We start from the raw sequence: 450,507 nt of genomic DNA on the forward strand, positions 1-450,507 counted from the left end.
ACGCCGCCACCGCCGAAGGGCATGCGATCGGCGTTGGTGCTGCCGATGTTGATGATCCGCGAGCCTTCGCCCATGTGTTTCGCCGCTTCCTGCGAAGCAATGAACACGCTACGCACGTTGATGGCCAAAGTCTGATCGAAGTCTTCCAGTTTGAAATCTTCCAGCGGCGCGATGGCCAATACGCCGGCGTTATTCACCAGAATGTCCAGCCGGCCAAACGCTTCGACGGTGGCGCTGACGGCGTGGCGAATCGCGCTGGCATCGGCGCTGTCAGCCTTGATCGCCAAGGCTTTGCCGCCGTTGCCGGTAATGCTGTTCTGCAATTCTTCGGCTTTCGCGGTGGAGCTGACGTAGGTGAAAGCGACGGCGGCGCCTTCAGCGGCCAGACGTTTGACGATGGCTGCGCCGATGCCGCGCGAACCGCCTTGAATCAGAGCGACTTTGCCGCTGAGGTGTTGAGTGGTCATGTTCGATCTCCAAGTGTTCAAGGCGGAATGCCTTGGTGTTGGTGCCGAGTATCGGCGTGGCATCGACAACCGGGTAGACCATGATTGCTATAGTCTGTGTAAACCAGAAGTTTATAGTGGCGATCATGGAAACGTTCAGCAGTATCGAATGCTTTGTGCGCAGCGCCGAGGTCGGCAGCTTTGCCGAGGCCGCACGACGCTTGAGCCTGACCCCGGCGGCAGTGGGTAAAAGCGTGGCGAAACTGGAGGCGCGGCTCGGCGTGCGGCTGTTCCAGCGTAGTACACGCAGCCTGACCCTGACCGAAGCGGGGCAGCTGTTTTTAAGTGAAGTCAGCGCCAGCCTGACCACCATCCAGAATGCCGTGGCCAATCTGGCCAGCGCCGGAGGGCAACCGGCCGGTACGCTGAAAGTCAGCATGGGCACGGTATTCGGCCGTCTGTATATCGTGCCGCTGCTCGGTGAGTTCCTGCGGCGCTATCCGGCGATCAACCCGGACTGGCATTTCGATAACCGCCAGGTCGATCTGATCGGGCAGGGCTTTGATGCGGCAATTGGCGGCGGCTTTGAACTGCCCCAAGGCGTGGTTGCGCGCAGGCTCACGCCGGCGCATCGGGTACTTGTGGCATCGGAGGATTATCTGCACAACCATGCGCCGATCAGTCATCCCGATGACCTCAAGCAACATGATGGCATCCTGATCCGCTCACCGCAGACCGGGCGTGTGCGTTCGTGGCAACTTACCCATCGGGATCATCAACACAGTCCGCTGACGTTGCGGGCGCGGATGACCATGAGTGATTCCGAGGCTGCCTGTGCAACGGCGATGCAAGGTCTGGGGATCGCGCTGGTGAGCATGCCGTTTGCGGTTGCGTATCTTCAGGCCGGGACGTTACAGCGGGTGCTGCCGGACTGGTTTGTCGATGACGGCAACATCTCGATCTATTACGCCGAGCACAAATTGTTGCCGGGCAAGACCCGGGCGTTTGTGGATTTTGTAATTGAGCAGTTTGCTGAGCAGGGGTTGGTGCGGCGGTTCAGTGCTATTTGAATAGGGCTTGGGAGCGAGCCGTTTTCATTCGCGAGCAGGCTCGCTCCCACAGGAGAACGCATTCCAAATGTAGGAGTGAGCCTGCTCGCGATAAACGGTAACGCGGTCTATCGAGCAAAGCGCTGCGGCCAGCCAACAATATTCTTCGGCCGTGGCGTGGCATACGTGCGCACCTTGGAGGTCGACAACTTCAAGCGCACCAGCGATTCGGCAATCGTCACCGCCGCTGTCACGCCATCCACCACCGGCACGCCGGTGCGGCGGCGAATCTGTTCATCCAGCCCGGCCATGCCGCCGCAGCCCAGGCAAATCACCTCGGCCTTGTCCTGAGTCACCGCCAGTTCGGCCTGTTGCACGATCGCTTCCAGCGCACGCTGCGGTTCATGTTCCAGCTCCAGAACCGCCAGCCCGCTGGCGCGCACCGAGGCACAGCGATCCCACAGGCCGGACAATTTCAGCCGATCCTCGATCAGCGGCACGGTGCGATCCAGCGTGGTCACCACCGAGTAGGCATGGCCGAGGAACATCGCGGTGCTGGCCGCCGCGTCAGTGATATCCACTACCGGCACGTTGAGCAATTCCTGCAAGCCTTCGCGGCCATGTTCGCCGTAGCCGGCCTGGATCACCGCATCGAACGGTTGATCGTAGGCCATCACCCGGTCCATCACGGCGATGGCGGCGAGGTAGCTTTCGAAATTGCCTTCAATCGATTCGGCGCCGAAGTACGGGGTCAGGCCGACGATTTCGGTACCGGGTGAAGCGACGGCCTGCGCCGAGCGGGCGATGGCGTCGGTGATGGATTCGGTGGTGTTGACGTTGACCACGAGAATACGCATGGAAAATCCTTATTGCGGGCAGTGGTGCGGCCCGAAAACCGGGCCGCGAAGGGATCAGTGGCTGACGTTATCCACAGCGATGCACTCGCCGCTGACGTCGGCGTAATGCGTCTGGCGTTTGGCGACGATCAGGTAAAGCATGCCGGCGATACCGGCACCGATCAGCCAGGAGAACGGCGAAACGCTGTGGAAACCGGGCACCAGCGCCAGGACGATGGCGATCAGCGCTGCAGGAATAAACGCCGCCACCGCGCGGAAATTGATGCCTCCGCTGTAGTAATAAGCGCCGTTGGGGTCTTCGCTGTAGAGTTGCGGCACATTGATCCGGCCTTTGCGGATCAGCCAGTAGTCGACCATGATCACCCCGTACAGCGGGCCGAGCAGGGCGCCGAGGCCCGACAGGAAATACACGATCACCAGCGGGCTGTTGTAGAGGTTCCACGGCAGGATCAGCACGGCGATGGTCGCGCTGATCAGCCCGGCGCGGCGGAAGGTCAGGTACTTCGGCGCCAGGTTGCTGAGGACGAACGCCGGGGCGACGAAGTTGGCCATGATGTTCACTGCGACGGTGACGATCAGAAAAGCCAGGCAGCCGAGCACCAGAAAGAATGTGTTGGGGATCGAGGCGATGATCTCGGTCGGGCTTTCGATGATCCGCCCGTTGATCTGGAACTGCGCGCCGCACAGCAGCACAGTAATCGCTGCGAACACCAGAATGTTCACCGGCAAGCCCCAGAAATTTCCTACCTTGATGGTTTTGCGGCACGGCGAAGAACGGGCGAAGTCGCAGAAGTTGAGGATCAGCGTGCCGTAGATCGCCAGCCACAACGCGCCGCCGGCGAAGATGTTGCGCCACATTTCGCCACCGGTCAGCGGCTCGCGGATCGACCAGGCAATGGTCGCGTTGGCCTGGAAGTACATCCACCCGGCGAGCGCGGCTACGGTGAGCAGAATCACCGGCCCGGCAAACGCCTCGTAGCGGCGTACCATTTCCATGCCGTAGGCAAGAATCGCCAGTTGCACCAGCCAGATCGCCACGAAGCACCCCCAGCCCAGGCTCGACAAGCCGAGTATAGAGTTGTGATCGTATTCGGCGAAGCCCGGATGCACAGCAGTCAGCAAGACGCGGAATACCACCGAGGCGAGGTACGTCTGAATACCGAACCAGGCGATGGCGATAACCGCCCTGATCAGTGCAGGAATTTGCGCACCGTGGATGCCGAAGCTGATCCGGCTGATCACAGGAAACGGTACACCGGTTTTCTGCCCCATGTACCCGGACAGGTTCATGAAGAAATACACCAGCGCCGCGCCGATCCCCAGCGACAACAGAATCTGCCAGCCGCCCAGACCCAGCGCATACAGGCCGATAGCGAACGAGTAGTTGGCGATGTTGTGCACATCGTTCGTCCACAGGGCGAAGATGCTGTACTGGCCCCAGCGCCGGCCTTCGGCTTTGGTCGGCGCCAGATCGCTGTTGTGCAGACGCGGGCTCAGTTGCAGCGGCTCGCTCAGCCCGTCATCGGGCAACGGTTGATCGAGCGTGGAGGAGGGCAGATTCAGCGCGATGTTATTCGAAAGACTTGTACGCATTCCGGCAGGCTCCTGATGTTCCCCCCGCGATGACTGTGCATGAGCGCTCAGGCTCGACAAATCTTCGGCGCGGCGGAAAGACATCACTGGTTACGGGGCATCTGCAGCCTGTACGGGATAGGGCGCTTCAGGCTTGCGGATCGAAAGTGTGTATGTTTCGCAGTTTTGTATACAAAACATGTATGCGATAAAGCCAGATTTGTGCCAGTTGCCAATCTATAAGCGGCAGGGCTCATTTCGAATAGTTATCAATGCGGCATAAGTGGCTGAAAAACAGGCGATATAAATTGATCGATTGGACAGGAATTTTTTTCAGGGGAGGGAATTTGCAGAGGGGCAAGCGGATGGGGATTCTGCTGGGGAGTGTAACTTTTCAGGGCGTCAGAACTGAAAGTGCACACATAAATGGCACCGATGGTGACAACCTTGTGTACACCTTTTATGTGCCTGGCACATATCAATGTGGGAGCGAGCCTGCTCGCGAATGCGGTGGATCAGGCAACTGAAACGTTGACTGGAACCGCGCTTTCGAGAGCAGGCTCGCTCTCACAGATCTTTCTATAAATGGGGGATCAAACCTTGCTCTTGCTGATGATATTCCCCGCATGCAGCCCGCATTCTTTCTGCGTGGCTTCTTCCCACCACCAGCGGCCTTCGCGTTCGTGCTGGTTCGGCAGTACCGGGCGAGTGCAGGGTTCGCAGCCGATGCTGATGAAACCGCGCTCGTGCAGGCTGTTGTAGGGCAGTTCGAGCATGCGGATGTAACCCCAGATCTCCTCGCTGGTCATCTGCGCCAGTGGGTTGAACTTGTACAGGGTGCGTTCCGGCGTCGAGAAGGCCGTGTCGATTTCCAGCACTGCCACAGCGCTGCGGGTGCCCGGGCTCTGGTCGCGGCGCTGGCCGGTGGCCCAGGCTTTGACCTCGGACAACTTGCGCCGCAGCGGTTCGATCTTGCGGATGCCGCAGCATTCGCCGTGGCCATCTCTATAGAAACTGAACAGGCCTTTTTCCTTCACGAACGGTTCGAGTTTCGTGTAGTCCGGCGAGACGATTTCAATATCGATCTTGTAGTGATCGCGCACTTGCTCGATGAAGCGATAGGTCTCCGGATGCAGGCGGCCGGTGTCGAGGCTGAACACTTTGACGTTCTTGTTCAGCTTCCACGCCGTGTCCACCAGCACCACGTCCTCGGCGCCGCTGAAAGATATCCACAAGTCATCGCCGAACTCGGCGAACGCGAGTTTGAGGATGTCCTGGGCGGATTTGTTGGCATAGGTCGTGGCGAGTTCCACGACGTCGAACGTTGGGCTCATCAGGGCGGCTTCCTACAGGTCAATGGCGCTCGGGCGCTCTATAGGGGGCCGATGGTAACAAAAAGCTGCCGGGGCCGGGGCGTCCTCTGCGTTGCGCGCGTCTGGTGCAGACGCTAGAGTTCGGCCTCGCTCGACTCAATAATCACTACAAACGGGAGTGTCTTGTGGAAATTGCTTGCCTGGATCTTGAAGGGGTACTGGTACCGGAAATCTGGATCGCCTTCGCCGAAAAAACCGGAATCGACGCCCTCAAGGCTACCACCCGGGACATTCCCGACTACGACGTATTGATGAAGCAGCGTCTGCGCATCCTCGATGAGCACGGTCTCAAGCTCTCGGACATTCAGGAAGTCATCGCCACGCTGAAACCGCTGGACGGCGCGGCGGAGTTCGTCGACTGGCTGCGCGAGCGTTTCCAGGTGGTGATTCTCTCGGACACTTTTTATGAATTCTCGCAGCCGCTGATGCGCCAACTGGGTTTCCCGACCTTGCTCTGCCATCGCTTGATCACTGACGAAAGCGGTCGGGTGACGGGCTATCAACTGCGTCAGAAAGATCCCAAGCGCCAGTCGGTGCTGGCGTTCAAGAGCCTGTACTACCGGGTGATCGCGGCGGGTGATTCGTACAACGACACGACCATGCTCGGCGAGGCGGATGCGGGGATTCTGTTTCATGCGCCGGACAACGTGATTCGCGAGTTTCCGCAGTTCCCGGCGGTGCATTCGTTTGAAGAGCTGAAGCAGGAGTTCCTCAAAGCCTCTAATAGAGAGTTGAGTTTGTAGTCGTCTGGAAGGACGTCTTCGCGAGCAGGCTCGCTCCCACATTGGAATGCATTTCCCTGTGGGAGCGAGCCTGCTCGCGAAGCTTCTAAGCTTTCAGAGGTTCTGCAGGGTATCGAGCAGGATCCGCACTTTGGTCATCGACTCCTGATACTCCGCCTGCCAGTCCGAATCGGCGACAATCCCGCCGCCGCCCCAGCAGCACACCTGGCCATCCTTGACCAACAGACTGCGAATGGCGATGGAGCTGTCCATCTCGCCGCGCACGTCCAGGTACAGCAACGATCCGCAATACAAACCGCGCCGGGTCGGCTCCAGTTCGTCGATGATCTGCATCGCCCGAATCTTCGGTGCGCCGGTGATCGAGCCGCCGGGGAAGCTGCCGGCGATCAGGTCCAGCGCATCACGATCCGCCGCCAGTTCACCGGTCACGCTGCTGACCAGGTGATGCACATTCGGATAACTCTCCAGACTGAACAACTCCGGCACCCGCACCGAGCCGATGCGGCAGGTGCGCCCGAGGTCGTTGCGCAGCAGGTCGACGATCATCAGGTTTTCCGCGCGGTCCTTGGGGCTGGCCAAGAGTTCGGCGGCGTTGGCCGCGTCTTCGACTGGGGTGACGCCACGGGGGCGGGTGCCTTTGATCGGGCGGGTTTCGACCTGACGCTGGCTGACTCTGACGAAGCGTTCCGGTGACAGGCTCAGCACTGCGCCGCCATCGGGCAGGCTCTGGAAGCCGGAAAACGGCGTCGGGCAGGCTTGGCGCAATGCGCAATAAGCCAGCCACGGATCGCCCTGGCATTCAGCACGAAAGCGTTGCGCGAAGTTGACCTGATAGCAGTCGCCGGCCTGGATGTAATCCTGAATACGCTCGAACGCCTGACGGTAATCCTCGGCCGAGAGATCAGCGGCCATCGGGGCGTTCAGTTTGAAGGGGGCCAGCGCGTCAACTTGAGGCTGAGTGAACAGCGCGACCAATCGCTGCCGTTCACTGTCAGCCAGCGATGGATGAAAGACCAGTTGGCTGGTTTGCCCGTGGTGATCACTGATCAGCGCCCAGTTGTACAGGCCGAAACGCGCATCGGGCAGTTGCAGGTCATCCAGCGCCTGACTCGGCAGGTTTTCCAGATGCCGGCCGAAGTCGTAGCTCAAATAACCGATCAATCCGCCGGCGAACGGCAATTCGTACCCGGCAGGCACCTGCGCGTCGCCCAGGCGGCGAAGGTTGTCACGCAGGCGCTGCAGAAAGTGCGCACCGCTTTCGTCCGGCAACACCGCCAGTTGTTCCAGCGGCCAGGCGCTGAGCACGTCATAACGGCCGCGCTCGGCGCTCGGCCGGCCGCTGTCGAGCAGCACGGCGCCGGGGGCATTGCGGATGGCCGCGAAATAGTCGGCGGGATTGGCACGGTAGGGCAGTGGGTGTACGGAACAGGTCAGCATGGGCGGGGCAGATCGGCCGTAGAGGCGGGGTGGGGATTGTAGTCCTCTGCGGGAATTGCTCCTAGAGGGGATGTCGGCGATTGGCAGATGGGCGGCACGCTTGCGGCTCGTGGTGGCAGGAAGTCCGCCTTCGCGAGCAGGCTCGCTCCCACAGGGGATTGCATTCCAATGTGGGAGCGAGCCTGCTCGCGAAAGCCGCGACTCGATTCTGGATCAGCCCTCGACCGCAGGAATATGCCCAAACATCTCCTGGGTAAACGCCACCCGCTCTTCTACCGATTCCTTAACGCCCCGCGCTTTCAGCTCTTCCAGTCGCGCTTCAACCGCGTGGGTACGCAACGTCAGCCCGCAATCGTTGGCGATCTGGATGTTCAGCCCCGGCCGCGCATTCAGCTCAAGAATCAGCGGGCCTTTCTCCTGATCGAGCACCATGTCCACACCGATGTAACCCAGCCCGCACAGCTCATAGCAGCCGGCGGCGAGTTTCATGAAACCGTCCCAGTAGGGCAGTTGCACGCCATCCACCGCGTTGGTGGTGTCGGGGTGTTTGGTGATGATGTTGTTCAGCCAAGTCCCGCGCAGAGTCAAACCGGTGGCCAGATCGACGCCAACGCCAATGGCGCCCTGGTGCAGGTTGGCCTTGCCACCGGACTGGCGCGTCGGCAAGCGCAACATCGCCATTACCGGGTAACCCATCAGCACGATGATGCGGATGTCCGGCACGCCTTCGTAGCTGATGCTCTTGAAGATCTGGTCCGGGGTCACGCGGTATTCGATCAGCGCGCGGTCGCGGTGGCCACCCAGCGAGTACAGGCCGGTGAGGATGCTCGAGATGTGATGCTCGAGCTCTTCATGGGCGAGAATCTTGCCCGACACCGTGCGATAGCGGCCTTCGAAGCGGTCGGCGATGACGATGATGCCGTCGCCGCCCGCGCCCTGCGCCGGTTTGATCACGAAGTCGTTGCGCCCGCCGATGATCTCGTCGAGCTTGTCGATTTCCTTCTCGGTGGAGATCACCCCGTACAGCTCCGGCACGTGGATGCCGGCGGCGATGGCGCGTTCCTTGGTGAGGATCTTGTCATCGACAATGGGGTACAGGCTGCGCTTGTTGTACTTGAGCACGTAGTCCGCGTTTCGGCGGTTGATGCCCATGATGCCGCGCGCCTCGAGGGCCTTCCAGGTCTTCCAGAAACCGAACATCAGGCGTCAGCCTTCTTCAGGAAGGCCTTGAAACGTACCAGCTCGGTCAGGCGGTAGCCGCGATAGCGACCCATCGCCAGCATGAAGCCGACCAGAATCAGCAGGATCGCCGGGAAGGTGAAGACAAAGTACACCAGCTCCGGCACGGTCATGATCAGGTGCGCCAGGGAGGCGGCGAACAGCGTACCGATGGCGACTTTCAGCGCATGGTTGGCGCCGCGTTCTTCCCAGGTGATCGACAGGCGTTCGATGGTCATGGTCAGAATCACCATCGGGAACAGCGCCACCGACAAGCCACGCTCAAGGCCAAGCTTGTGGCTGAACAGGCTGATCGCCGCGATCAACACCACGACAAAGGTCAGTACCACCGACAGGCGTGGCAGCATCTGCAGTTTCAGATGTTCGAGGTACGAGCGCAGTGACAGGCCCAGCGCGGTGATCACCGTGAACAGCAGAATGCCGAAGCCCAGCTGCGTTTCGCGGAAGGCGAGGGCGATCAGCACCGGGGTGAACGTGCCAAGCGTCTGCAGGCCGATCAGGTTGCGCAGGATCAGGATTACCAGCACGCCGATCGGGATCATCACCATGATCATGAAGGTCTGCTGGGTCTGCAGCGGCAGGCCGTACAGCGAGTAATCGAGGAAGTTGGCGTCGGTGTTTTCGTCGGTCAGCTTGGCCAGACGAATCGCGTTCATCTCGCTGTTGTTCAGGCTGAAAGTCACGTTGGCTTTCTTGCCGCCGTCGACGGTGATCAGGTTTTCGTCACCGGTCCACCACAGCAGGCGGTCGGTTGGCAGGCCTTGTTCACCGGTTTCCGGGTTGAAGTACAGCCAGTCGTTGCCGTTGAAGCTGCGCAGCCACAGTTCGGGAGTCTGGGGCTGATCGGCGACGAGGCGGATGGTGTGGACTTTTTCTACCGGAACGTGGGCAATCGACAGCAGCAGTTCGACGATCTTGGCTTTGTGCGAAGTCGACGGATCGCCGGCCAGCAGCAGCTTGACGTTGTCGTCGTTGACATTGTTGACGCGCTTGATCGCCTCGCCAATAAAGGTTTCGACGTCGGCCGAATGTTGGCGGATCGGTGCGAGCAGGGCTTCGGCGGCGATCTTTTCAGGGCCTTCGATGACCATGCTGTCACGGAAGGTCGGGCCTTTGACCTTGGATTTTTCCGCGGTATAGCGCTTGGTCAGCACCAGGCGGTAATACAACGTCTGGTTGCCCTTGGCGCGGCGGGCCGACCAGGTCACCTTGCGGTTGCCGTCGACGCGGTTGACCGCGACGCCGTAATTATTGGAGATGAAGCTTTCGTTGAGGCTGACGTAATCGCGGCTCAATGGCGGCACGAACATCTGGATCTTCACCGGATCCTTGGTGCTGGCGACGAACTCGACCTTGGCGTCGATGTTCCACAGGTCGTCGGTGGCGTCTTCGGTCACCGGGATGCCGAGCACGAAAATCTGATAGGCCGTAACCGAAACGCCCAGCAGCACCAGCACGGCGATCAGGATTTTCAGGTGAAAGGTAAGAGAACGCATGGAAATTACTCGGCGGTATGAGCGGCGATGGTGCAGGCAGGTTTGCCGGCAGCGTATTTAAGACTGGGGTCGACCAGCGCGTCGAAGCGTTTCAGCGCCTCGGAGCCGATCAAGAGCGGGTATTGGAACGCACTTCGGTCGGTGAGGTTCACTTCGATGCTGCGCAATGCCGAACCCATGCAGATATCCAGCTCGATCACCGGGCGTGCGGTGTACTGCTTGCCTTCTTCCGGATCGTAGTCGCCGGCGCGGCGCTTGATCTTGCTGACCCGCGCCAGCGGCCGTTCGATGGGGTGCGAATGCGCGGCGTCGATCGCCAGGTAGAAACGTACCCAGGATTCACCGTTGCGTTTGAAGCGTTTGATGTCGCGAGCGCTCAGCGAGGCGGTTTTCGCGCCGGTGTCGAGCTTGGCCGCGACTTCGAGATTGATACCGTCAAGCGAAGCGTATTCGTTGAGGCCGTACACGGTTTTTTCCCCCGCGGCGGCGAGGCCGGGCAGGCAAAACAGAGCAAAAAAGGTGGGGAAAGGCTTGAGTCTCATAAATCCTGGTGCGCAGCGTTCCGTTATCGGTTCAGGTGCCCCGCACAACCGTGCGCAAACCCCCGCGTGTGCCTATCAGCTTTTTATGGCAAGCCGTACAAAGACCCGCAAATGCGGGCGGCATTCTAGCACGGTGGTTTTATGGCGCCAGCGCTTGCGCCGCTCCATGGGCGTTGAGCAATTATCCCTGTGGGAGCCCCTGTGGGAGCGAGCTTGCTCGCGAAGGCGGCGTGCCATTCGAAGCAACGTTGACTGACATTCCGCTTTCGCGAGCAAGCTCGCTCCCACACTGGCTGAGTGCTCAGTTGATTGCGGTTATTAGACGATTGTCGACAATACCTATTTATCCTTTGACTGGTGCGGCCTTATTAGCTAGTTTTTGCCGCATTGGATTTGAAGGTGTCGACAATCATGCTGGATCAGCTCGATCCCCCGGTCATCAGTGGCGACGATTCCGAGACGCTGTCGGAAAACGTCTTCCGGCGCATCCAGGCCGCTATCGTCAAAGGCGAGATCGCCCCGGGCAGCAAGATCTCCGAGCCGGAACTGGCGCGCACCTATGGCATCAGTCGCGGGCCGTTGCGCGAGGCGATCCATCGTCTGGAAGGCCAGCGCCTGCTGGTGCGCGTGCCGCATGTTGGGGCGCGGGTGGTTTCGCTTAGCCATGCCGAATTGATCGAGCTCTATGAAATCCGCGAATCCCTCGAAGGCATGGCCTGCCGCCTCGCCGCCGAGCGCATGAGCGTCGAGGAGATCGACGAACTGCGCCGGGTCCTGGAAACCCACGAGCGCGATGCTGCGTTTCAGGCCGGTGTCGGTTATTACCAGCAGGAAGGCGATTTCGACTTTCATTACCGGATCATCCAGGGCAGCGGCAATCGCACGCTGACGCAGATGCTCTGCGGCGAGCTGTATCAACTGGTGCGCATGTACCGCATCCAGTTTTCCACCACGCCGAACCGCCCGCACCAGGCCTTCGCCGAACACCACCGCATTCTCGATGCGATCGCCGACCGCGACGGCGAGCTCGCGGAATTGTTGATGCGCCGCCACATCGGCGCCTCGAAACGCAACATCGCCCGTCACTACGAGGACGGCGCCCACAACCAGACAGCCACTGAACGAGGTGATGCATGACTTCCAACCTGAACACGCCGGGCCAGCGCTTCCGCGATGCGGTCGCCAGCGAGCATCCTTTGCAAGTGGTCGGCGCGATCAACGCCAACCACGCGCTGCTGGCCAAGCGCGCCGGTTTCAAGGCGATCTACCTGTCCGGCGGCGGCGTAGCCGCAGGCTCGCTCGGCGTGCCGGACCTGGGCATCACCGGGCTGGATGACGTGCTCACCGACGTGCGGCGGATTACCGATGTCTGCGACCTGCCGCTGCTGGTGGATGTCGACACCGGTTTCGGCTCGTCGGCCTTCAACGTCGCGCGCACGGTCAAGTCGATGATCAAGTTCGGCGCGGCGGCGATTCACATCGAGGATCAGGTCGGCGCCAAGCGCTGCGGCCATCGCCCCAATAAAGAAATCGTCAGCCAGCAGGAAATGGTCGATCGCATCAAAGCCGCCGTCGATGCGCGCACTGACGACAGCTTTGTGATCATGGCGCGTACCGATGCGCTGGCAGTGGAAGGGCTGGAATCGGCACTCGATCGCGCAGCGGCGTGCATCGAAGCCGGCGCTGACATGATCTTCCCGGAAGCGATTACCGAACTGGACATGTACAAGCTGTTCGCCAATCGTGTGAAAGCACCGATCCTGGCCAACATCACCGAATTCGGCGCAACGCCGCTGTACACCACCGAACAATTGGCCGGCGCCGACGTCTCGCTGGTCCTGTACCCGCTGTCGGCGTTCCGCGCGATGAACAAGGCGGCGGAAAACGTCTACACCGCGATCCGCCGCGATGGCACGCAACAGAATGTCATCGACACCATGCAGACTCGCATGGAGCTCTACGATCGTATCGATTACCACACGTTCGAGCAGAAGCTCGATGCGTTGTTTGCACAGAAAAAAGGCTGAACAAAACCCTGTGGGAGCGAGCCGGCTCGCGAAGACGGACTGACATCCAAGATTGATGTCGACTGATCCAGCGCTTTCGCGAGCAGGCTCGCTCCCACAAGTTTCCCCATACAAATTCAAGAAGATTGGAGAACACAATGGCCGAAGCAAAAGTACTCAGTGGCGCCGGGCTCCGGGGTCAGGTAGCCGGGCAAACCGCATTGTCCACCGTTGGCCAGGCCGGTGCCGGGCTGACCTATCGCGGCTACGACGTGCGTGAACTGGCCGCCGACGCGCAATTTGAAGAAGTCGCCTATCTGCTGCTGTACGGCGAACTGCCGACCAAAGCGCAATTGGCCGACTATCAGACCAAACTGAGCAAGCTGCGCGACCTGCCGCAAGCTTTGAAGGAAGTACTCGAACGCATTCCCGCCGACGCACATCCGATGGACGTCATGCGCACCGGTTGCTCGTTCCTCGGCAACATCGAACCGGAGAACGATTTCTCCGAACAGCGCGACAAGACCGACCGTCTGCTCGCCGCGTTCCCGGCGATCATGTGCTACTGGTATCGCTTCAGCCATGACGGCAAACGCATCGATTGCGTCAGCGACGAGCCGACCATCGGTGGCCACTTCCTGCACTTGCTGCACGGCAAGAAACCGAGCGAATTGCACGTCAAAGTCATGAACGTGTCGCTGATCCTCTACGCCGAACATGAATTCAACGCCTCGACCTTTACCGCGCGTGTTTGCGCTTCGACCTTGTCGGATCTGTATTCGTGCGTGACCGCGGCCATCGGTTCGCTGCGCGGTCCGTTGCATGGCGGCGCCAACGAAGCGGCGATGGAAATGATCGAGCGCTTCGCCTCGCCCCAAGAGGCGATCAAAGGCACCCTCGGCATGCTCGAGCGCAAGGACAAGATCATGGGCTTCGGCCACGCGATCTATAAGGACAGCGACCCGCGCAACGAGGTGATCAAGGGCTGGTCGAAAAAACTTGCGGACGAGGTTGGTGACAAGGTGTTGTTCCCGGTTTCCGAGGCCATCGACAAGACCATGTGGGAGCAGAAGAAACTGTTCCCGAATGCCGACTTCTACCATGCCTCGGCGTACCACTTCATGGGCATCCCGACCAAGCTGTTCACGCCGATCTTCGTCTGCTCGCGCCTGACCGGCTGGGCCGCGCACGTGTTCGAACAACGCGCCAACAACCGCATCATCCGTCCAAGCGCCGAATACACCGGCGTCGAACAGCGCAAGTTCGTGCCAATCGAACGTCGCTAGTGGGTGAGTGTGAAACACGGGTAGCTGGATAAACCGGTAACCAATGTGGGAGCGGGCTTGCTCGCGAATGCGGTGTATCAGTCGACAAATCGGTTGAATGACACCCCGCATTCGCGAGCAAGCCCCCTCCCACAGTTGACCGAGTCCACTTCAGTGCCGGTGTAACGCCCATCACTTGTAATCACCGTGACCCGAGTCCTGACCCGATGAACACAGAATTCCGCAAGAACCTGCCCGGCACGCCGCTGGATTACTTCGACACCCGCGCGGCGGTCGAGGCGATTGCGCCTGGCAGCTACGACACCCTGCCGTACACCTCCCGCGTGCTGGCGGAAAACCTCGTGCGTCGCTGTGACCCGGCCACGCTCACCGATTCGCTCAAGCAACTGATCGAGCGCAAGCGCGATCTTGATTTCCCGTGGTTCCCGGCGCGGGTGGTCTGCCATGACATCCTCGGCCAGACCGCGCTGGTCGACCTCGCTGGCCTGCGCGATGCCATCGCTTTGCAGGGCGGCGACCCGGCGCAGGTCAACCCGGTGGTGCCGACGCAATTGATCGTCGACCACTCGCTGGCCGTCGAGGCGGGCGGTTTCGATGCCCAGGCCTTCGAGAAGAACCGCGCCATCGAAGACCGCCGCAACGAAGACCGTTTCCACTTCATCAACTGGACCAAAAAGGCCTTCAAGAACGTCGACGTGATCCCGCCGGGCAACGGCATCATGCACCAGATCAACCTGGAGAAAATGTCGCCGGTGATTCAGGTGCGCGAAGGCGTGGCGTTCCCGGACACTTGCGTCGGCACCGACAGCCACACGCCGCACGTTGATGCGCTGGGCGTGATCGCCATCGGCGTTGGCGGCCTCGAAGCCGAGAGCGTGATGCTCGGCCGTGCGTCGTGGATGCGTTTGCCGGAAAGCGTTGGCGTCGAACTGACCGGCAAGCTGCAACCGGGCATCACCGCCACCGACATGGTCCTGGCCCTGACCGAATACCTGCGCAAACAGAAAGTCGTCGGTGCCTGGTTGGAGTTCTTCGGCGAAGGTGCAGCAGCGCTGACCCTCGGCGACCGCGCGACCATCTCCAACATGGCCCCGGAATACGGCGCCACGGCGGCGATGTTCTACATCGACCAGCAGACCATCGATTACCTGAAACTGACCGGTCGTGAAGACCAGCAGGTTCAACTGGTCGAGCAGTACGCCAAGCTCACCGGCCTGTGGGCTGACAGCCTGATAGGCGCGCAATACGAGCGCGGGCTGACCTTCGATTTGTCTTCGGTGGTGCGCAACATGGCCGGGCCGAGCAACCCGCACGCCCGCGTCGCGGTGTCCGATCTGGCGGCCAAAGGCATCTCCGGCCAATGGGATGACGTGCCGGGGCAAATGCCCGATGGCGCAGTGATCATCGCCGCTATCACCAGTTGCACCAACACCAGCAACCCACGCAACGTCATCGCCGCTGGCCTGTTGGCGCGCAATGCCAACCAGCTCGGCCTGACGCGCAAGCCGTGGGTCAAATCCTCGCTGGCGCCGGGTTCGAAAACCGTGGCGCTGTACCTCGACGAAGCGGGGCTGACCACTGAGCTGGAACAGCTCGGTTTCGGCGTTGTGGCATTTGCCTGCACCACTTGCAACGGCATGTCCGGCGCCCTCGATCCGGTGATCCAGCAAGAGATCATCGACCGCGATCTGTACGCGACCGCTGTGCTTTCCGGCAACCGCAACTTTGACGGCCGCATTCACCCGTACGCCAAACAGGCATTCCTCGCCTCGCCGCCGCTGGTGGTTGCCTACGCGATCGCCGGGACCATCCGTTTCGACATCGAAAAGGATGTGCTGGGCGTGGTCGATGGTCGGGAAATCCGCCTGAAAGACATCTGGCCGAGCGACGAAGAAATCGATGCGGTGGTGAAGTCGTCGGTCAAGCCTGAGCAGTTCCGTCAGGTCTACATTCCGATGTTCGCCGTGCATGAAGACACCGGGCCGAAAGTCGCGCCGCTGTACGACTGGCGCGAGATGAGCACCTACATCCGCCGTCCGCCGTACTGGGAAGGTGCTCTCGCCGGCGCCCGTCCATTGAAGGGTATGCGCCCGTTGGCGGTGCTGCCGGACAACATCACTACCGATCACCTGTCGCCATCGAACGCGATCATGCTCGACAGCGCCGCCGGCGAATACCTGGCGAAAATGGGCCTGCCGGAAGAGGACTTCAACTCCTACGCCACCCACCGTGGCGATCACCTGACCGCCCAGCGCGCAACGTTCGCCAATCCGAAGCTGTTCAACGAAATGGTCGTGGAAAACGGCAAGGTCAAGCAGGGTTCGCTGGCGCGCGTCGAGCCGGAAGGCCAGGTCATGCGCATGTGGGAAGCGATCGAAACCTACATGCAGCGCAAGCAGCCGCTGATCATCATTGCCGGCGCCGATTACGGTCAGGGTTCCTCCCGTGACTGGGCGGCGAAAGGCGTACGCCTGGCCGGTGTCGAGGCGATTGCCGCTGAAGGGTTCGAGCGTATTCACCGCACCAACCTGGTGGGCATGGGCGTGTTGCCGCTGGAATTCAAACCCGGCACCAATCGCCACACCCTGGCCATCGATGGTAGCGAAACCTACGACGTGATCGGCGAGCGCAAGCCGCGCGCGGATCTGACGCTGGTGATCAACCGCAAGAATGGCGAGCGCGTCGAAGTGCCGGTGACCTGCCGCCTCGATACCGCTGAAGAAGTGTCGATCTACGAGGCCGGCGGCGTGTTGCAGCGCTTCGCACAGGACTTCCTCGAAGAGTCGGCGGTTGCCGTTTAAATCAACTGATGTGGGCATGGGATTTCAAGTCCCATGCTTTCGGTAAGGAGCAATATGGCTCACGCACCACAAATCAAGATCCCCGCCACCTACATGCGCGGCGGCACCAGCAAAGGCGTGTTCTTCAGCCTCACGGATCTGCCCGAAGCCGCGCAGGTTCCAGGCCCGGCCCGCGATGCTTTATTGCTGCGGGTGATCGGCAGCCCCGACCCGTACGACAAGCAGATCGACGGCATGGGCGGCGCGACGTCGAGCACCAGCAAAACCGTGATCCTGTCGAAAAGCACCCGTGCCGATCACGACGTCGACTACCTGTTCGGGCAGGTCTCGATCGACAAGCCGTTCGTGGACTGGAGCGGCAATTGCGGCAACCTCTCGGCCGCGGTCGGTTCGTTCGCCATCAGCAACGGTCTGGTCGACGCCAGCCGCATCCCGGACAACGGTGTTGCGGTGGTGCGCGTGTGGCAGGCCAACATCGGCAAAACGATTATTGCCCACGTGCCGATCACCGATGGCGAAGTGCAGGAAACCGGTGATTTCGAGCTCGACGGCGTGACCTTTCCGGCGGCCGAAGTGCAGGTCGAATTCATGGATCCGGCGGCGGAAGAAGAGGGCGGTGGTGGCTCGATGTTCCCCACCGGCAATCTGGTCGATGAACTCGAGGTTCCGGGTGTCGGCACGTTCAAGGCGACCATGATCAACGCCGGGATCCCGACGATCTTCGTCAACGCCGAAGACATCGGCTACACCGGCACCGAACTCCAGGGCGCGATCAACGGCGATCCAAAAGCGCTGCTGATGTTCGAGACCATTCGCGCCTACGGTGCGTTGCGCATGGGCCTGATCGCCAATCTGGTAGAAGCCGCCAAGCGGCAGCACACGCCGAAAGTCGCATTCGTCGCCAAGCCTGCGGATTACGTGGCGTCGAGTGGTAAAGCGATCGCTGCTGGTGATGTGGACCTGCTGGTGCGCGCGTTGTCGATGGGCAAGCTGCACCACGCAATGATGGGCACGGCCGCAGTGGCGATCGGCACGGCGGCAGCTATTTCCGGGACGTTGGTCAATCTTGCGGCGGGGGGCGTTGAACGCAATGCGGTGCGTTTCGGGCATCCGTCCGGGACGTTGCGCGTGGGCGCTGAGGCGACGCTGGAGAATGGCGAGTGGATGGTGAAAAAAGCCATCATGAGCCGCAGTGCGCGGGTGCTCATGGAAGGTTACGTCCGCGTGCCCGGTGATTGCTTTTAAGCAACAGCAGTATCCTTGTGGGAGCGAGCCTGCTCGCGAAAGCGATGCATCAGACATGCAAATGTTGACTGACACTCAGCCTTCGCGAGCAGGCTCGCTCCCACTGTGGATTGCATTTCAATCATAAGAAATCGTTAGCCCTGAACCGAGGTCCCATCAACGAACCACTTCACGAGTGAATCGAACATGAGCGCCAACGTCGACCTGAACAATCGCCCCGATTACGACGCAGTCCTGCAGGACATCGCCGACTACGTCCTCACCTTCAAGCCCGACTCCGCCGAGGCGCTGGACACCGCGCGCAATTGCCTGATCGACACGCTGGGCTGCGGCTTGCTAGCCCTGCGTTTCCCCGAATGCACGAAACACCTTGGCCCGCTCGTCGAGGGCACGGTTGTACCGTTCGGTGCACGAGTGCCGGGCACCAGTTATCGTCTCGACCCGGTCAAAGCCGCCTGGGACATCGGCTGCATCGTCCGCTGGCTCGACTACAACGACACCTGGCTCGCCGCCGAATGGGGCCATCCGTCGGACAACCTCGGCGCCATCCTCGCCGTTGCCGATCACCTGTCACAGAAACGCGTCGCCAACGGTGAGGCGCCGCTGACGGTCCGCGATGTGCTGGAAGCAATGATCATGGCCCATGAGATCCAAGGCGTGATCGCCCTGGAAAACTCTTTCAACCGGGTAGGACTCGATCACGTCATTTTGGTGAAAGTCGCCTCGACTGCCGTCAGCGCCCGACTGATGGGCGCCAATCGCGAGCAGCTGCTGTCGGCGCTGTCCCATGCCTTCGCCGACGGTCAGGCGCTGCGCACTTATCGCCATGCGCCGAATGCCGGCTCGCGCAAATCGTGGGCGGCGGGGGATGCGGCGAGTCGTGGTGTAAGGCTGACCGACATCGCCATGCGCGGCGAGATGGGCATTCCCGGTGTGTTGAGCGCGAAGCAGTGGGGCTTCTATGAGGTATCGTTCAGCCACACCAACAATGATCTGGCGGTGAAACCCGAGGGCAAGCGTGCCTTCAGCTTTTCCCGGCCGTTCGGCAGTTATGTGATGGAAAACGTGCTGTTCAAGATCAGCTTCCCCGCCGAATTCCATGCGCAGACCGCCTGCGAGGCGGCGGTGACCTTGCACCCGCTGGTGCGCAATCGCCTGCATGAGATCGACCGCATCGTCATTACCACCCATGAATCGGCGATCCGCATCATTTCCAAGGTCGGCCCGCTGGCGAACGCCGCCGACCGCGATCATTGCCTGCAATACATGACCGCCGTGCCGCTGGCTTTCGGCAATCTGATAGCCGAGCACTACGAAGACGACTTCCACAACGCGCACCCGATCATCGATGTGCTGCGCGAAAAAATGGTCATCGTCGAAGAACCGCGCTTCACCCGCGAATACCTTGAGCCCGACAAACGCTCGATTGCCAACGCCGTGCAGGTGTTTTTCAAGGACGGCAGCAGCACCGATAACGTGGTGGTGGAATACCCGATCGGCCATCGCCGCCGCCGCGCCGAGGGCATTCCGTTGCTGGAGGACAAGTTCAAGGCCAACCTGGCCACACGGTTTGCCGGCCAGCGTTGCGCGGAGATTTTTGCGCTGTGCGGGGATCAGGCGCGGCTGGAAGCCATAGCGGTGAATCGATTCATTGATCTATTTGTGATCTGACAGAGCGCGTTATCGTTCTTCGCCAGCAGGCTGGCTCCCACAGGGTTTCGTGATGAACACAGGAATTGTGAACGCCTTCAGCACCTGTAGGAGTGAGCCTGCTCGCGATAGCGGTGGGTCAGACACCATTGATGCTGAATGTGCCACCGCCTTCGCGGGCAAGCCCGCTCCCACAGGTTTTTCAGGCTGGTTGCAATGTTGTATCCACCACGAAACCCTGTGGGAGCGGGCTTGCCCGCGAAGGCGTCAGATCTGGCACCGCAAACCTACTTGAAACGCCGCTCAACGCCTTTTTCCACCAGAATCTTCGCCGAAATCTCTTCCACCGAGAAATGCGTGGAATTGATATGGGGAATGTTCTCGCGGCGGAACAGGTTTTCCACTTCGCGCACTTCGAACTCGCACTGGGCGTAGCTCGAATAACGGCTGTTGGGCTTGCGCTCATTGCGGATCGCGGTGAGGCGGTCGGGGTCGATGGTCAAGCCGAACAGCTTGTGCTGGTGGGCGCGCAGGGCGGTGGGCAGGGTCAGGCGTTCCATGTCGTCTTCGGTCAGCGGATAGTTGGCCGCGCGGATGCCGAACTGCATGGCCATGTACAGACACGTCGGCGTTTTGCCGCATCGCGACACGCCCACTAGTATCAGATCGGCTTTGTCGTAATAGTGGGTGCGCGCGCCGTCATCGTTGTCGAGGGCGAAGTTGACCGCCTCGATGCGCTCCATGTAATTGGAGTTGTGCCCGATGGAATGGGACTTGCCCACGGTATAGGAAGAATGCTCGGTGAGCTCCTGTTCGAGCGGCGCGAGGAAGGTCGAGAAAATGTCGATCATGAAACCATTGGACGTTGCGAGAATCTCACGAATGTCCTGATTGACGATGGTGTCGAAGATGATCGGCCGAAAGCCGTCGGTTTCAGCGGCTTTGTTGATTTGTTGTACCATGGCCCGCGCTTTTTCCACGCTGTCGATGTAAGGCCGCGTGAATTTGCTGAAGGTAATGTTTTCGAACTGCGCCAACAGGCTTTGACCCAGGGTTTCGGCGGTAATGCCGGTGCCATCGGAGATGAAGAAAGCAGATCGTTTCATTTGCACCTTGGGCCTTAAGCTAGTAACGAATCTTGGATATGATAGGCGCGATTTGCCGGCCGCCATTGGCCCGCATTCTCACTTATTTTCCAGGTCCAGGCCATACAACCGGCCAAGGCTCCCCCGGGCCGCCGGTTTCTGAGCTTTTCCAACACAGTTAGTGGAGAGATCACCTTGGTAGAGTACGTAGTTTCCCTCGATAAGCTCGGCAAACACGATGTTGAGCATGTGGGGGGCAAGAACGCATCCCTGGGCGAGATGATCAGTAACCTGGCAGGCGCCGGTGTTTCGGTCCCCGGCGGCTTCGCCACGACGGCTCAGGCCTATCGTGACTTCCTCGAACTGAGCGGCCTGAACGAGCAGATCCACAAGGCCCTCGACGCGCTCGACGTCGACGACGTCAATGCCCTGGCCAAGACCGGCGCGCAGATCCGTCAATGGATCATGGACGCCGAATTCCCTGAAAAGCTCAATACCGAGATCCGCACCGCGTTCGCTGCGCTGTCGGCCGGTAATCCTGATGTGGCCGTGGCCGTGCGGTCTTCCGCCACCGCCGAAGACTTGCCGGACGCGTCCTTCGCCGGTCAGCAGGAAACCTTCCTGAACATCCGTGGCGTGGAAAACGTTATCCGCGCCGCCAAAGAGGTGTTCGCTTCGCTGTTCAACGACCGTGCGATTTCCTACCGCGTGCACCAGGGCTTTGACCACAAACTGGTCGCCCTGTCGGCTGGTGTGCAGCGCATGGTGCGTTCGGAAACCGGCACTGCCGGCGTGATGTTCACCCTCGATACCGAATCGGGTTTCCGTGACGTGGTGTTCATCACCGGCGCTTACGGCCTGGGCGAAACCGTCGTACAAGGCGCGGTCAACCCGGATGAGTTTTACGTACACAAAGGCACGCTGGAAGCCGGTCGTCCGGCCATCCTGCGTCGCAATCTGGGCAGCAAAGCCATCAAGATGATCTACGGCGACGAGGCCAAGGCCGGTCGTTCGGTCAAGACTGTCGATGTCGACAAGGCCGAACGCGCGCGTTTCTGCCTGACCGACGCCGAAGTCAGCGAGCTGGCCAAGCAGGCGATGATCATCGAAAAACACTACGGCTGCCCGATGGACATCGAGTGGGCCAAGGACGGTGACGACGGCAAGCTGTACATCGTGCAAGCGCGTCCGGAAACCGTGAAAAGCCGCACCCAGGCCAACGTCATGGAGCGTTACCTGCTCAAGGAAACCGGCACCGTGCTGGTGGAAGGTCGGGCGATCGGCCAGCGCATCGGCGCCGGTAAAGTACGGATCATCAAAGACGTCTCGGAAATGGACAAAGTCCAGCCGGGCGATGTGCTGGTTTCCGACATGACCGACCCGGACTGGGAACCGGTCATGAAGCGCGCCAGCGCCATTGTCACCAACCGTGGCGGGCGTACCTGCCACGCGGCGATCATCGCCCGCGAGCTGGGCATTCCGGCCGTGGTTGGTTGCGGCAATGCCACCCAGCTGCTGAAGGATGGCCAGGGCGTGACCGTGTCCTGCGCCGAAGGCGACACCGGTTACATCTTCGAAGGCGAACTGGGCTTCGACATCAAGAAGAACTCCGTCGACGCCATGCCGGAGCTGCCGTTCAAGATCATGATGAACGTCGGCAACCCGGATCGCGCCTTCGACTTCGCCCAATTGCCGAACGCCGGCGTCGGTCTGGCGCGTCTGGAATTCATCATCAACCGCATGATCGGCGTGCACCCGAAAGCGCTGTTGAACTACGACGGCCTGCCGCAGGAAATCAAAGACAGCGTCGACAAGCGTATTGCCGGTTACAGCGACCCGGTCGACTTCTATGTCGACAAACTGGTCGAAGGCATCAGCACCCTGGCTGCCGCGTTCACGCCGAAAAAAGTCATCGTGCGTCTGTCGGACTTCAAGTCCAACGAATACGCCAACCTGATCGGCGGCAAGCTCTACGAGCCGGAAGAAGAAAACCCGATGCTGGGCTTCCGTGGCGCTTCGCGTTACATCAGCGAATCGTTCCGCGACTGCTTCGAACTCGAATGCCGCGCGCTGAAACGCGTGCGCAACGAGATGGGCCTGACCAACGTGGAAATCATGGTGCCGTTCGTCCGTACCCTCGGCGAAGCCAGCCAAGTGGTCGATCTGCTCGCCGAAAACGGCTTGAAGCGCGGCGAGAACGGTCTGCGCGTGATCATGATGTGCGAGCTGCCATCCAACGCGATTCTGGCTGAGGAATTCCTCGAATTCTTCGACGGTTTCTCGATTGGCTCCAACGACCTGACCCAACTGACTTTGGGTCTGGACCGTGACTCGGGGATCATCGCGCACCTGTTCGACGAGCGGAATCCGGCGGTGAAGAAGCTGTTGGCCAATGCCATTCAGGCCTGCAACAAGGCCGGCAAGTACATTGGCATCTGCGGTCAGGGTCCTTCCGACCACCCGGATCTGGCCAAGTGGCTGATGGAACAGGGCATCGAAAGCGTGTCGCTGAACCCGGATACCGTGCTGGAAACCTGGTTCTTCCTCGCCGAAGGTCAGGCTTGATCAGTATGTAATTGGCCCGCGCCCCATGTGGGAGCGAGCCTGCTCGCGAAGACGCAGCAACATTCACCCATGGATGTTGGCTGATACACCGCTTTCGCGAGCAGGCTCGCTCCCACATGGGCCGGGCCTTTAGATTGAAGTAGGGCGGGCTCCATCGGATGCCGCCCTTTTTTGTGCAAGAGCATTATGCAAAGCAGCAGCAACCTGTTTCCTGTCGCGCTGATCAGCGCCGAGCGGCGCGGCGATCTGAGCGAAGACGTCTATCGATTGAAACCCGGCAACAGCCCGGACTGGTCCGTGGAGATCGCCGTCACTCGCCTGGGCATGGCCGATGACAAGGCGCCACGCGGCGTGCCGGTGATTCTGTTGCACGGCAGCTTTTCCAATCGGCGCTTCTGGTTTTCCCCCAAAGGCCTCGGGCTCGGCGCGTATCTGACGCGGCTGGGCTTCGACGTGTGGATTCCGGAAATGCGCGGTCACGGCCTGTCCCAGCGCAACGAAGATTATCGGCGCAACCGTGTCGCCGACTACGCCCGTTACGACCTGCCGGCGATTGCCGCGTTCGTGCGTGAGCAGAGCGGGCAGATCCCGCATTGGATCGGCCATTCGCTGGGCGGCATCACCTTGGCAGCAGCGCTCGGTGGCGAATACCTTGGCGAACCGGCCGTGGCCTCGGCGGCGTTTTTCGGCACTCAGGTCAGTCGCACCTATTGGCCGTTGAAAATCCCACCGGTGGAGTGGGGCGGGCGCTTTATTCTCAAGCGTTTCGCGCAGTTGTCCGGCTCACGCCTCAAACGCGGTCCGGAAGACGAGCCGATCGGCCTGGCCATCGAAAGCATGCGCTGGTACGGCTTGTTTGGCCGCTTCGGCGACAAGGACAAGGACTGGTGGGCGGGGCTCGCCGAGGTTCAGGTGCCGGTGCTGGCCGTGACGGCAGCGGGCGATCATCAGGATCCGGCGTGGGCCTGCCGCAAGCTGTTCGAGCAGATCGGCTCCGAGCACAAGCAGTTCATCAATCTCGGCCGCGAGCAGGGCTTCTCGGATAATTTCGGTCATGTCGAAATGCTGGTGAGCAAAGCGGCGCAGGCTGAGGTATGGCCGCTGGTGGCGCGCTGGTTGAACGATCAGCAGGCGCCATTGCTGGCGCAGACGGCGGATCTGGCCGCTGCAGGGTGAGGGGCGTTCCGTTCAGCCTGGCTTGCGGCTAAGATATGACGCATTGTGCGGTTCCGGTCATATTTCGTGACTGTTTAGCGATAACGTTTCAGCCGCGGTTCAGGTTCGCTCAGCGACCATGGCATGGACTAAGGTAAACAGCGACCGCCGGAACTCGTCTCATCAGAATGCGGCATCCCTTGATCGTCTTCCTTGTTACAGGAGTTTTTCGATGGAACATTACCTTACGCCTGATCTGTGCGACGCCTATCCGGAGCTGGTACAGGTGCTGGAACCGATGTTCAGCAATTTCGGCGGCCGGGATTCCTTCGGCGGCGAAATCGTGACCATCAAGTGCTTCGAAGACAATTCGCTGGTCAAGGAACAAGCCGAGCTCAACGGCAAGGGCAAAGTGCTGGTGGTCGACGGTGGCGGCTCGCTGCGCCGCGCACTGCTGGGCGACATGATTGCCGCCAAGGCCGCGCAGAACGGTTGGGAAGGGCTGGTGATCTACGGTTGCATCCGTGACGTCGACGTCATTGCGCAGACCGATCTCGGCGTGCAGGCGCTGGCCAGTCACCCGATGAAAACCGACAAGCGCGGCATCGGCGACCTCAATGTTCCGGTGACCTTCGCCGGCGTGACGTTTCACCCCGGTCAGTACATTTATGCGGACAACAACGGCGTGATTGTTTCGCCGACTCCGCTGAAAATGCCTGAATAAGCTTTTCGACAAGGGATGCGGATGTTCGAGGAAGAAAACGCGCAATGGGGGCTGGTGCATGCCCTGGTGCTGGATGGCAAGGGCGGTGCGCGTTCGATAGCCCGGACTGAGCTCGACGATTTGCAGTTGCAGGCCCATGAAAGCCTGTGGCTGCACTGGGACCGCAGCCATCCGCAGACCCAGACCTGGCTGCGCAAGTCCAGCGGGCTCAATGAATTCACCTGCGATCTGCTGCTGGAAGAAAATACCCGGCCGCGTCTGTTGCCGTTGCCCGACTCCGAGCTGCTGTTGTTTTTGCGCGGGGTCAATCTCAACCCCGGCGCCGAGCCGGAAGACATGGTCTCGGTGCGGATCTTCGCTTCCGCTCAGCGGGTGATTTCCCTGCGTTTGCGTCCGTTGCGCGCCACGGATGAGCTGATGACGCTGCTTGGCGAGGGCAAAGGCCCGAAAACCTCCTCTGAATTGATGCTGTATCTGGCGCAGTTCCTCACCAATAAAGTGCAGGATCTGGTCACGTGTCTCTCGGAAGTGGTCGATGAAGAGGAAGAAAAACTCGATGCCGACGAACGGTATACACCCGAGCATGGCGCCATTTTGCACATCCGCCGTCGGGCAGCCGGGCTGAAGCGTTTTCTTGCGCCGCAGCGGGACATTTTCGGACAACTGACGCGGATAAAACTGCCTTGGTTCGTTGAAGACGACGCCGACTACTGGAACGAATTGAACAACAGCCTGACCCGTTATCTGGAAGAGCTCGAATTGACCCGAGAGCGCGTGGGGCTTGTGCTGGAGGCCGAAGACCGGCGTTTGAGCGTGCACATGAATCGCACCATGTACCGCTTCGGCATCATTACCTGCATCTTTTTGCCGATGAGTTTCATCACCGGTCTGCTGGGTATCAATGTCGGCGGGATTCCGTTCGCCGAGAGCCCGTATGGTTTCCTGATTGCCTGCATGACGGTACTCGCCCTGGCATTCGGCCAGTGGTGGTTGTTCCGTCGATTGCGCTGGGTGTGAACATGGCGCATGTGACCCGAGCAAATCTGCCCGCGTCTTTCACAGACATCACGAGAGGTGCGTATGCACGATCCGTTTGAACAGTCTTTGCGCGACATGCTCAACGCTTCGCCGTCCAGCCGCGACGACGATGCGTGCCTGGGCCGCGTACTCAAAACCGCCAACCGCCAGGTCGGCGCCGGCGATCTGTTCAGCCTGCTGGGCCGCTGGCTGCCCGCGCTGATGATCGCCCTGAACAATGGCTCGGCGCATGTCTCGCCGGTTTCCCGTCTCCGTAAAACCACTGCTCGCACTGCTGATAAGGCTGATTGAATATGGAACTTGATCTCTGGACTCAGAGCCTCGTCACTGCAATGACTGCGTTGTGGACCAAAGTCGCTAATTTCATTCCGAACCTGTTCGGCGCACTGGTTGTGCTGCTGTTGGGTTTCGTCGTGGCCAAACTGCTCGACACCTTGCTTTCCAAATTGCTCGCCAAACTGGGCCTCGATCGCCTGATGGGCGGCACCGGGTTGACCAAGTTGATGTCGCGCGCCGGGCTGCAGGTGCCGATCTCGACACTGATCGGTAAAATCGTTTATTGGTTCGTTCTGCTGATCTTTCTGGTTTCTGCGGCAGAATCCCTTGGCCTTGAGCGAGTTTCAGCTACGCTGGATATGCTGGCGTTGTATCTGCCGAAAGTATTCGGCGCCGCGCTGGTGTTGCTGGTCGGAGTCCTGCTGGCGCAACTGGCCAACGGGCTGGTGCGCGGCGCAGCAGAAGGCGTAGGCCTGGACTACGCTTCCGGGTTGGGGCGGATCGCGCAAGGGCTGGTGATCATCATCAGCATCTCGGTTGCGATCAGCCAGCTCGAGGTCAAGACTGACCTGCTGAACCATGTGATTGTCATCGTATTGATTACCGTTGGTCTGGCAGTTGCGCTGGCCATGGGTTTGGGAAGCCGGGAAATTGCCGGTCAGATTCTTGCGGGAATCTATGTGCGTGAGCTGTATGAGGTTGGGCAACAAGTGCGTGTTGGCGAGGTCGAAGGCCAGATCGAAGAGATCGGCACGGTTAAAACCACATTGCTGACCGATGAGGGTGAGCTAGTCTCTCTTTCCAATCGGATCCTGCTGGAACAGCATGTGAGTAGCCGCTAAACCGGCAAACCCTGCTAATGTATGCCGCCGCAAAATGCCAGCCGAGGCTGGTTGTGGCGGACATTGACCTGACTGTCGGCACGACTTGTTTTGAATAAAGCCCAACCGCTATCCACGCGCTACGACCCCCGCGAGCTCTCTGATGAGGAGTTGGTCGCGCGCTCGCATACCGAGCTGTTTCACGTAACGCGCGCCTACGAAGAGTTGATGCGGCGTTACCAGCGAACATTATTTAACGTCTGCGCGAGATATCTTGGGAACGATCGCGACGCAGACGATGTCTGTCAGGAAGTGATGCTGAAGGTGCTGTACGGCCTGAAGAACTTCGAGGGGAAATCGAAGTTCAAAACCTGGCTTTACAGCATCACTTACAACGAATGCATCACGCAGTATCGGAAGGAACGGCGTAAGCGTCGCTTGATGGACGCTCTCAGTCTGGACCCTCTTGAAGAAGCGTCTGAAGAAAAGGCGCCGAAGCCGGAGGAGAAGGGTGGGCTTGATCGCTGGCTGGTGTATGTGAATCCGATTGACCGCGAAATTCTGGTGCTACGATTTGTCGCAGAGCTGGAGTTTCAGGAGATCGCAGACATCATGCACATGGGTTTGAGTGCGACAAAAATGCGTTACAAACGCGCTCTAGATAAATTGCGTGAGAAATTTGCAGGCATTGCTGAAACTTAGTTCAGCGCAAATATCTCTTACGTGTAGGCAAGTTCTGATAGACTTGCCGCCGAGTTGTCCCCCGGTTTGCGGGACTGCTTCACAATCACCAGATGGGGATTTAACGGATGAAACTGAAAAACACCTTGGGCTTGGCCATTGGTTCTCTGATTGCCGCCACTTCGTTCGGCGCTCTGGCACAAGGCCAAGGCGCAGTTGAAATCGAAGGCTTCGCTAAGAAAGAACAATTCGACAGCGCTCGTAACTTCAAGAACAACGGCAACCTGTTCGGCGGTTCGATCGGTTACTTCCTGACCGACGACGTTGAACTGCGTCTGGGCTACGACGAAGTGCACAACGTACGTGCCGACGATGGCAAGAACGTCAAAGGCGCTAACACCGCTCTGGACGCTCTGTACCACTTCAACAACCCAGGCGACATGATTCGTCCATACGTTTCGGCCGGTTTCTCTGACCAGAGCATCGACCAGAACGGTTCGAACGGTCGTAACCGTTCCACCTTCGCCAACGTTGGCGGCGGTGCCAAGCTGTACTTCACCGAGAACTTCTACGCCCGTGCCGGCGTTGAAGCTCAGTACAACATCGACCAGGGCGACACCGAGTGGGCTCCTAGCGTCGGTATCGGTGTGAACTTCGGTGGCGGCTCCAAGCCAGCTGCTGCTCCAGTTCCAGCACCTGCTGAAGTCTGCTCCGACAGCGACAACGATGGCGTTTGCGACAACGTTGACAAGTGCCCGGACACCCCAGCCAACGTAACCGTTGACGCTGATGGCTGCCCAGCAGTTGCTGAAGTTGTTCGTGTTGAGCTGGACGTGAAATTCGACTTCGACAAGTCGGTAGTCAAGCCAAACAGCTACGGCGACATCAAAAACCTGGCTGACTTCATGAAGCAGTACCCATCCACCACCACTACTGTTGAAGGTCACACTGACTCCGTCGGTCCTGACGCTTACAACCAGAAACTGTCCGAGCGTCGTGCAAACGCCGTTAAGCAAGTTCTGACCAACCAGTACGGTGTTGAATCGTCCCGCGTTCAGTCTGTTGGCTACGGCGAATCCCGCCCAGTTGCTGACAACAAAACTGACGCTGGCCGCGCTGTAAACCGTCGCGTAGAAGCGCAGGTTGAAGCTCAAGCTAAGTAATTAGCTGCCGCTGATGGAAAAGCCCGGCTCAGGCCGGGCTTTTCTTTGTCTGCGATTTGGCTTTGACGCTTAAAGCGCCTGCACGTTGTACGCCGTCCCGGAGCTGCCGAAGGCTGCGATCTTTTGCTCTTGAGTAACAGCCGCCACCGCACCGATCACCAGAATCGCCGGGCTCTTCAATTCAAACGCCAATGCGTCCTCAGCCATCGCAGTCAAATCACTGCGACATTCACGCTGATGCGCCAACGAGGCGTTTTCGATCATCGCCACCGGCGTATCCGCCGCCATCCCTCCGGCCAGCAGCTGATCACGAATCTCGCCCAGCTTGGCCACGCCCATATAGATCACCAGCGTCGTCCCGCCTTGCGCCAGCGCCTGCCAGTTCAACTGGCTGTCATCCTGCGTGTGCGCAGTGACCAGCGTCACCCCGCGCGCCACGCCCCGCAACGTCAGCGGAATATCGCACTGGGTCGCCCCGGCCAGCCCGGCGGTAATGCCATTGACCAGTTCCACTTCAACACCGCGCTCGCGCAACCACTGCGCTTCTTCGCCACCGCGCCCGAAAATGCACGGATCGCCGCCCTTGAGCCGCACCACGCATTTGCCCTGGCGTGCGTAACGCAGCATCAGCCGATGAATGAATGCCTGCGGCGTCGAACGGCAGCCGCCGCGCTTGCCCACCGGGATCACCCGAGCAGCCGGGCAGTGCTCCAGCACCGCGTCGTTGACCAGATCATCGATCATCACCACATCGGCCTCGTGCAATGCGCGCACCGCTTTGAGCGTCAGCAGCTCCGGATCGCCGGGGCCTGCGCCCACCAGCCAGACTTTCGCATTCATGGTGTTGTCCTCGTTAAATGACCGCGACCGGCCGCGCTTCGGCAGCCAGCAGACGCTTGATTTCCGGCACGCAGGAACCGCATTGCGTGCCGCATCGGAGAGTGTTTTTCAGACCTGGCAGATCCAGGCCCTGGCGAATGCCGGCGCAGACTGCGTTGAGGCTGACGTTTTCGCAATTGCACAAGGTCTTGTCGCTCGCAATGGCGCCGACAGCGCCCGGCGGCGCGCTCATCGGCGCGAGCAGCCAGCGCCGCAGTTGTTGGTCGGCGCGGCCCTCCAGCCACAGGCTCTGCAACCAGTGTTGCGCAAGGGTTTCGCCGGCCAGGCGAATCGCGGTGATACGGCCGTTTTCGATGCGCACTCGCTTGCCAATGGCGCGACGCGGATCGTCATAGGCCAGAACCGGGCCATCCAGCAGGGACAGGCACTGGTCGATCTCACCCAGCAGCTGTGGATCCGGCGCCTCGGCGTGTGCAGCGCGTATCAGCAACGCTGGCCGCTCACGACCGACAAGGCTGAGGCTGACGTAGGAAAATGCCTCGCACAGCGGTCGTAGCGTCTCCAAATGCCGTTGAACATCACCCTCGATCAAGGCGAACAGCTGCCACGGCAGGTTGACTGCCTCCAGACGCACGCCGCTGTGTTTGAGTTCTGGTTGTTTCGATAGCGGATCAAACGCCGGCAGGGTCAGGCTGTTAACGCCGCCCTTGAGATAGCGATCGCCCCAGTGCATCGGCAGGAACGCCTGGCCCGGACGCACGCTGTCGTCGCTACCGACCGCAACAATCACCGCGCCACGGCGGCTTTTCAGATTGACCAGATCGCCGGGCTGCAAGCGGTGCCGGCGCATTTCGTCAGGGTGCAGGCTCAGCACGGCTTCGCTGACGTGGCCGAACAATTGCGCGGCGGTGCCGGTGCGGCTCATGCCGTGCCACTGATCACGCAGGCGACCGGTGATCAAGGTCAGCGGGAAGCGCGCGTCGCGTTGTTCCTTGGCGGCGCGATACGGATCGGCAATGAACTGCCCGCGGCCATTGGCTGTAGGAAAAATGCCGTCGCCGTACAAGCGTGGCGTGCCTTGGCGGGTGCCGGTAGGGAAGGGCCATTGCTGCGGACCGATCTCGTCGATCAAGGCATGACTGATCCCGGACAGATCCAGGTCTCGCCCACGGGTCAGCGCTTTGAATTCATCAAACAACTGCGAAGGTTGATCGAAAGCGAACAGGCTCGGCTGTTTGGGGCGCAGGCGTTGCTCCAGACGCTGTGCGAAATCCACCGTGATGGCCCAGTCCGGCCGCGCTTCGCCCGGTGCGACAACCGCTTTGCGCACGTGGGAAATGCGCCGCTCGGAGTTGGTCACCGAGCCTTCCTTCTCGCCCCAACTGGCGGCCGGCAACAGCAGGTCGGCAAACGCAGCGGTTTCGGTGGTTCGAAAGGCTTCCTGCAACACCACAAACGGACAGGCCTCAAGCGCTGCGCGGACTGCGCTTTGATCGGGCATCGACTGTGCCGGATTGGTACAGGCAATCCACAACGCCTTGATCTTGCCGCTTCTCACGCTTTCGAACAGTTCGATGGCGCTCAGGCCCGGCGCCTCGGGCAAGCTCTCCACACCCCAGTACGCCGCCACCTCGGCGCGATGCTCCGGGTTGGCGGCATCGCGGTGACCGGGCAGCAGATTGGACAGACTGCCGGTTTCCCGCCCGCCCATGGCGTTCGGCTGACCGGTAAGTGAGAAAGGTCCTGCACCGGGACGGCCGATTTGCCCGGTGGCCAGGTGCAGATTGATCAGCGCGCTGTTCTTTGCGCTGCCGGCGGTGGACTGATTCAGCCCCATGCACCACAGCGACAGGAAGCTCGGCGCAGTGCCGACCCATTCTGCGCATTGCTGCAGTTGCTCGATGCTGATGCCGCACAGTTGCGCAACCATCTGCGGGGTGTAATCGCGGACCAGGGTTTTGAGTTCGGCGAGGCCTTCGGTGTGCGCCTTGATGAAATCGCGATCGATCCAGTCTTCCCACAGCAGCAGATGCAAAATCCCATGGAACAACGCGACATCTGTGCCCGGAAGAATCGCCAGGTGCAGGTCAGCCAGATCGCAGGTGTCGGTGCGACGCGGGTCAATGACGATGACTTTCATCTGCGGGCGGCGGGATTTGGCTTCTTCCAAACGACGGAAAAGTACCGGATGGGCATAGGCCATGTTACTGCCGACGATCATCACGCAGTCGCTGAGCTCCAGATCTTCGTAACTGCACGGCGGCGCGTCGGCGCCGAGGCTGCGTTTGTAGCCGACCACCGCCGAGGACATGCACAGCCGCGAATTGCTGTCGATGTTGTTGGTGCCGACCAGCGCCCGCGCCAGTTTGTTGAAAGCGTAGTAGTCCTCGGTGAGCAACTGCCCGGAGATGTAGAACGCCACGCTGTCCGGGCCGTGCTCGGCGATGGTTTCGGCAAACATGTTGGCGGCGTGTTCCAGTGCCGTATTCCAGTCGGTGCGGCCGCGCGCCAGGCCTTTGCCCAGGCGCAGTTCCGGGTACAAGGCGCGGGCGGCGAGGTCGCCGGTCAGGTGCAGCGTCGAGCCTTTGCTGCACAGTTTGCCGAAGTTGGCCGGGTGCGCCGGATCGCCGCTGACGCCGAGAATGCGCTCGCCGTCATGCTCGATCAGTACGCCGCAGCCGACCCCGCAGTAACAGCAGGTCGAGGCGGTCGTCTGGCGGTTCATCAGATGGCGTCCCGCAGGGCCAGTTGCACACGACCATTCTCGACCCGCGCCGGATGGTGATGGGCGCAGCCGATGTCCGGCGCCTGGGCTTCGCCGGTTTCGAGGTCGATCTGCCAGTTGTGCAGCGGGCAGGCCACGCGCTTGCCGTAGATCAAGCCTTGCGACAGAGGCCCGCCCTTGTGCGGGCAGCGGTCATCGAGGGCGAAAACCTCGTCGTCGCTTGTACGAAAAATCGCGATGTCACCTTTCGGCCCGGCAATGATCCGCGAACCGAGGGCGTTGATCTCTTCCAGTGCACAGATATCGAGCCAGTTCATGCCGGCACCTCCAGGTTTTTCACGGGGATCACATCGAATTCTTTCTTCAATTGCGGCTGCGCCAGGCGCTCCTTCCACGGGTCCTGTTCGAACGACAAGGAGAATTGCAGGCGCTCGTTCAAGGCCTTGCGCCGCTCGGCGTCTTCAAGCACGTTCTTCTTGATGTGTTCCATGCCGACCCGTTGCAGGTAGTGCACGGTGCGCTCGAGGTAGAAGGCTTCTTCGCGATAGAGCTGCAGGAACGCGCCGTTGTATTCACGGACTTCTTCGGCAGTCTTGAGCTTGACGAAGAACTCGGCGACTTCGGTCTTGATCCCGCCGTTGCCACCGATGTACATCTCCCAGCCGGAGTCGACGCCGATAATTCCTACGTCCTTGATGCCCGCTTCCGAGCAGTTGCGTGGGCAACCGGACACGGCCAGCTTCACTTTGTGCGGCGACCACATGTTGAACAGGTCGTGCTCGAGTTCGATGCCCAGTTGCGTCGAGTTCTGTGTGCCGAAGCGGCAGAACTCGCTGCCGACACAGGTTTTCACCGTGCGGATGGATTTGCCGTAGGCGTGGCCGGACGGCATGTCGAGGTCTTTCCACACGCCGGGCAGATCCTGCTTCTTGATCCCCAGCAAGTCGATGCGCTGACCGCCGGTGACCTTGACCATCGGCACGTTGTACTTGTCGGCCACATCGGCGATCCGCCGCAGTTCCGATGGGTTGGTCACGCCGCCCCACATGCGCGGTACCACCGAATAGGTGCCGTCCTTCTGGATGTTGGCGTGGGCGCGTTCGTTGATCAGACGCGATTGCGGGTCGTCCTTGGCCTCGCCCGGCCAGGTGGAAATCAGGTAGTAGTTGAGCGCCGGGCGACAGGTCGCGCAGCCATTGGGCGTGCGCCAGTTCAGGTAACTCATGGTCTCGGCGATGGTCAGGAGGTGTTCCTGACGGATCGCCTGACGAATCTGCCCGTGGTTGAGGTCGCTGCAACCACAGATGGCTTTTTCGCTTTTCGGTTTGACGTCGGCCGCGCCACCCACGGTATTGATCAGGATCTGCTCGACCAGACCGGCGCAGGAACCGCAGGAACTGGCAGCCTTGGTGTGTTTCTTCACTTCATCGACGCTGAACAGGCCGTGTTCCTGAATAGCCTTGACGATGGTGCCCTTGCACACGCCATTGCAGCCGCAGACTTCGGCGCTGTCGGCCATGATCATGGCTTTGTCCTGGCCCTGATGTCCTACGTCGCCTAAAGCGTTTTCGCCGAACATAAGGTGATCGCGGATCTCGCCTATGGCGTGATTCTCACGAATCTGCCGGAAATACCAACCGCCATCTGCCGTATCGCCGTACAGACAGGCGCCGACCAGCACGTCATCCTTGATCACCAGTTTTTTGTACACGCCGCCGATCGGGTCGGAGAGGGTGATGGTTTCGGTGCCTTCGCCGCCCATGAAATCGCCGGCGGAGAACAGGTCAATGCCGGTGACTTTCAATTTGGTCGAAGTCACGGAGCCTTGATAGCGAGCGAAACCCAGTTGCGCGAGGTGATTCGCGCAGACCTTGGCTTGTTCGAACAGCGGCGCCACCAGACCGTAGGCGATGCCGCGATGGCTGGCGCATTCGCCGATCGCGTAGATGCGCGGGTCGTAGGTTTGCAGGGTGTCGTTGACCAGAATCCCGCGATTGCACGGGATGCCGGCCTTTTCCGCCAGTTCGGTGTTGGGACGGATGCCGGCGGCCATCACCACCAGGTCGGCAGGGATGATGTCGCCGTTCTTGAACTGCACCGAGCCGACCCGGCCATTGCCGGCGTCGTGCAGGGCTTGGGTCTGTTCGCACAGGCGAAAATGCAGGCCACGGGACTCCAGCGCCGATTGCAGAAGCTGGCCGCTGGTCTTGTCCAGTTGCCGCTCCAGCAACCATTCGCCGAGGTGCACCACGGTGACGTGCATGCCGCGCAGCATCAGGCCATTGGCCGCTTCGAGGCCGAGCAGGCCGCCGCCGATGACCACGGCGTGCTTGTGGGTCCTGGCGGTGTCGATCATGGCCTGGGTGTCGGCGATGTCGCGGTAACCGATCACACCCTGCAAGGTGTTGCCGGGAATCGGCAGGATGAACGGGGTCGAGCCGGTGGCGATCAGCAGGCGGTCGTACTCGGCTTCGGTGCCGTCCTCGGCAATCACTCGGCGTTTGACCCGGTCGATCTCCACCACTTTGCGGTTGAGCAGCAGCTTGATGTTGTTTTCCAGGTACCAGTCGAGGTCGTTGAGGACGATCTCTTCAAAAGTCTGCTCACCGGCCAGCACCGGCGACAGCAGGATGCGGTTGTAGTTGGTGTGCGGTTCGGCGCCGAAGACGGTGATGTCGTAGAGCTCGTCGCTCAGCTTGAGCAGTTCTTCCAGGGTACGCACCCCGGCCATGCCATTGCCGATCATCACCAGTTTGAGTTTTTTCATCAGGTTCTCCGGGAGCTGCGGCTGGCCTCTGGTGGGCCGTCGGGCCTTGCTCGACAAATTTTGCGCAAACAAAAAAAGGCGTCCCGCTAGTTGCCTAGCGAGGACGCCTTTGTCCTGGTCCCGTTCTCTCGGGAAGCGCAGCCTTCGTCGTTGAAGGTTGGGCTTTATGTATGGTGAAAAGGGTAATGCAGTGGTTGTGCCAACTTGGGTGGACGCGGATTTATTGGGAATTCGGGTTGTGAGAAAAGGTTTTTTTGCACCGAATCGAGGCGTGTTGCTCGTTCGTGGCGCGTTAATTCTGGGGGTTATGCGGTGTGACGCCGAATGCCTTCGCGAGCAGGCTCGCTCCCACAAGGTATCTGCGAACGAAAAAAATCCCCTGTGGGAGCGAGCCTGCTCGCGAATGGCGCAACTCGGTCTCAGCCATGAAACAACAAAACCAGCAGCACAACATTCCCCAGCAACGCCACCAAAGCCATCGTCCGCCAGACCTTCAACGGCTCCCGCTCCAGTAAAGGCCGGGGCCGCACACTCAAACTTTGCCGCTCACCCTGTTCCAGCACCAGCAGCCACTCTTCAGCGGTTTCAAAGCGTTGCTGCGGATCGGCGGCGACGCCGCGTTCCAGACTTTGCGCCAGCCATTCCGGCAAGTCCGGGCGATAGCGACTGGCACTCACCGGCACGCCGAATCGGGGCCGCTGAAACGCTTCGATCTCGCCATAGGGGAAATGCCCGGTGAGCAGGTAATAGAGAGTGACACCGACAGAATACAAATCCTGTTGTGCACTCGGTGGTTCGCCGCGAAACGCTTCCGGGGCGATGAAACTAGGCGTTCCCGGCAGGGTCGACGGCGCGTCCTCTGACAGTCCCGGGCAGTAAGCCAGACCGAAATCCAGCAGGCGCAGCTCGCCGTCATCACCCAGCAGCAGGTTTTCCGGTTTGATGTCGCGATGCAGAATCTGCCGCCGATGCAACAGCCCGACCGCGCGCAACAGGCGCTCGGCGATGTCCTGCCACTGCGCCAATGGCAACGGGCCGCTGTGTTGAAACACGTCGGCCAGTGTCGTCCCGACGTATTCGCGCATGACGTAGTACAAATGCTGACGCTGAGTGCAGGCATGGATTTGCGGAAAATGCCGGCCGGCCACGCGCTTGAGGAACCATTCTTCCGACAGCAGCGCCTGCCCGGCTTGCGGATCGTCGGCCAGCCGCGCTGGCAAGGTCTTCAACAACCAAAGCTGACCCTGACTATCGAGCACGCGATATAGCAATGATTGCTGGCTCTGGCCGATGATGCCTTGCACCTGCCAGCCTTCAAACGCTTGCCCGGGTTTCAGCGTTGGCGGCAGTGGCCATTGCTGCAATTGCACCAGCGCATCGCCAATGCTCGCTTCGCCCAGCGCATCGACGCGCACCAGCAGGGCACTGGCGTTGTCCCGACTGCCGGCCAGATGCGCGGCGTTGACCAAGGTTTGCGCGGCGCTGTGCAGGTCCGCTTGATCGCGCAGAATCGCCGCGATTGCGGTATCGCCCAAGGTCGACCAGACGCCGTCGCTGAGCAAAACGAAGCTTTCACCCTCACGCAGTTCGCCGTCGAGGAAATCCAGGACCAGATGCTGATCGAGCCCGAGCGCACGTTTGAGCACGTGCTGCATGCCCGGTTGCTCCCAGACGTGATCCTCGCTGATGCGCTGCAAGCGCTCGGCGTGCCAGCGATAAACCCGGCAATCGCCGACGTGGGCGAGGGTGAAGCGCCGACCGCGCATCACTAGCGCGCTGACCGTGGTCAGCAGCGGTTGCCCGCCGCCGTTGGCCTGCAGCCAGCGATTTTGCGCGAGCAGCAGGCGATCCAGCGCCTGGGCCACGCTCCAGGTTTCCGACGTCGCGTAGTAGTCCAGCGCCAGCGCCTGCAAGGTCGAACGCGCGGCGAGGCCGCCATCGGCGCACTGGCTGACGCCGTCGGCGATGGCGAACAGATAACCCTTGCTCACCGCCAGTGCCGGCGCCGGTGTCACCGAACGCAGGGCGTCCTGATTCTCCGCACGCGGGCCGGTGGCGCTGGCTTCGGCGAAGCTCAGTTGCAGAGCCATTGAGGCCTCAGACCCGCGCCGCTGTCACTGCCGCCGAACCCCAGGTGGTTCTCCAGCGACGCTTGACGCCGTGCAGGCCAAACCATGCCAGCACGCCGAGGCTGGCGAACAACCACAGTGCCAGTTGATAGCTGCCGGTGCTTTGCTTGATCGCGCCCATGCCGGCCGCGAGGGCGAAGCCGCCGATACCGCCGGCCATGCCGATCAGCCCGGTCATCACGCCGATCTCCAGACGAAAACGCTGCGGCACCAGTTGGAAAACCGCACCGTTGCCGGCGCCCAAGCCGAGCATGGTGCAGACGAAAAGCGCCAGCGCCGCGTAGGAACTTGGCAGATTGAAGCCCACCGCTGCGATGCAGATGGCAGCGACGGTGTACATCGCCAGCAAAGTGCGGATGCCGCCGAAGCGATCGGCCAGCGCGCCACCCAATGGCCGCATCAGGCTACCGCCGAACACGCAGGCCGCGGTGTAGTAGCCAGCGGTCACCGGGCTCAGACCGTATTGATCGTTGAAGTAACCGGGCAGGGCGCTGGCCAGGCCGATGAAGCCGCCGAAGGTGACGCTGTAGAAAAACATGAACCACCAGCTGTCGCGATCACCGAGGGCCTTGAAGTAGTCGGCCATGGCTTTCGGTTTCGGCCGCTGCGGGGCGTTTTTTGCCAACAGGGCGAACAGCAGCAAAGTCAGCACCAGCGGGATCAGGGCGAAACCGAAAACATTGCTCCAGCCGAACGCAGCGGCAATCACTGGCGCCAGCAGCGCGGCGAATACGGTGCCGGAGTTGCCCGCACCGGCGATGCCCATGGCTTTGCCCTGATGCTCTGGCGGGTACCACTGCGAGGCCAGCGGCAGCGCCACGGCGAACGAGGCGCCGGCCATGCCGAGGAACAGGCCGAGGATCAGCGCCTGTTCATAACTGTGGATACCCAGTTTCCACGCACCGAACAGCGCGCAGATGACGATGACCTGGCCGATCAGCCCGGCGGTCTTTGGCGACAAGCGATCAGCGAGCATGCCCATGGCGAAGCGCAACACCGCGCCGGCGAGAATTGGCGTGGCGACGACCAGGCCGCGTTGCTGGGTGGTCAGGTGCAGGTCGGCGGCAATCTGCACCGCCAGCGGGCCGAGCAGGTACCAGACCATGAAGCTCAGGTCGAAATACAGGAAGGCCGCGAACAGGGTCGGGGTATGGCCGGATTTCCAGAAGCTTGAATTCATCGCGCACCTCGGCTGAAAAGAGTCTCGAAAGGAGTCATGCACAGCAGGTGGAGCGCCTCACGGCCGCACCACCGGCCCCGCTCTGTGGGGCCAAAACGCAAAAACGCCGCTACCTGATTCGCCGAGGGGCGAACGGGGTGAGCGACGTCTTTGTCGTAGGTGGGGCAACCGCCGTTGGTTACCTGTGCGGTTTGCTTAGCGAGATTTGTGCCAACAGTTCGTGACCGAGGTGTCGCCATTCGCGAGCAGGCTCGCTCCCACATTGGAATGTATGCCACCTGTGGGAGCGAGCCTGCTCGCGAAGAGGCCCGCTCTGACAACACAAAGTCTCAGCCCAGCAACTCACTCATGGCAATGATCTGCTCCGCCACCTGAATCAGCTTCTGCTGGCGGCTCATGGCCTGGCGGCGCATCAGGGTGTAGGCCTCTTCTTCGTTGCAGTCCTTCATCTTCATCAGCAAACCCTTGGCCAGTTCGATGCGCTTGCGCTCGGCCAGTTGCTGGTCACGGGCCTGCAATTGCGCGCGCAAAGCCTGGTCACTCTCGAAGCGCGCCATCGCCACGTCGAGAATCGGCTGCAGCCGCTGTGCGTGAATGCCTTCGACGATGTAGGCACTGACCCCGGACTTGATCGCCTGACGCATCACCCCCGGATCATGTTCGTCGGTGAACATCACGATCGGCCGGGGCTGGTCGCGGCTGACCAGTACCACTTGCTCCATGACATCGCGGCTCGGTGACTCGGTATCGATCAGGATCACGTCCGGGCGCACCGTTTCGACGCGCGCCGGCAGGTCGATGGTCAGGCCGGACTCGTCGATTACCTCGAAGCCGGCCTCGGTCAGCGCCGCTTTCAGGCGTCCGACTTTTTTCGCGGTGTCGTTGATCAGCAGAATGCGCAACATGTTCGCGGTCTCCTGTCAGCGCTGGGCGAGAAGCGGGGCGGCGTCGCTCAGGGCATGCAGCTTGAAACTGCGCGCATAGCCCGCCGGATCGCTGCCGTCCCAGACCTTGCCGTCGAGCAATTGGCTGCTGCGCAGGTCTGCGCAGGAAGACGCTACGCCAACAGCGCTCGCTGCCTCGCGATACAAATCCAGGCGCTGAACCTGGCGGGCGACGGCCAGATAATCCGGATCCTCGCGCAACAGACCCCAGCGACGAAACTGGGTCATGAACCACATGCCGTCGGAAAGGTAGGGCAGATTGACCTCGCCATCGCCATGAAAACGCAACGCATGCGGATCCTGCCAGCGATTGCCGAGGCCGTCGGCGTAGTCGCCCATAAAGCGCGGTTCGATGCACGCGGCGGGGGTGTCGAGGTATTCGGTGGCGCTGAGTAATTGCGCGGTACTGCGGCGGTTTTCCGGGCTTTCTTCGATGAAGCGACTGGCCTCAAGAATGGCCATGACCAGCGCCCGCGCGGTGTTGGGATATTGCTCGACGAATTCGCGGGTGCAGCCGAGGACTTTTTCCGGGTGGTCGGGCCAGATGCTCTGGCTGGTCGCCAGGGTGAAGCCGAGGTCCTGCTGCACGGCGCTGGCCGCCCACGGTTCGCCGACGCAAAAGCCGTCGATGCGCCCGGCTTGCAGGTGCGCGACCATTTGCGGCGGCGGCACCACCACGCTGTCGACGTCCTGCAACGGATGAATGCCCTGGCTCGCCAGCCAGTAATACAGCCACATCGCGTGTGTGCCGGTGGGGAAGGTCTGGGCGAAGGTCAGTTTTGCGCGGCTTTGGTGCACATGCCGATCGAGCGCTTCAGGACTGTTCACGCCAGCCTGTTGCAAACCATGGGACAGGTTCAGGCTCTGGCCATTCTGGTTCAGGCCCATCAGCACCGCCATGTCGGTGGGGGCGACGCCGCCGATGCCCAGGTGCACCGCATAAATCAGCCCGTACAGGCTGTGCGCGGCATCCAGTTCGCCGCTGACCAGCTTGTCGCGCAGGTTGGCCCAAGATGCCTGACGCTTGAGGTTCAGAGTCAGGCCGTAGGGCTGGGCGAAGCCCTGAGTGGCGGCGACCACCACCGAGGCGCAGTCGCTCAGCGCCATGAAGCCGAGATTGATCGCGCTTTTTTCCGGCGCATCGCTGCCGTTGACCCAGGCCAGAGGCCCCAAGGACGTTTCGTTCATACGCTACCTCAAAAAAAACGCCGTCCCGGATTCTGCGCAGGCAAAACCGGGGACGACGCCATTGTCCTGGCCTGCGCGCCGTCATTGGTCGGCAGACTGATGAGCAGGGCGGTGCAAGGCATATGCCAGTCGCCTGATTCGCGCAGGCGCCTCGCGCCGGGCGACGATGCCCGGCTATAATCGCCGCCTCTTTTCGCCGCCCGAGTCATTGCCGCCCATGTACACCCTGGCCCGTCAGCTGTTGTTCAAACTTTCCCCGGAAACCTCCCACGATCTGTCGCTGGATCTGATCGGCGCGGGTGGACGTTTGGGCCTCAACGGCTTGTTGTGCAAGGCACCGGCAAAGATGCCGGTGACCGTCATGGGGCTGGAGTTCCCGAACCCGGTGGGGCTTGCGGCAGGCCTGGACAAGAACGGCGCGGCCATCGATGGTTTTGCGCAACTGGGCTTTGGCTTCGTTGAAATCGGCACCGTGACCCCGCGTCCGCAGCCGGGTAACCCGAAACCACGGATCTTCCGCCTGCCGGAAGCCGACGCGATCATCAACCGCATGGGTTTCAACAACCTTGGCGTGGATAATTTGCTGGCGCGGGTCGCTGCGGCAAAATACAAGGGCGTGCTGGGCATCAACATCGGCAAGAATTTCGACACCCCGGTCGAGCGTGCGGTCGACGATTACCTGATCTGCCTGGACAAGGTTTACGCCCACGCCAGCTACGTCACCGTCAACGTCAGCTCGCCAAACACCCCGGGCCTGCGCAGCCTGCAGTTCGGTGATTCGCTCAAGCAATTGCTCGCGGATCTGGCCACGCGCCGCGCTGAACTGGCGCTGCGCCACGGCAAGCATGTGCCGCTGGCAATCAAGATCGCCCCGGACATGACTGACGAAGAAACCGCGCAGGTTGCCCAGGCGTTGATCGAAACAGGCATGGACGCGGTCATTGCGACCAACACCACCCTCAGCCGTGTCGGCGTCGAAGGCATGGAGCATGGTGACGAGGCGGGCGGTCTGTCGGGTGCGCCGGTGCGTGAAAAGAGCACCCATACCGTGAAGGTGCTGGCGGGCGAATTGGCCGGGCGTTTGCCGATCATTGCTGCGGGCGGGATTACCGAGGGCAAGCACGCGGCGGAGAAGATCACGGCCGGTGCAAGCCTGGTGCAGATCTATTCGGGCTTCATCTACAAAGGCCCGGCGCTGATTCGCGAAGCGGTAGACGCCATCGCCGCGCTGCGCTGAGGATTGCGGAGGCCTTGTGGGAGCCTTTGTGGCGAGGGGATTTATCCCCGCTGGGCTGCCCAGCAGCCCCAAACCTTGCACACTGATATGCCAGTTAAATTGAAATTCCGACTTCGCGACTGCTGCGCAGCCGAGCGGGGATAAATCCCCTCGCCACGTGGATCCCGATTAACCTTTTTTGCAGGCAATAAAAAGGGCTCCTCGAAGGAGCCCCTGGGCCGTAGCCCGCCGTCCGGGAAGGACGTGCGTGGTTAATTCAATGCAGATTCAGATTGTCGTGTCGGAATAAATGCCCTGTGTCAGCCGACGGCGTGAAGTTCGTTGAGTCTGTGGATTCCCGCAGTGCCGGTCATACCGTCCCAGTTGTCGCCGCGTCCTTCTCGCCAGCCGTTGATCCAGGCTTGGCGTACCGACGGTAGAGTAAATGGGCAAAGCTCACGGGATTTGCCACCAACGCCATATTGATATCCGCGCAAAAATGCTCTTTCCAACGGATCACGCTTAAGTCTTCTCATAGGGTGTTTCCCTCACTTGTTGACTGTAGTGTCGCGTTGACCTCAATTGAGGTCTGGCAGAAAAAACCTGCCATCGTGCGGCTCGCTGCCGGCGTGGCGAGCCAAGGTGTTGACGCCGTTGCGACGTCAACCTGTGCTCAGTTCTAACCAATGAGTCACACCGAGGGAATGATCGTTTTGTCATAAGCACGTAACGTAAAGGATGCTATGGCGATAAGTAACTGCGTATTTATTCAACGTGCATTGCGCAAACCCCGGTATGATCGGCGCCCCGCTGATCCAGCGGGTCAATCCTTAGTGAGAATGACCCACGTTTGCGCTTGGGTACTATTCGACGAAGGGTCGCTTTCAGTCTTTTTGTTGCACCAACTTTTTTATCTGTCCCGGCATCTAAGCTCTTTTAACCCGAGCAGCGGGGATGGAACGGCACACCTTCGTGCCACGCGGGCGCTCTTTCAGAAAAGCGCCTGATTGAAAACCGGGTCGGCAATGCGTTGCCGGCCCACTAGCCAAAGGCTCTGGAATTACCATGTCCGATCGTTTCGAACTCTTCCTCACTTGCCCCAAAGGCCTTGAAGGCCTGCTCATCGAGGAAGCCGTCGGGCTTGGCCTTGAAGAAGCGCGCGAGCACACCTCTGCCGTGCGTGGCATGGCAACCATGGAAACCGCCTATCGCCTGTGCCTCTGGTCGCGTCTGGCCAACCGTGTGTTGCTGGTGCTCAAGCGTTTCCCGATGAAAGACGCCGAAGACCTCTACCACGGCGTGCTCGACATCGACTGGCAGGATCACATGCTCAGCGACGGCACCCTGGCCGTCGAATTCAGCGGCCACGGCTCGGGCATCGACAACACCCACTTCGGCGCGCTGAAAGTCAAAGACGCCATCGTCGACAAACTGCGCACGCCACAGGGCGATCGTCCATCCATCGACAAACTCAACCCGGACCTGCGCATTCACCTGCGACTGGATCGCGGCGAAGCGATTCTGTCCCTCGACCTGTCCGGCCACAGCCTGCACCAGCGCGGCTACCGCTTGCAGCAGGGCGCGGCGCCGCTGAAGGAAAACCTCGCCGCCGCCATCCTGATCCGTTCCGGCTGGCCGCGCATTGCTGCCGAAGGCGGCGCGCTGGCTGACCCGATGTGCGGTGTCGGTACGTTCTTGGTTGAGGCGGCAATGATCGCCGCCGACATGGCGCCGAACCTGCGTCGCGAGCAGTGGGGCTTTACCGCGTGGCTCGGTCACGTACCGGCGCTGTGGAAAAAACTTCATGAAGAAGCCGTCGAGCGCGCCGCCGCTGGCCTGGCCAAGCCACCGCTGTGGATTCGCGGTTATGAAGCTGACCCTCGTCTTATTCAGCCGGGCCGCAACAACGTCGAACGCGCCGGCCTCAGCGAGTGGATCAAGATCTACCAGGGCGAAGTGGCGACCTTCGAGCCGCGCCCGGATCAAAACCAGAAAGGCCTGGTCATCTGCAATCCGCCGTACGGCGAGCGTCTCGGTGACGAAGCGAGCCTGCTGTATCTCTACCAGAATCTGGGCGAGCGTCTGCGTCAGGCCTGCCTGAACTGGGAAGCGGCGGTGTTCACCGGCGCCCCGGATCTGGGCAAGCGCATGGGCATTCGCAGCCATAAGCAATATTCGTTCTGGAACGGCGCGCTGCCGTGCAAACTGCTGCTGATCAAGGTTCTGCCGGATCAGTTCGTCACTGGCGAACGTCGCACCCCGGAACAGCGCCAGGCCGAGCGCGAGCAAGCGGCTTACGACCAGACCCCGGACGAGCCGCAAGAGCGCAAGTTCAACAAGAACGGCAATCCGATCAAGCCGACGCCAGCCCCGGCGCCAGTGATCGAGCAGCCGCGCTTGAGTGAAGGAGGGCAGATGTTTGCCAATCGCTTGCAGAAAAATCTCAAGGCAATGGGCAAGTGGGTCAAGCGCGAAGGCATCGATTGCTACCGCGTTTACGATGCCGACATGCCGGAATACGCGATGGCCATCGACCTGTACCACGACTGGGTGCACGTTCAGGAATACGCCGCGCCGAAATCCATCGACCCGGAAAAAGCCTCGGCGCGCATGTTCGATGCGCTGGCGGCCATTCCGCAGGCGTTGAACGTCGACAAGAACCGCGTGGTGGTCAAGCGCCGCGAGCGGCAGAGCGGCACCAAGCAGTACGAGCGTCAGGCTGCGCAGGGCAAGTTCGTCGAGGTCAATGAAGGTGGCGTGAAGCTGCTGGTCAACCTCACCGATTACCTCGACACCGGCCTGTTCCTCGATCACCGGCCGATGCGCATGCGCATTCAGAAAGAGGCGGCCGGCAAGCGCTTCCTCAATCTGTTTTGCTACACCGCGACCGCCAGCGTGCACGCGGCCAAGGGCGGCGCGCGCAGCACCACCAGCGTCGACCTGTCGAAAACCTATCTGGACTGGGCGCGACGCAACCTGTCGCTGAACGGCTTCTCGGACAAGAATCGTCTGGAGCAGGGTGATGTGATGGCGTGGCTGGAAAGCAGCCGTGACGAATACGACCTGATCTTCATCGACCCGCCGACGTTCTCCAACTCCAAGCGCATGGAAGGCATCTTCGACGTACAGCGCGATCAGGTGCAGTTGATCGACTTGGCGATGGCGCGGCTGGCACCGGGTGGCGTGCTGTATTTCTCCAACAACTTCCGCAAGTTCCAGTTGGAGGAAAACCTCGCCGAGCGTTATGCGGTCGAGGAAATCAGTGCGCAGACCATTGATCCGGATTTCGCCCGCAATACCAAGATCCACCGCGCCTGGAAAATCACGGCTCGTTGACGCTTTCACTGGTTGGATCCACAGAGCCTTGATTTTTAACGGCTCGGTGGATCCAGCGGTGCTGGCTAAATTAGTGGCTAATAGCTATAACTCACACACCGCCAATGGGGTTTTCCCGTGAATCTGGCGGAGTGAGTCGTGCTTATGCCGTTGCACCCCGTGCGCCCGAAAATCCTCGGTTTCATCAGTGAAGACGTCTCAGCCTGGCTGGTCGCTTTGCTGGTGTTGCTTGCCGGCGGGATTCTCACCGGGCTGCTCGCGTGGGGCACCTTCAACCAGTTTCAGCAACAATCGCGTCAGCGCTTTCAACTGCTGGCCAACGAACGCTACAGCCGTATCGCCGAACGTTTTCAGGACCAGGAGCAACGTCTCGATAGTCTGCGCCGGTTCTTCGCCAACTCCGAATCGGTGTCCCGCGCCGAATTCGACGGCTACTCCCGCCCTTTATTGCTGCGCACCCAAGCCTATACCTATGCCCCGAGAGTCAGTGGTGCCGAACGCGCCGCGTTCGAACAGCAGGTGCGTGACGAAGGCCTGAGCAACTTCACCATTCGCGAGCTCGACGCCAAAGGCGAGCTGCAACTGGCGGCAGCGCGCGACGCATATGTGCCGGTGCTGTACACCCAGACCCAAAGCCGATTGGCGCCACCACTGGGTTATGACTTGCTCGCCCAACCCTTGCGCCGCGAAACCCTGCAACGCGCCGACCAGCTCGGCAGCATGGCGGTGTCGCAACCGATGCATCTTGTCGGGATTGAGCCGTCCTACGCGCGTGGGGTGTTGCTACTGGCGCCGGTCAGTCGCGCCGGAGAATCGCAGCCGTTCGGCTATGTGATGGCGGTGATCAGCATGCGCCAGTTGCTCGCCGACGGTTTGCCCGATGCCCTGCACGATTACCTGTCGGTGCGCATTCTCGACCTGTCGACCCAGGATCAGCACGAGGCGCTGTTCGAATCGAGCAACGAGGCGGTGCCCGGCGATCTGGCGGCGACGCGCTTGCTGCGCATGGCCGACCACGACTATCAGGTCGATATCCTTCCGAGCGAGGCGTTCATGCAGGCCAACCATTCGTCGGTGGGCAGCGTGATCATTCTTGGCGGCTTGCTCAGCGCATTGCTCAGCGCCTTGCTTTACGTGCTGGTCAGCCAGCGCCAGCGCGCGGTGCGCCTGGTCGAGGTGCGCACCCAGGAACTGCACGAGCGTGAGCAGGAACTGCGCGGCACCCACGGCCAGTTGCGCGGTGTATTGAATGCCGCCACCCAGGTCGCGATCATCGCCACCGACCTGCGCGGAGTGATCAACACTTTCAACCCCGGGGCTGAGCAAATGCTCGGCTACAGCAGCGCCGAAGTGGTCGGGCGCATGACCCTGGAAAACCTGCATTTACCTCGCGAGCTGGCGGCGCGTTCCGCCGAGTTGAGCGCACGCTATGGCAAAAGTATTCCGACCTGCCACGCAATGCTGGTCGAGGGCGGCGAAGTCGGCGGCCATGAAGCACGCGAGTGGACGCTGGTGCGCAGCGACGGCAGTCATCTGCCGGTGAACATGCTCGCTACGCCGGTGCTCGACGAACAAGGCCTGTGGGTCGGGCATCTGGCGATCTGCATCGACATCACCGAACGCAAGCGCGTTCACGAAGTACTGGCGGCGCGGGACATTCTGCTAAAGAAGCTCAGCGCCCATGTTCCGGGCGGCATCTATCAGTTCAAGATGGAATTCGACGGGCGTTTCAGCGTGATCTATGCCAGCGACGGCATCCGCGAGATCTACGAGCTGGAGCCGGACGCGCTGCTGTTCGACGCCGAGGCGATCTTCAGCCGCATCCACCCACAGGACGCCATTCGCGTGCGCTCATCGATCCGTGAATCGGCGGAAAATCTCAGCCCGTGGCGCGAGGAGTACCGCGTGCAACTGCCCGAGCGCGGCTTGCGCTGGGTGCGCGGAGAAGCGACGCCGGAGGAACTGCCCGGTGGCGGGGTGCTGTGGCACGGCTACATCTCGGACATTTCCGACCTCAAGCGCGTGGAAGAAGAATTGCGCGCGTTGTCGATCACTGATTCGCTGACCGGCATTCACAACCGTCGCTATTTCCAGGAACGCCTGACCACGGAAATGGCCCGGGTCGAGCGGGGCGGCGGCGAGTTGTCGGTCATCATGCTCGACATCGACCACTTCAAACGCATCAACGACCATTACGGCCACGCCGTCGGCGACCGTGTGCTGCAAGCAGTCTGCGAGCGAATTGGCCATCGTCTGCGTCGCACCGATGTGTTCTGCCGTTTGGGCGGCGAAGAGTTCATGGTGCTGTGCCCGGACATTGACGGCGAGCACGCGTACATGCTGGCGATGGAGTTGTGGGAAGGCCTGCGCAGCGCGCCGGTGGATGTGGTTGGCGTGGTCACCGCCAGTTTCGGCATCGCCAGCTGGCGGCCGGGGGAGGGCGCGGATGCGTTGTTGCTGCGCGCTGACTCAGGGGTTTACGCAGCGAAGCAGAATGGCCGGGATCGGGTTGAGCGGGAGATGAGCTGATTCGAACCTGACACCTGACCCTGTGGGGCAGAGGGGATCTGGCGGTGATTTTCTGTGGGAGCGAGCCTGCTCGCGAAAGCGGTGTGACAGTCACTGAACATGCTGACTGAACTGACGCCTTCGCGAGCAGGCTCGCTCCCACAATTGCATCTGCTGCGCCTACAGCACCGAAGCGGTCTGCGGCAGTTTTGGCTGTTTGTACAGATCCAGCAGCACCTGGTCGAGCACCGACGAGGCGCCGAACGGGGCCTTATCGTTGAGGATCGCCACCACCGCCCAGGTATTGCCGTTCACGTCACGGCTGAAACCGGCGATCGCGCGCACGGTGTTCAGCGTGCCGGTCTTGACGTGGGCTTCGCCGCGCATCGCCGTGGTTTTCAGGCGTTTGCGCATGGTGCCGTCGGTACCGGCAATCGGCAGCGAGCTGATGTACTCGGCGGCGTACGGGCTGTGCCAGGCGGCCTGCAACATGTTGGCCATCTCACGCGCGCTGACCCGCTCGGCCCGCGACAGACCGGAGCCGTTTTCCATCACCAGATGCGGCGCGGTGATGCCTTTCTTCGCCAGCCACTGACGCACCACGCGTTGCGCGGCCCGGGCGTCGTCACCGTCGGCATCGTTGCGGAAACGCTGGCCAAGGCTGAGGAACAGCTGCTGGGCCATGGTGTTGTTACTGTATTTGTTGATGTCGCGGATGATCTCGGCCAGATCCGGCGAGTACGCGCGGGCGAGCAGTTTGGCGCTGCTCGGCGTTGGCGCCAGGCGATCCTTGCCCTGAATGCTGCCACCCAGTTCCTTCCAGATCGCCCGCACGGCGCCGGCGGTGTAGGTCGCGTGGTCGAGCAGCGACAGGTAAGTCTGCGAGCTGCAGCCTTCGCCCAACTGGCCGCCAACGGTCACGGTCACGCTGCCATCGGCCTGCGGCACCGGGTTGTAGCGCACGCCGCCGGTGCATTGCTTGGACGGCAGGGCCTTGACGGTGTTTTCGATACGAATGCTGGCAATCGGCGGCTCCACCGAAATCAACACGCGGCCACCGTCATTGCGCGCGACGAAGCGCAGGGCCTTGAGGTTGACCAGCAGCGAATCGGGCTTGACCAGGAACGGCTTGTTGTCGTCGTTGCCGTCATCGTTGAATTCCGGCAATTGCGGCTGCACGAAGAAGTTGCGGTCGAGGATCAGGTCGCCGGTGATCTGCGTCACGCCGTTGGCGCGCAGGTCGCGCATCAACAGCCAGAGTTTCTCCATGTTCAGCTTCGGGTCACCGCCACCCTTGAGGTAGAGGTTGCCGTTGAGAATGCCGCCGCTCAGGTCGCCGTCGGTGTAGAACTCGGTTTTCCACTGATGGTTGGGGCCGAGCATTTCCAGCGCCGCGTAAGTGGTGACCAGTTTCATCGTCGAGGCCGGGTTGACCGAGACGTCGGCGTTGAACACGGTCGGCGTGCCCGGACCGTCGAGCGGCACCATCACCAGCGACAGCGCAGTGGGCTGCAACTTGCTGGCCTTAAGGGCTTTTTCGACGTTCGGGGTGAGGGAAGTGTTGATGGTGGCAGCGGAGACAGGCAGGGCCAGAGGCAGAAGAAGGCCGGCGAGAAACAGTGGACGCAACGATTTGATCATATGCAATAAAACCCTGCAAAAGAGGGGGAAAAAGACGAGGACATGGATGAAAAGGCCCTCAGTGGTCATGAAAGTGTCGGCATTATGCCCCAAGCTGTAACAGCTTGTGCCGTGTCAGGCCCGGCCAATCGCTTATTTTTTTACAGGCGGTCGGCCGCAGCGGCCAGAGAGTCGGGCAATCGCTGGCTTAAACTGGTAAAGTGCCGGCCGTTATTACTTAAGAGGATTGTTCCAATGGCGACTAACCGTTCCCAGCGTCTGCGCAAAAAACTGTGCGTTGATGAATTTCAAGAGCTGGGTTTCGAACTGAACCTGGACTTCAAAGAAGACTTGTCCGAAGAAGCCATTGACGCTTTCCTCGAAGCATTCATCAAAGAAGCCATGGAAGCCAACGGTCTGGGTTATGTTGGCGGCGACGACTTCGGTCTGGTGTGCCTGCAGAAGCGTGGCTCGGTCAACGAAGAGCAGCGCGCTGCCGTTGAAGCCTGGCTGAAAAACCGCTCCGAGCTGACCAAGTACGAAGTCAGCCCGCTGCTGGACGTGTGGTATCCGGAAAAGCCGATCAACGCGGCCAAGTGATACTGAAAAAACGGCGACCTTAGGGTCGCCGTTTTTTTTCGTGGATCAAAAGATCGCAGCCTCGTTTTATTCGTCAGCTCCTACAGGGGAACGCGATCTCCTGTGGGAGCTGCCGAAGGCTGCGATCTTTGCTTTTAGTCTTTACGCCAATTCAGAATCACCAGCGTCACCACCCCCGCCACAATCCCCCAGAACGCCGAACCAATGGAAAACAGCGTCAACCCCGACGCCGTGACCATAAAGGTGATCAACGCCGCTTCCCGTTCCTTCACCTCGCTCATGGCAATGCTCAAGCCATTGATGATCGAGCCGAACAACGCCAGCGCAGCAATCGACAGCACCAGTTCTTTCGGCAACGCCGCAAACAATGCCGCCAACGTCGCGCCGAACACCCCGGCAATCCCGTAGAACACCCCGCACCACACCGCGGCGGTGTAGCGCTTGTTGCGATCTTCGTGGGCATGCGGGCCGGTGCAGATCGCTGCGCTGATGGCCGCGAGGTTGATGCCGTGGGAGCCGAACGGCGCCAGCAACAGCGAGGCGATGCCGGTGGTAGTGATCAGCGGCGAGGCCGGGACGTTATAGCCATCGGCACGCAGCACGGCGATGCCGGGCATGTTCTGCGAGGTCATCGCCACCACGAACAGCGGAATGCCAATGCTGATGGTCGCCGCCAGGGAAAAATGTGGCGTAGTCCAGACCGGCGTGGCCACTTCCAGATGAAAGGCGCTGAAATCCAGCAGCCCCATCAAGCCCGACAGCGCAGTGCCAATCAGCAGCGCCGCGAGCACGGCATAGCGTGGCGACAGGCGCTTGACCACCAGATAGGTGAAAAACATCCCCAGCACCAGTCCGGTACGGTGTTGCGCGGCGACGAAGATTTCGCTGCCGATCTTGAACAGAATCCCTGCCAGCAGAGCGGCCGCCAAAGAGGCCGGGATTTTTTTCACCAGACGTTCGAAGCTGCCGGTCAGGCCGCAGATCGTCACCAGTACCGCGCAAGTGACATAGGCGCCGATCGCCTCGCCGTAACTGACACCGCCCAGGCTGGTGATCAGCAACGCCGCGCCGGGTGTCGACCAGGCGATGGTGATTGGTGTGCGATAGCGTAGCGACAAGCCGATCGAACACACCGCCATGCCGATTGAAATCGCCCAGATCCACGAGGAAATCTGCCCGCTGCTCAGGCCAGCCGCTTGCCCGGCCTGGAACATCAGCACCAGCGAACTGGTGTAGCCGGTCATCATCGCGATGAAACCGGCGACGATGGCGGAAGGCGAGGTGTCGGCAAGAGGGCGCAGGCGGGCGTGGGTAGCGTCGGTCATGACGGCGGTGTTCCTTATAGCAATGGAGATGTCCGCCACAACACAGAACCTCTGTGGGAGCGAGCCTGCTCGCGAAAGCGGTAGGTCAGTCAACATTCATAGTGAATGTGGAATGGCTTTCGCGAGCAGGCTCGCTCCCACGGGAGGATTGCGGTCATGCAGCGGATTCTGCGATCAAGCCTAAACTCAAACCTGACAAACCGCTGCAATACAGCCGCAGGCGCAAACAGCCGTACAGTCGTGTTGCCACCATTCATTGTGTACAATCGCGCTGTTTTTTACGCGATACTTGCCAGCGACCTACTGTGCCGTATTACAGTCACGGTCTATTCGCCGCAGCTTTCCCGACTCGAGTGCCCATGAACGAACAGTTGCAACCCCTCAAGAAACAACCGCGAGCAGGCAAAGCCGGCCGCAGCGGAACCCAGGACGATATTGTCTACGCGCATATCTTCGAGGCCATCCTCGAACAGCGTCTGGCGCCCGGCACCAAATTGAGCGAAGAAGCGCTGGGGGAAATCTTCGGGGTCAGCCGCACCATCATTCGCCGCGCGCTGTCGCGTCTGGCCCATGAAGGCGTGGTGCTGTTGCGGCCGAACCGTGGCGCCGTCGTCGCCAGCCCGAGTGTTGAGGAAGCGCGTCAGGTGTTTCTCGCCCGGCGTCTGGTCGAGCGGGCGATCACTGAATTGGCGGTGCAACATGCCACTGCCGAGCAGATAGCCGAGCTGCGGCAGATGGTCAACGATGAGCGCGACAGTTTCTCGCGCGGCGATCGCGGCGCCGGTATTCGGCTGTCAGGCGAATTCCACCTGAAGCTGGCGGAGGCGGCGATGAACGCGCCGTTGATCAGCTTCCAGCGCAGCCTGGTGTCGCAGACTTCATTGATCATCGCCCAGTACGAAAGCGGCAACCGCTCGCATTGCTCGTACGATGAACACACGCAGTTGATCGACGCGATCGAGAAACGCGACGGTGAGCTGGCGGTGAACCTGATGATGCATCACATGGATCACATCGACAGCAAGCTCAACCTCGACGAGGAAGGCGCGTCGGATGATCTGCATGCGGTGTTCTCGCATTTGTTGCAGACCAAGAAGCCGGGGCGTCCAGCGGCCAAGCTCTAAGCTGAGACCGAGTCGCGGCTTTCGCGAGCAGGCTCGCTCCCACAGGGCAATGCATTTCAAAGGTGGGAGCGAGCCTGCTCGCGAAGACAACCTGACCGGCAACAAAAATCCCCCGGGGTAAACACCACCGGGGGATTTTTTATGCTCTGGAAAAACTCAGCGCTGATGCACCAGCGCCCCCGCCGCATACGTCTGCGCCACCGTTCGGTCATCCCCCAGCGTCATCAGTACAAACAACGTCTCGGCAATGTTATTGGACTGCTTCAAGCGATAGCTCAGCAGCGGCGTGGCGTTGTAATCCAGCACCAGGAAGTCGGCATCGGAGCCCGGTTGCAGGTTACCGATCTTGTCTTCCAGGCGCAGCGCCCGCGCGCCACCCAGCGTCGCCAGGTACAGCGATTTGAACGGACTCAGGCGCGCGCCTTGCAGTTGCATCACTTTGTACGCTTCGTTCAGCGTCTGCAGCAGCGAGAAACTGGTGCCGCCGCCAACGTCGGTGCCGAGGCCGACGTTGAGCTTGTGTTTTTCCGCCATCGGCAGGTTGAACAGGCCGCTGCCGAGGAACAGGTTCGAGGTCGGGCAGAACGAGATCGCCGAGCCGGTTTCTGCCAGTCGCGCGCATTCTTCGTCACACAAGTGCACGCCGTGGGCAAACACCGAGCGCTCGCCGAGCAATTGGTAGTGATCGTAGACGTCGAGGTAGCCCTTGCGCTCCGGAAACAGCTCTTTGACCCACTCGATTTCCTTGAGGTTTTCGCTGATGTGGGTCTGCATGTACAGATCCGGATATTCCGTGAGCAGTTGCCCGGCGAGGGTCAGTTGTTCCGGGGTGCTGGTGGGGGCGAAGCGCGGCGTCACCGCATAGTGCAAGCGACCCTTGCCGTGCCAGCGCTCGATCAGCGCCTTGCTGTCGACGTAGCTGGATTCGGCGGTATCGACCAGATAATCCGGGGCATTGCGGTCCATCATCACCTTGCCGGCGATCATGCGCAGGTCGAGCTTCTCGGCCGCCTCGAAAAACGAATTCACCGATTGCGGATGCACGCTGCCGAACACCAGCGCCGTGGTGGTGCCGTTGCGCAGCAATTCCTTGATGAAAATATCGGCCACTTCGTCGGCGTGGGCCTTGTCGCCAAACTGGCTTTCGCAGGGGAAGGTGTAGGTGTTCAGCCAGTCGAGCAATTGCTCGCCATAGGAGCCGACCATCCCGGTTTGCGGCAGGTGAATGTGCGTGTCGATGAAGCCCGGAGTGATCAGCGCATCCTGATAATGGTTGATCTCGATATCCGCCGGCAGGGTCGGCAGCAGTTCGCTGGCGTGGCCAAGGGCGCTGATCTTGCCATCGTCGATCACCAGCAGGCCATCCTCGAAATATTCATAGGAGGCTTCGATACCGACTTCGGCAGGGTCGGCAATGCTGTGCAGAATGGCGGCGCGGTAGGCTTTGCGAGTCAAAGGCATGAGGGTTCTCTAATCAGTTTGAGGCTTTGAGTTTGGCGGCCTGACTGCGGCGCGAAGCGGGCAGCAGTCGGGCAATCGGTTCGGCGCGGGCGCTGTGCTGGCCGAAATTGGCGTTGTAGGTGGCGATGATTTCTCCGGCGATGGAGATGGCGATTTCCACAGGCAGTTTGCCTTTGACTTCGCCGATGCCCATCGGGCAGCGCATGCGCTGCACCACGCTCGGGTCGAAACCACGATCGCGCAGGCGATGTTCGAACTTGGCGCGTTTGGTTTTCGAACCGATCAGGCCGAACCAGGTGAAATCGTTGCGCTTGAGAATCGCCGCGGTCAGCTCCAGATCGAGCTGATGATTGTGGGTCATGACGATGCAGTAGCTGCCGGCAGGCAGGTCATCGACTTCATCCACCGGCTCTTCGCTGACGATTTTACGCACGCCGGGGGGGATGTGTTCAGGGAACTCGGCCTCGCGCGAATCGATCCAGCGCACCCGGCAGGGCAGGCTGGCCAGCAGCGGCACGAGGGCGCGACCGACGTGGCCTGCACCGAACACGGCAATCTGCGCCTGGACCTGGCCCATCGGTTCGAACAGCAACACCGTGGCGCCGCCGCAACACTGGCCGAGGCTGGCACCGAGGCTGAAGCGCTCCAGATGGGTGTCCTGCTTACCGCTGGCGAGCATCTCGCGGGCGATCTGCATGGCTTTGAATTCCAGATGCCCGCCACCGATGGTGTCGAACAGGCGGTCGGCGCTGACGACCATTTTCGAGCCGGCGTTGCGTGGCGTCGAACCGAGTTCTTCGATGATCGTCACCAGCACACAGGGCTCGCCCTGATTCTGCAGGTCGGCGAGGGCGTCGATCCAGTTGTACATATGTCACCCCTACAACATCGTTGTCTGTTCGGGCCTATTCGCTGGCTTGCCAGCGAATGGCCGCGCCTCGGTCCTAGAGCGGAGCCAGCTCGGTTTCAGCTTCGACGGCTTTCACCGCTTTGAGCTGGCGCATCTGCTCGCAGCCCCACAACACCCGCTCCGGCGTGGCCGGCGCATCGATTTTCGGCTGATGCTGATAATCACCGAGACTCGCCACCGCGTCCTTGATTGCGCACCAAGCGGCGATGCCGAGCATGAACGGCGGTTCACCGACGGCTTTGGAATGGAACACTGTGTCTTCCGGGTTCTTGCGGTTTTCCACCAGTTTCACCCGCAGATCCAGCGGCATGTCCGCCACCGCCGGGATCTTGTAGCTGGCCGGGCCGTTGGTCATCAGCTTGCCCTTGTTGTTCCAGACCAGCTCTTCCATGGTCAGCCAGCCCATGCCCTGGACGAAACCGCCCTCGACCTGACCGATGTCGATCGACGGGTTCAGCGAGGCGCCGACGTCGTGCAGGATGTCGGTGCGCAGCATCTTGTACTCGCCGGTCAGGGTGTCGACGATCACTTCGCAGCAGGCTGCGCCGAAAGCGAAGTAATAGAACGGACGGCCCCGCGCCTGACTGCGGTCGTAGTAGATTTTCGGGGTCTTGTAGAAGCCAGTGCTCGACAGCGAGACCTGATTGAAATACGCCTGCTGGATCAGCGCTTCGAAGGTCAGGATCTGCTCGCGCACCCGCACGTGGCCGTTGCGGAATTCGACGTCTTCTTCGCTGACCTTGTAGTGCCGCGCGGCAAATTCGACCAGGCGTTGCTTGATCGTCTGAGCTGCGTTCTGCGCGGCCTTGCCGTTCAGGTCGGCGCCGCTGGAGGCTGCGGTCGGCGAGGTGTTCGGCACTTTGTCGGTGTTGGTCGCAGTGATCTGCACACGGTCGATTTCGACCTGAAACACTTCCGCCACGACCTGCGCGACTTTGGTGTTCAGGCCCTGACCCATTTCCGTGCCGCCGTGGTTCAAGTGAATGCTGCCGTCGGTGTAAATATGGATCAGCGCACCAGCCTGATTGAGGAAACTGGCGGTGAAGGAAATACCGAACTTCACCGGAGTCAGCGCCAAGCCTTTTTTCAGGATCGGGCTGTTGGCGTTGTAGCGACGGATCGCTTCGCGGCGCTCGGCATACTGGCTGCTTTCTTCCAGTTCGGCGGTCATCTCTTCGAGCATGTTGTGCTCGACGGTCTGGTAGTAATGGGTGACGTTGCGCTCGGTCTTGCCGTAGTAGTTGGCCTTGCGCACCGCCAGCGGGTCGAGCTTCAAGTGCCGGGCAATCGCATCCATCACTTCTTCGATGGCGACCATGCCTTGCGGGCCACCGAAGCCACGGTAAGCGGTGTTCGACGCGGTGTTGGTCTTGCAGCGGTGGCCGTTGATGGTCGCATCGCCGAGGTAGTAGGAGTTGTCCGAGTGGAACATCGCCCGATCAACGATCGAGGCGGACAAGTCCGGCGAGCAGCCGCAGTTGCCGGCCAGCTCCATGTTGATTCCGTGCAGACGCCCACTGCTGTCGAAGCCGACGTCGTACTCGACGTAGAACGGGTGACGCTTGCCGGTCATCAGCATGTCTTCGACGCGCGGCAGGCGCATCTTGGTCGGCTGGCCGGTGAGGTGCGCGACCACCGCGCACAGGCACGCCGGGCTCGCGGCCTGGGTTTCCTTGCCACCGAAACCACCGCCCATGCGGCGCATGTCGACGACGATCTTGTTCATCGACACGTCGAGCACTTCGGCGACCAGTTTCTGCACTTCGGTCGGGTTCTGCGTCGAGCAGTAGACGATCATGCCGCCGTCTTCGGTGGGCATTACCGAGGAGATTTGTGTCTCCAGATAAAAGTGCTCCTGGCCGCCAATGTGCAGCGTGCCCTGAATGCGGTGTTCGGCCGTGGCCAGTGCAGAGACAGAATCGCCGCGCTGATGGGTGTGGCTGTCGAGCACGAAATGGCGTTTGCGCAGGGCTTCGACGACGTCGAGCACCGGTTCCAGATCTTCGTATTCAATGATCGCCGCCATCGCCGCTTTGCGCGCGGTTTCCAGATCTTTCGCCGCGACCGCCAGCACCGGTTGGCCGACAAACTGCACGTCATCGATGGCCAGCAGCGGATCGCCCGGCATCAGCGGGCCGATGTCTTTCAGGCCCGGCACGTCTTCGTGGGTGATGACAATGCGCACGCCTTCGAAGGCGTAGCACGGCTGCGTGTCGATGCTGATGATTTTCGCGTGGGCGCGGTCTGACAGGCGTGCATAGAGGTGCAACTGATTGGGAAATTCCAGGCGATCATCGATGTACTGCGCTTCACCGGACACATGCTTGGCGGCGCTGTCGTGCTTGACGCTGCGGCCGACACCGGTGGTCAGATCCTGGGCGAACAGTTCGGCCAATTCAGCCTGGGTCTTCTCTACGGCGTGATGGTTAGACATAAGCGGTCACCCGAGTCTCGATGTGCGGTGTTTGCAGTTCGATGAAGTATTTGCGCAGCAGATTCTGCGCGCTGAGCAGGCGATATTCCTTGCTGGCACGGAAGTCCGAGAGCGGCGTGAAATCTTCGGCCAGCGCGGCGCAGGCGCGTTCGATCACGGCGTTGTTGAACGGCGCGCCTCGCAACACGGCTTCGCAGTGCGCAGCGCGTTTCGGAATCGCCGCCATGCCGCCGAAGGCCACGCGCGCGTCGCTGATCACGCCATGTTCCACGCGCAGATTGAAGGCAGCGCAGACGGCGGAGATGTCGTCGTCCAGGCGCTTCGACACTTTATAGGCGCGGAACAACTGCTCGGCGCTGGCGCGCGGGACGATGATTTTTTCGATGAATTCGCTTTCCTGCCGCGCGGTGACGCGGTAGTCGATGAAGTAATCTTCCAGGTTCAAGGTGCGGCGGGTTTCGCCTTTGCACAGCACGATCTGCGCGCCGAGGGCGATCAGCAGCGGTGGCGAGTCACCGATCGGCGAGGCGTTGCCGATGTTGCCGCCGAGGGTGCCCTGGTTGCGGATTTGCAGCGAGGCGAAGCGATGCAGCAATTCGCCGAAGTCCGGATATTCGGCATTCAACGCCTCGTAGCAGTCGGAGAGGGCGGTGGCGGCGCCGATTTCGATGCGGTCTGCGAAGGTTTCGATGCGCTTCATTTCGGCGACGTTGCCGACGTAGATCATCACCGGCAGGGTGCGGTGGAACTGGGTGACTTCCAGCGCCAGATCGGTGCCGCCGGCGAGCAGGCGCGCTTGTGGATAAGCGTCGTAGAGGTCGGCCAGGTCAGCGACGGTCAGCGGCACCAGGCAGCGCTTGTCACCGCTGTTGAGTTCACCAATATCGGTCGGCGCGATAGCCTTGAGGCGGGCGATGGTTTCGGCTTCGCGGGCGTCGAACTGATCCGCAGGCCTGGCGCAGCAGGATTGTTCGGCAGCGGCCAGAATAGGGCGGTAGCCAGTGCAGCGGCAGAGGTTGCCGGCGAGGGCTTCGTGGGCCTTGGCCTGATCCGGCGCATCGCTGTTCTTTTGCAGGGCGAACAGCGACATGACGAAACCGGGGGTGCAGAAGCCGCACTGCGAACCGTGACACTCGACCATGGCTTTCTGCACGCTGTGCAGTTCGCCCTTGTGCTTGAGGTCTTCGACGCTGATCAGTTGCTTGCCGTGCAATGACGAGACGAAAGTCAGGCACGAATTGAGGCTGCGATAACGAATGTGTTCACGTCCCGTGTCATCGGTCTGCAACTCGCCTACTACCACAGTGCAGGCGCCGCAGTCGCCGCTGGCGCAACCTTCTTTGGTGCCGGGCTTGCCCACGTGTTCGCGCAGGTAATTGAGCACAGTCAGATTCGGGTCCAGGGCGTGCTCGCTACGGAGTTCCTGGTTAAGTAAAAACTGGATCACGGAAGGCCTCGCAGACTCATTATTGTTGTTAACCGACGTGAACCGAATTTAGCAGGTCTGACTTTTCGGTCAATGGTTTTCTGACTTAAAGGTCAGGAAAATCCGTTTCGTCGATCAACAGCGTGTCTATTCAGTATTGACCTTCATCGGTCACTGCGCTTTTTTGCGGGATTCGTGCCAAAAACCGCTGAGTGGGCACTCCGCCATGACCGTGCTTATGCGCTACACTGCGCCGCTTGTGCAGATCGATAGAGTTTGAAGGACAACCATGACGTTCAAGGCGCCGGACAGCCTCGCCGAGCAAATCGCTCACCACCTCGCCGAACGCATCATTCGTGGCGAAATGAAGCCGGGAGAGCGCATCCAGGAACAGAAGGTCACGCTGGCGCTCAACGTCAGCCGCGGTTCGGTCCGCGAAGCCTTGCTGATCCTCGAGCGCCGTCACCTGATCGCGATCCTGCCGCGTCGTGGCGCCCACGTCACCGAGCTGACGCCGCACAAGGTGCAGAGCCTGTGCACGCTGATGAGCGAGCTGTACATCCTGCTTGGCAATTCGGTGGCGAATGGCTGGCAAGTGCAGTCGGACATGGCGCCGTTCGTGCAGATCCAGCAGCGCCTGACCGCCAATTACGAACGCGGCGATATCCGCAGCTTCGTCGATGACAGCTTTGCGGTGATGCGCGCCGCCTATCCGTTTGCCAACAATCCGTACCTGCAAGAAACCGTCGAGAACCTCCAGCCGGCGATGAGCCGCGCGTATTTCCTCGCTCTTGAACAGCGCAAGGCGGAAATGAGCGAATTCCTCGAACTGTTCGAACGCTTGCTGGCCGCCGTCCTCGCCCGTGATTTGCCGCAGATCCGCATCGTGCTCACGGCGTATGCCCAGCGCAGCTGCGATCTGGTGGTGTCTGCGCTGACGGTTGCCTGAGCGTGCGGCTAAAGTGCATCAAACTGGCGGGGTTCAAATCCTTCGTCGACCCGACCACGGTGAACTTCCCCAGTAACATGGCGGCGGTCGTCGGGCCGAACGGTTGCGGCAAGTCGAACATCATCGACGCCGTGCGCTGGGTGATGGGTGAAAGTTCGGCGAAGAACCTCCGTGGCGAATCGATGACCGACGTCATCTTCAACGGTTCGACCAGCCGCAAACCGGTGAGCCAGGCGAGCATCGAACTGGTGTTCGACAACTCCGATGGCACGCTGCTCGGCGAATACGCGGCCTATGCGGAAATTTCCATCCGCCGCAAAGTCACCCGCGACAGCCAGACCACTTATTACCTCAACGGCACCAAATGCCGTCGGCGCGACATCACCGATATCTTCCTCGGCACCGGCCTCGGCCCGCGCAGCTACTCGATCATCGAACAGGGGATGATCTCCAAGCTGATCGAATCCAAGCCCGAAGACCTGCGTAACTTCATCGAGGAAGCCGCCGGCATCTCGAAATATAAAGAGCGCCGCCGCGAGACCGAGAACCGCATCCGCCGCACTCACGAGAACCTCGCCCGCCTCACCGACCTGCGCGAGGAGCTGGAGCGCCAGCTCGAACGTCTGCACCGTCAGGCCGAGGCGGCGAAAAAGTATCAGGAACTCAAGGCCGAAGAGCGTCAGCTCAAGGCGCAACTGTCGGCCCTGCGCTGGCAGGATCTTAACGAGCAGGTCGGTCAGCGCGAGTCGATCATCGGCAACCAGGAAGTCAGCTTCGAAGCGCTGGTCGCTGAACAGCGTAACGCTGATGCGGCCATCGAACGCCTGCGCGACGGTCACCACGACCTGTCCGAGCGCTTCAATCTGGTGCAGGGCCGCTTCTATTCGGTCGGCGGCGACATCGCCCGGGTCGAGCAAAGTATCCAGCACGGTCAGCAGCGTCTGCGCCAGTTGCAGGACGATCTGAAAGAAGCCGAGCGCGCGCGTCTGGAAACCGAGTCGCACCTGGGCCACGACCGCACGTTGCTGCTGACCCTTGGCGAAGAGCTCGACATGCTCACGCCAGAACAGGAAGTCACCAGCGCCGCCGCCGAGGAAGCCGCCGCGGCCCTCGAAGAAGCCGAAACCACCATGCACGGTTGGCAGGAGCAGTGGGACGCTTTCAACCTGACCGCTGCCGAACCGCGCCGTCAGGCCGAAGTGCAACAGTCGCGGATCCAGCAGCTGGAAAGCAGCATGGAGCGCCTGGCCGACCGGCAGAAACGTCTCGCCGAAGAGCGCGCGTTGCTTTCCGCCGACCCGGAAGACGCGGCAATCATGGCGCTCAACGAGCAGCTCGCCGAGTCCGAAGCGACTCTGGAAGATTTGCAGACCAGCGAAGAAGCGCAGGTCGAAAAGCTCGAACAACTGCGTCAGGAATTGCAGCAAGCGTTGACCGCGCAGCAGCAGGCGCAGGGCGATCTGCAGCGGCTCAACGGGCGTCTGGCTTCATTGGAAGCTTTGCAGCAGGCCGCGCTCGATCCGGGCACCGGCACCGCCGAATGGTTGAAAGAACACAATCTCGCCGAGCGTCCGCGTCTGGCCGAAGGCCTGAAGGTCGAGGCCGGTTGGGAGCTGGCAGTGGAAACCGTGCTCGGCGCCGATCTGCAAGCGGTGCTGGTCGACGATTTCAGCGGTTTTGATCTGTCCGGTTTCACTCAGGGCGATCTGCGCCTGCTCAGCCCGGCCAGCGATGGCGTGCGGGTGGCGGGCAGTCTGCTGGATAAAGTCGAGGCGCAGATCGATCTGTCGCCGTGGCTTGGCCAGGTCAAACCGGTCGACAGCCTTGAGCAGGCACTGGCCTTGCGCGGTCAGTTGAGTGCAGGCCAGAGCCTGATCAGCCGCGACGGTTACTGGGTCGGTCGGCATTTCCTGCGCGTGCGCCGGGCCAGCGAAGCGGAAAGCGGCATGCTCGCCCGTGGCCAGGAAATCGAAGACCTGCAACTGGAGCGCGAAGAGCGCGAAGCCACGGTCGAGGCCATGGAAACCCGCCTGCAAACCTTGCGCGCGCAACAGCGCCAGCAGGAAAACGGCCGCGAACATCTGCGCCGCTTGCTGCAGGACGAAGCGCGCCAGCAAGGCGAACTGAAAGCACAATTGTCCGCTGGCAAAGCCAAGGCCGAACAGCTGACATTGCGCCGCACCCGTCTCGATGAAGAGCTGGTCGAACTCGGCGAGCAGCGCGAGCTTGAGCACGAGCAGGTCGGCGAAGCGCGCATGCAATTGCAGGAAGCGCTGGATGCCATGGCGCTCGACACCGAGCAGCGCGAGTTGCTGCTGGCCCAGCGCGACAGCCTGCGCGAACGTCTTGATCGCGTGCGTCAGGAAGCGCGGCAGCACAAGGATCACGCCCATCAACTGGCGGTGCGTCTCGGCTCGTTGCGCGCCCAGCATGACTCCACGCGTCAGGCGCTGGAGCGTCTGGAAATGCAGGCCGAACGCCTGACTGAAAAGCGCGAGCAGTTAAGTCTGAATCTGGAGGAGGGCGAGGCGCCGCTGGAAGAGCTGCGTCTGAAACTCGAAGAGTTGCTCGACAAGCGCATGACCGTCGATGAAGAGCTCAAGACCGCGCAGATCGCCTTGGAAGACGCCGATCGTGAATTGCGCGACGCGGAAAAACGCCGCACTCAGGCCGAACAGCAGTCGCAGTTGATTCGCGGCCAGCTCGAACAGCAACGCATGGAATGGCAAGCCCTGACCGTGCGCCGCAAGGCTTTGCAGGATCAATTGCTCGAAGATGGCTACGATCTCAACGGCGTGCTCGCGACATTGACTGCGCAAGCCAGTGAACGCGAAGCCGAAGAAGAACTCGAACGCATTAACGCGCGGATTCAGCGCCTGGGTGCGATCAACCTCGCGGCCATCGACGAATACACGCAACAATCGGAGCGTAAACGTTATCTGGATGCGCAGGACGCCGATCTGGTCGAAGCGCTGGAGACCCTGGAAAACGTCATCCGCAAGATCGACAAGGAGACCCGCAACCGTTTCAAAGATACCTTTGATCAGATCAACGGCGGATTACAGGCACTTTTCCCGAAAGTTTTCGGTGGCGGGCGCGCGTATTTGGAACTGACGGGCGAAGATCTACTCGATACAGGGGTGACGATCATGGCGCAGCCGCCCGGGAAGAAGAACAGCACCATCCATTTGCTCTCCGGCGGCGAAAAAGCCCTGACTGCTCTGGCCCTGGTTTTTGCCATTTTCAAGTTGAACCCGGCGCCGTTCTGCATGCTCGATGAGGTTGACGCGCCACTGGATGACGCTAACGTTGGACGCTACGCACGCCTGGTCAAAGAGATGTCGCAGACCGTGCAGTTCATCTACATCACCCACAACAAGATCGCCATGGAAATGGCCGAGCAGTTGATGGGCGTGACCATGCATGAACCGGGTTGTTCGCGATTGGTGGCGGTGGATGTCGAGGAGGCGATGGCGATGGTGGATGCCTAGCGGCGCAGCTGCAAGTGACAAGCTCCAAGCTGCAAGTGGACGGCTTGTGGCTTGGAGCTTAAAGCTTGTAGCTGCGAAGCCTTTGATCGTGCTAGTTTAATGTCAATTTTTCGTATACGTGGGCAAAACGCCTGTCAGAACATAGAGTTGGCGCCACGTTTTAAAGCGGTTTACGCAGTGTAAACCCCTTATTTTTCAGCATTTTTTATAGAGGCACGGGATTACATGGAAATCGGTCTGCGCGAGTGGCTGATCGTCATCGGCATCATTGTGATAGCCGGTATTCTTTTCGATGGCTGGCGCCGTATGCGCGGCGGCAAGGGAAAGCTGAAATTCCGTCTCGACCGGAGCCTGTCCAATCTGCCGGACGAGGACACCAGCGCCGAGCTGTTGGGCCCGGCCCGCGTCCTGGACACGCACAAAGAGCCGCAACTGGACGAGCACGATCTGCCGTCGGTGAGCATGCCCAACCGCGAAGCCCGCGAGCCGCGTGAATCCGGTTCGAAACGTGGCAAGCGTGGCAGCAACGGCCCGGCGCAGGGCGACCTGAACCTCGACCTTGATCTGGACGGCGGCCCGAGCTTCAGCAGTCGCGATGACGATTTCGCCGAAGACAGCAAGCCTGCAGCGGCCGTGGCGGAAAAAGATCAGCCGCAAGCCGAAGAAGTTCTGGTGATCAGCGTGATCTGCCGCGACCCGGCCGGCTTCAAGGGCCCGGCGCTGCTGCAGAACATTCTCGAAAGCGGCCTGCGTTTCGGCGAGATGGACATTTTCCACCGTCACGAAAGCATGGCTGGCAACGGCGAAGTGCTGTTCTCCATGGCGAATGCGGTCAAGCCGGGTATTTTTGATCTGGACGACATCGACCATTTCAGCACCCCGGCGGTGAGCTTCTTCCTCGGCTTGCCAGGCCCGCGTCATCCGAAGCAGGCCTTCGACGTGATGGTCGCGGCAGCCCGCAAGCTGTCCCAGGAACTGAACGGCGAATTGAAAGACGACCAGCGCAGCGTACTGACCGCGCAGACGATCGAGCACTACCGTCAGCGCATCGTTGAATTCGAGCGCCGCGCTCTGACCCAGAAGCGCTAAGGGCAAGTTCAAAAGATCGCAGCCTTGGGCCTGTAGGAGCTGTCGAGTGCAACGAGGCTGCGATCTTTTGGCCCATCGCCGATAATGGAATAACACTGGAGCAGCCTCGGCTGCTCTTTTGCTTTATGAGAGAACACCCATGACCGCCGCCAAAAACCGCATTCTAGAGCTGCGCGCTGAGCTGGATCAGCACAACTATCGCTATCACGTTCTCGACGAGCCGAGCATTCCCGATGCCGAATACGACCGCTTGTTCCACGAGCTCAAGGCGCTGGAAGCGGCCAACCCGGACCTGATCACCAGCGACTCGCCGACCCAGCGCGTCGGCAGCATGGCGCTGACCGCGTTCACTCAGGTGCGCCACGAAATCCCGATGCTCAGCCTCGGCAACGCCTTCGAAGAATCCGACATGCGCGAGTTCGATCGCCGCGTCAACGAAGGCCTCGACGTGCCAGCTGGCGATCTGTTTGGTGGCGGCGCAGCGGTGGAATACAGCTGCGAGCCGAAGCTCGATGGCCTGGCGGTCAGCCTGCTGTATCAGGACGGTCTGCTGGTGCGCGGCGCCACGCGAGGCGATGGCACCACCGGCGAGGACATCAGCGTCAACGTGCGCACCGTGCGCAACATTCCGCTGAAGCTGCACGGCGAAGGCTGGCCGGCGACGCTGGAAGTGCGCGGTGAAGTGTTCATGTCCAAGGCCGGTTTCGAGCGCCTCAATGCTTCGCAACTGGAAATCGGCGGCAAGACCTTCGCCAACCCGCGCAACGCGGCAGCAGGCAGCCTGCGCCAGCTCGACTCGAAAATCACCGCCAACCGGCCGCTGGAATTCTGTTGCTACGGCATTGGCCAGGTGTCCCACGATATTGCCGACACCCACATCGGCAACCTCAAGCAGTTGCAGAAGTGGGGCATGCCAATCAGTCATGAACTGAAGCTGGCCAAGGGCATCGACGAGTGCCTGGAGTATTACCGCGACATCGGCGCGCGCCGTGACTCGTTGGCCTATGAAATCGACGGTGTGGTGTTCAAGGTCAACAGCATCGCCGACCAGCGTGAACTGGGCTTCCGCGCCCGCGAGCCGCGTTGGGCGATCGCGCACAAATTCCCGGCGATGGAAGAACTCACCGAACTGCTCGACGTGGAATTCCAGGTCGGCCGCACCGGTGCCGTCACTCCGGTGGCGCGTCTGAAACCGGTGAAAGTCGCCGGCGTCACCGTGGCCAACGCCACGTTGCACAACATGGACGAAGTCGCACGTCTGGGCTTGATGATCGGCGACACGGTGATCATTCGCCGCGCCGGCGATGTGATTCCGCAAGTGGTGCAGGTAGTCACCGAGCGTCGTCCTGACAACGCTCGGCCCGTCGCCATTCCTGAAAGCTGCCCGGTGTGCGGCTCCCACGTTGAACGCACGCAACTGGTCAAGCGCAGCAAGGGCAGGGAAACCTTCAGCGAAGGCGCGGTGTATCGCTGCGTCGGCCGACTGGCCTGTGGCGCGCAATTGAAGCAGGCGATCATCCACTTTGTTTCGCGTCGGGCCATGGATATCGAAGGCTTGGGCGACAAGAGCGTCGAGCAACTGGTCGACGAGGGTCTGGTCAGTTCGCCGGCCGATCTCTATGCACTGAAATTCGATGACATTGTCGATCTGGAGGGCTTTGCCGAGGTTTCCAGTAACAAGCTGCTGAAAGCCATTGAGGACAGCAAGCAACCAAGCTTGGCACGTTTCATCTACGCCCTCGGCATTCCCGATGTCGGCGAAGAGACGGCCAAGGTGCTGGCGCGTTCGCTGGGTTCGCTGGAGCGCGTGCAACAGGCCTTGCCGCATGTGCTGACCTACTTGCCGGATGTCGGCCTGGAAGTGGCGCACGAGATACACAGTTTCTTTGAGGATGCGCACAACCAGCAGGTCATCAGCGAATTGCTCGGCCATGGTTTGCAGATTCAGGATCAGGGCGAACTGGGCGCGGAGTTCGCCGCCAGCACCACGCTGGGCGGCTTGCTCGACAAACTGCACATTCCTTTCGTCGGCCCCGGTGGTGCGCAGAAACTCGCCGACCGCTTTGGTTCGCTGCAAGCGGTGATGAACGCTGACTGGCTGGACATGCGCCAGGCATTGCCGGAGAAGCAGGCCAACTCGGTGCGCGAGTTCTTCGCCTTGCCCGAGCATCGGCAACTGGCCGAGCAGGCCGAGCAGCAACTACGCGATTTCGGCATGCATTGGCAGAGCGAGAAGAAAGTTGTCGAAGGTCTGCCACTGTCCGGCGAAACCTGGGTGCTGACCGGCAAGGTCGAACTGATGAGCCGGGATGTGGCCAAGGAGCATCTGGAAAGCCTCGGTGCGAAAGTCGCAGGCTCGGTATCGGCGAAAACCCACTGTGTGGTCGCAGGCCCGGGTGCTGGCTCGAAACTGACCAAGGCCAATGAGCTGGGTGTGAAGGTCATGGACGAAGAAGCGTTTATCGCCTTCCTCAAAACCCACGGCGTCGCTGTCTGAGCGGATGAACTCCTGTGGTGAGGGGTTTATCCCTCTCCGGATGGACACCTGTGGCGAGGGGATTTATCCCTCTCCGGATGGACACCTGTGGCGAGGGGATTTATCCCCGCTGGGTTGCGCAGCGACCCCAAAACCCTGCGACCGATCATTTCATCTGTATCGCGTGTACGGTTTTTTGCGACTGCTGCGCAGTCGAGCGGGGATAAATCCCCTCACCACAATGCTGCTATCACCCGGCTGCGCGGTTATGGGTGGGAACGATGTTGTCTTCAGGATGATCTAGTCTTGGCCAGTCCCAGGGAGAGATCGCCATGCACCGCTTTTTCGAGCAGCTCAGTTCCCGCATCATCGCGCCGTTCGTGGCCGGATCCTCGCGCAACAGCAAAGTCTGGCCGTGCCGTTGCGGCCAGTCGCTGTTCTTTCGCAACAGTCAGTGTCTGGCCTGTAGCGCCTTGCTTGGCTATCAACCCGAACAAAGTCGCCTGACCTCGCTGCAACCGGGGCCGGAAGAGGGCACCTGGACACTCGACGTCGATCCCGACGCCGGTCTGTTCCGTCGCTGCGCCAACCTCGACATGCCCGCCGCGTGCAACTGGCTGCTGAAGGCCGACGATCACGACACCTTGTGCATCGCTTGCAGCCTCAACCGCACCATTCCCGACCTGTCCGTCGCGGAAAACCCCGAACGCTGGCGCAAGGTCGAAATCGCCAAGCGTCGACTGGTCGCGCAACTGATCACCCTCGGCTTGCCGGTCATCGCGAAAACCACGGATGAAGAAACCGGGTTGGCCTTCGACTTCATCGGCGTCGATCTCGAAGGCAACGCGCCGATGACCGGCCACGCCAACGGCCTGATCACCCTCGACATCAAAGAAGCCGACGACGCTCACCGTGAGCAGGTCAGGGCGGCGATGCACGAGCCATATCGCACGCTGCTCGGGCATTTTCGCCATGAGGTCGGCCATTATTACTGGGATCGCCTCATCGCCAACGGCCCCTGGCTTGGCGCATTCCGCACCCTGTTCGGCGACGAGCGCGCCAGTTACGCCGAGGCGCTGGACCGGCATTATCAGCAAGGCGCGCCATTGGACTGGCCGCAGCACTTCGTCAGCGCCTACGCGACCATGCATCCGTGGGAAGACTGGGCAGAAACCTGGGCGCATTACCTGCACATGATGGACGCGGTGGACACGGCGCTCGGCTTTGGCATGAGCGCGCGGGAAATGGACTTCGACTATCAGCCCTTTCCGACCAGCACCCTTTACGACCCGGAGCACCCGGGCGGTACGGCATTCCTGTCGTTCGTCAATGCGTGGATCGAACTGGCCGGCATGCTCAACGAACTGTCGCGCAGCATGGGCCAGCCGGATTTCTACCCGTTCGTACTGCCGGCAGCGGCAATTGCCAAGCTGCACTTCATTCATCTGGTGATCCAGCAGGCTGGCGGTCGTGCAGACGAAGTCCTGGCCCTCTAGGAGCTGCCGCAGGCTGCGATCTTTCGCCGTCTTCGCATGTCCTTGAACCTGTTGGTATTTTTTATCTGCAACCAACGGTTGTAACTTCATCTCAGACAGGTACAATGGCGCGGCTCGCCGACAGGCAAGCGTCGTTATGGTGACCCCATCGGTCCCCCCGCAACGATTACCCGTGAACCTGGTCAGATCCGGAAGGAAGCAGCCACAGCGGGAACATTGTGTGCCGGGGTGTGGCTGGTGGGGGCACCACCTTAACGAACCAAAGGCTGCAAAGAGAACTGCATGGGTTTCGCCCACTGCGGTTTTTTTATGCCTGCGATTTGGCCTTTGGCGGTGATCCGCCATCAGAAACGCGCGGATCAGCAGCGCAGCGTCCCGGTGCCCGTGCGGCTGTCGAAGCCGAACAGTGGCATACTCCCTCGCCTGGCAACGAGAGGTAAGGCAAGTGGCTGAAATTGACGATCTGACCCGAGAGAAACTGCGCGAATGGCAGTTACGTCGTCTGGAAGTCAAAGCGCAGATGCAGGATCAGCCCGAGCGCACCCTGGAGCTGTCGCGAGTGCTCGACCTGATGGACGAAGAGCACGCCGCGATTCTGGCGGCATCTGCCGCTTTCAACGCGGCCCAAGAGAGCGAACAGCCGGATCCGGTGGAGGTACAGTCGACCATCGTTGAGCATGAATCAGCCTTGGCAACCGGCAAATACGATCTGCATCTCCAGGCCACCGCTCAAAGCCCTGAACACCTGCGCAAACTGTTGGAAATGGCGCTCTACGAAGTGCAGGCGCAGATTGACGCAGGCCCGCTGACGACCGGCGCAAATCGACGCGGCATGTCCGGAACCCTGGGCGATTACTCCTTCGAACTGCGGCTCGCCCCCGAGGCTGGCAGTGAGGGATGTTTGCCGCCCGTTCATGAACTGCACGACAAGAATGACCAGGACTGATCTGGTGTTGTATTAAAGCCCAGGCGGCGAGGTTGTATGCACCCGGAACATTTTGACTTGGCCACACCGCTCCTTCTGCCGATCACACATGATGCGTGTACGGCGTTGTTGCAGCCCGACGGCGACGCGACACTGGCCAACCTGAGCGATCCGGAGCTGGCGGCGGTGCTGGTCATCCAGAACCTCGCCCAGGCCACGGAACAGGACTTGAGCGCCAGCGCGGCGGAGAAGATCCTCGCAAGACTCATTGACTGGTCTGTCACCGCTCGGCGCTCCGGCTCGGCGGGACTGCTTGCAGAGGCGCGGCGTCTGTTCGATTCGCGCAAATTGTACTTCGGCCTCAATGCGCTCAAAGGCCTGAACCTGCGGTTTCTCATGACCGATGAAGTCGCTGCGCAGCACTACCTGTTGCCCGATGGGCAATGGGATGTCGACTTCAAGATTCGCCATCAGCAACAGAACAACCCGTTCCGCCAGCAGATGGTCACGCCTCGCGAGCGCGAACACTGGTTGAGCGCGGCGCAGGACAAGCTGCTGCGGACTTTTCGCGCCAACCTCGACGAAGACCTGCATGTGCAGGGTTATGCGGGGATCGGCAAGAGCTACATGCTCAGCGCGCTGATCGAGTGCCTGCGCTCGAAACGCACGCTGGTACTGGCGCGCACCCCGGCGAAACTGGCGACGTTGCGCAAGCACATCGTGCAGGTGCATGACACGGAAATCGGCCAGACCTTTTTCGAATTTGCCCAGGCGCAATTGCTTGGTCCGCGCCTGCATGTGGCCAAGGCCCCGAATCGGCTTCCGAGCAAGCAGGCGCTGGCGCAGGAGCTGAATATGTTCGGCTTTCGCCACCACGACGGACCGGGCACCCTCGAGGTCTGTCTGCGCGTGCTAGAGCTGTACTGCTCCTCAAGAGACCACACGCTGTCCGCCAGGCACTTGCCGCACTTCCAGCAGCCCTTGACCGGCGCAGACTCGCAAGCGCTGCTGGAGTACTCCAGCCGTCTTTGGATGTATCTGCAGGCCAATCCGGCCTGGGCCAGCCAGAGCGGGTTTCAGACATTGTTGATGATCAAACGCGCCAGTCTCGCCGGTTGCCGCGTCCCGCCGCGCTACACCCATGTGATCATCGATGAAAGCCAGGATGTGCCGGCGTCGCTGCTGCAAATCATCGAGCGCGGGCAGCAGGTGCTGATCACCCTCGGCGATGAATATCAGCAGGCCAAGGGCGAGCCGCTCAAGCGCAAGCGTGAAGTTCGCCAGAGCGATATCTGCTATTCGGTGCGCTCGGGGCGCAATGTCGAGCGCCTGGTCAATCCACTGATCTCGCGCCATACGCAGAAGAGCAAAGTGCCGTTCGAAGGTGCCCGTCACGCCGACGTCGATATCGAGTACTACCCGCAAGCCTTCGTGCCACCCGAAGGTTGCGTGGTGCTGACCGCGTCACCGTGGGACACAATGATGTGGGCCATCCACCTGCACGATTCCAGTTGCGCCTTCAGTTTCCCCGACAGGGAAGCGCGGGATGACATCAAGCATTTCATGGCCACCGCCATCGAGCTGTTCCGCCGCGATTTCTATAACGCCGGGTCCAGCGAGAAAGGACCGCATCCGTATTTCAGCGACATGGCTGACTGGCAGCAGGTCCGCGCCGCCAACCAGTTCGATGAAGCCTTTTTGTGGATCGAAGCACAGTTGCAAAACGGCTTCATGATTGCCGACCTGACGCGACTGAGCCAGAAGATCATCGAACCGGGCAAGGCCTGTCTGTTGATGATGGCGGAGCAGGCCGGCGGCATGGAGTTCAGGCGCGTGCTGTTGACGCGGGCGTTGCTCAGTAACGAAAAATTCAAGGACGCCTACGAGTTCGATCAGCGCATCTGTGCCGTGTACATCGCCATTTCCCGCGCCCGAGAGCAGCTTTATCTGCCTTACGACGTGGTCGAGTGGATCGACTTTCACGATTATCAGAAATTCCGCGAATCGCACGGTTATTGACCCGGCCAACCCTGTGGGAGCGAGCCTGTTCGCGACGGCGTCGGCGTGTTCAACAAATGTGTCGCGTGATATACCGCTTTCGCGAGCAGGCTCGCTCCCACATGGGGTTAGGGTGTGGTTGATGAGGTGCCGGTGTAGAGCCGGATTATGTCGTCGATCTCGCCCGACATCTTCATTCGCAGCAACGTGCGCAAAATTCGCTGCACCGGCACCTTCGGGTCGTTCCTCACATAGCAACCGATGTTCTGCTCCTGCAGTACCGCGACCCCTCGCAACTGCTGCTCCGGCAACAGGCGCTGGTTGATCCAGTCCAGCGTCCACTGATTGCTTACCGCGTAGCGGTAGCGTCCGGCGAGGAGCTTTTCCAGCACCTGTTCCTGATTGCGCGCGTCTTCGCGTTGCAATTGGTCGGCGTCGAACAGTGGTTGCAGGGTAGGGTAGCTGTAACCGAGAACGGTGCCGATGGCCTGGCGCGGCAGCTGGGCGGGATTGATCTGCGCCGACTTATCCTTGCGGCTGATCAGCAGGTCGCGCTGGAACCACAGCGGTACGCTCCAGATGTAATCGCCGGACTGATTCGGCAGCCACGACTGTGCGGCATAGCAGCGCACGTCGATGTCGCCGTGCTCCATGGCGCTCTGGACCCGCGCGCGCGGCAGGACGATGAATTGCGCCGGCGCGCCGACCTGGGTCGCCAGGCTGAGCAGGATGTCGTGCAGGATGCCCTGGGTCGGTCTGCCGCCTTGCAGTTGCACCATCGGCATCGCCCAGCTATCCGGCACGGCGAAGCGCAACGGCGCTTGCGCGGCCATCGCGTTGAGGCTGATACCCAGCAATGCCGCCACGGCCCACCGCATAGACGCTCCGGTAATTCCCCATCCCGAGCTGATAAAAGCCTCTGCTGATGCAGCTTAGCCATATTAGACGAGGACACCGGATGCAATTTTGCCCTTGCTCCGCTAGCATTAGCCGCTTCTGCTTCCTTCGCTGCGACGGTTTTCGATGAGTTATCAGGTTCTTGCACGTAAATGGCGTCCGCGCTCGTTCCGCGAAATGGTCGGCCAGACCCATGTGCTCAAGGCTCTGATCAATGCCTTGGACAGCCAACGGCTGCACCACGCCTACCTGTTCACCGGGACGCGCGGGGTCGGCAAGACCACCATCGCGCGGATCATTGCCAAGTGCCTGAACTGCGAGACCGGTATTACCTCCAGCCCCTGCGGCGAATGTTCGGTGTGCCGCGAGATCGATGAAGGCCGGTTTGTCGACCTGATCGAGATCGACGCCGCCAGCCGCACCAAAGTCGAGGACACCCGCGAACTGCTCGATAACGTGCAGTACGCGCCAAGCCGTGGGCGCTTCAAGGTCTACCTGATCGACGAAGTGCACATGCTGTCCAGCCATTCCTTCAATGCGCTGCTGAAAACCCTCGAAGAGCCGCCGCCCTACGTCAAGTTCATCCTGGCGACCACCGATCCGCAGAAACTTCCGGCAACGATTCTTTCGCGTTGCTTGCAGTTCTCCCTGAAGAACATGACGCCCGAGCGTGTGGTCGAGCATTTGACTCACGTGCTGACCGCAGAAAACGTACCGTTCGAAGACGATGCACTGTGGCTGCTCGGCCGCGCGGCTGACGGCTCGATGCGTGACGCCATGAGCCTGACCGATCAGGCCATCGCGTTCGGTGAAGGCAAGGTGCTCGCTACCGACGTGCGCGCGATGCTCGGCACGCTGGATCACGGTCAGGTCTATGACGTGCTGCATGCACTGATCGAAGGCGATGCCAAGGCGCTGCTCGAAGCCGTGCGGCATCTGGCCGAGCAAGGCCCGGACTGGAACGGCGTGCTCTCGGAAATTCTCAACGTGCTGCACCGCGTGGCCATCGCTCAGGCGCTGCCGGAAGGCGTCGACAATGGCCACGGCGACCGTGATCGCGTATTGGCCTTGGCCCAGGCACTGCCGGCCGAAGACGTGCAGTTCTATTACCAGATGGGCCTGATCGGTCGCCGCGATTTGCCGCTGGCGCCGGACCCGCGCGGCGGTTTCGAAATGGTCTTGCTGCGGATGCTCGCGTTCCGCCCGGCGGATACGGCGGACGCGCCGAGGCAAGCGCTAAAGCCAGTGGGGATCAGCCAGGCCACAGTTGATTCCGCAAACTCAGTGGCTGCCGCGCCGAAGCCTGCGCCGGTGGTCGCTGCGGCTGTTGCCCCGGCACCTGCGCCCGCACCGGTAGCGGCGCCGGCTGCCGAGCCAGAACCTGTTGCGCCAGTTGTCGAAGCGCAACCGGAGCCTGAGCCTGAGCCAGTCGCTATCGAAGCCGTGGTCGATCTGCCTTGGAACGACCCGGTTGAGGCCGAGCCCGAGCCGGCGCCGGTACAGCAACCCGCCGTCGAGCCGGTGCTGGAAACCGCCGGCGAGCAGCCTGAACTGCCGCCGATGCCGCTGCCGACTCCCGACAGCGTGGTGCCGGATGCGCCGGAGTGGGCCGCTGCGCCAATTCCCGAGCCGTCCGTCGCTGACGTCGATGCCGCTACGCCAGGCATGGACATGGACGACGAACCGCCGCTGGACGAGGATTACATCGAGCCGGACATGGATTCGGCCTACAGCTACCTCGACGAATTGGCCAGCGAACACGCCGCCGATCCCGAACCTGAACCCGAGCCGGAACCTGCTGCTGCGCCGGCAACCGGTCTGGCCCTGCAATGGCTGGAGCTGTTCCCGAAACTGCCGATTTCCGGCATGACCGGCAGCATCGCCGCCAACTGCACGTTGATTGCGGTCGATGGCGATCATTGGCTGATGCACCTGGATCCGGCCCACAGCGCCCTGTTCAACGCCACGCAACAGCGTCGTCTCAATGAGGCGTTGAACCAGTTCCACGGGCGCACGCTGACGCTGACCATCGAGCTGATCAAGCCCGAGCAGGAAACCCCGGCCCAGGCCGCCTCGCGCCGCCGCGCCAACCGCCAGCGCGAGGCGGAGGAGTCGATCCACGGTGATCCGTTCATCCAGCAGATGGTTCAGCAGTTCGGCGCGGTGGTGCGAAGCGATACTATTGAACCTGTCGACGCCTTGGTCACCCAAGGCTAATAACTGAAGGTGCTCGGCCTCGATGGCCGGGCGCTGTTTTATCCAAGTACGTTTGAGGTGATTCCCATGATGAAAGGTGGCATGGCCGGCCTGATGAAGCAGGCGCAGCAGATGCAGGAAAAAATGGCCAAGATGCAGGAAGAACTGGCCAACGCCGAAGTCACCGGCAAGGCCGGCGGCGACATGGTCACCGTGGTGATGACCGGTCGTCACGACGTGAAAAGCGTGAGCATCGACCCAAGCCTGGTCGAAGGCCTGAGCGAAGACGACAAAGAGATGCTGGAAGCCGTGGTCGCCGCCGCCGTCAACGACGCCGTGCGCAAGATCGAAGCCAACAGCCAGGAAAAAATGGGCAGCATGACCGCCGGCATGAACCTGCCAGCGGGTATGAAACTGCCATTCTGATTCGCCATTTGGCGGCAGATGGGCTACACAAAATGCCAGGCATCGCGCCTGGCATTTTTGTTTCTGCCTGATGGGCATGTGCCTCCAGACTGACGCTTTCGCGAGCAGGCTCGCTCCCACATTTGGAATGCATTCCCCTGTGGGAGCGAGCCTGCTCGCGAATGAACTCACCTCGGCACAACTGAAGAAACATCGAACACACCACCGCTACCAAGGTCTGCTCCCTATACACCGAATTCCCCATTCACAGGAGACGCTGACATGTCCGACCCTCTCACCCTCAACCAACGTTTCGTCCTCGCCTCGCGCCCGACCGGCGCACCGACCCCGGAGAACTTTCGTCTGGAGCGCGAGGCGCTGCCGGATCTGCAGGACGGTCAGGTGTTGCTGAAAACCCTGTACCTGTCGCTCGACCCGTACATGCGCGGACGTATGAGCGACGCACCGTCCTACGCTGCGCCAGTGCAGATCGGCGAAGTCATGACCGGCGGCGCCGTCAGCCGGGTCGAGCAATCCAATCATCCGAAATTTCATGTTGGTGATCTGGTGGTCGGCGCGACTGGCTGGCAGAGCCACAGTATCAGCGACGGTCGCAACATCATGCCGATCCCGGCCGGCCTGCCGAGCCCGTCGATGGCCCTCGGGGTGCTGGGCATGCCAGGCATGACCGCGTACATGGGGCTGATGGACATCGGTCAGCCGAAAGAAGGCGAAACCCTGGTGGTGGCTGCGGCGTCTGGCGCCGTCGGCTCGGTGGTCGGGCAAGTGGCGAAGATCAAAGGCCTGCGCGCGGTCGGCGTAGCCGGTGGGGCCGAGAAGTGCAAATACGTGGTTGAGGAGCTGGGTTTTGATGCCTGCATCGACCACAAGGCCGACGACTTCGCCGAGCAACTGGCCAAGGCCTGCCCCAACGGCATCGACATTTATTATGAGAACGTCGGTGGGCACGTGTTCGACGCGGTCGTGCCGTTGCTCAATCCCAAGGCGCGCATCCCGCTGTGCGGCCTGATCGCCGGCTACAACGCCGCCGAGGCGCCGACTGGCCCGGATCGCCTGCCGATGCTGCAACGCACTCTACTCACCAAGCGTGTGCGTATTCAGGGCTTCATCGTTTTCGACGATTACGGTGATCGTCAGCCGGAATTCATCAGCCACATGGTGCCGTGGGTACGCGACGGCAAGGTCAAGTTCCGCGAGGACGTGGTCGAAGGTCTGGAGCAGGCGCCCGAGGCGTTCATCGGTCTGCTGGAAGGGCGCAACTTCGGCAAACTGGTGGTTCGGGTTGCCCAGGACTGAGGATTTGACGCTGGCCAGAGGCGCGGGTATAAACCGCGTCTCGTTGTTTAGTCGGACTGTGTACCCATGAGCTTCAGCCCTTTGATTCGCCAACTGATCGACGCCTTGCGCACCTTGCCGGGCGTGGGTCAGAAAACCGCTCAGCGCATGGCGTTGCAGTTGCTCGAACGTGATCGCAGCGGCGGCACCCGTCTGGCTCAGGCCTTGAGCCAGGCCATGGAAGGCGTCGGCCATTGCCGCCAGTGCCGCACGCTCACCGAAGATGATCTGTGCCCGCAATGCGCCGACCCGCGCCGCGATGACACGCTGCTCTGCGTGGTCGAAGGGCCGATGGATGTCTATGCGGTGGAGCAGACCGGTTTCCGTGGCCGCTATTTCGTGCTCAAGGGGCATCTGTCGCCGCTGGATGGCCTGGGGCCGGAAGCGATCGGCATTCCGCAATTGATGGCGCGCATTGAAGAGGCGGGAACCTTTACTGAAGTCATCCTCGCCACCAACCCGACGGTCGAAGGCGAGGCGACGGCGCATTACATTGCGCAGTTGTTGCAGAACAAAGGTCTGATCGCTTCGCGGATTGCCCATGGCGTGCCGCTGGGCGGTGAGCTGGAGCTGGTCGATGGCGGCACGCTGGCGCATTCGTTTGCCGGGCGTAAACCGATTTCCCTCTGAATTTGCGGCGTCTGAACTAACGCCTTCGCGAGCAGGCTCGCTCCCACATTGGTTTGTGTCGTTCACAAATCCCCTGTGGGAGCGAGCCTGCTCGCGAATGGCGCGCCGCGCTCCATCTGATTCGCACAATTTCATTGATAACCAAGCAAGCGCTCGGTTAACGTCGGCGAACCCTTCCGTGGAGCTCGCCCATGCCTGCCTTTCAGGAATACTTCGACCCCAGCCACCAATTGGTCCGCGACAGCGTCAGACGTTTCGTCGAACGCGAGATCCTGCCGGACATTGATCAGTGGGAAGAAGCCGAAAGCTTTCCCCGTGAGCTGTACCTCAAGGCCGGTGCCGCAGGCATTCTCGGTATCGGCTATCCCGAAGCGCTTGGCGGCAGCCATGAAGGTGATCTGTTCGCCAAGGTCGCCGCCAGTGAAGAGCTGATGCGCTGCGGCTCTGGCGGCCTGGTGGCGGGGCTGGGCTCGCTGGATATCGGCCTGCCGCCGATCGTCAAGTGGGCGCGGCCAGAAGTTCGCGAGCGGGTCGTTCCCCAAGTGCTCAGCGGCGAGAAGATCAGCGCCCTGGCGGTCACCGAGCCCGGCGGCGGTTCCGACGTCGCCAACCTGCAAACCCGCGCCGTGCGAGACGGCGATTTCTACCGGGTCAGCGGCAGCAAAACCTTTATCACCAGCGGCGTGCGCGCCGATTTCTACACCGTCGCGGTGCGCACCGGTGCGCCGGGGTTCGGCGGTATCAGCCTGTTGCTGATCGAGAAGGGCACGCCGGGTTTCAGCGTCGGTCGGCAATTGAAGAAAATGGGCTGGTGGGCGTCGGATACCGCTGAATTGTTCTTCGACGATTGCCGCGTGCCTGTAGGAAACCTCATTGGCGCAGAGAATATGGGCTTCGCCTGCATCATGGGCAATTTTCAGAGCGAACGGCTGGCGCTGGCATTGATGGCCAACATGACGGCGCAATTGGCGCTGGAGGAGAGCCTGAAGTGGGCGCGCGAGCGTGAGGCATTTGGCAAACCCATCGGCAAGTTTCAGGTGATCAAACATCGCCTCGCCGAAATGGCCACGGCGCTGGAAGTGTCGCGCGAGTTCACGTATCGGCAAGCGGCAAAAATGGCGGCGGGGCAGAGTGTGATCAAGGAAATTTCCATGGCGAAGAACTTCGCCACCGACACGTCTGACCGGATCACCACCGAGGCGGTGCAGATTCTCGGCGGGCTCGGTTATATGCGCGAAAGCCTGGTGGAGCGGCTGTATCGGGATAACCGCATTCTGTCGATTGGCGGCGGGACGCGGGAAGTGATGAACGAAATCATCAGTAAGCAGATGGGGCTCTAAAAGCAAAAGATCGTCCGATGCATGATCGTTCCCACGCTCTGCGTGGGAATGCAGCCCGGGACGCTCCGCGTCCCTATCGCAAGCTGGAACGCAGAGCGTCCCTTGAGGCATTCCCACGCGGAGCGTGGGAACGATCAATCTTTAGATCTTGATTATTTATCAGTCAAAGCAAACTGCGTCAGGCAGAACGTCGGGATGCCCATGTCCTGCAAGCGCTGCGAACCTTGCAGCTCGGGCAGATCAATGATCGCCGCCGCTTCATGCACCCGCGCGCCCATGCGGCGAATCAGGTTGGCCGCTGCAATCAACGTCCCGCCGGTAGCGATCAGGTCATCGAACATCACCACCGAATCGCCTTCACACAGGCTGTCGGCGTGCACTTCCAGAAACGCTTCGCCGTATTCGGTGGCATATCCTTCGGCGAGCACGTCCGCCGGCAGTTTGCCTTGCTTGCGGAACAGCACCAGCGGTTTGTTCAACTGATAGGCCAGTACCGAACCGATCAGAAAACCACGGGCGTCCATGGCGCCGATGTGGGTGAAGTCGGCTTCGACGTAGCGGTGGGCGAAGCTGTCCATCACCAGGCGCAGCGCCGTCGGCGACTGGAACAGCGGGGTGATGTCGCGAAAGATCACACCCGGTTTCGGGAAGTCGATCACGGGGCGGATCAGGGATTTGATGTCGAAGGAGTCGAAGACCATCGGGGGCGTCCTGGCAGGGCTGCAAACGGCGCAGTATACCCGCGGCTGAAACGATTCGCTCAACCGCGGGTCGTGATCAGCCTTCGATCGAACCGCCGGCCAGTGCGCACAGCTGGATCGGGTCGAGAATATGGATCTCCTTGCCCTCGGCGGCAATCAGCTCGTTCTGCTGGAAACGGGTGAACACCCGCGACACGGTTTCCACCGCCAGGCCCAGATAATTGCCGATTTCATTGCGCGACATGCTCAGGCGGAACTGGTTGGCCGAGAAGCCGCGAGCGCGGAAGCGGGCCGACAGGTTGACCAGGAAAGTAGCGATGCGCTCGTCAGCGGTCTTCTTCGACAGCAGCAACATCATTTGCTGATCGTCGCGAATCTCGCGGCTCATCACCCGCATCAACTGGCGGCGCAATTGTGGCAATTGCAGGGCCAGTTCGTCGAGGCGCTCGAAAGGGATTTCGCAGACAGAAGTGGTTTCCAGCGCCTGGGCCGACACCGGGTGTTTCTCGGTGTCCATGCCCGACAGTCCGACCAGTTCACTCGGCAGGTGGAAGCCAGTCAGTTGCTCTTCACCGGCATCGCTCAGGCTGAAAGTCTTCAGGGCGCCGGAGCGAACCGCATAAACGGAATCGAAGATGTCGCCCTGGCGGAACAGGAACTCGCCCTTCTTCAGCGGGCGGCCGCGTTTAACGATTTCGTCCAGCGCGTCCATGTCTTCCAGATTCAGCGAAAGTGGCAGGCAGAGCGGGGCCAGGCTGCAATCCTTGCAATGGGCCTGGTTGTGAGCGCGCAGTTTGACTGGCTCGGACATTTCTTCAATCCTTGTGGGAAAACACACATAAGCCGTAAGGGTAACTCACGCGAGGACATTCAGGCCAGCACGCGGCGGCGTTGTCCCACAGACATAAAGCCGCAGCACCTGCGGCCGATAAACAGCTATCAGCATCCATTCAGGGAAGGCCCCGATGACCGCCATTGGCACGCTAGGCCCCGGTAGCAGCGGCGTTGCTGCCGCGCCGGAGATCAACAATACCGACGCTGCGATCAACCGCGATGACGACTTGTCGAACACGGCAACCCCGACCTTGGTCGAGGGCGTCAAAGTGTCGCTGTCTGGCGCGGCCATCGCCAAATCCGCTGCTGTCGGCGGCGAGAACAGCGACGTCGATAACAGCGGCTTGCCGGAGAACATTCAGCAATTGCTGAAGATGATCCGAAAAATCCAGAAGGAGATCATCGAGAAGAAAGCGCGCATGGCGGCGGTCATGTCCGACAGAACGCTTTCCGCTGAAGAAAAGATCAACAAGCTCGCCGCATTGCGTGGTGCCATCGCCGCGCTCAACAGTGGCCTGATCACCGCCAACCTCGCCTTGTCGAAAGTGATGAACCAGTCGGCGCTGACTCCTGAGCAGAATTTCAAGGTCGGCTCGTTGCTGAACAAACCTTAAATCACTCGGGAAAAACGCTGGCGGTTCTGCTGCTCAAGGTACGCATCGAAGACCATGCATACCGAGCGCACCAGCAATCGGCCCGCCGGCAACACCTCGATGCGCTCGTGCTCGAGTTTGATCAGGCCATCCGCGGCCATGCCTTGCAGTTGCGGCCACAGCGCGCCGAAATAGCCCTGAAAATCGATGTTGAACTGCTGCTCGATTTCAGCGAAATCGAGTTTGAAATTACAGATCAGCTGCTGAATCACCGCGCGGCGCAAGCGATCGTCGGCGTTGCACACCAGGCCGCGACTGGTCGCCAGTTGCGCGCTGGCGAGGCTGTTCTGATAAGCCGTGAGGTCGCTGCTGTTCTGGCAGTACAAATCGCCGATCTGGCTGATCGCCGACACGCCCAGACCAATCAGGTCGCAGTGACCGTGGGTGGTGTAGCCCTGAAAGTTGCGTTGCAGGGTGTGTTCTTCCTGAGCGATCGCCAACTCGTCATCGGGCAGGGCGAAGTGGTCCATGCCGATGTAACGGTAACCGGCAGCGGTCAGTTGCTCGATGGTGCGCTGGAGCATTTCCAGCTTGTGCACCGGGTTCGGCAGTTCGCTGCTGTTGATCCGCCGTTGCGGCATGAAGCGTTCCGGCAGGTGCGCGTAGTTGAATACCGACAGACGATCCGGTTGCAGGCTGATCACTTCCTCGACGGTGCGAGCGAAATTGTCCGGTGTCTGCTTTGGCAGGCCGTAGATCAGATCAATGTTGATCGAGCGAAATTGCAGGGTTCGCGCCGCATCGATCACCGCGCGGGTTTCTTCCAGGCTTTGCAGGCGATTGACCGCGCGCTGCACCGCCGGGTCAAGGTCTTGCAGGCCAATGCTGACCCGGTTGAAACCCAATTCGCGCAACAGGCCCATGGTCGACCAGTCGGCTTCGCGCGGGTCGATTTCGATGCCGTAGTCACCAGAATCGTCATCGAGCAGATTGAAATGCTTGCGCAGGTGCGCCATCAGCTGACGCAATTCATCGTGGCTGAGAAAGGTCGGTGTGCCGCCACCGAAATGCAGCTGCTCGACTTTCTGCGCCGGGTCGAGGTGGCAGGCGATCAACTGGATTTCCTGCTCGAGCCGTTGCAGATACGGCTGCGCACGCCCGCGATCCTTGGTAATGACCTTGTTACAGGCGCAGTAGTAGCAAATGTTCGCGCAGAACGGCACATGCACGTATAGCGACAACGGCCGCTGCGCCTTGCGGCTGTCGCGCAGGGCATGGAACAGGTCGAAAGTGCCGACCTGACCGTGAAATTGCACGGCGGTCGGATATGAGGTGTAGCGTGGCCCCGCCAGATCGTAGCGGCGGATCAGATCAGAGTCCCAACGAATGGCGTCGAGCATGCGGGCATTCCCCCGGATAGGCTGGCAGTGTGGCGAGTCTATCGGGGGGCGGCGATGGGGCTGTTGATTTGCATCAACAGGGGGAGGTGTGTTGATCCTGCGGGCCTCTTCGCGAGCAAGCTCGCTCCCACAGATTTTGTGTACGCCTCAAATCCCCTGTGGGAGCGAGCTTGCTCGCGAAGGCCACGCCGCTGGTTTAATGGCCCATAAGCCAATGCTGATGCGGCCCGGGCAAGGTCCACAAGCCAAACAGAATCACCAGCAAGCCACCCGCCATGCGCACGCTGCGTTTGCGCAAAATGGCCGTGACCCGTTCAGCCGCCAGCCCGGTGGCGAGCAGTACCGGCCAGGTGCCGAGGCCAAAAGCGAGCATGAGCAATGCACTGTCCAGCGCATTGCCCTGGCTCGCGCTCCACAACAGCGTGCTGTAAACCAGTCCGCACGGCAGCCAGCCCCACAGCGCACCGAGCAGCAAGGCGCGCGGCAGGCTGGAAACCGGCAGCAAGCGATTCGCCACCGGTTGAATAAAACGCCACAAGCCACGCCCGAGCGCTTCGATACGGGTCAGCCCGCTCCACCAGCCGGCCAGATACAAACCCATGGCGATCAGCAGTAACCCGGCCAATACGCGCATGAACAGCGCCGCCGGACTGTTGGCGACGGCCCATCCGGCGAGGCCGATGAGCAATCCCGCCGTGGCATAACTGAGAATCCGCCCGAGGTTGTAAGCCAGTAACAGGCGAAAGCGCCGGCTGCGCTGCTCTTTGGGGATCGCCAGGGTCAGCGCGCCCATCAGGCCGCCGCACATGCCCAGACAATGGCCGCCACCGAGCAGACCGAGGATCAGCGCCGAGACCAGCAGAGGCGCCAGTTCAAGCATGGGGTGGCGCCTTGTCGTCCGGTTTGCCGGCGTTGGCTTCGTCCACTGCAGCGGTGTGGTTGGGATCCTGATCGTCAAACAGGATGCTGTGCGCCGGGCCGTCGAGGTCATCGTACTGACCGCTGTCCACCGCCCAGAAGAAGATGTACACGGCGATGGCGACGATGAGCAAGGCAGCGGGAATCATCACGTAGAGAGCTGGCATGGGTAACTCCAGGCTCGCGCGGCTCAGGCCGGCAGCGGGCGGGTTTGGGTCGGGCTGCTGGCGGCCGGCGCGCTCGGCAGGCGAGTCAGGCGCAGGGCGTTGAGCACCACGGTCAGCGAACTGATCGACATGCCGACCGCCGCCCACACCGGAGTGATCCAGCCGAGGGCGGCGAACGGCAACATGAGGCCATTGTACAGCGCCGCCCACAGCAGGTTCTCGATGATTACCCGGCGCGTGCGTCGCGCCAGGGTGAAGGCTTGCACCAAGGCGTCGAGGCGGTTGGACAGCAGCACCGCATCGGCGCTGGTTTTCGCCAGATCGGTAGCCGAGCCCATCGCCACGCTGATGTCGGCCGCCGCCAATACCGGCACATCGTTGACGCCATCACCGAGCATCAGCACCTTGCGCCCTTCCTTGTGCAGTTGTTGCAGCACGTGCAGTTTGTCATCGGGGCGCAAACCGCCACGGGCCTCGTCGATGCCCAGTTCGGCGGCGACACTGGCGACCATCGGCGAACTGTCGCCGGACAACAGCAAGGTGCGCCAGCCCCGCGCTTTGCAGGCCGCGATCAGGGCAGGGGCGTCATCACGCAGGCGATCATCGAGCACCAGCCACGCCAGCGGCCCGTGGCTGTCGGCGAGCAGCAGCCATTGCCCGGCTTCATCGGGCAGCGACGGCAGCGCCGCGCCGCTCAGGGCACAGGCAAATTCGGCCTGACCGATGCGCAAGCGTTGCTCACCGACCACGCCTTCCAGGCCCAGCCCCGGTGTACTGTGCACGTCCTCGGCGGCCAGTGGCGCACGGCCGAACGCCCGGGCGATCGGGTGCTCCGAACGGTTTTCCAGCGCAGCAGCGAGGCTCAGGCATTGCTCACTGTCGAGCGCGCCGAGCGGGCGAATCGAGCGCAGCACCAAGCGGCCTTCAGTGAGCGTGCCGGTCTTGTCGAAGATCACTGTGTCGATCTGGTTCAAGCCTTCCAGCACATGGCCACGGGTCAGCAGCAGCCCGAGTTTGTGCAGGGTGCCGGTGGCGGCGGTGAGGGCGGTCGGCGTCGCCAATGACAGCGCGCACGGGCAGGTCGCCACCAGCATGGCGAGGACGATCCAGAACGCCCGAGAGGAATCCAGTTGCCACCACAGCAGGCCGATCACTGCTGCCGCAATCAGCGACAGCAGGAGGAACCATTGCGCGGCGCGGTCGGCGATTTCCGCCAGACGCGGTTTCTCCGCCTGAGCGCGATCGAGCAGGCGCACGATCGCGGAAAGACGCGTGTCCTGCCCCAGCGCCTGCACTTGCACAGTCAATGCGCCTTCGACGTTGAGTGTCCCCGCAGTAACCGCATCGCCGAGCGTGCGTGGCTGCGGCAGGTATTCGCCGGTCAGCAGCGATTCGTCGATGCTCGACTGGCCGTCGATGATCTTGCCATCGGCCGGCAGAATCGAGCCCGGCTGCACCAGAATCCGCTCGCCTACGCGCAATTCGCTGAGCAGGATGCGTTCGCTCTGACCGTCGCTATCCAGGCGCAGGCACGAGGCCGGCAACAGGTTGACCAGTTGCGCAGTGGCGGCAGCGGTGCGTTCGCGGGCGCGGCGTTCCAGATAACGCCCGGCGAGCAGAAACAGCGCGAACATGCCGACCGCATCGAAGTACAGCTCGCCGACGCCGGTGATCGACGTCCAGATTCCGGCGATATAAGCGCTGCCGATCGCCAGCGATACCGACACGTCCATGGTCAGGTGGCGGGTGCGCAAATCGCGCATCGCGCCTTTGAAGAACGGCGCGCAGCTGTAGAACACGATCGGTGTGGTCAGAAACAGCGCGACCCAGCGCAGGATCGTGTGCAGCTCGGGACTGAGGTCGATGTTGAATTCCGGCCAGGTGGCCATGGTCGCCATCATTGCCTGAAACCACAGCAGACCGGCGACGCCGAGCTGGCGCAGGGCCAGGCGATTCTCGCTGGCCAATTGTTCGCTGGCGCGATCGGCCTGGTACGGGTGGGCGGCGTAACCGATGTGGCGCAGCTCGGCGAGGATCTGGCTCAGCGGCAATTGTGAGTCGGCCCAACGTACGTGCAAGCGGTGGTTGGACAGGTTCAACCGCGCTTCGGCGACGGCGGGCAGGGTGCGCAGGTGTTTCTCGATCAGCCAGCCGCACGCGGCGCAACTGATGCCTTCCATCAACAAGGTGGTTTCAGCGAGGTCGCCTTCGTGGCGGACGAAGGGTTGCTGCACGTCGGCGCGGTCGTACAGCGCCAGTTCATCGCTCAGTTGCACCGGCAGCGCTTCGGGATTGGCCGAGGCTTCGCTGCGATGCTGGTAATAGCTTTCCAGACCACCGGCTACGATGGCTTCGGCCACGGCCTGACAGCCCGGGCAGCAGAACTCGCGGGCCTGCCCGAGGACGACGGCGGTGAAGCGACTGCCGGACGGGACGGGCAGGGCGCAGTGGTAGCAGGGGGGTGGGCTGGTCATGGTGCGCGTTCCGATGATCGTTCCCACGCTCCGCGTGGGAATGCCTCCCCGGACGCTCCGCGTCCGCTTCGGCTGGGACGCGGAGCGTCCCTGGCTGCGTTCCCACGCAGAGCGTGGGAACGATCAGAGTAAAGGCTTATTTTTTCAGGTCTTCCGCACCCTGCAATGGCTCATCGCCCAGCAGCAGCTCCTTGTCATGGCTGACCAGCTCTTCTTCGAACATGCGCCACACGTGCTCATCCTGGCTGCCGAGCAACTCGACAAACCGCCGACCTTCAACCTTGTCACCCAACTGGCCGATGTAGCGCCCGCTCTCGCTTGCGCTGCGGGTCAGCACGATCTTGCGATCCTTCTCCGGCTGGGTCGGCGAGATCAGGTTCAGTTCCAGGGTTTGCGGCTGGCTGTCACCGTTCAAGCGCAGATCGACTTCACCGGTCACGTCATCCAGATGCACCGCCGCACGCAGTTTCAGGGTCTGCGCCAGCAACTCGCGATCCAGTGAACGGTTGATGCCTTTACCCGCTTCGTAATAGTTGTCGTTGACCAAATTGTCCGGGTTGTTCACCGCGATGGTCACCATGGACAGGGTCAAGGCCACCGAGCAGGCGAGGATGGCGATGATGATCCACGGCCAGAGGTGCTTGTACCAGGGACTTGCGGCGTTTGCAGCGGGCATGTTCAAAATTCTCTCAACGGATTTGTGGGCCGATGAATCGGCTCTTGGCTTCAACGTGGACGCTGTCGTCATCGGCGTCCTTGAGGATGAATTTCACCTCGTTGGTGCTCGATGGCAGTTGTTCCGGCGCGCTCGACAACTCGACCGGCATGCTGACGATATCGCCGGCGGCCACCTTGATCTCGCGCTTGCCTTGCAGGCGCAGGTCCGGCAGCCCCTCGGCTTGCAGCAGGTAAGTGTGGTCGCGCTGATCCTTGTTCATGATTTTCAGGCTGTAGACGTTTTCGATCCGGCCTTCAGCGTTTTCGCGGTACAGCACGCGGTCCTTGCTGACATCGAATCCCACCAGCGAGCGCATGAAGAAAGCGGCGACCAACAGGCTGATCATTGCCAGCAGCACCACGGCGTAACCGATCAGGCGCGGACGCAGTTTATGGGTTTTCTGCCCCGAGAGGTTGTGTTCGGTGGTGTAGCTGATCAGCCCGCGCGGGTAATCCATCTTGTCCATGATGCTGTCGCAGGCGTCGATGCACGCAGCGCAGCCGATGCACTCGATCTGCAGGCCATCGCGGATGTCGATGCCGGTCGGGCAGACCTGCACGCACATCGTGCAGTCGATGCAATCGCCCAGCCCCAGCGCCTTGTAGTCGATGCCTTTCTTGCGCGGCCCACGGCTTTCACCACGGCGCGGGTCGTAGGAAACGATCAGTGTGTCCTTGTCGAACATCACGCTCTGGAAGCGCGCATACGGGCACATGTAGATGCACACCTGCTCACGCAACCAACCGGCATTGCCGTACGTGGCGAGGGTGAAAAAACCGACCCAGAAATACGACCAGCCATCGGCCTCGCCGGTGAAGAACTCGATGACCAGGTCGCGGATCGGCGAGAAGTAGCCGACAAAGGTCATGCCGGTGACGAAACCGATCAGCAGCCACAGCGAGTGCTTGGCCAGTTTGCGCAGGAATTTGTTGGCGCTCATCGGCGCCTTGTCGAGCTTGATGCGCTGATTGCGGTCGCCTTCGGTGACCTTTTCACACCACATGAAAATCCACGTCCATACGCTCTGCGGGCAGGTGTAACCGCACCAGACGCGCCCGGCATAGACAGTGATGAAGAACAGGCCGAATGCAGCAATGATCAACAGACCGGAGAGCAGGATGAAATCCTGTGGCCAGAAAGTCGCGCCAAAGATGAAGAACTTGCGCTCCGGCAGGTTCCACCACACCGCCTGATGGCCGCCCCAGTTCAGCCACACCGTGCCGAAATACAGCAGAAACAACGCCGCACCGCCGAGCATCCGCAGATTGCGGAACAGGCCCGTGAAGGCACGGGTGTAGATTTTTTCTCGTGAGGCATAAAGATCGACGCTGTTGTTCGCGTTCTTGCTCGGCGGCGTGACGTCGTGTACCGGAATCTGATTGCTCATCATTGCATCCCACGGCAGTGGAAAAATGCCTCGGTCGATACGTGCCAACCGAAGTCAAAAAGGGCTGTTGCAGTAGCGCGATGATACGCCTGCCGCTCTGGCTCAAGGGTGCGACCTTTGGTCGCGTTGGGTAAAAAATGCAGATGGTGTAGCGATTGCGCGTAAGCCTGACGCAGATCAATTGACTTGTTGAGTATGGACGGTTTTGCCGAAGCGGCTAGTTCATCTTTTCAATCGCATGTTCAAGTCGCAGGCGTTGATTTCGCAAAGTTGAATGATAATCCGACGCTCGTTATCACTGCCATTACAAGTTCTAACAGGTTCCAATGGCGCCGCATGTTGTAAGTCGTCGGGTCTGAAATATATAAACTTGATTGTTGTTGGTGAATGCTTTGAAGTTTTCACTGTATTCGCATAAGTTTTGTTCTCGCGAAAATTCTTTTGCGTATCGACGGTTAACTTAAATGGAATTTAAAGCATGACTTTGAATAATCTAATGAGCCTCTTTATCAGTGCTTGCCTGGTCGCTTCGGCTATTTCCGCTCAGGCTGCTACTGACATGCCGAAACACATGGTATTTGCTTCGGATACTCAGTATCCGTGGACCGACAAGACCGATAGTCGCGAGCCCGAATCGGATTCAGACTTCAAGGAGCGCTCGAAATGGCTGGTTGAAACCCAACTCGCGAGCATTGCCGAATTCAGAAATCAACACGGCTCTCAAGCGCAGGTTCCTTTGATGATCAATGGCGATATAACCGCTTTTGGGCATGGTTGGCAGCGGTCTTATATGAAGGCCACTTTGAACAAGTATTTCGCTGGTGATTATTTGTATGGGCTGGGCAATCACGATTATGAAAATAACGTCGACGATTGCTTTACCAATAGCTGTGCTGCCGGGAGTATCGTCGAGTTCAAGGAGCATCATGAGCGTAAAGTCGATAACTTCGATCTGAAGATAGCCAGCGGCTTTCTGGGCAAGACGTATTCCGGAAGCCTCGCCTATTCGAAAAATATCGGCGATGTGCATATGGTTCAGCTCAACAACGAGCCGACCTACACCGCCCGGATTGCTCATCCATTGAATCCGACGACATTTGAAATCAATGATGCCCTTGACTGGCTCGAGACCGATCTGAGACTGGCCCGAGCGTCGGGTTACGCCATCATCATCAATATGCATAAACCGTTGGACCACAAGGGGAGCTATACGCAACAAAAACGCTTCCGCGATATGGTCAACAAATATCAAGTGACGGCGATCTTTGCTGGCCATTTGCATAAGGATGGCGGTGATGCGTATCAGGAGGGGAACGTGCCTGTTTACCTGAGCGGCAGTACCTCTCAGCAGACCTATCTGACCGCCAGCTTCACCGAGGACCGCAAGCATCTGCAGGTTTATCTGGTGGAAAACAACCAGTGGCGCAATCGGACGTTGATCGACACCACGGCGGTGCATTCAATCTTTGCCCAACGCCCATGAAAAAGGCCCCGCCGATGATCGGGCGGGGTGTCTATCTACCAGTTATTCGCAGCGATCCATGGGTTGATCAGAGGGACGCCGCTGAGCTGGAAGTCGGCAATTTTTCGCCGCTCGGAAACTACATGGGTATCCAGTAGAAACATCAGCAAAGATCCACGCTGCGAGGCGTGATGACGGTGCGCTCGGGTTCGCCCTTGTCAGATCAGTCGACCGCCGCCGAGGCCGTCAAGTCCGCCACCGTTACCGGGGCTGTTCATGGTCTGCTGCGAAACCTCCGGTAACGGCTTGGCAGAGGTTCGTTCGAATCTTGCCCTGTGGGCAGAGCTGGTGTGAGGCTGATTCTGCTGCGTGCGTTGATCATTTTTCGACATTGGTGCTTCATCCTTGAAGTGGACCCGATATGGCTTATCGGGGCCGAAAAAACCTACCGGGCATCGCAGCTCAGGTCCATTGAACAAACGTTTCGAATCATGAATGCCGGCATGAAAAAGGCCCCGCCAATCTCATTGGCGGGGCCTTTTACGCTTCAAGCGCTGGCGTTATTCGGCCTGCGCTTCCGCTGCTTTTTCACCATGTGACAAGCTGTAAACATACGCCGCCAGCAGGTGCACCTTGTCGTTGCCCTGCAGTTGTTCCTGCGCCGGCATCTGGCCCTGACGGCCGTAGCGGATGGTCTGCTGCAGTTGCGCGAAGCTCGAGCCGTAGATGAACGCGCCCGGATGGGTCAGGTCAGGCGCGCCCATGGCCGGCGTTCCTTTGCCGGCAGGGCCGTGGCAAGCCACGCAGTTGGCGGCGAAGAGTTTCTGGCCATTGGCCGGGTCGGCCTTGGCGCCTTCCGGCAGCTTGCGCCCGTCGAGATTGGTCACCACGAAGGCGGCTACGTCAGCCACGCCTTGCTCACCGATCACATCAGCCCACGCCGGCATCACCGCGTGGCGGCCGCCCATGATGGTGGTCTTGATGGTTTCCGGCTCGCCGCCCCAGCGCCAGTCGGCGTCGGTCAGGTTGGGGAAGCCATAGGCGCCCTTGGCGTCGGAACCGTGGCACACCGAGCAGTTGGACGCAAACAGACGGCCACCCATCTTCAGTGCTTGCGGATCCTTGGCGACTTCTTCGATCGGCATCGCCGCGAACTTGGCGAAAATCGGACCGAAGCGAGCGTCGGAACGGGCCATTTCCTTTTCCCACTCGTGGACGCCGGTCCAGCCGGTCTGGCCGTTGGCGAACGCGGTCTGCTTCTCGGTATCCAGATAGTTGTAGCCCGGCAGCAGACCTTTCCAGTTGCCCAGACCGGGGTACAGCACCAGGTAACCCAGAGCGAACACGATGGTGCCGACGAACAGCATGAACCACCATTTCGGCAGTGGGTTGTCGTACTCCTCGATCCCGTCGAAGGAGTGGCCGACCGTCTCGTCCGTCTGTTCGCTGCGCTGGCCCTTGCGGGTCGACAGCAGCAGCCAGGTCAGGGCGAAGATCGTACCGAGACTGAGGACTGTGACGTACAGACTCCAGAATGTAGTCATTCTTTGTTACTCCTAGAAGCTTGCTCGACGTGCTTGATGGCTTCGGGATCATCGGCAAAAGGCAGCATGGTCGCGTCGTCGAATTCCGACTTGCGATTGGGGCTGAACACCCACAAGGCCAGACCAATGAAGGCCACCATCACGACCACGGTGCCCAGGCCTCGAATCATCCCGATATCCATCAGATTCACCGTTTGCTTTTGATGATGGTGCCCAGGCCTTGCAGATAGGCCACCAGCGCGTCCATTTCGGTTTTGCCCTTCACGGCATCCTGTGCACCGGCGATGTCTTCGTCGGTGTACGGCACGCCGAGGGTGCGCAAGACTTCCATTTTTTTCGCGGTTTCCTTGCCGTCGAGCTTGTTTTCCACGAGGAACGGGTAAGCCGGCATTTTCGACTCGGGGACCACGTTGCGCGGGTTGTACAAGTGCGCACGTTGCCAGTCATCGGAGTAACGACCGCCCACGCGGGCCAGGTCCGGCCCGGTACGTTTGGATCCCCACAGGAACGGGTGGTCCCAGACGCTTTCACCGGCAACCGAATAGTGGCCATAGCGTTCGGTTTCAGCGCGGAACGGGCGGATCATCTGCGAGTGGCAGCCGACACAACCGTTGGCGATGTACACGTCGCGGCCTTCCAGTTCCAGCGCCGAGCGGGGCTTCATGCCCTCGACCGGCTTGTTGGTGACGTCCTGGAAGAACAGCGGAACGATTTGGGTCAGGCCACCGACGCTGACGGCGATGACCATGAAGAAGGCCAGCAGGCCAATATTCTTCTCGACAGCTTCATGCTTCATCAGTGAGCTCCAACGACGGCAATCTTGGCGGCGGCTTCGGCTTCAACCGGATCCGACGCGCGAACGGTGCGGTACACGTTGTAAGCCATCAGCAGCATGCCGCTGGCAAAGAAAGCACCGCCCAGCGCACGGACGATGAAGCCCGGGTGGCTGGCCTGCAGCGCTTCGACGAACGAGTAGGTGAGGGTGCCGTCATCGTTGATTGCGCGCCACATCAGACCCTGGGTGATGCCGTTGACCCACATCGAGGCGATGTAGAGCACGGTGCCGATGGTCGCGAGCCAGAAGTGCGCGTTGATCAGCCCGGTGCTGTGCATCTGCGCCCGGCCGAACAGTTTCGGGATCATGTGGTAGATCGCGCCGATCGAGATCATGGCTACCCAACCGAGGGCGCCGGCGTGAACGTGGCCGATGGTCCAGTCGGTGTAGTGCGAGAGCGAGTTGACGGTCTTGATCGCCATCATCGGCCCTTCGAAGGTCGACATGCCGTAGAACGCCAGCGACACCACGAGGAACCGCAGGATCGGGTCGGTGCGCAGCTTATGCCAGGCACCCGACAGGGTCATCATGCCGTTGATCATGCCGCCCCAGCTTGGCGCCAGCAGAATGATCGACATCGCCATGCCCAGCGACTGGGCCCAGTCCGGCAGGGCGGTGTAGTGCAGGTGGTGCGGGCCGGCCCAGATGTACAGGGTGATCAGCGCCCAGAAGTGCACGATCGACAGACGATAGGAATAGATCGGGCGTTCGGCCTGTTTCGGCACGAAGTAGTACATCATCCCGAGGAAACCGGTGGTGAGGAAGAAGCCCACCGCGTTGTGGCCGTACCACCACTGGATCATCGCGTCGGTGGCACCGGAGTAGGCAGAGTACGACTTGAACAGGCTGACCGGCAGCGACATGTGGTTGACGATATGCAGCATCGCGGTGACGACGATGAACGCGCCGTAGAACCAGTTGCCGACGTAGATGTGCTTGGTTTTGCGCTTGGTGATGGTGCCGAAGAACACCAAACCGTAAGTGACCCAGACAATCGCCAGCAGAATCGCGATCGGCCATTCCAGCTCGGCGTATTCCTTGGTGGTGGTGTAACCCAGCGGCAAGGTGATGATGGCGCCGACGATGACCGCTTGCCAGCCCCAGAAGGTGAAGGCAGCGAGGCTGTCGGAAATCAGTCGCGTCTGGCAGGTTCGCTGCACGACATAGTAGGAAGTGGCAAACAGTGCACAACCGCCGAAGGCGAAAATCACCAGGTTTGTGTGCAACGGGCGCAAGCGTCCAAAGCTCGTCCACGGCAGACCGAAGTTCAGTTCCGGCCAGACCAGTTGCGAGGCGATGAAGACACCGAGCCCCATGCCAAGGATCCCCCAGACCACCGTCATGATGGCGAACTGGCGGACTACCTTATAGTTATAAGCAGTCGGACTGATTGCTGTGCTCATTCTAAGGTTCCACGGTTTGGGTATTTTTATAGGGATAAAATCGGCCGCAAGTATGTATAAAGCAGGGGGTCATTGCAACGCGCCATGACCTGGGTCAATGCTTTCCAACGCTGATTCTGCGGCCTTTCCATGCGCCGCGTAGGGTCAAAAATGGCCTCTGACAAAATGTCGCCGTGAGTGAAAAAAACTCCGGTTCCGGATCGCCGTCAACGATGCCCGCTGACAGGTCTTGATCGGGTTTCACAAGGCAATCGGCGTAACAGCCGTTAACTGCCTGCCTTTGCGGCAAATCCATCGGCCGGTTTATCGGACGCATCGCTTGAGAGTCATCGGAAACCGTCACGCACCGGTCCGCTTTCGAACAAGCGTAGACCCGAATCAGGCGAACCGAAAGGTGAGGTGGCAAGGGGTGCGACAATGCGTCGCAAGGGGGCGGGAAACTGCCGCGACGAGAAAGTCGCGGCAGTTATGTGCGCAAGATTTATTTGGCTGTGTCTTCAGTTGCAAGTTTTTCTGTATCCAAACTCCTGCTCAAGCTGTACACATAAGCTGCAAGCAATTGCACTTTATCGTTGCCCAACATCTCGTTCTGCGCTGGCATGTGCCCTTGGCGACCATGGCGAATGGTCTGCTCAAGCTGGGTAAGGCTGGTGCCATAAATGAAGCCGGCCGGATGAGTCAGGTTTGGCGCGCCCATCGCTGCAGTGCCTTGGCCGCTGGCGCCATGACAGGCAACGCAAGTAGTGCTGAACGCCTGCTGCCCGGCTTGCAGATCTGCCTTGCTGTCGGCGGGTAGCGGCAGGCCGGCGAGTTCGTGGCGCACATACGCGGCAACGTTTTTCACCCCGGCCTCACCGAGCACTTCGCCCCAGGCCGGCATCGCCGCCATGCGGCCGCCCATGATGGTGGCCTTGATCGTCTCGGCATCGCCACCCCAGCGCCAGTCGCTGTCGGCGAGATTAGGGAAGCCGAACGCGCCCTTGGCATCCGAGCCATGGCACACCGAGCAATTGGAGGCGAACAGACGACCACCCATTTTCAGCGCCTGTGGATCCTTGGCCACTTCTTCCAGCGGCATCGCCGCGAATTTGGCGAAGATCGGACCGAACCGGGCGTCAGCCTTGTTCATTTCCTTTTCCCATTCGTGCACGCCGGTCCAGCCATCCTCGTAACCGGGCAAGATGCCTTTCCAGTTGCCCAGGCCCGGATACAGAATCAGATAACCCACCGAGAACACCAGCGTGCCGGCGAACAGCATGAACCACCACTGCGGCAGCGGGTTGTCGTATTCCTCGATGCCGTCGAAGCTGTGGCCCATGGTCTGGTCGACGCTGCCCTTGGTCTCGCCCCGGCGGGTGCCGATCAGCAGCCAGGTCAGGCCGATCAGGCTGCCAATGGTCAGTACGCATATCCACGTACTCCAGAAGGTGGTCATGGCCGGGTACTCCTTGTTTCAGGGGCTGAAATTGTTTCGGGTAGTGGTTCGTCGGCGAAGGGCAGCAGCCGTGCTTCGGCGAATTCCGGGGTGCGCTTGCGGTTGAACACCCACAAGGTCAGGCCGACGAAGGCGACGAACACCACGACCGTGCCGAGGCCGCGAATCAGGCCTGCACTCATTTCAATGACCATGACTTACCTCTTGCTCTTGATTGCAGTGCCGAGCACTTGCAGGTAGGAAACGAGGGCGTCCATTTCGGTCTTGCCCTTGAGGCTGGCGACCGCGCCGCTGATGTCGTCATCGGTGTACGGCACGCCGAGGGTGCGCATGGTTTTCAGCTTGGTTTCGGTGTGGCTGCTGTCGACCGCTTGGGTGACCAGCCACGGATAGGCCGGCATCTTCGATTCCGGCACGACGTTGCGCGGGTTGTACAAATGCGCGCGGTGCCAGTCATCCGAGTAGCGCGCACCAACCCGGGCGAGGTCCGGCCCGGTGCGTTTCGAACCCCACAGGAACGGGTGATCCCAGACGCTTTCACCGGCCACCGAGTAGTGCCCGTAGCGTTCGGTTTCGGCGCGGAACGGGCGGATCATCTGCGAATGGCAACCGACGCAGCCTTCGCGGATATAGATGTCGCGGCCTTCCAGTTGCAGCGCGGTGTAGGGCTTCATGCCTTCCACCGGTTTGTTGGTGACGTCCTGGAAGAACAGCGGGACGATCTGGGTCAGGCCGCCGATGCTCACGGCGAACACCATCAGCAGCATCAGCAGGCCGACGTTCTTTTCAATCGTTTCGTGTTTCATGGCGGACTCCTCAGGCCATCTGCGCGGCAGCAACGACATCAGCAGGCTGCGAGGCCCGCACGGTGCGCCAGGTGTTGTAAGCCATCAGCAACATGCCGCTTAAGAAAATCGCCCCGCCGATCAGCCGCACGACAAATCCCGGATGGCTGGCCACCAGGGTTTCGACGAAGGAGTAGGTCAGCGTGCCGTCCTCGTTCACCGCGCGCCACATCAGGCCCTGGGCAATGCCGTTGACCCACATCGAGGCGATGTAGAGCACGGTGCCGATGGTCGCCAACCAGAAATGCGCGTTGATCAGGCCGACGCTGTGCATCTGTGCCTTGCCGAAGATTTTCGGGATCATGTGGTACAGCGCGCCGATCGAAATCATCGCCACCCAGCCGAGGGCGCCGGCGTGAACGTGGCCGATGGTCCAGTCGGTGTAGTGGGAGAGGGCGTTCACAGTCTTGATCGCCATCATCGGCCCTTCGAAGGTCGACATGCCGTAGAACGCCAGCGACACCACGAGGAAGCGCAGGATCGGATCGCTGCGCAACTTATGCCAAGCGCCCGAGAGGGTCATCATGCCGTTGATCATGCCGCCCCAGCTCGGTGCCAGCAGGATCAGCGACATCACCATGCCCAGCGACTGCGCCCAGTCCGGCAGCGCCGTGTAGTGCAAGTGGTGCGGGCCGGCCCAGATGTACAGGGTGATCAAGGCCCAGAAGTGCACGATCGACAGGCGATACGAGTACACCGGACGCTCGGCCTGTTTCGGCACGAAGTAATACATCATGCCGAGGAAGCCGGCGGTGAGGAAAAAGCCCACGGCGTTGTGGCCGTACCACCATTGCACCATTGCGTCGGTGGCACCGGCGTACAGCGAGTAGGACTTGGTGAAACTCACCGGCAACTCAAGGTTGTTGACGATGTGCAGGATCGCCACGGTGATGATGAACCCGCCGAAGAACCAGTTGCCGACATAAATGTGTTTGGTTTTGCGCTGCATGATCGTGCCGAAGAACACGATGGCGTAGGCAACCCAGACGATGGTGATCAGGATGTCGATCGGCCATTCCAGCTCGGCGTATTCCTTGGAGCTGGTGTAACCCAGTGGCAGGCTGATTGCCGCCAGCAGGATCACCAGTTGCCAGCCCCAGAAGCAGAATGCGGCGATTTGCGGCGCGAACAATTGTGTCTGGCAGGTGCGTTGCACCGAATAGAAAGAGCTGGCGAACAGCGCGCAGCCACCGAAGGCGAAGATCACCGCGTTGGTGTGCAGCGGGCGCAGGCGGCCGAAACTGGTCCAGGGCAGATTGAAGTTGAGTTCCGGCCAGACCAATTGCGCCGCGAGAAAAACCCCGAGGCCCATGCCGACGATGCCCCACACCACCGTCATAATGGCGAATTGGCGGACCACCTTGTAGTTGTAGGCGGTACTGATAGAAGTGTTCATGGTTCCCCATCCACGGTTCAGCCGAAGTGAGCGCGCAAACGGCGCGAATCCTTCGCCTGGAGTTATAGGCAGACTAAAAGCGAGGCAAGCATGGACAAACAGCACAAGGCCAGTATTGACGGGGATCAATGGGCGCAGTGTGTGCGCGATCATGGGTGGCTTTGGGATGCCGCTGTTGGTGAGGCTTCGGCGACTTTGATCCTGGCCCACGGGGCGGGGGCGCCGATGGATAGCGACTGGATGAACGACATGGCTGGGCGTCTTGCCGGGCTTGGGGTCAACGTGTTGCGGTTTGAGTTTCCGTATATGGCGCAGCGGCGGGTGGATGGTGTGAAGCGGCCGCCCAATCCTGCGGCGAAACTGTTGGAGTGCTGGCGGGAGGTGTTTGCGCTTGTGCGGCGTCATGTCGCTGGGGTTTTGGCGGTTGGCGGGAAATCGATGGGCGGGCGGATGGCCAGTTTGCTCGCGGATGAGTTGGGGGTGGATGCGCTGGTGTGTCTGGGGTATCCGTTTTATGCGGTGGGGAAGCCGGAGAAGCCGCGGGTTGAGCATTTGGCTTCGTTGCGTACGCGGGCGGTGATTGTGCAGGGGGAGCGGGATGCGCTGGGCAATCGTGAGGCTGTTGCGGCTTACAGCTTGTCTCCGAGTATTGAGGTGTTTTGGTTGGCCTCCGGGGACCATGATTTGAAGCCGCTCAAGGCTTCTGGCTTTACGCATGAACAGCATTTGGCCAGCGCCGCGCAGAAAGTGTCCGAGTTTCTCAAGGGTTGACCGAGATTCTGTTCTCCATGGAGATCGGCTCCCTTTCCCCCTCGCCCCCTTGGGGGAGAGGGTTGGGGTAGCTGTTGATCTTGCTCTTGGGGGCATATCCGTTGCTTCGGGCGCTGCGGCTGGCGGTTTCGCCTGACGGCGACTTACTTTTTTACAAGCGCCTAAAAAAGTAAGCAAAAAACGCTAGCTCCTGCGTTCGGCCCTCGCAGGCTCGGGTCCCTTCGCTGCGGGATCGATCCGGGCGCAGCGGCTACGGTTTGCTTCGCTGCACCTCCTTCCGCTGTGTCTGGCTGCGCCAGACGGTCGCTGCGCTCCCACCCCCGGATCAATCCCTCCACTCAGCCTTCCGACGTCGCCGGTGGATCAAGATCAAGGGCACGCGAGCTTGCGCTCATTGTTGAGTGGGGCGGCTTTGCCGCGGGCAGCTGCGCTGCTTTGCTTTTCTGTGGGAGCTGGCTTGCCAGCGATGGCGGTCTCCCAGTCGACCAATCTCTACCGTTTGGACCAAATCCCTGTGGGAGCTGGCTTGCCAGCGATGGTGGCCTCACAGTCGACCAATCCCTCACTGACGTACTCGGTCCAAATGTGGGAGCGAGCCTGCTCGCGAAAGCGCTCTTCCAGACGACCTCAAACCACCTGACTGTCAGAGGCAATCCCCGCCCTTAAACATCATCAAATACCAACGTTTAAACTACACGATCCGTTACGCCATCCCGGCTACAACTCCTTGCGCCGTTGCCTACGCGTACGCCAGAATCCGCCGGCTTACGCGCCGTGAGGTTGGCTATATCGTTTCTCGGTCACTGACACAAAGCAGTGATCGGGTTTGGTAGCCCGTCTGTGATGGCCGTATGTCTACGCCTTGATGCCGTCCTTTTTTGAGGGCTCGGTTTATATGGTGGTCATGCGTGGGGCTCGTTCGCGGGCGCCGGGTTCCTATTGCAGCCGGTCTACCAACCCGCGTATGGCCGCCACCCTCGTTTGGTAGCGAAGGTGATGGCTCCTTGAATCTGCAATAGGAGTTTCATCATGTTCAAAGTAACCCCCAACCCGCCACCCTCCCACGACCGCGCACTAGACCCGCAAAAAATCCAGGAAGCCACCGACCGCGCCCTCGATTACTACCTCAAACCCGAAGACCTGACAGCCCCGCCAAGTTCGCCGAAATATCGCCCCATCTATGTTGTCGACCCCACGCTGGATGACGAAACCCTGTTGGTCGAGGCCTGCGAGTCGCTTTCATACGCGCATGCCATGGCCGGTAATATCGCCAACTCGATAGGCGGCCCGGAACGCAAACCACTGCTGGCGCTGCAACAGGTGATCATGCTCAACGAACTGTTGGTCAATCGGCTGCTGGACAAGCTGAAGTTGCCTCAATAATTTCATTGGCTGTTATGGCCTCTTCGCGAGCAGGCTCGCTCCCACAGAGGATTGGTGTCTGGCATCTAATCTGTGGTCACCGCAGATCCAGTGTAGGAGTGAGCCTGCTCGCGATGGCGGCTTGCCAAACACCAAAATTTCAGATCAAGAACAAAAAGCCCGGACAGCTTTCGCGGTCCGGGCTTCCAGGATCAAAAGATCGCAGCCTTCGGCGGCTCCTACAGTGACCGAGCAGGAGCTGCCGAAGGCGGCGATCTTTTTGATTTACCGGTAATGGGAAGCCAGCCAGTGATCACAAATGTATCGAACACTTTCTGCCCATCACGTGCGGCTTGCCGAACATCAAGGAATGTCAGCTCATCTCGAACTTTCGGTTTAGCGGGTTTTCGGGCGGGGGTTGTATTCATGCTGGCCGGTATGCGTGACTGAGTAGCGACCGGCAAACGATAGAACCTAGCCTCAGCGAGCACCAGTCGGCTCGTTCTGGCGCAGTTGTAGGCAGTATCTGTTTTGCTTGAGTGAGATCGACGTCGGCATAGAAGGCCTCTTCGCGAGCAGGCTCGCTCCCACAGGGGATTGTCGTCGGACACAAACTGTGGTCCCAAGCAGTTCCAATATGCGAGCGAGCTTGCTCGAGAAAGCGGTCTGCCAAGTACCATCACTTTCAGGCAAGCAACAAAAAACCGGAGGCTCTCGCTTTCCGGGTTTTTTTTGTCGACAGTTCAATCAGCGGTTAAACCGCGCCACCAACGAATACTGCGTGTTGGCCGTCTTCGTCAGTTCTTCACTGAGCAACGCCGAGTTGTGCGCTTGCTCGGACGTCTGATCCGCCAGTTCCGAAATATTGCTGATGTTGCGGCTAATTTCCTCAGCCACGGCACTTTGCTCTTCGGTCGCGGCGGCGATCTGGGTGGTCATGTCGGTAATGTTGGCCACTGCTTCGCTGATGCCGACCAGTGCCTGATCCGCTTCCAGTACCCGCGCCACGCCTTCTTCGGCCTGGCGATGCCCGGCTTCCATGGTTTGCACGGCGCTGGAGGCGGTCTGTTGCAACTTGGCGATCAGGGCATGAATCTGCCCGGTCGATTCGCTGGTGCGTTGTGCCAGTTGGCGGACTTCGTCAGCCACGACCGCAAAACCTCGGCCCATTTCGCCGGCACGTGCAGCCTCGATGGCGGCGTTGAGGGCGAGCAGGTTGGTCTGGTCGGCGATGCCTTTGATCACGTCGACCACGCCGCCGATTTCGTCGCTGTCCTTGGCCAGTTGCGTCACGGTCAGGCCGGTTTCGCCGACGACCACCGACAGGCGCTGAATCGCTTCGCGGGTTTCCCCGGCGATGTCGCGGCCGCGGCCGGTCAGGCGGTTGGCTTCCTGGGTGGCGTCAGCGGTGCGTTGCACGTGGCTGGCGACTTCCTGGGTGGTGGCGGCCATCTGGTTGACGGCGGTGGCGACCTGTTCGGTTTCCACGCGCTGGCGTTCCAGGCCGGTCGAGCTGTTGTGCGCCAGGGCGTCGGACTGCTTGGCCTGATCGGTCAGGTGTTCGGCGGTGTCCTGCAGGCGAGTCAGGCAGGTTTTCAGGCGCGCTTCCTGGCTGAGGATCGACATCTCCAGACGCGCCTGCGCGCCACGGCTGTCGGTGTACATCTGCGCGATCAGCGGGTCGGACGTGGTCTGTTCGGCCAGACGCAGCAGGCGCTTGAGCCCGCGTTGCTGCCATTGCAGGCCCATCAGGCCCAGCGGCACCGACAGCGCGGCGGCGAGGGCAAAGCCCCATTGCGAGTTCAGCGTCGCGCCGATCATGAAGCTCAGCTGGCTGACCAGAATGAACGGCAGCCAATCCTGCAGGATCGGTAGCCATTTGTCCGTCGAAGGAATCGCCGACTTGCCCTGGTTGATGCGTTGGTAAAGCGCTTCGGCGCGGCGGATCTGTTCGGCGGTGGGCTTGACGCGCACCGACTCGTAACCGACCACCTGGCTGCCATCAAACACCGGCGTGACGTAGGCGTTAACCCAATAGTGGTCACCGGATTTGCAGCGATTCTTGACGATGCCCATCCATGGCAAGCCTTGTTTCAATGTGCCCCACATGTGCGAGAACACCGCCGACGGCACGTCAGGGTGACGGACCAGATTGTGCGGCGCCCGGATCAGTTCCTCCCGCGAAAACCCGCTGATTTCAACGAACGCGTCGTTGCAGTAGGTGATCACGCCCTTGGCATCGGTGGTGGAAATCAACCGTTGCTGAGCTGGAAAGGTCCGCTCGCGTTGTGTAATGGGCTGGTTGTTACGCATGGTTTTTCAATCCGCAAGGCTTTGAAAGGTTGTCGGCGCTGACAGGTTTTTATTGAGATTTTTTTTCAGATTCATGTACGCCGTCGCAAAACCGCGCTTGCGTCAACTGGCCAGCATCGGATAGGTGAACAGGCCGAAGTGCAACAGATTCAGGCCGAAATGGGTGGCGATCGCCGCGCCCAGTCCGCCGAAACGATAGGCCAGACCATAGCCGACCCCGGCCAGTCCCGCCAGCAACACCCAGGTCCAGCCGGCGCCGGCATGCACCAGACCAAACAGCAGTGAGGCCGACAGCAGTGCGAGGTTATCGCCGTAGGGCAGGTGTTTAAGGCGACGGCTGAGTCCGCCCTGTATATAACCGCGAAACAGCGCTTCCTCGACCAGCGTCACCAGCAGCAGATTGTTCAGCACCCACAGCCAGGCCTGATCCGGCCACTTCGGCGCCCAGGCGATCACGCCAAGCAACAGCGCGCCGCCGAGGGCGAGAATCGCGCACAACGTAAGGGCGAGGGCGGTGGCATAGACCGTCAGGCGCAACGAACGCCGGGCGACGATCCACGGACAGACCAACAGCAGCCAGAAGCCCACCAACGGTTTGTCGAGGTTGAGGTACATCGCAAACGGCACGGCGTTGTCAGTGAAGCGTTGCGGGTTGATCGCGCGTCCGTTGGCGAAGCCCGGTAACCAGTGCAGCGCAAGTGCCACGGCCAAAACAATGAACAGGCCATGGCCAAGCCAGCGCGCAAACGGTACTTGTTGCTGGCGCACGGCGAACGCGGCGAACAGCAAAAGCCCCACGGAGATCAATGCCAGCCAACCGAGTTGGCCATAGCTCAGGGCCAATCCGTAACCGAGGCCGAGCAGCGCGAGATAAAGCCAGGGCAGCGCCTTCATCGAAAGTCCTTGTGCGAGATTTCTGGGAAGGGGCTTTCTACACGGGCGAGGGAGGTGGGACAAGTGAAGGTGTGGCGACAAACCGGGACAACGTAACGCTGGATAGTCATATACAGAACCCAATGTGGGAGCGGGCTTGCTCGCGAATGGGGTGTCACCGATACAGAACAGGTGACTGACACAGCGCATTCGCGAGCAAGCCCGCTCCCACATTGGATCATTTCAGTCAGAAATCGGTGGGCGTTCGGTATCAGCGCAGGCCCAGTTTCGCCGCCGCGCGCTCGGTAATTTCGGTGCGCAGTTTCAACGAAGGCGCCGCGCGCAACCGTGCTTCATCGACCACCGCAGTCGGCGCCACGTCCGGGCTGCCGGCATTGAACGGCGGGGCCGGGGCATATTCCAGTTGCAACTGCACCAGTTGCGCCGTGTCGGCATCGACCAGTTCCGCCGCCAGCACCAAGGCGAAATCGATGCCAGCGGTGATTCCGCCACCGGTAAACAGATTGCCGTCGCGCACCACCCGATCCTTCACCGCAATCGCCCCCAGCGTCGGCAGCAACTGGTGATACGCCCAATGCGTGGTCGCGCGCTTGCCCTGCAGCAGCCCCGCCGCGCCGAGCACCAGCGAGCCGGTGCACACCGAGGTCACATAACGTGCCTGGGCGGCCTGGCGTTTGATGAAATCCAGCGTCTGCTGATCTTCCATCAGCGGCCCGACGCCACTGCCGCCAGGCACGCAGATCACATCCAGATTCGGGCAATCCTCAAAAGTCGTAGTCGGTTTCAGCAGCAGGCCGGTGCTGGACGTCACTGGCATCAGGTCCTTCCAGATCAGGTGCACCTGCACGCCGGGCAAGGAGGCGAGCACGTCGTAAGGGCCGGTCAGGTCGAGTTGCTGAACCTGCGGGAATAACAGAAAGCCGATCTGCAGCGTCATCGTTCTTGCTCCGTTGAAAGAAGTGGACGACTGCACTGTAGGCGGGTAGGTTCTGGCGCATACGCCAATCACCCCACGAATTACGCCAAATGCCTAAAGCCATTCACGTCCTCGCGTTCGCCAACATGCAGATTCTTGATGTCACCGGACCGCTGCAGGTGTTCGCCTCGGCCAACGATCTGGCCCGCCAGCGCGGTTTGCCGATGCCCTATGCGCCGAGCGTGATCGCCAGTGGCGGCGGGGCGGTGATGTCATCGGCGGGGTTGGCGGTGCTCGCCGAACCCTTGCCACAAACGCCCAGCGACACCTTGATCATCGCCGGCGGCTGGGGCATTTATCCTGCCGCCGAAGACCCGCAATTGGTCGACTGGGTGCGCGAGCACGGCACTCATTGCCGGCGCGTGGCTTCGGTGTGCACCGGGGCCTTTCTGCTCGCGGCCAGCGGCTGGCTCGATGGCCGCCGCGTGGTGACGCACTGGACGCGTTGCGAGCAACTGGCCGCGCAACATCCCAATCTGCACGTGGAAGCCAATCCGATTTTCATCAACGACGGCCCGGTGTGGACGTCCGCCGGGGTCACGGCCGGCATCGATCTGGCGTTGGCCATGGTTGAAGAAGACCTCGGCCGCGATATCGCCCTCGACGTCGCCCGGCACTTGGTCGTTTTCCTGAAACGCCCGGGCGGACAGTCGCAGTTCAGCGTGACGCTGTCGCTGCAGCAACAGGGCAACCGCTTCGATGAACTGCACGCCTGGATCGCCGAAAACCTGACCTGCGACCTCGGCATCCCGACCCTCGCCGAACAGGCCGGCATGAGCGAACGCAGTTTTATCCGCCACTACCGCGCCGACACCGGCCAGACCCCGGCGCGGGCGATCGAATTGATCCGCGTCGAAACCGCCCGGCGATTGCTCAGCGATACCGGTTTGCCGGTGAAACGGATTGCGGCCAACTGCGGATTTGGTAGTGAAGAGACACTGCGGCGCAGTTTTCTGCGAGCGATTGGCGTGACGCCGCAGGCTTATCGGGAGCGGTTTTCGGTCAGCGTTGCAACAGATCCAGTATCGCCTTGAGGGTTTCCTGCGGCGCTTCTTCGGGAATGTTGTGGCCGACACCCGCCAGCACGCGCCGCTCATAAAAGCCGCTGAAATGCTCGGCATCTTCATCAATCAGCGATGGCGGGCCGACGCCATCATCGCCACCGCACAGCGAAATGCTCGGCACGCTGATCACCGGCAGTCTGGCGAGCGCTTCCTCCATCCACTCCAGGGCTGGATCGCCCGGGGCGTATCCGAAGCGATGCCGATAGGAATGAATCACCACGTCGACAAAATCAGGATTATCAAAAGCGCCAGCGGTCAGCGGGAAGCGTTCGTCCTTGCGCGCCCACGTCGGCGACCACAGCCGCCAAAGCAACTGACACAACGCCCGGCGATTCTGCCTAAGGCCCTCGATGCCTCGCGACGTGTGGAAGTAGTACTGATACCAGAGCCGATGCTCGTCTTCCGGCTCCAACGGCTGGTTCGCATGGGCGATGTCCTGCACGAGGTAGCCGTCGCCGCTGACCAGCCCGCGCACCCGCGCCGGAAACAACGCCGCGACAATACACGCCGCCCGACCGCCCCAGTCATACCCGCAAAGCATGGCCTGCTCGATGCCCAGCGCATCCATCAGATCGAGCAAGTCCTGCGCCATCGCAGCTTGCTGACCGGAGCGCAGGGTTTGCGCACTGTTGAACCGGGTCGGCCCGTAACCGCGCAAGTACGGCACGATGACGCGGTAGCCTTGCGCGGCCAGCGCCGGCGCGACTTCGTCGAAGGCGCGCGGGGAATAGGGGAAGCCGTGGAGCAGAATCACTGCGGGGCCGCTGGCAGGGCCATGCTGTTCGTAGGCGATGGTCAGAAAAGGGGTAAGGACTGACTGAATCATGACTGACAACTCCGTGCAAACGTCTTCCAAACCGTAGACCATCGGATAGACTGCGCAGCTCATTCTGTCGACTGGCTTCAAGGACGATACATGTCATTCAAAACGCTGCTTGTTGTGTTGGGACTCGTCGTGATGCTGACCGGTTGCGCATCGCCACCGGCACTGCCGGACACCCCGCAGCGCCGTGAACTGATGGAACGCATGTTTGCCAAGTCGACGATCATGCTGTCCTTCAAGGAGTTGGACGCGCGATCCGCCGCCGTGCCGGGCGAACCGCAACGCCAGCTCAGCGCCGATGAGGCATTGGCCCGACACAAGAAACAAATGAATGTCGACCTGCCGGCGGCGTACTGGGAGCAGCGCCGGGCAAACCTCGCGCAACTTATCGATGCCAGAGCAAAAGGTGAAGCCATCGGTCTGGCGGCATACAAGCAAAAGTACTTCGAGCAACTGTCCCAGGCGCCGACGCCAATGCTCGCGGCGCTGGCCAATGCGCCGAGGATGGACGCGCTGGCAGAGTTTCCATTGGTGCTGCCCAATGATCATCAGCTCAGTTACTTCTACCTGATGACCGTTGCGGATGAAACGTTTTGGGAAATCGAGCAGTTCTACCAGCACATGGCCGATCTGGACGCCCAGTACGGCGTCTGTGCCCTGTACCCGGATTGCTACCGCCCGGACTTCCGCACGGCTAAGCCTTAAGCTCCGCGATCTGATTGAAATATTTCGCCCGATCCGGCGTAAACGTCACCTTCATCTTCGTCCGCGAGCACGTCAGCGCGCGCTCCTGCGCCAGATCAATATCCAGATCCTCGCCGCGCAGACCCTGCCACTGCGCCAGATATTTCAGCGAGCCGTGCTTCTCGTTTTTCTTCAGGCTGCGACTGACGCCGCCCTTCCAGCCGAGCACCGGCAGTTCTCCGGAGAGGCATTTCAATGCGAGGTCGGGAAAGCGTTCGGCGCGCTGGCGGCCGATTTCCCAGCATTTGATCAGGCCTTGGTCGGCGGCTTCCCAGAGCTGGGTGCAGGTCAGCCCGGTGCGAAGGGGAGAGTCGATGCTGCGCTGGATGTGGTGAGGCATTCCGCTTCCTTGAATTCGGGGGTGGCTGGACAGCTCCGCTGTGCCCGTTGCGTTGGATGGTAGGTGCGGATGTAACGGCTGGCAACAAGGTATTTCGGCGTGTAAGCGCACGTTGCGGGAGGCGTTTCAACGTGACGTGAGTGGTTTTTGCAGGTGCGGTTTTTACACAGACTGTCGCCAGACGTAACCGGCGTAAGGGTTTGACAGCGGATACGGGCCTGAACCAGTTATCTGGCATGCAGGCCCGTTGTGGAAAAATACCTGTCGATCAGGGATTGGTCTGACAGGCGCTGGCGAAAAAACGGTCAGCGCTATGGCTGCCAGGAACTCTTCTCGCCACTCAACTTGCGATCAAGGAAACTCGCCGCACTGATCAACGCCAGATGCGTCAGCGCTTGCGGCGTGTTGCCCAGATGCCGGCCATGGCTGTCGAACTCTTCGGCGTACAGCCCAAGCGGGTTGGCGTATCGCAGCAATTGCTCGAACTCCAGATGAGCCTTTTCTACTTGCCCGGCCCGAGCCAGGCATTCGACGTACCAGAACGAACACGCAGCGAACGCGCCTTCGGTGCCGCTGAGGCCATCGATGTTGGCGTCTTCGTTGCGATAGCGATAGACCATGCCGTCGCGCACCAGGGTTTTTTCGATCGCTTCGAGGGTCGACAGCCAGCGCGGATCCTTGGCGCTGACGAAGCGCACCAAAGGCATCAGCAGCATCGAGCCGTCCAGCGCGGTGCCGCCCTTGTACTGGACGAAATGCCCGCGTTCTTCATCCCAGAAGTTGTCCCAGATGTCGGTGTAGATCGCTTGCCGGGTCTGATCCCAACGGGCGAACGGTGCCGGCAGCGAACGCTTGGAGGCCAGACGGATCGCGCGGTCCAGCGCCACCCAGCACATCAGCCGCGAGTGCAGGAAGTGATGGGTCTCACCGCGCATTTCCCAGATGCCGACATCTTCGCTCTGCCAGGTCTCGCAAACCTGATCGACCACCTCGCCGACGTGCCGCCAGCCTTCGTGGGAAATCGCGTCGCCGTACTTGTTGACCAAATACACGGCGTCCATCAGCTCGCCGAAGATGTCGAGCTGGATTTGGTCATAAGCGCCGTTGCCGATGCGCACCGGTTGCGCGCCGCCGTGGCCTGACAGGTGCGCGAGTTCGGTTTCCGGCAATTCCTGCTGACCGTCGATGGCATAGAGGATGTTGAGTTTCATCGGTTTGCCGCAGCAATCGCTGACCCGCCCGCGTAGCCATTGCATGTAATGGTTGGCCTCATCGACGAAGCCCAGGCGCATGAACGCGTAAACGGTGAACGAGGCATCGCGGATCCACGTGTAGCGATAATCCCAATTGCGCTCGCCGCCGGGAGTTTCCGGCAGGCCGAAGGTGGCAGCGGCGAGGATTGCACCGTGCCGGCGTGAGGTCAGCAGTTTCAGGGCGAGGGCGGAGCGGTTGACCATTTCCCGCCAGCGCCCGCGATAGTTGGATTGGCCGATCCAGCCCCGCCAGAATTTCAGGGTGCGCTGCATGCACAGCTCGGCGGCGCCTTCCGTAAAACGCGGGTCGTCGCTGCCGCCGAGCATGAATGCGGCGGTTTCGTTGTGCTCGAGGGTGAACTGCGCGACGGCCGCTTGCGCGTCGATTTGCAGCGCCTGATCCGAGGCAAGGCGTATCGACGGCTGGCCAGCGGCGTGGAACGTCACGTCCTTGGCGCCCATCTCTGCCCGGGTGTCGGCGCGACCGTAGTCGTGGCGCACCGCGCAACGCAGGTTGAACGTCGCCGAGCCGCTGACCACGCGCACCCGGCGCATCAGCAGGGGCAGGGCGTCGACATCATCACCGATGGGCAGCAGATCGGTGATTTCCACCACCGCGTGTTCGCTCAGCCAGCGGGTCTGCAAGACGTTGGTGTCGGGCAGGTAAATCTGTTCGCGGCGCGCATCCGGCAAGTCCGGCGCGAGCTGGAAAATCCCCGCTTCAGGGGTGTCGAGCAGCGAGCAGAAGATCGTCGGGCTGTCGAACTCCGGCCAGCAGAAAAAATCCACGCTGCCCTTGTCGTTGACCAGTGCGGCGCTGCGCATGTCGCCGATGATGCCGTGGGCACCGATGGGACTTTGTTGTTCCACTTCAGGCTCAGCCATTGCCGCGAAACTCCGGATAGAGGCTCATCCCGCCATCGATGAACAGGGTGGTGCCGACGACGTAGTCAGACAGATCGGAAGCGAGGAAAACCACTGCGTTGGCAACGTCCTCGACATCGCCAATACGTCCGTAGGGAATCAGTTCGAGGAGTTTTTCGCCGGCCGCGCCTTCAGTGGCTTCTGTGTTGATGGCCGTGCTGATCGCACCGGGCGCAATGCTGTTGATGCGGATGCGCTGGTGGCTGACTTCCTGGGCGAGGCTCTGCATCAACTGATCGACGCCGCCCTTCGATGCCGCGTAATTGACATGCCCGGCCCACGGAATGCGCTGGTGCACCGAACTCATGTGAATGATCTTGCCCGCCGCGCGCGACACGCCTTCGCGCACACCCTGACGCTGGAAAATCCGCAACGCCGCCCGCGCGCAGAGGAACTGCCCGGTGAGGTTGACGCCGATTACCGTGTTCCAATCGTCGAGCGTCATGTCCACGGCAGCGGCGTCTTTTTGCAGGCCGGAGTTGGCCACCAGAATGTCCAGCGAGCCGAAGGCTTCGACGGTCTTGGCGAACAGTCTTTCGACGTCTTCTTCCTTCGAGACGTCGGCGCCGATGGCGAGGGCCTTGCCGCCTTCGGCGTTGATCTGTGCAGCCAGTTCTTCGGCGGGTTCGGCGCTGCTGTTGTAATTGATCACGACCGCAGCGCCGGCGGCGGCCAGTGCTTTCGCGGCAGCATGGCCGATGCCGGAGCTGGCGCCGGTGACCAGCGCCACCTGATGAGCGAGGGAAATCCGCATGACGATTCGCGCCTTGGTTCAAGAGACTTAAGTAGCTGACTGATGGCAGACGCTGAGAGTTCATTTGCTGGAAGCGGTGATTGCGCTGGCCCCTTCGCGAGCAGGCTCGCTCCCAGCGGGGACTGCATTTCGAATGCGCGAGCGAAGGGGGCTTCACAGACCGCTAACAATTGCGCGCTTCCACGGCATTCAAGGCTATGGCAACTTGGCCGCCCCTGATGAGGCTGCAATCGATGGCAAACCCCTACCGCGAATTGTTCACCGCCCCCGGCGCCCGTGCCTTTGTGCTGGCCGGGATGCTGGCGCGCATGCCGATTTCGATGACCGGCATCGGCCTGATCACCATGCTCGCGCAGTTGAACGGCGGTTATGCGTTGGCGGGTGCGGTGGCGGCGACGTTTGCCTTGGCCACAGCTTTTTGCGCGCCACAGGTATCGCGTCTGGTGGACCGTTACGGGCAGGGGCGGGTGCTGCCGATCGCAGCGCTGACCGGTGGCGGCGGGTTATTGATGTTGCTGCTGTGCACGCGTGTGCAGGCGCCGGACTGGACGTTGTTCGTCTTCGCCGCGCTGGCCGGGTGCATGCCGAGCATGTCGGCGATGGTGCGGGCGCGCTGGACCGAGATCTACCGTGGCCAGCCGCAATTGCAGACGGCGTATGCGTTGGAGTCGGTGCTCGACGAGGTGTGTTTTATCGTCGGGCCACCGCTGTCGGTGGGCTTGTCGGTCGCGGTGTTTCCCGAGGCCGGGCCGCTGGCGGCATTGTTGGCCTTGGCCATTGGCGTGACAGCGTTTGTCGCCCAGCGCAGCACCGAGCCGCCCGTGCACGCGCAGGAGTCGCAGCACCAAGGCTCGATCATTCGCTCGACTGACGTGCAATGGCTGCTGGCGTTGATGCTGGCGATGGGCGTGATTGTCGGGGTCATCGATGTGGTCAGCGTCGCCTTCGCTCAACATCAGGGCCAGCCGGCAGCGGCGAGTATTGTTTTGTCGGTGTATGCCATCGGCTCGTGCCTGGCCGGCATCGCCTTCGGTGCGATGCGCTCGAAACTGCCGTTGCCGCGCCTGTTTCTCTACGGCGGCGTGGCGACGGCAGTGACCACGCTGCCGCTGCTTTTGGCGAGCAACATTCTCGGCTTGTCGATCGCGGTTTTCATCGCCGGGCTGTTCTTTTCGCCGACGCTGATTGTCGCGATGGCGTTGATCGAACGGATCGTGCCGCCGGCCAAACTCACCGAAGGCCTGACCTGGCTGGTGACCGGGCTGAGCATCGGCGTGGCAATCGGCGCTGCGGGTTCCGGCGCGCTGGTGGATACGTTCGGCGCGCGTAGCGGCTTCTGGCTGGCGATTGCGGCGGGGGCGGTGGTGCTGGTTTCAGCGTTTCAAAGTTTCCGTCACTTGAAATGAAATTCCACTGTGGGAGCGAGCCTGCTCGCGAAGGCGGTGTGTCAGTAAATATCTTCATACCTGATACAACGCATTCGCGAGCAGGCTCGCTCCCACAGTTATTTTGCGGTGTTACCAGCCGCGTCCTGAGTCGACCCAGAAGTTGACGGATAGTGAGGTCGACACCGACTCCACCTGATGGAACCAGCCCTCGGGCAGGAACAGCAGATCCCCAGCCTCCAGCGTCACCCGCAAAAACGTCACCTCCCGCGCTGCCGGGAACCGTTCATAGTCCGGCGCGTCCGGGTTGAAATCGCAGCCATCCAGGCCTCCCTTGGGCGCTGTCGACCAGGTGCCCAGCGCTTCGCGGTGATGCGGCGCGGCGAGGGTGAATTTCTTCTGGCCCCAGACCTGGGCGAAGAGATTGTCGGTGTCATCGCGGTGTAACGGCGTCAGCGTGCCCTTGGGGCCGATCCAGATACGTGGCGGGATGAACAGCGACGTGTCGAAGTAGGGCGGGTACTGGATCTGCTCCAGCAACTGCGCCGGCAGGATGTTGTTGCCCATGTACGCCGGCGGCTCGCCGTCCGCGCCTTTGACTTCCGGGCCGTCCAGCGAGGCGATGAACTCGGCCATCGAGGTCGAGCGGAAATCACGCTCGGTGGAAAAGGTCTTCTTCACGTAATCGCCATGGCGGGTGATGCCCTGCAGTTCGGCGAAATGCACCAGCGATTGTTCGCGGCTCAGGCTGAGCAGCGGCCAGTCGTGCAGCGCATTGCTGATCACCAGCGGAATGCCGTTGGGCAGATACCGGGTTTCGAATTCGTGCCGACTCAACCCTTCGCGCGCCCGGCGTTCGACGCTGGTCTGCCGAGGCAGCGCGGCAGTGAGCTTTTCGCTGAAGCGTGGCGGTGTCGGGTAGCGCTTGTTCATGTCGACCTTTTCCACCGTGCCGCCTCCCTGGCGGGCGTGGTCGATGATCTGCGGCAACATCGTCGCCAGGCCCATGTTGCCGCCGATCTTCAGGCGCCCGCTGGCGAACAGTTCCTCGACGTTGACCACGCCGGCCATGATCCCGAGAAAGTCTTTTTGCGCGACTTCGATGGTCACGTTCGGACGCGGGTGACGCCCGACTTCCGTGCGCTGGCTGGTCTTGATGTCATACCAGTACGCCTGCTGCGCGCTGAAAATGAACTGGAAAACCCCCTCGATGCCGACCGCGCCGGCGTTGGCGAACAACTTGCCCAGAATGCTCTGCAGGTCCACGGTGATGCCCTCGCGATTGTTGTTTTTTTCCTGAACAGGCAACGAGCGGCTGGCGGCGGAATTTAGCGGCCGGGCGACTAATTTGTCCGGCGAGTGATCCGTCTTTCTTGCAGACACATTTTTCAAGGAAAGCGCGGTGACCAAGCTGACATTGCTGTGCCTGCCCTATTCGGGCGCCAGCGCCATGGTTTACAGCCGCTGGCGGCGTCAACTGCCGACGTGGCTGCAATTGCAACCGGTGGAACTGCCGGGGCGTGGCGCGCGGTTCGATGAGCCCCTGCAAACCGACATGCGCGCACTGGCGCGGCAACTGGCGCGCGAGCACAAAGCGGGGCTGCAAGGCCCGTATGCGTTGTTCGGGCATAGCCTGGGTGCGTTGCTCGCCTGCGAAATGGCCCATGCCTTTCGCGAGTTGGGTGTGCCGGAGCCGCTGGCGCTATTTGCCTCCGGCACCGCCGCACCGACGATGCGCAGTGATTACGACCGCGGCTTTGCCGAACCGCGCAGTGATGAAGAACTCATCGAACAGCTGCGCACCTTTCAGGGCACCAGCGAAGAAGTCCTCGCCAATAAAGAGCTGATGAGCCTGACCCTACCGGTGCTACGCGCCGATTTCATGATGTGCGGGCGCTTCACGCCTGCCGAGCGGCCCTTGCTCAATTGCCCGGTGCACGTGCTCGGTGGCAAGGAAGACCGCGCCACCACCGAACAGCTGATCGGCTGGAGCAAAGAGACCCTGGGCAGTTTCTCGGTGGACATGATGACCGGCGGGCATTTCTTCATTCATGAGCAAGAAGCGCGGGTCATTCGCACGATCAAGATGCATCTGGAAGTGCATCACCGACGCCTTGCGCAGGCCGTGCAACCGGCGTTCTGAGACGCGACTCATCTATCATTTTCAGGAGGCCAGTCATGGCTGTTGCTCTGGGGTTTTCCGTGCGGCCGTTGCTGCCGCAGCGCGGACGTTTGCCGCTGTTGGTCGAGGCGGGCGATGCCGACACCGATCTGTTGGCGGTATTCGATGAATTGAAGGCCTTGGTCGACGAGCACCTGCTGCGCGACGGTGGTGTGCTATTTCGCGGTTTTCGCCTCGATGGCGCCGAGCAGTTCCGCCAGTTCGCCGCGAGTTTCGGCCATCCGCTGCTGAACTACGAGTTCGGCTCGACGCCGCGCACCAACGTCACTCAAGGCGTGTACACCTCCACCGAATACCCGGCGCACCAGAGCATTCCGCTGCACAACGAGCAGGCCTATTCCCGCGACTGGCCGATGAAGATCTGGTTCTACAGCATGATCGCTGCCAGGTCCGGAGGCGAGACGCCGATTGCCGACAGCCGCGAAGTCTACCGGCGCATCCCCGTGGCGATCCGCGAGCGGTTCGTCAGCAAGGGCCTGATGTACGTGCGCAACTTTGGCAATGGCCTCGATGTCGCTTGGGAAGACGTGTTCAACACCGAAGACCGCGAAGTCGTCGAGGCCTACTGCAAGGCCCACGGCATTGTCTGCGAGTGGAAGGACGACGGTGAGCTGCGCACGCGGCAGACATGTCAGGCGGTGGCGGTGCACCCGGTGACCGGCGACCACGTCTGGTTCAATCAGGCGCACCTGTTTCACATCTCCAACCTGCCAGCGGACGTGCGCGAAAGCCTGCTCGACATCGTTGACGAAGAAGATCTGCCGCGTAATGTCTACTACGGCGACGGCTCGCCGATCGAAGACGAAGTGCTGGCGCAGATTCGTGCGGTGCTCGACGACTGTGCGATCAGTTTCCCCTGGCAGGAGGGCGATGTGCTGATGCTCGACAACATGCTCTCGGCTCACGCGCGCTCACCGTTCGAAGGGCCGCGCAAAGTCATCGTGGCGATGGCCGAGGGGCATTCGCAGGACGCACGCTAAGCACTTCGCAACTGTTCAACTCAATGCCGAAGCCGGTCATGCACCGGCTTCGGCATTTGTCTGTGTGGCCTTTGTACCGTCGGGCCGTGATTGCCCCTGGCGCGCTAAATCGTCGCGCGGGCCATTCGTTCTTGTTGATACGACCGGGTCTCCAGGTCACGCCGCCGATCAGCAAGGACTCCACGCATGAATGCCGCAGACGCACAGAAACTAGCCCGCCGCTTTATCGAATTGCCCCAGGACAAACGCCGTCTGTTCCTCGCCGGCATGGCCCGCGAGGGCATCGATTTTGCGCAGCTTCCAATGACCGCCTGCGACGGCATCGCCGAGCGTGACGGCCTGTCTTACGCGCAGCAGCGCATGTGGTTTCTCTGGCAACTGGAGCCGACCAGCGCAGCCTATAACTTGCCGATGGCGGTGCGTCTGGATGGCGATCTGCAAGTCGAAGCATTGGAGCAAGCCTTCAGCCGTTTGGCGGCGCGCCACGAATGTTTGCGCACCACCTTCGGCCAGGATGGCGAGCGGGCCTTCCAGCGCGTGGCCGAACCAAAGCCACTGAAGTTACCCGTGACTGACCTGAGCGAATTGCCCCAAGCCCAGCGCTGGCCGCTGGCGCAGCAGCACATGATGGCCGAGGCGACCCAGGCCTTCGACCTGCAGAACGGCCCGCTGCTGAGTCTGCGGCTGTTGCGCCTGGCCGCGCAGGAACACGTGCTGCTGCTGACTCTGCACCACATCATCGCCGACGGCTGGTCGATGAACATTCTGATCGACGAATTCATGCGCACTTACGACGCGCTGGTCGCCGGGCGTGAACCGACGCTGGCGCCGTTGACCGTGCATTACCGCGACTACGCACTGTGGCAACGCAGCTGGCTGGAGGCCGGTGAGCGCGAGCGGCAACTGGACTACTGGCGCACGCAACTGGGCGACGAACATCCAGTGCTGGAGTTGCCCACCGATCGGGCCTATCCGGCGCAGTCCAGCCATCAGGGCGCACGCCTAGAAACAGTGATCGACGCTGCCCTGCGCGAAGAGCTGAAAAACCTTGCCCAGCGTCAGGGCGTGACCTTGTTCGTGGTGTTGCTTGCAGCGTTCAAGACCCTGTTGCATCGCTACAGCGGCCAGACCGATATTCGTGTCGGCGGGCTGATCGCCAACCGCACCCGCAGTGAAACCGAGGGCCTGATCGGCTTCTTCGTCAACACGCAGATCCTGCGCAGCGCGGTCACTGCACAAACGCCATTCGCCGAGTTGCTGCAGAGCCTGCGCCAGGCTGCACTGGGTGCTCAGGCCCATCAGGATCTGCCGTTCGACGCCCTGATCGAAGCCCTGCAACCGGCGCGCAGCCAAAGCCACAATCCGCTGTTTCAAGTGATGTTCAACCACCAGCCGCTGGTTACCGATTTGCATCAGGCGCAACTCGCTTCAGGCTTGCGCGTGGGTTATCTGAGCGAAGAGCAACTGGCCGGCAGCGCTCGGCAACACGCGGCCACCAGTGACCTGATGCTCGACACCCGCGAGGAGGGCGAGCAACTGTTTGCAGCCTTCACTTACGCTACGGATATTTTTGATGCCGCAACCATTGCCGCGCTGGCCGGACATTGGCGCAACATTCTCCAGTCGGTGTGCCGTGATCCGCAGCAGTTGATCGGCGAAGTGACGATGCTCGCCAACAGCGAACGGCAAGCGCTGATACAAGCGACTGCACCCGTGCCTCGGTTTACCAGCGTGCAAAGCCTGTTCGAAGCGCAAGTCGCGCGCACTGCGCAAGCCCCGGCGGTGCTGTTGGCCACAGCGCCTGCGCCGACATTCAGCTACGACGAGCTCAACAGCCGCAGCAATCGTCTGGCCCATCAGTTGCGCGCACAGGGTGTCGGCCCGGACGTGCTGGTCGGCGTCGCGCTGGAGCGTTCGCTGGAACTGGCGGTGGCGCTGCTGGCCGTGCTCAAGGCCGGCGGTGCCTATGTGCCGCTGGATCCGCAGACCCCGGTCGAACGCTTGCGCCATGTGCTCGCTGACAGTGGTTTGCAACTGTTGCTCAGTGATCAGCAAAGCCTCGCCAAGCTGCCGCCACTGGATGGCATCGAGTGCCTGTGTCTGGAGCAATTGCCCGACAGCGAGCAGAGCGACAACCTGCCGGTAACGGTCGAGGCTGACAACCTCGCTTACGTGATCTACACCTCTGGCTCCACCGGGCGGCCGAAAGGCGTGGCGGTCAGTCATGGCGCGCTGAGCGAGTTCGTCGCCCGCGCCATCGACTACAGCGATCTGCGCGAAGGCGACCGGGTTCTGCAATTCGCCACCAGCAGCTTCGACGGTTTCGTCGAGCAGTTTTTCCCGCCGCTGTGCCATGGCGCCAGCGTGGTCATGCGCGATGCGCCGTTGTGGGACAGCGCGACGCTGCATCAGGTGATCATCGATCAGGGCATCACTCTGGCCGACCTGCCGGCGGCTTATTGGTATTGGCTGGTGCAGGAATACGCGGCGAAACCGCCGGCCAGTTTCGGCGCGCTGCGGCAGATTCACGTCGGCGGTGAAGCCATGGCGGTGGACGGCTTGCGTCTTTGGAAGCAGGCCGGGCTCGGCCATGTGCGCCTGCTCAATACCTACGGCCCGACCGAGGCCACGGTGGTCTCGACGATTCATGACTGCACCGCGCTGACCGCGCAGGACGTGTCGTGGCGTGGGATGCCGATCGGCAAAGGACTGGCAGCACGGCGTCTGTACGTGCTCGACGATGATCTGAACCTGCTGCCGCAAGGCGCGGTGGGCGAGTTGTACATCGGTGGGCCGGGGCTGGCGCGCGGTTATCACCGTCAGCCGAGCCTCAGCGCTGAGCGGTTCATCGCCGACCCTTTCGCCGATGGCCAGCGCCTGTACCGCACCGGCGATCGTGCGCGGCTGCGCGGCGATGGCGCGCTGGAATATGTCGGCCGGGTCGATCATCAGGTGAAGATTCGTGGCTTTCGCATCGAACTGGGCGAGATCGAATCGCGCCTGCAGCAATGTCCCGGCGTTCGCGAAGCGGTGGTGCTGGCGGTGCCGTTCGCCGGCGGTGCGCAACTGGTCGCCTACGTGGTGACGGAGCCTGCGATGCTTGCCAGTGCGGCGACGCAAACGGCGTTCCGTCAGCAGACCCGCGCGGCGCTGCAAGCCAGCCTGCCGGATTACATGGTGCCGGGGCATCTGCTGTTGCTGGCGAACCTGCCGCTGACACCGAGTGGCAAGCTCGACCGCAAGGCCTTGCCAGCGCCGGATCCGGCGCAGTTGCAGGGCGATTATCGCGCCCCGCAATCGCCGGCCGAACAATGTCTGGCGCAGGTCTGGGCCGAGGTGCTGCACGTGCCGCGTGTGGGCGTGGACGATCACTTTTTTGAACTGGGCGGCCATTCGTTGCTGGCCGCGCAGGTGATCGCCCGGGTCAAGGAGCAGATGGGTGTGGTGCTGCCGCTGCGCAGCCTGTTCGAAAAACCGCGGCTGGCGGATCTCGCTGAAATGCTCGGGCAACTGGCCGAGGCGAGCGGCGACGACGACTGGTCCGACCTGAATCAGTTCATGAATGCTTTGCAAGGAGAAGAAGTATGAGCGGCACGATGGCGGAACGTATTGCGCGAAGATTCGTCGGCCTGCCGCTGGAGCAGCGTCGGCTGTTTCTCGCCAAGCTGCGCGAGGAGGGCAAGGATTTCAGCCTGTTGCCGCTGCCGGTCAGCCGCCACGACTGCGCGCAGATTCCCCTTTCATTCGCCCAGCAGCGCCTGCTGTTTCTCTGGCAACTGGAACCGCACAGCGCCGCGTACAACATGGCCGCTGGCTTGCGTCTGAAAGGCCGGCTGGATGAGTCGGCCCTGAGCCGCTCGTTCGATCATCTGCTGGCGCGCCATGAAGTGTTGCGCACGGTGTTTCACACTGACGGCGATCAAGCGCATCAGCTGATTCTCGAGCAGCAAAGTATTGCGCTGGAACGCTTCGATCTGACTGGCACCGCCGCGCAAGAGCGCGAAGAACTGCTCGCGCAACGCGTGCAAGACGTCACCGCGCAACCGTTCGATCTGCGCCACGGCCCGTTGTTGCGCGCCAGTCTGTTTGCTCTGGCCGACGATGAGTTCGTGCTGGTGGTGAGCATGCATCACATCGTCTCCGATGGCTGGTCGATGGACGTCATGGTCAAGGAATTCGTGCAGTGCTACCAAGCCTTCAGTCTGCAGCGCGAACCGCAATTGCCGGCGCTGCCGTTGCAATACGCCGACTATGCGATCTGGCAGCGGCGCTGGCTGGAGGCCGGCGAGGGCGAGCGCCAGCTCGACTACTGGCGTCAGCAGTTAGGCGACGAACATCCGCTGCTGGAAGTGGCGCCGGACTTTGCCCGACCGCTGACGCAAAGCTTTGAAGGGCAGACCCTGAGTTTCGATTTCGGTGCTGACCTTTCGCAGCAGCTCAACGTCTTCGCGCGCAGCCAGGGCACCAGCCTGTTCATGCTGGTGCTGGCCGGGTTCTCGCTGTTCCTTTCGCGTCTGGCCGGCGAGCGCGACATTCGTGTCGGCGTGCCTAATGCCAACCGTGGCCGCGCCGAAGTCGAGGGGCTGATTGGTTTCTTCGTCAACACTCAAGTGCTGCGTTGCAAGGTCGATGAGCGCGGCAGTTTCGCCGATTTGCTCGCGCAGGTGCGTGAAGCGGCGTTCGGCGCGCAGGCGCATCAGGAATTGCCGTTCGAGCAACTGGTCGACGAATTGGTCGCCGAACGCACCCTGGGCCATAACCCGTTGTTTCAGGCCAAGTTCAACCAGAACGTCGGCATGCAGAAACAGCGCTCGATGGCCTTGCCCGGCCTGACCGTCAGCGAATACCCGCTGGCCAAGGACGGCACGCATTTCGATCTGGCCTTGGACATCACCGACGACGGCGCGCTGATCCACGGCCAGATGACCTACGCCAGCGATCTCTATCGGGCGGAAACGGTCGCCGGTTTTGTGCCGATGTTGCTGGATCTGTTTACCCAGTTGCTCGACTCGCCGCAGGCGCCATTGCACACGGTTGCCACACCACGGCCTGCTGCGCTTGCCAGCCAACGCGAACCGGCGTTGACGGTGTTGCAACATTGGGCGCGTGAAGTGGCGCGGCAGCCGCAGGCGCTGGCCGCTCGGGATCTCAAGCAAACGGTGACTTTCAAGGCGCTGGATCAGGAGGCCAATCGTCTCGCCCATTATTTGCGTGCGCAGGGCGTCAGTGTCGGCGCACCGGTGGCGGTGCTGCTGGAACGTTCGCTGGACTGGCTGACTTGCCTGTTGGCGATTCTCAAGGCTGGCGCGGTGTACATGCCGCTCGACGTCAAGGCGCCAAGCGCGCGCCTGCAACAGATGCTCGGCGCTGCGCAGGCGCGGGCGATGATCGGTGCTGAAGGCGACGCACGGCTCAGCGAAGTGGCGGGTGAGGGCTGTCAGGGTCTGGAGTTTGCACCGGGGCAATGGCAGTCACTGCCGACGTCCGCGCCTGAACTGACGCTGTATGCGCAGTCGCCGGCCTACGTGATTCACACCTCCGGTTCCACCGGGCAACCGAAGGGCGTGCTGGTCAGCCACGGCGCACTGGGCAGTTATGTGCGCGGCGTACTCGAACGTCTGGCGCCGGCGCCGGAGGCGAGCATGGCGCTGGTCTCGACCATCGCCGCCGACCTTGGCTTCACCGTGCTGTTCGGTGCGTTGTGCTCGGGCCGACTGCTGCATGTGCTGCCGGAAGAACTCGGCTTCGACCCGGATCGCTTTGCCGAATACATGGCCCGCCATCGCGTCGGCGTGCTGAAAATCGTCCCCGGACATCTCGCCGCGCTGTTGCAGGCGGCCAAGCCTGCCGACGTGCTGCCGGAACACGCGCTGATCGTCGGCGGCGAAGCCTGTTCGCCGGCGCTGGTCGAGCGCGTGCAGCAACTGAAACCGGGCTGTCGTCTGATCAACCACTATGGCCCGAGCGAAACCACCGTGGGCGTGCTGACCCACGAGGTCGAAGAACTCGCCGCCCAGGCGCGCAGTGTTCCGATCGGCACAGCGCTGGTCGGAGCCCATGTCTATGTGCTCGACGATGTGCTCAACCCGGTAGCTGATCAGGTTGCCGGTGAGTTGTACATCGGCGGCGACAGCGTTGCCCTGGGCTACCTGAATCAGCCGGGGCTCACCGCTGAGCGTTTCCTGCCTGATCCGTTTGGGAACCCCGGCGCGCGGGTGTACCGCAGTGGCGACCGGGTCCGGCGCAATCGCGAGCAGGCGCTGGAATTCATCGGTCGTGCCGACGATCAGGTCAAAGTGCGCGGCTACCGTGTGGAGCCTGCGGAAGTCGCGCGGCTGTTGCTCAGCCTTGATGGCGTCAGCGAAGCCGCCGTGCTCGCGCTGCCAGTGGATGACGATCCGGCGCGCCTGCAACTGCTGGCGTGGTGCGTGCCGGTAGCGGGCGCGAAGGTGCAGGCGCAGAGTCTGCGCGAGCAATTGCAGGCGCGGCTGCCGGATTACCTGGTGCCGGCGCAGTTGCTGTTGCTCGAGCACTTGCCGCTGACCGCCAACGGCAAACTCGACAAGCGTGCCTTGCCAGTGCCCGGCGTGGTCAGCCAGCAGTTCGTCGCGCCGGTCGGTGAGATCGAGGAGAAACTGGCGGCGATCTGGGCCGAAGTGCTCAAGCTCGAACGGGTCGGCAGCAGCGATAACTTCTTTGAACTGGGTGGCGACTCGATCCTCAGCTTGCAGATCATCGCCCGGGCCAAGCGCCAGGGCATCAAGCTCAGCCCCAAGCAGTTGTTCGAAAAACAGACCATCGGCCAACTGGCTGCTGTGGCCAAACTGATCGAAGCCAAACCGGCTGCCGTCGCGGCACCAGTGGCACGAAGTCCGCTGCCGTTGCTGCCGATTCAGGTGCGTTTCTTCGACACGCCGATTGCCGAGCGCCAGCACTGGAACCAGGCGGTGATGTTGCAACCGACCCTGGCGCTGGACGCCGTGCATTTGCGTGAGGCGCTGGCGGCGCTGGTCGAACAGCACGAGACCTTGGCCTTGAGCTTTGTGCAGTCGGGCGATAGCTGGCAGGCGTTGCCGCAGATTCAGCGCGATCCCGAACTGCTCTGGGCACGCGAGCTGGACAGCCTCGACGCTTTGCCGGCACTGGCCGACGCGGCGCAGCGCAGCCTGGACCTGCAACGCGGGCATTTGCTGCGCGCGGTGCTGGTCACTCTGCCGAACGCCGAGCAGCGCTTGTTGCTGGTGATTCATCACCTGGTGGTCGACGGCGTGTCGTGGCGCATTCTGCTCGAAGACTTGCAGCTGGCTTACCAGGCATTGGCGGCGGGGACGGCGCCCATTTTGCCAAGCCAGAGCAGTTCGCTGCACGACTGGGCCGGGCAATTGCACCGTTATGCTCAGAGCGAAACGCTGGCGACCGAAAGCGCTTACTGGCAGCAGACTCTGGCGGCGGATAACTCGGCATTGCCACGGGATTTCGCCGTGGACAGCCAGACCCGCGCCCAGGCCGCTCGCGCCAGTACGCGCCTGAGCCAGACATTGACCGACAAGCTGCTGAAAGTCGCCCCGGCGGCGTACCGCACGCAGATCAACGACCTGTTGCTGACGGCTTTGGCGCGGGTGCTGTGTGACTGGAGCGAGCAGCCGTCGGTGTTGATCCAGCTCGAAGGCCATGGTCGTGAAGACCTGTTCGACGACATCGACCTGAGCCGCACGGTCGGCTGGTTCAGCAGCCTGTTCCCGGTGCGCCTGACCCCGCAGGCGAGTCCCGCTGCGTCGCTGTGTGCGATCAAGGAGCAACTGCGCGCCGTGCCGGGCAAAGGCACCGGTTATGGCGTGCTGCGTTACCTCACGCGTGCTGCCGAGTTGCAGGCGCTGGCGCAACCTCGGGTAACCTTCAATTACCTCGGTCAGTTCGACGGCGCGTTCAGCGCTGAGCAGGGCGCGTTGTTCCTGCCAAGCGCTGACAGCACCGGCGCCAATCAGGATGGGCAAGCGCCGCTGGGCAATTGGCTGAGTGTTGACGGTCAGGTTCTCGGCGGTGAGCTGGAACTGACCTGGACCTTCGGCACCGGCATGTACCGCGCTGAGACCATCGAGGCACTGGCCGAGGCTTATCGCCGCGAGCTGGAACGCCTGATCGAACATTGCTGCGAGAGCGGCGCCGGTGGCGTGACACCCTCGGATTTCAACCTCGCCAACCTGACCCAGGCGCAGCTGTCGGCATTGCCGATGGCGCCGCGTGACATCGTCGATTTGTACCCGCTGTCGCCGATGCAGCAAGGCATTCTGTTCCACAGCCGCAACGAGCCAAACAGCCCGGCCTACATCAATCAGCTGCGCGTCGATGTCGAACAGCTCGACGCCGAGCGCTTCCGCCAGGCCTGGCAGCAGACCCTCGATGCTCACGATATTCTGCGCACGGCGTTCGTCTGGCCGCAGGATGCCGCCGCGCCGGTGCAAGTGGTGCGCAGCCGCGTGCAGATGCCGTGGCAAGTGCAGGACTGGCGCGGTCGCGCTGACCTGGATGCCGCGCTTGATCATCTCGCCGCTGAAGATTTGCAACGTGGCTTCGATCTGCTCGACGCGCCGCTGTTGCGCGTGACGCTGGTGCGCAGCGCTGAACACACCCATCACCTGATTTACACCTGCCATCACATCCTGATGGACGGCTGGAGCACTTCGCAGTTGTTCGGCGAAGTGCTGCAGCGTTACGCCGGCATCGTGCCGAGCGCAGGGCAGGGGCGTTATCGCGATTACATCGAATGGCTCGGCCAGCGTGATCAGCAAGCCAGTCGGCAGTTCTGGTGCGCGGCGCTGGCGGACCTCGAACAGCCGACGCGACTGGCCAGCGCCATGCCGGTCCGGCACGCGGCCAGCGGCTATGCCGATCACGAGCATGTGTTCAGCGAGCCGCTGACCGCCGATCTCAACCGCTTCGCCCGCGAGCAGAAAGTCACGCTCAACACGCTGGTGCAAGCGGCGTGGCTGCTGCTGTTGCAGCGTTATACGGGCCAGGATCACGTGGCGTTCGGCGCGACTGTCGCCGGGCGGCCGACGGATTTGCCGGGTGTCGAGCAGCAGATCGGCCTGTTCATCAACACCTTGCCGGTGGTGGCGGCGCCATCGCCGGAGATCGGCGTCAGCCAATGGCTGCAACAGGTGCAAGACCTCAACCTGGCCTTGCGCGAGCACGAACACACGCCGCTGTATGACATTCAGCGCTGGGCCGGTACGGGCGCCGGGGCGTTGTTCGACAGCATTCTGGTGTTCGAAAACTACCCGATGGCCGAGGCGTTGGCGCAGGGCCCTGAGACGGGCCTGAAGTTCTCGGCAATCCGCCGGCAGGAGCAGACCAACTATCCGCTGACGCTGGTGGCGATCACCGGCCGCGGGCTGAGTCTGGGCATAAGTTACGATCAGGCCAGCTTCGACGCTCAAGCGATCAGTGCATTGAGTGAGCAGTTGCAAGGCCTGCTCGAGCAATTCCTCGCCGACGCCACGCAGCCGCTGGGTGCGCTGCAACTGCTCGCCGAGCCACAACGGCAACAAGTAATTGAGTGGGGCAAGGCGCCGGTTGCCACGCCGGATCAACGCACGGTGCTGGCGCACATCGCTGCGCAGGTGCAACGTCAGCCGCAAGCGAACGCGGTGCTGTTCGTTGAGCAGTCCATCGATTACCAAAGCCTCGATACCCGGGCCAATCGTCTGGCGCACAAGCTGCAAGGCATGGGCGTCGGGCCGGAAGTGCGCGTCGGCGTGTGCATGCGCCGCACGCCGGACATGCTGGTCGGCTTGCTGGCGATCCTCAAGGCCGGTGGCGCCTACGTGCCGCTTGACCCGGATTATCCGCAGGAGCGCTTGCTGCACATGCTCGACGACAGCCGCGCGGCGGTGCTGCTCACCGAGCCGGCGGCGTTGGCGATGCTGCCCGAAACCTTGAGTGCGCAGGTGCTGCTGGTGGACGAGAACGTCGCCAGCGCATGCCCGGCCACTGCGCCTGTGGTGAATATCGCGGCAGACAACCTGGCGTACGTGATCTACACCTCCGGCTCCACGGGAAAGCCGAAAGGCGTAGCCATCAGCCACGGCAATCTGTCGGCGCTGATTCAATGGTCGGCTGGGGTCTATCGCGAAGAACAATTGCGCGGCGTGCTCGCTTCGACGTCGATCTGCTTCGATCTGTCGGTGTGGGAAATCTTCGTCACGCTGGCCTGCGGTGGCTGTCTGGTATTGGCCGACAACGCCCTGGCGCTGGCCGATTTGCCAGCGCGCGATCAGGTTACGCTGATCAATACCGTGCCGTCGGCGATTGCCGCGTTGCAACGGGCGGGACAGATTCCGGCTTCGGTCGGCACGATCAATCTGGCCGGCGAACCGCTCAAGCAGAGTCTGGTCGACAGCCTCTACGCCAGCACTCAGGTGCAGCAGGTCTACGATCTTTACGGGCCGTCGGAGGACACCACTTATTCGACCTTCACCCTGCGCACGCCGCAGGGCCGGGCGAACATTGGCCGGCCACTGGATAACACCGTGGCGTACCTGCTCGACAGTCAGTTGCAGGCGCTGCCCGAGGGCGTGGCGGCCGAGCTGTATCTGGCGGGTGCCGGGGTGACGCGCGGCTATCTGCGTCGTGCCGCGCTGACCGCCGAACGCTTTGTGCCGAATCCTTACGCGAGCAACGGCGAGCGCCTGTACCGCACCGGCGATCTGGTGCGCCAGGGCGACGATGGCAACATCGAGTACATCGGTCGCGCCGACCATCAGGTGAAGATTCGAGGCTTCCGCATCGAACTCAGCGAGATCGAAGCGCGCCTGCTGGAACTCGACGATATTCGCGAGGCGGTGGTATTGGCGCAGGACGGCGCCGCCGGCAAACACCTGCATGCCTACCTCGTCGCGGCGCCGGACAGCGAGCGGTCGACACTGACCGAGCGGGTACGCAATGCGCTGGCCAGTCGCTTGCCGGCGCATATGCTGCCGGGGCATCTGCACCTGATCGCCGCGATCCCGCTGACGCCCAACGGCAAGCTCGATCGCAAGGCGCTGATGGCGTTGGGCGAGAGCCCGACGCAGGAGCAATACCAGGCGCCGCAAAGCGATCTGCAATGGGAGGTGGCGACGATCTGGCAGGAGGTTCTGGAAGTCGAGCGGGTAGGGCTGGCGGACAACTTCTTCCAGCTCGGCGGCCATTCGTTATTGGCGACGCTGGTGGTGACCCGGGTGCAGGAGCGCCTCGGCGACAAGGTGCCGCTCAAGGCGTTGTTCGAAACCGACACGCTCAAGGATTTCTGCGCGCGGATCGAAGCGCTGCGCGTCGAAATGTCGCCCGTTCAGGATGAATTGGCTAAATCACTGGAGGCCCTCAAACGTCTATCCCTCGATGATCTGGAAAAACTGATTTCTTGAGAGGGAAAAACGCGTGCAAGAGTTAATCGAGTCGGTAGGACAACTTTCGGCTAAGCAAAGAAAGGCTCTGGCGGTTCTGCTCAAGCAGAAAGGCGTCAACCTCTTTGACATTGCCCCGGTTTTCAAGCGCACGGCTGAAGAGCCGTTGCTGCTGTCCTACGCTCAGCAGCGCCAGTGGTTCCTCTGGCAGTGGGCACCGCACAGCGCGGCCTACAACATTCCGACGGCCCTGCGCTTGCAGGGGCCGCTGGATGTGCCGGCACTGGAACGCAGCGTCGAGGCGCTGATCGAGCGCCACGAAACCTTGCGCACGGTGTTCTCTCAAGACAGCGCGCAACCCTTGCAAGTGGTCCTGCCCGCAGGACCTTTTACTCTCGATATTCATCACCTGAGCGCTGATCTGGCGAATGACCCGGAGCACTTGATCGAGGCTTTCGTTCAGACCCAGAGCCAGAAGACTTTCGATCTGCAGCACGGCCCGTTGCTGCGTGCCGCGCTGCTGCAGGTCAACCCCGCTGAGCATGTGCTGGTGCTGACCCTGCACCACATCGTTTCCGATGGCTGGTCGCTGCAAGTGATGATCGAGGAACTGGTGCAGCTCTATGCCGGTTTCAACCTCGGTCACGACGCCGGTCTGCCGGCCCTGCCGATTCAATACGCCGATTACGCCTTGTGGCAGCGCCAGTGGATGGAGGCCGGTGAGCAGGAGCGCCAACTGGCCTACTGGCAGGAAAAGCTCGGCGGCGAACAACCGGTGCTGGAACTGCCGCTGGATCGCCCGCGCGCGGTCGATCAAAGCTTTGCCGGCGCCAGCCATAACCTGATTCTCGACACGGCGCTAAGCAATGCCCTCAAGGCCTTTGCCCGGCAGGAAAACGTCACCCTGTTCGTGTTGCTGCTGGCTTCGTTTCAGGCCTTGCTGCATCGCTACAGCGGACAAAGCGATATCCGTGTCGGCGTGCCGGTGGCCAACCGTGGCCGAGTGGAAATCGAGCGGTTGATCGGCTTCTTCGTCAACACCCAGGTGCTCAAGGCGGACATCGACGCAGAGCTGCCGTTTATCGAACTGCTGCGTCAGGTCAAACAGACGGCGCAGGAGGCGCAGGCGCATCAGGATTTGCCCTTCGAGCAACTGGTCGAAGCGCTGGAACCGGGCCGCAGCCTCAGCCACAGTCCGCTGTTCCAGGTGATGTTCAACCACCAGGCCGAGCGCCGTGCGAGCGTCGCCACGCGCCTGAACGGCCTGAACATCGAACCGCTGGAATGGCAGAGCCAGACCGCGCAATTCGACCTGACACTCAACACCACCGAACAGGCCCACGGCATCGAAGCGGTGCTCAAGTACGCCACTGACCTGTTCGACGCCGCGACCATCGAGCGCCTGGCGCAGCACTGGACTGCGCTGCTGCAGGCGATCGTCGCCGAGCCGGCCCAGCGCATCGGCCAATTGTCGATGATCGACGCCGGCCAGCAGCAACAGCTGTTGGCGCAATGGAATCCGGCGCTGGTTGAACAACCGCTGACGCCGTGCATCCAGCAAGCCATCGAGGCTCAGGCCGAGCAGCATGCCGATGCGGTGGCCGTGACCTTCGCAGGACAACACCTGACCTACGCCGAACTCAATCACCGCGCCAACCAGTGGGCGCATACGCTGCTCGAGCACGGCGTCGGCCCGGACGTGCGCGTCGGCGTTGCGGTCGAGCGTTCGCTGGACATGATCGTCGCCATTCTCGCGGTGCTGAAGGCCGGCGGCGCCTATGTGCCGCTGGACCCGAGCTACCCGGATGAGCGCTTGAGCTACATGATCGACGACAGCGGAATTTACTTGCTGTTGACCCAGGGGCATTTGCTCGGGCAATTGCCGCTGCCGCCGGGGCTGATCTGCCTCGATCTGGATCAAACGCCGGAACACGGCATCGCAAGCAACCCGCCATGCCTGACCACGCCGGACAATCTGGCCTACGTCATCTACACCTCCGGTTCCACCGGCAAACCTAAGGGCGCGCTGCTGCCGCACGGCAACGTGATGCGCCTGTTCAGCGCCACCGAGCACTGGTTCGATTTTGGCCCGCAGGACAGCTGGACGCTGTTCCATTCCTACGCGTTCGACTTTTCCGTGTGGGAGATTTTCGGCGCGCTGTTGTACGGCGGCAAACTGGTGGTGGTGCCGCACGATGTCAGCCGTTCGCCGGAAGATTTCTACACGCTGCTGTGCGATGAAAACGTCACGGTGTTGAACCAGACACCTTCGGCATTCAAACCACTGATGCAGGTCGCCTGCGAGTCGAGCCGCAGTAATGCCCTGCGTTACGTGGTGTTCGGCGGCGAGGCTTTGGAAGTACAGAATCTGCGTCCGTGGTTCGAGCGTTTTGGCGACCGCGCGCCGACGCTGATCAACATGTACGGCATCACCGAAACCACCGTGCACGTGACCTACCGGCCATTGTCGCTGGCCGATCTGCAGAGCAATCACAGCAGCCCGATCGGCGCGCCGATTGTCGACCTGTCGTGGTACTTGCTCGACAGTTCGCTCAACCTGGTGTCGCAAGGCTGCATTGGCGAGTTGTACATCGCTGGCGCCGGTCTGGCCCGTGGTTATCTGAATCAGGCTGGCATGAGCGCTACCCGCTTCGTGCCCGACCCGTTCAACCGCAAGGCCGGCCAGCGTCTGTACCGTACCGGCGACCTCGCGCGCCTGCGCGGCGACGGGGTGATCGAGTACATCGGCCGTATCGACCACCAAGTGAAGATCCGTGGTTTCCGTATCGAGCTCGGCGAAATCGAAGCGCAACTGCTCAAGCATCCACAGGTGCGCGAAGCGGTGGTGCTGGCGGTGGACGGCCTCAGCGGCCAGCAACTGGCGACTTGGGTCGTGCCCGTCGAGACTTTGAATGCGGACGAGCAGGGCGCGCTGCGTGATTCGATCAAGCTGCACCTGCGCGAAACCCTGCCGGATTATATGGTCCCGGTCAGTTGGGCGTTCCTCGACCGACTGCCGCTGACCGCCAACGGCAAGCTCGATCGCAAGCAACTGCCGCAGCCGGACGTTGCGCAAGTGCAAGAGGCCTACGCGGCGCCGCGCAGTGAACTGGAGCAGCGTCTGGCGGAGATCTGGCAGGACGTGCTCAAAGTCGAACGGGTCGGGCTTCACGACAACTTTTTCGAGCTGGGCGGCGATTCGATCATTTCGATTCAAGTGGTCAGCCGCGCGCGGCAGGTCGGTATCCGCTTTACGCCCAAGGACATTTTCCAGCACCAGACCGTGCAGCGTCTGGCCACCGTCGCGCAACAAAGCGACGCCGTGCAAACGGAGCAGGGCGAGGTGCTCGGCGATGCGCCGCTGACGCCGATCCAGCAGTATTTCTTCCACAGCGACATCCCGGCGCGGCATCACTGGAACCAGTCGATCCTGCTGACCCCGGCGAAAACCCTGCAAGCCGCGGCGCTGCAACAGGCCCTGGCGCAGGTGCAAAAACAGCATGACGCCTTGCGTCTGCGTTATCGCCAAACCGAGCAGGGCTGGCAGCAAAGCCACGGCGCAGCGGATCAATCACAAGCGTTGTTGCGCACTTTCACGCTGGACGACAGCGTGGCATTACCAGCGCTGTGCCTGGACCTGCAGCGCAGCCTTGATCTGCACAACGGCCCGCTGATCCGCGCGGCGCTGATCGATTTGCCGGACGCCAGTCAGCGACTGTTGCTGGTGATTCATCACCTGGTGGTCGATGGCGTGTCGTGGCGGATCCTGCTCGAAGACCTGCAGAACGCCTATCAGCAGATCAGTGCCGGGCAGAGCGTGAACCTGCCGGCCAAGACCAGCGCATTCAAGGACTGGGGCTTGCGCCTGGAAGAGCATGCGCGCAGTGCGGCACTGAACGGTGAGCTGAGTTACTGGCGCGAGCAGTTGCGAGACGCGCCGCTCGGTTTGCCGCTGGACAATCCACAGGGCCAGTTGAACAACCGCTTCGAACGCAGCGTCGACACGCGGCTGGACGCCGAGCGTACCCGCCAGCTGCTGCAACAGGCCCCGGCGGTCTACCGCACCCAGGTCAACGACCTGCTGCTGACCGCGCTGGCGCGAGTGTTGTGTGAGTGGACTGCAAGCGACAGTGCGTTGGTGCAACTCGAAGGCCATGGCCGCGAAGACCTCTTCGACGACATCGACTTGAGCCGCACCGTGGGCTGGTTCACCAGCATGTTCCCCGTTCGCCTGACGCCACATGCAAGTCTGGAAAGCTCGATCAAAGGCATCAAGGAGCAACTGCGCGCGATCCCCAACAAGGGCATCGGCTATGGCTTGCTGCGTTATCTCGGCACCGCCGACGCACAAGCGGCGCTGCGTGAACTGGCGCAACCGCAGGTGACGTTCAACTACCTCGGCCAGTTCGATAACAACTTCGACGAAGACGCCTTGTGGCGGCCGGCCACCGAGGACAAGGGCGCCGGTCAGGACGCCAACGCGCCGATGGCCAACTGGCTGACCATCGATGGCCGGGTTTATCAGGGCCAGTTGAGCCTGACCTGGACCTACAGCTGCGACGTTTTCGAAGAGGCGACCATTGCCGCTCTGGCCCGCGCCTACGAAGTGGCGCTGAGCGAATTGATCGACCACTGCCTCAGCCATGCGGGCGGCCTCACGCCGTCCGATGTGCCGCTGGCCGGTTTGTCCCAGGCGCATCTGGACAGCCTGCCGATTGCCGCCCAGCGCATCGAGGAGATCTATCCGCTGGCGCCGATGCAGCAGGGCATTCTGTTCCACAGCCTGTACGACGCGGACGCCAGCGCCTACGTCTATCAGATGCTGCTGGACATCGACGGCCTCGACGTTGCGCGGTTTCAGCAAGCCTGGCAGCGCGTGGTCGATCGCCATGAAGTGCTGCGCGCCGGTTTCATCTGGGGCCGCGACGGCCTCGATGCGCCGTTGCAGGTGATCAATCGCCAACTGACCCTGGAAATGCCGGAAATCGATGTGCGCGATGCCGCTGATCTGCCGGCCGTGCTTGAGGCGCGGGCGCAAGCCGACCGTGAACGCGGCTTCGATCTGCAGAATCCACCGCTGCTGCGCCTGTGCCTGCTGCGCACTGCCGACGATCGCCATAGGCTGATTTTCACTTGTCACCACATCCTCATGGATGGCTGGAGCAACTCGCGCATGTTCGGCGAAGTGCTGCAGGATTACGCCGGCCAGCCGGTGCCGAGCGCGCAGGGCCGCTATCGCGATTTTCTGGTCTGGCTGCAGGGCCAGGACAAGGCCGCCGCGCAGGACTTCTGGCGCGGGCAACTGGCCGAACTCGACGAACCGACCCGACTGGCCTCGGCGTGTCATGGACGCACCGTACCGGGGCCGGGCAAACAGATGCATCGTCTGCATTTCGACGAAGCGGTTACCCAGCGTCTGAACAGCTTCTCCCGTCAGCAACAGGTGACCCTCAACAGTCTGGTGCAGGCGGCGTGGCTGCTGGTGTTGCAGCGCTACACCGGGCAGGCCACCGTTGCGTTTGGCGCCACGGTATCCGGGCGTCCGGTGGATTTGCCGGGCATCGAGGAGCAACTGGGTCTGTTCATCAACACCTTGCCGGTGATTGCCAGCCCGCAGGCCAGCCTCAGCGTCGGTGACTGGGTGCGCAGTGTGCAGGACAAGAACCTGTTGCTGCGCGACTACGAGCAGACGCCGTTGCAGGACATTCAACGTCTGGCGGCGTTGAGTGGCGAAGCGTTGTTCGACACCTTGCTGGTGTTCGAGAACTATCCGGTGTCCGATGCGTTGGAGGCCAATCCGGGCGGGCTGGGTTTTTCCGGTCTGGAGCATCGCGAGCAGACCAACTACGGCCTGACCCTGATCGCTGGCGCCAGCGAAGTGCTCAACCTCGATTTCAACTACCTCACCGAGCACTTTGCCGAGCGCAGCGTGCTTGCTCTGGCGGCGCATTTGCGTGAAGTGCTGGAGCAATTTATCGCAGCGCCGCAACGGGCACTTGGCGAGATCGGTCTGCTGCCGCTGGCCGAACGGCAGACGCTGGCGCAGTGGAACGACAATCACGCGGCTTATCCGGCCGAGCGGTTGATCTCGCAGAGCTTTGAAGCACGGGTGGCGGCGCATCCGCAGGCACTGGCGTTGAGTCATGCCGGCGTGGCCCTGAGCTACGGCGAACTGAACCGCCGCGCAAACCAATTGGCCCGGCATCTGGTGACGCTGGGTGTCACCGCCGAAGTGCGCGTCGGCGTGGCGCTGCCGCGTTCGGCGGAACTGGTGATCGCCCTGATGGCGGTGCTCAAGGCCGGCGGCACCTACGTGCCGCTGGACCCGGACTACCCGGCCGACCGCGTGGCCTACATGCTCGATGACAGCCAGGCGAAAGTCCTGCTGACCCAGCAGGCATTGCTGGCGCAACTGCCGTCCAGCGAAGCGCAAGTGGTACTGGTCGAGGCCGGCGGCGAGGCGTTTGCATCGCAGGCGCCGGACAACCTGCCGGCGCGCGCCAACTCGGCCAATCTGGCCTACGTGATCTACACCTCCGGTTCCACCGGCAAACCGAAAGGCTTGGCCATCGCCCATCGCAACGTACAGGCACTGATTCACTGGTCCGCCGAGGTCTACAGCGAGGACGATCTGCAAGGCGTGCTGGCCTCGACGTCGGTGTGCTTCGACCTGTCGGTGTGGGAGATTTTCGTCACCCTGGCGCGCGGCGGGTCCATGGTCATGGCGCGCAATGCCCTCGAGCTGCCGGACTTGCCCGAGCGTGATCAGGTGCGCCTGATCAACACCGTGCCGTCGGCGATTGCCGCGTTGCAACGCATCGGCCAGATCCCGCCGGGCGTGCGCATCATCAATCTGGCCGGCGAGCCGCTCAAGCAGGCGCTGGTCAACACCTTGTACCGCGAAACTTCGGTCGCCCACGTTTACGATCTGTACGGGCCTTCCGAAGACACCACGTATTCGACCTGGACCCGTCGCGAACTCGGTGGCCAGGCCAATATCGGCCGGCCATTGCGCAACACCACTGCGTACCTGCTGGACGAGCAATTGCAGCAAGCGCCGGTCGGCATCGCAGCGGAGCTGTATCTGGCCGGTGAGGGCATCACCCGTGGCTATCTGTTGCGCCCGGGCCTGACCGCCGAGCGTTTCGTGCCGAATCCGTTGGCGAGCAACGGCGAGCGTATGTACCGCACCGGCGACCTGACGCGCTTCATCGATGACGGCCGTATCGAATACGTCGGCCGCATCGACCATCAGGTCAAAGTGCGCGGCTTCCGTATTGAACTGGGCGAAATCGAAGCGCGTCTGCTGGCCCAGGCCAGCGTGCGCGAAGGCGTGGTGCTGGCGGTGAACAGCGTTGGCGGCCAGCAACTGCTGGCTTATGTGGTGCCGACCGAGGCCGATCAAAGCCCCGCGCAACTGGATGAGCTGAGCACTGCGCTGCAAGCCGCGCTCAAGGCGCATCTGCCGGACTACATGGTGCCGGCGCAGTGGCTGTTCCTTGAGCAATTGCCGTTGACACCCAACGGCAAACTCGATCGCAAGGCTTTGCCGGCGCCGGATGCCAGCCAGGCACAACGCGATTACGTGGCGCCGTCGACGCCGCTGGAGCAGCAACTCGCCGAGGTCTGGCAGGACATTCTGAAGATCGAGCAGGTCGGCGTGACCGACAATTTCTTCGCCCTCGGCGGTGATTCGATAATCTCGATCCAGCTGGTCAGCCGCGCGCGGCAGCAGGGCATTTGCTTCACGCCCAAAGACCTGTTCCAGCAGCAGACGGTGCAGAAACTGGCCGCAGTGGTTTCGCTTGAAGACACACAATCCGCCAGCGCCGGCGACTACCCGTTGGCGCAACTGGATCAGGCGCAGCTCGATGCGTTGCCGGTGCCGGCGGAGCTGATCGAAGACGTCTATCCGCTGTCGCCGATGCAGGAGGGCATGCTCTTCCACACCCTGTCGGATAACGGCAGCAGCCTTTACGTGCAACAGGTCAGCCTGCCGATCAAGGGCCTCGACGTTGGGCGTTTCCGCCGGGCCTGGGAATTCATCATTGTGCGTCAGGCGATCCTGCGCACCAGTTTCCATTGGCAGGATGGGCTGGCCAAACCGCTGCAGGTGGTGCATCGCCATGCGCCGCTGCAGATGGAGGTGCTCGATTGGCGTGGGCAGGACTGCAGCGAGGCGGCGATTGCCGAGTTCGCCAGCGCCGATCGCGCGCTGGGCTTCGACTTGTCCGAAGCGCGATTGCAGCGGGTAACCCTGCTGCAGCTGGGCGACGAGCAGTACCAGATGATCTGGACCAGTCACCACATTCTGATGGACGGCTGGAGCAGTTCGCGGTTGTTTGGCGAGGTCTTGCAGTACTACTCCACCGGCGAGGTGACTGGCGAAAACGGCCGCTACCGCGACTTCATCGCCTGGTTGCAGGCGCAGGATCAGGATGCCCAGGAGCTGTTCTGGAAGGCGCGTCTGGCGGTGGTCAACGAACCGACCGCGCTGAGTCAGGCGATGCACCCGCGTCACAGTGCCGACGTTACCGGTCACGATGCGCTCTATTCGAATTGGGACAAGGCGCAGACCGCGCGTCTGCTGGAGTTCTGCCGCGACTTGCGCATCACCCCGAATACGTTGATTCAGGGCGCGTGGCTGCTGCTGTTGCAACGCTACACCGGCCAACAGACGGTGACCTTCGGCGCCACCGTATCGGGGCGTCCGGAAAGCCTGCCGAACGTCGGCAACATGCTCGGCCTGTTCATCAATACCTTACCGATCATTCAGACCCCGCAGGCCGATCAGCGTCTGGCCGACTGGCTGGGGGAAGTGCAGGCCTACAACCTCGACATTCGCGATTACTCCCAGGCACCGCTGGCCGATGTGCAGCGCTGGTCGAACCTCGGTGGTCAGGCGCTGTTCGACAGCATCGTGGTGTTCGAAAACTTCCCGATCGACGAGCGCTTGCAGGAAGAAACCGACACCGAGCTGACCTTCGGCAAATCCATCGGCCACGGCGTGACCAACGTGCCGATGGACCTTGCGGTGATGCTCGGCGACGAGTTGTCGATCGAGTACCTGTACCTGCGCAGCCACTTCAGCGCCGCGGCGGTAGAAGGCATTCGCCTGACCCTGGAAAACACCCTCGCGGCGATGATGGCCGCGCCGTATGAGCGGCTGGGCAACTTGCAGCGTCTGTCCGCCGAGCAATGGCAAGCGGCGCAGGCCTGGAGCGCCGAGCCTTCCCACCGCCACGCGCCGCAGTTGCTGCCGGAGCTGATCAGCCGTCATGCGCAACAGCAACCCGATGCGATCGCGGTGCAATGCGCCGGCGAGAGCCTGAGCTACGCCGAACTTGAGCGGCAGGCCAATCGACTCGCGCAGTGCCTGATCGCCCACGGCGCCGGGCCGGAAGTGGTGATCGGCGTGGCGTTGCCGCGTTCGCTGGAAATGCTGGTGAGCTTCCTCGCCGTGCTCAAGAGCGGTGCGGCGTACGTGCCGCTGGACATCGATTATCCGCCGGAGCGTCTGGCCTACATGATCGAAGATTCACGCATGGCCCTGCTGCTGACGCAAACCAGCCTGCGTGCGACGTTGCCAGCGCCGCGAGGCGTGCTTCGTCTGGAAATCGATCAGCTCGATCGCAGTCTCTACAGTGATGCCGCCCCAGTCTGTGATGTTCACGAGCAGAGCCTGGCCTATCTGGTTTACACCTCCGGGTCCACCGGACGGCCGAAAGGCGTGGCCGTCACCCAGGGCCCCTTAAGCATGCACTGCCAGGCCATCGCCGAACTGTACGAAATGGACGCCAGCAGTTGCGAGTTGCACTTCATGTCGTTCGCTTTCGACGGCGCTCACGAACGCTGGCTGAGTACCTTGTACAGCGGCGGTCGTCTGGTGATTCGCGACGGATGCCTGTGGACCCCGGAGCAGACCTATCAGGCCTTGCACGATTACGGCGTGACCATCGCTTGCTTCCCGCCGGCCTATCTCAAACAACTGGCCGAGTACGCCGCCGCCAGTGGCATCGCACCACCGCCAGTGCGCATCTACTGCTTCGGTGGCGATGCGGTGCCGGAGCAGACCTTCGAACAGGTCAAAGCCGCGTTGCGTCCGCAGTACTTCACCAACGGTTATGGCCCGACCGAAACGGTGGTCACGCCGATGCTCTGGAAAGTCGCCATCAGCGAGCACTGCGAAGCGGCGTATGCGCCGATCGGCCGCGCGGTCGGTGCGCGCTCGCTGTACGTGCTCGACGACGATCTGAATCCGCTGCCGCCGGGTTTTGCCGGGGAGTTGTACATCGGCGGTTACGGCGTCGCTCGCGGTTATTACGGGCGCCCCGACCTGACCGGCGAACGCTTCGTGCCCAACCCGTTTGCGCCCGGCGAGCGCCTGTACCGCAGCGGCGATCTGGTGCGCCGTCGCGCGGACGGCGTGGTCGATTACGTCGGGCGCATCGACCATCAGGTCAAGGTGCGTGGCTTCCGCATCGAGCTGGGCGAAGTCGAGGCCAGCCTGCGTCAGTTGCCGGCGGTCAGCGATGCGCTGGTGATAGCTCGCGACAATGCCTCCGGCAAGCAACTGATCGGCTACGTGGTCACCGCCAGCGGCGAAGACATCGGCGATGAACTCAAGGCCGGGCTGCGTGCTTCGCTGCCGGAATACATGGTGCCGGCGCAGATCGTCTGCCTCAGCGCGTTCCCGGTTACGCCCAACGGCAAACTCGATCGCAAGGCACTGCCGGAGCCGGAGTTCAAAAGCGACGAATATGTTGCCCCGCGCACCGAGCAGGAACGCCTGCTGGCGGAAATCTGGGCGCAGGTGTTGCAGGTGGAGCAGGTCGGTATCAGCGATAACTTCTTTGAACTGGGCGGCGATTCGATCCTCAGCCTGCAAGTGATCTCGCGGGTGCGAAACCATCCGACCCTGCAGATGGAACTGAAGCTGCGCGATCTGATGCGCTATCAAACCATCGCCGGCATCGTCGAGCAGCAAGTGGCGAAGGAGGGCGCCGGGCAAGCGTTGCCGGACCTGACTCAGGTTGCCGCAGAAGGCGCGTTCAATCTGCTGCCGATCCAGGAGTGGTTCTTCGCCGAAGGCATGGCCGAGGCGCATCACTACAACCAGTCGTTGCTGCTCAGTGCACGTCAGCCGCTGGATCTCGATGCCCTGGAACAGGCGCTGGGCTTGATCGAACAACATCACGATTCGCTGCGCCTGCGTTTTTCCAACGACGGCGGGCGCTGGTTGCAGCGCTACAGCACCAGCGCATCCGACGAGGCTGTGCTGTGGCGCCGCGAAGCGCAAAGCAGCGAAGAGGTCGAAGCCTTGGCCAACCTCGCGCAGCGCAGCCTCAAACTCGATGACGGGCCGGTCTGGCGGGTCATGCATGTGGCCTTGCCGGATGGTCAGGCGCGGTTGCTGGTGGTGATTCATCACCTGGTGGTCGACACCGTGTCGTGGCGGATTCTGCTCGACGATCTGAAAGTCGCTTATGAGGCGTGCGTGCAGGGGCTGACGCCGCAGCTGCCGATTCGTACCAGCAGTTACCGTTCGTTTGCCGAAGCGTTGCAGGCGCAGGCGCCGGTGATTGCCGAGCAGGAATTGAACTATTGGCTGGAGCAACTGGATCAACCGGGCGTTGATCTGCCGTGCGACAACCCGCGCGGCAAGAACCTTGTGCGGCAACAGGCGCAGGCACGGCTCAAACTGTCCCGCGAGCACACCGAACAACTGCTCAAACAGGCCCCGGCGGTGTACGGCACGCAGATCAACGACCTGCTGTTGTCAGCGCTCAGCCGCGCGCTGTGCTGCTGGAGCCAGCAACCGTCGGCGCTGATTCTGCTCGAAGGGCACGGGCGCGAAGACCTCTTCGAATCGATCGACCTGAGCCGCAGCCTCGGCTGGTTCACCAGCATGTTCCCGGTGCGTTTGCGCCCGGACGGCGACGACATCGGCCAGTCGATCATCGATGTGCAGGCGCAACTGGCGGGCGTACCGCAGAAGGGCATCGGCTACGGCGTGTTGCGTCATCTGGCCGGGCCGGAAATCTCCGCGCAACTGGCTGCATTGCCGAAGGCACGGGTGACGTTCAATTACCTCGGGCAGTTCGACCAGAGCTTCGATGAACAGGCGTTGCTGGTGCCGGCACTGGAAGAGACCGGCGACAACTACAGCCTCAAGGCGAACCTGGGCAACTGGCTGGAAATCGTCGGCCAGGTCTATGACGGGCAACTGGCGTTGCGCTGCATCTACAGCAGCCAGCGTTACCGCGCCGGCACCATGGATGCGCTGATGAGCGATTACCAGCGCGAGCTTGAAGCGTTGATCGAACATTGCATGGCGCGCGTGGGTTGATCACCCGGTCTTTTGCGCGGGCGCTGCCCAGGCGCGCCCGTCTTATTGCGGATACAAGGATTTTTAACGATGTCGTTACACCCTGATCTGGAAGCTTTCCTCGACCTCGCTCAAGACAGCCAGGACGCCGGCCTGCCGGCCATGCACCAACTGACCCCGAGCGAGGCCCGCGCCATATTCGAACAGACCACCGCGCAACTGCGCTGGCCGGCGCCGCAGGATCTTGAAGTCAGCGAGATTGAGACACTGGCCCGGGATGGCGCGGCGCTGGCGTTACGTTTGTATCGGCCCAACGGCGTTGAATCGCCGCTGCCGGTGCTGGTGTATTTCCACGGTGGCGGATTTGTCGTTGGCAGTCTGGATTCCCACGACGGCGTCTGCCGCGAGTTTTGCCAGCGCACGCCGTGTGCGGTGCTCTCGGTCGGTTATCGGCTGGCGCCAGAGCATCGCTTTCCGACGGCGCTGGAGGATGGCGAGGACGCTTTGGCCTGGCTGGCGGAACAGGCTGCGAGTCTCGGCCTGGATGGTTCGCGCGTTGCGTTTGGCGGCGACAGCGCAGGCGCGACGTTGGCGACGGTGTTGGCCATTCAGGCGGTGCGGCAACCGCACACGGTGGCGATCGCGCCGAAGGCGCAGTTGTTGTGTTATCCGGTGACGGATGCTTCGCGGGTGCATGATTCTCGGCTGTTGTTTGGCGAGGGGTATTTGCTCGAGAACGACACGCTGGAGTGGTTTTATCAGCACTATGCGCGTGGGCCGGAGGATTATCTCGATTGGCGTTTTTCGCCGTTGCTGGCGGAGGATTTGCGTGGGGTGGCGCCGGCCATTGTGCTGCTTGCCGGGTTTGATCCGTTGCTGGATGAGGGGCAGGTTTATGTCGACAGGCTGCGTGGGCAGGGGGTTGAGGTCGAGGTCGAGGTTTGTGCCGGGTTGACTCATGATTTGTTGCGGTTGGGGGCAGTGGTGCCTGGGGTTCTGGAGGTTTATTTGCGGATGGGTGGGGCGCTTGCGCGGGCTTTTGAGGTTGGGTGAATATCCGTTGCTTTGGTAGCGGCTGCTGGCGGTTTCGCCTGACGGCGACTTACTTTTTTACAAGCGCCAAAAAAAGTAAGCAAAAAACGCTAGCTCCTACGTTCGGCCCTCGCAGGCTCGGGTTCCTTCGCTGCGGGATCGATCCGGGCGCAGCGGCTACGGTTTGCTTCGCTGCACCTCCTTCCGCTGTGTTCGACTTCGTCGAACGGTCGCTGCGCTCCCACGCCCGGATCAATCCCTCCACTCAGCCTTCCGATGTCGCCGGTGGATCAAGATCAAGAGCACTCGAGCTTGCGCTCATTGTTGAGTGGTGCGGCTTCGCCGCGGGCAGCTGCGCTGCCTTGCTTTTGCTTTTGTGGGAGCGAGCCTGCTCGCGAAGGCGTCCTGACAGCCGACCGATTTCTCTATGCCCGCACCTGATCCAACTGTAGGAGCCGCCGAAGGCTGCGATCTTTTGATCTGGCTTTTGCTTTGGCTTTTGATCCGGCTCTTGATCTTTTGCCCCTTCGGCAGGCTTCGTTACGGGATCGATCCGGGTGTGGGAGCGCAGCGACCGTACGACGCAGTCGTACACAGCGGAAGGAGGTGCAGCGAAGCAAACCGTAGCCGCTGCGCCTGGATCGGTCCCGTAACGAAGGTACCCCGAGCTTTAGCGAGCGGGCCGTACGCCGGGGCAAAGCCTTTTGGGTTACCTTTTTGGCGTTTGAAAAAGGTGACTCGCTGTAAGAGCGAAACCGCCAGCGGCAACACCCGCAGCAACGGATAAGCTCCCAATCCCCAAAAAACAAAAAAACCCCACATCTCACAATGCGGGGCTCTCTCACAGCTCAAATCAAAAAATCAGAAATCAGCCTTCACCGACATCACAAAATTCCGCGGTTCACCATAGAAGTTACCGAACCCCTCGGTCCCAATGGTCGCGTAATAACGCTTGTCGAACAGGTTGTTGCCGTTCAACGCCACCGACCAGGTGTCATCGATCCGATATCCAATGCGACCGTTCCAGACCGCATAACCCGCGCCATCGACATTGTCCCCGCCCAGTGGCGAAACGCGGTAGGTACCTGTCTGTGCATTGACACCCGCACCAATGGTCACACGGTCCAGCGGTCCGCTCAGGGCGTAATCACCCCAGACGCGCAACAGGTGACGCGGCACGTAGGAGTTGTAGACCGCGCCATCCTGAGTGGCGTCGGCATCCTCCAGCACTTTGGTCTGGGTGTAGGTATAACCGGCCAGCAATTGCAGGCGGTCGATCACTTCACCGCTGACTTCAGCTTCAAAGCCCTGGGCGCGAACCTTGCCCGAGTTGATTTGGCACGAACTGTCTTCGCACCGCAGGTCATCCTGGGCCGCGTCTTTCTGGATGGTGCGGAACAGGTTGAACGTGGTGTTCAGACGACCGTCGTACCACTCACCCTTGATCCCCAGCTCGTAGCTCTGGCCAATCAGCGGCTTGAGCGTGCTGCCGTCGATGGTTTTGTACGAGCCTTGCGGGGTGAAGATGTCGGTGTAGCTGGCGTAGGCGGTCAGGTTGTCGTTGAGGTCGTAGAGCAGGCCGGCAAACGGCGTGACCTGGCCGGATTCGGTGGACTGGGTGTTGACCTCGGTGCCTTCGCCGCGGAAGTACTGCACCGAGTCGGTGTCGGATTTGTACCAGCTGACCCGGCTGCCGAGTACCAGGGTCATCGGGTCGGCGAGTTTCAGGCGGGCGATCGAGTAAGCACCGTATTGCTTGATGTGCATGTCCACCGGGCCGCCACGGGAAGCGTTGGCCAGGTAATAGCTTTCATCCGGCTGCGGGATGTTGTGGTTCGGGTTGAACACGTTCTGGCGCTGTGGCAACGCGGCCACCGCATAGAAGTCGTCCTTGTGTGAACGGCTGGCGTTGGCGCCGACGATCAGTTCGTGCTGCTGGCCGAAGGCGTCGAATTTGCCGTCGACGTAAGCATCGAAACCGTAGTCGCGCTGGTCGTAGTCATAGGTACTGCCGAGCATCAGCGTATTGGTGGCGGTGGCGCCCAATGGCACTGTGCCGCTCGGGAAGGAATATTCCATGTCCTGGGTGTTGCGCGAGTACACACCGGCAACTTTCAGCGACCAGTCATCGTTGAACTGGTGTTTGACGTCGGCGAAGTAGGTGGCGCGTTTGCTGCGCTGGTTGTTCCACGAGGTGTTCAGGCAGGTGGAGCGTTTCAGGTGCAGGTCGGAGCCGTCGGCGTAGCGCGGCAGGCCGCCCCAGCACGGGGTGGCGTCGACGTCTTCATAGGCCATGCCCAGGCCGAGGGTGGTGTCGGGACTGAGGTCGAAGTCCAGGGCGCCGTAGTAGATCTGGTCGCGGCGTTCAGCCACGTCGTAGAAATACTGCCGGGTCTGCTGGGTCACCACGGCGCGGCCACGGACAGTGCCAGCGTCGTTCAGCGGGCCGCCGGTGTCGACCTGGCCGCGGTAGTTGTCCCAGGTCCCGGCCGACAGCGACAGCTGCGTGTGCGGGGTGTCCTGGCCGCGCTTGCGCACGAAGTTGACGCCGCCGGCGGTGCCGCCCGCGCCCTTCATCATGCCGGCCGCGCCGCGGAGGATTTCCACGCGGTCGTAAATGGCCATGTCACTGTTGAAACTGTCCGCCTGCACGTAGCTGCTGCCGATGTCCAGCGGCACGCCGTCGTACTGGTACTGGCCGCTCATGCGGAAACCGCGCGAGTAGAAATACTTGCCGCCCATGGGCGAGTCGTAGACGGTGATGCCCGGGGTCTTCTCCATCACCTGTTCGATGGTGTTGAGGTTCTGGTCATCGAGCATCTTGCGGGTCATCACCGTGACCGACTGCGGCGTTTCCTTCAGCGAATGCACGCCCTTGCCGATGGTCACGCCGCCGGTGGTGTAGGAGTTGCTGCCTTCGGTGGTGGCGCCGAGGCGGTTGGCGTTGACGTTGGTCGGCGCCAGTTCCATTGCGCTGCCGCCAGTGGCCGGGCCGAGCACGGTGACGGTGTTGCCGTCACGCTGATAGCGAATGCCGGTGCCGCTGAGCATGGCCTTGAGCGACTCGTCGTCCTGATAGCGGCCGTTGAGGGCGCTGGAGCGCAGGCCTTGCAGGCTTTCCGGGCTGTAGACGATTTGCAGGCTGGTCTGCTGACCGAGGGTCTGCAGGGCCTGGGCCAGCGGTTGGGCCGGAATGTTCAGGGTCCATTCCTGGGCCTGGACATACGGCGCTGCCGCGAGGGTCAGTGCCAGACCCAGGCCGCTACCGGCCAGGCGTGTGCGGGTCGCGCCGTGCATCAGCAGGGCTCGAGTCAGAGGGCGAAGCATGAAACGGGATGCGGACATGAGGTTAAGACCTTGGCAGGTATAGTTGTTAATGGTTCTTATTCATCTCATTAAGACGAGGAAGCCGCGGCAAACCGGAAAAGTTTTTTCTCCGGCCCGGTCGCGGCTGCCTCGATCAAGCGGTTTGCAGTTCGCTTCTGACCTTGCCGGCCTCCATGCGCACCAGTTGATCGGCGACGTCGAAGTAACGGTCGTCGTGGGAAATCACGATGATGGTTTTGCCCAGACGCTTGAGGTCGGGCAGCAGCTCGGTATAGAAGATCCGCCGGAAGGTCGGGTCCTGATCCGCCGCCCATTCATCGAACACCAGCACCGGCCGCTCTTCGAGCCAGGCGTTGACCAGTGCCAGGCGTTTGCGCTGGCCGGTGGACAGGTCGGTGGTGCTGAAGGCGCCGTCGCGCACGCTGACCTTGTGCGCGATCTCCAGACGTTCGAGGTAGCGGGTGGCATCCTGCGGCACTTCGCGATCACCCTGGATCAAGTCATCGAACAGGTAGTAGTCGGCGAAGATCGTAGTGAAGTTCTGGCGGTAATCGTCGCGGCTGACCGCAGTGATCGGCTTGTCGTTAACGCGAATTTCGCCCTCGGTCGGCGCATACAAACCCAGCAGCAATTTGATCAGCGTGGTTTTGCCGCAGCCGTTCTCACCGACGATGAACACGATGTCGCCCTGTTCGATGCGCAGGTTCACCGGGCCGAGGCGGAACGGTTCGCTGCCTTCCACGGGCGGGAAGGCGTAGCGCACGTTGCGCAGTTCCAGGCTGTTGACGGCGGCCGGCTTGCTGCCCTTATCCTGCAGCAACAGGTGCGGTTCCGGCGAGGAGAACTGTTCACTCAGCTCGGCGATGCGGCGAAAGGCAATCTGCGCGCGGCTGATGATCGGTAGGGTACTGATCAAGTGCTCCAGCGGCCCCTTCATGTACAGCAGCACCAGAACGAAACCGCTCATCACCGCTTTGTCGGCACTCGGCCACAGCGATTGCAGGGCCAGCGCCATGCCGATGACCACGAAGAACAGCATCGAGCCAAACGACTTGGCGATGACGAACGTGTTGATCGATCTGATCTGGGTGTCGCAGATTTTCTCGGCGGTTTTCTGAATGCCGGCGACGAACATGCGCTGGCGACGCGGGCGGTGAATGCGCAGTTCCTTGGCGCCTTCGGCGATCGCGTTGTAATGCTTTTGCAGTTCGTCTTCGGAGTCGCGGGCAGCGCAGAAACCGCGCATGCCCTTGGCCCGCGCAATTGCTTGGATGGTGGTGCCGATGGCGATGGCCACCAGCATCATCAGGAACATCGGCCACGACAGCATGGCCAGATAGCCGAGACAGCCAAGGGTCACGGTCATGGAAATCGCCAACGGTGCAAAGGCGAAGGCGAAGTCGCTGATGGTGTCGACGTCGTGGGTCAGCACCGGAATCAGGCGGTGGCTGCGATAGCGTTCGATCTGGTCGATCGGCGCCGACAGGACTTTCTCCCCCAGCTCTTTGCGCAGTTTGGCGATGATGTGCTGGCCGACATAGTTGGTGCCGATGTCCGACAGGATCGTAGTCAGCAGGGCCAGGGCACAGAGGCCGGCGAAGATCATCACCACGGTACGGGTAAGGCCGTCATCGGAGTGCAGGGCGTTGTTGATGGTCGCCAGCAGCACGGTGACGCTCAGGCCGCCGAGCATGCCGAGCACGATGGACGCCGAGACGATCAGGCGGAAGGGCTTGAGCAGGGCGAACAATTCGTTGATCGCCCCACGCGTAGGCTTGGTCATGGAGGATTCCTGCTTCGATGCGGAGGGAGTGCCGGTACTTAAGGAAAACGAATGGTCGCGGAGTTTCTTTAACCGAGCGCAGGCGTGGCTGCGCTCGTCGAGGGCAGTGTCAGAGGTCGCGCACTACGCGAAAGCCCAGCCAGTCGCCCTTGCTGGTTGGCCAGCTGCTGTTGCGGTTGCCCGAGCGCGAGAAGATCGGCGCCTCGCCCCAATCGTTGCCGCGCATGACTTGGCGTTCGCAGTTTTCCTGGGTCCATGGGCGACCGTCGGCGGGCACGCCGGAGTAGTCCGGGTGATAGCAATCGGCAGTCCATTCGTATACGTTGCCGTGGGCGTCGAACACGCCAAACGCGTTGGCCGGGAAGGTGCCGGCGGGCGAGGTGAAGTTGTAGCCGTCGGCCGCGCCGTAGGTGTTGGCGTGCCTGGAGATCTGGTAATCCTTGCCCTCATCGAACGGAAAGGGGAAAGGCCCGGCGCTGCCACCACGGGCGGCGTATTCGCGGATCGATTCGCTTTGCAGGCGATAGGCGTGGCCGGTCTTTTTCGACAGCCAGTCGATGTAGCCCTGGGCTTCGGCGACGTTCATGCACACCGCTGGATCGCGGGGCGTCTGTTTGAATTCCGGCTTGCCGGCGGTGCAACGACGGCCCGGGCGATCATCGAAGTCATAGGGCTTGTTGCCGGTCTCGCGCACGTAGGCGTCCCATTCGCCCACCAGCACCTGCGAGCGGCTGATAGCGAATGGTTTGCTGAACGTCACCGTGTGCAGCGGGCCTTCGTCGGGTTGGCGGCCGACTTCATCGTCCGGTGTGCCCATGGTGTAGCTGCCGGTCGGCAGCACGACCATTTCCGGGCAGTCCTTGCAGTCCTTGAACACTTTGCCAGCAGCGGGCGCGGTCGCTGCCAGCGCGTTGCCGGGAGTCAGTGCGGCGCAGAGGGCGCTCAGCGCCAGTGCGGGCAGGGCTTTGGAGAGGTGTGACGCGTGAGGCTTTTTCATGGGTCGTCTCTTTGAAAGGAAAACGGCAGTCGAGGGTCAGGCGCGCAGCTTTTTGCCGAGGATGTCCATGAAGCGATCCACTTCGGCTTCGCTGTTGAGCAAGCCCGGCGCGGTGCGAATCACCGGCCCGACGTCGCGGCTGACCGCGTCGCAGATCACCCGGTTTTGCATCAGATAAGCGGCAACTTCGTCACTGTCCTGGCCCTTGATCCGGAAGAAGGTGAAACCGGCGGAGAACTGCGAGTCGAGCGGGGTCACCAATTCGATGTTGCGGTGCTCCTGCAAGCGCTCCTTTAGGTAGCTGTTGAGCTGATGAATGCGTGTCTGCACCTCGGCCTTGCCCAGTTGCAGGTGCAACTTAAAGGCTTCGTCCAGCGCCCAGCGATGCTCGAAGGCGTGGTAGCCGCCCGGGGTCATGATGGTCGAGAAAGCCGTGGCCTCGGAGAAGGTCGGAACGCTGGGGCTGACGTATTTCAGTTCTTCCGTGCGGCTGCAGACGATGCCGGTGCCACGCGGGCCGAACATCCACTTGTGGGTGCCGGCGATGAAAAAGTCGCAGTTCATCTGCGGGAAACTCAGGTCGTCGACGCCGAAACCGTGCACGCCATCGACCACGTAAATCAGCCGATCCTGGTCGTCGCGCTGGCGGTTGTGCTCATCGACCAGCCGCGAAATCTCGCTGATCGGCAGTTTCACGCCGCTCCCGGAATGCACCCAGGTCATGCCCAGCACGCGGGTCTCGGGGCGGATATTACGGTTGATCGTGTCGAGCACCTGATCCAGAGAAATGCTTTGCGGGGTTTCGAACAGGGTGAGTTTGCGCACGCGCGTGCCGTCACGCCGGCTGCGGAAATCGAGAATGTTGCGCGTCGAGTAATGCTCGTGAACCGTGGTGAGGATCTCCTGATCCGCGCGCACCTGCACACTGCCGTAGATCATCGCCAGGCCTTCGGTGGTGCTGCCGGTCAGGGCGATCTGCGCCGGTTTGGCTTGCAGGTACTGGCCGGCCCACTGGCGCGCGTTTTCTTCACGCTTCTCGGTGACGCCAAGATCCCAATCCATCGCCAGCCCCGGATTCAAATCCAGCGCCGCGCGATGGCGTTCGATGGCTTCGCGCACCGGTTTGGGGTGTGAGGTGACGAGGAAATTGGCGAAGTGAATCGCTAGGGGATCCTGATCGAACAACTGACGCAACTGCGCCCATTTATCCCGCGATGCAGCGGCCGGCGCAGCGATTGCCGCCGGCGCAGTCAGGCTGGCGCCCAGGGGCAGGGCGGCGGCGAGCAGGCCGGCGTGTTTCAGAAAAGTGCGACGATCAGTCATGGCCGGGCCACCTCCTGGCGCGACGCCAGTGCCGGTTTCGCGGCTTTTTGTACCTGATCCCAGACGCGCATGAAGTTGCCGCCCCAGAGCTTGGCGATGTCCGCCTCGGAGTAGCCGCGCTGCAGCAGTTCGGCGGTGACGTTGCGGATCTCGCCGACGTTTTCCCAGCCCTTGATGCCGCCGCCATCGTTGAAATCCGAGGCGATGCCGACGTGGTCGATACCGATCTTGCGCACCGTGTAATCGATGGCATCGCCAAAGTCCTTGAGGGTGGCTTTCGGTTCTTCTTCAAGGATTGCGTAGAGGCCGCTGGCGTACTGGCCGAGCTTCTGTTCCGACCAGGCGGTGATGATCGGATCGCCCGGCATCAGCGCCATGGCCAGATTGGGCAGTGGCGGCAGATCGAAGCGCGCACGCAGCGCATTGAGTTTGTCCTGCGTGCCCTGGGTCAGCGGTTTCAGGTATTGCGAGAAAGCGACGACTTGCACCACGCCGCCACTGTTCTTGATCAGTTGCAGCTCTTTGTCGCTGAGGTTGCGCGGGATATCCACCGCCGCCCGGGGCGCCGAGTGCGAGGCCACCAGCGGTGTGCGGCTCAGTTCGGCGACTTGCTCGAGGGCCTTGGTCGACATCTGCGAAACATCGATGATCACGCCCAGATCGTTCAAGCGCTGCACCGCTTGTTTGCCGATGTCCGACAGACCATTGAGGGCATCGGGCGAATCATTGAAAAACGGTAGCGGCCGCGACGAGTCGGCCCAGCTGTTGTTGCCGATGTAACTGAAGCCGAACATGCGCATGCCGCGCCCGGCCCACAGGTCGAGCTTGCTCAGGTCATTGCCCAGCGGGTAGGCGTTGAGCATGCTGATGAAAATCGCAAACTTGCCTTCGCCGTGCAGGCGGCGGAAATCATCCGGCGTGTAGGCGATGCCGGCCTGATTGGGGAAGTCGCGGACGATCCCGGAAATGATCTTGTAGCGCACCTCCTGCTGATTGCGCGCTTCTTCGACAAAACCCTCGGTGGGACGGTGCGGGGCGTTCGGGCCGTTCCACATTTCCGGCCAGCCGAATACCGTCAGCGCCGCGCCGGACAGGCGCCCGCGATTGGCCTTGACCAGGTCGAACTGGCCCGAGCCATCCTTGTCGGCTTCGTGGTCGTGGCTGCCGAAACTCAGCGGCACGGTGATGTGGCTGTCGAACGACAGCAGGCGATCCTGCAACTCGCTCGCCTGTTTCATCACCTTCACCGGGTAGCCGGGGTTGTTCAGGTAATCCCAGGCCAGAAACCCTGCGCCGGCACTGATCGCCAGGGCCAGTGGCAGGCCGATGAATAGAGCCTTTTTCCAACGCGGTTTTGTCATTGCCATCTCATTCAGTTCGCCGTCGAGGTACAGGCGCAGGGGCCTTTGCTATCTGGGAAGAACGAGTGGCTGCAGGGCTAATTTAGGCGCGCGTTACAAATGCCCGGCAGCGGCGCATGGATGTTTTGCCGGCGGCGTAAATTTCCCCGCCGAGCAAACGTTCTAGCTTGGATAAAGCCTGCTTCATGGCTGACACAGGTAGGGCAATGACGATCTCTCGACGCTGGTTCATGGCGGGCATGGCACTTACGGGCGCCGCGCTGCCTGCCGCTTTTTATGCACATCGTGAACTGACCCGCGAGGAGTTTCCGATCACCCCGGGCGAAGCCACGGTCGATCTGGCGGACACCGCCGGGCAGCAGCTGGCGGACAATTTGCGTGGGGTCTGGGACATTCGCTTTACCGGTGCGGCAGCGGGGCTTGATGGTTTGCCAGCGCAAGGCCTGGAGCTGTTTCTCGACATTGCCCATCGTGGGCGCGGCCTGCGTGGTTATCTCGACACCGGGACGAATCTGCGTGCCGAGGGGCCTGCGCGTTATCAAGTGATCGGCGATCTGGCACCGGGCAACGGCGCCGAGATGTATTGGCGCCTGCTGCGCACCGATGCGCCGCTGGCGCCGCCGGTGTATGAATTCAAAGTCAAACTGGATGAGGTCTGGGCGGCGTTCGGCAATGCCGGCAGCGCCACGTTCACCGGGCAAGTGCTGCGTCTGGATCGGCCGTTGGCGTGGCCCGAGCTGGACAATCAGTTCATCGCTATCAAGCGGCGTTTTCCCGAGGCCCGTGAACGCACCGGGCTTAATCCGCAACTGTTGGCCTGGCTGGTGGCGCCCGAACATCGTTTGTTCCATCAGCTCTGGCACGCCACCCGCGACAAGTGGCACAAGCTCTCGGAGAAAAAACGCGAAGCGCTGCGCGGCATCGGCTGGCAGCCCGGGCCGCGTGACAAGGAGCGCGATGCCCGTGGGCCGAGCAAGGATCGCAATGGCTCGGGCGTTGACTTTTTCTTTATGCACCGGCACATGCTCGGCATCGCCCGCTCGATGCAGGATTTGCCTTCCTGGCCGGCGTTCCCGCCGCCGCAGCCTGAGCTGGAACGTGACCGCCAAGGCTTCGCGCGTTATTTCGACAATCACGACGGTAATTCACTGCCGCCAACCTGGCTGGCCGAGGGCGATGACGAGTACACCAAGTGGGTCAGCGACATCAAGGCGGCGGAGACTTTCCAGAGCAATTTCCTGGTCTGGGAATCGCAGTACCGCGACCCGCGTTATTTGTCGAAATTGACCCTTGGCCAGTTCGGTTCCGAAGTGGAACTGGGCCTGCACGACTGGCTGCACATGCGCTGGGCTTCGGTGGCGCGCGATCCGTCCAACGACATTCCGGTGCCGATGGCGCGCGATCAGGCGGATTTCGCTGCGCGCTGGTATGCGCCGGAAAACGACTTTCTCGGTGATCCGTTTTCCTCCCACGTGAACCCGGTGTTCTGGCGCTTTCACGGCTGGATCGATGATCGCCTGGAAGACTGGTTCCGCGCCCATGAACGTTTTCATCCGGGCGAAGTGAGCCGTTTGCAAGTCAACGGCGTGCCGTGGTTTGCGCCGGGACGCTGGGTGGAAGTCGCCGACCCCTGGCTCGGCCCCGACACCCACGGCTGCAGCACCGTGCCCGGCCTGCAGGTCGGGCGCTCGGTGGAGATGGACCCGGAAACCATGAAACTGGCGCTGCGCATCACCTTCGGCGACGAAGACAACATGACCGAGCTGTTCCGCAAAGTCCCACAGCGCCCGTGGTATGCGCGGTATCTGAAGGTCAAGGGCCGACAGCTTTAGATCGGTTCAACGCATACTCAGAATTGATCGCAATCCCTTGTAGGAGCGAGCCTGCTCGCGAAAGCGGTGTGTCATCCAGTGCATCATTGCCTGACACGGCCTCTTCGCGAGCAAGCCCGCTCCCACAGGTGGGCATGGTCGGGCGAAGTTTTTGGCCTGACCCGAATTTCATTGTGGGAGCGGGCTTGCTCGCGAAAGCGGTATGTCATCCAGTGCATCATTGCCTGACACGACCTCTTCGCGAGCAGGCTCGCTCCCGCAGAGTGGGCATGGTCGGGGCGAAGTATTTGGCCTGGCCCGAATTTCATTGTGGGAGCGGGCTTGCTCGCGAATGCGGTGGGTCATCCGTTACATCTTTGCCTGACACGGCCTCTTCGCGACCATGCCCGCTCCCACAGAGTGGGCATGGTCGGAGCGAAGTTTTTGGCCTGACCCGAATTTCATTGTGGGAGCGGGCTTGCTCGCGAAGGCGGTGGGTCATCCGTTACATCTTTGACTGACACGGCCTCTTCGCGAGCAGGCTCGCTCCCACAGGGGGGCATGGTCGGGGCAAAGGTTTTGGCCTGACCCGAATTTCATTGTGGGAGCGGGCTTGCTCGCGAAAGCGGTGGGTCATCCAGTGCATCATTGCCTGACACGGCCTCTTCGCGAGCAAGCCCGCTCCCACAGGGGGGCATGATCGGGGCGAAGGTTTTGGCCTGGCCCGAATTTCATTGCGGGAGCGGGCTTGCTCGCGAAAGCGGTGAGTCATCCAGTGCATCATTGCCTGACACGGCCTCTTCGCGAGCAAGCCCGCTCCCACAGAGGGGCATGGTCGGGGCGAAGGTTTTGGCCTGACACGGATTTCATTGTGGGAGCGGGCTTGCTCGCGAAAGCGGTGGGTCATCCATTACATCTTTGACTGACACGGCCTCTTCGCGAGCAAGCCCTCTCCCACAGGGGGGCATGGTCGGGGCAAAGGTTTTGGCCTGGCCCGAATTTCATTGCGGGAGCGGGCTTGCTCGCGAATGCGCTGGGTCATCCGTTACATCTTTGACTGACACGGCCTCTTCGCGAGCAAGCCCGCTCCCACAGGGGGGCATGGTCGGGGCAAAGGTTTTGGCCTGGCCCGAATTTCATTGTGGGAGCGGGCTTGCTCGCGAATGCGGTGGGTCATCCGTTACATCTTTGACTGACACGGCCTCTTCGCGAGCAAGCCCGCTCCCACAGGGGGGCATGATCGGGGCGAAGGTTTTGGCCTGGCCCGAATTTCATTGTGGGAGCGGGCTTGCTCGCGAATGCGGTGGGTCATCCGTTACATCTTTGACTGACACGGCCTCTTCGCGAGCAGGCTCGCTCCCACAGAGTGGGCATGGTCGGAGCGAAGTATTTGGCCTGGCCCGAATTTCATTGTGGGAGCGAGCTTGCTCATGAAAGCGGTGGGTCATCCGTTACATCTTTGACTGACACGGCCTCTTCGCGAGCAGGCTCGCTCCCACAGAGTGGGCATGGTCGGAGCGAAGTATTTGGCCTGGCCCGAATTTCATTGTGGGAGCGGGCTTGCTCGCGAAGGCGGTGTGTCATCCAGATGCATCAGTGCCTGACACGGCCTCTTCGCGAGCAAGCCCGCTCCCACAGGGGGGCATGGTCGGGCGAAGTTTTTGGCCTGACCCGAATTTCATTGTGGGAGCGGGCTTGCTCGCGAAAGCGGTGAGTCATCCAGTGCATCATTGCCTGACACGGCCTCTTCGCGAGCAAGCCCGCTCCCACAGAGTGGGCATGGTCGGGCGAAGTTTTTGGCCTGACCCGAATTTCATTGTGGGAGCGGGCTTGCTCATGAAAGCGGTGGGTCATCCGTTACATCTTTGACTGATACGGCCTCTTCGCGAGCAAGCCCGCTCCCACAGGGGGGGCATGGTCGGGGCGAAGTATTTGGCCTGGCCCGAATTTCATTGTGGGAGCGGGCTTGCTCGCGAAGGCGTCAGTCCGGTCGACGCATCTCCGTCAGATCTCCTCCCAGCCCCCACCCAACGCTTTGTACAAGGCAATGCTCGCCTGCAATCGCGACAGGCGCAGTTGCACGTTGAGGTCTTGCGCCGCATACAGCGTGCGCTGGGTTTGCAGGACGGTGAGCAGGTCTTCGGCGCCGGCCTGGTAGCGGCTCTGGGCGATGTCGAAGGCGGTTTGTGCCTGGTTCAGTTCTTCGCTTTGCCATTGCCGCTGTTCGTCGAGGCCGCGAATGCTGCTGAGGGCTTTTTCGACGTCGGCGAAGCCGTTGATGATCGCCCCGCGATAGGTCACCAGCAGTTCGTCCTGGCGGGCCTTGGCCTTGTCGCGTTCGGCGCTGAGGCGGCCGTTGTTGAAGATCGGCGCGGTCAGCCCCGAGGACAGGTTGTAGAACGTCGTGCGCAGCAAATCGGCGGCGAGATCAGCGCCGCTGCCGAGGCTTGCCGTCAGGGTGATTTTCGGCAGCATGGCGGCGCGGGCGACGGTGACATCAGCCTGGGCTGCGGCGAGCCTGGCCTCGGCGCTGGCAATGTCCGGACGCCGACTGAGCAAGTCGCTCGGTACGCCGCTAGCGATGTCTGGCCAGTGCAATTGGGCGAAGGATTGCGTGGGCAACGGCAAGGTTTGCACCGGTTGGCCGAGCAGGGCGGCGAGGCTGATCAGTGCTTCGCGCGCCTGTTGATGCACCAGCGGCAGGCGGCGCTGTTGTTCGGCCACCAGGCTTTTCTGCTGGGCCAGTTCCAGCGCGGTGGCGCTGCCGGCGTCGAAACGGGTCTGCACCAGATGCAGGACATTTTGCGCATTGGCCAGATTGAGTCCGGCAATGCGCGCCTGCTCACGCAAGGCCAGGGCCTGGGTGTAACTGTTGGCGACGCCGCTGAGCAAGGTCAGCTCGACGGTGGCGCGGTCGAACTCGCTGGCCTGCACACCGAACACCGCACTGTCGCGGGCGGCACGCTTGCCGCCCCAAAAGTCGATTTCGTAACTGGCGCTGAGCTCGGCATCGTAATAATCCAGCGAGCGATTCTCGGGACTGACATCCAGCTGGCTGTAGCCCTTGCCGTGAATCAGTTTCTGCCGGTTGGCGTTGAGCCCGGCCTTGAGTTCGGGCAGCAGCGGGGCGCCGGCGATGGTTGCGCTGGCCTCGGCCTGTCTGACCCGCGCCACGGCGGCGGCGAGGTCGTAGCTGCCCAGCCGCGCCTGTTCCACCAGCCGCTCCAGCTCGGGGCTGCCGAATTGCGTCCACCATTGCCGATTGCTCTGCAGCGCGCCATGGTTGGCGGCGGACTGCCACGCGCTCGGTGGCTGCACGCCGCTGTCCAGGCGCGGCGCCGGGCTGCTGCAGGCCGCCAGCAACAGGCTGGCGGCGAGAAACGTCAGTCGCACTTTCATAGGTCGATCATTCACTGGTGAGGGCCGTGACCGGGTCGAGCCGGGCAGCTTTGCGGGCCGGCATAAAGCCGAAAATGACGCCGGTGACCAGCGCACAGGCAAACGCACCGACCACCGCCAGCGCCTGAAAGGCAATCGCCACGCCGCTGACCAACAACACGCCGCCGACCACTAGCGCCAGGCCGATGCCGGCAATTCCGCCGATCACCGAGAGCATCAGCGCTTCGGTGAGAAACTGTCGGAGGATGTCGCGCTGACGTGCGCCGGTGGCCATGCGAATACCGATCTCGCGGGTGCGTTCGCGCACGGTCATGAGCATGATGTTCATCACGCCGATACCGCCGACCAGCAGGGAAATCGCCGCAATCGCCCCCAGCATCAGCGACAGCGTGCCCTGCGTGCGCGCTTCGGCCTGGATCATCGCGGCATTGTTGGTCAGCTCGAAATCCTTCTTGCCGTGGTGCCGACGCAACATCGCCTGCTCGATGGCCTGTTCGGCGTCCTTGACCTTGCGCGCGTCCTTGGCGGCAATCACCACGTATTGCGGATTGCGGCTGCCGAACAGGCGCGTGCTCGCCGCCGAATAGGGCACGGCGATGCGGTTGTCGCTGTCGGAATCGCCGGAGCTGGCGCCTTTTTCCGCGAGCACGCCGAGGATCTGGAACGGCACGTTTTCGATGAGGATGTATTGGCCGATCGGGTCGGCGACATCCTTGAGCAATTTGTCGCGGACCTTGGTGCCGATCACCGCGACGGCGGCGGCGCTGTCCTCGTCGGCCTGGGTGAAGTAGCTGCCCTGAATCACCGGCCAGTTGAAAATCTGCGGAAAGTTGGTGTCATTGCCGCCGACGTAACTGCTGTGATCGGCGTTGCCAAAGCGCACCCCGGCGGTCGAGCCGTTGACCGGCATGATCCGTTCCACCTGGGGCAGGGCGGACAGCTCGGCGACGTCGTCGAGAGTGATGATGCCCTCGGGCGTGCGCGGGTTCGGTGCCGAGCCGCTGAGGTAAATGATGTTGGAGCCGAACGCACCCATTTGCGCCATGACCTGGCGCTTGCTGCCTTCGCCAACGGCCAGCATCACCACCACCGAGGCCACGCCAATGACGATGCCCAGCAGCGTCAGCGCCGTGCGAAAGCGGTTGATCCACATCACTCGCCACGCAGCTTGCACGGCGTCGACCACTTCACCTTGCCAGGCGCCGGTCTGGCTGCTGCCGCTGCTCAGGCGCTGGCGCAGATCGACCGCTTGCAGCGCGCCGGGATTGGCCGAAGAGGGCATGGACGCATGCTCGGCGCTGTCACTGATGATCAGACCGTCGCGGATTTCGATGATGCGCTTGGCCCGTTGCGCCACTTCGCGGTCGTGGGTGATGAGGATCACCACATGACCCTGATCGGCCAGTTCGTCGAGCAGGGTCATGACCTCGGCGCCGCTGTGGCTGTCGAGGGCGCCGGTCGGCTCGTCGGCGAGAATGATGTGCCCGCCGTTCATCAGCGCACGGGCAATCGACACCCGCTGTTGCTGGCCGCCGGAAAGCTGATGCGGACGGTTGCCGGTGCGCGTACCGAGGCCGAGCCGCTCCAGTAGCGCAAAAGCGCGGACATGCCGCTCGGCGGCCGGGGTGCCGGCATAGATCGCTGGCATCTCGACGTTTTCCTGGGCCGAGCCGGACGGGATCAGGTGGTAGCCCTGAAAGACAAAACCGAACGCTTCGCGGCGCAGCCAGGCCAGTTCATCGCTGTCCAGCTGCGCGACATTTTCCCCGGCGAACAGATACTCGCCGCTGGTAGGGCGGTCGAGGCAGCCGAGAATGTTCATCAGCGTCGACTTGCCCGAACCGGAGGCGCCGACGATGGCGACGAACTCGCCGGCGTGGATCGACAGATCGATCCCGCGCAGCACTTCCACCAGCGGGCTGTCATCGCCGCCGTAGGCTTTGCGGATCTGCCGCAGGTCGATCAGAGGCGTGTGCATTCAGCCCCCATGACCGCTGGCCGGTGCGCTGAGAATATGTTCGCCCTCGGCCAGACCTTCCAGCACTTGGGTGCGCAGACGATCGTTGATGCCAATGCGCACTTCCCGCGTTTGAATATCGCCGTTGGCGGCGACGATCTGCGCCCGTTGCCACTGCGGACGCGAACCCGGTTGCAGGGCGGCAGTCGGCACGGTCAGGGTGTCCTGCGCCTGTTCGGCAACGAAGAACACCTGGGCGGTCATGTCGGTCATCAGGCTGTGATCGGTATTGTCGACGTCGAGCAGCACGGTATAAAGCACCACCCGTTCGCTGCCACTGCGGCCGCTGGTGGGACTGCCGCCCTGATTCTGTTCGAGCGGACGCGGCGGCACCGGCAGGATCTGCCGCACGGTGCTGCTCCAGCGCCGAGTGCCACCGCTGAGGGTGGTGAAGTAGGCGCTCATGCCGGGTTTGACGTGGCCGATGTCGGCCTCTGAAACCTCGGCCCACACCGTCATCGGCGACAGCCGGGCGATGCGCAGGATCAGCGGGGTCTGTTGTTGCGCGTTGAGGGTCTGGCCTTCCCGCGCACCGACGGCAACCACGGTGCCGCTCATCGGCGCGTAGATGCGCGTGTAACCGAGTTCCGCCTCGTCACTGCGCAGGCTGGCCTGGGCTTGGCGGATCTGCGCCTGGAACATGTCGATGCGCGCCTGGGTTGCGCGGACCTCGGCGCGCGCGGTCTGCACGTCTTCTTCGCGGGTGGCGCCACCGGCGGCGAGTTTCTGCTGGCGCTGGTATTTCTGCTGCGCCAGATCGTGCTGGGCGCGTTGCTCCTGCAGCTGCGCCTTGAGGTTTTCGATGGAAAAGCGCCCGGCATCGAGCTTGGCTTTCTGTGTCGACGGGTCGATTTCCACCAGCAACTGGCCTTCCTTGACCGTATCGCCGGCCTCGACGTGAATCTTCTGAATCTGCCCCGAAGCCTGTGCGCCGACATCTACATAGCGGCGCGGCTGCAAGGTGCCGAGCGCTGTCACGCTGTTTTCGATATCGCCGCGGCTGACCTGCACAGTGGCAACGGCGTCGCGACCGGGTGGCAAGACTTGCCAGGCAGCAACGGCGATCACGGGAATCAGACAGAGGGCGGCGAACAGCGCGCGACGGGCGGGGCGGGGACGATTCATGCAGGGTTCCGGCCAGTGGTTGCGGCCCGTCGCAAGGCACGACAGACACAGGGGCTGTCCTGTAAACGAGGCATGGGCGACCGAATTTAGCCGCAGACACATCGAGTTACCGCGGACCGGCCAGCACTATTTGTCCGGGATATGGAATCAACTCTTTAAATCTATATGAGAATTACTATAAATTACGCACCTCAAGTTGCCACTATCTTGCTACTGCGTGATCCGCAGGTCTGATCAGTGCGCTCAAGGACAGAAACGGCATTGATGCGGTCGGGAGTCATGTTGGAAAACTACTATCGTGAGCTGGTGTGTTTCCTCAACGCCAGACTGGGCAACCGTCAGGTCGCCGAGGATGTGGTGCATGACGCCTATGTACGCGTGCTGGAGCGCTCCAGCGAGGTGCCGATCGAACAACCCCGGGCCTTCCTTTATCGCACCGCGTTGAACCTGGTTATCGACGATCACCGCCGCAATGCCTTGCGCCAGGTCGAATCGCTGGACGTGCTCGACAACGAAGAGCGCTATTTCACCCCGTCCCCCCACGGCAACCTTGATCACGGCCAGCGCCTGGAAATGCTCCAGCGCGCACTGGCCGAGTTGCCGCCGCTGTGCCGCGACAGTTTTCTGCTGCGCAAGATCGAAGGAATGTCCCATCCGGAAATCGCCCAGACCCTCGGCATCTCCCGGGCGCTGGTGGAAAAACACATCGTCAACGCCATGAAACATTGCCGCTTGCGCATCCAGCAATGGGATGGCCAGTGATCCGCGCCGGTTAAATTTCCTTTCATCGTCCTCGTTCCTACTCAACAGACGACCTGCTGACCTGTTTCAGGCCGGTCAGGCCACCCAGGCTTTATTTCCCCGCGTTGAGGGGTTCATCCAGAGGACACTGGAAATGACACAGGCAATTGCATCGCCCATCGTTCACGACCTGATCGGCGTCGGTTTCGGCCCTTCGAACCTGGCACTGGCCATCGCGCTACAGGAACGCGGCCGGATTCAGGGCGAACTGGATGTGCTGTTCCTCGACAAGCAAGCCAATTACAGCTGGCACGGCAACACCTTGTCGACGCAGAGCGAGTTGCAGATTTCCTTCCTCAAGGACCTGGTGACCCTGCGCAATCCGACCAGCCCGTATTCGTTCGTCAATTACCTCAAACATCACGGGCGTCTGGTCGACTTCATCAACCTCGGCACCTTTTATCCATGCCGCATGGAGTACAACGACTACCTGCGCTGGGTGGCCGGGCAGTTCACCGCGCAGAGCCGTTATGGCGAAGAAGTGCAGTTCATCGAGCCGGTTCTGCACAACCAGCAGGTCGAAGCCTTGCGGGTGATTTCCCGTGATGGTGAAGGCCAACAGTTCGTGCGCACCACGCGTTCGGTGGTGGTCAGCGCTGGCGGCACGCCGCGTATTCCGCAGGCGTTCAAAGCGCTGAAGGGCGACCGTCGGGTGTTCCACCATTCGCAGTATCTGTCGCAAATGGCCAGGCAGCCGTGCGTGAACAATCAACCGATGAGCATCGCCATCATCGGAGGCGGGCAGAGCGCGGCGGAAGCCTTTATCGACCTGAATGATTCGTTCCCGTCGGTGCAGGTCGACATGATCCTGCGCGGTTCAGCGTTGAAGCCTGCGGACGACAGCCCGTTCGTCAACGAAGTGTTCTCGCCGGAGTTCACTGATCTGGTGTTCCAGCAGAACAGCGTCGAGCGCGAGCGTCTGGTCAACGAGTACCACAACACCAACTATTCGGTGGTCGACATCGACCTGATCGAACGCATCTACGGCATCTTCTACCGGCAGAAAGTTTCCGGGATTGCCCGCCATGCGTTCCGCACTCTGACCACCGTCGAGAGCGCCACTGCCACGGCAAACGGCATCGAACTGGCCGTGCGCAACAACGCCACCGGTGAAGTCACGGTGCGAATCTATGACGCCGTGGTACTGGCGACCGGTTACGAGCGGCAGATGCACCGCAAGTTGCTCGCGCCGCTGGAGGAATACCTCGGAGAGTTCGAGGTCGATCGCAACTACAAACTGATCACTGACGAGCGCTGCAAGGCCGGCATATATATGCAGGGCTTCTGCCAGGCCAGCCATGGCCTGAGCGATACGCTGCTGTCGGTGCTGCCGATTCGCGCCGATGAAATCGCTGGCTCGCTGTATGAGCATGGCAAACAGCGCGGGCACAGCCGCTCGGTGGCGGAGTTGCTGTTGGCGACTGCCAGCTGAATCTGCATTGCCTGACATACCGCTTTCGCGAGCAGGCTCGCTCCCACAATGGTTCTGTGAACGCAGGCCAAATGTAGGAGTGAGCCTGCTCGCGAAGGGGCCTTTGCCAGCACCGCAAAGCTGAATCCTGAACCCTTCCTGAACACCCCCCACATTCCCCTTGAGCACCACTTCCAGCCGTTTCGCTGCGGGCGTAAGCTGCGCGCGTTTTCATCAATTGCGGAGACCCACAGTGGGTACTTGTTCGAGTGACAGTTGTCGGCCGGTCTCGATCACCGGCAGATTCTCGGCAAGATAACGCGCAGCCTTTCCCTGCCGTTGTCTCGCCGTAACAGCGAGCGGCGGCATCCCGTGCACGGCCAGTCCTGGGTCGTGTCTCGACGTCCTTCTCATCGACGCTGAACCAAGCGTGGTGGCGACCTCAGTCGTCATCGCTGCCTATCGACACGCCTGTTTCTGACCGGCGTGCCACGCCTTGCCGTGCCGGTTTTCCCGGTGCCAGGGCGCGGCGGTACCTGCTCGACGGTTTCCCGGCTGACCACAGGGGACACAGCCATGAAACTCACGCTCAAGGAATTGTTCGCAGGCTTTCTGCGCAGCCGCCACATCGCCCGGCACTTCCGTCGACTCGCGTTGCTGGATTCGATCAATGACACATCGGTCAGCCGTGAAGTGCCGCCGACGCTGGCCAGTACGCTGGTCGCTGCCGCCCATGAAGACAGCGCTGCGATGCTGTCATCGTTGGGCACGCACGGCGAAGGGCTTACCGAGGTCGAGGCCGATGCACTGCGCGCGCAACATGGCCTCAACGAGGTCGAACACGAGCAGCCGCTGTCGTGGTGGACGCATCTGTGGCACTGCTACAAAAATCCGTTCAACCTGCTGCTGACCTTGCTCGCGGTGATCTCCTGGCTGACCGAAGACCTCAAGGCTGCCGTGGTGATTTTCTCCATGGTGGTGCTGTCGACGCTGCTGCGCTTCTGGCAGGAGAGCAAGTCCAATCAGGCGGCCGATGCGCTCAAAGCAATGGTCAGCAACACCGCCACGGTGCTGCGCCGGGATGCGCCACGGCGGGAATTGCCGATCAGGCAACTGGTGCCCGGCGATCTCATCGTGCTCTCGGCCGGCGACATGATTCCCGCCGATTGCCGCGTGCTCAGCGCCAAGGATCTGTTCGTCAGCCAGGCAGCGATGACCGGTGAATCGATGCCGGTGGAAAAATTCACCCGGCAGATCGATCGCGACACGCGTAACCCGCTGGAGCTGGACAACATTCTGTTCATGGGCACCAACGTCGTCTCCGGCAGCGCGATTGCGCTGATTCTCACCACCGGCAACAGCACCTATTTCGGCGCGCTGGCGCAACGCGTAGGCGCGACGGACCGGGCGGTGACCGCGTTCCAGCAGGGCGTCAACAAGGTCAGCTGGCTGCTGATCCGCTTCATGTTCGTCATGGCGCCGCTGGTGCTGTTCATCAACGGTTTCACCAAGGGTGACTGGACCGAAGCGCTGCTGTTCGCGCTGTCGATTGCCGTCGGCCTGACCCCGGAAATGCTGCCAATGATCGTCACCTCGACGCTGGCCAAAGGCGCCGTGTTCCTGTCGCGCAAAAAAGTCATCGTCAAACGCCTCGACGCGATCCAGAACTTCGGCGCCATGGACGTGCTGTGCACCGACAAGACTGGCACCCTGACTCAGGACAAGATCTTTCTGGCGCGTAATGTCGACGTCTGGGGCGAAGACAGCGACGAAGTGCTGGAACTGGCCTACCTCAACAGCTACTACCAGACCGGCCTGAAAAACCTGCTGGATGTTGCGGTGCTTGAACACGTGGAAGTCCATCGCGACCTTAAGGTCGGCAGCGCGTTTCGCAAGGTCGATGAGATCCCGTTCGACTTCAATCGCCGGCGCATGTCGGTGGTTGTGGAGGGCCGCGGTCAGCCCCATCAACTGATCTGCAAAGGCGCGGTGGAAGAAGTGCTGGCGGTGTGCAGCGGCGTGCGTCACGGCGATGTCAATGAAGCGCTGAGCGATGAACTGCTGGCGCGGATTCGCGAGGTCACCGGCGCTTTCAACGCCGAAGGTCTGCGCGTGGTGGCGGTCGCGGCTCGCTCAATGCCAGCAGGTCGCGAAATTTACAGCCTGGCCGATGAACAGGAGCTGACGCTGATCGGTTACGTGGCGTTCCTCGATCCGCCGAAGGAAAGCACCGCGCCAGCGCTCAAGGCCTTGGCCGAGCATGGCGTGGCGGTGAAGGTGCTGACCGGTGACAACGAACTGGTGACGGCGAAAATCTGCCGCGAGGTCGGCCTCGCCCAACAGGGTTTGCTGCTGGGCAATGACATTGAGCGCATGAGCGATGCTGAGCTGGCCATGGCGGTCGAGACGACCAACGTCTTCGCCAGACTCACGCCATCGCACAAAGAGCGCATCGTCGGCATTCTCAAGGGCAACGGCCATGTGGTCGGGTTCATGGGCGATGGCATCAACGACGCGCCCGCACTGCGCACCGCCGACATCGGCATTTCCGTCGACAGCGCGGTGGACATCGCCAAGGAAGCGGCGGACATCATTCTCTTGGAAAAGAGCCTGATGGTGTTGGAGGAGGGCGTGCTCGAAGGGCGGCGCACCTTCGCCAACATGCTCAAGTACATCAAGATGACCGCCAGTTCCAACTTCGGCAACGTGTTCTCGGTGCTGGTTGCCAGCGCGTTCATCCCGTTTCTGCCGATGCTGCCGATGCACCTGCTGGTGCAGAACCTGCTCTACGACATTTCGCAAATCGCCATTCCGTTCGATAACGTCGATGACGAGATGCTCAAACAGCCGCAGCGCTGGCAGCCGGCTGACGTCGGGCGCTTCATGCTGTTCTTCGGCCCGATCAGTTCGATCTTTGACATCACCACGTTCGCCTTGATGTGGTACGTGTTCGACGCCAACACCCCGGATCACCAGACGCTGTTCCAGTCCGGCTGGTTCGTGGTCGGGTTGCTGACCCAGACGCTGATCGTGCACATGATCCGCACGCCGAAAATCCCGTTTCTGCAAAGCCGCGCCGCCATGCCGCTGCTGGTCATGACCGGGGTCATCATGGCGGTCGGGATTTTCCTGCCGATGGGCCCGCTGGCGCATTACTTCAAATTGCAGGCGCTGCCGTCGCTGTATTTCGTGTTTCTGCCGCTGATTCTGTTGGCGTACATGGCGCTCACCCAAGCTGTTAAAGGCTTCTACATCCGCCGGTTCGGCTGGCAATAACCGCCATGGAATGCTTTTCCCTGTGGGAGCGAGCAGGCTCGCTCCCACAGGGAATATTGTCGCGTCTGGGGCGCCGGATGAATGGCCTGCTTTTTAGGAAAAGTCCTACAGAGCTATCCTCGGCGCTTGCGTAGTCTTGCCCTCCCCAAACCTCACCGGGAGAATGACCATGAGCAATAAAGCGTTGCGCATCCTGATCGCCGACCCGCAGCACTTTCATCGCATGAAGATCGAGCGCCTGTTCAACGCGCTCGGCTACTACCGCGTAGCCCCGGTGCAGAATCTCGGCGAATTGTTGACCCTCGTCGACTACGGCTGCGAGCCGTTCGATGTGCTGGTGATCAATGCTGAACTGGCGGCAGGCGCCCTCGATTTGCAGGGCTTTGTGCTCGATAACCAGCAAGTTCGCCACGCTCTGATCTACAACGAACCGTCAGCACCCTTGCAGGACGATGCCGGGTTCGCTCAGGAAAATGTGCAGATCAGTCCGGCGCCACTGCCTAATTCACCACTCGTCGGGCAGGTAATGGCAAGGGTCGAAGCAGGGGAAGAACACCACGCAGCGCCTGACTCACACTGGTTGTTGCGCCATGCCAATGCATAAAAAACCAATCTGCACAACTGTCAGACCTGACAGGTGATTCTTTTGCCCATCCATGTAACAGTGCCGGCGCAGCCACCGACCCCGGAACAGAATGTTGCGATGTCTTCGATCTTGCAGGAGTGTCAATGAAGTCAGCGCTGATCGTCGATGATCATCCAGTTGTGCGCGCGGCCATTCGAATCGTCCTGCAGGCTCAAGGCTTTACCCGGATTCATGAAGCGTCCAGTGGCAATGAAGTCGTGCCGTTGATCTGCGCGCATGATCCGCACCTGGTCGTGCTCGATCTGGGGCTGGGGTCCATGGACGGGCTGGAAGTGCTGACGCGAATCCAGATCAAGGCGCCGACGGCGCGCTGCCGGGTGCTGGTATTCAGCATGCATGAGCCCACGCATTATCAGGAGCGCTGCCTGCGTGCCGGGGCGAGGGGCTACGTGACCAAGAGCAATCAGCTAACGCTGCTGCACGAAGCCATCAAGGCACTGATGTCCGGCCACACCTATTTCTGCGCATTGCCCAATACCAGCGGTCTATACAACGCTGTGCAACGCACTGAAAAGGAGCTGATCGCGCAGCTTTCCGATCGAGAGCTATGTATTTTCGTCAATCTGGCGCTGGGCAAGCCGAACAAGGCCATCGCCCAGGAGATGCACTTGAGTCACAAGACCGTCAGCACCTACAAAACCCGCATGATGGCGAAACTTGGCCTGGGTTCACTGGTGCTCCTGCGTGAGTTCGCCAAGCGCAATCACCTGATCTGAGTGAGCCGACATGAAGCAGGGACTGCGGATTTCATGGCTGTGGCTCGGATTCGTTGCCTCGGTCTGGGCGAATGACCAGCCACAGACGCTGGAGGTGCTGGCCCGTCTCGAACCGGGCAATGTCCAGGTTCGTCTGGATGATGGTGAGCGTCAGTGGCTGCGTGAGCATCCAGTGTTACGCATGGGCATCTCCGGCCCGGATTACCCGCCCTTCGAAATCACCCGCAATCAGCATGAGCTGGAAGGGCTGACAGCCGATTACGCCGATCTGCTGGCACAACTGCTCGGCATCAGGATTGAAGTGCGGCGATTCGCCGATCGGCCCGCACTGATGGCGGCGCTCAAGCGCACTGATGTTGATCTGCTGGGCACCTCGAACAGTTTCGAAGCGGCAGATCCGGACTTCATTCTGTCGCGGCCGTACGCTGAAGATCAGCCGATGCTGGTCACGCGTCACGACGAGAAACTGCCGGCTGATCGTTCAGCCAGGCGCATTGCCATGGTCGAAGATTACCTGCCGCTGGCGCATGTTCAGGCGTTTTACCCCGGCGCTCAGGTGCAGCTATATGCTTCAGCCATGGATGCACTCGGGGCGGTCGCCTTCGGTGCTGACGACGTTTATCTTGGCGATTTCATCAGCGCCAACTATCTGATCAACATCAATTACCGCAATGACCTGCAATTGGCCGGGCCGGCGGGGCTTGACGCCAATCCGTTCGCTTTTGCGTTGTTGCGCAGCGACGTGGTGCTCAAGCGCATCGTCGACAAGGCCCTGCTGGCTGTGCCCATGGAGCGTCGGCATCTGATCGAACAGCGCTGGAGCGCCGGCCTCGCCGAGATGGCCGAACAATCGCGGGTCCAGCTCAGTGCCGCCGAGCAGCAGTGGCTGGATCAGCACCCGGTGGTGCGCGTGGGCGCCGTCGAAGATTTCGCGCCGTTGGCGTTTTTCGATGGCGACGGGCGCTTCAATGGGCTGGCGGCGCAGTTGTTGAACCTGATTGCGCAGCGCAGTGGCCTGCATTTCGAGATCGTGCGTGGCAGCTCACTGAACGATCAGTTCGAGCAACTGCAGGCCGGTGCGCTTGATGTTTTGCCCGTGGTGACGCCGAGCACCGAGCGTGAAGCGCAGCTGCAATTCACCCGCGCCTACTTGAACAATCCGTTCGTGCTGGTCAGCGCGGCGAATGGGCCGCATCCACTGCCTCTCGACGCGTTGGCCGGCAAACGTCTGGCGATCTATCGCGGCCATCCTTTGCGCGATTACCTGTTGCAACGCGTGCCCGGCCTGCGCCTGGTCGAGGTCAGAAGCCCTGCCGAAGGCATGGCGCTGATTGCCAGGGGACAGGTCGACGTGACGGTTAGCTCGCTACTGGTGGCGCGTTTTCTGATCGCCCGGCAGTATCGCGACCGCCTGCGTATCACCGGCACTGTTGGCGACCAGCCGGCGCGCATTGCGCTCGCTACCGCCCCTCGGTCGGCGTTGCTGCACTCGATCCTGAACAAGGCGTTGCTGAGCATCGCGCCGCAGCAAATGGATGAACTGGTCGAGCGCTGGAGCCACGATGTGGTGGTCGAGGACAGCTACTGGCTGCGCCATCGTCAGGAAATTCTGCTGGGTTTCGCCGGCGCAGCGGCCTTGCTGCTCGTGGCGCTACTCTGGATCGGTTGGCAGCGTCGGCAGATTCAGCAGCGTCAGCAATGGTTGTTGCAACTGCAGCAGGCCAAGGACGCGGCCGACGAGGCCAATCGAGCCAAAAGCACCTTTCTGGCGACCATGAGCCACGAGATCCGCACGCCAATGAATGCCCTGATCGGCATGCTCGAACTGGCGCTCAAACGTGCAGAGGAGGGCGCGACCGACCGCTTGGCGATTCAAGTGGCATCCAATGCTGGCCAGCAATTACTGGCGTTGATTGGCGACATTCTCGATATCGCGCGCATCGAGTCGGGGCATTTGTCCCTCGCCCCCGAGCGGGCCAATCTACGCGAGGCGGTGTTTTCGGTATGCCGTGTGTTCGAAGGGCTGGCGCGGCAGAAGCGCTTGGTGTGGCGCATCGAACTTGATCCGTGCGCTGACATTGATGTATCGATCGATCCGACGCGATTCAAACAAGTGCTGTCGAACCTGCTGAGCAATGCGATCAAATTCACCGAGACAGGCGAGGTCAGCTTGCGGCTGCAGATTCTCGCGACATCGGACCAGCAAGTGGAGGTGCAGGTCCTGATCGAAGACAGCGGCATCGGCATCAGTGTCGAAGACCAGAAGCGGCTGTTCAGCCCGTTCGTTCAAGCCGGCAATAGCCCACAAACGGCGCGCAGCGGTTCCGGTCTGGGGCTGGTGATCAGCCGCAACCTCTGCGACATGATGGGCGGCACGTTGCGCCTCGACAGTGACCTGGGGCAAGGCACGCGCGTGGAAATCAACCTGCAATTGCCGCTGCTGCCCGCAACGACGACCACAGCGGCAATGCCCGACGCGGCGCCCGCTACCTGTGCATTGAACGTTTTGGTGGTGGACGACCACCCGGTCAACCGCTTGCTGATGTGCTGGCAACTGAGCGAACTGGGGCATCGCACGGTGGACCTCAGCGATGGCGAACAGGGGCTGGACCGCTGGCGAACCCAGGCCTTCGATGTGGTGATCACCGACTGCAACATGCCGCGACGCAATGGCTATGAACTGGCGCGCAGCATTCGCGCTGAAGAAGCCGTTACGGGACGCGGGCCGTGCCTGATTCTCGGCTTTACTGCCAATGCGCAGATTGAAGAACGCCTGCGCTGTCTGGATGCCGGCATGGACGGCTGCCTGTTCAAACCGATTCGCTTGCATGATCTGGCTGAAGCCTTGAAAGACGCTCGCCGTTGCGAGCCGCACGAAGATCAACAGCCAAGCACCGAGCCAGTCGAGATTGATCTGAGCGCGCTGGAACAGATGGCCGGGGCCGATCACTCGCTGATCGAACGCTTGCGCAAGCAGGTCGGCAAAAGCCTTCGCGACGACCTGCAAGCTCTGGAGCAGTTGCCGATTGCCGACCGCAACGGTTTGCGCGAATTGGCCCACCACATCAAGGGTGGCGCGCAGATGGTCGGGGCCGCGCGGGTTGTTGCGGCGTGTGCGGAACTGGAACGGGCTTGCCGAGACAGTAAACACGCGGGAGTCAAGCGTGCTATCGACAAGTTGCGCGAAGCCATGCGTGGCCTGGCGGACTGTCTCTGAACCAATGCAGTCTCCTGTGGGAGCGAGCCTGCTCGCGAAGAGCGTCCCGCTGAATGAATTGTTCTACTCATGGAACACTCCAGCCGGTTCTAGCCCTCTAGTCGAATATTCGATATGCCCTTAGGCTTAATCCAATGAATCCCCACATTGGAGACCCCATGAAAAACATCATCGGCATCTACACCAGCCCGCGCGGCCATTGGGTCGGCGATGGGTTCCCGGTACGCACGCTGTTTTCCTACGACAACCTGGGCAAGCACATCAGCCCGTTTCTGCTGCTCGATCACGCCGGTCCCGCCGAATTCACCCCGACCACCGAGCAGCGTGGCGTCGGCCAGCACCCGCATCGTGGTTTCGAAACCGTGACCATTGTTTACGACGGCGAAGTGCAGCACCGTGATTCCACTGGCAGTGGCGGCACCATCGGCCCGGGTGACGTGCAGTGGATGACCGCAGCGTCCGGGATCCTCCACGAGGAATTTCACTCGGAAAACTTCGCCAGAACGGGCGGCAAGCTGGAAATGGTCCAGTTATGGGTCAACCTGCCGGCCAAGGATAAAATGGCTGCGCCGGGTTACCAGACCATTCTCGACCGGGATATTCCGAACATCGCGCTCAAGAACGAAGCCGGCAGCCTGCGGCTGATCGCCGGTGAATTCGACGGGCACACCGGACCTTCGCGGACGTTCACGCCGATCGACGTCTGGGATCTGCGCCTCAATGCCGGCAAGCTGCTGACGCTCGATCTGCACGAAGGACGCAACACCGCACTGGTGGTATTGAAAGGCTCGGTGCAGGTCAACGGCGCGGAATCGGTTGGGGTAGGGCAGTTGGCGCTGTTCGAGCGCGACGGTGATCAACTCACTCTCAAGGCCAGCGAGGACGCGGTGGTGTTGCTGCTCAGCGGCGAGCCGATCGACGAGCCGATCGTCGGCCATGGCCCGTTCGTGATGAACACCGAGCAGGAAATCCACCAGGCCTTCGCCGACTTCCAGTCCGGACGCTTTGGCCGGATGCACGCCTAGCGCACAATTGTCCTGTAGGAGCTGCCGAAGGCTGCGATCTTTTGATCTGATCGTTACCACGCTCTGCGTGGGAATGCAGCCGGGGACGCTCCGCGTCCCATAGCCTCAAGATCGCAGCCTTCGGCAGCTCCTACAGAATTTTTCAGGGTTTTCGCGGCGCTGTTCATCCGCTCAAATCAATTGCTCCTACACTGTGCCAATCTGTGCGATCTTCTCGCGATTGGCCTTTGTCGGAGTTGTTTAATGCTGTCTCTGCTGACCGAACATCCGTTGTTTTGCGCGTTGATCCTGATTCTGCTCGATCTTGGCCTGTGGCGGCTGATCAGCTCTCACGGCAGCGAATGGAAACTGCTGGTGCGGGTGCTGATTTTTGCCCTGTTCAGCATCGTTCTGTTCAACGAAGGCCTCAACCCGATGGAACCGGCACCGTGGGCCGACAACGTCCCGCTGCATCTGGCGGCGACCGGGTTGCAGATCGGTTGGTGGCTGTTCGGCGCGCGCACCCTGACGGTGTTGATCGGCGCGGTGATGATGCAGCGCGTCGGCCACACCGGCCGACTGTTGCAGGACTTGCTGGGGGCAGTGATCTTCCTCATCGCCATCATTGCAGCGCTGGCGTACGTGCTCGATCTGCCGGTCAAAGGCGTACTGGCAACCTCCGGCGCGTTGGCGATCATTGTCGGTCTGGCCTTGCAGAGCACCTTGAGCGATGTGTTCTCCGGCATCGTCCTCAACACCACCAAACCCTATCAACTCGATGACTGGATCTCCATCGACGGCACCGAGGGCCGCGTCACCGACATCGACTGGCGCGCCACGCGTCTGCAAACCAGCCAGGGCAGCATGGCCGTGATTCCGAACTCGCTGGCGGCGAAAGCCAAAATCATCAATTTCAGTCGCCCGAGCAATATGTTCGGGGTTTCGGTCAGCGTTCCCGTCAGCCCCCATGCCCGGCCAAGCTCGGTGATCGAGGCACTGGAGCGGGCAATGCAAGGCTGTCGGCAGTTGCTCGACACACCGGCGCCGAGCGTGTCGTTGAAAAGTTCTGCCAGCGGCGGCGCGGAATATGAAATCAGCGGATTTGTTGCCTCGATGGGTGAAAAGCGCGTGGTGCGTAATCAGTTGTTCGACCTCGCTTACCGGCATTTGCAGGCCTCCGGGGTCAATCTACTGTCGAGCAACGAGACCAGCACCGCGCCGCAGTTGTCGCGGCCACGGGCGCTGCTGGAAAGCTCACCGATCTTCTCGACCCTGCGCGAGGAAGAGAAAGACACCTTCAGCCAGAACATGACCCTGCAAACCTTTCGCGCCGGCGAGACGATCCTGGCGGGCGGGGAGGTCAGCGATCATTTGTTCATCATTGAATCCGGCGTGGTTTCGGTGACGCTAAAGCGCCACGGTGCGCCGCTGGAATCGGGACGCATGGGGCCGGGCGAGGTGATCGGCGAGGCCGGCATTCTCTCGGACACCGCGTTGCCGGCGGATTTTTCCGCGAAGACTTTCTGCGCGCTGTATCGCATCGAGAAGTCCTACCTGAAACCGTGCCTGGACGCGCGCCATGACATTCATGATGCGATGCAGGCGTTGCTCGATTTCCGTCTGCACAAGGCGCAGTCGCTGACCGAGGACGCGCCCGTGGTCGCGCCGAAAAGAGGCTTTCTGCAATGGCTGCGTAATCGCGTCTGAGCTGTCGCTTTGTGATTCGATGCAACCTGCGCAGCGCTCTCAGGGTCACAATTTTCATTCCCACCGGGCAGGAGTTGCGGACAATGAAAAACCTGCGGATCGCCACCTTCAACGTCAATGGCATGCGTGCACGGCTGCCAAATCTGCTGGAATGGCTCAAGCGCGAGCAACCGGACATCGTCTGCCTGCAAGAGCTCAAGTCAGTCGACAGCGCATTTCCCGCCGCCGAACTGGAGGCAGCCGGTTACGGCGCGATCTGGCAGGGCCAGGCGTCATGGAATGGTGTGGCGATTCTGGCGCGCGATACGCAGCCGCTGGAGAGTCGACGCGGTTTGCCCGGCGATGCCGATGACACGCACAGCCGCTATATCGAAGCGGCGGTGCACGGCGTGCTGGTCGGTTGCCTGTATCTGCCCAACGGCAACCCGCAGCCGGGGCCGAAATTCGATTACAAACTGGCCTGGTTCGAACGCCTGATCAATTACGCCAAAGACTTGCAGAGCAGCGATCACCCGGTGGTACTCGCCGGTGATTTCAATGTCGTGCCCACCGACATGGATATCTACAACACGCGCTCATGGCTCAAGGACGCCTTGCTGCAACCCGAAAGCCGCGAGTGCTACCAGCGACTGCTGGATCAGGGCTGGACCGACTCCCTGCGCCACGTGTATCCCGAAGAACGCCTTTACACCTTCTGGGATTACTTCCGCAATCATTGGCAAACCAACTCCGGCCTGCGCATCGACCATTTGCTGCTCAACCCGGCATTGAGCCCGTATCTGCACGACGCCGGCGTCGACGCTTGGGTGCGCAACGAACCGCATGCCAGTGACCATGCGCCGACATGGATTCGCATCGGCTCGCGGAAGAAGCGCTGACCGGGTGATTGGCGAAATCAATTGTCGAAAGCTGTGCCTGATCCCGTATACAGGGCAACATCCACGCAGTGTTCTGCGGCCCTATGCATAAGGATCGAGCAATGAGTGTTGCACGGCTGACCAATACCAATCTGTACCTGCAACGTCTGGGTTTCGACACAGTGCCCTCGCCGACGCTGGCTACGTTGCGTCAATTGCAATTGCGCCACACCGGCGTCTTTCCTTTTGAGAATCTGGCGACCATCACCGGGGCACTGGTATTGATCGATCTGCCATCCATTGAAGAGAAAATCCTGCGTGGCGGTCGCGGCGGCTATTGCTACGAACTCAACCACCTGTTCTTCGCGCTGTTGCTGGAATTGGGCTTCGACGCACGGGCGATCAGCGGGCGCGTGGTGATGAATCAGCCGGAAGGCAGTTGGACGGCGCGAACCCATCGTTTGAGTCTGGTGACCATCGACGAAGTGCGTTACATCACCGATGTCGGCTTCGGTGGCATGGTGCCCACCGCGCCGCTGTTGCTCGACAGTGAAGATGAGCAACCCACCCCGCACGAACCCTATTGCATCGAAAAGCTGATCGACGGCTACCTGCTGCGCGCCAAAGTCGCGGGCGAGTGGCGGCCGATGTATCTGTTCGATTTGCAGCGCCAGGAACACATCGACTACACCGTTGGTAACTGGTACGTCTCGACGCATCCCGACTCACCCTTTGCCCAGCGCCTGATGGTCGCGCGCACTGGCGATGGCTGGCGGAAGACGCTGAACAACGGCAGCTTTGCGGTGCATCACATTGGATCGGACAGTGAACGGCGCGACGTGGTGGATGTCGGTGAGCTGATTGGCTTGATGCAGCGAGAGTTCGACCTTCAGGTGCCTGAGTCACCGCGAGTGCGGCAAGCGCTGACTCGGGTCATCGCGCCAGCCTCCATCTAAGGCTTTACATCAGGCTCCAATACGCGACGAATCTCGCCGATGGCCGCCGACAGCTTTCGCTCGAGACTCTTGAGATCGGTGGCGGTGATGCCTTTCTTGAATTGCCCCGACAGGCCCGAATCGTCAGAGCGGTCCAGCTGGCGTGCGCCATCAAGCAAAGCATGGCGAAGGGTGTTGTTGATCACAGTCTGGTAGCCAAAGCCCTCGGCTTCTGCGGCCGTACGCGCCGCTTCGATCACCGCGTCGTCAAGCATGATGGTGATGCGGGTCTTGCCCTTGTTCGGCGCTACTGCGCCGCGTTTACCTGCGGAAAAGTCATATTCGTCTTTCATCGGTCAAGCCTCCTGAAAATACGCGCGCCGTTCGCTGGGTGTGGCGAGACGTGCGGAAATGATTCGAACAACATTGGCTTCGCGGTAGCTGTAAGCAACGGCAAGCACACGACCTTTGGCATCGAGGCCGAGGGTAATCCAGCGTTGCTCGTCATGGTCGTTGTCCTCAAGTGTCAGTGCGCGTTCGTCATGGAAAACCGGTTCGGCTTCGGCGAGGCTGATGCCTTTGTGCTTGAGTTTGTTGGCTGCGTTTTTGCTTTTGTCGTACTGAATCTTGAATGACTTCATTATGCATACTTTATATGTATAAAAAAGAGCGCGACTGTACCGTCGGTCGCCGTGAACATTTCAGCCTAGTGGGCACTGGCGCGGACGCAGCGGGGATGTGTTGCCGGATTTGTTGGGGCAAGAAGCGCAGGCTAGAAGGTTGGATGGCTACCTAACCATTATGTGACTGACAAGTTGTATACAACTCTATGGACATTTGTCCTGAGTATTGAATACAGTGTGCGCATAACAAAAACCAGGGAACCCCCCACCATGAAAACGCCCCATGTTTCACACCAACGGCCCGAGGACGAAAACCTCGGGGTCGGCGCGAATATGGCTTACGGCCTGCAACATGTTCTGACCATGTACGGCGGTATTGTTGCGGTGCCACTGATCATTGGCCAGGCGGCCGGTCTGTCGCCGGCGGACATTGGTCTGTTGATTGCTGCTTCATTGTTTGCGGGGGGGCTGGCGACGTTGCTGCAAACCCTGGGTCTGCCGTTTTTTGGCTGTCAGCTGCCGCTGGTCCAGGGCGTATCGTTCTCCGGCGTGGCGACCATGGTTGCGATCGTCAGCAGCGGCGGGGAGGGCGGTTTCCAATCGGTGCTGGGTGCGGTGATTGCCGCCTCGTTGATCGGCTTGCTGATCACGCCGGTATTCTCACGCATCACCAAGTTCTTTCCGCCGCTGGTCACCGGCATTGTGATCACCACCATCGGCCTGACGCTGATGCCGGTGGCCGCACGCTGGGCGATGGGCGGCAACAGCCACGCGCCGGACTTCGGCAGCATGCAGAACATCGGTCTGGCGGCGGTCACGCTGGTGCTGGTGTTGCTGCTGAGCAAGGTTGGCAGCGCGACCATTTCTCGGCTGTCGATTCTGCTGGCCATGGTCATCGGCACGGTGCTGGCGGTGTTCCTTGGCATGGCGGATTTCTCCAGTGTGACCACCGGCCCCATGTTCGGCTTCCCGACACCGTTCCACTTCGGCATGCCGACCTTCCATTTCGCTGCGATCCTGTCGATGTGCATTGTGGTCATGGTGACGCTGGTGGAAACCTCGGCGGACATCCTCGCCGTGGGCGAGATCATTGACACCAAGGTCGATTCCAAACGCTTGGGCAACGGCCTGCGTGCCGACATGCTGTCGAGCATGTTTGCGCCGATCTTCGGTTCGTTTACGCAAAGTGCTTTCGCGCAAAACGTCGGTCTGGTGGCGGTGACCGGGATCAAGAGCCGTTTCGTGGTGGCCACCGGCGGTCTGTTTCTCGTCGTCCTCGGCCTGCTGCCGTTCATGGGCCGGGTGATTGCCGCCGTGCCGACTTCTGTCCTCGGCGGCGCCGGGATCGTGCTGTTCGGCACCGTGGCGGCGAGCGGCATTCGCACGTTGTCGAAGGTGGACTACCGCAACAACGTCAACCTGATCATCGTGGCCACTTCGATCGGTTTCGGCATGATCCCGATCGCCGCGCCGAACTTCTACGATCACTTCCCGAGCTGGTTCGCGACGATTTTCCATTCGGGCATCAGTTCGTCGGCAATCATGGCGATCCTGCTCAACCTGGCATTCAACCACTTCACGACCGGCAATTCGGATCAACAATCGGTGTTCGCCGCCGCCGAAGAGCGCACCCTGCGTTATCGCGATCTCGCCGCGCTGCGTGAAGGCGATTACTTCAGCGACGGCAAGCTGCATGACTGCGATGGCAAGGAAGTGCCGGTGATCGAGCCGGATGACCACGACCATGGCCATGGCGCGCCAAAGGTGCAGGTGAAAAGCAGCGAACATGTCTGACCGCTGCGTCTGAAACGGAAAAGGCCGATCTGCCCAAACAGATCGGCCTTTTGGTATTTTTCGTGCGCCCACAAAAAAGCCCCTGAACCTTGCGATTCAGGGGCTTTGCTATTTGGCTCCACAACCTGGACTCGAACCAGGGACCCAGTGATTAACAGTCACTTGCTCTACCAACTGAGCTATTGCGGAATTGGTGCGTATGTTACTGATTCAAAAAGAGAAGTCAAGCATCGCCTGGCAACTTTTGCGATTCAGCGGGACGGACGGCACTTTGTCAGCGATTGGCGGTTACCAGAAAGGCCTCAGAGGTCTACCATGGCAGCCCGGAAGTGGTCACACGCGCTGCCGGCCATTCGCCGCAAAGGTACGCGCCATGACTCAAATCACCCGTAACACCGAGGTGCTCGCATGAGCACTGCACAGATCAGCCTGCCCAAAGGTATCGGCCCGCACGCCGAAAAACTTTTCGATGCAATCACCGGGGCAAGCACCGCCGAAGAATTGAACCGCGCTGGCGGCAAGGCTGAAGGTTTCGTCCTTGGTCTTGAAAGCAGCAAGGCCATCAAGAGCCAGGTCGCCGAATCGCTGTATGTGATTTACGACGATGCTGCCACTCAACGCTCGGCCGAGCTGGCTTAACTGCCGAAGGTAATCGTGCCGAGCATCAGCTTGGCATAGACCGCCGTCGCCGCCAGTTGCACCAGCCACAGGGCCAGGCCACCGAGGAATACCCCGGTGGCGACTTGCAGCACCAGGCTCTTTTCACGCTTGGCCGGAGCGCGCGGGATGAAATCATCCAGGTCATCACGGTCGGCGCGCAGGTTGTCGTTTTTCATATGGGTTCTCTTCAAAAATCTCGGGTGTACACAAAACCGGTAGGAGCTGCGGAACGCTGCGATCTTTTGATCTTGATCTTAAAACAAGATCAAAAGATCGCAGCCTCGTTTCACTCGTCAGCTCCTACCGTTCAGAATTGTGTGCAGTCTAGAGTTGCAAGGCGTTTTCTGAGACAAATAAAAACGGGAAGCCGTTCAAGGCTTCCCGTTTTTCATCACGCGGCGAAATCAGATGACCTGAACGATCGCGTCCGTCACAGCCTTGATGTTGCTCTGGTTCAGCGCCGCCACGCAAATGCGACCCGTGTCCAGAGCGTAGATGCCGAACTCGTTACGCAGGCGATGCACTTGTTCAGTGGTCAGGCCGGAGTAGGAGAACATCCCGCGCTGACGACCGACGAAGCTGAAGTCGCGGCCTGGGGCTTTTTCCGCCAGCAGGGCCACCATCTGCTCGCGCATGCCGCGAATGCGCAGGCGCATTTCGGCCAGCTCGGCTTCCCACTGCGCGCGCAGTTCCGGGCTGTTCAGCACCGCAGCAACAATGCTGGCGCCGTGGGTCGGTGGGTTGGAGTAGTTGGTGCGGATCACGCGTTTGACCTGCGACAGCACGCGCGCGCTTTCTTCTTTCGATTCGCTGATGATCGACAGCGCGCCAACGCGTTCGCCGTACAGCGAGAACGACTTGGAGAACGAGCTCGAGACGAAAAAGGTCAGGCCGGATTCAGCGAACAGGCGCACAGCGGCGGCGTCTTCATCGATGCCGTCGCCGAAACCCTGATAAGCCATGTCGAGGAACGGCACGTGACCTTTGGCCTTGACCACTTCCAGCACCTTGTTCCAGTCCGCCGGGGTCAGGTCGACGCCGGTCGGGTTGTGGCAGCAAGCGTGCAGGACAACGATCGAGCCGTCCGGCAGGGCGTTGAGGTCGTCGAGCATGCCGGCACGGTTCACGTCGTGGGTGGCAGCGTCGTAGTAACGGTAGTTCTGCACCGGGAACCCGGCGGTTTCGAACAGTGCACGGTGGTTTTCCCAGCTCGGATCGCTGATCGCCACGACGGCGTTCGGCAGCAGTTGCTTGAGGAAGTCGGCACCGATTTTCAGTGCGCCAGTGCCGCCGACGGCCTGAGTGGTGATGACGCGACCGGCGCTGATCAGCGGCGAGTCGTTGCCGAACAGCAGCTTCTGCACAGCCTGGTCGTAGGCAGCGATGCCATCGATTGGCAGGTAACCGCGCGAAGCGTGTTGCGCGACGCGAATCGTCTCGGCTTCGATCACTGCGCGCAGCAGTGGAATTCGCCCCTCTTCGTTGCAGTAGACGCCCACACCCAGGTTGACCTTGGTGGTCCGGGTATCGGCGTTGAATGCTTCGTTGAGACCCAGGATTGGATCGCGGGGTGCCATTTCGACAGCGGAGAACAGGCTCATTATTACGGCGGCTCTGAATGGAGAGTGGAGGGACGTGTAGCGCTCCAGCCGAATGCACTAGAGCGGTGCACAAACGGGGAGCTAGTATAGAGGCCATCACCGCGCAATGGCGACAGGCGAATCGGCTTTTGCGGTAAGTTTTTCCGATTATTTCTTGACCGTTAGTCGATTGACTTTGTCAGAGTCTTTACCGGATGTAGGACGTTTGCCTTGAAAGCCCGGGCAATCGCCACCACATTAAGCACAATCCAGATTTTTCTTGCGCGACATCGGTCGTTTGCGGTCGTCCTCGCGGTGCTCCGTCTGACTCGGAAATGCCGCGATTCCAGAGGTGTGTATGTCGGAATTCCAGCTAGTCACCCGCTTCGAGCCCGCCGGCGATCAGCCGGAAGCCATTCGCCAGTTGGTAGAAGGCATTGAAGCCGGGCTGGCGCACCAGACACTGCTCGGTGTGACCGGCTCGGGCAAGACTTTCAGCATCGCCAACGTCATCTCCCAGGTACAGCGTCCGACGCTGGTGCTGGCGCCGAACAAGACCCTGGCCGCGCAGTTGTACGGGGAGTTCAAGGCGTTCTTCCCGAACAACGCCGTGGAATATTTCGTTTCCTACTACGACTACTACCAGCCCGAAGCGTATGTGCCGTCGTCCGACACCTTCATCGAGAAGGACGCGTCGATCAACGACCACATCGAGCAGATGCGCCTGTCCGCAACCAAAGCGTTGCTCGAGCGCAAGGACGCGATCATCGTCACCACGGTGTCGTGCATCTACGGTCTGGGCAGTCCTGAAACCTATCTGAAAATGGTCTTGCACGTGGATCGCGGCGACAAGCTCGATCAGCGCGCGCTGCTGCGGCGCTTGGCGGACTTGCAGTACACCCGCAACGACATGGATTTCGCCCGGGCAACGTTCCGCGTGCGCGGCGACGTGATCGACATCTTCCCGGCGGAATCGGATCTGGAAGCGATTCGTATCGAGCTGTTCGATGACGAGGTCGAGAGCATTTCCGCCTTCGATCCGCTGACCGGCGAAGTCATCCGCAAGATGCCGCGCTTCACCTTCTATCCGAAGAGCCACTACGTGACGCCTAGGGAAACCCTGCTCGACGCCATCGAAGGCATCAAGGTCGAATTGCAGGAGCGCCTCGAATACCTGCGCAGCAACAACAAACTGGTGGAAGCCCAGCGTCTGGAACAGCGCACCCGTTTCGATCTGGAGATGATCCTCGAACTGGGTTACTGTAACGGCATCGAAAACTACTCACGTTACCTGTCCGGGCGTCCATCCGGCGCGGCGCCACCCACGCTTTACGACTACTTGCCCGCCGACGCGCTGTTGGTCATCGACGAATCCCACGTCAGCGTGCCGCAGGTCGGTGCGATGTATAAGGGCGACCGTTCGCGCAAGGAAACCCTGGTCGAGTACGGCTTCCGCCTGCCTTCGGCGCTGGATAACCGGCCCATGCGTTTCGACGAGTGGGAAGGGGTCAGCCCGCAGACCATTTTCGTCTCGGCGACGCCCGGCAACTATGAAGCCGAGCACGCCGGGCGCGTGGTCGAACAAGTAGTGCGGCCGACCGGTCTGGTCGACCCACAGGTTGAAGTGCGGCCGGCGCTGACCCAGGTCGATGACTTGCTCTCGGAAATCACCAAACGCGTGGCGATAGAAGAGCGGGTGCTGGTCACCACGCTGACCAAGCGCATGGCCGAAGACCTGACCGATTACCTCGCCGACCACGGCGTGCGCGTGCGTTACCTGCACTCGGACATTGACACCGTCGAGCGCGTCGAGATCATCCGCGACTTGCGCCTCGGCGTGTTCGATGTGCTGGTCGGGATCAACCTGCTGCGTGAAGGCCTCGATATGCCGGAAGTGTCACTTGTGGCGATTCTCGACGCCGACAAGGAAGGCTTCCTGCGCTCCGAGCGCTCGCTGATCCAGACCATCGGTCGCGCTGCGCGTAACCTCAATGGCCGGGCGATTCTCTACGCCGATCGCATGACCGGTTCGATGGAGCGGGCGATTGGCGAGACCGAGCGCCGTCGCGAGAAACAGATCGCCTTCAACCTTGAGAACGGCATCACCCCGAAAGGTGTGATCAAGGACGTCGCCGACATCATGGAAGGCGCCACCGTGCCGGGTTCGCGCAGCAAGAAGCGCAAAGGCATGGCCAAGGCCGCCGAAGAGAACGCCAAGTACGAAGCCGAGTTGCGCTCGCCCAGCGAAATCACCAAACGCATCCGCGCGCTGGAAGAGAAGATGTACCAACTGGCGCGGGATCTGGAATTCGAAGCAGCGGCGCAGATGCGCGATGAGATTGCCAAACTGCGCGAGCGATTGCTTACGGTATAAGGGATCGTTCCTTGTGGGAGCGAGCCTGCTCGGGAATGGCCTTCACACAATCGGAAGGCCTTAGGGTATCTGGCTTAAATACCTGCCCGCTGGAGCGGGGCGGGTGTCGCCTGTTACCATTCGCCGCTTGATTGTTCTGCTCTTCATTTTTTCGAGACAAGCCATGACCACCGTCCGCACTCGCATCGCGCCATCGCCTACCGGGGACCCCCACGTAGGTACCGCTTACATCGCATTGTTCAACTACTGCTTTGCCAAGCAGTATGGCGGTGAGTTCATCCTGCGCATCGAAGACACCGATCAGTTGCGTTCGACCCGCGAGTCCGAACAGCAGATCTTCGACGCCCTGCGCTGGCTCGGCATTGACTGGAGCGAAGGCCCGGACGTCGGCGGCCCGCACGGCCCATATCGGCAGAGCGAGCGCGGCGATATCTATCAGAAGTACTGCCAGCAACTGGTCGACATGGGCCATGCGTTCCCGTGCTTCTGCACGGCTGAAGAACTCGATCAGATGCGCGCCGAGCAAATGGCTCGCGGCGAAACTCCGCGCTACGACGGCCGCGCACTGTTGCTGTCGAAGGAAGAAGTCGCGGCGCGCCTGGCCGCTGGCGAACCGCACGTGATTCGCATGAAGGTGCCGAGCGAAGGCGTCTGCGTGGTGCCGGACATGCTGCGTGGCGACGTCGAGATCCCGTGGGATCGCATGGACATGCAAGTGCTGATGAAGACCGACGGCCTGCCGACGTACTTCCTTGCCAACGTGGTCGACGATCACCTGATGGGCATTACTCATGTCTTGCGTGGCGAGGAATGGCTGCCATCGGCACCGAAACTGATCTTGCTCTACGAATACTTCGGCTGGGAACAACCAGAGCTGTGCTACATGCCGCTGCTGCGTAACCCGGACAAGAGCAAGCTGTCCAAGCGCAAGAACCCGACCTCGGTGACGTTCTACGAGCGCATGGGCTTCATGCCGGAAGCGATGCTCAACTACCTCGGGCGCATGGGCTGGTCGATGCCGGACGAGCGCGAGAAGTTCTCGCTGCAGGAAATGGTCGACAATTTCGACCTCAAGCGGGTGTCCCTCGGCGGGCCGATCTTCGACATCGAGAAGCTGTCGTGGCTCAACGGCCAGTGGCTGCGCGACCTGCCTGTGGAAGAATTCGCTGCGCGGGTGCAGAAGTGGGCGTTCAATCCCGAGTACATGATGAAGATCGCGCCGCACGTGCAGGGCCGGGTTGAAACCTTCAGCCAGGTCGCACCGCTGGCGGGGTTCTTCTTTGCCGGCGGCGTGAATCCGGATGCCAAGCTGTTCGAGTCGAAAAAACTCTCCGGCGATCAGGTTCGTCAGTTGATGCAGTTGATCCTGTGGAAGCTGGAAAGCCTGCGTCAGTGGGAGAAGGACAGCATCACCGCGACGATCCAGGCGGTAGTCGAATCGCTCGAATTGAAACTGCGCGATGCGATGCCGCTGATGTTTGCTGCGATCACCGGGCAGGCGAGTTCGGTGTCGGTGCTCGATGCGATGGAAATCCTCGGCCCGGACCTGACCCGTTTCCGCTTGCGACAGGCGATTGACCTGCTGGGTGGCGTGTCGAAGAAAGAAAACAAAGAGTGGGAAAAGCTCTTGGGCGCCATCGCCTGATTGCTTTTGCTTCTTTGCAGGACTGCCGAAGGCTGCGATCTTTTGATCCTGCCTTCGGCGTTTCTCCCGAATTTACGGGGGAGGGCGGTAAGTGATTGTTATCCCGGCAAAAAATTTTGAAATTTTTCAAAAATAAGTTTGACAGGCTTTCGATACGCCCTTAAGATTCGCCCCGTCCTCAGCGATGAGGGGCTATAGCTCAGCTGGGAGAGCGCTTGCATGGCATGCAAGAGGTCGACGGTTCGATCCCGTCTAGCTCCACCAATTTACACTTCGAGGTCTGGCCACACCGGCCTTGAAGCGATCAACACTCAGCGTTGATCAGTTGTATAGAAGGGTTTGCGTCCCCTTCGTCTAGTGGCCTAGGACACCGCCCTTTCACGGCGGTAACAGGGGTTCGAGTCCCCTAGGGGACGCCAGTTTTACAGAAGTGATGTTGCAAGAGATCACTCCGCCGCGAGGCGAAAAATCCGGGGCTATAGCTCAGCTGGGAGAGCGCCTGCATGGCATGCAGGAGGTCAGCGGTTCGATCCCGCTTAGCTCCACCAATTTTACAGTTCAAGGTCTGGCCACACCGGCCTTGAATCGATCAGCTCTCAGCACTGATCAGTTGTATAGAAGGGTTTGTGTCCCCTTCGTCTAGTGGCCTAGGACACCGCCCTTTCACGGCGGTAACAGGGGTTCGAGTCCCCTAGGGGACGCCACGATTACCCGCTCTGCGGGATTTTATAAGGGTCATTCAATTATTGAATGGCCCTTTTGTTTGTCTGGCGTTTGGCCAATTCTCCATTTTCCTTACACTGTGCTTCAGACCAGCGGTCATATTCATGACTTGCGGAATATTATTATGCGAATAATATTCTAGTCGTAATATTCGGAGGCAACGATGAACGATAAAAAAGCTCAAACCCGCGAACGCATCCTCAAGGCTGCCAGCGCTGCACTGATTCAGCGCGGCCCTGCAGATCCGAGCGTGGGCGAAGTGATGGGCGCAGCCGGCCTGACCGTCGGCGGCTTCTACGCACACTTCGAAAGCAAGGACGCGATGATGCTCGAAGCGTTCAAACAGCTGCTGGGCCGCCGTCGCGACTTGATTGCCGACATGGATGCCGATCTGACCGGCGAAGAGCGTCGCGCCTTGGTGGCTGCGTTTTACCTGTCGCGCAAACACCGTGATTCCAGCGACGCGGCGTGCCCGATTCCGGCTTCGATTGGTGAGCTGGGGCGTTTGCCGGAATCGTTCCGCATCGCGCTGAACGAGCATCTGGAGCTGATGGTCGCGCAACTGGCGGCCAGCCCGGAAGACACCGACAAGGCTCTGGCCGACGTCGCGCTGATGGTGGGCGGTCTGGCGCTGGCAAGAGCGCTGGGCCCGGGAGAGTTATCCGATCGACTGCTGCGCGCTGCCAAGTCGGCGGTGCGTTGACCTGAAGGCAGCAAGCCTGAGGAGAGAGCGATGAACGCGTTGAAGTGGGTTCGTGGCGTTAACGGTACCTTGGGCTGGTTTGCACCGAAACTGGTGGCGAGCAAAATGCGCCTGGCGTTCATGACGCCCCGCGCGCTACCGCTGCGGGATTGGGAGCTGCCGCTGTTGGCCAGCTCCGAACGCATCACGTTGCGCTTCGGCCTGTCGGCGCTGCGCTGGGGCCAAGGCCCTACGGTGCTGCTGATGCATGGTTGGGAAGGGCGGCCAACGCAATTCGCTTCGCTGATCAATGCGCTGGTCGATGCCGGTTATACAGTCGTCGCACTCGACGGCCCGGCCCATGGTCGCTCCCCTGGGCGCGAAGCCAATGTGGTGCTGTTCGCCCGCGCCATGCTTGAAGCCGCTGCCGAATTGCCGCCGCTGCAAGCGGTTATCGGACACTCCATGGGCGGCGCCAGCGCGATGCTCGCCGTGCAATTGGGGTTGCGCACCGAAACCCTGGTCAGCATCGCCGCCCCGTCGCGCATTCTCGGCGTACTGCGCGGATTCGCGCACATGGTCGGCATGCCGCCGCGCGCGCGCTCGGCGTTCATTCGTCAAGTCGAGCAGGACGTCGGCATGCGCGCCGCGACGCTTGACGTTGCCCACTATCAACTGGATATGCCCGGCCTGATCGTGCATGCCGAGGACGACAATTTCGTCTCGGTAAAGGAATCGCAATTGATTCACGAAGCCTGGTTCGACAGTCGCCTGCTGCGCCTGGAAAGCGGCGGCCATCAACGCGTGCTGGCCGACCCTCGAGTGATTGATGGTGTGTTATCACTGCTTGCCGGTCGCAGCCTTCAGGCGCGCCAATCGGCCTGAGCTCCGTTACACTGCCCCGGTTGAATACTTTGACCGGGAGTGGGGCATGGGCTGGGATCGGGCAACGCCGTTTACCATTGATCTGCAAGTAGGCGCCGAAGACATCGACGGGCTCGGGCACGCCAATAACGCGGTGTACGTGACCTGGCTCGAGCGCTGCGCCTGGCGCCATTCGCAGCGCCTCGGCCTGGACCTGGTCGAATACCGGCGGCTGGATCGGGCGATGGCCGTTGTCCGCCACGAAATCGATTACCTGGCCGCCGCCTATGAAGGTGATGAACTGCAACTGGCGACCTGGATCGTCGACTGGGACCAGCGCCTGAAAATGACTCGACATTTCCAACTCAAACGCCCCAGCGACAACGCCACCCTGTTGCGCGCGCAGACCACGTTTGTCTGCATCGAGCTGTCGACCGGCAAGCCCAAGCGCATGCCCGCTGAATTTATCGAAGGCTATGGCCCGGCGATCCATATTGCAGAGGCGATGTAAATCTCACCCGTGGGAGCGAGCCTGCTCGCGAAAGCGTCAGGTCAGTCACGCATGCATGAGCTGACAGACCGTCTTCGCGAGCAGGCTCGCTTCCACAGAGATATGTGTTGTCCTGCGGTTTTCTGCGATATCCAGTAAACTGCCGCACGTTTTTCTCCAAGTAGTGTTTCCCCATGCAAATTGCTCTGGCGCCCATGGAAGGGTTGGTCGACGACATCCTGCGCGACGTGCTGACCCGCGTTGGCGGCATTGATTGGTGCGTGACCGAATTCATTCGGGTCAACGACCAGTTGCTCACACCGGCTTACTTCCACAAATTCGGCCCCGAGCTGCTCAACGGTGCTCGCACCGCGTCCGGTGTGCCGCTGCGCGTGCAATTGCTCGGTTCCGATCCGGTGTGCCTGGCGGAAAACGCCGCGCTGGCCTGCGAGCTTGGCTCGGAAGTGATCGATCTGAACTTCGGCTGCCCGGCCAAGACCGTCAACAAATCCCGCGGCGGCGCCGTGCTGCTCAAGGAGCCGGAGCTGCTCAACCAGATTGTCGAGCACGTCCGTCGCGCCGTGCCGGCGCACATCCCTGTCACGGCAAAAATGCGTCTGGGTTTCGACAGCCCTGACGGCTCGCTGGTCTGCGCCACGGCGCTGGCCGAAGGCGGGGCAGAGCACATCGTCGTGCATGCGCGGACGAAAATGGACGGCTACAAACCGCCTGCTCATTGGGAGTGGATCCCGCGTGTGCAGGACGTGGTCAAGGTGCCGGTGTTTGCCAACGGGGACATCTGGAGCGTCGAAGACTGGCGTCGGTGCCGCGAAATCAGCGGTGTCGAAGACATTATGCTCGGTCGGGGTCTGGTCTCCCGCCCGGATCTCGCTCGGCAGATCGCTGCGGCGCGCGCTGGCGAAGAGGTCGTCGAGATGACCTGGGCCGAGCTGATGCCGCTGATTCAGGACTTTTGGCTGCAGGCCAAGGCGCAAATGACCGCGCGCCAATCGCCCGGTCGCCTCAAGCAATGGCTGGCCATGCTGACGCGCAACTACCCGCAAGCCGTCGAGCTTTTCACCGTTCTGCGCCGCGAAACCGAGCCGGATCAGGTCTCGCGTTTGCTCGGATTGCCGCTCGTCGAGGCCGCATAAAAAATCTCAAAATAATCTCTTGAAATCAAAACAGCGGTCCCTATCTAAGGGTTACGCGATGCCGAATTCGGGTCGCGGAGACACAAAACCTTGCTGATTGTTTTCAGGAGATTTGAATCATGAGTACTGCATTTTCTCTCGCGCCACTGTTCCGTTCCTCGGTAGGTTTCGACCGTTTCAACGACCTGTTCGAAACCGCCCTGCGCAACGAGCCAGGCAGCAGCTACCCACCTTACAACGTCGAAAAACACGGTGATGACCAATACCGTATCGTCGTTGCGGCCGCCGGTTTCCAGGAAGAAGACCTGGACCTGCAAGTCGAGAAGGGTGTGCTGACCATCAGTGGCGGCAAGCGTGACACTGACGAGAGCGTCACGTTCTTGCATCAAGGCATCGCCCAGCGAGCCTTCAAGCTGTCGTTCCGTCTGGCCGATCACATCGAGATCAAGGACGCTGCCCTGCGCAACGGCCTGCTGAGCATCGACCTGCTCCGTGTGATCCCGGAAGAAGCGAAAGCCAAGCGCATCCCGATCAATGGAGCGCAGCAGCCCGTTCTGCAATAACCCCAGGGCAACAAAAAAGGGCGCCAGCGATGGCGCCCTTTTTTGCGTCCGCTATTCGAGCAGTTTCTTCAGATCCTCCAGCGCCACCGGCCGGCTGTGCAAATAGCCCTGATACAAATGGCAGTCCAACCCCTGCAAAAACGCCAACTGCTCCGGCGTCTCCACGCCTTCGGCAATCACTTCCAGCTCGAGGCTGCGGGCCATCGCGACAATTGCGCGAATGATCTCAGCGACATTGGAGTCGGTGGTCGCATCGCGGATAAACGACTGGTCGATTTTCAGCGTGTCGACCGGCAGCCGTTTCAGGTACGTCAGTGATGAATAACCGGTGCCGAAATCGTCCATGGCGAAACTCACGCCGAGCTTTTTCAAGCGGCGCATTTTGCTGATGGTGTCGTCCAGATTCTGAATGACGATGCCTTCGGTAATCTCCAGTTTCAGCAGCGAGCAGGGCAGGCCGTGGCTGGTCATGCTGTGTTCGATGCGTTCGACGAAATCGTTCTGGCGGAACTGCCGCGGGCTGATGTTCACGCACAGGCTGAAGTTGAGCGGGTCGACGAGTTTCAGTGCGATCAATTGTTTGAAGGCGTTGCAGGCTTCATCGAGGATCCACGTGCCGACTTCGAGGATCAGACCGCTGTCTTCCAGCACTTTGATGAATTCAGTAGGCGATTGCGCGCCGAGTTCGGGATGGTTCCAGCGCACCAGGGCTTCGGCGCCAATGATGCGGTTGTCGCGGGCATCGACTTGCGGCTGAAAGTGCACGTTGAACTCGCCGCGTGATAGCGCCAGGCGCAGATCGGTCTCCATGCGCAAGCGTTCGCTGGCCGCTTTCTGCATGGTGTTGTGATACATCTGCGTGGTGTTGCGCCCGGAATCCTTGGCCCGGTACAGGGCGATGTCGGCGCGTTTGAGCAGGTCGGTCGGCGTCGAGCCATGATCGGGAATCAGCGCGACGCCAATGCTCGGCGTCACTTGCAGGCGCTGGCCATCGAGGAACATCGGCTCCGAAAGCAATTCGCGAATGGTGTCGGCCAAGGCACGTACTTGCTCGCTGACCTCACTGCGCGAACCTTCGAGGCCGCTGAGCAACACCACGAATTCATCGCCACCGAGGCGCGCCACCGTGTCTTCCATGCGCACGCTGGCTTCGAGCCGCGCGGTGATGATTTTCAGCACGGTGTCGCCGACCGGGTGGCCGAGGGAATCGTTGATGTGCTTGAAGTGATCGAGGTCGAGAAACAGCAAGGCGCCGCGCAGATTGTGGCGCTTGAGCAGGGCGATCTGCTGACTCAGGCGATCCATCAGCAGCGCGCGGTTGGGCAGGTTGGTCAGCGGGTCGTGGTAGGCCAAGTGACGAATCTGCGCTTCGGCGTTTTTCAACAGGCTGACGTCGCGCGCGGTCAGCAGCAGGCACGCGGTTTCATTGAGGGTGATTGGCTCGACCGAGACCTCGACAGTCAGCAATTCGCCGCGCTTGTTGCGCCCGAGCATCTCCTGATGATGCACGCGGCCCTTGATCTGCAGTTCGGCGAGAAGCGTCGAGCGCTGCTTTTCTTCGGCCCAGATGCCTACTTGGTAAACGGTTTTACCCACCACTTCGTCGGCGCGGTAGCCGGTGAGGCGACAAAAGCCGTCGTTGACCTCTAGATAACGCCCGGTGTCGCGCTCGGTGATGGTGATGGCGTCGGGGCTGGAGTGAAACGCCTTGGCGAATTTTTCTTCGCTGGCCTTAAGCGCCGCTTCCGAGCGCTGTTGCTGGGTGATGTCGCGCAGGGTGGTGACGATGCACGGCTGATCGCCGACGCTGATCTGCCGACTGGAAATCACGCAGGTCAGCGACTGGCCGTCCTTGTGCTGGACGAGAATGGCCACGTTACTCAGGCCTTGTTCGCGAATCACCCGCTCGATGCGTTGCAGGCTTTTCGCCGAGGCGTCCCACAGGCCGATTTCCTCGGCGGTGTGGCCGATCACATCGGCGGCGCTCCAGCCAAAGGTTTGGCTGAAGCTCGAATTGATCTCGATGAACTCCCCGGTTTCCTGGCGCGTCACGCAGATCGGATCGGGGCTGACCTGGAACAGCGTGGCGAATTTTTCTTCCGATGCCACCAGCCGCTGCTCCCGCTCGACCTGATCGGTGATGTCCAGCAGCGTGCCGGCCATGCGCAGCGGCGCGCCGTTGTCGTCGCGGTACAGGCGGGCGCGGCTTTCCAGATAGCGCGAGCTGCCGTCGGGCAATTGCACGCGATAGGTCAGTTGATAATTGCCGGCGGGGCCCTCGCGCAGGCTGCGGTAGGCGTCGCGCATAGTGTCGCGCTCCTCGCCCGGCACGCCTTCGAAAAACTCCTCGAATGATTCATGGAATGGAATCGGCTCCAGCCCGTGCAATTGCGCAGCGCGCGCCGAGCCGTAAAGCATGCCGCTGGGGATGTGCCAGTCCCAGGTGCCAAGTTGTGCTGAATCCAGCGCCAGGTCGAGGCGTTCCTGGCTGTCCTTCAAGGCCAGTTCGGCGGCTTTGCGTTCGGTGGTGTCGAGGAACGTGCTGAGCAGATAGGGCTGGCCCTCGAGCTCGACTTTCTGCGCGCTGAGGATGCCGTCGTGGACTTGGCCGTTGCTGGCGCGGAACTGCACTTCCATGCTGATCAGTTCGCCCTTGGCCTTGGTTTTTTTCACCAGTTCGGCACGTTGCTCGGGATGCACCCACAAGCCCAGTTCCAGGGTGGTGCGGCCGATCGCGCTTTGCACCGGCCAGCCGAACAGGCTTTCGAAATACTGATTGGCCTCGCTGATCAGGCCGTCCTCCTGACGGGTCAGCAGCACCATGTTCGGGCACAGGTGGAAAAGTGTAGCGAAACGTTTCTCCGAGCTGCTCAGGGCCTGCTCGCGCTGGCGTTGGTGGGTGATTTCGCGAATCACCCCGATCATTCGGGGCCGACCGTTCTTGTCCGGCAACAGGCTGCCGCTGATCTCCAGCCAGTGCAGGCTGCCGTCGGGCCAGCGAATGCGGTGATGCATCGCCTGCTCCAACGGGGCGCCGGCGATCACTGCGTGGAACGCGCGCACGGTTTTCGCGCGGTCTTCCGGCGGCAGCAGGTCGAGGTATTCCAGGTCGGCGGGCAACGGCTGCCGTGGATCGAAACCGAACAACGCCTGGGTGCCCCGCGACCAGCTGATCTGGCCGCGCTCGATGTCCCAATACCAGGCACCGAGACGCGCGCCGTTGAGTGCAGCGAGCAGTTGCGGCGCGCTTTCCCAGCTCTGCTCGGAATGGCGCGGATCGACGGCCTGGATTCGCGGCATCGGCGGAGTTCGGTCAACGGATTTCGGCATTGTCAGCGGGCCTTGAGCTGAGTGGCGTTAGGCACAGGAGCGGCTCTATAGAAGTAGCACAAGTCAGGCCGGGATCCCTGGCCGATCGATTTGTGCATCCAGCAGGGCCATGAAGGCTCTAGCTGCATTCGATAGCGTCCGTTCGGTGTGCAAGATATAGCCTAGCTGGCGAGTGAGCTGTATGCCCGGCAATGCGATGCTTGCCACTTGTTCGTCGAGCATGGTGCGCGGCAGCACGCTCCAGGCCAGGCCAATGGAGACCATCATCTTGATGGTTTCCAGATAGTTGGTGCTCATGGCGATGTTCGGCGTGAGGCCTTGGGCTTCGAACAAACGCTGGACGATATGATGAGTAAAGGTGTTGCCGCCGGGGAAAACCGCCGGATGACCGGCAATGTCCGCCAGACTGACGACGCCGTTATTGATCAGCGAGTGCTCCGGGGCGACGACGAAATCCAGCGGGTCGTCCCATACCGGCGTGGCTTTGACCAAGGTGTGTGGCTCTGGCGCGAGGGTGATGACCGCCAGTTCGGCGCGGCCGTGGAGAATTTCCTCGTAGGCCACTTCCGAATCGAGGAACTGAATATCCAGCGCAACCTGTGGGTAGCGGCGGGTGAACTCCCTCAATAGAGGCGGCAAGCGGTGCAGGCCGATGTGGTGACTGGTGGCCAGGGTCAGACGGCCGCTGACTTCACCGGTCAGGTTGGTCAGGGCGCGGCGGGTGTCGTCGAGCACATTGAGAATCTGATAAGCCCGTGGCAGCAGGGCACGACCGGCCTCGGTCAGGCCTACTTCGCGACCCAGTCGGTCGAACAGCCGCACCTTCAATTGCTGCTCAAGCCCGGCGATGCGCTTGCTGATCGCCGGTTGCGTCAGATGAAGGCGTTCGCCAGCGCCGGAAAAACTGCCGGTCTCGGCGATGGCAATAAAAGCGTTGAGGTTAGCCAAGTCCATGTCGCATTCCAGTTGGTTATCCAAAGCATAAAAAATATGAATTTGAGTTATTTAATCTAACCCCATAGGATCGGCCTCACAAGCCAAAGGGTTATTGATAAGCCCAGGGCATAGAAACAAGCTGATGAGGAACCGTCTGATGGCCGGCAAAACGCTCTACGACAAGCTCTGGGATTCGCATTTGGTCAAGCAGCGCGACGATGGCTCGGCGCTGATCTACATCGATCGTCACATCATCCACGAAGTGACTTCGCCGCAAGCCTTCGAAGGCCTGCGCCTGGCCGGGCGCAAGCCTTGGCGCATCGATGCCAACATTGCGACCCCGGACCACAACGTACCGACCACTCCGGAGCGCAAGGGCGGTATCGAAGCCATTGCCGACCAGGTCTCGCGTTTGCAGGTGCAGACCCTCGATGACAATTGCGATGAATACGGCATCGTCGAATTCAAGATGAACGACGTGCGTCAGGGTATCGTTCACGTGATCAGCCCGGAGCAGGGTGCGACCTTGCCGGGCATGACCGTGGTCTGCGGTGACTCGCACACTTCGACCCACGGCGCATTCGGTGCATTGGCCCACGGCATCGGCACCTCCGAGGTCGAGCACGTGCTCGCCACCCAGTGCCTCGTCGCCAAGAAAATGAAAAACATGCTGGTGCGCGTCGAAGGCCAGTTGCCGTTCGGCGTGACCGCCAAGGACATCGTCCTTGCGGTGATCGGCAAGATCGGCACCGCTGGCGGTAATGGCCATGCCATCGAGTTTGCCGGCAGCGCGATCCGCGATCTGTCCGTTGAAGGCCGCATGACCATCTGCAACATGTCCATCGAAGCCGGCGCCCGCGTCGGCCTGGTGGCGGCGGACCAGAAGACCATCGACTACGTCAAAGGTCGTCCATTCGCGCCGAAAGGCGAGCAGTGGGACATGGCCGTCGAAGCCTGGAAAGACCTGGTTTCCGACGCCGATGCCAAGTTCGACACGGTGGTCGAGCTCGACGCTGCGCAAATCAAGCCGCAAGTCAGCTGGGGCACTTCCCCTGAGATGGTTTTGGCTGTTGATCAGAAGGTGCCGGACCCGGCCAGGGAAATGGATCTGGTCAAGCGCGACTCGATCGTCCGTGCCCTGAAATACATGGGTTTGACCGCCAATCAGGCGATCACCGACATTCAGCTCGATCGCGTGTTCATCGGTTCTTGCACCAACTCGCGCATCGAAGACTTGCGCGCCGCTGCGGTGATCGCCAAGGGCCGCAAGGTCGCCTCGACCATCAAGCAGGCGATCGTCGTGCCGGGCTCAGGTCTGGTCAAGGCGCAGGCCGAAGCCGAAGGGCTCGACAAGATTTTCCTCGAGGCCGGTTTCGAATGGCGCGAGCCGGGCTGCTCGATGTGCCTGGCGATGAACCCGGACCGTTTGGAGTCCGGCGAGCATTGCGCCTCGACTTCCAACCGTAACTTCGAAGGCCGTCAGGGCGCCGGTGGCCGTACCCACCTGGTCAGCCCGGCCATGGCGGCGGCAGCAGCGGTGAACGGCCGTTTCATCGATGTTCGTGAATTGATCCAAGGAGCACAGTAAAGATGAAGGCATTTACTCAGCACACGGGTCTTGTCGCGCCTCTGGATCGTGCCAACGTCGATACCGATCAGATCATTCCCAAGCAGTTCTTGAAGTCGATCAAGCGCACCGGCTTCGGTCCGAACCTGTTCGATGAGTGGCGTTATCTGGATGTCGGCCAGCCGTACCAGGACAACTCCAAGCGCCCGTTGAACAAGGATTTCGTCCTCAACGCCGAGCGTTATCAGGGTGCCAGCGTATTGCTCGCCCGCGAGAACTTCGGCTGCGGCTCGAGCCGTGAACACGCGCCGTGGGCGCTGGAAGAGTACGGTTTCCGTAGCATCATCGCGCCGAGTTACGCCGACATCTTCTTCAACAACAGTTTCAAGAACGGCCTGCTGCCGATCATTCTCAGCGATGCAGAAGTTGATGAACTGTTTAAGCAGGTTGAAGCCGAGCCGGGTTATCAATTGCAGATCGACTTGCAAGCGCAGACCGTGACCCGCCCGGATGGCAAGGTCTACAGCTTCGAGATCGACGCGTTCCGCAAGCACTGCCTGCTCAACGGTCTGGACGATATCGGCCTGACCTTGCAGGACGGCGATGCGATTGCGACGTTCGAAGCAAAGCATCGGGTTAGCCAGCCGTGGTTGTTCCGCGACGCCTGATTCGAGATTGATGTAGTCAAGGCGGGCCCCTTCGCGAGCAGGCTCGCTCCCACCTTGGAATGCATTCCCCTGTGGGAGCGAGCCTGCTCGCGAAGACGGCAGCCCAAACAACGTAGATACCAGGATGTGACCATGACCAGCACCGCCCAACACACTCAGGTCGTCCAGAAGCAATTCGGCGATCAGGCCGCCGCTTACCTGAGCAGCGCCGTTCACGCCCAAGGCAGTGAATTCGCACTGCTGCAGGCTGAGCTGACCGGGCAGGGCGGTGCGCGGGTGCTGGATCTGGGTTGTGGCGCCGGTCACGTCAGCTTTCATGTGGCACCGCTGGTCAGGGAAGTGGTGGCTTACGACCTGTCGCAACAAATGCTCGACGTGGTTGCCGGCGCTGCCGTCGATCGCGGCTTGAGCAACATCACTACCGTCAACGGTGCTGCCGAGCGCTTGCCGTTCGCGGATGGCGAGTTCGATTTCGTGTTCAGCCGCTATTCGGCGCATCACTGGAGCGATCTCGGTCTGGCCTTGCGCGAAGTGCGTCGGGTGCTGAAGCCAGGTGGCGTGGCAGCGTTCGTTGATGTGTTGTCACCGGGCAGTCCATTGTTCGACACTTACCTGCAAAGCGTTGAAGTGCTGCGCGACACCAGCCACGTGCGCGACTACTCCGCCGCCGAGTGGCTGCGCCAGGTCAGCGAGGCCGGTCTGCATGTGCGCAGCACCACGCGTCAGCGCCTGCGTCTGGAGTACGGCAGCTGGGTCGAGCGCATGCGCACGCCAGAAGTGATGCGCGCGGCGATCCGCCAGTTGCAGCAGTCGATGGGCAACGAAGTGCGTGAGTATTTTGAGATAGATGCCGACGGCTCGTTCAGTACCGATGTGATCGTACTGATGGCCGAGCGATAAGAATTTTTCCCGGCGCGCCGTTCAGTGGCGTACCGCTTGAAGACACGAGGAAAGCATGAGCAAGCAGATTCTGATTCTCCCGGGTGACGGCATTGGTCCGGAAATCATGGCCGAAGCGGTCAAGGTGCTGGAATTGGCCAATGACAAGTACAGCCTGGGCTTCGAGCTGAGCCACGACGTGATCGGTGGCGCGGCCATCGACAAGCACGGCGTGCCGCTGGCCGACGAAACCCTCGATCGTGCACGGGCTGCCGACGCCGTACTGCTGGGCGCTGTCGGTGGGCCGAAATGGGACACTATCGAGCGTGATATCCGCCCTGAACGCGGTCTGCTGAAAATCCGTGCGCAACTGGGCCTGTTCGGCAACCTGCGCCCGGCGATCCTCTATCCGCAACTGGCCGACGCGTCGAGCCTGAAACCGGAAATCGTTGCCGGTCTGGACATCCTCATTGTCCGTGAGCTGACCGGCGGCATTTACTTCGGCGCGCCGCGTGGCACCCGTACGCTGGACAACGGCGAGCGTCAGTCCTACGACACCCTGCCGTACAGCGAAAGCGAAATCCGCCGCATCGCCCGTGTCGGTTTCGACATGGCCATGGTTCGTAGCAAGAAGCTCTGCTCGGTGGACAAAGCCAATGTGCTGGCATCCAGCCAGTTGTGGCGCGAAGTGGTCGAGCAGGTGGCCAAGGATTACCCGGAAGTCGAACTGAGCCACATGTACGTCGACAACGCCGCCATGCAACTGGTGCGTGCACCCAAGCAGTTCGACGTGATCGTCACCGACAACATGTTCGGCGACATCCTCTCCGACGAAGCGTCGATGCTCACCGGTTCGATCGGCATGCTGCCCTCGGCCTCGCTGGATTCCAACAACAAGGGCATGTACGAGCCGTGCCACGGTTCGGCGCCGGACATCGCTGGCAAAGGTATCGCCAACCCGCTGGCGACGATCCTGTCGGTATCGATGATGCTGCGTTACAGCTTCAATCTGCACGACGCTGCCGATGCCATCGAAAAAGCCGTCAGTGTGGTGCTCGATCAGGGCTTGCGCACCGGCGACATCTACTCGACCGGTTGTACCAAAGTCGGTACGCAGGAAATGGGCGACGCAGTAGTCGCCGCGCTGCGGAATCTGTAATCTCTCGGGCCCGCTGCGAAATTCAATACAAAGCAGCGGCCCACTTTTCAAGAAGGTGTAGTTGCGATGAAACGTGTAGGTCTGATCGGTTGGCGCGGGATGGTCGGTTCCGTGCTCATGCAGCGGATGCTGGAAGAGCAGGATTTCGATCTTATTGAGCCGGTGTTTTTCACCACGTCCAATGTTGGTGGCCAAGGCCCGTCCGTGGGCAAGGACATTGCTCCGCTCAAGGACGCTTACAGCATTGACGAGCTGAAGACCCTCGACGTGATCCTGACCTGCCAGGGCGGCGACTACACCAGCGAAGTATTTCCCAAGCTGCGCGAAGCGGGCTGGCAGGGTTACTGGATCGACGCGGCGTCGAGCCTGCGCATGAACGATGATGCGGTGATCATTCTCGACCCGGTCAACCGTAAGGTCATTGACCAGCAGCTGGACGCGGGCACCAAGAACTACATCGGCGGCAACTGTACCGTCAGCCTGATGCTGATGGGGCTGGGCGGTCTGTTCGAGGCCGGTCTGGTCGAGTGGATGAGCGCCATGACCTATCAGGCGGCCTCCGGTGCCGGCGCGCAGAACATGCGTGAACTGATCAAGCAGATGGGCGCGACCCACGCCGCTGTCGCCGATCAACTGGCTGACCCGGCCAGCGCGATCCTCGACATCGACCGTCGCGTGGCCGACGCCATGCGCAGTGAAGCGTATCCGACCGAAAACTTCGGCGTACCGTTGGCCGGCAGCCTGATCCCGTGGATCGACAAGGAACTGCCGAACGGCCAGAGCCGCGAAGAATGGAAGGCCCAGGCCGAGACCAACAAGATTCTCGGTCGCTTCAAGAGCCCGATTCCGGTCGACGGCATCTGCGTGCGCATCGGCGCCATGCGCTGCCACAGCCAGGCGCTGACCATCAAGCTGAACAAAGACGTACCGATCGCCGATATCGAAGGGCTGATCAGTCAGCACAACCCATGGGTCAAACTGGTGCCGAACAATCGCGAAATCAGCATGCAGGAGCTGAGCCCGACCAAGGTTACCGGCACCCTGAATGTCCCGGTCGGTCGTCTGCGCAAGCTGAACATGGGTTCGCAGTTCGTCGGTGCCTTCACCGTCGGCGACCAGCTGCTGTGGGGCGCGGCCGAACCGCTGCGGCGCATGCTGCGGATCCTGCTGGAGCGTTGATCGCTTGAAGCAATGAACGAGCCCGTGCCTTGGAAAGAGGTGCGGGTTTTTTTATGCGCATTGATCGTTCCCATGCTCCGCGTGGGAATGCATCCCGGGACGCTCTGCGTCCCTTCCAAAGCAGAACGCGGAGCGTCCGTTGAGACATTCCCACGCAGAGCGTGGGAACGATCGGTACGGGCAGAAATTGCCTGTGCGCCACCCACCCGGTAAAGTGCCGCTCCCCCCGTTTTGCCAGAGGTAGTTCCATGACCCAGACTTTCGATATCGCCGTTATCGGCGCCACCGGTACTGTCGGCGAAACCCTCGTACAGATTCTCGAAGAACGCGACTTCCCGGTCGGCAATTTGCACTTGCTGGCCAGTAGTGAATCAGCCGGTAGCTCGGTGCTGTTCCGCAACAAAAACGTCCGCGTGCGCGAGGTCGACGAGTTCGATTTCAGCAAGGTCAGATTGGTGTTCTTCGCCGCGGGCGCTGCGGTGTCGCTGAGCTACGCCGCTCGCGCGCACGCTGCCGGTTGCTCGTTGATCGATCTCTCCGGCGCCTTGCCGGCCGATCAGGCGCCACAGGTGGTGCCGGAGGCCAATGCCGAGATCCTCGCCAGTCTGAAAAGCCCATTCCAGGTCAGCAGCCCAAGCCCGTCGGCCACTACGCTTGCGGTGGTGCTGGCGCCGTTGCTTGATCTGCTCGATCTGCAATACCTCAACGTCACCGCCAATCTGGCCGTTTCCGCCCAAGGTCGCGAGGCGGTCACCGAGCTCGCGCGGCAGACCGCCGAGCTGCTGAACATGCGCCCGCTGGAGCCGACCTTCTTTGATCGGCAGGTGGCTTTCAACCTGCTAGCCCAGGTCGGCACGCCGGATGCACAAGGCCACACGCTGCTGGAAAAACGTCTGGTACGCGAGTTGCGCCAGGTCCTGGCGAAACCTTTATTGAAGATTTCCGCCACTTGCGTTCAAGCCCCGGTGTTTTTTGGCGATAGCTTTAGCGTGACCTTGCAGTCAGGCAGCGCTGTTGACCTGGAAAAGGTCAACGCCGCGCTTGAGGCAGCGCCGGGCATCGAGCTGGTTGATGCCGGCGATTATCCGACCGCGGTTGGCGATGCGGTGGGGCAGGACGTGGTCTACGTCGGCCGCGTGCGCAGTGGCGTCGACGACCCGGCGGAACTAAATCTTTGGCTGACGTCAGATAACGTACGCAAAGGCGCGGCACTCAACGCCGTGCAACTGGCTGAGTTGTTGATAAAAGACCTGCTGTAAAAGATACTTGGCAACAATTTGTCGACTGATTCTAGGTGAGCGCTATGCTTGCCCGAAGCGGGTCAATGACGAGTCACCCTCCGGGACTTTCCGGGGCAGCACAGAAATGATCGCGCGCGGCGACTCTCGTCGTCGCGTGCAATGCCTTACGGCAGCGGTATTCAAAAGCTTCTCGCTGGCCGAGGAACGTTCAAACAAAGGATGAGGCTATGGTTCAAGTTCGCAAACTGGTGTTAGCAATAGCGGCCGCCTCGGCGCTGTCCTCCGGTATGGCGCATGCCCTCGGGCTCGGGGAGCTGACCCTGAAGTCGACCCTGAACCAGCCGTTGGTGGCTGAAATCGAGCTGCTCGACGTCAAGGATCTCACTGCCGCCGAGGTGGTACCGAGCCTGGCTTCACCCGAAGACTTCGCCAAGGCTGGCGTCGACCGCCATGCGTTTCTCAATGATCTGACCTTCACCCCGGTGCTCAACGCCAACGGCAAAAGCGTGTTGCGCGTAACTTCGAGCCAACCGCTGTCGGAACCGATGGTGAAGTTCCTCGTGCAGGTGATGTGGCCCAATGGCCGCCTGTTGCGTGATTACAGCGTGCTGCTCGATCCGTCGAAGTTCTCGCCGCAGACCGCTGACGCTGCCGCGCAACCGGCACCGTCGCAGACCATCTCCGCGCCAACCACTGGCGCCACCCATCGCAATCAATACACCACCACGCCGCGCGACACCTTGTGGGAAATCGCCGCGAAAGCACGCAACGGCGGCTCGGTGCAGCAGACCATGCTGGCGATTCAGGCGCTCAATCCGAATGCCTTTATCGACGGCAACATCAACCGCCTGAAAACCGGCCAGGTGCTGCGTCTGCCGGATCCGGTACAAAGCACGGCGCTGCCGCAGTCGGCAGCCATCGCTGAAGTGGCGGCGCAGAACGAAGCCTGGCGTCAGGGCCGTCGTTACGTGGCCAAGCCTGGCACCGGTCAGCAGCAGTTGGATGCAACCAATCGCGGTCGTGGCAATACCGGTACAGCGGCCAACGCTCAGGACAATCTGAGCCTGGTCTCGGCGGAAAGCGCCAAGCCCGGTGCGAAAGGCCCGGCCGGCGACGCCAAGGCGCTGAGCAATAAACTCGCAATCACCCAGGAAAACCTCGACACGACCCGTCGTGACAACGAGGAACTGAAAAGCCGCATGGCTGATCTGCAGAGCCAGCTCGACAAGCTTCAGAAGCTCATTGAGCTGAAAAACAATCAACTTGCGAAGATGCAAGCCGACGGTGCCGGCGCTGCGCCTGGCGCCAACGGTGCTGTGCCGCCGGTGCCGGCGATCACTGCCGAACTGGCCGCGACACCGCCAGCCACTCCGGCCGACGCCGCAGCGGCTTCACCGACTCCCGAGTCGGCCATCGCGCCACCAGCGGAAACCCCGGTTGAGCCAGTCGTCGAACCGGTGGTTGAAACTACGCCGCCTGCTGCCGCCGATGACGACAAAGCCTTCAATGAACTGCTGACCAATCCGATTCTGCTCGGCCTGATCGGCGGCGGTGCGGTGGTTCTGCTGCTTCTGCTGTTGCTGCTGGCGCGTCGTCGCAAAGCCCAGCAGGAAGCCGAAAAGCACCTGCGCATGGCCCGCGCTCTGGCTGAAGAGCAAGAGTTCTCCGCTGAGCAGGATCTGCCGGAAAGCAGCTTCTCTGGCCTGGAAACCCCAGCGGCCAGCGTCAAACTCAATACGCCAGCTCCAGCACCTGCGCCAACCCCGGCACCCGTCGTTGCTCCGGTGGTGATGGCTGCGCCGATTGCCGCGCCGCTGGTGGCCCCGGCCGGCGAGCGATCGGATGACGTGCTAGACAAAGCGCAGTCGCACATCAACGCCGGTCGCCTGAATCAGGCCGCCGCGCTGCTGGAAGAGGGCGTCAGCCTCGAGCCGGAACGCAGCGATCTGCGCCTGAAACTGATGGAAGTCTACGGCCAGCAGGGCGACCGCGATGCGTTCGTTGCGCAAGAGCGTCAACTGGTGGCTAATGGCGATAACTTCGCCAAGGTCGAAGCACTGAAGAGCCGCTTCCCGGCCATGGCCGTGGTTGCTGCCGGTGGACTGGCGGCTGCCGCCGTCGCTGCCGAGCTGGACGCGCAGTACGTCAAGGAACTGCTGCAAGACGAGCCGCAAGCGCCCGAGACCGCTGCTGACGACCTCGACACCGCGTTCGATTTGAGCCTGGACGACCTCGACAACATCACCCCGGTCGATCCTGCGCCAGCGGTCGAGCCAGAAGCGCCTGTCGAGCTCGACGCGTTTCCGGCCGAAGACGATCTGAGCTTCGCTTCGGTGCTGCAAGAGCAGACCGAGATGAAAGACAATCTCGACGATCTGTCGGACTTCGATCTGGACATGGATCTCGGCGCCGAACCATCACCGGCCACGTTGGCTGAAGATGACTTTCTGCTGGATCTTGATGACGGTGTGAAAGATCTGCCGCCGGTCGAGACGCCGGTAGTTGCTGACGTGCCGCAGGACGATCTGGAGCTGCCAGCCGATTTCGACCTGTCGCTGGCGGATGAAATGGACAGCAACCCAGCTGCTGAGCCGGATGCCTTCGCGGCCGAACTGGACGACGTCAATGCCGAGCTGGATCGCCTGTCGCAAAGCATGGCCGAACCGAGCTTCACCGAAGCGGACGCGGCGATGGGTGACGATCTGGGCGAAGACGATTTCGACTTCCTCGCCGGCACCGACGAAGCTGCGACCAAACTCGATCTGGCCCAGGCCTACATCGACATGGGCGACGCCGACGGTGCCCGTGACATCCTCAACGAAGTGTTGACCGAGGGTGACGAGAAGCAGCGGGGCGAGGCCAAGGAAATGCTTTCCAACCTGGCGTAAGTTCAGCGGTAAACAACAAGCGGCAGCCCGGTGGGGCTGCCGTTTTTGTTTGCGCCGGATTCGGGGGTGTCTGATCGATTGCTTTCGCGAGCAGGCTCGCTCCCACAGGGGGATGCATTGCAAATGTGGGAGCGAGCCTGCTCGCGAAGGCGGCGGTACTGCCGATAGAGAACTCTGGCATCCCCGGCCCACCGCCTTATAATGCCCGCCTTTGCAAAATCAGCAGGCTGTACCACCTTGGCAAACATAGATAACCCGGTCGCCGAAATGGCGCCCGACGGCTTTTACCGCGTCGCGCTGGGCGTTGAGTACAAAGGCTCGCGCTACAGCGGCTGGCAGCGTCAGTTGACCGGTGTGGCGACGGTGCAGGAAGAGCTTGAAAAAGCTCTGTCGAAAGTCGCCAATTCACCGGTTTCCCTGCAATGCGCCGGGCGTACCGACGCCGGCGTGCATGCCTGCGGCCAAGTGGTGCACTTTGACACCCAGGTTGATCGCTCGCTGAAAGCCTGGGTCATGGGCGCCAACATCAATCTGCCTCACGACATCAGCGTCAGTTGGGCCAGGGTCATGCCGGCGCATTTTCATGCGCGCTTCAAGGCCATTGCCCGGCGTTATCGCTATGTGATCTACAACGATCAGATTCGCCCGGCGCACCTCAACGAAGAAATCACCTGGAATCACCGCCCGCTCGACGCCGAGCGCATGGCCGAGGCCGCGCAGTACCTGATCGGTACCCACGACTTCAGCGCGTTCCGGGCTGGTCAGTGCCAGGCCAAGTCGCCGATCAAAAAGATGCATCACCTGCGCGTGACCCGACACGGCAAGATGATCGTGCTCGACATTCGTGCCAATGCCTTCCTGCATCACATGGTGCGCAATATTGCCGGTGTGCTGATGACCATCGGTGCCGGTGAGCGCCCGGTGGAGTGGATGAAAGAAGTGCTGGAGAGTCGCGAGCGTCGCTCCGGCGGGGTGACGGCGCATCCATATGGGCTCTATCTGGTGCAGGTCGAGTACCACGACGAATTCCCGTTACCCGAGCGCTTTATCGGGCCACATTTCCTTACGGGTTTCTCCGAACTTGACGGCTGACGCCCTCGGACGCTTTTGTTACCATCCGGGACGTTTTCGGATTTTGCCTTGAGGTTTTCCTGACATGTCAGCTGTTCGCAGCAAGATCTGCGGCATTACCCGCATCGAAGATGCGCTGGCCGCCGTCGAAGCCGGCGCCGATGCGATTGGTCTGGTGTTTTACGCCAAGAGCCCGCGTGCAGTGAATGTGCAGCAGGCAAGGGCGATCATCAAGGCGTTGCCGCCGTTCGTCACCACCGTGGGGCTGTTCGTCAACGCCAGTCGTTGCGAGCTGGGAGAAATCCTCGATGCGGTGCCGCTTGATCTGCTGCAATTCCATGGGGACGAAAGCGCGGAGGAGTGCGAAGGCTGGCATCGTCCGTACATCAAAGCGCTGCGGGTCAAGGCCGGCGATGACATCGCCGCTGCCTGCGATGCCTTTCCCGGCGCCAGTGGCGTACTGCTCGACACGTATGTCGAAGGGGTGCCTGGCGGAACCGGCGAGGCGTTTGACTGGTCACTGATTCCGCAACACCTGAGCAAGCCGCTGATTCTGGCCGGTGGCCTGACGCCGGAGAACGTTGCTGATGCGGTAGCGCGGGTCAAGCCCTACGCGGTGGATGTCAGCGGCGGGGTAGAAGCGAGCAAAGGCGTCAAGGATCACCACAAGATTCGCGCATTCATCAACGCGGTGCGCGGCAATACATCGTCGATGTGACGGCTGGCAGTCTGCCGCCGTCCATCAATGCACTTGCACAAAGCAAGCGCGGCTGAGGGTTGCTGAATCGTACGCAGGTCATGTTCCGCGCTGACCGCGACTCTTCATCAATCATCGCCACACACATGAATTTAGCTCAAGGGCATACGCGGGGCTGCGAACCAAAGCGTTCGGGCCGCCGGTACTGGAGAAAGAAAGCATGAGCAACTGGTTAGTAGACAAACTGATCCCTTCGATCATGCGCTCGGAGGTCAAGAAGAGCTCGGTGCCTGAAGGTCTTTGGCACAAATGCCCATCCTGCGAGGCGGTGTTGTACCGTCCGGAACTGGAAAAGACCCTGGACGTTTGCCCCAAGTGCAACCATCACATGCGCATCGGCGCACGTGCGCGCATCGACATTTTCCTCGATCCGGAAGGCCGCAACGAACTGGGTGCTGACCTGGAGCCGGTTGACCGTCTGAAATTCCGCGACGGCAAGAAGTACAAGGATCGTCTGGTTGCCGCGCAGAAGCAGACCGGCGAAAAAGACGCGCTGATCTCGGTCAGCGGTACCCTGCTGGGCATGCCGGTGGTGGTTTCGGCGTTCGAATTCAACTTCATGGGCGGTTCCATGGGCGCCATCGTCGGCGAGCGCTTCGTTCGCGCTGCCAACTACGCACTGGAAAACCGCTGCCCGATGATCTGCTTTGCCGCCTCCGGTGGCGCGCGCATGCAGGAAGCGCTGATCTCGCTGATGCAGATGGCCAAGACCTCGGCCGTGCTGGCACGTCTGCGTGAAGAAGGCATTCCGTTCATTTCCGTACTGACCGACCCGGTCTACGGCGGTGTTTCCGCCAGTCTGGCGATGCTTGGCGACGTTATCGTTGGCGAACCGAAGGCTCTGATCGGCTTCGCCGGTCCGCGTGTGATCGAGCAGACCGTGCGCGAAAAACTCCCGGAAGGCTTCCAGCGCAGCGAATTCCTGCTGGAGCACGGCGCCATCGACATGATCATCCACCGTCAGGAACTGCGCCCGCGTCTGGGTAACCTGCTGGCGCAGATGACCGGCAAGCCGACGCCGAAATTCGTCGCCGCGCCGATCGAACCGATCGTGGTGCCGCCGGTGCCTGCCAACGTATGACCCAGCGCACCCTTGGTGAATGGCTCGCCTACCTCGAGCAGTTGCATCCGTCGGCCATCGACATGGGCCTGGAGCGTTCGCAACAGGTAGCGTCCCGCATGGGGCTGGGCCAGCCGGCGCCTCGGGTGATCACGGTCACCGGCACCAACGGCAAGGGTTCGACCTGCGCGTTCGTGGCTTCGTTGCTACGCGCGCAGGGCCTGAGCGTTGGTGTCTACAATTCTCCGCACCTGCTGCGTTACAACGAGCGGGTGCAGCTCAACGGCGTCGAAGCCACTGACGCCCAGCTGTGTGAGGCCTTCGCTGCGGTCGAGGCAGGCCGCGGCGACACTTCCCTGACTTACTTCGAAATGGGCACTCTGGCGGCGTTCTGGCTGTTCCAACAGTCCGCGCTTGACGCTGTGGTGCTTGAAGTCGGGCTGGGCGGGCGTCTGGACACGGTCAATGTGGTTGATGCCGATATCGCGCTGGTCACCAGCATTGGTGTCGATCACGCCGATTATCTGGGCGATACCCGCGAATCCGTAGCCTACGAGAAAGCTGGAATTTTCCGCCAGGGCAAGCCAGCCTTGTGTGGCGATCTGAATCCTCCACAACCACTGCTCGACAAGGCGCGCGAACTGGCTTGCCCGTTTTTCCTGCGTGGTCGCGATTTCGATCTCGGTATCACCGAGCAGCATTGGCAATGGCGCGGCACCGATGCGCAGGGCCAAGTGGTCGAGTTGCGTGACTTGCCGTTGCTCGATCTGCCAATGGAAAACGCCGCGCTGGCGCTGCAAGCCTTTCTGCTGACGGGTTTGCCGTGGAGCGCCGAACAGGTTGTCGCGGCGCTGCAGGCGACGCGCGTGGTCGGGCGCCTTGATCGTCGTTCATTTGAGTGGAATGGCAAGCGCCTGAATCTGTTGCTGGACGTTGGTCACAACCCGCACGCCGCTGAATATCTCGGCCGCCGTCTGGCGGCGCGGCCGCCGGTTGGCAAGCGTTTGGCGGTATTCGGCCTGCTGGCGGACAAGGATCTCGATGGTGTTGTTGGCGAATTGAATGCTAGTGTCGCGCATTGGGCTGTCGCGCCGCTGGATTCGCCGCGCGCGCGTCCCGTGGCTGAACTTGAGGCAGCGCTGCAGAACCTTGGCGCTTCGGTTACGTCTTACGCCAGCGTTGCGGCCGCTCTGGAAGGGCAGTGCGCGGTTGCGACCAGCGACGACGAGATTCTCTTGTTCGGATCATTTTATTGTGTCGCCGAGGCCCTTGAATGGCTGGTCCGGCGCTCCACGGAGGAAGCGGCAAATGGCTTTGCTGGATAAAGCGTACAAGCAGCGCATGGTTGGCGCGTTGGTGCTGGTGGCGCTGGCGGTGATCTTCCTGCCGATGCTGTTTTCCCGTCAGGACGAGCAGCGTCAGGTGATCGTCGAGGCCCCGGCTGCGCCTCAGCCTTCGGCCATGCCGCAAGTGCAAATGGATCCGGTCGCCGTGCCTGAGCCGCAGGCTTTGCCACAGGAGCCGGTGCCAACGGACGAGGAGGTCGCTGAAGAAGCGGTGCCTGCTGCTCCGGCTGCTGCTCCGGCCGCCCCGGCACCGACCATCCCGGCGCAGATTGCGCGCCCGGCAACGCCGCCACCGGTGGCCAAGCCGATTCCGGCGCCGGCCCAGCCGATCACCTCCGCAACCAGCAAACCTGATGCCACGCAGAGCCGCGTCGATGCCAACGGTCTGTCGGTGAGCTGGTCGGTGCAACTGGCCAGCCTGTCGAGCCGCGCCAGCGCCGAAAGCCTGCAGAAGAACCTGCGCAGTCAGGGTTATAACGCCTACATTCGTTCGGCGGATGGCAAGAATCGGGTTTTCGTCGGTCCGCTGATCGAGCGTGCCGAGGCCGATCGTTTGCGTGATCTGCTGAGCCGTCAACAGAACCTCAAGGGCTTCGTTGTCCGTTTTCAGCCTGAACGTGGCTGAAATCTATCACCTCGATTGAAAAGCACTGACAATCGCAGCTTACCGACAGCCATGCGCTCTGCTAAAATGCGCCGCCTTATCCGTCTGTAGGCTGCACTGTGCCATTTACCTGGGTTGACTGGGCGATCGTTGCAATCATCGCCATCTCCGCATTGATCAGTCTGAGCCGCGGCTTCGTAAAAGAAGCGTTATCGCTGCTGACCTGGATCATCGCAGGAGCGGTTGCCTGGATGTTTGGTGGCTCACTGTCCGAGTACCTCGCCGGATACATCGAAACCCCATCGGCTCGCGTGATCGCGGGCTGTGCCATCATGTTTGTCGCCACACTGATCGTGGGCGCAATGATCAATTATCTTATCGGCGAGTTGGTTCGCGTCACCGGGTTGTCCGGGACCGATCGATTCCTTGGCATGGCCTTCGGCGCAGCGCGTGGCGTGTTGCTGGTGGTCGTGGCGGTCGGGCTGTTGAGCCTGGGGCCGGTACAGCAGGACGGGTGGTGGAAAGAATCACAGCTCGTGCCCAAGTTTCTATTGGTCGCCGACTGGTCCAAAAACCTGATACTCGGGTGGAGCAGTCAGTGGCTTGCCAGCGGAATCAGCGTACCCGCTGAGATTCCGTTCAAGGAGCAGCTCTTGCCGACGGCGAAAACGCCTCAGTGAGTGTTGCTCAGTTCAGATCCATTAAGTAGGGGTTGCGTCGCATGTGTGGCATCGTCGGTATCGTCGGTAAGTCGAACGTCAATCAGGCGCTGTATGACGCGCTAACCGTGCTCCAGCACCGCGGCCAGGACGCTGCCGGTATCGTGACCAGCCATGATGGCCGGTTGTTCCTGCGCAAGGATAATGGCCTGGTGCGTGACGTGTTCCAGCAGCGTCACATGCAGCGTCTGGTCGGCCACATGGGTATCGGCCACGTCCGTTACCCGACTGCCGGCAGCTCGACGTCGGCCGAAGCCCAGCCGTTCTACGTCAACTCGCCTTACGGCATCACCTTGGCGCACAACGGTAACCTGACCAACGTTGAACAGTTGGCCAAAGAAATCTACGAATCCGATCTGCGTCACGTCAACACCAGTTCCGACTCGGAAGTGCTGCTCAACGTGTTCGCCCACGAGCTGGCCCAGCGCGGCAAGCTGCAGCCGACCGAAGAAGACGTGTTCGCCGCCGTGACCGACGTGCATAACCGTTGCGTCGGTGGTTACGCCGTTGTGGCGATGGTCACCGGTTACGGCATCGTCGGTTTCCGCGATCCGCACGGTATCCGCCCGATCGTGTTCGGCCAGCGTCACACTGACGAAGGCGTCGAGTACATGATCGCCTCAGAAAGCGTTTCCCTGGACGTGCTCGGTTTCACCCTGATCCGCGACCTCGCGCCGGGCGAAGCGGTGTACATCACCGAAGATGGCAAACTGCACACCCGTCAGTGCGCAACCAACCCGTCGCTGACCCCGTGCATTTTCGAACACGTCTACCTGGCGCGTCCGGACTCGATCATCGACGGCGTGTCGGTGTACAAAGCACGTCTGCGCATGGGCGAGAAGCTTGCCGAGAAGATCCTGCGCGAGCGCCCTGAGCACGACATCGACGTGGTCATCCCGATTCCGGACACCAGCCGTACCGCAGCGCTGGAACTGGCCAATCACCTTGGCGTGAAATTCCGCGAAGGCTTCGTCAAGAACCGTTACATCGGCCGCACCTTCATCATGCCGGGCCAGGCCGCACGCAAGAAGTCGGTACGCCAGAAGCTCAACGCCATCGAGCTGGAATTCCGTGGCAAGAACGTGATGCTGGTCGATGACTCGATCGTGCGCGGCACCACTTGCAAGCAGATCATCCAGATGGCCCGCGAAGCCGGCGCGAAAAACGTCTACTTCTGCTCGGCGGCACCTGCGGTGCGCTTCCCGAACGTCTACGGTATCGACATGCCGAGCGCTCACGAACTGATCGCGCACAACCGTTCGACTCAGGACGTGGCCGATCTGATCGGCGCTGACTGGCTGATCTATCAGGACTTGCCTGACTTGATCGAAGCGGTCGGTGGCGGCAAGATCAAGATCGAGCACTTCGATTGTGCGGTGTTCGACGGCAAGTACGTGACCGGTGACGTCGACGAGGCTTACCTGAACAAGATCGAACAGGCGCGCAACGATGCCTCGAAGGTCAAGACCCAGGCAGTCAGTGCGATCATCGATCTGTACAACAACTGAGTTTCCACCGGCCCTGAGGGGCCGGTTTTGTATCTGATATTTATTGTTCGTGAACAAAGGAGAGCAGCATGAGTCAGGAATGGGATGCCGGTCGGCTGGACAGCGACCTCGAAGGCGTAGCGTTCGATACCCTGGCCGTCCGTGCCGGTCAGCACCGCACGCCGGAAGGCGAACACGGTGACCCGATGTTCTTCACCTCCAGCTACGTGTTCCGCACCGCTGCCGATGCGGCGGCGCGGTTTGCCGGCGAAGTGCCGGGCAACGTTTATTCGCGTTACACCAACCCGACCGTGCGCGCGTTTGAAGAGCGCATCGCCGCGCTGGAAGGTGCGGAGCAGGCCGTCGCCACGGCAACCGGCATGGCTGCGATCATGGCGGTGGTGATGAGCCTGTGCAGTGCGGGCGATCACGTGCTGGTGTCGCGCAGCGTGTTCGGCTCGACCATCAGCCTGTTCGAGAAGTACTTCAAGCGCTTTGGCGTCGAAGTCGATTACGTACCGCTGGCCGATCTGTCGGGGTGGGATGCGGCAATCAAATCCAATACCAAACTGCTCTTTGTCGAATCGCCGTCCAATCCGTTGGCCGAACTGGTGGATATCGCCGCACTGGCAGAAATCGCGCATGCCAAGGGCGCGCAGCTGGTGGTCGACAACTGCTTCTGCACTCCAGCGTTGCAGCAGCCGCTGAAGCTCGGCGCGGACATTGTCGTGCACTCGGCGACCAAGTTCATCGACGGTCAGGGTCGCTGCATGGGCGGCGTTGTCGCCGGTCGCGGTGAACAGATGAAAGAAGTGGTGGGTTTCCTGCGGACCGCCGGGCCGACCCTCAGCCCGTTCAACGCGTGGATCTTCCTCAAAGGCCTTGAGACCCTTAACCTGCGCATGAAAGCTCACTGCGCCAACGCCCAGGCGCTGGCCGAATGGCTGGAGCAGCAGGACGGCATCGAGAAAGTCCATTACGCCGGCCTCAAGAGCCATCCGCAGCACGAGTTGGCCCAGCGCCAGCAGAAGGGCTTCGGTGCGGTGGTCAGCTTCGAGGTCAAGGGCGGCAAAGAAGGCGCCTGGCGCTTTATCGATGCCACACGGTTGATTTCGATCACTGCCAACCTCGGTGACAGCAAAACCACCATCACCCATCCGAGCACCACCTCCCACGGCCGTCTGGCGCCGCAGGAACGTGAAGCGGCAGGCATTCGTGACAGCCTGATCCGCGTCGCGGTCGGTCTGGAAGATGTGGCTGACCTGCAGGCCGACCTGGCGCGCGGTCTGGCGGCGTTGTGATCGAGTTGTCCACACCGGCGGCCAATACCAATGGCCGCGTGGCGCTGGTCACCGGCGCTGCACGCGGGATCGGCCTCGGAATTGCCGCTTGGCTGCTCAGCGAAGGCTGGCAGGTGGTGCTGACCGATCTCGATCGGGCGCGAGGTTCGAAAGTGGCGAAGGTGCTCGGCGAGAACGCCTGGTTCATCGCCATGGACGTCGCAGACGAAAATCAGGTCGCGCTGGGCGTGGCCGAGGTGCTGGGGCAGTTTGGTCGCCTTGATGCACTGGTCTGCAATGCAGCGGTGGCCGATCCGCACAACATCACCCTGGAAAGCCTCGATCTGGCTTATTGGAATCGGGTGCTGGCGGTAAACCTCAGCGGGCCGATGTTGCTGGCCAAGCACTGTGCGCCGTATCTGCGTGCGCACAACGGTTCGATCGTCAACCTGGCCTCGACCCGTGCGCGACAGTCGGAGGCGGACTCTGAGGCGTATGCGGCGAGCAAGGGCGGGCTGCTGGCGCTGACCCATGCGCTGGCAATCAGCCTTGGGCCGGAAATCCGCGTGAACGCAGTCAGTCCGGGCTGGATCGACGCGCGTGATCCCTCGGTGCGTCGCGCCGAACCTTTGGCCGATGCCGATCATGCCCAGCATCCGGCCGGCAGGGTAGGGACGGTCGAGGACGTGGCGGCGATGGTGGCGTGGTTGCTGTCGAGGAATGCCGGGTTTGTCACCGGCCAAGAGTTCGTCGTCGACGGCGGCATGACCAAGAAAATGATTTACGAGCAGTAGCAGCTTCAAGCTTCAAGCGGCAAGCGGCAAGCAGAAGCATGATGGTAGTGTGCCTGCTTTCGCTGATCTTGCTTTTTCTTGAAGCTTGCAGCTTGCAGCTAAAATCTGTTTTTGAAAAAAACTCTAATCCTGCTATTGACTTAGCTTCGCCACCTGCGTAAATTTCGCGGCCTCGGAGATGCAAACGGGTGATTAGCTCAGCTGGGAGAGCGTCTGCCTTACAAGCAGAATGTCGGCGGTTCGATCCCGTCATCACCCACCACTCCCGAGAAGCTTGCGCAAGCAAGAGAGTAGGCTGAAAGTGCCTGCACCGACGCGCAGCGGTAGTTCAGTCGGTTAGAATACCGGCCTGTCACGCCGGGGGTCGCGGGTTCGAGTCCCGTCCGCTGCGCCATATTTTACGAATCAGATTTATCTGATTCGCGATTGCCAGGCACCGAAGCCGGCAATCAAAACGAGTTACTTGAGCGCAAGCTCAAAGCGATACGCAGCGGTAGTTCAGTCGGTTAGAATACCGGCCTGTCACGCCGGGGGTCGCGGGTTCGAGTCCCGTCCGCTGCGCCATATCTGTTTCAAGGACCACTGAACGCCTTGAAGCGCCGAAACCAGTCATCGGCTGAATCGGATCGATAGCAAAGACCCTGGTCGAAAGACCGGGGTTTTTTGTGTCTGAAATTTGGTTATTCCTATTCCTCGCTCCTGAAGCCAATGCAAATTCCTGTGGGAGCGAGCCTGCTCGCGAAAGCGTCTGCACATTCAAAATCTGTATTGCCTGAAAATCGCTTTCGCGAGGAGGCTCAATCCACCATAGGCACGCTCTGTCGTCTCGGCGGATCGGATGCGGTGCCACGTCGCATTGATTTTTTTGATTATTTAGTCAGGTTTTTGTAACTGGTTGTTTGCTGCGGGCGCAGAAACCTTTAAAGTTAACCTTTCGGTCAGCTTTGCACTGTCAACACAGCTCTTTGCTTCGCCAGAAAGAGCTTCTGCACGACTCGAGATCCCCAGTAGATAACCACAAGGGCGGACCTATAACCGCCCAGAGGATGATCCATGTCCAATCGTGAAATATCCCGGCGCTCGTTCCTCCAGGGCGGGCTGGTGGCGGGTGTGAGCGTTACGCTTACGCCGCTCAGCAGTCAGGCGCTGGCTGCCTTGATGGAAAACAGCGTCACCGTGCCGTCCGAGAAATGGCTCGGCAATAACGGCAAGGCGCGTCAACGCAACGATGCGCTTTCCAAGGTCTGTGGCAGCAAGGTCTTCGCCCGCGACATCCGTGCCAAGGACATGCCCGGCTGGCCTGAGCAACAGGGCCACGCGATGCTGCTGAAAACCATCAAGGCTGACCGCATCTACGCCGGCTACGATCTGTCGTGGCTCGGCACTGATCTGCAGCCGGACCGCATCGTTACCGCTGCCGATCTGGACAAGGACGGTATCGTCTTCCCCGAAGAGCACGCGCCTGATCCGTTGCTGCCGGAAGGCAAAGTGCCGATGTTCATCGGTCACCCGGTAGCGATCCTGATCTGGAACGACTTCGAGCGTTTCCGTCAGGCCAAGAATCAACTCAAATTCAATGACAAAGCGATTCGTTACGGCGCCAAAGTGCCGTTCTACGAAGGCGATCCCTACGGCAGCTTCCGCTACGTGCGCGTCGGCGGCGCCACTTCGGCGGACGAAGACGAGTTCGCCAGCCTCAAGGATTCGATTCTGTTCCCGATGCTGAAGAACCGCCGGCCGGTGTGGAATGCATCGCCGAACCTGCATGGCAACCTCACCGAGCGCGGCCTGTTCTACGCCGATCGCATGAAGCAGGAAATCGACACGCCGCCGGATAACTGGCTGGTGTTCGATGAGCGCTACAAGACGCCGTCGATCGAACCGGCCGCCCTCGAGCCGGACAACGGTAACGGCTGGTACGACCCGAAAACCAAAACCCTGCATTTCGTCGTTGCGACGCAGTGCCCGCTGGAGGTTGCGACCGAGACCGCGAAGATGATCGGGCCGTCGCGTTTTGGCCTGGCCAATCTGAACATGCACCCGGGCTATACCGTCGGGTACGGCTCCAAAGACCACAACATTTTTGTCTACTACGCAGCCTTGGCCGCGCTGTACGGCGCCGGCGTGCCGGTGCGTCTGGCCAACGACCGCTACGAGCAATTCCAGAGCGGCATCAAGCGTCACCCGTTCGACATCCGCTACCAGTTGGCCGTGGACAAGACCGACTACACCTTCAAGATCTTCCGCGCGGAAATGAGCGTCGACGGTGGCGGCCGGGTCAACTACAGCCCATCGGTGGCGGCGGTTGGCGCCACGGCTGCGCAGTCGATCTACTACATGCCGCAGAACGACCTGCAGGTCACCGCCTATCATTCGCGCGCAGTCGAAGCGGGTTCGATGCGCGGTTACGGCACCCTGCAGAGCATGGCGGCGACCGAAATGATGGTCGACGAGATCGCCAATCGTCTGGGTGTCGACGCGATCGATTTGCGCCGTCGCAACGCCCTGCGTTCGGGGATGAAAAACACCCAGGGTGCAATCCCGGCCGGTGCACTGCGCCTGCACGAAATTCTCGACAAGGCCTCGGTGCACGAGGTCTGGAAAAACCGCGACGCGATCAAGCAACAGCGTGAAGCGGCAGATCCGGATAACTGGTACGGCATCGGTTTCGCCATCTGCCAGAAAGACTTCGGCACTGGCTCCGAAGCGCCGATGGCCAGCATCGCATTCACCGCAGACGGGCGCATCATTCTGCGCCACATCGGCATCGAAATCGGTACCGGCATGTCCACCTCGCAAGCCCTGGTCGTCGCGGATTTCCTCGGCAGCCCGGCGCACGAGGTGAAAACCGGCGAAACCGAATGGCAGGAAATGCAGCTGATCACCAGCGGCAACCCGTACATCATGAGTCAGGCCGAGCAGGACAATCTGCTGCGCAACCCGCGCTGGGTCGGCAAGCTGGCGTCGGCGTCTTCGGCGACCAACTCCGCCTATTACTTCAGCCATGCGACTCGTGAAGCGGCGCGCGTGCTGTTCAACCATGGTTTGTGGCCGGCGGCACTGGAGATCTGGCGCCAAGGTCCGTACGGCGGCCAGGCCAACCCTTACGTGGTGCGCCGCGAAGATGCGCATTGGGTCGATGGCAAGCTGACCGCCAACGGCATGCAGCCGCTGAGTTTCGAAGAACTGGCCAAGCGCGCCCACGAGCGCGGTCTGGTGACGGGCGCTACGGTGCATGGTTTCAACCGCTGGAGCTGGGCCGAGGCCGAGTACAGTATCGACGGCGTGCGCGAGCGCCTGCCGCTCGACGGTCTGGCGGTGAAATACGGCGATGGCGCGCCGCAAGCGAAGAAAGCGCAGATGAACAGCGCCGGCTTCCATCTGCTCGATCGGCAGAACGTCAACTACCCGGTAGTGCAGTTGAACAACGCTGCCGTGACCTATTACAGCCCGGTCGCGACGCTGGTCGAGTTGAAGGTCAACAAAGGCTCGGCGGAAGTTCAGGTGCTCAACCACCATTCGTGGATCGAGTGCGGTCGTGTGCTGGTTGAAGAGTTGGTCAAGGGCCAGCTCGAAGGCGGTATCGCCATGGGTATTGGCCATGCGCTGATGGAAGAGATGCCGTTGTACGAAGGCGGGCCGGGGGAGGGTGACTGGAACTTCAACCGTTACCGTCTGCCGATGGCGCGTCACGTTGCGGTGTGGAAGCAGACTGCGGAGATCCTGCCGCCGCTGTCGCCGAGCGATCCGTCCAAGGGCATCGCCGAAGTGGTGATGATCCCGATTGTCGGTGCCATCGGTAACGCCGTGGCGCACGCCATCGGTAAACGTGTTCGTGACTTGCCTATTACCGCTGCGCGCATCAAGGAGGCCCTCAATGGCTAACCGTCCGCTTCAACTGACCCTCAATGGTCAATCCGTCGGCCCGGTGGACATCCCTGATGACCTGCCGATGATCGACTATCTGCACGAATACAAAAATCTCACCGGCTCGCGTCTGGGCTGCGGTCAGGGGATCTGCCACGCCTGTGTGGTGATCGTCGACAACCCCGACGGCACCAGCGAAGAAGTGCGCACCTGTATTACCGGTGCGCATTACTTCGAGGGCAAGAAAGTGCGCACGATTGAAGGCCATGCCACTCGCGACGAGCAGGGCCAGGTCACCGAGCTCAATCCGATCCAGCAGCGCTTTGTCGACGAGTTCGCTTTCCAGTGCAGCTACTGCGCGCCAGGCTTCGTCAACGCCGCGACGGTGTTGGTCGAGAAGCTGCAGCGCCAGCCGATCGTCAAAAGTCAGCTGGAACAGGTGATCGAGGACAGCCTCGGCCATCACGTCTGCCGCTGCACTGGCTACGTGCGTTATTACAACGCCACGCGCAACGTGTTGACCGATCTCGGCCTGGTTAAGGAGGGTTGAGCATGAAGCGTTTACTGACCCGCCTGACTTTCGCGGTCGGACTGGCTGCGCCGCTTTTGGCGGCCCACGCCGACGATCAGATCAAGCGCGGCGAATACCTCGCTCGCGCCGCCGACTGCATGGCTTGCCACACCGCACCGGGTGGCGCGCCATATGCCGGCGGCCTGCCGATCGTCTCGCCATTCGGCACGATCTACGGCACCAACATCACCCCGAGCAAAGAGCACGGCATCGGTCTGTACAACGATGACGAGTTCTTCGCTGCGCTGACCGAAGGCAAGCGTCGCGACGGTGCGAATCTGTACCCAGCGATGCCGTACACCTCGTATCACCTGATGCCGCGCGCCGATTCCGATGCGATTCACGCGTATCTGAAAACCGTCGAGCCGATCGAACGCGCCGCACCGGTGACCAGCCTGAGCTTTCCGTTCAATGTGCGTCTGGGCCTGACCGGCTGGAACATGATCTATGGCAAAGACGTCAAGCTGGAACCGGCGGAAGGCAAGAGTGAGACGTGGAAGCGCGGCCAGTACATGGTCGACGTTCTCGGTCACTGCGGCGAATGCCATACGCCACGCGGCCTGCCCGGTGCGATGCAAATGGACAAGCGCATGACCGGCGGCATCCTCAATGGTTATCTGGCGCCGAGCCTGCTGGCTACCGACCTGGCCGAGCGTGGCTGGAATCAGCAGGATCTGAGCACGTTTCTCAAGCACGGCATGAGCGCGCAAGGGACGATGTTCAACGAGATGTTCCCGGTATTTCACAACAGCACTCAAGGTCTGAGCGATGCTGATCTGGCAGCAATGGCGACATTCCTTCTCGGCGAGCAACCGGCGCCGGCCAAAGAACTCGTCGAGGTGCCGCTGGACAAGCTCAGCCCAAGTGCGCAGCGCGGCCGTCAGGAATACCTGAACGTCTGCGCCGGTTGCCACGCGGCTGGCGGTGAAGGCAAGCCGCACATCGCCGTGGCCATGCGCGGCAACACCACGTTGCGTCTGGAAGATCCGCGCAATCTGTTGCGAGTGATCGAGGACGGTATCGGTGAACAGAAGTTCTCCGGGTTCGAGCACATGCAGCCGATGCCGGGGTTTGCTGAAAAGCTCAGTCCTGAGCGACTGACCGATCTGCTCAACTATCTGCGTCAGGGTTGGGGCGGGCAGGGCGCTGAGCTGGCGGTGAGTGAAGTGCAGAAGCTGCAAGCCGACGCGCCGAGCGTCGAGCACAAGGCCCACTGATATGCAGCATCTCGATCTGCAGGTGGTGCGTCGGGCGCTGGAATGGTCGGTGGCCGGGCAGCGCATCTGGCTGTGCACGGTGCTGGCCACCTACGGCTCGGCACCGCGTGCGCCGGGTTCGCTGCTCGCGGTGAATGAAGGCGGGCAGTGGATCGGCTCGCTGTCGGGCGGTTGCGTCGAGGAGGATTTTCTTCAGCGCGTCGCCGAAGGTGCGTTTCTCGAAGCGGTCAGCGTCGTGCGTTATGGCGAAGGCGATGATCCGCGTTCGCGGGTCAGCCTGCCTTGTGGCGGCATTCTCGATGTGTTGGTGGAGAAACTTGACGCCGACTGCGCGGTGCAGGCGCATCTGCGTGAACTGGAGTCGGCGCTGCTGGGGCAGCGTCGTCTGCTTCGCGAAGTCGATCTGGCCAGCGGTGCGCGCGCTCTGTTCGCTGATCGCGAGCAGGGCGCGCGGATCGAGCGTGAGATCGATCGGGTGCGCATCCGTATCGGCGCGGCGCAGCGCTTGTTGCTCGCTGGCTATTCCAGTGTGGCGCAGGCCTGTGCCGAGTTCGCGGTGGGGCTTGGCTTTGAAGTGATTCTCTGCGATCCGCGCGATGAAGTGCTTGAAGGTGTGGTGCTCAATGGCGTGGAGATCCGTCGGCAGTTGCCTTCGGTGTTCATTGCCGACGGTGGCTGCCATCGCGACACGGCAGTGGTGGCGCTGACCCACGATCCGCGTATCGACGATCTGGCGATGATGGAAGCGGTGCGCACCGAGGCGTTTTACATAGGTGTGATGGGATCGCAGCAGACGTCGCATAAGCGCTTCGAGCGCTTGCGCCGCATTGGCGGTCTGGGTGAGGCGGAGCTGGCGCGGATTCATGCCCCGATTGGTCTTAACCTTGGCAGCAAGACGCCGGCGGAAATTGCGCTGGCTGTACTGGCGGATATCCTGCGGATTCGTAGTGGGATCGCCCGGGATCAGCTCTGAGCTTTATGCAGAAATGAAGAGGGCCGCGATTTGCGGCCCTTTTTTACATCCCGAATTTATCGCGCAGTCCGTAATACCAGGCGCCCAGCGCGGCAAACGGTGTGCGCAGCAATTGCCCGCCGGGGAAGGGATAGTGCGGCAGGTCGGCAAAGGCATCGAAGCGCTCGGCCTGACCGCGCAACGCTTCGGCGAGGACCTTGCCCGCCAGGTGAGTGTAGGTGACGCCGTGACCGCTGCAGCCCTGCGAGTAATAGATGTTGTCGCCCAGGCGCCCGACCTGCGGCAAGCGCGACAGGGTCAGCAGGAAGTTGCCGGTCCAGGCGTAGTCGATCTTCACGTCCTTGAGTTGCGGGAACGCCTTGAGCATCTTCGGGCGGATGATCGCTTCGATGTTCGCCGGATCGCGAGCGCCATAAACCACGCCGCCGCCGAAGATCAAGCGCTTGTCGGCGGTGAGGCGGTAGTAGTCGAGGAGATAGTTGCAGTCCTCCACGCAGTAATCCTGCGGCAATAGCGCCTTCGCCAGCTCATCGCCCAGTGGCTCGGTAGTGATCACTTGAGTGCCGCACGGCATTGATTTGGCCGCCAGTTCCGGCACCAGATTACCGAGGTAGGCGTTGCCGGCGACGATGATGAACCTGGCCCTGACCTTGCCCTGCGGTGTATGCACAACCGGATTGGCACCGCGCTCGATGCGCACGGCAGGTGATTGCTCATAGATAGTGCCGCCGAGAGATTCGACTGCCGCCGCTTCGCCAAGCGCCAGGTTTAGCGGATGGATGTGTCCGCCGCTCATATCGAGCATGCCACCGACGTATTGATCGCAACCCACCACTTCACGGATGCGGCGTTGATCCATCAGTTCAAGTTGGGTGTGGCCGAAGCGCTCCCAAAGGCGCTTTTGCGATTCCAGATGCCCCATCTGTTTGGCGGAGAGGGCGGCGAATACACCGCCGTCTTTCAGGTCGCACTGGATGTTGTATCTGGCCACGCGCTCGCGAATGATCCGGCCACCTTCAAAGGCCATTTCACCGAGCAATTGCGCCTGCTTGGGGCCAACGGTGCGTTCGATGACATCGATGTCGCGGCTATAGCTGTTGACGATCTGTCCGCCGTTCCGCCCCGAAGCGCCAAAACCGACCTTGGCCGCTTCCAGCACCGTCACGCGAAAGCCGTTTTCCAGCAGGAACAAGGCAGAGGAAAGCCCGGTATACCCGGCGCCGATCACACAGACGTCCCTCTCCACATCATCCTGCAGCACGGGACGGGGCGGTACGGCATTGGCCGACGCAGCGTAATAAGACTCTGGGTATTGGGTGTTCGCCATCCTGCCGCCTCTGTTTAATATATTTTACGAGTGCGTCGATCCTACCCGAGTTGAAAAACCTCCGCCAGCCACCGGAAAATCTTCGTCGCTGAGGCGAAATTAAATATTTTGCATATTCATAGGGTTAGGTGAAAAAAAGGTGTTGACACCCCTCCGGAATTCCGTAGAATGCCGCCTCACAGCAGGCACGTAGCTCAGTTGGTTAGAGCACCACCTTGACATGGTGGGGGTCGTTGGTTCGAGTCCAATCGCGCCTACCAAACAAAATCCGCTCTGCTGGGCGGTCTGGAAGGGCTCACCGAAAGGTGGGCCCTTTTTTGTTGTCTGCGATTTGCAAAACTTTTGCAAAACCCATTTCAGAAAGCCAGTTGGGCGCCTGCTTCAACGCAGTCGCTCGTCCTGTCGCCCTGTCGTCCTGTCCCTGTGTCACCTTGGGCTGCAGTTAGAAGCAAAGTGGGTATTACGCCTATCGGTGATATCATTGCGCCTCATTTATGGAGGCAAGATGAAAGTTGAACACTGGCGAGGCTGGGAGCCTGAGTGGCTCAAGCTGACCGAACACTATGCAAGCGCTCCGCCGGGACCGGGTGCGTACATCATTTGCGCAGACAGGGAGATTCAGCGCGCAATCGGTGCGGACGAGCATGGCATTTTGACCATTGGCGAATCCGAAAATTTACGCCGCCGTTTGGCCGCATTCGTGCGGTGCGCGAAAAATCCGGGCGCTGCTGGTCATATGGCGGGATGGCGATTCAATTACGCATCCTTCGAGCAGGTTTTCCCTTTGGAGTCGTTGTGGGTGAGCTGGTATCCAACGCCGGACAAGGCGACGGCTTACGCTAAAGAAGGACAGATGCTGGCGCTTTACCTGGCGGAGCACTTCGAGCTTCCACCACTCAACTACAAGTTCAATTGGCCGAAGCTGGAAGCTTGATGATGCGGCGCTTTGGCTTCTGACGCCACAAGGTCAACAACCTTATAAACTGCTGTGTTTTCTGAAACCTGTCAAAGGAATGAATCAGTGACTAACAATCACACTGTTATTTGCCCTCACTGCCTGAATGAGGTGCCATGGGGGGCGCAAGTCTGCCGGGGTTGCCAAGCCGAGGTGAGCTATGGCACGCCACAAGGCGTCGCAATCTTCTTTCTGATCATTTGCGTTGTTGCTGGATGGTGGGGGGCCAAGTTGGTTCATACCTTCATCACCACGAACTCGGCAGTGCTGTGGTTCGTATTCGGGGCGATATTCCTGGCAGCCGGGCTTGCCTCACGAAAGCTTTGCAAGCGACTCTACAGCGGCAAAACGGTTTTCCGCCGCTTCTATCGAAAGTAGTTCGCTGCCGGTATCCAAGCCCAGCCTTGCGCTGGGCTTTGTTTTTTTTCCGCGCACTGAGAGGGAGCGATACAAAGCGCTTTTTTGGTGCGCTTTTTAGCCCTCGTTCATAAAAAATATCCGGATATCCAAAGAGTTACAGAGTTCAATCTCCAACCAGTTATCGAAAAAGCCTTGTTGCAAGTTGGGAATTTAAGTAACATTCGTCCCGCGTTCACCACCACGGTTTATGCATTTTTAAATCCCAAGCTTCCATCAGCTGCTTGGGATTTTTTTTGCCTGCGATTTGGCGTTTGGCATCGGTTCCCCTTCACCCGCGCGCGAAGCGCCGTTATTTCGTCTACTACTGTCAGCTGATTTTCATCTCTTTATAAGGGGGCACTTCGATGCTGAGCCAGTGGATCCTTGCGGCTGTTCATCTATTCGCGTTTGCCTTGGCTTTCTGGGCGGTGCTGACGCGCGGTACAGCGCTCAGCCAGCTCTCGGCGGGCACGGGAGAGGTCAAGCGCGATCTGCTCGCGGATAACCTGTGGGGGCTTTCAGCTTTAACACTGCTTATCACCGGAGCGATGCGTGCGTTTGGTGGTTACGAGAAAGGCTCTGACTATTACCTGCATCAGCCGCTGTTTCATCTGAAGATGACGTTGTTTGTGCTGATCCTGCTGATAGAGCTTGCGCCCATGATCACACTGATCAAATGGCGCATCGCATCATCGCGCGGGGTAGCGCTTGATAGCGGACGTGCGAAATTGTACGCGCGAATCAGTCATGTTGAAGCGCTGCTGCTGATCATGATAATGGTCGCGGCGACAGGCATGGCGCGTGGCGTGATATTCGCTTAGAAGGCGGAATTCTCCGCGCTCTATCGGAAACGTCCGACAGCCAGCTCCAGGAGTGAAAGGTAATATCGGCGCAAGAAAGGAGGAAGGGGCAAGTGAAGGGAGTCAGCATGCTTCAGGCGCCGTGCCCAGCGGGGTGAAATGCGGATGGCTAAACGGCGCGTGAATCTTTAGCCAGTCTTGCGCGACGGCAAAACGACTGGCTACGTGAGGCGGTGTGGCTCAGGGGGTTTGCGGCTTGTCCGGAGCGGTCAGGCCGGCCTGGATGCGTTGGTAAATTTCTTCACGATGCACTGCCACGTTTTTCGGAGCGTTGATGCCGATGCGAACCTGTTGGCCGCTGACTCCGAGGATGGTGATCGTGATGTCATCACCAATGTTTATGCTTTCACCGACTTTGCGGGTGAGTATCAGCATGGTCTTCTCCTTGATTGCTTTGTAGGGCACCTGATTCAGACAGTGCAGAGGTCGGTGGTATCTATAGATTAGTGCGAAGTCTCACGGTTTGGGTGCCTCTTTCTGACGCGCAGATGCGGCATTAATTCCCAGGGCGTAACTATACAGAGGCTGCAATCATCATTCTCGTTGTTTTGCGCCCATTTTGCGGGGCTCGCGAAGTATTTATGAATGATAAGATCGCCGCTTTACGAATTCCGAGGAAAGCGTTGTGCGCAAATTGGTTTGGCTGGTAGCGGCACTGGCATTGGCAGGCTGCGGTGAAGGCAAGAATGTAGATGCGCCGAAGCCTGAGACGAAGGTCGCGGCAACGCCGGCGGCCGCTGCGCCACAGTGGGATCTGGAAGTGCGTGGCGAAACGCCTCAGGCAGTCAGTGACCTGAGCGGCTGGTTGATCGAGCACGCTTTCGTTCCGACGGTCGTCAAGGACGGCAGTGGTAAAACACGAATTCTGATCGGTCCGTTCAATTCTCAGGCTGACGCCGAAGCGCGCAAGGTGCAGGTCGATGCGGCGTTGGTAAAAGCCAAGAAACAGAACATTGAGTCAGTGGTGATTGAGCATCCGCTTACGCCATAAACGAAGCGCCTTCAACGCAGGTTGAACGCCGGACATGAAAAAGGCCTCGAGCATAGCGCTCGAGGCCTTTCTATTTGTGCTGCAATCAACCGCAGGCTTTCAGATTTACCGAGCCGACAAACTCATTGCCTCGTCCCATCACGCACGCCACGCTTTGATTACGCTGACGCTCCCAGTCCTGCACCGGATATGTCTTGTCCCACGCCTCGTACAACTGCCGATCCTGCTTCGATAGGCGCAGTCCGTATTGTTTGCTCATATAAAAATACGTGCGGGCGATCATGCCGCGAATCGAAGGGCGGGGCATGACTTTCTTCGCTTTGAAATCGACCTGCGTCAGGCAGGAACCGTACTGGCCCGATTGTACCGGCAACCAGCCGTAGCTGAAGTTGCTGCGGTCACCGTTGACCTCGCCAATGCTCGGCACCAGGTTGTGCAAATCAGCTTCGGCCTTTTGATACACCGGATCGTAGCGGGTGCAATTCTTGCGTCCGCCTTGTTGCCAGCACTGTCGCTGGTGACCGATCTGCCAGGCCGGCACGATGTGCTCCCATTCGATTCTCGATGCGCGTTTGGCGTTCTTGCGCGGCACATAACCGCAAGCCTTCAGATCGACCTTGTTACCGGTGTACTTGCAGCCGCAATAAAACTCGGTGGACTGCGGTGCGTAAAGTTTCCACGCGGCTTTCTTGGCTTCCGAAAAGGTTCGTGGGGCGCCAGCCTGGGCGCCCATGGCGAAAAACAACAACAGCAAAGCAACACAGCGGACACTCATTGAATCAATCTTCCTTCGGCACAACCCAAAAAATCTGCACGCCACCGTCATCGCGATAAGCGAGGGTAACGTTGTCGTTCTCGTCGATTTCCTCGAGCAAGCGCTCCCAGTCGTCCATTGGCTCATCCGGCAAACGGAAAATCAGTGCGGCTTTGGCTTTTTGTGCGGTGGGGGAATTGATGATTTTCTGAACGCGCATACCCATGCGTTCGTAAGCGTCAGGAGCAGCAGGAGAGGTGGCCACGAGGTTATCCTTATTAAGCTGTACGTGCATACAGTATTTAACTGTAAGCGATTTCGCAACTGCTTAAAATTCAAGAAAATCCTCTGACAGCGTGTTTCCGATTTTGGTGTAGGACTCGGCAAGTTTTTTGTGGGAAAAATGCTTGAACGGTGTAAGCCGGGCACCACCTGCCAAGCTGACAGGTGGTGCGCAATGCCCGATCGAGAACTGATCAGGCGAAGGTCAATCAATACTCCCAGAACATCCGCTGCAGTTCTTTGCTGTCGTTGGTCTTGGTCAACGCGACCATCGCCAGGATGCGGGCTTTTTGCGGGTTCAGGTCGTGAGCGACAACCCAGTCGTATTTATCGTCAGGCTGTTCGGCGTTACGCAGGACAAAGCCGCCGGCGTTGACGTGGGACGAACGAATGATCTGCACGCCATCCTTGCGCAGGGCTTGCAGGGACGGGACCACACGCGAAGACACCGAGCCGTTGCCAGTGCCGGCGTGGATGATCGCCTTGGCACCGGATTGCGCCAACGCCTTGTAGGCGGTATCGCTGACGTTGCCGTAGGAGTAGGCGATTTCTACATCAGGCAGACTCTTGATGTTCTTGATGTCGAATTCCGAATCCATGGTGTGACGCTTGGCCGGCAGGCGGAACCAGTAGGATTTGCCTTCGACGACCATGCCCAGCGGACCCCAGGCGCTTTTGAACGCTTCGGTCTTGATGTTGATCATTTTGCTGACGTCGCGACCGGACTGGATCTCGTCGTTCATGGTCACCAGCACGCCTTTGCCGTGCGCTTCTTTGCTGCTCGCCACGGCGACGGCGTTGTACAGATTAAGCATGCCGTCTGCCGACATGGCAGTGCCCGGACGCATCGAGCCGACGACGATGATTGGCTTGTCGGTCTTTTCAACCAGGTTCAGGAAGTACGCGGTTTCTTCCAGTGTGTCTGTACCGTGGGTAATGACGATACCATCGACGTCCTTGCTGTCTGCCAGCTCGGAAACTCGACGACCCAATTGCAGCAGGTTGTCATTAGTGATGCTTTCCGAAGCGATCTGCATGACTTGCTCGCCACGCACGTTGGCCAGTTTGCTCAGCTCGGGAATGCCGGCGATCAGTTGTTCGATGCCGACCTTGGCCGCTTGATAGGTGGCACTGTTGGCAGCACTTGCCCCGGCGCCGGCGATGGTGCCGCCCGTTGCCAGTACAACGACGTTGGCCAGTTTGGTCTGGGTTTCGACTTCTTTTGCCTGAAGGGCGGTGGGCAGGAGCAGGAGGAGGGCCAATGCGCCCGGAACCAAGGTATTGAAAGCAGATTTCATTATTTTTCTCTCTAGTCGTAGACGGTGCTGATGCAGGTTCATCTAGATGCGCCCCAAGCCGATCTGAATGCTTGAGGTGCAACGAAGGGAGCAGGATTCATACCATGCGTAATGTGCCTGCGGAAAATGTTTAACTCGATGATTTAAATCAACATTTGTCTGGAGTCAGAACATTCTTGCAGACCGTTCCATCCGGTATTCCGAACAACGGACGGATTCGTGTTCGGCTCACCGATGGGCAACCGCTAAACGCCTGCTGAATAGCAAATACCCGCTAAAGAAATGCGCGCCCGGGCCGATGCGTCCTCAAGGAAACCAAATCTTAGGAGTTCACATGTCACTGACGGTCGGTTTTGCCAATCCCGCTGCAGTCACCATCGGCGGTAAAACTGCAGCGACAATCAACACCCTGAACGATGCGACCAATGAGGCATCGGCGCAGGCGCTGGGTACCGAGAAAACCGAAACAAATCAGGTCAGGACCGGCGGCGGGCCTGTGCAGGAAGACAGCAAGGCCGAGAGCGGCGGCAATCAGAGCGTCACGGTCAAGACGTTGCTCAAGCGCATGCAGGAGTTGCAGAAGCAGCTTCAGGAACAGCAACAGCAATTGGCAGCAGCGCAGGCTGCGAGCTATCCAACTCCAGAAGCCAAGTCCCAGGCGATCATGTCCATCCAGGGACAGATCGCGCAGACCAGCGCGGCAATGACCGAAGTCGCGGGCGCGCTGGTCAAGGAAATGTCCAAGGGCGCCAGTGGTGGGCTGGTCAACACCACTGCTTGATCTGTCGATTTGGGCGAGTCAGCGATTCGCCCTACAACAGATGACGATTTGTGATTGTTGACAAATGTCGGCGGGATTCTCATAGTTCGGTCTACGCAAACGTTTGCGCGGCTTGGAAGGGCATTTTCTCCCGGAGCTGTGACGTAGCTTACGTCAGCGCAAACGTTGCTCACAATAATCATAAGATCGGAGTGAACCCATGAAGCTGCCCTTCGCCGCACGTCTTCTTGCTGTCGCTATGCTGGCTGCCACAGCCGCCGCACTACCTGTCTCCTCGGCGTTCGCCGAATCCGCAGAAAAACCCAAAGTCGCGCTGGTCATGAAATCTTTGGCCAACGAATTCTTCCTGACCATGGAAGACGGCGCCAAGGCCTACCAGAAAGAACACTCCGCCGATTTCGATCTGATTTCCAACGGTATCAAAGACGAAACCGACACCGCCGGGCAGACCCGCATCGTCGAACAAATGATCCTGGCCAAGGTGAACGCGCTCGTGATCGCACCTTCAGACTCCAAAGCCATGGTGCCAGTGATCAAGAAGGCCGTAGACGCCGGTATCACGGTGATCAACATTGATAACCAGCTCGATCCTGCCGTGGTCAAAAGCAAAAACATCAACGTCCCGTTCGTAGGTCCGGACAACCGCAAGGGTGCTCGTCTGGTCGGCGAATACCTCGCCAAGCAACTCAAGGCGGGCGACCAGGTCGGCATCATCGAAGGCGTGTCCACCACCACCAACGCGCAGGCACGCACGGCCGGTTTCAAGGACGCGATGGACGCTGCACAGATCAAAGTAGTCTCGCTGCAATCCGGTGACTGGGAAATCGACAAGGGCAACAAGGTTGCCGCTTCGATCCTCAGTGAATACCCGGACGTCAAAGCGCTGCTGGCCGGTAACGACAGCATGGCGGTCGGCGCCGTTTCCGCAGTCCGTGCTGCCGGCAAGGCAGGGCAGGTAAAAGTCGTCGGTTACGACAACATCAATGCGATCAAGCCGATGCTCAAGGACGGCCGCGTGCTGGCGACAGCTGACCAGTTTGCTGCGAAACAAGCAGTGTTCGGCATCGAAACCGCATTGAAGATCATCAAGGGCGAGAAAGTCGACAGCGGTGCCAACGGCGTAATCGAAACACCGGTCGAGCTGGTCACCCAGTAAGTCATCTGGCGACACAACGGCGCTCGTCCGTCCGGGCGAGCGCATGGAGATTTCTATGTCAGTTTCCGCCCCGAACGCTGTCCTCTCGGTCAGCGGTATCGGCAAGACCTATGCGCAACCGGTGCTCACTGGCATCGATCTGACGCTGATGCGCGGTGAAGTACTGGCGCTGACCGGCGAAAATGGTGCCGGCAAAAGTACCCTGTCAAAGATCATTGGTGGTCTGGTCACGCCGACCACCGGCCAGATGCAATTCCACGGCAAGGACTATCGTCCGGGCAGCCGTACCCAGGCTGAAGAGCTTGGCGTGCGCATGGTCATGCAAGAACTCAATCTGTTGCCGACGCTGTCGGTGGCGGAAAACCTGTTTCTGGATAATCTGCCGAGCAGCGCTGGCTGGATCAGTCGCAAGCAGTTGCGCAAGGCGGCGATCGAAGCCATGGCGCAGGTCGGCCTCGATGCGATCGACCCGGACACACTGGTTGGCGAGTTGGGTATCGGTCATCAACAGATGGTCGAAATCGCGCGCAACCTGATTGGCGATTGCCACGTGCTGATCCTTGATGAGCCGACCGCGATGCTCACGGCGCGCGAAGTCGAAATGCTCTTCGAGCAGATCACCCGATTGCAGGCCCGTGGTGTTTCCATCATTTATATTTCCCATCGCCTCGAAGAACTGGCGCGGGTGGCCCAGCGTATTGCTGTGCTGCGTGACGGCAATCTGGTCTGCGTCGAGCCGATGGCCAACTACAACAGCGAGCAACTGGTCACCTTGATGGTCGGTCGCGAATTGGGCGAACACATCGATATGGGGCCGCGCAAGATCGGCGCTCCGGCGTTGACGGTCAAAGGCCTGACGCGTTCGGACAAAGTCCGCGACGTCTCCTTCGAAGTGCGTGCCGGGGAGATTTTCGGCATTTCCGGATTGATCGGGGCAGGGCGCACAGAGTTGCTGCGGCTGATCTTCGGTGCCGATGCCGCCGACAGCGGCACCATCGCGCTCGGCTCGCCGGCCAAAGTCGTGAGTGTTCGCTCGCCTGTCGATGCCGTACGCAATGGCATCGCGTTGATCACCGAGGATCGCAAGGGCGAAGGGCTGCTGCTCAGTCAGTCGATCAGCGCCAATATCGCCTTGGGCAACATGCCGGAAATCTCCAGTGGCGGCTTCGTCAACAACGGCGACGAAATTTCCTTGGCGCAGCGTCAGATCGAGGCCATGCGCATCCGCAGTTCGAGCCCGACGCAATTGGTCTCGGAACTGTCCGGCGGCAATCAGCAGAAGGTCGTGATCGGCCGCTGGCTGGAGCGCGACTGTTCGGTACTGCTGTTCGACGAGCCTACTCGCGGAATCGATGTCGGCGCCAAGTTTGACATCTATGGTCTGCTCGGCGAATTGACCCGGCAGGGCAAGGCGTTGGTGGTGGTGTCCAGTGACTTGCGCGAGTTGATGCTGATCTGTGACCGGATCGGCGTGCTTTCGGCAGGGCGCCTGATCGACACTTTCGAGCGCGACAGCTGGACCCAGGATGATTTGCTTGCCGCCGCATTCGCCGGCTACCAAAAACGTGATGCGTTGCTCAATGAAGCGGCGCCTAGGGATCTCTCATGAAAACTGCATCTCCTGCCAGTAAACGTAGTGGCAATTTCTTCGGCCTGGGTACTTATCTCGGTCTGGCCGGTGCCTTGCTGGCGATGATTGCGCTGTTCTCGGTTCTGAGCAGCCACTTCCTCTCGTACAACACTTTCAGCACCCTGGCCAACCAGATTCCCGACCTGATGGTGCTGGCGGTGGGCATGACCTTTGTGCTGATCATCGGCGGCATCGACCTGTCCGTCGGCTCGGTGCTGGCGCTGGCCGCATCGACCGTCAGCGTGGCGATTCTCGGCTGGGGCTGGAGCGTTCTGCCAGCAGCGCTGCTCGGCATGGCCGTAGCAGCGTTGGCCGGCACCATCACCGGTTCGATCACCGTGGCCTGGCGGATTCCATCGTTCATCGTCTCCCTCGGCGTGCTGGAAATGGCCCGTGGCTTGGCCTATCAGATGACCGGGTCGCGCACTGCTTACATTGGCGATGCGTTTGCCTGGCTGTCGAATCCGATCGCGTTCGGCATTTCCCCGTCGTTCATCATTGCTTTGCTGGTTATCTTTATCGCGCAGGCAGTTTTGACCCGCACTGTTTTCGGCCGCTACCTGATCGGCATCGGTACCAACGAAGAGGCGGTGCGTCTGGCCGGGATCAATCCCAAACCCTACAAGGTTCTGGTGTTCAGCCTGATGGGTTTGCTGGCGGGTATCGCTGCGCTGTTTCAGATTTCGCGTCTGGAAGCGGCTGACCCGAACGCAGGCTCTGGCCTGGAACTGCAAGTGATCGCAGCGGTGGTTATCGGCGGCACCAGCCTGATGGGCGGGCGCGGTTCGGTGATCAGTACGTTCTTCGGCGTGTTGATCATTTCCGTGCTCGCGGCCGGACTCGCGCAGATTGGTGCGACGGAGCCGACCAAGCGGATCATCACCGGTGCGGTAATCGTTATCGCTGTGGTGCTCGACACCTATCGCAGTCAACGCGCCAGTCGCCGGGGCTGAACCATGGCAACGATCAAGGATGTAGCGGCGCTCGCGGGCATTTCCTACACGACTGTGTCGCACGTGGTGAACAATACCCGTCCGGTCAGTCAGGAAGTGCGGCGCAAAGTCGAGGCGGCGATCAAGAGTCTCGACTACGTGCCCAGTGCCGTGGCGCGCTCGCTGAAAGCCAAGACCACCGCGACCATCGGTTTGCTGGTACCGAACAGTCTCAACCCGTACTTCGCCGAATTGGCGCGGGGAATCGAGGATTACTGCGAGCGTAACGGCTACTGCGTGATCCTTTGCAACTCCGACGACAATCCGGACAAGCAACGCAGTTATCTGCGCGTGTTGCTGGAAAAACGCATCGACGGTTTGATCGTAGCCTCCGCTGGTGGTGACAGTGGTCTGGCCGAAGGGCTGGCGGGTGTGAAAACGCCGATGGTCATTGTCGACCGCGGCCTGGAGGGTGTGAATGCCGATCTGGTGCGCATTGACCACGAATACGGCGCTTATCTGGCAACCCGTCACCTGCTCGAGTTGGGGCATCGCGACATCGCCACGATTGGAGGCCCGGCCAGTACCAGCGTGGCGCAAATGCGTCAGGCCGGTTATTGCCGAGCGCTGCAAGAGGCAGGAATAGAAGTGCGCGAAGAGCGCATGCTGGGAAGCGACTTCACCAGCACCGGAGGTTACAACGCCACTGCCCGCTTGCTTGAAAGCAATCCGCCGAGTGCGATTTTTGCTGGCAACGACATGATTGGTATCGGTGTGCTGCGTGCGGCGGCCGAACGTAACGTGCGAGTGCCGGCCGAATTGTCGGTGATCGGCTTCGATGACATTCAGATGAGCCGTTATGTCTATCCGGCGCTGACCACGGTCGGCCAGTCGATCCTGCAATTGGGCGAGATGGCCGCCGAGGTGCTGTTGCGCAGGATTGCTGTGCCGGATTCCGGCACCGATCAACGCATCGTGACCCCGAGCATTGTCCTGCGCGAATCGACCGCGCCGCTGTCCGGCGTGTTCACCGAATATCGCTGAAACCGAATTGATGAGTAGTGATGTATGCCAGCAAATGTAGTGGTAATAGGCAGCCTGAACATGGACCTGGTCACCCGGGCGCCAAGGCTGCCGCGCGGTGGTGAAACGCTGATCGGACATTCCTTTGCCACCGTGTCGGGAGGCAAGGGCGCCAATCAGGCGGTTGCCGCTGCTCGTCTGGGCGCGCAGGTGGCGATGCTCGGTTGCGTCGGAAATGACGACTACGGTGTGCGATTGCGCGATGCCTTGCTCGCCGAGCACATCGACTGCCAGGCTGTCAGTGTCGTCGAGGATTCCAGTGGCGTGGCGCTGATTGTGGTGGATGACCACAGCCAGAACGCCATCGTCATTGTCGCCGGTGCCAACGGCGCAATGACGGAAGCAGTTATTGACCGTTTTGATGCGGTTTTGCAAGCCGCCGATGTGGTGATCTGTCAGCTCGAGATTCCCGATGCGACAGTCGGTCATGCGCTCAAGCGTGCGCGTGAACTGGGTAAAACCGTCATCCTCAACCCGGCCCCGGCCAGCCGTCCTTTGCCGGCAGACTGGTTCGCGGCGATCGACTATCTGATTCCCAACGAGAGCGAAGCGGCCGCATTGAGCGGGATCGCGGTCGACTCGCTGCAGTCGGCAGAAACGGCTGCCACCCAATTGATTGCCATGGGCGCCAGCAAAGTCATCGTCACCTTGGGCGCGCAGGGCTCGTTGTTCGCCGATGGCAAAGGCTTCGAACATTTCCCCGCGCCGACCGTGAAGGCGGTCGATACCACGGCGGCAGGCGACACGTTTGTTGGTGGTTTCGCCGCAGCCCTGGCCGGCGGCAAGTCCGAGGCCGAGTCGATTCGCTGCGGTCAGGTCGCCGCTGCACTGTCGGTTACCCGCGCCGGTGCACAACCGTCGATTCCAACCATGTCCGAAGTACAGGCGTTCAGACCCGCATGAAAAAGACTCCTTTGCTCAACGTCGCGCTGTCGCGACTGATCGCCTCTCTTGGCCACGGTGACATGGTGGTGATTGGCGACGCCGGTTTGCCGGTGCCGCCGGGCGTCGAGTTGATCGATCTGGCGCTGACCCATGGTATCCCTGACTTCGTCAGCACCCTGAAAGTCGTGCTCAGCGAAATGCAGGTAGAAAGCCATGTGCTGGCCAGAGAGATCTTCGATAAGCGGCCCTCCGCGCTGGCCGATCTGGACGCGATGAACGAAGAGGGCGCGCTGGGCCGTAGGGATCTGCTCACCCACGAGCAGTTCAAGGTGCTTAGCCGACAGGCCAGGGCGATCATTCGTACAGGAGAATGTCAGCCGTACTGCAACATCGTTCTGGTCGCCGGGGTTACATTCTGATTTCTGATTTCCGATTTCACCTGCACAAGGAATGCGCCATGCAACGCTATGCTGAGAAACTTCACCAACTGATCCGGAGCCTGCTGCTTTTGTCCGTGATAACTGCGACCGGCGCCCAGGCGGCGGAAAAGATCGACTTGATCATCGATACCGATCCCGGCGCTGACGACGTGGTCGCCTTGCTCTTCGCTCTGGCGTCGCCGGATGAATTGAACATCCGTGCCCTGACCACCGTTGCCGGCAACGTGCGCCTGGACAAGACTTCGCGTAACGCACGGCTGGCTCGCGAATGGGCAGGGCGCGAAGATGTACCGGTTTACGCCGGTGCGCCGAAACCGCTGATGCGTACGCCGATCTACGCCGAGAATATTCATGGCAAGGAAGGCTTGTCGGGCGTGACGGTTCACGAGCCGAAGAAAGGCCTGGCGAAAGGAAATGCGGTCAATTATCTGATCGACACGCTTAAATCCGCCAAGCCGCACAGCATCACCATCGCCATGCTCGGCCCGCAGACCAACCTGGCGCTGGCGTTGATCCAAGAGCCGGAGATCGTTCAGGGCATCAAGGAAGTGGTGATCATGGGCGGGGCGCATTTCAACGGTGGCAACATCACCCCTGTGGCTGAATTCAACCTGTTCGCTGATCCGCAGGCTGCCGAGGTGGTGCTCAAGAGCGGGGTGAAACTCACCTATCTGCCGCTCGATGTGACCCACAAGATTTTGACCAGTGACGCGCGCCTGAAGCAGATTGCCGCGCTGAACAACAATGCCAGCAAGATCGTCGGCGACATTCTCAACGAATACATCAAGGGCGATATGGAGCATTACGGCATTCCCGGTGGCCCGGTGCATGACGCGACTGTTGTGGCGTATCTGCTCAAGCCTGAGCTGTTCACCGGTCGGGCAGTCAACGTCGTGGTGGACAGCCGGGAAGGGCCGACATTTGGTCAGACCATCGTTGACTGGTACGACGGTTTGAAAGCGCCGAAAAATGCATTCTGGGTTGAAAATGGCGACGCGCAGGGTTTCTTCGATTTGCTGACCGAGCGCCTGAAACGCCTTAAATAAGCCCTCTGATCCGCAGGTCACTGCCTGCGGGTTTTCACTGCGTGTGTTCGGCCGCTACGATGCGGTAGCGTTCGAATACCTGGTTGATGAATTGCTGCGCCGCCTCGATTCCCAGCTCCTTGACCAATAGATCAATGCCGATCAGCGCCAGCTCCTCCGTCGTGCCGGGGCTGTAAGAGCTGTGGCCGTCCGCCCATTTGGCTTTGATGTCGGCGTCGATGCTGAGGCTGGTCATGAGAAGGCTCGAAAGGTCAGGATGTCGGTTTTTCGAGTTAACCATTTTGCGCGGTGTTTGGCACTGCGACTTAGGCATGAGCGGGGCGCTATGCGACACTTGGTCTTTTCCGCCTTCCAAGGACCTTGTTGTGCAAATCGATCTGAATAGCCCTGACGGCCTCACGCTCGAAGCAGTGCGCCAATTGCTCGCCTCGGCCAGTGACGACGTACACAACCAGTTGCGCGTGAGCAAAGATGGCATCGCCTATCTGTCCACCGTGACCGGCGGGCAGGATATTGACGGTCTGCGGTTTCGCCTGGAAACCTGGGCAAAGGGCTCGGGCTATGTAGGTAACGTCGCAGCCAGCGATGAAGTCTGGGTGACGCAGATTTTCAACGCCCTCAGGGACAACTGGCCGAACCCGCCGTATGACTACATCGACGTTTATTGAGCGTCGTTAATATTCAGTCACGATTGTTTGCTGAGTCGCCGCGCGCAGCTCAGGCAAACTCGGCATTTTTCCGCGCGTGGGGCAGGCATCGCTTGGGGCGTGAAACCAAACGCCGAGCTGGCGGTCGCACGATCTCTGCTTAAACATTTGAAAACAAGGAGGCTTCATGCCTTTGAAGTTCGCGACACTGGGTGCACTGATGGCTGCGGCGCTATTGGCTGGTTGCAGCACAACCTCCAGCGAGTCGGCAAAGGAACCCGTGGCTGCTGAATCGGGAAACAGCCGCTGCGAAGCATCGGCAGCGCAATTCGCCATCGGCAAGAAGGCATCCCCTGAATTGCTGGATCAGGCACGTGCCAAGGCTGGGGCGCAAAATGCGCGCTTCCTCAAGCCGAACGACATGATCACCCTGGAATACCGCTCCGACCGCCTGAACCTGAACACCGACAACAACCTGGTGGTCACCCGCGTCAACTGCGGCTAAGTCTTTTTTTCAGGCATAAAAAACCCCGTCACCAGGACGGGGTTTTTTTAGTGCGCCGAGAAATTACTCTGGGCGAACTTGTGCAGCTTGCATACCCTTTTGGCCTTTCTCAGCCACGAAGGAAACAGTCTGGCCTTCTTTCAGGCTTTTGAAACCGTCGCTTTCGATAGCTTTGAAGTGTACGAACAGGTCGTCACCGCCACCTTGAGGAGTGATGAAGCCGAAGCCTTTTTCATCGTTGAACCATTTAACGGTGCCGGTTTGGCGATTAGACATGGTGTATCTCCAAGAAACATATATTTTCAGTAGTACTGTGCTGCTCAGGCCAACTGGGCACACCCGGATATCATAGTCGAAATGTTCGCTTTGGGAGCCCCCCGGACGTGCTGTTTGCCAATCAGTCGTGTTTTCTTTACCGCCTGTTTCTGCTGAAAGCCCCGGTTTGAAAGGCTTGCAGCGAAACGTAAAGACGATAAAAAAACCTGTAAAACCTGCATAAATCGTCTGAAAAGCTTCATTTCCAGCACTTTTTTCCGCCTTTCAGCCGACCAGAATGCGCGGTTTTATTATTTTTTCGCCGGAGGATTTGCCTTGCATTTGGCGATCTGGCCGAGGGCTTTCTGTTGCAGTTCAGGAGTCGCCTTGTTGTCCATCAGTGCCTGAATATCGCTGGCCGGATAGGACTTGATGGCGTCGGCACCGCAAGCGCAGTGGGATTTCGCTGCGGCAGCACCGATTTGCTGGGTGGCAGCCTGAGTGCACTGGGCCATGTACTTCTCGCGCTCGCCTTTTGGCCAGTCGGCATGGGCGCTCAGTGGCAACAGCAGAACGACGGGGGCGACGAGGGCGAATAAGCTTTTCAGACGCATGCGAGGATGCTCCTTGTGGGTCAATGTCTTGTTATCTGAGGGCGCGACGGCCGATCAAGTTCAGCACTCTGGCATAAAAACGGACATTTCGCCTTCTGCCAAATCAAGGCGTGGGCGACCGCTCATCTGTGCTAGCATGCCGGGCTCAAGCGTTCTCAGGCTTCGGATGACCTTCAGTCCCGAAGCGGTCGGCGTGCGAATTTTTCGATTTGAATCCCAGTCACTCTGGTTCGGTTTTCCGGTTGGCCGCAAGGCTCCTGCCGCTGTAAGGCAGGCGTTCGTCATTGAATGGCCTGGATCGGATCTTGTACTGGCTCATCCCAACCCACGTGACCTTTGGTAGGGGTCACCACTAGGAGAGGAGGCGCCATGCCAACTATTACTCTTCCCGACGGCAGTCAACGTTCATTCGATCACCCGGTTTCCGTAGCCGAGGTCGCCGCATCCATTGGTGCAGGTCTGGCCAAGGCCACACTCGCCGGCAAGGTCAATGGCCAACTGGTCGACGCCAGCGACATCATCAGCAGCGACGCGACCCTGCAAATCATTACGCCAAAGGATGAAGAGGGGCTGGAGATCATTCGCCACTCTTGCGCGCACCTGGTTGGCCACGCGGTCAAACAGCTGTACCCGACCGCGAAGATGGTCATCGGCCCGGTCATCGACGAAGGCTTTTATTACGACATCGCCTACGAGCGTCCTTTCACGCCGGAAGACATGGCGGCCATCGAACAGCGCATGCAGCAGCTGATCGAGAAAGATTACGATGTCATCAAGAAAGTCACTCCGCGCGCTGAAGTGATCGAAGTGTTCAAGGCTCGCGGTGAAGACTACAAGCTTCGCCTTGTCGAAGACATGCCGAACGAGCAGACCATGGGTCTGTACTATCACGAAGAATATGTCGACATGTGCCGCGGCCCGCACGTGCCGAACACACGCTTTCTGAAATCCTTCAAGCTGACCAAGCTGTCGGGCGCCTACTGGCGCGGCGACGCCAAGAACGAGCAATTGCAGCGCGTTTACGGCACCGCCTGGGCTGACAAGAAGCAGCTGGCGGCGTACATCCAGCGCATCGAAGAAGCCGAGAAGCGCGATCACCGCAAGATCGGCAAGCGCCTGGGCCTGTTCCACACCCAGGAGGAATCCCCGGGCATGGTGTTCTGGCACCCGAACGGCTGGACGCTTTACCAGGTGCTCGAGCAGTACATGCGCAAGATCCAGCGCGACAACGGCTATCTTGAGATCAAGACTCCTCAAGTTGTCGACCGCAGCCTGTGGGAAAAGTCCGGGCACTGGGCCAACTACGCCGACAACATGTTCACCACTCAATCGGAAAACCGCGACTACGCCATCAAGCCGATGAACTGCCCGTGTCACGTGCAGGTGTTCAATCAGGGCCTGAAGAGCTACCGCGAGCTGCCGATGCGTCTGGCCGAGTTCGGTGCGTGCCACCGTAACGAGCCGTCGGGTGCGCTGCACGGCATCATGCGCGTGCGAGCGTTCACTCAGGACGACGCGCACATCTTCTGCACCGAAGAGCAGATGCAGGCCGAGTCCGCTGCGTTCATCAAGCTGACCATGGATGTCTATCGCGATTTCGGCTTTACCGAAGTCGAGATGAAACTGTCCACTCGTCCGGAAAAACGCGTCGGCTCCGATGAACTCTGGGATCGCGCTGAAGCAGCATTGGCTGCAGCCCTTGATTCTGCTGGCCTGCCGTACGATCTGCAGCCGGGCGAGGGTGCCTTCTACGGGCCGAAGATCGAGTTCTCGCTGAAAGATTGTCTCGGTCGCGTCTGGCAGTGTGGTACCTTGCAGCTCGATTTTAACCTGCCTGTCCGTTTGGGCGCTGAATACGTCTCTGAAGACAACAGCCGCAAACACCCTGTGATGTTGCACCGTGCGATCCTCGGTTCGTTCGAGCGTTTCGTCGGGATTCTGATCGAGCACTACGAAGGTGCGTTCCCTGCGTGGCTAGCGCCGACCCAGGCGGTGATCATGAATATCACTGATAAACAGGCAGATTTTGTTGCAGAGGTTGAAAAAACTCTCAACGAAAGCGGATTTCGTGCCAAGTCCGACTTGAGAAATGAAAAGATCGGCTTTAAAATCCGCGAGCATACTTTGCTCAAGGTTCCCTATCTTTTGGTTATCGGAGATAAGGAAGTCGAGATGCAGACTGTCGCTGTGCGTACTCGTGAAGGTGCTGACCTGGGCTCGATGCCCGTCGCCCAGTTCGCTGAGTTTCTCGCGCAAGCGGTTTCCCGGCGTGGTCGCCCAGATTCGGAGTAATTATTATTAAGCGTGAAATGAGACAAGATAAACGAGCTGCACCGAAAGCCCCGATCAACGAGAATATCTCGGCACGCGAGGTTCGGTTAATTGGCGCTGATGGCGAGCAGATTGGCATCGTCTCGATTGATGAAGCGCTTCGTATCGCTGAAGAAGCAAAGCTTGATCTGGTGGAAATTTCCGCAGATGCAGTCCCACCTGTTTGCCGGGTGATGGACTACGGTAAGTCGATCTTCGAAAAGAAGAAGCAGATTGCCGCGGCGAAGAAAAACCAGAAGCAGATTCAGGTTAAAGAAATCAAGTTTCGTCCAGGGACGGAGGAAGGGGATTACCAGGTAAAACTGCGCAACCTGGTACGTTTCCTGAGTGACGGGGACAGGGCCAAGGTATCCTTGCGATTCCGCGGCCGTGAGATGGCCCACCAGGAGCTGGGGATGGAACTCCTCAAGCGGGTTGAACAAGACCTGCTTGAGTACGGTTCGGTCGAACAGCATCCTAAGATGGAAGGACGCCAGCTGATCATGGTCATCGCCCCGAAAAAGAAGAAGTAATCAACAGGGCACGGCAGGCCTTCTGATTATGTTTATCAACTGAATGCGGAGTATCCGAACATGCCAAAAATGAAAACCAAAAGTGGTGCTGCCAAGCGGTTTCTGAAAACTGCTAACGGCATCAAGCACAAGCACGCTTTCAAGAGCCACATCCTGACTAAAATGTCGACCAAGCGTAAGCGTCAACTGCGCGGTAGCAGCTTGCTGCATCCGTCTGACGTGGCAAAAGTCGAGCGCATGCTGCGCCTTCGTTAATTTAGTCAAGAATAGAGGAAGTAACTCATGGCTCGTGTAAAGCGTGGCGTCATTGCCCGTAAGCGTCACAAAAAAATTCTGAAACTTGCTAAAGGCTACTACGGCGCACGCTCCCGCGTATTCCGTGTTGCCAAGCAAGCGGTAATCAAGGCAGGCCAATACGCCTACCGTGACCGTCGTCAGAAAAAACGTCAGTTCCGCGCTCTGTGGATCGCTCGTATTAACGCTGGTGCTCGTGTTAACGGTCTGTCCTACAGCCGTTTCATCGCTGGCCTGAAAAAAGCGTCCATCGAGATCGACCGCAAGGTTCTGGCTGATCTGGCAGTGAACGAAAAAGCGGCGTTTGCTGCGATTGTCGAGAAAGCTAAAGCCACCTTGGCTTAAGTACCCCCGACAGTCACCCGGCCTCACCTCTGTGGGGCCAGGTGTTAAACGTCATAAATAGGGGAAGAGCCTTCAAGCTCTTCCCCTATTTTGTATCTGGAGTCTGTACATGGAAAACCTGGATGCGCTGGTCTCTCAAGCACTAGAGGCTGTGCAAAGCGCTGAAGATATCAATGCCCTGGAGCAAATCCGGGTTCAATACCTTGGCAAGAAGGGCGAATTGACTCAGGTGATGAAGACCCTGGGGAATCTGCCGGCAGAAGAGCGTCCGCAAGTCGGCGCGCTGATCAACGTTGCCAAGGAGCGTGTTACAGGCGTTCTCAATGCGCGCATGGCATTGTTTGAAGAAGCCGAGCTGGCTGCCAAGCTGTCTGCCGAATCCATCGACGTGACATTGCCGGGCCGCGGCCAGACTTCTGGCGGCCTGCATCCGGTCACCCGGACTCTGGAGCGCGTCGAGCAGTTCTTCACCCGCATTGGCTACGGCATCGCCGAAGGCCCTGAGGTCGAGGACGACTATCACAACTTTGAAGCGCTCAACATCCCAGGCCATCACCCGGCCCGGTCGATGCATGACACCTTCTATTTCAATGCCAACATGTTGCTGCGCACACATACCTCGCCGGTACAGGTCCGCACCATGGAATCAAAGCAGCCGCCGATCCGCATCGTCTGCCCAGGCCGCGTGTATCGCAGCGACTCCGATATCACCCACTCGCCGATGTTCCATCAGGTCGAAGGCTTGCTGGTCGATCGCGATATCAATTTTGCCGATCTCAAAGGCACCATCGAAGAATTCCTGCGGGTGTTCTTCGAGAAAGAACTGGCCGTGCGTTTCCGTCCTTCGTATTTCCCGTTCACCGAGCCATCCGCCGAAGTCGATATGGAATGCGTGATGTGCAGCGGCAAAGGCTGCCGCGTCTGCAAACAGACAGGCTGGCTGGAAGTGATGGGCTGCGGCATGGTTCACCCGAACGTGCTGCGCATGTCCGGCATCGACCCGGAGGAGTTCTCCGGCTTTGCCTTCGGCATGGGCGTCGAGCGTCTGGCCATGCTCCGTTACGGCGTGAACGACTTGCGTCTGTTCTTCGACAACGACTTGCGGTTCCTTGCGCAATTTCGCTAGTCGTAACGAATTCTTAGGAGAGCAGGATGAAATTCAGTGAACAATGGCTGCGCGGCTGGGTTAGCCCGCAGGTAGATCGCGATGAGCTGGTTGCTCGTCTGTCGATGGCCGGTCTTGAGGTCGATAGCGTTACGCCGGCCGCCGGTGTATTCAGCGGCGTGGTGGTGGGTGAGGTGCTGAGCACCGAGCAGCATCCTGACGCCGACAAATTGCGCGTGTGCCAGGTCAGCAATGGTACGGAAACTTTCCAGGTCGTGTGCGGAGCGCCAAACGTGCGCCCGGGCCTGAAGATTCCGTTCGCCATGATCGGCGCGGAACTGCCGGGCGACTTCAAGATCAAGAAGGCCAAGCTGCGCGGCGTCGAGTCGAACGGCATGCTGTGCTCGCAAGCCGAGTTGCAAGTCGGTGAAGGCAACGACGGTCTGATGGAGCTGCCGGCCGATGCGCCGGTGGGCGAAGATTTCCGCGTGTATCTGGATCTGGAAGACGCCAGCATCGAGGTTGACCTGACCCCGAACCGTGGCGACTGCCTGTCCCTGGCCGGTCTGGCCCGGGAAGTCGGTGCCCTGTACGCCGTGCCGGTGACTCGCCCTGTAGTGGCTGCGGTTGCAGCGGTACACGACGAAGTGCGTTCGGTCGAGGTGCTGGCGCCCGCAGCCTGCCCACGTTATCTGGGCCGGGTCATCCGTAACGTCGACCTGTCCAAGCCTACGCCGCTGTGGATGGTTGAACGTCTGCGCCGCGCCGACGTGCGCAGCATCGACGCTGCGGTCGACATCACCAACTACGTGATGCTCGAGCTGGGTCAGCCGCTGCACGCTTTCGATCTTGCCGAAATCAATGGCGGCATTCGTGTGCGGATGGCTGAAGAGGGCGAGAAGCTGGTTCTGCTCGATGGTCAGGAAGTCAGCCTGCGTAGCGATACGCTGGTCATCGCCGACCACACTCGTGCACTGGCGATCGCCGGCGTCATGGGTGGCGAGCACAGCGGCGTTTCCGCGACCACGCGCGATGTGTTCCTTGAATCTGCGTTCTTCGATCAGATCGCTGTTGCCGGTAAGGCGCGTTCTTACGGCTTGCACACCGACGCTTCGCATCGCTACGAGCGTGGCGTTGACTGGCAGCTGGCCCGTGAAGCCATGGAGCGCGCCACGGGCCTGCTGCTGGAAATCACTGGTGGCGAAGCTGGTCCGGTTATCGAAACCGTCAGCGAGCAACATCTGCCGTCGATTGCGCCGATCACCCTGCGTGGCCAGCGCATCACTCAGATGCTCGGCATGGAAATGGATTCGGCACAGGTCGAGCGTCTGCTCAGCGCCCTGGGCCTGAACATTGCCGCTGAAGGGGAAGGGCAGTGGCGCGTTGAAGTGCCAAGCCACCGCTTCGATATCAGTCTGGAAGTCGACCTGATCGAAGAGCTGGCTCGTCTGTACGGTTACAACCGTCTGCCGGTTCGCTACCCGCAAGCGCGTCTGGCGCCACAAGCCAAAGCCGAAGCGCGTAGTGATCTGCCTGAGCTGCGTCGTCTGCTGGTTGCTCGTGGTTATCAGGAAGCGATCACTTACAGCTTCATCGATCCTCGTCAGTTCGAGCTGTTCAATCCGGGCGTCGAGCCGCTGTTGCTGGCCAATCCGATCTCCAACGACATGGCGGCCATGCGTTCGTCGCTGTGGCCGGGTCTGGTCAAAGCGCTGCAGCACAACCTCAATCGTCAGCAGGATCGCGTGCGTCTGTTCGAGAGCGGACTGCGTTTCGTGGGTCAGCTTGACGGCTTGAAGCAAGAGCCAATGCTGTCCGGGGTTGTCTGCGGCAGCCGCTTGCCGGAAGGCTGGGCGCAGGGTCGCGATACCGTCGACTTCTTCGACGTCAAGGCTGACGTGGAAGCAGTACTGGGTTTCGCTGGCGCCCTGGATTCGTTCACCTTTGCTCCGGGTAAACACCCGGCGCTGCATCCAGGTCAGACCGCGCGGATAGAGCGTGAGGGTCGTGAAGTGGGCTTCATCGGTGCCATTCACCCTGAGCTCTCGAAAACGCTGGGTCTGGATCGTCCAGTGTTCGTCTTCGAGCTGGTGCTGGCGGAAGTGGCACTCGGTAAAATGCCGAAATTCCACGAGTTGTCGCGCTTTCCTGAAGTGCGTCGTGACCTTGCACTGATCGCACATAAAGACGTCGCGGCCTCGGCTGTGCTGGACGTAATCCGTGAAAATGCAGGCGAATGGCTCACAGAGCTCAGGCTGTTTGACGTATATCAGGGTAAAGGTATTGATCCTGATAGAAAAAGCCTTGCAGTCGGCTTGACCTGGCAGCATCCATCGCGCACTCTTAATGACGATGAGGTGAATTCGACGACGCAAAATATCCTCACCTCGCTCGAACAAAGGTTGAACGCCACGTTAAGGAAGTGACGTATGGGGGCTTTGACGAAAGCTGAGATGGCGGAACGTCTGTATGAAGAGCTGGGCCTGAACAAGCGGGAAGCCAAGGAATTGGTAGAACTGTTTTTCGAGGAAATCAGGCACGCTCTTGAAGACAACGAGCAGGTCAAATTGTCCGGTTTCGGCAATTTTGACCTTCGGGACAAACGCCAGCGGCCAGGCCGCAACCCGAAAACGGGGGAAGAAATCCCGATCACGGCTCGCCGTGTGGTCACCTTTCGTCCAGGGCAGAAGTTGAAGGCCCGAGTTGAGGCTTATGCTGGAACCAAGTCATAACGACGAACTACCCGTCATCCCGGGCAAACGCTACTTCACCATCGGTGAAGTCAGCGAGCTGTGTGCCGTAAAGCCACACGTGCTGCGCTACTGGGAGCAGGAGTTTCCTCAGCTCAACCCCGTCAAACGCCGCGGAAACCGCCGGTATTATCAGCGCCAGGACGTGCTGATGATCCGCCAGATCCGTGCGCTCCTTTACGATCAGGGTTTCACCATCGGGGGCGCACGTCTGCGCCTGTCCGGCGACGAAGCCAAAGACGACACCACCCAGTACAAGCAGATGATCCGGCAGATGATTGCGGAATTGGAAGACGTGCTGGTAGTGCTCAAGAAATAAAAAGCTGCGTTTGAATACTTCCAGTTTTCAAACGCTTGCGATATATTCTTGAGCGTTCTTCGAGGTGAAGAACGCAACGCAACATCAGTCGGGGCGTAGCGCAGTCCGGTAGCGCACTAGCATGGGGTGCTAGGGGTCGAGTGTTCGAATCACTCCGTCCCGACCATTATTCCTGATTATAATCAGACACTTAAGCCGATCAGATGGATCGGCTTTTTTGTGCCTGCGCAAAACCCGCGCAAAACTTGCGCAAAACTACCCGGTGATTTCGCTGATATTCAGATCAGGAATTGCCTCTGACCAGACGATCTCGGCATGGTCCTTCTGGTAGTTCTTCGTCATGGTCTCGCTGGCGTGGCCGGCGATCTTCTGACCGTCCTTCCCGGCTTTCTGATACAGGTGCAGCGACAGCGCTCGCACTTCATGGAAGCCCGGCATTTCCTCTTCCTTCCATCCCTTGTAACAACCTGCCGCCTCCCGGGCCTCTTTGAAGGCTCGCGTCAAATATCGCTCTTCGACCTGAGTCCAGTGGTCCTTCGTCTGCGCCTGCTTCTGCTTTTTGCGATCGGGCCTACGGTGGATCAGGTACGGTGAGACGATGTCATCCCGGCAACGGCTGATCACCGCCTGGAGTTCTTCGGTCACTTTGAACCGGATCCACGCCGCGTCGCTGGCCTTGGCCGTCTTCTGCTGAACCACATACAAAAACCCTTCCCGAACACCATCGAACCGCATATTCAAGATGTCCGTCCGGCGCTGCGCGGTGATCAGTGCCAGGTCGATTGCGTTCTGCAGCCAGAACGGTGACTTCTCCCGAATGGCCTTCAGGCCCTCGACGGTGTGTCGCTTGCGCTGCTTCTTCTCAATTCGATTGATGGTGCTGGCGGCCGGGTTATCCGGGCACAGCCCTTTTGCCGCTGCGTGGTTGAAGATGTCGATCAGCAGCGCGCGGCACTGGTTGGCAGTGCGCGGGGTGAGGGCGTCCAGCATCTCCGCGATCATGCGGATCGTGATCTGATCGATGGCTTTGCCGTCGAACTGTTTCCTGAAACGACGGAAATGCACGGCGTACAAGCCCAGCGTTCCTTTTGCGAGTTCCCTCGGCGGCAGAACGTCGCGTTCGTATGCGTCCAGGAAGCCGGCGAACGATTCCGATGTGCTGCCCATCACGGCGCCGACCAGGTCAGCGCCGCGCATGAACTCCAGATTCAACTGCTTCGCGGCATCGATCGCCTTGATCCGGTCAGACCCGAACTGGAACCACTTACCGTCGGTGGGCCGGCGGTAGCGATAGGTCGAGCGCCGCGAATCGAAATACAGGTTCTGCGGTAGGCTCTTGTTCGCCTTGTTGCGCGGCCGTGGGACCATCATGCAGCTCCTTTCAATACCATCGCGACCAGATCATTGCCGTCTGACCGGCTGAAGGCTGTCCAATCAACGTACCAGAGTTTGCCGATTTGCTCGCCGGGCAACTTGCCGTTTCGGATGTAGTTGCGGATCGCCTGGGGGCAGGGTGGTGTTCCGTTTTCACCCCAGCGCCGGCGCTGGAACTCACTGATCTTGATCAGCTCTTTTTTCATTGGTGATGCTCCATGCCGCGCGTGGCGGCAGAAGGTGGTGATGGGTTAATCCATTTGGTACCAGACGCCGCAATCGACGCCTTCGGATTGCAGCGACTTGTGCATGGCCTGCACGCCGGCATAGCGCCGGTTACCCTGGCCATCAAACGGCGCGCCGAGGTGAAAGGCTCGGGCGTGGTAGGTGCTGGCTGACTGCATCCAGCCATGAAGTCCGGCATCGTGGAGCGTCTTCTCGCGAAGAAGGCCGACGCGCAGATAAACGCGATCGAGGTTCGCGGTACCGCCATCGTCCGGTGCAGCTGCTGCCGCGGCTTTACCGGCTTCAATGGCACGCGCGACTGCTGCCACCACTTCTGGCAACTGTTCTTTTTTCATGGGTACACCTCGCCCGCCGTACACCGGCAGGCTGTTGAGTGGTAGGGGTTATTGCTAGATCAGTTCGGCGGGGACTTTCACCGCGGCGCCGCGCTTGGCGAAGATCACGGCGCGGAACACGGCGATGGTTCGGGTTTCGCCGGGCTGGCGGTTGAACGGGTCGTTTGTCGCGTCGGCCAGCCATTGGTGCCGGTGGCCAGCGTCGACCCAGACGCCGTACTTCGTGATAAGCCGCTCGGCGTCGGGCAGGGCGAAGAGTTGCAACTGACCGGTGCCCGGCTGCTGCTCACCCTCAATCGCGTTGATCGCCCAGTCCAGCGCCGGGCCGGTCAGTTCCTCGGTGCGGACGCTGACCATTCGGTTCATGGCTTCCAGCGCCTGCCAACGCGATAAACCGTCATCAGGTTGTGATGGAGCGGCACCTTGAGCACATGGTCGAAAAACTCACCCTTGCCGGAGATGAAACCAGTTGGCACCTTGGTTCCTCTGGTCCCGAATTCTCGCCAGCATTCTTCGCCGCCGTTCTTGTCCCAGTAGGCGCGCTCGCGTTTTGGAATCTCGTCGTAGGTTTTTTCGAACACGGAGATATCCGGGATATCACAGATCCGGCGCCATGCTGGATTTCGCTTGCACCAGTCGGCGGCATGCTGAGCAGCTTGATCGGCCGAGTAAAATTCTTTGGTGTTTTGTTCGGTCATCACCGCGGCCCCTTGTAGCAGTACACGTAGGAGAACCAGGCGAGGGCGATCATGGCGTCACCCGTTTGAACTCGACGACCCAGACCCACGGGTTGGCGTCCCAGTCGCCGCCGGTCGAGTTCCAGAGGTTGCCGAAAGCCCAGCGTGGCGCGCCCAGGCATTGTTCATGACTGGTTGTCTTGTCCCACATCCAGCCATCGCGCTGCGGGTGATGTTCCTTCGGCGCCGGGCAGTCGCCGACCTCGGTCCAGCCTTTCCCGGAGTGACCGCACTTGCGCCCGTAATCGGTGAAGAAGCAGCCTTCAGCTTGGGCCTGTTCATCACTGATGTCCTGCAACCGCTCGACGCGCAAGTCGGTGATCTCCAGCAGGATGCGGCAGGCCCAGCGCGGCATGTGGATGCTTGGCTTCCACGTCGGTTGCTCTTGCTCATAGGGAGCCAGTCCATCGGCGGCGTACACCAGTTCGCCGTCCTCTCGCGATTGATCAAGGTCATGCATGTCGGCGGGCTGTAGGTACGGGCCTTTCTGAACTTCGAAGTGATCGCAGTACCAGGTCTCGCGCACCCAAAGCCGTTCGCCGATCTGGCCGAACGGGCAAAGCTCATTGGCTGAAAGCGCGACGAACTCCGGCGCGAACTCTTCCAGCCATTTCAGGGCTGACCCTTTGACCGGTCGCCGCGTTACCGTCTTCCGGCCATCCTGAATGGCGCGCACCATCGGCGCCGAGAACAGGATCGGCCGTTCCTTTATTTGAGACATGGGTCGTCCTTGCCGCTATAGCGGCTGACTTTGAAGGGGAGGGGAGGTTTTTTCTTTCAGCCTTTCAATTCCGGAGTTACATTCGTAAATCCTAGGAAAAGGCTGGCCAAAAAAATGGATGCAGAGTCGACAAATCTCGCGATCAAGCGTGCCGAGCAAGTGCTCGATACCGCCTATTTTGGACTTAAGGTTCTCAAAAGTGGCGCTCCATCAGCGCGATCAGCGGGCTTGAGGAACGTCTTGGTATTCGGAAGATCCGTGACATTTGTTATACAAAATCTGCGATCCATTGTTGGTGAGTCCAGATTCAATAGCTGGTACGCACCGTTTCAAGATCAAATGCGTGCCGATCCTCTTATGCGTTATTTCGTCGAGGCCAGAAACAATCTGGAAAAGCAGGGGCGCTTAGATGTTTCTGTATCAGCAACGATCCATAGTCTCAACGGTAATGACTTAGCAAAGTTAGAAAAGCCGCCGTTCGAATCCACATCATTTTTCATGGGTGATCAGAACGGTGGATCTGGATGGGAGATGGACTTGGGTGGTGGTGAATCGATCAAATACTACGTCAGTATCCCCAAATCTGTTGGAGAGGTCCGCCAAGTTTTCCATAGCTTGCCAGAGAATATTCCGCAGGAACTCAGGGATATGAGTACGGATGAGCTTTGCTCCATCTACCTTCAAAAATTATCGAAACTTCTTGCAGCGACCAAGGAAGAATTTCTCATAGGGCCGAAAGAGCGGCCTTACCTCCGGTTGGTCAAATAGCTGTATTACGCTAGAGAGCGGCTGCTTCAGGCATCGCGGCGTAATTACGGCATCGATACCAGATCATGGGCATTCACAACCTTCATGCCGAGCTCGCGGGCAATGTGCACTTCGAGCCGGGCGCCTTTCGAGTTCTCCCAGCCGGGCAGCACCGCGACCTGACCGCAGAGGCCGAGGCGGGTCAGGTCGTAGGCCATGTAGTCGGCCCAGTCAGCACCGTCGACGACGCCGTGCTCTGCCGGGTTTTCGACGACATAGCCCCGGGCGCGCAGATCAGCGGCCATCTTGTTGAAGGCGGGGAAGTTGAAGTCTTCGAAGCCAGTCATCGGCCCGGCCAGGTACAGGCGGTTGGCGCGGTCGGCAGCGAGAGTCACGCCCGGCGACTTGGCCAGCTCGGCGCCACGGTCCAGACCCATTGCGTAGGCTGCATCCTGAAACACCATCAGCTCATCGGAGAAACGTTCGATTTTTCCGACGTACTGCTGGTGCAGACGCTCAATGGCTGCATGGTCGGCTGGGTGATTTCGGTTTTCTGTGGGCATTGGGCGTCCTATGCCGGGGCATGCCCGGGCGGTGGAGGGTGGATTCAGAGTTGTTTGAGAATGCGCCGGCCGATCCAACGGACGACGGTGACCGCCTTGCTGTTGCCGATCGCTTTGTAGCGCGGGCCGTCCGGACAATCCTCGGCGGGCTTTCCGCGCCAAGGGATCAGTGTGTAGTCATCTGGCATTCCCTGGAGCCGTTCACATTCGCGCGGGATCAAGCGCCGCACGGATGCACCGACCTGAGCTGCCGGCATTCCTTGTCCAGCTTTCCCGCCGCCACCACTGAGCGCCCCGGTGATGCTGCCGTCGCCGCTCTCGTACCGCAGCTCCGATCGAGAGTTCTCGGCGAAAGCTGCGACGATGTTCGACCCCAATGCTGAGTCGGTGTTGTCCAGCTGCTTCCCGTAATTGCTCGTTATAGTCTGCGCAACTTCTCGACAATACACAGCGTTCTCTTGCCCGCTGTTTCGACCGAGCGGGTGAGCCAAATCGATATTGACATCAGGGTCCTGAGTGCCGTGAACCACAAGATGGCCTGCTGCCGCTTCATCTGCTCCAATACGCCATCCGCCACCAGGTGATGTGCCGGCGAGAGTTCCAACAGTTTGATGTTCTTCGTGAACAAAGAACGTCTCACTCTCCATGTCGAGTCGGGTGTCCTTCGCTGTGAGCGTTGCAGAACGTTCGACAGATCCGCCTAAGCTGTGGCCACCGAACGCTGGAACGCCGCAGAACACACCAACCGCCGGCCCTTCGTCGCCCTCGCAGTTCGGACAGCCGTACTGCCCTAATGATTCTCCGAAGGTGTATCCGCATCCGCATTGGAGCGCAGGGCCGAAAGGAGCTGATCCGGTAACGTCCTGCCCCTCGCCTCGGCGCGGCGCAGTATCCCGGCGCAGGCCTTCTCGCTCAAGAAGTACCTCGGTGGGATCGAATCCGTCTCGAGCACTTGCGACAACGAACACACGGCGGCGTCGTTGGGCCAGGCCGAAATATTGGGCGTCCAGGATCCGCCACGCGATTGTTCTTTTGGGTCCATACACACAACCAGCGTCCGGCCATTTCTTCCCTGAAGGCTGCAATTCGCAGTCTTCCCCAGCAAGCGCGCCAAGAAAGCATCCGAAGGCGTTGCCTTTGTCGCTGAGGACACCGGGGACGTTTTCCCAGACGATGACGCAGGGCGGCTTTCGCTGACCTGCTCGAACATAGTCAACTGCATCTGCGAGCTCCACGTATTTGATGGTGAGTGCGCCGCGCGGGTCGGTGAGGCCTTCGCGCATCCCGGCGACCGAGAAGGCCTGGCACGGCGTGCCGCCGACGAGGACGTCCGGTGCTGCGATCTTGCCGGCCAGCACCTGGGCGCCGAGCTTGGTCATGTCGCCGAGGTTCGGCGTATTCGGGTAGTGGTGAGCCAGCACCGCGCTGGGGAACGCTTCGATCTCAGCGAACCAGGTCGCCCGCATGCCGAGCGGCTTCCATGCAAGCGTTGCCGCCTCGATGCCGCTGCAGACCGAGCCGTAAGTGATGGGCATAGTGGCGCCTCGCCGGTATATTTGCCGGAAACAAATTGGGGTTTGTGATGATTCTGGATATTCGAAGAAAAGGTCTGATCGGAACGCTGGTAGGGCATGCAACACTTTTAGCCTGCCTCGTCATTGTTTCGACTAGAGCAGATGTTCAAACCAATCAGGTTATTTCGGGATGGCTTCAGGCTGTCGGTTCGGTACTTGCTATTGTCTTCGCGGTAATTGTTGCAAACACGCAGTATTTGCGAGCCGCAGAGGCAAAAAAACTATCGGAGGTAGAGCACTGTACAAAGCTCGTGCTACAAGCTGCGCACCTTTGTGTTGGGATGGAAACCAGCCTTAAGCTTATGAAGGAAAATAACCTTTCGCAGCCAGATTTTGAAAGACACAAAAACCTATTAGAAAGCGCGATGCGCGTATATCACTCATTCAGCGTAGACTTGATTCATAGCGCTGAAATATTCAGCGCATGGTCAACAATTGGTCATTGCTGCGAGGACTTTTTAGCTGATTGTCACAGTAATGACGGCGATCTTCTTATGGTCATGAATCAGCGTCTGACGCATATGGATCGATGTTACGAGAGAGCTGCTGCTGCCGATAAAAAGCTTGAGGCGCTGTGGCGTATTTCGAAAAGTAAAATCCAGCATTAATCGAGAATGTGTTCAGTGCCGGTCGCGGCGAACGCTTCAAGCTCCCGCGACCACTTATCCTTAACGACGATTTTAGGTCGCGACATTTTTACGAAGCGTTCCGACTCTTCCGCAGGCGCTGCGGCGAGATTGATCATGAACGTCGACACCGTCTCCTGCCATTCCTCGAAGCCGTGGCGTTCGCCCAGCACCTGAAGCGCGTCATCCAACGCTTTCGAAACAATCAGCGATCGCTTCTCGGCGCCGATCCGATCGAGCAGCGCCTTTTCCTTGGCTCGCTTGTCCTTCTGCAATTGCGCATTGCTCTTGGCCATGGCCTACCTCTTCAATTCCGCTGGCCGGCAAGTCCAGCCAGGTCTGTCGTTTGCGTTGTTGGGTGCGAAAACGTCTCACGCTGCGACCTTCACCTGATGCCATGCGCCGGCGGCGTAGAACAGCTTCGCGGCTTCGGCTTCATCCATCGAAACTTCATCCGGAATGGCGATCCAGCCCGACGCAGCCAGATGGTTCGGGTTCGCGCTGTTGCGCAGCTCCAGGTAGTAATGCTCGATGGCATCGGTCAGGCGCTCGACCTTGTAGATGCCCTCTGGCGAGATCTCGACCGACTTGATGTACTCGGCGCCGCGCTCGTCTCGACACATGGCGGCGATGTAGATCGTCCAGCGGTAGGAGAAATCGAATATCGCGTTGGCAATCGCCAGACTGCGGATCTGCTTGCAGCTCTTCCAGTTCGCCATGATCTGGCTACCGCTGGGATCAATGTTCACCACCGCGACGTGGTTGGTGCGCAGCAGCGCCCGGCAACTGCGTTCAGCCCGGGCGAAACCGTTGTTGGGTTTGCGTTTCGACTTCATAGCGAGTCCGCCATTTTGCGCAGCGCCTTGCGTTCGGCCGCCGAGATCGGCTTCGGCCGTCGCTTGAGGACCGTTTCAGGGTCTACCCAGTCCCGTCGCGCTGGCCTGGGCTTCATGCGCACCGGCGGCAACTCTTTGAAGGTGCCGCCGGGCCGCGTCCAGAAGTCGGCCATCGCAGCGGAGATCCGTTCTGACTCAGTTTGCTTTTCACGAACTGCGTTGAGGTTGAGACTGATCATGCTGCGATCCCCAGTACCTGGTTCATGCGATCCTCAAGGATCTCGTAGAAGGTTTTCACCCGCTCCGAGAGCTTGCGGATCATTGCTTCGTCGCGGTAGGCGCGCTTGATGAAAAGCGGCATGCCCGGCCAGTAGCAGACGAAGTCGATCCACTCGCGTTCCGACACCCACAAGCCGCCTTGGCATTGGGCGATGTGCTCTTTCGGGATCTCACCGCCGAGGATCACCTCGACCTGTAGCTTAGGAAGCTTGGTTTTGATTTCTGTCAGTCCGTCCTCAAGCACCAGGGAGTCCGGCGAGTAACCGATGCCATGGTTGAGGATGATGCCGACCTGCGTGGTTTTCACTTCTTCGCGATCTTCGTACAGGGTGCGCGCGGCGCCTTCCAGTTCGTGGCCGCGTTCGGTATGGCGGTTGCCCGTGAATGGGTCGGCCAGCTCGCCAGTGATGCGCTCGCCGATCAGGGTGTTCATGTAGGTGAATGCCCCTGCGCCGAATCCAGCTTCACCCTTTCCGTTGACCAGCAGGCTGTCCAACTCCGAGCAGGTGACAATGCCAAGGCGCAAAGCAAGCCACTCAGGCGTACCTTGCTGAATATCCGTGATGATTTGCATGGTTTACTCCTGCGGCCGGCTGGCTGCTTTGGTGATCCGCGCTGAAACTGCATCGAACTCGGATTTGAAGACGTTGGCTGTACACCCGTATTTGGCCGCGAAGTTGTCCTGTAGCACCTGACTGCACCTCTTCAGCAACGCGTCCAGTTGAGCGGCCTGGCCAGCGGTGATGACCGGCTCTTTCGGCGGTTCGGGATTCTTATTGGCGCCTTGGCCGTCATCGTCTTCGCCCGTGGTGGTGAAGTTGAGCAATGCGCCGGCGGTGTAGCGTTTCCCGTAACTGACAGAGCTGGCCACCGCCTGAACGGCGTTTTTATTGCCGCTGACATCCGCAGGGAGAAAGATCGACGTCACCTCTCGATGGCCGGCGCGGTGGCTGAGTACGCCCTCGACCTCAACCCCGCCCTGAGTGCGTGGAATTCGGAACGACAAGCCAAACCCGTGCTTGGCGAGGACGGGTTTGATTTGTTCGTTGATGTCTTCCCACAGCGCGTAGGTGGATTGAACGTTCTTGAACTTGTCGCGGATCGCTCCGCGTTCGCCGATCACCGGCATTTCCTCCTGCATCTGAGCCAGCGCTTCGTCGTACTGCTGTTTCGCCTGCTGCGCCTGGTAGCGTTCGTGCATTGCCATCAAGCGTTCCATCTTGTCGATGTCAGCATCCGGAGACATCGCCACCTGTTGGATGATCGACATGATTGTTGCCGATTCGGTTTGCACGGCCGGGACGCGCTCGACCTTTTCTGTCACTGCCAGATTGCTCATAGCGACCTCAGTAGCTGATTGAAATGGCGGGGATCTTGCGCTGCGCAATCAGGGTGATTGCCTGCTTTGCGCATTCCTTGGTCATGCCGCCTTCAATGAAGGCTTCCAGGGCGGCGCGATTGATCTGCTTTTTGTGTTCCAGATCGGCCTCGCGCGCCTGCTGCTGGCGGAGGATTTCGGCAGCCGCTGCATCGGCGCGGCGGCGCTCGTCAGCACGAGCTTGCTCTGCGGCCTGCTCGGCACGTTGCTCGGCGGCGATGCGATTCGCTTCCGCCTTCTCTGCTGCTAGTCGAGCCTGCTCGGCCTGCTGCTCAAGCTGGAGGCGCTGACGTTCGGCCTGAGCTTCTGCGTCGCGGGCAGCTTGCTCGGCAGCACGCTGTGCGGCGGCAGCTTGATCAAGCAGCTCCTGCTCGCGGCGGGCGGCAGCTTCTCGTTCGGCCTGTGCACGCTGCTCAGCTTCGCGGCGGGTGCGCTCTTCAGCTTCCCGGGCGATCTGTGCGTCCCGATCGCGCTGAGCCTGTGCTTCGGCTTCGGCGCGCAACCGGATCAATTCGGCCTGCTCAGCTTCGTACCGCGCTCGCTCGGTGTGCAGGGTGCGCAGCTTGATCAGCGTCTGGTCTTTCACCTGGGCGGCTTCGGCCAAGAACTCTTCCCAGCTATCGCCGATTTCGAGCAGTTCGAGGTCGGCGATGATGTCAGCCAAGTGGGCGGACGTTGGCGCCGCTTCGAAGATGGCCAGGTCCTTGATCTGTTGGATGGCGTCGACGTGAGCGTCTGTCCGGGCAATCTCGGCCTGCTCCCAGTCCGTCAGCGGCTGGCGAGTGGCGTCCCGCAGCGCGTCCATCTTGTTGACGAAGTCGCGCAACTCGGCCTCGACGACCTTTGGCATTTCCTTCAGGCGTTTGAGGTAATCGCGGCCCGGCTTTTCCACGGCTGTCTTCGACTTGCTGACCTTTGCCGCCAGAGAGGCGATACGCTCGCGGCCCTTGCGAGTGGTCAGGTCTGGAACCTCGGCGGTGACCTCAGCGGCTACCGCGTCGAAGAACTGGCCAAGACCACCGGCGACGTAAATGGCCGGCGCGTTTTCTTCGCTGATGTCGTCGATCTTGATGACTTGCTGTTGTGCGGACACGGGGAATCCTTGCCGCGACGTGCGCAGCGCTTAAAGTTGAAAGTCAGGAGGTGATGCGATCGGCGAGGGCGCTGAGCAGCATCAAGAAGGTAAACGTGCCGATAGCGGAGAACGATCCGCGCCGAATGAGGATGCGGCGCGCCATCTGCCGGCCGGTCATTGGAGGAACCTCGGCTTTGCCTGAGGTGGATCGCAACGCACCAGGCTGTCTTTGGAGGTGCCATAAGCCATCAGGCCGACGAAGAGGGTGAATGCGAGAATCCAGTAGGCGATCTTCATGGCCGAGCCCTCACAGCGATGCGTCCGCCTTTCATGGTCACCGACAGGCGCTGCGGGAGGCTGTCGACCAGATCCTCGCGCTTGCGACCGATCACTTCGTTGAAGGGCAGGCCGAAGCCGAGGATCGCGATGCGGCGCTCGATATCGTCGAGCTGCTCATCGACCAGTGTTTTCACCGGAGGGGTTGTCATGCCGAAACTCCTTTCAGATGCGTGTTGCGCTCGACGAACTTGGCGTCCAGCGCATCCCGATAACGATTGGCGGTGCGGGTGTCGATGATCTCGGCGAACTCCGCCATTTCGATCATGCCCATGACGAAGGTGCGATCCGGCACCGGAGTGCAGGATTTGCGCATCTTCGCGATCTCAAGGCCCAGCCGGGCCAGTGCTACCTGATTGCTCATAGCTCGTTGTCCTCGGCCTGGGCGATCAGCGCGTCATCGACAAGGGGTCGAAGTAGGCCCTCTGCGATTTCGCCAAGCTTGCCCAGTGGGTGATCGCTGGGGCCGAGGAGTTCGGCGGCGGCGACCTTGTCAGCGTGACCTCGTTCGGCGGCGATCAGCAGGTAGCCCAGCGAAGCCGTGGTGACCTCGCAGTCTGCAAGCCGTCCGTTTGCATGCTCATCAACTGCCAGAGCGAACTGGGCCAGCGTAACGCCCTGAGCCGGCCGCATGCGGTGCTGGAACGAGACGTCGCAGCCGAACCGCACCAACTGCTCGACCGAGTTGTACAGCCACTCAGCCCGAGCCAGTTCCTGCGCGCTCTCGCTCACCATCGGAGGCAACTGCGCGTCGTGCATGGCCTGACAAATCTTCAGTGCTGCGTTCATGGTTGCCTCCAGGGTGGCGGGTTAAGGACAGCAGAATTGGCCGCCGCAGTAGAAGCGACCGTCGCCGTCGTGGTTGGGGAGGCCGTACTTATTGCCGCAACCGCAGCAAGCGAACTCGCGCAGCCCCTCGATAAGCTCGACATTGCAAGCAGGGCAGTCGCCTTCGTTCTCGGTAACTTCTTTCTTGCTGACCAACTCGCCGCAGGATGGGCACTTGATCTCGTCGCTCATGGCGACCTCCAGTTTTTTTGGGGTTAGGCGGAACGGGCGGCGAGCATTGCGTCGGCGAGCTCGTAGGACGCAGCTGCGATCTTCTCGTTGCTGATCAGGCCCCATGTGTCTGCGTGAGAGCAGATGCCTTGCATGGCCTCGGTCATCGTTGTTGCCCTCCGTTGATTTCCAATGCCGCCTCATCGAAGCGGCATCAGTAAATCTGTGGTTTTTCTCCGCACCCGCTTACCAGGTCATTCACTCAGTTCGGTCAACACCTCGTCCGCCGTCGCAGTGGGCTGCGCGTTGGCAGGCTTTCGGGCCTGTCGGATCGCCGGTCGCCGGTAGAGGCAAGTGCGGTTTTGTTCATCGGTTTACTGACCTCCCACCGATGGAGCCGGGAGTGACCTAACCGGACTGGCCGGGTAGTCGTTCATGGCGCTGGTTGTTAAAGAGCGGCGGGTCTGTTGAGGCCCTTCGCAGTGGCTGTGTGTCGCTGCGATGAGACAAATATCTCCCATGGAAATATTCATGTCAACTCCAATGGAGATAATAATTTCGCCGGGCGATAAAAAGCCCGCTCACTGGCGGGCTTGGAGGAGAGTTACTTGTTGGCTAAGCTGCTGACTTTTCGAGTCTTTGTATTTGCTTCGCACCTTCGAAGGCGCTGCGAACCATGACGAGATCAAAATCTTTTTTGTCTGCCATGTCTTCCAGCATCAGAATTCGGTCCTTGTAGGTTCTCATCGCTACCGGCTTCAGCTGCTCAATTACAGCGTCCTGAGGCACCACAAGCATCATTGCTGCTTTGTGATCGTGACGGATAAGGGCGTCATGGTCTTTGAGCTGCTCCAGCCTGAACACCTTGGAAGTGGCAGCGTCGAATAGTTGAGCCAATCGATAGTTGCCCGAAAAAGCACAGACGTTGACTGCGATTCGAGAAGAGAAGTAGTCGCACTGCAAGGCCAGTTTAGAGCCGCGAATTGTGACATCAACAGGTACATTGAAGTGCGGCACAAGAGTCTTATCTACGCGCTCCATAGCCTTCTGAACACGCTTCCAATAAGAGGACCTGTCATGGCTGGACTTGATGTCCTCGTTATGAATTAGGCTGAGGCTAGAGCAGAGATCTATCCCTTGGGAAATGATGTCCTCGAGATCGTAACCTATCCCTTCGCGGGCTTTCCCTAGTACGACGCCATGAATTCCAGATGAATAGCCTTGGACGAATCCTTTTTTGGCGTAAACCAACGCCTTCTTGAGAGCAATCTCCATCATTGCTTTCATTCCTGGCGCGGACTCGCCGTACAAGCATTGAAGAGCCTTATCGGTAATCGTAAGGCTGCCAGAAACCTGTCCTTCAACCCCTGCAACCACGCCAATGGTTAAGCGTTCTCCAGATTCAACTATAGGCTCGAGATAGATCGGCGCCCACTGTGCTTCGAAGGCGGGGAAATCTGGAATTCCTTCAATGTTAGGCGCGTGGACGGTCATAATTCAGATCTAAATGTGTTTGACTGAGGCCTAGGCCGCTCTCGAGAAGCTTCGGCATGTGCTGAATTCGGTCAGTGAGAAACTGTACCACGGCATCCATATGTGCGCCTGTAACCTGACACGCAGTTGGCATGCCGTTCAGCGCTTCAGCAGAGATATCGATATCCACAAAACCCAGCGACTCTTCCTTCAGTCTCTGCGCTGTACGTCGAAGCTCGAACTGGCTCAAGTCTTCAGATAGCCGCTTCAAAAGATAGTTCTGTATCTGCCTATGGGCCGTAGTGAGAGGGTCTCTAAGAGCCTCTTCATGATCGATAAGCCATATCTTGCCGTCAGCTCCTAGCAAGATGTTTTTAAGATTTCTATCGGCGTTGGCTATCAGCTCATCAAACACGATTGCAGTTCGTATATGCGTCCACTTTGTAAGCAGATCGTTGACGTCGTCGAGCCTCGCGATTCGTCCAATTGGAGCTGCGCCGCAGTCAAGGCTTGCTACGCAGAGGACATGAGCGGCCGTGATGCCGACAGTTTGACCTTTCGCATAAACCGGAATTGTGAGCGGCACTGGCAAGCCGAGCGCGCGACCAAGAAGAGAGGCCAGCACCTCGGCATATACCAGCCTGGCGGGGATCATTTTTACGTACGCGTTGTAACGCATCTGCCCCTTAAGCTGGACGATGCCGTAAAAAAGAGGATGCTGCCCACAAACGGCCGGATCCTCTACGCGTTTTCCCGTCAAAAACAGGCCGAGCTCAATTTCGCTCGGTACGAGACTTCTTTGGGCGGACATCTTCTTTTGCCTGTTCCTTGTGGCTGTGTTTGCTTAACCCGTGCTCAAGCATTGAGAAGAGATCATCGGAAAAACCGCCTTCCTCGGAAACTTTAAAGGCTGCTGCGGCAATTCCATCAAGACCTTTTGGCAGGGTGCTATATGGTTCGTTTCTTGGGTGGACCATTTCGTCCCTGATGCCAAGTATCTGTTTTGCGTGAGCCTCACTTAGGCCAGTGATTGATGCCTTCGTGGCGATTAGAAACAGCGCCATGATCACTTCACGCGGATCTTTGTGTCTGTCCTTAATCGTGACTTTGGTAAGGGCTTGGGAGCTCTCCTCGCCGATTTTTTCGCCGACATTCGTTGAGTCAGGATTAGAAGTATCGCCAACTGCAGCGGCCATGTCCGCGATCTGGCCAGCAAGCCTCGTGCTGAATTTCGAAATAGGAATATCAAGCAGCTTTGCCATTGCCACAGCCAGCTTCTGAGTCACCGGCCTGTGACCATTCAGGTGACTACCAAGCGTGCCTTGGCTCATCCCGACTTGGTGAGCAATTTCTTCCTGCGTCAGCTTTCTGCCCTTAGGCAGCTTCGCATTATGTTCGGCTAGGGCGGCCTTGAGCGCTGCGCACTCCTGCTTTTCCCAGCTCTCTAGATCGCGTCGTTCTGTGCTCATCTTTCAAGAATATTCCCAATGGCAATACCTCACCATCTCCAATGGAGTTGCATTGTATCTCCCGTGGAGATAACCTGCGCTCAAGTGAATCAATGGAGTTCTGGCTATGGGCCGAATCCCGCTATCTGAATTTGCAGAAACCAACGGACAGACCAAGGCAGCAGTGCTGCTTGGTATGACTCAGGGAGCCCTTAACAAGGCAATCCGTGTGGGTCGGGACGTGTACGTGATTGAACATGAGGACGGTAAGTACACCGCCGAAGAGTTGCGCCCGTTCCCGGTCCAGTCCGCTAAGCGTTCTGCCGCTTAAACATTTATCAGTAACCAAGGAGCCGCACATGCACTTTGATCCAAGCCACATGCACGACAGGCCAACAAAGGTTCGTCTCGACGAAGCTGCTGACGACCTACTCACCGCGATGGCTCGTTTCCAGCGCACCCAGAAAGCTGTCCTTGCTCGAGAAATTCTTGAGCGTGGCCTGAACCAGATGATGGAAGAGCTTAACGCAAAGACCGATGTGGCCTGAAGTCGCCGAGGAGGCCCCGTGCCTGAAACAAAAGAGCTGGAAATCCAGCTGGATGGGAAGGGTGTAAGCGACCTGGAGCTACTGGCCAAGTCCGAAGGAATCACACCTCAACAGCTGGCTGCGCGAATCATCAACACAGCTCTCGACCGAATGACCAGAACATCTCCGAGCCGGAGCAATGTCAGGTCGCTAGGGAGAAAGGGCTAATCAGTCCCCTAGGGACTATTGAGGATCTGCCAATGAGTACCACCAAATCGCGGGCACAAAAAAGCCGGGGCGCAATCCCGGCTCTTTTTACTGCATACAACAAAACGTTCTGGAGCTGATTATGCACAGTTCACACAATACCGGCAATACCCTCAGTGTCGCGACACGTTTTTCTAATTCTGAAAACGTGTCGCGATCCGTTTCTATGTCCAGCTTGGAGCTGGTTCAGTTCATCAATTCAAATCGCGAAGAGAGCGACCCTGTCCTCACTCATAAAAACCTTATGGCCAAAGTGCATCGCGTTTTGGGCGCAGATCAATCGGCTAAATTTTCAGCCGATTACATGGACAGCCGAAGCAGATCCCAAAAATGCTTTGTCTTCCCAAAGCGGGAAGCATGCCTCATCGCTATGTCCTATAGCTATGAGCTCCAGGCCCTCGTTTTCGACCGAATGACGGCACTCGAGGATCGAGAGCGAGCTCGTTCCAATCCATCCAATCCGAAGATCGTCGGCGAGCTGGCAATTCTCGAATGCTTCGATCGCCTGCTCAAGCCAGCGGCGTCGAGCAAGATGATGATGCTTGCCCAGATCGCTGCAAATAACGGGCTCGATGCGAAGTTCCTTCCGGGTTACGCCATAGATGCAGCGTCTGACGCCACTGGCGGCTCTTCGATGCCAACCAAGGCCGTTACCGCTCTGATCAAAGAGCACGCCATCAGCAGCACGGCGCCAGCCTTCAATCGCGCGCTCGCCGAGCATGGCTATCTAAAAACCCTGCAGCGCCGTAACTCCAAAGGCGAAACAGTCGACTTCTGGTCCGTGACTGAAAAGGGCCTCAAGTACGGCAAGAACCTCACCAGCCCTCAATGCCCGCGCGAGACGCAACCTCACTGGTACGTCGATCGCTTCCTTGAGCTTGCCGTGCTTATCGGCAAAGGACGCCCATGATGGCCAGATCCAGAAATATCAAACCGGGGTTCTTCTCGAACGAACACCTGGCTGAAGTAGATTTTGCAACGCGCCTCCTTTTCATTGGCATGTGGACCGAGGCTGATCGGGAAGGGCGCCTTGAAGATCGACCGCGCCGCCTGAAAATGGCTCTGTTCCCGGCTGACAACGTCGACATCGAAAAGATGCTCGCCGACCTGGATCATTTGGGGTTTATCACGCGGTACACAGTTGGATCATTCAAGGCCATCCAGATCGTGAACTGGTCGAAGCACCAGAACCCCCACGTCAAAGAGGCGAAGAGCGTCATCCCTGAAATGCCCAGTGTAGAGGCTTCGGAGGGGGAGCATGGTGCAAGCCCGGTGCAAGCACCAGACAAGAACAGTTCTTTCCCGGCTGATTCCCTCTCTCTTGATTCCGGATTCCTGATTCCTGATTCCCTCTCTCCGTCGCCTGCTCCGGTGGTGACCGAGGACCTGTTCCCGAAGTTCTGGAAGCTCTACCCGCGGAAGGTCGGAAAGGACAAAGCCGAGAAGGCGTGGGCGAAGCTCAAGGTCAATCAGGCGCTGTACGACCTGATGGTTGCAGCTCTGGCCAAGCAGGTGCTGACGCCTGACTGGATCAAGGAGCGGGGCCAGTTCATCCCGCACCCTGCGACGTGGCTCAACGGCAAGCGCTGGCAGGACGAGATCCCTGAGCTCGCCAGCAACGTGCACCCATTCCCGCAATCCCGCCATACCGGCTTCGCCGATCGCGATTACACCTCGGGCCTGAAGATGCGGGAGGACGGCAGCTATGCGCTCTGAGCCAGTCCAAGCCACTCCCGAACTGCCGCCGGGTACTCGCATCCAGCCAGCCGAATGCGAAACCCACGGCGCCTACGAGCAGAAGGTTTATGCCGTGCTGGGCCGCGAGCTCAGAAGCAATTGCCCTGAGTGCAGCCGTATTGCCCGCGAGAAAGCCGACGCGGCCGAGAAGGCCAACAAGGCCATGGAACTGCGCATGTCCCTCGCTCGCAAGCTGGGCGATGCGCTGATTCCAAAACGGTTCACCACTCGCACCTTGGGTAACTACCAGGCCGAGAACGACGGCCAGCGCAAAGCCCTCCGGTTCTGCCAGCACTACGTGCAGATATTCGACGAGATCCTGAAGACCAGTCGCTGCATGGTGATGATCGGCAAGCCCGGTACCGGGAAAACGCACCTCGGCGCCGGCATGGCCAACGAGCTGCTGCACAACACGTCACGCACGGCCGTGTACCGCACTGTCGGCGCAATCCTTCAGGCGATCCGCTCCACGTACGACAAGCACAGCGAACGCAGCGAGGCCGAGATTCTGTCGAGCCTCATCGACCCCGACCTACTGGTGCTGGACGAGGTTGGCGTGAGCAAGGAGCAGCCGAGCGACTTCGAGCTGACCACCCTGTTCGCAATCATCAACGGCCGGTACGAGCAAGAGCGCCCGACGGTGGTGATCTCCAACCTCGAAGCCAGCCAGTTGCCGGCCGCAATGGGTGACCGCTGCGTCGACCGTCTGCGTGAGGGCGGAATGATCGTGGTGCCGTTCGATTGGGAATCGCAACGCGGCAAGGAAGGGTTCTGACATGACCATCGACAAACAAAAACTCCAGAAGCTGCTGTGGGCCGAAGCTGCGTCCTACCGTGCCGACTGCGCAGACTGGAAGCGCAACACCGAGGCGCTGCAGGAATTCCTTGGGGAGAAGACCGTGGAGGAGGTGGCGCTGGATCTGCTGGCTGAGAATGAGCGCTTGCAGTCTGCTGCGAGAACTCTGGGCCACCTCCGCTACACGGACAACGGCGCCGAGCTCTGGAAGCCACCGCTTGGCGAGAAGCCCGACTTCAGCCTGGTGGACCAGCTCAAGGCCGAGAACGAGACGCTGCGTGACGACCTTGAGCAGAACCAATACGACGCCAATGCTTGGCGCAACGGTGAAGAGTCGGTCTGGGTAGAGGTATTTAACAGCGAAGGCGACGATCCATTCATCAGCGCGATCAGCGGCCAGATCACCGTCGAACAGCTGGCTTTGATCCAGGCGGAGATCCTTGAATATCGGGAGGACTACTTCGAAAAGGGATCAGGCCTGTACGTGTTCAGGTGTTCCCACTATCAGGCGCACTACGACAATGTGGGTATGACAGAGCCGGCTCACTGGGAGACTGACTTCGAGTCGTACAGCCCATTTGAATGGGCAGAAGAAGCAGCAGCGATGAGTCAGGCGGTGCAGCCATGAACGAGTTCGCAATCCGCAGCCAGCGCGATATCAGCCGCCTCATGGGCGTCCTGCACGCCACCGACTTCACCAAACCCAAGATCGTGGTCATCAAGGACGAGAAGCGCCCGGACGTCTGCAACCGCAAGATGTGGGCAATGCTCAAGGACGTATCCGAGCAGGTCATCTGGCACGGCAAGAAGCTGACCAGCGAGGACTGGAAGTGCCTTTTCAGTGCCTCGCTGGAGAAGCAGCGCGCAGAGCCAGGCCTCGACGGTGGCTTCGTGGTGATGGCCGTATCGACCCGCAAGCAATCGCAGAAGTGGTTCAGCGATCTGTTCGAGCTGATGCATGCCTTCGGCGCCGAGCATGACGTGCGCTGGACCGAGCAGGACAAGTGGGGAGGGCGGTATTGATGCGCACTGCCCTCAAGGATGTGAAGCAGAAAACCTGCAAGGCCTGCGGCGAGAAGTTCGCGCCGATGTTTAACACCACTCAGGTGGTGTGCAGTCCGAAATGCGCGCTGGCTCACGCGCCGGCGAACAGCGAGAAAGCCCGTAAAGCCATCGGTCAATGCGAGCGCCATGAGATCAAAGTCCGCAAGGAGAAGCTGAAGAGCAGGGCGGATCACTTGCGCGAAGCCCAGGCGGCGGTGAACGAATACGTTCGCACCCGGGATGCGCACCTGCCGTGCATCAGCTGCGACTCGATGCCGAACGACAATGACCTGATGACTGGTAGCCGCTGGGACGCCGGCCACTACCGATCCGTCGGCGCCTGCCCAGAACTGCGCTTCGAGCCGCTGAACATTCACCGCCAGTGCGTGAAGTGCAACCGCAACCTGTCCGGTAACGCGGTCGAGTACCGCATTCGGTTGGTGCAGCGCATCGGCGCCGAAAAAGTGATTTGGTTGGAAGGGCCTCATGAGCCCCGCAAGTACACCGTCGAAGAAATCAAAACCATCAAGGCCGAATACCGGGCCAAGACCCGAGAACTGAAGAGGGCTGCAGCATGATCTATCCAAGCGTTCTGAACGCAGTTGTTTCGGCCCTCGCGGCTGAGGCGATCGACAACACCAGCAAACAGGCATGGCAGAAGCTGTACAACTCTGCTGACGAAGAGGAGGGTGGCGATCTGGCGACACTGGTTCGTTCCCGTGGTGCTGACTCTATTGACCGCACGCAGGTGGACTGCTGGGTGTCCGCCCGGTTGCACAGCGCGCTCGAGCAAAAGCACTGGGACGCGCTGGTGGCGAAGTACAGCACCCACAAAGGGCGCAAGGTGCAGGCCATCTCAGCGTTGCAGACCCTCATCAACACACCGGCCCCGAAGCTGTTCCTGTTCAAGGCGACCACTGCCTGGGCTATCCCGCAGTTAAAGGGTGCGCGGCCGAAGGTGGCCACGTCCGTATCCGTCGAGATCCCGCTCGATGCGCCCGAGTGGCGCCGCGAAGCAGTGGTGAAGGCTGCGCTGGCGGCAGGCCAAGCCAAGGCGAAGAAAGACGAGTCTCGATCGGCCGATATGATCGTGCTGAAGGACAGCTTCTACGACATGAATACCTGGGATAACGACGGCACTCCGGAGTCGACTCGCCGCCGGTGGCGTCAGGATATCGGCAAGGCTGCTGATGACCTGGTAAACGAGGCACTGGCACACGCCGCCGACATTCTCGGAGGCGAAGGTTTGCTGATTGAACAAGCGGCGTGATTGCCTGTTGACATCAGTGAGCGAATGAGCGAAATTAATCCCATCCTGTCATTCCTGCGTGTGTAGGATTGAAGAAAAAGCCCGGCTTCCATGTCGGGCTTTTTGTTAATCAGCAACTCCAAAGGATTGCACAGTTGAACGGATACGAATTTACCGCGGCCCTAGTAAAAAATCTGTGTTGGCCAATAGTTGTAGCCGGAGTGTTTTATGGATTTCGGGTGCAACTGAAAAAGCTGATCGAAAACCTGAAGTCATTCAAAGCTTCGAAGGATGGTGTTGAATGGAGCATGGCTGAGGTCTCGAAAGCTATCCTTCAGGGCGATTCAGGATTTACAAAGGAAAGGTTCAGCGAAGAAAGGAAAAGGCAGCAGGTAGTCGCGAGTGGCGGCGGCGCTGGCGGTTCATTTACGCTGTACGCGAACGGGGTTTTGGTTTGCCGTTCGAAAATTGTATTGGCAGCGGGTTCGTCTACAAAAAGTTTTAGCCTTGCAGTCTCCATGGTGCATGAGATTACAAGTGTCCAATGTGTAGGTGAAGTCGAAGCTCGTGTCACGAGAATGGACCAGACCACAATAACCATCGAATATGCGAGAACTAGTTCTGATAAGACAATAGAGATTATCGCTACTGGTCTTTGATTTTCTCGATGTAGTTGCTCTTCACTTATGATCACAGCCCGGCCTCTGCGCCGGGTTTTTTTGTGCCTTGAATTTACCTGTAGCCAGGACAGCCTTCGGGAAGGCCTGGACGTCGATAGCCGGATAGTGCGACGCACGGACCAACGCCGGCAGCCCGTGCACTCTGACCTCACAATGCTTTCAGGGTGGCGCGAAACAGGAACAGCGAGATCGATGCAAAGGGGCGTCGACGCTGGGATGGTCTTTGGCCGACAGCTCGGAAAGACGAGCGCACCTATTCAGGGCCTCTGCATTCGCAGGGGCTTTTTTATGAGCATCTGAAAATCACGGAGGCATCCATGCCCACTATTCAAGTAGCGGGGCGGGATGTAATCGTCGATGAGCAGGATGCTCATTTGCTCGCCGAGTACGACTGGTCGATCCGACCTTCCGGGTCAACTGAATACGTTCAAAAAGCGCTATTCGAGAACGGTGTCTATGTCGGCTATCGGAGTTTGCATCGGCTTATAACGGGCTGCGAAGGCGGTCGGGTAGTCGATCACAAGAACGGCAACGGGCTGGACAATCGCCGCGAAAATCTGCGCATCTGTACTCAGGCGGAAAACCTGAGGAATCGGAAAATCAACGTTAACAACACGTCTGGATTCAAGGGCGTTTCCTTCGACCCTGGCACCAGAAACAGTAAGCCTTGGCGGTCTCGGATCGTCGCCGATGGTAAGCGGATTAATCTCGGCCGATTTAGCAGCCCAGAAGAGGCTCACGCGGCGTATTGCAAGGCATCCGTTGAGCGTCATGGCGAATTTTCCCGTACAGCGTAATCAACCATTCGGCCGCACTGCCGGCCTTTCGTTTTCGGCTCCCCACACCCATTGCCCCGAGCTGGGAGTGCGTCGGACGCCGGATTTATCAATCTCCCCAAGGGGGAGGCAACCCGGATGCCAAACATGCCTGACAAGCCAGACACATGGGCCAAGATCTGGCTGGCGTTGAGCAATCCGCTCTGGCAGGGCGTGATCATGTCCATCACCGTATCGTTGCTTCGAGTCATGTACGACGCGAAGGAAACCAGTAAGCGCCGCATCGTTTTCGAGGCGCTGATCTGCGGATCGCTGAGCTTGGTCGCGTCCAGCATTATCGAGTGGATGGCCTGGCCTTCCAGTTTGTCGGTCGCTGCCGGTGGCACGATCGGCTTCCTCGGCGTGACAGCCATTCGCGAGCTGGTGACCCGCTTCCTCGGTCGCAAGGCGGATGCCGCATGAAGGCCTTCGCTGCTGCGATCATCATCGCCCTCGTCGGCCTGCTCCTCATTGGGATTCAGCAGTCGCGAGTCGTCGCTCTTCGCGGGGAGGTGGCATTCGAAGCCAGCGAGAAGAAGAAGGCGGTCGACGCCAACCTCGAAAGCCAGGCCACGATCACTACCCTGCGCGCCGAAGCCCAGCGCAACGCCGATTACCAGAAAGACCTGAGCAAGCGGTTACAGGCCAGCCAGGCCAAAGCCAGAAAGGCGGAGAAGAACTTTGAAGAACTCAAACGCAACAGCAAGCCTGTTCGTGATTGGGCTGCTCAGCCTCTGCCTGACGGCCTGCGCGGGAAAGCCGCCAGTGGTAACAAAGACAGCGGCAGTAAGAGTCGAGCCCCCTGAGCTGGTGCCTTGTGAGCGAGTAGCTGATGAAGACCTCGCCGACAACGGCCAGCTGTGGGAGCTGAAGAACCAAGCCATCAACCTGCTCGACACTTGCGCAGATCAGGTAGACGCGCAGATCAAGCGCAGTCAGAGCAAGTAGGTCGCGACACGTTTCGCGAGAGTGCAAATTGTGTCGCGACACTAGTGCATAGGTCCTTTCAAGTTTCTCGCCTCGTTTTCCGCTGAGAGAATTTGCATGCGCACGCGCTCATGCTTTTCATGCAGCTTAAGGTAGTCGGCGCGAACGTCCTTGCTCCTGTCACGATCGTTGGCCAAGAATCGTCGATTGTGCTCGAGCACTCGCAACGTTTCCTCTCGGGTAAGTCCGACCATAACTTCGTTGCCATCCTGATCCTTGCCGAGCATTCGCATCTCATTCATGTAGTTGCGGTCTGAGTCGGTTATGTCGAGGTTGCTCATTAATGTCTCCGCCGTTCAGTGATTCCGATTGCTAGGAATAACCGACGAACCCTAAACATTTCAAGCACTGCCCAAGCGAGGCACCACAGTCTCAAGGAATCCCTATGGCGCTGACAGCAAAACAGCAGCGCTTCGTCGACGAGTACCTGATAGACCTGAATGCCACGCAAGCCGCTATTCGTGCGGGATACAGCGCAAGGACAGCCAGATCCATCAGCAACGAGAACCTGACAAAACCTGACATCCAGGCAGCAATTGAAAAGGGGATGAAAGCGCGGTCGAGCCGGGTAGAGATAACCCAGGACATGGTCCTGAAAGAATTGGCGAAGATCGGCTTCAGCGACATCCGCAAGGTCGTGCGCTGGGGTGAGACGCAGGTCCGCATGGTCGAGGACGAAGAAGGCAATGCGGAGGACATGGTTCCGTATCACGGCCTAGCGCTGATCGACTCGGCTGAGGTGGATGACTCTACGGCAGCAGCCATTGCCGAGGTGTCCCAGAGCCGGGACGGTTTGAAGGTCAAGCTGCACGACAAGAAGGGCGCGCTGGTCGATATCGGCCGCCACCTTGGAATGTTCTCACCGCCTGGCCATGCCGACCTCGACACCGAGCTCAAACGCATCGAGGTCGAGAACAAGCGCCTGCTCAACGAGAAGCTGCGCCGCGAATTGGAAGACCCGAATCAGGGCCTGCCCGAGCCCAAACAAGTAATCATCGGGGTAGAAGATGCAAGCGACCCTGAAGCTGAATAAGCCGCAGTTCGAGTTCATCAGTCACCCCAAGAAGTTTTCAGCGTTCGTCGGCGGCTACCGTAGTGGTAAGACGTTTGTGGGGTGCGTCCGGATGTGCATCAACGCACTGGAGCACCCAGGCATTCCGCAGGGCTACTTCGCGCCGACCTATCCGCAGATCGCGGACATCTTCTACGACACCATGCCGGTGGTGGCCGAGGCATTCGGCCTGTTCGCCGACATCGTACCGAGCAAGAAGCGCGTGTACCTGCGCGACAACCGGGGCCGCTGCCTGTCGACCATTGTCTGCAAGAGCATGGAACACCCGCACCGCATCGTCGGCTTCAACATTGCTCATGCACTGGTCGACGAGATCGACTGCATGGCGATCAAGAAGGCTGACAGCGCCTGGAAGAAGATCATCGCGCGGATGTCCACGGTGTGGCCGACCCGAGCCATGAACACTATCGACGTCACCACGACGCCAGAGGGCTTCAACTGGGTCTATCGCAAGTTCGTCAAGGAGTTGGCCGCTAACCCAAGTCAGCGTCCGCTGTACGGCATCGTGCACGCCTCGACACGGCAGAACGCGAAGAACTTGCCGAAGGACTACATCAAGTCGCTGCGGGAGTCGTACCCGGCCAACCTGGTGGACGCGTACATCGACGGCCTGTTCGTCAACCTGACGTCGGGCAGCGTGTACCCGAACTTCTGCCGCAAGCAGAACCACACCGACGCCACGATTCGCCCGGGCGAGCAGCTGCATATCGGTATGGACTTCAACATCAACCGGATGGCCGCGACGGTGCATGTCATCCGTGACGGCCTGCCGCTACTGCTGGAAGAGGCCACGCACCTGTTCGACACGCCCGCGATGATCGTCGAGCTCAAACGGCGGTATCCGGGCCACAGCATCACGGTTTACCCGGACGCCAGCGGCAAGAACCGCAAGAGCGTCAGCGGCAGCGAGTCAGACCACAGCCTACTCCGCGCCGCCGGCTTCATGGTCATGGTGAACCCATCGAACCCAGCGGTTCGCGATCGGGTACTGGCCGTGAACGCCATGATGCTCAACATCGATCAGAAACGCCGCTACCTGGTGAACACCGACAACTGTCCGGTGAGTACGCAGGTACTCGAGCAGCAGGCCTACGACGAAAAAGGCGAACCCAACAAGGACGGCACTGAAGACCCGGTCGACGCACTCGGCTACTTCATTGTCCAGCGCTTCCCGATTGCGGGCAGCTACACACTCGCGAACGTGAGCGACCAATGAGCGCATTCACTTATCTGAAAGACAGCCTGCAGAACCTGGTCGCAGGACTGGGCACTGCGCGCGACAAGGCATCGCACTCGCACTACGCGCTTCCGGTGATGGACGACCAGCAACTGCTGAACGCCTTCCGTGGATCGTGGACAGCGCAGAAGGGCGTGAGCATCCCGGCCGTTGATGCGTGCCGCAACTGGCGCAACTGGCAGGCCGACAAGGCTCAGATCGAACTGATCGAAGCCGAAGAGGATCGCTTGAACGTCAAGGGCAAGATTCTGGAGGCCCTATTGAAGGCCCGCCTGTTCGGTGGCGCTGCGGTATTCATCGGCACCGGTGAGCGTGACACTGCATCAGAGCTCAAGCCGGATCGAGTCGGGAAGGGCGGAATCAAGTACCTGACGGTGATGACTCGCCGCCAGCTCAGCGCCACAGAGATCGAGCAGGATCCGCAAAGCCCGCGCTTCGGCAAGCCAAAGGCGTACCGGCTGCCGGGTTCGACGGTGGAGATTCACCCGTCCCGGCTGGTGATCTTTGTCGGCGTGCCGCATCCAGACTCTGAGCTTGCCGTAGGCACTGGCTTCGGCTGGGGTGACTCGGTGCTGCTGTCGGCAATGCCGGCTGTGCGTCACTACGACGAGACGGTCGCCAACGTGGTCAGCTTGGTCTACGAGGCCAAGATCGACGTCATCAACATCCCGAACCTGATGTCGAGCATGCAGGACAAGAACTACGAGCGCCTGCTGCTGGAGCGCTTGCGGCTTGCCGCTACGGCCAAGGGCATCAACGGAACGCTGATCCTCGACGGGCAAGAGACGCACAGTTCCAAGTCGGCCAGCTTCGGCACGTTGCCTGATGTCATCGCCGAGACAAGGCTGGGCGTATCCGGTGCATTCGACGTTCCAGGTACCCGCATGTTCGGTCAGTCAACGACCGGTCTGGGTGCCAATGGCGAAGAGAACACCCGCAACTACTACGACAACATCGCTTCACGCCAGAAGCTGGAGATCAAGCCAGCCATGAACGTGCTGGACGAGGGCCTGATCCGCTCCGCGCTCGGCAGCCGCCCGAAAGAGATCCATTACACCTGGGCGCCACTCTGGCAGGCCACAGCGAAAGAGCGGGCCGATATCGGCAAGACCACGGCAGATACGATCAAGGCGCTGAAAGACTCCGGACTGTTCCCTGAGGATGCGCTCTCGACCGCTGCGGTCAACCTTCTGGTCGAGCTGAGCGTTATGCCGGGGCTGGAAGCGGCGATCGAGAAGTTCGGCCGGGAGCTGCCCGATGACGACGATGACGACGCCGATCTGCCGGACACCGCTGCGGATCAGGCGGTGGCGAAGAAAGCGATCACTGACGCCGCTCCTCGCTCGCTGTATGTGTCCCGCAAGGTCATCAACGGCGGCGAGATTATCGAGTGGGCCAAGTCGCAGGGCTTCGAATCAACTGTCCCTGCTGCTGACCTGCACGTCACCGTCGCCTACAGCCGCAACCCGGTGGATTGGATGAAGGTCGGCGAGTCGTGGTCGGGCGATGGCAAGGGTCAGCTCAAGATTGCACCAGGTGGTGCAAGGCTGATCGACAAGTTCGGCGAAGGCGCGGTGGTGCTGCTGTTCAACAGCTCCGAACTGGCTTGGCGGCACGTCTCCATCGTTGAGGCTGGCGCCTCTTGGGACTGGCCGGACTATCAGCCCCACATCACCTTCACCTACGAACCCGGCAGCGTCGATATCGACAAGGTCGAGCCATACCGTGGCGCGATTGAGCTGGGTCCAGAGATCTTCGAGGAGCTCGCCCCATGATCTTCACCGACTCCGTGCCAGTCACGGGAGTGCGGCGCACCGAGGACGGCTATCTGGTGGCCGAGGCCCGAGTCGCGCGCACCGGTATTCAGGATTATCTGGGTACCGAGATCGACCCGGACAACGAACACGGCCTGCGGGATAAGCCAATCGTTCGTGTGTACCGGCCAGAGAGCGCGGTCTTCCACGCTGACGCCATGCACTCGTATGCCTACCGGCCAATGACCAACGGCCACCCGGGCGGGGACGGCGTCAACTCCAAGAACTGGAAAGACGTCGCGATCGGCCAAACCGGTGGCGAGGTTGTCCGCGACGGGCAGTTCGTCAAGGTGCCGCTGGTGCTGATGGACGCCAAGGCGATCGAGGACTACGAGTCCGGCAAGCGCGAGCTGTCCATGGGCTACGGCGCCGAGGTCGTGTTTCAGGATGGCGTTTCCCCCGAGGGCGAGCAGTACGACTGCTTCCTCGGCCCCATGAAAATGAATCACCTCAGCCTTGAGCATCGAGCTCGGGGTGGCGAGCACCTTCGCATCGGTGACCAAAAACCACACACCCCCAAAGGAGGCCATGACATGGCTGATTCACTGCGGAAACTCCTTGTCGATGGCATCTCCATTGATGTCACCGAGCAAGGCGCCCAGGCCATCGAGAAGCTGAACACCAAGCTTGCCGATGCTGCCACCGCCACCAAGACGCTGACCGATGCGCACGCTACGGCGATCGCGCTGAAGGACGGCGAACTGGCCAAGAAAGACGCCGAGATCGACGACCTGAAAGCCAAGCTGCTCAGCGATGCCGATATCGATAAGCGCGTCACCGCCCGCGCTGACCTGATCAGCAAGGCCAAGTCGATCGCCGACGCGGACTACACCGGCAAGACCGACGCTGACATCCGCAAGGCTGTCGTGGTCGCCAAGCTGGGTGATGCGGCCGTGGCCGGCAAGGCTGATGCCTACATCGACGCGCGCTTCGAGATCCTGGTCGAGGACGCTGCCAAGAACCCGGCCAATGACCCGTTCCGGCAGCACATGATCCATCAGGACAGTAAGCCAGGCGAAAACCCGGCTGAAGCCGCCCGCGCGAAGATGCTGGCCGACTTCAACTCCACTCAGCCCGCCAAGTAAGGAGCCATCATGGCCGCTTATCAAACGACTTACCCTGATCGTCCAGCCAAGGGCCTTCATGGCGCCTCGGCGAACGAAGAGATCAAGAACGACATCAGCCGCACCATCGAAAACGCTGCCGGCGTCCGCTTCGGCGAGCCGGTCCAGCGCGGCGCCGGAGACCATGGGGTTGTTCCATTCGCAGCCGGCGGCAAGTTTGTCGGCATCGCAAAGCTGACCCCAGCTGTCCCGGCCGTGAAAGCAGGCTCGACCCTGGTCGACGGCTACCCGCAGTACTTCACCGCGTCCATTCGTGAGCGCGGCCAGATGTACGTGACGGTCAGCACGCCAGTGGTCGATGGCGATCCGGTGTACTACGTGACCGCCACCAACACCTACACCAACGCTGCCGGCACCGGCATTGTTGGCCCGATCCCGAGCGCGTTCTTCGACACCACTGGTGCCGCCGGCGACATCGTGGAAATCTCCCTCAAGAACCGGAGCGCATAACATGCGACAAGCATTCGCAGACGCTCAAGCAGCGTTGCCATTCGTTGTAGCCCAGGGCCGCAACATCGAAACCGCGATCTATGAAGCTCGCTACCCGGAATACAGCTACCGCGACCTGATGCCTGTCGTCACCGAAGGCAATCAATGGGCGATCGGGACCCAGTTCTACAGCATGCAGCTCGCGGGCGAAGCCAAGTTCCTGTCCGGCGCTGCCAATGACATGCCGTTCAACAACGTTTCGTGGGGCGAAGGCTCGCACGACTACGCCATGATCGGCTCCGGCTGGGAGTGGAATCTGGAAGAGGTCAATCAGGCCGCTCTGTATGGCCGCAACCTGAACGACCTGAAAGCCATGTCGGCAAGTCGCTCCACCGAGCGCCTGCTCTACGACATCGCCACCACCGGTAGCACCGAGAAAAACTGGCGTGGCTTTGTCAACCAGTCCAACGTGCAGACCATCACCGCTGCGGCCACCGGCACTGGCAGCTCCACGCTCTTCGTCGACAAGACACCGCAACAGGTTCTGAACGACCTCAACACCTTGCTCAAGGTGGTGCCGCAGGCGTCGAACAACGTAGAGCTGGCCGATACCCTGGCTTTGCCTCTCGAGGTGATGGACTACATATCGACGGTCTTCGTCGGTACCGAAGCGAACAGCCCGACCATCCTGGAGCGCTTCCGCACTTCCAACGTGTACACCGCGCGCACCGGTCGCCCGCTGACCATCCTGACGGCCGACTCGCTGTCGACCGCAGGTGCTGGTGGCGGTGGTCGTATCGCCGCGTACCGTCGCGCTCTGGACGTGATCCGCTTCCACCTGCCAATGCCTCGTATGGTGCTGCCGGTTCACCAGAAGACCATCATGGGCTTCGAGACCGGCATCATCGCGCGTACCGGCGGTGTTGAAGTTCGCCTGCCAGGCGCCATGGCGTACATGGACGGCGTGTCCGAGCCTGCATAAGGGGGTTGTCATGAAAGTGAAAGTCACTAACAGCGGCACCTGTCCGCGCGGCCTCTGGTCCATGGGCGCGATCAAGATGATCGGCATCGGTGCAAGCCGGGAGCTGACCCTGACCGAGGCAGAGCTCGAGCAGGCCAAGAAAATCGATGTCCTCAGTTTTGAGGCTGTCGAGGCTCCGTCCGGCGACGAAAAGGCCGAACTGCTTGCCAAGCTGAAGGCGCTGGGGATTGATGCTGCTGGTAACAGCAAAGTCGAAACCCTGCGCAAGAAGCTGGAAGAGGCCGAGGCCGCTGCCGCTGCCGAAAAGCAGAAGGTCATCGACGAGCTGAAGGCGCTGAACGTTGAGTTCGACGCCGAAGCTAATCTGGAAGCCCTGCAGGCCGCACTGGCCGCCGTCAAGGCGTAACACCCCGCAAAACCGGAGCGCATGACGCTCCACCTATTCGAGATATCCCGATGCCAGACTTTTACGGAACCGTCGCAGCTGCCGACGCCTATCACGCTGCGCGCGCGAATGCCGCGTGGACCGGCGATGACGTGGCGAAGCAGGCTGCGTTGCTCCGGGCATCGGTCTACATCGACGGCCGCTATCGGAAGCTGCTGGCTTCTGATGTGTGGCAGTCATTGTTCCCCGGCGTGAAGACCGAGGGCAGAGGGCAAGCCATGGAGTGGCCGCGCACCGGTGCTGAGGATTACGAGGGGCATGCAATCCCACCCGATCAAGTTCCGGTTGAGGTTGAACAGGCAACCTACGAAGCCGCCCTGCGTGAACTGGTCGAACCGGGCAGCCTGAGCCCTGACTTCGTGGCCGCATCCACAGTGAAGCGCCAGAAGGTAGGTCCGATCGAGGAAGAGTTTTCTGTCGCGGCAGGCGCAGATGGCGCGGCGTCGGTCAGGCCGGTGATCAGCATCATCGACGAGATGATCGCTCCTGTGCTGGTGGCCCGCTACACGCTGCCTGCGGTGTTCGTGGTATGACCCCGGCGCAGATCATCCAGGCCATCGAGGGAATGGAGCCTGCGATGCAGAAGGCCTACCTGGACCAGATCAAGCTGGTGGTAGGCGCGGCAAAGGTGGCTGAAGTTGAGCGGCTGATAGCCGAAGAGGACGAAAACGGGCTGGCAGCGCTGCTGAGCCTGGGCGCGCTGGCGGCTTTCCTCGAGCTGGCTCGAAATGTGTACCTCGCAGGCGCCAAGTTTGAGATCAAGGCGATCGCGGTCCCGAAAGATCTGGGGCGATTTGAATTCGACGTCCGCAAGCCTGAGCCAGAGCAGTGGCTGGTGGAAAAATCCGCCGAGATTCGACGCGACGCTGACGTGAATGTGCGCGAGGCCATTCGGGCCGTTATCGGCTCGCGCAGCCGCGCTGTAGCTACGCCGTCGCTGCAGGTCGAAGTAGGCGCCACGCCGATGACCCGCAGCCCACGGCAGGCTGCGCTCGATTTACTTGGACGAGTAAGCGCGCAAACAGGATCCCGCTCAGGCGGTGTGATTGGCCTACCCGGGAACTACGCGCAATACGTCATCAATGCCCGCCGGCAGTTGCTGAGCGGAAACCCCGACGAGATGCGCAGTTATTTGCAGCGCAAGCGCCGGGATCGCCGCTTCGATGGCATCGTGAATCGCGCCATCAGTGCGGGCAAGCCCGTTGCCCAGGCTGACGTCGACAAGATCGCCGGTCTGTATGCTGATCGGCTGATGAAGACCTACGCCGAGATGCTTTCCAAGGCTGAGGCACTGGAATCCTTCGGTGCCGGCCGTGATCAGGTCTACGAGCAGTTGATTGCTCAGGGTCTTGATCGCGACTCAGTGACAAAGACATGGCGCGATCGGGCCGACAAGAAGGTCCGGCGCACGCATTCGGTGATGGGCGGGCAGGAAGTGCAGAAGGATCAGCCGTTTCAAAGCCCGAACGGCGCCCTGCTTCGTTACCCGGGCGATTCTGCGCTGGGTGCTGGCTGGAGTGAACGCGCGAACTGTCGCTGCTCGGCGATCTACAAGATAAGGCGGAAGTGATGCCAGACATTTATGACCGCGCCAAGGCTACGGCAACCCGCATGCTCGCGCCGCGCAGCAAGGGCGGAAAAGGACTCGAACTGGTCTTGCGCCGCGAGATCATCGGCGAATACGACCCAGACTTGCCGCCTGCACCCATCGAGCTGATCGTGAACGGCTCCGGCTTCCGCGAGGAGTACGACAACCAGTACATCGATGGGACGCTGATTGTTCGCGGCGACGTGAAGCTGCTGGTGTCGCCGGTTCAATTGACTGGTGAAGACATGCCTGCACCGCAGAGCAACGACAAGATCACATTCGACGGCACGGTGTACACGGTGATAGCCGTTGCTCCGTGGAACTTCGCCGGTCTGGCGGTCGGCTTCGAGCTGCAGGTGCGCAAGTAATGGCGAATCACATGACCAGCCGCTACGGCGGCCAGCAGGGAAGTTTTGCTGAAAGCCTGGCGCAATTCGCCGAGCAGGCGAAAGACGCAATCGATGAAGTGTTTCGCGAGGTCGTTGTCGAGCTGGGCACCTCGGTTATACGCCTCTCACCAGTCGACACAGGCCGATTCAAAGGCAACTGGCATCTCTCGATCGACAACATCGAAAGCGTTACCTTCGACGAGGTTGATCCGACTGGTCAGGACGCGATCGCCTCACTGATTGCTTCTGCCAGCGACCTTACGGCGGGGCAGGCGGCGTACATCCTGAATAACCTGCCGTATGCGATTCCACTGGAATATGGGCACTCTGCCAAGGCCCCGGCCGGTATGGTGCAGATAACGCTGGCGCGCTTCCAGCAGATCGTCGAAGAAGCCATCAGGAACAACCAGGTATGAGCCACAACATCATTGCGGCGGCCTTCGAGTCGCGTCTGCTGGCTTGGGCGAAGGCTCGCGCCAAGCCGATCAAGGTTGTAGTCGAGAATGAAACCTACACGCCAGCGACGGGCGAGACGTACCTGCGAGCCTTCACTCTGCCGGCGGTCACGGCCAGCAATACGCTGAGCGGCGATCACCGGGTCTACGCTGGTGTGTTCCAGGTCAACATCGTGACGGCATCCGGCAAGTACCGCACCGAGGCGAGCGGTATTGTTGATGAACTGGCGGCGCTGTTCCCGCTCAATCTGCGTATTCCCCGCGCTGGGCTTGTGGCGCTGGTCATGACGCCGGTTGCGCCCGGGCCGGGAATTCCAGACGGCAACACCTTCACGGTACCGGCTTCGTTCCAATACCGATCCGACACAAACTAATCCGCCCGTTGGGCAAACCCAGAACCCGCCATTCAGCGGGTTTTGTCATTTCTGCACAGAGGAACATTCTCAATGAGCGCCATTCTCCCCAACGGCTCCATTCTCGAAATCGCAGCGACTTTCAGCGCACTGAAGCCTGTAACTGCCATCAGCAACGCGAATCCGGCGGTTGCTACGGCCGCCGCGCACGGCCTTACCGACGGCGACGTTATCGTCGTGAACTCCGGTTGGACCCGCCTGAACGATAAGGTTGCCCGGGTGGCTGATTCCGACACCGGCACTTTCGAGCTGGAAGGCATCAACACCACCAACACTGTCGTGTACACGGCTGGCGCAGGAGTGGGCTCGGTTCGTGCCGCGAGTGGCTGGGCTCAAATCAGCCAGATCACCGACAGTACGAGCTCCGGTGGCGAACAGCAGTTCACGACTTTCGGCTTTCTGGAAGAGTCTGACGATCGCCAATTGCCGACCACCAAGTCTCCGATCAGCATGTCCATTACTGTGGCCGATGATCCGTCGCTGCCATATGTGGCAGTGGTTGAAACCGCAGACGAAGACCGCGCACCTCGCGTGTTGCGCCTGACTCTGCCTAACGCCTCGGTCATCTACTACAACGCGTACGTGTCGATCACGTCGACCCCAACACTGTCCCGCAACAACATCATGACCCGCACCATCACCCTGTCTCTGGCCTCCCGCCCAACTCGTTACGCAGCGGCGGTGTAACCCATGGCCAAGATCAAAATCTCTCAGAGCCCGACCTTCAAGGCGAAGGTCGCTATCCCGCGCGTCGGCGCTGACCCGATCAGTGTTGAGTTCGAGTTCAAGTACATGGATCGGCTGGCCCTGGCCGCGCACTTCGATAAGTGGAACGCGGCGCGCGACGAGCATGCGAAGAAGGTGCAGGAAGACGACATGAGCTGGCAAGAAGCGACCGGCGCCGAAATCGCGCTGCAAGTTGGTCAGCTCAAGGACATCGTCGCGAGCTGGGCTTTCGACGAGAAGCTGTCGGATGAATCTCTGACTGCGCTGGTTACCACCTGCATTGGTGCGCCTCAGGCCGTGCTGGAAGCGTACCAAACTGCCTATCAGCCGGCCCGCTTGGGAAACTGACCGGCGCCGCCCGCGCAATCTATGAGCCGGGGCCATCAGAAGCTGCGCTGGCGGCGTTCGGTTTGACCTTGGCGGACATTCCCGCCGTCGAGTACGAGGTCTGGCCAGACAACTGGCCGGCCTTTCTGCTGTTCGAGGCGATGTCCACGCAGTGGCGCGTAGGCATGGGCGGGGCTACCGGGCTGGACTACAACGCCTTGCCGCCGGTGGCCTCGATGCTGGGCATGAAGCGGCGCGAAATCCCTGAAGTCTTCCACGACATCCGTGTCATGGAAGCAGAAGCCATGCTCGTGATGAGCGAATCGAAATAACGGAGCCCGCATGACTTCTATTGCTGAACTCGGCATCAAGGTCGATTCGACCGATGCTGCGCAGGCGAGCTCCGACCTCGACAAGCTCACGGCTGCTGGCGACCGCGCCGAAAAGGCGGCTGAGCGAGTCGCTAAGGGCACGAAAAAGGCTTCCGCTGCGATAAAAGAGCAGAAAGACGAGCTTGCTGAATTGCTCGGCGAGATTGACCCCACTGTCAAAGCGCTGGGTCGTCTGGATGATCTTGAAACAAAGCTGGCGAAGCAGAAAAAACTGGGCGCGCTCGATGCATCGACGTTCAGCGATTACCAGGCGAAGATTGATCAGTCCCGGGCAAATCTGACCCGTTTTGACGACAGCCTTACCCGCACTGGCAACACCGCCAAGCAGACAGCCGCTGCACTTCGTGGTGTTCCTGCGCAGTTCACTGATATCGCAGTGTCGCTGCAAGGCGGCCAGGCTCCGCTGACCGTGCTGCTCCAACAGGGCGGACAGCTCAAAGATATGTTCGGCGGCATCGGCCCGGCTGCGAAAGCACTGGGCGGTTACGTGCTCGGCCTGATCAACCCGTTTACTGTCGCTGCTGCGGCTGTCGGCGCGCTGACGCTTGCTTATTACAAGGGCAGCCAGGAGGCCGACGAGTACAACAAGGCGATCATCTTCACCGGCAACTCCGCCGGAACAAGCGCTACTCAGTTGGCATCGATGGCGCAGCAGGTGAGCGCAACTGTCGGCACCACTGGCGCGGCTGCTGAGGTGCTGGCCAAGCTCGCGGGCAACGGCAAGATCGCAAGCGGCAGTTTCGAAGAGATCACCGAAGCTGCTCTGCAGATGGAAAAGGCCACCGGCAAGTCTATCGACGAGACGATTGCCGAGTTCGCGAAGATTGCCAAGGACCCCGTCTCTGCTGCCAAGGAGTTGAACGACCAGTACAACTTCCTCACTGCCTCGGTCTACTCGCAGATCGTGGCGCTGAAAGAGCAGGGCGACACAATTGGGGCGGCGAAGCTGCTCACCGACACATACGCCAATACCATCGAAGAGCGCACCGGGCAGGTCACTCAGAACCTCGGCCTGATCGAGAGCGCCTGGAACAAAATCAAGCAAGCAGCCTCTGGCGCGCTGGATGCCGCGAAAGAAATTGGCCGGATTCAAACCTTGGAGCAGCAGGCTGAGGTCATCCGCCAAAGACTCCAGACGAATCAGGGGCGAGGCGGGCGCGCTGCTGCTCTGGGGCTGGAAACGCGGGATGTCGCAAAGGATCGCGGAGAGCTGGCGTTCCTCGAATTACAGATCGACGCGGAAAAGTCCCGTACGAAGTTCATTGGCGACCGGGTAGCCATCGAGCGAGGCGGGATTGACGCTGCGATCAGGCTGAAATCCATCAGTGACTCGAACCTCACCAACGAGGAAAAGCGCAACAAGCTGATTAAGGAGTACAAGCGCGACGTCGAAGCGCTGCGCAAGGCGAACCCGAACGATCCGCTGGTGCAGGAAGCGGTTGTCTCGAAGACGATCCAGAACATCCGCGACAAGAACAAGGATCCGAAAGCCGCGACCTCAGCGGTAAACCTGACCGAGTTCAACGACTCGAAAAACCAGCTCTCGCTGATCCTCGGTGAATATAAAAACGCCCAGAAGGAGCTGGAAGCCGCGCAGAAAGCTGGACTGGTCACGCAGGAAGATTACCTGCTCAAGCGCCAAGCGCTGATCGGCAACGAGCGCGACGAGGTAACCGCCGCTTATCAGGCTGAAATCAGTTCGCTGGAGGCGGCGAAAGCCAAGGCCAGCACCACAGCCGCGCAACGCATTCAGCTCGACCAAAAGATCGCTGATGCCAGGGCCAACATGGTCAAGGCTCAGAAGGAAGCCGACAGTGAGCTCGAAGTCATCGCGACGAACGAGCAGGGCAGGCTCGCCAAGCAGGCTCAGGCGATCAAGGTCTACACCGATGCCCTCGACCAGCAGAACGTCGCCCTGCGGCGCGCTGGCGGCCGTGCAGCGGATGGCGTCGGCCGTGGCGACCGTGAGAACGCCATCAATGGCGAACTGAACGGCATTGCCGATCGAGCCAACCAGCAGCGTCTGGATCTGGCGCGCGACCGGGCCGACAAGGCGCGCAACATGAGCGCCGAGGAGTACCAGTCCAAGCTCGACGCGATCAACAGAAGCGAAACGGACCTGAGCGAAACAGTGCTCAGCAACTACGAGCAGATGTCGGCCGCGCAGAGCGACTGGCGCAACGGGGCAACCTCGGCGTTCAGCAACTATCTGGAGAGCGCGCGCAACATCGCCGGCCAGACCCGCGACCTCTTCACCAATGCCTTTAGTGGCATGGAAGACGCGGTCGTAAACTTCGCAATCACCGGCAAGGGATCGTTTTCGGATTTCACCAAGTCGATCTTGGCGGACATGGCGCGCATCGAGACCCGTCAGGCGAGTTCGGCATTGCTGAGCAGCCTCGTCGGTGCTGCCACCAGTTACTTCACCGGCGGTAGTGGCGGCAATGGGCTGGCGGCTGGGTCTGCGGGCGCGACGTCCTCCAATCTCGGCGCCTCCTCGGCGGGCTATTCCAGCAGCTACTTTCCTCAGGCGCTCGGCGGTGCCTGGTCGTCGGGTGTGCAGATGTTCGCCAATGGCGCTGCGTTCACCAACTCCGTGGTGAGCAAGCCGACAGCGTTCGGGATGGCAGGCGGGCAGACTGGCGTCATGGGCGAGGCGGGGCCTGAGGCAATCATGCCGCTGACCCGCACCGCCGGCGGCCAACTGGGCGTGCGGGCAATCAGCGGCGGCGGAAGTGGTGGCGGCAACGTCTACAACTTCCCCGTCGCAGTGTCGGTACAAACCGCAGGCGCTGGCGGCGCGGCCAGCGCAGAAGACACGACGCAGCTTGGCAAAGGCATTCAGCAAGCAGCGAAAGCCGAAGCTGAAACCGCGATCGCCCGAGCGCTGCAACCCGGCGGATCAATCTGGAAACTCACGAACGGGAGGGGCTGATGGCCATCGAAACATTCACCTGGCCAACCCAGCACGGTGACTCGCCCGAGATTTCCTATCGGGTGCGCACCTCGCAGTTTGGCGGCGGCTACAAACAGGAAGTTGGCGACGGGCCGAACAACAAGGAAGACGCGTACCCGATCACCTACAGCGGCCCTCAAGCCAAGGTGCTGGAGATCATGGCGTTCCTTGATCGGCACGCCGGCGCGAAAGCCTTCCTGTGGACAACTCCCTTGGGCCAGCTTGGCCTGTTCACCTGCAAGAATCCCGTGCCCACTCCGGTGGGTGGCGGCGTTTTCAAACTCACTGCCACGTTCGAGCGTGCATTCCATCCATAAGGGGCAACCATGCCGCTGATCAGTGACATCCAGGTGCTTGAACCTGGCAGCGAAGTGCTGCTCTTTGAATTGGACGGCACGGAGTATGGTGCGGACGTGCTGCGCTTCCACGGGCACTCGATACCGCACACGCCGGCCGAGTTGATTGCCGCCGGCGACGATGGCGACCAGCTGCCGGCGAAGGCGATCTACTGGCAGGGCAACGAGTACAGCGCCTGGCCCATGCAGATCGACGGCATTGAGGCGAACGGCGACGGCACAGCGGTCCGTCCAACTCTGTCCGTGGGCAACGTGAATGGGCGTATCACCGCGCTCTGTCTGGCGTTCGAGGACTTGCTCGAGTTCAAGTTGACGATGCGGCACACGCTCGGCAGCTACCTCGACGCGGCGAACTTCCCAGCCGGCAACCCAACGGCAGACCCAACCCAAGAGACGATCGAGGTCTGGTATATCGACCAGAAAACGAACGAGGACGGCGAAACGGTCAGTTGGGAGTTGGCGAGTCCGGGCGACGTCGGCAATGAGTCGATCGGCCGCCAAGCCACAACCCTTTGCCACTGGTGTCTCACCGGCGGATATCGCGGGCCGAACTGTGGCTACACCGGGCCGTACGTCACGAAGGACGGCGTCATTACCGACAATCCTGAACTCGACCAGTGCGACGCCACGTTGGGCAAGGGCTGCATCCCGCGCTTCGGAGAAGGAAACCCGCTGCCGTTTGGTGGCTTTCCCGCCGTTTCCCTGATCGCAAGGAGCTGACATGCGAAAGCACATCTTGAATGCGATCCAGGCGCACGCGGCCGCCGAGTACCCGAAAGAGTGCTGCGGGCTCCTGCTGGCGATTGGGCGCAAGCAGCAATACTTCCCCTGCATCAACGTCTCGATCGAGCCGAACGAAGAGTTCCGGATCGATCCCGAGCAGTACGCGGCGGCCGAAGACGTGGGCGAAGTGATCGGCGTGGTGCATTCACATCCGGACGCAACCAGCAGGCCTTCACCTCGCGACCTTGCCATGTGCGAAGCGACCGCGATGCCTTGGCATATCCTGAGCTGGCCGGAAGGCGACCTGCGCACCATCGTTCCCACCGGTGAAGTGCCGCTGCTGAAACGCCCGTTCGTACACGGAGCCTGGGACTGCTGGCAGGTCTGCGCCGATTGGTACAAGCGCGAGTGGGGGCTGGAGTTCGAAACCTTCAAGCGCGCCGATGGCTGGTGGGAAAGCAAGGACAGCACCAGTCTGTACGAAGCGAACTACGAAGCCGCCGGATTCTACCGCGTCGACCAGCCGCAGCGCGGTGACATGATCGTGATGGAAGTGGGGCGCACCGTTTACCCGAACCACGCGGGGATCTTCCTCGGCAGTGATCCGGAGTTGCCGGGCGAAGATGCCGAGACGTTCGGCCCCGGCCCTTTCTTGCTGCACCACCTGTACGGCAGACCATCTGAGGTCATTGTCTTTGGTGGGCCGTGGCTCGACCGAACACGCCTGATTCTCAGGCACAAAGATGCACCATCACTGACGCGGAAATCCGCAGGAGAGCGTTATGAGTCAGCCAGATCAATTTTCCCCAGCCATCGCTTGGCGTCGAGGCTTTACCAATCCTAACCGAGAGCCGGTTGTGGTCGATGTTCAGGATGGCCGCGCTGAGTATGTGCTCAGCGGGCCTTATCGCCTAACCGAGGGATCCAAGATCGAGGTCGTCGATGGCAAGGTTCTCTGGACTGGTGGCCGGTCACGACTTAACTGATGTGCTGTAGAACACCCGCGAGCTGGCCATCAGCATGGGCAAAGCCAAACTGTTCAGCAAGGATAAGTGCGTACTGTTTTCCGGCTTGCTTGAACTCTTCATTTAGCTCATCGAAACTCTTCGTGGTCCAAAACGAATAGAGACCATCATCGTTTTTTACGTAGACGCCACCTTCGGCGACCACGCCGGCAAGCATTGCTACGTCCTGATGCTTAGTCATCAATATATAAGGGAACAAAGTACGACTATTACTCACATTGACCTCCAGGTCATAAGCGCGCCGAAATTGGCGCAATCCCAGTCTTTGGGCTTGCAGGCAAAGGACTGGGGAATCCGTTGCGTCAGGACAGCGCTCCATAACTCACAAACAAAATACGCCTTGGTTTTTTCAGGCAATAAACCAGTATCGTGATATAAAGGCCATTACTGATTGATAAGGTTTGAATTCTCAGAGGTGTTTTAATTCTCTGGTGAAGAAACTTTGTAACTCTCTTTAATGTTATCTTCAAGCTTTGGCTTCGGAGGTTGTACGTTTTCAAATTTGATGGTTAAATTTTGCACCCCAAGCTTTTTGTACTGATCGGTTGTTTGGTTTAAAAATAATAATGAAGAGACCAAAAATGCTGCAGTGACCGCCACAGTCCCGTATATCAATGTATATGCTGCTATCGTCCGAACCCTCTGATAGCCTTGCTCGCCATTCTTTACCAAGTCCCATGTCGACTTCAGCAATGGTGCGGCCGCATTTCTGATTTCATCACAGCAAACATATCCTTTGTCATATTCCCCATTGTTGAAATGCATTCTTGACTTGGTGAGACATTGCATCAATATGGCTTCATGACTCGACGGCTCGTTTTCAATGTGTTTTTTATTTAGTCTTAACTGTATGCGCGTAAGATTTTCAATAACTTTTGCATATGTTTCACGCGAGTCTTTGTACCACTCCCTCTTTAATGTGGTTGATTCTTCTTCAGTAAGGTCATCATGTTGAGAATATATATTGTTGTCTTCAATTCTCAGTAATTCTTGCACTGCGGCGGTGTGGATGGATATTTCATCTCTTAATCCATCGACCCAAGCGAGCCTAAATTCTGAAACTTTATTTTCTTTTGCACTTACCAGATTTAAAAATGAGAAAAAGCCTGCTAGTAGTGCTGCGGTAATTACGCCGAATGCCACAAATATGGTTGGCGGTATTGAGAAACCTTCCATGTATAAACTCTCCGTTATTGAGGATCTTTATTGTGGCGCAATGCTACTATTGACGCGCGTAAACGTTCTACTGAGGTTTCATCCACGCTGGATATCCAGACAGCTCGAAATTACAGTGTTGCTTTCCACAGGAGTAGTTTGCATGAAATTGATCGTAGGAGCGCTGGCGGTAGCGCTGTTGGCGGGGTGTGCGACTTCGCCAACGCCTTCCAGTGAAGCTAAGCAGGCGCCGGCCAGTCAGTTGTCGGCCTACCAGTCGAAGCCTTCAGGGGCATACGGGACACTGCAAGTGATCCGCGACTCTGGACAGACCGGAAGCCTTTGTTCAATGGCCGTTTTTATCGATGGCAAGCAAGCCGCCAAGCTCGACCCGGGTCAGAAGGCATCTTTCTATCTGCCGCCTGATTCGGTTTCAGTTGGCGCCGCGTACACCGGCTCTGGCATCTGCTCCCTGGGTGCAGCCCGAGTGGAGCGGGAAGCGATCGTGAAAGACGGCGCTGTCAAGAAATACCGAGTTTTCACCGGGGGCGATGGGCAGATCGACATACTGCCCACGACTCTTTGAACAGACCGCCTCCGGGCGGTTTTTTATTGCCTGGAGAATGGCATGTGCTCAGCAATCACCTACACGCCAATGACGAAAGTCATGTTGTCCGGCTCGCTTGCGAAGAAGTTTTTTCGAAGCAAGCCATTCCTTCTCGACGGCGGATCGACCGTGGAGGTGTTCCGTGCGCTCAATGCGACCATTGATGGGTTCGCCGAGGAAATTAAACGACTGGAGCGCCTTGGACTGAAGTTTGCGATCTTCCGCAATCGCGCAAACATCGGAATGGACGGATTCGATCTCGGCGGTACACGGGAAATCCGCATTGTTCCAGTGATTGGTGGCAGCAAGCGTGCTGGCGGGTTACAGACCATTATCGGCACAGTGATGATCGCCGCAGCCTATGTGCTGTCATTCACTCCGTTTGCAGCCGCGTCGCCGTTTTTATATGCGGCCGGCGCGTCGATGGCGATCGGCGGTGTGATCCAAATGCTCAGCCCCCAAGCGTCTGGCTTGAAGCAGAGCGCCTCCCCCGAAAACTCTCCGTCCTACGCCTTCGGCAGCGCCAAGAACACCACGGCCAGCGGCAACCCGGTACCGATCTGCATCGGCGAACGCCGGTGGGGCGGGATGATCATCTCGGCCTCGATCCTGGCCGAAGACAAAGTGTAATCAGCACAGCAGCACACCGACCGCCCGCGAGGCGGTTTTTTTATGCCTGGAGGAAAGCATGGGCGCAGCAGCACAGATCGATATCCACGGCGAGAAGGGCGGCAGCAGCAAGCCGAAGTCGCCGACCGAGGCCAGCGACAGCCTGCGCTCGACCAACCTGGCAAAGCTGCTTATCGCCGTGGGCGAGGGTGAATTCGACAGCGTCCCGACCGATTACGACATCTACTTGGACAACACACCGATCCGCGATGCCAGCGGCAACTACAACTTCCCGAACGTGAAGTGGGACTGGCGCCCGGGGTCGGTGGATCAGACGTACATTCCCGGCATTCCGTCCGTGGAGAACGAGACGTCGCTGAACATTGAGCTGCGCAGCGATTCGCCGTGGGTTCGATCGATCACCAATACCCAGCTTTCCGCCGTGCGCATGCGCTTGGCCTGGCCGGCGCTGCAACGCTCTGATGACCAGGGCAACGTCGGCGGCTACCGGATCGAGTACGCAATCGATGTGGCCACCGATGGCGGCGCCTATCAGCAGGTGCTGGTGGACGCCGTCGACGGTAAGACCACCACGCGCTACGAGCGCTCCCGCCGCATCGATCTGCCCGACGCCACCAGTGGCTGGCAGATCCGCGTGCGCCGCCTGACGCCGAACCAGAACACCAACAAGATCGCCGACACAATGCTGGTGGCCGGTTACACCGAAGTGATCGACGCCAAGCTGCGCTACCCGAATACCGCGCTGCTCTACATCGAATTCGACGCCGAGCAGTTCACGAACATCCCGGCCGTGACCGTGAAGTGCAAGGCTCGGCGCTGGATGGTGCCGAGCAACTACGATCCGATCCTGCGCACCTACACCGGGACATGGGACGGCTCGATGAAATCGGCCTGGACCAATAACCCGGCGTGGATCACCTACGGCATCTGCACCGAAGACCGCTTCGGTCTGGGCAAGCGCATCAAGCCGTTCATGGTCGATAAGTGGGAACTGTACCGCATCGCTCAATATTGCGATCAACTGGTGCCGAACGGCCTGGGCGGTCAGGAACCGCGCTTTCTCTGCGACATGAACTTGCAAGGCAAGGCTGATGCCTGGTCGCTGCTGCGCGATATCTCGGCGATCTACCGGGGCATGACGTACTGGGCGCAGGGGCAGCTGGTGATGCAGGCGGACATGCCGCGCGCGCAGGACTTCGACTATGTGTTCACCCGCGCCAACGTCATCGACGGCAAGTTCTCCTATGGCAGTGCCTCGGCGAAGACCCGTTACACCCGGGCGCTGGTCAGCTACGACAACCCGGCGAACAATTACGACACCGATGTCATCCCGTTCGCTGACCTGGATCTTCAACGCCGTTACGGCGACCGGCCGACCGAGCTGAGCGCCATTGGCTGCACCCGTGCTTCCGAGGCCCAGCGCCGTGGCAAGTGGGCGATCCTCAGCAACAACCAAGACCGCACCGTTTCATTCAAGACTGGTATGGAGGGCGTGATCCCGCTGCCCGGGCACATCATCCCAGTGGCGGATTCGCTGCTGGCTGGTCGCGAAGTCGGCGGCCGGATCTCGGCGGTGGCGGGGCGGGTGATTACCCTCGATCGCGACACCCAGGCCAAGGCCGGTGATCGACTGATCATCAACCTGCCGGGCGGCCGCGCCGAAGGTCGCACAGTGCAGAGCGTCAACGGCCGCGCCGTGACCGTGACGGTTGCCTACAGCGAACCGCCGGTGGCGCAGTTGCAATGGGCGCTCGACGCCGATGATCTGGCAATCCCGCTGTATCGCGTGCTGCGCACCAAGCGCACCACCGAGGGCGATTACGAAATCAGCGCGCTCCAGTTCGAGCCGAGCAAGTTCGCTTTCATCGACACCGGCGCACGCCTGGAAGAACGCCCGATCAGTGTGATCCCGATCACCGTAGTTCCGGCGCCGGCGAGCGTATCGCTGTCGTCGACTTCATCGGTTGTGCAGGGGATGGCCGTGGCCACCATGACCATCACCTGGCCTGCCGTGGATCGAGCGGTTGGCTATGACGTGGAATGGCGCAAGGACAGTGGCAACTGGATCAAGCTGCAGCGCACCGGGATGACCAACGTGGACGTGGTCGGCATCTACGCCGGTGCCTACGTGGCGCGGGTGCGTGCGGTGAGCGCGTTCGATATCACGTCGCCGTGGCGCAACTCGATCCTGACCAACCTCAGCGGGAAGCAGGGTCTTCCGCCGGCGCTGGCGTTCCTGACCGCAACACCTTTGCTGTTCGGTATCTATCTCAAGTGGGGTTTCCCTGCTGGCGCCGAGGACAGCCAGCGCACGGAGATCTGGTACGGGCCGACGACCGATCTTGAGTCCGCGACCAAGCTGACAGACTTGGCTTATCCGCAGAGTGATTTCTCTATGCTCGGCCTGCGCGCCGGTGTGACCTTCTATTTCTGGGGGCGCATCGTCGACAAGATCGGCAACATCGGTCCGTGGCATCCGATCGGCCTTGGCGTGCAGGGGCAGTCGAGCTCAGAGGCCAGTCCAATTCTCGAGCTGATTAAAGGGCAGATCACTGAAACAGAACTTGGCCAAGACATAGTCGACAAAATCAATCTGATCCCCGGGCTACAGGATCAGATCGACGCGCTCGACGGCCTGAAAGGCTACAACCCTGATGCCCCCTACGAAGAGTACGACCTGGTGGTGCAGGGCAAGCGGATCTATCAAGCCACCGGCCCGGTGCCGCTCAACACGCCGCCGCCGAACCCGCTCTACTGGCTCGACGTTGGGCAGACGGTGGAAACTGCCAATGGCCTCGCCCAGCAGGTCGCGACCAACACCACCGAGATCACCGAACTCGACGGAGTTGTCACGGCGACGGCGACAGCGTTCGAGGCTTTGCGCGCTTCGTCCCGAGACGACGACGGGGAGGGCGAGCTCAATGGCGCGATAGGCGCATGGAAGAGCGCTTCCAGCATTGCTCAGGAACAGAAAGTCCGAGCATCTGAAACCGAAGCATTGGCTCAGAGAACCACAACTCTCGACGCCAAGGTTGGAGATAACGCGGCCAACCTGACAACGCTGGAGCAGGTTGTCGTGACCAATCAGCAGGCGACGGCTCAGCAGATCATTCAGCTGAGCACCACCGTCGGAACGCAGCAAACAGCGATTGAGCAAAACACGTCCATCGTCAATGACGTGAACGGCAAGGTCTCTGCGAGTTGGTCGGTGAAGATGCAGTACAACTCAGGGACGGGTCAGTACATCGCGGCCGGTGTGGGACTGGGTATCGAGAACGGACCAGCCGGATTGCAGAGTCAGTTCCTTGTCAGCGCTGATCGGTTCGCCATCGTCAACACCATTGCCGGCGGCGCCATCGCGGTGCCGTTCGCCGTGCAGGGCGGGCAGGTGTTCATGAACTCGGCGTTCATTCAGGACGGAACGATAACCAACGCCAAGATCGGCAGCTACATCAGTTCCACCAACTACATCGCGGGCCAGCAAGGCTGGATCCTGAACAAAGACGGCACTCTGGAAATAAACGGCATTGTCCCGGGACAGGGCCGCTTGGTGATCAACTCACTGAACGTTTCTGTCTATGACGCCAATAACGTGTTGCGTGTTCGTCTCGGCTATTTGGGGTAATCCATGGCTCTATTCGGCCTTCGTGTGTTCAACGAGAGCGGTCAGCTCGCTATGGACACAAACAGCTCCACCTATCAGGTGATCTGGCAGGGCGTGATCGATTTCAGCGGTAATACGCCCAGCTACACCCTGAACATTCCCGGCTTCAACCCGGCCAATTGCGTGTTCATGATCATCCCGACGAGAGCACAGGATGTGCAGCCTTCGGAGAATGACTCGTCGGGAAACCTTCGATCCTATCCATACGTCACGACGGCGGTCGGTCAGGTTGTGGTGCAGCCGAAAAACCCCTCGTCTACAACCGGCCTGCAATCGAAAGTTGTCTCGAAGGCCTATGCAATAAGGTTTGCCACATGAGCTACGGTTTTCAGAGCATCAACGATAACTCGTTTGTCCAGATCGACTCCGAAGCGCCACGGCTCTGCATGCTCACCAAAGGTTCCTATTCGGGGGTGGCGACCGCGACGGCCACATTTTCACGCGCAGTGACCAGCCAAGACCCGCCGCTAGTGTTCATTCGTCCGGACCAGACCGGCGTAATTCAGGTTCCGTATTCGGTATGGTTCACCGGTGGTCCAGGCAACTGGACTGGCTTTTCGATGAATGCGTCGAAGGTCAACGAGTCGTTGAGCGGTCAGTATTTCGTGGCGGCGTGGGCTTCTATGGGGACAGCCACTTACGGTCTGCGCCTGTGGGATCCAAATGGTGTGCTGTGCTACGACAGCGGCGCGCCGGCAGTGGTCGTGACATTCGCGGCGGGAAACTGGACGTACATCGGCACAGAGCAGCTTAGCGTCGGGCAGCGCTATATATGGGGGATCAACAAGGCGCTGGGTGCAGGCGAATACGTTTCCATCAATCCTTTCACGATGACCTGTCACAACAACTCATCAGGCGGAAGTTGCGCGCTGGGCGTTGATTACGCCAACGGCCGAATCCTGATGTACAGCCTTGCCTCGAACGCCTGGACAGATCAGGGGCATCGGCCCTTCCTCTGCGCAAAATTGCTCGCCTGAGCTCTTCTATTTCTGGAGTTAGTCAATGACCTGGTACAAAACCGGGACGGTTTCTGTCGTCCAAAATTCCAACGCAGTGACCGGCACCGGGACTTCGTTCCTGTCCAACGGGCGCGTAGGTGATGCGTTTCGCGGGCCAGATGGCGGCTGGTACGAGATCACCAACATCGCCAGCGATACCACCATGTCGATCTCGCCAAACTACCAAGGCGCGACCAACGCGGCCGGTGTCTACGCGATCGCTCCGATGCAGGGCTATGTGAAGGAATCGGCGGACGCGCTGCGGGCGCTCGTCAATCAGTTCGGCGGAGTACTGGCAGTGTTGGGCGAGGATCCGACGCTGCCCGGTGTGCGTGAATCCTTGAATCTGACAACTGCGGATGGTCTTGCAGAAGGGGTGACGAACAAGTATTTCACCGAAGCGAGGGTTCGTGCGTCTCTGCTGACAGGGTTTACGCTTCCAGGCGCTGTGTCGGCGGTAGTTTCAACTGACACAATCCTTGCCGCGTTGGCCAAGCTGCAGTTCAGCAAGGCGGGCAAGGGCGCAAACTCTGACATCACCGAATTCACCGGCTTGACAGTGCCGCTCTCTCGGGAACAGGGCGGTATCGGCGGCGCTCAAGGCTTTATCGAAGGTTTGACGATGACATGGTCGTCTGCAACCTCGATCGCAATCGGGGCAGGTAGCGCTTACGTTCCGTCCGTCGGAAAGGTGGTGGCTTATGCCGGCGGAAGCATTACGCCGGCTGGGGCGGCCGGCAGCTTCATCCATCTTTACCTGACTTCTGCCGGCGCCATCGAGCAAAGTTCGACAGCCCCGACTCGCTATTACAACCAAGCCCACCAGAAGACGAGCGATAGTACCCGTCGTTACATCGGCTCACTATTGGTCCGGTCGACCACCGCAAACCAGGTATACAAGTTCGACCACCACCCGGAGCAGGGATACGTTTCCTACAAGCATGCCGATCCACAGACTGTTCCGTTCTTGCTGCTGAGCGCGGCGTCAGGTGTTGCCTCGTTCTCCACCAGATCTTGTACGCCGGTGACAGCGCACACGCTTGAAGGCGCCTGGCAGAACCCCGGCAGCGGTTACGCGCAATTCACTCCCTCAGATGCGGCCACATCGATCACGGCAGGTTGGACAGTCTTTGTTCAGGCGGGGCCCGTCCTGAATGCGCGTTGTGCTATCTCGGCTAGTGACGGTTCAATCACGTATCAGGCCGCCGGCGCAGCAAGAGCGTCTGCGTACTGCATCGGCTACTACTTCGACAGGTGAAATATGCCCTACGCAATTACTGCAACAGGTTGGCGCGCCATCAATCCCGACATGGAGTTGCTAGCAGGCGAAACGTACGTCGATGAGATCCCGCAGGAATTGATTGATGCGATAGCCGCGCAAGAGTTGTTGCGCGTCACGACGGCGGACCTCAATTTCCGGACCCGGCTCGCAACCGCGCAAATTACCGCACTGCAAAGCCGGATCGATGCGATCAACGATGCCATTGACGGCGACTACGCGCTGCCTGAGGAGGTTGATGAAAAGCCGTCGCGAGTTGCGGCGCTTGCCGAATGGAAAAAGTACCGCGTTCTCCTTGGGCGCGTGACCGGTCAGCCGATCTGGCCAACTGAGCCCGCATGGCCCGAGCAACCAGAGCCGTACAACGAAGAGACAACCGTGGCCCGTGCCGCCCCTTCAATCTGATATCGACAAGAAACCGAACCCGCCTTGAGCGGGTATTTTTTTGCCTGGAGAAAAATATGAGTGTCACTGAAAAAGACCGCGACATCCTCGCGCGTACATTGTGGGGAGAGGCTCGCGGGGAGGGGGTCGCCGGGCAGGTTGCCGTGGCATGGACGATCCGTAACCGCGTGTTCGACGGCAAGGAGAAGTCGTGGTGGGGTGAAGGCTATGCCGGCGTCTGCCAGAAACCGTACCAGTTCAGCTGCTGGAACAAGACCGACCCGAACTATCAGTTCCTGATCGGCGTGAAGGAGATCCCGTTCCGCGAGCTGGCCCAGTGCCGGGTCGCCGCTGACCAGGTGATCGACGGCAAGGTGCCGGATCCTACCGGCGGCGCCACCCATTATTACGCCACCAGCATCAAGGCGCCGGCATGGGCGGCGAAGGCCAAGCAGACACTGAAGCTCGGTCACCACATCTTCTTCAAAGATGTGCCCTGAGGCGGATGCCGCTATCCTGTTGCTGATCCCAAAAAAGCAGGAGGCGACATGGAAGGTGTAGAACTGAGCCCGAACATTGAACGCGCTGCAGACAAGCTTCTCGCTGAGATTGCGCGTGCAGATTCGATGATCATCGCAGCCAAGGCAGGCGCCAGGGCTGAGGGATTCGTATATGGCCTGGAGTCGGCGCGCGCCTTAACCGAATCCACCATCGACAAGCTCTACGTGATCTTCGACAACGCGACAGAGAACCGCCTGCGCGCGCTGAGTTCGGCTTAGAACAGGTTGTTTTCTTTAATCGGCTTGATAAGTTCGGGGCCCTGATTGCGGACATTGCCCACGGCTCGGTCAACCTTGAACCATTCGAAAGCCTCGGATGGTTCACCCTCATGCAGCACCATTTGTTCGGCGCGTTCTTTTGGCGTGGCCGGGTCGAGCCATTCGCGGGCAAGCTCTGGCGGCAGAACAACCGGGCGCCGGTCGTGGACATCGACCATGCCGCCGGCGCTATCGGCTGTGATGATCACAAAGCCGTCGTGCTCGCCGGGGCCGTGCTCCTCGTTCGGGTATTGGCCGATCGCTGCGCACAGGATTGGGGATTGGTCCCGGTGCCTGATCAGGTAGGGCTGCTTCTTCGGTTCCCCTTCATCGACCCACTCGAACCAGTTGTTGATCGCGATGATTGCCCGGTGCGGCCAGATCGCGCGGAAGAACGGGCCATGGGCGACTTTCTCCACGCGGGCGTTGATTGGCGCTGCTCGGTCTTTCGCCCAATGCGGGCGCCACCCCCAGCGAACCATGTCGGCGTGCAGGAACTGGCCTTCTTGGTGGAAGAGAGCCAGTTGAGTGGTTGGCGCGGCGTTGTACCGCTCGAAGGGCTGCTCGCCGGTCGAGTTGATGAGCGCGTTCGGCATGCTCAGCGCCGCCACAAAGTCGTGAATTCCGCTGTACTGTGAAAGTCGTCCGCACATTGCCATGCCCTCGGCTGGATCTGATTCAGCGTAGACCCGTCAGGGCTGGCTTCGTCACAAACCTTTTTCGGCGCAGCATTCGCAATGACCTGCGAATTCCTCACGATCTCGAGCTTCTCTGAACAGGCGCTGGTTTTCATTGAACAGATGGTTTCTGTTGTGCTCGACGTCGGCGAATCTTCGCTTTTCGCTCAACAAAGCCCCTTCGGCGTACTGAAGCTTGGCTTTGAGAGCATCTCTCTCCTGCCTGAGTGCATCATTGTCTCTGACCAAGCCTTCGATATTCGCCAAAGCTCGCTCCAGCTTGAGGGTGAGCGCTTCGAATTCGTTCTCGTACATCCTGAGCTGGTGTCGGCAGGTTTCGAGGGGGGTCGGGTTGCCGAGCCAATCGTCGGTGTCTTCTATATAGAGGGGGTCCACGGGCACGCCTTACTGAATACTGTTTGCATATACAGTAATCGAGGCTGTGCCGGCGGGCGAGGGTGGGGCGACGAGCTGTCAGTCGGGCGTCATCAAAACAGCCAAGGTCATTTTGATGAATTCTTCATTCCGATCGAGCGCGGCCAGAGAGCTTCGGACATTTTCGGCGACATCGGCTGATCCGCGCTGCTCTACCCAAAGGGTGAGCTCCATGATGGCGGCTTCAAGGGCAAGTTGGTTTTCGTTGATCTTGGCGAGCAGGGAAGGGAGTAGATCTGAGTTCGGCATTGGGTGTCCTCCATGGAAGAACCCAGAATAGCAGAGGGAGATTTGATCGGCAGAACGCCGTGGAAGGGCAGAGCACTGTAGGAAAATACAGCGCTAAGTTGTTGATTCTTATAGCGGGTAAGGTCAGTTTTTCACCCTGCCAATTCTGGTGGGTTTCCTTTATGCATCAATAGGTTGGGTGGATTTCGGGGTCACCTTGACATGGTGGGGGTCTATTAGACCCGCCACTGGAACGGGCGGGTCAGGTACTGCTAGCGCTTGATGTCGAACAGGTAGCTGGCGATATCTTCAGCGCGCTGTGCAAATCCTTCAATGTCTTCTGCAAAAGCTTTGACGTCGCCAGGACGATAGTCGGTCAACCCCTGAATAATGGCTTGGCGGAAATCGTCAGAGCTGATCTGAATGCCTTGATCGTCGAATGTTGCTTTCAGAGCCCTGTGAAATCGCTGGTCGTCCAACGGGTGGCCGGTGTGCCACGTCTCTGGAGCGAGCCAAGGTTTGAGTGAGTCGGTGAGCTTTTGGATATCCATTGTTTCTCCTTGAGTCAGGCCGAAAATGCCTGTACCCACAATGTGGCTTTTCCAAAAATTAAGGGCAAGCACGGCATGGTTCAAAGTTTTCGCTCCGTGCGCAAAACCACCTCTGTAGGCCGCGTGTATCCGTTTGCATAAGCACAAAAAAACGGATGTTTTGCTAGCCGTAAAACAGGGTGTTATCCTTATAAAACAATTGCTTGCGTGGCTACAGTCCCCAGCATGGGGTGCTAGGGGTCGAGTGTTCGAATCACTCCGTCCCGACCATATTTTTCAATGACTTAGGCCAATGTTCAAAGCATTGGCCTTTTTCATGGGCGTAAGATTTGCGCGACTTCTGGATTCCGATCAAGCCTTCAACTCCAGGATGGCTCCCCTACTGTTGCCAGAAGGCCGGTAGAAAACGCATCGATCAAGGCATCCTTTTCCGCCATGCACGCGCAGCCATGTTGTTTAATACCAAACTCTTGAAAGGAGTCGAGTCATGGACAAGGCGTTCAAACAGCCAATGTTTGTTGTTGGGCTGCCACTTGCAATATGCGGCTTGGTTTTCGGCCTCAATGGTCTTCTTGTCAGCGGAACCTTTGCATATATCGCGCCGGGGCTATTGATACCTGGCTTGGCATTCATGTTGATAGGTTGGCTGCAACGGAATAAGTGATTTATCGGATAGTTAAGTCCCGTCGTAGAGCGGGGTTTTTTTATGTCCGCTCGTCGAGCGGATCGCACTCCGAGTATGCGCATCTTCTCTCACTAGTAAGCGCAGCCCCTTGCGCCACTGACAGGAGAAAATGATGATCGACGACAACAACGGCCCAGAAGCGCCATATCCGGGCCCGGGCGAGCAAACCCCTGACTCTGGCGAGGGTCATGATTCCGGTCTGGAGCAAGCTGAGTCTGAGCCAAAGCAGGGTGCGGACGAGCGACCAGAAGACTGGAATCCGCCACCCGGTAATCCTGGCTCCGATCAAGATGCCCAGACGGGCCACGACAATGGCGGCGCGAAGTAGGGGTCATGAACTCAAACGTTCAGAAAACCCGGCCATTGCGCCGGGTTTATTTATTGCTGTCGTCCTTGGAGTAACAGCGGGAATACAATCGCCGGACAAGACGCGTTCAGTTGAAACTTCCTTCTCAACAAGACGATCTCTTGAGCACCAGCAAACAGGAGATCGGCGATGAAATGTTATCTATGCGGGCTTGAGGTGCGGGCAACGGAAGAAGCTCACGGCGGCGAACTTATCGAATGTGCGGACTGCGGCATTTACAGAATTTCAGGCTTGGTCCTGAAAGAGCTTGAGAACAAGAACATCGACTTTGCAATAATGCGCGACGGTCTGCATCGCCAGCGGCAGGTTGATTCTACAGACGTGGCCGAGATCAATACTGAGACGGTGATCTGGGTTTGAGCGGAACGCCTTCGAATGATTGATGCCAAACGGCGCCGGCGCTGGACGTTTCGATCCAGGCGCCGGCAACTAGCATGTTCACTCGACGATGCAGATCCAGCGGTGGTTGTAGCGGTAAGGCGCACGAGTGAAATGGACGTCTGAGACCATCTTCATGCCGCGCTCTTGAAGCGCTTCGGTCAGTTGTACGAGTGTCTCTGCCTGGATAGTCATTGCTGTCACCTCGTCAGATTTACTGCGTTCATAATTCTTGACCGAGAGATCAGGCGGCTAATTCATTTTTTCTACGGTCATCATTGAGGCTATGTGTTCAGGGGCGTTGCACTTCACTTCGTGCCTGCGATCTCAGCCCATTCAAGTCCGAACCGCCCCAAATACTTCCTCAAGCGATCGGCATCATTGGGCTGCGCCTTGGCCTGCCGGGAAACACCGAACAGCTGTCGACCGGCATCTGACAGACAATCCGCCTGCCGACATACGTCGATAACCGCCTTCAGTTGCAAGCGGTCGAACAAGTCCATGCTCTCGCCATTTCCCGGCAAGTCAGCTGACAATGCAGTGGGTTGCGCCAAGCCCCAGGCATACCGCAATCGATCGATCTCATCGTCCACCTGCGCTTCATCGATACGCCCGCTGTCGGCCAACGTCGCCATCCGCGTAATCGATGCGGACAGTTCGCGAAAGTTGCCCAGCCAGGTTGCTTCGCGTGAGCCGGCGAAGGCCAGGTAGCGTCGGCGCGCTTCGAGATTGAAGCGCACCCGCTGCCCATGCTCGCGAGCATGGCGTTCCAGTTCGAAATCGATATTTGGCTCGATATCCTCGCGGCGCCCGGCCAGGCCGGGCAGGTCGAACGTCCATAGATTGATCCGAGCGTACAGGTCCTCGCGAAACGCGCCTTCGGCGACCCGGCTGCGCAGGTCGCGGTGGGTGCCAGCGATGATCAGGAAATCACTCTCCACTTCCTTGTCCGAGCCCAGCGGGAAGAAGCGTTTCTCTTCGATTGCCTTCAACAGCATTGCTTGTTCGTCTGCGCCGAGCTCGCCGATTTCATCGAGAAACAACATTCCCCCATCGGCAGCGCGCAGCAGGCCTTCGCGAGCGTTTTGCGCACCGGTGAAGGCACCTTTGACGTGACCGAACAGGGTTGACATCGCACCGTCGCCACGCAGGGTGGCGCAGTTCACTTCGACAAAGCGTCCCTGCATCTGATGGCGATTGCGTTTGAGTTCGTAGATGCGTCGGGCCAGGAAGGATTTGCCGGCGCCGGTCGGACCGATCAGCAGCATCGGTGCTTTGGAGCGCACCGCTACGCGTTCGATCTGTTCAATGGAACGGTTAAATGCAGAGTTGCGCGTGGCGATGCCGGACTTGAGAAACTCCAGGCCTTCCAGGCGCTTGCTGGCGAAGCGTGAGGCGATGCGATCATAACGCGACAGGTCGAGATCGATCAGCGCATGCGTACCGCAGGCGGGCTCGTTATCGCTGTTGCGCTTGGCGGGGGAGGTCTGGATCAGGCGGGCCGGCAGATAGCGCGCCTCGGTGAGCAGGAACCAGCAGATTTGTGCGACGTGGGTGCCGGTAGTGATGTGTACGAGGTAATCCTCGGTCTCGGTGTCGAAGTTGTAAGCCGTGGTGAAATCGTGCAGGGCGCCGTAGACCTCCTCGAAATCCCAGGGATTGCGCAGCGCCATCGGATGCAGGCGCACTTCGGTCCCTGGAGATGTCTGCTGAATATCGACAGTAACGCGCTGCGCGAGGCTGACGTCGCGCGCATCGAGGCTGTGAATCAGTTCAAGCCGATGGATCGGCAGATTGGCTTGTTGGCACAGGCCGACTGTGGGACGCCAGTGGCTCCAACGGTTTGCGCCTTTACCGACGCGATCGAGCGTGGCTCCGATAAATCCGATAGCGACCGTGAGTTTTTCAGACATGCTTATCTCAAAAGATAAATAACGATAGACAATGATAATTTCTTTGAGGCGGTTTTGTCGTCGATTGCTCGCCGAGACCGACTCAGAAAATTAATAATTCCTTCTAAATCAAGTGGATGCATTAAATAGTAGGGCGCGACGGCGAAGCTGGCACAGCGGCTGCAACGCTCATGCAAACAAACAGGGACACCGATTTATGAAAGATCAAAGCTACCAGCTCCTCGAAGTCGCCAACGGCAAGCCAATCAAACTGTGGACCGAAGGTGTCCCAGTTGAAAACGAAGCCCGCGCACAGTTGATGAACACGGCAAAAATGCCATTCATCTTCAAGCATCTGGCGGTCATGCCTGACGTGCATTTAGGCAAGGGATCGACCATCGGCAGCGTGATCCCGACAGTTGGCGCGATCATTCCGGCAGCGGTGGGCGTTGACATCGGTTGCGGCATGATCGCTGCGCGTACGTCGCTAACGGCTGCAGATCTGCCAGACAACCTGCATGGATTGCGTACTGCAATCGAACAAGCGGTGCCACATGGCCGCAGTTCCAATCGTTCTGGGCGAGACAAAGGCGCGTGGGACGAGATTCCTCAGCAGGCTGATCAGGCCTGGGCGGGGTTGCAGCCGCGCTTCAAGCTGATCACCGACAAGTATCCGAAATTGGCCAACACCAACAATCGTGGGCATCTGGGGACGCTCGGCAGCGGCAACCACTTCGTCGAAGTGTGCCTGGATGAAGCCAACCGGGTCTGGTTCATGTTGCACAGTGGCTCGCGTGGTGTCGGCAACGCCATCGGCAACCTGTTCATCCAATTGGCCCAAGCCGATATGCGCCAGCACATCGCCAACCTGCCGGACCGTGACCTGGCCTATTTCGAAGAAGGCAGCCGACATTTTGATGACTATGTGGAGGCTGTGGGCTGGGCGCAGGATTTCGCCCGACAGAACCGCGAACTGATGATGCGTGCGGTGATTCAGGCGACGCGGCAGATCATTCGCAAGCCTTTCGAGGTCGCGCTCGAAGCGGTGAACTGCCATCACAACTATGTGCAGAAGGAGCGGCATTTTGGTCAAGACGTACTGATCACACGCAAGGGCGCGGTGTCAGCGAAGAAGGGTGAACTGGGGATTATTCCGGGCTCGATGGGGGCCAAGAGCTTCATCGTTCGCGGGCTGGGCAACGAGGAGTCGTTCAATTCCTGCAGTCATGGCGCCGGGCGCACCATGAGCCGTACCAAGGCAAAAAATACGTTCACCGTCGCCGATCAGATTCGCGCCACTGCCCACGTGGAGTGCCGCAAGGACGAAGCGGTCATCGACGAAATTCCGATGGCCTACAAGGACATCGACAAAGTCATGCACGCCCAGCGTGAGCTGGTCGAAGTGCTGCACACCCTGCGTCAGGTGGTGTGCGTCAAGGGATAGCAACCCGTGCTGGCGAGAACGCCTGCGTGCGAAGTCGCCTGGCTCCGTTACTGGTGCATCGCAGCTGAACTCTAGCGCGAAATCCCGACATTATTCAGAACTCAGTAAAACCTGCGACGGCTGCATCGATACCTCAGGGACACCGTCGCGCCGTACGCATAAGGATTGGCAATGAAAGAAATGATTGAACTGGACGGCGCCATTGGTGGCGGCCAGGTGTTGCGCAGTGCGCTGAGCCTGTCGATGGTGACAGGCCGGGCGTTTCGCATTAAACAGATTCGCGCCAGACGCAGCCGTCCTGGATTGCTGCGTCAGCATCTGACAGCCGTGATGGCGGCGGCCGAGGTTTGTGGTGCACGGATCTGCGGTGCGCATTTGGGCTCGCAGGCCTTGAGCTTCGAACCGGGCGCAATCCGCGCAGGTGATTTCAAGTTCGCCATCGGCACGGCGGGCAGTTGCACGCTGGTTCTGCAGACTTTGCTGCCAGCCCTGATGCTGGCACCGCAGGCCAGTCGAGTGACGATCTCTGGCGGCACGCACAATCCGCTGGCGCCCCCGACTGAATTCCTCTCGCGCAGTTGGCTACCGCTGCTGCGACGCATGGGCGGGGTTGTCGAACTGGACTTGGTGCGTCATGGTTTTGCGCCGGCCGGCGGTGGTGAGGTTGAAGTGCGAGTGCAGCCTTCGAGCCTGATGCGACTGGATCTGTGTGAGCGCGGCGAGGCGCTTTCACAACAGGCTCTGGCGCTGACTGCCGGACTTGCGCCCACTGTCGCTCAACGAGAACTGAGTCAGGTGGCCAAGCGTTTGAACTGGCCATCGGCGGCGCTGCTACCGGTGACGATTGATCCGGAACGCGGCCCGGGCAATGTGTTATTGCTGGAATATGTTTTCGAACATGTCACTGAGGTGTTCAGCGCGTTTGGGCAAGTGTCCTTGCGCGCCGAGAAGGTCGCTGATGCCGCGATCAATCAGGCTGCAGACTGGCTGCGCAGTGATGCGGCGGTCGCGGAGCACCTGGCCGATCAGTTGCTGTTGCCAATGGCGCTGGCCGGCCGCGGATCGTTCACCACGCCACGCATGACGGATCATTTACGCAGCAACATTGAAGTCATTCAGATGTTTTTGCCGGTTCGTTTCGATTGCCGAGAGGAGGGCCGCGATCGCTTGCAGATAGACATTTTACAAACCGATTAGCAGCGTCTTGCGATACGGAAGGCAGTCGCAAAGATTCGCTGAGCGCGCCGCTAGCCTTCAGCCATTAGCACATCCGACCTAATTGCCCCTGTTCCGGCTCGACTTTAAAGTCCTTTCGCTTGGCATCTAATTGCCAGAATTTTTCCGGTATGAAAATCAAAAAGGTCGATCTGCATGAACTCATCAAGGACTATCCCGGTTCTCGCTTTACTCGCAACATTGGCGCTCGCAGTTACTGGATGTCAGACCGTAAAGCCGGGAGAGAGTGATCTCAAGAATCGCGCACAGACCACCATTGGGAAACCTGTAATCAAGGTGTCCAACATCCGCAGCGACTTCAATACAACTTTCTATACCGCTCAAACCGAAAGCGGTGAATATACGTGCGAACTGCCGAGCGGCCCGATGGTTGCCCTGGGTTCCATGGGCATGGGGCTGGGCGCTCAGTGCACCAAGCAATGAATAACCAGTCTCTTCGCCGCTAAAAAAAGAAAGGCCAATGTCGATGACATTGGCCTTTTCTCTATAACGAATACTCGGCGCAGATCAGCTGTTTTTCGAGTTCAGCTTGCGCAGTTCTTCGTAGGTCGCCGACTGCACGAACCAGAAGCCGGAGACGATGCACCAGCCCAGGGTGCCGCCTACGAACATGCCGAGACCCGAAAGAAAGCTCTGGCTCATCATGAACAGAGACACGATCAGGATGACTGCGAGTGCAATGTAGAGAACGATGTTGTTGACGCCGATGACGAAATCTTTCATTTGCATTCCTTGGGTGTATTTTTCTCTGGCCACCCTCTATGGTCGCCAGTGCGCGCATCATATTGATATCACCCTGTGCTGCGCTAGTTTCGACATCGGATTTTCGTTACTAAAAGCGAAACAACTCTTACTGAGCGGGTTTTTTATCTATGTCGCTGGAGTCGCTCGACGTCGCGGCATCCTTCTCTGTCTCATGCGGCTGTGAACCTGCGTTGGCGCCTGACGACTCTTCGCCTTTCTTGTTCGCCTTCTCATCATGGTCGCGAGAGCTTTCTGCATGATTGACACCGGGCAGGGCGGTGGCAGGGGTCGCGGCACCCGCTGTCGTTTCGGCTGCCCAAGCGTGAAGCGGGCCGATCAGGCACAGGCTGGAAAACGACAGGGCGAGCATTTTCTTGTTCATCACATTGGCCTTCTACGCGGTGGGATGTGCTGCGTTGGATAGGCCTCCCGGCCAAAGGTGCGCGGTACTGGACGAGCGGCGAATTCACCTTTGATAAAAAAATCCCGACAGCAGGCAAATTGCTGGCCCCCAGACGCAATGCGCCCCGGCAAAATCGCCTCTTTTTCAAAAGGTTAGGCTGGCAATATGCGGACGATTGTCATCACCGTTGCGGCGTTTTCCCTGGCTTTGATCGCCTCGGGAGTGCAGGCAAGAGAGTTAAGCAAAGGCCATCGCTTTGCCTGTACCTGGGGCTCGGACATTGCTGCCGGTGCGCAGCAATCCAAGCTGTCAGGGGTTTCGCTGTATGGCGCGCGCAAGCAACTGCAGGTTCGCCGCTTCCAGCAGCCGTGGATGCGCATGACCGCGATGGGCATTACCGAGCAGACCTACAACAGCAGTTCGAAGCTCAAACCGGCAGCGGTCAAGCAGACCTATTACGAGCAATGCGTACGCCACGAATTGGCAAGGCGATAAGCGAAAGCCCGACCTGACCAGGTTGGGCTTTTGGGTGCCTGGGCGCTAGTGATGTATTCAGTCGACGATCACACGTTCGTTGTCGTCGTCACTCAAGCATATGGTCAACTGCTGACCATCTTCGGTGAACGCACAATGGGGCAGCGACATTTGCCTGGCGACATAAATGGGCACGCCAATAAATACCGTCAATATGAGAATCGCCGTGGCCGATCTCCCGATCATCGCCCAAAGCGAGGGCGCGCGTTGCTTCCTCAGTCTGGAACGCAAAAACAGGCCGAGTCCCAACAACAACGCGCCGATGAGCATCGCGCTACCGATTTCGTGAGGACTGATGCTGTAGATGCGCTGTTCCGCGTCGTCGGGATAGTTGATCTGCCACCACATGCCGATGGCCAAAGGCATAAGGCCCGCGAGTATGCAGGCATTAATTGCTCCCGGTATGCGCGCCAGCATGGCCAACAACAAAGCTACAGTGGCCGCGACCCATCCACTGGCGAACAGTTGTCCACCGATTCCGCCCATGAAGGTACCGCCGACGTCGATCGGGGTCAGCAGATTCCAGTCATAGAAAGCGCTGTGCAGCAGTAGTGAAAGTACAGCTAGCCAGCAAATCGGGTAGTAAATCCATCGGGCGTTGGGGCGGGTTAACACACTCAGTCCTTTTTGTGGTGTCGGAAGCGGCGCCAGTATGCCAGTACGTCGGTCAGGAGTCGCTAGAGCCTTTGGCCACTGCTGGTCCGGCAACCTTGGGCAGCGGTTTGCTTTGCATCAACGCATCCAGAGCCTTGCGATAACCCTGGCCACCGAGCGCCATGCTGTTGTTGTGCGTCGCTCCGGGCACCATCAGCAGGCGTTTGGGCTGCTCAGCGGCATTGAACAGCTGCTCGCTGAAGCGCGGCGGCACGAAGACATCAGCCAGGCCATGCACCACCAGCAGCGGCATGTGAATGTCGGCAATCTTGTCGATGGAATCGAATTTTTGTGAAAGCAGCCAGCGCACCGGCAGCGAGGTATTCGCTACGGCGGCGGCGACATCAGCCAGAGAAGTGAAGGTTGACTCAATGACCAGACCGCGCACCGGCAGAGGCGTGTGGTTACGCGCGGCGTTCTTTCCGAGCTCAGCGGCCAGATCGATCGCCACTGCGCCACCGAGAGAGTGACCGTAGATCAGGCGTTTGTTCGGATCCGGTTGCAACAGTTGGAAGCGTTCCCACGCAACGCGGGCATCTTCATAAACGCTGCTCTCCGACGGCAGATCGCCCTTGCTCTGGCCAAACCCGCGATAATCGATAGCCAACACCGAATAACCCGCCGCCCGCAGCTGTTCGATGCGAAACAGTTGCCCGGTGAGGTTCCAGCGCACGCCATGCAAATAGAGGATTGCCGGGGCATTGGCACGTTCCGCCGGCCACCACCAGGCATGGATGTTCTGCCCGGCCTTGAAGCTCTTCGGTTGCAGATCGAGTTCCTGAACACTGCCCGGCAGACCGCGATACCAGCCGGCAGTCCCCGGCTCGATGCGAAAAAGCAACTTGCGCTCGGTGTGTTCCAGTACGGCACAACTCGTCGGCACGCCAATAATCAGCGCGGCCATCATGGCGAACGCCAGGCGGCGGCGTCGCAGACGAGTCAGGAAAGACAGGAACATTAATCGTTTCACCACTGCGCAGACAAAGAACGCTTTTTACCAGATGCCTCGGTCTGCGCGGGATTATTTTCGACCGCCGTGAGTGCGCAACGATTACAAGATGCTGCAATCGCTCATGCCACTTGCAGCACGATCTTGCCGATATGATCGCCGCCCTCCATGCGGGCATGGGCCTGAGCCGCGTCAGCCAGCGGATATACTTTATCGATGATCGGCAGGCAGCGCCCGGCGCTGAGGGCAGGCCACACGTGTTCTTGCAGTTGATCGGCGATGGCGGCTTTTTCCGCAGCGGTGCGTGCACGCAGCAATGAACCGGTGACGACGGCGCGTTTGCCAAGGATCGCCAGCAGATCGATGTCATTGGCGCGGGCGCCGCCGAGGAAACCGAGCATGACCAGTCGGCCGTCCATCGCCAGTGCGCTGATGTTGCCGTTCAGATACGAGCCACCCATGATGTCGAGAATCACGTTCACGCCTTGATCTGCGGTCTTCTCGGCAATGACCTTGGCGAAGTCCTCTTCTCGATAGTTGATCGGTTGCCCGTCAAGTTTGCTGATTGCGGCGCATTTTTCAGCGCTGCCTGCGGTGGCGAAGGCCTCGATACCGAATTCGCGACAGAGCATCAGCGCGGTGGTGCCGATGCCGCTCGTGCCGCCGTGAATCAGCACGCGCTGGCCGGCCTTGGCCCCGCCGAGGCCGAACAGGTTGGCCCATACGGTGAAAAAGGTTTCCGGAATCGCGGCGGCCTGAATCCAGTCGACACCGTCCGGCACAGGCAAAGTCTGGCCGGCTGGAACCGCGCAATATTCGGCGTAACCGCCGCCATTGGTCAGTGCGCACACGCGATCGCCGACCGCGAAGCGCGTTACTCCGGGGCCAAGCGCAACCACTTCGCCAGCCACTTCCAGGCCGGGAATCGGGTCCATGCCGGGTTTCATCGGATACTTGCCGGCACGCTGCAGGGCGTCCGGGCGATTGATACCGGCGGCGTGAACGTGGATCAGCACTTGGCCTTCGGCAACGCTTGGCAGAGGCACGCGTCTGGCTTGCAATACTTCCGGGCCGCCGGGTTCGGTGATTTCAATACGGGTCATTTCATTGGGCAGTGACATTGTCGATTCCTGTGAAAAAGGTCGTGTAGATGGGAGCGCTGCGAGCGCGCAATGATTCCCTTCAGTTCGCCGCGCAACGAGTTTGAGTTGCAGCGGGCAGCCAGCGCATGGCTTGCTCCAGCAGCAGGGCAATCACGATCGCGCCGGCGGCGATCACAAACAGCAGCGTATGCTGGCCGCCCGAAGCGTTGAACAGCGCCGAATAGGCAAACCCCGCCAGTGCCTGAAAGGTAGCGAACGACACGGTTGCGCGGCTCCAGGCGATCTGCTGATGGTGATGCGACGGCACCAGCTCATGCACCCGCGCCAACGCCAGCGGTACGATGCCCGGCGGGAACGAGCCGAGGATCACCGCGAGTAACGCCAGCGCCAGAAACGAATCGGAGACGGTTAGCAGACCCAACGCAACCGCTTGCACCACCAACACCAGACGGATGCCAGCGCGGGCGCCAAGCTGGTCGGCCAGAAAACCGTACGTGACCGGTCCGACAATCGCCCCCAGGCCGTACATGACCCAGACCAGTGCGCCGATATGCGCCCCCGCGCTCAGTCCGCGGGCCACGTAATCCACCAGAAACACCATGGCAGGCACCAGCCCGGCAGCCATGAACGCGTATTGAGCGAACAACAGGTAAACGCCCGGCGGTGTCGGCTCATCGGCCAACGTCGTGTGCGCCGCCGCGGTATGCGCGGTATCGGCAGGCCAGCCGAACCAACTCAACGCGGTCAGTAATAACGCCAGCGCGCCCAGCCCCAGCCAGGTTGCCTGCAAACCAAGAGCCAACAGCGGCGGCACTAGGGTTCCGGAACCGGCAATCCCGAGGCCGATGCCAAGGAAGATTGCGCCACTGGCCAAACCTCTGCGAGAAGCCGGAACGTGAGGCAGCACGGTTGCCGCGACCAGCACCATGATCGCCCCACCGGCAATGCCGGACAGCAAGCGCCAACCGAAGAACCAGCTCACCGACAGCGGATAAGCACAGGCAAAAAACGCTGCCGTGACAGCCAGCATCATCAGCCGCAAGGCGTTACGGTTACCCAGTCGATGAGCCATGGGCCGACCGAGGAGGGCACCAATCAAGTAACCGACCAGATTGGCCGCGCCGAGATAGACAACATCGTTGGCCGAAAACCACTGCGCCTGAATCAGCGAAGGGATCAATGGCGTGTAAGCGAAACGCGCCAGGCCAATGCTGACCAGGCTGGCGCAAAGTCCGGCGAAAATCGGCAGCCAGATACCTGAAGAGTTTGAAGTACGCATGATAGCGATCTCACAAGAGGTGTATGGCCCTCAGCTTATCGGCTATCGTTGCTGCGCATATGCAGCGATTAAGCGGCACACTGATGCAGAAATGCTTCTAAGAGGATCAGCATGAATTGGGATGATGCGCGAGTGTTTCTGGCGGTCTGTCGCGAGTCGACATTGCGTGGGGCTGCGCGGGTTCTGGGCGTCGACCAGGCCACGGTCGGACGGCGTGTCACCGCGCTGGAGAAGTCGTTGAGCGCGACGCTGTTTTTGCGCACATCCGATGGTTACGCGCTGACCGCCGTCGGCGAGGCGGCACTCAGAAGTGTGGAGAAAATGGAGCATTCGGCGCTGGAACTGGAGCGGCACATTCATGGGCTGGATGATCGGCTGACCGGTAACGTACGGGTCAGCACCACCGACTCGCTGGCCATCGACTTCATCATCCCTGCGATGGCGCGCCTGCATGACCAACATCCGGATGTGCAGATCCAGTTGGATGCGTCGACGCAGATTCTCAGTCTGGCCAAGCGCGAGGCCGATATCGCCGTACGCAATACCCGGCCGGATAACCCGGATCTCATCGCCCGGCGAATCGCCCGCTGGCCTGTAGGACTTTTCGCTGCGCGGGCCTACGTCGACCGCCATGGCGAACCGCAGCCCGGCAGTGCTTTCGAGGGCCACGATCTGGTGGTGTATCAGCCGTATTTGCAGAGCAAAAAAGACCTCACGCTAGTGTCCGAGCCGTTAAGCCGTGGGCGCATCGTCGCCACGCTCAGTTCCAGCCTTTTGGTGCGTCGCTCCATTGCCGCCGGCCTCGGGGTAGGGGAGATTCCTGTGAACATGGGCGAACGCGACGGCCTGGTCAGACTCTGGCCGGAGCGGACCCGGCCGTTGCCGTATGAAGTGTGGCTGGTCACTCACGCCGACCTGCGTCACACCGCGCGGGTACGGGCGGTCATCGAGCAGATCGTTGAGGCTTTTGCGCTGGAAAACCAATAGTGGATTCAGGATTTTGCCGAGGCTACAACGTCTGACGAAACAGCCTACGTCCGAGGCAGAATGGGCCGGCTTGTCGCCGAGGGCGATGAAATCTATTGTGACTGCAGTTGGATGCAGACCTCGGTCCCGCATCGAAACGAAGAGCCAGGGAAGGCCTCGGTAGCCATAAAGGTGTCGAATTGAAAATCAGGGAAGTGAATCAATATGCAGGCACGGACAGATCGGACGCAGGTCAGAAAAGGCAAACCATGAGCAGCATAAGTCGCGAAGAATTCGATGCCAGGATAGAGACCATCGAAACGAGGATGGACGGCCGCGTGGCAGAAATGCGCGCCGACATTCGCGGGTTCCTGGCTGCTCAGGCAGAGCGGGACAAGGCCCTGCAGGAGCGGGACAAACGTTATGACGTGATGTGGATGGGCGTGCAGAAAATTGCCGACGAATCGCGGGAAGCGATCAGACAGGCATCGACAGTAAAGGCCCATTACTGGGCGGCCACCACCGTGCATTTCCTCGGCGTGGCCTCTTTGCTGGTTGGCGCGCATTTCGCCAATCAGGCGGCGGTGATGACCACGATCCAAACCACCCTGGCAGCGATTCAGATTGGCAAAGAGGTCTCTGCCCCCAAACCAGTTGAACGACCCTCAACGGCGTCGCCGCAATAAAAAACGGCCTTCAGTGGAAGGCCGCTGTGCATCGCGCCAGATCATGGCATTTCTGGCAACTCCTGAGGGCGCAAGTCGAACACCAGAACCTCTGCATCGACGCCGTTGCTCAAGGTAAGCAGCTGTTCTTCACGAACCCGCACGCCGTCGCCTTCCTGCAAGGCTTGGCCGTTGAGTTCGACACTGCCACGCGCAACGTGCACGTACGCGTAACGATTGGCCGGCAATTTCAGCGTGGCACTTTCCTCGCCGTCGAATAACCCGGCATAGACACGCGCATCCTGACGGACTTTCAGAGAGCCGTTGTTGCCGTCCGGCGAGATGATCAGTTGCAGGCGACCGCGTTTTTTCTCCGCGCTGAAGTGTTCCTGTTGATAGCGCGGTTTGGCGCCGCTGACGTCCGGCACAATCCAGATTTGCAGAAAGTGCACGGGCTTGGTGGCCGAGTGGTTGAATTCACTGTGCGCCACGCCGCTGCCGGCGCTCATCAACTGTACATCGCCGGGGCGGATCACCGAACCAGTACCGAGAGTGTCCTTGTGTTCCAGCGCGCCCTCGAGCACGTAGGAGAAAATCTCCATGTCGCGGTGCGGATGCTGGCCAAAACCTTTACCGGCGGCGACCCGGTCGTCGTTGATCACCAGCAGGTCGGAGAAACCCTGTTCACGCGGGTTGCGGTAATTGGCGAAAGAGAAGGTGTGAAACGACTTCAACCAGCCGTGATTGGCGAGGCCGCGATCGGAGGCTTTGCGAAGAGTCAGCATGATGAAATCTCCTGGCGGGACGTGAATTCGTCCGAGTGAGGAGAAGGTTACTGGTTACCCGACAAGGCAATAAGTAGATGGAAATAGAAAGACTGTCCGGTTCAGGTTGACAGTTTTGCGTTATGGTTCACCCATTCGATTATGCTGATCACGCCGGAGTCAGCCTTGATGCCCCGGCTGCAGCGTAAATATTGACCCTTGAAATGTGTGATGCCCTCCATGAAAACCGTGGCAATGGTGCTGTTTCCTGACTTTCTGATGCTCGACATGGCCGGGCCGCTGGAGGTGTTTTCAGTCGCCAACCGTTATCTGAAATCTGATTTGCACTATCAACTGACGACGTTAGGCACGGAGCGCGGCTTGCTGAGGGCTTCCAATGGCGTGCAGGTCCAGGCTGATCTGCACATCGACGAAGCGGCCGAGCGCTATGATCTGTTATTGGTGCCCGGCGGCCCTGGCGCCTACAACCAGAGATTTCCCGAACTGTTCGCCTGGTTGAGAAACGCCGTGCCGCGCGCCGAACGCTACGGTTCGATTTGCACTGGCGCTTTTATCCTCGGCCATGCCTGCCTGCTCGATGGCTATCGCGTCACCACGCACTGGAATTACACCGAGCGCCTGATCAAGGCTTTTCCAAAAACTACGGTGACCACCGACCAGATCTACGTTGAGGATCGCAATCTGATCACGTCGGGGGGCGTGACCGCTGGCATCGATCTGGCGCTGGCGGTGGTGGCCCGGGATCACGGCAAGAAAATCGCCCAGGATGTGGCCAAGGTCTTGTTGGTGGTGATGAAACGCCAGGGTGGGCAGGCGCAATTCAGCCCTTTGATGGCAGCAGTCTCGCCGCAAGAGACGCCTGTCACCCGCGTACAGAATTACGTGCTTGAACACTTGGACGAAGCCTTTACCGTCGAGCGCATGGCCGGACTGGCGAATATGAGCGCACGGCACTTCGCTCGGCTGTTCGCCCGTGACGTCAACATGACTCCAATGGAGTTTCTGCAGAATGCCCGCATCGACTGCGCGCGCAGCCTGCTGGAAACCAGCGATCTGCCCCTGAAGACCATTGCTTATAAAAGTGGCTTCGGCAGCGTTCGGCACATGCGCTCGCTGTTCGCCGAAAAGCTTGGTCTTACACCGTTGCAATACCGGGAACAGTTCAGCTAGAGCGGTTCTGTCCGTCTGGCGCAGCTGGATGTCCGTACCGCGTCGGCTGTGGCGGTTGTATCGTCACGCAAGGGTGCCAAGATGTCTGGCATGACTAATCACAACGACACAAACCACGGTCGGGTGCTGCGTTTTGGCCCCTACACCTTTCATGTGCGCCAACGCTTGGTTCTCGAGGGAGAGCAACCGCTGCGCATGGGCGGGCGCGCCATGGACATTCTGCAGGTACTGCTCAAGCACGCGGGCAGGGTGGTCAGCAAAGAGCAGTTGATTGCTCAGGTCTGGCCGACGTCGATTGTCGAAGAGATCAATCTGCGGGTGCACATTGCGGCGCTGCGCCGTGCACTCGGCGATGGCACCAAGGGCCAGCATTACATCGTTCACGTGGCGCAATGCGGCTACAGTTTTGTCGCCCCGGTGGAGCAGGACCCAAATGATGCGCTGCCCATGCCCGCCGCCGGGCTCAAGCCGCTGCACAATCTTCCGGCTCGACTGACACCCGTCAGTGGTCGCGATGCTTTGGTCGGCAGTCTGGTTCGACAAATGCCGGTGTGCCGCTTGATGACGATTACCGGTGCGCCAGGTGTTGGCAAAACCACGGTGGCACTGCGCGTGGCAGAACTGCTGCTGCAATATTTCCGCGATGGCGCCTGGTGGATCGACCTTGCCAACCTCGAAGATGAAAAATCGCTGCTCGATTACGTGTTGCACGCCCTGAAGATAGACCTTTCCACGCTGACCGGCCGGCACGCCTTGTTGATACTGGACAACTGCGACCACCAGCGCGACAGCTGCGCGGCTCTGGTTGAAACTCTGTTGCACGCGGCTCCTCGCTTGTCGATTCTGGTCACCGGTCGCGAAGCCTTGCATGTCGCGCACGAGACCGTGCATTTCGTGCCGCTGTTGGCGCTCCCCAAGCGCTCGACATTGAACACCGTCGAAGAAGCCTTGGGCTATCCGGCGGTGCAGTTGTTCGTCAATCGGGCGCGAGCGCGGCAGCATGGCTTCAGTTTGCGTGAACAGGATTTGCCGGGTGTACGCGAGATCTGCCGTCAACTGGACGGTCTGCCGCTGGCGATCGAACTCGCCGCAGCGCAGATCGACGCGCTGGGTTTGATCGGTCTACAGGCCCAGGTTGAAAACGGTCTGCAGTTGCTTGGTCAAGGCCGGCGCACGGCGGAACCGCGCCATCAGTCGATGGCGGCTGCCATCGATTGGAGCTTTCAGTACCTGACGGAAACGGAGCAGCGCGTGCTGCTGCGTCTGTCAGTGTTCGGCAGCGGGTTTACCCTGGAAGCTGCAGTGAGCGTGGTCAGCTGTGCGGATCTGGCCGGCTCCAGGTTAACCTCAATCATCGAAGCCCTGGCGCGCAAATCGTTGCTGATTCAGCAACCCATCCAGGCAAAGGTTCGCTATTGGATGCTCAACACCGTGCGCCGCTATGCGCGTGATCAGCTTGAGCGCAGCGACGCGTGGCTTGAACTGGAACGGCGTCATGCGCGCTATCTCAGCCGCACGCGCAATGCGTCAGGCCGGGCATTTCTCGCGCAGGCTGTCGATTAGCCCACGCACCTTGCGCAAGTCCGGGGTGGCGTAGCCTTCGGTAAAGCGCTGGTAGATCGGCGTGAGCAGATCCAGTGCTTCGCGGTGGCGCGATTGGCGGTGCCACAGTTCAGCGAGATCCGTGGCGCTACGCAGTTCCCAGGCCAGCGCGCCCTGGTTTCTGGCAATGTCGAGAGCTTGTTGCAGGGTTTGTTCGGCTTGGGTTGCAGCGGTGTCCGAGCGGGCCGATTCGCGAGCAGGCTCGCTCCCACAGGAATCAGCGCACAACCCGGAATTCGCGCCCGACGACGACCCCTTGTGGGAGCGAGCCTGCTCGCGAAGCGGCGTTTGTGAATGCTTCAACAATGCCGCCGCCCGTGCCCGCAATATTTCCGCCGTACTCCAACCCGCGTCCCCATTGCGTGCTCGCTCGACCATTGCCTCATCGACAAAGCGCTCATCCAGCGTAACCATCACTTCCCGGATCAAACCGCTGCTCTGCGTCGATACCGGCGCGGCATTGTCTGGATCGATCACTTGGGCATACTGCCGCCCCCAGTTATTGAACAGCAGCACCGAATGCTTCTGTGATTGTTCCAACAACAATTGCAACAAGGCGCGGGCGTTGTCGCGGTCACCGTTGTAATGGGCGATCAGGCAACTGGCCAGCGCCAGGGTGTAGCAGATCGAGGTCCCGTGGTTGATCTGCACGGCAATATCCAGCGCCTGCCGTGCGGCGCGCCAAGCCTGCTCGGGCAGACCCTGCAGCCACAGCACTCGTGCCAGTACCGTAAGTGAAGCAACACTCTGGTCGTACTGCACGCCAAAACCATGGGTGAAGCGATTGAGATGGCCGCTGTGGGCCATGCGTTGCAATACCTGCTCGGCATGCACGCGAGCCTGCGGTTGGTCACCGGCATAGTGCAAGGCCAGCACCCGCAAACGATGTGTGCTCAGTGATAGCAGCGGCTCGCCGTGCACGCCGATGCGGTCGAACTGCTCACTTTGCGCCAGTGCCATGCGGTAGTGTCCGCAGCTCAGGTTGACCGCCATGTGCCCCGATATCGCACGCAGTTGCCCGGCCAGATCGCCATGTTCTTCGGCTAATCGGCAGGCGTCGACGAACGCCTGGATGGTTTGTGGCGTGCCGCCCCAGGTGTGATAGCTGGCGCTGCCGAGCGCCAGTTTCAAGGCGATTTGCAGGCGAGGGCAGGGCTGTGAGAGCGAGCCTGCTCGCGAAGTCTCCAGCAGGCTCAGTGCCCGGCGCACATAGCGGCTGTAATCGCGCAGCAACGACAGCTCCTGCCACAACGGTGCCGAAGCGGCAGCCAGTTGTACGCCCAGCTCATCGGGTCCCGGCCCGTTGAGGCTCCAGTCCAGCGCCGCGCGCAAATCCTCCAGACCCCGGGCATAACGCTCCATCCACAGCACGGTGGGGGTGTTATCCCAATCCGCTTGCGCCTGCTGCATCAGTGTCAGGCAGCGCTCGGCGTGGCGTTGGCGGGTTGCGCTGAGCTCGTCGGCCTGTTCGAGTTTTTCCAGTGCGTAATGGCGCGTGGTGTCGAGCAAGCGGTAGAAAACATCTTCGTCGCCCACTTCGACGCTCAGCAGGGATTTGGCCACCAGTTGTGTGACGGCGCTGAACACCGCGCCGGGATCGATCTGCTGGCCGATCACTACTGCTGCTGCCGAGGCGAGGCTGAAGCTGCCACGGAAAATGCCCAGTCGCCGCAGACAGGTTTGCTCGCAGACATTGAGCAGGTTGAAACTCCAGTCCATCGTCGCGCGCAGGGTCAAGTGGCGTTCGGCGCTGCTGTGGTGGCCGGCGGACAGCGGCGGCAGGCCTTCGCGCAATTGTTTGAGCAGTCCGTCCATGCCCAATTCGCTGACCTGTGCGGCAGCCAGTTCCAGCGCCAGCGGAATGCCGTCCAGGCGCTGGCAGATTTCGATCGCTTGCGGCAGTTCGGCGTGCCTCAGTTGAAAGTTTTCCCGGGCAGCCGTGGCGCGTTCGACAAACAATTGCAGCGCAGCAAAGCCCAGCGCCTGGGCCGGGTCCATCGGCGTCGACATGGACGGGCATTCGAGTGACTCCAGACGCTGCACAAACTCGCCCTCAGCGCGCAGGCTCTCGCGGCTGGTGGCGAGGATATGCACCTTGGGCGCCCCGCGCAGAATCTGCTCGCTGAGCGCCGCGATCGCATCAATCAAGTGCTCGCAGTTGTCGATGACCAGCAGCATTTTCCGTTCACGCAGGCCGTCGACCAGACCCGCCTGTGCATCGTCTTCGGAGGCGGACAGATCGAGCAGCGCCGCCAGGTGCGAGCCGATCAGCGCGGGATCGGCGATCGGCGCCAAGTCCACCAGGCGGATGCCGTCGCGATACTGGCCAATCAGCTGTTCGGCGACGCGCAGGGCGACGGTGGTCTTGCCAATGCCGCCAGGGCCGACCAGGGTGATGCAGCGTCGGCGCGGCAGTTGCGCAATCAAGTGATCGACCACCGGCTGGCGGCCGATCATTCGCGTGCGGCGCAGCGGCAGGTTGTGTCTGGCGACGGGCATCGCCGGTTTCTGTTCGATGCTGTCGAGGAGGATGGGGGCGACAAAACTGTAGCCGCGCTGCGCCACGGTGACGATGTAGCGCTGACCGTTCTGTCCGTCGCCCAGCGCCTTGCGCAGCGCCGCCATGTGTACGCGCAGGTTGATGTCTTCAACGACACTGTCTGGCCAGACCCCGGCCATCAGTTGCTGCTTGCTCACCACTTCACCGGCGTGGGCCAGCAAAATCAGGAGGATGTCCATCGCCCGCCGTCCCAGGCGCAAAGGCTGTTGGCCTTCAAGTAGCAGTCGTTGCCCGGGATGAATCCGATAGGGGCCAAAGGCAATGGCCTGATTCGGGGGAAAACTCAACAGCGCGCTCCTGCGGTAATGCGACGGACAGGGCGAACCAGTGCCTGGCACATGCGCAGGCCGTCTGATCCGGGGTGTCCGGGCATAATCCTCAGGTTTTGGCATCAGTGCAACGGGTGGCGTAACGGCAGCAGTCAAAACACAGGCTGCGCGGCGGTGTTTTTCGGTTTGCCCATGACCCGACAGCGCCAGGCGAAGGGATTGATGCCCTCGCTGCGGGTGAACATGTGGCAGAAGTGCGCCTGATCGCAGAAGCCGCATTCCAGGCTGATTTGCGTCAGACTGAGGTCAGTGTGCTGGATCAGCAACTTGGCCCGGGCCAGACGCTGGGCGCGAATCCAGTCCTGTGGGGACAGGCCGGTGCTGCACTTGAACGCCCGGGAGAAATGACTGCGTGACAGTGAACAGGCACGGGCGAGTTCAGCCACTTCGAGACTTTCGCCCAGGCGATCGAGGATCAACTGTTTGATCTGACGTTCGCGCTGCGGACTGAGTCCGCCAGTCGCGTTTTTCCGCGGTTCGCAGGCAGGGGCGAGGGCGACGGTTTGCTGTAGATAAGCCATGGCCAAGGTCCGTGTCGGTGGGGAATACACGGTCGGCGCATTCCCTCAGGTCAAAAAAGCAACGCTGCGCAGAGGTCTTCATTGTTGGGTGAGGGCGTGAGGCTGACGAGTTAATCGTTGTTAATTTCCTTGCTGAGGCTGGAACTCAGCACATCCTTGCAAGTCAGCGCCCGGCGCTTTGCGCGACGATGTCGACCAAGCACGGCCGCCATCGGCCAGGTTCAAGGGGAATGCAATGAAAGTCTTGGTTAAAGCAGCGACGACCGTGGCGGTGATGCTGGCAATGTCTGGCGCGATGGCGCAGGCGCCGCAGGTGGGCACTCAGGCGCCGGGTTATTTCCGTTTGGCGGTGGGCGATTACGAAGTCACGGCATTGTTCGACGGCTACAACGATTTGTCGCCGAAGTTGTTGCAGGGCATGAGCCAGAGCCAGATTCGCGCGCTGCTCGCACGCCGTTCGATTGAAACCCCAGGGGTGCAGACCGCGTTCAATGCGTTCCTGGTCAACACCGGCAAACAGCTGATTCTGGTAGATACCGGCGCCGGGCAGTGCATCGGCGCCACCGCCGGGCAGCTTTCGGCCAACATGCAGGCCGCCGGCTACAAGCCTGAGCAGGTCGACACGATTCTCTTGACGCACCTGCACCTCGATCACGTCTGTGGTCTGGTCGATGCAGAGAAAAAACCGCTGTTTGCCAACGCCACCGTGTACGCGGCCAAGGCCGAGGCCGACTACTGGCTCGATCCGGCAGCGCTGGCCAAGGCTCCCGCCGGCGCCAAAGAGTTTTTCAAAATCGCCCAGGATTCCACCGCGGCCTACGTTGCCGCCGGTCGCTTCAAGACTTTCGCCCCCGGGCAGTCGCCGTTGCCAGGCCTGGTCGAAGCCACCCTCGAAGCCGGGCACACGCCGGGCAGCACCACGTACCGCTTCACCTCGCAGCAGCAGAGCATCGTGTTCATGGGCGATCTGGTGCACAACCTCGCGGTGCAGTTCTTGCACCCGGAAGTCTCGATCAGTTTCGACGTCAACAGTCAGCAAGCGATCAGCAGTCGGCAGGCAGTGTTCCGTGCTGCGGCCGCGAGCAAGACCTGGGTGACGGCCGCGCATTTGCCGTTCCCGGGCATCGGCCACATCACCGCCGAGGGCAAACATTTTCAGTGGGTACCGGTGGAGTACGGTCCGTATAAACGCGCGGCGAAAGTGCCGTTGATCGAGTAAAGTGCCCAGCGCCTGTGGCAAAAAGCGTCTGACACCGATAAGGAAACCACGCCCATGAACCGTAACGATCTGCGCCGCGTCGACATGAACCTGCTGGTGATTTTCGAAGCGCTGATGTTCGAAAAGAACCTGACCCGCGTTGCCGAAAAACTGTTCATGGGCCAGCCGGCGGTCAGTGCTGCGCTGGGGCGCTTGCGTGATCTGTTCGACGATCCGTTGTTGCTGCGCAATGGTCGCGGCATGGAGCCGACGGCGCGGGCGCTGGCGATCCTCAAGGAGCTGCAACCGGCCATGGATGTGATTTCCGGTGCAGTCAGCCGCGCCAAGGAATTCGAACCGGCGAGCAGTTGCGACGTGTTTCGCATCGGTCTGTCGGACGACGCCGAGTTCGGTCTGTTTCCGCCGCTGTTGCGCCAGCTTCAGCAGGAGGCGCCGGGGATTGTCGTGGTGGTGCGCCGCGCCAATTATCTATTGATGCCGGCGCTGTTGGCCTCTGGAGAAATCTCCGTGGGTGTCAGCTACACCACAGATCTGCCGGCCAACGCCAAGCGCAAGAAGCTGCGTAATATTCCCTGCAAAGTCCTGCGCGGCGATGATCGTCCGGGGCCGCTGACCCTCGATGAATATTGCGAGCGTCCGCACGCGATGGTGTCGTTCTCCGGTGACCTGAGTGGCAATATCGACCTCGATCTGGCGAAGATCGGCCGCTGCCGCCGGGTAGTTCTCGGTGTCCCGCAGTTCAGCGGCTTGCGTGCCTTGCTCGCCGGTACCGAGATGATCGCCACCGTGCCGGATTATGCCGCCTGTGCCTTAGTCGAAGGCTGCGCCTTGCGTGCCGAAGACCCGCCATTTCCGATCGATGCCGCGCAGTTGTCGATGGCGTGGAGCGGGGTGCACGACAACGACCCGGCAGAGAAATGGCTGCGCGCGCGGATCAGCCAGTTCATGGCGGCGCCGCTGGATATTCCAGCGCTTTAACTCATCTCGATTACACAAGCAGTTCTCCTGTGGGAGCGGGCTTGCTCGCGAAAGCGGTGTGTCAGGCAATGTGGATGTGGCTGACCTGACGCCTTCGCGAGCAAGCTCACTCCCACATTGTTTTGTGATGGTCAGCAAATGGGATGCGCGCCGCCAATCCCTGTGGGAGCGGGCTTGCTCGCGAAAGCGCTTTGCCAGTCAATGTGGATGTAACCGACCTGACGCCTTCGTGAGCAAGCCCACTCCCACATTGTTTTGTGATGGTCAGCCAATTGAATGCGCGCCGCAGATCCCTGTGGGAGCGAGCTTGCTCGCGAAAGCGGTATGCCAGTCAACATAGATGTGACTGACCTGACGCCTTCGCGAGCAAGCCCACTCCCACATTGTTTCGTGATGGTCTGCTAACTGAATGCGCGCCGCCAATCCCTGTGGGAGCGAGCTTGCTCGCGAAAGCGCTTTGCCAGTCAACATGGATGTGACTGACCTGACGCCTTCGTGAGCAAGCCCACTCCCACATTGTTTTGTGGTTGGCAGCAGAGTGTCCGGTGGTCTGAAACGCAACTAAGCACACCCATCCAATTTCTTCCGCCCCGGCATTGGCATGATTCCCGTCAATGACATTCAAAGGGTCGGGTCATGATTGCTACGAGGGATGAACAGGCGCGCGACATCGGGTTGCTGTTCCTGCGGGTCAGCGGTGGGTTGTTTCTGTTGTGGGTGCACGGCTTGCCCAAGTTGCTCGACTTCACGGCGCAACTGCAACTGATCGAAGACCCGTTCCACCTCGGCGCCCACCTGACTCTGAGCCTGGCGATCTTCGCCGAAGTTCTCTGCCCGCTACTGATCGTCGCCGGTGTGCTGGCGCGATTGGCCTGCTTGCCTATTCTCTTTGTGCTGCTGGTGGCGTTGCTGGTCGTGCATCCGCAATGGAGTGTGGCCGAAGGGCAGTTCGGCTGGTTGCTGTTGATTCTTTTCACCACTGTATTGATCGCCGGGCCCGGACGGCTGGCGATTCCTGTTCGTTTGCCCGGAGTGCTGCGTTATGCCTGAAGTCCTTAATCAACAAGCACCGGGGGCCGATGAGACTGTCACGTTGATCATCAAACACTCGGTCAAGGCCGGTTTCGAATCGGCGTATGAAGCATGGCTGCGCAACATCGTGCGCGTCGCCGGCCAGCGCGCAGGGCATTTGGGTGTGGATGTGGTACGCGGCAAGCGCGGACGTCTGGATTTCTACACGTGCGTATTGCGCTTCAGCTCCACCGAAGCGATGCAGGGCTGGCTGGAATCCTCCGAGCGTCAGGCGCTGGTGGCTGAAGCCGCGCCGATGCTGGCTGACGGTGATCAGACCGAAGTCGCCCCGGTCAACGAATTCTGGTTCTCGCCCCTGGGCGATGCCGCTTCGCCGCCGCCGCGCTGGAAGCAGGCCGTGGTCTCGCTGCTGGTGATTCTGCCGCACACCTTGCTGGTGCCGCTGATCTGGGGCCCTTTGCTGGCGCTGCATCCTTTGCTTTCCAACTACGTGGTCGCCACGTTCCTGATCACCCTGACCATCGTCCTCTCGGTGGTCTACGTGGTGATGCCGCCGGTCACCCGTTTGTTCACCCCGTGGCTGGAAGCCAGCCAGGCCCACGAACACCTCGATTCCCAAGAAACCTCGCCGCGTTGAGCGGGGTTTGCTTCTTTTCACTTTTGCTTGAGGAACTGCGATGAGCGCCGATCTGATTTTATTCAATGGCCAATTTCATACCGTAGACCGGGAAAAACCACTGGCCAGCGCCGTGGCGATCAAGGACGGCCGCTTCGTCGCCGTTGGCAACGACGCCGAGGCCATGGCCCTCAAAGGCAGCGCCACACAAGTGGTCGATATGAAGGGCCGTTGCGTCATTCCTGGTCTCAATGACTCGCACTTGCACCTGATTCGCGGCGGTTTGAACTACAACCTCGAACTGCGCTGGGAAGGCGTGCCGTCGCTCGCCGACGCGCTGCGCATGCTCAAGGATCAGGCCGATCGCACGCCAACCCCGCAATGGGTGCGCGTGGTCGGTGGCTGGAACGAATTCCAGTTCGCCGAAAAGCGCATGCCGACCCTGGAAGAAATCAACCAGGCCGCGCCGGACACCCCGGTGTTCATCCTGCACCTGTATGACCGCGCCTTGCTCAACCGCGCCGCTCTGCGTGTGGCCGGCTACACCCGCGACACGCCGAACCCACCAGGTGGCGAGATCGTGCGCGACAGCAATGGCAACCCGACCGGCATGCTGGTCGCTCGGCCGAACGCGATGATTCTCTACTCGACTCTGGCCAAGGGGCCGAAGCTGCCGCTGGAATATCAGGTCAACTCTACTCGTCAGTTCATGCGCGAACTCAATCGCCTCGGCCTGACCAGTGCGATCGACGCCGGCGGTGGTTTCCAGAATTATCCGGACGATTACCAAGTGATCGAACAATTGGCCAAAGACGACCAGTTGACCGTGCGCATCGCCTACAACCTGTTCACCCAGAAGCCGAAAGAAGAGCTGACCGATTTCCAGAACTGGACCGGCAGCGTCAAGTTGCATCAGGGCGATGACTTCCTGCGCCACAACGGCGCCGGCGAAATGCTGGTGTTCTCCGCCGCCGACTTCGAAGACTTCCTCGAACCGCGTCCGGACCTGCCGCAGACCATGGAACAGGAACTGGAGCCGGTGGTGCGCCACCTGGTCGAGCAGCGCTGGCCGTTCCGTCTGCACGCCACGTACAACGAATCGATCAGCCGCATGCTCGACGTGTTCGAGAAGGTCAACCGCGACATTCCGTTCAACGGTCTGCCGTGGTTCTTCGACCACGCTGAAACCATCACCCCGCAAAACATCGAACGTGTGAAAGCGCTGGGCGGCGGCATTGCGATTCAGGATCGCATGGCGTTCCAGGGCGAATACTTCGTCGATCGCTACGGCAAACAAGCCGCCGAAGCCACGCCACCGATCAAGCGCATGCTCGCCGAAGGTGTGCCGGTTGGTGCAGGCACCGACGCCACGCGCGTGTCCAGTTACAACCCGTGGACCTCGCTGTACTGGATGGTCAGCGGCCGCACCGTTGGCGGTCTGGCCCTGTACGAAGAAGGTCTGCCACGCAGCACCGCGCTGGAACTGTTCACCCACGGCAGCGCCTGGTTCTCCTCGGAGCAGGGCAAGAAGGGTCAGATTCGCGTTGGTCAACTGGCAGACCTCGCGGCACTGAGCGCGGACTTCTTCAGCGTTGAAGAAGAAGCGATCAAGTGGATCGAGTCGGTGATGACCGTGGTCGGCGGCAAGATCGTCTACGCCGCCGGCGATTTCGAAGACCTCGGCCCGCGTTCGATTCCGGTGCTGCCGGACTGGTCGCCCGTGGTCAAGGTGCCGGGCCACTGGCGCCCGAACTCGCCGTTGCAGGCGCAGGTTCACCAGTGCAGCGGGCCTTGCGCCGTGCACACCCACAGCCATGAAAAAGCGCGTATGTCGAATGCGCCGGTCAGCGATTTCGCCGGTTTCTGGGGCGCGTTCGGCTGTTCCTGCTTCGCGTTCTGAGTTTGAAAAAAGCGCCGGTCATCAGGGCCGGCGCTTACCGCAACAACCATCCATCCAGGAGTTTTGCCATGAGCGTTCCTTACAAGCGTCTGAACAAAGATGATGCCGTCGTCCTGCTGGTCGATCACCAGACCGGTCTGATCTCGCTGGTGCAGGATTTCTCGCCGAACGAGTTCAAGAACAACGTGCTGGCACTGGGCGACATCGCCAAGTTCTTCAAGCTGCCGACCATTCTGACCACCAGCTTCGACGCAGGTCCCAACGGCCCGATCGTGCCTGAGCTGCTCGAGCAATTCCCCGACGCGCCGTTCATTCAGCGTCCAGGCCAGATCAACGCTTGGGACAACGAAGACTTCGTCAAAGCGATCAAGGCCACCGGCCGCAAGCAACTGATCATCGCCGGTGTCGTGACCGACGTTTGCGTAGCTTTCCCGACCCTGTCGGCGATCGCTGAAGGCTTCGAAGTGTTCGTCGTGACTGACTCGTCGGGTACCTTCAACACCACCGTGCAACAAGCGGCGTGGGCGCGTATGTCCGCCGCCGGTGCACACCTGATGAACTGGTTCGCTGTGGCCTGCGAGCTGCAAGGCGACTGGCGCAACGACATGGAAGGTCTGGCGCATCTGCTGTCCGAGCGTCTGCCTAACTATCGCAACCTGATCAACAGCTACACCAAGTTCACTGCCAAGTAAGAAAATCGAAAGATCGCAGCCTTCGGCAGCTCCTGCATGGGAACGCATTCTCCCTGTAGGAGCCGCCGAAGGCTGCGATCTTTTGCTGTTAGCGTTTTTGCAACCAACCCAAGAAACCACCTTTTTTCACCGCCACCGGTTTGGCCATCAACGCGAGGCGACTGTTCTGCTGACGCACCGCCTGCAACTTGTTCAAGGCCCGGCCGACTTCGCTGCGCTTGTCCATGCACTCACGGGTCAACTGTTTGTCGAGACGATAAATGATGCTCGACGTCAGTGCTGTGAACGTCGCCTGCGACGGTGTATCGGCAAGAATGCTCTGTTCGCCCATGACTTCGCTCGGCCCCATGCGCCCGGCCTCGGTCTGGCCATTGCCGTCCGGCACCGTCGCGCTGACCACGCCCGTGGCGATCACGAACAGACTGTCCGGCACCTCGTCCAGATCCAGCACCACCTGACCGGCCGTGTACTGCTGCGCGACCATCGACTCAGCCAGGCGATCACGTTCCTCGCTGCTCAGCGAGCGGAAAATCTTCACCTCATCCAGCAACGCACGGGCGCGGCTCGACGGTTCGATCACGCCGTCGGGATGGCGCGAAATACCCGCCGCTTCGAGATGACGGTGGGCGAGGTCGAACAGTTGATTGCGCACTTCGCTCTTCTTGCCCAGCTCAGCGATGAAACCGCTGGCAACGTATTCCGACATGGTTTCGCCGGCTTCTTTGAGTACGGCTTTCGGCGCCGGGCTGAGCAACAGCGAACTGCTGCCCTGCAGAGTGCGATCAAGGGCATCCAATACCCGACGCGGACGAATGTGGTTCGGCACTTTGATACTGATCGAGACACCGTGCATGTTGCTCGGCCGGCTGAGATTGACGATTTTCGCCTTGGCCGCCACCGAGTTCGGTACTACGGCCATGGTGCCGGCGCTGGTCAGCAGGTGCGTGGCGCGCCAGTCGATATCGAAGACCTTGCCTTCGACGCCGTCGATCATCACCAGATCGTCCACCTGATACGGCTTGGTGGTGTTGAGGACGATGCCGGAAAACACATCGGCGAGGGTGCTTTGCAGCGCCAGACCGACCACGATCGCGACCACCCCGGAGGTGGCCAGCAGACCTTTGACCGGCAGCTCCAGCACGTAACCGGCCGCCGCGACAATCGCGACCAGAAACACCAGCGCACCGATGACATCCTGCAGCAAGCGACCGCTGTGACCGATGCGGCGCATCAGCGCCAGGCCGATCACTTCGGTCAGCACCCGTGCTGCGTACAACCACCAGAGAATCCCCAGCGCCGTCGCCCCCAGTTGTGCCACGCGATCATCAGCGAAAAGCGGCGCCTGCAACGGGCTGACACCGGCGTTGATCACCAGCGCGCTGAATGCCAGAAACAGTGCCAGACGCACACCGACTCGCGGCGCGCGATGGCTGAAGGGCGAGAAATGCCAGAGCGCGGCGTCGAGCAGCAACAGCACAGCGCTCCAGGACAGCAGGTGGGCGTAGAAAAGGGTCATGACCGAAGCTCCGCAATGGCTGCAAATGAAAAGATCGCAGCCTGCGACAACTTCTACTTTGGAATGCGTTTTCCTGTAGGAGCTGCCGCAGGCTGCGATCTTTCGCTTTTATGGATTCAGATGAGTCTTCAGTTCAGCCGCCGCTTGACGCACCGCCGCTTTGACTTCCGGAATCTGGCTCAGGGGATTGAGCAGGCCGAAGTCATGAATCATCCCGTTGTAACGCACCGAGGTCACCGGCACGCCGGCCGCATCCAGGTGCCGCGCATAGCCTTCGCCTTCGTCACGCAGCACGTCGAACTCGGCGGTCTGCACCAGCGCAGCGGGCAGGCCCTTGAGCTGTTCGGCGCTGGCGTTGAGTGGCGAGGCATGGATCTGCGCACGCTCGGCCGGGTTGGTTGTGTAGTTGTCCCAGAACCACTGCATCATGCCCTTGGTAAGGAAGTGTCCCTCGGCAAATTGCTGGTAAGAAGCGTCGTCGAATTGCGCATTGGTTACCGGCCACATCAACAGCTGGAAGCGCAGGGCAGGGGTTTTCTGCTCCTTGGCCATCAACGCCACGACCGCCGCCATGTTGCCGCCGACGCTGTTGCCGGCCACTGCCAGACGTTTGCCATCGACACCGATGTCTTTGCCGTGCTCGGCCACCCATTTCGTCGCGGCGTAAGCCTGATTGATCGCGGTCGGGTACTGCGCTTCCGGCGATGGCGTGTAATCGACATACACCGCAACAGCGCCAGAGCCGACCACCAGATCACGGATCAGGCGCTGGTGCGTCGGGAAGTCACCCAGCACCCAGCCGCCACCGTGGAAGAACATGAACACCGGCAACTCGCCCTTGACCTTGGCCGGGCGCACCACTTTCAGGTTGATGGTCTGGCCGTCGACCTTGATCGCCTTGTCGCTGACTTCCACGCCGGACAGATCAACCTTTACCGAAGCTTGGGCACCAGTCAGCACTGCACGGGCGTCCTTCGGGCTCAGTTGCTCCAGCGGACGACCACCGCCAGCGGCGAGGGCATCGAGGAACGCCTGGGTGTTGTGTTCGACGCCAGGACTGCCAGCGGCGAAAGCGCTGCTGACGGACAGGGCGAGGAGGGACGCGGCGAGGGTTTTCTTGATGCTCATGTTCAATTCCATTTTTGAATGTGTGATGTAGGAGCTGCCGAAGGCTGCGATCTGATCGTTCCCACACTCTGCGTGGGAATGCAGCCGGGGACGCTCCGCGTCCCAACGATCAGATGGCTGCCTTCGGCAGCTCCTTGTGTTCTGGGTTGTTTTCAAACCGTGAGCACAGATTAATGGGCTGCTGAAAAGCGAAAAAGCGGCTATAAAGCGTTTAACTGTCCACCAGAGAGTGACAATGAACCCGTTCGAAGACATGCGTATTTTTTGCCAGGTCATGGACTCCGGCAGCTTCACCGCTGCGGCCGATCAGTTGGGCCTGTCCAAGCAGTTCGTCAGCCGCCGTTTGATGCAACTGGAAGAGCGCCTCGGTGTGCGCTTGTTGAATCGCTCTACCCGCCGCCTCGACGTCACCCCGCTGGGGCAGAGCTATTACGAATCGGCGTTGCGCTTGCTCGCAGAAGTGGAGCAGGTCGAGCAGGGCATCGCCGGCGAAACCGCCGAGCCGCGCGGCACGATTCGCCTGAGCGCGCCGCTGTCATTCGCGGTGGCGCATCTGGGTTGTCTGCTGCCGTTGTTCCTGCAGCGTTATCGCGAAGTCACCGTCGAGGTCGATTTAAGCGATCGCCCGGTCGACCTGCTCGGCGAGGGCTACGACCTGGCCCTGCGCATCGGCGTACTGGAGGACTCGACACTGATCGCCCGGGGCATCGCCAGTATCGAGCGGGTCTACTGCGCCAGCCCGGCCTACCTCGCTGAACGCGGCACACCGCTCAAACCCGAAGACCTGCACAGCCATGACTGCCTGCCGTACGGTCACGGACGCTCGGTGCAATGGCGCTTCAACGAAGCGCCGGGCAAACCGGTACTGATCAACGTCGCCGGGCGCATGCGCGTCAACAACGGCGAACTGCTGCGAGATGCAGCGGTGCAGGGGATGGGCATTACCTATCTGCCGACCTTCATCGTCGGTGCGGCGTTGAAGGACGGGCGGCTGGTGCCGGTGCTGGATGACCTGCGCCCGGAGCCGCTGACCCTGTCGGCGGTTTATCCGCAGCATCGCCAGGCTTCGCGGCCGGTGCAGGCGCTGGTGGAGTTTTTGCGTGAGCGGCTTAACCAGAGTCATGTGAATCTTTGATAGTGGTGCCTACTGGGCAAACGGCGTGTTATCGATCGGGCGAACGTCACACCGTTTTTTCCTGCGATGTCTTTATGGATATTCCTGTCGGGTATGCAAAACGCTAATTATCTCGACTCGATCCGTCACCTCATAAATCACTACGTAGTTAGGATGTACAACGATTTCCCAGGTGCCGGGAGATCGACCTTTACGGTAGAGATGGGGATGAACGGAGAGTGAGGTTGTGGATTCTTCGATGGATTTCGAGAGACTCACTGCGGCTGCAAAGTTTCTCTCGCCAATGTATCTGAGGTTGTTCGAAAGATCGGCCTTGGCTTCGGGCCGCCACTCAATCTGCATCGGCCTTTTTTCGCATGGATTCGATCAAGGCATGCATGTCCGCCATCACGTCCTCATGGGGGAGACTCGGATGGGGATCATCTCTGGACGCCTGCACCTTGGCTCGCAACCAGCGATCATGACTGGCAGCCTGCTCGTCGTTTTCAAACCCTGAATCGTCGGGAAAGATTTTGCCGTCCATTGTGCCTCCGGGATCAATGCCTGGCAGTCTATTCGGTACAGGGATTGCTGTCGTCGTTGTCTGGATGAACTGCATCTGGGTCGAGCTCCATGAGTACTTGTAGTTCGTCAAATCCTAGCCTGAGCGCTTCCGACCGCCAACCGACGGAAGATGTAGGAAAACGGTTGGGGTTTCCCGAGTTCCTTCTTTTTTCTGTAGGACTCGCTGAAGAGGACTGCGCAGTGTGATTACAACATTGGAACAACCGCCACCCCGGGTCTGTTCTAGACTCACGCAGCTCAATCACGAGCCTCACCCGGAGTAGCGCCATGGAAGTGCCCACCCCCAAAACCGCGATCGAAAGCAATCGACAGGCGTGGAACGATTCTGCCCGTCATCATCAGGATTCGCCGGACTGGCAGGCAGTGCTCAACGATGTCGCGCAGGAAGAGTTTTGCTGCCTTGATGACACCTTGCGCGGCTTGCTGGACGTCGACGGCAAAGACGTGATTCAACTGGGCTGCAATAACGGTCGCGAGAGCCTGTCGCTGTTTGCGCTGGGTGCGCGCAGTGTGGTCGGCGTCGATCAATCCGCAGCCTTTCTCGCACAGGCCCGCGAGCTGAACAGCCGCTCGCCGCACACTGCCGAATTCGTCGAGAGCGACATCCACCATCTGCCCGCATCGCTGCATAACCGCTTCGACGTAGCCCTGATTACCATTGGTGTACTCAACTGGATGCCTGACATCGGCGAATTCTTCCATCATGTCGCGCAGGTGCTGAAGCCGGGCGGCAAACTGGTGATCTACGAAACCCATCCTTTTCTGGAAATGGTTGATCCGCAGGCTGAAGATCCCTACCGCCTCGCCAGCTCGTACTTCCGTGCCGAGCCGTTTGTGCAGGAAGAACCGATTGTATATGTCGGCAAGGTCGAGCAGCCGGCGGCGAAGTCGTACTGGTTCGTGCATACGCTGGGCGCGATCTTCAGCGGTGCCATTGGAGCGGGGCTGAGCATTTCGGATTTTCAGGAGTATGCGCATTCGAATCGGGAAGAGGTGTATGACTGCTACCTGAACCAGCAGGCGCAGATGCCAATGTGCTTTAGCCTGGTGGCGAGCAAGGCCTGAGAACCTTTTGCGACGGCTTGCCTCTTCGCGAGCAGGCTCGCTCCCACATTGGCTTCGCGTACGGCGACTATCCAGTGTTGGAGCGAGCCTGCTTGTGATGGCGGCCTTGCGACCGCCACATGTCACAAGATCGGATCAAGCCTGCGCCGCTGCACTCACCACTGGCCGTCCCGGTTTGCGCAGCGGGTCCAGGCGTGATCCTTCGTAGCGGGTTTCGCGGAAGAATTTCCAGCGGCCGAACAGGCAGTAAACGTGGGTCACCCGGCCTTGTTCCTGATAGCCCATGCGGATATGCAGTTTCAGCGCCGGGATGTTGTGGGTTTCGCAGACATCGACCACCTTGTTGCAACCTTGCGCCGCCATCGCTTGCCAGAGCGCAACCTGTACGTCCACCGACAGGCTGCTGCCGAAGTAGGCTCGGGTCATCTCGCCGCCGAATTCGAAAAACTCACCGGGTTTGACCGGGAAGGTGCAGCCGTAATAGTGGCGGTCGTGATAGTCGCGAATGCTGCCCCAGATAAAGCCCACGGCGTGGCCATCGGCGTCCAGGTACATGTGCCCGGTGTGGCCCTCGGCAGCCAGTTCGGCCATGGTGCCGACACGGTCGCCGAAGTGTTTGCTGAACGCCACGGCATTCTGCGCGGTGATGTCGACTTTGCGCAGGCCTTCATATGGGCGCAGTTTGTGCGGTGGCACCGGGCTGACCAGGTCGCGCTCCATCCACAGCAGTTCCCAGTGGAAGAACACGTAGCGTTTCCACAACGTACCGACGGTGCGGCCCAGGCCTTTCTGTCTGATGCGATCTTGCACTTTGGTGATGATGCTCATGATGCCCCTCCAGGGTCTTGGCCCGGATGTTGTGGTGAGTGTCGTTACAGCGGTGATTCATTCGAGCGCCGTGGCGCCCTGCGTTTCTTCTCGATTGAGGTCGGCATACGAGACTCGCGCAACGCCTCTCAAACCCTGTTCGAGGACCTCGCTCAAAGACTCGCCGGAGTCGAGATAGGCATCGCCGAAATCGACGCCGAGGCGGGTCGGGTGGGCAACGATTTCCAGCACGCCGTCGCTGGGGACGCTCGCGTTGCGCAGATCCACCGGGGTGCAGACGTAATCGGCGGTGAGCCGTGCCAGATTCTGCAGACGGCCATTAAGCAAACCTTTGAATATGCGCTTGGGCAGCGTGAGGTTGTGCCCAAGGTTGCGCGCCAGCCGGATCGGTACGCCTTGCTCGGCGGCAAACTTCGCGACGACTTCGCCGATCGGCCAGATGTTGTGGACGTGCTGGTGCGAGTCGATATGGCTCGGACGCATGCCGTGATCGACGCAGCGTTGCCATTGCGCCTGCAATTCGGCGCGCACCGCGTCCCGGTCTGCGCGACCCAGCCACAGGCTATGGCGGGGCAGGTTGAGGTCGAACACGCCGTTGCCATCGCAGAACGTTTGCCGCCCCAGGATCGCCTGGCTCAATGGGCGCCCATAGGTCAGGTTGAAGTGCAGGCCGATCCGCCCTTGCAGCGCCGGATGCCGAGCCATGGCGCAGGCAGCTTCGAACGCCGGCATGTTGGCCATGGCCGTGGCCGAGCTGATCAGGCCGGCCTGAAAGGCAGCAAAAATGACCGCGTTTTCATTGGCGCTGAGACCGAAGTCATCAGCGTTGACTATGACTTGGCGAGGCATGGCCGCCCTCCGGAGTGATTGCGACAGGTTGCACCAGCGCTGCAGGTTTTTTGTTTGCGCGCCTGGCACGCCATTGTTGTATGGCGGGCTTGCAGCGATACCAGATGCGCAGCGCCAGCCCCAGCGCCAGCCCACTTGGGCGCCACGAATAGAAACTCCAGCGCCAGTGTTCCAGTTGCCCGGTCATGCGTTCGTGCAGTTGATGGCTGGAGTTTTCCAGGCTGACCCGCGAGGCATCTATCCAGCGCCAGTGCTCATCCAGGCCCCAGCGAATCCATTCCTCCAGTAACACCCGGCCACTGCCCAGGTCGGCGTATTGCGGCAGGAATGCGAGGTTGTAATCGTAGAGCCGGCCCTGTTCGAGCAGGCCCAGGCGATAGCTGATGCAGCGGCCGTTCAGCTCAAGCATCACCACGCGTACCAAGCCTTGGCCGGCGAGGGCGGTGAAGGCGCGTTCGATCCATTGGCGACTGCGCGGCGTGGCGAAAATCCCGACGCCTTCATCGCCTTTCCAGCTCACCGCTTCGACTTCGCTGAGGGTCTGCAATAAAGCACCCATGCTCAGCGCATCCGGGGTGATCCGGCGGATCTGCGCACCGCACGCGGCAATCCGTTTGCGTGCCCGACGCAGTTTGTAGCGCGGGTCGCCGGAGATTTCCTGATGGTCGGCTTCGCTGATCAAATGCACCGGCACCCGGCAACTCAGGCGTCGTTCGGCCGTGGAACTGCGCGCCATCCATGCGGTGACGGCACTTTCTTCACCCGCAGGCTCCGACAATTCATTGAGTTGCAACAGCGCATGGGGCAGGCGCTGGCGAATCAGCACCAGCGCCTCGTGCATGTCCTCGCCGCCGAGCAGCGACAGCAAAGCCAGACGATCAGCCAGCGGATAACCCAAGTGATGCAAGACCCGAAACGGCACGCCGGCGAAGCGCTCGCGGCTGGCTACCAGCGGCAGGCACAGGCGTAGTTCTGCGGCTTCCCAACCGAGCAGAATGTACAGGTGCTGATCCTCGGCCAAAGCCTGTTCGGCCGCGCACAACCAGCCGAGATTGTTGAACGGCGTATGGTCGCTCACGCCCAGGCGCAGCGTTTCATACGCGGTTGCCGGGAAGTCGGCGGCGCACAGGGACGTGCGCCATTCGAATCGCATCACCATAGGTTCAGGCCGCCGTTGCGTTGACAGGTGGACGGGAAGTTTTACCCAGCGCCGCCAGGCGCGAACCGCTGTAGCGGGTTTCGCGATAGAAGCGCCAGCGACCGAACAGCGTGTAGATATTCATGATCCGCTGTTGTTCGGTATAGCTCATGCGCAGGTGCAGCTTGAGCGCCGGTATGTTGGTCGACTCACAGACATCGACCACTTTGCGGCAGCCCTGGGCGGCCATGGCTTCCCACAGGCGCAATTGCAGGTCCACCGACAGCTCCGTCCCCCAGTACGCCCGGGCCAGTTCGCCGCCGAATTCGAAGAACTCACCGGGTTTCACCGGGAACCGGCAGCCGTAGTAATGCCGGTCGAAATAATCGCGCGGCGTGCCCCAGATAAACGCCACGGCATCGCCTTGCTCGTCGACATGCATGTGCCCGGTGTGGCCCTCTTTGGCCAGTTCGGCCATCGTGCCGACACGGTCGCCAAAGTAACGCGCGAAAGCGCTGGCGTTGTCCGCCGTAATCCTGACCACGAGCAGTGGCGGATAGGGTTTGAGGCGGTGCGGCGGCACCGGGCTGACCAGGTCGCGCTCCATCCACAGCAGTTGCTGATGGGAAAAAATGTACAGTTTGCGGATCTTGCCCAAGGTCGCTCGCAGGCCTTTACGACGAATATGTCCGCTGAGTTTTTGCAAAACATCCATGGTCTCTTCTCCTGATGAGGGTGCCATGCGCGGCATCAAGCCCGCGCGGCAGAGCATCGAAGGGCGGCTCATGAAGCGCTCCAGCTCAGGGCAAACAGGGTTTGTCCCGGCAGTTCGAAACGCAGGCGCCCGTTGTCGCAGGCAAACGGTGCGTCGCGGCTGCGATTGTCGGCGCCGAAGTAACGCAGGGCGCCATGGTTCAGCGGGCACCTGGCGCCGCTCAGATCGACGCGTTGCAGGCGCGTCCCTTTGTTCACTCCGAGCAACGTGCGCTGCTCGTCGCCGGCCATCGCCAGCACATCCACCTCGAAGGCGTCGTTGTCCAGTTGCAGCACTTGGCGCAGCCAGTGGCGGGCGATGAATTGCTGGGCCAGACCGACCGGTTTCAGCTCGAAGCGATCCTCGCCCAATATGCGCAACATGCCTTTGGGGTATTGCGGCTCATCGGCGGCCTGAAACCAGTTGAGCATGCTCAGCAAACCGTCCTGCGAGGCGTTGATCACCACCGACGCCCACCACAGCGAGGTGTAGTGGGTTTCCTGATCGTAGGGGCTGAGGCTGGAGCCGCTCGAAAGGTTGGTCTGATCGAGCAGCAAGGCCTTGCGCGGCTGACCATTGGCGTCGAGGCCGACCAGTTCGGCGGCGCGGCGCACGCTGTCGCGGTAGACGCGGGTGGCGAGCAGATCGCGAATCATCCATTCATGCCAGGCCATTGCATCGACCTGATCGGCCGACTCGCTGAGCAGGCGCCGCGCCCAATCGATCCCGCGCTTGTCCGCCGCGTTATCGGCGAATGGGCCGTTGATCAGTCGCGAACTGGCCGGCATGGCGATGCGTACACCGGCGCGGGCGTTCGCCGGGTCGCTGCGCACCTGACGGGCCATGCTGGCGAAAATCGCCTGATATTGCTCATAGCTGGAGTAGTTGAGATTGGGCTCGTCGGCAAAGCCGATGTAATGCGTGCCGTTGCCGCCGAGGGCGCGAGTGCTCGCCAGCCAGGCGTCGAGGCCGCTGTTGCTCTGCACGTCGGCGCGCAGATCGGCCTGACGCTGACTGCCGGCCAGCAGGGTGATGTCGTTGCGGATGCCGAAGCGTTGCTGATAGACCCGGCGAAACGCGTCTTCGAACTGCGGATTCTGCGCCGTGACGTCGACGAAACTGTAATAGCTCGCCGCCGTCGGTTTCAGCGCATCGAGCAGCGCATGGCTGGCTGCGGGCGGCATCACGTAGGGCAGGGCGATGCCCAGATCCGGCGTGCGCCCAAGGACTTTGTCATGCAGTACCAGCCGCACATCTCCAACCTCTTCGCGCAGCGGTTGCAGTTGCTGCGGATTCTGCGCAAACAGATTGGCCGTGCCATCGAGCCAGAACGCCGCTTTGCCGCTGCCTTGCAGCTGCAGACGCCAGACTTGCTCACGCGGGCTGACCGGCAACGCCACCTGATCGAACTGCCAATAGGCGCGATAGGGTTTCAATGCGAGGGACAGCGCCTGGTGGTCGCCGACCCGCTGCGCCTGCAGTGCGGTGACGCCGCCATGGAATTTGCCGGCGAGCACCGCGTGCTCACCGGCCGCGACTTTGAAATACAGCACGTCGCCAATTTTGCTTTCGGCACTGAAATGCACTTTGGCCGGGGCAAACAGGGCGACGGTGCGCGCATCGTGTTCGATGCGGTAGTGGCGGAAGCTGTAGCCAGGAATTTCCAGCCGATAACTCGCCGCGCCGGGCAGCAGCGGCCAGCTCTGACTGCCACGGGTTTCGCTGGCCTTGATCAAGCGTTGGCCGAGCAATTTGCCGCGACCATCGAGCAGGTACAACTGCTCCTCGTTGGCATCCGCTTGCCACGCCGGGGTCCAGCGCACGGTCACGCTGTCGGGCTGATCGGTTTGCAGGAACAGACTGCCGTCCCGAATCTCGCCCCAGCGCATCGACGCCGCCAAAGCGTCCAGCGACAAGCCGAGACCGAACAGCAGGTACCAGCCTTTCATGCCGGCTTCCTCTGCAGCATCGACCACATCGGCAGCACGTCGCGGGGCAGGATGATCAGGGTTTGCCAGAACGGCACGCCGCTCAAACGGCAATACAGCACGAGCATGGCCACGGTGACTGCCAGATAGGCGATCGATGAGGCGGCAGCGGCGCCAACAATGCCGTAGGCCGGAATCAGCACCAGATTCAACGCCAGATTGAGCAGCGCCCCCAACCCCATCAACAACGACACCGTGCCGGGGCGATTCTTGCCCAGCAAGTCCAGGCGCAGAATGCTCGCGTAACACAGACCCAGCAGGCCCGGCAGCAACGCCAGCAGCGCCGGATATGCCGGTTGGTAAGCAGCGCCAAACAGAGTGACGATCAACCATTCGCCGATCACGGCCATGCTCAGGCAGGCGCCGAGCATTACCGTCGCGGTCAGGCGCAGCGCCAGCGGAGTGACCTTGTCCATGCCTTCATCCTGTTGCAGCAGGCGTTTCATCAGCGGTGTGGTCACCGCTTCGGGAACGATCAGCAGCAATTCGGCAGCAGCGCTGGCCATCGCGTAATGGCCCAGCGCGGTGCTGCCGAGCAGGGCGCCGATGAACAGGTAATCGGAGCGCAGAATCACTTGCTGGAACAGCAGATCGGGATGGCTGCGTGCGCTGTAGCGCAGCAGTTCGTTCTGGCTGGCGCGATCCCATTGCAGCTGCAACGGCTGCGCTCGCTTGAGCCAGACCCAACCGGCGAGCACCACCAGACTGATTCCGGCCAGCCAACTGATCAGCGCCGCCTCCAGCGCTGCGCTCTGCCACATCCAGAACAGCGCGACGAACAGCAACAGCGGCGCCAGCGATTCGATCAGGCGCAAGACGTTGAACGCGACCACGCCACCCGAGGCGTTGTGCAGCGTCAGCAGGCCGCTTTTCAACACGGTCAACGGCACCGCCAGCAGCAACAGCCAGGCGAGCAGGCCCAGTTGCATGGTCACGTCCAGTTGCGCGCCGAATTCGCGCACCAGCGCGACCACCAGCAACGTCAGCAAACCGGCAAGCAGACAACCGAACACCAGCACCTGGCTGAGCAGCAAACCCATCGGCCGCTGCTTCGCCGCCTGATAACCGACCGCCGAATTCAATCCGCCGCTGGTGGCGGCGCTGATCAGGTCCGGTAAAGTGCTGAGCAGGGCGAACAAGCCGCGCTCGCTGGGCCCGAGAATCCGCGCAAGCAACACGTTGCGCAGCAAACGCAGGGCGATCATCGCCAGTTTGGTGCCCATGCTCAGCGCCAGGTGCTTGAGGTAGTTGCCTCGGCTCATGGCCGCGCTCCCCGGTAGATCCGCCACGACAGCAATTGCGGATGGCGCGCGGTACGCTGGCTGACGCCAAAACGCGGCAGGTCCAGCGGGTCGCCGTCGCCGCGATAAATCCCGGTGCCGGTGCCCAGCGCAAACGGATAATCGTGATCGGCGACCTGCTGGCGCACGCGCTCATCGTTGTCGCCGTTGGGGTAGCAATACACCGGTAGAGGTCGGTTGCAGCCGTTGTTCAAGGCCTCGCGGCTGCGGCGGATTTCTTCGCTCAGGCGTACATCGTCGAGGCCGGTGAGGATCGCGTGGCTGGCGCCGTGCGGGCCGAACCGCACCAGCCCGGAAGCTTCCATCGCACGCACCTGATGCCAGTCCAGTGCCTGTGGCAGCGAGTCCTTCGGGCATTCGTCGGTGAGCTGTTCCAGTTCCTGCGGGGCCAGGCTTTTCAGCCCTTGCAGGTAATGCAGCAACGCTAGACTGCGGCGCTCGACATCAATGTCATCGAGCAGCACTGGCAGCGGATGTTTGTGCGCATGCAGGCATTCGATCAGGTGCATGCGTGCCTTTTCACCGTGGCTGCCCCAGAGGGTTTCGCCGAGGCTTTCCCACCAGAACCGTTGGCGACTGCCGATGAAATCGGTGGAGAGGAAAATGCTCGCCGGCACTTGATGTTTTTGCAGCAGCGCGAAGGCGTTGACGGCGTTGTCACGCCAGCCATCGTCGAAAGTCAGCGCCACCCGTGGGCGCTCGCTGCGCAGGGCGTTGGGCTGGAGAATTTCCATCAGCGGCACGCAGTCGAAATGCTTGCGCAGCCACACCAGCAAGTGCTCGAACGCTTTCGGTCCGACGCACAGTTCATTGCGGTGCGGCAGGTCGGCGGCGCGGTCGTTGGACAGCACGCGGTGCAGCATCAGAATCACCCCCGCGCCTTGCAACTGCTGACGACCCACGGGCGAGTTGAGATAGAGCCAGCCACTGGTGCTTTTTATCAGTTGTTTGATCGCCATGGCTTCGGTCCTCTTAACGGTTCTGTTCCGGATTCCACTGGGCATACCGCTGGCCGCGCAGGAACTGCCACAGGCCAAGACTCATCCCGGCGAGGGTGACCAGCAGAAACGCGGCGAGGCGGAACGGTTTCGGCAAGCGGTGTTGCCCATCCAGCAGCCCGGCAATCGCCACGCTGTAGCCGAACAATTGCGCGACCAGGCTCAGGCGATAGAAGCCGTGCTCGTCCCACAGCCAGCAATTGCTCAGCAGCAATGGCAGAAGCAGCACCGGCGCGAGGCGGCGGATCAGCTTGTGGCTGATCAACGCCAGGGAATACAGGCCATGCTTGAGCGGATTGAGCAGCTCGCGGCGCTGAGCCAGGCTTTGCAGGCCGCCGACGGTGACGCGCTGCCGGCGGCGAAACTGTTTGTCCGCCTCGTCGACGCCATGGTCGATAACCTGCGCTTCGGGCACGTAGACGATGCGCTTGCCGGCCACCGGTGCGCAGGTACTGATAAAGAAGTCGTCGTTGACTTCGGCCGGTACGTTCTGGAACAACTCGCGGCGCAGGGCGAGCAGGGCGCCGTCGGCCGAGACCATGCAGCCGGTACGGTTCTCGACCCGGCGCAACCAGCCTTCGTAATGCCGATAGAGGCTGTCGCCGACGCTCAAGCCGCCACCGGTGACCGGGATCACCATGTGCCCGGCACAGGCACCGACCTGCGGGTCGCTCAGCGGCGCAAGCAAGTGGCCGAGAGTGTCGCGCGACCATTGGTTATCGGCATCGGTGAACACCAGAATGTCGCCGGTGCTCAGGGCCGCGCCGGCATTCAACGTGGCCGCTTTGCCCTGACGCGGCAGGTCGAGCACGGTGATGCGCGGATCAATCACTTTGTGCGCGCAGGCCACGGTGTCATCGGTAGAGCCGTCGCTGGCAAGAATGATCTGCAACGTCGCCGGTTGATAATCCTGGGCCAGCAGCGTGCGCAACTTGTGCTCGATATGCCGCGCCTCGTTGTGCGCAGCGATGACGATGCTGACGTGCAGCGGCGGTGCCGGCGTATGTCGCCACGCCGGAAACAGCGGCGCGAGGATCGTCAGCAACAGCGGGTAGCCGACGTAGGCGTAGACCGGCAGCAACAGGCACATCCAGAAAATGAACTCAGCCACGGGCAGGCCTCCTTGCGTTCCACTGACACAGACTCAGGATGAAAGCGGCCCCGGCCAGGTGCAGGCGCAGCCAGTGCAGGCCCCACAGTTGCAGGGTCAGAAGCGGATCACGGTGCTTGAGACTCTGGCGAACGCTGAGGATCAGACCGGGAATCACGGTCAGCGCGACCATCACCGCAGCGTGATGAGGAAAACCGTCGAACAACGCGGAAATTGCCAGGAAATCAAGGAGCCAGATCAACAGCGACAGCATCGGGAAGCGCAGCAGGCGCAGACTCATGCCATGGGTGCGCAGCAGTTGCAGGTGGCTGCCCTGACGCCACATTTCTTTGCCCATCCATTCGCGCCAGTTCATTTCGTAACCCCAGTGCAGGGCGACGAGGTCGTTGACCGACAGCAGGCGCGCACCGTGTTTGTGCAAGCGCAGGGTGAATTCCTTGTCTTCGCCAGTGCGCAGGGCCTCGTTGAAACCGCCGACCTTGTCGAACCATTCGCGACGCATCAGCAGATTGGAACTGGGCAGCCAATCGACGCTGTGGCTGACGCGGTGCGACGCTTGCGAAGTGCGGCGCTGCCAGGCCGTGGCGAACCATGGCGCCTCGGCCGGGGTGTGCAGGTCCAGGCCGAACACATCGGCCTGGCCACTGGCTTCGATGTCGAATAACGGCTGCAACCAGGTTTCCGGCATTTCAACGTCGGCGTCGATGAAGGCCAGCCATTCGCCGCTGGCGATCGTCGTGCCGCGATTACGCAGCGCGCCGATCAACAGCCCCGGCAAACTGAGCACGGTTGCGCCGAACTGCCGGGCAATGTGCGGGCCCTGGTCGCTCGAGCCGTTGTCGACCACGATCAGCTCGCACTCGACATTGGCCGCGTGTGCAGCTTTTTGGGCGGCGAGCAGGGTACGGCCAATGTGCCGCGCCTCGTTGTACATCGGAATGACGATGCTGATCCGCTTCATGTCTGCGTCTCCGTAGTCAGTGGCGCCTGCTCGGCCTTGACGCGCAGCACGCTGGTCAGTGCCAGCATGATCCACACGTACTTCTGGTTCGGCGCGCTGAGGAACATCAGGAACAGGGTCAGCGACAGAAAGCTCACCCCCAGGTGGGTCATCATGTCTGCCCGATGTTCATCACCGCGCAGCATCCACGCCGCCCGCGCGCGGATCAGGTTGTACAGACCGAGCCCGAGCATGCCGACGAAAAACAGCCCGGCGGGCACCCCCAGTTCGCTGAAGATTTCCAGATAGGTGTTGTGAGCGCGGCGGTACAGGTCGCCGATCTTGCGGTTGGCGGAAAACGCCTTGGCGTAACCGGTGGTCGCGTAATGCAGCGGAAAAGTGCCGGGGCCGGAGCCGAGCACCGGGTGCTCGCGGATCATCTGGCTGCCGACGACAATGTAGGAAGCACGCCGGCCGAGGGATTCGTCCTGCGCCTTGGAGCCGGCGCTGAGGATGCTCAATGACTGGATCCGCGCCATGTAACCGGCCGGCATGGCGTAGATCGCCAGCGGGATCACGATGGCCGCACCGAGCATGACGAAGCCCAGGTGCCGTGGACGGATGTGGGTCAGTTGTGCGCGGTAGTGCCAGATGCCGATGAGCAGGCTCAACGCCAATACCACCAGCCCGGACCGCGATTCGGTCTTGGTCATGCCACCCAGCAACAACAGGCAGCAAGCGCCCCAGAACAAGCGGTGCAGCAGGTTCGGGCTGCGGATCACCAGCAGCAGTCCGAGAGGAATGGCGAAGGCGATGAGCATGGCGAAGGCGTTGGGGTCTTCGAGCAGGCCGGCGGCGCGCCCCTGATCCTGAAACTTCGCCGAGAACATCGCCATGGCGCAGGTTGCGGTGACGGCAAGGGTCACCAGCCGGGCGAACAGGTCGAGGTTCAGTTCGCGGCCGATCAACAGGGTGATGACAAAAAGTACGAGGCCGACGCTGAGTTCGCGCAGGTGCCCCAGCGACATGCCCATGTCATCGGTATTGAGCAGGCTGAGAAAATACAGAACCATGAAGCCGATCAGGCAATGCCAGAGGTTGCTGCGCAGGCGTTGCGACGGAATCTGATGCAGCGCCAGTTGCAGCATCACGATTACCGCCAGCGAGGCGCCGAGCAACTTGCTCCCCGACACCGAGCTGTCCTTGAAGAAACCTTCGAACGGCACCAGCGCGGCAATGCCGAGCAGGCCCCAGGTCGGCTTGCGGTACAGGACGGTAAAACCGACCAGGCCAATCACCGCTCCCGGAGCCAGATAAGGCCAGGGACTGGCCAGCAAACCCAAGCTGACCAGAGCAAACAGACTGACGATCGAGAGCGGGAAAATCATGCGCGTGTCTCCCGTGCCGTGTGGATGTAGAGCTGCGACCAGCGTTCGGCCAAAGCCTTGAGGTCGTAGCGCTCCTGTTGGGTGCGTCTGGCGTTGTCGCGCAACTGCGCGGCCAGCTTCGGTTCGGCCAGCAAGGTGTCGAGCTGGCGGGCGAGGGCGGCGGTGTCCGTCGGCGCGGCGAGCAGGCCGTTGTGGCGGTCCTGCAAGACATCGGGAATGCCGCCGACCGCGAACGCCACCACCGGCACGCCGGCCTGCATCGCTTCGAGCAGAATCATCGGCGTGCCCTCGGTGCGCGAGCTGATCACCAGCGCATCGAGTTGCTGCCACCAGCCTTGCATCGCCGTCTGGTAGCCCGGCAGGCGAATCCGCTGCTGCAAACCGGCAGCATCGATGCGCGCTTGCAGGGCCTCGCGTTCCGGGCCGTCACCGAGCATCACCGCGTCCAGTTGCGGATGCTGATGACACAACGCGATCAGCGCATCAAGGAACAGATCCGGACCTTTCTCGCTGCTCAACCGACCGACGTAACCGGCCAGCCAGCGTTGCCGATCTGCCACCGGCTGCATCGCCGGTGCTGCTGGCAAACCGTTGGGAATCACCTGCAACTTCTCCGCCCGGACGTTGGCCTTGAGGTGCAGCGTGGCGATGCTTTGCGCCACGCAGACCACCCGTTTCACCGACGCCGTGCGGCACAGTTGCAGGCTCAGCCAGGTGTAGAACTTCTGTTTGCGGCTGCGCGGCGTGAAGCCGTGTTGAGTGATCACCAGCGGCAGGCGCAACAGCGTGGCGCTGACCCAGCCGAACAGCAGCCCTTTGAAGTTGTGGGTGTTGAGCAACGGCTTGTCGCCCCGGCGCTGACGCAAGTGCCGCAACAGCTCGCCCAGCCCGGCACAACCACGGGCGTCCACCCCAGCCTCACGAAAGCGCGCGATCAGTTCCGGCGGTGCGTCGAGGAACAGCACCTGGTGCTGCCCCGGCGTGGCCAGGCAATGATCCAGCAACATCCGCTCGGCCCCGTAGAAGCCGCCGCTGCTGAGCAAATGAATGATCGGCAGGGCGACGATTGGGGTGGACACCGCGTTCAATTGCGCACCCAGTGAACCAGGCTCGGCATGGTCCAGTTCTTGTGCGGATTGCCCGGCTGCGACGTTTCTTCGTTGAGCACCAACAGCACTGGCAGGCCCAGCTCATGGCTGATTTGCGCCGGATGCTTGAAGCGGTGATCGAAGAATTCACGAACGTAGACGAAGGCGATCGCCAGCAGCAGGCCGGTGAACAGCCCGAACGGAATGATCAGCAGCGGTTTCGGGAACGCCGCCTCGGTCGGTTCGAACGGTGGGCTGAGCACCCGGGCGTTGGACAGGTCATCGTTGAGCGAGCGCGTGGTGCTGCTTTCGGCGAAGCGCTGGGCATAGGTCGAAAACGCTGCGTGCAGCGCATCGATCTCGGTGTCCATCTGACGCAGTTTGCTCTGAGTCTGCTGCAGGTCACGGATGCGGCTCTTGAACTCGGCGATACGCGCGGTTTTCTGCTCGATCACCTGCTTGACCACGGCCAGGTCGGCGGTGCGTTCCTGGATGCGGTTGCTCACCACTTTGAGAAACTGCTGACGGGTGCGGGCGATCTGTTCGCGAGTCAACAGCATCGGCTCGCTGCCGGGCTGGAATACCGCCAGATCGTTCATGTAACGGCTGACCTGGCTGGTCAGTTGCTCGCCCATCTGTTTGATTTCCCGATCCTCGAACGCCACGTTGTCGACGGTGGTGGTGAAGGTGTAGGGAAAGGTGTAGTCGTTGAGCTTGCTGCTGCTGGCGGCGGCCAGCGCGGTTTTCAGATACTCGAGCCAACGCTGGCTTTGCAGCAGGCGATCCTGATACAGGTTCAGCGCCTGTTCTTCAGTGTTGATTGCATTGAGACGGAAGGTGATTTCTTCCTTCGGATCCGCCGCGCCAACATTTTCCAGCAGTGCTTGGCGGTTACCTTCCAGGCCATCGAGACGCACTTGGTACTGGTGCTTTTTGGTCTCGTAGAACGACTGCGGCAAATCGATCGATTGCAACGCCTGACGGCTGACCAGATAGTTCTGCAGCAGGGCGCTGACGAACGTCGTGCCTTGGCGCGGATCCGGGAAGCTGTAAGTGATCGAGATCACGTTGGAGCCGGGCAGGGTTTCGATTTTCAGGCTGTCGACGGCTTGCTGGGTCAGGGCGTCGAGGGTGGTGTCACGCACCGGATCGGTTTCCATGCCGAGCCCGTTGCGTAACGGGTTGATCACGTACTCGCGCAGCGGTGTCGAGACATAGCGCTTGAACGGTTCGCCGAGCAATTTGGCGAACACCCCAGGTGGCGGGCTGTATTCACCGTTGTCGCGCAGTTCGCTGATGGTCTGGCGGATCAGCGCTGGCGAGCGGAGGATGTTGCTCTCGGTTTCCATGTCCGCCAGTGACGGTGGAATGAAGGTCGCGTTGTCCACCGTGAGCGACGTGGTGGCGTCGCCCTGAGAGAGTTTTTTCGACTGCACGATGACCTGCGCGGTGATGTCGAAGCTCTGTTTGAGCAGCAGCGGCAGGAGCAGGGCGATGACTGCAAAGGTCAGGAAGACGCGCTTCACCAGTTGCTTGTTGGCGAAGAAAATCCTGAAGAACTCATGCAGGTAGTTTTCCTTTGGGTTCATGTCGGTCACCTGTGAGTTAGTTGTCACTGTCTTTGTTGTCGACGCGGTAGCCGAAGCTGAAACCGACGCCCTGGAACAGCACCACATCAGCCAGTTGGCGGGCGAGTTCGCCGGCGCTGGCCAGTTTGGTTTTTGGCACGTAGAGCATGTCGTCCGGTTGCAGGTAAGCGATTTGCGGGGCATCGCCGGACAGGGCTTTTTCAACGTCGTAGCGCACGGCTTTCACCTGATTGCCGTTGCGCCGCATGATCACCACCGAATCCAGCCGCGCCTTGACGTTGGTGCCGCGCGCCAGGGTCAGCGCCTCGAGCACCGACACCGGCCGGCGGATCGGATACGAGCCCGGTTGTGCGACTTCACCCAGCACGTAGATCTCGTTGCCGGCGGTGGACTTGAGCAGCACGTCCACGGTCATGCGGCCCGGCAGTTGCGCGTACTTTTTGTTGAGGAAGGATTCCAGTTGATTGACGGTCATGCCTTGCAGCGGCACGGCGCCGATTTCCGGAAAACTCGCGTAGCCGTCAGTGCCGACGGTGATCTCGCGGCTCATGCCGGTGGCCGGGTGATTGAGGGCGCTTTTCAGGTTCTGCTCGTTGCTCAGCGGGCTGATGATCTGCACGGTGAGCTGGTTGCGGTTGGGCTGGAACAGCTGTTTGCGCTGATAGACGCGCTGGATTTCCTGGCGTGCTTCTTCGCTGGTCAGCCCGGCGATTTTCACCGAGGTGTTGGCGCCCGGCAGCTCGATGGTGCCGTCGGGCAGCACCAGCTGGTTGCCGTTGAGCTGGCTGGCGGCGGTGAAATTCAGGCCGATCTGGTCGCCCGATTGCACGCGGTAGGCGTCCGAGCCGCTGGTGCTGATATGGAAGATCACGTCCAGCACATCCTGCGGGCGCAGGGTCTGCTCGATCTTCGGCATGTCGGTCGCCTGGGCGTTGGCCGGGGAGGCGGTGAGAATATTCACCGGCATGTTCTGGGTGTCGGAATTGCTGGAGCAGCCCGCAAGCGGCAGCAACAGCAGGACAAGCATTCTGGCGTTCATGGCGTCATCCTTTGCGTTCGCTTACAGGTTTTTGTAAAGCCATTTGGGCATGTAGTACTTGCGCCGGTTGAACACGCTGCCGACCACTTTCGCCCCGGCCTGGGTCAGGCGTTGCACAGCAGCCTGGGCGACTTCCCAGCGGGTGTCTTCGGCGCGCACGACAAACACCACGCCGTCGACCTGAGTGCTGATGACCAGGGTGTCGGCGGCGGAGTACACCGCGTCGCCGTCGATCACCACGAAGCGGTACTGGCTGCCCAACTGGTCGAGCAACGGGCTCAGGCGCTCGGCGGTCAGGTGTTCCAGCGTGCGGATCGGCCGGCCGTTGGGCAGCACATGAAAGGGCAGGCTCGAAACCTGCACCACGCAGTCCTGCAACAGCGGCGGGTTGTCCGGGTTGAACAGCAGGTCGCGCAGGCCGCGCTCCTTGCCGAGGTTCATCTGCTGGGTAAGGTTGTTCGCCGACTGGCTGGCATCGACGAGCAGCACCTGGCCGCTGCTCATCTGTGCCAGTTGACTGGCCAGTGCCACAGCGCTGGTGGTGGTGCCGGCGCCGGGGTTGGCGGCGGTCAGGAACAGAATGCGCAGGTCGAGATCCAGCACGGTCGACGTCAGATTCGATTCGCTGGGGCTGGCGATACTCAGGCTTTTATTGGTTGAACCGTCCATTAGCTTGCTCCGTGGCCGCTGAATACTTTGAAGGGGGTTTTCAACAGAATCTTCAGATCAAGCAGAAGGCTCTGCTCGGCGATGTAGCTGAGGTCCAACTCAACGCGCTGGTCGAAGTCGATGTTGCTGCGTCCGGAGATCTGCCACAGACCGGTCATGCCGGGGTAGATCGCCAGACGCGCGAGGTGATTGTCCTTGTAGCGATAGGCGTTGAACGAGGTCGGGCGAGGGCCGACCAGGCGCATGTCGCCGGTCACCACGTTGATCAGGTTGGGCAGCTCGTCGAGGCTGGTGCGCCGTAGAAAGCTGCCGATGCCGGTGACGCGCGGGTCCTTGTCGATCTTGAAGTCGATGGCGTCCGCGCCGTGCTTGTTCAGGTGGCGCAGCGACTCTTTGAGTTCTTCGGCGTTGCTGACCATGGTGCGGAACTTGAACATGCCGAACTTGCGCCCGCGATAACCGGTGCGTTTCTGCACGAACAGCACCGGCCCCGGGCTGGTGAACTTGATGGCCAGGGCCAGACCCAGCAGCACCGGCGAGATCAGCACGAGAATCGTCAGCGCGCCGAGGCAGGCAACCACGCGATTGGTCCGCGACAGCTGCCATGGGCGGCCGCCATCGCGGCCGCTGAGCCAGCCGCGACCCTGACGATGGATCGCCGCGTCGAGGCGCATGCGATGTTCCGGGTCGACGCGCTTGTCAGGGCGCATCTGTGCAATCGACACACTTCTTTCATGTCCAGTCATGGCGTCCTCCGCATTCAATCAGCCGCAAGCGGCGCACGGGCAGTGGGGTAGTAGTTGCGGAACCAGGCGATGAAGCGGCCCAGTCCTTCATCCAGTTCTATCCGGGGCTGGAATCCGGTGGCCTGGGCCAGATCGCTGGCCTCGGCGCAGGTGTTGAGCACGTCGCCCGGTTGCAGCGGCAGCAGCTCGACGATGGCTTTGCGATCGAGGTGTTTTTCCATGAGCGCGAGGTAGGTTTTCAGTGCGACCGGTTGCTGCCCGCCAATGTTGAACAGGCGCCACGGCGCCATGCTGCTGGCGGGGTCGGGCTGTTCGCGATCCCACTGTGGGTTGGCTTGCGGTGGCTGATCGATGAGGCGGGCGATGCTTTCGATGATGTCGTCGATGTAGGTGAAGTCGCGCTGGTGCTCGCCATAATTGAACAGCTTCAGCGGCTCGCCTTCGCTGATCGCCCGGGCGAACTGGATCGGCGACATGTCCGGCCGGCCCCAAGGCCCGTACACGGTGAAAAAGCGCAGGCCGGTGCAGGGAATGCCGAACAGATGGCTGTAGCTGTGCGCCATCAGCTCGTTGGCTTTTTTGGTCGCGGCGTACAGCGACAGCGGATGATTGACGCCATCCTTGACCGAGTAAGGCGTGTGCTGATTGGCGCCGTAAACCGAACTCGACGAGGCATAAATCAGGTGCTCGACCGGATGGTGGCGGCAGCTCTCTAGAATGTTCAGGAAACCGTTGAGGTTGCTGTCCAGATACGCCCGTGGATTGTCCAGCGAATAACGCACCCCGGCCTGCGCGGCCAGATGGATCACCACTTGTGGCTGCTCGCGGGCAAACAGCGCGTCGATCGCCGAAGCGTGGGCCAGATCCACCGTGGCCAGCGGAAAATCGCCCACCTGCTCGCGCACCCACTGCACGCGGTCGTGCTTGAGCTGCGGGTCGTAGTAGTGGTTGAAATTGTCCAGGCCGACCACCGAATGCCCGTCGCGCAGCAAACGCAGGACGCAATGGGCACCAATGAAACCGGCGGCACCGGTCACCAGAATCTTCATGGCCGCAGCCCTTCAGGGGCGATGTGACGCAGGCCGATGCCGCTGTAATGCAGGCCGGCGGCGGCGACCTGTTCCGGGTTGTAAAGGTTGCGCCCGTCGATGATTACCTTCGAACGCAGCTTCTCGGCGAGCAGCTCGAAATCGACCACACGGAAGTTTTTCCACTCGGTGCAGATCACCAGCGCGTCGGCGTCTTCAAGGGTGTCGTCGCGGGTCGCGCACAAGTGCAGGTCATTGCGATAGCCGTAGATGCGCCGGCACTCGGACATGGCTTCCGGATCGTAGGCGTGCACGCTGGCGCCTTCGGCCCACAACGCGTCCATCAGATAACGGCTCGGGGCTTCGCGCATGTCATCGGTATTCGGTTTAAACGCCAGGCCCCAGACCGCAATGGATTTGCCGGCCAGGCCTTGCGGAAACTGCGCGCGCAATTTGCTGAACAGGATGTGCCGCTGGCTGTCGTTGACGTCGGTGACGCTGCGCAGCAGTTTCAGCGGCATGCCGTTGTGTTCAGCGGTGTGCAGCAGGGCCCGCAGATCCTTGGGAAAGCACGAGCCACCGAAGCCGCAGCCCGGATAAATGAAGTGGTAGCCAATGCGCGGGTCGGAACCGATGCCTTTGCGCACCGCTTCGATGTCGGCGCCGAGCAGCTCGGTGAGGTTGGCCAGTTCGTTCATGAAACTGATGCGGGTGGCGAGCATCGCGTTGGCTGCGTACTTGGTCAGCTCGGCGCTGCGGTTGTCCATGAACATCAGTTTTTCGTGATTGCGGCAGAACGGCGCATACAGCTCACTCATCTGCTCGCGGGCAGCGTCGTCGCGGGTGCCGATGATGATCCGGTCCGGGCGCATGCAGTCGGCGAGGGCGCTGCCTTCCTTGAGAAATTCCGGGTTCGACACTACGCGCACCTGCAGCGCGGTTTTGCCGCGCTGCAGCAACTCGCTGGTGGCCGTCGCCAGAACCTGATCGGCAGTGCCGACCGGCACCGTGGATTTGATGATCAGCGTGCGATCAGCCTCCATCAGGCCGGCAATCTGCCGAGCGACATTGAGCACATGGCTGAGGTCGGCAGAGCCGTCTTCGTCCGCCGGCGTGCCCACAGCGATGAAAATCAGCTCGGCGTGAGTCACCGCATCGCTGGCCTGGGTGCTGAACAACAAGCGCCCGGCCTTGATGTTTTCTTCAAGTGTCGCGGACAGGCCTGGCTCACTGATTGGCGGTACCGCTTGTTGCAGTTGTTTGATCTTGTTCGGATCAATATCAATGCATAAAACCCGATGGCCGACATCGGCAAGTGCAGCGGCTTGTATAAGTCCGACATAGCCAGTGCCAAATACGCTCACGTCCATCTGCGCACCCTCGATAAAACGAAAAAAGAAGTTCGGGAGAAGTTGGTTAAAGGGGTATAGCGCAGGGTTTGAAAAGCGTGTCAGCAAAATGACATGTTGCACGGGTATAACACTTGAGGCGTTTTTGGCGATTGGCCATCAAGTCATTGCTGCGATTGGATTTGTTGTTTTTTTGCAGATTTGTTCAGATTCAATTTAACCGACAGACGGTCTAAGTCCCCGAAATTAAAGGCTTTAAGCGCTCAGGGTGTGTCAGATTTGAGTCACCGTTTTTTTGACGCTTTTCCCGCCTATCAGTCATTTCTTGCGCTTTGATGGCCGGGTGCTAGTGTCAGGTTCTGACCGACAAACCTTTGACATCTGCCCTTTTCCGACCACCGGTATCGCCATGTTCAACTACGCCAAGGAACTGCTCTTAGTTGCCTATCTGTTGCTCTTTTCCGACCATTATCTGGAACGGTTAAATGCTATCGGTTGGGGTTTCAATGCACTTGTTTTTGGCGCGATGTTTTTGGCGCTTACTTTCGCGTTATATCTAAGTGCGTATATACGTCAGGCTCTCGTTCGACATACATTCGCATTAACGATGTTTGCCGCAGCAGTTTTTTTTGATGTTTACACCCGGGTCACCGCGGATTACCTGAGGTACAGCGATTTTGTCTCGCTGGTGTACTCCGGCGGCTTCATTCAGGAAGCCGCGTATCAGTACCGCGATGCGATCCTGCGCGCGGTGCTCAGTGGCTTGTTGCTGTTGTTCGGCATCGGGCTCAAACCGCGTCATGCGCTGTTCATCTCCAACACGTTGCGAGTAGCGGCGCCGGTCATCGGCGTGTTGATGCTCAGCGGATTGCTGTTTTTACGGGCGGGCGAGGGCGCGCGTGGACTGCCGATCATGTACACGCCGCTGGCCTACCTGAATCTGTTTGCCTACGAAGCGCTGCATGACACCGTCGGCCCGCGTGAACCTGTGACGCTCACACGCGCCGCACCTGCCATTGACCACGACATCGTGCTGATCATCGACGAAAGCATTTCCGGCAATTACCTCGATATCAACGCGCCGTTCGGTGTGCACAGCAACCTCAAGCAAGCACCGGCCGGGGTTGATGTCTTCAACTTCGGTTATGCCGCGTCCATTGCCAATTGCAGCGCCGACACCAACGTCACCTTGCGCTACGGCGGCACCCGCGCCGACTACAGACGCATGAACAGCACGTTGCCGTCGATCTGGCAGTACGCGAAAAAGGCCGGGCTCGGCACGGTGTACATCGACGCCCAGCGCACGGCCGGCAATCTGCAGAACCTGATGACCGCTGCCGAGAAAAACGACATCGACAGTTTCGTGCAATTCGACCAGACCAGCGTGCGCGACCGCGATATGGCGGCAGCGGCGAAGCTGATCGAATTGCTCAACGACGATCACGCGGAGCTGATCGTGATCAACAAGGTCGGCGCGCATTTTCCGGTGCATGACAAATACCCGGACGCGTTCATGGCTTACCGGCCAACGCTGCCACGCGGGCAGTTCACCGAAGTCGCCGACACTGGCGAACGCGCCGGTTTCAATGGCCAGCCGGATGACTGGGTGCTGTATCGCAACGCCTACAAGAACACGCTGTTGTGGAACGTTGGCGAATTTTTCGCCCGGGTGTTTGCCCAGGCCAACCTGAACAACGCGCTGCTGATCTACACCTCCGATCATGGTCAGGATCTGCATGAGCGCGGCAACCCGGGCTTGAATACCCACTGCGGCGGCGACCCGGTGGAAGAGGAAGGGCTGGTGCCGCTGGTGGTGATTCAGGGCCGTGGATTGCAGACACCGGACTGGGCGGCGAATTTGCCGACAAACAAGGACCGCTCCAGCCACTACAACATTTTCCCGACGCTGTTGCAGGTGATGGGTTACGACCTGGCGGGGATTGAGGCGGTGTATGGCAAACCGCTGAGCATGCCGACGGCGGATGAGTTCACCTTCAACTACCGCTTCAATGCGCGGCTGGGGGCCAAGCCTGAGTGGAAGCATATCGATCTGGGCAGCATCGTGACGCCTGAGCGGGCGCCGGCGAGTGTGGCTTCGGGGCAGTGAGTTTTTGAATTGTTCGGGCGGGCCTCTTCGCGAACAGGCTCGCTCCCACATTGGAACGCGATCTCCCTATGGGAGCGAGCCTGCTCGCGAAGAGGCCTGCACAGGCAGCGGCACTCTCAGCTGTTGTTCAATGAAACAGATGACCAGCGGACAAATACCGCTCCGGGCCGCTATCCTTGGCCCAGGTTCGATGATCGGGTTTGCTCATGCTTGAGGTTCGCGACGTTTTCAAAAGCTATGCCACGCCCCAGGGTTCGTTGCCGGTACTGCAAGGCGTCGACCTGACGCTGGAGGCCGGCAGCAGCCTCGCGCTGATGGGTGAATCGGGCAGTGGCAAAAGCACGCTGCTGCATCTGGTGGCCGGACTGGACAAGGTCGACAGCGGCAGCATTCGCAGCGGCGGACATCGCCTGGAATCCATGAGCGAAGGGCAACTGGCGAACTGGCGCCGCACGGAAATCGGTCTGGTGTTTCAGCAGTTCAACCTGATCGGCAGTTTGCGCGTGGAAGACAACCTTGCGTTTCAGGCGCGCCTGGCTGGGCGCCATGAGCCGCGGTGGCAGGCGCATCTGGTGCAGCGTCTGGGGCTGGGCGATCTGCTCTCGCGGTATCCCGAACAACTTTCCGGCGGCCAGCAGCAGCGGGTCGCATTGGGCCGAGCATTGGCCTCGCAGCCGAAATTGCTGTTGGCCGATGAACCCACCGGCAGCCTCGATGAAACGACCAGTGATGAAGTGCTGCGGCTGTTGCTGGAATTGCTCGATGACACGCCGACGACCCTGCTGATGGTCACTCACAGCCAGCGCGTCGCGGCGCGATTGGCCCAGCGTGTGGTGTTGTCGAACGGGCGGGTGGCCTGATGATCTGGCGGCAAACCCTGCGTGCGCTGCTCAGCCACTGGCGGCGCCATCCTGTGCAGTTTTTCAGTGTGCTGACCGGGTTGTGGCTGGCCACCAGTCTGCTCACTGGCGTCGAGGCGCTGAACAGTCAGGCCCGCGACAGCTACGCGCGGGCCAGCCAGATGATCGGCGGCGAACCGCAAGCCAGCCTGAGCACACCGAATGGTGCTCCATTTCCCCAGCGTTGGTTTATCGAGTTGCGCCGTCAGGGCTGGCCGGTGTCGCCGGTGTTGCAGGGCCGGCTAACGCTCAAGGGCCACGAAGACCAGCGGATTCAGGTGATGGGCATCGAGCCGGTGTCGTTGCCGGGGGATTCCGCAGTGGCCGGGCAGGCGATGCCGATTGAGCGCATCGTCGAATTTTTCAGCCCGCCGGGCAGCACCTGGATTTCTCCGGACACCCTGCAAATGCTCGGCTTGAGCGAAGGTGATACAGCGCAAACCGCGAACGGCCAGACCCTGCCGCCGCTGCTCGCGCAGAAGGACATGGCGCCGGGCCTGTTACTGGTCGACATCGGCGCCGCGCAACGCCTGCTCGAACAACCTGAGCAATTGTCGCGACTGCTGTTGCCCAAGGATTTTCATCAGGAATTACCAGCGAGTTTCAACGAACGCTTGCAGCTCAAAAGCAGCGGTGAAGAAAACAATCTGGCGCGGCTGACCGAGAGCTTTCACCTCAATCTTGATGCGCTTGGATTTCTGTCGTTTCTGGTCGGCTTGTTCATCGTCCACGCCGCCATCGGCCTCGCTTTGGAACAGCGCCGAGGCTTGCTGCGCACATTGCGTGCTTGCGGCGTCAGTGCGCGAATGCTGATCGCGTGTCTGGTGGTTGAACTAGGTGTGCTGGCGCTGATCGGTGGGTTGTTCGGTGTGATCAGCGGCTACTGGCTGGCCAGTGTTCTGCTGCCGGACGTCGCCGCCAGCCTGCGCGGTCTGTATGGCGCGGAAGTGGCGGGGCAGTTGCGTCTGAGTCCCTGGTGGTGGTTCAGCGGCATCGGTCTGAGCTTGCTCGGCGCATTGCTGGCCGGGGCCAACAGTCTGCTGCGGGCGGCGCGCCTGCCGTTGCTGGCGGTGGCCGATCCGCAGGCGTGGCATCAACAATATTCGCGCTGGTTGCGCCGACAGGGTTGGCTGGCGACGGCACTGCTGGCGATTGCGCTGGCGGCGTTGATCTGGGGCGACAGCCTGAGCAGCGGTTTCGTGCTGATGGCCGGGCTGTTGCTCGGTGCCGCGCTGGCCTTGCCGGTGCTGCTCAGCGCGTTGTTGAACCCGTTGCTGGGGCGCAGTCGTTCGGTGCTCGGCCAGTGGTTTCTCGCCGACTGCCGCCAGCAACTGCCTGCCCTGAGTCTGGCGCTGATGGCGCTGCTGTTGGCGCTCGCCGCCAACATCGGCGCCGGCAGCATGACCGCCGGTTTTCGCCAGACCTTCAACGACTGGCTCGAACAACGCCTGAGCGCCGAGTTGTACATCAACCCGGCCAACCCGGCGCAGGCCCGCGAGATGCACAGTTGGCTCAAGCAGCAGCCGACGGTCACCGCTGTGCTGCCCAACTGGCAGGTTTCGGTGACGCTGCAAGGCTGGCCGGCGGATGTCTACGGCATCATCGACCACCCGCACTATCGCCAGCATTGGCCGTTGCTCGACAGCAGTGGCAGCGATCCGTGGGGGAAACTGGCGACGGATGATGCGGTGATGCTCAGCGAACAACTGGCACGACGGCTGAGAGTGAAGGCGGGCGAGCATCTGCGTATTCCGACGCCGAACGGCACGTGGTCGCCGCGCATCGTCGGCATCTATGCCGACTATGGCAATCCGAAAGGGCACGTGCTGATCAGCAGCGAGCACCTGTTGCGCGGCTGGCCGCAGCTCACGCCGAACCGCTTCAATCTGCGCATCGATCCGCCAAAGATTCCGGCGTTGCTCAACGCCTTGCTGGCGCGCTTTGAGCTGGATGACAACCACATCGTCGATCAGGCCCGGCTCAAGGGCTGGTCGGTGCAAGTCTTCGAACGCACCTTTGCCGCGACGGCAGCCTTGAACAGCCTGACCTTGGCCGTCGCCGGCGTGGCCCTGTTCATCAGTCTGCTGACCCAGAGCCAGAGTCGCCTCAGTCAACTCGCACCGCTGTGGGCGCTGGGCGTGACGCGCAAACAATTGATGCTGCTCAACCTCGGCCAGACCTGGCTGCTCGCCGTATTGACGTTGCTGTTGGCGCTGCCGCTGGGCATCGTCTTGGCGTGGTGCCTGGATGCTGTGATCAACGTGCAGGCGTTCGGCTGGCGCTTGCCGTTGCGGGTGTTTCCGTTGCAGTTGTTGCAACTGATGGGCCTGGCCTTGCTCGCGACTTTACTGGCTTCGGCATGGCCGCTGTATTCGCTGTACCGCACGCAACCGGCGGACTTGCTGAGGACCTTTGCCCATGAGGATTAACAGCATCGTGTTGATGCTGGTGCTGCTGCTCGGTGGCTGCGATCAGCCTGCACCCGAGGAGAAGGGCTTTGCCGGCATGGGCGATCAGGCGCAATCCTTCACCCCGGTGGTGCCCGGTCGGGTGTTCAGTTTTCCCGCCGATCACGGCGCGCATGATGGTTTTCGCATCGAGTGGTGGTACGTCACTGCCAATCTGAAGGATCAGCAAGGCAATGATTTCGGCGTGCAATGGACGCTGTTTCGCAGTGCCCTGAAACCGGTTGCCGAGCAAGCCGGGTGGGGCAATCAAACAATCTGGCTGGGCCATGCGGCGGTTACTTCGCGCTCGGCGCACCACGCCGCCGAGCGCTACGCCCGGGGCGGAGTAAGGCAGGCCGGCGTACGGCTGGCGCCGTTCGAGGCGTGGATCGACGACTGGATGTTTGCCAGCCAGGCGCAGGATCCGTTGCGCGACATGCAACTCAGTGCTCGTGACAAAAATTTCGCTTATCAACTTCGCCTCACCTCAAGCCGCCCGCTGGTGCTGCAGGGCGACCAGGGTTTCAGCCAGAAATCTGAAGAAGGTCAGGCCTCGTATTACTACAGCCAGCCGTTTTTTCAAGCCAGCGGCACGCTGCAGATCGACGGCCAGACCTATACCGTCAGCGGCCCGGCGTGGCTCGATCGCGAGTGGAGCAGTCAGCCGCTGACCGCTAATCAGACCGGCTGGGACTGGTTCTCGCTGCATCTGGACAGCGGCGAACATGTGATGCTCTATCGCATGCGGCAGAAGGACGGCGCACCTTATCTGACCGGCACGTGGATCGCCGCTGACGGGCAGATTCAGACATTGCGCAGCGAGCAGATCAGCCTTGTGCCGCAGGACACGGCCAAGGTGGCTGATCGACCGATGCCGGTGAAATGGTCGATCCGCATTCCTGACAAGCAACTCGATATCAGCGTTGATGCGCTCAATCGCAATGCGTGGATGGATTTGCGTATTCCGTATTGGGAGGGGCCGGTGAAGATTGATGGCAGCCATCCTGGCCAGGGCTATCTGGAAATGACCGGGTATTAACGGTAGGTGCAGTTTGCCTGCGGGAGCGAGCTTGCTCGCGAAGGCTTTTTGTCAGGCGGTGAGGATCTTTGACCGAGTACATATCCATTGCTGCGGTATTGGCGGCTGGCGGTTTCGCCCTTACGGCGACTTACTTTTTTACAAGCGCCTAAAAAAGTAAGCAAAAAACGCTAGCTCCTACGTTCGGCCCTCGCAGGCTCGGGTTCCTTCGCTGCGGGATCGATCCGGGCGCAGCGGCTACGGTTTGCTTCGCTGCACCTCCTTCCGCTGTGTCTGGCTGCGCCAGACGGTCGCTGCGCTCCCACCCCCGGATCAATCCCTCCACTCAGCCTTCCGACGTCGCCGGTGGATCAAGACCAAGAGCAGGCGAGCTGACACTCGACCTCATGGTTGGCGCGATCACTGGAGCTGCCGAAGGCTGCGATCTTTTGTTCTTGCTCTTGCTCTTGCTTTTGTAGGAGTGAGCCTGCTCGCGATAGCTATCCCAAAAACACCGATGAATTACAGCTTAACCCCAATCCCTGTGGGAGCTGGCTTGCCAGCGATGGCGTCAGCAAGGTCACCACTAATCAAACCGCTCGGAACTCTCCCTTCGCCAATACGCTCTACCCAGAAACCCGCCATTTTCGGACTCACCCATGAGCGACGACGTGCAACTCCCAGACCTCAACACCTGGCAACGCCTGTTCGACGATCAGACTCTTTGGCAGCAATCGCCCGACGCTCACTATTTCGATCTGCAGCGCATCGCCGATGACCTGCTCGGCCAAGGCGCGATCGACCTTGAGCAATGGCAATTGCTACGCGCCAAAGCCGACGATCTGCACAAGCAGTCACCCGAGGTCAACGTCGCCCGCGAACTCGACGATCCCGAAGCCTGAGGACTACCGCCGTGAATACAACCGTCAATCAGAACGACAACCCCGACGAACCGCGCCCGGCCGGCGAAACCGAGCGCGACAACGACGCCCTGCGCCCCACCGATCCCAAGCAGCGACAGGACAGCGGCAAAGGCACGCCAAGTGGCGAATCCACGGCGCAAGAGACCGCCGAGCCACATACCCGCGGCCCACAAACCCAAGTCAAGCCCTGAACAGCGTCTATGCTCACCGGCACGCCCGTCGCTGAAGTCGATTCGGCAGCGGGCGTCGCCATTTCATCACAGGGAAAGTAATGCATATGAAGCTCGACGCTCTGGCCAAGGCCATCACCCTCGCAACGCTGCTTTCTGCCACCAGTTTCGGCGCTCTGGCTGCCGACATTCCGTTATCCGCCGCCGTTGAGGCCGATTCCGTTACCACCAAAGTGCTCTCCGTTGACCCGGCCAATCATCAAGTCGTGCTGGAAGGCCCCGAGGGGCGACAAGTCCACGTTCAGCTCAGCGACAAAGCGAAAAACCTCGCCAATCTTAAAGTAGGGGACTTGGTGAAGATCGAGGTGCAGCGATCTGTCGCCGCTTATCTCGATACAGATGTGGATAAAGGTCTGCCAGGCACCACCGAACGCACCGGCGAACTGCGCAAGGCGCCGGGCAGCGACAACCCGGGCGGTGAGGCCTATCGGCAGGTTCAGGTGCAACTGAAAATCAGCAAAATTGATTTGAAGACCAATCAGGTCACCCTCGAAAACCCGTCCGGACAATCGAAGACGCTCGATGTGAAGAAGCCGGAGATTCGAGCCAAATTGAAAGATCTGAAAGTAGGGCAGAGCGTTATTGTCACTTACACCGATATCCTGAAAGTGACTAGTCAGCACGATAGTTGAGTAATCGCTCTACAAGTTGATTGTTCTTGTACAACTTTAGGTATGAGAACAATCATATAAATGTTTTTTGTCGGACAATTCTCGGAGAAAATCGGTAAACACAGTTTTTAACTTTTCATTTCAAAAATTTCATCTTTCTACCTGACGACATATGCATTGGATTGAATTAAAATCCTCCGCGTTCGCCCAGTGTCAGGGCTCTTTACCGGTGCAAGGATTGCCAGGCCGTAACACTGGGCGAACTCCACCACCGTGACAGATGTATGCAAAATCAAAATACAAAAAAGGGCGACTTTGAAGTCGCCCTTTTTTATTGTTTTCGATCATGTCGCAGCTGGCATCCCGGCTTTGGCCTGCTGCCCTTGCAAGCGCTTCAGAGTCTGCTGATACATCTTCGTACGGCGGTGATCCTTGCCGTACGTGCCTGCCGCCGCTACGGTGCCGGCCTGGATGTGATCCAGATAGCGGAAGATTTTCCGCGGCGAGAGAAACCTGACGCCATAGCCCAACCCGACCATTCGATCCTGCAGTGTGTAACCAGGTACCTCCTCATCCATGCAGAAGTGCAAACCCAGCGACTTCATCAGCCGCGCATTCCACAGCGTGCAGAAACTTTTCAGATGGGTTTCTTTATACGGGCGTGGCGGTTTTGAACGCAGGCCAAGATGAACTTTGAGCCGACGAACATGATGTTTGCAGAATCGCGAAGTTAACCGCCAGGTATCTCGCAGCCACCCACGATCAAGTTGCTCAACACAACCCACCGCCGCCATGTCCGCACTTTTCGTGCACTCGCGCATCATCATCGCGAACACTTCCATGTCGTAGACAAAGGTGTCCGTGTGCAGCAGAAACAAATAATCGGTCTCAACTTTCGCCAAGGCCAGATCCAGTGCCTTGCCATGAGCGATGTGCCCCATCTCCTTACCCGGGGACGGCCGCTCGATCAGATTGATCCAGTCCAGCGAACGCAAATAATCGAGGCTGGCATCCGCCGAATCGTTATCCACCACCCACACTGGAATGCCCTGCGCCTGGGCATGCTCGCGCAACAGTTCCAGACACATGCGGGTAATGTCCGGGGTTTTGTAATTGACCAGAACAAGACTGAAGTTGGGATACGGTCGGGTAGGTAGATCAAAGGCTTTCATGTCGGAGGGACTCATCCACGGCTCAAGACGACAGGTCGATGAACCGGGATGCTAGCGAGGAAAGCTTAGGTGAAGCTTAATTTGCCGGTTCAGCCCGGTTTTCTGATGGGCATCGCTGTAGTGGTCAGATAGCGCACGGCAGATTGGTAATTTGTAGTCTCGGCACGCAACGGTATATTTGACCTTTGCCGCACCTCTATAAGGATATTGCCCGTGTCACGTCAGTTTGTGCTTGCCCTTCCTGCCTTGATGCTCTTGGTCGGCTGTGAGGCTGAATCGGGTCCGCTGCCGGCTAGCAAAACCTTGTCGCCCGAAAAAGTGGCCTCCATCGCCGCGACCGTGGAAACGAAATACCCTGATCTCTCGACCGAGCTTCGTGACAAGGTTCTCAATACCGTAGTCCAGTCGATTGACAACATGGTCTTTGTCGAAGGTGGCCAGTTTGATATGGGCGATTTTGGCTGGATTTGTGAATACGATGAAAAAGATGTTTGTACCTGGCCTTGCGGGCAGGAGCCGGAGCAGCTTTGTAATATTAGCAGCGATGGTAATGATGATTTCGTTCATTTCGTTAAGTTGAGCGGTTTTTATTTTTCAAAGTATCAAGTGTCATTGAAAGAGTTTGATCTATTTTTTAACGCCAAAGGGCTGCCGCTTTTCGACTCCGAAAAGCGCAAAAGAGAGGATTTAAAGTTTCGCTATCAACCGGACTTGCCTGCTTTTACCAAAAGTTGGCAAGAAGCGAAGGATTACTGCGTATGGTTGGCTGAGCTCAGCGGGTATCCTATAGATTTACCTACAGAAGCGCAGTGGGAATTCGTGGCTAGAAATGACGGCAAACATATTCTTTTTCCTACCGATACGGGTAGTTTGGATTTTGGAAAGAACTACCCGAATGAAGGAGGGGGACAAACTTTTCCAATCGATCGATTTCCTCCCAATCCGTTGGGAGTTTTTGGATTGGCAGGAAATGCCACTGATTGGGTTAACGATTGGTACGGCGAAGATTATTATCGACACTCTCCAGCGGAGAATCCAAAAGGGCCAGAAACTGGAATCTACAAGGTCAAACGTGGTTCGTATTATCCTGAAGGCCCCATGTCCGCTGCTTCCGTTGTCCGACGCTGGCCTGATAATCCGCAGCAAGATGCCTACTATCCTGGCACTGGCTTCCGATGCTCCGTACAAACTGCTGGAAAACTTTGAGTCTGGTTTTGCGAAGGTGCCACTGGCGCCACTGCTCAATGTTCATTTTGACATTGTCCTACCGGGTTCCCAGCCATTGATCCGGCGCGGACGGCAGCGGCAAGCGGAAGGCATTGCCTTGGCCTCGTTTAATGTCGAGGAGCATCGTTTAGGCACGCGGTGAGCACACTGAAGGACTTGTTATTTTGTAGTCTTGCCGGGCGATGGTATGTTTGTCCTTCAGACGCACCTTATAAGGATATAGCCTGTGTTACGTCAGTTTGTGCTTGCCCTTCCTGCCTTGATGCTCTTGGTCGGCTGTGAAGCTGAATCAGGTCCGCTGCCGGCTAGCAAAACCTTGTCGCCCGAAAAAGTGGCCTCCATCGCAGCGACCGTGGAAACGAAATACCCTGATCTCTCGACCGAGCTTCGTGACAAGGTTCTCAATACCGTAGTCCAGTCGATTGACAACATGGTCTTTGTCGAAGGTGGCCAGTTTGATATGGGCGATTTTGGCTGGATTTGTGAATACGATGAAAAAGAGGTTTGTACCTGGCCTTGCGGGCAGGAGCCGGAGCAGCTTTGTAATATCAGCCGTGACGGTAACGATGACTTTGTGCATCCGGTTAAATTGAGTTCGTATTATATTTCTAAGTATCAAACGACTATTGGCGAATTCGATGTATTTTTTTCTACGCAAGGCAGGGAACTGTTCGACGCCGAATATCGCGAGAGAGCGGATTTAAAGAGCATGTACACTCCCAAGCTGCCAGCGCCGACGAAGCACTGGCAGGAGGCGAAGGATTTTTGTAAGTGGGTTGGCGATTTGAGTGGTTACCCAGTAGATCTTCCGACTGAAGCCCAGTGGGAGTTCGCTGCGCGCAATCGCGGATTGCATATTCTTTTTCCGACGAGCAACGGGAGTCTGAATTTTGGTAAAAACTTTCCCTTTGAAGGGGAAGATGGGACATTTGCGGTGGATCGATTTCCACCAACCCCTCTGGGTATTTTTAACTTGTCCGGGAATGCGACGGACTGGGTAAATGATTGGTATGACAGAGATTATTATAAAAAATCTCCCGTTGATGATCCGCAAGGGCCAAATACCGGAACACAAAAAGTAAGACGGGGTTCCAATTATCCTGAGGCGCCTTTATCAGCTGCACCGATTGTACGGCGCTGGCCCGATAATCCAGACCAGGACGCCTACTATCCTGGAACTGGATTTCGTTGTGCGGTCCAAACGGGCGAACCGCTTAGATGATAATAAAGGACAAAGGCGCTATAGGCGCCTTTGTTCAAGCCAGACCGTCGAAATGGTTACTACGCCTAGCTGCCATAAGAGTTCGCTCTTTGCGCCAAGCTAAACCGGGCATCCATGCAATTGTTCCATAAACTTGCGTCGCTGAATCAATATTAACCGCCAATGTTCCGATGAAACGGTTAAATTGTTGTTGCTCTGCGCCATCTAGTAAAGAGTTTAAGCGGTTCAGGCTGTCCATGGCGTTAACTTTGCTGCCATCCTTAGAGCAGTGTTCCAATACTTCAGTGAAATGCTTCCAGCTGCGCAAATGCGAAAGAAGAAGGACGATTGCTTTTTCTTGAACCTCAGCCCATGACTCTACAAAACTTTCAGTTAATAAGTGAAGCATGGGGCCAATTGTCTCGGGTGGTAGCATCTGCAAGGGTATTATTTTTTTGTTGATGTTAATCGATTGATTAGTCAGTAAATATTTGGCAAGGCGTTGGGCCTCTTGTTTTGTGGCTTCGCGCCTTTTCCACCACAACGACATCTTGATGAATCCACCTTCAAATGCCTCACTCACAGACTGTCCTGGGTTTGTTGCGATTTTAAACAGGCCTGCCGCCATGTATTGAAAAGCTTCTTTAGTTACTGCTAGCTGGTAATGAAAATCTGCCTTTGATAGAGCATTGCAGAAGACGTAGATCAGGTCACCGATCTTCTCGAGGTCGACTGCTGTACCGAAACCACCTCCTGCGCCAGGTCCGAAAACCAGACTCGCTTTGCAATTTATTGCTAAACGGTTATTGGTGATCTCAATCCCAAAATCAAAACTAGCCCCAATACCCAGCGCCGCGTTCCCTTCAGCCTTGATCTCCACCAGGCTCGACCAGTCTGTGCTGCCGCTGTCATTCGCCTGTCCTGCGACGATCTTGCCGACCCCTTGTTTGGTCGAATCAAGCCACTTCAACGTGCCGGTGACGGTGCCGCCGCCTTGTACGCCGGCAAAGGCGTTGCCTTTCAATCCCAGGCTGCCGCCGCGTTTCTTGTCGACGGCCATGTCGGGCGGGCTTAGCAGGGCTGTTGCCCCGGAGGCTTCTACTTCCTTGGGTTTGTATTGGGCTTTGACGCCAGCTTGGCCTTGGGCCGTCGCGCCAGCGAAACACGACAGCTCGACCTTGCCGTCGAGGCGGAAGATGCCGATGTCGCTGACGACTTCTTTGCCTTCGGCGTTGCGGTACGGCATGCGCACCACGTAACCGCCCTGATCCGGAAAGTAACTCTTCAGCGCTATCGAGCCTTCAGCCAGCGAGATGGCGGCGCTGGCTTTGACGCCGACTTCGACGTTGCCTTTGCCGGGCTCCCAGCTGTTGATCCCGGCGCTGGCCGTGGCGGCAAAGCGAAAGGCGTGGGCTTCGGCCGATACGGCGTATTTGGCCGAGTCGGCTTCGTTGGATGTCCACGAGCATTCTTTATGCAGGGCGTTGAGCAGGTTGTCGTCCTTGCTCGTCCAAGAGGTGAACTTGGCCTCGAGGCTGCCCAGCGGGCTGGTCTTGCGGCCATCGCTGACAGCAGTGCGAATGTCCTTGAGCAAATCCTTGGCCAGATTTTTATCCAGCGGTTTGCCACGCATCACCGTGGTTGGCACTTTGACCCGCCAAGTGAATTCTTCTCGCGTGCGTACCGGAATGTAGTGGCGTCGGGTCGGATCGCTGAAGGAGATGTACTCGACGACGGTGATGCCGGTTTTGACCTGCTTGCCTTTTTGCGTTTCGGTGCCTTTGCCTTTGCCGTGCTTGAGATCCGGAGCTGCACCGCTGGCACTCGTAGAGCTGTCGCCAGCTTCGGCTTTGCCTTGCGCGGCGATGCGGGTGCGCAGCGATTGAATCTCGGCGTTCAGTTCAGCGACTTTTTTAGCGCGCAAGCCCTCCCAGTTGGTTTCCAGATAGCTGCCTTCAAAAGCCGGCTGGGGCGTGTAACGCTGATACCAATCGCGGGCCTTCTGCACCGTCGCCAATTGGCCTTGCAGGTCTTCCTTGCGCTCGATGACAGCTTTCGGTTTTGCCACAACCGGAGGCGAGCGCTGCAGCAGCCCGGCTTCTTCAGCCTTGGCGTTCCAGGCATCCTTGACGCAGCGCGTGCAGGTGCAATTGGCTTGCGGATCTTTGGTCTTGGCGCACAGCCTGGCTTCGGTCGCCTTGGCGAGATTCTGGTGCAGCTCGTCCATGAGTTTTTTGACGAGGTCGGATTGCTTCTGCAGCTCTTTCGATTCTTTTTCCGTCAGCACGTAAAAGTGATCGTCGCCGGTGATGTGGATGACGTCGACCAGTTCATCCTGGCATTCGACTGCGCCTTTGACGGCTGTGGTGCTCTTGTTCTCGGCGTGTTTCGGCGGCGGCAAAACCTTGGCTGCCGGCAATTGCAGCGCCCATCCAGGCTTGATGTGGTTGGGGTCGGTGATGATCGGATTCAGCGCTCGTAGATCGGCCACGGAGCATTTGTTGGCGGCGGCAATGCTGCCAAGAGTGTCGCCGCTCTTAACGGTGTAGGTGGTGCTCATTGCTCATCGTCCTTGTGATTCACAGGCTTTCCAGTTGAGTCAGCTTGTCGCCGAGCGCTATGTCGTCACGCGCGAGCAACTCGGTGGCGGGCGGCTGCTTCCAGAATCGGTCGCCACGCTGGATCGCTACGCGAAGCCAGCGCTCCTGATCGGCCATTTGCTCGTATCCCGTATCTTTTGCGGCCAGTAACTGGCGATGAACGAACTCGACGCGGTCATCCGTCGGCAGAACCTCGCGGTAATCGTCCGCGAAGCGCGTGGCGATGACTCTGAGCCGGCCCTGTTCGATCAATGCCTGACGTTCTTCGCCCACGTATAGCCATGCCGGTGGCTGCTTGGCTGTCGGCGGGGTGTGAGGAGGTTTTGCGTAGAAGCGCCAGCCAATCTCGTTACGCCATGCCAGCGCGCTGAACGGCCCCATGAACTGCGCTCTTTCGGTCTCGTCGAGTGCAAGCAGCAACGGTTCGAGCCAGCGCGGATCGAAGAAACGCATCATCTGTTGCGGTTCTTCGTCGGTGCGCACGGTCAACAAGCTCCGCCAGTGTTCCACGCCCTGATCCAGCAAAGCGGAGCCGCTTAACCAGGCGACGCAACCTGCATCAGACTGCTCCAGCAAAGTGCTGACGTAGGGAGCAACGGTTTGCCTCTCCGGATACAGGACGACGTATGGGCCTGCTGGTTGCAAGTCTGCGTAGGGGGTATTGGTGAACAGTGGAAGGCAGCTGGGGCGGTACTGTTCGTCACTCTGGAACAAGTGACTGAGCAGATCCGCATCAAAGCTTCTGTCCAGAATCAGACACATCGCGCCTGTCGTCGTGGACTGTTTGAACGGCGATTCGATGGACTTAATCATGCCGACGCACCGGGTTGGTGGATCGGGCAATGACCGCTCGCATCCAGATGACATGATGGAGTGGGCAGCAAGACGCCCGCCTTCGATTGAGCTTTGAACGAACCGAGCGAAGGTTTCACTACCTGCCCAGCCTTATCTGCATCCGCCTGTTTCAACACGCCGGGCATCAATGGCGCGGCGCCCGTACCAACGCCAGGGCTACCACCGGAATTCATGTTGATCACCGGCCCGCTCAGGGTCACGCCGGCGGCGTCGATCTTGATAAAGCTGCCACCGCCGACCAGCGTGAGTTCGGCGCCGGCTTCCATGACCACTTTCATGCCGCTGCTCAGGTGGATTTCCTGGCCTGCGTCGATGAACTGGCCGGTGCCGATCTTGATGTGCTGGTTGACGCCGACGGTGAGGTGGTCGTTGGCGCGGGTTTCGACTTTGCGGTCGGCGTAGACGGTGTGGTGTTCTTCGGCCTTGAATTCGCTGTAGCTGTTTTGCTCGACGGTGTCGTGGCGTTCGTTGCCGACGCGGATTTTCTGGTCGTGCTCGATGTTTTCGTCCCAGTCGCGCTGGGCGTGCAGGTAAATTTGTTCCTGACCTTTTTTGTCTTCGATGCGCAGTTCGTTGTAGCCGCCACCGCCCATCGAACTCAGGGTCTTGAAGGTGCTGCGGGTCTTGTTTGCCGGCAGTGGATAGGGGACGGTGTTTTCCTTGTGGTACAGGCAGCCGCTGATCAGCGGTTGATCGGGGTCGCCTTCAAGGAACGTGACCAGCACTTCCATGCCGATGCGCGGGATGGCGATGCCGCCGTACTGGGCGCCGGCCCAGGCGCTGGAGGCGCGCAGCCAGCAACTGGTCTTGTCGTCGGCCTGGCCTTCGCGGTCCCAGTGGAACTGGACTTTGACCCGGCCGTATTCGTCGCAGTGGATTTCTTCGCCTTTCGGGCCGGTAACCACCGCGCTCTGGCTGCCGAGGATGCGTGGTTTCGGGTGGCGCAGCGGCGGGCGATTGGGTACGTCCCACGGCGTGGCCTGGAAGCGGTTGCGATAACCCTGATGGAAATCGTCTTTCAATGCCGTGGTGTCGCTGGTCACCGACTCCTCGAGCACTTGCGGCTGCTTGCCTTCATGCAGGACTTCGGTGAGCAGCCAGAGGTCGTTCCACTTGGCTTTCGGGTGTTCGGTCAGGGCGAGGAAATGGCCGCTGACCAGCAGTGGCTGATCACTCTTGCCTTCGGCCAATTGGAAGTCGCTGCGATGACGTTCGAGGGCGCGTTTGGCCAAGTGCTTGCCGCGCTCGCGGTCGATGAAACGGCCCGGGTAATCGTAGTCTTCGAGGTCGGGCAGGGCGTCGCCACGGTTTTCGCTTTCCAGGGTCAGACGCGGTTTTTCGAAATCGTAATCGCGGCGGGTGGTGCGGCTGGTGCGGGTTTCCAAGCGCAGGTCGAAACGCTTGATCACCGGGTTGCTGGCGACCATGCCGGAGTCTTGCTGATAGGGCACTGGGGCCAGTTTCGGGAACACCGTCTGGTCGTCGCCGAAAACGAGCTTGTGCGCGTTGGCGCTGTGCTGGAAGTGGAAGTGAATGCCTTCTTCTTCGCACAGGCGCTGGATGAAATGCAGATCCGACTCGTCGTATTGCACGCAGTAGATGCGTTCGGGATAGATCGAGCCGGTCTTGAATTCGTAGGCGTTGCTTTGGATGCCGTGCTCTTCCAGCACCTGGCCGATGATTTTCGGCACGCTGAGGTTCTGGAAGATGCGCTGGTTGATGCGGTGCGCCAGATACGCCAGTTGTGGGCGCAGCGTCACCGAATAACGCGTCAGACGCTTGCCGGAATCGCCTTGCGCGGCGCGGTAGATCTGCCCATGGATGCCGCTGCCGTCAGGCGACAGCTGCAGAAAGGCCGGTTTGTGCAGCAGGGTTTCAAGGTCCAGCGACGGCTGCTCACTGACCAGCTCCACCTCAAAGACAAAAGGCTGGCTGATGGCTTCCCGGCCTTGCAGGGTGAATACCTGAAAATCAGCGGAAAGCCCTTCGATGGTCAGGGCAAAGTGGGTTTCATTGGCCGGCGCGAACATCCCTTGTTCCTCGTGCTGTACAGCGGCGCTCGTCGACGGCCGCAAAAAAAAGCGGCTCAACGTACGCGAAATTCTGGAGGGGCGTAAACAACATCGACCAGCAGAGCTGGCCGATGCGTGTAACGGTCAGCCGTAATTAAACGACTGGAGCACGCCAGTCATCGGAACCCGAAGTACCGGATACTTCGTGGGTCCAGGTGATTTTGCGGTAGGTGAACTGCACTTCTTCCAGGTGGGTGAAGTGCGCGTTGCCTGGATCCTGGCAGTTGTGCATTTTGTTGTTGATGGCGACGATGATCGCGTCTTCCAGTTTGGTGGTGTAGTAGTGCTCTTGGGTGCCTTGGGCCGAAGTGCGGTACCACTGGATAACGATTTCGCTCATGCGCTCGCCGGAAGTCAGTGCTGCTTGCAGCAGTGGCGAAGCCTTGTCGTAGACCTTGGTGATCACAACTGGCTTGTGCACGCGCTGACCGGTTGGCTGACCGGATTGCGGGTCACGCGGGATGATCACGTCGTGGGTGAAAGCCTGAACCATGACCTGGTCTTCGTGGCCTTCCTGGTAAGTGTTGCCAACGGAGTCGGCGGTGAACGCGCCGGCAGTGATCAGGCCTTGTTTTTCGCCGGTAACCGACATGTACGCTGGTGTTGCCATGGGGTGCTCTCCTTGCGGATAAATTGAGGGTGCCCGGAGGCGAAATCGCCCGGTGGGTGGCTGAGGGTTATCAAGGAGCGTGCCAGGTTTTGCGCGGAGCCCGGGTGGCGGGGGCGTCACGGTAGTCGATGATCACTCGGGGCGATTTTCAGCGGGAAAGTCGGGAGAAAGTCGCAAGAAGTTGCGCAGTACTGCGCAACTTCTTGCGCACTTGGCTGCAGGCCTTGCGCCGCTTGAACTGCAGAGGATTTAGGCCCTGAAATATTACGACCTACTGCGCAACTTCTTGCGCAGTTGGGTATTTGCCGGGACCGAGGTGGTTGCTTCGCGAGCAGGCTCGCTCCCACAGGGGATTTGGCTAGCCGCAATCTTGAGCCCACCACAACACCTGTGGGAGCGAGCTTGCTCGCGAAGGCGTCTGTTCAGGCAAAGCATGGGTGACTGACACACCGCTTTCGCGAGCAAGCTGACTCCTGCAAGGGATCTGTGGTTTGCCCGCAATATTGAACCCACCCCGGAATGTGTGGGAGCGGGCTTGCTCGCGAAGGCGGCGGGTCAGGCAGAGCATGGGGTGACTGACACTCCGCTATCGCGAGCAGGCTCACTCCTACAAGGGAAAACGTCAGGTCAGCTTGATACCCAAAGTTTCGGCACATTCCTCAATCGACCGCCGTTGCGTCTCGGCATACAAGCCCAGCTCATCAATAGTCGAACGCCCCAGCGCCTGTTCGAAAGCCTGTCGATTGGAGTGCTCGCCGTAATGCGCCTGTGCGGCATCCCCCAGGTTCGACTGAAAAATCCCCGCTGCGCTCACCGGTAGGAAATCTTCGTACACCAGCGGCTCCGCTTTCACATAGCCTTCGCGCAATAAATCCTCCAGTGACGATTCGCCAAGTCCGTGCGCCGCGATGCCCTTTTCCGTAGCAAAATAACGAAAGTACGCCAGCCCTTGTTCGCGCATGCCCTCGACGCTGTCAGGAAATTCGGCAAAGTGCTGAGTCATCAGCGCGTTGTAGCGTGCGGCATTGGCTTCATTGGGAAAGTCGCCGAGTTCATCGCGAGCGGCGTTCAATAAACGGTCATACAGCGCGCGACCCTTGGGTGTCAGAGCTGCGCCGCGTTGTTCAATTTCGCCGAACCGCGCGCTGTGGCTGCCACAGGTTTCGGGCTGATCGGTGAAGGCGATCGGCTCTTCCAGCGCTTTGAAGCTGGTCTGGCGCAGCAGGATCGGGCAGTTGCGGCGCGGTGGGCCTTCGATCACCGCTTTCGGTGTGATGCCATGGGCGAGCATCTGTTGCTGCACGGTGTCGATGTCCAGCGTGCGCGGCGTAAGGTGATTGATATGCGGACCTTTGAAGGCAACGACGTCGGCGATCAAACGGTGCTGAGCACTGAGTTTCTGATATTGCGCTGCGGTGACCGTGGCGCTGTGGTGCCAGCGAAAGGTCTCCAGGGCCTGTCGGACGAATTCCGCGGCTTCGGCGTCATTCAGTCCGCCTGCCGTTTCCGCCTGATCAATCAGCCGCAACGCGGAGTCAGTAAAGATCGAACGACGGGCCAACACTGACTCGGCAAACGAACGCAGTTCAGCGTCTTCAATCAGCTCCAGGCGCAGCAACGAGGTGAACACGCGAAATGGGCTGACCTGCAGCGCCTCTTCATGCACCGCGCGAAACGCCGTTGAATGCACCGGTACGCCCGCCGGAGTCAGGTCGTAATAACCCACCGGTTGCATGCCCATCACCGCGAACAAGCGGGCGAGGGTGGCCAGTTCGCTCGCGGTGCCGACGCGGATGGCGCCGTGGCGTTCCATTTCCAGCCGCTCGATTTCGCCGGTGCGATTGAGCTGGCCGGCAATGTCAGGCTGACGCGCCAGCACTTCGCGATTGGTTTTCTCCACCAGTTTCATCAGCGCGCCGTACAGCGGCACCTCTTCTCTGTACATGTCGGACATCGCTCGAGAGAAGCGTTGGCGGATCAGGTCGGGGTTGACGAACGGCTGCACGGTCATGGAAAAAATTCCTGCCACGGTGACGAAATGGATACTGGAAAAGATCGCAGCCTTCGCCCACGCGGGCAAACGAAGAATCCTACGGACTTCATTCTGCCAATGACTGATCCACCAGTTCGATCCAGTGCCTGACCGGCGTGCGCCCGGCGCTCGCCAGATGGCTCTGACAGCCCACATTGGAGGTGACGATCAACTCAGGGCGACCACTTTCCAAGGCGTTAAGTCGTTGGTCACGCAGTTGCCGCGCCAGCACCGGTTGGGTCAGCGAGTAAGTGCCCGCCGAGCCGCAGCACAAATGGCCATCCGGTACCTGCGTGAGGTTGAAGCCAAGTCGAGTCAGCACTGCTTCCACTGCGCCGCCGAGTTTCAGCGCGTGCTGCAACGTGCACGGGCAATGCACGGCGATGCGTCGTTCGCTGGCGGCGCATACTTGTTCCAGCGGTTCCTGTGCGATGACCTGGACCAGGTCCCTTGTCATTTCGCTGATCTGCCGGGCCTTATCGGCATAGTCCGGATCGCCAGCGAGCAAATGCCCGTAATCCTTGATGAACGCGCCACAACCGCTGGCCGTCTGCACGATGACTTCGGCGCCGTTCTGCAAATGAGGCCACCAGGCGTCGATGTTCTGCCGAGCGCGGTCGAGACCTTTGGCCTGAGCGTCGAGGTGATAGTCGAGGGCGCCGCAGCAACCGGCCTCGCTCACCGGGGTGACGCTGATGCCCAGACGATCGAGCACCCGCGCCGTCGCGTCATTGGTGTTCGGCGACAGGCCCGGTTGCACGCAACCTTCGAGCAACAACACTCGGCGCGCATGCCGAGGAGCAGGGCGCGCCCCCATAACAGCCAAGCGTTGCGGCAGTTTGCTTTCCAGCAGGCGCGGCAGCAGTGGCCGAAAGGTCGCGCCTATGCGCAGCAAGCCTTTGAACAACCCGGGATTGGGCGCCAACGCGCGCAAGCCTTCGCGCAGCAAGCGCTGGGCGGCCGGGCGCGGCACCGCGCTGTCGACCACCGCGCGGCCGATGTCGAGCAGGTTGTGATAATCGACGCCGGACGGGCAGGTGGTTTCGCAGTTGCGACACGACAGGCAACGATCCAGATGCAGTTGCGTCTGTTCGGTGGCCGGTGCGCCTTCGAGCACTTGCTTGATCAGATAAATGCGCCCGCGCGGCCCGTCGAGCTCATCGCCGAGCAATTGATACGTCGGGCATGTCGCGTTGCAGAAGCCGCAATGCACGCAGGTGCGCAGGATCTTTTCCGCTTCGCCAGCGCGGGGCAATTGCCGCAATTGCTCGCTGAGGGTGGTTTGCATGGCTAGACCTCCGCGTACATTCGCCCGGGGTTGAACAGCCCTTGCGGGTCGAGTTGCGCCTTGAGTTGCCGGTGGTAGCGCAGCAGGGTTGGCGCCAAGGGTTGAAACGGTGAATCGGTGGCACCGTGGGTAAAGCACGTTGCATGGCCGCCCAAGGAAAGGGCGAGTGCGTGAATCTCAGAGCTTTCGGATTTTACCCAGCGTTGCGCGCCGGCCCAATCGATCAGTTGCTCGCCACGCAGATCGAGCGGGCCGAGATTGTTCGGCAATGACAGGCGCCACAGCGGCAAGCCTTCGTCGAAAAAACTCAGGCGTTGTTCGTTGAGGTCGCGCCAGAAAACCGAGTCCAACGGCTCACCACCGAGGCGTTGATGCGCCGCCGTTACCGAACCTTCGCCGCCCTCCAGGCGCAGATACAAACTCTGCCCATCGTGACACGCGGCGCTGATCGGCAGCGGTTGCTGGCCCCATTCGGCAAGTTTGCTCAATGCCCGAGCGCAGTCGATATCGAGGCGAATGCTCAGGCACTGGCGTGGTTTCGGCAGGACTTTCAGCGATACTTCCGTGAGCACGCCCAGGCAGCCGAAACTGCCGGCCATCAGCCGCGACAGGTCATAACCGGCGACGTTTTTCATCACTTCGCCACCGAAGCGCAGATGCTGACCGAGGCCGGTGATCACCCGCGTGCCGAGAACGAAGTCGCGTACCGAGCCGGACCACGGCCGGCGTGGTCCGGACAGTCCCGTGGCGACCATGCCGCCGACCGTGGCGCTGTCGGCGAAGGACGGCGGTTCGCAGGGCAACATTTGCCCGGCCTCATCCAGCGCCGCAAGCAGCTCGGACAACGGCGTGCCGGCACGTGCGGTGACCACCAGTTCGGTCGGATCGTATTGAACGATGCCGCGATGAGCACGGGTGTCGAGCACTTCGCCGGCCACCTCGCGACAGAGAAACGCCTTGCTGTTGCCGCCCTGAATCTTCAGCGGCGTGGCATTGGCCCGCGCGGCGTTGACCTGATCGAGCAGGGCGTTGGCGGCATCGAAATCAGCCATCAGAATCGCTCCAGCTCGGGGAAGGGCAGTTGCCCGGCGTGAATGTGCATCGCGCCGAATTCGGCGCAGCGATGCAGGGTCGGAATGTTCTTGCCGGGATTGAGCAGGCCCTGCGGATCGAACGCGGCTTTCACCGCATGAAACAGCAGTAACTCGTCGCTGTTGAACTGCGCGCACATCTGATTGATTTTTTCGCGGCCGACCCCGTGCTCGCCGGTGATGCTGCCGCCGACTTTCACGCACAGTTCGAGGATCTTGCCGCCCAGTGCCTCGGCGCGATGCAGCTCCCCCGGCTGGTTGGCATCGAACAGGATCAGCGGATGCATGTTGCCGTCGCCGGCATGGAACACGTTGGCCACGCGCAAGCCATATTCCTCGCCGAGGCTAGCGATACCTTGCAGCACAGCGGGCAAGTCGCGGCGCGGGATGGTGCCGTCCATGCAGTAATAATCCGGCGACAACCGACCAATCGCCGGAAACGCGTTTTTGCGCCCGGCCCAGAAACGCACGCGCTCGGCTTCGTCCTGGGCCTGGCGCACCTCGCTGGCGCCGGCCGCTGTCATCACTTCCCGTACGCGCTGGCAATCGTCGTGCACGTCGGCTTCGACGCCGTCGAGTTCGCACAGCAGAATCGCCTCGGCGTCGACTGGGTAACCGGCGTGGATGAAGTCTTCGGCGGCGCGGATGGCGAGGTTGTCCATCATTTCCAGACCACCCGGAATGATCCCTGCTGCGATGATTTCGGCAACCGCACGGCCGGCCTTTTCCACTGAATCGAAACTGCCGAGCAGGACCTTGGCGACTTGCGGTTTGGGTAATAATTTCACCGTGACTTCGGTGATGATCCCCAGCAGGCCTTCGGAGCCGGTGAACAAGGCGAGCAGGTCAAAACCGGCTGAATCGAGCGCCTCGGAGCCCAGCGTCAGGCGTTCACCCTCGATGGTCAGCACTTCGATTTTCAGCACGTTGTGCACGGTCAGGCCGTACTTGAGGCAATGCACGCCACCAGCGTTTTCCGCGACGTTGCCGCCGATCGAACAGGCGATTTGCGACGACGGATCGGGCGCGTAATACAAGCCGAACGGGGCCGCCGCTTGAGATATGGCGAGATTGCGCACCCCCGGTTGAACCCGCGCGATACGTGCAGCGGGGTCGATGTGCAGGATGTTGTTGAACCGCGCCATGACCAGCATCAGACCTTTTTCCAAAGGCAGGGCGCCGCCGGACAATCCTGTGCCGGCACCCCGCGGGACCACGGGCACGTTGTTCTGATGGCAGAGTTTCAGCAGGGTTTGCACTTGCTCCAGACGCCGGGGCAGGGCGACCAGCATCGGCGTGGTGCGGTAGGCGGAGAGGCCGTCGCATTCGTAGGGTTTGAGTTCATCCTCGCGCCAGAGGATGTCCAGGTCCGGCAGGGCTTGTTGCAGGGCCTTGAGCAATTCGCCCTTGTTCACCTCGGGCAACGGGCCGTCGAGGCGTTCGTCGTAAAGGATGTTCATGGGAAAGCCAACCTTCTGTCTCCGCTGATCGTTCCCACGCTCTGCGTGGGAATGTAGCCCGTGACGCTCTGCGTCACTGGACGCAGAGCGTCCCCTGAGGCATTCCCACGCAGAGCATGGGAACGATCAGTTGCGCCACTTGGGGCGTTGCGAATATCCATGTTCATCGCTGTCGTTCCAGAAATTCCCCGTACAGCCGCGCGGTATTTCCCGGCTGTTCGACCATCGGCATATGCCCGACGTGATCCCACACATCCACTTCGAGATTGGCGATGCCTTTGCTCCACACCGGCACGCTGCTGACGTCGATCAGACGATCCTTGCGCCCCCACAACAACAATGCCGGGCATTTGATCTCGGCCAGTTTCGGCTCCATCGGCGGGCTGGCGCGGAAGTCACGGAAGATTTCTTCAAGCTCGTCACGTTGTTGCTCATAGCGCTGGGCGACGGCGTCGAGCACCGGTTTCGGCACCCATGGCGGCGACTCCATGGTCATCGCGTAGAAGCGCTGAAACTCTTCGCGGGAATTGATCAGGAACGGATTGTGCCCGCGCGCCAGGTGGCGCTCCATGTCGCTCGGCTCCGGTGCGGTGACGCCGGCCGGGTCGATCAAGGCCAGCGAGGCGATGCGCTCGGGATAGGTCGCCGCCAGCCACGCGGCGATATAGCCGCCCATGGAATTGCCGATGACATGGACTTTCTCCACGCCGCAGACATCGAGCAGTTGAATCATGCGTTTGGCCTGAACCGCAATGTCGTAACCGCCGCCAGCCTTGAAGCCAGTCTCACCGTGGCCGGCCAGATCCGGAATGATCACCCGATACTGACGGACGAAGTGCCGGGCGCAGCGCAGCCAGAGGTTTTTGTCGGCGCTGAAGCCGTGCAGCATCAGGATCGCGCTGGACGCCTCGTACGGCCCGCCTTGCCAGGTCGACACGGTCATTTCGGCGATCGGCACTTCGATCTTGTGCAGTTTGTACAACCTGGCCTCGCTGGCCATGGCCAGGTTGTACAGCCAATGGCCGACCGCCGGGTAACTCAACCAGCTCCAGGCCACGAAAACCGCAAGTGCGACAAACAGCAAAAGCATCGACGTCTTCCTTTTACGTGTTCAGGACAAAATATGGTCGGCCGGTTTCAGCGCCCGGGTCAGCAGGTGATAGCTGAAACTGAAGCCGGGAAACATGGCGATCACATGACCGCTCTTGCTCTGGTACCAACTGTGACAGCCGCCGGACTTCCACACCGTGCGCTGCATTTCCCGGTGGATCATTGCAGTGTAGGTACGTTCTGCGTCACGGCGCACTTCGATGCTGCGCAGGCCTTTGGCCCGTACGGTGCGGATGCAGTCAAGGATGTAGTTCATCTGCGATTCGATGATGAACAGCGCCGAGGTGTGGCCAATGCCGGTGTTCGGCCCGGTGACAATGAACAGGTTGGGGAAATCCGGCAGGCTGGTGCCGAGGTAGGCGCGCGGGTATTCGGCCCAGACATCTCTGAGTTGTACCGCGTTTTTGCCGCTGACCGGGTAGGAAATCACCCCATCGGTGGCGTCGTAACCGGTTGACCAGACGATCAGATCAACATCGAGATGCTCGCCGTCCACGGTGTTGATCCCGCTTTCATCGATCGAAGCGATGCCATGCTCGCGGCTGTGCAGTGTGACGTTGGCGCGGCTCAGCGCCGGATAATACGTGCTGGACACCAGCACCCGTTTGCAGCCGATGGTGAAATCCGGGGTGAGTTTCTGTCGCAGCAGCGGATCTGGAACCTGGCGTTTGAGAAAACGCAGCGCATGTTGCTGAACCAGGTGAATCGCCGGTTTCGAGTATTTGAAAGCGATCACCCGGGTTTCGAATTGCCAGTAGATCAGCCAGCGCAGCAGCTTGTAAGCCGGCTTCAAGCCGAGCAGCCAGCGCTGGAAACGGCCGAATTTGCGATCGGCTCGGGGCAGCACCCAATGCGGCGTGCGCTGGAACACATGCAGGTGTTCGACTTGTGGCGCAATCGCCGGGATCACCTGCGCGGCGCTGGCACCACTGCCGACGATCGCCACGCGTTTACCGCGATAGTCGTAGCTGTGATCCCAATTATTTGTGTGAAAAGTCTTGCCTTGAAAGCGATCCATCCCTGGAAAGTGTGGGATGACCGGCTGACTCAACGGCCCGGACGCGTTGATGAGGAATTGGGTTCGGAAAGTACCTTTGGCACGGGTGTGCACCAACCAATGCTTTTCCGCATCGTCCCATTCGACGCGCTCGACATCGGCCCCCAGTTCTACGCGTTCGCGCAAACCGAACTGCTCGATTACCTGTTCGGTATAGCGCTGCAATTCTGCCTGTTCGGCGAACATCTGCGTCCAGCGGTAGGGCGCAAATGACAGCGAATACAGCGGCGACGGCACGTCCACGGCTGCACCGGGATAGGTGTTCTGACACCACGTGCCGCCGAAGAAGTCGCGTCGCTCGAGAATGCGAAAGTCGTCGATCCCGGCCTGGAGCAGGTTGACCGCCGCGCACTGGCCGCCGAAACCGCTGCCAATGATCAACACAGCGTAGGTATGCATGTGCCCCCTTTTTGTAGTTGTTTTTCCATTTCCCCTCTTTCATTTATAGCCAAGTCTGGGCCGCGTGTGCGGCGCTGATGGCGCTCTATTCAGGCCGCTGGCCGGTGATGGCTATTTAACGGTGCCCTGATAGACTCCGAACACACCGTGTCTGGGTGTAACCATGCATCGCGCGGTCGAGGCCCTTATGGGAAATACGCGAGGAAAGGGACTTTCACTGGCCAGGAGGCTGTATACGTCGCGGGTGTTCGGGCTGCTGCTCGGGCTGATGTGTGTCAGTGTGGCGATGCATGCGCTCGATCCGCCGCTGTGGGTGTGGGGTCTGATGCTGTTCAACGGCCTGGTCTGGCCACATCTGGCCTTTCAATGGGCGCGCCGTTCGAGCGTGCCGTTTCGCGCCGAACACCGCAATTTGCTGATCGACGCGTTCATGGGTGGCTTCTGGGTCGCCGCCATGCAGTTCAATCCGCTGCCCAGTGCTACCACGATTTCGATGATGGCAATGAACAACGTCGCCATTGGCGGTGCGCGGTTTCTGCTCGCGGGGTCGGCGGCGCAGCTTTTCGGAATGGGCGTGGGCCTGGTGGTGTTTGCCCCGGCGTTTATCCCGCAAACAACGGCGCTGCAGCTTTACGCCTGTTTGCCATTGCTGTTGCTGTATCCGCTGGCGCTGGGCTGGATCTGCTTTCGTCAGGCCTCGACCCTCGGTCGGCACAAGCGTGAATTATTGGCTTTGAGTCGTACCGACAGCCTCACCGGTCTGCTCAATCACGGCGCGTGGAAGGATCAACTGAACCTCGCGTTCCAGCGCTGCAACCGCCAGCAGCAGGGCGCGGCAATTGCCTTGATCGACATCGATCACTTCAAGGCGATCAACGACACCTACGGCCACGTCGCCGGCGATATTGTCCTGCGCCAGTTGAGCAAACTGCTCAAACAGAATCTGCGCGCCACCGATGTGGCCGGGCGTTACGGCGGGGATGAGTTCTGCGTGATCCTGCCGGAACTGCCGCTGTTCAACGCCGCTCAGGCCATGGAAGCCTTGCGCGAGCGTTTCGCGGTGATGGGCTACGAGCAGAACCCGGCGTTGAAGGTCAGTCTGAGCATTGGCCTGGCCGCGTATGACCCTGGCCATGCCGACGCCACGCGTTGGCTGGATGAGGCCGATCAGGCGTTGTACGAAGCCAAGGCCAGTGGGCGCAATCGGGTGATCTGCAATAGCGACAACAAGCCGAGGCAGGTGGTGCTGGATTCGGTCTGACGAGGGTTGCTGATGCCTGTGGGAGCGAGCCTGCTCGCGAAAGCGCTGGGTCAGTCGGTATCAATATCGTTTGCCACGACGCCTTCGCGAGCAGGCTCGCTCCCACCGGGGTATGTGTTGTCGGTTAGATCAGTGTCGCATCCGCTATAGAGCCTTGCGCCAATGTCGGTTACGGTTGAATCCCTCCGACACGAAACAAGGACTGCTTCATGACGTTCTCATTTCCCCGCTCTCTGCTGGCCGCCAGCCTCGGTCTGTCCCTCGCGCTCTCGGCCGTAAACGCTTTCGCCGAACCGCATAAACAAGTGCTCGCCGATGCCGAGCAGTACCAGCCCGAAGCCCTGAAGTTACTGGAGCGACTGGTCAATATCGACTCCGGTTCCGGTTATGAACCGGGCCTGAAACAGGTCAGCGACATTGCCATCGATGAGCTGAAAAAACTCGGCGCAACCATCGAACTGGTACCCAACACGCCGGAAAAATCCAACCACGTGCTGGCCACGCTCAAAGGCACCGGCAAGGCAAAAATCCTGCTGATGGCGCACATGGACACGGTGTTCAAGGAAGGCTCGGCTGCCGAGCGACCATTCCACATCAAGGACGGCCGTGCCTACGGGCCGGGGGTGATGGACGACAAGGGCGGCATCGTCGCCGGTATCTACGCGCTGAAAGTGCTGAAGAACCTCGATTTCAAAGACTATGCGCAGATCACCTTCCTGCTCGACGCCAGCGAAGAAACCGGCTCGGACGTTGCTACCGACCTGATCAAGAAAACCGCCAAACAGCACGACGTGACCCTCAACCTCGAACCGGGCCGCCCGGCCGATGGCCTGGTGGTGTGGCGCAAGGGCAGTGCGACGGCGCTGGTCGAAGTCAAAGGCAAAGCCGCTCACGCCGGCGTCGCGCCAGAGTTGGGACGGAACGCGGCGATGGAAGCGGCGCACCAGATTCTGCAACTGGGCAAGCTCGGCGACGAGGCGAAGAAGACCACCATCAACTTCACCGTGCTCAAGGCCGGCGATCGCACCAACGTGATTCCGGATCAGGCCACGGCCAAGGCGGATGTGCGCGCGGCAGTGCCGGAGGAATTTGATCGCATCGAGAAGGATCTGGCGCGGGTCTCGCAGGAAAAGTTGATCGCCGATACCGAAGTGAAAACGTCCTTGCAGCGCGGTTTACCGCCGATGCCACAAACGGCCGAGTCGGATCGCCTGATGGCCATGGCCCAGGGAATTTACGGCGAGATTGGCCGCAAGCTGACCGAGGAGGGCAGTGGTGGCGCGGCGGATGCGAGTCTGTCTGCAGGCGTTGGGACGCCGACGCTGGATGGCTTCGGGATCGTTGGCGGCAATATTCACACGCCCGAGGAATACGCCGAAGTGGCGAGCGTGGCGCCGCGGATTTATCTGTTGTCGCGGATGATCATGGAGTTGGCGAAGCCGCGGTGATGAGGTAACTGTCCCGATCTAGCGTTGTAACTTCAGACGCTTTCGCGAGCGGGCTCGCTCCCACAGGGGATCGCATTTCAACTGTGGGAGCGAGCCTGCTCGCGAAGGGGCCGGTGCTGCGTTTGCGTCACTCCTTGACGCTCATATACTCCTTGGCCCAGAGAATGTATTCCTCGGGTTGGGTATAGGTGTGCGTCAATTCGGTCGCGCTCAGATCGGCGGCCTGGGTGAAGATCTGCCGCTGTTCGCGCAGGCTGTCGTAAGTCGCTTTGATCGCAGCGAAGTAGGCGCCGTGGCCGTCGATGGTCACGCGTACACCGAGTTCGGCCAGGCGTTTGTCGTCGCGCAGGGCCGGGTTGCCGTAGGTGACCAGCATCAGCGGCACGGTCAGGTGCTCGGCGATTTGTTCCAGTTGGTCGAAGTCCTGCACGCCGACCATGCAGATACCGTCAGCGCCGGCCGCTTGATATTGGCGGGTACGGCTGATGATTTCCTGGATCGGCAGAATGCCGGCGTTGGTGCGGGCGATGATTGCCATCTCGGTGTCAACCCGGGCTTCCAGCGCGGCGCGGATCTTGCCGACGCCTTCGGCTACGGTGATCAGGTCGGTGGATTTGCGCCCGAATTGCGCGGGCAGCAGGGTGTCTTCGATGGTCAGTGCCGCGACGCCGGCGCGTTCCAGTTCGACGATGGTGCGCATGACGTTAAGGGCGTTGCCGTAGCCGTGGTCGGCGTCGGCGATCACGGGCAATTGGGCAACGCGACCGATGCGCGTGGCCTGTTCGGCGAATTCGCTGAGGGTGATCAGGGCGAAGTCCGGTGCGCCAAGCACCTGCAGGGAGGCCACGGAACCGCCGAGGATACCTACTTCAAAACCCAGGTCAGCGGCGATGCGGGCGGACATCGGGTCGAACACCGAAGCCGTGTGGTAGCAGGTGTCGGAGGCCAGCAGCTGACGGAAATTGCGGCGCAAATCTTGATGGGAAAGCCTGGTCATACGAGTTCCACCAATACATAAGGAATGGAAAGGCTTGAGCAAAGGTGTCAACGCCGAAGAATGAAAAGGCTATCACGCGAATGGGTCAAGAATCATGACGAATTTGCGCGGCAGCACTGGCGGCTGAAAGGTTTAATCTCCCGTGCCGGAAATATCAGGCCGCCACGGCATGTTGCTGTTGATGGGGCAGGAGCACCGCGCGCACCGAATTGCCCGGCTGAAGTTGCAGGCGTTTGGCGGTGAGACGATCAACCACCAGGCTGTTGCCCACCAGTCGACCGTGGGCCGCGGTGATGCGGCAGTTTTCCAGGCGGCGGTTATGAATCAGCCACAGCGGCGCCTGCTCGTCGGGGGTGCCGAGGCTCAGGGTCAGTTCGAGGCTGTCGCGCACCGTGCGGATGCTGCGGATTGGCGCCTCGATGACCGGGCCACCGTCGAAAATGTCGATATAGCCTTTGTGCGCAAAGCCTTCAGCTTGAAGAATTTTCAACGCTGGTTGAGTGTTCGGATGCGTCTGGCCGATCGCCGCCTGCGCCTGTTCGGTGAGCAGGCAGGTGTACAGCGGCTGACGCGGCATCAGTTCGGCGATAAAGGCTTTGTTGCCCAGGCCGGACAAGTGATCGGCGTGGGTGAAATCCATCTGGAAAAAGTGCCGGCCGAGGCTGTCCCAGAACGGCGAGCAACCGTTTTCATCGGCACTGCCGCGCAGTTCGGCGATCATCTTCTCGCCAAACAGGTGCGGAAATTCAGCGACGAACAGCAGACGACCCAGCGACAACAGGCGGCCATTGCTGCCGTTGCGCTGGTCATGGCGCAGGAACAGCGAGCACAGCTCGGATTGGCCGGTCAGTTCGTTATTGAGGAACAACGTCGGAATCTGTCGCTGAATGCCCAGATCTGGCGCCGAACTGACGGTTACGCCGAGCCGGTAGTTGTACCAGGGTTCGCGCAAGCCAACGGCGCCAGCCATCGCGCTGACACCGACCACGCGCTGTTCATCGTCCTCAAGCACAAACAGGTAATCGGCATCGGCCCGTTCCACCTGTTCGGCGAAGGCCCGTTGCGCCCAGCGCACTCGGTGCGCGAGGCGGTCCTCGTTGACCGGGAGGGTAGTAAAACCCGGTCCGGCTTGTTCGACGAGGGTCATCAAGGCAGGCAGGTCGCTGACTTTTACCGGACGGACAATCATGCTCCAACTCCTTGCAGGCACGGCAGGCAAACGCGGCTCACAGTGCGACCAACCGTATCGAACTGCCGTCGCTGACGTTCAGTGCCGCGCAGATGGCAGGCGTCAGTGGCAGCGGTTGGTCGGGCTGATAGTCGAGTTCGGTGACGATCGCTCGGTAGCCATGCAGGGCGTCGTTGCTCAGCAGGTAACGGCCACAGGCGTCAGTCGATGCTTGTTGGCGGACGACGGCGGTCTGGCTGTCAGCGATCGAGCGAATGTTCGCGGTGCGCGCATAGAGGGTCGGGCCGGCGTCGAACAGGTCGATGTAGCTGTTGGTTTCGAAGCCCTCGCGTTCAAGGATATCGAATGCTTCCTGGCCGTCCGGGTGCACGCGGCCAATACAGTCCTGCGCCGCTTGCGGCAGCATCGGCACATAGATCGGGTATTGCGGCATCAGTTCGGCGAGAAACGTGCGGCTCTGCAAACCGCACAGACGCTCCGCTTCGGCGTAGGGCAGGTCGAAGAAATGCTTGCCCAGCGCATCCCAGAATGGCGAATGCCCCTGTTCGTCGCTGTAGCCGACGATCTCGGTGATCACCGCCTCGGAGAACCGCTGCACATGCGCGGCAATGAACAGCAGGCGCGCCCGCGACAGCAGTTCGGAAAACGGCGTGCGCACCAGCGTGGCGTCGATGTGGAAACCGCGCAGCAAGGTATGCCCGCTAAGGTCATGGCACAGCGACAACGCCGGCACGCCGTGCTCGATGTTCAATTCCCTCGAAGCGCTGGTGAAATGGCGGTTGCGCAGGCTGTAGAACGGCTCCTTGAAACCGGCGGTGGCAAGGATTTCCGAGCAGCCGACCAGTTGCTGGCGTTCGAGATCTTCGAGCACGAAGAAATAGTTCTCCGGCCCCTGCGCTGCAGCGGCGCTGTCGAAAGACACGCACGACGCGGCGATTTTCTCGCGCAGGTGTTCGCTGTCATCCGGCAGCGAAGTCACGCCGATCAGGCTCTCGCGAGCCAGGCGCTGTAGCTGGGGCAGATCATTCTGCTCGACTGGGCGTAAGACCAGCATGGATGTACTCCTGTATCAAAAGGTTCGGCCCGTTCGCCGAACCTGACTATCACTGTCGGTTTCCACGCGTTGAATCGGCGGTCGCCTGATTTGTTGTCAGACGCCGCTCTTTTTCTTGTCAGCCTTTGCTCGGATCGGGCAGCGCAGTGCTGGCGCCGAGCTTGTTGAGGAAGAACAGGTACACCAGACCCAGGGCAATCCAGATCAGACCGAGCTTCTGCGCATCGACGCCCATGTTGTACATGATGGCGGCGACGATGATGAAGCCGATCACCGGGCAGAGCAGATGGCGTACAACTCGCCCGGATTTCTGCCGACGCCAGTAATGGTTGATCACCGTCAGGTGCAGCAGCATGAAACCGCTGAGTGCGCCGAAGTTGATCAGCGAGGTAAGAATGTCCACCGCATTGAGGAACAAGTAGCAGATCAGCAGCGACAGCACCGCCACCAGATAAATGCTCAGGTACGGCGTGTTGTGTTTCGGGTGAACCCTGGCCAGCACCTTCGGCAGTTTGCCGTCGCGGGCCATGCCGAACAGCAGACGCGACACCGCAGCCTGCGAGGTGATCGCCACCGCGACGCCCCAGGCCAGTGCTGTCGCCACCGCAGTCAGCGTTGCCAGCCAGCTGCCGGCGGCGATTTCAGCGATTTCGTAGAAGGCGGTGTCGGCGGACTTGAAGCCCATGCCCGCCGCCAGATCGGTGGCAATCCACGTCTGTACCACGAAAATCGTGCCCATCACCGCCAGCGTGATCAGCGCTGCCTTACCGACGCTGCGGCCGGGGTCTTCCTTGATTTCTTCGGCGAGGGTCGAGATCGCATCGAAGCCGAGGAACGACAGCACGGCGATCGACACCGCTTGCATCAGCAGGGCGAAGTTGAAGGTTTCCGGGTGATACAGCGGCGCCATGGTCAGCTCGCCGTTACCGCCACCGTTGTGCAGGGCGTTCCAGGCGTAGAACAGGAAGATGCCCAGCACCACCAGTTGTGCCAGCAGGAACAGGATGTTCATTCGCGCGGTGAAGGTGATGCCGCGCAGGTTGACGAATGTCGCGCTGACCAGGAACGCCAGAATGAAGCCGACCTTGGGGATGTCCGGGTACAGGTGGTTGAGCGCCATCGCCGCATACAGGTACAGCAGCGGTGGAATCAAAAGGTAATCGAGCAGCATCAGCCAGCCAGCGATGAAACCGACGTGTTGGTTAAGGCCGCGTTGCGCGTAGGAATACACCGAGCCTGCTATCGGAAAGGCCTTGGCCATGCTGCCGTAACTCAGCGCGGTGAACAGCATCGCGACCATGCCGATGATGTACGCCAGCGGCACCATCCCCGGTGCTTCGGCGTTGACGTAGCCATACACACCGAACGGGGCGATGGGGATCATGAAAATCATCCCGTACACCACCAGATCGGTCAGCGTCAGGCTACGTTTCAACTCTTGCTTGTAGCCGAATTCTTCAATTTCCATGAAGCGCAACTCCTTGTCAGCCATCGGTCGTTTTAGTTGTTCTATCGGTCCATCATTTACCGCGATTCCTACAGCAAAGGCGCGAGGTAGCCGGCCCAGCGCGATACGGCTTCGGGGCTGCGCAGCAAGTCATTGCGCACCTCGATCAGCACTGCTTCAAGGCCGCGGGCGTCGCCGTGCACCGGCACGGTCATGTCGCCCAAGGGATCAATTCTGTACGGCTGGTTGCCCGCCACCTTCAGCGGGTGCGCTTGCAGCCCGTCGAGCAGACGCTCGGCATAGTCTTTGGCCTGGCCGAACAATACGCCGACTTCCAGTGGTCGCGGCTGGCCGTAATACACCGGGGTGAAGCTGTGAATGCCGACCACCCGCACCGGCCGGCCTTGGGCAATGCGCTCGTCGATCAACGTCTGCAAGCGCGCATGAAACGGTTTGAACAGCGTCTGCCGTCGATACTCGCGCGCCGCTTCGTCCAGATCGCGATTGCCGGGTATCTGGTAGATCTCGCTTTGCAGCGGGATGCTGTCCGGCGCATGGCGCGGTCGGTTGAGGTCGATCAACAGCCGTGAATAATTGGCGCTGAGCAGGGTGGCGCCAAGCTGTTGCGACAACTGTTCAGCCAGTTGCAGCGCGCCGATGTCCCAAGCGATGTGTTCGCGCGCGGCCGCCTCGTCCAGGCCCAGGTTATTCAGGGCTTCGGGGATGTAACGACTGGCGTGCTCGCACACGAGGATCAACGGATTCGTCGAGTCCTCGCGGCTCAGGTTGTAGACCGGTCGGGTGTACAACCCCAGCTCGGCGGGTTCAGTACAGGCGTGCATAGTGCTCACACAGGTCAGCGGGCGAGAGCTGTTCCGTCAGCGCCAGTTCCTCGGTTTTCAGGGCGTAATACGTGTCGAGCAACGGCTTGGGTAGCCATTCATTGAAGGCTGCACTGTCACGCAGGCAATCCAGCGCCTGGGCCAGCGAGGCGGGCAGGGCGACGATGCCCCGGGCCTTGCGTTGCTGGTCGTTGAGTGAATCGGGAATTTCATCGGTGATCGCGTTCAGCGCCAGACGCTGTTCGATGCCCAGCCGCCCGGCGATCAGCAACGCGGCCATGGCCAGATGCGGCGAGGCGGTGGCGTCCATGGCGCGGAATTCCAGGTTGAACTGCTGCGCAGCAGATTTGCCGCCCAGGGTCACGGTCGGGCAGATGCGCAGCGCCGCTTCACGGTTCTGCTGGCCCAGACAGGCGTACGACGCGCTCCAGTGGTGCGGCTGCAATCGCTGGTACGACAGCGGCGTCGGCGCGGTGAACGCGCACAGCGCCGGCAGATAGTGCAGGACGCCGGCAGCCCAGTGCTGGCCGATGCTCGACAGGCCGTTGCTGGTGCCCGCGTCGTACAGCATCGGCTGGCCGGCCAGATCGAGCAGGCTGACGTGCAGGTGCACACCGTTGCACACCGCTTCGGCGGCGATCTTCGGCGCAAAACTCAGATCCAGGCCCATTTGCCGGGTGATTTCCCGGGTGATTTCCCGCACGTTGACCGCGCGATCGGCCGCCGCTACGCCGAGGGTCGGGCGGCAGGTGATTTCGTATTGGTGCTTGCCGTATTCCGGCAGGAACATTTCCGGCTCGACGCCGCCGGCGCGCAGGGCGCTGAGCAGCCAGCCGCCGAACTCGGCGCCTTGACGCTGTGCTTCAAGAGAGAACGCAGCATGTTCGGCTACGCCCGCGTGCAGGTTGAACTCATGTTCGAAGGCGGCGTTGACTTGCAAACCCAGCTCATCGCGATAGCGTTCGATTTCATCGCGCAACAGCGTACGTGGGCAGGCGCCCCAGGCTTGACCGTCGGTCTCGCGAATATCGGCGTGGATGAAATCCAGCACCGGCGCATTGGCGTCGGGGCCGTTGCCGACGGTCACGCGGCTGTCCAGGTCGGGTATCAGCCGCAGGTCGCCATACGCGCCCCAAGGACTGCTCGAGGCGATGATGTCTTGCGGCGTCAACGCACTGTTGGCCGGTACCCAACCGCAACCTGCTGCCTGGTAGTGCTCCAGTTCATCGGTAGGAAACGAGCGGCCACGGGTGATGCCGATCAGGTCGGTTGTCACCAGCGTGGTCATCGGCAAAGGCGTCAGGCGCGGGCTCATGGCTGCATCTCCTGCAAACGGCCGAGCACGGTGTCGGTGTCGGTGATCCAGCAGTAACCCTTGATCGCGTTGAGGCAGGCGTGATGGCGTTCAACTGTGTAAGTGGCGCAGGCATCCTCCACCAGCGTGACCAGATAGCCACGGTCGGCAGCGTCGCGCACGGCCATGTCGACACATTGGTCGGTGACGATGCCAGCGATGATCAGATGACGGGTCTGCAGATTGCGCAGCACGTAATCAATGTTGGTTGAATTGAACACCCCGGAGGAGGTCTTCGGCAGCACGATTTCGTTCTCGGCCGGGGTCAGTTCAGCGATGACCTGCGCTTGCGCGCTGCCCTTGGGCAGGTGCATGTCCGACAGCTTGTGATCCAGCGAGCGGTCGCGACCGTCGGCGGTCAGGCTTTCGATGATGGTGTGCAGTACGTTTTGCCGCGCCTGGCGAAAGGCGCCGAGCAGACGTTGCTGGTTGGGCACCACCTGGCTGCGCGCGCGGTGGAGAAAATATTCGGCCTCCGGCCCGCTCAGGTGCGGGTCGAATTGCGGCTCGAGCCAGGCGCGCTGCATGTCTACCAGCAACAAAGCGGTGTGATCGAACGCAAACGGCAGGTCCCGTGGCGAGCGGTGGGGAAGGCTGAACATCCTTATTTTTCCTCCATCAGGTGAGTCGCAAAGTCATTGCGCAGGGCATCGATGCCTTCCAGGCGATCGGCCGGGTCCGGCACGCGCAAGGTCAGGCAGGCAATCAGCGCCTCGACCTGCGCCAGCGCCGGCACCATGGTGTCGAACGGCGAGGCCGACTCCACCGGCGCGCTGATGATCAAGTCGGCCAATTCGCGCAGCGGCGAGGCGTAGACATCGGTGAACAGCACTACCCGCGCGTTATTGTTCTTCGCCGCCTGCGCAACGCGCAGGGCTTGGGTCTGGTAACGCCGGTAGTCGAACACCAGCACCACGTCCTGGCGTTGCAGATCGTATAAACGATCAGGCAGCAGGGCGTTGTCTTCGAGGGCGAAGCAGCCGGGACGCAGCAGACGCAGGTGGTTGAGCAGGTAATTGGCCATCAGAATGCTGAAACGGCCACCGAAGCAGTACACCTGATGGCGGCTATCGAGCAGCCACTCCACGAGGATGCGCACGTCTTCGGGTTGGGTCAGGGCTTGAGTGTCGACCAGCAAGCGTTGACTGTCGGCCAGATAGTGCGCCCATGCATCGTCCTTGTTCTGCTGCGAACGCGGCTGCAACAGGGTGCGTGGCGAGCGCAGGCGATGGTCCATGTCGCTGAGCAAGGCTTCCTGGAATTCGGCATAACCGCCGAAACCGAGCTTTTTCACCAGACGCACGATGGTCGGGTCGCTCACACCGGCATGTTCGGCGAGCCGCGCCATAGGCCCTAGACCGTTGCGCGGATACTGATCGAGCAGGGCGCGGACGACTTTGCGCTCTGACGGCGTCAAGTCCAGGCCGGGGTCGGTGATCAGGTCTCTGAGAGGGGGCATCCGGGCTCCTGCTGGATGGGGTGTCGAATTCGCTTCACAATCCGTTAAAAGAGTATTTATGTAATGTGCGCTACATGTCTAGCGAATTTTTGTACAGGTTCAGCGAGCACCAAAAGCGTGCAAGGCGCCCGTTTAATAAGGCTTAGGCCGGAGTCGCTCAGTGTTGTAGTCCATTGCCGATGGCGGTGTCAGACATTTCGTATAGACGAGTGAGCGCCTGGCAGGCGGTCACGCTCAGGGCCTCCGGTTTGCGGCACAATGACTAGCGGATCGGCTCTGCCGTCGCTTGTTTCAACTTTCAACCGAGAAACCTGCTTGTGCCAAGTAGCCGTTTGACATTGATTTGCCATGCACGAACCGTCGCACAGAAACTGGCGCGTTTTCCTACGAATGAGCCTGTTGAAGATTTGCCTGAGGTGTCTGACGCGTTCAAGGCGCGGTTCGCCCCGCCACAGCGGTTGATTTGCGGGCCGGAGTTGCGGACTCGGCAAACAGCAGCGTGGTTGGGGGCCGATGCCGAAATCGACCAGAACCTGCGCGATTGCGATTGGGGACACTGGCACGGCCAATCGATCAAGGATTTGCAGGCCAATCACGCCGACGCGTTGCAGGTCTGGCTGGCCGATCCGGAAGCGATGCCCCATGGCGGCGAATCGGTCTCGCAACTGATGCAGCGAGTAGCGACGTGGCTGGACACAATCGCTGCAACGCCGGGGCATGTCGTGGCAATCACTCATCCGTTCGTCATGCGCGCAGCGCTGACGCAGGTGCTGCAAAGCGCGGCGTTCAATGCGATCGACATCGAGCCGCTGGCGACGATCGACCTGCGCTTCAATGGCATCTGGCGCCTACGCTTGCCGGGCATGGCCCTCGAAGAGGAATTCTGATGAAACAGCTGCTGGTCATCGGCATCGGCGCCGGCAATCCTGACTACATCACGATGCAGGCGGTGAAAGCGCTGAACCGGGTCGATGTATTCTTCCTGCTGGATAAAGGCCAGAGCAAGCAGACGCTGATCGATCTGCGCCGCGAGATCTGCGAGCGCTATATTACCGATCACGCTTATCGCTTCGTCGAAGCCAGCAGTCCGGAGCGCGAGCGCGGCGATGTCGACTACACGGCGAGCGTCGATACACTGAACCGCGCCAAGCAACAGACCTTCGAGCGGCTGATCGATGAAGAATTGTCTGACGGCCAGTGCGGCGGTTTCCTGATCTGGGGCGATCCGGCGCTGTACGACAGCACGTTGCGGATTCTTCAGGCGATCCAGTCATCAGGCCGCCGTGAGTTTGAATACGAGGTGATACCGGGGATCACCAGCGTTCAGGCCCTGGCTGCGCAGCACAAAATACCCTTGAACACGATTGGTCGCTCGGTAGAAATCACCACAGGCCGGCGTTTGGCGGCGGGGCAGGTGAGTGAGACGGACAGTCTGGTGGTGATGCTCGATGCCGAAGATTCCTATCAGCAGGTGGCAGATCGGCAGACCGAGATTTTCTGGGGCGCTTACCTGGGCACGCCAGACGAGATACTGATCCGCGGCAGGCTGGCGGATGTGGCCGATGAGATCGAACGGGTGCGCAAAGCGGCGCGGGCGGAGCATGGGTGGATCATGGATACCTATCTGCTGCGCAAGCCTTGAGTGGTTGGCGGCTGAACAAGCGCTTTCGCGAGCAGGCTCGCTCCCACAGAGAAATGCGTTGAAGAATGTGGGAGCGAGCCTGCTCACGAAGGGGCCAGAACATTCACCGCCGATTTGGTACAGGCAAAAAGAAACCCGGTGCAACGCAAATCGCACCGGGTTTTTTGTTGCCAGCCAACAGCGGATGTCGTGGATCCGCCGTCAACCTTGAACTCTGTATCAGGCGCGTTCCAGCGCCAAAGCCACGCCCTGACCGCCGCCGATGCACAGGGTCGCCAGACCTTTTTTCGCATCGCGTTTGAGCATTTCGTGCAGCAATGTCACCAGCACGCGGCAGCCCGATGCGCCGATCGGGTGGCCGAGGGCGATGGCGCCGCCGTTGACGTTGACCTTGGCCAGATCCCATTGCAGGTCCTTGGCCACGGCCAGCGATTGCGCGGCGAACGCTTCGTTGGCCTCGATCAGGTGGAGCTGATCGATGCTCCAGCCGGCCTTGTCCAGGCAGCGGCGGGTGGCCGATACCGGGCCTATGCCCATGATCGCCGGGTCGACGCCAGCATTGGCGTAGGCAGCGATTTTCGCCAGAACCGGCAGGCCCAGCGCTTTGGCTTTCTCGGCACTCATCAGAATCACGGCAGCAGCGCCATCGTTCAGCGATGAGGCGTTGCCAGCGGTGACACTGCCGTCCTTTTTGAACGCGGGGCGCAGTTTCGCCAAGGATTCTGCGGTGGTATCGCCGCGTGGCTGCTCATCGACCTTGAACGCCACCGGATCGCCTTTGCGCTGGGGAATCAGGATCGGCGTGATTTCATCAACGAAGCGCCCGGCCTCGATCGCAGCCGCAGCTTTTTGCTGGGACGCGGCAGCAAAGGCGTCCTGCTGTTCGCGGCTGATCTGGTATTTGTCGACCAGATTTTCTGCGGTGATGCCCATGTGGTAATCGTTGAACGCATCCCACAGGCCATCGCTGATCATGGTGTCGACGATTTGCGCGTGGCCCATGCGCAGACCGGTGCGGGCGCGCGGCATGATGTAGTTGGACAGGCTCATGTTTTCCTGGCCGCCGGCAATGATCACCTCGGCGTCGCCGCAACGGATCGCCTGCGCGCCCAGATGCAGCGCCTTCAGGCCCGAACCGCAGACCTTGTTCAGGGTCATCGCCGGTACCGCGTGGGGCAGACCAGCCTTGATCGCGGCCTGACGTGCCGGGTTCTGCCCGGCACCGGCGGTCAGCACCTGACCCATGATCACTTCATCGACCTGCGCACCGTCGAGGCCGGTCTGCTCGAGCAACTGGCGGATCACCGCCGCGCCCAGATCGACTGCGGATACATTGGCCAGAGAGCCCTGAAAACTGCCGATCGCGGTACGCGTGGCGGCAACAATGACGACGTCTTGCATTTTCGAATTCCTCACTCGGCAGCGAACTGCATTTCCGGTACGTGATCCGGGACGATCAGTTTACCAGCGGTTTTGGCGACGATTTCTTCAACGCTGACGCCAGGCGCGCGTTCCTTGAGGACAAAAGCGCCATTTTCGATTTCCAGATAGGCGAGGTCAGTCAGCACGCGTTTGATGCAACCGGCGCCGGTCAGCGGCAGGCTGCATTTGGCCAGCAGCTTGGACTCACCGTCCTTCGATGCGTGGGTCATGATGACAATGATGTTGTCGGCACCGGCCACCAGATCCATGGCGCCGCCCATGCCCTTGACCAGTTTGCCCGGGATCATCCACGAAGCGATGTTGCCTTCGACGTCCACTTCAAAGGCCCCAAGGACGGTCAGGTCGACATGGCCGCCGCGGATCATCGCGAAGGATTCGGCGGAATTGAAGATCGACGCGCCGATTCGCGCAGTCACGGTTTGTTTGCCGGCGTTGATCATGTCGGCATCGATGGTTTCTTCGGTCGGGAACGGGCCCATGCCGAGCAGGCCGTTTTCCGATTGCAGCATGACTTCCATGCCTTCGGGGATGTAGTTGGCGACCAGGGTCGGAATGCCGATGCCGAGGTTGACGTAGTAGCCGTCCTGCATTTCGCGGGCGACGCGCTGAGCCATTTGTTCGCGGGTGAGTGCCATGTTGTTGTTCTCCGTAGGCCTGAATTATTTGCGGATGGTGCGCTGTTCGATGCGTTTTTCGAACGTGCCGCAAATGACCCGGTCGACGTAGATGCCCGGGGTATGGATTTGCGTCGGGTCGAGTTCGCCGGGTTCGACGATTTCTTCGACTTCGACCACGGTGATCTTGCCGGCGGTGGCGGCCAGCGGGTTGAAGTTCTGCGCGGTGTGGCGGTAAACGACGTTACCGAAATGGTCGGCCTTCCAGCCTTTGACGATGGCGAAGTCGCCGGTGATGGACTCTTCCATCAGGTACTTTCGCCCTTTGAATTCACGCACTTCCTTGCCTTCGGCAACCGGGGTGCCGACGCCTGTGGCAGTGAAGAACGCCGGAATGCCGGCACCGCCCGCGCGCATCTTCTCGGCCAGGGTGCCTTGCGGGGTGAGGATGACTTCGATGTCGCCCTTGAGCAGTTGCTCTTCGAACAGTTTGTTTTCGCCGACGTAAGAGGCGATGACTTTGCTGATTTGGCGGTCGGTTAGCAGCACGCCGAGGCCGAAGCCGTCGACGCCGCAGTTGTTGGAAACCACGGTGAGGTCACGGATGCCCTTGCGCTTGATCTCGGCGATCAGGTTTTCCGGAATGCCGCACAGGCCGAAGCCGCCGGCGATGACGGTCATGCCGTCTTCCAGCCCGGCCATCGCTTCCTCGTAGGAATACACACGCTTGTCGAAACCTGCCATAGGCACCTCTTTTATTATTTGCGGGCGGCTGGCTAGCCGAATGACTGGAGTGTCGCTCCGTGGGATATATTTGTTAAGTTGATTTTTACGGTTGATTGATTGATAAAACTCACCAGTGGCTTAGATGATCGTTCCCATGCTCTGCGTGGGAATGCCTCTAGGGACGCTCTGCGTCCAATGACGCGGAGCGTCACGGGCTGCATTCCCACGCAGGAGCATGGGAACGATCAGTAATCACGACTTGCAGCTTAAAGCTTGACGCTTGCAACTGGAGCAAAGCGACCATGACCATCAAACAGATCCGTGCCTTTCTCGCCGTCGCCCATAGCCTGAGCTTTGCCGTGGCTTGCGAGCGCTTGCACCTGTCGCAATCGGCGCTCAGCCTGACCATCAAAGCGCTGGAAGAGGGCCTGGGCGGTCGGCTGTTCAGCCGCAACACCCGGAATGTCGCGCTGACCCCGGAAGGCGAATCTCTGCTGCCGCTGGCGCGCCGGTTGATTGCCGACTGGGACAACGCCGAAGACGAAATGCGTCAGCGTTTCAGCCTGCAACGGGGGCGCGTGACGCTGGCGGCGATGCCTTCGTTCGCCGGCAATCTGCTGCCGCCGATCCTCAAGACTTTTCGCGCGCGTTATCCAAACGTCAACGTGACGGTCAATGACGTGATCAACGAGCAGGTGCTGGAAATGGTCCGCGATCGCCAGGTCGAGCTTGGCGTGGCGTTCGCGCCGATGCAAAGCACTTCGATGAACTTCACACCGTTGTATGTCGACCGTTTTGTCGCTGTGGTGCCAGCGGATTCAGCGTTGGCCGAGCGCTCTGATATCGACTGGCAAACCCTGCTGCAGGAACCGTTCATTACCCTGCAGCGGCCATCGACGGTGCGGGTCATGCTGGAAGAGCATCTGCAGGCGCGTGGAATGAAATTGCCGGTGGAATTCGAAAGTCACCAATTGGCAACGGTCGGCCGGATGGTGGCCAGCGGGCTCGGAGTCAGCGCGGTGCCGGCGTTGTGTGCGGGGCAAATGTGCGAGCTGGGCGCGCATTGTTTGACTTTGAATGATTCGGTCGAGCGGGCAATTGGTGTGTTGACCGAACCGGGCAATGAGCTGTCGGCGGCGGCGCAGGCCTTGTTCGATATTCTCCAGCAGGAAAACCTGAGTGAACGTCTATTTCCCTGATCTCCCCTGCAATAGAGTTTCAGGCGTCGAGTCGCTGTGCCAGCAACGGCAGCAGCGCTTCGCATGATCCTTCAATCTTCAAATCGAGCAGATCATCCGCGCGGGTCTTGCCCAGGTTGATCGCAATCAGCGGCTTGCCCCGTTCGGCGATGACCCGGCACAGGCGAAACGCCGAATACGCCATCAACGACGACCCCACCACCAGCAACCCCGCTGCATTCTCGGCAGCCGCCATCGCCCGTGCCGCCGTCGGCTGCGCCACGTTTTCGCCGAAAAACACTACATCCGGCTTCATCCGCTCACCTGCGCAATGGGGGCACTGCGGCACCTGAAAGCGCGCTTCAAATGCTGGATCCAGCAAGGTATCGCCATCCGGCGCCTGCATCGCGTCGACGCCTCTCAAATAGGGGTTCTGTGCTTCCATCTGCTGCTGGATCACATCGCGCTGGCTGCGCTGCCCGCAATCCAGACACAGCACACGATCCAGCCTGCCATGCAGTTCGATGACATCGTGGCTACCGGCCTGATCGTGCAGGGTGTCGACATTCTGCGTGATCAACGCGCTGATCCGGCCTCGCTGCTGCAGCGTCGCCAGCGCCTCATGCGCGGCGTTCGGCCGGGCCTGGCGCACGCGCGGCCAGCCGAGCATCGCCCGTGCCCAGTAGCGCCGGCGTGATTCCGGGGCGGCGAGAAACTCCTGATACATCATCGGCTGCCGCCCGCGACGGACGCCGTCGCTGTCGCGGTAGTCCGGAATCCCCGAGGGCGTGCTGATGCCAGCGCCGGTCAATACCAGAAAATTATCCTCGGCCATGGCCTGCAATAGCGTGTCGAAGTGTTCGCGGATCGGGCTGTCGAGCATGCTCAGCACTCCAGAATGGGCAGTGCCCGCAGGTTAGCACGCGATCCGCATCGGTTACTTGCGCGCCTCCAGAATCAGGTTGAACGGTGTCTGCGTGGCGCGACGGAACTGCTTGAAACCAGCCTCGGTGAATACCTTGCGCAAGCGCATTTCCCCGGCTTGTGCACCGAGCCCCAGGCCGACTTCCTGAGACAGCGAATTGGGTGTGCAGATAAATGTCGAGGCGGCGTAGAACAGACGCCCGACCGCGTTGAGATTGTCGTCCAGTTTGTCGTTGGCGAACGGTTCGACCAGCAACACCGTGCCATCGTCTTTCAGCGATGCGTAAGCATGCCGAGCAGCACCGACCGGGTCGCCCATGTCGTGCAGGCAGTCGAAAAAGCAAATCAGGTCGTAGTCGCCACGGGGGTAGTTTTTTGCCGTGCCCTCGAAAAATGTGGCGCGGTCGCCCACACCACCTTCTTCGGCGCGTTGCGTGGCGACCGTGACTGACGGCGCGTGGAAGTCGAAGCCGAAAAACTGCGATTTGGGAAACGCCTGAGCCATGATCACCGTCGAGGCGCCGTGGCCGCAGCCGACGTCGGCAACCTTGGCGCCGCGCTCCAGTCTGGCCACTACACCGTCCAGTGCCGGTAGCCATTCAGCGATCAGATGACCTTTGTAGCCGGGGCGGAAGAAGCGTTCTGTGCCGCTGAACATACAGGGGTGGTGATCGCCCCAGGACAGACCACCATTGCCGCGCATGGCTTTGACCAGTTTGTCTTTGTCATGGAAAAACGACGCCACCACGCCGAGTCCACCGGCGACGTACACGGGGGAATCTTCCACGGCGAGCGCCAGCGCCTGTTCTTCCGGCAAGCGAAACTGACCGTCAAGGTGTTCCATATAGCCCGATGCGGCATGGGCGCTGAGCCATTCGCGCACCAGGCGCGGATTGCAGGTGGTTTTGGCTGCGAGGGCTTCGGGGCTGATCGGTTGGCTGTCGGCCATGGCCCGGTACAGACCGAGCTCTTCGCCAACGATGACATTGGCCAGCATCGCCGCGCCACCCATGTCGTTGACCAGTTTGCCCATGAATTCGTTGAGCTTCGCCTCATTCATCACGTGTGCTCCTGAAACAGGATCACCGTCCGGCGGCGTTGAATGTCGAGGCAGGCGCCACCGGGCGGTGGTCACGGATAGGGGCAGGGCACAGCAGAAGTCCTGCGGCCCCCTCGACTGGGTAATGAATGAGTCTAGACTCCTTTTGCTCAATCAGTGCCCAGCCATCGGGGCGGGAACGGGTGTTGACCATAGAAACTGCGCAGCTGTGTCAGGTCGTGTTCATACCAGCAGCGCAGCCATCGCTGATACTGTGCTTGTGCGAGCGGTCGCAGTAGCGGTCGGAACCAGCCGTCGTGAATGGCTTGAGCGGCCTGCATGCCGCTCATCAACGCCTTGAGCACCCCGTGCGACGAAGCCGGGTCGAGCCGGCTTGCAGCATCACCCACAAGAAAGTACCCATCACCGGCCACAACCTCGCTTATGCGCCAGCTCACATCCGCACCGCGTATCGGGCCCGCCTGCGGTAATGCCTGCAGGTCTGCGGGCAATATTCGCAGGCAAGGATTTATCCCCGGCGTAGCCTCGGCTTCCAGCGTCAGGTGTGTCCAGTGCAGCAACTGTGCCTTGACCTGAGCGATCCAGGTCCAGCCATCAGGGGTAGCCAGCAAATGCGGATGGCTTGCGTAGGGCTCGCAGCGACCCTGCAAATAACCGTAGCGAGCCACCAACGCAGGAGAATCGATTTGTTCCGTCAGGTGCAGTTTACGGCCAAGCCAGCCGGTAGCTCCACTGGCGTCGATCAAATACGAGGCAGAAAGGCAGCCGCTGTCGGTCTCCACACCGATGACTCGGCGCCCATGGGTGAGCACCTGCTGCGCCCGACATGGCTGATACACCTCGACCCCCGTGGACGCCGCTTGCTGCAACAACGCCCTGTCCAATTGCGCGCGGCTGATATGGAAGCCGCGCCATGGGCCATTTGCATCCGTGCCGAAAGCGTTGAAACGCGCCGGGCCGTGCCAGTGCACCCATTGGCCTTCAAAGCGCAGAGTCGACGAGGCACCGAGCAGATCGGCGATGCCGAGCTGTCGCAATAACGGTTCGATCCCCGGATGCAGGCTTTCGCCGGGGCGGAATCGGGGAAACGCGTGCCGTTCGAGCAAAGCCACGCGCAACCCTCGGCGGGCACAACTGATGGCGCTGGCGCAGCCCGCAGGGCCTGCGCCAATCACCACAACATCAAAGTGTTTCATCAGCGATCTGCCAGGCCCCTGCATCCTGTTTCATCAGGATGGTATCGGCGCTGACGAACAACAGGACCTGTCGCTCCACTTCGACGTGACGCAATTTGAAATCATCATCGGCAGTGCTGACAGCCCCGCGCTTGTACATCGAAAAACGCTGCACCCAGCCCTCGAGAACAACGCCGGCTTCCTGCTGGGCCGTATCGAGTTCGTTGTCCGGTTGCTGCACCTCGAGAAACGACAGCAGCGGCCAGGCATTGCGCTGGGCGTTGTCATCGTCAGCGCCAAGCACCTGATAAACCCGATGCATCGAAACGACCCGCCGCTCATACGCGGGTTGTGATGTGCGGCCGGTCAGGCTCAGGGAAAAAAGCCCGTCCAGGGCGACCTGGGTGTAATCGGCGTGGGCATAGGCGTGGTACTGGGCAAACAGGCGATTGTCTTGAACGATGAGTTGCGGACCCGGCTGATCGTCCCAGGCAACGGCACCGTGCTGGTTAATTTCCTGATCGGTCAACGGGATGATGGTGTGCAGACTTGAACGTGGTTCGAAAACGCGCACCGAGTCCGGTGCCACCCCCGGCCAGAAGGAGCCCAGAGCCGCGCAGATTTTCGCATCTTCGGGAAACGGGCTTGCCATCTGATAGCCGGCCAACACATTGATCCATTGCGCATCGGAAGTTTTCTGTCGAATCCAGCCTACTTCCCAGCCCGGACCGAAAACCCCGGCGGCGCCGTCGGGCAGCGAGGAAGGTCGCGAACTCTGAGCGAGCGGCATTTGCGATGACGTGCGCAGGCGCGGTTCAGCCGAAGCGACAATCGCCGTCACCCCTCGATCCTTGTCAGAAAACAACTGATCCTTGAGATTCAGGTTGGCGCAATACCGCACGTTGGAAAGCGCTTCGAGGCGGGCGTGCCAAATGTCGGGATCGGGGAAAAGCGGCTCTTCGCGGACCCAGCGCAGCAGTTTGCGCTGACTGCACAGTGGGTAAAAATCCGGAGGGCCGATAATCGAATAGGCAGCCACCGTCGGCAGCAGGTCGTTGAGGACCGGGCAGTGTGGCCGAACCCATCCGTCAGCTGTCGCGTCTTGGTAGTGCAGGGCCTCATAACCGCCTGCACGCACCAGCGCTTCGACATCGGGGTGGTTGTTCAAATCATTGATGCTGCCGTCTGCGTCAACCTTGTGTCGGCCATGCACCATGCCGCCGGTGTTGGCTGGCATCAGAAACGATAGCGGTCGGCCCTCGAGTCTGGCGGGCTCGACCAGCCGTGCTTTCGGCTCTGGCAGCAGCAGGCCGGTGCCGAAATCCTCCACAGTTGCCCAGGCAGCCAGATCATCGGTCACGACAAAGGGCGGCTGGCTGATCTGCGGTTCCGCCCAGCCGGTGCCACTGTGACGTAAATGGATGTGCCGCAACTTCTCGTTGATCTGATGATTTTCCAGGGTCACCGCCAGTTGCAGGCCCGCCAGGCACTGGTCGCCATCGAACAGCTTGTGCAGCGGCACCCAGAAATCCAGCTCGGGATCGACGTCGGCCTGAAAGTCCATCGGCCCGAAGCGCTGCGCATCACCACGCAATTGCATGGCAATGTACGCGCTGTAGCGCACCGGCATGACCCGGATGCCATGGGCGTCGCCGTCGACAAAGGGCAGGAAGCATCGCTGTCTGGCGTCATACCGGGCAGGCATCGTGCCGACGCGGGCAATGCCGGTGCGCGAAAAGCAAAGATCGGCGTGTCGGCCGTGCACGGTGTCGGCCGCGCAGCGATATTCACTGGCAAAGGCCACTACCGCCAAGGGCGCGCCAGCGGCGGTCAGGCGCAGTTGATCGAGGGTGGGCGGGGCGATGCTGTAGACATAGTTCAGAACGGTTTCGATTTCGCCCTGAGTCGGCAACAGCAGCAGATCCGTTCCGGTTTCGTCGACGGTCACTTGCGGTGATGCCAGCGCGTGATACAGCAAGCTGCGCGAGGGCGCCGCCGCTTCGATTGCGCAGACTCCGTCGGGGTCGAAATCTTCGAATCCGCTCAGGCAGCGATTAACCGTCAGTGGTCGTCGCAGCTCGGCTGCCAGTGGCTCTGCCAACAGATCAAGGCCATGGGCCAACATCAGCGAACGCCAGCCGCCGGGCGCCAGCCGATGACATACCTGGGTGACGGATTCGAGCAGAGTCATGGCTGATCCTCGTTACGGTTCGCGAGCCGTCATCAAACAGCACAGGGCAGACGCCTCGCTACTGTCAGGTCTGACAGTAGCGAGGCGTCTGCGCATGCATAACCATAGGGGGCTTCGCCCGGGCGCAACAGTCGGGAAATTCCGGCGAGGTTGTAGGCAGATGCCTGCTGTTCGGATGGAAACAGCAGGGCGGCAGGAGGGAAATTTAAACAGTGGCTGTCAGCCGTGCAGCGGCAACTTCAGTTCAGCGCACAGCCCGCCGCCTTCACGATTGCTCAACAGCAGCGAGCCACCCAGCGCCATCGCCAATTGCTGGGCGATCGCCAATCCGAGCCCGGTACCGCCGGTGTCGCGATTGCGCGAGTTTTCCACACGGTAGAACGGTTCCAGCACCTGCGCCTGTTCGGCCTCGGCGATGCCCGGGCCGCGATCAAGGACTTTCACCGACAGGCTGTTGCCCTGCGCTTCGACCTGCAATTGCGCGGCGCCGGCGAATTTCAGGGCGTTGTCGGTCAGGTTCACCAGCACCCGACGCAGGGCTTGCGGACGGGTTTCGATTACCGCTTTGCTTTTGCCGCCGAGCTGAACGTCCTTGCCCATGTCCTGATAGTCGAAGACCAGGCTGTCAAGGAACGAGTCGAGATCGGTACGGCGGCTTTCTTCGGTGGCGCCATGAATGCTGCGGGCATACGCCACGCCTTCGCGCACCAGATGCTCGATCTCGCCCAGATCGCTGCTCAGTTTGTCTTTCTCGACCGAGTCGTCCATGAACTCTGCGCGCAATTTCATCCGGGTGATCGGCGTTTGCAGGTCATGGGAAATCGCCGCCAGCAGTTGCATGCGTTCTTTGAGGTAGGCGGCGATGCGCGTCTGCATTGCGTTGAAGGCCCGTGCGGCGTGGACCACTTCGGTCGGCCCTTGCTCGTCGAGTTTGATCGGGTGGGCGTTGGGGTCGAGGGTTTCCACCGCGTTTGCGAGGCGGGTGAGAGGACGGATGGCGATGCGCACCGCGAGCCAGGTGCAGAGGATCAGCAACGCCAGTTGGCCGAGCAGCACCACCGGCAACCAGGGCGACAACGGCACCATCGCCGGACGGATATCGATGGTCACCGGGCTGCCGTCGCTCAGGCGCAAGTGGCCCTGGAAATGTTGTCTCGGACCGCCGGGAACTTCGGTAAACACGATGGGATAAGTGTCGCCGATGGCGGCCGTAATCGAGGCGATCGCGACGGACTTTTCAGCCGAGGTCACCGGCATGCCCGGTTCCCCCTCATTGAGCAGGTAGCCGTAGTTGCGCCGGGCCAGACGCGGCAACCAGGCTTCGCGTTCGGCGGCGGGCAGGCGATCGAGGATCGCCATCGAGGTCGAGACGTCGGTTTCGAGGTTGCCGAGCATGGTGCTTTTCGCGCTCTGGTAACGCTCGTAATACTGCGCGCCGAACGACAGGCCCTGCGCCAGAATCAGCCCGATCAGAAAGATCAGCGACAGGCGCGAGGCGAGGGTACGCGGCCATTGCAGCTTGAGTTTCATGCCGACGCCCCGAGCAGTTCGACCGGCAACGAAAACACATAACCTTCACTGCGCACGGTCTTGATATAGGCCGGCTCGCGGGCATCGTCGAGCAGCCGCTGACGCAAACGACTCACCAGCAGATCAATGGAACGATCGAACAGATCGGCCTCGCGGCCCTGAGTCAGGTTGAGCAGTTGATCGCGGCTGAGCACTCGCTGCGGGTGGTCGAGAAATACCCGCAACAAGCGATATTCGGCGCCACTGAGAGCAACCATGGTGCCGTCACTGTCGAGCAGGTGCCGGGCCGAGGTGTCCAGTTGCCAACGACCGAACGCCAGCAGGCGTCCGGCTTCGGTGACCACCAGGTTCGGCGGCAGCATGCGCGTGCGGCGCAACACAGCGTTGATCCGCGCCAGCAGTTCACGGGCGGCGAAGGGTTTGGTCAGGTAATCGTCGGCGCCCATTTCCAGGCCGATGATGCGGTCGGTCTCATCATTGCGCGCGGTGAGCATCAGCACCGGCGTCGCCTTGTGTTTGCCGACGCGCAATTCGCGGCACAGCTGCAGACCATCGTCGCCGGGCATCATGATGTCGAGCACGATCAGGTCGACGGTATTGGCATCGAGAAAACTGCGCATCTGCCGGCCATCGGCGACGACTGTCGTGCGCAGACCGTTTTTCTTCAGGTAGTTGCCTACCAGTTCACGGATCTCGCGGTCGTCGTCGACGATGAGAATGTGATCGACATGTTCCATCGGTTCAAGCCTCTATAAAAGGGGAATGCCGTGCAGTCTATAGCGCCGTTGACCGCACGCCTGCCTGCCTTTGTATTGCAGTGTATCTGCCGCAACGGCGGATACACACCGACGCAAAATCACGATTTTTTCGGGGTTTTGTATCCCTGTGTATCTACACACTGCATGGATACACAACGAGTGATTCTCGTCCTTTCCTGACACAGACGCGATACCTCGAAGGCCTCAAATAGGCTCCATCGAGGCACACACAGACCGCCTCGGCTCAAACCCACTGAAGCCTTGAGGACTACACCATGAACAACAAATCCGTATTCGCCGCCTGCCTGTTCGCCGCTCTGAACATCTGCACCCTGTCGGCCCACGCCGAAGCTGACGTCAGCCGGCAAACCTACACCTACGGCACGCATCTGGATATCCAGAAAGTGCTGTCGATGACCGAGGACACTTCGGTGACCTGCGGCATCACCGAAGCGCGCATGACCTACCTCGATTCAGCCGGCAAAACCCGCGAGCTGGATTACAGCAAATTCGCTGACGGCTGCAACAACCAGAACTGAGTCACCCCCACTTTTTTTGCAAGGAGTTTTGCCATGAACAACGTCTCGCGCTTTCTGACCGCAGCCGCCTTCGCCTTCACCGGTGCCGCCGCTCACGCCAACAGTGCTGTAGAACAAAGCAGTTGCGCCAGCAGCACCTGTTTCCAGCTGACCACGGTAGCGAAGGAGGGCAGCGATGCCTTGATCGCAGCCGATGGCTCCAGCCGCACGCCGCAAGGCCAGATGGTTGCCGCTGATGGTTCCAGCCGTACACCGCAGGGACAGACGCTTGCCGCTGATGGCTCAAGCCGCACGCCGCAGGGCCAACTGGTCGCGGAGAACGGTGCCAGTCGCACGCCGCAAGGGCAGTTGCTCGACGGCCAGACCGCATGAGCCATGGCGTAAATAAAGCAGGCTAGCGAGGGGCGTTTCCCTCGCTGCCCGGTTGCGCGCCCAGCCCCCATTTCAAGGTGACCCTATGTACCTCATCGCATTTCTCGGCGGTCTTCTCACCGTCCTCAGTCCGTGCATCCTGCCGGTGGTGCCGTTTCTGTTCGCTGGCGCCAACCGTACACGCTCCTCGATCTTGCTGACCCTCGCCGGCATGGCATTGACCTTTGCGCTGATCTCCAGCCTCGCCGTGGTCAGCAGCGAGTGGGTGATCCAGGCCAGCAACACCGGCCGCCACATTGCCTTGTTCGTGATGGCATTGTTCGCCCTGTCGCTGATCTCGGCCCGGGTTGGTGACTGGTTGACCCGGCCCTTTGTCGCGCTGGGCAATCGCCTCGATCAGGACACGCGCAAACGAGCGGGGCCGATGGGCTCGATCATGCTCGGTGTCGCCACTGGCCTGTTGTGGGCGCCTTGTGCCGGGCCGATTCTTGGGGTGATTCTCACCGGCGCGATGCTGCAAGGCGCCAATGCGCAGACCAGCCTGTTGCTGTTGGCTTATGGCGTCGGCAGTGCCTTGTCCTTGGGTACGTTGATTTTCGCCGGGCGCGGTCTGGTCAATCGGCTGAAACCATCGATCCCGTTCAGTGGCTGGTTGCGCCGTGGGGCCGGGGTTGCGGTACTTGCTACGGTCGCGGTGATTTCGACCGGCGCTGACAAAACCCTGCTCGCCAGTACCTCTTCGGAAGGCGTGGCCAGCGTCGAGAAAAACGTTCTGGAGAACGTGCCGAAAGTGGTCGACTACTTTGTCAGCAAGGTCCGCGCCGATTCGATGCTGGACGAAGCCCAGGGCGCGATGCCGTCGCTGTCAGGCGCTGTGCAGTGGCTCAACTCGCCGGAGCTCAGCGCCGAATCCCTGCGCGGTAAAGTGGTGCTGGTCGACTTCTGGACCTACGACTGCATCAACTGCCAGCACACCCTGCCGTACGTCAAAGACTGGGCGAAGAAATACGAGAAGGACGGCCTCGTGGTCATCGGCGTGCATACGCCTGAATACGGCTACGAGCGCATCATCGACAACGTCAAGGAACAGGTGAAAAAGCTCGGCATCACCTACCCGGTAGCGATCGACAACGACTACGCGATCTGGCGCCACTTCGACAATCAATACTGGCCGGCGCATTACCTCATCGACGCCAAGGGCCAGGTGCGTTACAGCCACTTCGGAGAAGGTCGCTATGCCGAGCAGGAGCAGATGATCAAGCAGTTGCTGGAGGAGGCCAGGGCGCCGGCCGCCTGATCAAGGCAACGCAATGGCTCAGAGGTCGCGGACCATGAGCCATTGTGTTTTCTCCCACGCCCGGAAACGCTCCAAAAACTGCCAACCGCGTCTGCCGTAGTAGTCGTGTTTGTCCTGCGTATGCAGATACAGGCGCGCCACCCCGCGTTTTTTCGCCTCTTCGCATATCCCTTCAATCAACCGCTCGGCCAGGCCTTGACCCCGCGCCTCGGGATCCACGAAGACACAGGCCAGCCAGGGTCCGAGATCGGGTCGATCAGCGAGGTCATCCCGCGCCAGTGCCGCACCGCCGAGCAGTCGCTCACCGTCGAGGGCAATCAGGCATGACCAATCGCCATTGCTTTGGCCTTCGGCAAATTCTCGTTGCCATCGAGCCAAAGGTTGATCGGCGTATTCGTAATGAAATTGTTGGTGAATCCACGCCGCATAGCGATCGCTGTGCTGCATGTGTGCGGCGAGCCAATCCAGTTGCAATGCCATCAGTCAGATCCGTTTCAGAGGCGAACCGGCATCAGAAACCAATCCCGCGACGCTGGCAATGCGCAAGGTGTATCAGGTGCTTGACAGATTTGCGCCACTCATCGGCAAAGTGCCCTATTTCTGGGCTCGCCGGACGATTGACAGGGACGCCGGGCAGCCTCGGCGCGATAGTGAGCAAGCACGGTCCGCGTCGCAGCCTGTGCTTTCTCTCTGCCACGGAGCTCGCTGTCATGAGTACCCCGATTGATCTCACTGCCCTGAAGGAACGTCAGAAAGTTGCTTGGGCCAGTGGCGACTACGCCGTGATCGGTACCACCTTGCAAATCGTCGGCGAAAGCCTCGCCGAGGCCTGCGATCTGCGCTGCGATGAGCAAGTGCTGGATGTCGCCGCCGGTAACGGCAACGCAACCCTGGCAGCGGCGCGGCGCGGTTGTGTGGTGACTTCGACCGATTACGTCGCCGCACTGCTGGAGCGTGGTCAGGACCGCGCGCGGGCCGAGCATCTCGAGGTGATTTTTCAGGTAGCCGATGCCGAGGCACTGCCGTTTCCCGACGAGAGCTACGACGCCGTACTGTCCACGTTTGGTGTAATGTTTGCGCCCGATCAGGCGACTGCTGCGAGTGAGCTGGGGCGGGTGTGTCGTCGCGGCGGGCGGATCGGGATGGCGAACTGGACGCCGGAGGGCTTCGTCGGGCAGATGTTCAAAATTCTCGGCCAGCATCTGCCACCGCCTGCGGTTGCCCAGCCACCATCGAACTGGGGCTCGGATGCATGGCTGCACAAGCAGTTCGATGATCGCGATTTTCTTGTTCGGGTCACCCGCAGCCAGTTCAATTTCCGCTATCGCTCGGCGGCGCATTTCATTGACATCTTCCGCCACTGGTACGGGCCGGTGCACAAGGCATTTGCGGTGCTGTCGCCGGAGGCCGGGCAAGCGCTGGAGGAGGATCTGACCGAGTTGCTCAACCGATCGAATCGAGCGGGAGAGACGTCACTGGTGGTGCCGAGTGAGTATCTGGAAGTGGTGATTACCAAGCGCTGACGTTCGATTCGTCAGGCTACGACAATCGAATGTGGGAGCGAGCAAGCCCGCTCCCACAGGATATGTATTTCAGTCCAGGTTCCTATTTTACCTGTGGTCGATCAAACCACTCCAGCGCCGTGCGCCAGATGCAGATCCCCAGGAAATAAGCCGACATCAGCAACCACAAGCCCATCACCAGCGGGTTGATCACTGGGTGATTGAGCACCAGCGAAAGGCTGCATAACAGCCAGATCGCCGTCACCGCGATATTGATTGGCATGAAACGACGCACGCGGAACGGGTGCAGGAACTTCATCCGTGTCACCGTCAGCAATGCCAGACCGATCACGGTGAGAAAGGTGATCCACGGCCCCGGACCAATGATGTACAGGCACAGCGCAACCACGTTCCAGGCCGCCGGGAAACCGACAAAGTAGTTGTCCTTGCTCTTCATGTTGACGTTGCAGAAGCAGAACAGCGACGACACCAGAATTACTGACACCGTCAGCAGCAGGGTGTAGTCGGGCAGGGGAATGTAGCGGTAGATAAACAGTGCCGGGATGAAAACATACGTCAGGTAATCGATAACCAGATCAAGGATCGAACCGTCGAAACTCGGCAGCACCGATTGCACGTTGACCTTGCGCGCCAGTGCGCCGTCGAGGCCGTCGACGATCAGCGCCACGCCCAGCCACATCAGGCAATGGATCGGCTGGTTTTCCAGCAGGGCGAGGGTCGCCAGAAAGGCTGTGACCACGCCGGTCGCGGTAAAACCATGGGCGCCCCATGCTTTAAGCCTGGCGATGTGTACGGTGGATATCACGGGGGCGTTCTCCAGAAAGTGAAGCAAGCCGGGTATCGCCCATCGTCAGAAAGGGCGCCGGCAAACCGGGTCGGGTTGCAGCTATCGACCGGTTTGGCCGGGATAAGGTTCACCACCCTTGAATCTTAGCTGGCTCGCGGAAAATTTCTCGCGCGGCGATTTATCGATTATCGGGCGTCAGCCCAACGGTGCTGGCGCTATGGCCGCGCCGGTCTATTGTTGCCTGACGCAATCGGGCCGGGGCCTTGAGGATGACGTCATGAACACCAGCGATTTGCTCGAACAACTGCTGCGAGGCCAGGCCTCGGCGGGACAACAACGTGGGGCTTCAGCCGGCGACGGCCTGGGCGGATTGCTTGGCGGCCTATTGGGCGGCGGCAGTCAGACCGGAGCGGGCAGCGTGGCTGCTGCGGGTGGCCTCGGCGGCCTGGGTGGTTTGCTCGGCGGCTTGCTCGGCGGTGGCGGGTTGGGAAGCGCTCTTGGTGGCGGTAGCCGAAGTCGTTCCGGCGGCACCAATTACGCCGCACTCGCTTCGCTGGGGATGATGGCCTACCAGGCGTATCAAGCCTGGCAACGCAGCCAGGCCAGCAAGGCACCGCAGGACTTGCCACAAACCGCCGACCTGCTCGCCGGCCCGCAAATCGAAACCCACAGCCACGCAGTACTGCGCGCCTTGATCGCCGCGGCCAAGGCTGACGGGCGCATCGATGAAGCGGAAAAACACCTGATCAGCAGCGAAATCGGCAAACACACCGCCGACCCGCAGTTGCAGCAATGGCTCGACGCCGAAGTCGCCAAGCCGCTGGATCCCAGCGAAGTGGCGCAATCGGCTAATGGTGATCCGGCCGTAGCCGCCGAAATGTATCTTGCCAGCGTCATGCTGGTGGACGACCAACAGGACGCCGAACGCAGTTATCTCGATGAGCTGGCCGCGGCCTTACAGATTGATCCGGATCTGCAGGTCCATCTGGAACAGCAGGCCAAAGGGCAAGCCTGACCCGCTGTAAAAATCCCGGACATCAACAGCCCCGGCCATTCCATCCGTCCGGGGCTTTTTTATGTCGATTGAATTTTTCCGCCGCCGTATCGCTCTTCTGCATAACAGAACCCGTCTGCCATCGGTGTGCTCATGAACAGGAACCTCGACGATTACAACCGCATGCGTGATTTTTCCGCGACGTCGGAACCGGCCGCAGTCAAGCGCTCGGGCCGTAAGTCGGCCAAGGATCATGCGTTGCAGTTCTGCATCCAGAAGCACGACGCTTCGCACCTGCATTACGACTTTCGCCTGGAGCTGGATGGCGCGTTGAAGAGCTGGGCGGTGCCGAAGGGGCCGTCGCTGGATCCCTCGGTCAAGCGTCTGGCCATTCATGTCGAGGATCATCCGCTCGATTATGCGACGTTCGAAGGCAGCATTCCCGAGGGGCATTACGGCGCCGGTGATGTGATCGTCTGGGATCGCGGCGTGTGGATTCCGCTGGAGGATCCGCACAAGGCCTACGCCAAGGGCCGGCTCAAGTTCGAGCTGCAAGGCGAGAAGCTCGGCGGCGTGTGGAATCTGGTGCGCACGCACATGCCGGGCAAGAAGGAACAATGGTTCCTGATCAAGCATCAGGACAACGCCGCGCGACCGCAGGATGACTTCGACGTGCTGGTCGCCGAGCCCGACAGCGTGCTCAGCGAGCGCACGATTGTCGGCAAATCGGCGACTGCTGCCGATAAGGCCAAACCCGTGAAGAAAGCCCCGGCCAAGCCGCGCAAGCAGGCGTCCGGGCAGCTTACCGGCGCACGCAAGGCCAAGTTGCCGGCGCTGATCAAGCCGGAACTGGCTACGTTGGTCGACAGCGCGCCTGAAGGGCAGTGGAGCTACGAGATCAAATTCGACGGCTACCGGATCATGGCGCGGATCGATCACGATGAAGTGCAACTGTTCACCCGCAATGGCCATGACTGGACGCACAAACTGCCGCAGCAGGCCAAGGCACTGGCGGCGCTGGGGCTGGAATCGGCCTGGCTGGACGGCGAAATGGTCGTGGCCAACGAGCAGGGCGTTCCGGACTTTCAGGCGCTGCAGAATGCCTTCGATGCCGGGCGCAGCGGCAACATCGTCTATTACCTGTTCGACGTGCCGTATCTCAATGGCGTCGACCTGCGCGACGTACCGGTCGAAGAACGCCGTGCCGCGCTGAGCACCATCCTCGGCGCGCAGAAAGAATCGTCAACGCTGCGTTTCTCCGAAGCTTTCGAGGAAACCCCGGACGCGCTGCTCAACAGCGCCTGCCAGATGCAGATGGAAGGCCTGATCGGCAAGCGTCTCGGCTCGCCTTACGTGTCGCGGCGCAGCGGCGACTGGATCAAGCTCAAATGCAAGCATCGCCAGGAATTCGTCATCGTCGGCTACACCGATCCGAAAGGTGCGCGCAGTGCTTTCGGTGCCTTGCTGCTCGGCCTGCACGACCGTGACAGCGGCGAGTTGCGTTACGCCGGCAAGGTCGGCACCGGGTTTAACGAAACTACATTGAAAAGCATCCTCGCCCAACTCAAACCGTTGCAAACCAAAAGCGCGGCGGTGGTCAATCCGCCCAGCGGTTTCGAGGCCAAGGGCGTGCACTGGCTCAAACCAAAATTGTTGGCGGAGGTGGCATTCGCCGAAATGACCAAGGACGGTTCGGTGCGCCACGCCGTCTTCCATGGTTTGCGCGATGACAAACCGGCCAAGGACATTACTGAGGAGCGAGCGAAGCCTGTGAAAGCTGCCAAGTCCGAAAAGACCGAAAAAACCGAAAAGACCAAAGCCGCCGACAAGCAGCCGGCAAAGAAAACCGCCGCCAGCGAAAAAGCCGAGACTGCACCGTCGCAATCAGGACTGGCCGGCGGCAAGGTACGCATCACCCACCCCGATCGGGTGATCGACGCCGTCAGCGGCACGACCAAAATGCAACTGGCGCAGTATTACGCCAGCGTCGCCGAATACATCCTGCCGCAACTCAAGGATCGCCCCGTGGCACTGGTGCGTGCGCCGGACGGCATCGCTGGCGAATTGTTCTTTCAGAAGAACGCCGACCGCCTGGCCATTCCCGGCATCACCGCACTGGACAAGGACGTTACCGGCCAGCCGGTAATGATGATCAACAATCCCGAAGCGCTGGTGGGCGCGGTGCAGATGAGCACGGTGGAGCTGCACACCTGGAATGCCACGAAAGTGGATCTGGACAAGCCCGATCGCTTCGTCCTCGACCTCGACCCGGACCCGGCGCTGCCATGGAAAAGCATGGTGGAAGCCACCGCACTGACCCTCACCGTGCTCGATGAGTTGGGCCTCAAAGCCTTCCTGAAAACCAGCGGCGGCAAAGGCATTCACTTGGTGGTGCCATTGACCCGCAAGCATGGCTGGGACGAAGTGAAGGACTTCAGCCACGCCATCGTCAGCCACATGGCCAAGTTGCTGCCGGATCGTATTTCAGCGGTGTCCGGGCCGAAAAACCGCGTCGGGCGGATCTTCATCGATTACCTGCGCAACGGCCTCGGCGCCACCACCATTTGCGCCTACGCCGCACGCGCGCGGGAAGGCATGCCGGTGTCGGTGCCGCTGTACCGAGAGGAAGTCGCTGAAATCAAGGGCGGTAATCACTGGAACATCTACAACGTTCACGAGCGTCTGACCGAGGTCGGCGATGAACCTTGGGCGGACATGAAGAAAACCCGTCAGACCATCACCGCCGAGATGCGCAAGCGCGTCGGCATGAAAAAGTGATCAGGTGTCGCGCAGCAAGTCGTGGGCGTTGAGCAGTTCGAAGGCGATTTGCGGGTGGTTTTCCAGGCCCTTGCGAATCGCCGCCGGGATCGCCGCCCGGGTCTTGCGACACAGACCCGGTAATTCGCCGATCTGAATGGCAATGCCGCGCATGGTGCGTACTTCGTTGAAACCAGGGGCAACGTCGACGCGGATGCCGAGTTGCTCGTACATGCGCTGTTGCAGGCGATTGAGGTCGTCGAGATCTTTGAGTTGTTCCAGGCGCGCGAGGAGGATTTTTTCCTCGGCGCGAGTCAGGCGCAGGATGCGCAGATCCGCGCCGGGCGATTCCAGCAACGGATCGCGCCCGCAGATGCAGGCGCCGGGTGGGCAGGGGGAACGCAAGGGTACGGTCGTCGTCATGGCCTCCATCATAGAGGCCGTCCGACGGTTTTGCCTATGCGCACTCAGCGGCCATCCATCGGCCGCTGCGTCCCTGGTGACTACTGATGCACGCCTTCGTATTGCACCAGGATGGCGTTGGCCAGGTCTTCATCGCTGGCGTTCAAGCCAGGGTTGGCCTGACGCACCTGTTGCAGTACCGACTCAAGATAAACCCCACGAATGGCCCCGCCGCTGGCGACAAACGCAGACACGTCGTCACGGGCCGGAATCACCATTTTGTCATCCTTGAAGGTCGAGTACAGCGACGCGGAAACACCTGCCGATGTGGCGACGTCACCCGCATCGACGCGGGCCAGTGCCGAACCGACCGGCAGGCAAAGCATAAGAGAAGAAATCAGGACTAACTTGCGCATGACGTGTTCCTCCACAAGCGCTAAGCAAAAAGGGAAGGGACTACATTAGCTCAGAGGTGCGCCGTGCACCGGAGTTCCGTAAGCGTCGAAAACGCAGCGGCGAGGAACCGGGCAAAACCGGGAAAGGTCTACCGCTTGCCCGTATTGTTGAGAATCGACCCCATGCTCGTCAGCGTCAGCGACAATGTAGCCCGCCCGGCAGACACGCGAATCGAAGCGCTATTGCTCGGCGGATTCGTCTTCCTGACCTTTGCGCTCGGCATCTCCCCACGCAGCCGTGTCGACTGGCTATTGGAAAATGTCCTGGCGCTGGCGCTGGTATTGACACTGCTCTTGACGCATCGGCGTTTTCGCCTGTCGACACTGTCGCTGGGGATGATCTTCGCGTTCCTGTGCATCCATGAAGTCGGCGCGCATTACACCTATTCCCGCGTGCCCTACGATCAATGGAGCACGCTGTTGACCGGCGTCAGCGTCAACAAAGTCCTGGGCCTGGAGCGCAATCACTATGATCGGTTGGTGCACCTGAGCTATGGATTGCTGCTGGTCTGGCCGATGCGCGAAGTGCTGCTGCGCCTGACACCGTTGCGCGGCGCATGGCTGGCGCTGTTGACCTTGAATGTGGTGCTGGCGACGTCGGCGTTGTACGAATTGATCGAGTGGGTGGGCGGCGCTTATCTGGGCGATGACACCGGCCAGGCTTTCGTCGGTGCGCAGAATGATCCGTGGGATTCGCAGAAGGACATGGCCCTGGCGCTGCTGGGCGCCGGGCTGTCCTTGCTGGTGTTGACGCGCTGGCGTCGCACGCCGCGCTGAGGGATCAGATCACCCCGCAGGCCATGCGATCACCGCCACCGCCCAGTGGCTTGGGCATGTCGGAATGGTTATCGCCGCCGGCGTGAATCATCAGGGCGTGGCCCTTGATCTCTGACAGCTTCTTCAGACGCGGCGCCAGCACCGGATAATTGGCGACACCGTCGGCCGTCACGTACACCGCCGGCAGATCCCCCAAGTGCCCATCGGCGTACGGGCCAAGGTGCTTGCCGGTTTTCGCCGGATCGAAGTGTCCGCCAGCGGCCAGCGCCGCGCCTTTGACACCATCCTTCATGCCCGCTTCGCAACTGCCGTTTTCATGAACATGGAAACCATGAATGCCGGCCGGCAACGATTTCAAGTCCGGGGTGAACAGCAGACCGTACGGCGTCTCGCTGACAGTGATCGAGCCGATCGCCTGCGGCGCACCGTCGGCGCTGACCAGATTGATCGCGACTTTCTCCGTTGCCGCCTGTGCGGTGCCGATTGCCAGGGTGCCGAGCAGACCAAACCACAGTGCGCGTTTCATAAGCGTTTCCTTCAGCTGCATGAATGTTCGAGACGCCGGATTGATAGCCTGCCGCGATTAACCGGCGATGAAGGTGTTATCCAGCGGTGCTGCAAGGTGTGACTGGCCCCTCGATGCAAAAGTTTTGCCGGATTCAAGTCGCCGCTGACATCAGCCGATACGCTCTGTGTCGGCAGTTCCCTGTACATAGGCTTAACTGAAATCCGACAAGCGCAATCCAGCGTGCCCACGGGAGATTCCACGGTGTCGATCAAACTGCGTTTGGTGTTGCTGATTGCGACCAGCCTGCTGACGGCGCTGATCGTGAGTCTGGTCAGTTACGTCGGCAATCTGCGGATGGCCACGGCGGTCGGCGATAACACGGTGAGCATGAGCGCGCTGCGCAATCACATGGAAGCCGACATGATGCACGACGCCCTGCGCGCCGATGTCTATTCGGCGATGCTGGTCGGCCTGGGCAAAAGCACCGGAAGTGCGGCTGAGGTGCGCGATTCGCTCACTGAGCACGCCGGGCATTTTCGTGAAGTGCTGGGTGACAACCTGAAGCTGCCGATCAACCCGCAGTTGCGCACGGCGCTGGAGCAGATCAAGCCGAGCCTCGATACCTACATCAAATCCGCCGAGCAGATCGTCGGCGTGGCACTGGAAAATCCGGATGCCGCGCAACAGCAGCTGGGCACGTTCAACAGCGCCTTTACTCAGCTCGAAGAGCAAATGGCGGCGCTCAGCGAGTTGATCGAAACCAACACCCGGCAAACCAGCGAAGGCACCGAAGCGGCCATTCGCAATGCCAATCTCGCCCTCGGCGTCGTGCTGATCGCCAGTTTGCTGTTGCTGCTGGTTCAGGGCCGCTGGGTGATGCGCAGCATCCTCGGGCCGCTGAAGTCTGCCAGCCGCATCGCCGAGAGCATTGCCCATGGCAATCTCAGCGAGCCGATTGTCGAGCCCGGCGGCAAGGACGAAGCCAGCGTCTTGATCCGTACATTGGCGACCATGCAGCGCGACCTGCGCAACATGATCGACGTGGTTCGACGCAACGCCCACGGTGTCAGCGGCATGAGCGAGCAGCTCAGCCACGGCTGCCATCAGGTCGCCGACAGCAGCCAGCAGCAGAGCGTCGCGGCGGGGACCATGGCGGCCGCCGCCAGCCAGATGACTGCCAGCATCGAAGAAATCACCCGCCACGCTGAACGTGCCCTGAGCATGGCCAATCAGGCCGAAAACCTGGCCAAGGAGGGGGGCGGGGTGATCCACCAGGTGGTCAGCGATATGGACGACATCGCCCGTTCGGCGCAGCAGTCAGCGCAGGTGATCCGCACGCTGGACCAGGAATCCGAGGCGATCTTTAACATCATTCAGGTGATCAAGAGCATCGCCGACCAGACCAATCTGCTGGCACTCAACGCGGCGATCGAGGCGGCGCGGGCGGGTGAGCAGGGCCGTGGCTTTGCCGTGGTCGCCGATGAAGTGCGCAGTCTGGCCGCACGCACCAGCGCCTCGACCCAGGAAATTGCAGCGATGGTTGCGCGCATTCAGAACAGCACGCGCGAGGCGGTCAGCAGCATGGAGGCGGGCGTGGCGCAGGTTGACAAGGGGATGGCGGTGACGGCGGAAGTCGAGCGGGCGATCCGCGAAATCCTTGATGCCACGCTGAGCACCACGCAACTGGTCAATGACATTACGCGCACGATTGGCGAGCAGAGCATGGCCAGTAACGAAATCGCCCATCAGGTGGAGATGATTGCGGGGATGAGCGAGGGCAATAGCCGGGTGATCGGGCAGACGGCGACGACTACCGATGAATTGTCGAATCTGGCGGGGCAGTTGGCGCGGTCGGTGGATCGGTTTCGGTTGTAGCGGTAAGGTCAGTGGATATGTGCAGGCCGGGCTGTCGTTCGCGAGCAAGCTCGCTCCCACATTGGCATGCGTTCTCCTGTGGGAGCGAGCTTGCTCGCGAAGAGGCCAGCCCAGTCAACATCCATTCAGGCCAGATAAATCTCAATCAGAACCTGAACGCCTGTCGCCCAACCAACAACCATTTCCCACCCTGTTTCTGCCAGATCTGAAAATTCTCGATCTCGGTCGGAATCACCTCGGTCCCCTTCAATGCCTGCGCAGAGAAGTGGTGGCGCACCAATGCGGTATCGCCGGACATCGTGATGGTCTGCTTCTGCATCGCCAAAGTCTTGAATGCGCTGCGGCCGGTTTCGATATCGGCGATGAACTCCTGCTTGTCCTGGATCTTGCCGCTGGAGTGGCCGTAGGTCAGGTTCGGCGCGGTTAGAGCGTTCAGTTCGGCGATGTTTTTGTGCAGCATCGCTTGGGTCAGGTGATCAACCGCTTGGGCCACTTCTTTTTCCGCTGGGGCAGGGGCGGCGATGGCGCAGGCACTGAAGGCGCAAAACAGGCCGATGAGAAGGCGGGACTTGGTCATGTTGTTTCCTTGTTGTTATTGAGATCGTGATGACTGGCGTGTAGTTCGTCAGTCATCGTACAACTTAGCAGGTTATTTTCTGCATGAACAACGCGCGTTTGGCACTGATTTATCAAGTTGCGATGCGCATCGCGCAAAAAACTTTGCAGACCAATGCCTGATCGCAGTCATGTTTGCTCGGCGATGGCCGATAAGTCCCTGAGCGGAAAAAGACTTTCAAGTCGGGAACAGACGCCCGAGTTCGCCCTGACGTGATATTCTCCGCGCCAATTTGCTTTGACCTAATTCGGTTGGCCGGCCTTTCGGGCGGGCCGACGGGATCCCTGTCGCTCAAGCAGCTGAAGCCAATAATGATAAGAAGTCAGTTCAGAAGGGACATTAACTGAGGTCGATGCCACATGTCGGCCTTGTGTGCCCACCCGTCAATATTGAAGTGTGCCGATTGCGCGACGCCAGCCTGAGCGTCAGCAAAGCGCAACGCAGACTGATAACAACGACGGGCGGAAGGCGTTTTATCATAGGTGCAACAGATGTTTAAGAAAGTGAACACAGCCTTGCTCGGTCTGGCTTTGGCGATGGGGATGTCGTCCGCCAATGCTGCCGAAGCCAAGAAAGTTGACGTCCTGCTGATCGGCGGCGGCATCATGAGCACCACCCTGGGTGTGTGGATCAATGAGCTGGAACCGAGCTGGTCGATGGAAATGGTCGAGCGCCTCGATGGCGTCGCCCTGGAAAGCTCCAACGGCTGGAACAACGCCGGTACCGGTCACTCGGCCCTAGCCGAGCTGAACTACACCCCGGAAGACGACAAAGGCAACGTGACGATCCCGAAAGCGGTCGAGATCAACGAAGCGTTCCAGGTCTCCCGTCAGTTCTGGGCCTGGCAGGTTCAGCAGGGCGTGCTGAAGAATCCTCGCTCGTTCATCAACACCACACCGCACATGAGCTTCGTGTGGGGCGATGACAACATCAAGTTCCTGAAAAAGCGCTACGAAGCGCTGCAGGCGAGCCCGCTGTTTGCCGGCATGCAGTACTCCGAAGATCCGGCAGTGATCAAGAAGTGGGTACCGCTGATGATGGAAGGGCGCGACCCGAACCAGAAAATCGCGGCCACCTGGAGCCCGCTGGGTACGGACATGAACTTCGGCGAAATCACCCGCCAGTTCGCCGCTCACCTGCAGACCAAGCCTAACTTCGATCTGAAATTGTCGAGCGAAGTCGAAGACATCACCAAGAACGCCGATGGCACTTGGCGTGTCAGCTACAAAAACCTCAAAGACGGTACCAAGACCGAAACCGACGCCAAGTTCGTGTTCATCGGCGCTGGCGGCGGTGCCCTGCACCTGCTGCAGAAGTCGGGCATTCCTGAAGCCAAGGAATACGCAGGCTTCCCGGTTGGTGGCTCGTTCCTGGTGACCGAGAACCCGACGATTGCCGAGCAGCACCTGGCCAAGGCCTACGGTAAAGCTTCGGTTGGCGCGCCACCGATGTCCGTTCCGCACCTGGACACCCGTGTTCTGGATGGCAAGCGCGTCATTCTGTTTGGCCCGTTCGCGACCTTCAGCACCAAGTTCCTCAAGGAAGGTTCGTACTTCGACCTGCTGACCAGCACCACCACCCACAACATCTGGCCAATGACCAAGGTCGGCATCAAGGAATACCCGCTGGTCGAGTACCTTGCCGGTCAGTTGATGCTGTCGGATGAAAACCGTCTGAACGCGCTGAAGGAATACTTCCCGAACGCCAAAGCCGAAGATTGGCGCCTGTGGCAAGCCGGCCAGCGCGTGCAAATCATCAAGCGTGATGAAGCCGCTGGCGGCGTGCTGAAACTGGGCACCGAGATCGTTGCTTCGCAAGACGGCTCGATCGCCGGCCTGCTGGGCGCCTCGCCGGGCGCGTCGACCGCTGCACCGATCATGCTGAGCGTGCTGCAGAAAGTCTTCAAAGACAAAGTCGCATCCCCTGAGTGGCAGACCAAGCTGCACCAGATCGTGCCAAGCTACGGCACCCAGCTGAACAGCGATCCGGCCAAAGTGGCTGCCGAGTGGGCTTACACCGCGAAGATCCTCGAACTGCCGACGCCTCCGGTGATCGGTCAGGTAGCTGCTCCGGCGGCACCTGCGGCTGAAAAAGCCGTAGCACCGAAGGAAAATGCTGCACGTGACATGGCGCTGTAATTAGAACCCTGACACACAAAACCCACTGAACCGGCGACGGTCAGTGGGTTTTTTATTCGGGGTGGATTCAGGCTTTTGCAGAAGCAAGGTAGGCCCCCAGGCGCCGACCCATTTCTTCGCCCAGTGCCTGCAACCCGCTCAGCGGTCGTACCATCACTTCAAACTCGACAATCTTGCCGTGCTCATCAAAGCGAATCATGTCGATGCCCTTGAGTTCCTTGCTGCCGACCCTGGCGCTGAATTCGAGGATCACATTCAGGCCATCCGCTGTCGACAACTCGCGGTGATAGGCGAAATCTTCGAAAACTTCGAACACGGTATTGAGGATCATCGCCACCACTGGCGCGCCGGGGTAGGGCGTATGGGCCATGGGCGAGCGGAACACAGCTTGCGGATCGAGCAATTCAGGCAGGGCTTTGAGGTTGCCGCTGCGGATCATCTGGTGCCAGCGCTCAAGGGACGCGGCGACGTTGGGCTGCAAAACGAGGTCGGGCATGGTCACTCCGGTTTTTATTGTTGTCGGTCGGCAATGACTGTAGATCAACCGGGCAGAAAGCGGATCCTCAAGCTTGAGGCTGAATACCGGTTCATGCGCGAAGCGGATCAGATATGTATCTGATCCGTATTTTTCTGTTTCATCTGCCTCTGTATCCAGTACAGCGACAGGCTCAGAATGCCCCGGCAGTGCGGCCAATCACCCTCCGACCTCATCCCGCAGCGTCCGGTGCACCGCACACTCAGCATCAAGGAGCGCAACATGTACAAGATGGCGATTTTCCTCGGCGGTTTCCTGACCTTGACCATTCTGATTGGCGTGCTGGCGACGATCTCTCCAGTCTGATCCGCGCGCAGCTTTTTCGAACTCTGCCGTTCTCCTGCTTTCAGTTGCAGAACAGGGCCAGCATGCGCCCGTCACTGAAAGTTCGAGGAGTGAAACATGCGTATGACAACCTCGCAGGGACGTTGGGTTCCCGTTGGCTTGATGGTCGCCGCGTTGACCGGTTGCGCGATGAGCAATACCGATTCGCCGGTGCAGACGCCCGGCCAGGCCAAGGCCTCCGACACCGAGATGCTCGAAGTCGGCGCGCAGTGGTTGCAGGACAAACCGCCGATCCGCGCGTTGAACATGTACCTTGATGGCTTTCATTTTTACAACGGCCATCCCGGCGCGCAGATGGAAGCGCACCACTACTGCTCGGCGCTGAACGAGGAAGTCTTCCAGTGCGTGATCTACGACGGCAACACTGCTGAAGCCAAGCTGATGGGCGTCGAATACATCATCAGTCAGCGCCTGTTCACGCAATTGCCGGCGAAGGAAAAAACCTTGTGGCACAGCCACGCCCACGAAGTGACTTCTGGCCAATTGGTTGCGCCGGGCATCCCGCAAGTGGCGGAAACCCGCTTGATGGAAAAACTCGCCAATACCTACGGCAAGACCTGGCACACCTGGCACACCGACCAGGACAAGCAACTCCCGCTGGGCGTGCCGCAGTTGATGATGGGCTTCACCGCTGATGGTCAAGCGGATGCACAAATGGTCCGGCAGCGTGATCAGCGACTGGGCATTGACAGTGCCGAGAAGAAAAAGGCCCGTTCCGAGATCAAACCGGCGCCTGTCGCATCAGGAGCGGATGCGTGGCAGAAGGGCAATGCCGTGCAGCTCAACGACCCGACCGGCCATCAACACGTCATGCCGCGCCCGGCCACCTCTGGCGATGAAAATGCCCGAAGCCGCAGTCAGCCTTAGCCTCTAGCGTTAGCTCATGTGGGAGCGAGCTTGCTCGCGATGGCAATGTGTCAGACACAGATAATTTGCCTGGCCCACCGCTTTCGTGAGCAAGCCCACTCCCACGGAGTTTTTGGTTGTACACAAAAGCCCGACAACCCCACAAACCCCATGTGGGAGCGAGCTTGCTCGCGAAGGCAGTGTGTCAGACACAGCTAAATTACCTGACCCACCGCTTTCGTGAGCAAGCCCACTCCCACAGGGTTTGCTGGTGTACTCCAATGCCCGACAACTCCACAAATCCGATGTGGGAGCGAGCCTGCTCGCGAATGCAGTGTGTCAGACACAGCTAAATCACCTGACCCGCCGCTTTCGTGAGCAAGCCCACTCCCACAGGGTTTTTGGTTGTACACAAAAACCCGACAACCCCACAAATCCCATGTGGGAGCGAGCTTGCTCGCGAATGCAGTGTGTCAGACACAGCTAAATTACCTGACCCACCGCCCTCGTGAGCAAGCCCACTCCCACAGGGTTTGCGGGTGTACTCAAATGCCCGACAACTCCACAAATCCGATGTGCGAGCGAGCCTGCTCGCGAAGGCAGTGTGTCAGACACAGCTAAATCACCTGACCCACCGCCTTCGTGAGCAAGCCCACTCCCCACAGGGTTTTTGGTTGTACACAAAAGCCCGGCAACCCCACAAATCTCATGTGGGAGCGAGCTTGCTCGCGAAGGCAGTGTGTCAGACACAGCTAAATTACCTGACCCACCACTTTCGTGAGCAAGCTCACTCCCACAGGGTTCGAGGTGGTATCCAGATTCCCGCCAACCCCACAAATTCCATGTGGGAGCGAGCCTGCTCGCGAAGGCGTCTGCTTGATCGCCGCATCCTTCAGCGATTCAACACATCCCCCATCCACCACAAATACTCCCCTCGCTCGGAAATCGAGTTATGCCCCGATTCCGGCACCACCTTCAGCGTCGCCACCCCCGCGGGAAAATTCTCGAGCAGCCGCTGCGTGCTGCTGCGACCAATCACTTCGTCATCACTGGCCGCAAGCAGTAACGTCGGCACGCGGATATGCGCCGCATACTTGCCCGATTCGAATCGGTCCTTGAGCAACCAGTTCACCGGCACCCACGGGTATTGCCGTTCGGCGATTTCCGCAAGGCTGTTGAACGGCGTTACCAGAATCAGATTCTGCACCGGTCGCTGACTGGCCAGGCGCACCGCCACGCCCGAGCCGAGACTGCGCCCGATGACTGCAATTTGCGGATGGCTGGCATAGACCTGATCGAACAATGCCAGCGCATCTTCGGCAATCGCCGCTTCCGATGGCGAGCCAGTGCTGCCGCCAAAGCCGCGGTAGTGCAGGAAATACAGCGCATAGTCAGGGAACGCCTCAGTGAATTCCGGCAGATTGCGCGAGACGTCCTCGGCATTGCCACCGAAATAGATCAGCGCCCGCGATCCGCTGCGCTCTCGACTGGTCACCCAGACCTCGGCGTCCGGCATCGACAGTTTCATTCGCGAGTGCGCTGTAACCACGGCGGCAGGCTGGGGGAACCAGATCAGCGAACGCTGAAACAAGAAAAGCGCGGCGCACACCAGCAGGTACACGGCAACGATGAAAACGACGAGTGACATCAGGGTTCGGGACATTCGGCTACTTTTAACGGGGAGAAAGGTTGGCTGTGGCAGTGTAGTTCAGCGACTGCGCCTGACAGCCGGCGCACACACGATGCAACAGATCCGCGCAGCAGGAGGAGCCGCATGCGCCACACTGAGGGTTATTCCCGTCGCCGCCTGCTCACGCTGGCTGCCGAGGCTGCGGCGCTGTTTACCATTGATCGGGCGTTGGCCAGCGGCGTGCCACCAACCTTCACTGCGCCGCATATGGCAGGAGACCAGACCATGCAGACCCGCGTCATCCCTTCCAGCTCCGCCGAAGCACTGCCCGTGGTCGGATTGGGCACGTATCGCGGTTTTGACGTCGCGCCCGGTGATCCGGTGTACAGGCAATTGCCCGCCGTGCTCGATGAGCTGTTCAGGAAGGGCGGCACGCTGATCGACAGCTCACCCATGTACGGCCGCGCCGAGCAAACCACTGGTGAACTGCTGTCGATCCACGAACCGCGCTCGCCGGCGTTTCTAGCCACCAAGGTGTGGACGCGCGGGCGCGAGGAGGGCATCGCGCAGATGGAGCAGTCGTTCAGACTGCTGCAAACCGAGCGCATCGACCTGATGCAGATTCACAACCTGCTCGACTGGCAAACCCACTTGCCGACCCTGCGCGAATGGCAGGAGCAGGGGCGGATTCGCTACATCGGCATCACCCATTACACCTCGTCGGCCTATGACGATGTCGAGGCCGTGCTGAAAGCCGAGAAGCTGGATTTTCTGCAAATCAACTACGCTCTGGATGATCGTGCGGTCGAGAAACGCATCCTGCCACTGTGTCGCGAACGCGGGGTGGCAGTGATTTGTAATCGGCCATTTGGCGGCGGCGATCTACTCGCCCGGCTCAAGGGCAAGCCACTGCCGGCATGGGTTTCGGACGTGCAGGTCAGCAGCTGGGCGCAACTGGCACTGAAATTTCTGCTGGCGCACCCGGCGGTGACCTGTGTGATTCCGGGAACCAGCAATCCGCGCTACATGGCTGACAACGTCAAGGCTGGTTTCGGGCCAGCGTTGACCGATGCGCAGCGGCATCAGTTGATTGCGTTGCTCGGCTGAGCCGGGTCAACTGCGATAGCGCAACGCCTCCAGCAACAACGCAAATGCCGGCGCTGCCTGGCGTCGGCTCGGGTAGTACAGGTGATAACCGGAGAATGCCGGGCACCAGTCCCCAAGCACCTGTATCAGGCGGCCGTCGGCCAGAAATGGCGCAACGACATTTTCCGGGATGTAGCTCAGCCCGAAACCATCCAGCGCGGCGTCGAGCAACGGGTACACGCCATTCAGGGTGACCTGGCCGGAGACGCGAACTTTCAGGCTTTCGCCCTCCTTTTCGAATTCCCAAGCGTACAGTCCGCCATTGGTTGGCAGGCGCAGGTTGTTGCAGGCGTGGTCGGTCAGGTCGCGCGGGGTCTGCGGCGCAGCGCGTCGGGCGAAGTAGGCGGGCGAGCCGACCACGGCCATGCGCATGTCGGGACCGATGCGTGTGGCGATCATCCCCTGCGCGACGTCTTCGCCCAGGCGCACGCCGGCATCGAAGCCCTGGCCGGCGATGTCGACGAAGCCGTAATCGCAGCAGACCTCGACGGCGACGTCCGGGTACTGCGGCAGGAATGTCTGCAACACCGGACGCAGGATCCAGTTCAGCGAGTGGTCGGTGGCGCTGATGCGGATCTTCCCCGCCGGGGTCTCGCGCAGGTTGCTGAGGGCGGCCAGTTCCACCTCGATTTCTTCGAAGCGCGGGCCGATGGTTTGCAGCAGGTGTTCGCCGGCCTCGGTCGGCGACACGCTGCGCGTGGTGCGGGTCAGCAGGCGTAGGCCGAGTCGCGCCTCGAGGCTGCGAATGGTGTGGCTGAGCGCCGATTGCGACACGCCGAGTTTCGCCGCAGCCTTGGTGAAACTGCGCTCACGGGCAACGGCGAGAAAGGCGAGCAGGTCGGTGGCGTTTTCGCGAAGCATTGATGATCATCCTGCATAAGTTTTTTCGGATTCTAGTCGATTATCCAATGAGTGCGATTCGCTAGAGTGGGTGCATTATTTATCCGGAGGAACCGCCATGAACCCGATCGCTGCATCTGCACTGACGCTCTCGCTGCTGGCCGGTGAGGTGCAAGCCACTGAAAACCCACGCGTCACCGTCACGCCAAATGGCTCGCAACCATCGGCCAAAGGGCCGGCTGACTGGTTTACCGGCACGGTGCGCGTGGATGCGCCGTTCAAAGGTACCGACGATGCGCGGGTCAGCGGCGCGACCGTGACGTTCGAGCCGGGTGCGAGGACGGCATGGCATACCCATCCGTTGGGGCAGACGTTGATCGTGACTTCGGGGGCTGGGTTCGTACAGGAATGGGGCCAGCCGGTTCGTGAAATTCGCTCGGGCGATACCGTGTGGATTGCCCCGGGCGCCAAGCATTGGCACGGAGCGGCGCCGACAACGGCGATGAGTCATATCGCGATTGCCGAAGTGCTGGATGGCAAGGCGGTGGACTGGATGGAGCAGGTCAGTGATGAGCAATACCCGCGTTAAGCAAAACACCCTGTAGGCGCTGTCGAGTGCAACGAGGCTGCGATCTTTTGATCTTGCTTTGGAGATCAGAAGATCACAGCCTGCGGCAGTTCCTACAGGGGTGTTTTAACGTCGACGTTTCTTCAGATCATCTCCGGCAACGAATCCAGAATCTTGTCCAGCGTAATCGGATACTCCCGCACCCTTGCGCCGGTGGCGTTGTAGATCGCGTTCGCCACCGCTGCACTCACGCCGCAAATCCCCAATTCACCCACGCCCTTGGCCTTCATCGGCGAAGAAATCGGGTCGGTTTCTTCGAGGAAGATCACTTCCTGATGCGGAATGTCGGCGTGCACCGGCACCTCGTACCCGGCCAGGTCATGGTTGACGAAAAAGCCCAGGCGCTTGTCCACCGCCAGCTCTTCCATCAATGCCGCGCCGACACCCATGGTCATTGCGCCGATCACCTGACTGCGCGCCGACGTCGGGTTGAGAATTCGCCCCGCCGCGCACACCGCGAGCATGCGCCGCACGCGGACTTCGCCAGTGGCGGCATCGACGGCGACTTCGGCGAAATGCGCGCCGAACGTCGACTGTTGATACTTCTCGGCCAGATCGCCGAATTCGATGCTGTCCTCGCCGACCAGCGCGCCGCCTTCAGCCGCATTGCGCAGCGGCAGGGTCTTGCTGCCGACGCGGACCTGGCCATCGACAAACTCAGCCTGATCCGCCGCCAGCCCGAGCTTGGCCGCCACCGCTTCGCGCAGTTTCACGCAGGCGGCGTAGACACCGGCGGTCGAACAGTTGCCGCCGAATTGGCCTCCGGAACCGGACGAAACAGGGAAGTCCGAATCGCCCAGACGCACCACGACATCCTTGAGGCCGACGCCCATCATCTCGGCAGCGGTCTGCGCGATGATCGTATAGCTGCCGGTACCGATGTCGGTCATGTCCGTTTCGACAACGACCTTGCCGTCGCGCTCCAGGCGTACGCGGGCGCCGGACTTGACCAGCAGGTTGTTGCGAAACGCCGCCGCCACGCCCATGCCGATCAGCCAGCGGCCCTCACGGCGTGTGCCCGGCTGCGCCTTGCGCTGATCCCAACCGAATTTCTCGGCGCCGATCTGCAGGCATTTGACCAGTTGACGCTGAGAAAATGGCCGCTCGGTTTTCACCGGGTCGACTTGAGTGTCGTTGACAATGCGGAACAGCACCGGGTCCATCTTCAGCTGTTCGGCCATTTCGTCCATGGCGATTTCCAGCACCATCAGCCCCGGCGCTTCACCCGGTGCGCGCATGGAGTTGCCTTCGGGCAGGTCAAGCGGGGCCAGGCGCATGCTGACGCGGCGGTTTTCGGCGGCGTACAGCAATTGACTGGGTTGCGCGGCGAGTTCGACCTTGCCGTCGGCGAGGTTGCCAGACCAGCCTTCGTGGGCGATGGCGGTCAGCTTGCCATCGGCCGTGGCGCCCATGCGGATGCGCTGAATCGTCGCCGGGCGATGGGTGGTGTTGTTGGCCATTTGCGGGCGGGCGAGGGCGACTTTCACCGGCCGCCCCGCCATGCGCGCGCCGAGAGCGGCGAGAATCACGTCGGCGCGGATGAACAGTTTGCCGCCGAAACCACCGCCGATGTACGGCGAGACCAATCGGACTTTTTCCTTCGGCAGGCCGAGGGTTTTCGCAATGTCACCGACACTCCAGGCGACCATCTGGTTCGAGGTCCACACGGTCAGTTGATCGCCTTTCCATGCGGCCAATGTGGCGTGCGGTTCCATCATCGCGTGGGACTGGTCCGGCGTGGTGTAGGTCTGATCGAACTGCACCGGTGCAGCGGCGAAAGCGTTGTCGAAGTCACCGTGATTGACGTCCGGCAGCTCGTCTTTCGGCTCGACGCCGAGGTCTTTGACGCTGGCCAGATCAAACTTGCCCTCAATGGTTTCGTAATCGACCTTGACCAATTGCGCAGCGGCGCGGGCCTGTTCGAAGGTTTCGGCAACCACCAATGCAACGGCTTGCTGATAGTGCTGCACTTCGGGACCGGCGAGCAGATGCGCGGCGTTGTAATCACCTTTATCGAGCTTGCCGGCATTCTCGGCAGTGACGATGGCGAGTACGCCGGGCGCGGCTTTGGCTTCGTCGAGATGAATGGCTTTGATCCGCCCTTTGGCGATTGCCGAATCGACCATGAAACCGTAGGCCTGATTGGCTGCCGCTTCATGTTGTTCATAGGCGTAAGTGGCCTGGCCGCTGGTTTTCAACGGGCCTTCAATGCGCGCGGTGGGCTGGCCGACGACCTTCAGGCGGTCGATGGGATTGGTGGTGGCGGGCGTGTCGAATTTCATGCGGTTTCCCTCGCTTTCGCCAACACCGAAGCCAGCGTGCGCTCGACCAGTGTCAGTTTGAATTGGTTGTCCTCGGTGGGCGTCGCGCCTTCAAGCAGGCGTTCGCTGACTGCTTTGGCACCCTTGGGCAGCAGCGCTTCAGCGGCTTCGACCCGCCACGGTTTCGGCGCAATGCCGCCCACGGCGACGCGGCCGGTGCCGTCCTTTTGCAGGATCAAACCGACCGAGACCAGAGCAAACGCATAAGACGAGCGATCGCGAACCTTGTGATAAATGTGCGTACCGCCGATCGGTGCCGGCAGGGTCACGGCGGTGATGAACTCGCCGGGCGTCAGGCTGGTTTCGATGTGCGGCGTGTTGCCTGGCAACTGATGGAAATCGGCCATTGGGATGCTGCGGGTGCTGCCGTCAGGCTTTACTGTTTCGATCTGCGCATCCAGCGCGCGCATGGCGATGGCCATGTCGCTCGGGTGGGTGGCGATGCAAGCGTTGCTGACGCCGATGATCCCCAGCTGCCGGGTGACGCCGCCGATCGCCGCGCAACCGCTGCCGGGGTTGCGTTTGTTGCAGGCCTGGTGGGTGTCATAGAAGTACGGGCAGCGGGTGCGTTGCAGCAGGTTGCCGGCGGTGGTCGCCATATTGCGCAGTTGCCCGGAAGCCCCGGCGAGCAGGGCGCGGGAGAGCAGGGCGTAGTCCTTGCGCACCCGCGCGTCGGCGGCCAGATCGGTGTTGCGCACCAGCGCGCCGATGCGCAGCCCTCCCTCGGGTGTAGCTTCGATCTGGTCCAGGCCGAGGTGGTTGATGTCGATCAGGTGCACCGGGGTTTCGATGTCGAGTTTCATCAGGTCGAGCAGGTTGGTGCCGCCGGCGATGAACTTGGCACCCTCGACTTGCGCAGCCTGGGAAGCGGCTGCCGCCGGCGAGTCGGCGCGGCTGTAATTGAAGGCTCTCATGCCGGCACCTCCGCGACTTCAGTGATGGCTTCGATGATGTTCGAGTAAGCGCCGCAGCGGCAGATGTTGCCGCTCATGCGCTCCTGCAGTTCGGCGGCGATCAGCTTCGGCGGCTCGGTCAGGCTCGGGCTGACGTGGCTGGGAATGCCGTCGCGGATTTCCTTGAGCACAGCGACCGCCGAGCAGATCTGCCCCGGCGTGCAGTAGCCGCACTGATAGCCGTCGTGCTTGATGAACGCGGCCTGCATCGGGTGCAGCTTGTCCGGCATGCCGAGGCCTTCGATGGTGGTCACCTCACTGCCCTCGTGCATCACCGCCAGGGTCAGGCAGGAGTTGATCCGCCGACCATCGGCGATCACCGTGCAGGCGCCGCACTGGCCGTGGTCGCAGCCTTTTTTGGTGCCGGTCAGGTGCAGGTGTTCGCGCAGGGCGTCGAGCAGGGTGGTGCGGGTGTCGACTTCGAGGGTTTGTGGTTTGCCGTTGACTTGCAGGGTTACTTGACTCATGGCCGGTTGCTCCAGACTGGCCGCGTAGGCCTTGAGGCTGATAAAGGGGGGCATGGCGAACGCCGTCGCGGTTACGGCGCCGAGGATCATGAAATTGCGTCGGGAAATCGGCATGGTTCGATTCCTTGTCTCTCATCGGGCGGCAGGATTGCAAAAGGCCCAAACGGGCGCGCCGGCATGCATGCCAGTCTCGTAAAAGGAGTGACCGCAGCGGGAGGGAAAAGGTTTTGTCGGATTTGCGCTAAAGAGTTATGTGCTGGGCTCATCAATCTGCAGATCACACAAAAAACCTGTAGGAGTGAGCCTGCTCGCGATAGCGGTGTGTCAGTTGATACTGATTCGACTGACACACCGCTATCGCTGGCAAGCCAGCTCCCACAGGGTTCCGAGTTGTTAATCCAATTGCATTCACAACATCAAAACCTGTGGGAGCTGGCTTGCCAGCGATGAGGCCGACGCGTTCACTCTGAATCTAATGCCCACCTACAACCATCGAGGTAAACGGTGCGACATACGCCTGCAACGTCACCAGCCCGCCGACCAGGATCGCCAGTACGATCGAGTGGAAGAACACGTAACGCAGGATCTCGCCCTCATGCCCGTACCAACGGGTCGCGGTGGAGGCGACGACGATCGACTGCGCATCGACCATCTTGCCCATCACGCCACCGGAACTGTTCGCCGCCGCCATCAGCACCGGACTGATACCCAGTTGTTCCGAGGTCACTCGTTGCAGGCCGCCAAACAGCACGTTCGAAGCGGTGTCCGAGCCGGTCAGCGCCACCCCCAGCCAGCCGAGCAGGGTGCCAAACATGGGGTAGAAAATCCCCGTCGCCGCGAACGCCAGGCCCATGGTCGCATCGAGCCCCGAATAGCGCGTGAGGAAGCCCAGCGCGAGCATCGCCGCAATGGTGATCAACGAAAACCGCACCACCCACAACGTGCGCAGGTATTGCTTGATCAGCTGCGGGATCGAATAACCCATCAGCAAACCGCCGACAATCGCTGCCAACAAGATTCCGCTGCCGGTCGCGGTGAGCCAGGTGAACTTGTAAATCGCTTCCTCGGCTTTCGGCGCCGCGACCACTGGCGGCACCTTCTCGATCTGCAGATGCAGGCTGGTGAAGGTCACCGCCGGGGCGAAGATCGGATTGGCCTCGCGCACCGGTTTGCCCTGCGCATCGACTTTGGCCGACTGCGTGACCGGGTCGATCACCGGGCGCGTGTCGAACATATTCTTGAAGCCCTGCGTGCCCCAGGCAAACACGAATATCGTGAGAATGATCCACGGCATCCACGCGCGCATCACTGCCGGGCGCGCCTGATCGCTGAACGCGGCGCTGGCGGTGACTTTTTCTTCCTCGACCCTGGAGTTGTCGACGCGACCGGACAGCGCCGCCGAAGTGTGGATGGTTGCCGGTTTCCACACCTTGAGGAACAGCGTCAGACAGGCCATGGAAATCAGCGCGGCGATTACGTCCACCAGCATCGGCCCGTGGTAGTTCGAGACGAGGAATTGCGGAATAGCGAAACTCACCCCGGCCACCAGAATCGCCGGCCACACCTCGAGCATCTTGCGCCACCCGGCAAACGCCCAGATCAACCAGAACGGCACCAGCACCGAGAAAAACGGCAGCTGCCGGCCGACCATCATCGACAGTTCCATTTCGTCCAGCCCGGTGACTTTGGCCAGGGTGATGATCGGCGTGCCCAGGGCGCCGAAAGCCACGGGTGCGGTGTTGGCGATCAGCGCCAGGCCCGATGCGGCCAGCGGCGAAAAACCCAGGCCGATCAGGATCGCGCCGGTCACCGCTACTGGCGTACCGAACCCCGCCGCGCCTTCGAAGAACGCACCAAAGCAGAAGGCGATCAGCAGCAGCTGCAAACGCCGGTCATCGGTAATGCGCGCGAGGGAATCCTGCAGCACTTTGAACGAACCGTTCTCGGTGGTCAGGCGATGCAGAAAGATGATGTTGAGGACGATCCAGCCGATCGGCAGCAAACCGTTCGCCGCGCCGAACAGCGCCGCCGAACCGGCCATGCCCGCTGGCATGTCGAAGGCGAAAATCGAGATCAGCAGGGCGGACGCCAGCGCCAGCAACGCCGCCAGATGCGCCTTGACGTGAAAGAACGCCAGCGCCGCGAGCATTACCACCACCGGCACCGCAGCCATCAGCGTGGAAAGCACTGGATTGCCGAACGGGTCATAGATTTGCTGCCAGACCATGGTCCACCTCTGCTTGTTGTTATTGAGGGTGCAGATCCATTGCATGGGGGTAGGTTGCAAGCAGTATAGGTGGCGTTACGCCGCTGTTCGGGCGTAGCGAACGGGCCGACCAACGGTCGATAGTGGCCACTGAATCAACAGGCTTTTGCCCGGTCGTATCTGCGGCTGCGCGCACGGCGTCCTGAAGACGCGGGCAGCGCGGCGATTTCCGTCGTCAAGACCTTGGGTTTAGGGAAGTGTTGAATGAAGCAAGCGACAACCATGCTGCTCACTGTGACTGCCGCCGTATTGCTCAGCGGCTGTATTGCGGATTTTGATGATGACCACCGGCACGGCCGGCATTACGACCGCGATCATGGCCGCAATTACGATCACGACCGACGCTGGGATGACCGCGATGACGACCGCCGCGATGGCCGTCGTTATTACCGTGATCGCGATGACGACTGATTGAATGAAGAGGGCGTTCCCGTTAAAGGAACGCCCTTTGTGCATCAGCCTTCAGTTGAAAAAACGAGCGTTCGCCTGGACGCGGGATCGCGCAGGCACCGAGGCCTCGTGATCGAGCAAATGGGTGGCGAGGATGTCGCTCAGAAAACGGAACTGATCGTTGATGCCGACCACTTCATTGCTGAAGTGGTTGCTGGCGGCGGGCATCAGCAGATCGTCGAAATCCTTGTTGAACACCAGCGTCTGCGCCTTGCGCGGCACGACGTGCTGTTGATAGTAGTTGCTGCCGAACACCGGAAAACTCACGGAGAGGGTGACTTGAGTGTGGGTCATGATGTAAACGCCTCGTTGCGTGTCGGATGTGCCAATCGTGCCGTTCATGAAGGGTGGGCGGAAGGCAATCGTGGCGATGGTGGTTATCGACGACAGTGATGATGAACAGGATCCCCTGTGGGAGCGGGCTTGCTCGCGAAAGCGGTGTGTCAGTCGATACATGTGGTGACTGATGCACCGCTTTCGCGAGCAAGCCCGCTCCCACATTGGTTATCAGCCAAGCAGTCACATGCCTATACTCAAAGCTGCACTTCCCCAAGCCAAAGGACACCACCACCGTGAACCCGCGCGCGCTGGTCGTCGCCGCACTGTTTCTGCTGGCTGGCTGCGCCACCTCGGCCCGGGCACCGGTCAGTGCGCCACAGGCGGTGGTGGTGTCGGCGCAAACCTGGCAGCAGATCGACCGCGAGATCCTCAGCGCCTCGCAGCAGGCCACCGAGCAGGTCAAGCTGTTCGCTCGTGGCTCGATGGAACATTGGCGCACGCGGATCTATCAGCAAACTGAAGAAAATTTCATCCCTTGGTTCAGCAGCTATTGGACTCAGGAATGGCTGTCGATGAAGGTCAGCTGGTACACGATCAGTGCTGGCGGCGAGCAGGACGCTTCGGCGAAACGCCTGGCGGCGTATCTACTTGAGCAATATCAGGAAAAAGTCCTCGCGCCGGTGGCAGTGGAGATTGATCCGGACGTGATCCTGGCTCAGTCCACGGCGTTTTACGCGCAGTTGATGGCGCAGCAGATGCCGCTCATCGCCCAGCGTCATGGCGTGCCGATCGCACAGCTCAACGGACGCTTGCAAAAGGTTCCGGCCATTGCCCTCGGCCCACCGTCGGCACGGGATGCTTCATTGTTCAAAGTCATCAGCACCGAGCCGCTGAACACCCTGCCGGCGTACGCCGCGCTGATCGACAAGATCCACACGGACGGCGGCGCCAAGGGCATTTCCTCCACCGACGCGGCGATGGCGCCGGTGGCCAAGCGCGCCAGCCAGCGCATCGAAGCGGAAATGGCCCCACGCGGCGCCGCCAGTGCGGTGGCGGCGGCCGCCGGGAAACTGGCCGGGGCGATGATTTCCGTCGGTGTGGCCGGCATCCGCGCGATCATCCAGGCCAACGACCGTCCGGACAGCGAAGCACTGATCCGCAGCAGCCTCGGCAATACCTTCGACAAAGCCTGGCTGAAGCTGCTGCAGAACCCGACCACAGGAGTGATGGCGGGCACGTTGCACATCGCCGGGCAGGTCGAGGGCAATTTGAGCGCTGGCGCAGAGCCGTCCGTCGGGCTGGGAGACAATCACGTCGAATGGCGCCCGCCGCAATCGACCAGTCAGCAGATCGAACCCAACCTGCAAGGAGAATGAACATGGCTTACATCGATATCTTCGTGGCGCCGGTGCCTGACGCCAATCATGAGCAATACAAAAAACACTGTGAGATCGCCGCCAGGCTGTTCAAGGAATATGGCGCCGTGGATGTCGTCCAGTGCTGGGGTGACGACGTACCGGAGGGCAAGCTCACGTCGTTCCCGCTAGCGGTCAAACTCAGGGAGGGTGAAACCGTCTCGTCCGGCTGGCTGATCTGGCCAGACAAGGCCACCCGCGACGCGGGTATGGCGAAAATGATGGAAGACCCGCGCATGCAGCCCGACGTCAATCCGATGGGTTTTGATGGCCAACGGATGATTTTTGGTGGCTTCAAGACGCTCTCTGAAACCTGATGGCGGGACGAAAGCCTGTGGCCGCGTGCAAGTGCAGCACGCGCCACAGAGGCTCGTCGACGATTAACCTCGACGCCAGACGCCTTTGCCGCTCAAGCGCGACCGATCATGCGGCCCGGTGAAGTCCTGCTTCGGACCTTTCGGCACCACACCGGTCGGGTTGATCGTCTTGTGGCTGCCATAGTAGTGATGCTTGATGTGCTGGAAATCCACGGTCTCGGCGATTCCCGGCCACTGATACATCTCGCGCAGCCAGTTCGACAGGTTCGGGTAATCGGCAATCCGCCGCAGGTTGCACTTGAAGTGCCCGTGGTACACGGCGTCGAAGCGAATCATCGTGGTGAACAGGCGCACATCCGCTTCGGTCAGGTATTCGCCGCTCAGGTAGCGATTGGCACCCAGCGATTGCTCCAGATGATCCAGTTCGGCGAATACTTCATCGAATGCCTGTTCGTAGGCCTGCTGCGACGTGGCGAACCCGGCACGATAGACACCGTTGTTCACCGCCGGATAGATCCGCTCGTTCAGGGCGTCGATCTCGTTGCGTAGCGGCGCCGGATAGAAGTCCAGGTCATTGCCGGTGAGTCCGTCGAAGGCGCTGTTGAACATGCGGATGATCTCCGCCGATTCATTGCTGACGATGCGCTTGAGCTGCTTGTCCCACAGCACTGGCACCGTCACGCGCCCGGTGTAGTCGGGGGTATCAGCGGTGTAGCGCTGGTGCATGAAATCGAAATCATCGAGTTTGTCGCCGGTCGAACCGAGCGCCTTGTCGAAGGTCCAGCCGTTTTCCAGCATCAGCCAACTGACGACCGAAACGTCGATCAGGCTTTCCAGACCTTTGAGTTTGCGCAGAATCAGCGTACGGTGCGCCCATGGGCAGGCGAGCGAAACATAGAGGTGATAGCGCCCGGCTTCGGCAGCAAAACCGCCTTCACCGCTGGGGCCTGGCTGACCGTCGGCGGTCACCCAGTTGCGGCGTTGCGCTTGTTCGCGCTGGAATGCGCCGTCCTTGCTGCTTTCGTACCACTTGTCCTGCCAGTGGCCGTCGACGAGTAAACCCATGATCAAGACTCCTGAAAACCAATATTCGTTGGAGTCGAGTCTATTCCGATGAGTTCGAACAAAAAGCGCAAAGATCGGGCGCTAATGATCGGTTAGATCGATGTATTTCGCGCTGCCCAATACTGCTCGGCCGTGGCGAAGGCTTGCTCGCGATCTTGACCAAGGCCGCGCAGGGCGAGGGCCATGGTCGCAATCAGGGCCATTTGCGGATAACTGTCGACCACATCGCCGCGCCATAAGGCTTTCAAGTGTTCGATGTCCAGCGAGGCGGGTTTGACGTGGCGCTGCGCTGACAGCTGTGGCCATTCCTCGTCCCAGCTCTGACCACCGGTGGTGCCGTAAAGATGACTGGTGGCATCGGGGTTGATCTCGATTTCACCGCCATCGCCCTTGACCACAATTGCCGTGTCGCCGAGCAAGCCGCTGGCATCGCGATGCACCGCCTGGTAGCCCGGATGGAAAATGCTCTGCAGGCCACAACGTGCACCGAGCGGATTGAGGATTCGCGCCAGCGAGTGAATCGGCGAACGCAGGCCCAGGGTGTTACGCAGGTCGATCATCTTCTGCAATTGCGGCGCCCAGTCCATCAGCGGCATGAAAGCCAGTCCGCCGTTATCCAGCGCCGCGCCGACTTGTTGCCAGGTGCGGCACAGGGGAATGCTCAGTTCCCCCAGTAGTTGTTCGCTGTACAGGCGCCCGCCCGTGTGTGCGCCGCCGCCGTGCATGAAGATGCGCACGCCGTTCAGTGCCAGGCACTTGGCTGCCAGCAGATACCACGGCAGATGGCGTTTTTTGCCGGCATAGGTCGGCCAGTCCAGGTCGACATTCAATGCCGGCGCCTGCAAGCGTTCGCGCAGGGCTTCGGTGAATCCGGCCATTTCCTCGGCGCTTTCTTCCTTGTGCCGCAGCAACATCAGGAAGGCACCGAGTTGCGTATCTTCGACCTTGTCGTCGAGCACCATGCCCATGGCCTCGCGGGCTTCCTCGCGCGTCAGGTCGCGGGCGCCGCGCTTGCCTTTGCCGAGAATGCGCACGAATTGTGCGAACGGGTGCTCGGCAGGCGTTTCGAGGGTCAATGCAGAAAAGTCGTTCATAGGCAATTCGTCGGTTTGGGCAGGCCCGCCAGTTTCGCGGCGAGTTTGGCAGGGGTGCCTTTGAACAGTCGGTTCAGGTGCAGGCTGTTGCCTTTGTCGGCGCCGAGTTTCAATGCGGTGTACTTGATCAGCGGTCGCGTGGCCGGCGAAAGCTGGAACTCGGCATAGAAACTGCGCAGCAGCTCGAGGACTTCCCAGTGTTCGGGCGTCAACTCGATGTCTTCGGCGGCGGCGAGGGCGCTGGCGACATCAGCCGACCAGTCGTTGAGGTCAACGAGAAAGCCGTCCTTGTCCAGTTCGATGGCGCGGGCGCCGACGGTAAGGGAGTTCATAGCCAGCTGTTGACCTTGGCGTGATGAATCGACAGTTCGACGAAGGCCGGGTAGTCGATGGCCTCGGCCCAGTCCGGAATGTCGATCGCACGCGCCTGTGCGTCCTCAACCAATACAAACAGCTTGATGGTTCGCTCTTGCAAAGCAGAAAACGCCACAGTGCCCGGTTGCAGCGCATACACCGCATCGCCGGACAACAACACAGCATCGGCGCTGCCGAGCAGGCGCAGGCAACTGATCAGGCGATCGTCGCCGAACGGAGAATGAGACAACACATGCAAAGTCGACATCAGAGGGTGATCACCTGATCGTAACGGTCAATAAGGGCGGTGATTTGCTCAGCGGCAAGCGGCTGCGCTTCTTCCAGCGACACGTTGCCGAGGCCGCGAGCACTGGCGCTTTGTGCGCAATAAAACAGTTCTTCGACACCAAACATCGGCAGCGCCTGCAGATTGGCGCTGAGGTCTTTCTGCTGCAAGGCCTTGGCGTTCTGTCCGGCGGCCAGTTGCAGCACGCCGTCATCGAGAAACAGTAAACCGATCGGCAGATCGAAGGCGCCACCGGCAAGCACGATGTCCAGCGCTTCCCGTGCGCCGGGGCCAGACCAGGGAGACTGGCGGCTGATGATCAACAGCGATTTGGCCATGTTCACGCGCCTCCGAAACAGATCAGGCGGTCAGCGTCCTGCACGGCATCGTGCAATTGCCCAAGACCGGACAGTTCCCACGGCGCGCTCACTGAAGTCGCTTCTCGCTGGTAACGTTTGGCTTCTTCTTCGTTCAACACACCACGGCGCAACGCGGCGGCGATGCAGACCACGCCGTCGAGTTGCTTTTCGTTGATAAAGGCGCGCCATTGCTTGGGCAAGTCCAGTTCATCCTGCGGCGTCACCACCGCATCGGAGGCGTTGAACACGCCGTCCTGATAGAAAAACAGCCGGACAATCTCATGTCCGCCAGCCAGCGCGGCCTGGGCAAACAGCAGGGCACGGCGCGAGGAGGGCGCATGGGCGGCGGAAAACAGCGCAATGGCGAACTTCATGATGGACTCGATCAGCGAAACTGCGGCCATGATAAAGCTTTATTGCTCGTGCCGCGAAATCTGGTAATACGCGGTTCACTGTGGGAGCGAGCCTGCTCGCGAAAGCGTCGTCTCGTTCGAGATCAGTTTCGGCAATCACACCGCCTTCGCGAGCAGGCTCGCTCCCACGGGAGATTTGCGGCGGCTGGATTACGGGGTGATGCCGTAAAGATCGCAATATTCCATCCAGTCCATCCCCGCCATTTCTGCCACTTCCCGGTGCACTTCCAAGCGTTGCGCCTGATAGTCCTCCGGCGAATCAGCGGTCAGCTGCAACGTCAGCTCCCAGGCAAACAACCCTTGGCTTTCCGCCTCGGCCTCGAATGCCTCATGCAGGCGTTCTTCTCGATACTGTGCCTGGGTTTCGCCCTTGGCCTGAGCCAGCAGCGGGTTGAGGTGATCGAGGGTTTCCCGCAATTCGGGTCGCGCATCGAGAAACAGTTTCAGAGCCTGTTCATGTCGCTGGTCGCTAGGCGCCATGTAATTTCCTTGTGTGGCTGAAGAGCTCAGGGTGCCGCAGCTGCTCGCGCGTGTCGCGCATAAAAACAGTAAAGCAGAACGATTTGCTGCCTTGCAGTGCTACAGTCCGCTTTTTTCTCGATGAGCGAATGCAATGCGAATGCTGATGGTAGCGCTGGCGGCGGCCCTGTTGGCCGGATGTGCCGGTTCGGTGATGAACGAGGCTCGCACCAAGAGCCCGGACAAGGTCCTGACCTCGGACAAGCCGGAGAAAGACGTCGCCCGGTGCGTGCAATTCGCCTGGCAGGACGAAGCGGTGTTTGGCGTCGACGCGGCGGCCTATCTGGAGCCGCGCGAGTCCGGCGGCACTACGGTCTACACGCGTTCGGCAGAGTCGTTTGTCGATGTGCTTACCGAAGCCTCGGGTACGACTTTGAATTACTACGCACAACAGAGTGATTTTGTCGCGATGCGACGGATGGCGGCGATGGCGACCTGCCTCTGACTGTGTGTCGAGGCGGCTGGCGCTTTCGCGAGCCTCGCTCCCACATTGGAATACATTTCGACTTGTGGGAGCGAGCCTGCTCGCGCAAAAGAGCGACACAGTCAATCGATCAGCCGCTTCTGGAAAAAATGCCGCTTGTGCCCCAGCGGATAATCGACAATCTCGCCACATTCGCTGTATCCGACCTTTCTGTAAAACGCCGGCGCCTGGAAAGAAAAGGTGTCGAGCCAAATGCCCACGCAGTTTTTCTCCCTGGCAAAGTCCTCGGCCATGCGCATCAATTTTGTGCCGATACCCTGACCACGACCTTGCTCCGGGACCGCGAGCAATTCGATGAACAACCAGCGGTAGAACGTGTGGCCATACAGGCCGCCGAGGATCTCGTCGTTTTCGTTACGCACCAGCAAGGCAATCGGCTCCCACGTGGATGGCCCGGCCTTGGCAACGTTGTGTGCACGCAAGGGCGCAAGAATCGCTGCGCGCTGTTCTTCGGTAGGGTTCTGCGTCAACTCGATACGCAAGTTCATGCATGACTTCCTTGTGTAATGGAGCGGTCAGCCTACCGCGTCCACACAGGTGCCTCCAACCCTCCGATCAAACAAGCGGAACCGTCAAACCAGCGCTGCGGTCTAGGCTTTTATCGCGTCTTTCCCTGAGCGCGATTGATGAGGACATCCCGTGAATATTTTTGAAGCCCTGCGCGAAAGCCACGAGCGCCAGCGCACTTATGCCAAAGCTCTGATCGCGACCAGCGGCGACAGCCCTGAGCGGGTCGAGGCTTACAAACAACTGAAAGCCGAACTGCAAGCGCACGAAACCGCCGAAGAGCGGCACTTCTACATCCCGTTGATGGAAATTGACGAAGGCGTTGACCTGAGCCGCCACGCCATCGCCGAGCACCATGAAATGGACGAGATGATGGAAGAGCTCGACGAGACCGAGATGTCCAGCCCGGCCTGGCTGGCAACGGCAAAGAAGCTATCGGACAAGGTCCATCACCACCTCGAGGAAGAAGAGCATAAGTTCTTCCAGATGGCCGGCAAGTTGCTCGACGATAAACAGAAAACCCAACTCGCTGGACAGTACGAAAAGGAGTATCAGGCGCAACTGCGTTGATCGGCCTCCAGCCGTTTCGTCAACTTGACGTGTAGGTGTTCAGCTATGCGTTGAGTACGAAGTTTCGTCGAGCACTGTTCATCCATCCAGTGTTTGCAGGATTTCATTCTTCCTTCCGGTAGCGCTGCGACAAAAGCGCCGATGGACAAAAAATCCACCTCCGTTAGCTTGAAGGCCTCTCCTCGGGAAGGAGAGTTCTCAAATCAACGGAGTGAAAAACATGAATCAGGCAACTGCACAAACCCAACTGAAACACGGTCGCGTCATCTCGCCAGCGAGTCGCGGCGCGGTCGCCATCGACCTCGGCTTGCTCGGCGCCTGGCAAGTCAATGAAATGGAAGGTGGCAAGAACTTTCCGGCCATGGAAGCCGGACCGTTTCCGTCACCTTTCGAGACAGACTCCGCCAGCGTCGCGCCGCCGGCCGACGGTTACATTCTCAGCGGCGGCAAGACCGATGCCCGCGATTGCGTCAATTACACCAGCGACGAGATGAGCAAGAAGCTCGGTCGTTCGTTCAGTTGGCCGCTGCTTAATGTCGATCCGGGGCAGATGCTCAAAGTCACTTGGGCCTACACAGCGCCGCACACCACTCGGGGTTATCGCTGGCTGATCACCAATGACAGCTGGGATCCTCAGCAACGCATCACTCGTGCACAACTGGAAACCCAGCCGTTCTTCGAGGATTTCTACCCGCAGGTGCCGTATTACAGCCATGCCGGTGAATTGAAGGCGAAGGTCGATCACCAAGTGCAACTGCCGGCGAACAAGATGGGCCACCACGTCATTGTGCTGATGTGGATCGTTGCCAACACCGGCAACGCGTTCTATCAGGCCTTCGACGTCGACTTCCAGTAACAGCGGCGGCTGAACGAGCCCGGTAGCGCTGCCGGGCTTTTTTTGTCAGCGCAATTGTCCGACCATGGCCGTCCATTCATGAAGACAGGATCAGACGCGATGTCCAACACAGCCGAACGGGTCAACATCGTCGACACTCAGGTGTTGTCCCACGACTGGTATCTGCTGAAGAAAATCACCTTCGATTACCACCGCAACAATGGCGAATGGCAACGTCAGACCCGCGAGGTCTACGACCGCGGTAATGGCGCGGCGATTCTGCTGTTCAACCGCGAAAAGCGCACGGTAGTGCTGACCCGACAGTTCCGCTTGCCAGTCTTCGTCAATGGTCACGATGGATTGCTGATCGAGGTGGCTGCGGGGTTGCTGGAAGGTGCCGCGCCTGAGCAGCGCATTCGTGACGAAGCCGAGGAGGAAACCGGTTACCGCGTGCATGACGTGAAGAAGGTATTCGAGGCGTACATGAGCCCCGGTTCAGTGACCGAGAAGCTGCACTTTTTTGTCGCTGAATACGATGCCGCCTCCAAGGTCAGCGAGGGTGGCGGCCTGGAAGAGGAAACCGAAGAACTGGAAGTGCTCGAGTGGGGATTCGATGAGGCGCTGGCGGCGTTTCAGCGCGGCGAGATCTGCGATGCGAAGACCATCATGTTGTTGCAGTACGCAGCGATGAATAACCTCTTCGTTGCTTGAGTCAGAACAGCTCGCCTGTTTTCCCGAACGTTGACCATTGGCCACCTTCGAGCATCAGTAACCGCTCTTTAGCCTCCAGCCCACCGGCGAAACCCGTCAGCTTTCCCGAAGCACCGATCACTCGATGACACGGCGCAACAATGGAAATCGGATTGCGCCCGTTGGCGGCGCCGACCGCTCGGACCGCCGTCGGATGGCCGATTTGCAGCGCTATCTGGCTGTAGGTGCGTGTCTCGCCAAACGGAATGGTCAGGAGGGCGGCCCAGACTTTTTTCTGGAATTCGCTGCCGACAAACTCCAGTTCCAGGTCGAAGCGATTCCGCGTGCCGGCGAAATACTCATCGAGTTGCCGCGCGGTCTTCATGAGGACCGGATTGTCCGGGGCTTCGCTCATCGGTCCCAGCCTCACCCGGTTCGGTTTGTCGTTTTCCCAGAGGATGGCCGCGAGTCGGCTGCCGTTCGCGACCAGCTTCAACTCACCGACCGGCGAGGGCAGGGTGATGTACGTGCAAGACATGATGGCGACTCCAGAGCTGGGTATTAATGCGGCCCAGCATACTGGCTGAACGGGGAGGCGCAATACGCAAAGCCGACCATACTGCTTGTTGCTCCTGAAGCGTTGCCCTGCGTTTGGCGCAGTCCTCAACAACAAAAAAGAGATCGACTCATGAAGTACGAACCTTTGGCCAGATCGCTCATTGCGACCTCCCTGGCGCTCAGCTGTCTCATGGCTCACGCGGCATCCGTGGCGCCGGTTGCGGCGGAAAACGGCATGGTGGTCACCGCGCAACATCTGGCGACCCACGTGGGTGTCGACGTTTTGAAAAACGGCGGCAATGCCGTGGATGCGGCGGTGGCCGTGGGCTATGCACTGGCGGTGGTTTATCCGGCTGCGGGCAACCTTGGCGGCGGCGGGTTCATGACCATCCAACTGGCAGACGGGCGCAAGACCTTTCTCGATTTCCGTGAGAAAGCCCCGCTGGCAGCGACGGCGAACATGTATCTGGACAAGGACGGTAATGTCGTTCCGGACCTGAGCACGCGCGGTCACCTGGCGGTCGGCGTGCCGGGCACCGTGTCTGGCATGGAGCTGGCCCTGAGCAAATACGGCACCAAGCAGCGCAAGGACATGATTGCCCCGGCGATCAAACTGGCCGAAGACGGTTTCGAGCTGCAGCAGGGCGATGTCGAACTGCTGGAGTACGCCACCGACGTGTTCAAGAAGGACATGCGCGATTCCGGCTCGATCTTCCTCAGCAACGGCGAGCCGATGCAGGTGGGGCAGAAACTGGTGCAGAAGGATCTGGCGAAAACCCTGCGAACGATTTCCGACAAGGGCGCCGACGGCTTCTACAAAGGCTGGGTCGCCGATGCCATCGTCACCTCCAGTCAGGCCAACAAAGGCATCATCACCCAGGCTGACCTCGACAAATACAAAACCCGCGAACTGGCCCCGGTGGAATGCGATTATCGCGGCTATCACGTGGTCTCGGCGCCGCCGCCAAGCTCCGGCGGGGTGGTGATCTGCCAGATCATGAATATTCTCGAAGGCTATCCGATGAAGGACCTGGGCTTCCATTCGGCTCAGGGCGTGCATTACCAGATCGAAGCCATGCGCCATGCCTACGTCGATCGCAACAGCTATCTGGGCGATCCGGATTTCGTGAAAAACCCGATCGAGCATCTGCTGGACAAGAACTACGCGACCAAACTGCGCAACGCCATCCAGCCGCAAAAGGCCGGCATCTCGGCTGAACTCAAGCCCGGCGTCGCGCCTCATGAAGGCAGCAACACCACGCACTATTCGATCGTCGACAAGTGGGGCAATGCCGTTTCGGTGACTTACACCCTCAATGACTGGTTCGGCGCGGGCGTCATGGCGAGCAAGACCGGGGTGATCCTCAACGACGAAATGGACGACTTCACCTCCAAGGTCGGCGTGCCGAACATGTATGGGCTCGTTCAAGGCGAGGCCAACGCTATCGCACCGGGCAAGGCGCCGCTGTCGTCGATGAGTCCGACCATCGTCACCAAGGACGGCAAGGTGGTGATGGTGGTGGGCACGCCGGGTGGCAGCCGGATCATCACCGCAACCTTGCTGACCATGCTCAACGTCATTGACTACGGCATGGGCCTGCAGGAAGCGGTCGACGCGCCGCGCTTCCACCAGCAATGGATGCCGGAAGAAACCAACCTCGAAGACTTCGCCGCCAGCCCGGATACGAAAAAGATCCTGGAAAGCTGGGGCCACAAGTTTGCCGGCCCGCAAGACCCCAACCACATTGCTGCAATTCTGGTGGGAGCGCCGTCGCTGGGAGGCAAACCGGTTGGCAAGAATCGCTTCTACGGCGCCAACGATCCACGGCGTAATACCGGCTTGTCATTGGGTTACTGAGCGGAGTAAAAAGGGGCGGGCTCAGGTCCGCCCCATTCTCAAGGATTGATCAAGGAAGGCTCGACATGACCACCGCATTACTGATCATCGATGTCCAGCAGGCGCTGTGTGCTGGTGAATATCAGTGTTTTGAAATCGACCGTGTGATCGCCACGATAAATGGTCTGAGCCAACGCGCCCGCGATGCCGGCGTTCCGGTGGTGCTGATTCAACACGAAGAAAAGGACGGTCCGTTTGTGCGCGGTGCTGACGGTTGGCAACTGGCCAAAGATCTGCTGACTTCGACAAAAGACCTGAACGTAGACAAAACCACCGGGGACTCTTTCTACCAGACCGATCTCGGCAAGCTGCTGCCCAGCGAAGATTTTGAGCGACTGGTCATCTGCGGCTTGCAGACTGATTACTGCGTCAACGCCACAGTTCGCAGTGCGCATGAGCTGGGCTACGACGTCGTTGTTGCGAGAGATGCGCATTCAACAGTCGACAACGGCACCATGAGCGCCGACGACATCATTGCCCAACACAACAAGGACTTCGCTGCGCTCACCGGTTCCGTAGCGCGAGTCGATGTCAAACCGGCCGCCGACATCACTTTCTAACCGTACACACCCCACCTTGTGGGTTGCCGGGGATCGCGGGTGTAGCGCGAAATCCTGTGGGAGTGGGCTTGCTCACGAAGGCGGCCGGTCAGGCAACTTATCTGTGGCTAACAGACCGCTTTCGCGAGCAGGCTCGCTCCCACATTGGTTTTGTGGGTTGCCGGGGATCGCGGGTGTAGCGCGAAATCCTGTGGGAGTGGGCTTGCTCACGAAGGCGGCAGGTCGGGCGATTTATTTGTGGCTGACAGACCGCTTTCGCGAGCAGGCTCGCTCCCACAGTGAATTTGTGGCTTGCCGGGGGATGGCGGGTGTAGCGCGAAATCCTGTGGGAGTGGGCTTGCTCACGAAGGCGGCAGGTCAGGCGATTTATTTGTGGCTGACATTCCGCTTTCGCGAGCAGGCTCGTTTGTGGGTTGCCGGGGATCGGGGGTGTAGCGCGAAATCCTGTGAGAGTGGGCTTGCTCACGAAGGCGGCCGGTCAGGCAACTTATCTGTGGCTAACAGACCGCTTTCGCGAGCAGGCTCGCTCCCACATTGGTTTTGTGGGTTGCCGGGAATCGGGGTGTAGCGCGAAATCCTGTGGGAGTGGGCTTGCTCACGAAGGCGGCAGGTCAGGCATTTTATCGGTGGCTGACACACCGCCTTCGCGAGCAGGCTCGCTCCCACATTGGTTTTGTGGGTTGCCGGGGATCGCGGGTGTAGCGCGAAATCCTGTGGGAGTGAGCTTGCTCACGAAGGCGGCAGGTCAGGCAATTTATCGGTGGCTGACACACCGCCTTCGCGAGCAGGCTCGCTCCCACATTGGATTTGTGGGTTGCCGGGGATCGCGGGTGTAGCGCGAAATCCTGTGGGAGTGGGCTTGCTCACGAAGGCGGCAGGTCGGGCGATTTATTTGTGGGTGACAGACTGCTTTCGCGAGCAGGCTCGCTCTCACAGTGAATTTGTGGGTTGCCGGGAATCGGGGTGTAGCGCGAAATCCTGTGGGAGTGGGCTTGCTCACGAAGGCGGCAGGTCAGGCATTTTATCGGTGGCTGACACACCGCCTTCGCGAGCAGGCTCGCTCCCACAGTGAATTTGTGGGTTGCCGGGAATCGCGGGTGTAGCGCGAAATCCTGTGGGAGTGGGCTTGCTCACGAAGGCGGCAGGTCGGGCGATTTATTTGTGGCTGACACACCGCCTTCGCGAGCAGGCTCGCTCCCACATTGGTTTTGTGGGTTGCCGGGGATCGCGGGTGTAGCGCGAAATCCTGTGGGAGTGGGCTTGCTCACGAAGGCGGCAGGTCAGGGATTTTATCGGTGGCTGACACACCGCCTTCGCGAGCAGGCTCGCTCCCACATTGGTTTTGTGGGTTGCCGGGGATCGCGGGTGTAGCGCGAAATCCTGTGGGCGTGGGCTTGCTCACGAAGGCGGCAGGTCAGGCATTTTATCGGTGGCTGACACACCGCCTTCGCGAGCAGGCTCGCTCCCACAGTGAATTTGTGGGTTGCCGGGAATCGCGGGTGTAGCGCGAAATCCTGTGGGAGTGGGCTTGCTCACGAAGGCGGCAGGTCGGGCGATTTATTTGTGGGTGACAGACTGCTTTCGCGAGCAGGCTCGCTCTCACAGTGAATTTGTGGGTTGCCGGGGATCGGGGTGTAGCGCGAAATCCTGTGAGAGTGGGCTTGCTCACGAAGGCGGCCGGTCAGGCAACTTATCTGTGGCTAACAGACCGCCTTCGCGAGCAGGCTCGCTCCCACATTGGTTTTGTGGGTTGCCGGGGATCGCGGGTGTAGCGCGAAATCCTGTGGGAGTGAGCTTGCTCACGAAGGCGGCAGGTCAGGCAATTTATCTGTGGCTGACACACCGCTTTCGCGAGCAGGCTCGCTCCCACATTGGTTTTGTAGGTTGCCGGGGATCGCGGGTGTAGCGCGAAATCCTGTGGGAGTGGGCTTGCTCACGAAGGCGGCAGGTCAGGCATTTTATCGGTGGCTGACACACCGCCTTCGCGAGCAGGCTCGCTCCCACATTGGTTTTGTGAGTTGCCGGGGATCGCGGGTGTAGCGCGAAATCCTGTGGGAGTGGGCTTGCTCACGAAGGCGGCAGGTCAGGCATTTTATCGGTGGCTGACACACCGCCTTCGCGAGCAGGCTCGCTCCCACAGTGAATTTGTGGGTTGCCGGGAATCGCGGGTGTAGCGCGAAATCCTGTGGGAGTGGGCTTGCTCACGAAGGCGGCAGGTCGGGCGATTTATTTGTGGGTGACAGACTGCTTTCGCGAGCAGGCTCGCTCTCACAGTGAATTTGTGGGTTGCCGGGAATCGGGGTGTAGCGCGAAATCCTGTGGGAGTGGGCTTGCTCACGAAGGCGGCAGGTCAGGCAATTTATTTGTGGCTGACACACCGCCTTCGCGAGCAGGCTCGCTCCAAGGTGACTGAGTGTTCTACTACAACGGCGATTTACGGCGCCAGCACTGGCATACTCCCCGCCATCCGAAGAATGGAATCTCTCGATGTTCGCTATCTCCCTGCGTAACACCCTGGCGCTGGCAACGCTCGCGCTGGCCTGCAGCACCCACGCCAGCAGTTTCGATTGCACCAGCGCCGATGGCAAAGCCGAAACAGCCATTTGCAACGACCCGTACCTCTCGAGCCTCGACGACAAACTCGCTGAACAATGGCGGACCACGCTGGGCAACGTTGCCGATCCCAAAGCCCTGAAAACCGACCAACGCCAATGGCTGAAAAACCGCAACGCTTGCGGTATCCAGAGCGCGTGTCTGCGTCGTGAATATCTGATGCGCCTCACCGAACTCGAACATGCGGTCAAGCCGTTCAGTTGGGACGCCACTTGGCAATTGATCCCGCCCGGCACCTCAACTTCGGCGACCATCGTTACGCAGCGTCGCGATGCTACGCACATCGCCATCGATATCTCAGCGGGCGAGGGCGCCAATTCCGGTGATCTGACCGGAGTCGCAACGCTCAAGGATGGAACAGCCGTTTACGCCCTGGACGCCTGCAAACTCACCTTCACGCCCATCAATGGCGTACTGAACGTCACGCAAACCGGTGCGGATTCCGACTGCGGCGGTGGCATGGGCGTGTATTACTCCGGTCGCTATATGGCCTCCGAACAACCGCTGACCCTGGATTACGATCTGCTCAGCCTGGGTCTGGCTCGAACACCCGCAGAAGACCAGGTACTGCGTTCGCTGCTCAAGAATGATTACCAGAAGCTGGTAGAGACCTCGGGTTCCTTGCAGGTCGGCGAGGATTCAAAGGATGTACCTGATACACAGGTCGTGGAAATGTGGATGCGCGGTCTCGGCGGCATCGGCATCCTGATGAGCGCGGCCGACGCGCAGGTCTGGCTGATCTTCAAAAGCTACGATGACCAGGGCCAGGAACATCTGCGGTACTACACCAACGTGACGAAGTGGAAGAATCGCCTGCCCGATGTGCTGCAGGGCTGGTACGACCGCATGCAGGAAAATCATTCACCGATTCTGGAAATGGTGCCCTGAACGTCGAGCCGATTCGCCTCACGCAATAACCGCTCGATCTGCGCCAGTTCCCACGTGCTGAGCAGGCTCACCGGGTCTGTGCCATAACGCTGCCACGTGTCCAGCGTCGCTTCATCCCCGGCGCAGTTGCGAGCGAATTCACAGTGATGCAAATGTCCGTCGGCGAAGTCCAGCAGCAGATGCCAACCCTCGATATCAACGGCAATCAGCCCGGACTCGGACATTACCTCGCAGACTTCGAACGCAAGCACGCCCAGCGCCACTTCGCGCAAACGCTGACACACATCCCGGGCGGACAGAAACGCTGACATGCTGCAACTCGATTCAATGGGCAAGTCGGCAAGGATAAGCCCCGCGCCAATCGGTGTCAGCGTTTCACTGGCCCGAGGCCGAACAATTCCGTAACATTCGCCTCCCTCTTTTTCGCGAAAACAGCGGCCGTGCCCGACGGCCGCTCAGTCAGGTAAGCCATGAAACCGATTCGTCTGCGCGCCGATGTCCTCGCCGGACTCACCACCTCGTTTGCCCTGTTGCCCGAATGCATTGCTTTTGCGCTGGTGGCGCATCTCAACCCGCTGATGGGCCTGTACGGCGCGTTCATCATTTGTACGCTGACCGCATTGTTCGGCGGCCGGCCAGGCATGGTTTCCGGTGCGGCGGGTTCGATGGCGGTGGTGATCGTCGCGCTGGTGGTGCAACACGGCGTGCAGTATTTGCTGGCGACGGTGCTGCTCGGCGGTCTGATCATGATGGCGTTCGGGCTGTTGCGCCTGGGCAAACTGGTGCGCATGGTGCCGCATCCGGTGATGCTCGGTTTCGTCAACGGCCTGGCGATCATCATTGCTCTGGCGCAACTGGAGCATTTCAAGAGCGGCGAGCACTGGCTCAGCGGTACGCCGTTGTACCTGATGACCGGGTTGGTACTGCTGACCATGGCCATCGTTTACATCCTGCCGCGCCTGACCAAAGCGGTGCCGCCGGCCCTGGTGGCAATCCTTGGTGTCGGCCTGCTGGTCTACCTGTTCGGCCTGCCGACCCGCACGCTCGGCGACATGGCGCACATTGCCGGCGGTCTGCCGACGTTCGCCATGCCGGACATTCCATGGAGCCTGGAAGCCCTGCGCATCATCGCCCCGTACGCGATTCTGATGGCGATGGTCGGCCTGCTGGAAACCTTACTGACACTGAACCTGACCGACGAAATCACCGAAACCCGTGGCTACCCGGATCGTGAATGTGTGGCGCTCGGCGCGGCGAACATGGTGTCCGGCGCGTTCGGCGGCATGGGTGGTTGCGCAATGATCGGCCAGACCGTGATCAACCTCAGCTCCGGCGGGCGCGGGCGTTTGTCAGGCGTGGTCGCTGGCGTGCTGATCCTGTTGTTCATTTTGTTTCTGTCGCCGCTGATCGAGCGTATTCCGCTGGCCGCGCTGGTAGGCGTGATGTTCGTAGTGTCGCAGCAGACCTTCGCCTGGGCGTCGTTGCGCGTGATCAACAAGGTGCCGGCGCACGATGTGCTGGTGATTATCGCCGTGACCGCCATCACGGTGTTCACCGATCTGGCCACGGCGGTGCTGTGCGGGATCATCATCGCCGCGCTCAACTTTGCCTGGCAGCAGGCGCGCGAACTGTACGCCGATGAACATCTGGAGGCCGATGGCAGCAAACTCTATCGCCTGCACGGCACGCTGTTCTTCGCCTCGACCACGCCGTTTCTCAACCAGTTCGATCCGGCCAACGACCCGGCCAAAGTCACTCTCGACTGCCGACACCTGAGCTTTGTCGATTATTCGGCGATCGCCGCGTTGAAAACCCTGCGTGAACGCTACGCCAAGGCTGGCAAGCATTTACAGGTGTTTCATCTGTCGGAACGCTGCAAGAAATTACTCAAGCGCGCCGGCGTCGATCACGACTGACGCCGCTGGTTTTGCGTCCTTGAGCCAGGTCTTGCCGAGAATCCGCGAGACCTGTTCGGCGGAGTAGGGCTTGGCGAGAAATTCAAAACCTTCGTACCCGCTGCGGGCCAGTTCTTCGCTGTAGCCGGAGGTCAGAATCACCGGCAGATCGGGACGGCGCTGGCGCAGTTCCTTGGCCAACGCGACACCGGTGATGCCCGGCATGACTACGTCGGAAAACACCGCATCGAACGCGCTGGCATCGCTACCGGCCAACTGCAGGGCTTCTTCGGCGTTGGTCGCCCACGCCGTTTCATAGCCCAGATCCTGGAGGATCTGATTGGCGAAACGGCCGACATCGAGATTGTCTTCTACCACCAGCACCCGGCGTTTTTCGCACGCCGCATGCACCTCGCCATCGTCCTTCGTGTCATCCACCTCAGCCTCGTCCGCAGGTACCTCCGGCAGGTACAAGGTGAACTCGGTGCCTTGGCCGAGCACGCTGGAGACATCGACGTTACCTCCGGATTGCTTGGCGAAGCCGAACACCTGCGACAGCCCCAGCCCCGTGCCCTTGCCGACCGCTTTGGTGGTGAAGAACGGCTCGAAAATATGTTCCAGGGTGTATGCGTCGATGCCGGCACCGGTGTCGGCCAGGGCAATCGACACGAAGTGGCCGTTGGAACCGGCGTGGCCGCGAATCGCCGGCAGCGGTTTGTGGCATTCCAGGCGTAGCTTCAATTCACCCTGACCGTCCATGGCGTCGCGGGCGTTCAGGGCGATGTTGATCAACGCGGTTTCAAACTGACTGAGGTCGACACGGATGTAGCAGGGGTGATCCGGGCGCTCGACGCACACGTGTATCTGCGCGCCGGTGACCGATTCGAGCATCTCGCCGATATTGGCCAGACGTTCGCCGGCATCGACCACTTGCGGATTGAGCGGCTGGCGGCGGGCGAAGGCGAGCAGTTGGCTGGTCAGTTTCGAGGCACGCTCGACCGTGTCGGACACCGCACGCATATAGCGCTGGCGGCGTTCTTCGGAGAGGTTGGGCTGGCGCAGAAAGTCCACCGACGAGCGAATGATCGTCAGCAGATTGTTGAAATCATGAGCAACGCCGCCAGTCAGTTGACCGATGGCTTCGAGCTTTTGTGACTGGCGCAACGCCGACTCGGCCTGGGCCAGGCGCAGGCTGCGCTCTTCGACCCGTTGCTCCAGCGTGGCATTGAGTTCAGCCAATGCAAGCAGGCCCTCGCGCACGTTGGCGTCGGCGCGCACTCGCTCGATGTGCGCCCAGCAACGTTCGGTGACTTCGCTGAGCAGCGCCTGTTCGAAGCTCGACCACACACGCGGCACTTTGTCGTGAATGGCCATTAACGCGGTAAGACGACCTTGCTTGATCAGCGGCACGCAAATGGTGGCGGTGATACCTATGCTCTGAAAGGTCGCTGATTCTTCCGGCGGCAATTCGCTGCGGTTGTCGTGGATCACCAAAGGTTGACCCGCGCGCAGAAGACGTACTGCTTTCTCGCCGAAATCGCGCAAACGGTAGTGGCCGACGATGCTCGGCGAACCCGGCGCTGCATAGTCGCCGCGAATGGTGAAACCATCTTCGTCGGCATCCATGTCGGCGTAGGCGCAATTGGACAGACGCAGTTGCTCGACCATCAGCCGCGTGCTTGCCGCCAGGATTGCTTGCGCATCCGTGGCATTGGTCACCGCTTCGCCGATGGCATCGAGGACCGCCAGGCGTCGGTTGAGATAAACGGTCTGGGTGGTCTCGGTGACGGTGTCGATCATGCCGACGACATTGCCGTGGGAATCACGAATCGGGCTATAGCAAAAAGTGAAGAACGCCTGCTCCGGGCCTTTGCCGCGTTCGATCTGCAGAGCAAAGTTTTCGATGTAGGTGGCCTGGCCGGCGTACGCGGCCTCAGCAATCGGGCTGATCTCGTGCCAGGCTTCCTTCCAGATGTCGCTGAAAGGGCGTCCCAACGCGTGCGGCTTGTCGCCGAGAATCGGTACGAAGGCGTCGTTATAGAGAGTGATGAGTTGCGGGCCCCAGACGATCGCCTGAGGGAAATGCGAGGCGAGACTGAGCGAGACAGTGGTCTTGAGTACATCGGGCCAGTTTTCCAACGGGCCGAGGGGCGAATTCGCCCAGTCGTGACGGCGGATCTGCCCGGCCATCTCGCCATTGTCCTGCAACCAGTCTGTCATGGGGTTCGTGCTTTTCCGGGCGTCTGTCTGAGACAAAGACCTTCGCGCAGGGTGTTTGGTTTCAGCACAGCAGGCACTTGTTTGCGCAACAGGATCTCTGGACATGCATGATGGCAGCAAAAATGTGCGCTGGCGAAAGTGGGTGCCCCTTCGCCAGCGGTTATTTCGCGGTTTTTTGAACCACTGCTCAGGCATCGATTGCCGGGAAGTCGATATCGGTGAGCGCGGTGTTGTTCAGGTAGTTGGTCAATGTCTGCACGGCCACCAGGGCAATCACTTCGATGATCTTGCGGTCATCGATACCGGCAGCGCGGGCAGCGGCCAATTGTTCATCGCTCAAGTGGCCACGGGTTTCGGTCAGTTGGCGGGCAAGGGCGGCGTAGGAATTCAGTTCGCCTTGACGGGCCGCGATGATGTCCTCCGCCGACAGCCCGGCCTTGCCGGCAAACACGGTGTGTGCGGACAGGCAATAGTCGCAACCGTTGACCTGCGAAGTGGCGAGGTAAACGGCTTCTTTCTCTTTGCCGCTCAACGAGGTCTTGCCGAGGATGGCCGAGGCTTGCAGGTAAGTGTCGAGGGCGACCGGCGCCTGGGCGAGGGTGGTAAAAACGTTGGGCAGGAAACCAATTTTTTTCTTCACGCCTTCCAGTGCAGGACGGGTGGCATCGGTGGCGGTGTCGAGGCTGATTGCAGGGATGCGGCTCATGGTGATTCTCCGAAATTCCGCAGCGAAGTGCAGCGGCGATGGAGAGATCTTAGGGGCTGCCAATGGCGCTTTGGCGGCAAATCGTCGAGGATATGCGGCAGATCGTCCAGATATGCCTTCGGGAGTCAGCCATGGATCGCCTTTCCACATTACTCAGTCATTTCGGCGTGAACGCCGGCACCTTCCATAGCGGCGCGTTTTGTGGCGTGAGCATTCACGAAGGCGAACCGGTCGGCCATGTGCATGTTCTGCAAGCCGGGGCGTTGCTGCTCAAACCGGGCAACGAGCGGGAGATCCGTCTGGACGAACCGTCACTGATTTTCTTTCCCCGGCCCTTCACTCACCGGATGTCTGCCGACGAAGCCATGGCCAGCCAAGTGGTGTGCGCCTCGCTGACCTTCGACGGCGGTTCGGGCAATGCCCTGGCCGCTGCGTTACCCGACTATCTGGTACTGAAACTCACCGATATTCCGGAATTGCGCAGCACCCTTGACTGGTTGTTCAGCGAGGCCTTCGAGGGCCACTGTGGGCGGGTGGCGGTGATGGATCGCCTGTTCGAATTGCTGGTGATTTTGCTGCTGCGCCATCTGATTGGCAGTCGCGATCAGCAGCCGGGCATGATGGCCGGGCTGGCTGACGCACGTTTATCCCGCGCCTTGAACCTGATTCACGAGCAACCCCACAAACCGTGGAGCGTTGCCGACCTCGCCGCTGCAGCGAACCAGTCCCGCGCCGGTTTCGCCGAGCAGTTTCGCCGCGTGGTCGGGCAGACGCCGGCCGATTACCTGTTGAGCTGGCGCGTCAGCCTCGCGCAGAAACGCCTGCGCGAAGGCCGGCCGATTGCACTGATTGCCGAGGAGGTTGGATACGAAAGTCCGTCGGCGCTGGCCCGGGCGTTTCGGCGCAAGACCGGGCTCAGTCCACGGCAATGGAAAGCCGGACACTGAACATCACCTGGCGAATTTCTTCGCTCCGGCCACGCAAAGAATCACCCCCAGTGTGACGCCGAGCATGCCGACACTGACCTGCTCATGCAGCAATGTCGCCGCCAGTGCCAGACCAAAAAACGGTTGCAGCAGCTGCAGCTGCCCGACCGCGGCGATCCCGCCCTGAGCCAGGCCGCGGTACCAGAACACGAAGCCGATCAGCATGCTGAACAACGACACATATCCCAGGCACAGCCACGCCGACACGCTGATGTTGGCAAACGAGGCGGGCGCCAGCCACAGGCTCAGCAGCGCCATCAGCGGTAATGACAACAGCAGCGCCCAGCAGATCACCTGCCAGCCGCCGAGGCTGCGTGACAGTTTCGCGCCTTCGGCGTAACCAAGGCCGCAGGCCAGGATCGCCGCGAGCATCAGCAAGTCCCCGGTCGGCGAGGCGCTCAGCCCTTGAGACAAGGCGAAGCCCACCACCAGCGCACTGCCCAGTATCGAGAAGATCCAAAACACCGGTCGTGGCCGCTCACCCCCACGCAAGACTCCAAACATCGCCGTGGCCAGCGGTAGCAATCCTACAAACACGATCGAATGCGCCGACGTTACGTGCTGCAATGCCAACGCAGTCAACAGCGGAAAACCCAACACCACGCCCAGCGCCACAATCAACAGCGACAGCCACTGATGACGCGCCGGTCGCCGCTGTTTGAACATCAGCAAAAGCGCCACCGCCAACGCTCCCGCAATGGCTGCTCGCACGACGGTCAGAAATACGGGATCGAATTCCAGCACCGCCAGACGTGTCGCCGGCAGCGAACCGCTGAAAATCAGCACGCCGATAAAACCGTTGATCCAGCCGCTGGTTTTTTCCAGCGTCGGGTTGGCCGCAGTCGATGTTGTGTGCATGTCAGTCGCGCTCAAGAAGTGGCTTGTGTCGCTGTGATCCTAGGGCTGAGAATCAGCACAATCAAAAAATTGTCATGGATACAGCCGACATGCCTCGTTCCCGTTACAAAACTCTGGTAGACCGTTACGCGGCGGACATTCGTGGCGGACGATTGGCGCCGGGTACGCGATTGCCAACGCATCGGCAACTGGCAGCGCAGGAAGGACTGGCGCTGGTGACCGCATCACGGGTCTACGCCGAGCTTGAGGCGATGGGCCTGGTCAGCGGCGAAGCCGGGCGTGGCACTTTTGTCCGGGAAACGTCGCTGGCGCCGGGGCAGGGCATCGATCAAAAGGACGTGGCGGTCGGCATGATCGACCTGAATTTCAACTATCCATCGTTGCCCGGTCAGGCCGAGCTGTTGCGTACTGCGTTGCGTCAACTGGCGTTGTCCGGTGATCTCGAAGCACTGCTGCGTTATCAGCCCCACGCCGGGCGTGCCCACGAGCGCGCCGCGGTCGCGCAACATTTGTCGGCACGCGGCGTGACGGTCGAAGCTGCGCAGGTGCTGATTGTCAACGGCGCTCAGCAGGGCCTGGCGGTAACGCTGATGGCGCTGCTTAAACCCGGCGATGTGATCGCCGCCGATGCGTTGACCTATTCCGGTTTCAAGGTGCTGGTCGACGCGTTGCATCTGGAAGTGCTGGCGATTCCGATGACGCAACAGGGTCCGGACTTGCCGGCACTGGACAGACTCTGTCGCCAGCGTGCAGTGCGCGCCGTGTACTGCATGCCGACGCTGCACAATCCGCTGGGCTGGGTCATGCCATTGGAACAGCGCGAGCAATTGATCGCGATTGCGCGTCGGCACGATCTGACGATCATTGAAGACGCGGCCTACGCGTTTCTGGTCGAGAACCCGCCATGTCCGCTGATTGAACTGGCACCGGAACGGACGTTTTACGTATCGGGGCTGTCGAAAAACATTGCCACCGGATTGCGGGTCGGCTTCGTTGCCGCGCCGTTGCCTCAAGTGCCCGCACTGGAGCGGATCATGCGCGCAACGACGTGGAACACGCCCGGGGTCATGACCGCCATCGCCTGCGGCTGGCTCGATGACGGTACAGTGACACTGCTTGAACAGCAGAAACGCCACGATGCCATGGCCCGACAGGCCTTGGCGGCCGAGTTGCTGAAAGGGCTGCGCTACATCGCTCATCCGGCCTCTTATTTTCTGTGGCTGCCGTTGCCCGAAGATGTGCGTGCCGATCAGATCGTGGTCGAGTTGATGCAGCAGCAGATTTCCGTAACCACCGCCGAGCCGTTTTCGCTGTTGGCCAATACGCCCCATGCGATTCGTCTGGCGCTCGGGTCGGTGGACATGCAGGTGTTGCGTCAGGCGTTGATCACTGTCAGGACGATTGTCGGCGCTTATCTGTAAACTGCGCCCACGCCATGAAAAGCCAGTTTGGACTGTTCAATGAAATTCACCACAACACTGTTTCTCGCTTTGCTCTTCAGCACCAGCGCTCAGGCTGAAGGCGATCCTGAGGCCGGGGCGAAAATCTTTCCGCGTCTGTGCGGCGGTTGCCATCAGGTTGGCGAGTCGGCTCGTCCGGGGTTTGGTCCGCAGTTGAACGGCATCATTGGCCGGGCTGCGGGGACTTCGGCCAATTATGTTTATTCCGATGCGATGAAGAACTCGGGGATTACCTGGGATCGGGCGACGCTCAAGGCGTATCTCGAGGATCCGAAAGGGGTGGTGCCGGGGACACGGATGATTTTCTGGGGGCTGAGTGATGAGGAGAAGCTGGAGAATCTGTTGGCTTATCTGCAGAAGTTCAGTGCTGAATAATTACGGGAACGCGCCGTTCAAGGGCGTTTTGGTAGTTTTGACCGGGTACATATCCATTGCTGCGGTAATGGCGGCTTAGGGTTTCGCCCTTACGGCGACTTACTTTTTTACAAGCGCCGAAAAAAGTAAGCAAAAAACGCTAGCTCCTACGTTCGGCCCTCGCAGGCTCGGGTTCCTTCGCTGCGGGATCGATCCGGGCGCAGCGGCTACGGTTTGCTTCGCTGCACCTCCTTGCGCTGTGTCTGGCTTCGCCAGACGGTCGCTGCGCTCCCACGCCCGGATCAATCCCTCCACTCAGCCTTCCGACGTCGCCGGTGGATCAAGATCAAGAGCAGGCGAGCTGACACTCGGCCTATAGGTGAACGTGGGACTGTAGGAGCTGCCGAAGGCTGCGATCTCTTGCTCTTGCTCTTGCTCTTGTAGGAGTGAGCCTGCTCGCGATAGGTATCTCAAAAACGCTGGTGAATAGCAGGTGTACTCAATCCCTGTGTGAGCTGGCTTGCCAGCGATGGGGCCGGCAAGTCGACCTGTCTACGCCGGTGTCAGTGGGCATGAAACGCAACCTGATTGCGCCCCGCAGCCTTCGCCTGGTACAGCTGCTGATCGGCACGTTTGATCAGGGCCGTGTGGTTGTTGTCTGCCGGATCTGCCAGGCCGAGGCCAATACTCACGGTAACGTTGCCGACGCCGGGAAACTCCGCGTCGGCTACCGCTGCGCGAATCTTTTCAGCGACGACTTCCGGGGTGTCGGGTTGCGCCACTTCCGGCAGCAGTACGGCGAATTCTTCGCCGCCGTAGCGAGCGACGAAATCGGTGCTGCGTACGCTGTTCTGGATCAAGGTCGCCAGTTGTTGCAGGACCTCGTCACCGACCGCGTGGCCGTGGCTGTCATTGATGCGTTTGAAGTAATCGGCATCAATCAGCAGCAGGGCAAACGGGCGTCCAGTGCGCCGGGACAGCAGTGAGTATTCAGTAATTTTTTCGTCAAACCGGCGACGGTTGTAAACGCCGGTCAGGCCGTCGTGGGTGGCCAGGCTCAGCAGCTCGGCATTGGCTTCGGTGAGTGCGGCGGTGCGTTGCGCCACGGTGGCTTCCAGCGAGGCGTTGGCTTCCTGCAGTTCGCGTTCCTTGCCGAGCAGTGATTGCGTCATCGCGTCGATGGACTGGCCGAGCTGGGCAATTTCCAGTACCGGATGCTGGAGCTGGAATTGCGCGCCGGACTGGTTGTTCTGCACCTGTTTGGCCGAGTGCGCGAGTTGTTCGATCGGGCGACTCAGGTACAGCGCCAGGTAATAAGCCACCAGGCCGAAAACGATGGCGGCGAAAACGCCGAGGATCAGCAATTCGTATTGCAGCGTCCGCGCCGGTTGCAGCGCGGTTTCCAGTGGCTGGCGGATGGCGATCGACCACGACAGCGCCGTGCCCGATGGGGTCGGCACGGTGACCATGCTGGTCAGGTAACCGTTGGCCGCCGTCCAGCCCGACAATACCGGGTCGTTGGTCGCCAGCTGTTGGCCCATCAGCGCTTCGGGGTAGAGCACCTTGCCATCGTGGTCGACGATCAGCGCCTGGATATCCGGTGCCGAGTTCTTGTGGGAAAACGTCGCCGACTCGACGATGCGGGTCACCCAGCTCCAGTGCGCGTGTGCGCCCAGCACGCCAATCACCAGACCTTCGGCGTTATGGATCGGTGCGGCGAAATCGATGAAGCGCAGTGGCTCGCCATTGGGCAGGCCCGGCAACAATTTCGCCAGCAACACCGCTTCGTGGGGATCGCCGGTGTACTGGCGGCGCAAGCCGGTCTGGAACCACGGGCGTTTTTGAACTGACTGGCCGACCAGCAAATCGTTGACGGCCTGGCGGACGTTGCCTTCGGCATCGGTGACGCCCATCCACGCGTATTCGGCGCGTGCCTGGGTGCGCAGTTGCATCGATTTGAGAATGGCGGGGTTATCCAGATCACCACGTTCCAGATGCGGAGCGCGACTGAGCAGGTAAACCTCCAGTTGCCGCTCGCGCAGTTGCTCACCCAACAACGTCGCCGCCGAGCGCGCCGTGTTCAGCAAGGCATTGCCGCTGGCCTGCTTCATTTGCTCGGTGGCGATGTGACCGACATAAAAGCCCACACTCAATAGCGTAAGCAGGGACAAACCGCCGAACCACAGGGTGAGATGGCTACGCAGACTGGCTTTGAACATGGGGGGGTGTCTGTCTTGTTAAAGTGGCGCCATGGTATGCGACATCGCCGATGGCCGGCCAGCGAACAAGTTCATGTAAACAAGAACAACATTGATGCTAATGAGCCATCATTTTGGTTAGAATGCGCGCCGCCCGAGAGATGGATCCCGGGCGTTCCCCCATGGAGTTTTACTGTGAAATACCTCAGCAAAGTAGTCGCCGCCGCACTGTTCGGTGTGGTTCTGGCAGGTTGCACCGGCGCCCCGATGAAATCCGCACATTACGACAGCAACCAGTACACCGTGGTTGGCCACAGCGAAGCCTCGGCCACCGGCCTGCTGCTGTTCGGTATCATTCCGATCCGCCAGAACAGCCGATTTGTACGCGCGCAAGACGCGGCGATCAAAGCCAAGGGTGGCGATGCATTGATCAACACCCAAGTGCAGGAAAACTGGTTCTGGGCCTGGGTCCTGACCGGCTACACCACCACCATCTCCGGCGACGTGGTCAAGCTGAAAACCGCGCAATAAGCGTCGGCTGAATGCAAAAAGCCCGGCTGATCAGGCCGGGCTTTTTCATGGGGATTGCGGTACTGCACTTGATTCATGCCACGCGGCGCTCGATCAGACGATCCGAACCACCTTCGGCAACGCGGCGTTCGATCAGACGATCCGAACCACCTTCGGCAACGCGGCGTTCGATCAGACGATCCGAACCACCTTCGGCAACGCGGCGTTCGATCAGACGATCCGCGCCACCTTCGGCCACACGGCGTTCGATCAGACGATCCGAACCACCCTCGGCCACGCGGCGTTCGATCAGACGATCCGAACCACCTTCGGCCACGCGGCGTTCGATCAGACGATCCGCGCCACCCTCGGCCACGCGGCGTTCGATCAGACGATCCGAACCACCTTCGGCCACGCGGCGTTCGATCAGACGATCCGAACCACCCTCAGCCAAACGGCTTTCGATCAACTTGTCCGAGCCGCCTTCAGCGACTAGGGTGTGAGCAGGGGTAGCTGCAAAAGCGTTAACTGCGAAAACCGAGAAAGCGATGCCGAGAAGGGTTTGGCGTTTCATGATCGTGTGCTCCAGAAAGTTGTTTGTTTGTCTGGAGCCGATGTTACGCCGTGCTTTTTTTATGAGAACTTCATTGACGTGATGGTGAACATCGACGCCGATGATGTATTGCCGATACCCTCGCTTCAGAGCGGTTTTGCCCGGATGCATAACTCGCCGCTGGCACGAATCAGCGCCAGATCATGCAGCGCATCGGCGGCCAGACCGCTGCGGACTGTGGTCAGCCATGACGGGCAATTCGGGTCTTGCCGATAGTGGGAGAACTCGGCGTACTGTTGTAACAGGCGCTTTTGCAGTTCATCCAGACGCGGGCGTATCTGTTTCGCCAGGTCCGGGCGCGGTGTATCCGGTGCCGCACCTGCCGCCTGCCATTGTGCGAGCAGACCGTATTGCACCAGTTTGTTGGCCTCCATTTGCGCGGCGATCAACTGTTCGACGTCATCCGGATCGAGTTTGTTTTCGTCTGCCAGGGTTCGCGCATTGGCAATCACCTGCGCCTCACGCGGGCTGTCCTGGATCGGTTTGCCGCTGTCCCATTTGGTCAGCGCAACCAGATCACCGATGTTCAGGCGTTCATTGAGCGTGACCAATAACGGTTTCAATGAATCAGGGGCCGCTGCAGGTGCGGCTGCCTGAGCGCAGGTCGCGAACAGCACGAAAAGGGAGCCGAGCAGAAAATTTGCAACGTTACGCATGAACCTAGCCTCAATAGTACGTGTCGAGAGAATCGCTGATTTACCACAGCCGAACACTGACACAAAGCGATGCCTGGCATTTACACAAATGCAAAACTGACAATCAACGCCGATTGGAAATGTTGATTGCACCGTGCACGCAACTCACCGAAGCTATCGTCAATCAGGCCTGCCGCCGTCGAGATGGACCTCCATTCAATGCAAAGCGCCACCTTCGCCAAGCCGCTCTGGCAAACCTATCTATTGTTTCTCGCGCCGATGGTGCTGTCGAACTTCCTGCAATCGATGTCCGGGACAGTCAACAGCATCTACATCGGTCAAATGCTCGGCACTCAGGCGCTGGCGGCAGTGTCCGGCATGTTTCCCGTGGTGTTCTTTTTCATCGCCCTGGTCATCGGTCTTGGCGCGGGTGCCGGCGTGTTGATCGGTCAGGCGTGGGGCGCGCGGGAAACGCACATGGTCAAAGCGATTGCCGGAGCGACGTTGCTGCTGGGTATGCTGATCGGCCTGGTTGCCGCAGTGCTCGGTACCGTGTTTGCGCGCCAGGCGCTGACGGGGCTGGGCACGCCGGCGGATGTGCTCGACGATGCGGTGGACTATGCCCACGTCATGTTGTGGATTCTGCCGTCACTGCTGGTCTTCGTGCTGTTCACCCAGTTGCTGCGCGGGGTCAGCGATACGCTGTCACCGTTGCTGGCGCTGATCGTCTCCACCGCGGTGGGGCTGGCACTGACGCCGGCGTTGATTCGCGGCTGGCTCGGTTTGCCACCATTGGGCATTCAGAGCGCGGCCTATGCCGGGCTGGCGGGGAATCTGTCGGCAATGGCGTGGCTGGCCTGGCGGCTGATCCGCAAGGGCCATCCGCTGGCGCCGGACCGGGAGTTCTTTGCCGCATTGCGACTGGACCGGGTGATACTCGGCAAGGTTTTGCGTATCGGCCTGCCGACCGGAGTGCAGATGATCGTGCTGTCGCTGTCGGAGCTGGTGATTCTGGCACTGGTCAACCAGCACGGTTCTCAGGCAACAGCGGCCTATGGCGCGGTGACGCAGATCGTCAATTACGTGCAATTCCCGGCGCTGTCGATTGCGATCACCGCATCGATTCTCGGGGCACAGGCGATTGGCGCCGGACATCTGCAACGAATGGGTCCAATCCTGCGCACCGGGTTGTTGATCAACGTGTGCCTGACCGGGGGCTTGATTGTGCTGGGTTATCTTCTGTCGCACTGGCTGCTGGGCTTGTTCCTGACCGAGGACTCGACCCGGGCCATGGCCGAGCACCTCTTGCACATCATGCTCTGGAGCCTGCTGGTATTTGGCTTTCAGGCCATCATCGGCGGGATCATGCGCGCCAGTGGCACGGTGCTGGTGCCGGTGGTCATTTCGATTATCTGCGTGGTCGGCGTGCAGTTGCCTGCGGCGTATTGGCTGGACGGGCACTTCGGTTTGCAGGGCGTCTGGATGGCTTTTCCGATTGCCTATCTGGGAATGCTGATACTGCAGACGCTCTATTACAAACTGGTCTGGAAGCACCAGAAGATCGAGCGCTTGATATAGGTGCTGGCGTGACGGCGGGTTGTTTGCTTAAGTGAACCAAGGCCCTCGACGGCACGCGCCGCCCGGAGAATTCCATGTCGATGCGATTGCTGCTGGTTACCGCGTTGTACCTGTATGCCTCGACCGTCGCTCAAGCCGCCGAATACACTCGCGTCAACACCAGTGCCAGCCAGATCAGCTTCACCTACCAGCAGATGGGCTCGCGAATGTATGGCACCTTCGGCAAGTTCGAGGCAACGCTGGACTTCGACACCGACAACCTTGCCGACGCCCGTACGACTTTGCATATCGATCTCGGCAGCATTGATGCTGGCAGCGAAGACGCCAACGCAGAGCTGGTAAAACCGGCCTGGTTCGACACCGAGAAATTCCCGCTCGCGGTGTTCGAATCCAGCCGTTTCACCCAGGTGGCCGAACACCGTTACCAGATCGCCGGGCAGCTCACACTCAAGGGCATCACTCGAGAGGTCGAGGTGCCGGTGCAGTTGAAACCGGACAACGCCATCGGCATCTTCGACGGTGAGCTGGTGCTCAACCGTGAGGCGTTCGGCCTCGGCGCAGGGGAGTGGGCTGACAGCGTGGTGTCCAGAGACATCAACATCAAATTCAGAGTAGTGGCGCCGCAACAGTGACTGTTCAGTAGTACCGGTCCTGTTCCTTCATCGCCTGAATCTGCCAGAACGTCCGGCCGGAAACCAGCAGGAACAGCAGGGCGAGCGATACGCCGCCGGCCATGATGTAAAAACCTGCGCGATAGCTTTGCAGCTGGCTGGCGATGGCGCTTTTTTCCGGCATCCAGGGCGAGACCAATAGCGCAATCGGTCCATTGACTTCGTACTGGGTGTGTTCGGCGTAGCGTTCGTCGACAAAATCACCTTCATGAAGCTGACCCTGCTCGTCGGCATAGCGATAGTGAATGATCTTGCCGTTCTTGTTCATGAGGATCTCTTCCAACTGCGTGACAGTGCCGTTGGTTTGCGCGCCATTGAAATTCAACAGCGCATACAGAATGCCTTGATGGCGCGCCATCCCGGCGAGGAGCAAGACCACGCAGCAGGCGACAGTGAGCATGACGATTCGGTTGTAAAGATGATCTTTTGCGGCTTCGCGCGGGTAATACATGGCCCGGTCCTTGGTAGTGAAATGAAAGGTGATCGTTACATCGGCCTTCGACAGCGGATCTTTAAACGGTGGTCTACCGCGGCGCGGTATGATGTCGCGGTTCGTCGACGGCTCTGATCATCGGCAACGTTATTTACTGCCGGAGTTTGTCCATGCCACGCATCACCCACTACACCTCCCCATGCCCCGAGAGCGTCAACAGTCAGATCCTGCAAATGGTCGTCGACTACCTGACCGACATCAGTGCGGTGGGACTTGGCCCGAGCAATCTGCTGTACAACGTTTATCAGTACGCGGTCGGTTACGAGGTGCATCTGTACCTCGAGGCGCTGAATGGTCAGAAAGGCACCGAGGTGGAATTGCTGGTGGCCACTGACAATGAAGATCCGGAACAGGTCATCGGCTTTCTGCTGTACCTGCCGGTGCAGGGCGATTGGGAGGCGTGCAGCGTCGCCTACATGGCGGTGCGCGAAGGGCATCGGCGTCAGGGTGTGGCGCGGGCGATGCTCGCGGACATGGTTGGACGCTATCCGCATGCGGAACTGGCCTGCAGCATTGGCAAGGTGCCGTACTTCGAAGCGTTGGGTTTTGAAGTGATCGGCCAGCGCGAGACTCAGGTGCTGATGAGCACGCGGCATTACCGCAGCAACGGCTTGCGCGGCTTTATCGATACCACGCCGATCTACCGCTCGCTGGAAGTGCAGCAGATTCATACCTACCTGCTGCAGAAGAACGGCAAGCGCGCGATGCTCGATGCGGAAAAACAACGCGACCGTCATCTGGATCAGACCAGCCGTCACGTCGAAGAATTTGTCCGTCAGCGCCTGACCTTGCACTGACCCGGCCAATCAAAAGCCCTTGCTGCGCATTGCGCAGCAAGGGCTTTTTTGTGCGTGCAATTTCAACCCAGTTTGACGTTCATGGTGATGCGTGCGGTGAAGACTTTTTTGCCCTCGGTATCATGAATGTCGACATTGACCACCTTGTCGCCATCGCTCTGCCAATCCACGCCTTCAGCGCTGGCCACGGCGGTGACGTCGGTTTTCGCTTTGGCCAGGTATTCCACGGTCATGCCTCTCGGAATCCAGCGCGCGCCGGCCGGGATGGAGACGTCGGTCATCATCCCGCCGGCCAGTTCCGCCGCGTTGCACATTGCGATGGCGTGCACTGTACCGAGGTGATTGGTGATCTCCTTGCGAAACGGCACTTGAACGGTGGCGGCGTTCGGGCGCAATTCGCTGATCAGTGGGTTGATGCTGCTGAAATACGGGGCGAACTGGCAGGCCATCTTGCTGAAAGCGTCCGGACCGACGCTGTTGAACATGCTGAGAGATTGACTCATGGAAGCCTCACGATTTGGTGGTTTAGCAGAATGATGTTCCGTTACAGAATAATGTTCTGTAACGGAACGGTATTCTGTTCACCGCAAATCTGTCAACCTAGGCGCAATTTCCACGGGCAAACTTCGCCTTGTTCAAACCTTTTTCGGACCTCAAGCAGCATGGACACCGTCGATCTATTGGAACGCAGCTACCCCGGCCGCCGCGCCGAGCTCAAACGCGACATCTTTCGCAAGGCCTTGAAGCTGTTCAACGAGCAGGGAATCGAGGCGACCACCATCGAGATGATTCGCGCCGAATGCGACACCAGCGTCGGCGCGATTTACCACCATTTCGGCAACAAGGAAGGATTGGTCGCGGCGCTGTTTTTCACCGCGCTGGAGGATCAGGGGCGTTTGCGTGATGCGTATCTCGACGCGGCCGATAGCACCGAAGCAGGCGTGCAGGCGCTGGTCTTCAGCTATGTCGACTGGGTCGAGCAACAGCCGCAGTGGGCGCGTTTTCAGTATCACGCGCGGTTCGCCGTGACCAAAGGCCCGTTCAAGGAAGAGCTGGCCGAGCGCAACAAGACGCGCAATCTGCGTCTGCGCCAATGGCTTGCGGAATCGGGGCGTGCTGCCGAGCTGCAGAATTTGCCTGCCGAGCTGCTGCCATCACTGATCATCGGGCAGGCGGACAGTTATTGCCGAGCCTGGCTGGCGGGGCGGGTCAAAGGCAGTCCGACGGATTATCGCGAGGTGCTCGCACAAGCGGCGTGGCGCGCGGTTCGCGCTGAAAGCTGAGCCCCCCTGTAGGAGTGAGCCTGCTCGCGATAGCGGTGTGTCAGTTAACCATTTGCTGACTGACACACCGCTATCGCGAGCAGGCTCACTCCTACAGGGGAATTTGATGTGTCAGGTGTTGCGCTGAAAAACCAGGGCTTTCAGGCCGCTTTCCGGGTCGACATCCGGAAATTCCGGCGGATTGTCCAGCCGGTGATCGAAACGCAGGCTCGGCGCTTCCTGGGTCACGCCATCAATGAGAAAGTCCGAACCGAACGAGGGATCGTTCATGCACGCCAGCACCGTGCCTTGCGCGGTCAGCAGTTCCGGCAAGCGGCGCAACACGCGTTGATAGTCCTTGGTCAGCAAAAAACTGCCTTTCTGAAACGACGGCGGGTCGATGATTACCAGATCGTACGGGCCGCTGTTGATCACTTTGCCCCAGGATTTGAACAGGTCGTGACCGAGGAAGCTGACCTTGCCCAAGTCATGGCCGTTCAAACGATGATTGTCGCGACCACGGCTCAGCGCTGCGCGGGACATGTCGAGATTGACCACATGGCTGGCGCCGCCCTCGATTGCCGCCACGGAAAAACCGCAGGTGTAGGCGAACAGGTTCAATACGCGTTTGCCCGCCGCTTGTTCGCGCACCCAGTTGCGCCCGAAACGCATGTCGAGAAACAGCCCGGTGTTCTGCTTGCGGCCCAAGTCGACGCGGTACTGCAAGCCACCCTCGACGATGGTCATTTCCTCGATTTCCTCGCCGATCAGCCATTCGGCCGTGCTCTGCGGCAGGTAACGATGCTGTATCAGCAAAGTGTGCGCACCGGACTGCTGCCATTCCGGCGAGGCGGCAAGGTGCAGCAGTAAATCTCGCAGATCCTGCAGTTGCTCAGGCGCCGGTTCCTTGAACAACGACACCAGCACCACGCCCTGCAACCAGTCCACG

General features: G+C 60.4%; 410 protein-coding genes, 10 tRNA genes, 1 other RNA gene and 1 pseudogene (2 of these 422 cut by a window edge). 227 read left to right on the top strand and 195 right to left on the bottom strand.

Annotated features, from left to right (window positions below):
• On the bottom strand, positions 1-467 hold the 5' portion of the coding sequence (locus ACZ0AZ_RS17870; protein WP_129999210.1) for a 3-oxoacyl-ACP reductase family protein. Its footprint begins 280 nt before the window's first position; only the first 467 of its 747 coding nucleotides appear in the window; it begins with the start codon at positions 465-467; the stop codon falls past the left edge of the window.
• Positions 468-592: 125 nt separating this feature from the next.
• Here ACZ0AZ_RS17870 and ACZ0AZ_RS17875 point away from each other — a divergent pair, with 125 nt between their 5' ends.
• A complete protein-coding gene (locus ACZ0AZ_RS17875; RefSeq protein WP_463537818.1) occupies positions 593-1,516 on the top strand; it encodes a LysR family transcriptional regulator in 924 nt (307 codons plus the stop codon).
• Between the two features lie 107 nt (positions 1,517-1,623).
• Here ACZ0AZ_RS17875 and ACZ0AZ_RS17880 read toward each other — a convergent pair whose 3' ends face one another.
• The 3 genes from ACZ0AZ_RS17880 to ACZ0AZ_RS17890 form a co-directional block, all read right to left on the bottom strand.
• Positions 1,624-2,352, bottom strand: coding sequence for an aspartate/glutamate racemase family protein (locus ACZ0AZ_RS17880; protein WP_129999208.1), 729 nt, complete (start codon positions 2,350-2,352; stop codon positions 1,624-1,626).
• A gap of 54 nt (positions 2,353-2,406) precedes the next feature.
• Entirely contained in the window at positions 2,407-3,945 is a 1,539-nt protein-coding gene (locus ACZ0AZ_RS17885; RefSeq protein WP_463537819.1) for an NCS1 family nucleobase:cation symporter-1, read from the bottom strand.
• Between the two features lie 572 nt (positions 3,946-4,517).
• On the bottom strand, positions 4,518-5,258 hold the full coding sequence (locus ACZ0AZ_RS17890; RefSeq protein WP_463537820.1) for a phosphoadenylyl-sulfate reductase: 741 nt from the start codon (positions 5,256-5,258) through the stop codon (positions 4,518-4,520).
• A 164-nt stretch (positions 5,259-5,422) separates the two neighbouring features.
• Between ACZ0AZ_RS17890 and thrH the strand changes: the two genes are divergently transcribed.
• Positions 5,423-6,040: a bifunctional phosphoserine phosphatase/homoserine phosphotransferase ThrH gene (thrH, locus tag ACZ0AZ_RS17895; RefSeq protein WP_039762985.1), complete on the top strand. Its 618-nt coding sequence runs from the start codon at positions 5,423-5,425 to the stop codon at positions 6,038-6,040.
• A 93-nt stretch (positions 6,041-6,133) separates the two neighbouring features.
• Here the strand turns inward: thrH and pabB are convergent, their stop codons facing one another.
• The 4 genes from pabB to rloA all read right to left on the bottom strand — a co-directional run bounded on the left by pabB (position 6,134) and on the right by rloA (position 10,754).
• Positions 6,134-7,477: an aminodeoxychorismate synthase component I gene (gene pabB / locus ACZ0AZ_RS17900; RefSeq protein ID WP_463537821.1), complete on the bottom strand. Its 1,344-nt coding sequence runs from the start codon at positions 7,475-7,477 to the stop codon at positions 6,134-6,136.
• A gap of 213 nt (positions 7,478-7,690) precedes the next feature.
• Complete coding sequence (locus ACZ0AZ_RS17905; RefSeq protein WP_071171576.1) at positions 7,691-8,677, bottom strand: alpha-L-glutamate ligase-like protein; 987 nt, start codon at positions 8,675-8,677, stop codon at positions 7,691-7,693.
• The gene (rloB, locus tag ACZ0AZ_RS17910; RefSeq protein ID WP_116659146.1) at positions 8,677-10,212 is read right to left on the bottom strand and encodes an osmotic stress tolerance membrane protein RloB; all 1,536 of its coding nucleotides are present in this window, start codon (positions 10,210-10,212) and stop codon (positions 8,677-8,679) included. The genes ACZ0AZ_RS17905 and rloB overlap by 1 nt, the downstream gene beginning before the upstream one ends.
• 5 nt (positions 10,213-10,217) lie before the next feature.
• Positions 10,218-10,754 (bottom strand): retropepsin-like aspartic peptidase RloA, encoded by a 537-nt coding sequence (gene rloA / locus ACZ0AZ_RS17915; RefSeq protein ID WP_039762988.1) that lies wholly within the window; start codon positions 10,752-10,754, stop codon positions 10,218-10,220.
• A gap of 414 nt (positions 10,755-11,168) precedes the next feature.
• Between rloA and ACZ0AZ_RS17920 the strand changes: the two genes are divergently transcribed.
• The 6 genes from ACZ0AZ_RS17920 (at position 11,169) to prpD (ending at position 19,763) form a co-directional block, all read left to right on the top strand.
• A complete protein-coding gene (locus ACZ0AZ_RS17920; protein WP_185757875.1) occupies positions 11,169-11,891 on the top strand; it encodes a GntR family transcriptional regulator in 723 nt (240 codons plus the stop codon).
• Positions 11,888-12,781, top strand: coding sequence for a methylisocitrate lyase (gene prpB / locus ACZ0AZ_RS17925; protein WP_024012298.1), 894 nt, complete (start codon positions 11,888-11,890; stop codon positions 12,779-12,781). The genes ACZ0AZ_RS17920 and prpB overlap by 4 nt, the downstream gene beginning before the upstream one ends.
• Positions 12,782-12,918: 137 nt before the next feature.
• Positions 12,919-14,046: a bifunctional 2-methylcitrate synthase/citrate synthase gene (gene prpC / locus ACZ0AZ_RS17930; RefSeq protein ID WP_129999203.1), complete on the top strand. Its 1,128-nt coding sequence runs from the start codon at positions 12,919-12,921 to the stop codon at positions 14,044-14,046.
• Between the two features lie 206 nt (positions 14,047-14,252).
• Positions 14,253-16,847, top strand: coding sequence for a Fe/S-dependent 2-methylisocitrate dehydratase AcnD (gene acnD / locus ACZ0AZ_RS17935; protein WP_463537822.1), 2,595 nt, complete (start codon positions 14,253-14,255; stop codon positions 16,845-16,847).
• A gap of 54 nt (positions 16,848-16,901) precedes the next feature.
• Positions 16,902-18,092, top strand: coding sequence for a 2-methylaconitate cis-trans isomerase PrpF (prpF, locus tag ACZ0AZ_RS17940; protein WP_463537823.1), 1,191 nt, complete (start codon positions 16,902-16,904; stop codon positions 18,090-18,092).
• Between the two features lie 186 nt (positions 18,093-18,278).
• Positions 18,279-19,763 carry a 2-methylcitrate dehydratase gene (prpD, locus tag ACZ0AZ_RS17945; RefSeq protein WP_463537824.1) on the top strand — a complete coding sequence of 495 codons (1,485 nt, stop codon included), beginning with the start codon at positions 18,279-18,281 and terminating at the stop codon, positions 19,761-19,763.
• A 266-nt stretch (positions 19,764-20,029) separates the two neighbouring features.
• Here prpD and ppsR read toward each other — a convergent pair whose 3' ends face one another.
• Positions 20,030-20,848, bottom strand: coding sequence for a posphoenolpyruvate synthetase regulatory kinase/phosphorylase PpsR (ppsR, locus tag ACZ0AZ_RS17950; RefSeq protein WP_016773826.1), 819 nt, complete (start codon positions 20,846-20,848; stop codon positions 20,030-20,032).
• 174 nt (positions 20,849-21,022) lie between these two features.
• On the opposite strand from ppsR, the gene ppsA reads away from it, so the two are divergent.
• The 8 genes from ppsA to ACZ0AZ_RS17990 all read left to right on the top strand — a co-directional run bounded on the left by ppsA (position 21,023) and on the right by ACZ0AZ_RS17990 (position 29,250).
• Positions 21,023-23,392 (top strand): phosphoenolpyruvate synthase, encoded by a 2,370-nt coding sequence (gene ppsA / locus ACZ0AZ_RS17955; RefSeq protein ID WP_039762994.1) that lies wholly within the window; start codon positions 21,023-21,025, stop codon positions 23,390-23,392.
• 186 nt (positions 23,393-23,578) lie between these two features.
• Positions 23,579-24,568, top strand: coding sequence for an alpha/beta fold hydrolase (locus tag ACZ0AZ_RS17960; RefSeq protein WP_129999198.1), 990 nt, complete (start codon positions 23,579-23,581; stop codon positions 24,566-24,568).
• A gap of 211 nt (positions 24,569-24,779) precedes the next feature.
• Positions 24,780-25,271, top strand: a complete 492-nt coding sequence (gene rraA / locus ACZ0AZ_RS17965) for a ribonuclease E activity regulator RraA (RefSeq protein ID WP_039762996.1) — start codon at positions 24,780-24,782, stop codon at positions 25,269-25,271.
• 21 nt (positions 25,272-25,292) lie between these two features.
• Positions 25,293-26,288 (top strand): zinc transporter ZntB, encoded by a 996-nt coding sequence (locus tag ACZ0AZ_RS17970; RefSeq protein WP_463537825.1) that lies wholly within the window; start codon positions 25,293-25,295, stop codon positions 26,286-26,288.
• Positions 26,289-26,351: 63 nt separating this feature from the next.
• Positions 26,352-26,600: a hypothetical protein gene (locus tag ACZ0AZ_RS17975; RefSeq protein WP_003223293.1), complete on the top strand. Its 249-nt coding sequence runs from the start codon at positions 26,352-26,354 to the stop codon at positions 26,598-26,600.
• Positions 26,601-26,602: 2 nt separating this feature from the next.
• A complete protein-coding gene (locus ACZ0AZ_RS17980) occupies positions 26,603-27,427 on the top strand; it encodes a mechanosensitive ion channel family protein (RefSeq protein ID WP_016773831.1) in 825 nt (274 codons plus the stop codon).
• A gap of 90 nt (positions 27,428-27,517) precedes the next feature.
• Complete coding sequence (gene sigX, locus ACZ0AZ_RS17985; RefSeq protein WP_016773832.1) at positions 27,518-28,108, top strand: RNA polymerase sigma factor SigX; 591 nt, start codon at positions 27,518-27,520, stop codon at positions 28,106-28,108.
• 107 nt (positions 28,109-28,215) lie between these two features.
• A complete protein-coding gene (locus ACZ0AZ_RS17990; protein WP_016773833.1) occupies positions 28,216-29,250 on the top strand; it encodes an OmpA family protein in 1,035 nt (344 codons plus the stop codon).
• Positions 29,251-29,319: 69 nt separating this feature from the next.
• Here ACZ0AZ_RS17990 and cobA read toward each other — a convergent pair whose 3' ends face one another.
• The 8 genes from cobA to ACZ0AZ_RS18030 form a co-directional block, all read right to left on the bottom strand.
• A complete protein-coding gene (gene cobA / locus ACZ0AZ_RS17995; RefSeq protein WP_463537826.1) occupies positions 29,320-30,090 on the bottom strand; it encodes a uroporphyrinogen-III C-methyltransferase in 771 nt (256 codons plus the stop codon).
• A 13-nt stretch (positions 30,091-30,103) separates the two neighbouring features.
• Positions 30,104-32,815 carry a nitrate reductase gene (locus ACZ0AZ_RS18000; protein WP_463537827.1) on the bottom strand — a complete coding sequence of 904 codons (2,712 nt, stop codon included), beginning with the start codon at positions 32,813-32,815 and terminating at the stop codon, positions 30,104-30,106.
• Positions 32,815-33,132: a nitrite reductase small subunit NirD gene (nirD, locus tag ACZ0AZ_RS18005; protein WP_016773836.1), complete on the bottom strand. Its 318-nt coding sequence runs from the start codon at positions 33,130-33,132 to the stop codon at positions 32,815-32,817. The genes ACZ0AZ_RS18000 and nirD overlap by 1 nt, the downstream gene beginning before the upstream one ends.
• Positions 33,129-35,582, bottom strand: a complete 2,454-nt coding sequence (nirB, locus tag ACZ0AZ_RS18010; protein WP_129999195.1) for a nitrite reductase large subunit NirB — start codon at positions 35,580-35,582, stop codon at positions 33,129-33,131. The genes nirD and nirB overlap by 4 nt, the downstream gene beginning before the upstream one ends.
• Before the next feature lie 419 nt (positions 35,583-36,001).
• Positions 36,002-37,672 (bottom strand): protein kinase domain-containing protein, encoded by a 1,671-nt coding sequence (locus ACZ0AZ_RS18015; RefSeq protein WP_463537828.1) that lies wholly within the window; start codon positions 37,670-37,672, stop codon positions 36,002-36,004.
• Between the two features lie 7 nt (positions 37,673-37,679).
• The gene (locus ACZ0AZ_RS18020; RefSeq protein WP_039763002.1) at positions 37,680-38,891 is read right to left on the bottom strand and encodes a nitrate/nitrite transporter; all 1,212 of its coding nucleotides are present in this window, start codon (positions 38,889-38,891) and stop codon (positions 37,680-37,682) included.
• A gap of 329 nt (positions 38,892-39,220) precedes the next feature.
• Positions 39,221-39,796, bottom strand: a complete 576-nt coding sequence (locus ACZ0AZ_RS18025; RefSeq protein ID WP_007916390.1) for an ANTAR domain-containing response regulator — start codon at positions 39,794-39,796, stop codon at positions 39,221-39,223.
• A gap of 15 nt (positions 39,797-39,811) precedes the next feature.
• On the bottom strand, positions 39,812-41,023 hold the full coding sequence (locus ACZ0AZ_RS18030; RefSeq protein ID WP_310407045.1) for a CmpA/NrtA family ABC transporter substrate-binding protein: 1,212 nt from the start codon (positions 41,021-41,023) through the stop codon (positions 39,812-39,814).
• 217 nt (positions 41,024-41,240) lie between these two features.
• On the opposite strand from ACZ0AZ_RS18030, the gene ACZ0AZ_RS18035 reads away from it, so the two are divergent.
• Entirely contained in the window at positions 41,241-42,260 is a 1,020-nt protein-coding gene (locus ACZ0AZ_RS18035; RefSeq protein ID WP_039763004.1) for a quinone-dependent dihydroorotate dehydrogenase, read from the top strand.
• A 299-nt stretch (positions 42,261-42,559) separates the two neighbouring features.
• Here ACZ0AZ_RS18035 and rmf read toward each other — a convergent pair whose 3' ends face one another.
• Complete coding sequence (gene rmf / locus ACZ0AZ_RS18040) at positions 42,560-42,775, bottom strand: ribosome modulation factor (protein ID WP_003223300.1); 216 nt, start codon at positions 42,773-42,775, stop codon at positions 42,560-42,562.
• Positions 42,776-43,304: 529 nt separating this feature from the next.
• Between rmf and rlmKL the strand changes: the two genes are divergently transcribed.
• The gene (rlmKL, locus tag ACZ0AZ_RS18045) at positions 43,305-45,575 is read left to right on the top strand and encodes a bifunctional 23S rRNA (guanine(2069)-N(7))-methyltransferase RlmK/23S rRNA (guanine(2445)-N(2))-methyltransferase RlmL (protein ID WP_039763005.1); all 2,271 of its coding nucleotides are present in this window, start codon (positions 43,305-43,307) and stop codon (positions 45,573-45,575) included.
• Positions 45,576-45,719: 144 nt separating this feature from the next.
• Positions 45,720-48,104: a sensor domain-containing diguanylate cyclase gene (locus ACZ0AZ_RS18050; RefSeq protein WP_463570744.1), complete on the top strand. Its 2,385-nt coding sequence runs from the start codon at positions 45,720-45,722 to the stop codon at positions 48,102-48,104.
• A 159-nt stretch (positions 48,105-48,263) separates the two neighbouring features.
• On the opposite strand, the gene dacB is transcribed toward ACZ0AZ_RS18050, so the two are convergent.
• Positions 48,264-49,724 carry a D-alanyl-D-alanine carboxypeptidase/D-alanyl-D-alanine endopeptidase gene (gene dacB / locus ACZ0AZ_RS18055; RefSeq protein ID WP_039763007.1) on the bottom strand — a complete coding sequence of 487 codons (1,461 nt, stop codon included), beginning with the start codon at positions 49,722-49,724 and terminating at the stop codon, positions 48,264-48,266.
• A gap of 234 nt (positions 49,725-49,958) precedes the next feature.
• Between dacB and ACZ0AZ_RS18060 the strand changes: the two genes are divergently transcribed.
• Positions 49,959-50,303: a YggL family protein gene (locus tag ACZ0AZ_RS18060; RefSeq protein ID WP_016773843.1), complete on the top strand. Its 345-nt coding sequence runs from the start codon at positions 49,959-49,961 to the stop codon at positions 50,301-50,303.
• Between the two features lie 134 nt (positions 50,304-50,437).
• On the opposite strand, the gene ACZ0AZ_RS18065 is transcribed toward ACZ0AZ_RS18060, so the two are convergent.
• Positions 50,438-51,628, bottom strand: a complete 1,191-nt coding sequence (locus ACZ0AZ_RS18065) for a benzoate/H(+) symporter BenE family transporter (RefSeq protein ID WP_039763009.1) — start codon at positions 51,626-51,628, stop codon at positions 50,438-50,440.
• Between the two features lie 359 nt (positions 51,629-51,987).
• On the opposite strand from ACZ0AZ_RS18065, the gene ACZ0AZ_RS18070 reads away from it, so the two are divergent.
• Positions 51,988-52,752, top strand: a complete 765-nt coding sequence (locus tag ACZ0AZ_RS18070; protein WP_007918375.1) for a GntR family transcriptional regulator — start codon at positions 51,988-51,990, stop codon at positions 52,750-52,752.
• A gap of 156 nt (positions 52,753-52,908) precedes the next feature.
• Here the strand turns inward: ACZ0AZ_RS18070 and guaD are convergent, their stop codons facing one another.
• The 4 genes from guaD to xdhA all read right to left on the bottom strand — a co-directional run bounded on the left by guaD (position 52,909) and on the right by xdhA (position 59,004).
• The gene (gene guaD / locus ACZ0AZ_RS18075) at positions 52,909-54,213 is read right to left on the bottom strand and encodes a guanine deaminase (protein ID WP_122506510.1); all 1,305 of its coding nucleotides are present in this window, start codon (positions 54,211-54,213) and stop codon (positions 52,909-52,911) included.
• 13 nt (positions 54,214-54,226) lie between these two features.
• Positions 54,227-55,084, bottom strand: a complete 858-nt coding sequence (gene xdhC / locus ACZ0AZ_RS18080; RefSeq protein ID WP_122747100.1) for a xanthine dehydrogenase accessory protein XdhC — start codon at positions 55,082-55,084, stop codon at positions 54,227-54,229.
• 73 nt (positions 55,085-55,157) lie between these two features.
• Positions 55,158-57,557 carry a xanthine dehydrogenase molybdopterin binding subunit gene (gene xdhB, locus ACZ0AZ_RS18085; protein WP_463537831.1) on the bottom strand — a complete coding sequence of 800 codons (2,400 nt, stop codon included), beginning with the start codon at positions 57,555-57,557 and terminating at the stop codon, positions 55,158-55,160.
• Positions 57,550-59,004 (bottom strand): xanthine dehydrogenase small subunit, encoded by a 1,455-nt coding sequence (xdhA, locus tag ACZ0AZ_RS18090; RefSeq protein WP_463537832.1) that lies wholly within the window; start codon positions 59,002-59,004, stop codon positions 57,550-57,552. Before xdhA ends, xdhB begins: the two co-directional genes overlap by 8 nt.
• 268 nt (positions 59,005-59,272) lie before the next feature.
• On the opposite strand from xdhA, the gene ACZ0AZ_RS18095 reads away from it, so the two are divergent.
• The 8 genes from ACZ0AZ_RS18095 (at position 59,273) to ACZ0AZ_RS18130 (ending at position 71,428) form a co-directional block, all read left to right on the top strand.
• Positions 59,273-59,932 (top strand): GntR family transcriptional regulator, encoded by a 660-nt coding sequence (locus tag ACZ0AZ_RS18095; RefSeq protein ID WP_039763015.1) that lies wholly within the window; start codon positions 59,273-59,275, stop codon positions 59,930-59,932.
• 2 nt (positions 59,933-59,934) lie between these two features.
• On the top strand, positions 59,935-63,423 hold the full coding sequence (gene smc / locus ACZ0AZ_RS18100) for a chromosome segregation protein SMC (protein ID WP_415763168.1): 3,489 nt from the start codon (positions 59,935-59,937) through the stop codon (positions 63,421-63,423).
• A gap of 225 nt (positions 63,424-63,648) precedes the next feature.
• Entirely contained in the window at positions 63,649-64,512 is an 864-nt protein-coding gene (gene zipA, locus ACZ0AZ_RS18105; RefSeq protein WP_016773851.1) for a cell division protein ZipA, read from the top strand.
• 139 nt (positions 64,513-64,651) lie between these two features.
• Positions 64,652-67,009, top strand: a complete 2,358-nt coding sequence (gene ligA, locus ACZ0AZ_RS18110; protein WP_463537833.1) for an NAD-dependent DNA ligase LigA — start codon at positions 64,652-64,654, stop codon at positions 67,007-67,009.
• A gap of 311 nt (positions 67,010-67,320) precedes the next feature.
• Positions 67,321-68,484 carry a zinc-binding metallopeptidase family protein gene (locus ACZ0AZ_RS18115; protein WP_129999182.1) on the top strand — a complete coding sequence of 388 codons (1,164 nt, stop codon included), beginning with the start codon at positions 67,321-67,323 and terminating at the stop codon, positions 68,482-68,484.
• 146 nt (positions 68,485-68,630) lie between these two features.
• Positions 68,631-68,727, top strand: an RNA gene (gene ffs / locus ACZ0AZ_RS18120) — signal recognition particle sRNA small type.
• 202 nt (positions 68,728-68,929) lie between these two features.
• Complete coding sequence (locus tag ACZ0AZ_RS18125; RefSeq protein WP_200890494.1) at positions 68,930-69,430, top strand: hypothetical protein; 501 nt, start codon at positions 68,930-68,932, stop codon at positions 69,428-69,430.
• Positions 69,431-69,466: 36 nt separating this feature from the next.
• Complete coding sequence (locus ACZ0AZ_RS18130) at positions 69,467-71,428, top strand: hypothetical protein (RefSeq protein ID WP_129999181.1); 1,962 nt, start codon at positions 69,467-69,469, stop codon at positions 71,426-71,428.
• Between the two features lie 107 nt (positions 71,429-71,535).
• Here the strand turns inward: ACZ0AZ_RS18130 and ACZ0AZ_RS18135 are convergent, their stop codons facing one another.
• Positions 71,536-72,285: a substrate-binding periplasmic protein gene (locus tag ACZ0AZ_RS18135; protein WP_129999180.1), complete on the bottom strand. Its 750-nt coding sequence runs from the start codon at positions 72,283-72,285 to the stop codon at positions 71,536-71,538.
• A gap of 145 nt (positions 72,286-72,430) precedes the next feature.
• Here ACZ0AZ_RS18135 and dnaX point away from each other — a divergent pair, with 145 nt between their 5' ends.
• The 5 genes from dnaX (at position 72,431) to ACZ0AZ_RS18160 (ending at position 78,231) form a co-directional block, all read left to right on the top strand.
• On the top strand, positions 72,431-74,521 hold the full coding sequence (dnaX, locus tag ACZ0AZ_RS18140) for a DNA polymerase III subunit gamma/tau (RefSeq protein ID WP_129999179.1): 2,091 nt from the start codon (positions 72,431-72,433) through the stop codon (positions 74,519-74,521).
• Positions 74,522-74,587: 66 nt separating this feature from the next.
• Complete coding sequence (locus tag ACZ0AZ_RS18145) at positions 74,588-74,926, top strand: YbaB/EbfC family nucleoid-associated protein (RefSeq protein ID WP_003223337.1); 339 nt, start codon at positions 74,588-74,590, stop codon at positions 74,924-74,926.
• 261 nt (positions 74,927-75,187) lie between these two features.
• Positions 75,188-76,222, top strand: coding sequence for an NADP-dependent oxidoreductase (locus tag ACZ0AZ_RS18150; protein WP_039763023.1), 1,035 nt, complete (start codon positions 75,188-75,190; stop codon positions 76,220-76,222).
• 66 nt (positions 76,223-76,288) lie between these two features.
• Complete coding sequence (gene recR / locus ACZ0AZ_RS18155; protein ID WP_064363871.1) at positions 76,289-76,891, top strand: recombination mediator RecR; 603 nt, start codon at positions 76,289-76,291, stop codon at positions 76,889-76,891.
• 191 nt (positions 76,892-77,082) lie between these two features.
• Positions 77,083-78,231, top strand: a complete 1,149-nt coding sequence (locus ACZ0AZ_RS18160) for an acyl-CoA dehydrogenase family protein (RefSeq protein WP_150741394.1) — start codon at positions 77,083-77,085, stop codon at positions 78,229-78,231.
• A gap of 152 nt (positions 78,232-78,383) precedes the next feature.
• Here the strand turns inward: ACZ0AZ_RS18160 and ACZ0AZ_RS18165 are convergent, their stop codons facing one another.
• Together ACZ0AZ_RS18165 and fnr are read right to left on the bottom strand one after the other, a co-directional pair.
• Positions 78,384-78,932 (bottom strand): adenine phosphoribosyltransferase, encoded by a 549-nt coding sequence (locus ACZ0AZ_RS18165; RefSeq protein ID WP_024012326.1) that lies wholly within the window; start codon positions 78,930-78,932, stop codon positions 78,384-78,386.
• A gap of 76 nt (positions 78,933-79,008) precedes the next feature.
• Complete coding sequence (gene fnr, locus ACZ0AZ_RS18170) at positions 79,009-79,743, bottom strand: fumarate/nitrate reduction transcriptional regulator Fnr (RefSeq protein ID WP_039763025.1); 735 nt, start codon at positions 79,741-79,743, stop codon at positions 79,009-79,011.
• 154 nt (positions 79,744-79,897) lie between these two features.
• Here fnr and ACZ0AZ_RS18175 point away from each other — a divergent pair, with 154 nt between their 5' ends.
• The gene (locus ACZ0AZ_RS18175) at positions 79,898-80,380 is read left to right on the top strand and encodes a hypothetical protein (protein ID WP_129999177.1); all 483 of its coding nucleotides are present in this window, start codon (positions 79,898-79,900) and stop codon (positions 80,378-80,380) included.
• Here ACZ0AZ_RS18175 and hemN read toward each other — a convergent pair.
• The 6 genes from hemN to ccoG form a co-directional block, all read right to left on the bottom strand.
• On the bottom strand, positions 80,377-81,759 hold the full coding sequence (hemN, locus tag ACZ0AZ_RS18180) for an oxygen-independent coproporphyrinogen III oxidase (protein ID WP_129999176.1): 1,383 nt from the start codon (positions 81,757-81,759) through the stop codon (positions 80,377-80,379). The genes ACZ0AZ_RS18175 and hemN overlap by 4 nt on opposite strands.
• Positions 81,760-81,955: 196 nt before the next feature.
• Entirely contained in the window at positions 81,956-82,639 is a 684-nt protein-coding gene (locus ACZ0AZ_RS18185; protein WP_041479091.1) for a sulfite exporter TauE/SafE family protein, read from the bottom strand.
• Complete coding sequence (gene ccoS / locus ACZ0AZ_RS18190) at positions 82,632-82,844, bottom strand: cbb3-type cytochrome oxidase assembly protein CcoS (RefSeq protein WP_039763029.1); 213 nt, start codon at positions 82,842-82,844, stop codon at positions 82,632-82,634. The genes ACZ0AZ_RS18185 and ccoS overlap by 8 nt, the downstream gene beginning before the upstream one ends.
• A 23-nt stretch (positions 82,845-82,867) precedes the next feature.
• Positions 82,868-85,318 (bottom strand): heavy metal translocating P-type ATPase, encoded by a 2,451-nt coding sequence (locus ACZ0AZ_RS18195; protein WP_129999175.1) that lies wholly within the window; start codon positions 85,316-85,318, stop codon positions 82,868-82,870.
• A 136-nt stretch (positions 85,319-85,454) separates the two neighbouring features.
• The gene (locus tag ACZ0AZ_RS18200; RefSeq protein ID WP_039763031.1) at positions 85,455-85,994 is read right to left on the bottom strand and encodes a FixH family protein; all 540 of its coding nucleotides are present in this window, start codon (positions 85,992-85,994) and stop codon (positions 85,455-85,457) included.
• A 13-nt stretch (positions 85,995-86,007) separates the two neighbouring features.
• Positions 86,008-87,423 (bottom strand): cytochrome c oxidase accessory protein CcoG, encoded by a 1,416-nt coding sequence (gene ccoG / locus ACZ0AZ_RS18205; RefSeq protein WP_039763032.1) that lies wholly within the window; start codon positions 87,421-87,423, stop codon positions 86,008-86,010.
• A 478-nt stretch (positions 87,424-87,901) separates the two neighbouring features.
• Between ccoG and ACZ0AZ_RS18210 the strand changes: the two genes are divergently transcribed.
• Entirely contained in the window at positions 87,902-88,906 is a 1,005-nt protein-coding gene (locus tag ACZ0AZ_RS18210) for a metallophosphoesterase family protein (RefSeq protein WP_463537834.1), read from the top strand.
• A 539-nt stretch (positions 88,907-89,445) separates the two neighbouring features.
• Here the strand turns inward: ACZ0AZ_RS18210 and ccoP (ACZ0AZ_RS18215) are convergent.
• The 8 genes from ccoP (ACZ0AZ_RS18215) to ccoN (ACZ0AZ_RS18250) form a co-directional block, all read right to left on the bottom strand.
• The gene (ccoP, locus tag ACZ0AZ_RS18215; protein WP_463537835.1) at positions 89,446-90,429 is read right to left on the bottom strand and encodes a cytochrome-c oxidase, cbb3-type subunit III; all 984 of its coding nucleotides are present in this window, start codon (positions 90,427-90,429) and stop codon (positions 89,446-89,448) included.
• A complete protein-coding gene (locus tag ACZ0AZ_RS18220) occupies positions 90,426-90,611 on the bottom strand; it encodes a cbb3-type cytochrome oxidase subunit 3 (protein ID WP_463537836.1) in 186 nt (61 codons plus the stop codon). Before ACZ0AZ_RS18220 ends, ccoP (ACZ0AZ_RS18215) begins: the two co-directional genes overlap by 4 nt.
• A 5-nt stretch (positions 90,612-90,616) precedes the next feature.
• On the bottom strand, positions 90,617-91,225 hold the full coding sequence (ccoO, locus tag ACZ0AZ_RS18225) for a cytochrome-c oxidase, cbb3-type subunit II (RefSeq protein WP_007917161.1): 609 nt from the start codon (positions 91,223-91,225) through the stop codon (positions 90,617-90,619).
• Positions 91,225-92,667, bottom strand: a complete 1,443-nt coding sequence (gene ccoN, locus ACZ0AZ_RS18230; RefSeq protein ID WP_024012334.1) for a cytochrome-c oxidase, cbb3-type subunit I — start codon at positions 92,665-92,667, stop codon at positions 91,225-91,227. The genes ccoO (ACZ0AZ_RS18225) and ccoN (ACZ0AZ_RS18230) overlap by 1 nt, the downstream gene beginning before the upstream one ends.
• A 481-nt stretch (positions 92,668-93,148) precedes the next feature.
• Positions 93,149-94,102: a cytochrome-c oxidase, cbb3-type subunit III gene (gene ccoP, locus ACZ0AZ_RS18235; RefSeq protein ID WP_463537837.1), complete on the bottom strand. Its 954-nt coding sequence runs from the start codon at positions 94,100-94,102 to the stop codon at positions 93,149-93,151.
• Positions 94,099-94,296, bottom strand: a complete 198-nt coding sequence (locus ACZ0AZ_RS18240; RefSeq protein ID WP_016773878.1) for a cbb3-type cytochrome oxidase subunit 3 — start codon at positions 94,294-94,296, stop codon at positions 94,099-94,101. The genes ccoP (ACZ0AZ_RS18235) and ACZ0AZ_RS18240 overlap by 4 nt, the downstream gene beginning before the upstream one ends.
• Positions 94,297-94,299: 3 nt before the next feature.
• Positions 94,300-94,908, bottom strand: a complete 609-nt coding sequence (gene ccoO / locus ACZ0AZ_RS18245; RefSeq protein WP_003223389.1) for a cytochrome-c oxidase, cbb3-type subunit II — start codon at positions 94,906-94,908, stop codon at positions 94,300-94,302.
• 10 nt (positions 94,909-94,918) lie between these two features.
• Positions 94,919-96,343, bottom strand: a complete 1,425-nt coding sequence (gene ccoN, locus ACZ0AZ_RS18250) for a cytochrome-c oxidase, cbb3-type subunit I (protein WP_129999171.1) — start codon at positions 96,341-96,343, stop codon at positions 94,919-94,921.
• Between the two features lie 90 nt (positions 96,344-96,433).
• On the opposite strand from ccoN (ACZ0AZ_RS18250), the gene ACZ0AZ_RS18255 reads away from it, so the two are divergent.
• Complete coding sequence (locus tag ACZ0AZ_RS18255; RefSeq protein WP_129999170.1) at positions 96,434-97,114, top strand: alpha/beta family hydrolase; 681 nt, start codon at positions 96,434-96,436, stop codon at positions 97,112-97,114.
• A 1,029-nt stretch (positions 97,115-98,143) separates the two neighbouring features.
• A complete protein-coding gene (locus tag ACZ0AZ_RS18260; protein WP_463537838.1) occupies positions 98,144-98,497 on the top strand; it encodes a DUF6124 family protein in 354 nt (117 codons plus the stop codon).
• A gap of 726 nt (positions 98,498-99,223) precedes the next feature.
• Here ACZ0AZ_RS18260 and ACZ0AZ_RS18265 read toward each other — a convergent pair.
• From ACZ0AZ_RS18265 to inhA, 3 genes are all read right to left on the bottom strand, one after another.
• Positions 99,224-100,789 carry a methyl-accepting chemotaxis protein gene (locus ACZ0AZ_RS18265; RefSeq protein ID WP_129999168.1) on the bottom strand — a complete coding sequence of 522 codons (1,566 nt, stop codon included), beginning with the start codon at positions 100,787-100,789 and terminating at the stop codon, positions 99,224-99,226.
• A 102-nt stretch (positions 100,790-100,891) separates the two neighbouring features.
• Entirely contained in the window at positions 100,892-101,683 is a 792-nt protein-coding gene (locus ACZ0AZ_RS18270; RefSeq protein WP_039763043.1) for a CPBP family intramembrane glutamic endopeptidase, read from the bottom strand.
• Between the two features lie 250 nt (positions 101,684-101,933).
• Complete coding sequence (inhA, locus tag ACZ0AZ_RS18275; protein WP_129999166.1) at positions 101,934-102,620, bottom strand: isonitrile hydratase; 687 nt, start codon at positions 102,618-102,620, stop codon at positions 101,934-101,936.
• Between the two features lie 89 nt (positions 102,621-102,709).
• Between inhA and ACZ0AZ_RS18280 the strand changes: the two genes are divergently transcribed.
• Positions 102,710-103,693 (top strand): GlxA family transcriptional regulator, encoded by a 984-nt coding sequence (locus ACZ0AZ_RS18280; protein WP_129999165.1) that lies wholly within the window; start codon positions 102,710-102,712, stop codon positions 103,691-103,693.
• On the opposite strand, the gene ACZ0AZ_RS18285 is transcribed toward ACZ0AZ_RS18280, so the two are convergent.
• Positions 103,662-104,549: an alpha/beta fold hydrolase gene (locus tag ACZ0AZ_RS18285; protein ID WP_129999164.1), complete on the bottom strand. Its 888-nt coding sequence runs from the start codon at positions 104,547-104,549 to the stop codon at positions 103,662-103,664. The two genes, ACZ0AZ_RS18280 and ACZ0AZ_RS18285, sit on opposite strands and share 32 nt — an antisense overlap.
• A 90-nt stretch (positions 104,550-104,639) precedes the next feature.
• On the opposite strand from ACZ0AZ_RS18285, the gene ACZ0AZ_RS18290 reads away from it, so the two are divergent.
• Positions 104,640-105,251 carry a hypothetical protein gene (locus tag ACZ0AZ_RS18290; protein WP_463537839.1) on the top strand — a complete coding sequence of 204 codons (612 nt, stop codon included), beginning with the start codon at positions 104,640-104,642 and terminating at the stop codon, positions 105,249-105,251.
• Here ACZ0AZ_RS18290 and ACZ0AZ_RS18295 read toward each other — a convergent pair.
• The 3 genes from ACZ0AZ_RS18295 to ACZ0AZ_RS18305 form a co-directional block, all read right to left on the bottom strand.
• Positions 105,241-105,630, bottom strand: a complete 390-nt coding sequence (locus ACZ0AZ_RS18295; protein WP_463537840.1) for a hypothetical protein — start codon at positions 105,628-105,630, stop codon at positions 105,241-105,243. The two genes, ACZ0AZ_RS18290 and ACZ0AZ_RS18295, sit on opposite strands and share 11 nt — an antisense overlap.
• A 311-nt stretch (positions 105,631-105,941) precedes the next feature.
• Positions 105,942-107,768 carry a glycoside hydrolase family 15 protein gene (locus ACZ0AZ_RS18300; protein ID WP_129999162.1) on the bottom strand — a complete coding sequence of 609 codons (1,827 nt, stop codon included), beginning with the start codon at positions 107,766-107,768 and terminating at the stop codon, positions 105,942-105,944.
• On the bottom strand, positions 107,761-108,561 hold the full coding sequence (locus ACZ0AZ_RS18305) for a glucose 1-dehydrogenase (RefSeq protein WP_463537841.1): 801 nt from the start codon (positions 108,559-108,561) through the stop codon (positions 107,761-107,763). Before ACZ0AZ_RS18305 ends, ACZ0AZ_RS18300 begins: the two co-directional genes overlap by 8 nt.
• Positions 108,562-108,794: 233 nt before the next feature.
• Between ACZ0AZ_RS18305 and ACZ0AZ_RS18310 the strand changes: the two genes are divergently transcribed.
• Positions 108,795-109,967: an MFS transporter gene (locus ACZ0AZ_RS18310; RefSeq protein WP_129999160.1), complete on the top strand. Its 1,173-nt coding sequence runs from the start codon at positions 108,795-108,797 to the stop codon at positions 109,965-109,967.
• Between the two features lie 111 nt (positions 109,968-110,078).
• Here the strand turns inward: ACZ0AZ_RS18310 and ACZ0AZ_RS18315 are convergent, their stop codons facing one another.
• Positions 110,079-111,212 carry a cupin-like domain-containing protein gene (locus ACZ0AZ_RS18315; RefSeq protein WP_463537842.1) on the bottom strand — a complete coding sequence of 378 codons (1,134 nt, stop codon included), beginning with the start codon at positions 111,210-111,212 and terminating at the stop codon, positions 110,079-110,081.
• 136 nt (positions 111,213-111,348) lie between these two features.
• Here ACZ0AZ_RS18315 and ACZ0AZ_RS18320 point away from each other — a divergent pair, with 136 nt between their 5' ends.
• The 6 genes from ACZ0AZ_RS18320 to ACZ0AZ_RS18345 all read left to right on the top strand — a co-directional run bounded on the left by ACZ0AZ_RS18320 (position 111,349) and on the right by ACZ0AZ_RS18345 (position 137,876).
• Positions 111,349-112,089: a thioesterase II family protein gene (locus tag ACZ0AZ_RS18320; RefSeq protein WP_463537843.1), complete on the top strand. Its 741-nt coding sequence runs from the start codon at positions 111,349-111,351 to the stop codon at positions 112,087-112,089.
• Positions 112,090-112,124: 35 nt separating this feature from the next.
• Complete coding sequence (locus ACZ0AZ_RS18325; RefSeq protein WP_129999157.1) at positions 112,125-113,108, top strand: TauD/TfdA family dioxygenase; 984 nt, start codon at positions 112,125-112,127, stop codon at positions 113,106-113,108.
• 186 nt (positions 113,109-113,294) lie between these two features.
• A complete protein-coding gene (locus tag ACZ0AZ_RS18330) occupies positions 113,295-116,696 on the top strand; it encodes an amino acid adenylation domain-containing protein (RefSeq protein WP_463537844.1) in 3,402 nt (1,133 codons plus the stop codon).
• The gene (locus ACZ0AZ_RS18335) at positions 116,693-124,516 is read left to right on the top strand and encodes an amino acid adenylation domain-containing protein (RefSeq protein ID WP_463537845.1); all 7,824 of its coding nucleotides are present in this window, start codon (positions 116,693-116,695) and stop codon (positions 124,514-124,516) included. Before ACZ0AZ_RS18330 ends, ACZ0AZ_RS18335 begins: the two co-directional genes overlap by 4 nt.
• Positions 124,517-124,529: 13 nt before the next feature.
• The gene (locus tag ACZ0AZ_RS18340) at positions 124,530-136,844 is read left to right on the top strand and encodes a non-ribosomal peptide synthase/polyketide synthase (protein ID WP_463537846.1); all 12,315 of its coding nucleotides are present in this window, start codon (positions 124,530-124,532) and stop codon (positions 136,842-136,844) included.
• Between the two features lie 69 nt (positions 136,845-136,913).
• Entirely contained in the window at positions 136,914-137,876 is a 963-nt protein-coding gene (locus ACZ0AZ_RS18345; RefSeq protein WP_463537847.1) for an alpha/beta hydrolase, read from the top strand.
• A gap of 840 nt (positions 137,877-138,716) precedes the next feature.
• Here ACZ0AZ_RS18345 and ACZ0AZ_RS18350 read toward each other — a convergent pair.
• The 5 genes from ACZ0AZ_RS18350 to pvdM all read right to left on the bottom strand — a co-directional run bounded on the left by ACZ0AZ_RS18350 (position 138,717) and on the right by pvdM (position 146,646).
• Positions 138,717-141,200, bottom strand: coding sequence for a TonB-dependent siderophore receptor (locus ACZ0AZ_RS18350; RefSeq protein WP_463537848.1), 2,484 nt, complete (start codon positions 141,198-141,200; stop codon positions 138,717-138,719).
• A 115-nt stretch (positions 141,201-141,315) separates the two neighbouring features.
• Positions 141,316-142,965 (bottom strand): cyclic peptide export ABC transporter, encoded by a 1,650-nt coding sequence (locus tag ACZ0AZ_RS18355; RefSeq protein ID WP_463537849.1) that lies wholly within the window; start codon positions 142,963-142,965, stop codon positions 141,316-141,318.
• 109 nt (positions 142,966-143,074) lie between these two features.
• Entirely contained in the window at positions 143,075-143,962 is an 888-nt protein-coding gene (gene pvdO, locus ACZ0AZ_RS18360; RefSeq protein ID WP_463537850.1) for a dihydropyoverdine dehydrogenase, read from the bottom strand.
• 36 nt (positions 143,963-143,998) lie between these two features.
• Positions 143,999-145,285: a pyoverdine-tailoring periplasmic protein PvdN gene (gene pvdN, locus ACZ0AZ_RS18365; protein ID WP_310407320.1), complete on the bottom strand. Its 1,287-nt coding sequence runs from the start codon at positions 145,283-145,285 to the stop codon at positions 143,999-144,001.
• Entirely contained in the window at positions 145,282-146,646 is a 1,365-nt protein-coding gene (gene pvdM / locus ACZ0AZ_RS18370; protein WP_463537851.1) for a pyoverdine-tailoring dipeptidase-like protein PvdM, read from the bottom strand. The genes pvdN and pvdM overlap by 4 nt, the downstream gene beginning before the upstream one ends.
• 206 nt (positions 146,647-146,852) lie before the next feature.
• Here pvdM and pvdP point away from each other — a divergent pair, with 206 nt between their 5' ends.
• Positions 146,853-148,478 (top strand): pyoverdine maturation tyrosinase PvdP, encoded by a 1,626-nt coding sequence (pvdP, locus tag ACZ0AZ_RS18375; protein WP_463537852.1) that lies wholly within the window; start codon positions 146,853-146,855, stop codon positions 148,476-148,478.
• Positions 148,479-150,461: 1,983 nt separating this feature from the next.
• Here the strand turns inward: pvdP and ACZ0AZ_RS18380 are convergent.
• From ACZ0AZ_RS18380 to ACZ0AZ_RS18390, 3 genes are read right to left on the bottom strand one after another with little or no spacing between them, the layout of a single operon-like run.
• Positions 150,462-151,856: an efflux transporter outer membrane subunit gene (locus ACZ0AZ_RS18380; RefSeq protein ID WP_463537853.1), complete on the bottom strand. Its 1,395-nt coding sequence runs from the start codon at positions 151,854-151,856 to the stop codon at positions 150,462-150,464.
• 7 nt (positions 151,857-151,863) lie between these two features.
• Positions 151,864-153,834, bottom strand: a complete 1,971-nt coding sequence (locus tag ACZ0AZ_RS18385; RefSeq protein WP_463537854.1) for a MacB family efflux pump subunit — start codon at positions 153,832-153,834, stop codon at positions 151,864-151,866.
• Entirely contained in the window at positions 153,835-154,998 is a 1,164-nt protein-coding gene (locus ACZ0AZ_RS18390) for an efflux RND transporter periplasmic adaptor subunit (RefSeq protein ID WP_463537855.1), read from the bottom strand. It abuts the gene before it with no gap.
• A 279-nt stretch (positions 154,999-155,277) separates the two neighbouring features.
• Between ACZ0AZ_RS18390 and ACZ0AZ_RS18395 the strand changes: the two genes are divergently transcribed.
• The 10 genes from ACZ0AZ_RS18395 (at position 155,278) to ACZ0AZ_RS18440 (ending at position 169,589) form a co-directional block, all read left to right on the top strand.
• A complete protein-coding gene (locus ACZ0AZ_RS18395; RefSeq protein WP_129999145.1) occupies positions 155,278-155,760 on the top strand; it encodes a sigma-70 family RNA polymerase sigma factor in 483 nt (160 codons plus the stop codon).
• 133 nt (positions 155,761-155,893) lie between these two features.
• Positions 155,894-157,231, top strand: coding sequence for a lysine N(6)-hydroxylase/L-ornithine N(5)-oxygenase family protein (locus ACZ0AZ_RS18400; RefSeq protein WP_463537856.1), 1,338 nt, complete (start codon positions 155,894-155,896; stop codon positions 157,229-157,231).
• A 555-nt stretch (positions 157,232-157,786) separates the two neighbouring features.
• Positions 157,787-160,486, top strand: coding sequence for a magnesium-translocating P-type ATPase (gene mgtA, locus ACZ0AZ_RS18405; RefSeq protein WP_129999144.1), 2,700 nt, complete (start codon positions 157,787-157,789; stop codon positions 160,484-160,486).
• A gap of 169 nt (positions 160,487-160,655) precedes the next feature.
• Positions 160,656-161,090 (top strand): ANTAR domain-containing protein, encoded by a 435-nt coding sequence (locus ACZ0AZ_RS18410; RefSeq protein ID WP_052269124.1) that lies wholly within the window; start codon positions 160,656-160,658, stop codon positions 161,088-161,090.
• A 125-nt stretch (positions 161,091-161,215) separates the two neighbouring features.
• Entirely contained in the window at positions 161,216-161,848 is a 633-nt protein-coding gene (locus ACZ0AZ_RS18415) for a response regulator transcription factor (RefSeq protein ID WP_129999143.1), read from the top strand.
• 10 nt (positions 161,849-161,858) lie between these two features.
• Positions 161,859-165,065, top strand: coding sequence for a transporter substrate-binding domain-containing protein (locus tag ACZ0AZ_RS18420; protein WP_463537857.1), 3,207 nt, complete (start codon positions 161,859-161,861; stop codon positions 165,063-165,065).
• A 158-nt stretch (positions 165,066-165,223) separates the two neighbouring features.
• Positions 165,224-166,090: a pirin family protein gene (locus ACZ0AZ_RS18425; RefSeq protein ID WP_039762019.1), complete on the top strand. Its 867-nt coding sequence runs from the start codon at positions 165,224-165,226 to the stop codon at positions 166,088-166,090.
• A 243-nt stretch (positions 166,091-166,333) separates the two neighbouring features.
• The gene (locus ACZ0AZ_RS18430; protein ID WP_463537858.1) at positions 166,334-167,776 is read left to right on the top strand and encodes a mechanosensitive ion channel domain-containing protein; all 1,443 of its coding nucleotides are present in this window, start codon (positions 166,334-166,336) and stop codon (positions 167,774-167,776) included.
• Positions 167,777-167,859: 83 nt separating this feature from the next.
• A complete protein-coding gene (gene xth / locus ACZ0AZ_RS18435; RefSeq protein WP_460117915.1) occupies positions 167,860-168,654 on the top strand; it encodes an exodeoxyribonuclease III in 795 nt (264 codons plus the stop codon).
• A gap of 101 nt (positions 168,655-168,755) precedes the next feature.
• Positions 168,756-169,589 (top strand): arylamine N-acetyltransferase family protein, encoded by an 834-nt coding sequence (locus ACZ0AZ_RS18440; protein ID WP_463537859.1) that lies wholly within the window; start codon positions 168,756-168,758, stop codon positions 169,587-169,589.
• On the opposite strand, the gene ACZ0AZ_RS18445 is transcribed toward ACZ0AZ_RS18440, so the two are convergent.
• Together ACZ0AZ_RS18445 and ACZ0AZ_RS18450 are read right to left on the bottom strand one after the other, a co-directional pair.
• Complete coding sequence (locus tag ACZ0AZ_RS18445) at positions 169,586-169,921, bottom strand: BrnA antitoxin family protein (RefSeq protein WP_129999138.1); 336 nt, start codon at positions 169,919-169,921, stop codon at positions 169,586-169,588. The two genes, ACZ0AZ_RS18440 and ACZ0AZ_RS18445, sit on opposite strands and share 4 nt — an antisense overlap.
• A gap of 3 nt (positions 169,922-169,924) precedes the next feature.
• Positions 169,925-170,209, bottom strand: coding sequence for a BrnT family toxin (locus tag ACZ0AZ_RS18450; protein ID WP_041478522.1), 285 nt, complete (start codon positions 170,207-170,209; stop codon positions 169,925-169,927).
• Positions 170,210-170,461: 252 nt separating this feature from the next.
• On the opposite strand from ACZ0AZ_RS18450, the gene ACZ0AZ_RS18455 reads away from it, so the two are divergent.
• The gene (locus ACZ0AZ_RS18455; RefSeq protein ID WP_024012376.1) at positions 170,462-171,985 is read left to right on the top strand and encodes a nucleobase:cation symporter-2 family protein; all 1,524 of its coding nucleotides are present in this window, start codon (positions 170,462-170,464) and stop codon (positions 171,983-171,985) included.
• Between the two features lie 113 nt (positions 171,986-172,098).
• Here ACZ0AZ_RS18455 and ACZ0AZ_RS18460 read toward each other — a convergent pair.
• Positions 172,099-172,174, bottom strand: a tRNA-Asn gene (locus ACZ0AZ_RS18460).
• A gap of 219 nt (positions 172,175-172,393) precedes the next feature.
• Between ACZ0AZ_RS18460 and ACZ0AZ_RS18465 the strand changes: the two genes are divergently transcribed.
• Positions 172,394-172,624 (top strand): hypothetical protein, encoded by a 231-nt coding sequence (locus ACZ0AZ_RS18465; protein ID WP_024012377.1) that lies wholly within the window; start codon positions 172,394-172,396, stop codon positions 172,622-172,624.
• On the opposite strand, the gene ACZ0AZ_RS18470 is transcribed toward ACZ0AZ_RS18465, so the two are convergent.
• On the bottom strand, positions 172,621-172,821 hold the full coding sequence (locus ACZ0AZ_RS18470) for a hypothetical protein (protein WP_041478524.1): 201 nt from the start codon (positions 172,819-172,821) through the stop codon (positions 172,621-172,623). The two genes, ACZ0AZ_RS18465 and ACZ0AZ_RS18470, sit on opposite strands and share 4 nt — an antisense overlap.
• A gap of 228 nt (positions 172,822-173,049) precedes the next feature.
• Positions 173,050-174,246 carry an amino acid aminotransferase gene (locus ACZ0AZ_RS18475; protein ID WP_129999136.1) on the bottom strand — a complete coding sequence of 399 codons (1,197 nt, stop codon included), beginning with the start codon at positions 174,244-174,246 and terminating at the stop codon, positions 173,050-173,052.
• A 337-nt stretch (positions 174,247-174,583) separates the two neighbouring features.
• Between ACZ0AZ_RS18475 and uvrB the strand changes: the two genes are divergently transcribed.
• The 11 genes from uvrB to ACZ0AZ_RS18530 all read left to right on the top strand — a co-directional run bounded on the left by uvrB (position 174,584) and on the right by ACZ0AZ_RS18530 (position 182,720).
• Complete coding sequence (uvrB, locus tag ACZ0AZ_RS18480; RefSeq protein ID WP_039762031.1) at positions 174,584-176,599, top strand: excinuclease ABC subunit UvrB; 2,016 nt, start codon at positions 174,584-174,586, stop codon at positions 176,597-176,599.
• Positions 176,600-176,762: 163 nt separating this feature from the next.
• Positions 176,763-178,244, top strand: coding sequence for a glutamate--tRNA ligase (gene gltX / locus ACZ0AZ_RS18485; RefSeq protein WP_039762140.1), 1,482 nt, complete (start codon positions 176,763-176,765; stop codon positions 178,242-178,244).
• Between the two features lie 188 nt (positions 178,245-178,432).
• Positions 178,433-178,508: transfer RNA gene (locus tag ACZ0AZ_RS18490), tRNA-Ala, on the top strand.
• Between the two features lie 79 nt (positions 178,509-178,587).
• A tRNA-Glu gene (locus tag ACZ0AZ_RS18495) sits at positions 178,588-178,663 on the top strand.
• 53 nt (positions 178,664-178,716) lie between these two features.
• A tRNA-Ala gene (locus ACZ0AZ_RS18500) sits at positions 178,717-178,792 on the top strand.
• 80 nt (positions 178,793-178,872) lie between these two features.
• Positions 178,873-178,948 (top strand) — tRNA-Glu (locus ACZ0AZ_RS18505).
• A 182-nt stretch (positions 178,949-179,130) separates the two neighbouring features.
• Entirely contained in the window at positions 179,131-179,670 is a 540-nt protein-coding gene (locus ACZ0AZ_RS18510) for a TetR/AcrR family transcriptional regulator (RefSeq protein WP_039762033.1), read from the top strand.
• Positions 179,671-179,700: 30 nt separating this feature from the next.
• Positions 179,701-180,534 (top strand): alpha/beta fold hydrolase, encoded by an 834-nt coding sequence (locus ACZ0AZ_RS18515; RefSeq protein ID WP_129999134.1) that lies wholly within the window; start codon positions 179,701-179,703, stop codon positions 180,532-180,534.
• Positions 180,535-180,580: 46 nt separating this feature from the next.
• Positions 180,581-181,024: an acyl-CoA thioesterase gene (locus ACZ0AZ_RS18520; protein WP_129999133.1), complete on the top strand. Its 444-nt coding sequence runs from the start codon at positions 180,581-180,583 to the stop codon at positions 181,022-181,024.
• Positions 181,025-181,197: 173 nt separating this feature from the next.
• Positions 181,198-182,157, top strand: coding sequence for a tRNA dihydrouridine synthase (locus tag ACZ0AZ_RS18525; protein ID WP_039762034.1), 960 nt, complete (start codon positions 181,198-181,200; stop codon positions 182,155-182,157).
• A 119-nt stretch (positions 182,158-182,276) separates the two neighbouring features.
• On the top strand, positions 182,277-182,720 hold the full coding sequence (locus ACZ0AZ_RS18530; RefSeq protein ID WP_039762036.1) for an Hsp20 family protein: 444 nt from the start codon (positions 182,277-182,279) through the stop codon (positions 182,718-182,720).
• Between the two features lie 51 nt (positions 182,721-182,771).
• On the opposite strand, the gene ACZ0AZ_RS18535 is transcribed toward ACZ0AZ_RS18530, so the two are convergent.
• Both ACZ0AZ_RS18535 and ACZ0AZ_RS18540 read right to left on the bottom strand, forming a co-directional pair.
• Positions 182,772-186,050, bottom strand: a complete 3,279-nt coding sequence (locus ACZ0AZ_RS18535) for a PAS domain S-box protein (RefSeq protein ID WP_039762038.1) — start codon at positions 186,048-186,050, stop codon at positions 182,772-182,774.
• Positions 186,051-186,113: 63 nt separating this feature from the next.
• Positions 186,114-187,004: a LysR family transcriptional regulator gene (locus ACZ0AZ_RS18540; RefSeq protein ID WP_039762039.1), complete on the bottom strand. Its 891-nt coding sequence runs from the start codon at positions 187,002-187,004 to the stop codon at positions 186,114-186,116.
• Positions 187,005-187,143: 139 nt separating this feature from the next.
• Between ACZ0AZ_RS18540 and leuC the strand changes: the two genes are divergently transcribed.
• From leuC to ACZ0AZ_RS18655, 23 genes are all read left to right on the top strand, one after another.
• A complete protein-coding gene (leuC, locus tag ACZ0AZ_RS18545; protein ID WP_310407352.1) occupies positions 187,144-188,574 on the top strand; it encodes a 3-isopropylmalate dehydratase large subunit in 1,431 nt (476 codons plus the stop codon).
• Positions 188,575-188,576: 2 nt separating this feature from the next.
• Entirely contained in the window at positions 188,577-189,221 is a 645-nt protein-coding gene (gene leuD / locus ACZ0AZ_RS18550; protein ID WP_024012386.1) for a 3-isopropylmalate dehydratase small subunit, read from the top strand.
• A gap of 132 nt (positions 189,222-189,353) precedes the next feature.
• Positions 189,354-190,121 carry a class I SAM-dependent methyltransferase gene (locus ACZ0AZ_RS18555; protein ID WP_463537860.1) on the top strand — a complete coding sequence of 256 codons (768 nt, stop codon included), beginning with the start codon at positions 189,354-189,356 and terminating at the stop codon, positions 190,119-190,121.
• 55 nt (positions 190,122-190,176) lie between these two features.
• Positions 190,177-191,259, top strand: a complete 1,083-nt coding sequence (gene leuB, locus ACZ0AZ_RS18560) for a 3-isopropylmalate dehydrogenase (protein WP_039762044.1) — start codon at positions 190,177-190,179, stop codon at positions 191,257-191,259.
• A gap of 66 nt (positions 191,260-191,325) precedes the next feature.
• Positions 191,326-192,438, top strand: a complete 1,113-nt coding sequence (gene asd / locus ACZ0AZ_RS18565) for an aspartate-semialdehyde dehydrogenase (protein ID WP_039762046.1) — start codon at positions 191,326-191,328, stop codon at positions 192,436-192,438.
• A gap of 248 nt (positions 192,439-192,686) precedes the next feature.
• The gene (locus ACZ0AZ_RS18570; protein WP_463537861.1) at positions 192,687-193,697 is read left to right on the top strand and encodes an aspartate-semialdehyde dehydrogenase; all 1,011 of its coding nucleotides are present in this window, start codon (positions 192,687-192,689) and stop codon (positions 193,695-193,697) included.
• Between the two features lie 209 nt (positions 193,698-193,906).
• Positions 193,907-196,567: a FimV/HubP family polar landmark protein gene (locus ACZ0AZ_RS18575; protein ID WP_463537862.1), complete on the top strand. Its 2,661-nt coding sequence runs from the start codon at positions 193,907-193,909 to the stop codon at positions 196,565-196,567.
• Between the two features lie 267 nt (positions 196,568-196,834).
• Entirely contained in the window at positions 196,835-197,659 is an 825-nt protein-coding gene (gene truA, locus ACZ0AZ_RS18580) for a tRNA pseudouridine(38-40) synthase TruA (protein ID WP_016773937.1), read from the top strand.
• Between the two features lie 64 nt (positions 197,660-197,723).
• On the top strand, positions 197,724-198,356 hold the full coding sequence (locus ACZ0AZ_RS18585) for a phosphoribosylanthranilate isomerase (RefSeq protein ID WP_463537863.1): 633 nt from the start codon (positions 197,724-197,726) through the stop codon (positions 198,354-198,356).
• 199 nt (positions 198,357-198,555) lie between these two features.
• Complete coding sequence (accD, locus tag ACZ0AZ_RS18590; protein WP_016773939.1) at positions 198,556-199,476, top strand: acetyl-CoA carboxylase, carboxyltransferase subunit beta; 921 nt, start codon at positions 198,556-198,558, stop codon at positions 199,474-199,476.
• Positions 199,473-200,780: a bifunctional tetrahydrofolate synthase/dihydrofolate synthase gene (folC, locus tag ACZ0AZ_RS18595; protein ID WP_463537864.1), complete on the top strand. Its 1,308-nt coding sequence runs from the start codon at positions 199,473-199,475 to the stop codon at positions 200,778-200,780. Before accD ends, folC begins: the two co-directional genes overlap by 4 nt.
• A complete protein-coding gene (locus tag ACZ0AZ_RS18600) occupies positions 200,764-201,426 on the top strand; it encodes an SPOR domain-containing protein (protein WP_039762054.1) in 663 nt (220 codons plus the stop codon). Before folC ends, ACZ0AZ_RS18600 begins: the two co-directional genes overlap by 17 nt.
• A gap of 98 nt (positions 201,427-201,524) precedes the next feature.
• Positions 201,525-202,085, top strand: coding sequence for a CvpA family protein (locus tag ACZ0AZ_RS18605; RefSeq protein WP_016773942.1), 561 nt, complete (start codon positions 201,525-201,527; stop codon positions 202,083-202,085).
• A gap of 41 nt (positions 202,086-202,126) precedes the next feature.
• Positions 202,127-203,632: an amidophosphoribosyltransferase gene (gene purF, locus ACZ0AZ_RS18610; RefSeq protein WP_016773943.1), complete on the top strand. Its 1,506-nt coding sequence runs from the start codon at positions 202,127-202,129 to the stop codon at positions 203,630-203,632.
• Positions 203,633-203,700: 68 nt separating this feature from the next.
• The gene (locus ACZ0AZ_RS18615; protein WP_129999125.1) at positions 203,701-204,912 is read left to right on the top strand and encodes an O-succinylhomoserine sulfhydrylase; all 1,212 of its coding nucleotides are present in this window, start codon (positions 203,701-203,703) and stop codon (positions 204,910-204,912) included.
• Positions 204,909-205,685: an SDR family oxidoreductase gene (locus ACZ0AZ_RS18620; RefSeq protein WP_463537865.1), complete on the top strand. Its 777-nt coding sequence runs from the start codon at positions 204,909-204,911 to the stop codon at positions 205,683-205,685. The genes ACZ0AZ_RS18615 and ACZ0AZ_RS18620 overlap by 4 nt, the downstream gene beginning before the upstream one ends.
• 186 nt (positions 205,686-205,871) lie before the next feature.
• Positions 205,872-205,947, top strand: a tRNA-Val gene (locus tag ACZ0AZ_RS18625).
• Between the two features lie 55 nt (positions 205,948-206,002).
• Positions 206,003-206,079 (top strand) — tRNA-Asp (locus ACZ0AZ_RS18630).
• A gap of 93 nt (positions 206,080-206,172) precedes the next feature.
• Positions 206,173-206,249: transfer RNA gene (locus tag ACZ0AZ_RS18635), tRNA-Asp, on the top strand.
• 489 nt (positions 206,250-206,738) lie between these two features.
• Positions 206,739-209,570 (top strand): xanthine dehydrogenase family protein molybdopterin-binding subunit, encoded by a 2,832-nt coding sequence (locus tag ACZ0AZ_RS18640; RefSeq protein WP_463537866.1) that lies wholly within the window; start codon positions 206,739-206,741, stop codon positions 209,568-209,570.
• Positions 209,563-210,102: a (2Fe-2S)-binding protein gene (locus ACZ0AZ_RS18645; RefSeq protein ID WP_016773947.1), complete on the top strand. Its 540-nt coding sequence runs from the start codon at positions 209,563-209,565 to the stop codon at positions 210,100-210,102. The genes ACZ0AZ_RS18640 and ACZ0AZ_RS18645 overlap by 8 nt, the downstream gene beginning before the upstream one ends.
• 2 nt (positions 210,103-210,104) lie before the next feature.
• Positions 210,105-211,340 carry a c-type cytochrome gene (locus tag ACZ0AZ_RS18650; RefSeq protein WP_129999122.1) on the top strand — a complete coding sequence of 412 codons (1,236 nt, stop codon included), beginning with the start codon at positions 210,105-210,107 and terminating at the stop codon, positions 211,338-211,340.
• Position 211,341: 1 nt separating this feature from the next.
• On the top strand, positions 211,342-212,313 hold the full coding sequence (locus ACZ0AZ_RS18655) for an XdhC family protein (protein WP_463537867.1): 972 nt from the start codon (positions 211,342-211,344) through the stop codon (positions 212,311-212,313).
• A gap of 43 nt (positions 212,314-212,356) precedes the next feature.
• Here ACZ0AZ_RS18655 and ACZ0AZ_RS18660 read toward each other — a convergent pair whose 3' ends face one another.
• Positions 212,357-213,640, bottom strand: coding sequence for an NAD(P)/FAD-dependent oxidoreductase (locus ACZ0AZ_RS18660; RefSeq protein WP_463537868.1), 1,284 nt, complete (start codon positions 213,638-213,640; stop codon positions 212,357-212,359).
• A gap of 183 nt (positions 213,641-213,823) precedes the next feature.
• Between ACZ0AZ_RS18660 and ACZ0AZ_RS18665 the strand changes: the two genes are divergently transcribed.
• The 3 genes from ACZ0AZ_RS18665 (at position 213,824) to ACZ0AZ_RS18675 (ending at position 215,815) form a co-directional block, all read left to right on the top strand.
• Positions 213,824-213,900 (top strand) — tRNA-Val (locus ACZ0AZ_RS18665).
• A gap of 245 nt (positions 213,901-214,145) precedes the next feature.
• Positions 214,146-214,574, top strand: coding sequence for a hypothetical protein (locus tag ACZ0AZ_RS18670; protein ID WP_039762066.1), 429 nt, complete (start codon positions 214,146-214,148; stop codon positions 214,572-214,574).
• A gap of 785 nt (positions 214,575-215,359) precedes the next feature.
• Positions 215,360-215,815 carry a DUF2214 family protein gene (locus tag ACZ0AZ_RS18675; protein ID WP_463537869.1) on the top strand — a complete coding sequence of 152 codons (456 nt, stop codon included), beginning with the start codon at positions 215,360-215,362 and terminating at the stop codon, positions 215,813-215,815.
• A gap of 219 nt (positions 215,816-216,034) precedes the next feature.
• On the opposite strand, the gene csrA is transcribed toward ACZ0AZ_RS18675, so the two are convergent.
• Complete coding sequence (gene csrA, locus ACZ0AZ_RS18680) at positions 216,035-216,229, bottom strand: carbon storage regulator CsrA (protein ID WP_003179932.1); 195 nt, start codon at positions 216,227-216,229, stop codon at positions 216,035-216,037.
• A gap of 250 nt (positions 216,230-216,479) precedes the next feature.
• On the opposite strand from csrA, the gene ACZ0AZ_RS18685 reads away from it, so the two are divergent.
• Positions 216,480-216,845, top strand: a complete 366-nt coding sequence (locus ACZ0AZ_RS18685) for an SPOR domain-containing protein (protein WP_039762070.1) — start codon at positions 216,480-216,482, stop codon at positions 216,843-216,845.
• 85 nt (positions 216,846-216,930) lie between these two features.
• Here the strand turns inward: ACZ0AZ_RS18685 and ACZ0AZ_RS18690 are convergent, their stop codons facing one another.
• From ACZ0AZ_RS18690 to ACZ0AZ_RS18700, 3 genes are all read right to left on the bottom strand, one after another.
• Positions 216,931-217,620, bottom strand: coding sequence for an endonuclease (locus ACZ0AZ_RS18690; protein WP_024012402.1), 690 nt, complete (start codon positions 217,618-217,620; stop codon positions 216,931-216,933).
• A 4-nt stretch (positions 217,621-217,624) separates the two neighbouring features.
• A complete protein-coding gene (locus tag ACZ0AZ_RS18695; protein WP_016774035.1) occupies positions 217,625-217,894 on the bottom strand; it encodes a DUF1654 domain-containing protein in 270 nt (89 codons plus the stop codon).
• Positions 217,895-218,090: 196 nt separating this feature from the next.
• The gene (locus ACZ0AZ_RS18700) at positions 218,091-219,179 is read right to left on the bottom strand and encodes an asparaginase (protein ID WP_039762072.1); all 1,089 of its coding nucleotides are present in this window, start codon (positions 219,177-219,179) and stop codon (positions 218,091-218,093) included.
• Between the two features lie 334 nt (positions 219,180-219,513).
• Here ACZ0AZ_RS18700 and ACZ0AZ_RS18705 point away from each other — a divergent pair, with 334 nt between their 5' ends.
• From ACZ0AZ_RS18705 to ACZ0AZ_RS18740, 8 genes are all read left to right on the top strand, one after another.
• Positions 219,514-219,960, top strand: coding sequence for a hypothetical protein (locus ACZ0AZ_RS18705; protein WP_039762074.1), 447 nt, complete (start codon positions 219,514-219,516; stop codon positions 219,958-219,960).
• A gap of 199 nt (positions 219,961-220,159) precedes the next feature.
• Positions 220,160-221,116: a sugar ABC transporter substrate-binding protein gene (locus ACZ0AZ_RS18710; protein ID WP_039762075.1), complete on the top strand. Its 957-nt coding sequence runs from the start codon at positions 220,160-220,162 to the stop codon at positions 221,114-221,116.
• A gap of 55 nt (positions 221,117-221,171) precedes the next feature.
• A complete protein-coding gene (locus ACZ0AZ_RS18715; protein ID WP_463537870.1) occupies positions 221,172-222,725 on the top strand; it encodes a sugar ABC transporter ATP-binding protein in 1,554 nt (517 codons plus the stop codon).
• On the top strand, positions 222,722-223,699 hold the full coding sequence (locus ACZ0AZ_RS18720) for an ABC transporter permease (RefSeq protein WP_129999117.1): 978 nt from the start codon (positions 222,722-222,724) through the stop codon (positions 223,697-223,699). The genes ACZ0AZ_RS18715 and ACZ0AZ_RS18720 overlap by 4 nt, the downstream gene beginning before the upstream one ends.
• Positions 223,700-223,702: 3 nt before the next feature.
• Positions 223,703-224,722 carry a LacI family DNA-binding transcriptional regulator gene (locus ACZ0AZ_RS18725; protein ID WP_463537871.1) on the top strand — a complete coding sequence of 340 codons (1,020 nt, stop codon included), beginning with the start codon at positions 223,703-223,705 and terminating at the stop codon, positions 224,720-224,722.
• 24 nt (positions 224,723-224,746) lie between these two features.
• A complete protein-coding gene (gene rbsK / locus ACZ0AZ_RS18730) occupies positions 224,747-225,664 on the top strand; it encodes a ribokinase (protein WP_463537872.1) in 918 nt (305 codons plus the stop codon).
• The gene (rbsD, locus tag ACZ0AZ_RS18735) at positions 225,661-226,065 is read left to right on the top strand and encodes a D-ribose pyranase (RefSeq protein WP_039762084.1); all 405 of its coding nucleotides are present in this window, start codon (positions 225,661-225,663) and stop codon (positions 226,063-226,065) included. The genes rbsK and rbsD overlap by 4 nt, the downstream gene beginning before the upstream one ends.
• 38 nt (positions 226,066-226,103) lie before the next feature.
• Positions 226,104-227,132 carry a nucleoside hydrolase gene (locus ACZ0AZ_RS18740; RefSeq protein WP_129999114.1) on the top strand — a complete coding sequence of 343 codons (1,029 nt, stop codon included), beginning with the start codon at positions 226,104-226,106 and terminating at the stop codon, positions 227,130-227,132.
• Positions 227,133-227,166: 34 nt separating this feature from the next.
• Here the strand turns inward: ACZ0AZ_RS18740 and ACZ0AZ_RS18745 are convergent, their stop codons facing one another.
• A complete protein-coding gene (locus tag ACZ0AZ_RS18745) occupies positions 227,167-227,367 on the bottom strand; it encodes a hypothetical protein (protein ID WP_039762086.1) in 201 nt (66 codons plus the stop codon).
• Positions 227,368-227,497: 130 nt separating this feature from the next.
• Here ACZ0AZ_RS18745 and ACZ0AZ_RS18750 point away from each other — a divergent pair, with 130 nt between their 5' ends.
• Both ACZ0AZ_RS18750 and ACZ0AZ_RS18755 read left to right on the top strand, forming a co-directional pair.
• Positions 227,498-227,800 carry a hypothetical protein gene (locus ACZ0AZ_RS18750; protein WP_039762088.1) on the top strand — a complete coding sequence of 101 codons (303 nt, stop codon included), beginning with the start codon at positions 227,498-227,500 and terminating at the stop codon, positions 227,798-227,800.
• A gap of 166 nt (positions 227,801-227,966) precedes the next feature.
• Entirely contained in the window at positions 227,967-228,284 is a 318-nt protein-coding gene (locus tag ACZ0AZ_RS18755; RefSeq protein ID WP_016774047.1) for an I78 family peptidase inhibitor, read from the top strand.
• A gap of 63 nt (positions 228,285-228,347) precedes the next feature.
• Here the strand turns inward: ACZ0AZ_RS18755 and ACZ0AZ_RS18760 are convergent, their stop codons facing one another.
• Entirely contained in the window at positions 228,348-228,560 is a 213-nt protein-coding gene (locus ACZ0AZ_RS18760; RefSeq protein ID WP_003179963.1) for a cold-shock protein, read from the bottom strand.
• Positions 228,561-228,850: 290 nt separating this feature from the next.
• Complete coding sequence (locus ACZ0AZ_RS18765) at positions 228,851-229,153, bottom strand: hypothetical protein (protein ID WP_039762092.1); 303 nt, start codon at positions 229,151-229,153, stop codon at positions 228,851-228,853.
• Between the two features lie 369 nt (positions 229,154-229,522).
• On the opposite strand from ACZ0AZ_RS18765, the gene thrS reads away from it, so the two are divergent.
• The 9 genes from thrS to ACZ0AZ_RS18810 all read left to right on the top strand — a co-directional run bounded on the left by thrS (position 229,523) and on the right by ACZ0AZ_RS18810 (position 236,975).
• Positions 229,523-231,445 (top strand): threonine--tRNA ligase, encoded by a 1,923-nt coding sequence (gene thrS / locus ACZ0AZ_RS18770; protein WP_039762094.1) that lies wholly within the window; start codon positions 229,523-229,525, stop codon positions 231,443-231,445.
• Entirely contained in the window at positions 231,445-231,996 is a 552-nt protein-coding gene (gene infC, locus ACZ0AZ_RS18775) for a translation initiation factor IF-3 (protein ID WP_169432615.1), read from the top strand. The genes thrS and infC overlap by 1 nt, the downstream gene beginning before the upstream one ends.
• A 60-nt stretch (positions 231,997-232,056) precedes the next feature.
• Positions 232,057-232,251: a 50S ribosomal protein L35 gene (gene rpmI, locus ACZ0AZ_RS18780; RefSeq protein WP_002553160.1), complete on the top strand. Its 195-nt coding sequence runs from the start codon at positions 232,057-232,059 to the stop codon at positions 232,249-232,251.
• Positions 232,252-232,278: 27 nt separating this feature from the next.
• On the top strand, positions 232,279-232,635 hold the full coding sequence (gene rplT / locus ACZ0AZ_RS18785) for a 50S ribosomal protein L20 (protein WP_002553161.1): 357 nt from the start codon (positions 232,279-232,281) through the stop codon (positions 232,633-232,635).
• Positions 232,636-232,744: 109 nt separating this feature from the next.
• Positions 232,745-233,761 carry a phenylalanine--tRNA ligase subunit alpha gene (gene pheS, locus ACZ0AZ_RS18790; RefSeq protein WP_003226365.1) on the top strand — a complete coding sequence of 339 codons (1,017 nt, stop codon included), beginning with the start codon at positions 232,745-232,747 and terminating at the stop codon, positions 233,759-233,761.
• A 26-nt stretch (positions 233,762-233,787) separates the two neighbouring features.
• Complete coding sequence (pheT, locus tag ACZ0AZ_RS18795; protein WP_129999113.1) at positions 233,788-236,166, top strand: phenylalanine--tRNA ligase subunit beta; 2,379 nt, start codon at positions 233,788-233,790, stop codon at positions 236,164-236,166.
• A gap of 3 nt (positions 236,167-236,169) precedes the next feature.
• Positions 236,170-236,472 (top strand): integration host factor subunit alpha, encoded by a 303-nt coding sequence (gene ihfA, locus ACZ0AZ_RS18800; protein WP_002553164.1) that lies wholly within the window; start codon positions 236,170-236,172, stop codon positions 236,470-236,472.
• On the top strand, positions 236,453-236,809 hold the full coding sequence (locus tag ACZ0AZ_RS18805; RefSeq protein WP_003179985.1) for a MerR family transcriptional regulator: 357 nt from the start codon (positions 236,453-236,455) through the stop codon (positions 236,807-236,809). The genes ihfA and ACZ0AZ_RS18805 overlap by 20 nt, the downstream gene beginning before the upstream one ends.
• An 89-nt stretch (positions 236,810-236,898) precedes the next feature.
• A tRNA-Pro gene (locus ACZ0AZ_RS18810) sits at positions 236,899-236,975 on the top strand.
• Positions 236,976-237,064: 89 nt separating this feature from the next.
• On the opposite strand, the gene ACZ0AZ_RS18815 is transcribed toward ACZ0AZ_RS18810, so the two are convergent.
• From ACZ0AZ_RS18815 to ACZ0AZ_RS18840, 6 genes are read right to left on the bottom strand one after another with little or no spacing between them, the layout of a single operon-like run.
• Positions 237,065-238,177 carry a tyrosine-type recombinase/integrase gene (locus ACZ0AZ_RS18815; protein ID WP_099758550.1) on the bottom strand — a complete coding sequence of 371 codons (1,113 nt, stop codon included), beginning with the start codon at positions 238,175-238,177 and terminating at the stop codon, positions 237,065-237,067.
• Complete coding sequence (locus ACZ0AZ_RS18820) at positions 238,177-238,389, bottom strand: hypothetical protein (RefSeq protein ID WP_463570738.1); 213 nt, start codon at positions 238,387-238,389, stop codon at positions 238,177-238,179. Before ACZ0AZ_RS18820 ends, ACZ0AZ_RS18815 begins: the two co-directional genes overlap by 1 nt.
• A gap of 45 nt (positions 238,390-238,434) precedes the next feature.
• The gene (locus ACZ0AZ_RS18825; protein WP_463537873.1) at positions 238,435-238,764 is read right to left on the bottom strand and encodes a hypothetical protein; all 330 of its coding nucleotides are present in this window, start codon (positions 238,762-238,764) and stop codon (positions 238,435-238,437) included.
• 54 nt (positions 238,765-238,818) lie between these two features.
• Positions 238,819-239,130, bottom strand: coding sequence for a hypothetical protein (locus tag ACZ0AZ_RS18830; RefSeq protein WP_463537874.1), 312 nt, complete (start codon positions 239,128-239,130; stop codon positions 238,819-238,821).
• Positions 239,127-239,462 carry a hypothetical protein gene (locus tag ACZ0AZ_RS18835; protein WP_463537875.1) on the bottom strand — a complete coding sequence of 112 codons (336 nt, stop codon included), beginning with the start codon at positions 239,460-239,462 and terminating at the stop codon, positions 239,127-239,129. The genes ACZ0AZ_RS18830 and ACZ0AZ_RS18835 overlap by 4 nt, the downstream gene beginning before the upstream one ends.
• Positions 239,463-239,511: 49 nt before the next feature.
• On the bottom strand, positions 239,512-240,222 hold the full coding sequence (locus ACZ0AZ_RS18840) for a hypothetical protein (RefSeq protein ID WP_463537876.1): 711 nt from the start codon (positions 240,220-240,222) through the stop codon (positions 239,512-239,514).
• Positions 240,223-240,336: 114 nt separating this feature from the next.
• Between ACZ0AZ_RS18840 and ACZ0AZ_RS18845 the strand changes: the two genes are divergently transcribed.
• Positions 240,337-240,990: a hypothetical protein gene (locus ACZ0AZ_RS18845; protein ID WP_463537877.1), complete on the top strand. Its 654-nt coding sequence runs from the start codon at positions 240,337-240,339 to the stop codon at positions 240,988-240,990.
• 44 nt (positions 240,991-241,034) lie between these two features.
• On the opposite strand, the gene ACZ0AZ_RS18850 is transcribed toward ACZ0AZ_RS18845, so the two are convergent.
• A complete protein-coding gene (locus ACZ0AZ_RS18850; RefSeq protein WP_463537878.1) occupies positions 241,035-241,532 on the bottom strand; it encodes a DUF4406 domain-containing protein in 498 nt (165 codons plus the stop codon).
• Positions 241,533-241,576: 44 nt separating this feature from the next.
• A complete protein-coding gene (locus ACZ0AZ_RS18855) occupies positions 241,577-243,067 on the bottom strand; it encodes a DNA cytosine methyltransferase (protein WP_463537879.1) in 1,491 nt (496 codons plus the stop codon).
• A 47-nt stretch (positions 243,068-243,114) separates the two neighbouring features.
• Between ACZ0AZ_RS18855 and ACZ0AZ_RS18860 the strand changes: the two genes are divergently transcribed.
• Positions 243,115-243,714, top strand: coding sequence for a hypothetical protein (locus ACZ0AZ_RS18860; RefSeq protein WP_141231845.1), 600 nt, complete (start codon positions 243,115-243,117; stop codon positions 243,712-243,714).
• On the opposite strand, the gene ACZ0AZ_RS18865 is transcribed toward ACZ0AZ_RS18860, so the two are convergent.
• The 15 genes from ACZ0AZ_RS18865 to ACZ0AZ_RS18935 all read right to left on the bottom strand — a co-directional run bounded on the left by ACZ0AZ_RS18865 (position 243,711) and on the right by ACZ0AZ_RS18935 (position 251,577).
• Entirely contained in the window at positions 243,711-244,028 is a 318-nt protein-coding gene (locus ACZ0AZ_RS18865) for a hypothetical protein (RefSeq protein WP_463537880.1), read from the bottom strand. The two genes, ACZ0AZ_RS18860 and ACZ0AZ_RS18865, sit on opposite strands and share 4 nt — an antisense overlap.
• Before the next feature lie 75 nt (positions 244,029-244,103).
• The gene (locus ACZ0AZ_RS18870; protein ID WP_463537881.1) at positions 244,104-244,568 is read right to left on the bottom strand and encodes a hypothetical protein; all 465 of its coding nucleotides are present in this window, start codon (positions 244,566-244,568) and stop codon (positions 244,104-244,106) included.
• Positions 244,565-244,807 carry a hypothetical protein gene (locus ACZ0AZ_RS18875; protein ID WP_463537882.1) on the bottom strand — a complete coding sequence of 81 codons (243 nt, stop codon included), beginning with the start codon at positions 244,805-244,807 and terminating at the stop codon, positions 244,565-244,567. Before ACZ0AZ_RS18875 ends, ACZ0AZ_RS18870 begins: the two co-directional genes overlap by 4 nt.
• Positions 244,804-245,421 carry a lambda exonuclease family protein gene (locus tag ACZ0AZ_RS18880; RefSeq protein WP_463537883.1) on the bottom strand — a complete coding sequence of 206 codons (618 nt, stop codon included), beginning with the start codon at positions 245,419-245,421 and terminating at the stop codon, positions 244,804-244,806. Before ACZ0AZ_RS18880 ends, ACZ0AZ_RS18875 begins: the two co-directional genes overlap by 4 nt.
• Before the next feature lie 3 nt (positions 245,422-245,424).
• Positions 245,425-246,186, bottom strand: coding sequence for an ERF family protein (locus ACZ0AZ_RS18885; protein WP_463537884.1), 762 nt, complete (start codon positions 246,184-246,186; stop codon positions 245,425-245,427).
• Positions 246,187-246,193: 7 nt separating this feature from the next.
• Positions 246,194-247,318 (bottom strand): hypothetical protein, encoded by a 1,125-nt coding sequence (locus ACZ0AZ_RS18890; protein ID WP_463537885.1) that lies wholly within the window; start codon positions 247,316-247,318, stop codon positions 246,194-246,196.
• A gap of 156 nt (positions 247,319-247,474) precedes the next feature.
• Positions 247,475-247,597: a hypothetical protein gene (locus ACZ0AZ_RS18895; protein WP_463537886.1), complete on the bottom strand. Its 123-nt coding sequence runs from the start codon at positions 247,595-247,597 to the stop codon at positions 247,475-247,477.
• Complete coding sequence (locus tag ACZ0AZ_RS18900; RefSeq protein ID WP_077571970.1) at positions 247,594-247,788, bottom strand: hypothetical protein; 195 nt, start codon at positions 247,786-247,788, stop codon at positions 247,594-247,596. Before ACZ0AZ_RS18900 ends, ACZ0AZ_RS18895 begins: the two co-directional genes overlap by 4 nt.
• Complete coding sequence (locus tag ACZ0AZ_RS18905; RefSeq protein WP_024013561.1) at positions 247,785-248,000, bottom strand: hypothetical protein; 216 nt, start codon at positions 247,998-248,000, stop codon at positions 247,785-247,787. The genes ACZ0AZ_RS18900 and ACZ0AZ_RS18905 overlap by 4 nt, the downstream gene beginning before the upstream one ends.
• Positions 247,997-248,425, bottom strand: a complete 429-nt coding sequence (locus ACZ0AZ_RS18910) for a hypothetical protein (protein ID WP_463537887.1) — start codon at positions 248,423-248,425, stop codon at positions 247,997-247,999. The genes ACZ0AZ_RS18905 and ACZ0AZ_RS18910 overlap by 4 nt, the downstream gene beginning before the upstream one ends.
• 21 nt (positions 248,426-248,446) lie before the next feature.
• Positions 248,447-248,656: a hypothetical protein gene (locus ACZ0AZ_RS18915; RefSeq protein WP_463537888.1), complete on the bottom strand. Its 210-nt coding sequence runs from the start codon at positions 248,654-248,656 to the stop codon at positions 248,447-248,449.
• Between the two features lie 23 nt (positions 248,657-248,679).
• Complete coding sequence (locus ACZ0AZ_RS18920; protein ID WP_463537889.1) at positions 248,680-248,802, bottom strand: hypothetical protein; 123 nt, start codon at positions 248,800-248,802, stop codon at positions 248,680-248,682.
• Positions 248,803-249,250: 448 nt separating this feature from the next.
• Positions 249,251-250,129: a hypothetical protein gene (locus tag ACZ0AZ_RS18925; RefSeq protein WP_463537890.1), complete on the bottom strand. Its 879-nt coding sequence runs from the start codon at positions 250,127-250,129 to the stop codon at positions 249,251-249,253.
• On the bottom strand, positions 250,110-250,919 hold the full coding sequence (locus ACZ0AZ_RS18930) for a HipA family kinase (RefSeq protein WP_236170471.1): 810 nt from the start codon (positions 250,917-250,919) through the stop codon (positions 250,110-250,112). Before ACZ0AZ_RS18930 ends, ACZ0AZ_RS18925 begins: the two co-directional genes overlap by 20 nt.
• Complete coding sequence (locus ACZ0AZ_RS18935) at positions 250,882-251,577, bottom strand: helix-turn-helix domain-containing protein (RefSeq protein WP_463537891.1); 696 nt, start codon at positions 251,575-251,577, stop codon at positions 250,882-250,884. The genes ACZ0AZ_RS18930 and ACZ0AZ_RS18935 overlap by 38 nt, the downstream gene beginning before the upstream one ends.
• Before the next feature lie 106 nt (positions 251,578-251,683).
• Here ACZ0AZ_RS18935 and ACZ0AZ_RS18940 point away from each other — a divergent pair, with 106 nt between their 5' ends.
• From ACZ0AZ_RS18940 to ACZ0AZ_RS19005, 14 genes are all read left to right on the top strand, one after another.
• Positions 251,684-251,887 carry a Cro/CI family transcriptional regulator gene (locus ACZ0AZ_RS18940; RefSeq protein WP_463537892.1) on the top strand — a complete coding sequence of 68 codons (204 nt, stop codon included), beginning with the start codon at positions 251,684-251,686 and terminating at the stop codon, positions 251,885-251,887.
• A gap of 28 nt (positions 251,888-251,915) precedes the next feature.
• Positions 251,916-252,104, top strand: coding sequence for a hypothetical protein (locus ACZ0AZ_RS18945; RefSeq protein ID WP_220558448.1), 189 nt, complete (start codon positions 251,916-251,918; stop codon positions 252,102-252,104).
• A gap of 328 nt (positions 252,105-252,432) precedes the next feature.
• The gene (locus tag ACZ0AZ_RS18950; protein ID WP_463537893.1) at positions 252,433-253,260 is read left to right on the top strand and encodes a Rha family transcriptional regulator; all 828 of its coding nucleotides are present in this window, start codon (positions 252,433-252,435) and stop codon (positions 253,258-253,260) included.
• The gene (locus tag ACZ0AZ_RS18955; RefSeq protein WP_463538789.1) at positions 253,260-254,066 is read left to right on the top strand and encodes a hypothetical protein; all 807 of its coding nucleotides are present in this window, start codon (positions 253,260-253,262) and stop codon (positions 254,064-254,066) included. Before ACZ0AZ_RS18950 ends, ACZ0AZ_RS18955 begins: the two co-directional genes overlap by 1 nt.
• On the top strand, positions 254,056-254,862 hold the full coding sequence (locus ACZ0AZ_RS18960; RefSeq protein WP_463537894.1) for an ATP-binding protein: 807 nt from the start codon (positions 254,056-254,058) through the stop codon (positions 254,860-254,862). Before ACZ0AZ_RS18955 ends, ACZ0AZ_RS18960 begins: the two co-directional genes overlap by 11 nt.
• A gap of 1 nt (position 254,863) precedes the next feature.
• Positions 254,864-255,511 carry a hypothetical protein gene (locus ACZ0AZ_RS18965; protein WP_463537895.1) on the top strand — a complete coding sequence of 216 codons (648 nt, stop codon included), beginning with the start codon at positions 254,864-254,866 and terminating at the stop codon, positions 255,509-255,511.
• Positions 255,508-255,906 carry a recombination protein NinB gene (locus ACZ0AZ_RS18970; protein ID WP_221729473.1) on the top strand — a complete coding sequence of 133 codons (399 nt, stop codon included), beginning with the start codon at positions 255,508-255,510 and terminating at the stop codon, positions 255,904-255,906. Before ACZ0AZ_RS18965 ends, ACZ0AZ_RS18970 begins: the two co-directional genes overlap by 4 nt.
• Positions 255,906-256,505, top strand: a complete 600-nt coding sequence (locus tag ACZ0AZ_RS18975; protein ID WP_463537896.1) for a recombination protein NinG — start codon at positions 255,906-255,908, stop codon at positions 256,503-256,505. Before ACZ0AZ_RS18970 ends, ACZ0AZ_RS18975 begins: the two co-directional genes overlap by 1 nt.
• On the top strand, positions 256,502-257,197 hold the full coding sequence (locus tag ACZ0AZ_RS18980; RefSeq protein WP_463537897.1) for a hypothetical protein: 696 nt from the start codon (positions 256,502-256,504) through the stop codon (positions 257,195-257,197). The genes ACZ0AZ_RS18975 and ACZ0AZ_RS18980 overlap by 4 nt, the downstream gene beginning before the upstream one ends.
• Positions 257,198-257,331: 134 nt before the next feature.
• Positions 257,332-257,835, top strand: a complete 504-nt coding sequence (locus ACZ0AZ_RS18985) for a hypothetical protein (RefSeq protein ID WP_463537898.1) — start codon at positions 257,332-257,334, stop codon at positions 257,833-257,835.
• A gap of 338 nt (positions 257,836-258,173) precedes the next feature.
• Positions 258,174-258,653, top strand: a complete 480-nt coding sequence (locus ACZ0AZ_RS18990) for an HNH endonuclease (protein ID WP_463537899.1) — start codon at positions 258,174-258,176, stop codon at positions 258,651-258,653.
• 126 nt (positions 258,654-258,779) lie between these two features.
• Positions 258,780-259,094 carry a phage holin, lambda family gene (locus tag ACZ0AZ_RS18995; protein ID WP_162276419.1) on the top strand — a complete coding sequence of 105 codons (315 nt, stop codon included), beginning with the start codon at positions 258,780-258,782 and terminating at the stop codon, positions 259,092-259,094.
• Complete coding sequence (locus ACZ0AZ_RS19000; RefSeq protein ID WP_463570734.1) at positions 259,091-259,477, top strand: hypothetical protein; 387 nt, start codon at positions 259,091-259,093, stop codon at positions 259,475-259,477. Before ACZ0AZ_RS18995 ends, ACZ0AZ_RS19000 begins: the two co-directional genes overlap by 4 nt.
• Positions 259,437-259,619: a hypothetical protein gene (locus ACZ0AZ_RS19005; RefSeq protein WP_047297581.1), complete on the top strand. Its 183-nt coding sequence runs from the start codon at positions 259,437-259,439 to the stop codon at positions 259,617-259,619. The genes ACZ0AZ_RS19000 and ACZ0AZ_RS19005 overlap by 41 nt, the downstream gene beginning before the upstream one ends.
• Before the next feature lie 41 nt (positions 259,620-259,660).
• Here the strand turns inward: ACZ0AZ_RS19005 and ACZ0AZ_RS19010 are convergent, their stop codons facing one another.
• Positions 259,661-259,939 (bottom strand): hypothetical protein, encoded by a 279-nt coding sequence (locus tag ACZ0AZ_RS19010; RefSeq protein WP_463537900.1) that lies wholly within the window; start codon positions 259,937-259,939, stop codon positions 259,661-259,663.
• A gap of 104 nt (positions 259,940-260,043) precedes the next feature.
• On the opposite strand from ACZ0AZ_RS19010, the gene ACZ0AZ_RS19015 reads away from it, so the two are divergent.
• The 19 genes from ACZ0AZ_RS19015 to ACZ0AZ_RS19105 all read left to right on the top strand — a co-directional run bounded on the left by ACZ0AZ_RS19015 (position 260,044) and on the right by ACZ0AZ_RS19105 (position 275,930).
• Complete coding sequence (locus ACZ0AZ_RS19015; protein ID WP_463537901.1) at positions 260,044-260,691, top strand: terminase small subunit; 648 nt, start codon at positions 260,044-260,046, stop codon at positions 260,689-260,691.
• Positions 260,666-261,946, top strand: a complete 1,281-nt coding sequence (locus tag ACZ0AZ_RS19020) for a terminase large subunit domain-containing protein (RefSeq protein ID WP_110646876.1) — start codon at positions 260,666-260,668, stop codon at positions 261,944-261,946. The genes ACZ0AZ_RS19015 and ACZ0AZ_RS19020 overlap by 26 nt, the downstream gene beginning before the upstream one ends.
• Positions 261,943-263,742 (top strand): anti-CBASS protein Acb1 family protein, encoded by a 1,800-nt coding sequence (locus ACZ0AZ_RS19025; protein WP_463537902.1) that lies wholly within the window; start codon positions 261,943-261,945, stop codon positions 263,740-263,742. The genes ACZ0AZ_RS19020 and ACZ0AZ_RS19025 overlap by 4 nt, the downstream gene beginning before the upstream one ends.
• Entirely contained in the window at positions 263,739-264,866 is a 1,128-nt protein-coding gene (locus tag ACZ0AZ_RS19030; RefSeq protein WP_329517256.1) for a DUF2213 domain-containing protein, read from the top strand. The genes ACZ0AZ_RS19025 and ACZ0AZ_RS19030 overlap by 4 nt, the downstream gene beginning before the upstream one ends.
• 9 nt (positions 264,867-264,875) lie before the next feature.
• Positions 264,876-265,355 carry a structural cement protein Gp24 gene (locus tag ACZ0AZ_RS19035; RefSeq protein ID WP_262949002.1) on the top strand — a complete coding sequence of 160 codons (480 nt, stop codon included), beginning with the start codon at positions 264,876-264,878 and terminating at the stop codon, positions 265,353-265,355.
• Position 265,356: 1 nt separating this feature from the next.
• A complete protein-coding gene (locus tag ACZ0AZ_RS19040; RefSeq protein WP_122602503.1) occupies positions 265,357-266,316 on the top strand; it encodes a major capsid family protein in 960 nt (319 codons plus the stop codon).
• A gap of 10 nt (positions 266,317-266,326) precedes the next feature.
• Entirely contained in the window at positions 266,327-266,722 is a 396-nt protein-coding gene (locus tag ACZ0AZ_RS19045) for a hypothetical protein (protein ID WP_122602504.1), read from the top strand.
• A gap of 50 nt (positions 266,723-266,772) precedes the next feature.
• On the top strand, positions 266,773-267,294 hold the full coding sequence (locus ACZ0AZ_RS19050) for a DnaT-like ssDNA-binding protein (RefSeq protein WP_463537903.1): 522 nt from the start codon (positions 266,773-266,775) through the stop codon (positions 267,292-267,294).
• On the top strand, positions 267,291-268,331 hold the full coding sequence (locus ACZ0AZ_RS19055; RefSeq protein ID WP_463537904.1) for a structural protein: 1,041 nt from the start codon (positions 267,291-267,293) through the stop codon (positions 268,329-268,331). Before ACZ0AZ_RS19050 ends, ACZ0AZ_RS19055 begins: the two co-directional genes overlap by 4 nt.
• A complete protein-coding gene (locus tag ACZ0AZ_RS19060) occupies positions 268,331-268,717 on the top strand; it encodes a hypothetical protein (RefSeq protein WP_262949009.1) in 387 nt (128 codons plus the stop codon). The genes ACZ0AZ_RS19055 and ACZ0AZ_RS19060 overlap by 1 nt, the downstream gene beginning before the upstream one ends.
• An 11-nt stretch (positions 268,718-268,728) precedes the next feature.
• Positions 268,729-269,154, top strand: coding sequence for an HK97 gp10 family phage protein (locus tag ACZ0AZ_RS19065; RefSeq protein WP_262949010.1), 426 nt, complete (start codon positions 268,729-268,731; stop codon positions 269,152-269,154).
• Positions 269,151-269,567 carry a DUF4128 domain-containing protein gene (locus tag ACZ0AZ_RS19070; protein ID WP_262949012.1) on the top strand — a complete coding sequence of 139 codons (417 nt, stop codon included), beginning with the start codon at positions 269,151-269,153 and terminating at the stop codon, positions 269,565-269,567. The genes ACZ0AZ_RS19065 and ACZ0AZ_RS19070 overlap by 4 nt, the downstream gene beginning before the upstream one ends.
• A gap of 72 nt (positions 269,568-269,639) precedes the next feature.
• Entirely contained in the window at positions 269,640-270,293 is a 654-nt protein-coding gene (locus ACZ0AZ_RS19075; RefSeq protein WP_262949014.1) for a phage tail protein, read from the top strand.
• A 3-nt stretch (positions 270,294-270,296) separates the two neighbouring features.
• On the top strand, positions 270,297-270,680 hold the full coding sequence (locus tag ACZ0AZ_RS19080) for a phage tail assembly chaperone (protein WP_262949016.1): 384 nt from the start codon (positions 270,297-270,299) through the stop codon (positions 270,678-270,680).
• Between the two features lie 62 nt (positions 270,681-270,742).
• The gene (locus ACZ0AZ_RS19085) at positions 270,743-270,991 is read left to right on the top strand and encodes a DUF1799 domain-containing protein (RefSeq protein WP_262949017.1); all 249 of its coding nucleotides are present in this window, start codon (positions 270,743-270,745) and stop codon (positions 270,989-270,991) included.
• Positions 270,992-271,001: 10 nt separating this feature from the next.
• On the top strand, positions 271,002-273,986 hold the full coding sequence (locus ACZ0AZ_RS19090) for a phage tail tape measure protein (RefSeq protein ID WP_463537905.1): 2,985 nt from the start codon (positions 271,002-271,004) through the stop codon (positions 273,984-273,986).
• On the top strand, positions 273,986-274,324 hold the full coding sequence (locus tag ACZ0AZ_RS19095; protein WP_305382954.1) for a phage tail protein: 339 nt from the start codon (positions 273,986-273,988) through the stop codon (positions 274,322-274,324). Before ACZ0AZ_RS19090 ends, ACZ0AZ_RS19095 begins: the two co-directional genes overlap by 1 nt.
• A gap of 9 nt (positions 274,325-274,333) precedes the next feature.
• On the top strand, positions 274,334-275,083 hold the full coding sequence (locus tag ACZ0AZ_RS19100) for a phage minor tail protein L (protein ID WP_463537906.1): 750 nt from the start codon (positions 274,334-274,336) through the stop codon (positions 275,081-275,083).
• Between the two features lies 1 nt (position 275,084).
• Positions 275,085-275,930 (top strand): C40 family peptidase, encoded by an 846-nt coding sequence (locus tag ACZ0AZ_RS19105; protein WP_463537907.1) that lies wholly within the window; start codon positions 275,085-275,087, stop codon positions 275,928-275,930.
• Positions 275,931-276,064: 134 nt separating this feature from the next.
• Here ACZ0AZ_RS19105 and ACZ0AZ_RS19110 read toward each other — a convergent pair whose 3' ends face one another.
• Positions 276,065-276,268 (bottom strand): hypothetical protein, encoded by a 204-nt coding sequence (locus tag ACZ0AZ_RS19110; RefSeq protein ID WP_463537908.1) that lies wholly within the window; start codon positions 276,266-276,268, stop codon positions 276,065-276,067.
• A 263-nt stretch (positions 276,269-276,531) separates the two neighbouring features.
• A complete protein-coding gene (locus ACZ0AZ_RS19115; RefSeq protein WP_463537909.1) occupies positions 276,532-277,287 on the bottom strand; it encodes a hypothetical protein in 756 nt (251 codons plus the stop codon).
• A gap of 142 nt (positions 277,288-277,429) precedes the next feature.
• Here ACZ0AZ_RS19115 and ACZ0AZ_RS19120 point away from each other — a divergent pair, with 142 nt between their 5' ends.
• From ACZ0AZ_RS19120 to ACZ0AZ_RS19160, 9 genes are read left to right on the top strand one after another with little or no spacing between them, the layout of a single operon-like run.
• Positions 277,430-277,852, top strand: coding sequence for a hypothetical protein (locus tag ACZ0AZ_RS19120; protein WP_463537910.1), 423 nt, complete (start codon positions 277,430-277,432; stop codon positions 277,850-277,852).
• Between the two features lie 42 nt (positions 277,853-277,894).
• Positions 277,895-278,503, top strand: a complete 609-nt coding sequence (locus ACZ0AZ_RS19125; protein ID WP_463537911.1) for a tail assembly protein — start codon at positions 277,895-277,897, stop codon at positions 278,501-278,503.
• Between the two features lie 58 nt (positions 278,504-278,561).
• Positions 278,562-282,128 (top strand): TipJ family phage tail tip protein, encoded by a 3,567-nt coding sequence (locus ACZ0AZ_RS19130; protein ID WP_463537912.1) that lies wholly within the window; start codon positions 278,562-278,564, stop codon positions 282,126-282,128.
• Between the two features lie 3 nt (positions 282,129-282,131).
• Positions 282,132-282,485: a hypothetical protein gene (locus tag ACZ0AZ_RS19135; RefSeq protein ID WP_159245097.1), complete on the top strand. Its 354-nt coding sequence runs from the start codon at positions 282,132-282,134 to the stop codon at positions 282,483-282,485.
• Complete coding sequence (locus ACZ0AZ_RS19140; RefSeq protein ID WP_159245099.1) at positions 282,482-283,144, top strand: hypothetical protein; 663 nt, start codon at positions 282,482-282,484, stop codon at positions 283,142-283,144. Before ACZ0AZ_RS19135 ends, ACZ0AZ_RS19140 begins: the two co-directional genes overlap by 4 nt.
• 25 nt (positions 283,145-283,169) lie before the next feature.
• Positions 283,170-284,423: a hypothetical protein gene (locus ACZ0AZ_RS19145; protein ID WP_463537913.1), complete on the top strand. Its 1,254-nt coding sequence runs from the start codon at positions 283,170-283,172 to the stop codon at positions 284,421-284,423.
• A 3-nt stretch (positions 284,424-284,426) separates the two neighbouring features.
• Positions 284,427-284,849 carry a tail fiber assembly protein gene (locus ACZ0AZ_RS19150; RefSeq protein ID WP_463537914.1) on the top strand — a complete coding sequence of 141 codons (423 nt, stop codon included), beginning with the start codon at positions 284,427-284,429 and terminating at the stop codon, positions 284,847-284,849.
• Positions 284,850-284,905: 56 nt separating this feature from the next.
• Positions 284,906-285,328 carry a cell wall hydrolase gene (locus ACZ0AZ_RS19155; RefSeq protein ID WP_463537915.1) on the top strand — a complete coding sequence of 141 codons (423 nt, stop codon included), beginning with the start codon at positions 284,906-284,908 and terminating at the stop codon, positions 285,326-285,328.
• A gap of 48 nt (positions 285,329-285,376) precedes the next feature.
• Entirely contained in the window at positions 285,377-285,607 is a 231-nt protein-coding gene (locus tag ACZ0AZ_RS19160) for a hypothetical protein (protein WP_463537916.1), read from the top strand.
• On the opposite strand, the gene ACZ0AZ_RS19165 is transcribed toward ACZ0AZ_RS19160, so the two are convergent.
• The 4 genes from ACZ0AZ_RS19165 to ACZ0AZ_RS19180 all read right to left on the bottom strand — a co-directional run bounded on the left by ACZ0AZ_RS19165 (position 285,604) and on the right by ACZ0AZ_RS19180 (position 287,621).
• Positions 285,604-286,299, bottom strand: a complete 696-nt coding sequence (locus ACZ0AZ_RS19165; protein ID WP_463537917.1) for an SOS response-associated peptidase family protein — start codon at positions 286,297-286,299, stop codon at positions 285,604-285,606. The two genes, ACZ0AZ_RS19160 and ACZ0AZ_RS19165, sit on opposite strands and share 4 nt — an antisense overlap.
• Before the next feature lie 54 nt (positions 286,300-286,353).
• The gene (locus ACZ0AZ_RS19170) at positions 286,354-286,719 is read right to left on the bottom strand and encodes a hypothetical protein (protein WP_463537918.1); all 366 of its coding nucleotides are present in this window, start codon (positions 286,717-286,719) and stop codon (positions 286,354-286,356) included.
• Between the two features lie 78 nt (positions 286,720-286,797).
• Positions 286,798-287,007: a hypothetical protein gene (locus tag ACZ0AZ_RS19175; RefSeq protein WP_186565496.1), complete on the bottom strand. Its 210-nt coding sequence runs from the start codon at positions 287,005-287,007 to the stop codon at positions 286,798-286,800.
• Between the two features lie 251 nt (positions 287,008-287,258).
• Positions 287,259-287,621, bottom strand: coding sequence for a hypothetical protein (locus ACZ0AZ_RS19180; RefSeq protein WP_463537919.1), 363 nt, complete (start codon positions 287,619-287,621; stop codon positions 287,259-287,261).
• 403 nt (positions 287,622-288,024) lie between these two features.
• Here ACZ0AZ_RS19180 and ACZ0AZ_RS19185 point away from each other — a divergent pair, with 403 nt between their 5' ends.
• From ACZ0AZ_RS19185 to ACZ0AZ_RS19195, 3 genes are all read left to right on the top strand, one after another.
• The gene (locus ACZ0AZ_RS19185; protein WP_165368415.1) at positions 288,025-288,201 is read left to right on the top strand and encodes a hypothetical protein; all 177 of its coding nucleotides are present in this window, start codon (positions 288,025-288,027) and stop codon (positions 288,199-288,201) included.
• A 133-nt stretch (positions 288,202-288,334) separates the two neighbouring features.
• On the top strand, positions 288,335-288,550 hold the full coding sequence (locus ACZ0AZ_RS19190) for a hypothetical protein (protein ID WP_463537920.1): 216 nt from the start codon (positions 288,335-288,337) through the stop codon (positions 288,548-288,550).
• Between the two features lie 168 nt (positions 288,551-288,718).
• Positions 288,719-288,949: a hypothetical protein gene (locus ACZ0AZ_RS19195; protein ID WP_039762111.1), complete on the top strand. Its 231-nt coding sequence runs from the start codon at positions 288,719-288,721 to the stop codon at positions 288,947-288,949.
• Between the two features lie 78 nt (positions 288,950-289,027).
• On the opposite strand, the gene ACZ0AZ_RS19200 is transcribed toward ACZ0AZ_RS19195, so the two are convergent.
• Both ACZ0AZ_RS19200 and rtcR read right to left on the bottom strand, forming a co-directional pair.
• The gene (locus ACZ0AZ_RS19200; RefSeq protein WP_024012411.1) at positions 289,028-289,162 is read right to left on the bottom strand and encodes a hypothetical protein; all 135 of its coding nucleotides are present in this window, start codon (positions 289,160-289,162) and stop codon (positions 289,028-289,030) included.
• A gap of 113 nt (positions 289,163-289,275) precedes the next feature.
• Positions 289,276-290,880: an RNA repair transcriptional activator RtcR gene (gene rtcR / locus ACZ0AZ_RS19205; RefSeq protein WP_463537921.1), complete on the bottom strand. Its 1,605-nt coding sequence runs from the start codon at positions 290,878-290,880 to the stop codon at positions 289,276-289,278.
• 196 nt (positions 290,881-291,076) lie between these two features.
• On the opposite strand from rtcR, the gene ACZ0AZ_RS19210 reads away from it, so the two are divergent.
• The 3 genes from ACZ0AZ_RS19210 (at position 291,077) to ACZ0AZ_RS19220 (ending at position 293,962) form a co-directional block, all read left to right on the top strand.
• On the top strand, positions 291,077-292,303 hold the full coding sequence (locus tag ACZ0AZ_RS19210; RefSeq protein WP_129999110.1) for an RtcB family protein: 1,227 nt from the start codon (positions 291,077-291,079) through the stop codon (positions 292,301-292,303).
• A 171-nt stretch (positions 292,304-292,474) separates the two neighbouring features.
• Complete coding sequence (rtcA, locus tag ACZ0AZ_RS19215) at positions 292,475-293,500, top strand: RNA 3'-terminal phosphate cyclase (protein WP_463537922.1); 1,026 nt, start codon at positions 292,475-292,477, stop codon at positions 293,498-293,500.
• A 174-nt stretch (positions 293,501-293,674) separates the two neighbouring features.
• Complete coding sequence (locus tag ACZ0AZ_RS19220; RefSeq protein WP_129999108.1) at positions 293,675-293,962, top strand: hypothetical protein; 288 nt, start codon at positions 293,675-293,677, stop codon at positions 293,960-293,962.
• 84 nt (positions 293,963-294,046) lie between these two features.
• Here ACZ0AZ_RS19220 and ACZ0AZ_RS19225 read toward each other — a convergent pair whose 3' ends face one another.
• Together ACZ0AZ_RS19225 and ACZ0AZ_RS19230 are read right to left on the bottom strand one after the other, a co-directional pair.
• Positions 294,047-294,262, bottom strand: a complete 216-nt coding sequence (locus tag ACZ0AZ_RS19225) for a hypothetical protein (protein ID WP_039762117.1) — start codon at positions 294,260-294,262, stop codon at positions 294,047-294,049.
• A gap of 127 nt (positions 294,263-294,389) precedes the next feature.
• Complete coding sequence (locus tag ACZ0AZ_RS19230) at positions 294,390-294,665, bottom strand: hypothetical protein (protein WP_129999107.1); 276 nt, start codon at positions 294,663-294,665, stop codon at positions 294,390-294,392.
• 186 nt (positions 294,666-294,851) lie between these two features.
• Here ACZ0AZ_RS19230 and ACZ0AZ_RS19235 point away from each other — a divergent pair, with 186 nt between their 5' ends.
• Positions 294,852-295,181, top strand: coding sequence for a hypothetical protein (locus ACZ0AZ_RS19235; RefSeq protein WP_039762119.1), 330 nt, complete (start codon positions 294,852-294,854; stop codon positions 295,179-295,181).
• 57 nt (positions 295,182-295,238) lie between these two features.
• Here ACZ0AZ_RS19235 and ACZ0AZ_RS19240 read toward each other — a convergent pair whose 3' ends face one another.
• The 4 genes from ACZ0AZ_RS19240 to ACZ0AZ_RS19255 all read right to left on the bottom strand — a co-directional run bounded on the left by ACZ0AZ_RS19240 (position 295,239) and on the right by ACZ0AZ_RS19255 (position 299,205).
• On the bottom strand, positions 295,239-295,835 hold the full coding sequence (locus ACZ0AZ_RS19240) for a hypothetical protein (protein WP_240783216.1): 597 nt from the start codon (positions 295,833-295,835) through the stop codon (positions 295,239-295,241).
• 52 nt (positions 295,836-295,887) lie between these two features.
• Positions 295,888-296,832 carry an alpha/beta hydrolase gene (locus ACZ0AZ_RS19245; protein WP_463537923.1) on the bottom strand — a complete coding sequence of 315 codons (945 nt, stop codon included), beginning with the start codon at positions 296,830-296,832 and terminating at the stop codon, positions 295,888-295,890.
• Between the two features lie 113 nt (positions 296,833-296,945).
• A complete protein-coding gene (locus ACZ0AZ_RS19250; protein WP_463537924.1) occupies positions 296,946-297,944 on the bottom strand; it encodes an NAD(P)H-quinone oxidoreductase in 999 nt (332 codons plus the stop codon).
• 61 nt (positions 297,945-298,005) lie between these two features.
• Positions 298,006-299,205, bottom strand: a complete 1,200-nt coding sequence (locus ACZ0AZ_RS19255; RefSeq protein ID WP_129999103.1) for a YbfB/YjiJ family MFS transporter — start codon at positions 299,203-299,205, stop codon at positions 298,006-298,008.
• A 111-nt stretch (positions 299,206-299,316) separates the two neighbouring features.
• On the opposite strand from ACZ0AZ_RS19255, the gene ACZ0AZ_RS19260 reads away from it, so the two are divergent.
• Complete coding sequence (locus tag ACZ0AZ_RS19260) at positions 299,317-300,192, top strand: LysR family transcriptional regulator (RefSeq protein ID WP_039762126.1); 876 nt, start codon at positions 299,317-299,319, stop codon at positions 300,190-300,192.
• Positions 300,193-300,371: 179 nt separating this feature from the next.
• Positions 300,372-300,857: a hypothetical protein gene (locus ACZ0AZ_RS19265; protein ID WP_463537925.1), complete on the top strand. Its 486-nt coding sequence runs from the start codon at positions 300,372-300,374 to the stop codon at positions 300,855-300,857.
• A 41-nt stretch (positions 300,858-300,898) separates the two neighbouring features.
• Here ACZ0AZ_RS19265 and ACZ0AZ_RS19270 read toward each other — a convergent pair whose 3' ends face one another.
• Positions 300,899-301,621: a pirin family protein gene (locus ACZ0AZ_RS19270; RefSeq protein WP_039762127.1), complete on the bottom strand. Its 723-nt coding sequence runs from the start codon at positions 301,619-301,621 to the stop codon at positions 300,899-300,901.
• Between the two features lie 219 nt (positions 301,622-301,840).
• Between ACZ0AZ_RS19270 and ACZ0AZ_RS19275 the strand changes: the two genes are divergently transcribed.
• Both ACZ0AZ_RS19275 and ACZ0AZ_RS19280 read left to right on the top strand, forming a co-directional pair.
• On the top strand, positions 301,841-302,791 hold the full coding sequence (locus ACZ0AZ_RS19275; protein ID WP_039762128.1) for a GlxA family transcriptional regulator: 951 nt from the start codon (positions 301,841-301,843) through the stop codon (positions 302,789-302,791).
• Positions 302,792-302,881: 90 nt separating this feature from the next.
• Positions 302,882-304,354 (top strand): ATP-binding protein, encoded by a 1,473-nt coding sequence (locus ACZ0AZ_RS19280; protein WP_129999101.1) that lies wholly within the window; start codon positions 302,882-302,884, stop codon positions 304,352-304,354.
• Here the strand turns inward: ACZ0AZ_RS19280 and ACZ0AZ_RS19285 are convergent.
• Positions 304,319-307,240, bottom strand: coding sequence for an ATP-binding protein (locus ACZ0AZ_RS19285; protein WP_463572230.1), 2,922 nt, complete (start codon positions 307,238-307,240; stop codon positions 304,319-304,321). The genes ACZ0AZ_RS19280 and ACZ0AZ_RS19285 overlap by 36 nt on opposite strands.
• 134 nt (positions 307,241-307,374) lie before the next feature.
• Positions 307,375-307,803, bottom strand: coding sequence for a helix-turn-helix domain-containing protein (locus ACZ0AZ_RS19290; RefSeq protein WP_129999099.1), 429 nt, complete (start codon positions 307,801-307,803; stop codon positions 307,375-307,377).
• 235 nt (positions 307,804-308,038) lie between these two features.
• Here ACZ0AZ_RS19290 and ACZ0AZ_RS19295 point away from each other — a divergent pair, with 235 nt between their 5' ends.
• The 6 genes from ACZ0AZ_RS19295 to ycaC all read left to right on the top strand — a co-directional run bounded on the left by ACZ0AZ_RS19295 (position 308,039) and on the right by ycaC (position 314,240).
• A complete protein-coding gene (locus tag ACZ0AZ_RS19295; RefSeq protein WP_463537926.1) occupies positions 308,039-309,022 on the top strand; it encodes an MBL fold metallo-hydrolase in 984 nt (327 codons plus the stop codon).
• A 54-nt stretch (positions 309,023-309,076) separates the two neighbouring features.
• The gene (locus ACZ0AZ_RS19300) at positions 309,077-310,000 is read left to right on the top strand and encodes a LysR family transcriptional regulator (protein WP_463537927.1); all 924 of its coding nucleotides are present in this window, start codon (positions 309,077-309,079) and stop codon (positions 309,998-310,000) included.
• Positions 310,001-310,636: 636 nt separating this feature from the next.
• Positions 310,637-311,050, top strand: coding sequence for a DoxX family protein (locus ACZ0AZ_RS19305; protein ID WP_039762826.1), 414 nt, complete (start codon positions 310,637-310,639; stop codon positions 311,048-311,050).
• Positions 311,043-311,669 (top strand): antibiotic biosynthesis monooxygenase, encoded by a 627-nt coding sequence (locus ACZ0AZ_RS19310; protein ID WP_039762825.1) that lies wholly within the window; start codon positions 311,043-311,045, stop codon positions 311,667-311,669. The genes ACZ0AZ_RS19305 and ACZ0AZ_RS19310 overlap by 8 nt, the downstream gene beginning before the upstream one ends.
• A gap of 40 nt (positions 311,670-311,709) precedes the next feature.
• Complete coding sequence (locus tag ACZ0AZ_RS19315; protein WP_101159884.1) at positions 311,710-313,548, top strand: amidohydrolase; 1,839 nt, start codon at positions 311,710-311,712, stop codon at positions 313,546-313,548.
• Between the two features lie 68 nt (positions 313,549-313,616).
• Positions 313,617-314,240, top strand: coding sequence for an isochorismate family cysteine hydrolase YcaC (gene ycaC / locus ACZ0AZ_RS19320; protein WP_016774080.1), 624 nt, complete (start codon positions 313,617-313,619; stop codon positions 314,238-314,240).
• Between the two features lie 88 nt (positions 314,241-314,328).
• Here the strand turns inward: ycaC and ACZ0AZ_RS19325 are convergent, their stop codons facing one another.
• Both ACZ0AZ_RS19325 and ACZ0AZ_RS19330 read right to left on the bottom strand, forming a co-directional pair.
• Complete coding sequence (locus ACZ0AZ_RS19325; RefSeq protein WP_073474277.1) at positions 314,329-315,756, bottom strand: mechanosensitive ion channel family protein; 1,428 nt, start codon at positions 315,754-315,756, stop codon at positions 314,329-314,331.
• Positions 315,757-315,864: 108 nt separating this feature from the next.
• On the bottom strand, positions 315,865-316,884 hold the full coding sequence (locus ACZ0AZ_RS19330) for an alpha/beta hydrolase (protein WP_310215527.1): 1,020 nt from the start codon (positions 316,882-316,884) through the stop codon (positions 315,865-315,867).
• 235 nt (positions 316,885-317,119) lie between these two features.
• Here ACZ0AZ_RS19330 and ACZ0AZ_RS19335 point away from each other — a divergent pair, with 235 nt between their 5' ends.
• The gene (locus tag ACZ0AZ_RS19335; protein ID WP_463537928.1) at positions 317,120-318,019 is read left to right on the top strand and encodes a LysR family transcriptional regulator; all 900 of its coding nucleotides are present in this window, start codon (positions 317,120-317,122) and stop codon (positions 318,017-318,019) included.
• Between the two features lie 72 nt (positions 318,020-318,091).
• Here the strand turns inward: ACZ0AZ_RS19335 and ACZ0AZ_RS19340 are convergent, their stop codons facing one another.
• Together ACZ0AZ_RS19340 and relB are read right to left on the bottom strand one after the other, a co-directional pair.
• Complete coding sequence (locus ACZ0AZ_RS19340) at positions 318,092-318,361, bottom strand: type II toxin-antitoxin system RelE/ParE family toxin (protein WP_463537929.1); 270 nt, start codon at positions 318,359-318,361, stop codon at positions 318,092-318,094.
• Positions 318,351-318,542, bottom strand: coding sequence for a type II toxin-antitoxin system RelB family antitoxin (relB, locus tag ACZ0AZ_RS19345; protein ID WP_038862015.1), 192 nt, complete (start codon positions 318,540-318,542; stop codon positions 318,351-318,353). Before relB ends, ACZ0AZ_RS19340 begins: the two co-directional genes overlap by 11 nt.
• 308 nt (positions 318,543-318,850) lie before the next feature.
• Between relB and ACZ0AZ_RS19350 the strand changes: the two genes are divergently transcribed.
• Entirely contained in the window at positions 318,851-319,648 is a 798-nt protein-coding gene (locus ACZ0AZ_RS19350) for a class I SAM-dependent methyltransferase (protein ID WP_463537930.1), read from the top strand.
• Between the two features lie 135 nt (positions 319,649-319,783).
• Here the strand turns inward: ACZ0AZ_RS19350 and ACZ0AZ_RS19355 are convergent, their stop codons facing one another.
• From ACZ0AZ_RS19355 to ACZ0AZ_RS19435, 17 genes are all read right to left on the bottom strand, one after another.
• Entirely contained in the window at positions 319,784-320,476 is a 693-nt protein-coding gene (locus tag ACZ0AZ_RS19355) for a GNAT family N-acetyltransferase (RefSeq protein ID WP_310408788.1), read from the bottom strand.
• A 57-nt stretch (positions 320,477-320,533) separates the two neighbouring features.
• Entirely contained in the window at positions 320,534-321,325 is a 792-nt protein-coding gene (locus ACZ0AZ_RS19360; protein WP_039762827.1) for a ChbG/HpnK family deacetylase, read from the bottom strand.
• Positions 321,297-322,484 (bottom strand): GNAT family N-acetyltransferase, encoded by a 1,188-nt coding sequence (locus ACZ0AZ_RS19365; RefSeq protein WP_129999090.1) that lies wholly within the window; start codon positions 322,482-322,484, stop codon positions 321,297-321,299. Before ACZ0AZ_RS19365 ends, ACZ0AZ_RS19360 begins: the two co-directional genes overlap by 29 nt.
• Positions 322,485-322,488: 4 nt before the next feature.
• Positions 322,489-323,178, bottom strand: a complete 690-nt coding sequence (locus ACZ0AZ_RS19370; protein ID WP_129999089.1) for a GNAT family N-acetyltransferase — start codon at positions 323,176-323,178, stop codon at positions 322,489-322,491.
• 68 nt (positions 323,179-323,246) lie between these two features.
• Positions 323,247-325,166: a hypothetical protein gene (locus ACZ0AZ_RS19375; protein ID WP_129999088.1), complete on the bottom strand. Its 1,920-nt coding sequence runs from the start codon at positions 325,164-325,166 to the stop codon at positions 323,247-323,249.
• The gene (locus tag ACZ0AZ_RS19380; protein ID WP_039762809.1) at positions 325,163-326,467 is read right to left on the bottom strand and encodes an oligosaccharide flippase family protein; all 1,305 of its coding nucleotides are present in this window, start codon (positions 326,465-326,467) and stop codon (positions 325,163-325,165) included. Before ACZ0AZ_RS19380 ends, ACZ0AZ_RS19375 begins: the two co-directional genes overlap by 4 nt.
• On the bottom strand, positions 326,464-327,465 hold the full coding sequence (locus ACZ0AZ_RS19385) for a polysaccharide deacetylase family protein (RefSeq protein WP_129999087.1): 1,002 nt from the start codon (positions 327,463-327,465) through the stop codon (positions 326,464-326,466). The genes ACZ0AZ_RS19380 and ACZ0AZ_RS19385 overlap by 4 nt, the downstream gene beginning before the upstream one ends.
• Positions 327,466-327,478: 13 nt before the next feature.
• Positions 327,479-328,615: a glycosyltransferase family 2 protein gene (locus ACZ0AZ_RS19390; protein ID WP_125915897.1), complete on the bottom strand. Its 1,137-nt coding sequence runs from the start codon at positions 328,613-328,615 to the stop codon at positions 327,479-327,481.
• Positions 328,608-329,576 (bottom strand): glycosyltransferase, encoded by a 969-nt coding sequence (locus tag ACZ0AZ_RS19395; RefSeq protein ID WP_129999086.1) that lies wholly within the window; start codon positions 329,574-329,576, stop codon positions 328,608-328,610. Before ACZ0AZ_RS19395 ends, ACZ0AZ_RS19390 begins: the two co-directional genes overlap by 8 nt.
• Positions 329,573-330,943, bottom strand: a complete 1,371-nt coding sequence (locus ACZ0AZ_RS19400) for an O-antigen ligase family protein (protein ID WP_129999085.1) — start codon at positions 330,941-330,943, stop codon at positions 329,573-329,575. The genes ACZ0AZ_RS19395 and ACZ0AZ_RS19400 overlap by 4 nt, the downstream gene beginning before the upstream one ends.
• The gene (locus ACZ0AZ_RS19405; protein WP_463537931.1) at positions 330,940-332,031 is read right to left on the bottom strand and encodes a glycosyltransferase family 4 protein; all 1,092 of its coding nucleotides are present in this window, start codon (positions 332,029-332,031) and stop codon (positions 330,940-330,942) included. Before ACZ0AZ_RS19405 ends, ACZ0AZ_RS19400 begins: the two co-directional genes overlap by 4 nt.
• Positions 332,028-333,620, bottom strand: a complete 1,593-nt coding sequence (locus tag ACZ0AZ_RS19410; RefSeq protein ID WP_039762801.1) for a GumC family protein — start codon at positions 333,618-333,620, stop codon at positions 332,028-332,030. Before ACZ0AZ_RS19410 ends, ACZ0AZ_RS19405 begins: the two co-directional genes overlap by 4 nt.
• Positions 333,621-333,636: 16 nt before the next feature.
• The gene (locus tag ACZ0AZ_RS19415) at positions 333,637-334,659 is read right to left on the bottom strand and encodes a polysaccharide biosynthesis/export family protein (protein ID WP_129999083.1); all 1,023 of its coding nucleotides are present in this window, start codon (positions 334,657-334,659) and stop codon (positions 333,637-333,639) included.
• A 21-nt stretch (positions 334,660-334,680) separates the two neighbouring features.
• Entirely contained in the window at positions 334,681-335,328 is a 648-nt protein-coding gene (locus tag ACZ0AZ_RS19420) for a CpsD/CapB family tyrosine-protein kinase (RefSeq protein ID WP_039762796.1), read from the bottom strand.
• Positions 335,328-336,074, bottom strand: a complete 747-nt coding sequence (locus ACZ0AZ_RS19425; RefSeq protein ID WP_110646483.1) for a sugar transferase — start codon at positions 336,072-336,074, stop codon at positions 335,328-335,330. Before ACZ0AZ_RS19425 ends, ACZ0AZ_RS19420 begins: the two co-directional genes overlap by 1 nt.
• A 14-nt stretch (positions 336,075-336,088) precedes the next feature.
• Positions 336,089-337,123 carry an NAD-dependent epimerase gene (locus ACZ0AZ_RS19430; protein WP_310408808.1) on the bottom strand — a complete coding sequence of 345 codons (1,035 nt, stop codon included), beginning with the start codon at positions 337,121-337,123 and terminating at the stop codon, positions 336,089-336,091.
• Positions 337,120-338,472 carry a UDP-glucose dehydrogenase family protein gene (locus tag ACZ0AZ_RS19435; protein WP_463537932.1) on the bottom strand — a complete coding sequence of 451 codons (1,353 nt, stop codon included), beginning with the start codon at positions 338,470-338,472 and terminating at the stop codon, positions 337,120-337,122. Before ACZ0AZ_RS19435 ends, ACZ0AZ_RS19430 begins: the two co-directional genes overlap by 4 nt.
• A 388-nt stretch (positions 338,473-338,860) precedes the next feature.
• Here ACZ0AZ_RS19435 and ACZ0AZ_RS19440 point away from each other — a divergent pair, with 388 nt between their 5' ends.
• From ACZ0AZ_RS19440 to ACZ0AZ_RS19470, 7 genes are all read left to right on the top strand, one after another.
• Positions 338,861-340,558 (top strand): sulfatase-like hydrolase/transferase, encoded by a 1,698-nt coding sequence (locus ACZ0AZ_RS19440; protein WP_463570730.1) that lies wholly within the window; start codon positions 338,861-338,863, stop codon positions 340,556-340,558.
• A gap of 206 nt (positions 340,559-340,764) precedes the next feature.
• Positions 340,765-341,418 (top strand): ABC transporter ATP-binding protein, encoded by a 654-nt coding sequence (locus ACZ0AZ_RS19445; protein ID WP_463537933.1) that lies wholly within the window; start codon positions 340,765-340,767, stop codon positions 341,416-341,418.
• Positions 341,418-343,886: an ABC transporter permease gene (locus ACZ0AZ_RS19450; RefSeq protein ID WP_463537934.1), complete on the top strand. Its 2,469-nt coding sequence runs from the start codon at positions 341,418-341,420 to the stop codon at positions 343,884-343,886. The genes ACZ0AZ_RS19445 and ACZ0AZ_RS19450 overlap by 1 nt, the downstream gene beginning before the upstream one ends.
• Positions 343,876-344,943: a lipocalin-like domain-containing protein gene (locus ACZ0AZ_RS19455; protein WP_463570728.1), complete on the top strand. Its 1,068-nt coding sequence runs from the start codon at positions 343,876-343,878 to the stop codon at positions 344,941-344,943. The genes ACZ0AZ_RS19450 and ACZ0AZ_RS19455 overlap by 11 nt, the downstream gene beginning before the upstream one ends.
• A gap of 638 nt (positions 344,944-345,581) precedes the next feature.
• A complete protein-coding gene (locus ACZ0AZ_RS19460; RefSeq protein ID WP_016774112.1) occupies positions 345,582-345,824 on the top strand; it encodes a hypothetical protein in 243 nt (80 codons plus the stop codon).
• Positions 345,825-345,835: 11 nt separating this feature from the next.
• Positions 345,836-346,036: a hypothetical protein gene (locus tag ACZ0AZ_RS19465; protein ID WP_463537935.1), complete on the top strand. Its 201-nt coding sequence runs from the start codon at positions 345,836-345,838 to the stop codon at positions 346,034-346,036.
• 86 nt (positions 346,037-346,122) lie between these two features.
• Positions 346,123-346,707, top strand: coding sequence for a hypothetical protein (locus ACZ0AZ_RS19470; protein ID WP_463537936.1), 585 nt, complete (start codon positions 346,123-346,125; stop codon positions 346,705-346,707).
• A gap of 323 nt (positions 346,708-347,030) precedes the next feature.
• Here ACZ0AZ_RS19470 and ACZ0AZ_RS19475 read toward each other — a convergent pair whose 3' ends face one another.
• A complete protein-coding gene (locus ACZ0AZ_RS19475) occupies positions 347,031-347,858 on the bottom strand; it encodes a glycosyltransferase family 2 protein (RefSeq protein WP_463538791.1) in 828 nt (275 codons plus the stop codon).
• 213 nt (positions 347,859-348,071) lie between these two features.
• Here ACZ0AZ_RS19475 and ACZ0AZ_RS19480 point away from each other — a divergent pair, with 213 nt between their 5' ends.
• Both ACZ0AZ_RS19480 and ACZ0AZ_RS19485 read left to right on the top strand, forming a co-directional pair.
• Positions 348,072-349,064, top strand: a complete 993-nt coding sequence (locus tag ACZ0AZ_RS19480; RefSeq protein ID WP_463537937.1) for a formylglycine-generating enzyme family protein — start codon at positions 348,072-348,074, stop codon at positions 349,062-349,064.
• A gap of 247 nt (positions 349,065-349,311) precedes the next feature.
• Positions 349,312-350,307, top strand: a complete 996-nt coding sequence (locus ACZ0AZ_RS19485; protein ID WP_240783215.1) for a formylglycine-generating enzyme family protein — start codon at positions 349,312-349,314, stop codon at positions 350,305-350,307.
• A gap of 34 nt (positions 350,308-350,341) precedes the next feature.
• On the opposite strand, the gene ACZ0AZ_RS19490 is transcribed toward ACZ0AZ_RS19485, so the two are convergent.
• The 10 genes from ACZ0AZ_RS19490 to ACZ0AZ_RS19535 all read right to left on the bottom strand — a co-directional run bounded on the left by ACZ0AZ_RS19490 (position 350,342) and on the right by ACZ0AZ_RS19535 (position 364,860).
• A complete protein-coding gene (locus ACZ0AZ_RS19490; RefSeq protein WP_129999074.1) occupies positions 350,342-352,846 on the bottom strand; it encodes a LysM peptidoglycan-binding domain-containing protein in 2,505 nt (834 codons plus the stop codon).
• A gap of 19 nt (positions 352,847-352,865) precedes the next feature.
• The gene (locus tag ACZ0AZ_RS19495; RefSeq protein ID WP_463537938.1) at positions 352,866-353,699 is read right to left on the bottom strand and encodes a DUF4123 domain-containing protein; all 834 of its coding nucleotides are present in this window, start codon (positions 353,697-353,699) and stop codon (positions 352,866-352,868) included.
• Entirely contained in the window at positions 353,696-355,771 is a 2,076-nt protein-coding gene (locus ACZ0AZ_RS19500; RefSeq protein WP_463537939.1) for a type VI secretion system Vgr family protein, read from the bottom strand. The genes ACZ0AZ_RS19495 and ACZ0AZ_RS19500 overlap by 4 nt, the downstream gene beginning before the upstream one ends.
• 136 nt (positions 355,772-355,907) lie before the next feature.
• Entirely contained in the window at positions 355,908-356,423 is a 516-nt protein-coding gene (locus ACZ0AZ_RS19505) for an Hcp family type VI secretion system effector (RefSeq protein WP_007949952.1), read from the bottom strand.
• 622 nt (positions 356,424-357,045) lie between these two features.
• Entirely contained in the window at positions 357,046-358,434 is a 1,389-nt protein-coding gene (gene hglS / locus ACZ0AZ_RS19510) for a 2-oxoadipate dioxygenase/decarboxylase HglS (protein WP_463537940.1), read from the bottom strand.
• A gap of 88 nt (positions 358,435-358,522) precedes the next feature.
• Positions 358,523-359,743, bottom strand: a complete 1,221-nt coding sequence (gene glcF / locus ACZ0AZ_RS19515) for a glycolate oxidase subunit GlcF (RefSeq protein WP_463537941.1) — start codon at positions 359,741-359,743, stop codon at positions 358,523-358,525.
• A gap of 2 nt (positions 359,744-359,745) precedes the next feature.
• Complete coding sequence (gene glcE, locus ACZ0AZ_RS19520) at positions 359,746-360,795, bottom strand: glycolate oxidase subunit GlcE (protein ID WP_463537942.1); 1,050 nt, start codon at positions 360,793-360,795, stop codon at positions 359,746-359,748.
• Positions 360,795-362,294, bottom strand: a complete 1,500-nt coding sequence (gene glcD, locus ACZ0AZ_RS19525) for a glycolate oxidase subunit GlcD (RefSeq protein ID WP_130000170.1) — start codon at positions 362,292-362,294, stop codon at positions 360,795-360,797. Before glcD ends, glcE begins: the two co-directional genes overlap by 1 nt.
• Before the next feature lie 163 nt (positions 362,295-362,457).
• The gene (locus tag ACZ0AZ_RS19530) at positions 362,458-363,384 is read right to left on the bottom strand and encodes an alpha/beta fold hydrolase (protein WP_039762300.1); all 927 of its coding nucleotides are present in this window, start codon (positions 363,382-363,384) and stop codon (positions 362,458-362,460) included.
• 21 nt (positions 363,385-363,405) lie between these two features.
• Positions 363,406-364,860 carry a flavin-containing monooxygenase gene (locus ACZ0AZ_RS19535; RefSeq protein WP_463537943.1) on the bottom strand — a complete coding sequence of 485 codons (1,455 nt, stop codon included), beginning with the start codon at positions 364,858-364,860 and terminating at the stop codon, positions 363,406-363,408.
• Positions 364,861-365,047: 187 nt separating this feature from the next.
• Between ACZ0AZ_RS19535 and ACZ0AZ_RS19540 the strand changes: the two genes are divergently transcribed.
• Positions 365,048-366,121, top strand: coding sequence for a diguanylate cyclase (locus tag ACZ0AZ_RS19540; RefSeq protein ID WP_039762303.1), 1,074 nt, complete (start codon positions 365,048-365,050; stop codon positions 366,119-366,121).
• 209 nt (positions 366,122-366,330) lie between these two features.
• Positions 366,331-367,569 (top strand): M20/M25/M40 family metallo-hydrolase, encoded by a 1,239-nt coding sequence (locus ACZ0AZ_RS19545; protein WP_130000173.1) that lies wholly within the window; start codon positions 366,331-366,333, stop codon positions 367,567-367,569.
• Between the two features lie 127 nt (positions 367,570-367,696).
• Here ACZ0AZ_RS19545 and ACZ0AZ_RS19550 read toward each other — a convergent pair whose 3' ends face one another.
• From ACZ0AZ_RS19550 to ACZ0AZ_RS19585, 8 genes are all read right to left on the bottom strand, one after another.
• Entirely contained in the window at positions 367,697-368,566 is an 870-nt protein-coding gene (locus ACZ0AZ_RS19550) for an isocitrate lyase/PEP mutase family protein (protein ID WP_130000174.1), read from the bottom strand.
• A gap of 154 nt (positions 368,567-368,720) precedes the next feature.
• Positions 368,721-369,755, bottom strand: a complete 1,035-nt coding sequence (astA, locus tag ACZ0AZ_RS19555; protein ID WP_130000175.1) for an arginine N-succinyltransferase — start codon at positions 369,753-369,755, stop codon at positions 368,721-368,723.
• Between the two features lie 37 nt (positions 369,756-369,792).
• A complete protein-coding gene (locus tag ACZ0AZ_RS19560) occupies positions 369,793-370,809 on the bottom strand; it encodes an arginine N-succinyltransferase (protein ID WP_130000176.1) in 1,017 nt (338 codons plus the stop codon).
• Between the two features lie 118 nt (positions 370,810-370,927).
• Entirely contained in the window at positions 370,928-372,277 is a 1,350-nt protein-coding gene (locus ACZ0AZ_RS19565; RefSeq protein ID WP_039762310.1) for an APC family permease, read from the bottom strand.
• Positions 372,278-372,345: 68 nt separating this feature from the next.
• Positions 372,346-373,098: an N-formylglutamate amidohydrolase gene (locus ACZ0AZ_RS19570; RefSeq protein WP_130000177.1), complete on the bottom strand. Its 753-nt coding sequence runs from the start codon at positions 373,096-373,098 to the stop codon at positions 372,346-372,348.
• The gene (locus tag ACZ0AZ_RS19575) at positions 373,082-374,413 is read right to left on the bottom strand and encodes a type I glutamate--ammonia ligase (RefSeq protein WP_463537944.1); all 1,332 of its coding nucleotides are present in this window, start codon (positions 374,411-374,413) and stop codon (positions 373,082-373,084) included. Before ACZ0AZ_RS19575 ends, ACZ0AZ_RS19570 begins: the two co-directional genes overlap by 17 nt.
• Positions 374,410-375,054, bottom strand: coding sequence for a cysteine hydrolase family protein (locus ACZ0AZ_RS19580; protein ID WP_039762314.1), 645 nt, complete (start codon positions 375,052-375,054; stop codon positions 374,410-374,412). Before ACZ0AZ_RS19580 ends, ACZ0AZ_RS19575 begins: the two co-directional genes overlap by 4 nt.
• Before the next feature lie 2 nt (positions 375,055-375,056).
• Complete coding sequence (locus ACZ0AZ_RS19585) at positions 375,057-375,911, bottom strand: MurR/RpiR family transcriptional regulator (RefSeq protein ID WP_130000178.1); 855 nt, start codon at positions 375,909-375,911, stop codon at positions 375,057-375,059.
• A 317-nt stretch (positions 375,912-376,228) separates the two neighbouring features.
• Here ACZ0AZ_RS19585 and ACZ0AZ_RS19590 point away from each other — a divergent pair, with 317 nt between their 5' ends.
• Positions 376,229-376,798: a histidine phosphatase family protein gene (locus tag ACZ0AZ_RS19590; RefSeq protein ID WP_130000179.1), complete on the top strand. Its 570-nt coding sequence runs from the start codon at positions 376,229-376,231 to the stop codon at positions 376,796-376,798.
• Positions 376,798-377,553, top strand: a complete 756-nt coding sequence (cobF, locus tag ACZ0AZ_RS19595) for a precorrin-6A synthase (deacetylating) (RefSeq protein WP_310408862.1) — start codon at positions 376,798-376,800, stop codon at positions 377,551-377,553. The genes ACZ0AZ_RS19590 and cobF overlap by 1 nt, the downstream gene beginning before the upstream one ends.
• Positions 377,554-377,772: 219 nt before the next feature.
• Here cobF and ACZ0AZ_RS19600 read toward each other — a convergent pair whose 3' ends face one another.
• From ACZ0AZ_RS19600 to ACZ0AZ_RS19610, 3 genes are read right to left on the bottom strand one after another with little or no spacing between them, the layout of a single operon-like run.
• Positions 377,773-378,954, bottom strand: coding sequence for an acetyl-CoA C-acetyltransferase (locus tag ACZ0AZ_RS19600; protein ID WP_463537945.1), 1,182 nt, complete (start codon positions 378,952-378,954; stop codon positions 377,773-377,775).
• Positions 378,955-378,965: 11 nt separating this feature from the next.
• Positions 378,966-379,631, bottom strand: coding sequence for a CoA transferase subunit B (locus ACZ0AZ_RS19605; protein ID WP_039762320.1), 666 nt, complete (start codon positions 379,629-379,631; stop codon positions 378,966-378,968).
• 24 nt (positions 379,632-379,655) lie between these two features.
• Positions 379,656-380,354, bottom strand: a complete 699-nt coding sequence (locus tag ACZ0AZ_RS19610) for a CoA transferase subunit A (protein WP_039762322.1) — start codon at positions 380,352-380,354, stop codon at positions 379,656-379,658.
• 284 nt (positions 380,355-380,638) lie between these two features.
• On the opposite strand from ACZ0AZ_RS19610, the gene ACZ0AZ_RS19615 reads away from it, so the two are divergent.
• Positions 380,639-381,535, top strand: a complete 897-nt coding sequence (locus tag ACZ0AZ_RS19615; protein ID WP_039762324.1) for a LysR family transcriptional regulator — start codon at positions 380,639-380,641, stop codon at positions 381,533-381,535.
• A 19-nt stretch (positions 381,536-381,554) separates the two neighbouring features.
• Here the strand turns inward: ACZ0AZ_RS19615 and ACZ0AZ_RS19620 are convergent, their stop codons facing one another.
• The 6 genes from ACZ0AZ_RS19620 to ACZ0AZ_RS19645 all read right to left on the bottom strand — a co-directional run bounded on the left by ACZ0AZ_RS19620 (position 381,555) and on the right by ACZ0AZ_RS19645 (position 389,131).
• The gene (locus ACZ0AZ_RS19620) at positions 381,555-382,397 is read right to left on the bottom strand and encodes an NAD-dependent protein deacetylase (protein WP_039762325.1); all 843 of its coding nucleotides are present in this window, start codon (positions 382,395-382,397) and stop codon (positions 381,555-381,557) included.
• Positions 382,398-382,451: 54 nt separating this feature from the next.
• On the bottom strand, positions 382,452-383,498 hold the full coding sequence (locus ACZ0AZ_RS19625; protein ID WP_039762328.1) for a class I SAM-dependent methyltransferase: 1,047 nt from the start codon (positions 383,496-383,498) through the stop codon (positions 382,452-382,454).
• A 149-nt stretch (positions 383,499-383,647) separates the two neighbouring features.
• Positions 383,648-384,718: an NAD(P)/FAD-dependent oxidoreductase gene (locus ACZ0AZ_RS19630; RefSeq protein ID WP_463537946.1), complete on the bottom strand. Its 1,071-nt coding sequence runs from the start codon at positions 384,716-384,718 to the stop codon at positions 383,648-383,650.
• A complete protein-coding gene (locus tag ACZ0AZ_RS19635; protein WP_463570725.1) occupies positions 384,681-386,864 on the bottom strand; it encodes a hypothetical protein in 2,184 nt (727 codons plus the stop codon). Before ACZ0AZ_RS19635 ends, ACZ0AZ_RS19630 begins: the two co-directional genes overlap by 38 nt.
• Positions 386,865-387,083: 219 nt before the next feature.
• Positions 387,084-388,394, bottom strand: a complete 1,311-nt coding sequence (locus ACZ0AZ_RS19640; RefSeq protein ID WP_463537949.1) for a sensor histidine kinase — start codon at positions 388,392-388,394, stop codon at positions 387,084-387,086.
• Entirely contained in the window at positions 388,391-389,131 is a 741-nt protein-coding gene (locus ACZ0AZ_RS19645; protein WP_039762337.1) for a response regulator, read from the bottom strand. The genes ACZ0AZ_RS19640 and ACZ0AZ_RS19645 overlap by 4 nt, the downstream gene beginning before the upstream one ends.
• A 296-nt stretch (positions 389,132-389,427) precedes the next feature.
• On the opposite strand from ACZ0AZ_RS19645, the gene ACZ0AZ_RS19650 reads away from it, so the two are divergent.
• The 3 genes from ACZ0AZ_RS19650 to ACZ0AZ_RS19660 all read left to right on the top strand — a co-directional run bounded on the left by ACZ0AZ_RS19650 (position 389,428) and on the right by ACZ0AZ_RS19660 (position 391,360).
• Complete coding sequence (locus ACZ0AZ_RS19650) at positions 389,428-389,691, top strand: DUF2790 domain-containing protein (protein ID WP_016775158.1); 264 nt, start codon at positions 389,428-389,430, stop codon at positions 389,689-389,691.
• A 33-nt stretch (positions 389,692-389,724) separates the two neighbouring features.
• Positions 389,725-390,063 carry a hypothetical protein gene (locus ACZ0AZ_RS19655; protein ID WP_130000184.1) on the top strand — a complete coding sequence of 113 codons (339 nt, stop codon included), beginning with the start codon at positions 389,725-389,727 and terminating at the stop codon, positions 390,061-390,063.
• Between the two features lie 85 nt (positions 390,064-390,148).
• Positions 390,149-391,360, top strand: coding sequence for a cytochrome c biogenesis protein DipZ (locus tag ACZ0AZ_RS19660; RefSeq protein WP_130000185.1), 1,212 nt, complete (start codon positions 390,149-390,151; stop codon positions 391,358-391,360).
• 18 nt (positions 391,361-391,378) lie between these two features.
• Here the strand turns inward: ACZ0AZ_RS19660 and ACZ0AZ_RS19665 are convergent, their stop codons facing one another.
• Positions 391,379-391,840, bottom strand: coding sequence for a GNAT family N-acetyltransferase (locus tag ACZ0AZ_RS19665; RefSeq protein WP_415762961.1), 462 nt, complete (start codon positions 391,838-391,840; stop codon positions 391,379-391,381).
• A gap of 230 nt (positions 391,841-392,070) precedes the next feature.
• Here ACZ0AZ_RS19665 and ACZ0AZ_RS19670 point away from each other — a divergent pair, with 230 nt between their 5' ends.
• A complete protein-coding gene (locus ACZ0AZ_RS19670) occupies positions 392,071-392,883 on the top strand; it encodes a class I SAM-dependent methyltransferase (RefSeq protein ID WP_130000141.1) in 813 nt (270 codons plus the stop codon).
• Positions 392,884-392,965: 82 nt separating this feature from the next.
• Here the strand turns inward: ACZ0AZ_RS19670 and pcsA are convergent, their stop codons facing one another.
• The gene (gene pcsA / locus ACZ0AZ_RS19675; protein WP_130000142.1) at positions 392,966-393,688 is read right to left on the bottom strand and encodes a phosphatidylcholine synthase; all 723 of its coding nucleotides are present in this window, start codon (positions 393,686-393,688) and stop codon (positions 392,966-392,968) included.
• 259 nt (positions 393,689-393,947) lie between these two features.
• Here pcsA and ACZ0AZ_RS19680 point away from each other — a divergent pair, with 259 nt between their 5' ends.
• On the top strand, positions 393,948-394,685 hold the full coding sequence (locus ACZ0AZ_RS19680; protein ID WP_130000143.1) for a tellurite resistance TerB family protein: 738 nt from the start codon (positions 393,948-393,950) through the stop codon (positions 394,683-394,685).
• A 132-nt stretch (positions 394,686-394,817) separates the two neighbouring features.
• A complete protein-coding gene (gene ligD / locus ACZ0AZ_RS19685) occupies positions 394,818-397,442 on the top strand; it encodes a DNA ligase D (protein WP_463537950.1) in 2,625 nt (874 codons plus the stop codon).
• Here ligD and ACZ0AZ_RS19690 read toward each other — a convergent pair whose 3' ends face one another.
• Positions 397,443-397,844 carry a hypothetical protein gene (locus ACZ0AZ_RS19690; protein ID WP_463537951.1) on the bottom strand — a complete coding sequence of 134 codons (402 nt, stop codon included), beginning with the start codon at positions 397,842-397,844 and terminating at the stop codon, positions 397,443-397,445.
• A gap of 80 nt (positions 397,845-397,924) precedes the next feature.
• Positions 397,925-398,239, bottom strand: coding sequence for a DUF2388 domain-containing protein (locus tag ACZ0AZ_RS19695; protein ID WP_039762352.1), 315 nt, complete (start codon positions 398,237-398,239; stop codon positions 397,925-397,927).
• Positions 398,240-398,401: 162 nt separating this feature from the next.
• Here ACZ0AZ_RS19695 and ACZ0AZ_RS19700 point away from each other — a divergent pair, with 162 nt between their 5' ends.
• Entirely contained in the window at positions 398,402-399,055 is a 654-nt protein-coding gene (locus ACZ0AZ_RS19700) for a DUF2238 domain-containing protein (RefSeq protein ID WP_052269137.1), read from the top strand.
• A gap of 4 nt (positions 399,056-399,059) precedes the next feature.
• On the opposite strand, the gene sodC is transcribed toward ACZ0AZ_RS19700, so the two are convergent.
• Positions 399,060-399,581 (bottom strand): superoxide dismutase family protein, encoded by a 522-nt coding sequence (gene sodC / locus ACZ0AZ_RS19705; protein ID WP_130000146.1) that lies wholly within the window; start codon positions 399,579-399,581, stop codon positions 399,060-399,062.
• 243 nt (positions 399,582-399,824) lie between these two features.
• Here sodC and ACZ0AZ_RS19710 point away from each other — a divergent pair.
• A pseudogene (locus tag ACZ0AZ_RS19710) lies at positions 399,825-400,580 on the top strand (MCP four helix bundle domain-containing protein); the annotation flags it as partial.
• A 132-nt stretch (positions 400,581-400,712) separates the two neighbouring features.
• The gene (locus ACZ0AZ_RS19715) at positions 400,713-401,438 is read left to right on the top strand and encodes a methyl-accepting chemotaxis protein (protein ID WP_372339896.1); all 726 of its coding nucleotides are present in this window, start codon (positions 400,713-400,715) and stop codon (positions 401,436-401,438) included.
• 145 nt (positions 401,439-401,583) lie between these two features.
• On the opposite strand, the gene ACZ0AZ_RS19720 is transcribed toward ACZ0AZ_RS19715, so the two are convergent.
• Positions 401,584-402,015: a nuclear transport factor 2 family protein gene (locus tag ACZ0AZ_RS19720; RefSeq protein WP_463537953.1), complete on the bottom strand. Its 432-nt coding sequence runs from the start codon at positions 402,013-402,015 to the stop codon at positions 401,584-401,586.
• Between the two features lie 530 nt (positions 402,016-402,545).
• On the opposite strand from ACZ0AZ_RS19720, the gene mqo reads away from it, so the two are divergent.
• Positions 402,546-404,192, top strand: a complete 1,647-nt coding sequence (gene mqo / locus ACZ0AZ_RS19725; protein ID WP_463537954.1) for a malate dehydrogenase (quinone) — start codon at positions 402,546-402,548, stop codon at positions 404,190-404,192.
• Positions 404,193-404,259: 67 nt separating this feature from the next.
• Here mqo and ACZ0AZ_RS19730 read toward each other — a convergent pair whose 3' ends face one another.
• On the bottom strand, positions 404,260-404,688 hold the full coding sequence (locus ACZ0AZ_RS19730; RefSeq protein ID WP_310408894.1) for a nuclear transport factor 2 family protein: 429 nt from the start codon (positions 404,686-404,688) through the stop codon (positions 404,260-404,262).
• A 177-nt stretch (positions 404,689-404,865) separates the two neighbouring features.
• Here ACZ0AZ_RS19730 and ACZ0AZ_RS19735 point away from each other — a divergent pair, with 177 nt between their 5' ends.
• Both ACZ0AZ_RS19735 and ACZ0AZ_RS19740 read left to right on the top strand, forming a co-directional pair.
• Positions 404,866-405,033, top strand: coding sequence for a hypothetical protein (locus ACZ0AZ_RS19735; protein ID WP_463537955.1), 168 nt, complete (start codon positions 404,866-404,868; stop codon positions 405,031-405,033).
• A 102-nt stretch (positions 405,034-405,135) separates the two neighbouring features.
• On the top strand, positions 405,136-405,939 hold the full coding sequence (locus ACZ0AZ_RS19740; RefSeq protein WP_463538793.1) for an OBAP family protein: 804 nt from the start codon (positions 405,136-405,138) through the stop codon (positions 405,937-405,939).
• 871 nt (positions 405,940-406,810) lie between these two features.
• On the opposite strand, the gene ACZ0AZ_RS19745 is transcribed toward ACZ0AZ_RS19740, so the two are convergent.
• Positions 406,811-407,581, bottom strand: a complete 771-nt coding sequence (locus ACZ0AZ_RS19745) for an alpha/beta hydrolase (RefSeq protein ID WP_463537956.1) — start codon at positions 407,579-407,581, stop codon at positions 406,811-406,813.
• Positions 407,582-407,692: 111 nt separating this feature from the next.
• Between ACZ0AZ_RS19745 and ACZ0AZ_RS19750 the strand changes: the two genes are divergently transcribed.
• Positions 407,693-408,655, top strand: coding sequence for an aldo/keto reductase (locus ACZ0AZ_RS19750; RefSeq protein WP_310408898.1), 963 nt, complete (start codon positions 407,693-407,695; stop codon positions 408,653-408,655).
• A gap of 6 nt (positions 408,656-408,661) precedes the next feature.
• Here the strand turns inward: ACZ0AZ_RS19750 and ACZ0AZ_RS19755 are convergent, their stop codons facing one another.
• Positions 408,662-409,555: a LysR family transcriptional regulator gene (locus ACZ0AZ_RS19755; protein WP_130000152.1), complete on the bottom strand. Its 894-nt coding sequence runs from the start codon at positions 409,553-409,555 to the stop codon at positions 408,662-408,664.
• A 97-nt stretch (positions 409,556-409,652) separates the two neighbouring features.
• Here ACZ0AZ_RS19755 and ACZ0AZ_RS19760 point away from each other — a divergent pair, with 97 nt between their 5' ends.
• Complete coding sequence (locus ACZ0AZ_RS19760; RefSeq protein ID WP_463537957.1) at positions 409,653-410,123, top strand: (R)-mandelonitrile lyase; 471 nt, start codon at positions 409,653-409,655, stop codon at positions 410,121-410,123.
• A 122-nt stretch (positions 410,124-410,245) separates the two neighbouring features.
• On the opposite strand, the gene paoC is transcribed toward ACZ0AZ_RS19760, so the two are convergent.
• From paoC to ACZ0AZ_RS19780, 4 genes are all read right to left on the bottom strand, one after another.
• Positions 410,246-412,444 (bottom strand): aldehyde oxidoreductase molybdenum-binding subunit PaoC, encoded by a 2,199-nt coding sequence (gene paoC, locus ACZ0AZ_RS19765; protein WP_463548521.1) that lies wholly within the window; start codon positions 412,442-412,444, stop codon positions 410,246-410,248.
• Positions 412,441-413,397, bottom strand: a complete 957-nt coding sequence (locus tag ACZ0AZ_RS19770; RefSeq protein WP_463537958.1) for an FAD binding domain-containing protein — start codon at positions 413,395-413,397, stop codon at positions 412,441-412,443. The genes paoC and ACZ0AZ_RS19770 overlap by 4 nt, the downstream gene beginning before the upstream one ends.
• The gene (gene paoA / locus ACZ0AZ_RS19775) at positions 413,394-414,017 is read right to left on the bottom strand and encodes an aldehyde dehydrogenase iron-sulfur subunit PaoA (RefSeq protein ID WP_039762367.1); all 624 of its coding nucleotides are present in this window, start codon (positions 414,015-414,017) and stop codon (positions 413,394-413,396) included. The genes ACZ0AZ_RS19770 and paoA overlap by 4 nt, the downstream gene beginning before the upstream one ends.
• Positions 414,018-414,375: 358 nt before the next feature.
• Positions 414,376-416,130, bottom strand: a complete 1,755-nt coding sequence (locus tag ACZ0AZ_RS19780; protein ID WP_463537959.1) for an L-lactate permease — start codon at positions 416,128-416,130, stop codon at positions 414,376-414,378.
• Between the two features lie 243 nt (positions 416,131-416,373).
• Between ACZ0AZ_RS19780 and ACZ0AZ_RS19785 the strand changes: the two genes are divergently transcribed.
• Positions 416,374-416,580, top strand: a complete 207-nt coding sequence (locus ACZ0AZ_RS19785; RefSeq protein WP_130000157.1) for a hypothetical protein — start codon at positions 416,374-416,376, stop codon at positions 416,578-416,580.
• Positions 416,581-416,631: 51 nt separating this feature from the next.
• Here the strand turns inward: ACZ0AZ_RS19785 and ACZ0AZ_RS19790 are convergent, their stop codons facing one another.
• Positions 416,632-416,913, bottom strand: coding sequence for a hypothetical protein (locus ACZ0AZ_RS19790; RefSeq protein WP_463537960.1), 282 nt, complete (start codon positions 416,911-416,913; stop codon positions 416,632-416,634).
• 278 nt (positions 416,914-417,191) lie between these two features.
• Here ACZ0AZ_RS19790 and ACZ0AZ_RS19795 point away from each other — a divergent pair, with 278 nt between their 5' ends.
• Positions 417,192-418,274, top strand: coding sequence for a hypothetical protein (locus tag ACZ0AZ_RS19795; protein WP_463537961.1), 1,083 nt, complete (start codon positions 417,192-417,194; stop codon positions 418,272-418,274).
• Between the two features lie 2 nt (positions 418,275-418,276).
• Positions 418,277-418,630 (top strand): DUF1428 domain-containing protein, encoded by a 354-nt coding sequence (locus ACZ0AZ_RS19800; RefSeq protein WP_039762375.1) that lies wholly within the window; start codon positions 418,277-418,279, stop codon positions 418,628-418,630.
• 63 nt (positions 418,631-418,693) lie between these two features.
• On the opposite strand, the gene ACZ0AZ_RS19805 is transcribed toward ACZ0AZ_RS19800, so the two are convergent.
• From ACZ0AZ_RS19805 to ACZ0AZ_RS19835, 7 genes are all read right to left on the bottom strand, one after another.
• A complete protein-coding gene (locus ACZ0AZ_RS19805) occupies positions 418,694-419,695 on the bottom strand; it encodes a glutathione S-transferase family protein (RefSeq protein ID WP_130000160.1) in 1,002 nt (333 codons plus the stop codon).
• A 92-nt stretch (positions 419,696-419,787) separates the two neighbouring features.
• Complete coding sequence (locus ACZ0AZ_RS19810; RefSeq protein ID WP_463537962.1) at positions 419,788-420,789, bottom strand: glycosyl transferase family protein; 1,002 nt, start codon at positions 420,787-420,789, stop codon at positions 419,788-419,790.
• A complete protein-coding gene (locus ACZ0AZ_RS19815; protein ID WP_039762378.1) occupies positions 420,786-421,121 on the bottom strand; it encodes a TusE/DsrC/DsvC family sulfur relay protein in 336 nt (111 codons plus the stop codon). The genes ACZ0AZ_RS19810 and ACZ0AZ_RS19815 overlap by 4 nt, the downstream gene beginning before the upstream one ends.
• A complete protein-coding gene (gene tusB, locus ACZ0AZ_RS19820) occupies positions 421,118-421,411 on the bottom strand; it encodes a sulfurtransferase complex subunit TusB (protein WP_463537963.1) in 294 nt (97 codons plus the stop codon). The genes ACZ0AZ_RS19815 and tusB overlap by 4 nt, the downstream gene beginning before the upstream one ends.
• Positions 421,411-421,767: a sulfurtransferase complex subunit TusC gene (gene tusC, locus ACZ0AZ_RS19825; RefSeq protein ID WP_039762381.1), complete on the bottom strand. Its 357-nt coding sequence runs from the start codon at positions 421,765-421,767 to the stop codon at positions 421,411-421,413. Before tusC ends, tusB begins: the two co-directional genes overlap by 1 nt.
• Positions 421,768-421,769: 2 nt before the next feature.
• Positions 421,770-422,162, bottom strand: a complete 393-nt coding sequence (gene tusD / locus ACZ0AZ_RS19830) for a sulfurtransferase complex subunit TusD (protein ID WP_039762396.1) — start codon at positions 422,160-422,162, stop codon at positions 421,770-421,772.
• A 189-nt stretch (positions 422,163-422,351) separates the two neighbouring features.
• Positions 422,352-422,681 (bottom strand): DUF6388 family protein, encoded by a 330-nt coding sequence (locus tag ACZ0AZ_RS19835; protein ID WP_039762382.1) that lies wholly within the window; start codon positions 422,679-422,681, stop codon positions 422,352-422,354.
• A gap of 133 nt (positions 422,682-422,814) precedes the next feature.
• Here ACZ0AZ_RS19835 and ACZ0AZ_RS19840 point away from each other — a divergent pair, with 133 nt between their 5' ends.
• A complete protein-coding gene (locus ACZ0AZ_RS19840) occupies positions 422,815-423,165 on the top strand; it encodes a hypothetical protein (RefSeq protein WP_039762384.1) in 351 nt (116 codons plus the stop codon).
• A gap of 101 nt (positions 423,166-423,266) precedes the next feature.
• On the opposite strand, the gene ACZ0AZ_RS19845 is transcribed toward ACZ0AZ_RS19840, so the two are convergent.
• Positions 423,267-423,692: a GNAT family N-acetyltransferase gene (locus ACZ0AZ_RS19845; RefSeq protein ID WP_039762386.1), complete on the bottom strand. Its 426-nt coding sequence runs from the start codon at positions 423,690-423,692 to the stop codon at positions 423,267-423,269.
• A gap of 151 nt (positions 423,693-423,843) precedes the next feature.
• Between ACZ0AZ_RS19845 and ACZ0AZ_RS19850 the strand changes: the two genes are divergently transcribed.
• The 3 genes from ACZ0AZ_RS19850 to ACZ0AZ_RS19860 all read left to right on the top strand — a co-directional run bounded on the left by ACZ0AZ_RS19850 (position 423,844) and on the right by ACZ0AZ_RS19860 (position 425,827).
• Positions 423,844-424,281: a hemerythrin domain-containing protein gene (locus ACZ0AZ_RS19850; RefSeq protein ID WP_039762387.1), complete on the top strand. Its 438-nt coding sequence runs from the start codon at positions 423,844-423,846 to the stop codon at positions 424,279-424,281.
• A gap of 220 nt (positions 424,282-424,501) precedes the next feature.
• Positions 424,502-425,137 carry a lytic polysaccharide monooxygenase auxiliary activity family 9 protein gene (locus tag ACZ0AZ_RS19855; RefSeq protein ID WP_463537964.1) on the top strand — a complete coding sequence of 212 codons (636 nt, stop codon included), beginning with the start codon at positions 424,502-424,504 and terminating at the stop codon, positions 425,135-425,137.
• A 99-nt stretch (positions 425,138-425,236) separates the two neighbouring features.
• Positions 425,237-425,827: an NUDIX domain-containing protein gene (locus tag ACZ0AZ_RS19860; RefSeq protein ID WP_039762389.1), complete on the top strand. Its 591-nt coding sequence runs from the start codon at positions 425,237-425,239 to the stop codon at positions 425,825-425,827.
• 1 nt (position 425,828) lies between these two features.
• Here the strand turns inward: ACZ0AZ_RS19860 and ACZ0AZ_RS19865 are convergent, their stop codons facing one another.
• On the bottom strand, positions 425,829-426,344 hold the full coding sequence (locus tag ACZ0AZ_RS19865; RefSeq protein ID WP_039762390.1) for a methylated-DNA--[protein]-cysteine S-methyltransferase: 516 nt from the start codon (positions 426,342-426,344) through the stop codon (positions 425,829-425,831).
• A 150-nt stretch (positions 426,345-426,494) separates the two neighbouring features.
• Here ACZ0AZ_RS19865 and ggt point away from each other — a divergent pair, with 150 nt between their 5' ends.
• The 3 genes from ggt to ACZ0AZ_RS19880 all read left to right on the top strand — a co-directional run bounded on the left by ggt (position 426,495) and on the right by ACZ0AZ_RS19880 (position 432,322).
• On the top strand, positions 426,495-428,222 hold the full coding sequence (gene ggt / locus ACZ0AZ_RS19870; protein WP_039762391.1) for a gamma-glutamyltransferase: 1,728 nt from the start codon (positions 426,495-426,497) through the stop codon (positions 428,220-428,222).
• 65 nt (positions 428,223-428,287) lie between these two features.
• Positions 428,288-428,821 (top strand): cysteine hydrolase family protein, encoded by a 534-nt coding sequence (locus ACZ0AZ_RS19875; RefSeq protein ID WP_130000164.1) that lies wholly within the window; start codon positions 428,288-428,290, stop codon positions 428,819-428,821.
• Positions 428,822-431,308: 2,487 nt separating this feature from the next.
• On the top strand, positions 431,309-432,322 hold the full coding sequence (locus ACZ0AZ_RS19880; protein ID WP_463537965.1) for a lysozyme inhibitor LprI family protein: 1,014 nt from the start codon (positions 431,309-431,311) through the stop codon (positions 432,320-432,322).
• Here ACZ0AZ_RS19880 and ACZ0AZ_RS19885 read toward each other — a convergent pair.
• Positions 432,292-432,633, bottom strand: coding sequence for a DUF7693 family protein (locus tag ACZ0AZ_RS19885; protein WP_463537966.1), 342 nt, complete (start codon positions 432,631-432,633; stop codon positions 432,292-432,294). The genes ACZ0AZ_RS19880 and ACZ0AZ_RS19885 overlap by 31 nt on opposite strands.
• A 159-nt stretch (positions 432,634-432,792) precedes the next feature.
• On the opposite strand from ACZ0AZ_RS19885, the gene ACZ0AZ_RS19890 reads away from it, so the two are divergent.
• Positions 432,793-434,238, top strand: a complete 1,446-nt coding sequence (locus ACZ0AZ_RS19890; RefSeq protein ID WP_463537967.1) for a SulP family inorganic anion transporter — start codon at positions 432,793-432,795, stop codon at positions 434,236-434,238.
• Here ACZ0AZ_RS19890 and ACZ0AZ_RS19895 read toward each other — a convergent pair.
• Positions 434,206-436,437, bottom strand: a complete 2,232-nt coding sequence (locus ACZ0AZ_RS19895; RefSeq protein ID WP_463537968.1) for a response regulator — start codon at positions 436,435-436,437, stop codon at positions 434,206-434,208. The genes ACZ0AZ_RS19890 and ACZ0AZ_RS19895 overlap by 33 nt on opposite strands.
• Positions 436,438-436,624: 187 nt before the next feature.
• A complete protein-coding gene (locus ACZ0AZ_RS19900) occupies positions 436,625-437,143 on the bottom strand; it encodes a carboxymuconolactone decarboxylase family protein (RefSeq protein ID WP_130000214.1) in 519 nt (172 codons plus the stop codon).
• Positions 437,144-437,274: 131 nt separating this feature from the next.
• Between ACZ0AZ_RS19900 and ACZ0AZ_RS19905 the strand changes: the two genes are divergently transcribed.
• Positions 437,275-438,090, top strand: a complete 816-nt coding sequence (locus ACZ0AZ_RS19905) for an AraC family transcriptional regulator (protein ID WP_039762273.1) — start codon at positions 437,275-437,277, stop codon at positions 438,088-438,090.
• 3 nt (positions 438,091-438,093) lie between these two features.
• Here ACZ0AZ_RS19905 and ACZ0AZ_RS19910 read toward each other — a convergent pair whose 3' ends face one another.
• Positions 438,094-438,987 carry a DMT family transporter gene (locus ACZ0AZ_RS19910; RefSeq protein WP_415762921.1) on the bottom strand — a complete coding sequence of 298 codons (894 nt, stop codon included), beginning with the start codon at positions 438,985-438,987 and terminating at the stop codon, positions 438,094-438,096.
• 89 nt (positions 438,988-439,076) lie between these two features.
• Between ACZ0AZ_RS19910 and ACZ0AZ_RS19915 the strand changes: the two genes are divergently transcribed.
• Positions 439,077-440,408, top strand: a complete 1,332-nt coding sequence (locus tag ACZ0AZ_RS19915; RefSeq protein WP_463537969.1) for an aminotransferase-like domain-containing protein — start codon at positions 439,077-439,079, stop codon at positions 440,406-440,408.
• Positions 440,409-440,447: 39 nt separating this feature from the next.
• Positions 440,448-440,822, top strand: coding sequence for a c-type cytochrome (locus ACZ0AZ_RS19920; RefSeq protein WP_415762919.1), 375 nt, complete (start codon positions 440,448-440,450; stop codon positions 440,820-440,822).
• Positions 440,823-441,364: 542 nt separating this feature from the next.
• Here the strand turns inward: ACZ0AZ_RS19920 and ACZ0AZ_RS19925 are convergent.
• The gene (locus ACZ0AZ_RS19925; RefSeq protein WP_039762269.1) at positions 441,365-443,020 is read right to left on the bottom strand and encodes a sensor domain-containing diguanylate cyclase; all 1,656 of its coding nucleotides are present in this window, start codon (positions 443,018-443,020) and stop codon (positions 441,365-441,367) included.
• 174 nt (positions 443,021-443,194) lie between these two features.
• Here ACZ0AZ_RS19925 and ACZ0AZ_RS19930 point away from each other — a divergent pair, with 174 nt between their 5' ends.
• Complete coding sequence (locus ACZ0AZ_RS19930) at positions 443,195-443,530, top strand: hypothetical protein (protein ID WP_039762268.1); 336 nt, start codon at positions 443,195-443,197, stop codon at positions 443,528-443,530.
• Positions 443,531-443,603: 73 nt separating this feature from the next.
• Here the strand turns inward: ACZ0AZ_RS19930 and ACZ0AZ_RS19935 are convergent, their stop codons facing one another.
• Both ACZ0AZ_RS19935 and ACZ0AZ_RS19940 read right to left on the bottom strand, forming a co-directional pair.
• Positions 443,604-444,083, bottom strand: coding sequence for a phage infection protein (locus ACZ0AZ_RS19935; RefSeq protein ID WP_463537970.1), 480 nt, complete (start codon positions 444,081-444,083; stop codon positions 443,604-443,606).
• Positions 444,084-444,208: 125 nt separating this feature from the next.
• Positions 444,209-444,778: a chorismate mutase gene (locus tag ACZ0AZ_RS19940; RefSeq protein ID WP_310409179.1), complete on the bottom strand. Its 570-nt coding sequence runs from the start codon at positions 444,776-444,778 to the stop codon at positions 444,209-444,211.
• 198 nt (positions 444,779-444,976) lie between these two features.
• Between ACZ0AZ_RS19940 and ACZ0AZ_RS19945 the strand changes: the two genes are divergently transcribed.
• The gene (locus ACZ0AZ_RS19945; RefSeq protein WP_129998410.1) at positions 444,977-446,335 is read left to right on the top strand and encodes an MATE family efflux transporter; all 1,359 of its coding nucleotides are present in this window, start codon (positions 444,977-444,979) and stop codon (positions 446,333-446,335) included.
• A gap of 74 nt (positions 446,336-446,409) precedes the next feature.
• The gene (locus tag ACZ0AZ_RS19950; protein WP_129998411.1) at positions 446,410-446,967 is read left to right on the top strand and encodes a YceI family protein; all 558 of its coding nucleotides are present in this window, start codon (positions 446,410-446,412) and stop codon (positions 446,965-446,967) included.
• A gap of 4 nt (positions 446,968-446,971) precedes the next feature.
• Here ACZ0AZ_RS19950 and ACZ0AZ_RS19955 read toward each other — a convergent pair whose 3' ends face one another.
• The gene (locus ACZ0AZ_RS19955) at positions 446,972-447,457 is read right to left on the bottom strand and encodes a DUF3592 domain-containing protein (protein ID WP_039762262.1); all 486 of its coding nucleotides are present in this window, start codon (positions 447,455-447,457) and stop codon (positions 446,972-446,974) included.
• Positions 447,458-447,609: 152 nt separating this feature from the next.
• Between ACZ0AZ_RS19955 and ACZ0AZ_RS19960 the strand changes: the two genes are divergently transcribed.
• Positions 447,610-448,296 carry a GNAT family N-acetyltransferase gene (locus tag ACZ0AZ_RS19960; RefSeq protein WP_039762261.1) on the top strand — a complete coding sequence of 229 codons (687 nt, stop codon included), beginning with the start codon at positions 447,610-447,612 and terminating at the stop codon, positions 448,294-448,296.
• 62 nt (positions 448,297-448,358) lie between these two features.
• Here the strand turns inward: ACZ0AZ_RS19960 and ACZ0AZ_RS19965 are convergent, their stop codons facing one another.
• Positions 448,359-448,799: a hotdog fold domain-containing protein gene (locus ACZ0AZ_RS19965; protein WP_039762259.1), complete on the bottom strand. Its 441-nt coding sequence runs from the start codon at positions 448,797-448,799 to the stop codon at positions 448,359-448,361.
• Between the two features lie 159 nt (positions 448,800-448,958).
• Here ACZ0AZ_RS19965 and ACZ0AZ_RS19970 point away from each other — a divergent pair, with 159 nt between their 5' ends.
• Positions 448,959-449,579, top strand: a complete 621-nt coding sequence (locus tag ACZ0AZ_RS19970) for a TetR/AcrR family transcriptional regulator (RefSeq protein ID WP_463537971.1) — start codon at positions 448,959-448,961, stop codon at positions 449,577-449,579.
• Between the two features lie 111 nt (positions 449,580-449,690).
• Here ACZ0AZ_RS19970 and ACZ0AZ_RS19975 read toward each other — a convergent pair whose 3' ends face one another.
• Positions 449,691-450,507, bottom strand: partial view of a class I SAM-dependent methyltransferase gene (locus ACZ0AZ_RS19975; protein ID WP_463537972.1) — the 3' portion only. Its footprint extends 125 nt past the window's final position; 817 of the gene's 942 nt are visible here — the last part of the coding sequence; its start codon lies off the right edge, out of view; its stop codon occupies positions 449,691-449,693.

The organism is Pseudomonas sp. AC239, assembly GCF_979258545.1.

What these genes read in the sequence shown, in the direction of transcription:
- ACZ0AZ_RS18740 (WP_129999114.1), top strand. Translation starts at nt 226,104, where the DNA reads ATGCAACGCTATGCTGAGAAACTTCACCAACTGATCCGGAGCCTGCTG.
- ACZ0AZ_RS19430 (WP_310408808.1), bottom strand. Translation starts at nt 337,123, where the DNA reads ATGAAGATTCTGGTGACCGGTGCCGCCGGTTTCATTGGTGCCCATTGC.
- ACZ0AZ_RS19750 (WP_310408898.1), top strand. Translation starts at nt 407,693, where the DNA reads ATGCGCCACACTGAGGGTTATTCCCGTCGCCGCCTGCTCACGCTGGCT.
- ACZ0AZ_RS18830 (WP_463537874.1), bottom strand. Translation starts at nt 239,130, where the DNA reads ATGAACCGAATGGTCAGCGTCCGCACCGAGGAACTGACCGGCCCGGCG.
- ACZ0AZ_RS18355 (WP_463537849.1), bottom strand. Translation starts at nt 142,965, where the DNA reads ATGACCAAGCCTACGCGTGGGGCGATCAACGAATTGTTCGCCCTGCTC.
- ACZ0AZ_RS19230 (WP_129999107.1), bottom strand. Translation starts at nt 294,665, where the DNA reads ATGAACAAGAAAATGCTCGCCCTGTCGTTTTCCAGCCTGTGCCTGATC.
- ACZ0AZ_RS18380 (WP_463537853.1), bottom strand. Translation starts at nt 151,856, where the DNA reads ATGAAAGTGCGACTGACGTTTCTCGCCGCCAGCCTGTTGCTGGCGGCC.
- ACZ0AZ_RS18130 (WP_129999181.1), top strand. Translation starts at nt 69,467, where the DNA reads ATGCACCCGGAACATTTTGACTTGGCCACACCGCTCCTTCTGCCGATC.
- gltX (WP_039762140.1), top strand. Translation starts at nt 176,763, where the DNA reads ATGACCACCGTCCGCACTCGCATCGCGCCATCGCCTACCGGGGACCCC.
- ACZ0AZ_RS18270 (WP_039763043.1), bottom strand. Translation starts at nt 101,683, where the DNA reads ATGAAGGCGCTGCCCTGGCTTTATCTCGCGCTGCTCGGCCTCGGTTAC.
- ACZ0AZ_RS18165 (WP_024012326.1), bottom strand. Translation starts at nt 78,932, where the DNA reads ATGGTCTTCGACTCCTTCGACATCAAATCCCTGATCCGCCCCGTGATC.
- ccoN (WP_129999171.1), bottom strand. Translation starts at nt 96,343, where the DNA reads ATGAACACTTCTATCAGTACCGCCTACAACTACAAGGTGGTCCGCCAA.
- ACZ0AZ_RS19365 (WP_129999090.1), bottom strand. Translation starts at nt 322,484, where the DNA reads ATGGTGATGCGATTCGAATGGCGCACGTCCCTGTGCGCCGCCGACTTC.
- ACZ0AZ_RS17980 (WP_016773831.1), top strand. Translation starts at nt 26,603, where the DNA reads ATGGAACTTGATCTCTGGACTCAGAGCCTCGTCACTGCAATGACTGCG.
- ACZ0AZ_RS19630 (WP_463537946.1), bottom strand. Translation starts at nt 384,718, where the DNA reads ATGCAGGGGCCTGGCAGATCGCTGATGAAACACTTTGATGTTGTGGTG.
- ACZ0AZ_RS18280 (WP_129999165.1), top strand. Translation starts at nt 102,710, where the DNA reads ATGCCTAAAGCCATTCACGTCCTCGCGTTCGCCAACATGCAGATTCTT.
- hemN (WP_129999176.1), bottom strand. Translation starts at nt 81,759, where the DNA reads ATGCTCGACGCCATTCGTTGGGACTCTGATCTGATCCGCCGCTACGAT.
- ACZ0AZ_RS18260 (WP_463537838.1), top strand. Translation starts at nt 98,144, where the DNA reads ATGTTCAAAGTAACCCCCAACCCGCCACCCTCCCACGACCGCGCACTA.
- ligD (WP_463537950.1), top strand. Translation starts at nt 394,818, where the DNA reads ATGAACAGGAACCTCGACGATTACAACCGCATGCGTGATTTTTCCGCG.
- ACZ0AZ_RS18300 (WP_129999162.1), bottom strand. Translation starts at nt 107,768, where the DNA reads ATGGCTGAGCCTGAAGTGGAACAACAAAGTCCCATCGGTGCCCACGGC.
- pvdM (WP_463537851.1), bottom strand. Translation starts at nt 146,646, where the DNA reads ATGACAAAACCGCGTTGGAAAAAGGCTCTATTCATCGGCCTGCCACTG.
- uvrB (WP_039762031.1), top strand. Translation starts at nt 174,584, where the DNA reads ATGTCGGAATTCCAGCTAGTCACCCGCTTCGAGCCCGCCGGCGATCAG.
- ACZ0AZ_RS19275 (WP_039762128.1), top strand. Translation starts at nt 301,841, where the DNA reads ATGAAAACCGTGGCAATGGTGCTGTTTCCTGACTTTCTGATGCTCGAC.
- ACZ0AZ_RS18885 (WP_463537884.1), bottom strand. Translation starts at nt 246,186, where the DNA reads ATGAGCAATCTGGCAGTGACAGAAAAGGTCGAGCGCGTCCCGGCCGTG.
- ACZ0AZ_RS19400 (WP_129999085.1), bottom strand. Translation starts at nt 330,943, where the DNA reads ATGATTTTCCCGCTCTCGATCGTCAGTCTGTTTGCTCTGGTCAGCTTG.
- ACZ0AZ_RS19770 (WP_463537958.1), bottom strand. Translation starts at nt 413,397, where the DNA reads ATGAGAGCCTTCAATTACAGCCGCGCCGACTCGCCGGCGGCAGCCGCT.
- ACZ0AZ_RS19500 (WP_463537939.1), bottom strand. Translation starts at nt 355,771, where the DNA reads ATGTTCGCGCCGGCCAATGAAACCCACTTTGCCCTGACCATCGAAGGG.
- thrS (WP_039762094.1), top strand. Translation starts at nt 229,523, where the DNA reads ATGCCAACTATTACTCTTCCCGACGGCAGTCAACGTTCATTCGATCAC.
- ACZ0AZ_RS18930 (WP_236170471.1), bottom strand. Translation starts at nt 250,919, where the DNA reads ATGTCCGCCCAAAGAAGTCTCGTACCGAGCGAAATTGAGCTCGGCCTG.
- ACZ0AZ_RS18145 (WP_003223337.1), top strand. Translation starts at nt 74,588, where the DNA reads ATGATGAAAGGTGGCATGGCCGGCCTGATGAAGCAGGCGCAGCAGATG.
- recR (WP_064363871.1), top strand. Translation starts at nt 76,289, where the DNA reads ATGAGCTTCAGCCCTTTGATTCGCCAACTGATCGACGCCTTGCGCACC.
- ACZ0AZ_RS18440 (WP_463537859.1), top strand. Translation starts at nt 168,756, where the DNA reads ATGAGTGTTGCACGGCTGACCAATACCAATCTGTACCTGCAACGTCTG.
- cobA (WP_463537826.1), bottom strand. Translation starts at nt 30,090, where the DNA reads ATGAATGCGAAAGTCTGGCTGGTGGGCGCAGGCCCCGGCGATCCGGAG.
- ACZ0AZ_RS19295 (WP_463537926.1), top strand. Translation starts at nt 308,039, where the DNA reads ATGAAAGTCTTGGTTAAAGCAGCGACGACCGTGGCGGTGATGCTGGCA.
- ACZ0AZ_RS18255 (WP_129999170.1), top strand. Translation starts at nt 96,434, where the DNA reads ATGGACAAACAGCACAAGGCCAGTATTGACGGGGATCAATGGGCGCAG.
- ACZ0AZ_RS18895 (WP_463537886.1), bottom strand. Translation starts at nt 247,597, where the DNA reads ATGAAGATCGCCTACTGGATTCTCGCATTCACCCTCTTCGTCGGCCTG.
- prpC (WP_129999203.1), top strand. Translation starts at nt 12,919, where the DNA reads ATGGCCGAAGCAAAAGTACTCAGTGGCGCCGGGCTCCGGGGTCAGGTA.
- ACZ0AZ_RS18755 (WP_016774047.1), top strand. Translation starts at nt 227,967, where the DNA reads ATGCCTTTGAAGTTCGCGACACTGGGTGCACTGATGGCTGCGGCGCTA.
- ACZ0AZ_RS19910 (WP_415762921.1), bottom strand. Translation starts at nt 438,987, where the DNA reads ATGCACACAACATCGACTGCGGCCAACCCGACGCTGGAAAAAACCAGC.
- ACZ0AZ_RS18185 (WP_041479091.1), bottom strand. Translation starts at nt 82,639, where the DNA reads ATGCTTGAACTGGCGCCTCTGCTGGTCTCGGCGCTGATCCTCGGTCTG.
- ACZ0AZ_RS19020 (WP_110646876.1), top strand. Translation starts at nt 260,666, where the DNA reads ATGCAAGCGACCCTGAAGCTGAATAAGCCGCAGTTCGAGTTCATCAGT.
- ACZ0AZ_RS18450 (WP_041478522.1), bottom strand. Translation starts at nt 170,209, where the DNA reads ATGAAGTCATTCAAGATTCAGTACGACAAAAGCAAAAACGCAGCCAAC.
- ACZ0AZ_RS19090 (WP_463537905.1), top strand. Translation starts at nt 271,002, where the DNA reads ATGACTTCTATTGCTGAACTCGGCATCAAGGTCGATTCGACCGATGCT.
- purF (WP_016773943.1), top strand. Translation starts at nt 202,127, where the DNA reads ATGTGTGGCATCGTCGGTATCGTCGGTAAGTCGAACGTCAATCAGGCG.
- ACZ0AZ_RS18615 (WP_129999125.1), top strand. Translation starts at nt 203,701, where the DNA reads ATGAGTCAGGAATGGGATGCCGGTCGGCTGGACAGCGACCTCGAAGGC.
- rpmI (WP_002553160.1), top strand. Translation starts at nt 232,057, where the DNA reads ATGCCAAAAATGAAAACCAAAAGTGGTGCTGCCAAGCGGTTTCTGAAA.
- rlmKL (WP_039763005.1), top strand. Translation starts at nt 43,305, where the DNA reads ATGTCCGATCGTTTCGAACTCTTCCTCACTTGCCCCAAAGGCCTTGAA.
- ACZ0AZ_RS19760 (WP_463537957.1), top strand. Translation starts at nt 409,653, where the DNA reads ATGAACCCGATCGCTGCATCTGCACTGACGCTCTCGCTGCTGGCCGGT.
- ACZ0AZ_RS19900 (WP_130000214.1), bottom strand. Translation starts at nt 437,143, where the DNA reads ATGAGCCGCATCCCTGCAATCAGCCTCGACACCGCCACCGATGCCACC.
- ACZ0AZ_RS19730 (WP_310408894.1), bottom strand. Translation starts at nt 404,688, where the DNA reads ATGCCCGACCTCGTTTTGCAGCCCAACGTCGCCGCGTCCCTTGAGCGC.
- ACZ0AZ_RS18575 (WP_463537862.1), top strand. Translation starts at nt 193,907, where the DNA reads ATGGTTCAAGTTCGCAAACTGGTGTTAGCAATAGCGGCCGCCTCGGCG.
- ACZ0AZ_RS19495 (WP_463537938.1), bottom strand. Translation starts at nt 353,699, where the DNA reads ATGATTAAGTCCATCGAATCGCCGTTCAAACAGTCCACGACGACAGGC.
- ACZ0AZ_RS19160 (WP_463537916.1), top strand. Translation starts at nt 285,377, where the DNA reads ATGGAAGGTGTAGAACTGAGCCCGAACATTGAACGCGCTGCAGACAAG.
- ACZ0AZ_RS18650 (WP_129999122.1), top strand. Translation starts at nt 210,105, where the DNA reads ATGAAGCGTTTACTGACCCGCCTGACTTTCGCGGTCGGACTGGCTGCG.
- ACZ0AZ_RS19915 (WP_463537969.1), top strand. Translation starts at nt 439,077, where the DNA reads ATGCCTCGTTCCCGTTACAAAACTCTGGTAGACCGTTACGCGGCGGAC.
- tusB (WP_463537963.1), bottom strand. Translation starts at nt 421,411, where the DNA reads ATGTCGACTTTGCATGTGTTGTCTCATTCTCCGTTCGGCGACGATCGC.
- ggt (WP_039762391.1), top strand. Translation starts at nt 426,495, where the DNA reads ATGAAGTACGAACCTTTGGCCAGATCGCTCATTGCGACCTCCCTGGCG.
- ACZ0AZ_RS18570 (WP_463537861.1), top strand. Translation starts at nt 192,687, where the DNA reads ATGACCCAGACTTTCGATATCGCCGTTATCGGCGCCACCGGTACTGTC.
- nirD (WP_016773836.1), bottom strand. Translation starts at nt 33,132, where the DNA reads ATGAACTGGCTCGATATCTGTGCACTGGAAGAGATCAACGCCCTCGGT.
- ACZ0AZ_RS18690 (WP_024012402.1), bottom strand. Translation starts at nt 217,620, where the DNA reads ATGAGTGTCCGCTGTGTTGCTTTGCTGTTGTTGTTTTTCGCCATGGGC.
- ACZ0AZ_RS18865 (WP_463537880.1), bottom strand. Translation starts at nt 244,028, where the DNA reads ATGGCCAAGAGCAATGCGCAATTGCAGAAGGACAAGCGAGCCAAGGAA.
- fnr (WP_039763025.1), bottom strand. Translation starts at nt 79,743, where the DNA reads ATGTCCGAGCCAGTCAAACTGCGCGCTCACAACCAGGCCCATTGCAAG.
- ACZ0AZ_RS19860 (WP_039762389.1), top strand. Translation starts at nt 425,237, where the DNA reads ATGTCCAACACAGCCGAACGGGTCAACATCGTCGACACTCAGGTGTTG.
- ACZ0AZ_RS19135 (WP_159245097.1), top strand. Translation starts at nt 282,132, where the DNA reads ATGGCTCTATTCGGCCTTCGTGTGTTCAACGAGAGCGGTCAGCTCGCT.
- ACZ0AZ_RS19325 (WP_073474277.1), bottom strand. Translation starts at nt 315,756, where the DNA reads ATGACCCTTTTCTACGCCCACCTGCTGTCCTGGAGCGCTGTGCTGTTG.
- ACZ0AZ_RS17905 (WP_071171576.1), bottom strand. Translation starts at nt 8,677, where the DNA reads ATGTTCGGTTTCTGGAAGACCTGGAAGGCCCTCGAGGCGCGCGGCATC.
- mgtA (WP_129999144.1), top strand. Translation starts at nt 157,787, where the DNA reads ATGAAACTCACGCTCAAGGAATTGTTCGCAGGCTTTCTGCGCAGCCGC.
- ACZ0AZ_RS17960 (WP_129999198.1), top strand. Translation starts at nt 23,579, where the DNA reads ATGCAAAGCAGCAGCAACCTGTTTCCTGTCGCGCTGATCAGCGCCGAG.
- ACZ0AZ_RS19745 (WP_463537956.1), bottom strand. Translation starts at nt 407,581, where the DNA reads ATGTCCCGAACCCTGATGTCACTCGTCGTTTTCATCGTTGCCGTGTAC.
- ACZ0AZ_RS19125 (WP_463537911.1), top strand. Translation starts at nt 277,895, where the DNA reads ATGTGCTCAGCAATCACCTACACGCCAATGACGAAAGTCATGTTGTCC.
- ACZ0AZ_RS19045 (WP_122602504.1), top strand. Translation starts at nt 266,327, where the DNA reads ATGAAAGTGAAAGTCACTAACAGCGGCACCTGTCCGCGCGGCCTCTGG.
- ACZ0AZ_RS18990 (WP_463537899.1), top strand. Translation starts at nt 258,174, where the DNA reads ATGCCCACTATTCAAGTAGCGGGGCGGGATGTAATCGTCGATGAGCAG.
- ACZ0AZ_RS19835 (WP_039762382.1), bottom strand. Translation starts at nt 422,681, where the DNA reads ATGGCGCCTAGCGACCAGCGACATGAACAGGCTCTGAAACTGTTTCTC.
- ACZ0AZ_RS19270 (WP_039762127.1), bottom strand. Translation starts at nt 301,621, where the DNA reads ATGCTGACTCTTCGCAAAGCCTCCGATCGCGGCCTCGCCAATCACGGC.
- ACZ0AZ_RS18285 (WP_129999164.1), bottom strand. Translation starts at nt 104,549, where the DNA reads ATGATTCAGTCAGTCCTTACCCCTTTTCTGACCATCGCCTACGAACAG.
- ACZ0AZ_RS18950 (WP_463537893.1), top strand. Translation starts at nt 252,433, where the DNA reads ATGCACAGTTCACACAATACCGGCAATACCCTCAGTGTCGCGACACGT.
- ACZ0AZ_RS19105 (WP_463537907.1), top strand. Translation starts at nt 275,085, where the DNA reads ATGCGAAAGCACATCTTGAATGCGATCCAGGCGCACGCGGCCGCCGAG.
- ACZ0AZ_RS18700 (WP_039762072.1), bottom strand. Translation starts at nt 219,179, where the DNA reads ATGAAATCTGCTTTCAATACCTTGGTTCCGGGCGCATTGGCCCTCCTC.
- ACZ0AZ_RS19700 (WP_052269137.1), top strand. Translation starts at nt 398,402, where the DNA reads ATGCTCGTCAGCGTCAGCGACAATGTAGCCCGCCCGGCAGACACGCGA.
- ACZ0AZ_RS19220 (WP_129999108.1), top strand. Translation starts at nt 293,675, where the DNA reads ATGAACTCATCAAGGACTATCCCGGTTCTCGCTTTACTCGCAACATTG.
- rbsK (WP_463537872.1), top strand. Translation starts at nt 224,747, where the DNA reads ATGCCAGCAAATGTAGTGGTAATAGGCAGCCTGAACATGGACCTGGTC.
- ACZ0AZ_RS19645 (WP_039762337.1), bottom strand. Translation starts at nt 389,131, where the DNA reads ATGGAACATGTCGATCACATTCTCATCGTCGACGACGACCGCGAGATC.
- truA (WP_016773937.1), top strand. Translation starts at nt 196,835, where the DNA reads ATGGCGCCCGACGGCTTTTACCGCGTCGCGCTGGGCGTTGAGTACAAA.
- ACZ0AZ_RS19445 (WP_463537933.1), top strand. Translation starts at nt 340,765, where the DNA reads ATGCTTGAGGTTCGCGACGTTTTCAAAAGCTATGCCACGCCCCAGGGT.
- ACZ0AZ_RS19920 (WP_415762919.1), top strand. Translation starts at nt 440,448, where the DNA reads ATGAAATTCACCACAACACTGTTTCTCGCTTTGCTCTTCAGCACCAGC.
- ACZ0AZ_RS19455 (WP_463570728.1), top strand. Translation starts at nt 343,876, where the DNA reads ATGAGGATTAACAGCATCGTGTTGATGCTGGTGCTGCTGCTCGGTGGC.
- ACZ0AZ_RS18695 (WP_016774035.1), bottom strand. Translation starts at nt 217,894, where the DNA reads ATGCACGTACAGCTTAATAAGGATAACCTCGTGGCCACCTCTCCTGCT.
- ACZ0AZ_RS18540 (WP_039762039.1), bottom strand. Translation starts at nt 187,004, where the DNA reads ATGGACTTGGCTAACCTCAACGCTTTTATTGCCATCGCCGAGACCGGC.
- ACZ0AZ_RS19665 (WP_415762961.1), bottom strand. Translation starts at nt 391,840, where the DNA reads ATGGCATTGCAACTGGATTGGCTCGCCGCACACATGCAGCACAGCGAT.
- ACZ0AZ_RS18265 (WP_129999168.1), bottom strand. Translation starts at nt 100,789, where the DNA reads ATGCGTAACAACCAGCCCATTACACAACGCGAGCGGACCTTTCCAGCT.
- ACZ0AZ_RS18715 (WP_463537870.1), top strand. Translation starts at nt 221,172, where the DNA reads ATGTCAGTTTCCGCCCCGAACGCTGTCCTCTCGGTCAGCGGTATCGGC.
- astA (WP_130000175.1), bottom strand. Translation starts at nt 369,755, where the DNA reads ATGATTGTCCGTCCGGTAAAAGTCAGCGACCTGCCTGCCTTGATGACC.
- hglS (WP_463537940.1), bottom strand. Translation starts at nt 358,434, where the DNA reads ATGACCGTGCAGCCGTTCGTCAACCCCGACCTGATCCGCCAACGCTTC.
- ACZ0AZ_RS19890 (WP_463537967.1), top strand. Translation starts at nt 432,793, where the DNA reads ATGAAACCGATTCGTCTGCGCGCCGATGTCCTCGCCGGACTCACCACC.
- ACZ0AZ_RS18020 (WP_039763002.1), bottom strand. Translation starts at nt 38,891, where the DNA reads ATGAATTCAAGCTTCTGGAAATCCGGCCATACCCCGACCCTGTTCGCG.
- ACZ0AZ_RS18410 (WP_052269124.1), top strand. Translation starts at nt 160,656, where the DNA reads ATGAGCAATAAAGCGTTGCGCATCCTGATCGCCGACCCGCAGCACTTT.
- ACZ0AZ_RS18880 (WP_463537883.1), bottom strand. Translation starts at nt 245,421, where the DNA reads ATGCAAATCATCACGGATATTCAGCAAGGTACGCCTGAGTGGCTTGCT.
- ACZ0AZ_RS18455 (WP_024012376.1), top strand. Translation starts at nt 170,462, where the DNA reads ATGAAAACGCCCCATGTTTCACACCAACGGCCCGAGGACGAAAACCTC.
- ACZ0AZ_RS19535 (WP_463537943.1), bottom strand. Translation starts at nt 364,860, where the DNA reads ATGCATACCTACGCTGTGTTGATCATTGGCAGCGGTTTCGGCGGCCAG.
- ACZ0AZ_RS19940 (WP_310409179.1), bottom strand. Translation starts at nt 444,778, where the DNA reads ATGCGTAACGTTGCAAATTTTCTGCTCGGCTCCCTTTTCGTGCTGTTC.
- ACZ0AZ_RS18955 (WP_463538789.1), top strand. Translation starts at nt 253,260, where the DNA reads ATGGCCAGATCCAGAAATATCAAACCGGGGTTCTTCTCGAACGAACAC.
- ACZ0AZ_RS17885 (WP_463537819.1), bottom strand. Translation starts at nt 3,945, where the DNA reads ATGCGTACAAGTCTTTCGAATAACATCGCGCTGAATCTGCCCTCCTCC.
- ACZ0AZ_RS18395 (WP_129999145.1), top strand. Translation starts at nt 155,278, where the DNA reads ATGTTGGAAAACTACTATCGTGAGCTGGTGTGTTTCCTCAACGCCAGA.
- cobF (WP_310408862.1), top strand. Translation starts at nt 376,798, where the DNA reads ATGAAACAGCTGCTGGTCATCGGCATCGGCGCCGGCAATCCTGACTAC.
- ACZ0AZ_RS18030 (WP_310407045.1), bottom strand. Translation starts at nt 41,023, where the DNA reads ATGAACGAAACGTCCTTGGGGCCTCTGGCCTGGGTCAACGGCAGCGAT.
- tusD (WP_039762396.1), bottom strand. Translation starts at nt 422,162, where the DNA reads ATGAAGTTCGCCATTGCGCTGTTTTCCGCCGCCCATGCGCCCTCCTCG.
- ACZ0AZ_RS18530 (WP_039762036.1), top strand. Translation starts at nt 182,277, where the DNA reads ATGAGTACTGCATTTTCTCTCGCGCCACTGTTCCGTTCCTCGGTAGGT.
- pvdO (WP_463537850.1), bottom strand. Translation starts at nt 143,962, where the DNA reads ATGAAAAAGCCTCACGCGTCACACCTCTCCAAAGCCCTGCCCGCACTG.
- ACZ0AZ_RS18050 (WP_463570744.1), top strand. Translation starts at nt 45,720, where the DNA reads ATGCCGTTGCACCCCGTGCGCCCGAAAATCCTCGGTTTCATCAGTGAA.
- ACZ0AZ_RS19690 (WP_463537951.1), bottom strand. Translation starts at nt 397,844, where the DNA reads ATGACGACGACCGTACCCTTGCGTTCCCCCTGCCCACCCGGCGCCTGC.
- ACZ0AZ_RS19435 (WP_463537932.1), bottom strand. Translation starts at nt 338,472, where the DNA reads ATGGACGTGAGCGTATTTGGCACTGGCTATGTCGGACTTATACAAGCC.
- ccoP (WP_463537835.1), bottom strand. Translation starts at nt 90,429, where the DNA reads ATGACTACATTCTGGAGTCTGTACGTCACAGTCCTCAGTCTCGGTACG.
- ACZ0AZ_RS17970 (WP_463537825.1), top strand. Translation starts at nt 25,293, where the DNA reads ATGTTCGAGGAAGAAAACGCGCAATGGGGGCTGGTGCATGCCCTGGTG.
- relB (WP_038862015.1), bottom strand. Translation starts at nt 318,542, where the DNA reads ATGGACGGCAAAATCTTTCCCGACGATTCAGGGTTTGAAAACGACGAG.
- ACZ0AZ_RS19845 (WP_039762386.1), bottom strand. Translation starts at nt 423,692, where the DNA reads ATGAACTTGCGTATCGAGTTGACGCAGAACCCTACCGAAGAACAGCGC.
- paoA (WP_039762367.1), bottom strand. Translation starts at nt 414,017, where the DNA reads ATGCCGATTTCCCGACGCAATTTCATGATCCTCGGCGCCGTAACCGCG.
- ACZ0AZ_RS18860 (WP_141231845.1), top strand. Translation starts at nt 243,115, where the DNA reads ATGATTCTGGATATTCGAAGAAAAGGTCTGATCGGAACGCTGGTAGGG.
- ACZ0AZ_RS19250 (WP_463537924.1), bottom strand. Translation starts at nt 297,944, where the DNA reads ATGTCACTGCCCAATGAAATGACCCGTATTGAAATCACCGAACCCGGC.
- ACZ0AZ_RS19805 (WP_130000160.1), bottom strand. Translation starts at nt 419,695, where the DNA reads ATGGGTTTACTCGTCGACGGCCACTGGCAGGACAAGTGGTACGAAAGC.
- ACZ0AZ_RS18825 (WP_463537873.1), bottom strand. Translation starts at nt 238,764, where the DNA reads ATGAAAAAAGAACAGTTGCCAGAAGTGGTGGCAGCAGTCGCGCGTGCC.
- ACZ0AZ_RS18000 (WP_463537827.1), bottom strand. Translation starts at nt 32,815, where the DNA reads ATGAACCGCCAGACGACCGCCTCGACCTGCTGTTACTGCGGGGTCGGC.
- ACZ0AZ_RS19310 (WP_039762825.1), top strand. Translation starts at nt 311,043, where the DNA reads ATGCCTGAAGTCCTTAATCAACAAGCACCGGGGGCCGATGAGACTGTC.
- ACZ0AZ_RS18295 (WP_463537840.1), bottom strand. Translation starts at nt 105,630, where the DNA reads ATGCCTCACCACATCCAGCGCAGCATCGACTCTCCCCTTCGCACCGGG.
- ACZ0AZ_RS17975 (WP_003223293.1), top strand. Translation starts at nt 26,352, where the DNA reads ATGCACGATCCGTTTGAACAGTCTTTGCGCGACATGCTCAACGCTTCG.
- glcF (WP_463537941.1), bottom strand. Translation starts at nt 359,743, where the DNA reads ATGCAAACCACCCTCAGCGAGCAATTGCGGCAATTGCCCCGCGCTGGC.
- ACZ0AZ_RS18660 (WP_463537868.1), bottom strand. Translation starts at nt 213,640, where the DNA reads ATGGCGAACACCCAATACCCAGAGTCTTATTACGCTGCGTCGGCCAAT.
- ACZ0AZ_RS19865 (WP_039762390.1), bottom strand. Translation starts at nt 426,344, where the DNA reads ATGTCTTGCACGTACATCACCCTGCCCTCGCCGGTCGGTGAGTTGAAG.
- ACZ0AZ_RS18910 (WP_463537887.1), bottom strand. Translation starts at nt 248,425, where the DNA reads ATGAACGCAGCACTGAAGATTTGTCAGGCCATGCACGACGCGCAGTTG.
- ACZ0AZ_RS19360 (WP_039762827.1), bottom strand. Translation starts at nt 321,325, where the DNA reads ATGCCTCGCCAAGTCATAGTCAACGCTGATGACTTCGGTCTCAGCGCC.
- acnD (WP_463537822.1), top strand. Translation starts at nt 14,253, where the DNA reads ATGAACACAGAATTCCGCAAGAACCTGCCCGGCACGCCGCTGGATTAC.
- ACZ0AZ_RS19490 (WP_129999074.1), bottom strand. Translation starts at nt 352,846, where the DNA reads ATGAGCACCACCTACACCGTTAAGAGCGGCGACACTCTTGGCAGCATT.
- ACZ0AZ_RS18400 (WP_463537856.1), top strand. Translation starts at nt 155,894, where the DNA reads ATGACACAGGCAATTGCATCGCCCATCGTTCACGACCTGATCGGCGTC.
- ACZ0AZ_RS18510 (WP_039762033.1), top strand. Translation starts at nt 179,131, where the DNA reads ATGAACGATAAAAAAGCTCAAACCCGCGAACGCATCCTCAAGGCTGCC.
- csrA (WP_003179932.1), bottom strand. Translation starts at nt 216,229, where the DNA reads ATGCTGATACTCACCCGCAAAGTCGGTGAAAGCATAAACATTGGTGAT.
- ACZ0AZ_RS19095 (WP_305382954.1), top strand. Translation starts at nt 273,986, where the DNA reads ATGGCCATCGAAACATTCACCTGGCCAACCCAGCACGGTGACTCGCCC.
- ACZ0AZ_RS18060 (WP_016773843.1), top strand. Translation starts at nt 49,959, where the DNA reads ATGGCGACTAACCGTTCCCAGCGTCTGCGCAAAAAACTGTGCGTTGAT.
- ACZ0AZ_RS18640 (WP_463537866.1), top strand. Translation starts at nt 206,739, where the DNA reads ATGTCCAATCGTGAAATATCCCGGCGCTCGTTCCTCCAGGGCGGGCTG.
- prpF (WP_463537823.1), top strand. Translation starts at nt 16,902, where the DNA reads ATGGCTCACGCACCACAAATCAAGATCCCCGCCACCTACATGCGCGGC.
- ACZ0AZ_RS18135 (WP_129999180.1), bottom strand. Translation starts at nt 72,285, where the DNA reads ATGCGGTGGGCCGTGGCGGCATTGCTGGGTATCAGCCTCAACGCGATG.
- ACZ0AZ_RS19410 (WP_039762801.1), bottom strand. Translation starts at nt 333,620, where the DNA reads ATGAACCCAAAGGAAAACTACCTGCATGAGTTCTTCAGGATTTTCTTC.
- asd (WP_039762046.1), top strand. Translation starts at nt 191,326, where the DNA reads ATGAAACGTGTAGGTCTGATCGGTTGGCGCGGGATGGTCGGTTCCGTG.
- ACZ0AZ_RS18920 (WP_463537889.1), bottom strand. Translation starts at nt 248,802, where the DNA reads ATGACCGAGGCCATGCAAGGCATCTGCTCTCACGCAGACACATGGGGC.
- ACZ0AZ_RS19070 (WP_262949012.1), top strand. Translation starts at nt 269,151, where the DNA reads ATGAGCCACAACATCATTGCGGCGGCCTTCGAGTCGCGTCTGCTGGCT.
- ACZ0AZ_RS19950 (WP_129998411.1), top strand. Translation starts at nt 446,410, where the DNA reads ATGTCGATGCGATTGCTGCTGGTTACCGCGTTGTACCTGTATGCCTCG.
- ACZ0AZ_RS18035 (WP_039763004.1), top strand. Translation starts at nt 41,241, where the DNA reads ATGTACACCCTGGCCCGTCAGCTGTTGTTCAAACTTTCCCCGGAAACC.
- ACZ0AZ_RS19355 (WP_310408788.1), bottom strand. Translation starts at nt 320,476, where the DNA reads ATGAGCATCATCACCAAAGTGCAAGATCGCATCAGACAGAAAGGCCTG.
- pvdN (WP_310407320.1), bottom strand. Translation starts at nt 145,285, where the DNA reads ATGACTGATCGTCGCACTTTTCTGAAACACGCCGGCCTGCTCGCCGCC.
- ACZ0AZ_RS18290 (WP_463537839.1), top strand. Translation starts at nt 104,640, where the DNA reads ATGTCATTCAAAACGCTGCTTGTTGTGTTGGGACTCGTCGTGATGCTG.
- ACZ0AZ_RS18720 (WP_129999117.1), top strand. Translation starts at nt 222,722, where the DNA reads ATGAAAACTGCATCTCCTGCCAGTAAACGTAGTGGCAATTTCTTCGGC.
- ACZ0AZ_RS19010 (WP_463537900.1), bottom strand. Translation starts at nt 259,939, where the DNA reads ATGAGCAACCTCGACATAACCGACTCAGACCGCAACTACATGAATGAG.
- ACZ0AZ_RS19175 (WP_186565496.1), bottom strand. Translation starts at nt 287,007, where the DNA reads ATGCCGAACTCAGATCTACTCCCTTCCCTGCTCGCCAAGATCAACGAA.
- ACZ0AZ_RS19255 (WP_129999103.1), bottom strand. Translation starts at nt 299,205, where the DNA reads ATGCGTACTTCAAACTCTTCAGGTATCTGGCTGCCGATTTTCGCCGGA.
- rloA (WP_039762988.1), bottom strand. Translation starts at nt 10,754, where the DNA reads ATGAGACTCAAGCCTTTCCCCACCTTTTTTGCTCTGTTTTGCCTGCCC.
- ACZ0AZ_RS19840 (WP_039762384.1), top strand. Translation starts at nt 422,815, where the DNA reads ATGCGAATGCTGATGGTAGCGCTGGCGGCGGCCCTGTTGGCCGGATGT.
- ACZ0AZ_RS18645 (WP_016773947.1), top strand. Translation starts at nt 209,563, where the DNA reads ATGGCTAACCGTCCGCTTCAACTGACCCTCAATGGTCAATCCGTCGGC.
- ACZ0AZ_RS19855 (WP_463537964.1), top strand. Translation starts at nt 424,502, where the DNA reads ATGAATCAGGCAACTGCACAAACCCAACTGAAACACGGTCGCGTCATC.
- ccoP (WP_463537837.1), bottom strand. Translation starts at nt 94,102, where the DNA reads ATGACCACCTTCTGGAGTACGTGGATATGCGTACTGACCATTGGCAGC.
- ACZ0AZ_RS19935 (WP_463537970.1), bottom strand. Translation starts at nt 444,083, where the DNA reads ATGAAACGCCAAACCCTTCTCGGCATCGCTTTCTCGGTTTTCGCAGTT.
- ACZ0AZ_RS19945 (WP_129998410.1), top strand. Translation starts at nt 444,977, where the DNA reads ATGCAAAGCGCCACCTTCGCCAAGCCGCTCTGGCAAACCTATCTATTG.
- ACZ0AZ_RS19575 (WP_463537944.1), bottom strand. Translation starts at nt 374,413, where the DNA reads ATGAGCCCGCGCCTGACGCCTTTGCCGATGACCACGCTGGTGACAACC.
- ACZ0AZ_RS18925 (WP_463537890.1), bottom strand. Translation starts at nt 250,129, where the DNA reads ATGACCGTCCACGCGCCTAACATTGAAGGAATTCCAGATTTCCCCGCC.
- nirB (WP_129999195.1), bottom strand. Translation starts at nt 35,582, where the DNA reads ATGAAAAAACTCAAACTGGTGATGATCGGCAATGGCATGGCCGGGGTG.
- guaD (WP_122506510.1), bottom strand. Translation starts at nt 54,213, where the DNA reads ATGCCTTTGACTCGCAAAGCCTACCGCGCCGCCATTCTGCACAGCATT.
- ACZ0AZ_RS19185 (WP_165368415.1), top strand. Translation starts at nt 288,025, where the DNA reads ATGGACAAGGCGTTCAAACAGCCAATGTTTGTTGTTGGGCTGCCACTT.
- ACZ0AZ_RS19810 (WP_463537962.1), bottom strand. Translation starts at nt 420,789, where the DNA reads ATGAACGACTTTTCTGCATTGACCCTCGAAACGCCTGCCGAGCACCCG.
- ACZ0AZ_RS18935 (WP_463537891.1), bottom strand. Translation starts at nt 251,577, where the DNA reads ATGAGCACAGAACGACGCGATCTAGAGAGCTGGGAAAAGCAGGAGTGC.
- rmf (WP_003223300.1), bottom strand. Translation starts at nt 42,775, where the DNA reads ATGAGAAGACTTAAGCGTGATCCGTTGGAAAGAGCATTTTTGCGCGGA.
- rbsD (WP_039762084.1), top strand. Translation starts at nt 225,661, where the DNA reads ATGAAAAAGACTCCTTTGCTCAACGTCGCGCTGTCGCGACTGATCGCC.
- ACZ0AZ_RS19925 (WP_039762269.1), bottom strand. Translation starts at nt 443,020, where the DNA reads ATGTTCAAAGCCAGTCTGCGTAGCCATCTCACCCTGTGGTTCGGCGGT.
- ACZ0AZ_RS18330 (WP_463537844.1), top strand. Translation starts at nt 113,295, where the DNA reads ATGAATGCCGCAGACGCACAGAAACTAGCCCGCCGCTTTATCGAATTG.
- ACZ0AZ_RS19385 (WP_129999087.1), bottom strand. Translation starts at nt 327,465, where the DNA reads ATGGCGATCAAACAACTGATAAAAAGCACCAGTGGCTGGCTCTATCTC.
- ACZ0AZ_RS18345 (WP_463537847.1), top strand. Translation starts at nt 136,914, where the DNA reads ATGTCGTTACACCCTGATCTGGAAGCTTTCCTCGACCTCGCTCAAGAC.
- ACZ0AZ_RS19130 (WP_463537912.1), top strand. Translation starts at nt 278,562, where the DNA reads ATGGGCGCAGCAGCACAGATCGATATCCACGGCGAGAAGGGCGGCAGC.
- ACZ0AZ_RS19780 (WP_463537959.1), bottom strand. Translation starts at nt 416,130, where the DNA reads ATGGTCTGGCAGCAAATCTATGACCCGTTCGGCAATCCAGTGCTTTCC.
- ACZ0AZ_RS19120 (WP_463537910.1), top strand. Translation starts at nt 277,430, where the DNA reads ATGAAATTGATCGTAGGAGCGCTGGCGGTAGCGCTGTTGGCGGGGTGT.
- ACZ0AZ_RS19585 (WP_130000178.1), bottom strand. Translation starts at nt 375,911, where the DNA reads ATGCCCCCTCTCAGAGACCTGATCACCGACCCCGGCCTGGACTTGACG.
- ACZ0AZ_RS19035 (WP_262949002.1), top strand. Translation starts at nt 264,876, where the DNA reads ATGGCCGCTTATCAAACGACTTACCCTGATCGTCCAGCCAAGGGCCTT.
- ACZ0AZ_RS19660 (WP_130000185.1), top strand. Translation starts at nt 390,149, where the DNA reads ATGTACCTCATCGCATTTCTCGGCGGTCTTCTCACCGTCCTCAGTCCG.
- ligA (WP_463537833.1), top strand. Translation starts at nt 64,652, where the DNA reads ATGACCGCCGCCAAAAACCGCATTCTAGAGCTGCGCGCTGAGCTGGAT.
- ACZ0AZ_RS19260 (WP_039762126.1), top strand. Translation starts at nt 299,317, where the DNA reads ATGAATTGGGATGATGCGCGAGTGTTTCTGGCGGTCTGTCGCGAGTCG.
- ACZ0AZ_RS18555 (WP_463537860.1), top strand. Translation starts at nt 189,354, where the DNA reads ATGACCAGCACCGCCCAACACACTCAGGTCGTCCAGAAGCAATTCGGC.
- ACZ0AZ_RS17880 (WP_129999208.1), bottom strand. Translation starts at nt 2,352, where the DNA reads ATGCGTATTCTCGTGGTCAACGTCAACACCACCGAATCCATCACCGAC.
- ACZ0AZ_RS18585 (WP_463537863.1), top strand. Translation starts at nt 197,724, where the DNA reads ATGTCAGCTGTTCGCAGCAAGATCTGCGGCATTACCCGCATCGAAGAT.
- ACZ0AZ_RS18965 (WP_463537895.1), top strand. Translation starts at nt 254,864, where the DNA reads ATGACCATCGACAAACAAAAACTCCAGAAGCTGCTGTGGGCCGAAGCT.
- rtcR (WP_463537921.1), bottom strand. Translation starts at nt 290,880, where the DNA reads ATGTCTGAAAAACTCACGGTCGCTATCGGATTTATCGGAGCCACGCTC.
- ACZ0AZ_RS19145 (WP_463537913.1), top strand. Translation starts at nt 283,170, where the DNA reads ATGACCTGGTACAAAACCGGGACGGTTTCTGTCGTCCAAAATTCCAAC.
- xth (WP_460117915.1), top strand. Translation starts at nt 167,860, where the DNA reads ATGAAAAACCTGCGGATCGCCACCTTCAACGTCAATGGCATGCGTGCA.
- ACZ0AZ_RS18160 (WP_150741394.1), top strand. Translation starts at nt 77,083, where the DNA reads ATGCCTGCCTTTCAGGAATACTTCGACCCCAGCCACCAATTGGTCCGC.
- ACZ0AZ_RS19050 (WP_463537903.1), top strand. Translation starts at nt 266,773, where the DNA reads ATGCCAGACTTTTACGGAACCGTCGCAGCTGCCGACGCCTATCACGCT.
- leuD (WP_024012386.1), top strand. Translation starts at nt 188,577, where the DNA reads ATGAAGGCATTTACTCAGCACACGGGTCTTGTCGCGCCTCTGGATCGT.
- ACZ0AZ_RS18070 (WP_007918375.1), top strand. Translation starts at nt 51,988, where the DNA reads ATGAACGAACAGTTGCAACCCCTCAAGAAACAACCGCGAGCAGGCAAA.
- ACZ0AZ_RS18875 (WP_463537882.1), bottom strand. Translation starts at nt 244,807, where the DNA reads ATGATCAGTCTCAACCTCAACGCAGTTCGTGAAAAGCAAACTGAGTCA.
- ACZ0AZ_RS19550 (WP_130000174.1), bottom strand. Translation starts at nt 368,566, where the DNA reads ATGACCAGGCTTTCCCATCAAGATTTGCGCCGCAATTTCCGTCAGCTG.
- ACZ0AZ_RS19370 (WP_129999089.1), bottom strand. Translation starts at nt 323,178, where the DNA reads ATGGATGTTTTGCAAAAACTCAGCGGACATATTCGTCGTAAAGGCCTG.
- ACZ0AZ_RS18520 (WP_129999133.1), top strand. Translation starts at nt 180,581, where the DNA reads ATGGGCTGGGATCGGGCAACGCCGTTTACCATTGATCTGCAAGTAGGC.
- ACZ0AZ_RS19790 (WP_463537960.1), bottom strand. Translation starts at nt 416,913, where the DNA reads ATGACCCACACTCAAGTCACCCTCTCCGTGAGTTTTCCGGTGTTCGGC.
- ACZ0AZ_RS18115 (WP_129999182.1), top strand. Translation starts at nt 67,321, where the DNA reads ATGCACCGCTTTTTCGAGCAGCTCAGTTCCCGCATCATCGCGCCGTTC.
- glcE (WP_463537942.1), bottom strand. Translation starts at nt 360,795, where the DNA reads ATGGCTGATTTCGATGCCGCCAACGCCCTGCTCGATCAGGTCAACGCC.
- ACZ0AZ_RS19545 (WP_130000173.1), top strand. Translation starts at nt 366,331, where the DNA reads ATGACGTTCTCATTTCCCCGCTCTCTGCTGGCCGCCAGCCTCGGTCTG.
- ACZ0AZ_RS19650 (WP_016775158.1), top strand. Translation starts at nt 389,428, where the DNA reads ATGAACAACAAATCCGTATTCGCCGCCTGCCTGTTCGCCGCTCTGAAC.
- ACZ0AZ_RS19580 (WP_039762314.1), bottom strand. Translation starts at nt 375,054, where the DNA reads ATGTTCAGCCTTCCCCACCGCTCGCCACGGGACCTGCCGTTTGCGTTC.
- ACZ0AZ_RS18220 (WP_463537836.1), bottom strand. Translation starts at nt 90,611, where the DNA reads ATGGATATCGGGATGATTCGAGGCCTGGGCACCGTGGTCGTGATGGTG.
- ACZ0AZ_RS19640 (WP_463537949.1), bottom strand. Translation starts at nt 388,394, where the DNA reads ATGAAACTCAAGCTGCAATGGCCGCGTACCCTCGCCTCGCGCCTGTCG.
- ACZ0AZ_RS18855 (WP_463537879.1), bottom strand. Translation starts at nt 243,067, where the DNA reads ATGCCCATCACTTACGGCTCGGTCTGCAGCGGCATCGAGGCGGCAACG.
- ACZ0AZ_RS19955 (WP_039762262.1), bottom strand. Translation starts at nt 447,457, where the DNA reads ATGTATTACCCGCGCGAAGCCGCAAAAGATCATCTTTACAACCGAATC.
- ACZ0AZ_RS19905 (WP_039762273.1), top strand. Translation starts at nt 437,275, where the DNA reads ATGGATCGCCTTTCCACATTACTCAGTCATTTCGGCGTGAACGCCGGC.
- ACZ0AZ_RS18980 (WP_463537897.1), top strand. Translation starts at nt 256,502, where the DNA reads ATGATCTATCCAAGCGTTCTGAACGCAGTTGTTTCGGCCCTCGCGGCT.
- prpB (WP_024012298.1), top strand. Translation starts at nt 11,888, where the DNA reads ATGACTTCCAACCTGAACACGCCGGGCCAGCGCTTCCGCGATGCGGTC.
- ACZ0AZ_RS19335 (WP_463537928.1), top strand. Translation starts at nt 317,120, where the DNA reads ATGAACCCGTTCGAAGACATGCGTATTTTTTGCCAGGTCATGGACTCC.
- ACZ0AZ_RS19610 (WP_039762322.1), bottom strand. Translation starts at nt 380,354, where the DNA reads ATGGCAGGTTTCGACAAGCGTGTGTATTCCTACGAGGAAGCGATGGCC.
- ACZ0AZ_RS19225 (WP_039762117.1), bottom strand. Translation starts at nt 294,262, where the DNA reads ATGAAAGATTTCGTCATCGGCGTCAACAACATCGTTCTCTACATTGCA.
- ACZ0AZ_RS19300 (WP_463537927.1), top strand. Translation starts at nt 309,077, where the DNA reads ATGAACCGTAACGATCTGCGCCGCGTCGACATGAACCTGCTGGTGATT.
- ccoO (WP_003223389.1), bottom strand. Translation starts at nt 94,908, where the DNA reads ATGAAACACGAAACGATTGAAAAGAACGTCGGCCTGCTGATGCTGCTG.
- ACZ0AZ_RS18095 (WP_039763015.1), top strand. Translation starts at nt 59,273, where the DNA reads ATGACGTTCAAGGCGCCGGACAGCCTCGCCGAGCAAATCGCTCACCAC.
- rraA (WP_039762996.1), top strand. Translation starts at nt 24,780, where the DNA reads ATGGAACATTACCTTACGCCTGATCTGTGCGACGCCTATCCGGAGCTG.
- ACZ0AZ_RS19000 (WP_463570734.1), top strand. Translation starts at nt 259,091, where the DNA reads ATGAAGGCCTTCGCTGCTGCGATCATCATCGCCCTCGTCGGCCTGCTC.
- ACZ0AZ_RS19140 (WP_159245099.1), top strand. Translation starts at nt 282,482, where the DNA reads ATGAGCTACGGTTTTCAGAGCATCAACGATAACTCGTTTGTCCAGATC.
- ACZ0AZ_RS18835 (WP_463537875.1), bottom strand. Translation starts at nt 239,462, where the DNA reads ATGACCGAACAAAACACCAAAGAATTTTACTCGGCCGATCAAGCTGCT.
- ACZ0AZ_RS18745 (WP_039762086.1), bottom strand. Translation starts at nt 227,367, where the DNA reads ATGACCAGCCTCAGCATCGACGCCGACATCAAAGCCAAATGGGCGGAC.
- ACZ0AZ_RS19670 (WP_130000141.1), top strand. Translation starts at nt 392,071, where the DNA reads ATGAGTACCCCGATTGATCTCACTGCCCTGAAGGAACGTCAGAAAGTT.
- sodC (WP_130000146.1), bottom strand. Translation starts at nt 399,581, where the DNA reads ATGAAACGCGCACTGTGGTTTGGTCTGCTCGGCACCCTGGCAATCGGC.
- ACZ0AZ_RS19970 (WP_463537971.1), top strand. Translation starts at nt 448,959, where the DNA reads ATGGACACCGTCGATCTATTGGAACGCAGCTACCCCGGCCGCCGCGCC.
- ACZ0AZ_RS18430 (WP_463537858.1), top strand. Translation starts at nt 166,334, where the DNA reads ATGCTGTCTCTGCTGACCGAACATCCGTTGTTTTGCGCGTTGATCCTG.
- ACZ0AZ_RS18515 (WP_129999134.1), top strand. Translation starts at nt 179,701, where the DNA reads ATGAACGCGTTGAAGTGGGTTCGTGGCGTTAACGGTACCTTGGGCTGG.
- ACZ0AZ_RS19815 (WP_039762378.1), bottom strand. Translation starts at nt 421,121, where the DNA reads ATGAACTCCCTTACCGTCGGCGCCCGCGCCATCGAACTGGACAAGGAC.
- xdhC (WP_122747100.1), bottom strand. Translation starts at nt 55,084, where the DNA reads ATGTACAACTGGATCGACGCCCTCGCCGACCTGCAGAATCAGGGCGAG.
- ACZ0AZ_RS19395 (WP_129999086.1), bottom strand. Translation starts at nt 329,576, where the DNA reads ATGAAGCGGATCAGCATCGTCATTCCGATGTACAACGAGGCGCGGCAC.
- ACZ0AZ_RS18195 (WP_129999175.1), bottom strand. Translation starts at nt 85,318, where the DNA reads ATGACCAGCCCACCCCCCTGCTACCACTGCGCCCTGCCCGTCCCGTCC.
- ACZ0AZ_RS19505 (WP_007949952.1), bottom strand. Translation starts at nt 356,423, where the DNA reads ATGGCAACACCAGCGTACATGTCGGTTACCGGCGAAAAACAAGGCCTG.
- ACZ0AZ_RS18975 (WP_463537896.1), top strand. Translation starts at nt 255,906, where the DNA reads ATGCGCACTGCCCTCAAGGATGTGAAGCAGAAAACCTGCAAGGCCTGC.
- ACZ0AZ_RS19055 (WP_463537904.1), top strand. Translation starts at nt 267,291, where the DNA reads ATGACCCCGGCGCAGATCATCCAGGCCATCGAGGGAATGGAGCCTGCG.
- ACZ0AZ_RS19960 (WP_039762261.1), top strand. Translation starts at nt 447,610, where the DNA reads ATGCCACGCATCACCCACTACACCTCCCCATGCCCCGAGAGCGTCAAC.
- ACZ0AZ_RS19880 (WP_463537965.1), top strand. Translation starts at nt 431,309, where the DNA reads ATGTTCGCTATCTCCCTGCGTAACACCCTGGCGCTGGCAACGCTCGCG.
- ACZ0AZ_RS18475 (WP_129999136.1), bottom strand. Translation starts at nt 174,246, where the DNA reads ATGAGCCTGTTCTCCGCTGTCGAAATGGCACCCCGCGATCCAATCCTG.
- leuC (WP_310407352.1), top strand. Translation starts at nt 187,144, where the DNA reads ATGGCCGGCAAAACGCTCTACGACAAGCTCTGGGATTCGCATTTGGTC.
- ACZ0AZ_RS18210 (WP_463537834.1), top strand. Translation starts at nt 87,902, where the DNA reads ATGACTTTGAATAATCTAATGAGCCTCTTTATCAGTGCTTGCCTGGTC.
- ACZ0AZ_RS19600 (WP_463537945.1), bottom strand. Translation starts at nt 378,954, where the DNA reads ATGCAAGACGTCGTCATTGTTGCCGCCACGCGTACCGCGATCGGCAGT.
- ACZ0AZ_RS19110 (WP_463537908.1), bottom strand. Translation starts at nt 276,268, where the DNA reads ATGCTTGCCGGCGTGGTCGCCGAAGGTGGCGTCTACGTAAAAAACGAT.
- ACZ0AZ_RS19615 (WP_039762324.1), top strand. Translation starts at nt 380,639, where the DNA reads ATGACCATCAAACAGATCCGTGCCTTTCTCGCCGTCGCCCATAGCCTG.
- ACZ0AZ_RS19570 (WP_130000177.1), bottom strand. Translation starts at nt 373,098, where the DNA reads ATGCACGCCTGTACTGAACCCGCCGAGCTGGGGTTGTACACCCGACCG.
- ACZ0AZ_RS19460 (WP_016774112.1), top strand. Translation starts at nt 345,582, where the DNA reads ATGAGCGACGACGTGCAACTCCCAGACCTCAACACCTGGCAACGCCTG.
- ACZ0AZ_RS18705 (WP_039762074.1), top strand. Translation starts at nt 219,514, where the DNA reads ATGTCACTGACGGTCGGTTTTGCCAATCCCGCTGCAGTCACCATCGGC.
- ACZ0AZ_RS18845 (WP_463537877.1), top strand. Translation starts at nt 240,337, where the DNA reads ATGGATGCAGAGTCGACAAATCTCGCGATCAAGCGTGCCGAGCAAGTG.
- leuB (WP_039762044.1), top strand. Translation starts at nt 190,177, where the DNA reads ATGAGCAAGCAGATTCTGATTCTCCCGGGTGACGGCATTGGTCCGGAA.
- ACZ0AZ_RS19715 (WP_372339896.1), top strand. Translation starts at nt 400,713, where the DNA reads ATGGCGGCCGCCGCCAGCCAGATGACTGCCAGCATCGAAGAAATCACC.
- ACZ0AZ_RS19190 (WP_463537920.1), top strand. Translation starts at nt 288,335, where the DNA reads ATGATCGACGACAACAACGGCCCAGAAGCGCCATATCCGGGCCCGGGC.
- ACZ0AZ_RS17990 (WP_016773833.1), top strand. Translation starts at nt 28,216, where the DNA reads ATGAAACTGAAAAACACCTTGGGCTTGGCCATTGGTTCTCTGATTGCC.
- ACZ0AZ_RS19540 (WP_039762303.1), top strand. Translation starts at nt 365,048, where the DNA reads ATGGGAAATACGCGAGGAAAGGGACTTTCACTGGCCAGGAGGCTGTAT.
- ccoS (WP_039763029.1), bottom strand. Translation starts at nt 82,844, where the DNA reads ATGCCAGCTCTCTACGTGATGATTCCCGCTGCCTTGCTCATCGTCGCC.
- ACZ0AZ_RS18200 (WP_039763031.1), bottom strand. Translation starts at nt 85,994, where the DNA reads ATGCCCGCTGCAAACGCCGCAAGTCCCTGGTACAAGCACCTCTGGCCG.
- ACZ0AZ_RS18670 (WP_039762066.1), top strand. Translation starts at nt 214,146, where the DNA reads ATGAAAGTTGAACACTGGCGAGGCTGGGAGCCTGAGTGGCTCAAGCTG.
- ACZ0AZ_RS18915 (WP_463537888.1), bottom strand. Translation starts at nt 248,656, where the DNA reads ATGAGCGACGAGATCAAGTGCCCATCCTGCGGCGAGTTGGTCAGCAAG.
- ACZ0AZ_RS19155 (WP_463537915.1), top strand. Translation starts at nt 284,906, where the DNA reads ATGAGTGTCACTGAAAAAGACCGCGACATCCTCGCGCGTACATTGTGG.
- ACZ0AZ_RS19015 (WP_463537901.1), top strand. Translation starts at nt 260,044, where the DNA reads ATGGCGCTGACAGCAAAACAGCAGCGCTTCGTCGACGAGTACCTGATA.
- ACZ0AZ_RS18420 (WP_463537857.1), top strand. Translation starts at nt 161,859, where the DNA reads ATGAAGCAGGGACTGCGGATTTCATGGCTGTGGCTCGGATTCGTTGCC.
- pheS (WP_003226365.1), top strand. Translation starts at nt 232,745, where the DNA reads ATGGAAAACCTGGATGCGCTGGTCTCTCAAGCACTAGAGGCTGTGCAA.
- ACZ0AZ_RS18765 (WP_039762092.1), bottom strand. Translation starts at nt 229,153, where the DNA reads ATGCGTCTGAAAAGCTTATTCGCCCTCGTCGCCCCCGTCGTTCTGCTG.
- ACZ0AZ_RS18970 (WP_221729473.1), top strand. Translation starts at nt 255,508, where the DNA reads ATGAACGAGTTCGCAATCCGCAGCCAGCGCGATATCAGCCGCCTCATG.
- ppsR (WP_016773826.1), bottom strand. Translation starts at nt 20,848, where the DNA reads ATGAAACGATCTGCTTTCTTCATCTCCGATGGCACCGGCATTACCGCC.
- ACZ0AZ_RS19800 (WP_039762375.1), top strand. Translation starts at nt 418,277, where the DNA reads ATGGCTTACATCGATATCTTCGTGGCGCCGGTGCCTGACGCCAATCAT.
- ACZ0AZ_RS19235 (WP_039762119.1), top strand. Translation starts at nt 294,852, where the DNA reads ATGCGGACGATTGTCATCACCGTTGCGGCGTTTTCCCTGGCTTTGATC.
- ACZ0AZ_RS19195 (WP_039762111.1), top strand. Translation starts at nt 288,719, where the DNA reads ATGAAATGTTATCTATGCGGGCTTGAGGTGCGGGCAACGGAAGAAGCT.
- ACZ0AZ_RS18655 (WP_463537867.1), top strand. Translation starts at nt 211,342, where the DNA reads ATGCAGCATCTCGATCTGCAGGTGGTGCGTCGGGCGCTGGAATGGTCG.
- ACZ0AZ_RS18525 (WP_039762034.1), top strand. Translation starts at nt 181,198, where the DNA reads ATGCAAATTGCTCTGGCGCCCATGGAAGGGTTGGTCGACGACATCCTG.
- ACZ0AZ_RS19895 (WP_463537968.1), bottom strand. Translation starts at nt 436,437, where the DNA reads ATGACAGACTGGTTGCAGGACAATGGCGAGATGGCCGGGCAGATCCGC.
- ACZ0AZ_RS18675 (WP_463537869.1), top strand. Translation starts at nt 215,360, where the DNA reads ATGCTGAGCCAGTGGATCCTTGCGGCTGTTCATCTATTCGCGTTTGCC.
- mqo (WP_463537954.1), top strand. Translation starts at nt 402,546, where the DNA reads ATGTTTAAGAAAGTGAACACAGCCTTGCTCGGTCTGGCTTTGGCGATG.
- ACZ0AZ_RS19030 (WP_329517256.1), top strand. Translation starts at nt 263,739, where the DNA reads ATGATCTTCACCGACTCCGTGCCAGTCACGGGAGTGCGGCGCACCGAG.
- ACZ0AZ_RS19475 (WP_463538791.1), bottom strand. Translation starts at nt 347,858, where the DNA reads ATGAAAGCCTTTGATCTACCTACCCGACCGTATCCCAACTTCAGTCTT.
- ccoG (WP_039763032.1), bottom strand. Translation starts at nt 87,423, where the DNA reads ATGAGCAATCAGATTCCGGTACACGACGTCACGCCGCCGAGCAAGAAC.
- ACZ0AZ_RS18015 (WP_463537828.1), bottom strand. Translation starts at nt 37,672, where the DNA reads ATGGCTCTGCAACTGAGCTTCGCCGAAGCCAGCGCCACCGGCCCGCGT.
- ACZ0AZ_RS19695 (WP_039762352.1), bottom strand. Translation starts at nt 398,239, where the DNA reads ATGCGCAAGTTAGTCCTGATTTCTTCTCTTATGCTTTGCCTGCCGGTC.
- ACZ0AZ_RS19560 (WP_130000176.1), bottom strand. Translation starts at nt 370,809, where the DNA reads ATGCTGGTCTTACGCCCAGTCGAGCAGAATGATCTGCCCCAGCTACAG.
- ACZ0AZ_RS19080 (WP_262949016.1), top strand. Translation starts at nt 270,297, where the DNA reads ATGGCCAAGATCAAAATCTCTCAGAGCCCGACCTTCAAGGCGAAGGTC.
- rtcA (WP_463537922.1), top strand. Translation starts at nt 292,475, where the DNA reads ATGAAAGAAATGATTGAACTGGACGGCGCCATTGGTGGCGGCCAGGTG.
- ACZ0AZ_RS19450 (WP_463537934.1), top strand. Translation starts at nt 341,418, where the DNA reads ATGATCTGGCGGCAAACCCTGCGTGCGCTGCTCAGCCACTGGCGGCGC.
- ACZ0AZ_RS18470 (WP_041478524.1), bottom strand. Translation starts at nt 172,821, where the DNA reads ATGAAAAACGACAACCTGCGCGCCGACCGTGATGACCTGGATGATTTC.
- ACZ0AZ_RS19040 (WP_122602503.1), top strand. Translation starts at nt 265,357, where the DNA reads ATGCGACAAGCATTCGCAGACGCTCAAGCAGCGTTGCCATTCGTTGTA.
- ACZ0AZ_RS19375 (WP_129999088.1), bottom strand. Translation starts at nt 325,166, where the DNA reads ATGAAAGGCTGGTACCTGCTGTTCGGTCTCGGCTTGTCGCTGGACGCT.
- ACZ0AZ_RS19565 (WP_039762310.1), bottom strand. Translation starts at nt 372,277, where the DNA reads ATGGAAATTGAAGAATTCGGCTACAAGCAAGAGTTGAAACGTAGCCTG.
- ycaC (WP_016774080.1), top strand. Translation starts at nt 313,617, where the DNA reads ATGAGCGTTCCTTACAAGCGTCTGAACAAAGATGATGCCGTCGTCCTG.
- pheT (WP_129999113.1), top strand. Translation starts at nt 233,788, where the DNA reads ATGAAATTCAGTGAACAATGGCTGCGCGGCTGGGTTAGCCCGCAGGTA.
- ACZ0AZ_RS19680 (WP_130000143.1), top strand. Translation starts at nt 393,948, where the DNA reads ATGAACACCAGCGATTTGCTCGAACAACTGCTGCGAGGCCAGGCCTCG.
- ACZ0AZ_RS19740 (WP_463538793.1), top strand. Translation starts at nt 405,136, where the DNA reads ATGACAACCTCGCAGGGACGTTGGGTTCCCGTTGGCTTGATGGTCGCC.
- ACZ0AZ_RS19150 (WP_463537914.1), top strand. Translation starts at nt 284,427, where the DNA reads ATGCCCTACGCAATTACTGCAACAGGTTGGCGCGCCATCAATCCCGAC.
- ACZ0AZ_RS18175 (WP_129999177.1), top strand. Translation starts at nt 79,898, where the DNA reads ATGACCGCCATTGGCACGCTAGGCCCCGGTAGCAGCGGCGTTGCTGCC.
- ACZ0AZ_RS19330 (WP_310215527.1), bottom strand. Translation starts at nt 316,884, where the DNA reads ATGAGCATCAAGAAAACCCTCGCCGCGTCCCTCCTCGCCCTGTCCGTC.
- ACZ0AZ_RS18900 (WP_077571970.1), bottom strand. Translation starts at nt 247,788, where the DNA reads ATGACAACCCCTCCGGTGAAAACACTGGTCGATGAGCAGCTCGACGAT.
- ACZ0AZ_RS18710 (WP_039762075.1), top strand. Translation starts at nt 220,160, where the DNA reads ATGAAGCTGCCCTTCGCCGCACGTCTTCTTGCTGTCGCTATGCTGGCT.
- accD (WP_016773939.1), top strand. Translation starts at nt 198,556, where the DNA reads ATGAGCAACTGGTTAGTAGACAAACTGATCCCTTCGATCATGCGCTCG.
- ACZ0AZ_RS18600 (WP_039762054.1), top strand. Translation starts at nt 200,764, where the DNA reads ATGGCTTTGCTGGATAAAGCGTACAAGCAGCGCATGGTTGGCGCGTTG.
- ACZ0AZ_RS18150 (WP_039763023.1), top strand. Translation starts at nt 75,188, where the DNA reads ATGTCCGACCCTCTCACCCTCAACCAACGTTTCGTCCTCGCCTCGCGC.
- ACZ0AZ_RS18850 (WP_463537878.1), bottom strand. Translation starts at nt 241,532, where the DNA reads ATGCCCACAGAAAACCGAAATCACCCAGCCGACCATGCAGCCATTGAG.
- ACZ0AZ_RS19965 (WP_039762259.1), bottom strand. Translation starts at nt 448,799, where the DNA reads ATGAGTCAATCTCTCAGCATGTTCAACAGCGTCGGTCCGGACGCTTTC.
- ACZ0AZ_RS19635 (WP_463570725.1), bottom strand. Translation starts at nt 386,864, where the DNA reads ATGACTCTGCTCGAATCCGTCACCCAGGTATGTCATCGGCTGGCGCCC.
- ACZ0AZ_RS18760 (WP_003179963.1), bottom strand. Translation starts at nt 228,560, where the DNA reads ATGTCTAATCGCCAAACCGGCACCGTTAAATGGTTCAACGATGAAAAA.
- ACZ0AZ_RS18725 (WP_463537871.1), top strand. Translation starts at nt 223,703, where the DNA reads ATGGCAACGATCAAGGATGTAGCGGCGCTCGCGGGCATTTCCTACACG.
- ACZ0AZ_RS19340 (WP_463537929.1), bottom strand. Translation starts at nt 318,361, where the DNA reads ATGCAGATTGAGTGGCGGCCCGAAGCCAAGGCCGATCTTTCGAACAAC.
- folC (WP_463537864.1), top strand. Translation starts at nt 199,473, where the DNA reads ATGACCCAGCGCACCCTTGGTGAATGGCTCGCCTACCTCGAGCAGTTG.
- ACZ0AZ_RS19065 (WP_262949010.1), top strand. Translation starts at nt 268,729, where the DNA reads ATGACCAGCCGCTACGGCGGCCAGCAGGGAAGTTTTGCTGAAAGCCTG.
- ACZ0AZ_RS19620 (WP_039762325.1), bottom strand. Translation starts at nt 382,397, where the DNA reads ATGCTCGACAGCCCGATCCGCGAACACTTCGACACGCTATTGCAGGCC.
- ACZ0AZ_RS18240 (WP_016773878.1), bottom strand. Translation starts at nt 94,296, where the DNA reads ATGGTCATTGAAATGAGTGCAGGCCTGATTCGCGGCCTCGGCACGGTC.
- inhA (WP_129999166.1), bottom strand. Translation starts at nt 102,620, where the DNA reads ATGACGCTGCAGATCGGCTTTCTGTTATTCCCGCAGGTTCAGCAACTC.
- ACZ0AZ_RS19655 (WP_130000184.1), top strand. Translation starts at nt 389,725, where the DNA reads ATGAACAACGTCTCGCGCTTTCTGACCGCAGCCGCCTTCGCCTTCACC.
- ACZ0AZ_RS19305 (WP_039762826.1), top strand. Translation starts at nt 310,637, where the DNA reads ATGATTGCTACGAGGGATGAACAGGCGCGCGACATCGGGTTGCTGTTC.
- ACZ0AZ_RS19735 (WP_463537955.1), top strand. Translation starts at nt 404,866, where the DNA reads ATGCCCCGGCAGTGCGGCCAATCACCCTCCGACCTCATCCCGCAGCGT.
- ACZ0AZ_RS18305 (WP_463537841.1), bottom strand. Translation starts at nt 108,561, where the DNA reads ATGCGGATTTCCCTCGCTCATCAGGTGGCGCTGGTCACCGGCGCCAGC.
- ACZ0AZ_RS19875 (WP_130000164.1), top strand. Translation starts at nt 428,288, where the DNA reads ATGACCACCGCATTACTGATCATCGATGTCCAGCAGGCGCTGTGTGCT.
- ACZ0AZ_RS19425 (WP_110646483.1), bottom strand. Translation starts at nt 336,074, where the DNA reads ATGACTGGACATGAAAGAAGTGTGTCGATTGCACAGATGCGCCCTGAC.
- ACZ0AZ_RS19165 (WP_463537917.1), bottom strand. Translation starts at nt 286,299, where the DNA reads ATGTGCGGACGACTTTCACAGTACAGCGGAATTCACGACTTTGTGGCG.
- glcD (WP_130000170.1), bottom strand. Translation starts at nt 362,294, where the DNA reads ATGAACATCCTTTACGACGAACGCCTCGACGGCCCGTTGCCCGAGGTG.
- ACZ0AZ_RS18310 (WP_129999160.1), top strand. Translation starts at nt 108,795, where the DNA reads ATGGCAAACCCCTACCGCGAATTGTTCACCGCCCCCGGCGCCCGTGCC.
- ACZ0AZ_RS18465 (WP_024012377.1), top strand. Translation starts at nt 172,394, where the DNA reads ATGAGCACTGCACAGATCAGCCTGCCCAAAGGTATCGGCCCGCACGCC.
- ACZ0AZ_RS18535 (WP_039762038.1), bottom strand. Translation starts at nt 186,050, where the DNA reads ATGCCGAAATCCGTTGACCGAACTCCGCCGATGCCGCGAATCCAGGCC.
- paoC (WP_463548521.1), bottom strand. Translation starts at nt 412,444, where the DNA reads ATGAAATTCGACACGCCCGCCACCACCAATCCCATCGACCGCCTGAAG.
- ACZ0AZ_RS18960 (WP_463537894.1), top strand. Translation starts at nt 254,056, where the DNA reads ATGCGCTCTGAGCCAGTCCAAGCCACTCCCGAACTGCCGCCGGGTACT.
- ACZ0AZ_RS18425 (WP_039762019.1), top strand. Translation starts at nt 165,224, where the DNA reads ATGAAAAACATCATCGGCATCTACACCAGCCCGCGCGGCCATTGGGTC.
- ccoN (WP_024012334.1), bottom strand. Translation starts at nt 92,667, where the DNA reads ATGAGCACAGCAATCAGTCCGACTGCTTATAACTATAAGGTAGTCCGC.
- ACZ0AZ_RS19115 (WP_463537909.1), bottom strand. Translation starts at nt 277,287, where the DNA reads ATGGAAGGTTTCTCAATACCGCCAACCATATTTGTGGCATTCGGCGTA.
- pabB (WP_463537821.1), bottom strand. Translation starts at nt 7,477, where the DNA reads ATGCTGACCTGTTCCGTACACCCACTGCCCTACCGTGCCAATCCCGCC.
- ACZ0AZ_RS19625 (WP_039762328.1), bottom strand. Translation starts at nt 383,498, where the DNA reads ATGAATGAGGCGAAGCTCAACGAATTCATGGGCAAACTGGTCAACGAC.
- ACZ0AZ_RS19530 (WP_039762300.1), bottom strand. Translation starts at nt 363,384, where the DNA reads ATGCTTTTGCTGTTTGTCGCACTTGCGGTTTTCGTGGCCTGGAGCTGG.
- ACZ0AZ_RS18445 (WP_129999138.1), bottom strand. Translation starts at nt 169,921, where the DNA reads ATGAAAGACGAATATGACTTTTCCGCAGGTAAACGCGGCGCAGTAGCG.
- ccoO (WP_007917161.1), bottom strand. Translation starts at nt 91,225, where the DNA reads ATGAAGCATGAAGCTGTCGAGAAGAATATTGGCCTGCTGGCCTTCTTC.
- ACZ0AZ_RS19280 (WP_129999101.1), top strand. Translation starts at nt 302,882, where the DNA reads ATGACTAATCACAACGACACAAACCACGGTCGGGTGCTGCGTTTTGGC.
- ACZ0AZ_RS19720 (WP_463537953.1), bottom strand. Translation starts at nt 402,015, where the DNA reads ATGACCAAGTCCCGCCTTCTCATCGGCCTGTTTTGCGCCTTCAGTGCC.
- ACZ0AZ_RS18945 (WP_220558448.1), top strand. Translation starts at nt 251,916, where the DNA reads ATGCACTTTGATCCAAGCCACATGCACGACAGGCCAACAAAGGTTCGT.
- prpD (WP_463537824.1), top strand. Translation starts at nt 18,279, where the DNA reads ATGAGCGCCAACGTCGACCTGAACAATCGCCCCGATTACGACGCAGTC.
- ACZ0AZ_RS19025 (WP_463537902.1), top strand. Translation starts at nt 261,943, where the DNA reads ATGAGCGCATTCACTTATCTGAAAGACAGCCTGCAGAACCTGGTCGCA.
- ACZ0AZ_RS18065 (WP_039763009.1), bottom strand. Translation starts at nt 51,628, where the DNA reads ATGACCGACGCTACCCACGCCCGCCTGCGCCCTCTTGCCGACACCTCG.
- ACZ0AZ_RS18390 (WP_463537855.1), bottom strand. Translation starts at nt 154,998, where the DNA reads ATGAATCGTCCCCGCCCCGCCCGTCGCGCGCTGTTCGCCGCCCTCTGT.
- ACZ0AZ_RS18840 (WP_463537876.1), bottom strand. Translation starts at nt 240,222, where the DNA reads ATGTCTCAAATAAAGGAACGGCCGATCCTGTTCTCGGCGCCGATGGTG.
- ACZ0AZ_RS19100 (WP_463537906.1), top strand. Translation starts at nt 274,334, where the DNA reads ATGCCGCTGATCAGTGACATCCAGGTGCTTGAACCTGGCAGCGAAGTG.
- ACZ0AZ_RS19380 (WP_039762809.1), bottom strand. Translation starts at nt 326,467, where the DNA reads ATGAGCCGAGGCAACTACCTCAAGCACCTGGCGCTGAGCATGGGCACC.
- ACZ0AZ_RS18870 (WP_463537881.1), bottom strand. Translation starts at nt 244,568, where the DNA reads ATGAAGTCGAAACGCAAACCCAACAACGGTTTCGCCCGGGCTGAACGC.
- ACZ0AZ_RS18335 (WP_463537845.1), top strand. Translation starts at nt 116,693, where the DNA reads ATGAGCGGCACGATGGCGGAACGTATTGCGCGAAGATTCGTCGGCCTG.
- ACZ0AZ_RS18385 (WP_463537854.1), bottom strand. Translation starts at nt 153,834, where the DNA reads ATGCACACGCCTCTGATCGACCTGCGGCAGATCCGCAAAGCCTACGGC.
- ACZ0AZ_RS17875 (WP_463537818.1), top strand. Translation starts at nt 593, where the DNA reads ATGGAAACGTTCAGCAGTATCGAATGCTTTGTGCGCAGCGCCGAGGTC.
- ACZ0AZ_RS18325 (WP_129999157.1), top strand. Translation starts at nt 112,125, where the DNA reads ATGGCTGTTGCTCTGGGGTTTTCCGTGCGGCCGTTGCTGCCGCAGCGC.
- ACZ0AZ_RS19755 (WP_130000152.1), bottom strand. Translation starts at nt 409,555, where the DNA reads ATGCTTCGCGAAAACGCCACCGACCTGCTCGCCTTTCTCGCCGTTGCC.
- ACZ0AZ_RS19060 (WP_262949009.1), top strand. Translation starts at nt 268,331, where the DNA reads ATGCCAGACATTTATGACCGCGCCAAGGCTACGGCAACCCGCATGCTC.
- ACZ0AZ_RS19210 (WP_129999110.1), top strand. Translation starts at nt 291,077, where the DNA reads ATGAAAGATCAAAGCTACCAGCTCCTCGAAGTCGCCAACGGCAAGCCA.
- ACZ0AZ_RS19350 (WP_463537930.1), top strand. Translation starts at nt 318,851, where the DNA reads ATGGAAGTGCCCACCCCCAAAACCGCGATCGAAAGCAATCGACAGGCG.
- ACZ0AZ_RS19075 (WP_262949014.1), top strand. Translation starts at nt 269,640, where the DNA reads ATGAGCGCCATTCTCCCCAACGGCTCCATTCTCGAAATCGCAGCGACT.
- ACZ0AZ_RS18905 (WP_024013561.1), bottom strand. Translation starts at nt 248,000, where the DNA reads ATGAGCAATCAGGTAGCACTGGCCCGGCTGGGCCTTGAGATCGCGAAG.
- ACZ0AZ_RS18805 (WP_003179985.1), top strand. Translation starts at nt 236,453, where the DNA reads ATGCTGGAACCAAGTCATAACGACGAACTACCCGTCATCCCGGGCAAA.
- ACZ0AZ_RS19315 (WP_101159884.1), top strand. Translation starts at nt 311,710, where the DNA reads ATGAGCGCCGATCTGATTTTATTCAATGGCCAATTTCATACCGTAGAC.
- dacB (WP_039763007.1), bottom strand. Translation starts at nt 49,724, where the DNA reads ATGATCAAATCGTTGCGTCCACTGTTTCTCGCCGGCCTTCTTCTGCCT.
- tusC (WP_039762381.1), bottom strand. Translation starts at nt 421,767, where the DNA reads ATGGCCAAATCGCTGTTGATCATCAGCCGCCAGTCTCCCTGGTCTGGC.
- ACZ0AZ_RS19420 (WP_039762796.1), bottom strand. Translation starts at nt 335,328, where the DNA reads ATGGACGGTTCAACCAATAAAAGCCTGAGTATCGCCAGCCCCAGCGAA.
- rloB (WP_116659146.1), bottom strand. Translation starts at nt 10,212, where the DNA reads ATGCGTTCTCTTACCTTTCACCTGAAAATCCTGATCGCCGTGCTGGTG.
- ACZ0AZ_RS19245 (WP_463537923.1), bottom strand. Translation starts at nt 296,832, where the DNA reads ATGTTCCTGTCTTTCCTGACTCGTCTGCGACGCCGCCGCCTGGCGTTC.
- ACZ0AZ_RS19605 (WP_039762320.1), bottom strand. Translation starts at nt 379,631, where the DNA reads ATGGCACTCACCCGCGAACAAATGGCTCAGCGCGTCGCCCGCGAAATG.
- ihfA (WP_002553164.1), top strand. Translation starts at nt 236,170, where the DNA reads ATGGGGGCTTTGACGAAAGCTGAGATGGCGGAACGTCTGTATGAAGAG.
- ACZ0AZ_RS17890 (WP_463537820.1), bottom strand. Translation starts at nt 5,258, where the DNA reads ATGAGCCCAACGTTCGACGTCGTGGAACTCGCCACGACCTATGCCAAC.
- ACZ0AZ_RS18815 (WP_099758550.1), bottom strand. Translation starts at nt 238,177, where the DNA reads ATGGTCCCACGGCCGCGCAACAAGGCGAACAAGAGCCTACCGCAGAAC.
- xdhB (WP_463537831.1), bottom strand. Translation starts at nt 57,557, where the DNA reads ATGTCTAACCATCACGCCGTAGAGAAGACCCAGGCTGAATTGGCCGAA.
- ACZ0AZ_RS19200 (WP_024012411.1), bottom strand. Translation starts at nt 289,162, where the DNA reads ATGACTATCCAGGCAGAGACACTCGTACAACTGACCGAAGCGCTTCAA.
- pvdP (WP_463537852.1), top strand. Translation starts at nt 146,853, where the DNA reads ATGACGATCTCTCGACGCTGGTTCATGGCGGGCATGGCACTTACGGGC.
- zipA (WP_016773851.1), top strand. Translation starts at nt 63,649, where the DNA reads ATGGAAATCGGTCTGCGCGAGTGGCTGATCGTCATCGGCATCATTGTG.
- rplT (WP_002553161.1), top strand. Translation starts at nt 232,279, where the DNA reads ATGGCTCGTGTAAAGCGTGGCGTCATTGCCCGTAAGCGTCACAAAAAA.
- ACZ0AZ_RS18940 (WP_463537892.1), top strand. Translation starts at nt 251,684, where the DNA reads ATGGGCCGAATCCCGCTATCTGAATTTGCAGAAACCAACGGACAGACC.
- ACZ0AZ_RS19470 (WP_463537936.1), top strand. Translation starts at nt 346,123, where the DNA reads ATGAAGCTCGACGCTCTGGCCAAGGCCATCACCCTCGCAACGCTGCTT.
- ACZ0AZ_RS18350 (WP_463537848.1), bottom strand. Translation starts at nt 141,200, where the DNA reads ATGTCCGCATCCCGTTTCATGCTTCGCCCTCTGACTCGAGCCCTGCTG.
- ACZ0AZ_RS19440 (WP_463570730.1), top strand. Translation starts at nt 338,861, where the DNA reads ATGTTCAACTACGCCAAGGAACTGCTCTTAGTTGCCTATCTGTTGCTC.
- dnaX (WP_129999179.1), top strand. Translation starts at nt 72,431, where the DNA reads ATGAGTTATCAGGTTCTTGCACGTAAATGGCGTCCGCGCTCGTTCCGC.
- ACZ0AZ_RS18820 (WP_463570738.1), bottom strand. Translation starts at nt 238,389, where the DNA reads ATGAAAAAAGAGCTGATCAAGATCAGTGAGTTCCAGCGCCGGCGCTGG.
- ACZ0AZ_RS19785 (WP_130000157.1), top strand. Translation starts at nt 416,374, where the DNA reads ATGAAGCAAGCGACAACCATGCTGCTCACTGTGACTGCCGCCGTATTG.
- ACZ0AZ_RS18995 (WP_162276419.1), top strand. Translation starts at nt 258,780, where the DNA reads ATGCCTGACAAGCCAGACACATGGGCCAAGATCTGGCTGGCGTTGAGC.
- ACZ0AZ_RS19290 (WP_129999099.1), bottom strand. Translation starts at nt 307,803, where the DNA reads ATGGCTTATCTACAGCAAACCGTCGCCCTCGCCCCTGCCTGCGAACCG.
- ACZ0AZ_RS19415 (WP_129999083.1), bottom strand. Translation starts at nt 334,659, where the DNA reads ATGAACGCCAGAATGCTTGTCCTGCTGTTGCTGCCGCTTGCGGGCTGC.
- ACZ0AZ_RS18415 (WP_129999143.1), top strand. Translation starts at nt 161,216, where the DNA reads ATGAAGTCAGCGCTGATCGTCGATGATCATCCAGTTGTGCGCGCGGCC.
- ACZ0AZ_RS19885 (WP_463537966.1), bottom strand. Translation starts at nt 432,633, where the DNA reads ATGTCAGCGTTTCTGTCCGCCCGGGATGTGTGTCAGCGTTTGCGCGAA.
- ACZ0AZ_RS18025 (WP_007916390.1), bottom strand. Translation starts at nt 39,796, where the DNA reads ATGTTGCGCATTCTGCTGATCAACGACACCGCGAAAAAAGTCGGACGC.